Origin of the sequence: Hymenobacter sublimis (genome assembly GCF_023101345.1) — a bacterium.
GTDB classification, from domain to species: Bacteria; Bacteroidota; Bacteroidia; order Cytophagales; family Hymenobacteraceae; genus Hymenobacter; species Hymenobacter sublimis.
In genome coordinates this window covers 1,862,303-2,323,675 of record NZ_CP095848.1, presented here as the reverse complement: position 1 = coordinate 2,323,675, position 461,373 = coordinate 1,862,303, and the positions used below count along the sequence as shown (strand labels likewise).

Annotated in this window: 379 protein-coding genes, 4 tRNA genes, 3 pseudogenes and 1 riboswitch (2 of these 387 only partly in view); of the genes and pseudogenes, 171 read left to right on the top strand and 215 right to left on the bottom strand. The window is 59.3% G+C overall.

The window, feature by feature from the left end:
- The 9 genes from MWH26_RS09780 to MWH26_RS09740 all read right to left on the bottom strand — a co-directional run.
- Positions 1-466, bottom strand: the start of a protein-coding gene (locus MWH26_RS09780; protein ID WP_247974122.1) for an RICIN domain-containing protein. 1,664 nt of this gene lie to the left of the window's left edge; only the first 466 of its 2,130 coding nucleotides appear in the window; it begins with the start codon at positions 464-466; its stop codon lies beyond the left edge, outside the window.
- Positions 467-670: 204 nt separating this feature from the next.
- On the bottom strand, positions 671-2,104 hold the full coding sequence (locus tag MWH26_RS09775; RefSeq protein WP_247974121.1) for a glycoside hydrolase family 30 protein: 1,434 nt from the start codon (positions 2,102-2,104) through the stop codon (positions 671-673).
- 109 nt (positions 2,105-2,213) lie between these two features.
- Entirely contained in the window at positions 2,214-3,482 is a 1,269-nt protein-coding gene (locus MWH26_RS09770) for a sugar MFS transporter (RefSeq protein ID WP_247974120.1), read from the bottom strand.
- Between the two features lie 576 nt (positions 3,483-4,058).
- A complete protein-coding gene (locus MWH26_RS09765; RefSeq protein WP_247974119.1) occupies positions 4,059-5,540 on the bottom strand; it encodes a RagB/SusD family nutrient uptake outer membrane protein in 1,482 nt (493 codons plus the stop codon).
- Positions 5,541-5,630: 90 nt separating this feature from the next.
- Positions 5,631-9,047: a SusC/RagA family TonB-linked outer membrane protein gene (locus tag MWH26_RS09760; protein ID WP_247974118.1), complete on the bottom strand. Its 3,417-nt coding sequence runs from the start codon at positions 9,045-9,047 to the stop codon at positions 5,631-5,633.
- 63 nt (positions 9,048-9,110) lie between these two features.
- On the bottom strand, positions 9,111-10,145 hold the full coding sequence (locus MWH26_RS09755) for a FecR family protein (RefSeq protein ID WP_247974117.1): 1,035 nt from the start codon (positions 10,143-10,145) through the stop codon (positions 9,111-9,113).
- Between the two features lie 202 nt (positions 10,146-10,347).
- Positions 10,348-10,935 (bottom strand): RNA polymerase sigma-70 factor, encoded by a 588-nt coding sequence (locus MWH26_RS09750; protein ID WP_244696422.1) that lies wholly within the window; start codon positions 10,933-10,935, stop codon positions 10,348-10,350.
- A 245-nt stretch (positions 10,936-11,180) separates the two neighbouring features.
- A complete protein-coding gene (locus tag MWH26_RS09745; protein ID WP_247974116.1) occupies positions 11,181-12,575 on the bottom strand; it encodes a DEAD/DEAH box helicase in 1,395 nt (464 codons plus the stop codon).
- Between the two features lie 205 nt (positions 12,576-12,780).
- On the bottom strand, positions 12,781-13,722 hold the full coding sequence (locus MWH26_RS09740; protein WP_247974115.1) for a YihY/virulence factor BrkB family protein: 942 nt from the start codon (positions 13,720-13,722) through the stop codon (positions 12,781-12,783).
- Between the two features lie 109 nt (positions 13,723-13,831).
- Here MWH26_RS09740 and MWH26_RS09735 point away from each other — a divergent pair, with 109 nt between their 5' ends.
- A complete protein-coding gene (locus MWH26_RS09735; RefSeq protein ID WP_244696419.1) occupies positions 13,832-14,353 on the top strand; it encodes a DUF2062 domain-containing protein in 522 nt (173 codons plus the stop codon).
- Positions 14,354-14,641: 288 nt separating this feature from the next.
- Here MWH26_RS09735 and MWH26_RS09730 read toward each other — a convergent pair whose 3' ends face one another.
- The 5 genes from MWH26_RS09730 to MWH26_RS09710 all read right to left on the bottom strand — a co-directional run bounded on the left by MWH26_RS09730 (position 14,642) and on the right by MWH26_RS09710 (position 17,987).
- Positions 14,642-15,649, bottom strand: coding sequence for an enhanced serine sensitivity protein SseB (locus MWH26_RS09730; RefSeq protein ID WP_247974114.1), 1,008 nt, complete (start codon positions 15,647-15,649; stop codon positions 14,642-14,644).
- A gap of 224 nt (positions 15,650-15,873) precedes the next feature.
- The gene (locus MWH26_RS09725; RefSeq protein WP_247974113.1) at positions 15,874-16,308 is read right to left on the bottom strand and encodes a c-type cytochrome; all 435 of its coding nucleotides are present in this window, start codon (positions 16,306-16,308) and stop codon (positions 15,874-15,876) included.
- Complete coding sequence (locus MWH26_RS09720; RefSeq protein WP_247974112.1) at positions 16,305-16,997, bottom strand: SCO family protein; 693 nt, start codon at positions 16,995-16,997, stop codon at positions 16,305-16,307. Before MWH26_RS09720 ends, MWH26_RS09725 begins: the two co-directional genes overlap by 4 nt.
- Entirely contained in the window at positions 16,994-17,407 is a 414-nt protein-coding gene (locus MWH26_RS09715) for a hypothetical protein (protein ID WP_247974111.1), read from the bottom strand. The genes MWH26_RS09720 and MWH26_RS09715 overlap by 4 nt, the downstream gene beginning before the upstream one ends.
- A 91-nt stretch (positions 17,408-17,498) precedes the next feature.
- Positions 17,499-17,987 carry a DUF4112 domain-containing protein gene (locus MWH26_RS09710; protein ID WP_244696413.1) on the bottom strand — a complete coding sequence of 163 codons (489 nt, stop codon included), beginning with the start codon at positions 17,985-17,987 and terminating at the stop codon, positions 17,499-17,501.
- A 160-nt stretch (positions 17,988-18,147) separates the two neighbouring features.
- Between MWH26_RS09710 and MWH26_RS09705 the strand changes: the two genes are divergently transcribed.
- From MWH26_RS09705 to MWH26_RS09695, 3 genes are all read left to right on the top strand, one after another.
- Positions 18,148-19,137: an aldo/keto reductase gene (locus MWH26_RS09705; protein WP_247977047.1), complete on the top strand. Its 990-nt coding sequence runs from the start codon at positions 18,148-18,150 to the stop codon at positions 19,135-19,137.
- Between the two features lie 179 nt (positions 19,138-19,316).
- Complete coding sequence (locus tag MWH26_RS09700; protein WP_247977046.1) at positions 19,317-19,967, top strand: response regulator transcription factor; 651 nt, start codon at positions 19,317-19,319, stop codon at positions 19,965-19,967.
- Positions 19,968-20,120: 153 nt separating this feature from the next.
- Positions 20,121-20,492: a hypothetical protein gene (locus MWH26_RS09695; protein WP_247977045.1), complete on the top strand. Its 372-nt coding sequence runs from the start codon at positions 20,121-20,123 to the stop codon at positions 20,490-20,492.
- A 58-nt stretch (positions 20,493-20,550) separates the two neighbouring features.
- Here MWH26_RS09695 and MWH26_RS09690 read toward each other — a convergent pair whose 3' ends face one another.
- Entirely contained in the window at positions 20,551-22,002 is a 1,452-nt protein-coding gene (locus MWH26_RS09690) for a DNA integrity scanning protein DisA nucleotide-binding domain protein (RefSeq protein WP_244696408.1), read from the bottom strand.
- A 212-nt stretch (positions 22,003-22,214) separates the two neighbouring features.
- Here MWH26_RS09690 and MWH26_RS09685 point away from each other — a divergent pair, with 212 nt between their 5' ends.
- The gene (locus MWH26_RS09685; protein ID WP_244696407.1) at positions 22,215-22,475 is read left to right on the top strand and encodes a hypothetical protein; all 261 of its coding nucleotides are present in this window, start codon (positions 22,215-22,217) and stop codon (positions 22,473-22,475) included.
- A gap of 165 nt (positions 22,476-22,640) precedes the next feature.
- On the opposite strand, the gene MWH26_RS09680 is transcribed toward MWH26_RS09685, so the two are convergent.
- The 7 genes from MWH26_RS09680 to MWH26_RS09650 form a co-directional block, all read right to left on the bottom strand.
- A complete protein-coding gene (locus tag MWH26_RS09680; RefSeq protein ID WP_247977044.1) occupies positions 22,641-23,891 on the bottom strand; it encodes a BaiN/RdsA family NAD(P)/FAD-dependent oxidoreductase in 1,251 nt (416 codons plus the stop codon).
- A 179-nt stretch (positions 23,892-24,070) separates the two neighbouring features.
- On the bottom strand, positions 24,071-25,855 hold the full coding sequence (locus MWH26_RS09675) for a chloride channel protein (RefSeq protein WP_247977043.1): 1,785 nt from the start codon (positions 25,853-25,855) through the stop codon (positions 24,071-24,073).
- Positions 25,856-26,085: 230 nt separating this feature from the next.
- Positions 26,086-26,910 (bottom strand): mechanosensitive ion channel family protein, encoded by an 825-nt coding sequence (locus MWH26_RS09670; protein WP_244696403.1) that lies wholly within the window; start codon positions 26,908-26,910, stop codon positions 26,086-26,088.
- A 102-nt stretch (positions 26,911-27,012) separates the two neighbouring features.
- A complete protein-coding gene (locus MWH26_RS09665) occupies positions 27,013-27,393 on the bottom strand; it encodes a hypothetical protein (protein WP_244696402.1) in 381 nt (126 codons plus the stop codon).
- On the bottom strand, positions 27,390-27,683 hold the full coding sequence (locus MWH26_RS09660) for a hypothetical protein (RefSeq protein WP_244696401.1): 294 nt from the start codon (positions 27,681-27,683) through the stop codon (positions 27,390-27,392). The genes MWH26_RS09665 and MWH26_RS09660 overlap by 4 nt, the downstream gene beginning before the upstream one ends.
- Before the next feature lie 11 nt (positions 27,684-27,694).
- Positions 27,695-28,129 carry a nucleoside deaminase gene (locus tag MWH26_RS09655; protein WP_244698598.1) on the bottom strand — a complete coding sequence of 145 codons (435 nt, stop codon included), beginning with the start codon at positions 28,127-28,129 and terminating at the stop codon, positions 27,695-27,697.
- Between the two features lie 228 nt (positions 28,130-28,357).
- Positions 28,358-31,384, bottom strand: coding sequence for a PD-(D/E)XK nuclease family protein (locus MWH26_RS09650; RefSeq protein WP_247977042.1), 3,027 nt, complete (start codon positions 31,382-31,384; stop codon positions 28,358-28,360).
- 97 nt (positions 31,385-31,481) lie between these two features.
- Between MWH26_RS09650 and MWH26_RS09645 the strand changes: the two genes are divergently transcribed.
- Positions 31,482-32,726, top strand: a complete 1,245-nt coding sequence (locus MWH26_RS09645; protein ID WP_247977041.1) for a hypothetical protein — start codon at positions 31,482-31,484, stop codon at positions 32,724-32,726.
- 87 nt (positions 32,727-32,813) lie between these two features.
- Complete coding sequence (locus tag MWH26_RS09640) at positions 32,814-33,317, top strand: vitamin K epoxide reductase family protein (protein WP_244696397.1); 504 nt, start codon at positions 32,814-32,816, stop codon at positions 33,315-33,317.
- 82 nt (positions 33,318-33,399) lie between these two features.
- On the opposite strand, the gene MWH26_RS09635 is transcribed toward MWH26_RS09640, so the two are convergent.
- From MWH26_RS09635 to MWH26_RS09625, 3 genes are all read right to left on the bottom strand, one after another.
- Complete coding sequence (locus MWH26_RS09635; RefSeq protein WP_247977040.1) at positions 33,400-34,665, bottom strand: TCR/Tet family MFS transporter; 1,266 nt, start codon at positions 34,663-34,665, stop codon at positions 33,400-33,402.
- Between the two features lie 150 nt (positions 34,666-34,815).
- Positions 34,816-38,832, bottom strand: coding sequence for a UvrD-helicase domain-containing protein (locus tag MWH26_RS09630; protein ID WP_247977039.1), 4,017 nt, complete (start codon positions 38,830-38,832; stop codon positions 34,816-34,818).
- Between the two features lie 109 nt (positions 38,833-38,941).
- Entirely contained in the window at positions 38,942-39,361 is a 420-nt protein-coding gene (locus tag MWH26_RS09625) for an acyl-CoA thioesterase (protein ID WP_244696393.1), read from the bottom strand.
- Between the two features lie 317 nt (positions 39,362-39,678).
- Between MWH26_RS09625 and MWH26_RS09620 the strand changes: the two genes are divergently transcribed.
- The gene (locus MWH26_RS09620) at positions 39,679-39,870 is read left to right on the top strand and encodes a cold-shock protein (protein ID WP_110980085.1); all 192 of its coding nucleotides are present in this window, start codon (positions 39,679-39,681) and stop codon (positions 39,868-39,870) included.
- A gap of 354 nt (positions 39,871-40,224) precedes the next feature.
- Positions 40,225-42,183: a DEAD/DEAH box helicase gene (locus MWH26_RS09615; RefSeq protein ID WP_247977038.1), complete on the top strand. Its 1,959-nt coding sequence runs from the start codon at positions 40,225-40,227 to the stop codon at positions 42,181-42,183.
- A gap of 150 nt (positions 42,184-42,333) precedes the next feature.
- On the opposite strand, the gene MWH26_RS09610 is transcribed toward MWH26_RS09615, so the two are convergent.
- The 3 genes from MWH26_RS09610 to MWH26_RS09600 form a co-directional block, all read right to left on the bottom strand.
- Positions 42,334-42,780, bottom strand: coding sequence for a PA2169 family four-helix-bundle protein (locus tag MWH26_RS09610; protein ID WP_188559014.1), 447 nt, complete (start codon positions 42,778-42,780; stop codon positions 42,334-42,336).
- A 305-nt stretch (positions 42,781-43,085) separates the two neighbouring features.
- A complete protein-coding gene (locus MWH26_RS09605; protein ID WP_247977037.1) occupies positions 43,086-44,327 on the bottom strand; it encodes a BaiN/RdsA family NAD(P)/FAD-dependent oxidoreductase in 1,242 nt (413 codons plus the stop codon).
- Between the two features lie 54 nt (positions 44,328-44,381).
- Positions 44,382-45,227 (bottom strand): NAD(P)H-binding protein, encoded by an 846-nt coding sequence (locus MWH26_RS09600; protein WP_247977036.1) that lies wholly within the window; start codon positions 45,225-45,227, stop codon positions 44,382-44,384.
- Between the two features lie 230 nt (positions 45,228-45,457).
- Between MWH26_RS09600 and MWH26_RS09595 the strand changes: the two genes are divergently transcribed.
- On the top strand, positions 45,458-46,339 hold the full coding sequence (locus tag MWH26_RS09595) for an SDR family oxidoreductase (protein ID WP_247977035.1): 882 nt from the start codon (positions 45,458-45,460) through the stop codon (positions 46,337-46,339).
- A 58-nt stretch (positions 46,340-46,397) separates the two neighbouring features.
- Positions 46,398-46,790 carry a GxxExxY protein gene (locus tag MWH26_RS09590; RefSeq protein WP_311136892.1) on the top strand — a complete coding sequence of 131 codons (393 nt, stop codon included), beginning with the start codon at positions 46,398-46,400 and terminating at the stop codon, positions 46,788-46,790.
- A gap of 115 nt (positions 46,791-46,905) precedes the next feature.
- Here the strand turns inward: MWH26_RS09590 and MWH26_RS09585 are convergent, their stop codons facing one another.
- Together MWH26_RS09585 and MWH26_RS09580 are read right to left on the bottom strand one after the other, a co-directional pair.
- Positions 46,906-47,754: a DUF1571 domain-containing protein gene (locus MWH26_RS09585; RefSeq protein ID WP_247977033.1), complete on the bottom strand. Its 849-nt coding sequence runs from the start codon at positions 47,752-47,754 to the stop codon at positions 46,906-46,908.
- 269 nt (positions 47,755-48,023) lie between these two features.
- Complete coding sequence (locus tag MWH26_RS09580; RefSeq protein WP_247977032.1) at positions 48,024-48,323, bottom strand: hypothetical protein; 300 nt, start codon at positions 48,321-48,323, stop codon at positions 48,024-48,026.
- Between the two features lie 100 nt (positions 48,324-48,423).
- Between MWH26_RS09580 and MWH26_RS09575 the strand changes: the two genes are divergently transcribed.
- Complete coding sequence (locus MWH26_RS09575) at positions 48,424-49,182, top strand: glycosyltransferase family 2 protein (RefSeq protein ID WP_247977031.1); 759 nt, start codon at positions 48,424-48,426, stop codon at positions 49,180-49,182.
- Positions 49,183-49,401: 219 nt separating this feature from the next.
- Here MWH26_RS09575 and MWH26_RS09570 read toward each other — a convergent pair whose 3' ends face one another.
- The 4 genes from MWH26_RS09570 to MWH26_RS09555 all read right to left on the bottom strand — a co-directional run bounded on the left by MWH26_RS09570 (position 49,402) and on the right by MWH26_RS09555 (position 54,993).
- The gene (locus MWH26_RS09570) at positions 49,402-50,679 is read right to left on the bottom strand and encodes a metal-dependent hydrolase family protein (protein ID WP_375374044.1); all 1,278 of its coding nucleotides are present in this window, start codon (positions 50,677-50,679) and stop codon (positions 49,402-49,404) included.
- Positions 50,680-50,715: 36 nt separating this feature from the next.
- Positions 50,716-51,333 carry a hypothetical protein gene (locus MWH26_RS09565; protein ID WP_247977030.1) on the bottom strand — a complete coding sequence of 206 codons (618 nt, stop codon included), beginning with the start codon at positions 51,331-51,333 and terminating at the stop codon, positions 50,716-50,718.
- Positions 51,334-52,023: 690 nt separating this feature from the next.
- Complete coding sequence (locus MWH26_RS09560; RefSeq protein WP_247977029.1) at positions 52,024-54,285, bottom strand: S46 family peptidase; 2,262 nt, start codon at positions 54,283-54,285, stop codon at positions 52,024-52,026.
- Between the two features lie 180 nt (positions 54,286-54,465).
- Entirely contained in the window at positions 54,466-54,993 is a 528-nt protein-coding gene (locus MWH26_RS09555) for a YkvA family protein (protein WP_244696382.1), read from the bottom strand.
- 198 nt (positions 54,994-55,191) lie between these two features.
- Here MWH26_RS09555 and MWH26_RS09550 point away from each other — a divergent pair, with 198 nt between their 5' ends.
- A complete protein-coding gene (locus MWH26_RS09550) occupies positions 55,192-55,728 on the top strand; it encodes a DinB family protein (protein ID WP_247977028.1) in 537 nt (178 codons plus the stop codon).
- A gap of 263 nt (positions 55,729-55,991) precedes the next feature.
- Positions 55,992-56,369, top strand: coding sequence for a VOC family protein (locus MWH26_RS09545; RefSeq protein ID WP_375374043.1), 378 nt, complete (start codon positions 55,992-55,994; stop codon positions 56,367-56,369).
- Between the two features lie 23 nt (positions 56,370-56,392).
- Here the strand turns inward: MWH26_RS09545 and MWH26_RS09540 are convergent, their stop codons facing one another.
- The 3 genes from MWH26_RS09540 to MWH26_RS09530 form a co-directional block, all read right to left on the bottom strand.
- The gene (locus MWH26_RS09540) at positions 56,393-57,019 is read right to left on the bottom strand and encodes an AlbA family DNA-binding domain-containing protein (protein WP_247977027.1); all 627 of its coding nucleotides are present in this window, start codon (positions 57,017-57,019) and stop codon (positions 56,393-56,395) included.
- 90 nt (positions 57,020-57,109) lie between these two features.
- Complete coding sequence (locus MWH26_RS09535; RefSeq protein WP_247977026.1) at positions 57,110-57,979, bottom strand: SDR family oxidoreductase; 870 nt, start codon at positions 57,977-57,979, stop codon at positions 57,110-57,112.
- A gap of 248 nt (positions 57,980-58,227) precedes the next feature.
- Positions 58,228-58,650, bottom strand: a complete 423-nt coding sequence (locus tag MWH26_RS09530; protein WP_244696377.1) for a DUF3127 domain-containing protein — start codon at positions 58,648-58,650, stop codon at positions 58,228-58,230.
- A 148-nt stretch (positions 58,651-58,798) separates the two neighbouring features.
- Here MWH26_RS09530 and MWH26_RS09525 point away from each other — a divergent pair, with 148 nt between their 5' ends.
- Positions 58,799-59,785 carry an isoaspartyl peptidase/L-asparaginase family protein gene (locus MWH26_RS09525; RefSeq protein WP_247977025.1) on the top strand — a complete coding sequence of 329 codons (987 nt, stop codon included), beginning with the start codon at positions 58,799-58,801 and terminating at the stop codon, positions 59,783-59,785.
- 262 nt (positions 59,786-60,047) lie between these two features.
- On the opposite strand, the gene MWH26_RS09520 is transcribed toward MWH26_RS09525, so the two are convergent.
- Together MWH26_RS09520 and MWH26_RS09515 are read right to left on the bottom strand one after the other, a co-directional pair.
- Positions 60,048-60,986, bottom strand: coding sequence for a cyanophycinase (locus MWH26_RS09520; RefSeq protein WP_247977024.1), 939 nt, complete (start codon positions 60,984-60,986; stop codon positions 60,048-60,050).
- 193 nt (positions 60,987-61,179) lie between these two features.
- Positions 61,180-62,994 carry a M1 family metallopeptidase gene (locus MWH26_RS09515; RefSeq protein ID WP_247977023.1) on the bottom strand — a complete coding sequence of 605 codons (1,815 nt, stop codon included), beginning with the start codon at positions 62,992-62,994 and terminating at the stop codon, positions 61,180-61,182.
- 316 nt (positions 62,995-63,310) lie between these two features.
- Between MWH26_RS09515 and MWH26_RS09510 the strand changes: the two genes are divergently transcribed.
- From MWH26_RS09510 to MWH26_RS09505, 3 genes are all read left to right on the top strand, one after another.
- Complete coding sequence (locus MWH26_RS09510; protein WP_244696374.1) at positions 63,311-65,071, top strand: L,D-transpeptidase family protein; 1,761 nt, start codon at positions 63,311-63,313, stop codon at positions 65,069-65,071.
- A 538-nt stretch (positions 65,072-65,609) separates the two neighbouring features.
- Positions 65,610-66,185 (top strand): helix-turn-helix domain-containing protein, encoded by a 576-nt coding sequence (locus MWH26_RS20260; protein WP_375374042.1) that lies wholly within the window; start codon positions 65,610-65,612, stop codon positions 66,183-66,185.
- Positions 66,186-66,923: 738 nt separating this feature from the next.
- The gene (locus MWH26_RS09505; RefSeq protein WP_188558993.1) at positions 66,924-67,094 is read left to right on the top strand and encodes a hypothetical protein; all 171 of its coding nucleotides are present in this window, start codon (positions 66,924-66,926) and stop codon (positions 67,092-67,094) included.
- 145 nt (positions 67,095-67,239) lie between these two features.
- Here MWH26_RS09505 and MWH26_RS09500 read toward each other — a convergent pair whose 3' ends face one another.
- Positions 67,240-67,716 (bottom strand): hypothetical protein, encoded by a 477-nt coding sequence (locus MWH26_RS09500; RefSeq protein WP_244696373.1) that lies wholly within the window; start codon positions 67,714-67,716, stop codon positions 67,240-67,242.
- 199 nt (positions 67,717-67,915) lie between these two features.
- A complete protein-coding gene (locus tag MWH26_RS09495; protein WP_247977022.1) occupies positions 67,916-69,328 on the bottom strand; it encodes a DEAD/DEAH box helicase in 1,413 nt (470 codons plus the stop codon).
- A gap of 230 nt (positions 69,329-69,558) precedes the next feature.
- Here MWH26_RS09495 and MWH26_RS09490 point away from each other — a divergent pair, with 230 nt between their 5' ends.
- The gene (locus tag MWH26_RS09490) at positions 69,559-70,074 is read left to right on the top strand and encodes an NUDIX domain-containing protein (RefSeq protein ID WP_247977021.1); all 516 of its coding nucleotides are present in this window, start codon (positions 69,559-69,561) and stop codon (positions 70,072-70,074) included.
- 76 nt (positions 70,075-70,150) lie between these two features.
- Here the strand turns inward: MWH26_RS09490 and MWH26_RS09485 are convergent, their stop codons facing one another.
- Positions 70,151-70,711 carry a hypothetical protein gene (locus tag MWH26_RS09485; protein ID WP_247977020.1) on the bottom strand — a complete coding sequence of 187 codons (561 nt, stop codon included), beginning with the start codon at positions 70,709-70,711 and terminating at the stop codon, positions 70,151-70,153.
- A gap of 669 nt (positions 70,712-71,380) precedes the next feature.
- Here MWH26_RS09485 and MWH26_RS09480 point away from each other — a divergent pair.
- The 4 genes from MWH26_RS09480 (at position 71,381) to MWH26_RS09465 (ending at position 78,681) form a co-directional block, all read left to right on the top strand.
- A complete protein-coding gene (locus MWH26_RS09480) occupies positions 71,381-72,811 on the top strand; it encodes a 3' terminal RNA ribose 2'-O-methyltransferase Hen1 (protein ID WP_247977019.1) in 1,431 nt (476 codons plus the stop codon).
- A gap of 112 nt (positions 72,812-72,923) precedes the next feature.
- Positions 72,924-74,906, top strand: a complete 1,983-nt coding sequence (locus MWH26_RS09475) for an OmpA family protein (RefSeq protein WP_247977018.1) — start codon at positions 72,924-72,926, stop codon at positions 74,904-74,906.
- A 320-nt stretch (positions 74,907-75,226) separates the two neighbouring features.
- Complete coding sequence (locus MWH26_RS09470; protein WP_247977017.1) at positions 75,227-77,827, top strand: polynucleotide kinase-phosphatase; 2,601 nt, start codon at positions 75,227-75,229, stop codon at positions 77,825-77,827.
- A 65-nt stretch (positions 77,828-77,892) separates the two neighbouring features.
- Positions 77,893-78,681 carry an NIPSNAP family protein gene (locus tag MWH26_RS09465; protein WP_247977016.1) on the top strand — a complete coding sequence of 263 codons (789 nt, stop codon included), beginning with the start codon at positions 77,893-77,895 and terminating at the stop codon, positions 78,679-78,681.
- Between the two features lie 131 nt (positions 78,682-78,812).
- Here the strand turns inward: MWH26_RS09465 and MWH26_RS09460 are convergent, their stop codons facing one another.
- Together MWH26_RS09460 and MWH26_RS09455 are read right to left on the bottom strand one after the other, a co-directional pair.
- Complete coding sequence (locus MWH26_RS09460; protein WP_247977015.1) at positions 78,813-79,631, bottom strand: YwqG family protein; 819 nt, start codon at positions 79,629-79,631, stop codon at positions 78,813-78,815.
- Between the two features lie 68 nt (positions 79,632-79,699).
- Positions 79,700-81,418, bottom strand: a complete 1,719-nt coding sequence (locus tag MWH26_RS09455) for a M28 family metallopeptidase (protein WP_247977014.1) — start codon at positions 81,416-81,418, stop codon at positions 79,700-79,702.
- Between the two features lie 273 nt (positions 81,419-81,691).
- On the opposite strand from MWH26_RS09455, the gene MWH26_RS09450 reads away from it, so the two are divergent.
- The gene (locus MWH26_RS09450; RefSeq protein ID WP_247977013.1) at positions 81,692-82,447 is read left to right on the top strand and encodes a nucleotidyltransferase domain-containing protein; all 756 of its coding nucleotides are present in this window, start codon (positions 81,692-81,694) and stop codon (positions 82,445-82,447) included.
- Between the two features lie 158 nt (positions 82,448-82,605).
- Positions 82,606-83,685 carry a DNA polymerase beta superfamily protein gene (locus MWH26_RS09445; RefSeq protein WP_247977012.1) on the top strand — a complete coding sequence of 360 codons (1,080 nt, stop codon included), beginning with the start codon at positions 82,606-82,608 and terminating at the stop codon, positions 83,683-83,685.
- Between the two features lie 93 nt (positions 83,686-83,778).
- Here MWH26_RS09445 and MWH26_RS09440 read toward each other — a convergent pair whose 3' ends face one another.
- Positions 83,779-84,015 (bottom strand): hypothetical protein, encoded by a 237-nt coding sequence (locus MWH26_RS09440; protein ID WP_244696358.1) that lies wholly within the window; start codon positions 84,013-84,015, stop codon positions 83,779-83,781.
- A gap of 162 nt (positions 84,016-84,177) precedes the next feature.
- Entirely contained in the window at positions 84,178-84,459 is a 282-nt protein-coding gene (locus tag MWH26_RS09435; protein ID WP_188558976.1) for a hypothetical protein, read from the bottom strand.
- A 611-nt stretch (positions 84,460-85,070) separates the two neighbouring features.
- Between MWH26_RS09435 and MWH26_RS09430 the strand changes: the two genes are divergently transcribed.
- Both MWH26_RS09430 and MWH26_RS09425 read left to right on the top strand, forming a co-directional pair.
- Entirely contained in the window at positions 85,071-85,742 is a 672-nt protein-coding gene (locus tag MWH26_RS09430; protein ID WP_247977011.1) for an HAD family hydrolase, read from the top strand.
- Between the two features lie 16 nt (positions 85,743-85,758).
- A complete protein-coding gene (locus MWH26_RS09425) occupies positions 85,759-86,715 on the top strand; it encodes an ADP-ribosylglycohydrolase family protein (protein ID WP_247977010.1) in 957 nt (318 codons plus the stop codon).
- A 106-nt stretch (positions 86,716-86,821) separates the two neighbouring features.
- Here the strand turns inward: MWH26_RS09425 and MWH26_RS09420 are convergent.
- A tRNA-Asp gene (locus MWH26_RS09420) sits at positions 86,822-86,895 on the bottom strand.
- 339 nt (positions 86,896-87,234) lie between these two features.
- Positions 87,235-87,308, bottom strand: a tRNA-Asp gene (locus MWH26_RS09415).
- A gap of 252 nt (positions 87,309-87,560) precedes the next feature.
- Here MWH26_RS09415 and MWH26_RS09410 point away from each other — a divergent pair.
- The 5 genes from MWH26_RS09410 to MWH26_RS09390 all read left to right on the top strand — a co-directional run bounded on the left by MWH26_RS09410 (position 87,561) and on the right by MWH26_RS09390 (position 91,699).
- Positions 87,561-88,508 (top strand): acetyl-CoA carboxylase carboxyltransferase subunit alpha, encoded by a 948-nt coding sequence (locus tag MWH26_RS09410; protein ID WP_247977009.1) that lies wholly within the window; start codon positions 87,561-87,563, stop codon positions 88,506-88,508.
- 169 nt (positions 88,509-88,677) lie between these two features.
- A complete protein-coding gene (locus MWH26_RS09405) occupies positions 88,678-89,526 on the top strand; it encodes an MBL fold metallo-hydrolase (protein WP_247977008.1) in 849 nt (282 codons plus the stop codon).
- 76 nt (positions 89,527-89,602) lie between these two features.
- Positions 89,603-90,394, top strand: a complete 792-nt coding sequence (locus MWH26_RS09400; protein WP_247977007.1) for a patatin-like phospholipase family protein — start codon at positions 89,603-89,605, stop codon at positions 90,392-90,394.
- An 84-nt stretch (positions 90,395-90,478) separates the two neighbouring features.
- A complete protein-coding gene (locus tag MWH26_RS09395) occupies positions 90,479-91,051 on the top strand; it encodes a 1-acyl-sn-glycerol-3-phosphate acyltransferase (protein WP_247977006.1) in 573 nt (190 codons plus the stop codon).
- Between the two features lie 93 nt (positions 91,052-91,144).
- Positions 91,145-91,699: a hypothetical protein gene (locus MWH26_RS09390; protein WP_247977005.1), complete on the top strand. Its 555-nt coding sequence runs from the start codon at positions 91,145-91,147 to the stop codon at positions 91,697-91,699.
- Between the two features lie 84 nt (positions 91,700-91,783).
- Here the strand turns inward: MWH26_RS09390 and MWH26_RS09385 are convergent, their stop codons facing one another.
- A complete protein-coding gene (locus tag MWH26_RS09385; RefSeq protein WP_375374041.1) occupies positions 91,784-92,452 on the bottom strand; it encodes a DUF4159 domain-containing protein in 669 nt (222 codons plus the stop codon).
- Positions 92,453-92,551: 99 nt separating this feature from the next.
- Positions 92,552-93,259, bottom strand: coding sequence for a 16S rRNA (uracil(1498)-N(3))-methyltransferase (locus MWH26_RS09380; protein ID WP_247977004.1), 708 nt, complete (start codon positions 93,257-93,259; stop codon positions 92,552-92,554).
- Between the two features lie 198 nt (positions 93,260-93,457).
- On the opposite strand from MWH26_RS09380, the gene MWH26_RS09375 reads away from it, so the two are divergent.
- A complete protein-coding gene (locus MWH26_RS09375; RefSeq protein WP_247977003.1) occupies positions 93,458-94,534 on the top strand; it encodes an SDR family oxidoreductase in 1,077 nt (358 codons plus the stop codon).
- An 80-nt stretch (positions 94,535-94,614) separates the two neighbouring features.
- Here the strand turns inward: MWH26_RS09375 and MWH26_RS09370 are convergent, their stop codons facing one another.
- Positions 94,615-95,400: a S1/P1 nuclease gene (locus MWH26_RS09370; protein ID WP_244696347.1), complete on the bottom strand. Its 786-nt coding sequence runs from the start codon at positions 95,398-95,400 to the stop codon at positions 94,615-94,617.
- Between the two features lie 254 nt (positions 95,401-95,654).
- Positions 95,655-97,268: a phosphoenolpyruvate carboxykinase (ATP) gene (gene pckA, locus MWH26_RS09365; protein ID WP_247977002.1), complete on the bottom strand. Its 1,614-nt coding sequence runs from the start codon at positions 97,266-97,268 to the stop codon at positions 95,655-95,657.
- 253 nt (positions 97,269-97,521) lie between these two features.
- Here pckA and MWH26_RS09360 point away from each other — a divergent pair, with 253 nt between their 5' ends.
- Entirely contained in the window at positions 97,522-99,255 is a 1,734-nt protein-coding gene (locus MWH26_RS09360) for a peptide MFS transporter (protein ID WP_247977001.1), read from the top strand.
- 271 nt (positions 99,256-99,526) lie between these two features.
- Here the strand turns inward: MWH26_RS09360 and groL are convergent, their stop codons facing one another.
- The 12 genes from groL to MWH26_RS09300 form a co-directional block, all read right to left on the bottom strand.
- Entirely contained in the window at positions 99,527-101,164 is a 1,638-nt protein-coding gene (gene groL, locus MWH26_RS09355; RefSeq protein WP_244696345.1) for a chaperonin GroEL, read from the bottom strand.
- A gap of 40 nt (positions 101,165-101,204) precedes the next feature.
- Positions 101,205-101,495: a co-chaperone GroES gene (gene groES, locus MWH26_RS09350; protein WP_188558960.1), complete on the bottom strand. Its 291-nt coding sequence runs from the start codon at positions 101,493-101,495 to the stop codon at positions 101,205-101,207.
- Between the two features lie 333 nt (positions 101,496-101,828).
- Positions 101,829-102,239 (bottom strand): preprotein translocase subunit SecG, encoded by a 411-nt coding sequence (gene secG, locus MWH26_RS09345; RefSeq protein WP_247977000.1) that lies wholly within the window; start codon positions 102,237-102,239, stop codon positions 101,829-101,831.
- Positions 102,240-103,682, bottom strand: coding sequence for a DUF8458 domain-containing protein (locus MWH26_RS09340; RefSeq protein ID WP_244696342.1), 1,443 nt, complete (start codon positions 103,680-103,682; stop codon positions 102,240-102,242).
- 180 nt (positions 103,683-103,862) lie between these two features.
- Positions 103,863-104,396 (bottom strand): LptE family protein, encoded by a 534-nt coding sequence (locus MWH26_RS09335; RefSeq protein ID WP_244696341.1) that lies wholly within the window; start codon positions 104,394-104,396, stop codon positions 103,863-103,865.
- Positions 104,377-105,708: a sigma-54 interaction domain-containing protein gene (locus tag MWH26_RS09330; RefSeq protein WP_244696340.1), complete on the bottom strand. Its 1,332-nt coding sequence runs from the start codon at positions 105,706-105,708 to the stop codon at positions 104,377-104,379. The genes MWH26_RS09335 and MWH26_RS09330 overlap by 20 nt, the downstream gene beginning before the upstream one ends.
- 175 nt (positions 105,709-105,883) lie before the next feature.
- Positions 105,884-107,344 carry a tRNA (N6-isopentenyl adenosine(37)-C2)-methylthiotransferase MiaB gene (gene miaB / locus MWH26_RS09325; RefSeq protein ID WP_247976999.1) on the bottom strand — a complete coding sequence of 487 codons (1,461 nt, stop codon included), beginning with the start codon at positions 107,342-107,344 and terminating at the stop codon, positions 105,884-105,886.
- A gap of 178 nt (positions 107,345-107,522) precedes the next feature.
- Entirely contained in the window at positions 107,523-108,794 is a 1,272-nt protein-coding gene (locus MWH26_RS09320; protein ID WP_247976998.1) for an anthranilate synthase component I family protein, read from the bottom strand.
- 57 nt (positions 108,795-108,851) lie between these two features.
- Positions 108,852-110,423 carry a tetratricopeptide repeat protein gene (locus MWH26_RS09315; RefSeq protein WP_247976997.1) on the bottom strand — a complete coding sequence of 524 codons (1,572 nt, stop codon included), beginning with the start codon at positions 110,421-110,423 and terminating at the stop codon, positions 108,852-108,854.
- 71 nt (positions 110,424-110,494) lie between these two features.
- Positions 110,495-111,244 (bottom strand): zinc ribbon domain-containing protein, encoded by a 750-nt coding sequence (locus MWH26_RS09310; protein ID WP_244696336.1) that lies wholly within the window; start codon positions 111,242-111,244, stop codon positions 110,495-110,497.
- Positions 111,234-112,334, bottom strand: a complete 1,101-nt coding sequence (locus tag MWH26_RS09305; protein WP_247976996.1) for a Nif3-like dinuclear metal center hexameric protein — start codon at positions 112,332-112,334, stop codon at positions 111,234-111,236. The genes MWH26_RS09310 and MWH26_RS09305 overlap by 11 nt, the downstream gene beginning before the upstream one ends.
- A gap of 117 nt (positions 112,335-112,451) precedes the next feature.
- Positions 112,452-113,183, bottom strand: coding sequence for a uracil-DNA glycosylase family protein (locus tag MWH26_RS09300; RefSeq protein WP_247976995.1), 732 nt, complete (start codon positions 113,181-113,183; stop codon positions 112,452-112,454).
- A 285-nt stretch (positions 113,184-113,468) separates the two neighbouring features.
- On the opposite strand from MWH26_RS09300, the gene lpxK reads away from it, so the two are divergent.
- The 4 genes from lpxK (at position 113,469) to MWH26_RS09280 (ending at position 117,807) form a co-directional block, all read left to right on the top strand.
- Complete coding sequence (gene lpxK, locus MWH26_RS09295) at positions 113,469-114,530, top strand: tetraacyldisaccharide 4'-kinase (RefSeq protein WP_247976994.1); 1,062 nt, start codon at positions 113,469-113,471, stop codon at positions 114,528-114,530.
- Positions 114,523-116,532 (top strand): putative porin, encoded by a 2,010-nt coding sequence (locus tag MWH26_RS09290; RefSeq protein ID WP_247976993.1) that lies wholly within the window; start codon positions 114,523-114,525, stop codon positions 116,530-116,532. The genes lpxK and MWH26_RS09290 overlap by 8 nt, the downstream gene beginning before the upstream one ends.
- Before the next feature lie 116 nt (positions 116,533-116,648).
- Positions 116,649-117,245: a MiaE family protein gene (locus MWH26_RS09285; RefSeq protein WP_247976992.1), complete on the top strand. Its 597-nt coding sequence runs from the start codon at positions 116,649-116,651 to the stop codon at positions 117,243-117,245.
- Between the two features lie 91 nt (positions 117,246-117,336).
- Positions 117,337-117,807, top strand: a complete 471-nt coding sequence (locus tag MWH26_RS09280; RefSeq protein WP_247976991.1) for a hypothetical protein — start codon at positions 117,337-117,339, stop codon at positions 117,805-117,807.
- Between the two features lie 37 nt (positions 117,808-117,844).
- Here MWH26_RS09280 and MWH26_RS09275 read toward each other — a convergent pair whose 3' ends face one another.
- Positions 117,845-119,695 carry a glycoside hydrolase family 2 protein gene (locus tag MWH26_RS09275; protein WP_247976990.1) on the bottom strand — a complete coding sequence of 617 codons (1,851 nt, stop codon included), beginning with the start codon at positions 119,693-119,695 and terminating at the stop codon, positions 117,845-117,847.
- 146 nt (positions 119,696-119,841) lie between these two features.
- The gene (locus tag MWH26_RS09270; RefSeq protein WP_247976989.1) at positions 119,842-121,119 is read right to left on the bottom strand and encodes an asparagine synthetase B; all 1,278 of its coding nucleotides are present in this window, start codon (positions 121,117-121,119) and stop codon (positions 119,842-119,844) included.
- Between the two features lie 250 nt (positions 121,120-121,369).
- Here MWH26_RS09270 and MWH26_RS09265 point away from each other — a divergent pair, with 250 nt between their 5' ends.
- The 3 genes from MWH26_RS09265 (at position 121,370) to MWH26_RS09255 (ending at position 124,252) form a co-directional block, all read left to right on the top strand.
- Positions 121,370-122,608: an ABC transporter permease gene (locus MWH26_RS09265; RefSeq protein ID WP_247976988.1), complete on the top strand. Its 1,239-nt coding sequence runs from the start codon at positions 121,370-121,372 to the stop codon at positions 122,606-122,608.
- A 415-nt stretch (positions 122,609-123,023) separates the two neighbouring features.
- Positions 123,024-123,500: a hypothetical protein gene (locus MWH26_RS09260; protein ID WP_247976987.1), complete on the top strand. Its 477-nt coding sequence runs from the start codon at positions 123,024-123,026 to the stop codon at positions 123,498-123,500.
- A 71-nt stretch (positions 123,501-123,571) separates the two neighbouring features.
- Complete coding sequence (locus tag MWH26_RS09255) at positions 123,572-124,252, top strand: hypothetical protein (protein ID WP_247976986.1); 681 nt, start codon at positions 123,572-123,574, stop codon at positions 124,250-124,252.
- Positions 124,253-124,342: 90 nt separating this feature from the next.
- Here MWH26_RS09255 and mtaB read toward each other — a convergent pair whose 3' ends face one another.
- A complete protein-coding gene (mtaB, locus tag MWH26_RS09250) occupies positions 124,343-125,683 on the bottom strand; it encodes a tRNA (N(6)-L-threonylcarbamoyladenosine(37)-C(2))-methylthiotransferase MtaB (protein WP_247976985.1) in 1,341 nt (446 codons plus the stop codon).
- A 538-nt stretch (positions 125,684-126,221) separates the two neighbouring features.
- Here mtaB and MWH26_RS09245 point away from each other — a divergent pair.
- Entirely contained in the window at positions 126,222-126,425 is a 204-nt protein-coding gene (locus MWH26_RS09245) for a hypothetical protein (RefSeq protein WP_247976984.1), read from the top strand.
- 112 nt (positions 126,426-126,537) lie between these two features.
- On the opposite strand, the gene MWH26_RS09240 is transcribed toward MWH26_RS09245, so the two are convergent.
- Positions 126,538-128,397, bottom strand: coding sequence for an LTA synthase family protein (locus tag MWH26_RS09240; RefSeq protein WP_247976983.1), 1,860 nt, complete (start codon positions 128,395-128,397; stop codon positions 126,538-126,540).
- A 306-nt stretch (positions 128,398-128,703) separates the two neighbouring features.
- Here MWH26_RS09240 and MWH26_RS09235 point away from each other — a divergent pair, with 306 nt between their 5' ends.
- The 3 genes from MWH26_RS09235 (at position 128,704) to MWH26_RS09225 (ending at position 132,883) form a co-directional block, all read left to right on the top strand.
- Positions 128,704-130,893: a glutamine synthetase III family protein gene (locus tag MWH26_RS09235; RefSeq protein ID WP_244696321.1), complete on the top strand. Its 2,190-nt coding sequence runs from the start codon at positions 128,704-128,706 to the stop codon at positions 130,891-130,893.
- Between the two features lie 243 nt (positions 130,894-131,136).
- Complete coding sequence (locus MWH26_RS09230; RefSeq protein ID WP_247976982.1) at positions 131,137-131,604, top strand: LexA family protein; 468 nt, start codon at positions 131,137-131,139, stop codon at positions 131,602-131,604.
- Positions 131,588-132,883 (top strand): Y-family DNA polymerase, encoded by a 1,296-nt coding sequence (locus MWH26_RS09225; RefSeq protein WP_247976981.1) that lies wholly within the window; start codon positions 131,588-131,590, stop codon positions 132,881-132,883. Before MWH26_RS09230 ends, MWH26_RS09225 begins: the two co-directional genes overlap by 17 nt.
- A gap of 108 nt (positions 132,884-132,991) precedes the next feature.
- Here MWH26_RS09225 and MWH26_RS09220 read toward each other — a convergent pair whose 3' ends face one another.
- Positions 132,992-133,402, bottom strand: a complete 411-nt coding sequence (locus tag MWH26_RS09220; protein ID WP_247976980.1) for a hypothetical protein — start codon at positions 133,400-133,402, stop codon at positions 132,992-132,994.
- Between the two features lie 345 nt (positions 133,403-133,747).
- The gene (locus MWH26_RS09215; protein WP_247976979.1) at positions 133,748-134,086 is read right to left on the bottom strand and encodes a hypothetical protein; all 339 of its coding nucleotides are present in this window, start codon (positions 134,084-134,086) and stop codon (positions 133,748-133,750) included.
- A gap of 93 nt (positions 134,087-134,179) precedes the next feature.
- Between MWH26_RS09215 and MWH26_RS09210 the strand changes: the two genes are divergently transcribed.
- Positions 134,180-134,934 (top strand): IS5 family transposase gene (locus MWH26_RS09210; protein WP_247976978.1). Its coding sequence is split into 2 segments (ribosomal slippage): positions 134,180-134,513 and positions 134,513-134,934, totalling 756 coding nucleotides; the frame shifts between segments, so codons are not numbered across the junction.
- A 125-nt stretch (positions 134,935-135,059) separates the two neighbouring features.
- Here the strand turns inward: MWH26_RS09210 and MWH26_RS09205 are convergent.
- A complete protein-coding gene (locus tag MWH26_RS09205) occupies positions 135,060-135,413 on the bottom strand; it encodes a hypothetical protein (RefSeq protein WP_247976977.1) in 354 nt (117 codons plus the stop codon).
- Positions 135,414-135,532: 119 nt separating this feature from the next.
- Positions 135,533-136,033 (bottom strand): hypothetical protein, encoded by a 501-nt coding sequence (locus MWH26_RS09200; protein ID WP_247976976.1) that lies wholly within the window; start codon positions 136,031-136,033, stop codon positions 135,533-135,535.
- Positions 136,034-136,154: 121 nt separating this feature from the next.
- On the opposite strand from MWH26_RS09200, the gene MWH26_RS09195 reads away from it, so the two are divergent.
- Together MWH26_RS09195 and MWH26_RS09190 are read left to right on the top strand one after the other, a co-directional pair.
- Positions 136,155-137,132, top strand: a complete 978-nt coding sequence (locus tag MWH26_RS09195; RefSeq protein WP_247976975.1) for an NAD(P)H-quinone oxidoreductase — start codon at positions 136,155-136,157, stop codon at positions 137,130-137,132.
- 98 nt (positions 137,133-137,230) lie between these two features.
- Complete coding sequence (locus MWH26_RS09190) at positions 137,231-137,890, top strand: NAD(P)H-binding protein (protein ID WP_247976974.1); 660 nt, start codon at positions 137,231-137,233, stop codon at positions 137,888-137,890.
- A gap of 67 nt (positions 137,891-137,957) precedes the next feature.
- On the opposite strand, the gene MWH26_RS09185 is transcribed toward MWH26_RS09190, so the two are convergent.
- The gene (locus MWH26_RS09185; protein ID WP_247976973.1) at positions 137,958-138,581 is read right to left on the bottom strand and encodes a thioredoxin family protein; all 624 of its coding nucleotides are present in this window, start codon (positions 138,579-138,581) and stop codon (positions 137,958-137,960) included.
- A gap of 123 nt (positions 138,582-138,704) precedes the next feature.
- Positions 138,705-139,196 (bottom strand): TlpA disulfide reductase family protein, encoded by a 492-nt coding sequence (locus tag MWH26_RS09180; RefSeq protein WP_247976972.1) that lies wholly within the window; start codon positions 139,194-139,196, stop codon positions 138,705-138,707.
- Between the two features lie 458 nt (positions 139,197-139,654).
- On the opposite strand from MWH26_RS09180, the gene ispG reads away from it, so the two are divergent.
- The 3 genes from ispG to MWH26_RS09165 all read left to right on the top strand — a co-directional run bounded on the left by ispG (position 139,655) and on the right by MWH26_RS09165 (position 143,041).
- Complete coding sequence (gene ispG, locus MWH26_RS09175; RefSeq protein ID WP_247976971.1) at positions 139,655-141,721, top strand: (E)-4-hydroxy-3-methylbut-2-enyl-diphosphate synthase; 2,067 nt, start codon at positions 139,655-139,657, stop codon at positions 141,719-141,721.
- 225 nt (positions 141,722-141,946) lie between these two features.
- Positions 141,947-142,642 (top strand): Rossmann-fold NAD(P)-binding domain-containing protein, encoded by a 696-nt coding sequence (locus MWH26_RS09170; protein ID WP_247976970.1) that lies wholly within the window; start codon positions 141,947-141,949, stop codon positions 142,640-142,642.
- Between the two features lie 78 nt (positions 142,643-142,720).
- A complete protein-coding gene (locus MWH26_RS09165) occupies positions 142,721-143,041 on the top strand; it encodes a DUF6984 family protein (protein ID WP_247976969.1) in 321 nt (106 codons plus the stop codon).
- A 111-nt stretch (positions 143,042-143,152) separates the two neighbouring features.
- Here the strand turns inward: MWH26_RS09165 and MWH26_RS09160 are convergent, their stop codons facing one another.
- Positions 143,153-143,608: a nuclear transport factor 2 family protein gene (locus tag MWH26_RS09160; protein WP_247976968.1), complete on the bottom strand. Its 456-nt coding sequence runs from the start codon at positions 143,606-143,608 to the stop codon at positions 143,153-143,155.
- 258 nt (positions 143,609-143,866) lie between these two features.
- Here MWH26_RS09160 and MWH26_RS09155 point away from each other — a divergent pair, with 258 nt between their 5' ends.
- The 5 genes from MWH26_RS09155 to MWH26_RS09135 all read left to right on the top strand — a co-directional run bounded on the left by MWH26_RS09155 (position 143,867) and on the right by MWH26_RS09135 (position 147,900).
- Positions 143,867-145,633, top strand: coding sequence for an AMP-dependent synthetase/ligase (locus MWH26_RS09155; RefSeq protein ID WP_247976967.1), 1,767 nt, complete (start codon positions 143,867-143,869; stop codon positions 145,631-145,633).
- Positions 145,634-145,823: 190 nt separating this feature from the next.
- Complete coding sequence (locus MWH26_RS09150; RefSeq protein ID WP_244696304.1) at positions 145,824-145,997, top strand: DUF6728 family protein; 174 nt, start codon at positions 145,824-145,826, stop codon at positions 145,995-145,997.
- Between the two features lie 84 nt (positions 145,998-146,081).
- Positions 146,082-146,450, top strand: a complete 369-nt coding sequence (locus MWH26_RS09145) for an MmcQ/YjbR family DNA-binding protein (RefSeq protein WP_247976966.1) — start codon at positions 146,082-146,084, stop codon at positions 146,448-146,450.
- 285 nt (positions 146,451-146,735) lie between these two features.
- Positions 146,736-147,179 carry an Rrf2 family transcriptional regulator gene (locus MWH26_RS09140; RefSeq protein ID WP_247976965.1) on the top strand — a complete coding sequence of 148 codons (444 nt, stop codon included), beginning with the start codon at positions 146,736-146,738 and terminating at the stop codon, positions 147,177-147,179.
- A 70-nt stretch (positions 147,180-147,249) separates the two neighbouring features.
- Entirely contained in the window at positions 147,250-147,900 is a 651-nt protein-coding gene (locus MWH26_RS09135; RefSeq protein ID WP_247976964.1) for an NAD(P)-dependent oxidoreductase, read from the top strand.
- A 231-nt stretch (positions 147,901-148,131) separates the two neighbouring features.
- Here MWH26_RS09135 and MWH26_RS09130 read toward each other — a convergent pair whose 3' ends face one another.
- The 3 genes from MWH26_RS09130 to MWH26_RS09120 form a co-directional block, all read right to left on the bottom strand.
- Positions 148,132-151,116, bottom strand: a complete 2,985-nt coding sequence (locus MWH26_RS09130) for a leucine--tRNA ligase (protein ID WP_247976963.1) — start codon at positions 151,114-151,116, stop codon at positions 148,132-148,134.
- 199 nt (positions 151,117-151,315) lie between these two features.
- Positions 151,316-151,999 carry a spheroidene monooxygenase gene (locus tag MWH26_RS09125; protein WP_247976962.1) on the bottom strand — a complete coding sequence of 228 codons (684 nt, stop codon included), beginning with the start codon at positions 151,997-151,999 and terminating at the stop codon, positions 151,316-151,318.
- A 126-nt stretch (positions 152,000-152,125) separates the two neighbouring features.
- Complete coding sequence (locus MWH26_RS09120; RefSeq protein WP_247976961.1) at positions 152,126-152,635, bottom strand: pyridoxamine 5'-phosphate oxidase family protein; 510 nt, start codon at positions 152,633-152,635, stop codon at positions 152,126-152,128.
- 95 nt (positions 152,636-152,730) lie between these two features.
- On the opposite strand from MWH26_RS09120, the gene MWH26_RS09115 reads away from it, so the two are divergent.
- Positions 152,731-153,345, top strand: coding sequence for an acyl carrier protein phosphodiesterase (locus MWH26_RS09115; RefSeq protein WP_247976960.1), 615 nt, complete (start codon positions 152,731-152,733; stop codon positions 153,343-153,345).
- 111 nt (positions 153,346-153,456) lie between these two features.
- On the opposite strand, the gene MWH26_RS09110 is transcribed toward MWH26_RS09115, so the two are convergent.
- From MWH26_RS09110 to MWH26_RS09090, 5 genes are all read right to left on the bottom strand, one after another.
- Positions 153,457-153,972: an FKBP-type peptidyl-prolyl cis-trans isomerase gene (locus MWH26_RS09110; RefSeq protein WP_247976959.1), complete on the bottom strand. Its 516-nt coding sequence runs from the start codon at positions 153,970-153,972 to the stop codon at positions 153,457-153,459.
- Between the two features lie 312 nt (positions 153,973-154,284).
- Positions 154,285-155,205, bottom strand: coding sequence for an isoaspartyl peptidase/L-asparaginase family protein (locus tag MWH26_RS09105; RefSeq protein WP_247976958.1), 921 nt, complete (start codon positions 155,203-155,205; stop codon positions 154,285-154,287).
- Positions 155,206-155,491: 286 nt separating this feature from the next.
- On the bottom strand, positions 155,492-157,474 hold the full coding sequence (locus MWH26_RS09100; RefSeq protein ID WP_247976957.1) for an AAA domain-containing protein: 1,983 nt from the start codon (positions 157,472-157,474) through the stop codon (positions 155,492-155,494).
- Positions 157,475-157,683: 209 nt separating this feature from the next.
- Entirely contained in the window at positions 157,684-158,544 is an 861-nt protein-coding gene (locus MWH26_RS09095) for an SDR family oxidoreductase (protein ID WP_247976956.1), read from the bottom strand.
- 278 nt (positions 158,545-158,822) lie between these two features.
- Positions 158,823-159,692 (bottom strand): AraC family transcriptional regulator, encoded by an 870-nt coding sequence (locus MWH26_RS09090; RefSeq protein ID WP_247976955.1) that lies wholly within the window; start codon positions 159,690-159,692, stop codon positions 158,823-158,825.
- A 172-nt stretch (positions 159,693-159,864) separates the two neighbouring features.
- On the opposite strand from MWH26_RS09090, the gene mgrA reads away from it, so the two are divergent.
- On the top strand, positions 159,865-160,866 hold the full coding sequence (gene mgrA, locus MWH26_RS09085; RefSeq protein ID WP_247976954.1) for an L-glyceraldehyde 3-phosphate reductase: 1,002 nt from the start codon (positions 159,865-159,867) through the stop codon (positions 160,864-160,866).
- Between the two features lie 50 nt (positions 160,867-160,916).
- Here the strand turns inward: mgrA and MWH26_RS09080 are convergent, their stop codons facing one another.
- The 4 genes from MWH26_RS09080 to MWH26_RS09065 form a co-directional block, all read right to left on the bottom strand.
- Positions 160,917-161,342, bottom strand: coding sequence for a DUF1810 domain-containing protein (locus MWH26_RS09080; RefSeq protein ID WP_247976953.1), 426 nt, complete (start codon positions 161,340-161,342; stop codon positions 160,917-160,919).
- A 286-nt stretch (positions 161,343-161,628) separates the two neighbouring features.
- Positions 161,629-162,357 carry a M48 family metallopeptidase gene (locus MWH26_RS09075; RefSeq protein WP_247976952.1) on the bottom strand — a complete coding sequence of 243 codons (729 nt, stop codon included), beginning with the start codon at positions 162,355-162,357 and terminating at the stop codon, positions 161,629-161,631.
- A gap of 195 nt (positions 162,358-162,552) precedes the next feature.
- Complete coding sequence (locus MWH26_RS09070; protein ID WP_247976951.1) at positions 162,553-163,425, bottom strand: aldo/keto reductase; 873 nt, start codon at positions 163,423-163,425, stop codon at positions 162,553-162,555.
- 235 nt (positions 163,426-163,660) lie between these two features.
- Positions 163,661-164,770: a VWA domain-containing protein gene (locus MWH26_RS09065; protein ID WP_247976950.1), complete on the bottom strand. Its 1,110-nt coding sequence runs from the start codon at positions 164,768-164,770 to the stop codon at positions 163,661-163,663.
- A gap of 242 nt (positions 164,771-165,012) precedes the next feature.
- Between MWH26_RS09065 and MWH26_RS09060 the strand changes: the two genes are divergently transcribed.
- The gene (locus tag MWH26_RS09060) at positions 165,013-167,451 is read left to right on the top strand and encodes a zinc-dependent metalloprotease (RefSeq protein WP_247976949.1); all 2,439 of its coding nucleotides are present in this window, start codon (positions 165,013-165,015) and stop codon (positions 167,449-167,451) included.
- A gap of 161 nt (positions 167,452-167,612) precedes the next feature.
- Here MWH26_RS09060 and MWH26_RS09055 read toward each other — a convergent pair whose 3' ends face one another.
- Both MWH26_RS09055 and MWH26_RS09050 read right to left on the bottom strand, forming a co-directional pair.
- Entirely contained in the window at positions 167,613-168,038 is a 426-nt protein-coding gene (locus tag MWH26_RS09055; RefSeq protein ID WP_247976948.1) for an Imm51 family immunity protein, read from the bottom strand.
- A gap of 92 nt (positions 168,039-168,130) precedes the next feature.
- Positions 168,131-168,667, bottom strand: coding sequence for a peptide deformylase (locus MWH26_RS09050; protein WP_244696284.1), 537 nt, complete (start codon positions 168,665-168,667; stop codon positions 168,131-168,133).
- A 307-nt stretch (positions 168,668-168,974) separates the two neighbouring features.
- Here MWH26_RS09050 and MWH26_RS09045 point away from each other — a divergent pair, with 307 nt between their 5' ends.
- A complete protein-coding gene (locus tag MWH26_RS09045) occupies positions 168,975-170,123 on the top strand; it encodes a glycoside hydrolase family 43 protein (RefSeq protein WP_247976947.1) in 1,149 nt (382 codons plus the stop codon).
- A 306-nt stretch (positions 170,124-170,429) separates the two neighbouring features.
- On the opposite strand, the gene MWH26_RS09040 is transcribed toward MWH26_RS09045, so the two are convergent.
- A complete protein-coding gene (locus MWH26_RS09040) occupies positions 170,430-171,623 on the bottom strand; it encodes a substrate-binding domain-containing protein (RefSeq protein WP_247976946.1) in 1,194 nt (397 codons plus the stop codon).
- 339 nt (positions 171,624-171,962) lie between these two features.
- Here MWH26_RS09040 and uxuA point away from each other — a divergent pair, with 339 nt between their 5' ends.
- The 18 genes from uxuA (at position 171,963) to MWH26_RS08950 (ending at position 205,761) form a co-directional block, all read left to right on the top strand.
- Entirely contained in the window at positions 171,963-173,216 is a 1,254-nt protein-coding gene (uxuA, locus tag MWH26_RS09035; protein WP_247976945.1) for a mannonate dehydratase, read from the top strand.
- Between the two features lie 44 nt (positions 173,217-173,260).
- Positions 173,261-175,366, top strand: coding sequence for an alpha-glucuronidase family glycosyl hydrolase (locus MWH26_RS09030; RefSeq protein WP_247976944.1), 2,106 nt, complete (start codon positions 173,261-173,263; stop codon positions 175,364-175,366).
- Positions 175,367-175,405: 39 nt separating this feature from the next.
- Positions 175,406-176,218 (top strand): SDR family NAD(P)-dependent oxidoreductase, encoded by an 813-nt coding sequence (locus MWH26_RS09025; protein ID WP_244696279.1) that lies wholly within the window; start codon positions 175,406-175,408, stop codon positions 176,216-176,218.
- 57 nt (positions 176,219-176,275) lie between these two features.
- Positions 176,276-179,404: a SusC/RagA family TonB-linked outer membrane protein gene (locus MWH26_RS09020; protein WP_247976943.1), complete on the top strand. Its 3,129-nt coding sequence runs from the start codon at positions 176,276-176,278 to the stop codon at positions 179,402-179,404.
- A gap of 39 nt (positions 179,405-179,443) precedes the next feature.
- A complete protein-coding gene (locus MWH26_RS09015) occupies positions 179,444-181,213 on the top strand; it encodes a RagB/SusD family nutrient uptake outer membrane protein (protein WP_247976942.1) in 1,770 nt (589 codons plus the stop codon).
- Positions 181,214-181,424: 211 nt separating this feature from the next.
- Positions 181,425-183,110, top strand: coding sequence for a glycoside hydrolase family 43 protein (locus MWH26_RS09010; RefSeq protein WP_247976941.1), 1,686 nt, complete (start codon positions 181,425-181,427; stop codon positions 183,108-183,110).
- Positions 183,111-183,146: 36 nt separating this feature from the next.
- The gene (locus MWH26_RS09005; protein WP_247976940.1) at positions 183,147-185,075 is read left to right on the top strand and encodes a glycoside hydrolase family 97 protein; all 1,929 of its coding nucleotides are present in this window, start codon (positions 183,147-183,149) and stop codon (positions 185,073-185,075) included.
- A gap of 147 nt (positions 185,076-185,222) precedes the next feature.
- On the top strand, positions 185,223-186,473 hold the full coding sequence (locus tag MWH26_RS09000) for a family 8 glycosyl hydrolase (protein WP_247976939.1): 1,251 nt from the start codon (positions 185,223-185,225) through the stop codon (positions 186,471-186,473).
- 25 nt (positions 186,474-186,498) lie between these two features.
- Entirely contained in the window at positions 186,499-188,091 is a 1,593-nt protein-coding gene (locus MWH26_RS08995) for a glycoside hydrolase family 43 protein (protein WP_247976938.1), read from the top strand.
- Positions 188,092-188,103: 12 nt separating this feature from the next.
- Positions 188,104-189,450: a family 43 glycosylhydrolase gene (locus MWH26_RS08990; protein WP_247976937.1), complete on the top strand. Its 1,347-nt coding sequence runs from the start codon at positions 188,104-188,106 to the stop codon at positions 189,448-189,450.
- A gap of 79 nt (positions 189,451-189,529) precedes the next feature.
- Entirely contained in the window at positions 189,530-191,458 is a 1,929-nt protein-coding gene (locus tag MWH26_RS08985; RefSeq protein WP_247976936.1) for an alpha/beta hydrolase-fold protein, read from the top strand.
- A gap of 91 nt (positions 191,459-191,549) precedes the next feature.
- Complete coding sequence (locus tag MWH26_RS08980; protein ID WP_311136890.1) at positions 191,550-193,556, top strand: sialate O-acetylesterase; 2,007 nt, start codon at positions 191,550-191,552, stop codon at positions 193,554-193,556.
- A 445-nt stretch (positions 193,557-194,001) separates the two neighbouring features.
- Positions 194,002-196,188 carry a glycoside hydrolase family 3 N-terminal domain-containing protein gene (locus MWH26_RS08975; protein WP_247976935.1) on the top strand — a complete coding sequence of 729 codons (2,187 nt, stop codon included), beginning with the start codon at positions 194,002-194,004 and terminating at the stop codon, positions 196,186-196,188.
- Between the two features lie 640 nt (positions 196,189-196,828).
- Positions 196,829-198,355, top strand: coding sequence for a xylulokinase (locus MWH26_RS08970; protein ID WP_247976934.1), 1,527 nt, complete (start codon positions 196,829-196,831; stop codon positions 198,353-198,355).
- Positions 198,333-199,664 carry a xylose isomerase gene (gene xylA / locus MWH26_RS08965; RefSeq protein WP_247976933.1) on the top strand — a complete coding sequence of 444 codons (1,332 nt, stop codon included), beginning with the start codon at positions 198,333-198,335 and terminating at the stop codon, positions 199,662-199,664. The genes MWH26_RS08970 and xylA overlap by 23 nt, the downstream gene beginning before the upstream one ends.
- A 301-nt stretch (positions 199,665-199,965) precedes the next feature.
- A complete protein-coding gene (locus MWH26_RS08960; RefSeq protein WP_244696262.1) occupies positions 199,966-201,654 on the top strand; it encodes a sodium/sugar symporter in 1,689 nt (562 codons plus the stop codon).
- 282 nt (positions 201,655-201,936) lie between these two features.
- Positions 201,937-203,031, top strand: a complete 1,095-nt coding sequence (locus tag MWH26_RS08955) for an endo-1,4-beta-xylanase (protein ID WP_247976932.1) — start codon at positions 201,937-201,939, stop codon at positions 203,029-203,031.
- Positions 203,032-203,112: 81 nt separating this feature from the next.
- Positions 203,113-205,761 carry a glycosyl hydrolase 115 family protein gene (locus tag MWH26_RS08950; RefSeq protein ID WP_247976931.1) on the top strand — a complete coding sequence of 883 codons (2,649 nt, stop codon included), beginning with the start codon at positions 203,113-203,115 and terminating at the stop codon, positions 205,759-205,761.
- 308 nt (positions 205,762-206,069) lie between these two features.
- Here MWH26_RS08950 and MWH26_RS08945 read toward each other — a convergent pair whose 3' ends face one another.
- From MWH26_RS08945 to pxpB, 5 genes are all read right to left on the bottom strand, one after another.
- A complete protein-coding gene (locus MWH26_RS08945; protein ID WP_247976930.1) occupies positions 206,070-207,500 on the bottom strand; it encodes an amidohydrolase family protein in 1,431 nt (476 codons plus the stop codon).
- A 380-nt stretch (positions 207,501-207,880) separates the two neighbouring features.
- Positions 207,881-209,071 (bottom strand): NRAMP family divalent metal transporter, encoded by a 1,191-nt coding sequence (locus tag MWH26_RS08940; RefSeq protein ID WP_247976929.1) that lies wholly within the window; start codon positions 209,069-209,071, stop codon positions 207,881-207,883.
- Complete coding sequence (locus MWH26_RS08935) at positions 209,068-209,850, bottom strand: LamB/YcsF family protein (RefSeq protein ID WP_247976928.1); 783 nt, start codon at positions 209,848-209,850, stop codon at positions 209,068-209,070. The genes MWH26_RS08940 and MWH26_RS08935 overlap by 4 nt, the downstream gene beginning before the upstream one ends.
- The gene (locus MWH26_RS08930; protein WP_247976927.1) at positions 209,847-210,854 is read right to left on the bottom strand and encodes a 5-oxoprolinase subunit C family protein; all 1,008 of its coding nucleotides are present in this window, start codon (positions 210,852-210,854) and stop codon (positions 209,847-209,849) included. The genes MWH26_RS08935 and MWH26_RS08930 overlap by 4 nt, the downstream gene beginning before the upstream one ends.
- Positions 210,844-211,587, bottom strand: coding sequence for a 5-oxoprolinase subunit PxpB (gene pxpB, locus MWH26_RS08925; protein WP_247976926.1), 744 nt, complete (start codon positions 211,585-211,587; stop codon positions 210,844-210,846). Before pxpB ends, MWH26_RS08930 begins: the two co-directional genes overlap by 11 nt.
- Before the next feature lie 50 nt (positions 211,588-211,637).
- Between pxpB and MWH26_RS08920 the strand changes: the two genes are divergently transcribed.
- Complete coding sequence (locus MWH26_RS08920; protein ID WP_247976925.1) at positions 211,638-214,268, top strand: M1 family metallopeptidase; 2,631 nt, start codon at positions 211,638-211,640, stop codon at positions 214,266-214,268.
- 155 nt (positions 214,269-214,423) lie between these two features.
- Here MWH26_RS08920 and MWH26_RS08915 read toward each other — a convergent pair whose 3' ends face one another.
- From MWH26_RS08915 to MWH26_RS08880, 8 genes are all read right to left on the bottom strand, one after another.
- Positions 214,424-216,721 (bottom strand): DUF5682 family protein, encoded by a 2,298-nt coding sequence (locus MWH26_RS08915; protein ID WP_247976924.1) that lies wholly within the window; start codon positions 216,719-216,721, stop codon positions 214,424-214,426.
- A gap of 2 nt (positions 216,722-216,723) precedes the next feature.
- Positions 216,724-217,776: a hypothetical protein gene (locus MWH26_RS08910; protein ID WP_247976923.1), complete on the bottom strand. Its 1,053-nt coding sequence runs from the start codon at positions 217,774-217,776 to the stop codon at positions 216,724-216,726.
- A gap of 11 nt (positions 217,777-217,787) precedes the next feature.
- Complete coding sequence (locus MWH26_RS08905) at positions 217,788-218,888, bottom strand: ATP-binding protein (protein ID WP_244696254.1); 1,101 nt, start codon at positions 218,886-218,888, stop codon at positions 217,788-217,790.
- A gap of 57 nt (positions 218,889-218,945) precedes the next feature.
- Positions 218,946-220,541, bottom strand: a complete 1,596-nt coding sequence (locus tag MWH26_RS08900; RefSeq protein ID WP_247976922.1) for a DUF5691 domain-containing protein — start codon at positions 220,539-220,541, stop codon at positions 218,946-218,948.
- Positions 220,541-222,004, bottom strand: coding sequence for an SWIM zinc finger family protein (locus MWH26_RS08895; protein ID WP_247976921.1), 1,464 nt, complete (start codon positions 222,002-222,004; stop codon positions 220,541-220,543). The genes MWH26_RS08900 and MWH26_RS08895 overlap by 1 nt, the downstream gene beginning before the upstream one ends.
- A gap of 58 nt (positions 222,005-222,062) precedes the next feature.
- On the bottom strand, positions 222,063-222,413 hold the full coding sequence (locus tag MWH26_RS08890; protein ID WP_247976920.1) for a hypothetical protein: 351 nt from the start codon (positions 222,411-222,413) through the stop codon (positions 222,063-222,065).
- Positions 222,414-222,813: 400 nt separating this feature from the next.
- Entirely contained in the window at positions 222,814-223,401 is a 588-nt protein-coding gene (locus tag MWH26_RS08885; RefSeq protein ID WP_247976919.1) for a hypothetical protein, read from the bottom strand.
- Positions 223,402-223,528: 127 nt separating this feature from the next.
- The gene (locus MWH26_RS08880) at positions 223,529-225,829 is read right to left on the bottom strand and encodes an efflux RND transporter permease subunit (protein WP_247976918.1); all 2,301 of its coding nucleotides are present in this window, start codon (positions 225,827-225,829) and stop codon (positions 223,529-223,531) included.
- Positions 225,830-226,091: 262 nt separating this feature from the next.
- Here MWH26_RS08880 and MWH26_RS08875 point away from each other — a divergent pair, with 262 nt between their 5' ends.
- The 6 genes from MWH26_RS08875 (at position 226,092) to MWH26_RS08850 (ending at position 229,834) form a co-directional block, all read left to right on the top strand.
- Positions 226,092-226,295 carry a hypothetical protein gene (locus tag MWH26_RS08875; protein WP_244696248.1) on the top strand — a complete coding sequence of 68 codons (204 nt, stop codon included), beginning with the start codon at positions 226,092-226,094 and terminating at the stop codon, positions 226,293-226,295.
- An 81-nt stretch (positions 226,296-226,376) separates the two neighbouring features.
- Entirely contained in the window at positions 226,377-227,546 is a 1,170-nt protein-coding gene (locus MWH26_RS08870; protein WP_247976917.1) for an alpha/beta hydrolase family protein, read from the top strand.
- A gap of 82 nt (positions 227,547-227,628) precedes the next feature.
- Positions 227,629-227,997 carry a hypothetical protein gene (locus tag MWH26_RS08865; RefSeq protein WP_247976916.1) on the top strand — a complete coding sequence of 123 codons (369 nt, stop codon included), beginning with the start codon at positions 227,629-227,631 and terminating at the stop codon, positions 227,995-227,997.
- Positions 227,998-228,090: 93 nt separating this feature from the next.
- Complete coding sequence (locus MWH26_RS08860; protein WP_244696245.1) at positions 228,091-228,885, top strand: thymidylate synthase; 795 nt, start codon at positions 228,091-228,093, stop codon at positions 228,883-228,885.
- Positions 228,886-229,312: 427 nt separating this feature from the next.
- Positions 229,313-229,525, top strand: coding sequence for a hypothetical protein (locus MWH26_RS08855; RefSeq protein WP_244696244.1), 213 nt, complete (start codon positions 229,313-229,315; stop codon positions 229,523-229,525).
- Between the two features lie 90 nt (positions 229,526-229,615).
- A complete protein-coding gene (locus MWH26_RS08850; protein ID WP_247976915.1) occupies positions 229,616-229,834 on the top strand; it encodes a hypothetical protein in 219 nt (72 codons plus the stop codon).
- A 10-nt stretch (positions 229,835-229,844) separates the two neighbouring features.
- Here the strand turns inward: MWH26_RS08850 and MWH26_RS08845 are convergent, their stop codons facing one another.
- The 3 genes from MWH26_RS08845 to MWH26_RS08835 all read right to left on the bottom strand — a co-directional run bounded on the left by MWH26_RS08845 (position 229,845) and on the right by MWH26_RS08835 (position 232,725).
- Positions 229,845-230,666 (bottom strand): aminotransferase class IV, encoded by an 822-nt coding sequence (locus MWH26_RS08845; protein ID WP_244696242.1) that lies wholly within the window; start codon positions 230,664-230,666, stop codon positions 229,845-229,847.
- A gap of 41 nt (positions 230,667-230,707) precedes the next feature.
- Entirely contained in the window at positions 230,708-231,847 is a 1,140-nt protein-coding gene (gene dprA, locus MWH26_RS08840; RefSeq protein ID WP_247976914.1) for a DNA-processing protein DprA, read from the bottom strand.
- Between the two features lie 515 nt (positions 231,848-232,362).
- Complete coding sequence (locus tag MWH26_RS08835; protein ID WP_244696240.1) at positions 232,363-232,725, bottom strand: MerR family transcriptional regulator; 363 nt, start codon at positions 232,723-232,725, stop codon at positions 232,363-232,365.
- A gap of 224 nt (positions 232,726-232,949) precedes the next feature.
- Here MWH26_RS08835 and alaS point away from each other — a divergent pair, with 224 nt between their 5' ends.
- From alaS to MWH26_RS08800, 7 genes are all read left to right on the top strand, one after another.
- The gene (gene alaS / locus MWH26_RS08830; RefSeq protein ID WP_247976913.1) at positions 232,950-235,634 is read left to right on the top strand and encodes an alanine--tRNA ligase; all 2,685 of its coding nucleotides are present in this window, start codon (positions 232,950-232,952) and stop codon (positions 235,632-235,634) included.
- Positions 235,635-235,776: 142 nt separating this feature from the next.
- Complete coding sequence (locus MWH26_RS08825) at positions 235,777-236,547, top strand: energy transducer TonB (RefSeq protein WP_247976912.1); 771 nt, start codon at positions 235,777-235,779, stop codon at positions 236,545-236,547.
- Positions 236,548-236,621: 74 nt separating this feature from the next.
- Positions 236,622-237,359, top strand: coding sequence for an energy transducer TonB (locus MWH26_RS08820; protein ID WP_247976911.1), 738 nt, complete (start codon positions 236,622-236,624; stop codon positions 237,357-237,359).
- Between the two features lie 23 nt (positions 237,360-237,382).
- Complete coding sequence (locus MWH26_RS08815; RefSeq protein ID WP_247976910.1) at positions 237,383-238,351, top strand: LIC11966 family surface protein; 969 nt, start codon at positions 237,383-237,385, stop codon at positions 238,349-238,351.
- Between the two features lie 191 nt (positions 238,352-238,542).
- The gene (gatB, locus tag MWH26_RS08810) at positions 238,543-240,000 is read left to right on the top strand and encodes an Asp-tRNA(Asn)/Glu-tRNA(Gln) amidotransferase subunit GatB (RefSeq protein ID WP_247976909.1); all 1,458 of its coding nucleotides are present in this window, start codon (positions 238,543-238,545) and stop codon (positions 239,998-240,000) included.
- A gap of 100 nt (positions 240,001-240,100) precedes the next feature.
- Positions 240,101-240,610 carry a peroxiredoxin family protein gene (locus MWH26_RS08805; protein ID WP_247976908.1) on the top strand — a complete coding sequence of 170 codons (510 nt, stop codon included), beginning with the start codon at positions 240,101-240,103 and terminating at the stop codon, positions 240,608-240,610.
- A gap of 160 nt (positions 240,611-240,770) precedes the next feature.
- Positions 240,771-241,919, top strand: coding sequence for a TlpA disulfide reductase family protein (locus MWH26_RS08800; RefSeq protein WP_244696235.1), 1,149 nt, complete (start codon positions 240,771-240,773; stop codon positions 241,917-241,919).
- 94 nt (positions 241,920-242,013) lie between these two features.
- On the opposite strand, the gene MWH26_RS08795 is transcribed toward MWH26_RS08800, so the two are convergent.
- The 3 genes from MWH26_RS08795 to MWH26_RS08785 form a co-directional block, all read right to left on the bottom strand.
- Entirely contained in the window at positions 242,014-242,949 is a 936-nt protein-coding gene (locus MWH26_RS08795; protein ID WP_247976907.1) for a hypothetical protein, read from the bottom strand.
- Positions 242,950-243,027: 78 nt separating this feature from the next.
- The gene (locus MWH26_RS08790; protein WP_247976906.1) at positions 243,028-243,549 is read right to left on the bottom strand and encodes an acyl-CoA thioesterase; all 522 of its coding nucleotides are present in this window, start codon (positions 243,547-243,549) and stop codon (positions 243,028-243,030) included.
- Positions 243,550-243,692: 143 nt separating this feature from the next.
- On the bottom strand, positions 243,693-244,346 hold the full coding sequence (locus MWH26_RS08785; RefSeq protein ID WP_247976905.1) for a protein-L-isoaspartate(D-aspartate) O-methyltransferase: 654 nt from the start codon (positions 244,344-244,346) through the stop codon (positions 243,693-243,695).
- Positions 244,347-244,564: 218 nt separating this feature from the next.
- On the opposite strand from MWH26_RS08785, the gene MWH26_RS08780 reads away from it, so the two are divergent.
- The 3 genes from MWH26_RS08780 to MWH26_RS08770 all read left to right on the top strand — a co-directional run bounded on the left by MWH26_RS08780 (position 244,565) and on the right by MWH26_RS08770 (position 246,943).
- Positions 244,565-245,980 carry a sugar transferase gene (locus tag MWH26_RS08780; RefSeq protein WP_244696232.1) on the top strand — a complete coding sequence of 472 codons (1,416 nt, stop codon included), beginning with the start codon at positions 244,565-244,567 and terminating at the stop codon, positions 245,978-245,980.
- A 111-nt stretch (positions 245,981-246,091) separates the two neighbouring features.
- Positions 246,092-246,682, top strand: a complete 591-nt coding sequence (locus MWH26_RS08775; RefSeq protein WP_247976904.1) for a riboflavin synthase — start codon at positions 246,092-246,094, stop codon at positions 246,680-246,682.
- Positions 246,683-246,736: 54 nt separating this feature from the next.
- Positions 246,737-246,943: a hypothetical protein gene (locus MWH26_RS08770; RefSeq protein ID WP_244696230.1), complete on the top strand. Its 207-nt coding sequence runs from the start codon at positions 246,737-246,739 to the stop codon at positions 246,941-246,943.
- A 57-nt stretch (positions 246,944-247,000) separates the two neighbouring features.
- Here the strand turns inward: MWH26_RS08770 and MWH26_RS08765 are convergent, their stop codons facing one another.
- The 4 genes from MWH26_RS08765 to MWH26_RS08750 form a co-directional block, all read right to left on the bottom strand.
- Entirely contained in the window at positions 247,001-247,600 is a 600-nt protein-coding gene (locus MWH26_RS08765; protein WP_247976903.1) for a phosphatase PAP2 family protein, read from the bottom strand.
- Positions 247,597-248,553, bottom strand: coding sequence for an oxygen-dependent coproporphyrinogen oxidase (gene hemF, locus MWH26_RS08760; protein WP_247976902.1), 957 nt, complete (start codon positions 248,551-248,553; stop codon positions 247,597-247,599). The genes MWH26_RS08765 and hemF overlap by 4 nt, the downstream gene beginning before the upstream one ends.
- Positions 248,554-248,700: 147 nt before the next feature.
- Entirely contained in the window at positions 248,701-249,141 is a 441-nt protein-coding gene (locus MWH26_RS08755; protein ID WP_247976901.1) for a DUF4279 domain-containing protein, read from the bottom strand.
- Between the two features lie 58 nt (positions 249,142-249,199).
- On the bottom strand, positions 249,200-249,730 hold the full coding sequence (locus tag MWH26_RS08750; protein ID WP_247976900.1) for a GNAT family N-acetyltransferase: 531 nt from the start codon (positions 249,728-249,730) through the stop codon (positions 249,200-249,202).
- Between the two features lie 118 nt (positions 249,731-249,848).
- Between MWH26_RS08750 and MWH26_RS08745 the strand changes: the two genes are divergently transcribed.
- Complete coding sequence (locus MWH26_RS08745; RefSeq protein ID WP_247976899.1) at positions 249,849-251,975, top strand: alpha-ketoacid dehydrogenase subunit alpha/beta; 2,127 nt, start codon at positions 249,849-249,851, stop codon at positions 251,973-251,975.
- 120 nt (positions 251,976-252,095) lie between these two features.
- Here the strand turns inward: MWH26_RS08745 and tamL are convergent, their stop codons facing one another.
- Entirely contained in the window at positions 252,096-254,783 is a 2,688-nt protein-coding gene (gene tamL, locus MWH26_RS08740; protein WP_247976898.1) for a translocation and assembly module lipoprotein TamL, read from the bottom strand.
- Here tamL and MWH26_RS08735 point away from each other — a divergent pair.
- Complete coding sequence (locus MWH26_RS08735; protein WP_247976897.1) at positions 254,774-255,529, top strand: TrmH family RNA methyltransferase; 756 nt, start codon at positions 254,774-254,776, stop codon at positions 255,527-255,529. The two genes, tamL and MWH26_RS08735, sit on opposite strands and share 10 nt — an antisense overlap.
- Positions 255,530-255,711: 182 nt before the next feature.
- Here MWH26_RS08735 and MWH26_RS08730 read toward each other — a convergent pair whose 3' ends face one another.
- From MWH26_RS08730 to MWH26_RS08700, 7 genes are all read right to left on the bottom strand, one after another.
- Positions 255,712-256,866, bottom strand: a complete 1,155-nt coding sequence (locus MWH26_RS08730) for an outer membrane beta-barrel protein (RefSeq protein ID WP_247976896.1) — start codon at positions 256,864-256,866, stop codon at positions 255,712-255,714.
- A gap of 26 nt (positions 256,867-256,892) precedes the next feature.
- The gene (locus MWH26_RS08725; RefSeq protein ID WP_247976895.1) at positions 256,893-257,699 is read right to left on the bottom strand and encodes a hypothetical protein; all 807 of its coding nucleotides are present in this window, start codon (positions 257,697-257,699) and stop codon (positions 256,893-256,895) included.
- Positions 257,680-258,267: an RNA polymerase sigma factor gene (locus MWH26_RS08720; RefSeq protein WP_247976894.1), complete on the bottom strand. Its 588-nt coding sequence runs from the start codon at positions 258,265-258,267 to the stop codon at positions 257,680-257,682. The genes MWH26_RS08725 and MWH26_RS08720 overlap by 20 nt, the downstream gene beginning before the upstream one ends.
- A 270-nt stretch (positions 258,268-258,537) precedes the next feature.
- Positions 258,538-258,897, bottom strand: a complete 360-nt coding sequence (locus MWH26_RS08715) for a CoA-binding protein (RefSeq protein WP_244696222.1) — start codon at positions 258,895-258,897, stop codon at positions 258,538-258,540.
- Positions 258,898-259,045: 148 nt separating this feature from the next.
- Positions 259,046-260,620, bottom strand: coding sequence for an NAD(P)/FAD-dependent oxidoreductase (locus tag MWH26_RS08710; RefSeq protein ID WP_247976893.1), 1,575 nt, complete (start codon positions 260,618-260,620; stop codon positions 259,046-259,048).
- 144 nt (positions 260,621-260,764) lie between these two features.
- The gene (locus MWH26_RS08705) at positions 260,765-261,085 is read right to left on the bottom strand and encodes a hypothetical protein (RefSeq protein ID WP_247976892.1); all 321 of its coding nucleotides are present in this window, start codon (positions 261,083-261,085) and stop codon (positions 260,765-260,767) included.
- Positions 261,086-261,222: 137 nt separating this feature from the next.
- On the bottom strand, positions 261,223-261,630 hold the full coding sequence (locus MWH26_RS08700) for an acyl-CoA thioesterase (protein ID WP_247976891.1): 408 nt from the start codon (positions 261,628-261,630) through the stop codon (positions 261,223-261,225).
- Positions 261,631-261,814: 184 nt separating this feature from the next.
- A riboswitch (cobalamin riboswitch) is annotated at positions 261,815-262,031 on the bottom strand.
- 100 nt (positions 262,032-262,131) lie between these two features.
- Between MWH26_RS08700 and MWH26_RS08695 the strand changes: the two genes are divergently transcribed.
- The 3 genes from MWH26_RS08695 to MWH26_RS08685 all read left to right on the top strand — a co-directional run bounded on the left by MWH26_RS08695 (position 262,132) and on the right by MWH26_RS08685 (position 264,886).
- A complete protein-coding gene (locus tag MWH26_RS08695) occupies positions 262,132-263,442 on the top strand; it encodes an MFS transporter (protein ID WP_247976890.1) in 1,311 nt (436 codons plus the stop codon).
- A gap of 242 nt (positions 263,443-263,684) precedes the next feature.
- The gene (locus MWH26_RS08690) at positions 263,685-264,236 is read left to right on the top strand and encodes a DUF2911 domain-containing protein (RefSeq protein ID WP_247976889.1); all 552 of its coding nucleotides are present in this window, start codon (positions 263,685-263,687) and stop codon (positions 264,234-264,236) included.
- 119 nt (positions 264,237-264,355) lie between these two features.
- Positions 264,356-264,886 carry a DUF2911 domain-containing protein gene (locus MWH26_RS08685; protein WP_247976888.1) on the top strand — a complete coding sequence of 177 codons (531 nt, stop codon included), beginning with the start codon at positions 264,356-264,358 and terminating at the stop codon, positions 264,884-264,886.
- 145 nt (positions 264,887-265,031) lie between these two features.
- Here MWH26_RS08685 and MWH26_RS08680 read toward each other — a convergent pair whose 3' ends face one another.
- Positions 265,032-266,009 carry a tryptophan 2,3-dioxygenase family protein gene (locus MWH26_RS08680; RefSeq protein WP_247976887.1) on the bottom strand — a complete coding sequence of 326 codons (978 nt, stop codon included), beginning with the start codon at positions 266,007-266,009 and terminating at the stop codon, positions 265,032-265,034.
- Positions 266,010-266,295: 286 nt separating this feature from the next.
- On the opposite strand from MWH26_RS08680, the gene sdaAB reads away from it, so the two are divergent.
- From sdaAB to MWH26_RS08650, 6 genes are all read left to right on the top strand, one after another.
- Positions 266,296-266,976 (top strand): L-serine ammonia-lyase, iron-sulfur-dependent subunit beta, encoded by a 681-nt coding sequence (sdaAB, locus tag MWH26_RS08675; RefSeq protein WP_244696215.1) that lies wholly within the window; start codon positions 266,296-266,298, stop codon positions 266,974-266,976.
- Between the two features lie 155 nt (positions 266,977-267,131).
- Positions 267,132-268,640, top strand: coding sequence for a TolC family protein (locus MWH26_RS08670; protein WP_247976886.1), 1,509 nt, complete (start codon positions 267,132-267,134; stop codon positions 268,638-268,640).
- A gap of 96 nt (positions 268,641-268,736) precedes the next feature.
- Complete coding sequence (locus MWH26_RS08665; RefSeq protein WP_247976885.1) at positions 268,737-270,155, top strand: efflux RND transporter periplasmic adaptor subunit; 1,419 nt, start codon at positions 268,737-268,739, stop codon at positions 270,153-270,155.
- A gap of 247 nt (positions 270,156-270,402) precedes the next feature.
- Complete coding sequence (locus MWH26_RS08660; protein ID WP_247976884.1) at positions 270,403-271,392, top strand: NAD(P)H-dependent glycerol-3-phosphate dehydrogenase; 990 nt, start codon at positions 270,403-270,405, stop codon at positions 271,390-271,392.
- A gap of 360 nt (positions 271,393-271,752) precedes the next feature.
- Positions 271,753-272,148 (top strand): DUF4259 domain-containing protein, encoded by a 396-nt coding sequence (locus MWH26_RS08655; RefSeq protein WP_247976883.1) that lies wholly within the window; start codon positions 271,753-271,755, stop codon positions 272,146-272,148.
- Positions 272,149-272,150: 2 nt separating this feature from the next.
- Positions 272,151-272,579, top strand: coding sequence for an EamA family transporter (locus MWH26_RS08650; protein ID WP_244696210.1), 429 nt, complete (start codon positions 272,151-272,153; stop codon positions 272,577-272,579).
- Between the two features lie 73 nt (positions 272,580-272,652).
- Here the strand turns inward: MWH26_RS08650 and MWH26_RS08645 are convergent, their stop codons facing one another.
- The 10 genes from MWH26_RS08645 to MWH26_RS08600 form a co-directional block, all read right to left on the bottom strand.
- Positions 272,653-273,084, bottom strand: a complete 432-nt coding sequence (locus MWH26_RS08645; protein WP_244696209.1) for a Fur family transcriptional regulator — start codon at positions 273,082-273,084, stop codon at positions 272,653-272,655.
- Positions 273,085-273,518: 434 nt separating this feature from the next.
- Positions 273,519-275,309, bottom strand: a complete 1,791-nt coding sequence (locus MWH26_RS08640; RefSeq protein WP_247976882.1) for a sensor histidine kinase — start codon at positions 275,307-275,309, stop codon at positions 273,519-273,521.
- 225 nt (positions 275,310-275,534) lie between these two features.
- Positions 275,535-276,893 carry a sigma-54-dependent transcriptional regulator gene (locus MWH26_RS08635; RefSeq protein WP_247976881.1) on the bottom strand — a complete coding sequence of 453 codons (1,359 nt, stop codon included), beginning with the start codon at positions 276,891-276,893 and terminating at the stop codon, positions 275,535-275,537.
- 148 nt (positions 276,894-277,041) lie between these two features.
- Positions 277,042-277,605, bottom strand: coding sequence for a transposase (locus MWH26_RS08630; RefSeq protein ID WP_247976880.1), 564 nt, complete (start codon positions 277,603-277,605; stop codon positions 277,042-277,044).
- Positions 277,606-277,766: 161 nt separating this feature from the next.
- Positions 277,767-278,597 carry an ATP-binding cassette domain-containing protein gene (locus tag MWH26_RS08625; RefSeq protein ID WP_247976879.1) on the bottom strand — a complete coding sequence of 277 codons (831 nt, stop codon included), beginning with the start codon at positions 278,595-278,597 and terminating at the stop codon, positions 277,767-277,769.
- 237 nt (positions 278,598-278,834) lie between these two features.
- Entirely contained in the window at positions 278,835-279,611 is a 777-nt protein-coding gene (locus tag MWH26_RS08620; RefSeq protein WP_247976878.1) for an ABC transporter permease, read from the bottom strand.
- A 210-nt stretch (positions 279,612-279,821) separates the two neighbouring features.
- Complete coding sequence (locus MWH26_RS08615; protein WP_247976877.1) at positions 279,822-281,600, bottom strand: OmpA family protein; 1,779 nt, start codon at positions 281,598-281,600, stop codon at positions 279,822-279,824.
- 176 nt (positions 281,601-281,776) lie between these two features.
- Positions 281,777-282,775 (bottom strand): PspA/IM30 family protein, encoded by a 999-nt coding sequence (locus MWH26_RS08610; RefSeq protein ID WP_247976876.1) that lies wholly within the window; start codon positions 282,773-282,775, stop codon positions 281,777-281,779.
- A gap of 194 nt (positions 282,776-282,969) precedes the next feature.
- The gene (locus tag MWH26_RS08605; protein WP_247976875.1) at positions 282,970-283,662 is read right to left on the bottom strand and encodes a hypothetical protein; all 693 of its coding nucleotides are present in this window, start codon (positions 283,660-283,662) and stop codon (positions 282,970-282,972) included.
- A 237-nt stretch (positions 283,663-283,899) separates the two neighbouring features.
- Positions 283,900-285,969, bottom strand: coding sequence for a tetratricopeptide repeat-containing sensor histidine kinase (locus MWH26_RS08600; RefSeq protein ID WP_247976874.1), 2,070 nt, complete (start codon positions 285,967-285,969; stop codon positions 283,900-283,902).
- A 304-nt stretch (positions 285,970-286,273) separates the two neighbouring features.
- Between MWH26_RS08600 and MWH26_RS08595 the strand changes: the two genes are divergently transcribed.
- Together MWH26_RS08595 and MWH26_RS08590 are read left to right on the top strand one after the other, a co-directional pair.
- Positions 286,274-287,134 (top strand): DNA/RNA non-specific endonuclease, encoded by an 861-nt coding sequence (locus MWH26_RS08595; RefSeq protein WP_247976873.1) that lies wholly within the window; start codon positions 286,274-286,276, stop codon positions 287,132-287,134.
- A gap of 129 nt (positions 287,135-287,263) precedes the next feature.
- On the top strand, positions 287,264-287,638 hold the full coding sequence (locus MWH26_RS08590; protein ID WP_247976872.1) for a 4-fold beta flower protein: 375 nt from the start codon (positions 287,264-287,266) through the stop codon (positions 287,636-287,638).
- Between the two features lie 528 nt (positions 287,639-288,166).
- On the opposite strand, the gene MWH26_RS08585 is transcribed toward MWH26_RS08590, so the two are convergent.
- Together MWH26_RS08585 and MWH26_RS08580 are read right to left on the bottom strand one after the other, a co-directional pair.
- Positions 288,167-288,394, bottom strand: a complete 228-nt coding sequence (locus MWH26_RS08585) for a hypothetical protein (protein ID WP_244696194.1) — start codon at positions 288,392-288,394, stop codon at positions 288,167-288,169.
- 245 nt (positions 288,395-288,639) lie between these two features.
- Positions 288,640-289,014, bottom strand: a complete 375-nt coding sequence (locus MWH26_RS08580; RefSeq protein WP_247976871.1) for a hypothetical protein — start codon at positions 289,012-289,014, stop codon at positions 288,640-288,642.
- A gap of 460 nt (positions 289,015-289,474) precedes the next feature.
- Here MWH26_RS08580 and MWH26_RS08575 point away from each other — a divergent pair, with 460 nt between their 5' ends.
- On the top strand, positions 289,475-289,918 hold the full coding sequence (locus MWH26_RS08575; protein WP_244696192.1) for a hypothetical protein: 444 nt from the start codon (positions 289,475-289,477) through the stop codon (positions 289,916-289,918).
- On the opposite strand, the gene MWH26_RS08570 is transcribed toward MWH26_RS08575, so the two are convergent.
- Positions 289,893-290,336, bottom strand: coding sequence for a BLUF domain-containing protein (locus tag MWH26_RS08570; RefSeq protein ID WP_244696191.1), 444 nt, complete (start codon positions 290,334-290,336; stop codon positions 289,893-289,895). The two genes, MWH26_RS08575 and MWH26_RS08570, sit on opposite strands and share 26 nt — an antisense overlap.
- Positions 290,337-290,478: 142 nt before the next feature.
- On the opposite strand from MWH26_RS08570, the gene MWH26_RS08565 reads away from it, so the two are divergent.
- Entirely contained in the window at positions 290,479-290,685 is a 207-nt protein-coding gene (locus MWH26_RS08565) for a hypothetical protein (RefSeq protein ID WP_244696190.1), read from the top strand.
- A gap of 1,501 nt (positions 290,686-292,186) precedes the next feature.
- On the opposite strand, the gene MWH26_RS08560 is transcribed toward MWH26_RS08565, so the two are convergent.
- The 3 genes from MWH26_RS08560 to MWH26_RS08550 all read right to left on the bottom strand — a co-directional run bounded on the left by MWH26_RS08560 (position 292,187) and on the right by MWH26_RS08550 (position 295,318).
- A tRNA-Thr gene (locus MWH26_RS08560) sits at positions 292,187-292,259 on the bottom strand.
- A 155-nt stretch (positions 292,260-292,414) separates the two neighbouring features.
- A complete protein-coding gene (locus MWH26_RS08555) occupies positions 292,415-294,706 on the bottom strand; it encodes a DUF349 domain-containing protein (RefSeq protein ID WP_247976870.1) in 2,292 nt (763 codons plus the stop codon).
- 45 nt (positions 294,707-294,751) lie between these two features.
- On the bottom strand, positions 294,752-295,318 hold the full coding sequence (locus tag MWH26_RS08550) for a YqgE/AlgH family protein (protein WP_247976869.1): 567 nt from the start codon (positions 295,316-295,318) through the stop codon (positions 294,752-294,754).
- A gap of 248 nt (positions 295,319-295,566) precedes the next feature.
- On the opposite strand from MWH26_RS08550, the gene pdxH reads away from it, so the two are divergent.
- From pdxH to MWH26_RS08535, 3 genes are all read left to right on the top strand, one after another.
- The gene (gene pdxH, locus MWH26_RS08545) at positions 295,567-296,217 is read left to right on the top strand and encodes a pyridoxamine 5'-phosphate oxidase (protein ID WP_247976868.1); all 651 of its coding nucleotides are present in this window, start codon (positions 295,567-295,569) and stop codon (positions 296,215-296,217) included.
- Positions 296,218-296,344: 127 nt separating this feature from the next.
- The gene (locus MWH26_RS08540) at positions 296,345-297,691 is read left to right on the top strand and encodes a DUF1015 domain-containing protein (RefSeq protein ID WP_247976867.1); all 1,347 of its coding nucleotides are present in this window, start codon (positions 296,345-296,347) and stop codon (positions 297,689-297,691) included.
- On the top strand, positions 297,672-298,295 hold the full coding sequence (locus MWH26_RS08535) for a Maf family nucleotide pyrophosphatase (protein ID WP_244696187.1): 624 nt from the start codon (positions 297,672-297,674) through the stop codon (positions 298,293-298,295). The genes MWH26_RS08540 and MWH26_RS08535 overlap by 20 nt, the downstream gene beginning before the upstream one ends.
- Before the next feature lie 134 nt (positions 298,296-298,429).
- Here the strand turns inward: MWH26_RS08535 and MWH26_RS08530 are convergent, their stop codons facing one another.
- The 3 genes from MWH26_RS08530 to MWH26_RS08520 all read right to left on the bottom strand — a co-directional run bounded on the left by MWH26_RS08530 (position 298,430) and on the right by MWH26_RS08520 (position 301,558).
- Positions 298,430-299,071: a flavin reductase family protein gene (locus tag MWH26_RS08530; RefSeq protein WP_247976866.1), complete on the bottom strand. Its 642-nt coding sequence runs from the start codon at positions 299,069-299,071 to the stop codon at positions 298,430-298,432.
- Positions 299,072-299,254: 183 nt separating this feature from the next.
- The gene (locus tag MWH26_RS08525; RefSeq protein WP_244696185.1) at positions 299,255-299,827 is read right to left on the bottom strand and encodes a fasciclin domain-containing protein; all 573 of its coding nucleotides are present in this window, start codon (positions 299,825-299,827) and stop codon (positions 299,255-299,257) included.
- A 240-nt stretch (positions 299,828-300,067) separates the two neighbouring features.
- Positions 300,068-301,558: a L,D-transpeptidase scaffold domain-containing protein gene (locus MWH26_RS08520; protein ID WP_247976865.1), complete on the bottom strand. Its 1,491-nt coding sequence runs from the start codon at positions 301,556-301,558 to the stop codon at positions 300,068-300,070.
- A 292-nt stretch (positions 301,559-301,850) separates the two neighbouring features.
- On the opposite strand from MWH26_RS08520, the gene MWH26_RS08515 reads away from it, so the two are divergent.
- The 5 genes from MWH26_RS08515 (at position 301,851) to MWH26_RS08495 (ending at position 308,741) form a co-directional block, all read left to right on the top strand.
- A complete protein-coding gene (locus tag MWH26_RS08515) occupies positions 301,851-302,534 on the top strand; it encodes an HD domain-containing protein (protein WP_247976864.1) in 684 nt (227 codons plus the stop codon).
- Positions 302,535-302,550: 16 nt separating this feature from the next.
- On the top strand, positions 302,551-302,796 hold the full coding sequence (locus MWH26_RS08510) for a hypothetical protein (protein ID WP_244696182.1): 246 nt from the start codon (positions 302,551-302,553) through the stop codon (positions 302,794-302,796).
- Between the two features lie 129 nt (positions 302,797-302,925).
- On the top strand, positions 302,926-305,511 hold the full coding sequence (gene gyrA, locus MWH26_RS08505; RefSeq protein ID WP_247976863.1) for a DNA gyrase subunit A: 2,586 nt from the start codon (positions 302,926-302,928) through the stop codon (positions 305,509-305,511).
- A gap of 86 nt (positions 305,512-305,597) precedes the next feature.
- Positions 305,598-306,740, top strand: a complete 1,143-nt coding sequence (locus tag MWH26_RS08500) for a tetratricopeptide repeat protein (RefSeq protein ID WP_244696180.1) — start codon at positions 305,598-305,600, stop codon at positions 306,738-306,740.
- 960 nt (positions 306,741-307,700) lie between these two features.
- Positions 307,701-308,741 (top strand): hypothetical protein, encoded by a 1,041-nt coding sequence (locus tag MWH26_RS08495; RefSeq protein WP_247976862.1) that lies wholly within the window; start codon positions 307,701-307,703, stop codon positions 308,739-308,741.
- Between the two features lie 103 nt (positions 308,742-308,844).
- Here the strand turns inward: MWH26_RS08495 and MWH26_RS08490 are convergent, their stop codons facing one another.
- Together MWH26_RS08490 and MWH26_RS08485 are read right to left on the bottom strand one after the other, a co-directional pair.
- Positions 308,845-310,545 (bottom strand): ArnT family glycosyltransferase, encoded by a 1,701-nt coding sequence (locus MWH26_RS08490; protein ID WP_247976861.1) that lies wholly within the window; start codon positions 310,543-310,545, stop codon positions 308,845-308,847.
- 43 nt (positions 310,546-310,588) lie between these two features.
- Positions 310,589-311,551 carry a glycerophosphodiester phosphodiesterase gene (locus tag MWH26_RS08485; RefSeq protein ID WP_247976860.1) on the bottom strand — a complete coding sequence of 321 codons (963 nt, stop codon included), beginning with the start codon at positions 311,549-311,551 and terminating at the stop codon, positions 310,589-310,591.
- A 149-nt stretch (positions 311,552-311,700) separates the two neighbouring features.
- Here MWH26_RS08485 and MWH26_RS08480 point away from each other — a divergent pair, with 149 nt between their 5' ends.
- On the top strand, positions 311,701-312,678 hold the full coding sequence (locus tag MWH26_RS08480) for a GDP-mannose 4,6-dehydratase (RefSeq protein WP_247976859.1): 978 nt from the start codon (positions 311,701-311,703) through the stop codon (positions 312,676-312,678).
- A 125-nt stretch (positions 312,679-312,803) separates the two neighbouring features.
- Here the strand turns inward: MWH26_RS08480 and MWH26_RS08475 are convergent, their stop codons facing one another.
- From MWH26_RS08475 to hisG, 11 genes are all read right to left on the bottom strand, one after another.
- Positions 312,804-313,454: a lipid-A-disaccharide synthase N-terminal domain-containing protein gene (locus MWH26_RS08475; RefSeq protein WP_247976858.1), complete on the bottom strand. Its 651-nt coding sequence runs from the start codon at positions 313,452-313,454 to the stop codon at positions 312,804-312,806.
- Positions 313,455-313,467: 13 nt separating this feature from the next.
- A complete protein-coding gene (locus MWH26_RS08470; protein ID WP_247976857.1) occupies positions 313,468-314,250 on the bottom strand; it encodes a glycosyltransferase in 783 nt (260 codons plus the stop codon).
- 415 nt (positions 314,251-314,665) lie between these two features.
- A complete protein-coding gene (gene hisIE / locus MWH26_RS08465; RefSeq protein WP_247976856.1) occupies positions 314,666-315,307 on the bottom strand; it encodes a bifunctional phosphoribosyl-AMP cyclohydrolase/phosphoribosyl-ATP diphosphatase HisIE in 642 nt (213 codons plus the stop codon).
- A gap of 119 nt (positions 315,308-315,426) precedes the next feature.
- Positions 315,427-316,185 carry an imidazole glycerol phosphate synthase subunit HisF gene (hisF, locus tag MWH26_RS08460; RefSeq protein ID WP_247976855.1) on the bottom strand — a complete coding sequence of 253 codons (759 nt, stop codon included), beginning with the start codon at positions 316,183-316,185 and terminating at the stop codon, positions 315,427-315,429.
- Positions 316,186-316,201: 16 nt separating this feature from the next.
- A complete protein-coding gene (gene hisA / locus MWH26_RS08455; protein ID WP_247976854.1) occupies positions 316,202-316,918 on the bottom strand; it encodes a 1-(5-phosphoribosyl)-5-[(5-phosphoribosylamino)methylideneamino]imidazole-4-carboxamide isomerase in 717 nt (238 codons plus the stop codon).
- Between the two features lie 130 nt (positions 316,919-317,048).
- Positions 317,049-317,639 carry an imidazole glycerol phosphate synthase subunit HisH gene (gene hisH, locus MWH26_RS08450; RefSeq protein ID WP_244696164.1) on the bottom strand — a complete coding sequence of 197 codons (591 nt, stop codon included), beginning with the start codon at positions 317,637-317,639 and terminating at the stop codon, positions 317,049-317,051.
- 159 nt (positions 317,640-317,798) lie between these two features.
- The gene (gene hisB / locus MWH26_RS08445; RefSeq protein ID WP_247976853.1) at positions 317,799-318,911 is read right to left on the bottom strand and encodes a bifunctional histidinol-phosphatase/imidazoleglycerol-phosphate dehydratase HisB; all 1,113 of its coding nucleotides are present in this window, start codon (positions 318,909-318,911) and stop codon (positions 317,799-317,801) included.
- Positions 318,912-318,974: 63 nt separating this feature from the next.
- Complete coding sequence (locus MWH26_RS08440) at positions 318,975-319,571, bottom strand: hypothetical protein (protein WP_247976852.1); 597 nt, start codon at positions 319,569-319,571, stop codon at positions 318,975-318,977.
- Positions 319,572-319,646: 75 nt separating this feature from the next.
- On the bottom strand, positions 319,647-320,699 hold the full coding sequence (gene hisC, locus MWH26_RS08435; protein ID WP_247976851.1) for a histidinol-phosphate transaminase: 1,053 nt from the start codon (positions 320,697-320,699) through the stop codon (positions 319,647-319,649).
- A 169-nt stretch (positions 320,700-320,868) separates the two neighbouring features.
- Complete coding sequence (hisD, locus tag MWH26_RS08430; RefSeq protein ID WP_247976850.1) at positions 320,869-322,170, bottom strand: histidinol dehydrogenase; 1,302 nt, start codon at positions 322,168-322,170, stop codon at positions 320,869-320,871.
- Positions 322,171-322,301: 131 nt separating this feature from the next.
- Positions 322,302-323,153 carry an ATP phosphoribosyltransferase gene (gene hisG / locus MWH26_RS08425; protein ID WP_247976849.1) on the bottom strand — a complete coding sequence of 284 codons (852 nt, stop codon included), beginning with the start codon at positions 323,151-323,153 and terminating at the stop codon, positions 322,302-322,304.
- Between the two features lie 530 nt (positions 323,154-323,683).
- Here hisG and MWH26_RS08420 point away from each other — a divergent pair.
- From MWH26_RS08420 to MWH26_RS08410, 3 genes are all read left to right on the top strand, one after another.
- Positions 323,684-324,658, top strand: coding sequence for a DUF2911 domain-containing protein (locus tag MWH26_RS08420; protein ID WP_247976848.1), 975 nt, complete (start codon positions 323,684-323,686; stop codon positions 324,656-324,658).
- Positions 324,659-324,749: 91 nt separating this feature from the next.
- On the top strand, positions 324,750-325,316 hold the full coding sequence (locus MWH26_RS08415; RefSeq protein WP_247976847.1) for a Crp/Fnr family transcriptional regulator: 567 nt from the start codon (positions 324,750-324,752) through the stop codon (positions 325,314-325,316).
- Between the two features lie 70 nt (positions 325,317-325,386).
- On the top strand, positions 325,387-326,199 hold the full coding sequence (locus tag MWH26_RS08410; protein WP_311136889.1) for a sterol desaturase family protein: 813 nt from the start codon (positions 325,387-325,389) through the stop codon (positions 326,197-326,199).
- Positions 326,200-326,316: 117 nt separating this feature from the next.
- On the opposite strand, the gene MWH26_RS08405 is transcribed toward MWH26_RS08410, so the two are convergent.
- From MWH26_RS08405 to mnmA, 6 genes are all read right to left on the bottom strand, one after another.
- Positions 326,317-328,869: a TonB-dependent receptor gene (locus tag MWH26_RS08405; RefSeq protein WP_247976846.1), complete on the bottom strand. Its 2,553-nt coding sequence runs from the start codon at positions 328,867-328,869 to the stop codon at positions 326,317-326,319.
- Between the two features lie 9 nt (positions 328,870-328,878).
- A complete protein-coding gene (gene rpe, locus MWH26_RS08400) occupies positions 328,879-329,583 on the bottom strand; it encodes a ribulose-phosphate 3-epimerase (RefSeq protein WP_375374039.1) in 705 nt (234 codons plus the stop codon).
- Positions 329,584-329,776: 193 nt separating this feature from the next.
- Positions 329,777-330,097: a hypothetical protein gene (locus MWH26_RS08395; RefSeq protein WP_188558520.1), complete on the bottom strand. Its 321-nt coding sequence runs from the start codon at positions 330,095-330,097 to the stop codon at positions 329,777-329,779.
- Between the two features lie 219 nt (positions 330,098-330,316).
- Complete coding sequence (locus tag MWH26_RS08390) at positions 330,317-331,999, bottom strand: S8 family serine peptidase (protein ID WP_247976845.1); 1,683 nt, start codon at positions 331,997-331,999, stop codon at positions 330,317-330,319.
- 204 nt (positions 332,000-332,203) lie between these two features.
- The gene (locus MWH26_RS08385; RefSeq protein ID WP_247976844.1) at positions 332,204-332,959 is read right to left on the bottom strand and encodes a hypothetical protein; all 756 of its coding nucleotides are present in this window, start codon (positions 332,957-332,959) and stop codon (positions 332,204-332,206) included.
- A gap of 207 nt (positions 332,960-333,166) precedes the next feature.
- Entirely contained in the window at positions 333,167-334,315 is a 1,149-nt protein-coding gene (mnmA, locus tag MWH26_RS08380; RefSeq protein ID WP_247976843.1) for a tRNA 2-thiouridine(34) synthase MnmA, read from the bottom strand.
- A 301-nt stretch (positions 334,316-334,616) separates the two neighbouring features.
- Between mnmA and trpF the strand changes: the two genes are divergently transcribed.
- Complete coding sequence (trpF, locus tag MWH26_RS08375; protein WP_247976842.1) at positions 334,617-335,237, top strand: phosphoribosylanthranilate isomerase; 621 nt, start codon at positions 334,617-334,619, stop codon at positions 335,235-335,237.
- An 83-nt stretch (positions 335,238-335,320) separates the two neighbouring features.
- On the opposite strand, the gene MWH26_RS08370 is transcribed toward trpF, so the two are convergent.
- The 9 genes from MWH26_RS08370 to MWH26_RS08330 all read right to left on the bottom strand — a co-directional run bounded on the left by MWH26_RS08370 (position 335,321) and on the right by MWH26_RS08330 (position 347,823).
- Positions 335,321-336,163, bottom strand: coding sequence for a maleylpyruvate isomerase family mycothiol-dependent enzyme (locus MWH26_RS08370; protein ID WP_247976841.1), 843 nt, complete (start codon positions 336,161-336,163; stop codon positions 335,321-335,323).
- 224 nt (positions 336,164-336,387) lie between these two features.
- Positions 336,388-337,050: a tRNA (guanosine(46)-N7)-methyltransferase TrmB gene (gene trmB / locus MWH26_RS08365; RefSeq protein ID WP_247977074.1), complete on the bottom strand. Its 663-nt coding sequence runs from the start codon at positions 337,048-337,050 to the stop codon at positions 336,388-336,390.
- Between the two features lie 135 nt (positions 337,051-337,185).
- A complete protein-coding gene (locus tag MWH26_RS08360; RefSeq protein ID WP_247976840.1) occupies positions 337,186-338,487 on the bottom strand; it encodes a bifunctional folylpolyglutamate synthase/dihydrofolate synthase in 1,302 nt (433 codons plus the stop codon).
- Between the two features lie 210 nt (positions 338,488-338,697).
- Entirely contained in the window at positions 338,698-339,588 is an 891-nt protein-coding gene (locus MWH26_RS08355; RefSeq protein ID WP_247976839.1) for a hypothetical protein, read from the bottom strand.
- A 165-nt stretch (positions 339,589-339,753) separates the two neighbouring features.
- On the bottom strand, positions 339,754-340,164 hold the full coding sequence (locus MWH26_RS08350; RefSeq protein ID WP_244696147.1) for an ExbD/TolR family protein: 411 nt from the start codon (positions 340,162-340,164) through the stop codon (positions 339,754-339,756).
- A gap of 116 nt (positions 340,165-340,280) precedes the next feature.
- Positions 340,281-341,015, bottom strand: a complete 735-nt coding sequence (locus MWH26_RS08345; protein WP_247976838.1) for a MotA/TolQ/ExbB proton channel family protein — start codon at positions 341,013-341,015, stop codon at positions 340,281-340,283.
- A 111-nt stretch (positions 341,016-341,126) separates the two neighbouring features.
- Complete coding sequence (locus tag MWH26_RS08340; RefSeq protein WP_247976837.1) at positions 341,127-342,374, bottom strand: HU domain-containing protein; 1,248 nt, start codon at positions 342,372-342,374, stop codon at positions 341,127-341,129.
- A gap of 193 nt (positions 342,375-342,567) precedes the next feature.
- Complete coding sequence (locus MWH26_RS08335; RefSeq protein WP_247976836.1) at positions 342,568-344,262, bottom strand: TonB-dependent receptor; 1,695 nt, start codon at positions 344,260-344,262, stop codon at positions 342,568-342,570.
- A gap of 321 nt (positions 344,263-344,583) precedes the next feature.
- Positions 344,584-347,823, bottom strand: a complete 3,240-nt coding sequence (locus MWH26_RS08330) for a tetratricopeptide repeat protein (protein WP_247976835.1) — start codon at positions 347,821-347,823, stop codon at positions 344,584-344,586.
- A 362-nt stretch (positions 347,824-348,185) separates the two neighbouring features.
- Here MWH26_RS08330 and MWH26_RS08325 point away from each other — a divergent pair, with 362 nt between their 5' ends.
- A complete protein-coding gene (locus MWH26_RS08325; protein ID WP_247976834.1) occupies positions 348,186-348,824 on the top strand; it encodes a hypothetical protein in 639 nt (212 codons plus the stop codon).
- A gap of 81 nt (positions 348,825-348,905) precedes the next feature.
- On the top strand, positions 348,906-350,600 hold the full coding sequence (locus tag MWH26_RS08320; RefSeq protein ID WP_247976833.1) for an alpha/beta fold hydrolase: 1,695 nt from the start codon (positions 348,906-348,908) through the stop codon (positions 350,598-350,600).
- 14 nt (positions 350,601-350,614) lie between these two features.
- On the opposite strand, the gene MWH26_RS08315 is transcribed toward MWH26_RS08320, so the two are convergent.
- The 5 genes from MWH26_RS08315 to holA form a co-directional block, all read right to left on the bottom strand.
- Positions 350,615-350,896 carry a hypothetical protein gene (locus MWH26_RS08315; RefSeq protein ID WP_247976832.1) on the bottom strand — a complete coding sequence of 94 codons (282 nt, stop codon included), beginning with the start codon at positions 350,894-350,896 and terminating at the stop codon, positions 350,615-350,617.
- A gap of 143 nt (positions 350,897-351,039) precedes the next feature.
- Positions 351,040-354,390, bottom strand: a complete 3,351-nt coding sequence (locus tag MWH26_RS08310; RefSeq protein WP_247976831.1) for a DEAD/DEAH box helicase — start codon at positions 354,388-354,390, stop codon at positions 351,040-351,042.
- A gap of 232 nt (positions 354,391-354,622) precedes the next feature.
- Positions 354,623-355,084, bottom strand: a complete 462-nt coding sequence (locus tag MWH26_RS08305) for an RES family NAD+ phosphorylase (RefSeq protein ID WP_247976830.1) — start codon at positions 355,082-355,084, stop codon at positions 354,623-354,625.
- 9 nt (positions 355,085-355,093) lie between these two features.
- Positions 355,094-355,555, bottom strand: coding sequence for an Xre family toxin-antitoxin system antitoxin (locus tag MWH26_RS08300; RefSeq protein WP_244696127.1), 462 nt, complete (start codon positions 355,553-355,555; stop codon positions 355,094-355,096).
- 615 nt (positions 355,556-356,170) lie between these two features.
- Positions 356,171-357,247, bottom strand: coding sequence for a DNA polymerase III subunit delta (gene holA / locus MWH26_RS08295; RefSeq protein ID WP_247976829.1), 1,077 nt, complete (start codon positions 357,245-357,247; stop codon positions 356,171-356,173).
- 218 nt (positions 357,248-357,465) lie between these two features.
- Between holA and tyrS the strand changes: the two genes are divergently transcribed.
- Positions 357,466-358,764, top strand: coding sequence for a tyrosine--tRNA ligase (tyrS, locus tag MWH26_RS08290; protein ID WP_247976828.1), 1,299 nt, complete (start codon positions 357,466-357,468; stop codon positions 358,762-358,764).
- Positions 358,765-359,140: 376 nt separating this feature from the next.
- Here the strand turns inward: tyrS and MWH26_RS20200 are convergent.
- A pseudogene (locus tag MWH26_RS20200) lies at positions 359,141-359,308 on the bottom strand (BF3379 family histone-like protein); the annotation flags it as partial.
- Between the two features lie 240 nt (positions 359,309-359,548).
- Positions 359,549-360,799, bottom strand: a complete 1,251-nt coding sequence (locus tag MWH26_RS08280) for an aminotransferase class I/II-fold pyridoxal phosphate-dependent enzyme (protein WP_247976827.1) — start codon at positions 360,797-360,799, stop codon at positions 359,549-359,551.
- 300 nt (positions 360,800-361,099) lie between these two features.
- On the opposite strand from MWH26_RS08280, the gene accC reads away from it, so the two are divergent.
- On the top strand, positions 361,100-362,611 hold the full coding sequence (gene accC / locus MWH26_RS08275) for an acetyl-CoA carboxylase biotin carboxylase subunit (RefSeq protein ID WP_247976826.1): 1,512 nt from the start codon (positions 361,100-361,102) through the stop codon (positions 362,609-362,611).
- 236 nt (positions 362,612-362,847) lie between these two features.
- On the opposite strand, the gene MWH26_RS08270 is transcribed toward accC, so the two are convergent.
- Positions 362,848-363,798: a pyridoxal-phosphate dependent enzyme gene (locus MWH26_RS08270; RefSeq protein WP_247976825.1), complete on the bottom strand. Its 951-nt coding sequence runs from the start codon at positions 363,796-363,798 to the stop codon at positions 362,848-362,850.
- A 440-nt stretch (positions 363,799-364,238) separates the two neighbouring features.
- Here MWH26_RS08270 and MWH26_RS08265 point away from each other — a divergent pair, with 440 nt between their 5' ends.
- The 12 genes from MWH26_RS08265 to MWH26_RS08210 all read left to right on the top strand — a co-directional run bounded on the left by MWH26_RS08265 (position 364,239) and on the right by MWH26_RS08210 (position 380,267).
- Positions 364,239-366,320, top strand: a complete 2,082-nt coding sequence (locus MWH26_RS08265; protein ID WP_247976824.1) for an ATP-binding protein — start codon at positions 364,239-364,241, stop codon at positions 366,318-366,320.
- Between the two features lie 732 nt (positions 366,321-367,052).
- Positions 367,053-367,439 (top strand): response regulator transcription factor, encoded by a 387-nt coding sequence (locus MWH26_RS08260; protein WP_244696122.1) that lies wholly within the window; start codon positions 367,053-367,055, stop codon positions 367,437-367,439.
- A gap of 89 nt (positions 367,440-367,528) precedes the next feature.
- Positions 367,529-368,419, top strand: coding sequence for a sugar transferase (locus MWH26_RS08255; RefSeq protein ID WP_247976823.1), 891 nt, complete (start codon positions 367,529-367,531; stop codon positions 368,417-368,419).
- Complete coding sequence (locus MWH26_RS08250; protein ID WP_247976822.1) at positions 368,419-369,177, top strand: TolC family protein; 759 nt, start codon at positions 368,419-368,421, stop codon at positions 369,175-369,177. Before MWH26_RS08255 ends, MWH26_RS08250 begins: the two co-directional genes overlap by 1 nt.
- On the top strand, positions 369,174-371,426 hold the full coding sequence (locus tag MWH26_RS08245) for a hypothetical protein (RefSeq protein WP_247976821.1): 2,253 nt from the start codon (positions 369,174-369,176) through the stop codon (positions 371,424-371,426). The genes MWH26_RS08250 and MWH26_RS08245 overlap by 4 nt, the downstream gene beginning before the upstream one ends.
- Positions 371,427-371,509: 83 nt before the next feature.
- Positions 371,510-372,946, top strand: coding sequence for an O-antigen ligase family protein (locus MWH26_RS08240; protein ID WP_247976820.1), 1,437 nt, complete (start codon positions 371,510-371,512; stop codon positions 372,944-372,946).
- Positions 372,947-372,953: 7 nt separating this feature from the next.
- Entirely contained in the window at positions 372,954-373,856 is a 903-nt protein-coding gene (locus MWH26_RS08235) for a glycosyltransferase family 2 protein (RefSeq protein ID WP_244696116.1), read from the top strand.
- A 10-nt stretch (positions 373,857-373,866) separates the two neighbouring features.
- On the top strand, positions 373,867-375,099 hold the full coding sequence (locus tag MWH26_RS08230; RefSeq protein WP_247976819.1) for a glycosyltransferase family 2 protein: 1,233 nt from the start codon (positions 373,867-373,869) through the stop codon (positions 375,097-375,099).
- A 175-nt stretch (positions 375,100-375,274) separates the two neighbouring features.
- A complete protein-coding gene (locus MWH26_RS08225) occupies positions 375,275-376,645 on the top strand; it encodes a glycosyltransferase family 2 protein (RefSeq protein ID WP_247976818.1) in 1,371 nt (456 codons plus the stop codon).
- Between the two features lie 62 nt (positions 376,646-376,707).
- Positions 376,708-377,589 (top strand): beta-1,6-N-acetylglucosaminyltransferase, encoded by an 882-nt coding sequence (locus MWH26_RS08220; protein WP_247976817.1) that lies wholly within the window; start codon positions 376,708-376,710, stop codon positions 377,587-377,589.
- Positions 377,590-377,601: 12 nt separating this feature from the next.
- The gene (locus MWH26_RS08215) at positions 377,602-378,849 is read left to right on the top strand and encodes a glycosyltransferase (RefSeq protein WP_247976816.1); all 1,248 of its coding nucleotides are present in this window, start codon (positions 377,602-377,604) and stop codon (positions 378,847-378,849) included.
- 68 nt (positions 378,850-378,917) lie between these two features.
- A complete protein-coding gene (locus tag MWH26_RS08210) occupies positions 378,918-380,267 on the top strand; it encodes a lipopolysaccharide biosynthesis protein (RefSeq protein WP_247976815.1) in 1,350 nt (449 codons plus the stop codon).
- A 579-nt stretch (positions 380,268-380,846) separates the two neighbouring features.
- On the opposite strand, the gene MWH26_RS08205 is transcribed toward MWH26_RS08210, so the two are convergent.
- The 3 genes from MWH26_RS08205 to bshB1 form a co-directional block, all read right to left on the bottom strand.
- Positions 380,847-384,053, bottom strand: coding sequence for a PA14 domain-containing protein (locus MWH26_RS08205; protein WP_247976814.1), 3,207 nt, complete (start codon positions 384,051-384,053; stop codon positions 380,847-380,849).
- A 613-nt stretch (positions 384,054-384,666) separates the two neighbouring features.
- Positions 384,667-386,328: a hypothetical protein gene (locus MWH26_RS08200; RefSeq protein ID WP_247976813.1), complete on the bottom strand. Its 1,662-nt coding sequence runs from the start codon at positions 386,326-386,328 to the stop codon at positions 384,667-384,669.
- Positions 386,329-386,908: 580 nt separating this feature from the next.
- A complete protein-coding gene (bshB1, locus tag MWH26_RS08195; protein ID WP_247976812.1) occupies positions 386,909-387,628 on the bottom strand; it encodes a bacillithiol biosynthesis deacetylase BshB1 in 720 nt (239 codons plus the stop codon).
- Between the two features lie 261 nt (positions 387,629-387,889).
- Here bshB1 and MWH26_RS08190 point away from each other — a divergent pair, with 261 nt between their 5' ends.
- Entirely contained in the window at positions 387,890-388,915 is a 1,026-nt protein-coding gene (locus MWH26_RS08190; protein WP_247976811.1) for an aldo/keto reductase, read from the top strand.
- Positions 388,916-389,052: 137 nt separating this feature from the next.
- On the opposite strand, the gene MWH26_RS08185 is transcribed toward MWH26_RS08190, so the two are convergent.
- The 7 genes from MWH26_RS08185 to MWH26_RS08155 form a co-directional block, all read right to left on the bottom strand.
- Positions 389,053-390,201 (bottom strand): peptidoglycan DD-metalloendopeptidase family protein, encoded by a 1,149-nt coding sequence (locus MWH26_RS08185; RefSeq protein WP_247976810.1) that lies wholly within the window; start codon positions 390,199-390,201, stop codon positions 389,053-389,055.
- Between the two features lie 136 nt (positions 390,202-390,337).
- Positions 390,338-391,285 (bottom strand): thioredoxin-disulfide reductase, encoded by a 948-nt coding sequence (gene trxB / locus MWH26_RS08180; RefSeq protein ID WP_244696104.1) that lies wholly within the window; start codon positions 391,283-391,285, stop codon positions 390,338-390,340.
- 177 nt (positions 391,286-391,462) lie between these two features.
- Complete coding sequence (locus MWH26_RS08175; RefSeq protein ID WP_022823752.1) at positions 391,463-392,326, bottom strand: sigma-70 family RNA polymerase sigma factor; 864 nt, start codon at positions 392,324-392,326, stop codon at positions 391,463-391,465.
- A 134-nt stretch (positions 392,327-392,460) separates the two neighbouring features.
- Positions 392,461-394,623 (bottom strand): polyribonucleotide nucleotidyltransferase, encoded by a 2,163-nt coding sequence (locus tag MWH26_RS08170; RefSeq protein WP_244696103.1) that lies wholly within the window; start codon positions 394,621-394,623, stop codon positions 392,461-392,463.
- A 194-nt stretch (positions 394,624-394,817) separates the two neighbouring features.
- The gene (gene rpsO / locus MWH26_RS08165) at positions 394,818-395,093 is read right to left on the bottom strand and encodes a 30S ribosomal protein S15 (RefSeq protein ID WP_188558566.1); all 276 of its coding nucleotides are present in this window, start codon (positions 395,091-395,093) and stop codon (positions 394,818-394,820) included.
- A gap of 135 nt (positions 395,094-395,228) precedes the next feature.
- The gene (locus MWH26_RS08160; RefSeq protein WP_247976809.1) at positions 395,229-396,662 is read right to left on the bottom strand and encodes an LptF/LptG family permease; all 1,434 of its coding nucleotides are present in this window, start codon (positions 396,660-396,662) and stop codon (positions 395,229-395,231) included.
- Positions 396,663-396,781: 119 nt separating this feature from the next.
- On the bottom strand, positions 396,782-397,192 hold the full coding sequence (locus MWH26_RS08155; RefSeq protein WP_244696101.1) for an START-like domain-containing protein: 411 nt from the start codon (positions 397,190-397,192) through the stop codon (positions 396,782-396,784).
- Between the two features lie 140 nt (positions 397,193-397,332).
- Between MWH26_RS08155 and MWH26_RS08150 the strand changes: the two genes are divergently transcribed.
- From MWH26_RS08150 to MWH26_RS08140, 3 genes are all read left to right on the top strand, one after another.
- Positions 397,333-397,406, top strand: a tRNA-Met gene (locus MWH26_RS08150).
- Positions 397,407-398,359: 953 nt separating this feature from the next.
- The gene (locus tag MWH26_RS08145; RefSeq protein WP_247976808.1) at positions 398,360-398,530 is read left to right on the top strand and encodes a hypothetical protein; all 171 of its coding nucleotides are present in this window, start codon (positions 398,360-398,362) and stop codon (positions 398,528-398,530) included.
- An 87-nt stretch (positions 398,531-398,617) separates the two neighbouring features.
- Positions 398,618-398,923 carry a hypothetical protein gene (locus MWH26_RS08140; RefSeq protein WP_247976807.1) on the top strand — a complete coding sequence of 102 codons (306 nt, stop codon included), beginning with the start codon at positions 398,618-398,620 and terminating at the stop codon, positions 398,921-398,923.
- A 314-nt stretch (positions 398,924-399,237) separates the two neighbouring features.
- On the opposite strand, the gene MWH26_RS08135 is transcribed toward MWH26_RS08140, so the two are convergent.
- Positions 399,238-399,492, bottom strand: a complete 255-nt coding sequence (locus MWH26_RS08135) for a hypothetical protein (protein ID WP_244696098.1) — start codon at positions 399,490-399,492, stop codon at positions 399,238-399,240.
- A gap of 500 nt (positions 399,493-399,992) precedes the next feature.
- Here MWH26_RS08135 and MWH26_RS08130 point away from each other — a divergent pair, with 500 nt between their 5' ends.
- Positions 399,993-400,412: a hypothetical protein gene (locus MWH26_RS08130; RefSeq protein ID WP_247976806.1), complete on the top strand. Its 420-nt coding sequence runs from the start codon at positions 399,993-399,995 to the stop codon at positions 400,410-400,412.
- 230 nt (positions 400,413-400,642) lie between these two features.
- Here the strand turns inward: MWH26_RS08130 and rplT are convergent, their stop codons facing one another.
- From rplT to MWH26_RS08090, 8 genes and pseudogenes are all read right to left on the bottom strand, one after another.
- Complete coding sequence (gene rplT, locus MWH26_RS08125) at positions 400,643-400,987, bottom strand: 50S ribosomal protein L20 (RefSeq protein ID WP_188558572.1); 345 nt, start codon at positions 400,985-400,987, stop codon at positions 400,643-400,645.
- A gap of 172 nt (positions 400,988-401,159) precedes the next feature.
- Positions 401,160-401,354, bottom strand: a complete 195-nt coding sequence (gene rpmI, locus MWH26_RS08120) for a 50S ribosomal protein L35 (protein ID WP_188558573.1) — start codon at positions 401,352-401,354, stop codon at positions 401,160-401,162.
- Positions 401,355-401,530: 176 nt separating this feature from the next.
- A pseudogene (infC, locus tag MWH26_RS08115) lies at positions 401,531-402,088 on the bottom strand (translation initiation factor IF-3); the annotation flags it as partial.
- Between the two features lie 267 nt (positions 402,089-402,355).
- The gene (thrS, locus tag MWH26_RS08110) at positions 402,356-404,305 is read right to left on the bottom strand and encodes a threonine--tRNA ligase (protein WP_247976805.1); all 1,950 of its coding nucleotides are present in this window, start codon (positions 404,303-404,305) and stop codon (positions 402,356-402,358) included.
- Positions 404,306-404,459: 154 nt separating this feature from the next.
- Positions 404,460-405,581, bottom strand: a complete 1,122-nt coding sequence (locus MWH26_RS08105; protein ID WP_247976804.1) for a tetratricopeptide repeat protein — start codon at positions 405,579-405,581, stop codon at positions 404,460-404,462.
- A 68-nt stretch (positions 405,582-405,649) separates the two neighbouring features.
- Complete coding sequence (locus MWH26_RS08100) at positions 405,650-406,507, bottom strand: tetratricopeptide repeat protein (RefSeq protein ID WP_247976803.1); 858 nt, start codon at positions 406,505-406,507, stop codon at positions 405,650-405,652.
- 178 nt (positions 406,508-406,685) lie between these two features.
- On the bottom strand, positions 406,686-409,646 hold the full coding sequence (locus tag MWH26_RS08095) for a DNA gyrase/topoisomerase IV subunit A (protein ID WP_247976802.1): 2,961 nt from the start codon (positions 409,644-409,646) through the stop codon (positions 406,686-406,688).
- 190 nt (positions 409,647-409,836) lie between these two features.
- Positions 409,837-411,756 (bottom strand): DNA topoisomerase IV subunit B, encoded by a 1,920-nt coding sequence (locus tag MWH26_RS08090; protein ID WP_247976801.1) that lies wholly within the window; start codon positions 411,754-411,756, stop codon positions 409,837-409,839.
- Between the two features lie 192 nt (positions 411,757-411,948).
- Between MWH26_RS08090 and MWH26_RS08085 the strand changes: the two genes are divergently transcribed.
- From MWH26_RS08085 to MWH26_RS08070, 4 genes are all read left to right on the top strand, one after another.
- Entirely contained in the window at positions 411,949-413,133 is a 1,185-nt protein-coding gene (locus tag MWH26_RS08085) for an AI-2E family transporter (RefSeq protein WP_244696092.1), read from the top strand.
- A gap of 210 nt (positions 413,134-413,343) precedes the next feature.
- Positions 413,344-413,814, top strand: coding sequence for a ferritin-like domain-containing protein (locus MWH26_RS08080; RefSeq protein ID WP_244696091.1), 471 nt, complete (start codon positions 413,344-413,346; stop codon positions 413,812-413,814).
- Positions 413,815-413,985: 171 nt separating this feature from the next.
- Positions 413,986-415,497, top strand: a complete 1,512-nt coding sequence (locus MWH26_RS08075; RefSeq protein ID WP_247976800.1) for an exonuclease domain-containing protein — start codon at positions 413,986-413,988, stop codon at positions 415,495-415,497.
- 256 nt (positions 415,498-415,753) lie between these two features.
- Positions 415,754-416,194: a hypothetical protein gene (locus MWH26_RS08070; protein ID WP_247976799.1), complete on the top strand. Its 441-nt coding sequence runs from the start codon at positions 415,754-415,756 to the stop codon at positions 416,192-416,194.
- Positions 416,195-416,224: 30 nt separating this feature from the next.
- On the opposite strand, the gene MWH26_RS08065 is transcribed toward MWH26_RS08070, so the two are convergent.
- Positions 416,225-417,829 (bottom strand): hypothetical protein, encoded by a 1,605-nt coding sequence (locus MWH26_RS08065; RefSeq protein WP_247976798.1) that lies wholly within the window; start codon positions 417,827-417,829, stop codon positions 416,225-416,227.
- Between the two features lie 149 nt (positions 417,830-417,978).
- Between MWH26_RS08065 and MWH26_RS08060 the strand changes: the two genes are divergently transcribed.
- Complete coding sequence (locus MWH26_RS08060; RefSeq protein WP_247976797.1) at positions 417,979-419,574, top strand: hypothetical protein; 1,596 nt, start codon at positions 417,979-417,981, stop codon at positions 419,572-419,574.
- 137 nt (positions 419,575-419,711) lie between these two features.
- Here the strand turns inward: MWH26_RS08060 and MWH26_RS08055 are convergent, their stop codons facing one another.
- The gene (locus MWH26_RS08055) at positions 419,712-420,836 is read right to left on the bottom strand and encodes a DNA topoisomerase IB (protein WP_247976796.1); all 1,125 of its coding nucleotides are present in this window, start codon (positions 420,834-420,836) and stop codon (positions 419,712-419,714) included.
- A gap of 345 nt (positions 420,837-421,181) precedes the next feature.
- On the opposite strand from MWH26_RS08055, the gene MWH26_RS08050 reads away from it, so the two are divergent.
- Both MWH26_RS08050 and MWH26_RS08045 read left to right on the top strand, forming a co-directional pair.
- Entirely contained in the window at positions 421,182-421,994 is an 813-nt protein-coding gene (locus tag MWH26_RS08050) for a M48 family metalloprotease (RefSeq protein ID WP_247976795.1), read from the top strand.
- A 150-nt stretch (positions 421,995-422,144) separates the two neighbouring features.
- Positions 422,145-423,326 (top strand): App1 family protein phosphatidate phosphatase, encoded by a 1,182-nt coding sequence (locus MWH26_RS08045; RefSeq protein WP_247976794.1) that lies wholly within the window; start codon positions 422,145-422,147, stop codon positions 423,324-423,326.
- 104 nt (positions 423,327-423,430) lie between these two features.
- Here MWH26_RS08045 and MWH26_RS08040 read toward each other — a convergent pair whose 3' ends face one another.
- Together MWH26_RS08040 and mtgA are read right to left on the bottom strand one after the other, a co-directional pair.
- Positions 423,431-423,877 (bottom strand): YybH family protein, encoded by a 447-nt coding sequence (locus MWH26_RS08040; protein WP_247976793.1) that lies wholly within the window; start codon positions 423,875-423,877, stop codon positions 423,431-423,433.
- An 88-nt stretch (positions 423,878-423,965) separates the two neighbouring features.
- Entirely contained in the window at positions 423,966-424,709 is a 744-nt protein-coding gene (mtgA, locus tag MWH26_RS08035) for a monofunctional biosynthetic peptidoglycan transglycosylase (RefSeq protein ID WP_247976792.1), read from the bottom strand.
- A 131-nt stretch (positions 424,710-424,840) separates the two neighbouring features.
- Between mtgA and MWH26_RS08030 the strand changes: the two genes are divergently transcribed.
- Together MWH26_RS08030 and MWH26_RS08025 are read left to right on the top strand one after the other, a co-directional pair.
- Positions 424,841-425,476 carry an LON peptidase substrate-binding domain-containing protein gene (locus tag MWH26_RS08030; protein WP_247976791.1) on the top strand — a complete coding sequence of 212 codons (636 nt, stop codon included), beginning with the start codon at positions 424,841-424,843 and terminating at the stop codon, positions 425,474-425,476.
- 155 nt (positions 425,477-425,631) lie between these two features.
- Complete coding sequence (locus tag MWH26_RS08025; protein WP_247976790.1) at positions 425,632-426,801, top strand: metallophosphoesterase; 1,170 nt, start codon at positions 425,632-425,634, stop codon at positions 426,799-426,801.
- Here MWH26_RS08025 and MWH26_RS08020 read toward each other — a convergent pair whose 3' ends face one another.
- Together MWH26_RS08020 and MWH26_RS08015 are read right to left on the bottom strand one after the other, a co-directional pair.
- Positions 426,802-427,719: a diacylglycerol/lipid kinase family protein gene (locus MWH26_RS08020; protein ID WP_247976789.1), complete on the bottom strand. Its 918-nt coding sequence runs from the start codon at positions 427,717-427,719 to the stop codon at positions 426,802-426,804.
- A gap of 142 nt (positions 427,720-427,861) precedes the next feature.
- Positions 427,862-428,638, bottom strand: coding sequence for a M48 family metallopeptidase (locus tag MWH26_RS08015; protein ID WP_247976788.1), 777 nt, complete (start codon positions 428,636-428,638; stop codon positions 427,862-427,864).
- A gap of 225 nt (positions 428,639-428,863) precedes the next feature.
- Here MWH26_RS08015 and MWH26_RS08010 point away from each other — a divergent pair, with 225 nt between their 5' ends.
- Entirely contained in the window at positions 428,864-429,058 is a 195-nt protein-coding gene (locus MWH26_RS08010) for a hypothetical protein (protein WP_244696074.1), read from the top strand.
- Positions 429,059-429,158: 100 nt separating this feature from the next.
- Here the strand turns inward: MWH26_RS08010 and MWH26_RS08005 are convergent, their stop codons facing one another.
- Entirely contained in the window at positions 429,159-429,968 is an 810-nt protein-coding gene (locus MWH26_RS08005) for a murein L,D-transpeptidase catalytic domain family protein (protein WP_244696073.1), read from the bottom strand.
- A 115-nt stretch (positions 429,969-430,083) separates the two neighbouring features.
- Between MWH26_RS08005 and MWH26_RS08000 the strand changes: the two genes are divergently transcribed.
- Positions 430,084-430,488 carry a hypothetical protein gene (locus MWH26_RS08000; protein ID WP_247976787.1) on the top strand — a complete coding sequence of 135 codons (405 nt, stop codon included), beginning with the start codon at positions 430,084-430,086 and terminating at the stop codon, positions 430,486-430,488.
- A 162-nt stretch (positions 430,489-430,650) separates the two neighbouring features.
- On the opposite strand, the gene MWH26_RS07995 is transcribed toward MWH26_RS08000, so the two are convergent.
- Positions 430,651-431,058, bottom strand: coding sequence for a hypothetical protein (locus MWH26_RS07995; protein ID WP_244696071.1), 408 nt, complete (start codon positions 431,056-431,058; stop codon positions 430,651-430,653).
- Positions 431,059-431,316: 258 nt separating this feature from the next.
- A complete protein-coding gene (locus MWH26_RS07990) occupies positions 431,317-431,790 on the bottom strand; it encodes a DUF4199 domain-containing protein (protein ID WP_244696070.1) in 474 nt (157 codons plus the stop codon).
- 298 nt (positions 431,791-432,088) lie between these two features.
- Here MWH26_RS07990 and MWH26_RS07985 point away from each other — a divergent pair, with 298 nt between their 5' ends.
- Both MWH26_RS07985 and MWH26_RS07980 read left to right on the top strand, forming a co-directional pair.
- Positions 432,089-433,711 carry an ABC-F family ATP-binding cassette domain-containing protein gene (locus tag MWH26_RS07985; protein WP_244696069.1) on the top strand — a complete coding sequence of 541 codons (1,623 nt, stop codon included), beginning with the start codon at positions 432,089-432,091 and terminating at the stop codon, positions 433,709-433,711.
- Positions 433,712-433,729: 18 nt separating this feature from the next.
- Positions 433,730-434,506: a hypothetical protein gene (locus tag MWH26_RS07980; protein WP_247976786.1), complete on the top strand. Its 777-nt coding sequence runs from the start codon at positions 433,730-433,732 to the stop codon at positions 434,504-434,506.
- Between the two features lie 102 nt (positions 434,507-434,608).
- Here MWH26_RS07980 and MWH26_RS07975 read toward each other — a convergent pair whose 3' ends face one another.
- A complete protein-coding gene (locus MWH26_RS07975) occupies positions 434,609-434,779 on the bottom strand; it encodes a lmo0937 family membrane protein (protein WP_244696067.1) in 171 nt (56 codons plus the stop codon).
- 342 nt (positions 434,780-435,121) lie between these two features.
- Between MWH26_RS07975 and MWH26_RS07970 the strand changes: the two genes are divergently transcribed.
- Both MWH26_RS07970 and msrA read left to right on the top strand, forming a co-directional pair.
- Complete coding sequence (locus MWH26_RS07970; protein WP_247976785.1) at positions 435,122-436,012, top strand: 3-hydroxybutyryl-CoA dehydrogenase; 891 nt, start codon at positions 435,122-435,124, stop codon at positions 436,010-436,012.
- A gap of 144 nt (positions 436,013-436,156) precedes the next feature.
- On the top strand, positions 436,157-436,702 hold the full coding sequence (msrA, locus tag MWH26_RS07965) for a peptide-methionine (S)-S-oxide reductase MsrA (RefSeq protein ID WP_247976784.1): 546 nt from the start codon (positions 436,157-436,159) through the stop codon (positions 436,700-436,702).
- 107 nt (positions 436,703-436,809) lie between these two features.
- Here msrA and MWH26_RS07960 read toward each other — a convergent pair whose 3' ends face one another.
- Positions 436,810-437,616, bottom strand: coding sequence for a hypothetical protein (locus tag MWH26_RS07960; RefSeq protein ID WP_247976783.1), 807 nt, complete (start codon positions 437,614-437,616; stop codon positions 436,810-436,812).
- Between the two features lie 160 nt (positions 437,617-437,776).
- Positions 437,777-438,601, bottom strand: a complete 825-nt coding sequence (locus MWH26_RS07955) for a 2,3,4,5-tetrahydropyridine-2,6-dicarboxylate N-succinyltransferase (RefSeq protein WP_247976782.1) — start codon at positions 438,599-438,601, stop codon at positions 437,777-437,779.
- Positions 438,602-438,732: 131 nt separating this feature from the next.
- On the opposite strand from MWH26_RS07955, the gene MWH26_RS07950 reads away from it, so the two are divergent.
- The 5 genes and pseudogenes from MWH26_RS07950 to MWH26_RS07930 all read left to right on the top strand — a co-directional run bounded on the left by MWH26_RS07950 (position 438,733) and on the right by MWH26_RS07930 (position 444,902).
- A complete protein-coding gene (locus MWH26_RS07950) occupies positions 438,733-439,887 on the top strand; it encodes a glycosyltransferase family protein (protein ID WP_247976781.1) in 1,155 nt (384 codons plus the stop codon).
- A gap of 98 nt (positions 439,888-439,985) precedes the next feature.
- Positions 439,986-440,999 carry a 3-oxoacyl-ACP synthase III family protein gene (locus MWH26_RS07945; protein ID WP_247976780.1) on the top strand — a complete coding sequence of 338 codons (1,014 nt, stop codon included), beginning with the start codon at positions 439,986-439,988 and terminating at the stop codon, positions 440,997-440,999.
- A 122-nt stretch (positions 441,000-441,121) separates the two neighbouring features.
- Positions 441,122-441,780: pseudogene (locus MWH26_RS07940) on the top strand (metal-dependent transcriptional regulator).
- 136 nt (positions 441,781-441,916) lie between these two features.
- Positions 441,917-443,308, top strand: coding sequence for a tRNA uridine-5-carboxymethylaminomethyl(34) synthesis GTPase MnmE (gene mnmE / locus MWH26_RS07935; RefSeq protein WP_247976779.1), 1,392 nt, complete (start codon positions 441,917-441,919; stop codon positions 443,306-443,308).
- Positions 443,309-443,609: 301 nt separating this feature from the next.
- Positions 443,610-444,902: a citrate synthase gene (locus MWH26_RS07930; RefSeq protein ID WP_244696058.1), complete on the top strand. Its 1,293-nt coding sequence runs from the start codon at positions 443,610-443,612 to the stop codon at positions 444,900-444,902.
- Between the two features lie 92 nt (positions 444,903-444,994).
- Here MWH26_RS07930 and MWH26_RS07925 read toward each other — a convergent pair whose 3' ends face one another.
- The 7 genes from MWH26_RS07925 to lepA all read right to left on the bottom strand — a co-directional run bounded on the left by MWH26_RS07925 (position 444,995) and on the right by lepA (position 452,080).
- Positions 444,995-445,354 (bottom strand): DUF4890 domain-containing protein, encoded by a 360-nt coding sequence (locus MWH26_RS07925; RefSeq protein ID WP_247976778.1) that lies wholly within the window; start codon positions 445,352-445,354, stop codon positions 444,995-444,997.
- Between the two features lie 191 nt (positions 445,355-445,545).
- Entirely contained in the window at positions 445,546-445,914 is a 369-nt protein-coding gene (locus MWH26_RS07920; RefSeq protein WP_244696056.1) for a hypothetical protein, read from the bottom strand.
- A gap of 310 nt (positions 445,915-446,224) precedes the next feature.
- The gene (locus tag MWH26_RS07915; protein WP_244696055.1) at positions 446,225-448,180 is read right to left on the bottom strand and encodes an OmpA family protein; all 1,956 of its coding nucleotides are present in this window, start codon (positions 448,178-448,180) and stop codon (positions 446,225-446,227) included.
- Between the two features lie 14 nt (positions 448,181-448,194).
- A complete protein-coding gene (locus tag MWH26_RS07910; RefSeq protein ID WP_247976777.1) occupies positions 448,195-448,845 on the bottom strand; it encodes a 7-carboxy-7-deazaguanine synthase QueE in 651 nt (216 codons plus the stop codon).
- A gap of 225 nt (positions 448,846-449,070) precedes the next feature.
- Positions 449,071-449,982, bottom strand: coding sequence for a bifunctional 5,10-methylenetetrahydrofolate dehydrogenase/5,10-methenyltetrahydrofolate cyclohydrolase (locus MWH26_RS07905; protein WP_247976776.1), 912 nt, complete (start codon positions 449,980-449,982; stop codon positions 449,071-449,073).
- Positions 449,983-449,993: 11 nt separating this feature from the next.
- Positions 449,994-450,185 carry a hypothetical protein gene (locus tag MWH26_RS07900; RefSeq protein WP_247976775.1) on the bottom strand — a complete coding sequence of 64 codons (192 nt, stop codon included), beginning with the start codon at positions 450,183-450,185 and terminating at the stop codon, positions 449,994-449,996.
- A gap of 107 nt (positions 450,186-450,292) precedes the next feature.
- Positions 450,293-452,080: a translation elongation factor 4 gene (gene lepA, locus MWH26_RS07895; protein WP_247976774.1), complete on the bottom strand. Its 1,788-nt coding sequence runs from the start codon at positions 452,078-452,080 to the stop codon at positions 450,293-450,295.
- Between the two features lie 267 nt (positions 452,081-452,347).
- On the opposite strand from lepA, the gene MWH26_RS07890 reads away from it, so the two are divergent.
- From MWH26_RS07890 to MWH26_RS07860, 7 genes are all read left to right on the top strand, one after another.
- The gene (locus tag MWH26_RS07890) at positions 452,348-452,755 is read left to right on the top strand and encodes a GlcG/HbpS family heme-binding protein (RefSeq protein ID WP_244696052.1); all 408 of its coding nucleotides are present in this window, start codon (positions 452,348-452,350) and stop codon (positions 452,753-452,755) included.
- Positions 452,756-452,944: 189 nt separating this feature from the next.
- Positions 452,945-453,298 (top strand): hypothetical protein, encoded by a 354-nt coding sequence (locus MWH26_RS07885; protein WP_247976773.1) that lies wholly within the window; start codon positions 452,945-452,947, stop codon positions 453,296-453,298.
- A gap of 188 nt (positions 453,299-453,486) precedes the next feature.
- Positions 453,487-454,299 carry a carboxypeptidase-like regulatory domain-containing protein gene (locus MWH26_RS07880; RefSeq protein ID WP_244696050.1) on the top strand — a complete coding sequence of 271 codons (813 nt, stop codon included), beginning with the start codon at positions 453,487-453,489 and terminating at the stop codon, positions 454,297-454,299.
- A gap of 65 nt (positions 454,300-454,364) precedes the next feature.
- The gene (locus MWH26_RS07875; protein WP_247976772.1) at positions 454,365-454,967 is read left to right on the top strand and encodes a Uma2 family endonuclease; all 603 of its coding nucleotides are present in this window, start codon (positions 454,365-454,367) and stop codon (positions 454,965-454,967) included.
- Positions 454,968-455,758: 791 nt separating this feature from the next.
- Complete coding sequence (locus MWH26_RS07870; RefSeq protein WP_247976771.1) at positions 455,759-456,610, top strand: carboxypeptidase-like regulatory domain-containing protein; 852 nt, start codon at positions 455,759-455,761, stop codon at positions 456,608-456,610.
- Between the two features lie 133 nt (positions 456,611-456,743).
- A complete protein-coding gene (locus MWH26_RS07865) occupies positions 456,744-460,223 on the top strand; it encodes a methylmalonyl-CoA mutase family protein (RefSeq protein WP_247976770.1) in 3,480 nt (1,159 codons plus the stop codon).
- A gap of 70 nt (positions 460,224-460,293) precedes the next feature.
- Positions 460,294-461,373, top strand: partial view of a hypothetical protein gene (locus MWH26_RS07860; protein ID WP_247976769.1) — the 5' portion only. 231 nt of this gene lie beyond the right edge of the window; the window shows 1,080 of its 1,311 coding nt (coding positions 1-1,080); it begins with the start codon at positions 460,294-460,296; its stop codon lies off the right edge, out of view.

Sequence of the window (461,373 nt, the reverse complement as noted above, 5' to 3'; positions counted from 1 at the left end):
ACGACACCGTGCCGCGCATCACGCTGTTGCGCACCGCCCGCTGGCTGGGCGTCAGAAACAGCTCGTAATGCAAGGGCAGGCGGATGCAGTTAAACCCTTTGCTGGCAATGTAGTCGATATCGGGCTTGGTGATGAAGGCGTCGCGGTAGTTCTGGTAGAAGGTTTCTACCGCCGCGTCGCTCATGCCGGCGTTATAGAGCGTCTTCTTGACCTTGCCCTGGGTTTGCTTGCCATCAAGGCCGGGCCAACCCACTTTCATCATGTAGCCTTCCTGCACAGCCCAGTTGCCCAGGTTCATGCCGTTGAGAATAACCTCCTGGTTGCTGGCATTGACAATGCGTTGCCCATCGGCGCGCAGAAAGCTCTGCGCGTCGGCCACCTCGCTCAGCCCAAGGCCGGCTAACAGCAGCGGCAGGTAGCGCACGGCGCGGGGTACCCTGGTGGTCCAAAAAGTAGTTGTGTTCATAGTGGTGGGGTTTGGTTGTGGAAAAAGCACTAACAGGCCCTGGGAAGGCCAGCAAGTCAGGGTAAGTGGAGCAGGTGCCGCCACGTAGCGCGCGGTGCCTCCCCACTGCGGAACGCAGGAAGGAAAGCGGTATTCAGGTCGGAAAAAGCGCCGCCCGCTACCCAGGGGCTCGGAGGCTAGGTAGCAGGCGGAGTAAGCGGAGCGTTACCAGACGTACGTGCCGGCCGCGCCGGCATTCAGGCTGGAAGTCAGGGTTTTGCCCTGGTAGCGGAGACTGAAAGTCTGGGGCGCTTTCGTGTTGTTTTGCACCAGCACTACCCGCTGCCCACTAGGGCTTTTGAAGGCAACGCTAGGCAGGCTTTCGGAGGTAGTGGAGCCGATGCGCACCGAGCCGGGCCGGGCAAACTTGGCGGCGTGGGCAATGATGTAGTAAGCATCCTCGCGGGTTACGGTGTTGCCATCAATGGTGAGGGCGCCGCGGCACTCGGTGCAGCCCCCAGGCGTGTGCGGATTCTGTTGGGGGTCGGCAGCTAGGTTCCACTCTAGCACGGTGCGGGCCCAGTTGCGAGTCGCCCCAATCATGAGGGTGCGGATGTGCCAGGGAAAGTTTTCCTCGAACTTGCTTTTGGAGCCCACCCACTGCTCCGTGAAGTACACGTGCTTGTCGGGGTGGACGTCGTGCACCTGGCTCAGGGCCTCAATGGGGCCGGCGTAGAGGTGAAAGGCCGAGCCATCGACGTACTTCTTGGCCTCAGGGTCATTGAGAATGGTGAGGGGGTAGTCGGGCCGGTCGGCGTTGTGGTCGTACACAATGATTTTCGTGTCGATTTTCTCCTGTTGAAAGACAGGTCCCAGGTGCTTTTTCACGAACTCGGCCTGCTGCTCCGGCAGCATGAGCAGACTGGGATTATTGCCCGGGTGCAGGGGCTCATTCTGGACCGTAATGGCATCAATACGAATGCCTTGGGCCTTCATGCCCAGCACGTACTTGGCGAAATAGCGGGCGTAGGCATCGTAAAATTCCGGCTTCAGGGAGCCGCCCTTGGAGTTGCCGTTGGTTTTCATCCACGTCGGTGGCGACCAGGGCGAGCCCAGAAGCTTGATGCGCGGGTTAATGGCCAGGATTTCCTTGAGCACCGGAATTAGGTGGGCCTGGTCGGGGGCAAGACTGAACCGGGCCAGCGTCGGGTCGGTTTGGCCCTCGGGCAGGTCGTCGTAGCTGAACACGGTAGCGTCTAGGTCCGAAGCCCCGATGCTCAGGCGCAGGTAGCTCACGCCAATGTTGGTGCCATCGGTAGCAAACAGCTCCTGCAAAATAGCCTTGCGCGCTTCGGGGCTCATGGCGTGCAGCAGTTGGGCGCTGCCGCCCGTCAGGCAGTATCCGAAGCCGTCAATGGTCTGGAAGGTCTGCTGATCGTCGATGTCAATAACCGGCGTACCGGCCGCCGGCGCAACAGTGCTCCAGGTCGGGGCCGTTTGGGCCTGAAATAGCACCGATTTATCGGGGTTGGTCAGCCAAAAGGCAGCCGTGCCTTTGGCTGGCTTCGGGCTAGCCTGTGGCAGGCGCTGGCAGGCGCTACCCAGGCCCAACGCCAGGAGCAACGCCAGCGAAAGGCCGGTAAAAGAGCGAATGGACATACAGAACGCAGGGGTGAGAAAGGCAAAAGAGTAGCCGTCGCACGACAAACGTCGGGCGTGAGAAAGTATAGATCAAGCGGTTAGCTTATTCCAACGGCGCGGCCGCTGGTTATACCGCCGCGGGCTTATGGCCTTTCAGGCCGTACCACATAATGTAGAGGTAGCACAGGACAGGCAGCACGAAGGCCCAGCGCAGGGTGCTGGCATCGGCCACCAAACCGAAGAGCAGCGGGATGATGGCGCCGCCCACAATGCCTACGTTAAGCAACCCAGACGCTTCCTCAGTATTGCGGCCCAGGCCCGCCATCGCCAGCGTGAAAATTGTGGCGAACATGATGGAGTTCATCAGACCCACGGCCAGCAAGCTCCACATGGCAATTTCGCCGGTCGTCATAACCGAAATAAGCACCAGCACCACGGCTCCCAGCGAGTTGAAGGCCAGCAGACGGCCCGGATTAAACTTGCCCAGCAGGTAAGCGCCCAGGAAGCGGCCCACCATGGCTCCACCCCAGTAGTAGGCTACTTTGTCGCCGGCTACTTTGGGCGTGAGGTTCATCACGTCAGGTAGGTGCAAGTAGGAAACAATGTGCGAGCCAATGGCCACTTCGCCGCCTACATAGGCAAAGATGCCAATGACGCCGAAGATGAGGTGGCGGTAGTGGTAGGCCCGACGGGTGGAGTCTTCTTCGGTGTGGGCATGCACAATGGTGGGCAGCTTTAACATCCCTAGCAGCACGCTTATCACAATCAGTACCGCCCCAATACAGAGGTAGGGAATCTGGACGGCCTTCACATCGATGGCCGCGGCGGAAGCCGCTGACTCCAGGTCCGGCAGGTTCGAGAGAATCAGGGCCGAGCCCAGCAGCGGGGCTACGGTAGTACCCAGGGAGTTAAAAGCCTGGGTGAGCGTGAGGCGAGCCGGGGCCGATTTGGCCGGACCCAGGATGGCTACGTAGGGGTTACCGGCTACTTGCAGCAGCACTACGCCCGTGGCCAACACGAATAAGGCGCCCAGAAACAATTCGTAGCTGCGGCTGTCGGCGGCGGGGTAGAACAGGAAGGCGCCCAGGGCCGCAATCAGAAAGCCCGCCAGCATGCCACCCTTGTAGCCGATGCGCTGCACCAGCTTACCGGCCGGAATGCCCATCACGAAGTAGGCCCCAAAAAAGCATAGGTTAATCAGGTTGGCCTGGGTGTAGCTGAGCTGGAAAATGGCTTTTAGATACGGAATCAGAATGTCGTTCAGGCAGGTAATAAAACCCATCATGAAAAACAAAACTGTCAGCGAAGCCAGGGCCGAGGTGTAACGGGGCACTTCGGTGCCGGGTGGGGTAGCGGTGGCCGGAGCAAGAGGTGAGGCGGAAATAGGGGCAGCCATGGTGGGAAGGAAGGGAAAGGGAGGTTGAGGATTAAGAGCAAAGCCTAGCAGTGGCTTTGGAGGGTAAGGTAGCCGGTTCCTATGGGAAGGCTGCCATTACCAAAGCCCCGGGAGGGCCGGCTTGCTCCCCTTTAGCAAACCGGCCCCAGGTAACCCAGCAGTCTAGCGAAGCCGCTGGGGTAGGGCAACCCAAGGCTGCTGGCAAGCAGCTCGGGCAAAAGTCAGGTGCGGGAAAGAACGAAGATGAGGTGGGGCACGGTGCTTGAAGAGGATAAAGCACACAGGCCTCAGGAAGGAAAAAGACGCCGACGGCAGCAGGGGTAATAAACCAAATATATTGGCTCGTTAGCGGAGAAAACAAACGCGCAAAACCTCATTTTCGCCGCTGTTTGCTGGCTTTATACACCTACTGCACACGTGCCGGTCGGCTTTTTCGGGGTGTTGTTGCTATGGGAGACTTAACCCGTTGTAGGCCTCTACAGATAAGAAACAACGAAAAAAGGGTGGGTTATCCGTCTGGTTCCGGATAAGGCCAGCCCAACGTTTTGGCTTTGCTGGACTGGCCTTTGCGGCGGATTAATACCCCGGGTTCTGCTGCACGTTCAGGTTGGTGTTCAACTCGTCCAGCGGAATAGGGAACAGCAGGTAGTTAACGTCGGCGGTGGCCGTTTTGCGTTGCGCCTTAATAACGTCCAAGGCCGTTACGGCGTGGTTGGCCGAGGGGTCAGCCTGCTCGTGGCGGGCATAGCGCAGCAAGTCAAACCACCGCTCCCCTTCGAAGGCTAGCTCCAGACGGCGCTGTCGGTCAATCTCCGTGCGCAAGGCCTGCTTGCCGGCGGCTTGCGGCGAAGCGCTGGTCAACTCAGCCAGGCCAGCCCGCTGCCGGATCAGGTTGAGCTTGGCTATGGCGTCGGCGGTAGGGCCCGACAACTCGTTGGTTGCCTCGGCATACATTAGCACGACATCAGCGTAGCGCAACACGTACGTGTTGTCGGGGGAGTTGAAGCCGTTGGGGTTGCCCGGCCATTTGTAGACGAAGGGGCCGTCGTCGTTGCCTGTGCCGCGGCCGCCGTCAACGTAGCTGGCGTGGTCACGGCCGGCGTTGGTTACGCCCTGGAAACTCCAGCGTTTGTCGCTCAACGTATCCACCACAAAGGTTAGGTCCGTCGGCTGGGCGCTGGCCTGGGGCCGGTACAGCGTTGGGATGCTGAACTTAGGGAATGAGTACGTGGCGGGCGGGCTGGGTAGCAGCAGGTCAGGCAGGATATTGCCCCCGTCGTTGCTACCTGCAAACTGCACCTCAAAGATGGATTCCGACTTGTTATCGGCCGGGAACAGCGTTTTGAAGCTAGTTGCCAGGGCCCCGCCGCTCAGCACCTTCCCTGCCGCGGCCTGGGCCGGAGCCCACTGGCGCTGGGTCAAGTATACGCGGGCCAGAAGTGCATTGACAGCGTTTTGCGTAACCCGAGTTGCATTGGAGGCAGCTACCAGGGGCTCGGCCGTGGTTAGGTCTTGAATAACCTGGGCGTACACCGCTTCGACAGTAGCGCGGGACAGATTCAGCACTTCCGTCGTTCCCGTTTCCGTGGGCTCCAGGCGCAGGGGCACGCCGCCGTACAGTTTCACTAGGTTAAAGAAGTGCAGGGCACGCAAGAAGCGGGCTTCGCCCAGAATCTGGTTTTTGCGGGCCTCGGGCATGTCGATAGCCGGCACGTACTTCAGAATGGAGTTAGCGCGGTTGATACCGATGTAGGAGTCGCGGTAAATGCTTCTTACCTGGCCCGTGGTAGAGTTCCAGGTAATGTTTTCCAGCGCGGCAACGTCGCCGTTGGCACTGGTGCAGTTGTCGGAAGGCATCTCGCCCACCACAATCATGTCCTGACCGTAGAGGCCGGCGCCCTGCAGGGCGTCGTAGGCGGCCGTCAGGCCTGCCTCGGCGTCATCGGCCGAGGTAAAGAAGTTTTCCGGCGTAATGCTCGGCAGCGGATTTTTGTCCAGTACGTCGCAACCCGTGGAGAGCAGCGTCAGGGCGAGAATAGGGATGAATATCTTTTTCATTGGGAATTTCAAGAAAAGCTGGAAGAAAACCGAGAACGCCGGGCCGCGAAGCCGTTTGCCGCCACATCAGCAGCAAACGGCTGGCAGCGGTTAGAAAGTGGCGTTCAAGCCCACAGTGTAAGTGCGCGCCTGCGGGTACACACCGAAGTCGCGGCCAAAGCCCGTATTCGACTGCGGGTCGGAGCTGACTTCGGGGTCGTAGCCGGAGTAGTCAGTCCAGGTAATCAGGTTCTGGCCGGTCACGTACACGCGTAGGTTGCTAACAGCGGCCTTGCGGGTCAGGGTCGAGGGGAGGTTGTAGGCCAGCGTCAGGTTTTTCAGGCGCACGTAGGAGCCATCCTCAATAAAGCGGTCCGACATGCGGCGGTTGTTGTTCGGGTCGTTGCGCACGGCCCGGGGCACGTCGGTATTGGTATTAGTTGGGGTCCAGCGGTTCAGAATCCGGGTACTCTGGTTGAGCGGATCCGCCATGCCCTCCAGCGTCTCGCGGTTCTGGTTGTAGATGTCGTTGCCGAAGCTACCCTGGAAAAACACGCTCAACTCCAGACCTTTGTAGCCAAAGTTGTTCGTGACGCCTGCAATGGCCTTAGGGTTAGGGTTACCGATAACCGTACGGTCCTTGTCGTTGATGATGCCGTCGTTGTTTAGGTCGCGGAACCGAATGTCGCCGGGGGCGGCGTTGTCCTGCTTGGCAGCGGAGCTAATCTCATCCTGGTTCTGGAAAATGCCCTGCACTTGCCAGCCGTAGAACACCCCTAGGGGCTGACCTACCAGTGTGAAACCGTTGCCGCTCGGCAGGCGGCGGTCTTCTACTTCGCCCTGCTCGTTACGAATGGTACCCAAATCGAGCACCTTGTTGCGGTTAATGGTAAAGTTGAAGTTAGTAGTCCAGGAGAAGCCCCCGTTGGCGCCCTGCAGGTTAGTCGAGTTCAGGCCAAACTCAAAGCCCTTGTTTTCTATCTTGCCTACATTCTGAATGATGCTCAGATCTTGGGCCCCAGTGCTGAGCGGAATACTCACCAGCGTGAGTAGGTCGCTAGTTTTCTTCAGGTAGCCATCCAGGGTCAGGGTCAGCCGGTCGCTGAACAGACCCAGGTCAATGCCCGCGTCGTATTGGGTGGTGCTTTCCCACTTTACATCGTTGTTGCCGATGTTGGTGGGGGCAATGCCACCCAGGATGCTACCCCCGTTCTGATAGTTGAAGCCCGTGCCGTAGCGCGAGAAGCGCTGATAGGTGTAAAACTCTTGGTTACCGGTGGCACCAATGCTACCGCGTAGCTTCAGCTCGGAAACGGCCGTGTTCTGCGGGAAGAAAGCCTCTTTCGACACGCGCCAGCCCAAACCCAAAGCCGGGAAATATCCAAACTTGTTGCCCTCGCGGAACTTGCTGCTGCCATCGGCGCGCATGCTCAGCGTGGCCAGGTAGCGCTCATCGTAGTTGTAGATGGCCCGGCCGAAGAAGCTCATCAGACCCCACTGGTCCTGGTAGCTGCTGGGCTTATCGAACTGCGACACCGCTGAGAGATAGGGCACCGAGTTGGCAGGGTAGCCCTTGCCGCTCGCCGACGAAGTAAAACGGTCTGACTCCTGCACCGACTGGCCCGCCAGTAAGGTCAGGTTGTGCCGGTCGCCGAGGTTGGGGTTGTAGGTCAGGGTGTTTTCCAGCAGCCAGATAACCTGCTGGTTGAGCGAGGTAGCCCCGCTGCCGCGCGTGGCCGGGTCGGCGTTGGAGGTGCCGGGGTAGTCGCGGGTAATGAACTGGTTTTCGTTCTGTGTGCGGAAGTCCAGGCCTAGGGAGCTGCGCAGGGTCAGGTTCTTGAGAATGTCCAGCTCGCCATAGGCGTTACCAATAGCTTGGTAGATAACAGCCTTGTTATTCGTTTCCAACAAGTTGCCCACCGGGTTGTCGAAGGCTTGGAAGGGGTTGGTGCCGTAGCGGCCATCGGCCGTACGTACCGGAATGGTCGGAATCTGGGCCAGCGCGCCCAGCACCGTGCCGGAGTTGCCGATGCCTAGCTCGGATCGCACCGAGCCGTTGGTGAAGGTGCGGCTCAGGTTCAGGTTAGTGCCCATCCGGAACCGCTGACCCAGCTTCTGATCCACGTTGATCTTGAAGTTGTAGCGGTCAAAGCCCGAGTTCAGGCTGATGCCATCCTGCTTGAAATAGCCGCCCGAAACGTAGTAGCGCGTCTGCTCCGTGGCCCCGCTGATGTTGAGCTGGTAGCTCTGAATGCCAGCCGGCCGGTAGATTTCCTCCTGCCAGTCGGTAGCAGTAGGCAGGTTGTTGAGGTCAGTGAAGGCCGCGGGTCTGCCGGCGTTGACCAAGGCTTCATTGTAGTACTCGGCAAACTGGCGGGAGTTGAGCACGTCCAGCTTCTTGCGCAGCTGCTGCTGCCCGTAGTACACGCTCAGGCCCACTTGGGGCTTGCCCAGCCTGCCCTTCTTGGTGGTAATTACGACTACCCCGTTGGAAGCGCGCAGGCCATAAATGGCGGCGGCGGCGCCGTCCTTGAGCACGTCGATGCTCTCGATATCCTGAGGGTTCAGGGCGTTCAGGGGGTTGGGGCGCTGCCCGCCCACGGCCAGTTCCTGCTCATAGGTGGGCAGAATGGGTACCCCGTCGATTACGTATAGCGGGGAGCCCGTCAGGCTAATGGAGCTGTTGCCGCGAATCCGTACGTTAATACCCGCGCCAGGAGCGCCGGAAGGGCTGGTAACCTGCACCCCGGGCGCCTTGCCCTGCAAAGCTTGGTCGAAGCCGGCCACCGGCTGGCGGGTCAGCTCCTCAGCGCTTACCGAAGTGACGGAGGTGGTCAATTCCTGGCGACTCTGTGTGCCGTAGCCCACTACCACAACCTCGTCGAGGGCCTTGGCATCGGTGCTCAGGCTGATGTTCAGGGCCGGGTTAGCGCCCGTCACGGGTACCTCGCGGCTCAGGAAGCCGATGGAGCTGAATACCAGCGTGCTGCCCTCCGGCACGTTCAGCGAAAAGCTGCCGTCGGAACTAGTGGAAGTACCGATGCTGGTGCCTTTCACTACCACCGTTACACCCGGCAGCCCTTCACCGTTGGACTGTGTTACCCGCCCCGAAACCGGCACGTCGGCCTGAATCGTTTTGCCCGCTGCCGTGGTAACCGGACCAGCGGTGGGGGCCACTACCACGTAATAGTCGGAGCGCAGCTTTTTAAACGTCAGCTCCGCCTGGGGCAGCACTTCCGTAAGCTTTTCTTCCAGGGGCGAGGCCACCTCGGGGCGGGCGGTTACCCGCTTGTTACGCACCAAGTTGCTTTCGTAGAAGATGGTTACGCTGTACTGTGATTCCCAGCGGCCCAGCAGGTCCTTGAGCAGCACTGTTTCGGCGGGTGTCTCCGTCCGTTGCGTAGGCAAGTGGTTTGAGGCCAGAAGTTGAGCGGAGGCCGTGGCCCCCGGAGCGGGTAGCAGCAATGCACAGGCCGAAAGGGCCGTAGACGCCAGGCTGCCACCTAAACGGGTAGGGGTGTGGTTCATTGTGGGAACGGTGGGAAATGGAAATGAATGAGCCGTGGCTCCGGACACTAGAGGGGAGTCCGGCTACGGGGCAATTGAGTCAGAGAAAATCAGGCGGTTTTGCTGGCGCTCGGCCTTCAGGTGGAAGGTTTCTTCCAGGGCCTTGAGTAGCAGTTCCAGGTCCTGCACGGGCACCGTGCCGGTCATACGGCGGGTGCGGAGCGCCGGGGTGGCTACCTCTACGTCCAAACCGTAGGTGTCATGCAGGCGGGTAGCTAGCTCGCTCATAGACGTGTTGTCGAGCACCAGCTTTTCGTCTTTCCAGCTGGCGTAGGCATCCGTATGCACGGGCTTGTGTACCAGGGCGCGGGGTTGGTCGTCCTGGGTTTGCACCAGTTCGCCGGGCTTCATGAGCAGGTCGGCACGAGTGCTGTCCTCGAAGTCTACGCGCACCTTGCCCGAGAGCAGCACTACCCGCGCCTCCTGACGGCGACGGAATACGGTAAACTGGGTGCCCAGTACTTCCACATTAAACCCGGCAGTAGTATGCACAATAAACCGTTGATTGCTAGGGGTATGGCGCACCGAGAAGAAGGCTTCGCCGTCCAGCCACACCTCCCGGGGCTGCCCGGCCGCCGGATTCGGAGCATAGCGGAGCCGGGAGTTGCCGTTGAGCGTAACAGTGGAACCGTCGGGTAGGTGCAGGGTGCGGGTTTGGCCGAAGGTGGTAGCGTAGCTCTGCGGAGCCGGGCGTGCGTGTTGCTGCCACAAAATACTCCCTCCGGCGACCATGGCCACGGTAGCGGCGGCTGCGGCCCAGTATCGCCAGCGCCCGGGCCAGCCGCCAGCAGAGTCGTCCGCAATGTCAACCGGCTCCGCTACATCAAACCTTAGCCGCTGATGCAGGGTTAGGAGCAGAGCCTCATAATCTGGTTCGGGGTAGGCGGGAACCGCATGGGGGCTGGCATCGAAGGAGTGCCAATGCTCCTTCATCCAATGGCGGGCCAGCAGCTGGTTGCTGGGCTGGCCGAGCCAGGTACGCATGGCGGTAGCTTCGGCGGCCGTAGCGGTGCCGTTTATATACTGGAGAAAAGCGCTTTTATCAGGGTGGGCGGGCATGCAGAGCAGGACGGATGGAGTTCTAAAGTGTAATACACTCCAACTGGCCGCTACCCTGACTCACAACATGATTTTTTATGCAGATTTTGTAACCTTTTTCAAAAGCGCCTGATAATCTATTGCTTACAGCAAGTGTCTCTTGAAAAAAGTTTAAGTTGCCGGCAGGTAACGGCTCACTCACCCCAGTTTTTGGAGCCTTCAATTAAAGAAGTACCAGGAGCAGCGGAATTACTACCAGCGCCGTGCCGTGGGCCTGGAAGTACTGGCGCAGAAAGTGCAAGGCCTGAGCCATCTGGGTTTCCACAGTCTTCACCGAAATACCCAGCTCCTGCGCAATTTCAGCGTAGGAAAGCCCCTGCTGGCGACTCAGTGTAAAAATTCGGCGTCGCTTGGGCGGTAGTTTATCCAGAGCCGCTAGATACAGCATTTCCAGTTCGGCAAATGCTACGTCGGTATCAGTGCCCGGGGTGGAAGGGTAGCCGGCCAGCAGGGCGTAATCCTGGTAGGCGAGGTGGTAGCGGTTCTGGCGAAGCTGATTGAGAATGGCATGATGAGCCACCGTGAACAGGTAGCCTTTCAGCGGAACATCGTCGCGCAGCTCGTGGCGCCGCTCCCAGATCTTAAGAAAACAGTCCTGCACAATTTCCTCCGCCGCAGGACGGGCCTTGAGGTAGCTGTAAGCAAATCGATACACCCGGGCGCTGTACTGCTGAAACAGCGCATCGAAGGCCCGTTGGTCGTCGTGTCGCAGCCGCCGCAACCAAGCCAATTCCGAATCTGGGTGATCCACTTCCAACGAGGAACAGTCTTTTAAAATTTACCTTTGCCTGCTGGGCTGCCCAGCCAGTATGTGTCAAAGACACTTTTGGCCGCGGGCGTGTTGCGTTGCTGAAACGGGCTGCCCATAGCTGCTGGCAGCAATATATAAACAAGAAAGCAGCACTCAGAAAAGTTCGTCTTCCGAGTCGGAAGAAGCGTTTCTCAGGTGCTACTCTACTCATTGCCCGCCACGGGCGGCTCCCAGGCACGGCTCCGTTATTCTACTACGGACACCCGCACTTTCTTGCCTTTCACCTTAGCCCCGGCCAGGCGCTCGGCTACCTGCTGGGCCTGCTGGCGGGGCACGGCTACGTAGCTGTAGTAGTCGAATACTTCAATGTGGCCAACCTGCTCCCGCGACACGCCGCCTACGTTCACGAAGGCGCCTACTAAATCGTGGGCACTCACCTTGTCTTTTTTGCCGGCCGAAACGTGCAGGGTTACATTCTCGGGACGGGGGGCCTTGGGTGCCGCTGGCGGCAGCTTCGGTGCGTGCATGGCCTTCCACTTGATGGAAGCCGCTACCGGCCACTTGTTCACGTGAGCCTGTTCCTTATCGGTGGCCAGGATGTGGGCCGTGCCCTCGGCGCCGGCGCGGGCCGTGCGGCCAGCCCGGTGCTGGAAGCCATCGGCCTTGTCGGGGGCGTCGTACTGCACTACCGTGTCCAGCAACGTCACGTCGATGCCGCGAGCCGCCACGTCGGTAGCGACTAGCACTTGGCTCGAGCCGTTGCGCAGCTTTAGCAGGGCCTTGTCGCGCTCCGGCTGGGGCATTTTGCCGTGGAGTACTTCGGCCGCTACCCCGCGCCCCACCAAGAAGCGGGTCAGCTCCATGCACCGCTCCCGGGTGTTGCAGAACACCAGGGCGCGGCCCGTTTCAGGCTGGTGCAGCAAGTGGAGCAGGGCCGCGGGTTTCTTCTCCACCGTGCCCACGTGGCCGATGAGGGTCAGGTTTTCGGGCAGTTCGTCGGTGTCCTGGCCCGCATTTACCACCCGAGGACGCGTCAGGTTCTTCCGGATCAGGTCCAGCACCTTGTCCGACATCGTAGCCGAGAATAGCAAGGTTTGCCGGCGGCGGGGCAGGCGCTTGATAATCTCCACCAGCTCATCCTGAAAGCCCAGCTCCAACAGCTTGTCGGCCTCGTCCAGAATTAAGGTTTTGAGTTGGTTAGGAATAATGCTGCGGCGCTCGAAGTGGTCGAGCAGGCGGCCGGGGGTGGCTACCACAATGTGGGGCGCCTGGGTAAGGGAGGCCGTTTCCTCCCGAAAGGCGTGCCCCCCGTAAAAGGCCGCTACCCGCAAATTAGGCAGAAACTTACCCAGCTTCTTGAGGGCGTCGCGCACCTGCAGGGCCAGCTCGCGGGCGGGCACTAGCACAATCACCTGCACCGCATCTTGCTTTAAATCAAGGAGCTGCAGCACGGAAAGACCATAGGCCGCCGTTTTACCCGAGCCCGTGGGAGCCTGCCCGGCCACATCCTGCCCGGCCAGGGCCATGGGAACTACCTGCTCCTGCACGGGGGTAGGAGCCTGAAACTGAAGTTCTTCCAGGGCTTGTATTAGTTCGGGGGCAAGGCCCAGGTCGGCGAAGGACGGGGTAGTTGAAGTCATAAACGGGTATTTCGTCCTGCAAAGGTAGCGGATTGGAAATGGCGAGGCGGTGAGCTAGTGAGCTAGTGAACTGACGAGTAAAAACGTCTGTCATTCTGAGCGCAGCGAAGGACCTAGACGTGAACGAGCCGATGCAGAGATTATCCGTTCTCAGGTGACAAGGTCCTTCGCTGCGCTCAGAATGACAGACGTTTTACTCGCCAGCTCACTTCTCCTCCACAATATCCACCAGCTTGTAGCGCACGGCGGATTTTTTGGGCCGGATGTCCATCCCGACGTAGTGGGCGTAGGCTTTGGTGAAGCAGGCGCCGAAGTAGAAAATCATGGCTGAGTAGAACACGAACAGCAGCACCAGCACAATGCTGGAGGCCGGCCCGTAGATGGGGCCCAAGTTGCGCGGGACCAGCAGGTAGCCCAGAGCGGTTTCGCCCAAGTCAATGAGCACGGCCGTGAGCAGGGCCCCGCGCAGCACGGCCTGGGGCGGCACCTTGGCGCTGCTCAGATTGCGAAACGTAACGGCAAACCAAGCCGTCAGAATCAGCAAAGAAGCCAGTTGGTTGCCGATTTTAAACAGCACGAACCCAAAAGTCGCGTCGAAGTCGCGCACGTAGTCGGCCAGGAAAGCTAGGCCCGCGTCGACCAGAAAGGCCAGCATGGACAGTACGCCAGTGGCCAGCAGCAGCCCCAGGGAACGGGCCCGCTCTTTCAGCACCTTATGGAAACGGTCGGTGCGCCGGCTGGGCCGGATTTGCCAGAGCTGGTTCAGGGAGCTTTGGATAACGCCGAACAGGGTAGTGGCAATGAAGAGTAGGAAGCCAAACCCCAGCCAGGTTACCAGGCGGCTGCGCTCAATGTTGCTGACGTTTTGCAGAATTTGCTCCACTAAGCCGGCAGCCGAGTAGCCCAGCAAATTGGACAGCTTGGTGAGCAGCAGCACCCGCACCTGGGACGTGGAATACAGGGAACCCAGCACCTGAATCAGGATAATCAGGATGGGGGGTAGGGCGAAAGTGGTAAAAAACGCCGTGGCTGCGCCCAGCCGTAGCGGGTCGTTGGCCCCAAACTCCCGGGCTGCCCGCCGCAGCAGAATCAGGAAATCAAGCCAGAGGTTGCGCCGGCCGTGGCCAGACTCACGTACTTTTGTCATCGGAGGCGCGTAAATAACCGGCGACGCGCAGCCGGAACAGTGACGGGTTGCGAAGGTAACGCCCCGCTGCCGTATCAGCCAGCTCAGCCGCCGCTAACTTGTGTTGCCCGTGAATCAGCCCTTGGTCCCGCCGCCTACCACCCCGCCCTCCGCGCCGCCGGCCCAGGGCTGGTTTCGGCGGCGCGTGGTGCAGCCGCTACTGGGCATTTTGCGCCAGGGCCTGACGCCCCGACAGCTGGCGCTGATGGCCACGCTAGGCACTGCGTTCGGGCTGGTACCCATGCTGGGCGTGACTACCTTGCTGGCCACGTTTGCGGCCGTGCGGCTGCGGCTCAACGTGGCGGCCATTCTGCTCATTGCTCACCTCTGGAGCCCGGTGCAGTTGCTGCTCATCATCCCGTTTATGAGCCGCGGAGCCAAACTCTGGGGAAGTCACGGCCCCGAGCTAACCCTGGCAAAGTTGCAATACCTGTTTTCTCACGATTGGGTAGGGGCTCTGCAGCTGCTGTGGCACGCCATTTTGGGTGGCCTGGCCCTGTGGGCGGTAGCCTGCGTGGTACTAGGTCCGGTGCTATACTTTATCCTGCTACCCATTTTGCGCCGAACCATAAAGCCCGTTCCGGTTCCGTAGCAGGTGCTCACCCCGACCGAAAGAAATCAGGCTGAATGAGCCTAAAAAAGGAACGTCATGCAGAGCGCAACGAAGCATCTGGTGTGGCGTTATTGAGGTAGTAACGCTGTCATCAGCAGGCAGAATGCTTCGGCGGCACCTCTGCATGATGATTGTCAAGTAAAAAGCGTCTCTAAAGCTTTCTGCTTCTGGGTTTGCCTAATAACTCCTAAAAGTCAGCCTCCCCAACGGTGGGTAGCACCTGCTACGCATCATCGGGGAGGCTGACTTTTGGGGGCTCGTTGTGTGTTACGCGCGCTGGTAAACCGGCGTGGTAGTGAGCAGGTACTGAATCAGGGGCTCCTCTGAGTTGGGGTCAATCAGCATGAGGTCCACGAACTGAGCATCCCCAATTTTGCCTTGGATGACGGGGCCTAGGTCCTGCAGGAAGGCGGGGTCCTGCTGCTCCGTGTCGAAGGCCACCAGCAGGCGGGCTTCCTGGGGGTTGTGCTGCATGCGCATCTCCGTCAGGTACACGGTGCGGATGTGGGGCTGAGTGGCGCTATACTCGCGCAGGCCTTCCAGCAGCTCAGTGGGCTCGGGCTCCGGTTGGTGCAACGACACTTGCATGTCCTGCGGGTTCGGAGCCTCAAAAAGCTGGCCGCTGAGCAGGGCCTGCACCTCATCGGCGGCCAGCAGCTTGCCCACGGCCGAGAAGGGGTTCAGGGCACAGTCAGCTCCTTGCACCATGGTGAAGAAATCGTGGCCGCGCAGGCGCATGTAGGCTACGCTGCCTTCGGGTACGGCGCCGTTATCGAAAATACGTTCTACGGCCGTGAAAACGGCAATTTTGCCGTCGTGCAGGGCTTGCAGCTGAATTTCCATGCCCTCAGTGGGCGTGATTTCGCCGGGCTCCTGGCCTTCCTTACCCGCCATTACCACCACCACTTCCTCGCCCAGCAGGGCTTGGTAGAAGGGGCTGCGGAATTGGGGCTCCACGGCAGCTTGCATCAGCAGCTGCTCCAGAATGTTGAGGGGTTGGAAGTCGGGTAGCTGGGGCGCTTCCTCCCCGAAAGCTCCGGGCAGCGGAATGGGCGGCGCCGGCGGAATATGGGGCATGGGCGGCGCGGCGGGAGCGGCCGGCATCTGATAGTTAGAGCCTTTATAGCGCGGGCCGGCCGGCTTGTTCTGCTCGGTTGAGGCAGGCGTGGCGGGGCTATCCGCGCCGGGAGTAGCAGCGGCAGGGGAAGGGGTAGGAGCAGAAGCGGGCGCCGCAGCGTCCTCGGGTTTCTTTTTCAGGAAGTCAAACAGACCCATAACAAAACAGACAGATGAAGCTGCAAGCTAAGCAGGTTTGGGGGAAGATGCACGCGTCAAAACGGGCGGTTTGTCGGCCCGAGCCGAAAATATTCTGGCGCGGTAACTGGGCCAGAACCCACCTGCTAGGCCTTGATTTAGCAGGTAGTGGCCCCGGCCGTGCTGCGCCTGCCCCGCGCAATTGCATGCTTGCCGACAAAGAGTAGAGTTGAAAGCTGGGCGGGCTACTGCCCATCGGAGCCGTTGCAGCGGCCCAGCAGCTCCGAGGCTTCCCGAATGGTGTAGGGCTGGTTGGTGTTGCCCCAGTTGGTTTGCAGGAAGTTGAGCAGGTTGGTAATCTGGGAGTCGGTCAGGTCCTCGTGGCCGGGCATCACTTGGTTGTAGGCAATACCGTTCACCGTGACAGGTCCTTTCATACCCTTGCGGATAATGCACGGCAGCTCGGCGCGGTGACGGGCAATGTAGTCCGTCTTGGCCACGGCCGGAATTAGTCGTTCCAAGCCCTGGCCCTGGTCGCCGTGGCAGCTGGCGCAGTGAGCGGCGTAGAGCTTGGCGCCCTCGTTCTGGCGTTCGGTAAAACAGCCGTTGAGGCCCAGCAGCAGCGTGGCGCTAGCCGCCACTGCCAGCCCTGCCCGGCCGAAAAGCCTAGTCCAGCTCATCGGGTAGCCACTTTTTGCTCTTCCTGCTCCTCTTTTAGCAGTAACGGCAGCTCCTGAATTAGGCGGTCCACCTCCGACTTTTCCATGCCGTCGTACACGCCCCGGATGCGGCGCTTAGAGTCGATAAGGGCAAAGGCGCCGCTGTGCGCAAAGCCGCCCGCCACTTTCTTATCTACTTCAGCCGAAGCCATGTAGGCGTGGGCCAGGGCAAACACGGTGTCGTGGGGGGCGGTGGCGAAGTGCCAGCGCGAGGCGTCCTTGATGCCTAGGCGCTCGGCGTAGTCACGCAGCACTGGAATCGAGTCGTGGGCCGGGTCGATGGTATGGCTCAGGAACAGCACGTTGGGGTTGCCTTCAAACTGCTTGTACACGCGCAGCATTTCGCTCTGCATTTTGGGGCAGATGCTGGGGCAGGTCGCAAAAAAGAAATCCGTGATGTAGACCTTGCCGGCAAACGTCTGATTGGTAATGACTTTGCCTTCCTGATTGGTGAGCCGGAAAGTAGGCACCGGGTCGGGCAGGGTGTCGGCGGGGGTGCGGGGAGCGGCATGCTTGATACCGAAAATCGACAGGCGGTCTGACTCCTGAGCTTCGGGCGTGGTGGTGCAGGCTGGCAGGGCAACGCTGGCGCTGAAAAGCACGCCGGCTAGGAGCAATTGCCCCGCCGCGCGCAGAAAAGAGGTATTCATGGGGTAGGATGGTTAGCGGCCGGGGCCTGCAGCAGCAGGCGGGCCGAGTCGACACTCGTACGGAACAAGCGGCCGACCGAATCAATTCGTTGTTGCTGACCAGAATAATAAGTCAGGCGCCGCGCAACGGCTACCGTGTCCTGGGGGCGGCGGTAGTGGTGCATCCAGAACATCATGCCCGCTTCGGCGGCTAGCAGGGCCCGGCGCTGCCGGCCGGCAGCTGCAGTATCAGGAATGGGGGCTGTTTGCAGCTGTTGGCGCAAGGAGTAGAGCTGATCCATCTGGGCCATCAGCTCGTCGTGGCGGGCTAGTAGGGCCTTTTCGGCGTCTTCGGCCTGCTGTTCCTCGCTGTGCAGCGAGAGGCAGGCCGATACAACCAGCAGCAAAGGAGCTAATCGGAGCGTTTTCACGCCGCAAAGGTACAACCAGATTCATGCACCCGGAATGCTGGCTTCCGCAATTGCTGGGGCATGTTGACTACCGGCTTACCCGGCCAGTCACTTACCAGTTCAACTGCTCCGCCCAGTGCCAGAGGGCGCTGCCCAGCGCCCAAGCTCCCCACACCAGCAGCCCGCCCACTACCAGTAGCACGAGCAGCACGCCCGCCAGCAGCCCTTTGCCGCTACCCTGGTACCGCCCCTCGGCGTAGTGGGCGCGCAGCAGGCGCACGTTCCGGTCGTTGGCTTTATAGGCGAAGTCGAAAATGTTGCCCAGCACCGGAATGGCCCCGATGACGGTGTCCAGCAGCACGTTTAGGGCCATCCGGATAACGAGGCTGCCGCTGGCCCCGTGGCGCATCATGGTCAGAATCAGCACCCCTGAAATAGCCAGGGAAGGCAGGCCCCCAACCACCGGAATCAGGCCCATAATGGGGTCGAGGCCGAAGCGCCAGGTAGTGCCGGGCACTCGGAACTGGCTGTCGAGCAGGTAGGAAATGCGCTCTACCCAGCGCAGGCGGTCATCTTGGTCGAAGGAGGTGGGAGTAGGCATCAGGCAGGAGCGGGGCCAGTGGGAAGGACTAGAGCGGCGGTAGTCATACGGCGGGAAGGCCGCCGTGGGTGCCCGCCCAGCTAACATCCGGCGACAAATGCGGTTGTGGCTGCGTACAACCTTACCAAGCTGCCTGCTCACCTACCACACGTTCCTTCCTATGAAAACCCGCACTCTGGGCCGCGCTGGCCTGCACGTTTCCGCCTTGGGCCTTGGCTGCATGGGCATGTCCGACTTTTACGGGCAGCGCGACGACGCCGAAAGCCAGCGTACCATTCACCGCGCCCTCGACCTGGGCGTGACTTTCTTTGACACGGCCGACATGTACGGCCCCTTCCTGAATGAGGAGCTGCTGGGCCGGGCCCTGCAGGGCCGCCGGGCGGGCGTGGTAGTCGCCACCAAATTCGGGATTCAGCGCGACCCCACGGACCCGGCCAAGCGCGGTATCAGTGGCCGCCCCGAGTACGTGAAAGCCGCTTGCGAAGCCAGCCTCAAGCGCCTAGGCACCGACTACATCGACCTGTACTACCAGCACCGCGTAGACCCCGCCACGCCCATTGAGGAAACCGTAGGGGCCATGGCGGAGCTAGTGCAAGAAGGAAAAGTGCGCTACCTGGGCCTCTCCGAAGCTGCCCCCGACACCCTGCGCCGGGCCCACCAAGTGCACCCCATCACGGCCCTGCAAACGGAATACTCGCTTTGGAGCCGGGAGCCGGAGGACAACATTCTGCCTACCTGCCGGGAGTTGGGCATTGGCTTCGTGCCCTACTCGCCCCTGGGCCGCGGTTTCCTGACCGGCCAGATTCAGCGCTTCGAGGACCTAGCCGAGGACGACTACCGCCGGTTTACCCCGCGCTTCCAGGGCGAAAATTTTCAGAAAAACCTGGACTTAGTAGCCCGTATCAAAGAAATGGCGGCCGAGAAAAGCTGCACGCCGGGGCAGCTGGCGCTGGCGTGGGTGCTGGCCCAGGGCGAGGATATTGTGCCGATTCCGGGTACCAAGCGCGTGCCTTACCTGGAAGAAAACGTAGGCGCGGCTGATATTCTACTTTCCTTGGAAGATCTGTCCCGCATCAATCAGCTAGTTCCGCCGCACATAGCGGCGGGGCAGCGCTACCCGGAGCAAATGATGCAATCAGTAAACGGCTGATGGCTGCGGCCGACCGTTCCGGCTGCGGCCCCACACCAGGGTAGCGGCAGCCGGAACAGTTGGCTGGGGCTTGCCACTAGCTGGGTCCGTAATCTGATTTCCTTTATATTGACAGAACTTCGGGCCAAGTTCCGCGCGCCAACTTACCTACCCCTACTGACACCTACGATACCACTAAAATGATCCGCATTGCACTGGCAGATGACCATGCCATTATCCGGGACGGAATTCGGGCATTACTGTCGGGCGAGGATGACCTGCAGGTGGTAGCAGAGGCCAGCAACGGCCGCCAGCTCCTGGCCCTGCTTCCTACTGTGGCAGTAGATGTGGTGCTGCTCGATATCAACATGCCCGACATGGACGGGTACGAAACCCTGCAACGACTGCGCAACGACTACCCCCAGGTGCACGTGCTCATGTTGTCCATGCTGAGCCACGAAGAGTACATTAACCGCATGCTGGAAGCCGGCGCCATGGGGTACGTACTCAAAAATGTTGGGAAGGCGGAAATGCACTTTGCCATTCGCACGGTGGCGGAGGGGCGACAGTTTTTGTGCACGGAGCTAGGAATTGAGTTGCTGCACAAGCTGTGTAGCCGGGGAGAGAAAGCTCCTGTGGAGGGCGAGAAAAAGGCTACCTGTACCTTGTCGCGGCGGGAAACGGAAGTGCTCCGACTAATCGGAGAGGGCTTTACTACCAGTGAAATAGCGGAAAAGCTGTTTACCAGCAAGCGCACCATTGAAACGCACCGCCAGAACATCATCGATAAAACGCAAGTGCGCAACACGGCGGCTCTCATCAAATTTGCCGTAACTCAGGGGTTGTTATAGTCACCCGGTAGGGGCGTAAAGCGTAGTGGCACTGCGAAAAATACGGAGGATAGAATCAGCATAAACCGTAGAAAAATAGAGTATTTGGGCGGAGAGGGGGAGGAAGCGGAAAATCTAGTTTTGAAAAGCCGCACTCCTCTCTCTTTCCAGTTAATGGCCTCCGACCAGTTTCTCATTTATAATGTATCCAGTAAAGGATGCGTAGGCCTACACCTGCGCGGGCAGATTGTTAGCGTTACCGATGCTGTTCGGCTGGAGCACGCCGTGGTGCAAGCCTTGCCGGCCGCCGGCGCCAAGCACATCTGGATTGACTGCCAGCAGCTGGGGCCGCTAACCTGCCAGGCCCAACGGGCCCTGTTGCGGGCTGACCGCCTAGCGTGGCAGGCGGGCATTACCCTGCATTGGTGCGACTTATCGTCGGCGGTGGTGGCCCAGCTCAGGGAGAGTGGCCTGCACTTGCTGCTGCACCTGGTGGCGAGCAGCCCCTGCCTGTGCCCCAGCAATTTGCTGGAGAAGGTAGCATAGCTTTTAGCTCGGTAGCACCTCCCATACCTACTAGCTTTAGCCGCTAACTGTCTGCCAATCAGCGGCGCATGGGGGGTAGCAAGTCAATCCAGCCGTCCTCACTAACGACAACAACCAGCACGGGGTAGCGGCTGCTTTCCACGTAGCGGAGCGCCGAGTTGTAGCGCGAGCCGCGGGAAGAGTCGCCCTTTTCCGTGGCTAGCCCGTCCAGAATGACGCCAATGGCGTAGCAGGTGCCCGCCGGATCAATGAGCACGGCCCCGTCGATGTTAGTGACTAGGCGCAAAACCGAAGGCGTCATCAGGCGGGGCGACACTCGAAAGCACTGCCGCGTGAGGCGGGCCGCTTCCTGGGCTGCTCCCTCCGAAATCACCAGAATGGTGCCATTGGCCTGGGCGGTTGCCCTGAGAGTCAGCTCCCAGAGGTAGGCCGCGCCGGCCGCATCAACCCCGGGAAACACGCGCCGCAGGGCTACCCCAAAGTTGATTTCATCAACTGTGCCCTGGGGTAGGCGGGGCGTGTTCGACACAACTTTCATCATCACGTGCTCGTCGTGGCTAAGCTCCCAGCTGTAGTGCTTGGTAAAGTGCACCGTGAACAAGGGCTCATACTGCGGGTCGGTGGGCTCCACTAGGTAGCCCAGCCCGAACACGTCGGAGGCATCGGTGAGCAGGGCGTTGCGGTCCTCGCTCAGTTCCAGTAGCTTGCGCACCCGGCGGTAGTCGCGCAGCGGTATCGGCGACTCCAGGGTCATGATGGGTACTACGGAAGGGTGGTTACGCCGGGAAATCAGCATGGTGCCCACGCCTTCGTCGCCTTCGTGGCGCAGGGCCGCAATACCGTTGCAGGCATCATAGAGGCCGTGTGAGCCGGCCGCGGCCCGCAGCATAAACCGGCGACCGGCCGCGCGCAGCACTTCGTTATAGTCCCGGTCGAGCACGGGCCGGTCGTCGTCCGTGTCTGACTCGCGCAGGGCCCGGGAGGCATCCTGCAGAAACTCCAGCACGGTAGCGGCCAGCAGCGAGGCCGGCCGGGTAGGGCCCGCCGGGCCGGGTAAGGCGTAGTAGCTGGTGTATACCTCCGCCGAAAGCTGGAGCACCACAATCACAAGGTAGCCGCCCACGCTCACCGGTAAGGAGCAGAAGTTTACCCGGTCTTCCTCCCGCAGGCCTACTAAGTCGTTGAGGGAGTGTTCCGTGGCTCGCCGCAACAGCTCGTACCAGCGGTGCTTTTCAAACCGGTCGTGGTCCAGGGGGTGCAGGTGGTACACTACCTCCCGGGGGCCATCGGGCTCCAGGGCAGCAGCCCGGGCCTTGATGGCGGCAAAGTCGTGGGGGCGGTAGCGGTGCGAGGAAGGCTCCACTACAATAGCCTCCGGCTCAGAGGTTTCGCGCGCCGAGGCAATTCCTAACAGAAATACTTCTGGCTTAAGACTACGGTCGAGCAGATTAAAGATACCATCGGCCGAGAGCTGGGCCGAAACGCGGAACAGACTTTGGTTTTCCCACATAGGGAGGGCGAGGAGTGGGCGAAAGAAAGCGCAAAGGTGGAAGTACGAGAAATTCCGACGAAGGATGGACTCACTGGCCAAATACCGGCACATTTTCACAACTTTCTGGCCCCGCCGGTGGTTGCCTTACTGCCCGCAGTATCAGCCGGACTTGTCAGCCAGCGGAAAGCGGTGTATCTTCCAGAAGTTCCACGCCTTCGCTCCGCTGTGCTATGTTCGTAGATCTACTGATAGGCGGTATTTTCGCCATGTCGCTGCTGCCGCTCACTACCGGCTACTGCGCCTATAGCTATGGCCGGTCGTTCTGGCTGTGGTTTGCCCTGGGGGTCTTTCTACCCATTGTCTCCTACTTCATCCTGTTTGCCCTAATCCTGCGCCAGCAGCTCGACCACGGCCAGCGCCTGCTCACCGAGGCCAAAGCCATTCTGGCCGAAGCCGAAGAGGCCGAGCGGGTGCAGCGGGAAGAACGATAAAGCGGCGGAAGCAGCGTAGCAGATCTAGCTGCCCGCCCAAGCCACACGTAACAAACAAAACATAAGCCCTTCTCTCCGCGCTGGAGGGAAGGGCTTGTTACGTTTTCGGGGGTATCATCTGGCCAGGCCGGCTGGCATCGTCCGGCTTCCTTGCATACCACAATTTTATAAACTCACCGGGGCACCTAGCCACTGGGCCAGGCCGCGGGCTGCCCAGGCCCCGGTGCTAAAGCAACCCTGCAGCAGATAGCCACCCGTAGGCGCTTCCCAATCCAGCATTTCGCCGGCCACGAAGGTGCCGGGCCGGCGACGCAGCATCAGGTGCTCATCTACTTCGGGCCACGCCACGCCGCCCGCGGTACTAATGGCCTCATCCAGGGGGCGCAAGCCGCTGACGGGGATGGGGAGGCTGGTGAGCAGCCGGGCCAGTTCGGAGGGTGCAACAGGCAGTTCTGGCGGGCCTACCTCCCGGAGCAAAGTTGGGATGGGGGGCTTGAGCTTCAGGGCATCGGCCAGGAAAGACGCCAGGGACTTGCCCGGTCGCCGGCCCGCTAACTTGCTCAGGAGCTGGGCTGTGGGCAGCTCGGGCTTGAGGTTAAGCTGAAGGGTAGCCTGTCCGTCTGCTGCCAGCGCCGCCCGCAGGGCCGGCGTGAGGGCGTATACCGGCGTGCCTTCCAGGCCGTACTCCGTGAGCATGAGCTCCCCGCGTACCGTGTGATCGGCGCAGCGCAGGGCAATGTTCTTGAGCGGTTGCCGGCCCACCTTCTCCCGGAAAAAAGCCGACCATGCTACCTCCGCCCCGCAGTTGCTGGGTTCGAAGGGCACGGTTTGCACCCCAATTTCCTCGAAAGCGGCGGTCCAGCGGCCGTCGGAGCCGGTTTTGGTCCAGCTGGCTCCGCCCAGGGCCAGCAGGGTAGCAGCGGGGTACACTACCGTTTCCTGGGCTGCGGCCTCATCGAGCACTCGCAGCCCCGTTTGTGCGGCAAAGCCCAACCAGCGGTGACGGGTTTTCAGCTCGACGCCGAGCGTGCGCAGATGCTCCAGCCAGGCGCGCAGCAGGTGGGCGGGCTTGTGCTCTTCCAGCGGAAACACCCGGCCACTGGTGCCCACAAAGGTGCCAATGCCCAGGCTGTGGGCCCAAGCGCGCAGCTCCGCGGCGGAAAAGTGCTGAAAGTAACGTGCAAATTCGGGCTGACGAGCGGCGTAGCGGGCCGCAAAGGGGGCGGCCGGCTCTCCGTTGGTGAGGTTGAAGCCGCCGTGGCCGGCCACTAGAAACTTGCGCCCCATGGTAGCCTGAGCCTCGTACACCGTTACGCGGTGGCCGGCTTCGGCCAGGTGCTGGGCGGCCAGCAGCCCGGCCGGGCCCCCACCAACCACTGCCACCCACGTCGCCCCGGAATCAGAAGTACTAGCCATGCGGCAAAGGTAGAGCGCAACTTGCAGTAGGCGGTTGCTACCCAAAACTCCAGCGGTGCGGCCGGACTGGTTTGGCCCGCGCCCTACCGCTCTACACCAAACTATCGGTTTATCGAAACGACTAAAGCATCGGTATGCAGTTCTGGGTTGCCGGGCAGTGCCGGTACGCCGCTGGCGGGTTAGTTCTCGCTTTCCTTGATGAGCTGGCGGCGGTAATTGGCCAGGATGGTAGACTTCAGCAGAAAACCCATGTACCGGTCTTCGGGGCTGAGGACGGGCAGGGCCCAGGCCCCTAGCTGCTCCATGCACCGCAACGTGTCCAGCAAGGTATCATCGGGGCGGACGATGGCGGGCGGGTCGCTCATCAGGTCCCGGACGCGGGTTGTATTGTAGTGCTCATCGTCGAAGAGGGCGTCGCGCACCGTATCCAGGCTGATGATGCCGTGCAAATGCCCCGCGGAATCGACGACCGGAAACAGGTTGCGCGTGGCGTGGCGGAAGGTCTGCACCAGCTCGCCCAGGGTGTCCTCGGGGTGCACGGGCAGGAAATCGGTTTGCACCTGGGAGGCCACGTCGAGCTGGGCCAGCAGGCCCCGGTCCCGGTCCTGGTTCACGTACACGCCCTTCTGCACCAGCTTGCGCGTGTACACTGAGTAGGGCTCAAAGTAGCGGGTAATGAGGTAGGAACCGGACGTCACCACCATCAGGGGCACGAACAAGGCGTAGCCGCCCGTAATTTCGGCAATAAGGAAGATACCAGTCAGGGGCGCGTGCACCACGCCGGCCAGCGTGCCGGCCATGCCCAGCACAATAAAGTGCACTTCGGAAATAGGGTAGAGGCCGCTCATATTAATCAGGCGTGCAAACACGAAGCCGCACAGCGCCCCCGCAAACAGCGAGGAACCGAACATGCCCCCGTTGCCCCCGGAGCCAATAGTAATGCTGGTCGCCACCACTTTCAGCAGCATACTGCCGGCCGCTACCAGCAGCACCAGCCACACACTTTGGTCGTGAAAAACATCGAACAGGGAGCCGTCCACCAGTTGGTCGGAGTGCCCGCCCAGCAGCAGCTGCACAATGTTGTAGCCCTCACCGTACAGGGGCGGAAACAGAAACACCAGTCCGCCCAACGCCAGCCCGCCCAGCACTACCTTGCGGAACGTGCCCGGCAGCTGCTCGAAGTACTTATCGGCCCAGAAATACACCCGAATCATGTATACCGACAGCAGGGCCGTAAACACGGCCAGCATCAGGTAGAGGGGCACCGCATCCACGGGCCAGGAGGTGGTAATGAGCACGAAGGGCTGACCCGCGTACAGGGCTTTGGAAACCACCGTGGCCGTGGCTGAAGAAATAAGCAAGGGTACGAAATACGCCGCCGACAGCTCCGAGAGGATCACTTCAACGGCGAACAACACCCCGGCAATGGGGGAGTTAAAGATGGCCGCTACCCCCGCGGCGGCCCCGCACCCCGTGAGCAGGCGCCGCTCCCGCCGACCAATACGCAGCACCCGGGAGGTGTTGGAGCCAATGGCCGAGCCCGTCACGGAAATAGGTGCCTCCAACCCCGCCGAGCCCCCAAACGTGACCGTCAGAAACGACGATACGAGTTGGGAATACAGCTTACTGCGGGGCACCACACTACCCTGCCGGGCAATGTTATAAATGATGGGCCCAATGCCTCGCCCCAGGTTGCCATCGAGGAAATACCGGGTAAACAGCACCGTGAGGGCAATGCCAATAATGGGGTAGAGGGAGCTGGAAAATACCTGATACTGCGCCGGCACCCAGGCATTCAGCACCTTTTGGGAGTCGTGAACCAGGGTTTTGAGCACTACCGCCGCCATGCCTGCTAGCAACCCCACCACCATGCTGACCAGAATCAGGTACACCCGGTCGCTGATGTGGCGCAGGCGCCATAACAGCAAAGGGCGTAACAGCCGATGGACGGTGCTTTTAGGCATAGGCAAAGATGGTGAAATTGTGAGTTAGTGAGTAGTGAGATAGTGAAATGGTGAGTAGTGAGTGAGTAAGTTAAAAGGCCCGTCATCCTGAGCGTAGCGAAGACCTTCTCGCATTAGAAGGATTCGTTGTGACGATTCTCGTTCGGGTGTGATAAGGTCCTTCGCAAGGCTCAGGATGACAGGTGTTTTTTAAGCCCACTCACCATTTCACCATCTCACTATCTCGCCACTTACTGCCCTAGCCCAGGCACGCCCAGCCCAGCCCCGAGCAGCTCTTGCTTGACTTCCTGCATGATGCGGCTTTTGAGCTGCAACACCCCGCGGCGGTAATCCTCGGAGTCGGCCCAGAAGTACACGCGCAGGTCGGCGGTAGTGGGGGTCGCCTTTTCTAGGTTGATGTAGGGCTCCCGCGGGGCCTGCTGAATGTCGGAGATGGTGCGCAGGTACTGCAGAATCAAGTTGATGGCCACATCGGGCGTGACATCGGGGCCCAGCTCCACGCTCACCAGAAAATCCTGGCGCAGGTTACCGTCGCGGGTGTAGTTGATCAGCGGCTCCTTGAGCACCATGGAGTTGGGCAGGAAAATGTGCTTGCCATCGAAGGTGCGCATAAGGGTAGTGCGCAGGTTCAGGCCCTCCACGTGCCCAATCAGGTCCTTAATTTGAACGGTGTCGTTGATATGAAAAGGACGGTTGAAGGCTAGGATGACGCCGGCCAGGAAGTTCTCGGCAATGTCCTTGAAGGCAAAGCCCACAATAAACGCCGACACGCCCGCCGCCCCAATCAGGCTCCCGACTACCCCCGTGAACCCGAGAATGTTCAGGGCTATCATCAGGCCCAGCAGCACCATGGCCCACTTGCTGAGCTGGGCCAGGAAGTTGGGCAGCAGCGGGTCGTGGGAGCGGCGGCGCAGGCGCCCACCGAGCAAGGTACTGACCCGGTTGGCAATGGACACGGCCGCTACCAGCAGCACAATGGCTATCAGCAGTTTGGGCAGTAGAAACAAAAACTGCTGCCAGTAGGCCGACAAAACGCGGTGAAGATCCTGAATCATATGGGTAAGAAAAGCTACGCCCTGCGGGCTAAAACAGAAGCCCCGCGACCAAAAGGCCGTCGGGGCTAGGAAGTTATTATACGAGCAGAAGTAGAGCTGAGGTTAGGCCGGCGTGGTGTCGGGGCGGTTCATCCAGCGCCAGAACACCAGTCCGCCCAGGGTGTAGGCCACCACATCGAGCGGATCGGCCACCATGTTCCGGTTAAACCGAGGCATGACTACCTCAAACCACACCGCAACCACCACCCAACTGGCCACAATCCAGGAAAGGGGCAGCACAAAGCTTGGGCGGCGAAAGTAAAACCGGCGCATCAGCCACAACACCATGGTCAGTTGCAGCGGCAAGTCTAGCAAGTCAGCCAGGTGGGAGTTGACGAAGGCAGGCAGGTGCCAGAAGGGCCAGTAGCGGTTAATGCACGCAAAGACGTACAGGCCCGTCCCGAGCACAAATAAGGGGTGACGCAGTTCGGCGGGCAGCCTCATCCGGCCAGCGCCGTTACCAGCCAAATCATAAAGGCCATGAGGGCAGCAAAGGCTAGCTGCCCACCCCGAATCAGGTATTTCAGCCCCCGCACTAGGGCGCCATCCTCCGGCTTTATTTCTATGAGCATCAGGGAGGAAACCGGCTGCTCCGACAGGCGCTGCCGCGCTTCGTCACTGGCCACGCGGTAGGGCTCCAAGGCCTGCCCGCAGTGCTGGCACTGGTCGGTGGGCTGTTGCTGCCACTCGGTCCAGCGGCCGCAGTGCGGGCATTTTTTGGTGGCCGTCGTCATGCCAAAGCGAGTTACAGCTCCATGATATCCTCGTTCCAGAGCGTAGGCTCGTCGCGGATAAAGTCCTGCATCATCTGCACGCACTCGGGCAGGTTCAGAATCTCCACCTCCACGCCGTGCGACTCCAGAAACGCCTGGGACTCGCCGAAGGTCTGGGCCTCGCCCACTACTACCTTCGGAATCTTGAACTGCACAATGGTGCCGGCGCACATGTAGCAGGGCATCAGGGTGGTATAGAGGACCGTGTCGCGGTAGGTGCGCTGGCGGCCGGCGTTGCGTAGGGCGTCCATTTCGCCGTGGGCAATGGGGTCCAGCTCCTGCACGCGCTTGTTGTGCCCGCGGCTCACAATTTCCTCGCCCCGGCGCAGCACCGAGCCAATGGGAATACCGCCTTCTTTCCGGCCCTGAAGCGCCTCCTCGATGGCCGCCTGCATGAATTTGTCCATGGGTTGAATAATCATAGGTATGAGGCCGCAAGGTAGGGCGTAATTGCCCCAAGTTGCGTACTAGCGCTAGTTCCCCTCCTTGGAAAGGAGGGGCTAGGAGTGGTTGACTCGTTGAACAGTTTCTAAGGTGAGTTGCCAGTTATTGTTCTGGTATCATCAACCACCCCTAACCCCTCCTCCGCGGAGGAGGGGAACTAGACTTTAGCCCTAGTACGCAACAATGGGTCGTTACCGGGCGCAGATGCCGCGGTAGGGGCAGTACTGGCACTTCTCCAGGTCGTCGGTTTTGCGGATGGGCTCCTCGGGGTCGAGGATGCGGTTGACGAGCTGGCTCAGGAGCTGCTCGCTGTGCTGCACGAAATCTTGGTTATCAGCCGTCAGAAAGCTCATATCCGCGGACATGGGGCCGGCCCCGAGGTTGCGCAGGGAAATGATGGCGGCATCGGCGGCGGGGCGGCCGCCCTGGGCCAGCAGGAAGCGGTAAAGCCAGAGCTGACGCACCTTGTCGGCGGCGGGCGTGGCGTCGGTGAGCAGGCGCTGCACAGCGTCGGCGGGGCCTTCGCCGCGCTTGAGCAGTTGCAGGTGGTACTTCTCTACCATGCCGGTTTTGTAGTCAACCACCCGCAGGCGGCCGTCGGGGAGTTGGTCTACGCGGTCAGCAAAACCGACCAAACTCACGGGCAGTTTTTCGCCGGTAGGCAGGGGCACGTACACGGTGGTTTGCAGGGCTTCTTCCTGGCTCTGGATGAGCAGCGGCAAGGCGTCGGGTTGTTCGAGCAGGCTTTCCAGGTAGCGGCGCACTAGCTGGCTGGCTACCTGCCCCAGCACGTGGTTTAGGCCTTCGTCGGCGCGGGCGTGGCGGCCGTCTTCCTCGCGGCGCAACGCCTTGGCTACCATGATGGGCGCCAGCTTCACGAGACCCGTAATATCTTGAGCCGTAACGGGTTGCTTGTTCTGCTGAAACGGACCGAACAACTCCTCCAGCGCCTCGTGCACTACCGTACCAAACCCGTCGGGACCCAGGGCTTCTTCTACCTCGTCGTTTTCGCGGAAATGGGCTACCCGTTGGAAGTAAAACTGCAGGGAACAGTTTAGATACTGGTTCAGGCCGGTGGGCGAGAGGCCTTTGGTTAGCACGTCGCGCAGGGCCAGCAGCATGCCGGTATCTTTCTCCAGCACTAGGTCGGGCGCATCTTTGGAGCTGGTAGCTATTGGCGGTTGGCGGGTAGCCTGCGTTGACGCAGCAACGGATTTTCCTGAACTGTCGCTAGCCGCTGCCTCCGACGTGACGGTCAAGTCGCGCAGGACCAGGCCGGGGTTTTGCACGGCTAGGTCGTTTTCAATCTGGAGCAGAAAGCGGCTTCGCTCCCCGGTGCGGGTGCCCTCGGCCCCGGGCAGAATGTGGAGCAGATCTACTTGGCGGGCCCGCTGCAGGAGGCGCCAGAACTGGTGGGCCGTGGCGGCTTCGTGGTCGGCGTAGGTAGGGAGCTGGAACGTGGTCAGCACGTCGTAGGGAAACAAAGAACTGTGGCGCTTGGGGGCCGGCAGCACATTCTCGTTGCAGCTCAGAATGATGATGTGGTCGAAGTCGAGGGCCCGGGTTTCCAGCAAGCCCATTACCTGCACGTCGGCAATGGGCTCGCCGCTGAAAGGCAGGCGCGTGGCCTTCATCTGCTCGTACAAAAACCGCCGGAAGGAGCGCACCGACAGCCGCTGTTCCCGGCAGTCGAACACCGAATCCAGGCGCTTCACCAGGGTGAAAAATAGGTAGAGGTACTCCGCCTCAATGGCCGAATGCTGGTCCTGATACGCCTGTTTGAGCAGGTTGATGAGGGTGTAGCAGGCCGCAATAATATCGTCGCAGTTGTTCCAGGTAGCAAATAGGGCCTCAATCAGCTCGTGGCCGCGGCCTAACTCCACCAGTTCTTCGGCGGGCAGCAGCACGGCGTGGCGCTTTACAATGGCCCGGCACACCTGGTCGAGCAGGCCATGATACCGGGCATCCTCTTGCTTATCGAGCCAGTGCTGGTAGCGGCGCAGAAACGGGTGCTGCAGCAGTTTGCTCACGGCCAGATGGTGGTAGCGCGGGATGCCGTAGCCAGTTTCCGGGGAGCCTTCCCGCACGCCCGTCAGGTGCACCTCAAACAGCAAATCCACTAGGTTAAACAGGGGCGTGCTCTGGAAATTAAGGCCCATGGTAACGTTATATTCCGGCACGGCATCCAGGGGTAGGCCGTGCAGGACCGGCAGCAGCAGGGTTTCGTCGGGCAGCACCACGGCTACTTTGGCGGTGGGGTTCAGCCTCCGGGACTCGGCCAGTAATTGCCCCGCCACCTTGCCCTGCATGGAGGCATTGGCCACGCCCACGAAGCGTACCTCCCGGGGCAGTCCGCGCAGTAGCTCGGCCGGGCCGCCGAAGTTCTCCCAAGGCAAATCGAACAGCTCCTGGTACTCGCGCAGGTGCTGGCCGGCCCGGTTGGGCGAGTTGCGTTCCAGGTAAAAGGCATCGGCATCGAAAAACACTTCCGCCCGCCGGGCCTTGCGCAGCAACCGAATTAACTTTTCCTCGGCCTTCGAGAGCAAGCCCAGGCCAATGAACACGTGCTGGGGCAGGGTTTCCTCCTTTTCCAGCCGATCTTGCACCCGGTTCACGGCCAGGCGGTAGGAAAGGCCGGGGTAGGCCAAATGGGTCTGCTCCATGCGGCGGCGCAGGCGGCGGTACACCTTTTCCAGATCGTCCCAGAAGCGGAAATAAGCGGCCGTGGTGCTTTGCGCGGCTGGCTCGGCCCCCAGCTCCCAACGTTCCAGGGCCTTGGCCTGACTCAGATATTCGAACACCTTTTTGGGCGAGGCCAGGTTTTGGTCGAGGCTAGAGAAGTCCTGCAGCAGCAACCCCGACCAGCCCACGAACTGGTCGAAGTCCAACTTGGGGTCAATGTCGCGCAGAATTTCGAACAGCAAGAGCTGCAGGGCAATGGGCTCCTCAACCTGCACGCCGGCCAGCTCCACCATGTAGTCCTCCATGGCCGCAATGCGCGGGCTCCAGACGGCCTGCCCCGCCTCGGCGGCCAGGCTCAGCTCGTTCTGCAGGTACACCACGGCCCGGCGGGTGGGCACCACCACCACCAAATCCGACAGGTCGCCCGAGGGGCCATATTTCGCCACCAACTCCCGAGCCATGCGCGTGAGAAAGGGCGTGGTATCGGGGTGGGCCGTGACGGGGGCGAGGGAAGCAGGGGCGGAGGCAGTAACCATATGGTAGTAAAGATAACGCTAGCGAGGGTGGAAACTGCTTTCTGTGTGATTCCAGATGCTACCTTCGCAAGGCATTCTCGCTAGTTACTCTTGCCCAATGTTGCCTGATTTTCCGCAGCTTTTCGTAGCTCGTCGCTGCTATCTGGTTTCTCTGGTTACTAGCCTCCTGATTGGTTGCCAGCCCTCATCGCCCGCCGAGCAAGTTGCCACTCCACCTCCCGTACTGGACTCCGTACAACTAGCGGTAATTCCGGTCCCGACGGCGCCTGATACGGTGGACTGGTTAAATAGAAGTCTGCCCGGTAAGGCCACCACCGACACTACCTTCCGCCTCAACGGGCAACTCTACCGCCTGCGCTTGAGCGCCACCACCGACTCGGCCCGCATGCTGCGCATTGCCACTGGTGGCATTGTGGGGGAAGCCCTGGCCGCCGACAGCAACTTTGCCCGCAACCGGCTGGTAACCGGGCCCGCGGGCCGCTACCAGATTGTGCTGACCACGGCCGCGGGCCAGCCGATTATGCGCAAGGAGTTTCAGAAGCCAGATTTTTACCCGGTCGTCGGGGCCGATATTGTGGTGGTGAGCGAGCCAACCCCGCCCCGGTTTCTGGGCTACTACCCGGAGGTAGGCGGGCTGGCCTTCTGGCAGGAAATCGGGATTCCGGGCAGCGACGTGGGCACGTACGTGTTTTACCTGCTAGACTTGCAGGGTAGGGTGCGGGGGATGTCCGCCGGCAATGAGTTCGGGGAGGGTCGCGCCGACTGCGACCCGCTGCCCGCCCCCCGCGGCGGCGCCCTGCTTACCTGCGGCCAGCTGCTGCGGGCGGGCCAGCCGCCGCTGCCCCTGCAAAAGCCCCACGCCGACCTAGTGCTGGCCCGCTTCCTCTCCGATACTACCGTGTTGACCATCTACCAGTACGGCGAGTATAAGGTAACCACCGACAGCCTGGGCCACCCCGAGAGCATGGAGTGGCAGGTGCCGCCGCGCCTGCGTAACCAGCCCAACGCCTTCGTGCTGAACCTGCGCGGGCAGCCTGTGGCCCGGTTTCGCTACACCGGCTTTGCCAGCGCCCTGGGCTACACCGTACCGCGCGCCTACCTGCCCGCCACCCGCACCTACTACCTGCTGGACGAGGAGCAGCGCGCCCTCCGGCTGCTGGAGCAGGCAAGTCCGGCGGCCACGCGGGAAGTAAAATTCGGGCAGATGAGCCCCTTCCGGCCGCCGCGCAAGCCGGCGGAAGCGCGCCTGGTGCTGGACGCGGAGGAGAGCCGCTACGAGTTTTACGTTGATAAAAGCCAGCCGAGCCGCATCCGGTACCGCCGGCGGCCCCTGCCGGGGTAGGCGTGGGAAGGCAAGCTCCTCCTTAACCCAAACCCCTGCTGAGCACGTACCCCGTAGCAAACCTTCACTACCTGCTACTTCTTTCCAATGGATCCTACCCAACTCAGCCTTGAACTCCGGCACGGCCAGAGCCCCGACCTTAAACGCCGCCGCTGGATTATTGGCCTCTCCATGCTCGGTGTGGCCGCCGGCCAGATGGTGAGCCTTTACCAAACCGGCATCATCAAGCACCTGCCCGACCCACCGCTGGACGTATTTGACTCCGACAAAGTGGACGCCTCAGACTACGCCTACAAGCGTATGGACACGCCCGACGCGCTACCCATGATTGTTACCTATGGCATTACGGCCAGTCTGGCCGGAGCCGGGGGCCTGCACCGGGCCAGCCAGCAGCCCCTGCTGCCGGTAGCCATGGGGGTAAAAACCTTATTCGACTCGCTGACGACCGTGAAGCTGGGCCGCGAAGAGTGGCAGGAGAACAAGGCCTTGTGCTTCTACTGCCAGGTAGCCACCGTCGCATCTTTCGCCTCGTTGGCTCTGGCCTTGCCTGAAGCTATCAAAGGCGCCAAAAAGCTGCTGGGTCGGCGGTAGCCGCTCGCATACCTTCCACGAAAAAGCCCACGCTGCTATAGTGTGGGCTTTTTTTGTGGAAGGTATGGTAGTACGTTGATGCTCAGTGTCCGGCGTTTACTAGTGGCTCAGCTGCTTCCTGTTGCTGGGGGCCGGGCGCTACGTAGGTGGCCAGGGAGCGGGCTAACAGCAGCAGGCTCACCAAAATCAGGGCCGCTCCTAGCAGGAAGGGGGCACCCGGGAAGTAAACCGGGGCGCTGGCGCCGGTGTAGTATGAAAACAGATTGGTCATCAGGGGCGGGCCCACAATGGAAGTCAGGCTCATCAGGCTGGTAAGCGCCCCTTGCAGCTCCCCCTGTTGGTTGGGCGGCACCTGACCGGAAATAATGCCCTGCAAGGCCGGCCCGGCAATACCCCCGAGGCAGTAGGGCACCAGAAAGGCAAACATCATCCAGCCCTTGGAGGCAAAGGCAAACAGCACAAAGCCCACGGCATACAGCAGCATTCCTAGAAATACGGAGCGCTTTGGCCCCAGCACCGGGTTGATCCGCCGAATTAGTACGCCCTGCACAAGAGCAACCAGCGCCCCCAGTGCCCCCAACGAGTACCCAACCCAGGCTTCAGTCCACTGAAACTTCTCGATTACGTAGTACGACCAAGTAGACTGCGTGGCGTGGGCTGCCACGTAAAGCAGCAGCAAGGAGGCCACTAGCCCGGTAATAACGGGGTAGCGCCGCAAGAGCTGCAAAGAGCCGATGGGGTTGGCCCGGGCCCATTCGAACGGCCGGCGCTTCTCCAGGGGTAGCGACTCGGGCAGGACAAAGTAGCCGTACACCACATTCAGCAGGGTAATACCGGCCGCCGCCAAAAACGGCACCTGATGGCCGTACTTACCCAGAATACCCCCCAGCGCCGGCCCGATGATGAAACCCAGCCCGAAGGCCGCCCCAATCATGCCAAAATTCTGGGCCCGCTCCTCGGGGGCTGATATATCGGCAATATATGCGGAGGCCGTGGTGAAGCTGGCTCCCATTACACCGGCAATCAGGCGGCCGGCAAACAGCCAGCCGATGCTGGGTGCAAAGGCCACCAGCAGGTAATCGAGCCCAAACCCGAGCAGGGAAAGTAGCAGCACGGGTCGGCGGCCAAACCGGTCGCTGAGGTTACCCATCACCGGCGAGAACAGGAACTGCATGACGGCAAAAGCAAACACCAGCCAGCCGCCTACCCGGGCCGCGTCGCTGATGGTGCCACCCGTCAGGTTGCGGATAAGCGCCGGAATTACCGGCACAATAATGCCAATGCCGATGACATCCAGCAGCAGCGTCAGGAAAATAAAGCCAAGCGCGGCCTTGCGGGGAGCAGCCATAAGAGGGGAGAGGTAGGTAGTGGCAACCGTAAAGGTAGAAGCATCCGGATATCTCAACGCTGAAAATACGCGGCTTAGGCTCAATACTCCCAACTTCGGGCACCAAACCCTAACTCCACGCGAAGCCTAGGGTAGTGCCAGCCACCCTACCTAGAAAACAACGACCTCCTGCGTGTCAAAGTAGTACAGCACGCACTGCACCTCCTCGTAGCCCAACTGCCGGAATAGGCCGGCGTAGCGCTGCAGGGGTAGGCGGTGGCGGGGCTCGGGCGGAGGAAGCTTAAAGTCGATGAGCGTAACGCGCCGGCCGGTCGCTTCGAACACGATACGGTCGGGCTTGTAATCCTGTTTGCGGGTGCCGCCCACGAGAATTTCGCGCTCGGCTTCGGCCTCTACCTGGGGGCTGAAATAGTGAGCCATCTGCGGGTGCTCGGTTACCTCGTGCAGGCGGCGCAGCAATTCCGCCCGCTCCCGCGTGCTCACGAGTCCTTCGGCTACCAACTGGGCCGCTACTCGGTCTACTTCCGCGGCTCGCTTCACCCGGCGCAGGGCGTAGTGCAGCTTGCGGTTCCATTCCCGCTGGGTTTGCTGCGCATCGAAATCAAAAACCGTGTTGGCGTGGCGCTTCAGGCGCAGGCGCTCTTCCCAGGGCGTGCTGGTTAGGTTGTGCAAGGGGAGGTCGTGGGCGGTGGCGCGAGGGGCGTGGCGTTGGGTAGGCACGTAGCCGTGGGCATCGGCTAGCACGTAGGCCATTTGCTCATCGTCCCACTGCATGGTGCTGGTGAGGTAGCGGTGCAACAGCTCCGCCACGGTTTTAGCCGGCTCCAGGGAGGCGGGTGCTTCGCCGTCCTTGGCAGCCTTCACCGGCCGGGGCTTGCGGCTGATGGCGTACAGGCGGTGGCGCGGCCGGGTGAAGGCCACGTACAGCATATTCAACCCTTCTAGAAAGGTTTTCTCGACTTCTTCGGTGTACTGCTCGGCCAGGGGCGTGTGCAAGAGGGCTTGGGTTTGGGGCAGCACCGCCACGGCGGGCATGCTGGCCAGCGGCTTACGGTCCGTATCGGTTAGCCGGCCCCAGAGTAGGGTGCCCATGTACGGCCGCAACGACCAGTCGGCGAACGGCACAATAACTACGCCGTAGGCTAGCCCCTTGGCCTTGTGCACGGTAGTAATGGTAATGGCGTCGCGGCCGGCGGGGGCGTTGATGCTCAGGCTGCTTTTGCGCTGGTCCCAGTAAGTGAGGAAGTTGTTGAGGTTGTTGCCAAAGCGCAAGCTGTACTCCAGGGTAAGATCCAGGAACCGAAACAGGTACTCCTGCTCCGCTACCCGGTGCAGCAGCCCAAACAGGCCAATCAGCCGCTCCGTTAGCTCATACAGGCCTAAGTTGCCGGTTTCCCGCTCTTGCACATCGTAGCCCAGCTCCCGCAGCTCATCAAAGAAGGGCTGCGCTGACTCGCCATTGGCCAGCTCGGCCCAGCGGCGGGCCCGCTCGGGGGTTGGGTCCTGGCCACGCACTACCCGGTCCATGAGCAGCAGGGCTTCGGCCCGGGCCAGGGTGTCGGCGGGCTGGTTCAGCACCCGAAACAAGGCCACCAGCAGGTTTACTACCTCCGCAAACTCCAGGGAAAGGGAGTCGGCCGAAATAATATCGTAGCCCCGCTCCTTCAGAAACTTGGCTACTCGGCGGCTTTGGTCGCGGCGGCGGCAGAGCACAGCTACCTCCTGGAGGCGGAAGCCATCGGCCACGGCTTTCTCAACTAGCTGCAGGGTCAGGTAAAGGGTGCTTTCGGTGTAGTCCAGGGTGTGCCCCGTCAGGTAGCCCGGCAGCAGCTCCGGCGTGTAGGTGCCCAGGGCTGCATCATAGCGGCAGGCGGGGGCTTCGTCCTCGGTAAACAGCAGCTCGACGTGGCCGGCCTCACCCCCCCGGCCCCCCTCTCCCGTGGAGAGGGGGGAGCCTGACAAGTTCGGCAGCGCAGCCGTTTCGGCTTCCGCCTCAACAGCTGCTACCGGGGAGCGTGAGGTAGAGGTTAGGGATGATACGTGCTGCTGGATGGTCAGAAGCACGTGGGGTAGGTGGTGAAGCACCTCATCGTTGTGGAAGCGTAGCACATGGTAGCCTAGCTCGGTAAGCTCGTGGGTGCGGCCGGCGTCATGTTCGGCCTGGCCGGTTTCTCGGTGCACGTCGCCGTCTACCTCTATAATCAGCTGCGCCTCTACGCAAACAAAATCCACGATGAACGTACCGATGACGTGTTGCCGCCGAAACTTCACGCCCAACTGGTTATTGCCTAACGCCTGCCACAGCGCATCTTCGGCCGCCGTCGGGTTAGAGCGCATTTCCCGCGAGTGCGCCACCGTTTTGTCCCCCGCCTGGGCATCCGCCGTGAACACGAACTCTCCCACCGTGCCTTCTCCCGGAGTTTCTACTCCTGCTGGCTCACTTGAGTCGAAAGCAGTTCCTGAGGCGAAAGCCGACGGGGCTGCAGAACGACCCTGCGTCAGGCTCCCCTTCTCCCTGGGAGAAGGGGCCGGGGGGTGAGGTCCCCGTTGCACAAAATCTGCGTCGTAAATGTCTTGCACCAGTGGCAGGGAGGCGTGGGTTGCGCTGATGTGGGTGAAGAAGCGGTTGTTGAAGTCGATGATGGCCGGAGCCGAGCGGAAGTTGGTGTTCAGGTTGGCCGCTTCCAGACTCTGGTCTAGGGTTAGGTAGCGGTCGGCCAGCAACTCACGCAGCTCTTCATCGGTGGCCTTATTATAGAGGTGCTGCGTCTGGTTTTGGTAGAGGCGCAGAATCTGCTCCATTTCGCCCCCGCGCCAGCGGTAAATGGCCTGCTTGGCGTCGCCCACGGCCAGGCTGAGGTTGCCCCCGGCCACGGCGTTTTCCACCAGGGGCAGCAGGTTGTTCCACTGCAGCACCGAGGTGTCCTGGAACTCATCAATGAGTAGGTGCAGGTACCGCTCGCCCATGCGTTCGTACAGGAAAGGCACCGGCTCGCGCAGCACAATCTGGGCAATGCGGCGGTTGAACTCGGCAATGAGCACCACGCCCCGGTCGCGGCTCAACTGGTCCACCGACTTGCTCAACTCGCTCAGCAGGCTTACCTGGAAGAGGTAGGGCAGCATGCCGGTTACCAGTAGGTAGTCGGGCAGCAGGGTAGCGCGCAGCTTTTCCACCAGCTCGTAGGCGGCCAGCAGGGCCGGTTTCACGGCGTCCACGCGGGCCTTGTCCGGGGCGGTTTTGACTTTACTGCTGTACCATTTGTCCTGCTCCACGGTGGCCCGTACGTAGGTATTGGCCTCTTTATCAGCTTGCAAACGCTCCTCCCACTTGGTGAGGTAGCCCAGCAGCCCGCTCCGCCCCTGGTACAGGTCGGAGTCGGCCACCCCGGCCGTATCCACGGCCTCCTGGGCTACCTGAGCTACCTGCCGGAAGGCGTCCTCAATTTCGGCTTTGCGCTGGCGCAGGGCTTCGTGTAAGCGACGGTAGTCCTGCATGCTCAGCTTCTGGAGCTGCTCCACGGCCTCATGCACCGGCTCGCTGAGCAAAAACTGCCCGAAGTCCACCAGCTCGGCGGGTAGGTTGTTCCAGCTGCGGCCCTCGTCGGCCTTGCTGAGGGCAAAGTCAGAGATGGTGCGGGAGAGCAAGGCTGCGTTCGGGTCCCGATTGACGCGGTCCAGCAGCAAGGCTACGGCGCTTTGCAGCACGGTCGCGCTGTCCAACTCCACCTCAAACGTAGCGGGCAGTCCCAGCTCCCGGGTAAAGGCCGTGACGATGCGCTGCACAAAGGAGTCAATGGTGCTGACGGCAAAATCGGCGTAGTGGTAGAGCACCAGCCGAAACGTGCGGCCAGCCCGTTCCCGCAGCACCCGCTGCCGCTCCTCGGGGGTAGGCAGGTAAGCCAGCGCTCCTTCAGCAGCCAACTCCTCGGCAATTTCGGTTAGCAGCGAATCGGTTTCGCCCTCCGGTAGCTGAGCAAACCGTCGCAGGGCCCCAATGATGCGCTCCTTCATTTCGCCGGCCGCGTCGTTGGTAAACGTAATGGCCAGAATCCGCTTGAAGTAGGCGGCCTCATCGGTACCCAGAGCCAGCTTCAGGTATTCCTTAGTAAGCTGGTAGGTTTTGCCGGAGCCGGCAGAAGAGGAGTAAATGCGGAAAGTGGCGGGCATTGGGAAGAGGAAAAGCGGATATGCTACTGCACAGCAGTTAAATGGGTACGCCTGTTCATTAAAGTACTAAAGGTGCTGCTGGCGGTGTTAAAATCTACAACACCAACTCTTACACCGGCCCCCACAGCCGCGCCACCACGTCTGGCTCTATCCGTACGGGCCGCTTGGTGGCGGGGTCCAGCAGTACCCACTGGGTTTCCGCCTCGCAGAGTAGCTTGCTATCCGCGGCCCGCTCAATGCGCACGAAGCGCTGGCACTGGGCCCCGCGTACTTCTCCAATCCAGGTGGTGCAGCGCAACTGCTCGCCCAGCAGGGCCGGGTGGCGGTACTGAATACGGTGTTCCCGTACCACCCAGATGTAGTGTTCCCGCTCGCCGGGTGGGTAGGCCGTGAGCCAGTGCGCCCCGGCCGTATCCTGCACCCAGCGCACGTACTGCACATTGTTAGCGTGGTTTAGCTCGTCGATGTCCGCGGGCTGAACCGTCAGGAGGCGGGAGAAGCGAAAAGCGGGCGTCTCGGGTGTTTCCATGAGCGTAAAGGTACCACCGCAGGGAGCAATCAACCCCGCGCTGGCAGAAGGTTGCAATAAATTCAACAAGAGAATTTGGGGTAGTAATTAGTATTAATTATCTGAAAAACAGAACGTTATTAAGAATAAGTAGTGGTTGAGCTTAGCGCAGATTCTTTGTAGTGTATGCATATGAGGTATTCCACATCTAAAATATCCGTGTATATTTGAGCACATTAAGAAAACGCGGTTTCACCGTCCTGTTGAGTACTTCCATCCGGGAGGGAAAGCAGAGTTGAGTGCGCTTTCCGAAAAAAACATCCATCATCACCAGTACCATGCAGACAGGAACTGTAAAATTCTTCAACGAAACCAAAGGTTTCGGCTTTATCAAAGTTGACGAAACCGGCGAGGACGTATTCGTGCACGTAACCGAGTGCATCGACGAAATCCGCGACAAAGACAAAGTGGAATTTGAAATTGCTCAAGGCCGCAAAGGCCCGAACGCCGTGAAAGTGAAACTGGCGTAGTCCTTTATCCTTCTCGGATAGCTTTAAAAAAGCAGGCTCCTGACGAGCCTGCTTTTTTTGTGCCTACCCGCCGCAGCTCCAAGCCCTGCCCCATGTGGGTTGCCGTGAGGGAACAAGCCTACAGACAATAGCTAGAGCAAGAATGCTATTTTCATTATTTCTGCGTATCTTTGCACCCGCATTTGAGAACGGCCACGTTCCGCGCAGCTTGTGAGCTGCCTTTAAGAAACCTGTTGGGCCGGCTTTGTCTTCCGTCCGTTGCTTCCGTCACTTGTCGTTGTGTTGAGTGGGAGAGAAGAGCGTCGCTGAATCCGCTGTTTTCAGAGCTACAGTCTCCACTCCATCAACACAGACATGGAAAACGAAAAGGAAAAAATGAAATTCAGTGAGCTGACCCTCTCTGAAGAAATGCAGCGTGCCATTACCGAGGTAGGGTACGAGGAAGCTTCGCCGATTCAGGCGGGCGCTATTCCCGTGCTGCTCGCTGGCCGCGACGTAATTGGGCAGGCCCAGACCGGTACCGGTAAAACCGCCGCCTTCTCCATCCCCGCCATTGAGCTGATTGACACGGACTCCCGCGAAGTGCAGGCCCTGGTGCTGTGCCCTACCCGCGAGCTGGCCGTGCAGGTTTCCGGCGAAATCCAGAAGCTGGGCAAGTATAAGCGGGGTCTGGCCGTAGTACCAATTTACGGTGGCTCCAGCTACGACCGGCAGTTCCGCGCCCTGGAGCGCGGCGTGCAGATCGTCATTGGTACGCCCGGCCGCGTCATGGACCACATTGAGCGCGGTACCCTGAAATTGGACAACTGCAAGATGATCATCCTCGATGAGGCCGACGAAATGCTCGACATGGGCTTCCGCGACGACATCGAGACGGTGCTCAAGAAGATGCCCGAGCAGCGCCAGACGGTGTTTTTCTCGGCTACCATGAGCAAGCCCATCATGGAGATGACCAAGCGCTACCAAACGGAGCCGCAGATCGTGAAGGTAAACCATCAGGAAATGACGGTTACCAACATTGAGCAGAGCTACTTTGAAGTGCGCGGCCCTCAGAAAAAGGACGTACTGACCCGTCTGATCGACATGTACAACATCAAGTCGGGCATCGTCTTCGCGAACACGAAGCGCATGGTTGACGAGATTGTGGGCGACTTGCAAGCTAAAGGCTACTTTGCCGAAGGTTTGCACGGCGACATGGGCCAGCAGCAGCGCCAGAACACCCTGGACAAATTCCGCAAAGGCACCCTGGAAATCCTCGTGGCCACCGACGTAGCCGCCCGCGGCATCGACGTGGACAACGTGGAGGTAGTGGTAAACTACGACCTGCCCGCCGACGAGGAATACTACGTGCACCGCATCGGCCGCACAGGCCGCGCTGGTAAGCAAGGCAAGGCTTTCACCTTCGTGAGCGGCCGCGACATCTACAAGCTGCGCGACATCATGCGCTTCACCAAGGCCACCATCAAGCAGGAGCGTGTGCCTTCGTTTGAAGATGTATCGGAGGTGAAAACTACCCTGATGCTCAACTCCATTAAGGAGGTCATTGACAAGGGTAACCTGGATAAGTACATTGCCCGCGTGCAGCGCCTGATCGACCAGGATCAGGAGGATGGCGTAACGTCTTTGGGCGTGGCCGCGGCCCTGCTGAAAATGACGATGAAAGAGGACAAGCGCGCTCAGGAAAGCCTCGACGCTAGCCGCACCCAGGGTGCAGCCCGCCCCGGCTTCACGCGCCTGTTCGTCACGATGGGCAAAAAGGACCGCCTGCACCCCCGCGACATCGTAGACCTGATTGCTGAAAATACTAGCCTCACGGCCGGTAAGGTAGGCGACATTGCGCTGTACGATAAGTTCAGCTTCGTGGAAGTACCGAATGAGTTCGTGGAAGAAGTTGTAACCCAGTTGGGTCGCAGCACCATTCAGGGCCGGCCGGTAGCCTTCAACATTGCTACCCCCCGTCAGGAAGGTGATGCCCAGCAAGAGGGCGGCAACCGCGGCGGCTTCGGCGGCGAGCGTCCTCGTCGGGGCCCGGGTGGCTTCGGCGGCGGTGAGCGTCGGGAGGGCGGCTTCGGTGGTAACCGGGGCGGCGGCAGCTATGGCGGCAACCGCGGCGGCGGCTCCTACGGGGGCGGCGAGCGTCGGGAAGGCGGTTTCGGCGGCAACCGGAGCGGTGGTTCCTACGGGGGCAACCGGGGCGGCGGCTCTTACGGCGGCGACCGTCGGGAGGGTGGCTCTTACGGTGGCAACCGGGGTGGCGGCAGCTACGGCGGCGGCTACAAGGGCAAGCGCGACAACGGCGGCTTCGACGAATAGTCGAGCTTAGCTAGCAGTTACACACTAGTAGCGAAACTATGATAACCAAAAAGGCCACTCAGTAGAGTGGCCTTTTTGGTTGGTGCTTGGTTAGACGATTAGGTAGACTGTGTAGCAGCGTGCTATACGCTACCCGAGCCTATGCTTGTACTATTTTGACGAGTCGCGAAGGGCGCGCATTTCATCGTGGCCTTGGGTTACGCCAGCTGCTTGCTTGGCAATAAGGGCCTGCAATTCACTGGGGATGCCCTGCAGCTTCTGGGCTGTTTCGTAGGCCTTCTTGGCGTAGTCTTCGCCCCGCTCACACTCAGCCAGAATGCTGTGGCGGTCTTTGCCGGTTATCAAGCCCTTCAGGTTAATGAAGGCCCGGTGTACGGTACCCGTAATAGAGGATTCCTCTTCCGGATGCAGGTTCAGCTTGTGCATCTGATCTTCTAACTCCGTGATGTACTCGGAGCGCTGAGCAGCATATTTCTTGAAAATCTGCTTCAGATCAGCGTCCTCCACGTCGGTCATAGCTTCAGCATAACCGCGCTGACCATCTTTTAGGGTTTCCAGAAGTTCGTTGAGTCCGGCTTGAAGGGTTTTAGCGTCCATGAGGAGAGTAGATTTGGGTGTTGGGAAAGATAGTTGTGCCTTTCTTTACTGATAGAACCCAAATCAAGTTGCAATAAGTACTAAAATGAGCCGCGCAGCCTCCAACCTTACGCTGCCAAATAAGTAGGTAGGGGCCAAGCGCAACCAGCAATACGGCGGTCAGCAAAGCACACCCCTTTAGTAGCTAACAACAGCTAGTATAGCTGTTCTGGTAGCATGAGCGTGCCACTAGGAAGTAGCTCACCCCCTTTGCTTCGCTAGTAAAAGCACAATCTAGGTGAATGTCAGTACTAAGTGTGTGCTGACTACAGGGTGCTCATAGCCCGCCCGGCCAGGTAGCCGGTAGTCCAAGCCGCCTGAAAATTGAAGCCGCCGGTAATGCCGTCAATGTCAAGTACTTCGCCGGCAAAGTGCAGCCCAGGTACGCGGCGACTTTCCATGGTTTGCATGTTGATTTCGCCCAGCGTGATGCCTCCGCAGGTGACGAACTCGTCTTTGTAGGTGGTTTTGCCGCGCACGGGTAGGGCCGTGCGGAGCAGGCCCTCAATGAGGCGGTTCTGGAGTTTGGCGGGCAGCTCGTTCCAGCGGGTTTCCAGGCCCACACCAGCCTGCTCCGTGAGTGTGCGCCACAAGCGTTGGGGTAGGCCGAACAAGGGGTTGCTCGCTACTACCTTCTTGCCGTGCAGCTCCCGAAACTCTACCAAGTACTGGCGCAGCGTATCCTCCGTGTGGTCGGGAATCCAGTTGATAAGGGTGGTACTTTGGTACTGCAGCTCGTGCAGGCGGCGGGCGCCCCAGGCCGAAAGCTTAAGTACAGCCGGCCCGCTCACGCCCCAGTGCGTAACCAGCACCGGGCCTTCATATTCCAGCTTTTCGCCGCTCACGCGCACCCGGGCCCGGGGCACGCTCACGCCCGGCAGCTCGCGCAGCGGGGAGTTGGGCACGTTGAAGGTAAACAAGCTGGGCACCGGTTCCTGCACCGTGTGGCCCAGTTGCCGCAGCCACTCATACTGCTCAGCTTTGGGAGCGCCGCCAGTAGCAACTAGCAGCCGCATCACGGGAAGCGTTTGGGCATAAGCCCCAGTTAGCGTTAACTCGAAGCCGCCCGCGGACAACTGCGTAATACGCTCGGCGGTAGTTTGCAGGAGTATTTCGACCCCGGCCCGCCGGGCCGCTTCCAGCAGGCACTGGGCAATGGTTTCCGATGAGTCGGTGGCGGGAAACATGCGGCCATCGGGCTCGGTTTTGAGACGCACGCCGCGCCGTTCAAACCAGCGGACCGTATCCAGGGCTCCGAACTGCTTAAAGGCCTCTTTAAGTTGTTTGGCCCCGCGGGGATAGTGCTGCACCAGTTGGGCAGCCGTGTCGGCGGCGTGGGTCACGTTGCAGCGCCCCCCACCCGAAATTCGGACCTTACTGAGCAGTTTGGAGGTTTTTTCAATCAGCACTACCCGCAGGCTGGGGTTGGCCTCGGCACAGGCAATAGCACCAAAAAAACCGGCTGCTCCGCCCCCTAGCACGGCCACTGTACGCTTCGCTACATTCACGGTGCAAAGATACGGCCTAGGCAGTTGGGAGCGAAGGCCCAGGCTCCATCAACATCAGCAATATTCCAGAGCAGCTACCACATCTTCGTGGCGGAACTGGTAACCGGTCAGCTCCCGAATCAGGGAAGAATCGATTTGTTTACCTCCCGAAGATTCTTCCAGAAATGTGGGCGGCTGCAACCCAAGGCGGGTAGCGGCGGCCGTGTAAAACGTGCGGCGCGTAGGATGGGTAGCCGCGCTGGCATTAAACGTGTACCCCCACAGCTCTTGCTCAATGATGCGGCTAAGTAGGCTAATGCAATCCTGCAAGTGAATCAGATTAACGGGCGCTTCGCCGTGGGGCACACCCGCCCGGCCCGCCAGAAACCGGCCCGGCGCGCGTCCCGGCCCCATTAAGCCAGCCAGGCGCACTACCGTGTGGTGGGGCCCTTGGAACAGGGCTTCAGCCTGGAGCAGAGGGGCCGTGGCCGTGGGGGCAGCCTGGGCGTCGGGCTCCCGCATCAGGCGGGGTTCGTCGGCATACACGCCCGTGGAGCTTACCAGCAGCACGTGACGGACGCCAGCCTGGGCAGCCGCTTCGGCTACGGGGCGCAGCAGGGCCGGATAGGCCTCCGCAGAGCCTGCTCCGCGGGTCGGCGGCACGTTTAGCACTAGCACATCGGCGTCCTGCAGTTGGGCCCGTAGCGTATCGGCGTCGGTAGCGGAGAGAATGGGCGCCAGCCGGAGCAGAAACGGCCGGATTCCGGCGTCGCGCAGGGTAAGCAGCTGGCCCGGGGTAGTAGTAGAGCCATGCACACGGTAACCCAACGCCACCAGGGCCTGCGCCAGGGGTAAACCCAGCCAGCCACAGCCCAGAACGGCCACGGTGGGAGGCGAAACGGAAGGAATAGTGTTGGTCATGCGGGGTAAAGGTGGCAAAAAATCTTTCGTGGGCAAGTCTGAGTAAAGGGCTATTTCGGGACGAGGACAGCACCAGTTTGGGCCCTGGCGGCGCCAGGTTCCGGGAGAGCACGCCGGGCCGCCACAACCGTAACGGCACGAAGCCACTGCAGAATTACCGTTCTTGCGCCCGGTAGCCTGCGGGCTTATCTATTACTTTTTACTCATCATTCCCACCAGTTTCCATTCTCATGTCTGCTACGCACCCTTACGCCCAGCCCATGCTCCGCGACAACGCCCTGCAGGGCAAAACCATCGTCGTGACGGGCGGCGGCACCGGCCTCGGCCGCGCCATGACCACTTACTTCCTGCAGCTCGGCGCCAACGTAGTAATTAGCTCCCGCAAGCTGGACGTGCTGGAGAAAACCGCCGCGGAACTGCGCGAGCAAACCGGCAACCAGGGCGTGCTGGCCGTGCAGTGCGACGTGCGCAAGTACGACGAGGTTGAGGCCTTGCTGCAGAAAACCATTGATACGTTTGGCGGGGTAGACGTGCTGCTGAATAATGCCGCCGGCAACTTCATCAGTCCCACGGAGCGCCTGAGTCACAAGGCTTTCGATGTGATTGTGGACATCGTGCTGAAGGGTTCCTACAACTGCACTCTGGCCTTCGGGAAGCACTGGATTGCGGAGAAAAAGCCCGGCACCATCCTTAACATCGTAACTACCTACGCTTCCGTCGGCTCGGCCTTTGTGGTGCCGTCGGCGGCGGCCAAGGCGGGCGTGCTGGCCCTGACCCGCTCCCTGGCCGTGGAGTGGGCCAAGTACGGCATCCGCTCCAACGCTATTGCCCCCGGCCCCTTTCCGACGGAAGGCGCCTGGAGCCGCCTGTTTCCCGAACCCCTGGCCTCCAAGCTCGACCCAGCGGCTTCCGTGCCCCTCAAGCGTGTGGGCAACCACCAGGAGCTAGCCAACCTAGCCGCCTACATGGTGTCCGATTTTTCCGCTTACATGAATGGCGAAGTAGTAACCCTCGACGGGGGCGAGTGGCTGAACGGAGCCGGCGAGTTCAACAAACTGGAACTGCTGACACCCGACATGTGGGACCATATCGAAAAAACCATGCGCCGCTAAATCACGGATTAAGACGGATTTTTTGGCTTACACGGATTTTTTACGGCCGGTTTACTAAATACTAGTTATTCTGATTGGAAATGCGCAGAGTGACTTAACCAAAACAATTATTGGCTGCGCTAGCGCGTACATACGGCACTTGGTAAATGGGTTTCCTGGAATTATTTATCAGCGCAGTCTAGCTATTGAGTTTGAGAAAAATAATATAGTGTTCGAACAAGAAATTCATTTGCCAGTCTATTATTTGGACAGTGAAATAGGAGCACGACGCGTAGATTTCTTGGTCGAAAAACAAGTAGTGGTTGAGTTAAAAGTGTTAGTTGAAATAACGCCTCCTCATTACGCTCAAATTATAGACTACCTAAAAGCATACCGCCTTGAAGTAGGACTCTTACTCAATTTTGGTGAAGCCAGCCTGAAGTATAAACGATTCCTACGCTCTTCTTCGTAATACACTATCACGAAAAAGCTCCTGAATAATTTCAGGAGCTTTTTTGTATCAGTCACTTCCTCACAAACAGTCCGAACGAATCCGTGTAATTCGAAAAATCCGCCTAAATCCGTGATTAAAGTTTGTATCCCTTGAAATCCTTGGTGAACTCCTGGGCCGGAATGGGCTGGTTGGCTACAATGTCGCTGAACTCGAACTTTTCAAATAGGCCTTTGTCGTCGTTTACTTGAATGACGAGCGGTAGCGTCAGCTTCTGATCCACGGCAATAATGACGCGGCGCCCGTAGGCATTCGGTACTTGCAGGGCGCGGCCCGCGGCTACCGTAGCGCCCGCAGTAAGGCCGTTGCGCTCCAGAATCCGGTATTCGCCGCAGCCGAAGCGGTCGGCAATGGAAGCCACGGTTTCGGCCTTGCTGGGTTTGTAGGTTACGTAGCGAAACTGGGGGTAGTCGGCGCGCAGGATGTGGGCCGGGCGGCCTTGCACGGTCGTGTCGCCGGCGTAGCGGAAGCTTTTCTCGAAGCTGTGGTCGGTGCGCTGACTGGAGCCGCGTAGTAGCTCGGCAATAGTGCCGTAGCCCGCATCCAGTACGCTGTGGTGCTGCGTTTTACGCATCATGCTGCCCAGCGGATCGAGGCTGACAGTGACGTAGGGGAAGCTGTTGGGGTAGACCCAGGCGTCACCATCGTTTTGACCCGTCACGTACAAAACCTCAATGCCCTTCTGGTTGCGCAAATAGACCTTATAGGGTTTAAAGGCCATTTTCATGCTCGTGCGAGCCTGTTGGTAGTTCCCGTCAATTCGCTCCTGGGCCCGCACATTGCAGCGCAGGGTCTTCAGGTTTTCAATGGCCGCTGTGAGGCGGGAAATAAGCTGCTCGGTAGTGGGTTTCGGGTCGGCTGGCGCGGCGGCCATGCTGCTGATAGCCAGCACTGCCACCGTGAGAAGTCGAAAATAGCGAATCATGCAGAAGGGTAGGATGTAGTCAGGTAGAAAGGTACAAGCCGGTTAGCAGAAATCAAGCCGGAAGAAGAGGTGAGATGGTGAGTGGTGAAATGGTGAGTTTGACGTTCCGACGGCGCGGTAGCCCCGGAGGAGCGGCTATCGGTAGAGAAACGCACATCAAGCGTCTCAAACAGCCCCAGTGGGGCAACACCGGTCGTTGCGCGGTAGGTGCCAGCCACCCCGCTGGGGCTAGCGTTGGAGCTAACAGAACGTCAAACTCACCATCTCAACTAATTGAGGCTGATGCGGGGGAAGCGGCTGGCGGTGCTATCGAAGACAAATAGCTCGTCGATTTCGATTTCGCGCAGAAACCGGTACAGGGGAAAGCGCTCCACCACGGCCCGGACGGTAGCCGCGTTTTGGCCGTTCATGGTTACCCAACCGCGGGTGCGGTCGGCGCTGATGGCGTACGACTCCACGATATTTTCCTCGATCAGCTGATTAATAAAGGCGCGGTGACGCGGGATGAGAGCGATAAAATCCTCATCGAAAAAATCGGGTAAACGGAGCGTAACAACAAACTTGGCCATGAGACATGCAGCGGACACGACCATAACGCCACTCGCTCAGCGAAGGTTGACGGCGGCGGGGCGGCTGTAACTTTTTTGAGCTTCAGCCAGAATAGGGAGCATGCATTTTTCCGTAATTACCCCGACCCACAACCGCCGCGACTTGCTGCCCGAGGCGGTAGCCAGCGTGCGGGCCTCCGTTTCGGCGCCCCTGGATTTCTCGTATGACCACCTCATCTGCGAAAACGCCTCCACCGACGACTCGGCCGAGTGGCTGCGCCAGGCGGCCACGCAGGATGGCATCGCGCTTCGGGTCCGTAGCCAGCCCCACAAGCTACTACCCGGCCCGGCCCGCAACCTGCTGATCCGCCATGATGCCCCCGCCGACAGCTGGATTGTACCCCTCGACGACGACGATATTCTGCTGCAACGCACGCTGTTCCACTACGCCGACCAGATTCAGCAGCACCCCGGCCGCCCCTGGCTGGTAGCCGACTTCCTACGGGTAGACCAGGACCGGCGCTACCTGCCCAATGAAGATTACTACGCTTGGAAGTTCGACTCGCCAATGGATATGCTGCGCGCCATTTTTCGGGCCGAACACTTCATTCAGGGCAACGTGTGCTACAGTCGCGCGCTCTTCGAGGAGGTAGGCGGCTACGACGAGCAGATTGAAATGGCCGAAGACCTGGACCTCTACGTGCGCTTCCTGCTGGCGGGCCACCAGCCCGTTATCTGCCCCCACCTCAGCCACTTGCACCGCTTCCACACCAGCAACGTCAGCATCGGCGTCGATGCCGACAAGCACGGCCAGGACCTGCGGGTGATTTACGATAAATACGCTCAGCAACTGCAGAAATTGGGAATTGAGCGACCGTGAATCGTAGATTAAGCGGATTAAAGGATTTCGCGGATTTTGGTCACGATTTCGGCTCCTGTTCACGCTTCTTATTAAGAACCTCATGCAGAGGCGAAGCCGAAACATCTCGTGTGCTGACATCTGATTAGCACTGCAACCTCAGCACGCGAGATGCTTCGGCTCCGCCTCTGCATGACGTGCAAAGTCGCCACTAATAACCCGGACAATCCTCAAATCCGTCTATTCTTGTTCTTTTACCACTACCCCGCCTTTCACTATCAGCCGCACCTGCCGCAGGGCTTTGATGTCTTTGGTGGGGTCGCCGGCTACGGCCACGAGGTCGGCGAGCAGGCCGGGCCGGATGCTACCCCGGTCGGAGAGCTGGAAGATGCGGGCATTGGCACTGGTGAAGCCGCGCAGGGCTTGCAGACTGGTAAAGCCGTATTCCTGCACCAGCAGCTCGGCTTCGCGCAGGTTGTCGCCGTGCGCGAAAACGCCTACATCGCCGCCGTAGGCCAGTGCCACGCCGCTTTGTAGGGCCGCCTTCACCGACTGCTTTTTCTGCTGAATGCGCTCGGGCTCAGGGTCCTGGCCTTTGCGCCAGCCGCGGTACTGGGAGGTAGCGTCGCCGGCGGCTACGGTGGGGCATAGCGCTACCCCGCGTTGCTTCATCAGCTTGAAGATTTCGGGTGTGCCGGCGTCGCCGTGCTCAATGGTTTGCACCCCGGCCAGGGTGGCGCGGCGCATGCCCTCGGGCGTACTGGCGTGAGCTACTACGGGGCGGCCGGCGCTGCGGGCCGTCTGCACAATCAGGTTTAGCTCGTCTTGGGAGAAAGTGGGGCGGCTGGGCTCGTTGGGGCCCCAGCGGTAGTCGGCGTACACCTTAATTACATCGGCTCCTTTGCCGATCTGCTCGCGCACCGCCCGGATGATGCCATCCACGCCGTCGGCCTCTTGGGCGCCCTGGGGTACGTCGAAGCCTGAGAGCAGCTTGGGGCCGTAGGAGCCCGTTGCTACCAGCGCCCGGGTGGCCACCACCATGCGCGGCCCCGGAATCAGGCCCCGGTCAATGGCTTGCTTGAGGCCCACATCGGCGTAGCCGGCGCCCTCGCTGCCCAGGTCTCGGACGGTAGTAAAGCCGGCTTCCAGCGTCCGGTGGGCATGGGCCGTAGCGCGGGCCACCCGTAGCGCCTCCGATTCTTGAAGCACCTGGTCGTTCCAACTAGTTTCGTTGTAGGGGTGGAGCAGCAGGTGACTGTGGCCCTCAATGAGGCCCGGCAGTAAGGTCAGGCCCGGCAACTCCAGAATGCGGGCGCCAGCCGGGGCCGTGAGCTGGGCGGCCGGCCCTACGGCTTTAATGGTGGAACCTTCCGTCAGTACGGCCCAGCCGGGGTGCAACGTTTCTCCGTCGAAAACGGCCGCAGGGCGAATTAGCAGCGCGGGAGTAGGAGGCGCTACGGTTTGGGCTAGGGAGGTCAGGCCCAATAAGAACAGGCTGGTGAAGAGAGGTAGGCGCACGGGATGGGCGGGGAAAGAAGCGAGAGGCGTTTAAAGCTACGGTTGCTTCCGCAGATTATAGGAAATACCTATTTGAGCATCCCAGACAAACAGATGCTGACCGTCAAATCGAAAATTGGCGTCTTCAACCGGCAGGTTTGGCCGCAAAATTCGAGGATGAAACAGAGCTTCTAAGTTAAATCGGCTGCCCCATAGCTGCTGGTACGTCAGCCCTGACCATAGCCCAAAGCCTGCCCGTATTTCATCGGTCCGCTCGCGGGAGCCCACCACGTATAGGCCAGCACTTGGTCCTAGCACGGCTTCAAGCCGTGGTACCAGCTTCAATCGGGGGGCCACAACAACCTGAATGGAGTACAGGAAATTATGATACTCTGTGATGGTGCGCCCGCCGCCCGTAAAGTCAAAATCGGGAACAAACTCCTGATAGGGTTGGCGGTTGCGGGCAACAGTGGACCCGATACCAACTACTAACCGGCGGCCCAGCGGTAGTACAACGTGCATCCCTGCGGCAGGAGCGCCAGTAAATGACTTCTCGCCGACGCGGGTATAGCCGCCGGCTCCAATTAGTTTCTGCCCAAAACCAGGAAATGTTAAGAAGGCAAGGAGGAATAGAGCAGCGGAGATTGTCTTCATCGTTAATAGAAGAAATTGCAATAATGGTATAGCTCAAGCTATTGCTGCCTTCCTAAAAGGGCCACCAAGATTTCCGCGCCGGCTGTGGTAACCCAAGTACTTTCCGTAAGACCTGGGCTATGTGCTGAGCTATATTTTCTGCTTCTATTTCAAGCAGGAACAGCTTCGTCTTATCAGTTAAGTTCAGGTATAAAATGCCAGCGTATCCTGAAGATTGGACATGTACTCCCTCTACTTCGCTAAACAATACTCGCTTCTCCTGAGCGACCCGTTCACGATATATCATGTTAATGTTTTGAAGCAGGATCTGTTTAGTTGTAGTATCAACCTGTATATCATTTTGTAAGCGTAGTTCATACATATCAACAGTACCACGACGCTTTCTAAGCCACCACACCAACCCTATTAAGGTTAGCGCAATTAATAGTATATAGTATGCTTGATAAACGCCTACTGCTACCCATATACCAACAAGTAGTCTGCTCATTAACCTAGTCATCCTTTCTTGCTCCGGTGTGGGAGGTGTCCAGCGAAGATGTAGCTGGGAATGAGAATATAGACAGGTTATAGAGCTATTTGACTCTGAAAGCCTCCGACTGATTTGCTTTAAGTCTGAGTAAGATGAGATGAGGCTCATATAGCCGTATAAAAACAGGAATGCCCGCCGGAAGATAGGTTTCTCGGCGGGCATTCTTGTATGGCAACAGCATCTTAAGCCCTCTCCTTGGCCGGCTTACGCTTCACTTTGATCTTCTCCAGCTTCTTGCCATTCTCGGGGGTAGCGGCTTCGCTGCCAAGGCCGCCAACCAGGGTCATTTCCTTGACGAGGTGGCCGGCGCCGGCGTATTTATCGACTACGAAGAGCATGTAGCGCACGTCGAGAGTGATGTTACGCACCCGGTCGGGGTCGAACATGATGTCGGACATGGTGCCTTCCCAGTTGCGGTCGAAGTTGGTGCCGATTAGCTCCCCGCGGCCGTTGATGACGGGCGAGCCGGAGTTGCCGCCGGTGGTGTGGTTGGTGGCAATGAAGGCCACGGGCACGGTGCCTTTGTATGCATAGGGGCCAAAATCCTTGTTTTTGTACAGCTCGGCAAGGCGAGCGGGCACTTCAAAGTCAGGGTTGGTGGGGTCGGCTTTTTCCATGATGCCGTCGAGGGTGGTGTAGAAGTCGTACTTCGTACCATCGGCGGGCTGGTAGCCAGCTACCTGACCGTAGGCCACGCGCAGAGTGGAGTTGGCATCGGGGTAGAACTTGCGCTCCGGCTGCTGCAGGCGTAGGCCGGCCACGTAGGTGCGCTGCAGCAGGGCAATATTGTCGGTGGCGGCGGTGTAGGTAGGCAGCACCTGCTGGCGGTAGGTGCTCACAATGGCTTGGGCCAGCTGCACGGCCGGGTCCTGGCGCAAATTGGTTACGTTGCCTTTCGCTACCTCATCCAGCACCACGTAGGCCGATTCCTGGGAAATCAGGCGCGACTTGCCGTAGAGTTGGGCCGCGTAAGCCGGCCAGCCGGTGGTAGCGTACTGCTTCTGCAGATTCTTCACGTGGGCGGGTAGCAGCGCGGCTGGCGTGCCGTTGGCGTAGAGGGGTAGCAGGGCCGCGGCCACCTTCTGGTCGGTGGGGGCGCTGTAGTTGCGGAAGAAGCCGACGGAGCCTTTCTTGGCTTTCTCGGCGGCGGCGGCCAGCTCCTCGGCGGAGGCTTTCTTGTCGGCCAGCTCCAGCAGGGGTAGCAGGCTGTTGGCGTAGCTCACCAGCTCCACGCCCAGGGCAGCTTCCGTGACGTAGTCGCGGGCCAGGGTATAGTCGCGGGCGGTGGTGTAGTTCTTTTGCAGCTCCGGGAGCAATCCGGCAAAGGCCGCGCGGCGGGCAGCGTCGCCGCTTTCGGCCCACTTCTGGAACTGGGCTTCTTGCTGCTGCTTCACGCGCACGGCGTCGAGCTTTTTGAGGCCGCGGGTTTCGCCAATCCACTTTTTCCAGTAGTTGGCAATGCTGGCGTACTTGGCGGCGTACTGAATGCGCACCTTATCGGAAGCTTTCATGTCGGCGTCCAGCACCCGCAGCTTGGCGTCGCGCACCTTAATTTTGGCGGGGTTCGACAGCGAGTACACCTCATCCACGCCCCAGGAGGTCAGGTACTCGTTGGTGCGACCGGGAAAGCCGAACACCAGGGTAAAGTCGCCGGGCTGCACGCCGCCCAGGGAAATGGGCAGGTGGTGGCGGGGTTTGAAGGGCTTGTTGTCGGGGGAGTAGGGCGCGGGTTTGTTGTCGGGGCCGGCATAGATGCGGAAGATGCTGAAGTCGCCGGTGTGGCGGGGCCAGGCCCAGTTGTCGGTGTCGCCCCCGAACTTGCCGATGCTGCTCGGCGGCGCGCCCACCAGCCGGATGTCCTGGAATACTTCCGTCAGGAAGAGGTAGTACTCGTTGCCGTTGAACATGGGGCGCACAAAGGCCTGGTAGCCGGTGCCTTGCACGGCAGCCTGGGCCACGCGCTGGCTATTTACCTGCACTAGCTTCTCGCGCTCGGCCTCCACAATACCGGTGGTGGGCACGCCGGCCAGCACCTGGCTGGTCACGTCTTCCATGCGCACAATGAAGGTAGCCGTGAGGCCAGGGTTGGGCAGCTCCTGGTCGCGGCTCATGGCCCAATAGCCCTTCGTGAGGTAGTCCTTCTCTACGGAAGAGTGGCTCTGAATCTGGCCGTAACCGCAGTGGTGGTTGGTGAGCAGCAGGCCTTGGTCGCTGATGATTTCGCCGGTGCAGCCGCCACCAAACTGGACTACGGCGTCCTTGAGGCTGCCTTGGTTGATGGAATAAATCTGCTCAGCCGTGAGCTTGAGGCCTTTTTTCTGCATATCGGCCTCGTTGAGCTGCTTGAGCAGCAAGGGCAGCCACATGCCTTCGTCGGCGCGGGCCTGGGGCAGGCAGGAAAGGAGCGTGAGGGCCAGCAGAGCCAGCCGGGAACGTACGCGCATACAAAAAAGAGTTGTGCTGGTGGGTGGTCAGCGGAAAAGATGAAGCAAAAATAGCGAACCGGCGGCAGGCACGGCGTGTCGAGGCCAGCCTGCCTGCCCCTGCACACGCAAAAAAGCACTACCACCGCCCAAGAAGCGGTAGTAGTGCTATTAGAAGTACGGCGCGGTAGGAAACTCAGGCTAGGAGTGACCCATTTCGGCTACGGCCGGTGCATTTTCGGCGTTGGTATTGGACGCGGCGTACACGGGCTTGGCCGAAGCAGCCGGAATGTCATCGGTTTCTTCGGCAGCATTGGTTTGCTCCCACTCCCGGAACCGGACAATTTCACCCTGGAACTTCTCCACGAACCAGCTCAGCAAAGCCAAGTCGTCGAGGAAACCTACCACGGGTACGAAATCAGGCACCAGATCAACGGGGGACAGGGTGTAGAGCAGTACGCCCAAGGCCGACACAATGGTGCCAGTTTCGATTTGGCGGTAGCTGCCGCTTACGTAGTTACGCACCAAGCGCACCACGGTGTAGCCTACGTCAAAAAGCTGCTTGAATTTGCTGTCCTTGCTTTCTTTGCTGGCCAGCTTGTTGGCTACCTCGTTCAGTACCATAACTACTTTGAACGGGCGGCCCAGGAGCTTGCCGGCGCGGTTCAGAAAGACACTGAACAGGGCGTTTTTGGAAATGGAAAAACCTTTGTCTAGGAGAGAGGCCATAGAATGGGAGTGATGAAGCAAATGCCTACTCTACGCTACGGGGTTGTTGCGCGTTGTCGGTTGTGGTTGTTTGGAGCCTGTAACTAGCTGCCGTGCCCCAGAAATAGCCCCGTGATGGCCTGGTCGTTGCGCCATGTTTAGTAAAGAGCTAGAGAAATCAGAGGCTTGAAAATGACGCTATTCCCGTAGTTTCGCCTCATGAGCCACCTTACTACCCGCCCCAGTGCCGACCAGTACGCGCCGTACTACGCCACGTATATCCGCCTCGTTCCGGAAGGCCACAGCCCGCTGCAGCAGCTGCGGGAGCAGCCCGCAACCCTGCAGCAGCTACTCCACGGCCTCACCGACGAGCAGGCCCGCCTGCGCTACGCACCCGGCAAGTGGAGCATTAAGGAAAGCCTAGTGCACGTGCTGGACACGGAGCGCATTTTCGCCTACCGGGCCCTGCGCATTGCCCGCGGCGACCAACAGCCCCTGCCGGGCTTCGACCAGGACGCCTACGTGCCCGCCTCCGGTGCCGACGAGAGGCCGCTGGAGGATATTCTGCGGGAATACGATGCCGTGCGCGCCGCTACCCTGAGCTTGCTGGAGTCGTTTCCGGCTGAGGCCTACGAGCGCACGGGTACGGCCAGCGCTTCCCCAGTGAGCGTGCGCGCCCTGGCCTTTATGCTGGCCGGCCACGAAGCCCACCATCTGCACCTGCTGCAGAAGCGCTACCTGCCGCTACTGAAGTAATACGTACTTTTAGCCGGCTACAACACCCGCTCGGTCTGGCGCGTTAGAGTACCAGAATCCTTCCTCTTCAAAATCCCTACTATCATGGCCAAAGCCCAGGAACCCCGCAAAGAGAAAAAGAAAGAGCCTGCTAAAACCACCAAGGAAAAAAAGGCCGCCAAGGAAGAAAAAAAAGCCTTGAAAGCGCGTCAGCAGGAGTAGTGCCAAGCAGCCTGAGTAGTGTACTGCTCAGGCTGTTTTTAGGTAGGGCACCGGCCCCCGAGATGAGTATACACCAGCAAATTGCGCTACTTACCCTGGTAGTAGCCGACTATGATGAGGCCATTGCTTTCTACACCCAAAAGCTGAATTTTCGACTTCTGGAGGATACTGACCTCGGGTCCGGGAAACGCTGGGTGCGGGTAGCGCCCCGCGGTGCTGCTGGTGGCGCCGAACTGCTGCTAGCTCGTGCCACTAGCCCCGAACAAGCCGCTCGGGTGGGCAACCAGACGGGCGGCCGCGTGGCGCTGTTTCTTTATACCGATAACCTAGCGCGGGATTATCAGCAGCTGCTGTCCGCGGGCGTAACCATTGTGCGCCCCCCGACAACGGAGGCTTACGGGCACGTGCTGGTATTCGCCGACTTATACGGCAACCTCTGAGATTTGCTGGAGCCTGCCCCGGCTTACAGCGTGTAATACACCTCTTTCTGCTTGTCGTGGTGCTTGATGTAGCCGTGCAGGGTTAGTTTGATGAGTGTCCGGTAGGCGCGGCGCTGCCCAATGTTGAGCAGCTTCATGTATTGCGCCAGCGTGATGCGCGGGTTTTTCTGCAGGTAGTCCAATACGGCTAGTTCTTCTTTGTTCAGCGGAATGCGCTCAAAGCGCGGTCCGGTATCGGTACGCTCCAGCGCTTTTTCAGTAAGCTGACTGGTTTGTACGCTTTCGTCGCGCACGCGCACGTAGGCCCGCCAGTCGCCGTCGGCTACCTGGGCGCGGTGGGGTTTGTGGGAGCTTTCAGCTACCATAACTACTAGCACCACCCGGTCGTCCTCCTCAACTTCCTTAAACCGAAGCTCCAGCGGCGGATCAATGTAATGCTGGGCAGCTTGGCGCAGCTGATAGATTTCCTCTTCCGCGTCGCGCACGCCCACAATGCGGCCATCATCGTCTACGCCTACCAGCACCCGGCCGCCGTGGGTATTGGCCAGTGAGGCCAGCGTGCGGGCAATGCGGGTGGGGTGGGTAGTGCGCTTCTTAAATTCCAACCGCTCGCCCTCGCCCTGCCGGATCAGTTCCCGTAAGTCAGTCATGTATGGTGCCTATTAGCGCCGGGCCGGAGCGGCAACGGCGGTACTAGCTTAGAACGCTGAATCAGGAGAAAAGTAGCGGTCCTCCAGTTTTCACTCGATGCCGGTTTCTTCCGCCGATATGCGCCAGAGGCGGCTGGCTTCGGCCCGGCTCTGAGCCCGTTCCGAGGTGCGGGCCAGCCGGCTGCCGGAGAAGTAACGCCCGCTTACCCGCGCTACCTCCGGAGAAGTGGCCAAGTATAGCGTCGTTTGCGCGCCGCGCTCCGGCGAAATCATCAGGGGTTTGGCCGTCCACCAGAGCGCCTTCATGACGGGGGAAGTACCCGGCCGGATCAGGCCGGTATCTACCATGCCCGGGTGTAGGCAGTTAGCGGTAATGCCCGTCAGGTCGAGGCGGTGAGCCAGCTCGTTGGTGAATAAAATATTGGCCAGCTTGGAGTCGGCGTAGGCCGTGAGCCAGCTGTATTTGTCAGGCGAGTTGCGCACGGCGCGGTCGGGCTCAATCTCGCCTACCCAGTGCGCTACCGACGATACCGTAACTACCCGGGCCTGGCCGGCGGCATCCAGCAGTGGGAGTAGTAGGTTAGTCAGGGCATACGGAGCGAGGTGGTTGGTGGCCCAACTTAGCTCGTGGCCTTCCTCAGTGAGAACAAACCGCCCGGGCATAATGCCCGCGTTATTCACCAGTATATCCAATTGGCTTAGCTCCTGCTGCAGTTCCTCGGCCAGGGCGCGCACATTGCGCAGTAACGACAGGTCGTAGCACTTCATGTGCACCGGTACTTCTGGGCCCGCCGCCAGCTGAATGGAAGCCACGGCCCGCGCGGCCTTGTCGGCGTCGCGGCCCACCAGAATTACGCGGGCACCCTGCCGGGCCAGCTCCCGAGCCGTTACCAAGCCGATGCCGCTGGTAGCGCCCGTAACAAGGGCCGTTTTTCCAGAAAGCGGGAGAGAAGAAATCATACAGCGAAAAAACGGATGCGGCCGGAGCCGATGCATCACCAAACTACGAACAAGATAAGCGACGCCGGAAAGACGTACGAGAAAACGGGCGGCAATGGTGCCTTATCTGGCTACCTCCTGACGGAGCCACCCGGATTACTTTAACTGCTATCCACAAAATCCTCGCCATTGCCCAGCAAAAAGCCGCTTCCGGATTACGGAAGCGGCTTTGCGTACACTGCCAGGCAGCTCAGGGCCTTCCAAGCAAACTAGAAGGGTAGGTCGTTGTCGTCATCCGAGGCAATTGGGGCGGCCGAGGCGCGCAGGTTCGGGTTTTGGTTTTGGGCCGGAGCCGCTGCGCGGGGAGCAGCCTGCTGGTAGTTGCCACCGCCCTGGGGAGCAGCGCCGCCACCGGCACCCGCCTCAATGCGCCAGGCTTCGAGGTTGGTGAAGTACAGCATCTGGCCGTTCTTGTTGAACCCACGGCCCCGCAGGTTAAAGGAAATTTTCACCTCGTCACCTACTTTGTAGGAGTCGATGAGAGCCGTCTTGTCCTGTACCAGCTGGAACTTGATATGCTCGGGATACTGGCCGTCTACGACCTCCAGCACGAACTCGCGCTTGCGGAATTTCTCGCTCACCTGCTGTTCGTCGAAAATCTCGTGCAGGCGGCCGGTAGCTTCGTAAGCCATAAGAAGAATATGTTTGGGGAGTTGAAAACAGTAAACCAAACCTACGAAAAAAAACGCGGTTCGTTCGGGTCACTACCGGCCGGTTGAGCTCATATGCTTGCCTACCTTTGTCTTGCGTTTTTGCCTACCTGCTAATTTTTTTCGCTTTATGACAACTTCCTTCGCCTTGGCCCTGCATGGTGGTGCCGGCACCATTTCGCCCCTGTCCATGACCCCGGAAAAGGAGCAGGCCTACCGTGAAGCCCTCGGCGAGGCCCTGGCCATTGGCTATGCCGTGCTCCGGCAGGGTGGCTCGGCCCTGGAAGCCGTGGAGCTAACCGTGCGCAGCCTCGAAGACTGCCCCTTGTTTAATGCCGGCCGCGGCGCGGTGTTCACGCACGAAGGCCACCACGAAATGGACGCCGCTATTATGGATGGGCGCACCCGCGCAGCCGGAGCCGTAACGGGCGTGCGCACCGTCCAGAACCCCATTCGGGCGGCGCGCCTAGTGATGGAGAAAACCGAGCACGTGCTGCTGGGCTACCCCGGCGCCGACGAGTTGGCCCGCCAATATGGCCTACCCACCCAACCCGCCGAATACTTTTTCACCCAGCAACGCTACGACCAGCTGCAGGAAGCCCTGGCCGAAGGCCGCATGCGCCTCGACCACAGCCAAGCCCTGGAAACTGCCGCCCCGTTAGCCGAGCCGAGTGCCTTTCCGAACGAAGACCCCAAAAAGAAGATGGGCACCGTAGGGGCGGTAGCCCGCGACGTGCACGGCAACCTGGCCGCCGCCACCAGCACCGGGGGCATGACCAACAAGCAGCATTCCCGCATCGGCGACTCGCCCATCATCGGGGCCGGCACCTTTGCTGATAACCGCACCTGCGCCATCAGCTGCACCGGGCATGGCGAGTATTTTCTGCGCGCCGTAGTGGCCCACGATATCAGCTGCCTGATGGAGTACCGCGGCTTGAGCCTGGCCGAAGCCTGCCGCATAGTCGTGCACGACAAGCTGGCGCCTATTGGGGGCGAAGGTGGACTGGTGGCCGTAGATGCGGCCGGCAACGTGGCCCTGCCTTTCAATTCGGAAGGCATGTACCGAGCCAGCCAAACGTCTGCTGACACCGCTCCTTTCGTCGCTATTTACAAGTAAGCAACGGCCGTCGTTTTGTACCTATATATAGTCGTTTTGTACCTATATATATATAAGGAGTAGGTAGGCGCGCTATTCACGGTCGATTTTGCCTCAGATCAGCTTGATGCACAGGCGGTAAGCCAATAAAAACGAAATCCGCCGGGCATAGTCGAATTTTAGGGTGTTAGAGTAGCGTAGCTCGCCGACATACCGAGGTAATAAAATCAAAGAGGCTTCCCCTGGGGGAAGCCTCTTTGATTTTAGGTAGCAGCTAGAAAGCCTATAACGCCGGGGCGGGCTCGTTGGCATCCTGGCCCGCCGTCAGAAGCACCGACTCAGCCGCTTGCTGGCGCAGCTTCAGATTAGGATAAAATTCGCGTTGGCTGATGTCATAGACGTTGCCCTTAACCAACACGTGCAGCAGCATGCTTTCAATAGAAATGGCCTCGCCCTTTTTGGCGGCCGCCGCGTTGTTGTGCTCCAGCTTGTGCCCATCCATGATGATGACCAGGTTGGAACCGATGGTTTCAATCTGGCTGCCTTCCGTAATGAGCACGCCCGTATCCTCGCCCAACCCAATGCCGATTAATTTGGGGTGGAGGGCCACGGCCTCGATGAGGCGGCCAAAGCGGCCGCGCTTCACAAAGTGCGAGTCAATGACGACGTTGTTGATCAGGCCCAGGCCCGTGCCCATCTTCACGGCACCTTTCATAAGGGCATCTGGCACGCTGCCGCCCTTAATCATGGTTTTCGACATGGCCATGGCCCCGGCCGAAGTACCGGCTATAACAAAGTTGGGCTGGTTGTAATACCGCTCCCGCAGGGTTTCCAGAAATTCCGTGCCCCCAAAAATATCCGTCAGGCGCGACTGGTTGCCCCCCGAAAACATCACAATATCCGCCTGCTTAAGCCGCTCTACATACTCCGGGTACAGCGCGTCTTCCGGCACGCGAATATCCAGAATGCCCACGTTGTTGCAGTTAAGCATAGTAAACGAGGAAACGTAAATGCGCGCTACCTCCTCCGGAATCATGGAAGCGGTAGTTATGACCTCGATGCGCGGGTCTTCCTTGCCCGATTCCAGGATTACTCGTTTGAGAATACCCAACTCGAAGAAGTTGAGGTAGTATTTCTTTTTCGTGCGCGGGTTTGGGTACGTGCCTTTGTCTTCGTTGCCTCCAATGGCAATCAGCTTACCGAGCGGTATGGAATTTTTCAATGCAGAAAATCAGCTTAATCAACACAACTAGGAAAGAACCAGCTACTACAAGCAAGGTTCAAGCCACCTCTACCAGGCCACGGTCCCTAACGCCGGGGTGCCCCCAGCTTGTTCCGGTACGGCCAGTATTTACGCGCCCGAAATAACGGTAGGGCTGCATAACACTGAGGTAGTTCTGGCCAAAGCGCAGTAGTTACTCGGCGGGCTTACCCAGCAAGGCGTCAAATGTGCTGGTCGCTACGGCGTGGTAGTTGCCGCGTGCTTCGGCGTAGATGCGGCGGGCCCGCTCCGCGCCGCCGGGCGTGGCCAGTAGGGCTCGGTACAGCGGCACCAGAAACTTACGCCGGCCTACCCGCGTCAGGAACTGATGCAGGGCCGCCTCAGCCGGCGCGTATCCGGCCGCAATGGTTAGCGGAAACCAGGCCGCCAAAATTTCGGCATTGCCCGAGTGCGTAAACCCAAAAGCGCCGTCTAGCTCGGTTAGTTGCTCCGGTGTTAGCTTTGCTGGCAAGCCGTGCAGGAAGTGTACCCACTCGTGGCTGGTCCAGGCGGAGGTAGTAAGAGCCGCGGCCGGCGTGCCGGCTTGCCACTGCCGGAGGGCCACATCCACAGCCTCGAAGCGGCTGGCTGAAACCGGCGGAGCTACCGCCGGAATGCCCGGGCCGTTAATCCAAGCATCGAGCTGCATCTGTTCTTCGAGCCCCGGATGTCGGTCTAGCAGCTCCTGGCGCAGGTAGCTCACAAAGGAAGCCGTGTCCATGCTGCGGAAGCTATGGCGGGCAAAGTAGTCCTTAATAAAGGAGTCCAGAATTTCGCGGCCTACCAGCTGTTCGAGGGTAAGTAGGAGGTAGTCGCCTTTTTCGTAGGCAATTTCATTGAGCCCTTCGTCGGGGTCCCGGCCGGCTAGGTTTAGGTGCAGGTGGGTGTCGGGGCTGGTGGCACCCAGCTCCTGCACGGTCTGGAGCAGGGCCGTGTGGCCAAGCACCTGCAGCATGTCGGCGTAGGGGCGGCCGTAGAGCTTCTCCATGATGCGCCGCTCAAAGTAAACGGTGAAGCCTTCGTTCAGCCAGAAGTCGTTCCAGGTGGCGTTGGTCACGAGGTTGCCGCTCCAGGAGTGAGCCAACTCGTGGGCCACCAAGCTGGTCAGGCTTCGGTCGCCTGCCAGAATGGTGGGGGTAACAAATGTTAGACGCGGATTTTCCATGCCGCCGAACGGAAAGGAGGGCGGCAGTACCAGCAAATCATACCGGTCCCAGCGGTAGGGCCCGTACAGGTCCTCGGCCGCGGCTACCATGTTTTCCAGATCGGCAAACTCTTCGGCTGCTCCGGGCAGGGTAGCTGGCTCCGCGTACACGCCCGTGCGCGGACTCAGGGCCCGGAATTCCACGTCACCGACGGCCAAGGCCATGAGGTAGGCCGGAATGGGCTGGCTCATTCGGAAGCTGTATTCCCCACTAGCCTCACGCTGCTGGGGGTTCTCGGCGCTCATCAGCGGAAGCAAGTGGGCCGGTACCCGCACCTGGGCTTCATACGTAAAGCGCACCCCCGGCGAGTCCTGGCACGGAATCCAAGTGCGAGCCAGGATGGCCTGTGATTGGGTAAACAGGAACGGTTGCTGCCGGCCGGCGGTCTGCTCTGGCGTCAGCCACTGCAGCGCCGCGGCCCCAGGTGTAGTGCGGTAGCGAATGGTAACGGCGGCTGTAGCGGGGGTAACCGTAATGCGCAGGGCCTGGCCCAGCACGGCGTCTTCCGGTCCGAGCGCAAAGGCAGTTGGGGAGCCAGTAGGGCCGTCCAGCAGCACGGCTTCGACAAGGAGGGCGCGCGCATCTAGCACCAGCTCCGTTGCGCCGTGGTGGTTGCTGAGCTGCCAGGTGGCAACGCCCACCAGCGTGCGGGAGGCAAAGTCTACGGTTAGCTCAAGCGCCAAGTGATGCACGCTGACTTCCGCGGGGCGGGCGTAACTGTGCGGATCGGGAACGAAGGAGGCAGCAGGCAAGGAAGTATGCATAGAGAATAGGAGGTACTACCGACAGGGGTAGCGGAAAAGAAGAACACAAAAGTAGCCAAACCAAAAAAGCGGGTGGCGTAAGGCGGCCGCTCTAGCTTGAGGAGTCGCCTACCACTAAAGAGGGAAGCGGGCTCGTTATTTCTACGTTTTGTAGTGTTCGGGAGTCAGGGTAAATGCGTTAACTTGCAGCAGCAGGAGAATGACAGTTCCGACAACTCAACGCTGTCGAAACCAGTACAACGTCCTGAATCAAATTTCTGCCGGACTTGGCGCGAAATATGTTTCAGTGCTGTTCTCTTTTCTCTTGACTATTCGCATGAACGAAACGCATCGTCCCTTTTTTACTACCGTTTGCTGCTGGCTGCTGGGCCTGCTGCTGCTCACGTCTACCGTGTCGTGCAGCCAGGACCAGAAGGCGCAGCTGCGGGAGGCGTTACCCGCCGGCCTAACCAAGGCCGGGGGCGCTCAGCCCACGCTCGACAGCGTGTACATTGTGAAATACATGTCGGCCGAGCCTAAGTTTAAGGACCAAATTGAGTGGGCTAAGAAGTTCTACCGGGAGCGGAATTTCCGCTTGGGGTGGTTCCGCAACCACGAAATCGTGCCTCAGGCGAAGACGCTGATTTCCGTTATTAATAAAGCCGCCGACGAGGGCCTCGATCCGAAAGACTACAAAACCAAGGACTTCGATAAGCTTTTTGCCAGTCTGGAAGCGGCTCAGTCTGATTCTACCAAGCGTAATGCGCTGGAAAAAGAAATTGATGTAGCCCTTTCCGGGACGTACTTCAATTACGCGTCCGACTTCTACCGGGGTACGGTTGACCCGCGCGCCGTAAAGGCTATTGACTGGAAGGTAAAGCGGAACAAAATCAAGCTGCACAAGGCCCTGATGACCATTCTCCGGGAGCGGGAAAGCATCTACGGTTACTACGATTTCGAGCCCTTGCACCCCGAGTACGACCGGCTTAAAAAAGCCCTAGCTGACTACCGGGAGATGCAACGCAACGGTGGCTGGCCTACTATTCCGGCGGGTACTCGCCTGACGCCCGGTGCTTCGTCACCGGCCGTAGCAGCCCTGAGCACCCGTCTGCTCGGGCGGGAAGCAACCCCGGCTCCGGCCGCTACGCCGGCAGTTGTCGTAGCCAATAAACCCGGTCAGCCCGCCGCTGCACCGGCTCCAGCTGCCCAGCAATACGGCCCGGAATTGGTAGCTGCCGTGAAGGAATTTCAGCAGCAGAACGGCCTGAAAGCGGACGGTATAGTGGCTGGGGAAACCCTCCGCCTGCTCAATATTCCTGTCTCTCAGCGCATCGACCAGATCATGCTGAACATGGAGCGGTGGCGTTGGATTCCTAAAAAGTTTGAGCCCAATTACCTGTTGGTAAACATTCCTGAGTACACCCTGCACGTGGTAGAAGAAGGTAAGGAAGCCTTCAGCATGCCCGTGATTGTGGGCAAGACACTTAACGCTACCCCGGTCTTCAGCGACAAGATGGAGTTCGTAGTGTTGGCGCCGTACTGGAATGTACCCTACAGCATCATCGACAAAGAGCTGCGCTACAAGCTGGCTTCTGATCCGCACGGCACCCTCAACCGTCTCGATATGGAGGTTGTGAAAGGGTGGGGTGCTAAGGCTACGCCCGTTGACCCAAGCAGCATCGACTGGAGCAACCTCACGGAAAAGACCTGGAAGTACACCTTACGCCGTCGTCCAGGCCCGAAGAACGACCTGGGAGATGTGAAATTTATCTTCCCGAACTCCCAGGATATTTACCTGCATGATACGCCCCACGACGAACTGTTCAGCCAAACGAAGCGCGGCTTTAGCCACGGCTGCGTACGGGTAGCTGAGCCCATCAAGCTGGCGGAGTACCTCCTCCGTGACAAAGCCGGCTGGGACAGAACGGCTATTATGGATACTATTGCCAATCGTCGGGAAAAGTATGTTACCCTTCCCGAGAAGCTACCGGTGTACCTAGTATATTTCACCACCTGGGTTGACGAAGCTGGCAAGGTGCATTTCCGCGACGACATCTACGGGCATGATAAGGCCTTGGCCAGAGAGTACTTCGATTAACTCAAATTAGCAATTAGTTAGGCAGAGGTAGCATCAGCGAGTAGCTGAGCGTCTGCCTGCCATTTCCTGCATAGAACCTCAACGGGCCGGGCCGTGTCATCTTGCTGATGGCACGGCCCGCGTGCGTTAGGGCCCGTGTAAGCTTAAGCGCTCGTACTCACCAGCAGGCAGACATCATGAGGCAAAGCTATGATAGGGTAGAAGTAGCCATCGTTGATCATTCCCAAGGACTCATACAAGAGCAACGCGCTACACATTCTACCAGTGATGTTATTCCTGTAAAGTAACGCACCTGATTAATAATGGCAATTCACCCAGCTAGGAAAACGATTACTAACAACTAGACAACGCTAGCTCACGCGTTATGTAGTTGTTAGTAACAAAAGTAATTATAAATGTTATCAATGAGGTATGATTGCAATGTGTGTTTACATTTATATTAAACCCGTGAGCCTTGTTTACCTTTGTATAGTATGTAGAGCAGTTACCAATCTGAAAGTAGTATCAAGTACATTTGTAAACCATCTTGATTCTACTCATGATTGAACAACGAATTAGGGAATTACTGGCGACACGGCAGCTAACTCCTACCCAACTTGCGGATACCATTGGAATTTCGCGCCCAATTGTAAGCCACATCTTAAGTGGGCGTAATAAACCCAGCTTGGAGGTAGTACAGAAGATTATTGCTGCCTTTCCCGAGTTGTCTTTGCCCTGGCTACTGAGTGGTACGGGACCGATGACTGCAAGTGCACCTAGCCCGGCTCCAGAAGCGCCCCTTGTAAGGCCTGCTAAGGGTCAAGTGGAGCGAGTACCTGCTTCGCGGCCAGAAGATGCTGTAAAAGCAACAAAGCCAGTTGATGCGGCACCTGTAGTTAGCGTGCCTGTTCCCGCTGCCCCTGAGGAGACGCCACCGTCACCGCCCGTAGTGTCGGCCCAGCCCGTTACGACTCCTGGCTTACGAGAGCAAAATCCATCTGCTTTACCGTCTAGCAGTAACGCCAGTGAAATGCTGTTCGGCAATGTTGGGAACGAGAAGAGCATTCGACGTATCGTCATCTTTTATCAAGATGGCACCTTCGCTGATTTTCAGCCCGAATCTCCAGCCCGATGAGTCATAAGGGCCAGGTAGTATAAAACTGTGAGAAGCAAAATAGGACAGATGCAATTTGTCAGGTCGGTTTGAGGTGTGTAAACCAACAAACACTAGCCATTAGCTAGTCATGGCCTATATGGACAAAAAATACAGCCATATGGCTTTTATTTATTATAAGCTATACGCTGCTAAACACATTGTGAATTACACCATTGTTGATTTTATAAACGACTGTTTTTCAAAGGAATAAATATAGCAAAGTGAACTATGTGATAAAGTAATAACTTTTAGTCTGCGCCTATTAATATTAACGGTATCGTTATAATATGGATTAATATATTCTTGCTTAGAAAACAAGCGCGGTTCCTTCCTGCGAATGCTAAATAGATTACATCGTACCTAACTCCATAAAGTTAAAATCAAGATTTTGTGTAGCGCACTAATCTGATTAGCTCTAAGGTAGCACTGTACGTCGTCCAGCTTATGGCCCGAGTAAGCCTGCTGAACGCTTGGGCAAAGGGCTATAAAGAGTGGTTTACATTTTTTTGCGGGTAATAACTGATAGGTTTTTATCGATAGACTATCGTTGTGATAAGTACAATTGTAACGTATAGACTAAGCGCATTAACTGTGCTGAGTGCAGCCTTGCGGCGGTTACATATGTTGCCTAGTAAGTGGTTAGCCGTGTAGCTGCTACAGAAATAAGTGGCCCGAAAGTTACTTGCCCGTTTTCGGGGTGGTGCTTACCTTTGGGGTATGAAAAATTTCCGTCTGCCCTTCTTGTTCGCCGCCTGCGCTTCGCTATTCCTGTCGTCCTGCTCGCAAGCTCCCGATGCGGAGAAAGATCCGAACGCGGATGCTGCCTACAAGCGCAGCCACCGGACTGAACAATACCGCGAGGCCCAGCGCAGCGACGTTAACTACTAACGCAACTTGTTAGCTGAGCACCCGAGAATATATTTCGGCGTTTGAATAGCGCCTTCTTCCTATTGGGTAGCCCTTATACAGAAAGCCCCGCTGATACGTCAGCGGGGCTTTCTGCGTGTGATGACAATATGGTTTGCGGGCGTTGTTAGTTTAGGGCTACTACGGAACGACTAGGTGCCAGTTCCGGCAGCTGGATATCGGCCAGCAACTCATTTTCCAATAGGTCAGCCCAGGTGCGTAGGTAAAGTACCACATCATCGCGCTGATTATGACGCATGGCATTGCGCCGCTCGAACGGAATGGCCGCCAGAATAGCCGAATCGGAGAGCCGTTCCAGGTGGGTTAAATCCTGGCGGCTGAACCCGAGGGCTAGCATCTCATCAATCGTGGTGTCAATGGGGAGGCCACTGGTTGGGCAGTACTCAATGAGCTGCCGCTCCCAGTCGCCGTAGCGTTGCATAGCGCGGGCGTGGATTTCGCCTTTGGTAAGCTTAGTGATGGTTTGGGCCAGATGGCCGCAGTTGCAGCTACCCATGTGGCCCCATTGGTACGGAGCTTGGGCGGCCAGGCGCTGCGCCGTATCACGCAAAGCCTGAATGACGGGAAGGGTGCGATGAGCCATAACAAAACAAAAAGGGTGTTTTTACAAGAAGGCGTTAGCTGTCAGATAAGTTGCCGCCACGTCATTTTGTTTTGCCTCATGCCCTACTTCAGCCGTAACGATAAACCCCTCCGCTAAACCAAGCGGGTAGGCTCGGCTTAACAGAGGGGAAACAACCCGTTTAATATCAATGGGCCCTATGGTGGTGCCAGTGTCCAGCTTAGCGGCTACCGCCGCCATTGCCCCGGAAGCGGCGCTGACCGCTACCGCTCCGGCCGGCACCGCCAGCATTGGCGGTGCCCTCAGGGCGCGGGCCCGTTGCGTGGTTCCCACCACGTGGGCGCTGCTCGCCGCCGCGGTTCTGCTGCCGGCCACCTCCTTCGGAGCGGTTCTGGCCGCCCGCCTGGGGGGCGCGGGGGGGGCGCCCGGCCGGGCCTTTAGGCCGCTTGATGGCCGGACCGCCGGAAAGCGGAACCGGTGCCACTTGGCTGGAAGTATAAGGGTGCGACTGAACTACGGGCACCTGCCGACGAATCAGCTTCTGAATATCCTGCAGGTACGCGCGCTCCTCATCGTCGCAGAACGACAGGGCGGTGCCGTCGGCGCCGGCGCGGCCGGTGCGGCCAATGCGGTGCACGTAGGTTTCGGGCTCGTTCGGAATTTCGTAGTTGATAACGTGGGTCAGCTCGTCCACATCAATGCCCCGGGCCGCAATGTCGGTGGCAACCAGCACGCGGGTAGTACCGGCCTTAAAGTTGCTCAAGGCCCGCTGGCGGTGGTTCTGCGACTTGTTACCGTGAATGGCTTCGGCCGGAATTTCGGCTTTGGCTAGCGTGCGCACTACCTTGTCGGCCCCATGCTTGGTGCGGGTAAACACCAGCACGCGCCGAATGTTCTTGTCGGATAGCACATGCTCGAGCAGGGCGGGCTTGTCGTTCTTCTCGACCATGTACACAGCCTGAGTTACTGTATCGGCCGTGCTGGAAACGGGCGTTACGGTCACTTTCACTGGGTTAGGCCGCAGGATGCTGTTGGCCAGCTCCTGAATTTGGCCAGGCATGGTTGCCGAGAAAAACAGGGTTTGGCGGCGGGCCGGCAGCTTGGGCAGGATGCGCTTGATGTCATGGATGAAGCCCATGTCGAGCATGCGGTCCGCCTCATCAAGCACGAATATTTCAATGTTGCGCAGGTCGATGAAGCCCTGGTTCATCAGGTCGAGCAGGCGACCGGGGGTAGCAATGAGTACCTCCACGCCCCGCTTCAGGGCCTGAACCTGCGGGTGCTGGCCTACGCCCCCAAAAATAACCGTAGAGCGTAATTTAGGCAGGTGGCGGCCATACGCGGCAAAGCTTTCCCCAATCTGAATAGCCAGCTCCCGGGTAGGGGTCAGCACCAAGCAACGAATCCGGCCGGGCGCGTGGCGCTCCACCTGGGCCGTTTGGTGCAGAATCTGGAGAATGGGAACGGTGAAGGCGGCCGTTTTGCCGGTACCGGTTTGGGCAATGCCCAGCAGATCGTGACCTTCCAGCACCTGCGGAATAGCCTGCTGCTGAATAGGGGTAGGGGTAGTGTACCCTTCCTCGCGCAAAGCGCCCAGGATGGGGTCAATCAGGTTTAGTTCGTCGAACGACATCAAAGAAAAAAAAGCAGCTGCCAACGGGCAGCGGAAATGGCACGGGAGATAATGAGCCCGTAAAGGTCGGGTTTTTATACGGATGCGCGTGCAGCGCGTAAAAGGAGCGGCTCAGAGGGCCTGGAAGTAGCTGCCAGGGCTCAGCGAGGCGCTTTACTAGCCTAGTAACACAGAGCCTGGGTAAAACCGTTTACTTTTCACGTATCCATTCAAAAACTTCCTTGCGCCCCATGCACATTACCGACCGCAAAATTGCTTACGACGGCCACTACAAGCTTAGCTTGCTGCAGGTGCAGGATGGCGACAACACGTTACGGCGGGAGCGGTTCGAACCCGGCACCGCCGTGGCCGCGCTGGTGTACAACACCCAAACCCACCAGTACATCCTTACCCGCCAGTACCGCATCGGCCCCGAAAAAGACATAGTAGAAGTGGCCGCCGGCATGGTAGACGGGCAGGAAGAACCTGCGGCCGCTATTCGCCGGGAAATTCACGAGGAACTGGGCTACGAAGTAGACTATCTGGAGCAGATTGCCCGCCTGCTGCCCTCGCCCGGAACCAGCGCCGAGGTTATCACCGTCTTTTACGCGGAGGTAAGCCAGCAAACCGGGCAGGGGGGCGGACTGGCAGCAGAAAACGAGCAGATTGAGCCTGTGTTCTTCCGGCCCGAGGAGCTGTGGCAAACCTCATTTGAGGACGCCAAAACGCTAGTGGCCGTGCAGTGGGCCCAGCTACGAAAAAAGTAGTAACGTGTATAACGTATTAAAAAGCCTGCTCCGGCACCCGGAGCAGGCTTTTTAAGAATGGCAGCAACCGGCGCAGTTACTGGGCTTTGATGATGTACTCGAAGTTCTGCTTGGTTTTCGCATCGTTAATCGTGAGGAAAACATCCTGCGGAGCCTCGGCTTTGGTAAAAGGCACGGCGCGCTTGCTCATATATAGGTCGCGGTTCCAGAATCGGCCCTGACCGGCGGGTAGCTCCGCCAGATTCAGTACTTCCTTGCCGTCCTTGGTTTTGGCTACCAGGCTCAGGTAAGCCGGATCAGCGTTCTGGGCTCCCCGGCGGTACATGGTGATGGTAAGCAAGCCCCCAGCCGGTAGCTGCTGAAACCGACGCTGATACGTGGTGTCGGCCCAGTTGTTCATGCGCTTAAGCTCATTGATTTCGGTGAGCATTTCGGCGTAGGGGCGGTAGGCTACGCGGGTTACGCAGGCATCTACTTCGGCGTCCTCGTCGGTGTTCTTGGTGACGTTGAGCACGTAAGGGCTTTCCTCGTCTTTCTTGGGGAAGGCGTATTTTTTGCGGGGCTTGCCGGGCATGTACTGCGCCGAGGCGGCCAGCGTACCAAGTAGAAGAGCCGAGAGGAGGAAAAATTTCTTCATAGAAGGAGTAGCAAGCGGGTGAGAAGAGGGGCCGGAGTTCGGCAAGACAAAGATAGAGAATAGCCCGGCCCGTTTGGACATGATTTCGGCCAGCCGAGGCTAGGGCCCGGCAAACCCCGCACGCGAACAGGCTAACGCTAGTTCTCCCAGTAACTCCCGCTCACGCCAAGGTGAAAAGCTAGGCCAGTTGAAACGTTTCTAGTCAGAATATTAGGTACTCGAAGCACTTTAAAAATGGGTGTTGCAAGAACTTATTCTCTTGAATATTGTATTAACAAATGAATATTACTGTTTTATTCTATTCATTTATCATATGTTAAAAAATGTCAGCTATACATAGTTGGTAGCGGGTTCGTTAAGAATAAATGCGCCTCGTTTGATGTGTTAAAACAATTTTAACCATTTGTATATAATGCATATTGTTTTAATAACCAGTCTCCTAATTTCCTCAAATGTTAAACAACAGCGTAATGCTAGTATCAGAAGGTCACAAAGCGGGCGGTCAGAATGGCTTTGCAACCTCCCGCTGAAGCAGAATCTATAACCTGAGCAAACGCGCCCTTCTTACTGCCCTTCGTGGTGTTGTCCCTGATTCTTTGTGACTCTTTATCTTGCTGGCCGCCTGTAAAGGTGTAGTGTACTATACATACTACCTAAGTCGATACGCCCATGCTGCTAACCATTACGACTACTCATCAGCCCGCCACTGACCTAGGCTACCTGCTGCACAAGAACCCGGCCCGCCTCCAAACCCTGGATGTAGCAGCTGGTCAGGCCCACGTTTTCTATCCCGAAGCCACCGCTGAACGCTGCACCGCGGCCCTGCTGCTTAGCATTGACCCCGTAGCCCTGGTGCGCAACCACCGCGGTCCGGCCGGGGAAGGCTTTGCCCTAGAGCAGTACGTAAACGACCGTCCCTACGTGGCCTCGTCCTTCCTGAGTGCGGCGCTGGCCAAGGCCTTCAACACGGCCATGAACGGGACTTGCAAGGACCGCCCCGAGCTACCCGACGCCTTATTGCCCCTGGCTGCTACCATTGCCGTAATGCCCGCCGCTAGCGCCGAGCAGTTGCAGCGCCTGTTCGCTCCCCTAGGCTATGAGGTAGAAACGGAAGCCCACCTCCTGGACCCTACAGTGCCAGAATGGGGCAATAGCCGCTACTTTACGCTGCATTTGCGCCACGCCGGCGTGCGCCTACAAGATCTGCTGTCTCACCTCTACGTGCTGATTCCGGTGCTGGATAATAACAAGCACTACTGGATTGGCAGGGCCGAAGCGGAGAAGCTCCTGCACCGCGGCGGCGAGTGGCTACCCCGCCACCCCGAGCGGGAGTTTATTACGCGGCGCTACCTGCGGTTTAGCGCCTACGTAAACCCGACGCTGGAGCGCTTACTACGGAGTGAGGAAGATGTGGCCGACGATACGGCCGAGCTGCCTATGCCACTGGCAGAAAATGCCACCCAGACTACTGAATTTGAGGAAAAGGTAGCCGCCGACAAGCACAGCCTGCACGATCTGCGCCTGGACCGCGTAGCTGAGGAAATCCGGCGCCTCGGGGCCAAGCGCGTCCTCGACCTGGGGTGCGGGGAAGGCAAGCTAGTACGCCGGCTGCTGCAGATTCCGCACGTAGAGCACATTCTGGCCCTGGATGTATCGTGGCGGGAGTTGGAGCGGGCCCAGCAGCGCCTGCACGTGACCGAAATGCCCCCGCGCCAGCGGGAGCGGCTGACTCTGGCCCAGGGTTCCGTGCTCTACCACGACCCCCGCCTGGCTGGCTACGATGCGGCCGCCGTGGTGGAAGTCATTGAACACCTGGACGAAAGTCGGCTGGTTACCTTTGAGCAGGTTGTGTTTGCCCGCGCCCGGCCCGGCGTCGTGCTCATCACTACCCCCAACGCCGACTACAACCAGCAGTACGACACCCTGGCCGCCGGCCAATTCCGCCACCTTGACCACCGCTTCGAGTGGACCCAGGCGCAGTTTGCCGGGTGGGCCGCCGGCGTAGCAGAACGCCACGGCTACCGGGTGCGCGTGGAGCCGCTGGGCCCCGTGGTGGCCGAGGTGGGCGCGCCCTCACAGCTGGCCGTGTTTGAGCGGTAAGCCCCGGGGAGCGGGCGTTCTGGTTGTGGGCGGCCCATGGCTGCTGGGATAGGGGCCATGAGCCGCGGCTTTTTTACCTTTGGGGCGGTGCTCTTCGCTTACTAACTGGCTTATGAAGGTTTTGCTGACGCTGGCCCTGGTGCTCTGCTGGCTGCAGCTCTACGCTCAGGAGCCGGCGGCGCGGCAGCTTTATACTGATACGGTGGCCCGCTACCAGCTCACTTACCCCGCATCCTGGCAGCTACAACCCGCCAGCCACCCGGCTGAAATACGGTTCGTTGCCCCCGGAGCGCCCGGGCTGGCCCGGGTAACAATTACCCGCCATTCCCTACCCGCTGAAGCGCACCCCGGCCTGAGTAGCCACCCGGCCCCCAACCCCCCAGACTCGGTGTGGCAGGCCTTGCAACAACTGCCGCAGGGCCACGTTCAGCAGCTGCGCCGGCGCGCGGCCACTGGGTATCCGGAAGTGCAGTACCAGTATACCTACGCCGCGGCCCCGGCCCCGGCGCCGCGCATTCGCGTGGTGGGCCGCCGCATCAGGCGCGCCGATGTTGAGTTTCGGCTGGAATATCAGGCCCCAGTTACCCAGGATGCCCGTCACCTTGCGGAAGGCGAGCAGGTGCTAAAGTCGTTTCGCTTCACTGCCGATGCTCCCGGCCACCCCGGCGCTACCCCTCAGCCCTGCGACGATAAAATGTACGGTATTGCCGCCCTGCGCTATACTAACGACATCTGGGAAGATGACTGCCAGACCATTCACGAGTTTGCGGGCGCCGATCTTTCCGCCCGGCCTAAGGTGCACCGGCGGGTATTGCCTTTCCAGTCGTACGCCCTGGCCAAGGGCTTCGATAACTGCCTCTACTCGGTCACCAAGTCGCCTACCAACGCGCCTGAGCGGGTGTACCGCTACAACCCCGCTACCGGCCAGGGCGAGTACACCCGCTGGCAACTACCGGCCCAGGGCCCCGAAAACGTCTGGATTTCGGCCGCCACCGACGAGCAGGGACACCTCTACTTTATGACTTCGGATGCCAGCAAGCTGGTGAAGGTAAACCCCACCGATGGGCTGGTAACGGTGCTCTGGACCGCGGACCCGCAGCGGCAGGCGCCGTTTTACCCCAAAATAGGCTTTGCCGGGGCGGGCTCTCACGGTAATTTCTGCCTCGACGAGGCCCAAGTTCTTTACCAAGTGTATAGCACCGACGGCTCCCTGATGAGCGTTGACCTTGCCACCCGCCAGCCCGGCCCCCAGCTGATTGTTCCCACGGGGCTACCGGAGCGGGGCGGCTACAGCGACCTGCTGTTCCAGAAAGACGAACGGGGCCGGCGCTGGCTGTATATGGCCGGCCCGAAAGCCCTGTACCGGGTAAATATGAGTCGGGGCGAGGCGGAGTTAGTGCGCCGGGGCATTTACACGGACCTGGCCGGCTGTAACGTGTTTCGCCGGGAGCCCCCGCTAGTCGGAGCAGCGCCGCCATCAGCTGGCTTGCCCGCTACCGGCGTCTGGCGGGGCCGGGTGTTGGATGCCACTACGTATCAGCCCTTGCCCCAGGCCCGGTTGCGCCTCGGGCCGGCCGGGGCCGAAACGACGGTGCCGCTCACGGCCCAGGGCGCATTTTCGTATCTGGTGGAGCCTGGCCGCCCGGCCGCGGCCCAGGTGCGCCTGCCCGGCTACCTACCCCTCGACAGCACCTATGCCACCTACGCCGGCCCCTACGGGCAGGATGTACTGCTGCAACCACTCACTGTTGGCACCACCCTGGGACTAGATAAAGTCCGCTTTGAGCAGGGGAGTGCCCGGCTGCTCTCGTCCTCATATCCGGCCCTGAAAAAGCTGCTGCAGCTGCTCACGGAAACCCCCAGCCTCACCATTGAGCTGCGCGGCCACACCGACAACGTAGGCTCTGCGGAGAAAAACGTGCAGCTCAGCGAGCGGCGGGTAGCTACCGTAAAAGCCTACCTCGTGCGCCACGGCATAGCGGCGACCCGTATTACGGGCCAGGGTCTGGGCGGGGCCGAGCCCCGGGCCAGCAACGAGCGGGAAGCTACCCGCCAACTCAACCGCCGCGTGGAGTTTCGGGTAACGGGGAGGTAGCAACTAGTGCCCACGAAAAGCTAGTTTAGGCTTCTCGTTTAGAAATCCCGTAGGCTATTTCTCGGTTTATACCCTTTTGTTCGATTTGGATATAGTTTCAGTATGCCAATAACAGATTGATGGTGAATGTGCTTGTGCTTGAATGTATCCTTTTGTTAAATAGGCCTTCGATAGTCCATATGCTGCTAGTCTTCTCGGGCGCTGGCTCCAAGTTCGTATATCGTTCGTAGTTGCTTTATTCGGGCGTCTATTGATTACTATGCGCAGATATATCAGTCTAGGCTGCATTTAGTAAGCTATAATTCTGTTTTCGTCATCGTATGCCCCTGACCTCCCTTAAACTTCCCGAACTCTCCCTGGTGTTGCTCATTGGCACCTCGGGCGCGGGCAAATCTACGTTTGCTCGTCGCCTGTTTCAGGCCACCGAAATTGTGTCGTCGGACCACTGCCGGGCCCTGGTGGCCGATGATGAAAACGACCAGTCGGCCACGCCGGAGGCCTTTGCCCTGCTGCACTACCTAGTGGGCCTGCGCCTAAAGCGTGGCCTCTTAACGGTAGTAGATGCCACCAACGTGCAGCCCGAGGCCCGCAAAACCCTCGTGCAGCTTGCCCGCGACTACCACGTGCTGCCCACGGCCATCATCCTCGACGTGCCCGACCGCGTGGCCGAGGACCGCAACCAGGCCCGCCCCGAACGTCGGCACCTGGGCCGCCATGTAGTGCCCCAGCAGCGCCAGCAGCTACGCCGTAGCCTCAAAACCCTCAAGCAGGAGGGCTTCCGCCACGTTTACCACCTGCATGGTCCCGAAGAAGTGGACGCCGTACAAACCATCGTCCGCGACCCGCTGTACAGCAACCGCAAGCAAGACACGGGGCCCTTCGACATCATTGGGGACGTGCACGGCTGCTATGAGGAGTTGGTGCAGCTGCTTACCCAAATGGGTTACGTCGTGCAGACCGAGCCAGCCCAGGACCCCCGCGACTTGGGTGTGCGTGTAACGGCCCCCGCCGGCCGTCGCGCCCTGTTCCTGGGCGATTTGGTTGACCGGGGTCCCGCCTCGCCCCAGGTGTTGCGGCTGGTCATGAGCATGGTGCAGGGCAGCCAGGCCCTGTGCGTGCCCGGCAACCACGACATCAAGCTGCTGCGCTACCTAAACGGCAAGCAGGTAGCCGAAAAGCACGGTTTTGCCGAAACGGTGGCCCAGCTGGCTCCCGAGTCGGAGGCATTTAAGAGCCAGGTGCGACAGTTCCTAGATGGCCTCGTGAGCCATTATGTGCTCGATGGGGGCAAGCTGGTCGTCGCCCACGCCGGCATGCGCGAGGAAATGCAGGGTAGGGGCTCGGGTGCCGTGCGGGCCTTTGCTTTGTTCGGTGAGACGACCGGCGAAATCGACGAGTTTGGTTTGCCCGTGCGCTACAACTGGGCCTCGGAGTACCGCGGCCGCGCCATGGTGGTGTACGGCCACACGCCCGTGCCGGAGCCCGAATGGCTCAACAACACCATCGACATTGACACCGGCTGCGTGTTCGGCGGCCGCCTCACGGCCCTGCGCTACCCCGAGCGGGAACTGGTAGCCGTACCCGCCGCCCAGGTGTACTGCGAGCCGGTGCGGCCGCTACGCCCGGCCGAAGTAGCTGCCGACGTGGCCCAGCTCACCGCCCAGCAGCAGCACGACGATTTATTGGACATCCGCGACGTGACGGGCAAGCAAATTATTAAAACCCGCCTGCTGCCCTCGGTAACTATTCGGGAGGAAAACGCGGCGGCTGCCCTGGAGGTGATGTCGCGCTTTGCTCTGAACCCCAAGTGGCTGCTCTACCTGCCGCCCACCATGAGCCCTTCGGAAACCTCGGCCCTGCCCGACTTGCTAGAGCACCCCGCCGAAGCCTTCGACTACTTCCGGCGTCAGGGCCTGGAGCGGGTAGTCTGCGAGGAAAAGCACATGGGCAGCCGCGTGGTAGTGGTGCTGGCCCGCGACGAGGCCGCGGCTCGCCGCCGTTTTGGGGTGGTGGGCGAGGGGCCGGGCAAGTGCTACACCCGCACTGGCCGCAACTTCTTCACCGATGCCGCCCTGGAAGCCGCTTTCCTTGCTCGCCTGCAAGAGGCGCTGACTACCGCCGGTTTCTGGGAGCGGTTTCAGACCGACTGGCTCTGCCTGGATGCGGAGCTACTGCCCTGGTCGGCCAAGGCTCAGGAGCTGATCAAGAGCCAGTACGCGGCCGTGGCCGCCGCGGCTACGGCTGCGCTACCCGAAACCGTAGCCGTGCTTAGTCAGGCCAGTTCCCGGGGCCTTGACGGGGTCGAAGCCTTGTTGGCCCGCGCCACGTCCCGCCAAGCGGCCGCCGAGCACTACGCCCAGGCCTACCGCCGCTACTGCTGGCCCGTGGAAAGCCTCTCTGATCTGCGCCTGGCGCCTTTCCATCTGCTGGCGACCGAGGGCCGCACCTATTTCGACAAGGACCACGCCTGGCACATGGAAACCCTACGCAGCATCTGTCTCGCCGACGAGGCGCTGCTCCGGGCCACTCCCTACCGCGTGGTGAACCTTCAGAATATTGCCGACGTGGAAGCTGCTACCCAATGGTGGACCGACCTCACCGGGGCCGGGGGCGAAGGCATGGTGGTCAAGCCCTACGACTTCATCCCGAGTGGCCGCCAGCACCTGGTGCAGCCGGCCCTCAAGTGCCGCGGCCGCGAGTACCTGCGCATCATCTACGGCCCCGACTACCTGCTGCCCGGCAACTTGGAGCGCCTGCGCGAGCGGGCCGTCAAGGCCAAGCGCAACCTGGCCCTGCGCGAGTTTGCCCTCGGTGTAGAAGGCCTGGAGCGCTTCGTGGCCGGGGCTCCGCTGCGGGAGGTGCACCAGTGCGTGTTCGGGGTACTGGCCCTGGAAAGTGAGGCCGTAGACCCACGGCTGTGAGAAGTAGACCGGCGCTTACTTAATACCGTGTTATTTCCTCCTGATTAATTAGCCTTCTCAAGTCTATGAAACAGCTTCACTTCCTGATTTTTACACTTCTCTTGGGCTTCGGAGTAGGTAGGGAAAATGCTACGGCTACGGCCGTAGCAACGCGGCCCGCCTACATGGAACTCAAGGTGTACCACCTGAAAACCAGCCGGCAGGAGGCGGTAATTGACAGTTTCCTCCAGCACCACTATATACCCGTGCTGCGCGCCGCCGGTATCACTACTATCGGCGTGTTTAAACCACTGGGTAACGACACGGCCGCTGACAGAAAAATCTATGTGTTGACCCCGTACTCGTCCTTGAAGCAGTGGGAGAAAGTAAGCCAGGAAACCACCACCAAACTGCTGGCTACCGGAGGCGCCTACAGTAACGCGGCCCATACTGCCCCGGCGTACAGCCGCTTGGAAACAGTTTTTATCAAGCCCTTCGAGCAAATGACCATCCTAACGCCCCCGCAGCTCACCGGACCCAAAAACGAACGGGTGTATGAACTGCGGAGCTACGAGGGTGCCAGCGAGAAGCTATTCCGCAATAAAGTGCGGATGTTTAACGCCGGCGGGGAAATCAAGCTGTTTTCCCGGCTGGGCTTCAATGCTATTTTCTACGGGGAAGTGGTTTTCGGTTCCAAAATGCCGAACCTGCTGTACATGACCTCTTTTGCAAACCTGCAAGCCCGGGAAGCGCACTGGAAAGCCTTCGGCAACGACCCCGAGTGGAAGAAACTTTCCAGCCTGCCCGAGTACCAGAACAACGTGTCGCACATCGACATCGTGTTTCTGCGCCCCACGCAGTATTCGGGGCTTTGAGTAAGGTAGCGGGCTGTAACCGCAGCAACTACCAGAATTTTCGTTTGCACAGAAAACAAAACCTCAGCAAACTCTACAGTCGCTGAGGTTTTGTTTTCTGTAGACCTTTCAGGGCTGTTAGTTTGCCTCTATCAATAACATTGTAGAATAACCCAACTGGCGTCGAAATTCTGGGTTTTTAAGTCTTGTTCTCTAATCCAGAAGTAGAGTCTGCCTGCGTCGCCCCACATCATACCGCATTCGTCCTCATTGCTATCAACTTGCAATAAAAGTCGCCAATTGCCTGCATTTGGCTCCAGTGCTTTTGCTTGAGGCGAGGCATACCCCGATGGGTCACCACAATAGATGCCATTCGTGACCAACTCGCACTCCAGTTCCATGGAGCCCTGAATGGTGTCAGCGTGGCCAAACAGCTTGTTTGTGTTTCCTTCTTCCAATCCAAACAGGTTATCCTGTTCACTCTCGGTTAGAAAATTGAGTAGATTATTATCCCAGGAGGGTAAACTGATTTCCAACTGCGGAATAAGTGTGCAAGCCTCGAATTGAGCGTCTTCTTCCAGCGTATCGGGAAAAGAGACGCGGTGAAGCTCACTGGGTGAGCCTTCGTAATACAGAACCTTGAATTTGTCTCTGTGTTTGCTATCGTATCCCCAAGCCTCCTGATCGGCCGAATAAAAAAAGGATAGAAGTCCTTGGTGGGGCAGTAATCCTTGCTCATCGTAAACACTTACTTCAGCAAGATTGATCTGGGCAATAAAGGAAAGAGGCTTTTCCGGGTCCTGCTCGGTCGGCCACTGACAGCCTGGCGGTAGGTCTGGTATACCACCCATTTTAGAGTTGCCAATAGGAATATCTTCCTCTTCTTCAGGCGCTAAGTGTAGCCGTATACAAGGTTGACTTACTGATTTGATTTTCTCCCAATGCTGAAGAAGCTCTAGCTCTTTCAACATCTCAATTAACTTTCTCTTTATCACGTGCGGTGTTATAGCAGGTAGTATATACTATTTGAAAGCACTATTTACTTGCCCATGCTCTTGTCACGCGCACCTTTGAACTCCGAGCCGGCCCGCCACTGCGGGAACGTAGTTTCGGCGGCCAGGCGCTGGCCCACGCGGAAGTAGAGCTGGGCGTCCTGGGCAATACCCGCGAGGTCCCAGCTGGGGTCAAACTGGTCGGCGGGCTTGTGGTACATGTTCGTGGTGTAATTCTGGCGCTGCTGGGCAATGTAGTCCTTGCCGCGGGTGCGGCTCTCGAAACCGCCGCTGGCGTAGAGGGAGGGCACGCCCACGTGGGCAAAGTTGAAGTGGTCGGAGCGGTAGAACATGCCGGTTTCGGGCTGCTGATCGGGTAGGATGTAGCGGTCCTGCTCCCGGGCCGCGGCGCGGGCGTAGTCCTCCAGCTCCGACTGCCCGTAGCCGATAACCGTGAGGTCCTTCATCTGGCCGTAGGGCCAGAGCATGTCCATGTTCAGGTCGGCTACGGTTTTGTTTAAGGGGTAGGGCGGGTGCTGGGCGTAGTAGGCCGAGCCCAGCAGGCCCTGTTCCTCGGCCGTGACGGCCAGAAACACGATGCTGCGCTCCGGCTTCTGCGGCGCTTTCTGGAACGCTTCGGCAATGCTGAGCAGGGCCGCCAAACCAGTGCCGTCGTCCACCGCTCCGTTGTAGATGGAGTCGCCGGCAATGGCTTTGCCTACCCCAAAATGGTCCCAGTGGGCCGAGTAGATGATGTACTCATCGGGGCGGGTGGTGCCCGGTAGCACAGCCAGCACGTTGCGCGAGGTCTGGCGGCGGAGCTTGTTCTGGATGCTGCCCGTGAGGGTGAGCCCGCCCAGCGGCCGGGGCCGGAAGCCTTTGGTATTGGCGGCGGCATAGAGCTGCTCATAGCTCTGGCCGGCGGCCTGGAACAGCTTCTTAGCCGCGTCCAGGGTCAGCCAGCCTTCCAGGGCGCACTTGTCGGCGCCGTTGTTAGCGGTTTGGGCGCGCAGCTTAGGGCTGACGGCCCCGCTCAGCACCACCGACCAGGGGTAGGCGGCCGGCTTGGTGTCGTGCACGATGAGCACGCCGGCGGCGCCGTGGCGGGCCGCTTCCTCGTATTTGTAGGTCCAGCGGCCGTAGTAGGTCATGGCCTTGCCCTTGAACAAGGTGGTGTCGTTGCCCGCATTGCCGGGGTCATTCACCAGCACCACCACCGTTTTGCCCTTCACGTCGAGGCCGGCGTAATCGTCCCAGCCGTACTCGGGCGCCACCACGCCGTAGCCGGCAAACACTAGCGCGGAGTTGCTGACGCTCACCTGCGGCTGCTCGCGCTGGGTAAACGTCACGAAATCAGTTTTGTACTGGAAGCTCAGGGGCTGACCTTTGCCCTTAATGTGGAGGGTAGGCGCGGGCGTACCGGTAATTTCGACCAGGGGTACGGGCTGGAAGTAGGAGCCACCCGGGCCGGGCTGCAACCCCAGGCGCTTGAATTCGTCGGCCAGATACTGGGTGCTGCGCTGCTCACCCAGGGTGAACGGCTTGCGGCCCAGCATCTCATCCGAGGAAACGGCCTGCAAATACCGGCCAATCGTGGCGGCGCTGATGGCTTCAGCGGGAGTAGTGGGGGTAGTCGCGCCAACTTCCGCCGTAGCCACTGCTGGCGTTGAGGAAGTGGTAGACGCGTTCTGAGACTGGCAGGCCGCCAGAACGAGGCCAAACAGCAGGCCAGCCGGTAGGAGAGAAAAAGTAGAGAAGGGCATCATCTTTAGGGTACTGGGAAGGCAGCAGTGGGAAATATAAAACATTGTTCGGGGAAGCATCACAAACGATTAGTCGGGTACCCGAACCAAATGGTGGCCCTTGTACACGGCCGACCCATTGTATGGCAGCAGAGAATTTGGTGATGGGTTTTCAGGTTAGCCGGAAGATTAAAACGGGTTGAGTCGGCAAAAATAGAACGGAAGCAGCGCCGAGCTTCCACTGGTAGCACCGTTCTTTGCGCACCCTGCTTACACCCCGGTAATTATCTTCCGATTATGCTCTCTCGCATCCAAAAAGCTATTACCCAGCTCGAAACCACCCACGGTATTCGCGTCCTCTACGCCTGCGAGTCGGGTAGCCGGGCCTGGGGATTTCCCTCGCCAGACTCTGACTACGACGTGCGCTTTATCTACAGCCACCCCGCCGAGTGGTACCAAACCTTGGATGAGGAACCCGATACGCTCAACTTTCCAGTGGATGAGGAGTTGGACCTAGCCGGCTGGGAGCTACGCAAAACCCTGAAGCTGTTGCGCGGCTCCAACGCGGCCCTGTTCGAGTGGCTTCAATCGCCGGTGGTGTACCGGGAGGCAACCGGGTTTCGAGCGGCGCTGGCGCCGCTGCTGCCGTCCTGCTGGAATGCCCGCGCTGGCTTTAACCACTACATCGGCCTGATGCGACGTGGGGTGGAAGAAGACCTACCTGCGGAAGACGTACGCCTGAAGCGGTTATTTTACGCCTTACGTTCCACACTGGCCGCCCGCTGGATTCAGCAGCGCCCCACCGAAGTGCCCCCGATGGAATTTGGGCAGCTGCGGCAACTGCTGCCCTCCGCCCTAAACAGCACCGTGGAGGAACTGCTGGCTCGGAAAGCTACCGCCAACGAAAAAACTACCGTGGAGCGGCCTGCCGCGCTGGTCGCCTTCCTCCAAGCCGAGTACACCGTAGCCCTGGCGGCCCGTGAACAGTTGCCCATTAGTCGGCCGGCCAACCCGACGCCCGCCCTGAACGACCTGTTTCGGGCCTGGCTGTAGAACCCTGAAACGGCCGTAGAAACGCGACATTTCACGTCTCGGTATCAGATTGATGCTTATCAGAAAAGGGCGCTACTTACGCAAATTTCGCAACCAAGAGAAGCAGTAGTGGCGCATCTATATGACGTTCAATACCACCAGTCCCGCCCCGCCTATTTATGACCATTGCCGACCTGCGCCAACGCGGCCTGATTTTATTTGAAGCCATCAGTGGCAGCCGCGCCTATGGCACCAACCTGCCCCACTCCGATACTGACCTGAAAGGCGTATTTATTTTGCCCGAAGCGGAGTTTTACGGCCTCACGTACGTGCCTCAGGTAGCCAATGACACCAACGACGAAGTATTCTATGAGCTGCGCCGCTTCGTGGAGTTACTGCTCAAAAGCAACCCTACAGTACTAGAGCTGCTGGGTACTCCTGCGGATTACGTAGTGTACCGGCACCCCCTTTTCGAGGCATTCCGGGCCGAGGACTTCCTGTCTAAGCTGTGCCGCCAGAGCTTCGCCGAGTACGCCGTGGCGCAGATCCGGAAGGCGCGGGGCCTGAACAAAAAAATCAACCACCCCGAGCCGCCCCAGCGCAAGTCGGTGCTGGATTTTTGCTACGTAACGGTAGGCGCTGGGGCCCAACTAGTAGCTACGTGGCTTAGCCGGCGCGGCTACGCTGCCAGCCAGTGCGGACTAGCCAACGTGAATCATCTCAGTGACTTATACGCCCTGTTCGTGGATGAAACGCCCGACCAGCGCCACGGCTACCGGGGCCTGGTGCGCGACCCGGAAACTTCCCAGGATGTGCAGCTCTCGGCCGTGCCGAAAGGGGAAATGCCAGTCGCCTACCTCAGCTTTAACCGCAACGGCTACAGCACCTACTGCCGCGTGTACCGCGACTACCAAGAATGGGAGCAGAAGCGTAATCCGGAGCGCTACCAGAATACCGTGCAGCACGGCAAAAATTACGACGCTAAAAATATGCTCCACGTGTTTAGGCTGCTACGCATGGCCGAGGAAATTGCCACCACGAGCCAACTGCACGTGCGCCGCCCCGACCGTGCGTTTCTGCTGCAAATCCGCCGCGGCGAGTTTGCCTACGATGAGTTGGTAGCCGAAGCTGAGGCCCTGGTAGATCGGGTGGAGGCCGCCTTTGCCACCTCTGCGCTGCCCGACGCCCCCAACCAGGCCGCGGCCGAGCACCTGCTGCGCCAGGTGCGGCGAACCTGGTATGCCCAGGCCGGCCGCTAGCCCTAACGCCACGGCCCGTTTTCCGGTACCTCCGTTGCGGTAAGCATTGGGAAGTAGTGCCGGAAAACGGGCCGTGGCGTTGGAAGTAAAAAGTTACCGCGTCGAGTGCCGGCCTACTTTATAAGTGGATTGGGAGCGGGATTTCTGCCGCAGCAGCGAGAAACGCTTCTTACTGGTTTTGCGGCCCTTATAGCGCTTGTAGAAGGGGCGGTGGGTGTAGGTTTTGCCGCGCATCTTAGCCCGGGCGTACCGGGTAGGGCGGGCGGCATCAACGGGTTCGGCCACGCCAATCATCAACAGCGCAACCAACAAAAGCACGATCCGGGTCATAGGCCAAACAGGTTAGGTCCAGCCTACTAACTCAGGCATCGGCAAAAAATTGTGCGGACCCCCGGGCCGAACTAGTGTTCTAGGCCCCAGGTTACAAAAATCGGCCTTTCCCATCACGAAGATGAGAAAGGCCGGTTACTAATGACTTATAGCAGCTTGCCGCTAGCCTCCACCAATGGTTTGGTTGCGCGAGGGCTGCTTGGGGGCCGGAGTTGTAGTTCTTTTCCGTTTGCGCCAGATCTGGTACCACCGCTGCCGGTAGCGGGCCGTGCGCTTCTTGCGGGCCCGGCGGCCTCCTCCTTTATAGGTGCGGTAATTGGGGCGGTGCACGTAGGTTTTGCCGCGCATTTTGGCGCGGGCTGCCGGGCCGCCCTGACCCAGGGCTGGGCTCACATCAACCAATGCCATCAGCATCAGCCAGAGAAGTAGGAAAAGTCTAGGCATATCAAAAGAAGTAAAGCCGCAAATGGGGAGGCAAAAGTAGGACTCCGGACGGCAACTATTCGGCCAGAATACGGGCAGTACGCAAAAAAAGTCAGCAGTGGATTGTGGAATGTGCCCGATTAAAGCACCTGACTGGTAGAATTTATATTATTCCTAATCTATGTTCCAATTCTTGCGCGCCGGAGCACTCCTCATTTGCATAGGCCTGCTACCGTTCTCAGCCACGGCCCAGCAGCGCAGCCACTTCACCAAAGTGTTCCGGTCAACGGACGCCCTAACCGCCGCTTGTATGAAAAGGGGATGAGGCAGCACGACCCAACTTCCTCACCCAGCCGGTTACCCCCCATCCTGACAGGCTGGCCCGAGTGGGCCCGGGGCGAGTGGGGGCAAAGCTCCTCCTACGCATCGGAGCCTTGCCGCTGAACCAGCAGCGCGCGACCAGCCTCTAGAGCAGCACTTTCGTAGTTGCTCAAAATCTAGAAACCATCGTGCTCCATGTGCTACTAGTAACCTTGTTCTGAGCAGCCGAATGACGATCCTTTTTGCCAGAGTAGGACGGTTTCTTCCCTTGGCAGCCTTCCACAAGATGCCTTCCCGTACTTTCGTGACGAATGAGCTACTCCCTGTTATTGTTTGATTATGATGGCACGCTCTGCGATACCCGCAACGCCATCAAGTACTCTCTGCGGCGTACGTTTCAGGAATTCGGCTTGGTTGAGCCCGTGGAGCCGGCCCTGCAGGCGGTAGTGCAACAGGGGCTGCCCCTCGCCGAAACCCTATTGGCACTGCACCCAGCTGGTACCAGCCCGCTACCCGCTACCTGGGTTGAAACCTACCGCCGCATTTATAGCGCCGAGGCCGAGCCGCTGGTTACTCCTTTTCCCGGCGCCCAGCAGGTACTGGCTACGGCCGTTGCCCGCGGGTGTACGGTGGCCATTATCAGCAACAAGGGATTAGCTATTCTAGAGAATTCGCTGGCGCGGCTAGGCTTGCGCGCGTACGCTGCCCTGGTGCTAGGCGACGACCCCATGGCTGCCACGCCGCTGCCACTCAAGCCCGACCCGGCCCTGTTTACTCAGCGGATTCAGCCCCGGTTTCCGCAGTTCACTCTTGCCACTACCCTCATGATTGGCGACACGGCCACGGATCTGCAGTTCGCCCGAAACTGCGGCATTGCGGCCTGCTGGGCTTCCTATGGCTTCGGCCACGCCCCTGATTGTGCCGCCTTTAAACCCGCCCACCGCATTGGCAGCTTAGCAGAGCTGTTACCCCTTGTGGCTTAATAATACTTAAATAGATATGCTACCTCCTTCTTCATCTTCCACAGAAACCCAGATTCGGGCGGCTCTGCTGGGCCTGGCTGTCGGCGACGCCTTGGGTGTACCGGTGGAGTTTCAGAGCCGCGCGGCCCGGCGCCTCGACCCCGTCGTGCACATGCGTGCGTATGGGACCCACAACCAGCCCGCCGGTACCTGGTCTGACGACGCCTCCTTGACCTTTTGCTTGGCGGAGACTTTAGCGCACGGCTACGATTTAGGCGACCTAACTCGTCGCTTCATCAACTGGTATGAGTATGGCTATTGGACACCCCACGGCTCCGTATTTGATATCGGCATTACTACCCGCGAGGCCCTCAACCGCCTGCAATCTGTTCCCGGCTTGATTCTAGCCGGTGACACCGATGAGTACAGCAATGGCAACGGCTCGCTGATGCGGATTCTGCCACTGGCCTTTTATCAGCTGGAAACCTCCCTGGCCAGCCGCTTCGCTGCCATTTTCGATGTTTCGGCCGTCACTCACGGCCATATCCGTTCCGCCGTGGCCTGCTTTCTCTACTTGGAGATGGCCCGCTACCTGCGCGCTGGGCTTACGCCGGCCCCAGCCTACCTGCGGCTCTGTCAGGAAGCACCGGCCCAATTGCTGGCGCTAAATATTCCGGCTCGGGAGACCAGCTACTTCGAGCGCACTCTTAGCGGCCGGCTGCCTGATGCGCCCGTGTCGGCCATCAACAGCGGCGGCTACGTGCTGCACACCTTGGAGGCAGCGCTGTGGTGCCTGCTGCGCTACGAAACCTTCACCGAAACGGTGTTGGCAGCCGTTAACCTCGGCGATGATGCGGATACGACCGGGGCCGTAACCGGTGGTCTGGCTGGCCTCTGTTACGGAGAAGCCGCTATTCCTCCTGATTGGCTGCACGTGCTGGCCCGTCGCTTTGACATTGAAGATCTGGCCCACCGGATGGCGGCAAACCTGTAGGGAAGGAGCACTAGGTAATAAAGGTCCGCGTTATGCAAACTAACGCGTCTTTGAGGTGATGTAAAATCGAAAAAGCCCCAGCATCAGATGATGCTGGAGCTTTTTGCGGTCCGGACGGGACTCGAACCCGCGACCTCCGCCGTGACAGGGCGGCATTCTAACCGACTGAACTACCGAACCGTTTACCTTAACTAAAAAGCCGGGTGCTTTCCGTTATTGTGATGCAAATATAGACTGGTGTTTTGGGCTGTGCAAATAAAAAAGTGCATTAACGGTCTGTTAAAGCCCTTTTTTGAGGGTAGTGTACTGTTACTAAATGAAATAGGAGACAAAAATATTTTTCAACCTTCTGTCTTAATCATGTAAACCTAGGGCTATATCCGCAGGTATTTAGCCCGCGACAGATTTAGCCTATCAACTACAGCCGAACCAAACACCAATCTGTGTTGGGGGGTAGGATAGAAGCTTGGAGCAGTTGAAAAAGCAAAAGGCCCTTCAGATGAATCTGAAGGGCCTTCGCGGTCCGGACGGGACTCGAACCCGCGACCTCCGCCGTGACAGGGCGGCATTCTAACCGACTGAACTACCGAACCAGGTTGTTCTACTTCGCGGCCCGAGTGGCGGTGAAGTGGTGCAAAAGTAGAGGTCCGGATTGGACTGCGCAACAGTGAAAGTAAAAAAAGCTGAAAAAAACCGGCTCCGCTCGCGTTGATGGCTGTTGCTCAGGCAGAAAAAAAATCAAAGAAATCGACAGCAACCGGCAGTGCGCCGTGTCAGCCTCGTCGCTTACCTTTGCTTTCTTCTCATTCCCCCTCGTACCCTCCAAGACGTACCCTGCCGTGGCAATGCTCCTCGATTTCGAACAACCGATTGCCGCTCTCGAAGGCAAGCTCCGTGAAATGCAACAACTGGCCCTCGATAGCCAGGTGGATGTGTCGGATGCCGTGACGGCCCTCGAAGCCAAAATCAAAGCCCTCAAAAAGGAAACCTACGCCAACCTCACCCGCTGGCAGCGCGTGCAACTCTCGCGCCACCCCGACCGGCCCTATACCCTTGACTACATTGAGGGCATGACCGAGAAGTTTATTGAGCTGCACGGCGACCGGACTGTGGCCGACGATAAGGCTATGGTGGGCGGATTTGCCGATCTTGATGGCCGCTCGGTGATGTTTATTGGGCAGCAGAAGGGGCGCAATACTAAGCAGCGCCAGTTTCGTAATTTCGGCATGCCCAACCCCGAGGGCTACCGCAAGGCCTTGCGCCTGATGAAGCTGGCCGAGAAGTTCAACAAGCCCATTGTCACCCTGATTGATACGCCTGGCGCGTTTCCGGGCCTGGAGGCCGAGGAGCGGGGACAAGGCGAGGCCATTGCTCGCAACCTTAAGGAAATGTTCCTGCTGAAGGTGCCCGTTATCTGCATTGTCATCGGGGAAGGCGCTTCCGGCGGGGCCCTGGGTATTGCCATCGGCGACCGGGTGCTGATGCTGGAAAACACCTGGTACTCCGTGATTTCGCCTGAGTCGTGCAGCAGCATCCTGTGGCGCAGCTGGGACTATAAGGAGCAGGCTGCCGAGGCCCTCAAGCTCACGGCGACCGACATGCTCAAAGCTGGCCTCGTGGATGGTATCGTGAAGGAACCGCTCGGGGGCGCGCATACTGATGCCGCTACCATGATCAAAAACCTGAAGAAAACCATCCTCAAAACCCTCGACGAGCTAGAGGCTTTACCCCAGGATGAGCGCATTAGCCAGCGCATCGATAAGTTCTCGAATATGGGCGTGGTAGTAGAGTAAGCCCGTCAGAACAAAACCAGAACGACATGCTCAGCGTGCCGAAGCATTCCTACCGGTGGCTAATCAATTAAGTTAGCTGCCGTAGAGATGCTTCGGCACGCTGAGCATGTCGTTCTGTTTCCTCTATAAACCAGAATAACCGCTACATCCCACCCCTCAATCCTACCCGATGACCGTTCATACCCTTGATACCGGCTTGTTTAAACTCGATGGCGGCGCCATGTTTGGGGTAGTGCCCAAAAGCATGTGGCAAAAGTTTAATCCGGCCGACGAAAACAACATGTGCACCTGGGCCATGCGCTGCCTGCTGATTGAGGACGGTCAGCGACTGATTTTGGTGGATAACGGCATCGGCGACAAGCAGGACCAGAAGTTTCGGGGACATTTTTACTTGCACGGCGACGACACCCTGGAAAAATCCCTGCGTAAGCTCGGCTTCACCGCCCCCGACATTACCGACGTATTCCTGACCCACCTGCATTTTGACCATTGCGGAGGCTCAGTGGTGCGCACCCCGGACGATAAGCTGCACCTGGCTTTCCCCAACGCTACCTACTGGAGCAACCAAAACCATTGGGACTGGGCCGTAACGCCCAATGCCCGCGAAAAAGCTAGTTTCCTGAAGGAGAATATTTTGCCCATTCAGGAAAGTGGCCACCTGCGCTTTATCGACCCGGCAGGCGCTGTGCCGACGGAGCTGTCCTGCTTCCGGGAAATTATCTTGGCTGATGGCCACACCGAGAAGATGATGGTGCCCGTGCTACACTACAAAGGCCGCACCCTGGCGTTTATGGCCGACCTACTACCTAGCGCCGGCCACGTGCCCTTGCCCTACGTGATGGGCTACGACATGCGCCCGCTCATAACGCTGGAGGAGAAGGAGCGAGTGCTGCGCCGCGCCGCCGACGAAAACTGGGTGCTGGTACTGGAGCATGACGCTCATACCGAGTGCATCACGGTGCAGCATACTGAGAAAGGCGTGCGCGTAGCTGATACACTGAAGCTGACGGACTTATAGCCCGCGGGCCGGCGCGACTACCGGTTTTGTTGGGTCTAGCACAGCTGTAGGCATCTTTACGGCGTTAAAGGCCACCATGAATGAGATAAACCAACCACAACAGCTGGGGCTGGCGTTTTCGGGGGGAGGGGCGCGCGGCATTGCCCATTTGGGCGTGCTAGCTGCCCTAGATGAGTTGCAGCTGCCCATCGGCCACCTAGCGGGCGTATCCTCGGGAGCCATTGCCGCCACCTTCTATGCGGCCGGCGTGGCCCCCCGCGAGATATTGCGTCTGTTTCAGGAAGTGAGCCTGGGGCAGCTAACGCGCATTTCGCTGAGCCGGTATGGGCTGCTGCGCATTGACGGAATAGGGGAGCTTTTCAAGCAGCACTTAGGCCTCGATGCTACCTTCGAAAAGCTGCGTATTCCGCTGACGCTGGTAGCAACGGATATTGCCGAGGGCACCAGTGTTCGTTTCTCCCAGGGGCCCCTAATTCCGCCCTTGCTGGCTTCTTCGGCCGTGCCAGTGCTCTACCGGCCGGTAGAATACCAGGGCCGCCACCTGGTAGACGGTGGCCTACTCAACAATTTGCCTACCGACGCTTTACTTGGAATACCTGGCCTGCAGATAGTGGGCGTCCACTCCAATCCGCCCCACCGGGAGCCGCGCATTACTACCCTGCGCGGCCTGATTGAGCGGACCCTGAACCTGGCCGTGGGCGCCAACACCTTACCCAGCAAGCAGCACTGCGCTCTATTGCTGGAGCCACCGGAGCTGGGGGCCTACCGCATGACCCAGTACAAGCGCGCCCCGGAGCTATTCGATATAGGCTACCGCTACACGTTGGGCCGGGCCGCGGAGCTGCGGGCTTTGCTGCAACCCCGCTAAGTGGGGGTATGCGGCCTTCCGGTACATTTCTCTAGCTTTGACATATGGTAGCTTCCTCTCACCCGGCTACCCGTTTATTTCCGCATGACTGCACGCAAAACCTCTACTTTTTGGTACCTGTTTTCGAAGTTCTGGTTCAAGATAACCGGCTGGCGACTGGGGCCTCAGGTGCCGGCTGACACCAAAAAAAGCATGATGATTGCCGCGCCCCACACCAGCAACTGGGACTTTATGTTTGCCCGGGCCGCGTTTTTCCTGATGGATGTGGATGTGAAGCTCACCATTAAGAAGGAGTGGACCACCATTCCGGTGCTGGGAGCCCTAGTTCGTTCCCTCGGGGGCCTGGCCGTGGACCGCAGCAAGAACAACAGCCTTGTGGATGGCATGGTGCAGCTCTTTAAGGAGCGCGACGAACTGGTAATTCTCATTACCCCCGAAGGCACCCGCAAGTACCAGCCCAAATGGCGCAAGGGATTCTACCACGCCGCCGTGGGCGCCGGCGTGCCCATTTTGCTGGGCTACCTCGACTATAAAAACAAAGAAGCCGGCGTCGGACCAGCCTTCTGGCCCACTGGCGACTACGAAAAGGATCTGGAAGAAATTCAGGCTTTCTACCGCACCAAGCAGGCTCGCTTTCCTGAGCAGGGCGTGCGGTAAATTAAAAGTAGAGTTGTGAGGGGAGAAGGTGTGAACTAGTTCTGGTTACCCAAATTTTCACAACTTCGGTTTTCACCAGTTTACCTTTGGCGCATGGAAAAGCTGCAAACCCTAGCCTGGTTTCTAATTGGGCTGGCTGTCTTCATCTGGCGGATGGTGCAAAAGGCGCGCGAAACTACAGCCCGGGAGCAGCGGGAACGGCGCTATTCCCGCCCTGACCCCGCCGGCCGTCCTCGCCCGGTGGCACCGGGGCTGCCCGCCACCTCATTTGAGGAACTGTTGCGGCAGATGCAAAACCAGAACCGCTCTGACCCATCCGGGCCGGTTTCAGAAACCGATGAAACCACCCCAGCCGGCCGGGCACTACCCCGCGAAACCACGGTAGCCGCCCGTAGCCTCGAAGAAATAAATCGTCCAGCTCGCTCGCTGGAGCGAAACATTCCGGCCCGCTCCTTGGAAGCCCCGAGCCGGGAAATCCGCCGGGCAGCCGAGCTACCCCGGGCCAGGGCGCAGCAACCTCAGCAGGATTATTGGCAGCAGGAGCAAAGCCGCCGGGAAGCTCCCACTTCGCTTGCGGAGCGGTTACGTAACCCCGCCGACTTACGCACGGCCTTAGTGCTGGGCGAAATCCTGAGGCGCAAGTTTTGAGAGTGAGAATTGAACTGAACGAGGGTCCTGCCGCGGAATATATTCCGCGGCAGGACCCTCGTTCTGGTTGTTAGCGACTACCTGTTAGTCCTGGGTCAGGGCGTAGGTTACTAGGTTGGCTCCCATTTTCAGGGCAGCTTCGTGGGTAGCGGGCGTGTCCTCGGGGTAGGTGCCCAGGTCCTCCCAGCCGTTGCCTAGGTCGCACTCAAACGAGTAGTAGCACACCAGCCGGCCTTTGTAGAGCAGCCCGAAGCCCTGGGGGCGCTTGCCGTCGTGCTCGTGCACCTTGGGCAGGCCGCGCGGAAACTGAAACTTCTGGTGGTACACGGGGTGCGTGAACGGCAGCTCCACAAACTCTAGCTCGGGAAACACCTTCTTCATTTCCGGCCGGATAAACTTATCAAGCCCGTAGTTATCATCGATGTGCAAAAAGCCCCCGCCCGTAAGGTAGCGGCGCAGGTTGCGGGCTTCGGCATCGGTGAAGGATACGTTGCCGTGGCCCGTCATATGAATGAAAGGATAGGTCAGCAGCTCCGGCGAGTCTAGTTCCACGGTAGCTTCCTCCGGGTCGATGTTGGTTTTTAGGGCCTGATTACAAAAGCGAATCAGGTTGGGCAGGCTGGTTTTGTTGGCGTACCAGTCGCCGCCCCCGCCGTAGTGCAGCTTGGCAATGCGAAAGCTAGGCGCAGCTGGCGCAGTGGCCATCAGCAGTAAGGGCAGCAACAAAAGTCCTAGGAACGAGCGAATACGCATGCGGAATAGGTAGTTAAATCGACGCAGAAGGAAATACCAGGCAGCAACGCCTGCGGCTCAGGCGGAAAAAGCCTCGCCACGGAGACTACAAAAATTAGGCTACAGCAATTCCCGCACGACGTGCGCGGTGTGCAGGGCTGCCAGCGCGGCGGTTTCCGTCCGCAACCGGGAGGCGCCCAGCGTAACCGGCCGAATGCCGCGGGCAAAGGCAGCCGCTATTTCCTGCGGGGTAAAGTCGCCTTCGGGCCCTATGAGGATGCAGCAGGCGCTGCCGGTAGCGGCCACGCGGGCCAGGGGCGTCCGTTCCCCGTCCTCGAGGTGGGCAATAAACGTGGTTTCAGGTGGTGTGGTAGGCAAGAAGCGGGCAAAATCCGTTAGCTCCGTCAGGGTCGGCAGCCAGGCTTGGCCCGACTGTTTCAGGGCGCTGATGGCAATTTTCTCTAGCCGGTCCAGCTTCAGTTCCCGACGCTCAGAGCGGGCGCAACGCAGAAAGGTCAGGGTATCAACCCCAATTTCCACCGCCTTTTCCACGAACCACTCCATTCGGTCGAGGTTTTTGGTGGGCGCTACCGCTACGTGCACCTGGTAAGGGCGGCCTGGCACCAACTGCTCCCGCACTACGCGCAGGCGGCAGCGCTTGGCATCGGCCGCTTCCACCTGCGCCTCGTACACGCCCCCGCGTCCATTCACGAGCGTTACTGCGTCTCCGGCCCCGAGGCGAAGCACGCGCACCGCGTGCTTGCTTTCGTCTTCCGGCAAGGTGTAGGTAGGTAGGGTTACATCGGGGGCGTAAAACGTGTGCGGCATACGGCAAAGCTACGCCGAATCAAGCAGCCCGGCATGCGCCCGTGGGGTAGAGGCATGAGGGGCGCGGCTGTTGTGCGGCGCCCGGCAGGCTAGTCAGCCCAGGAGGAAAGGCCAAAATTTTAAGCGAGCTGCCCTGATCCTGCGCTTACTATCCGCGTACTGTAGCTAGTCACTTACCACTAAAATCGGATACCCAGGATGGCAGTTACACTCAAAAAACTCAAGGACCAGACCATCGTTATTACCGGGGCTTCCAGCGGCATTGGGCTGGTTACGGCCCGCATGGCGGCCAAAGCCGGAGCCAAGCTGGTGCTGGCGGCCCGCAGCGAATCGGCCCTGCGCCAACTGACGGAGGAAATCAACCAAGCGGGCGGCCATGCCACCTACGTGGTAACGGATATGAGCAAGCCCGAGGACGTGCAGCGCCTGGCCTACGAAGCCTCCTACACCTACGGGGGCTTCGATACCTGGATTAATAACGCCGGTGTTTCTATTTATGGCAAGCTGGAGGAGGTGCCCATTCAGGATATGCGGCAGCTGTTCGAGGTTAACTTCTGGGGCCTCGTGCACGGCTCTTTGGAAGCAGCTAAACACCTGAAGGCTAAGGGCGGCGCAATTATTAACGTCGGCAGCATCCTCTCTGACATTACGGCCATTCTGCAAACCATCTACAGCGCCAGCAAACACGCCGTAAAAGGTTTCACTGATGGTCTGCGCATGGAGCTAGAAATGGACGGAGCCCCGATTTCGGTGACCCTGATTCAGCCAGCCGCCATCGATACTCCCTACCCCGTGCACTCCAAAAACTATATGGAGCGAGAAGCCAAACACGCGCCGCCTGCCTATGCGCCCGAAACAGTGGCCCGCGCCATTCTGCACTGCGCCGCTACCCCTGAGCGCTCCGTGGTAGTAGGTGGCGGCGGCAAGGCCATGATTGGCATGGAGCGCTGGACACCTGCCCTGCTCGATAAGTTTATGGAAAAGTCATTTTCCAAGCAGGAAAAGGCCGACTACGCCCCGCGGCCTCTTCAGCAAAATGCCCTCGACCGGCCTATGGGTGCCTTGGAGGAACGTGGTAATTACCCCGGCCACACCCGCGAAACCAGTTACTACACCGAGGCCGCTACGGCGGGCAGCCCGGCTCTACGCACGGCCGTGCTGGTAGGAGCGGGGGTAGCTCTGGCTGCTTGGCTGGGTACTAAGGGCAAAAAAAACGGAAGCAACTCCAGTTCGAGCAATGCCGAGATAAAAGGTATTGCCTTCCACGACAACTAGCCGTTCCTCTTCTCATAACGCACAACACCCTGACCGCCAGCTGGCAGTCAGGGTGTTGTGCGTTATGAGAAGAGGAACGGCTAGCCCAACGTCTCGTTCAGGAGTCCAGCCAGACGGACACCCGCTTCCACAATGCGCTTCTTCATTAGATCGGCGTGGGCGGGGTAGTACTTGTAATCCACATCGGTGCCGGCGGGGGTTTCCTGGTAGAGCTTCTCCGACTCCTGGTACGACTCCCACAGCCACTGGTCGGGCGTAGAAGCTTGCAACTGCCGGATCTGCCGATTGCGCAGCTTGTGGTCATATTGCTGGGCCATTTCGGTGTACGTCAGGCCCTGGTAGTCCAGCAGGCCACTGTCCCACAGGCTGTGCAGGTTCGTGTCCTTGCCGCGGTACTTGAGTTTAATATCATTGCCGCCCTTGTCTTCGGCATGGCCCGTGTGCATGGGCTGGTGCACGTCGCCCACTATGTGCACAACAAATTTGAGTGCAGCAGCCCGTTCTTCCTTGGTCTTGTTGACATCCGCCAAAATGCGCATTTGCGCCTCCAGGGCACTGTAGGCATTAGCTGTCGTCTGTGACTTAATAGCTTGTACGTACTGATCGTGAGGTAAGCCCGAGGGCGTATTCACGTAGTGCCAGGGCGCAGTTTCTTTGAACTCGGGGTAGTAGCGTATCTCGTCGGGCCAGGTGCTAACCAGCGTCAGCGTTTCCGTGCCCAGCAGACGTTGCACTTCGCGGCGGGCTTTACGGCTAAGATGATGTTCGGCAATTTTGCCCACGGCGCGATGACCATCAACGCCCCACGCCCACAGGGTGAGCGGCGACAACAGGCAAAACAGCAGCGGAAGAAGGCGCTTACGCATACAAGTAGAAGGAAAGAAGGATGTGTAAATGCAAAAGTAGGGCGTTTGAAAAGGAATCTGGTACTATTCCGCGTAAACTTACTTCAAGTTAGAAAGCATCAAATTGCCAGACATTCTTAGCTATGCACGAGAGTTGAGACGGATTCTACAAACTTCAGTGGCTACCTCAGCTAGTCATCAACGTACTTGTTCAACGTAAAAAGCCCGGCTAACTTTTGTTAACCGGGCTTTCTAATGAGTTTAATAGCTACCTACTATACGCTTGCTGCAACTTCAGCCTTAGGTGCGCCGGCCAGAATTTCCTCATTGGCATAGTCAGCGTACTTTTTGAAGTTGGCTACAAACTTCAGGGCCAGATCAGCCGCCGTGCGGTCGTAGTCTTCCTTGTCGGCCCAAGTGTCGCGCGGGTCGAGGATTTCGGCGGGTACGCCGGGTACGGAAACCGGCATTTCCACCCCGAAAACGGGATGCTTGTGGAAGGCTACCTCGTCCAGCTCCCCGTTGAGGGCAGCCGTAATCATGGCGCGAGTGTAGCTCAGCTTCATGCGCGAGCCTACCCCGTAGGAGCCGCCCGTCCAGCCGGTGTTCACCAGCCACACGTTCACCTCATTCTCATCCATTTTCTTGCCCAGCATCTCGGCGTATTTCGTGGGGTGCAAGGGTAGGAAGACGGCGCCAAAGCAGGCTGAGAAAGTGGTCTGCGGCTCGGTAACGCCCATTTCTGTGCCCGCCACTTTGGCCGTGTAACCCGACATGAAGTGGTACATGGCGCGGCTCTTATCGAGCTTGCTGATGGGAGGCAACACCCCAAAGGCATCAGCCGTCAGGAAGAAAATGTTCTTGGGCGCATCGGCCACGGAGGGCTCAATGGCATTCGGAATGTAGTTGATGGGGTAGGCAGTGCGGGTATTTTCCGTTACCGATTTATTGGCGTAGTCTACCGTGTGAGTGCCGGGCACAAAGCGCGTATTCTCCACAATGGAGCCGAACTTAATGGCATTCCAAATTTCGGGCTCTTTCTCGGCGCTCAGGTCAATAACCTTGGCGTAGCAACCGCCTTCGAAGTTGAAAATGCCCGCGTCCGGAGTCCAGCCGTGCTCGTCGTCGCCGATGAGGCCGCGGTTAGGATCGGCCGAAAGAGTGGTTTTGCCCGTGCCCGAAAGGCCGAAGAAAATGGCCGTATCACCGTCTTTGCCCACGTTGGCCGAGCAGTGCATGGGTAGGGTTTCCCGCTCGTGGGGCAGCAAGTAGTTGAGTACTCCAAAAATGCCCTTCTTCATTTCGCCAGCGTAGCCGGTACCACCAATCAGAATCATCTTCTTGGTGAAGTTCAGAATAGCGAAGTTTTTCTGGCGGGTACCATCTACTGCCGGGTCGGCCTCGAAGCCAGGAGCACAGATAATGCTGAAATCCGGGGTCCAGCTAGTGTCAGCTCCCTCAGCAGGGCGCAGGAACATGTTGTAGCAGAACAGGTTGTGCCAAGCCAGCTCGTTTACTACCCGCAGCTTCAGCTCGTAGGTTGGGTTGGCGCCGGCGTAGGCGTCACGCACATAAATCTCCTTATCTTCCAGATACTGCACCATCTTCTGGTGCAGTTGATCGAACTTGTCGGCCTCGAAGGGGATGTTGATGTCGCCCCACCATACGCTGTCCTGGGTGTTGGCATCGCGCACTACAAACCGGTCCTTGGGGGAGCGGCCTGTGAAGGCGCCGGTATCGGCCATCAGGGCGCCGGTGTCGGTAAGGGTGCCTTCGCCCCGGCGCAGGGCTTCCTCCACCAGTTCAGCGGGGGTGAGATTGAGGTGAACCTGGGTGGCGCGGGAAATGCCCAGGGGGGTGAGGCGGGCGTTGGCGGCGGAGTCCATCATAGGGCCGAAAACGGGGGTTGGGTGGGTGGGAAATTGGGGGAATTAAAGAACAAAAATAGACAAAAACCCGACTGGAGCACTGTTTTTACTGAAAAAAGAGCGAAAATTCGCTACTGGCGCAGGTTAGCCGGGCGTTGCTTTTGGCCTAACGAGCGTTAGTACGTCAGGGTTAATAATCTTTTGTAGCTTTACCAACCTGCCCTGCGGTTGCAGCCGCGGGTGTTTCCTCCTCACTTCTTTTCCTTCACCTTTCATGCAAACGACCTCTGCTGTGCAGGACCAGCCCATGCAGGCTGCCCAAACCAGCCACCCGAAGGGCCTCTACGTGCTCTTCGCCACCGAAATGTGGGAGCGGTTTAGCTACTACGGTATGCGGGCCCTGTTGTCGCTGTACATGCTCAAGGCCCTCCTGATGAACAAGGAGATGTCGTCGCTTATTTACGGCAACTATACTTCGCTGGTGTACCTGACGCCGCTGCTAGGAGGCTACATGGCCGACCGTTACTGGGGCAACCGCCGCTCCATTCTGGTAGGAGGCTTGCTGATGGCGGCCGGGCAGTTCAGTTTGTTTTTCTCGGCTTCGCTGTACTCCGCTGGCCAGACGGAGGTGCCTTCGGCGCAGTTGCTGCTGTTCTTTCTGGGACTGGGGTGCCTGATCTTCGGCAACGGCTTCTTCAAGCCCAACATTTCCTCTATGGTCGGCTCGCTCTACCCCAAAGGCGACTCGCGCATTGATGCGGCTTACACCATTTTCTACATGGGCATTAACCTGGGGGCGTTCTTCTCGCCCTTAGTGTGCGGTACGCTCGGCGACACGGGCAACCCGGCTGACTTCAAGTGGGGCTTTTTGGCGGCCGGTATTGGCATGCTTATCGGTAGCCTCACGTTTGAGTTGTTGAAAAATAAGTACGTAGTAACGGCCGAGGGTACGCCCCTGGGCGCCCGGCCCGAGCGCACCGTGGAGCACTCGCCCGTGGTGCCTACCCAAACCGACGCCCCGGTACGCACTGAAACCATTGCTCAGCCTACCAAAAGCTTCGCCAGTAAGCTGCCCATGCTTATTGGCTTGTTTGCCGTGGTGTACGCCGCCATTGCCTGGCTGATGGACCGTGACTGGATTGGCGCTCTGGTATTCTCAGCCATGATAGTGGCTCCCGTTACCATCCTGACTGACCCCACGCTTACCGCCCGCGAAAAGCAGAAAATCTACGTGATTTTCATCCTTAGCTTCTTCGTAATCTTCTTCTGGGGCACGTTTGAGCAGGCTGGTGCCTCGCTCACGTTCTTCGCCGATGAGCAAACCGACCGGACCTTTGGCTCTACGGTCGTGCCAGCTTCCTACTTCCAGTCGGCTAACGCCTTGTTCATCATCATCTTTGCCCCCATTTTCGCCGTGCTCTGGACGTGGCTGGGCAAGCGGCGCCTGGAGCCTTCTTCGCCCCTGAAAATGGCTATTAGCCTGATGCTGATGGCGGTGGGCTACCTCATTATTGCTTTTGGGGTACGCGGGGTAGATGCCAGCACTAAAGTGAGCATGTTCTGGCTGATTACCATGTATATGGTGCACACCTTCGCCGAACTGTGCCTTTCGCCCATCGGGCTGGCACTGGTGAATAAGCTGGCTCCGGCCCGCTTTGCTTCCCTGCTCATGGCTGTGTGGTTCCTGGCTACGGCTGCTGGCAACAAGCTGGCCGGCGTACTGTCGGGCCTGTATCCTCCCGGCCCCGGCGAGTTTGCCAAGGCCGCCAAGGAAGGCATCAATCTGCCCAACATCCTGAACGGTACTACCCAGGCCACGGCCGATGTACTGACCAAGCTCAATACCCTGGAGCTAACTGCTCACTGGCCCACGTTCCTGGGCTTCCAGATTACCAGCCTCTACGACTTCTTCATGATTTTCGTGGGGTTGTCGGCCGTAGCTTCCCTCATTCTGTTTGTTATCTACAAGCGTCTTTTCACCATGATGCAGGAGCCGGCAACAGTTTAGTGCCACTCAGTAACTAAATTCAAAAACGCCCCCGGCAGCTTTTGCCGGGGGCGTTTTTGTGAGTAGGCTCCTACCTCGTGGGTGTTGATCAATACTCTGCGCATCACATCTGTCCGCTGCTTGATGGCTTTAGCGTGCATCGAATTGGCTTTGATAAGACTTGTTTGAGAAGTGAGTCTATGCCTGGTATCCCTAGGTAAATAGAAAGCCCCGCCGGATTTAAGTCCAGCGGGGCGTTTTTACGTGGTCAGCGAAGCTGGCCGGGAGCTGATTACATCATGCCGCCCATGCCACCCATGGCGTTACCGGGAACACCGGCTCCACCTTTGTCATCTTCCGGCTCGTCCGAAATCACGCATTCCGTGGTCAGGAGCAGGCCGGCAATAGAAGCGGCATTCTCCAGGGCCAGGCGCGTAACCTTGGTCGGGTCGAGGATACCAGCGGCCATCAGGTTTTCGTAACGGTCTTCGCGGGCGTTGTAGCCGAAGTCGGCCTGACCCTCGCGTACCTTCTGTACTACTACCGAGCCTTCGCCACCGGCGTTGGCCACGATAGTGCGCAGGGGAGCCTCAATGGCCGTGCGAATGATGTTTACACCAGTGCGCTCATCGCCATTCAGGGTATCTACGCCTTCCAAAGCATCCAAGGCACGTACCAGGGCTACACCACCGCCGGGCACTACGCCTTCCTCAACGGCGGCGCGGGTAGCGTGCAGAGCATCATCAACACGGTCTTTCTTCTCCTTCATTTCTACTTCAGTGGAAGCACCGATGTAGAGGATGGCAACACCGCCCGACAGTTTAGCCAGACGCTCCTGCAGCTTCTCCTTATCGTAATCAGAAGTTGTCGTGCCGATCTGGGCTTTGATTTCGTTTACGCGGCTAGTGATACCATCTTTCTCGCCACGGCCGTTCACGATGGTCGTGTTGTCTTTGTCGATGATAACTTTCTCAGCCTGACCGAGGTACTCCAGGGTAGCGCTGTCCAGCTTGTAGCCGCGCTCCTCCGAAATAACCGTACCGCCCGTTAGCACGGCAATGTCTTCCAGCATGGCCTTCCGACGGTCACCGAAGCCGGGAGCTTTCACGGCAGCAATTTTCAGCGAGCCGCGCAGTTTGTTTACTACCAGGGTAGCCAAGGCTTCGCCGTCTACATCTTCCGAGATGATAACCAGGGGCTTACCCGTCTGCACAACCTGCTCCAGTACGGGCAGCAGCTCCTTCATAGTGCTCACCTTCTTGTCGTAGATGAGGATGTAGGGGTTGTCGAACTCCGCCTCCATTTTCTCCGGGTTGGTCACGAAGTAGGGGGAGAGGTAGCCCCGGTCGAACTGCATGCCTTCTACCGTTTTCACTTCGGTTTCGGTACCACGCGCTTCTTCCACCGTGATAACGCCTTCCTTGCCTACTTTGTCCATGGCGTCGGCAATCATTTTGCCGATTTCCATGTCGTTGTTGGCCGAAATAGCGCCTACTTGGGCAATTTCCGACGAATTTTCAATCTTCTTGGATTGCGCTTTCAGGTTGGCAACCACAGCCAGCACGGCCTTGTCGATGCCGCGCTTCAGGTCCATGGGGTTAGCACCAGCAGCCACGTTCTTCGAGCCAGCGGCATAGATGGCCTGAGCCAGTACCGTAGCAGTAGTCGTGCCGTCACCGGCTTGGTCAGCGGTTTTGGAAGCTACTTCCTTTACCAGCTGGGCGCCCATGTTTTCAACGGGGTCAGCCAGCTCGATTTCTTTGGCTACCGTCACCCCGTCTTTGGTGATGCTGGGAGCACCGAATTTCTTGTCGATAACCACGTTGCGGCCCTTAGGGCCCAGGGTTACCTTTACTGCGTTTGCTAGTTTGTCAACGCCGCGCTTCAGTTTGTCGCGGCCTTCGGTATCGAATTGGATGTTCTTAGCCATCTTGGTTTCGGATGTTTGGAATCAGGGAGGAAGGAAAAGCTTACAGTACGGCGAAGATGTCCGACTCCTTCATGATGAGGTAGTCCTGACCATCCACGGTGATTTCGGTGCCGGCGTATTTGCCGTACAGCACTTGGTCACCAGCTTGTACCTGAGGCTTGATAGTGGTTCCGTTGTCGGCCACCTTGCCTTCGCCTACGGCAACTACTTCGCCACGCTGGGGTTTCTCCTTGGCCGTGTCGGGGATGATAATACCCGATTTGGTTTTCTCCTCGGCAGCGGCGGGCGCGATGATAACGCGGTCAGCCAGCGGTTTGATGCTAAGCGACATATTGTACGTTTTGGTTAAAAGGTTTACTTGAAGTAAGACGGTGAGCCCGGTGCTGCACTTCTTGTGCCAGCCTGTCGTAACCTGACAGAATGAACGATTTAGGCCTTGTTTCGGTCAGGTTTGCACGCACAGGGTGTCAGAGCTGACAAAAAAGTTCCCTGTTCGTTCACTCCCGCGCCGCTGTACGCTACGCATGGGCCAGGGTTGGAAATAGACAGGTAGAAAATTCGGGGCTATGGGGGCTAGTGTGCTTCCATTCAGGAAATTGTCAGCAAACAAAAAGCCGGCGACTCTGGAAGGAGCCGCCGGCTTTTTGTTTGCTGACAGGTTATGCTACTGAGCTGGGGTAGGCTGCGTCGCGGGAGCAGTGGCCGGCGCGGTCGGGGCACCAGCGGGGGCTGCAGCACCAGGAGTGCCAGGAGCGCCCGCACCTGGACCAACCGGTGCTGATGTAGCTGGAATGCGTGTTTCCAGGGCTTTTTGCTGGTTTACGCTCCGGGCCGGACCAGCTTCGGAAGCACCGCCGATAACGTGGGTGCCCAGGCTCAGAATCATCAATCCAATGGCAAACCCCCAGGTCAGCTTTTCCAGCAAGTCACCGGTGCGTTTTACTCCCATGAGTTGGGCAGCACCACCAGCTCCAAACTGGCTGGAAATTCCGCCCCCTTTGGGGTTTTGAGCCAGCACCACGAGGGCCAGCAGCAGGCAAACAAGAAGAATCAGGGCAATAAGAGCGTAGTACATCTACTCCGAAGGTTGTTGCAGTTGTTGAATTTGCTCGGCAAAGTACGCCTTTTTTTCCGGCTGCCGTTCCATCAGGCGTTCATATATTTCAATGGCCTTATCCTTTTTGCCCTGCCGAACCATGATTTTGGCCAGGCTTTCAGAAGCCAGCGCCGGCGCCGGACTCGTACTGCGGACGGATAAGTCCATCTGTTCCTCGGCCGGTAGGGGGACGCCCGCCGGGGTTTTGATGCGGGGCTGCGTTTTCAGGAACCGATTAATCAGGTCCAGGGAAGAAGCGGAGGGTTTGGGCTGGTGCTGCTTCAGATGAGCCAGCAATAAGGCATCAGGCTCAAAAAACGCATCTAACGGTAAGTCAAGCGTATAGCCATCGTGGGCTTGCAGGTCGTAGCCCAGGCGGCTCCCCGCGCCTAGTGCATATCCCAGGTCCTCGTCGGCGCGGAAGGGCGCGGTAACCACGGGGGGCGCCGCAGCAAAAGCCGCCAGGGTTGGCAGTTCCGGCTCTTCGTCAGCTTCCTCATCCAGCTCGGGCAAGCGGTACCCAGAAGGGGCTGGTAGCTCCGGCTCAATAAGGCCAAACTCAAAGCGGGAAATCCCGGCTTCTACCGGCGGCCGAATGGGAGGCGCCACGGCCGGTAGTAAGCCGTCGGGAGAAGGTGTATCGTTTTCGGCTATAACTTCTTGCTCCGGTTCCGCCTCAAAACCAATGCTTCTGGACTCAGAAGAATTCTCAGCCTCGTCCGTTGCAGCAGGTGCCTTGGGGGTAGTTACAGGCGCGTCTGCTACGAAAGCTGAATTTTCTCCCTCCGATAGGACTGGAGTAGGCGCCAAATAAGAATCATCATCTACTAGCGAATCGGATTCTTTAGTAAGTTCTTCTTCGCCAGAAACTTCGCTGTAGACGCTTTGAGTTTCTGGCTCGTCAATTAACTCAGCATTTTGCTCCGGCGCGCTCCGCTCCTCTGTCTGAATAACTGCTACCTCGCCTCCGCTCTGAGCATCTGAGCTCGGCAAAATATCAGCACTGATACTGGCGGGGTCATCCTGCGTTGGCCTGTCTTGGGTGCTATCCTCGGTAGGGGTAAGCTGAGAAGTAACTAGCAAGGCCTCTGCCTGCACCTCGGCGGGAATATCTGCCGTTACGGCGGCTACGGCCGTTGTGCTGACGCTGGGCGCCACGGAATCCGGCACGGGCGCCGGGGCTGCAGCGGCGGGCTGCTCCAGCAATTGCCGCAGCAGTTCCCGGTCGGCGGCGTAGGTAGCCGCCCGACGCAAACGCTGGTTGGCCAGCATGCTGCCCCGGTCGTGGGCCGCCTTGGCCAGCAGCACATGCGCCGTTTGGCAGTACGGAAACGTGGCCGCCAACTGCTCCAGCTCCCGGACTTCGGTATCCGAAATCCCGTTAACGTGGTCCAGAATGTGCAGTAGCGACGCGCGGGTCATAGCAGGAAAAAGACTAAAGAGTGAAGCCAGGCGGAAAAGTCGAAGCTCTTTTGGCGTCAGCTAACGGGTAGCCAGGGGCCAAGTCGCCCGTAAACCGGGCTGCAAAGGTGCGCCAATTTCAACAGAAACCTACTTCCCGCCCTCGGCGCTGGCTGGGGAAGATACCCTGCGGGTGCGGGCTTACCAGTTGGCTACCGATTTGTTGAAGGCATCAGTAATAATGTTGCGGAACAGGAGCCGCAGGGCCGCTGGGTCGTTGTTGATGCTGGTGATGTCGCGGGTGGCGGGGAAGGGGTTCGTTGTTTGCAGGGTTTCCTCGAAGTCCTGCTTGGGGTCCTTGGTATTGGTGAATTTCACCCGCACCTGAATGGTGAGCTGGTTGGCACCTGCCAAGTCTTGGCCGTTCTGCTGCTGAATAGCAGCGGGGGCAAAATCATAGGCAATTATCTGACCCTCAAACTGCAAGTCGCCGTCGCGCGGCACCAGCTTAAGCGTGGTGTTCCGCTGAAAGTAATCCTTGAAGTCCTCAGTGAACCGCTGGGGTAGGAAGGACGGCCCGTTGTTCGAGTTGTTGGCGAACGTCGCAATGGAAATCGTCTCGACGTTCGGGTCGATAGAGGTGCCATTGAACGAGTATACCCCGCAGCCGCTCAGCAGGGGCAGCAGGAGCAGAATCACCATTCCTGCTACCCAATTACGCTTGTTCCAGATCATATTGTTTGAGTTTGCGGTAGAGTGTGCGCTCGGAAATGCCCAAGTCGTGGGCGGCGTATTTGCGTTTGTTGTTGTGCTTTTTCAGGGCCTTGATAATCATTTCCTTTTCCTTAGCCTCCAGACTCAACGTTTCTTCCTCCGTTTCATGCGGAATATCCTCTACTCGTTGCGCTTCTTCCTCATAGTCAGCTGAGTCGTCCACTGTCAGGTCGCGCGAGTGGAGGATGTATTCGTTGCCTCCCGTGTCGGGGGAAGGCTGGCGCAACGGGCGGGCCGCAGCGCCTCCCTCGTAGGGCGCCACGTTCACGCTCGAGAACAGGTGACTGTTTTGGCGCAGCAGCTCCTGGGCCTCGTGGGGCCGGCCACCGCCGGCCAGGTCCAAGACCAGCTTCTTCAGGTCCGTCATGTCGCGGCGCATGTCAAAGAGGACCTTGTAGAGCAGGTCCCGCTCCGAGTAGGCGTTGCCGGCCCCGTCGGTGGCGGAGCCGGCCGCGTGCACTAGCATGGGCAGGCGGCTGCTTTGGTCGGCGGGCAGGTAGGTGCGCAAGCGGCGCGCATCCACTTCCCGCTCCGTCTCTAGCACCGACATCTGCTCGGCCACGTTCTTAAGCTGGCGAATGTTGCCGGGAAAGCGGAAGCGCTGCAATTCCTGCACGGCATCCGGGGTAAGATTGATCGGCTTTACCCGGTAACGATCAGCAAAGTCGGTAGCAAACTTTCTGAATAATAGATAGATATCATCGCCTCGTTCACGCAATGGTGGAACCGTGATGGGCACGGTGTTGAGGCGGTAGTACAGGTCCTCGCGGAAGCGGCCTTCGCGCACGGCATCCAGCAAATTCACGTTGGTAGCAGCCACTACCCGCACATCGGTCTTCTGTACTTTCGAGGAGCCCACCCGAATAAACTCCCCGTTTTCTAGCACCCGTAGCAGGCGGGCCTGGGTGCCCAGGGGCATTTCCCCAATTTCGTCGAGGAAAATGGTGCCACCGTTGGTTACCTCAAAGTAGCCTTTGCGGGCTTCCTGCGCCCCCGTAAATGAGCCCTTTTCGTGGCCAAACAGCTCAGAGTCAATGGTGCCCTCGGGAATAGCGCCGCAGTTGATGGCAATGAACTGCCCGTGCTTGCGCGGGGAAAGGGCGTGGATAATCTTTGAAAAGGACTCCTTGCCCGAGCCGCTTTCCCCAGTGATGAGCACCGTCATATCCGTAGGAGCAACCTGCGCGGCTACCTGGATAGCGTAATTCAGCGAAGGGGCATTACCAATAATGCCAAAGCGCTGCTTGATGGATTGTATTTCGGAAGGAGTCAAGGTCGAGGAGGGGTGTTCGTGGGGAAGACGAAAAGCGGCGCAGTTTATTTTGGAGAGGGCAGAACAAATAGCATCCTGAGCATGGCTGGGCACAGTTCGGTTCGCCGGCCAGCCGTACCGTAGTAACCGCAGGCCGGCAAGGAAGGCCCGGCGTTACGCCCAGGACGTCAGAATGTTATACCGCCTCGCCCAGCAGCGTATTGGTCGTGGATTCGTGCACGAGCACGTTCACGTAGTCGCCCTTCTTGTAGTGCTTCTTGGGGAAGATAACCACTTGGTTCTGGCTGTTGCGGCCGCTTAGGTGCTCCTGGCTGCGCTTGGAGAAGTTCTCGACCAGCACTTGGTGCACTTTGCCTACCCCGCGCAGGTTGCGCTGGCGGCTGTGCTGCTGCTGCAGGGCAATGACCTCGGCCAGGCGGCGCTTTTTCACCTCCAGCGGCACATCATCTTCCAGCTTGCGGGCGGCCAGGGTACCGGGGCGCTCGGAGTAAAAGAACATGTAAGCCATGTCATATTTCACGTACTCCATTAAACTCAGCGTATCCTGGTGCTCTGCTTCAGTTTCGGAGCAGAAGCCCGAAATCATGTCGGTGCTGATGGCGCAGTCCTCGCCCAGAATCCGGCGGATGGCCTGCACCCGATCCTCGTACCACGGCCGGTCGTAGGTGCGGTTCATCAGCTTGAGCACCCGCGAGTTACCGCTCTGGGCCGGCAGGTGAATGTACTTGCAGATGTTCTCGTGACGGGCCATGGTGTAGAGCACCTCGTCGGTAATGTCCTTGGGGTGGGAGGTAGAGAAGCGCACCCGCAGCTCGGGGCTTACCAGGGCCACGCGCTCCAGTAGCTGAGCAAAGTTCACGTGCTCCAGACCATCCTCAGAAGCCCACTTGTAGGAGTCTACGTTCTGACCCAATAGGGTAACTTCCTTGTAGCCCTGGGCCACCAGGTCGCGGGCTTCCTGCACGATGCTGTGGGCGTCGCGGCTCCGCTCCCGGCCCCGGGTGAAGGGCACCACGCAAAAGGAGCACATGTTGTCGCAGCCGCGCATGATGCTGATAAAGGCCGTAATGCCGTTGCTGTTCAGGCGCACCGGGGTAATGTCGGCGTAGGTTTCTTCCCGACTCAGCAGCACGTTCACGGCTTTCTGGCCGCCGTCCACCTGCTGAATCAGCTGGGGCAGGTCGCGGTAGGCATCGGGACCGACAACGAGGTCCACTAGCTTTTCCTCTTCCAAAAACTTGCTTTTCAGCCGCTCCGCCATGCAGCCCAGCACGCCTACCAGCAGGCCGGGGTTACGCTTTTTATGGCCATTAATCTGGGACAGGCGCATGCGCACGGTCTGCTCAGCTTTTTCCCGGATGGAGCAAGTGTTCAGCAGCACCAAGTCAGCCCCTTCCAACTCCTCTGTGGTATCGAAGCCCTGCTCAAACAGGATGCTAGACACAATTTCGGAATCGGAGAAGTTCATCTGGCAGCCGTAGCTTTCGATATAAAGCTTGCGGGTGCGACCCGTGCGGGTGGCCGGATTCACGCGCACTTCGCCCGAGGGCTCGTGGGCATGAGTAGCCGCGTCTACGGCAGGCACGGGCAGGGCGGGGGTATCGAGAAAATCGAGGGTAATCAGCGGTTGGGACATGAGAAAGGCCTGGCGGGCGTCAGCTTCACAGTTCAGAGACGAAGGGCAAAGGTAGCAGATTTACCCCTAAAATGACAGAATGGCAGGGACGTGGAGAGTGATTTAGCGAGTTTAAGAGTTAGCGCAATATTAAAGGGATAAGGCAGCGACTAAGTGATAGAGTCACTGTTTCACCAACTCACAACTTCACCTGTAGCACTTCTAGCAGGGCTTGGGCTTTGAGCAGGCATTCTTCGTATTCGCGCTCTGGTACCGAGTCGTAGGTAATAGCGGAGCCGACCTGGAAACTGAGGTAGCCAGTGTCGGCGCGGTACTGCAAGCTGCGGATTACCACGTTCAGGTCGAAGTCGCCGGAGGGTAGTACGTAGCCGATGCTGCCGCTGTAGAGGCCCCGGCGGCTGTATTCGTACTCCTCGATAAGCTGCATGGCCCGGACCTTAGGCGCCCCGGTCATGGAGCCCATGGGAAAAGTAGCGCGCAGGGCTTCCGCCAGGCCCAGGTCTGCCCGGACCTGGGCCTGCACCGTAGAAATCATCTGCCAGACGTGGCGGAAGGGGTAGAGGCCGAATAACTCAGGGACCTGCACGGTGCCGGGCTGGGCCACCCGGGCCAGGTCGTTGCGGACTAGGTCCACAATCATCAGGTTCTCAGCCCGCTCCTTTTCGTCGTGAAGCAAGGTCTGGCGCTGCTGCTCGTCCTGGGCCGCCGTCGGCCCACGCCGGATGGTGCCTTTGATGGGCTGGGAAAGCAGCGTGCTGCCCTGCCGCCGCAGAAACCGTTCGGGCGAGGCACACAGCAGAAAATGGTCGTGGTGACGATAGAAGCCGGCGAAGGGAGTAGGCGAGGCGGTATTAAGGCGCCAGAACATATCCACCGGGTCCAGCGGCACGTTTTCGGCGTAAAACTCCTGACACAGGTTCAGCTCGTACACTTCCCCGTTAAGAATGTCCTCCCGGATAGCTTCCACCGCCGCCAGATACGCGGGCCGAAGCATGCGGGGGCGGAGCGCGGGTACCTGCGGGGCGACGGAAGCAGGCAAAGGGGTAGCGAGAATCTGTTGGTAGAGGTCGGCCGGCTGCGGGGCGTGAATCTCCACGGCGTCTTCCTGCCAGGTCAGCCAGATATCGGGCTGGAAGAAATGCAGGTGCGGCCAGGATAAACCGGCCTCATTGCGGCTGTGCAGGGCTTCTATTTCGTTTTTGACATCGTAGGTAATAAAGCCGCAACGCGGGGCCACAGTAGCGGGCCCCGCCAGCCACTCATTCAGCTCCGGCAAGGTAGCTGGGGTAGTCGGCGCGTGGCGGGCTACGGCCAGCAGCCGGCGGAAGCCGCCGCCGGGGTAGGGTAACTCGTTCGACTCGAAGTAAGCACAGTGCGCAAACCCGGCGGCCCAGCGTAGGGCACGGGCGCGAAAGTCTATCGGCAGATCAGAAAGCGGGACGGAAAGCACGGCGCAAAGGTACGGGATGCCGGTGGGGGTAGTAAACAGGTAATACCAGGGGCGGCGCTACTCTACCTCTTTCAGGGCCAGCTTGGCCTTGGTATCGGTGCTGTTTTTGTACTCGTGACGGGGGTAGGCCAGGGCTTTCTGGAAATACACTTTGGCCGTGTTACGCTGCCCTTCCACTTGGTAGAGGTAGCCCAGCTGCAGGGCCGATTGCGGGGCGAAGTAGTAAGGAGCATTCCCGGCCAGCGCAATGGTGCGGGCATAAAACAGACGGGCCGAGTCGGGGCGGCCGAGCAGGTGCCAGGCCCGGGCCCGGCGGTAAGGCTCCTCTAGCCGGTCGCGCAGGGGGGTAGCGGCGCCGGGCCGGAAGTTGTTGAGGGTGAGCAAGGCGGGCCGGTAGTAGCCCCCATCAATCTGGAGGCGGGCGCGGGTAAGGAGTTTATTGAGCGGGAGCTGGTCCTCGAAAAAACGCTGGGCGTAGTTGTCTTCCTCCAGCACCGTGCGCCCACTGCGGCCAATCTGCTGGCGGTACTGCTCAGCGGCGGCCGCATCGCCACTAAGCCAAGCGGCCAAGTATAGCTTAAAGGCGGCATCCTTGCGGTAGTGCTGCCCCCGGTACTGCTGCAAAAACTGCTGGTTGGCCCGCAGCGAGGCGGCATACTGGCCCTGATAAAGCAGTAAGTCGGCGGCCATGTGCTGCAGGTAAGGTAGGGCCAGGTAGTCGGGCCCGGTGGGGCGGGTCCGGTAAGCGGCCAGGGCTGCATCGGTGTGGTGCTGCTTTTTATGCTGGCTAATGAGCAGGTAGCTGATGAGCAGGTTATCAGGCTGCTGGCGGTGCAGGCCCTCGACTAATTCCAGGGCCGCATCCGGCTTCTTGTAGTACGTTTCCTCCAGCAGGCCCAGAATCAGCCGCGCCTCCAACTGAAAATCGTTGGGCTGGGTAGCGGCCAGGCGCAGGTTGTGCAGTCCCGCCTCCACGCTGCCCGGCAGCCCTAGCAACTTCAGAAACCACCGGTACGACTCCGGCAGCGAACCGATAAAGAATTGCATCATGCCCAGCGTTTTACGCGCCGGTAGGTACCGGGGGTACTGGCGTACTACCTGCTGCATCTGCTGGTAACTCTGGCGCAGGCTCCAGGCTCCCTGCACCTCATGGCCAAACACTACCTGCGCCGCCGCTTGGTGCAGCCGAATTTCGGCGCGGGCGTAGGCTGGCAGCGCGCCCGGCGCGGCTTTCTCCAACACTTTCAACCGCTGAGTCTGAGCTTCTATTGTGACCTGATAGCGGCTGGCATCCTGGCTAACAAGCAATTCCGTAATGCTCAGGCAATCCTGCACTAGCAGAGTGCCCGCGGCAGTTGGCGCGGCGGCTCTCAGCAGCTGTTGGGCTACGGTGGGCCGCATCTTTAGCACCTCAACGTAAGCCCGCGCCTGCACGGCGGTCAGGCTGGTTTGCGAGGTAGCCTCCGGGGCCACTTCCATCTGCTGCGCTGCCGTAAGCTGACGCGGCCACGAGGTACCACTGGCCCTGCCGACCAGTAACAGCACGGCCAGCAACCCCGGCAGCAACTGCCGGAAAACTACGGGGCACACAAGCAGGAGGCGGTGAAAGTCCGCGTTGGGGTGGGGCATAAGCAAAAAAGGAACGGCACCGGGCCGTTCCTTTTCAATTCATCTGTTCATGCTGAAGCCGAAGCCGAAGCTTACGCGTTGCGAGCTTCTACGTCGGCGAGTACGCGGCCGCAGTGCTCGCACACGATGATTTTCTTGTGGGCAATGATGTCGGCCTGGCGCTGGGGCGGTACGGTGTTAAAGCAGCCGCCGCAGGCGTCGCGCTTAACCGTTACCACGGCCAGCCCGTTGCGCACGTTGCCGCGGATACGGGTGTAGGCCATCAGCAGGCGGTCCTCCACGGGCTGCACGGCGTTGCCGCGCTCGTCCATGAGCTTTTTCTCGTCGGATTCGCTTTCCCCTACAATGGTTTCCAGCTCGGCCTTCTTGTTGTCTAGGTCTTTCTTCCGCTCTTCCAGGCGCTGCTTGGTACCGCTGATTTCGGTGTTCTTCAGCTCGATCTGGTACTGGGCTTCTTTGATCTTCTTTTCTGAAATCTGAATTTCCAACTTCTGCAGCTCGATTTCCTTGGCAATAGCCTCGTACTCGCGGTTGTTGCGCACGTTGGTTTGCTGGTCTTCGTAGCGCTTGATCAGGCCATCAGCATCCTTGGCGTTCTGCTTGCGCTGCTTGATCTGGTCGTTGAGGGCGGCAATTTCCTCGTCGAATTTGCCCACGCGCACCTCGTAGCCCGCAATTTCATCCTCCAGGTCACGAACCTCTTCGGGCAGGTCGCCGCGTACGCGCCGGATTTCGTCCAGTTGCGAGTCGATGCGCTGCAGGTTCAGAAGGGCTTCCAGCTTACTGGCAACGGGGGTTTCCGCGGAGGGATTAGAAATCATAACGGACGGGGTTGGTGATGGTCTCAGCAATTAAGAGCGCAAAAGTACTTCCAAAGTTGTCGGCAAGCAAATCCCGGAAAATTTCGCCGGTAAACTGCTCGCTCTCAAAATGACCTACGTCGCAGAGCAGCAACTGGCCTTCCGCCCCAAAATATTCGTGGTATTTCAGGTCACCGGTAACGTAGGCATCAGCTCCGGCGGCGCGGGCTTTGCCCAGCAGAAAGCTGCCCGCCCCGCCGCACAATGCTACCCGGGTAATGGGCCTAGCAAACTCAGTGTGCTTAACCACGGGCACACCCAGGGTCGTTTTCAGCAGCTGGCGGAACTCCTGTGGGTTCAGGGGCGCGGGCAGCTCCCCAACCATGCCGGAACCCACTTCCTGGTTTACGTTTTCGAGCCGGATAATTTCGTAGGCTACTTCCTCGTAGGGGTGGGCTTGTCGCAAGGCCCGCAACGCGGCGCCCTGCAGGTGCAGGGGCAGGAGCACTTCCACCCGGTTTTCGCGTACCGTTTCGGGCTCCTGGGGCTGCCCAATAAAGGGAGTGGTGTCGGCGCCGGGCGTAAAGGTGCCGATGCCCTCGGTGCGGAAGCTGCATCCGGCGTAGTCGCCCACCTGCCCAGCCCCGGCCTCATACAGGGCGTCGAGCACGGCCTGGGTGTGGGTAGGCGGCACGTAGGTAATGAGCTTGGCCAGCAGCCCCGGCTTGGGGTCGAGGATGCGCAGATTCTGCAGGCCCAGCTTTTCGGCCAGCTTGCGGTTAACACCCTGGCGCACGTTGTCGAGGTTGGTGTGAGCCGCGTACAGGGCCACGTCGTGCCGGATGGCCTTGAGCAGGGTTTGCTCAACCTCGTTGGCCCCAGTCAGGCGTTTTAGAGGCTTAAAAATGAGCGGATGATGGGCCACTACCACGTTGCAGCCGCGGCGTAGGGCCTCATCGACTACCGCTGGGGTGCAGTCCAACGCAATCAGCACGCCCCGAACTTCCATCTGCGGGTTGCCGCACTGCAGGCCGGCATTGTCGTAGGATTCTTGGTAGGCGAGGGGCGCGACCCGCTCCAGCACGCGGGCAAGGTCTTGGACGGTAGGCATGGAAGTAGTAAGGAATTAGGAATCAAGAATGAGGAATGGGCAAGGAGGCCGAGGGGACACTTATCTGTGTCCCGGTGCTAAACAACACTCTGGCTATGATAATCCGGCCTCCCAACCTCAGGCGGGTGGCGCCGCTGGTGACGCGCAAATATGGGGCGCGGCATCAGCTAATTCTTCATTCCTAATTGACCTTAACACCTGCACGTAGCGCGCGACGTTCTCGGCCAGGTGCTTACGCTTGTACTGCATCAAATACCGTGGATGATCCAGCACATGAATCTGGTCGAAGAGCTGCAACTCCTCATTCAGACGGTTGAAATACAGTCCGTTGCGCCGGCCCAGGCAAATGGCCGCGTGCCGCGCCAGCCCTACCTCGTGCACCTGTTGTTGCAGCCCGTGCTGGATACTGGGCCAGAGCGCGGCCGTCACAGCCGGTGAATCATAGAAGTTGTAATTCAACTCGTTGCGCAGTAGCACCAGCGGATACAGGGAGCCTAGGAAGAAATGCTGATAAAAGGCCGCGGGTCCGCCCATGGCTTCCACTACGGCCTGAATAAACTCGCTGGAGGGTTCCCGGCGGCGGGGCAGCTCGTTGGCAATGCCCCAGGCGGCCAGCGCCACCGGATCGGTGAAGGCTATCCCGGTGCGGCCGTTACCTAAGCGACCGGGGTTGATGCCCAGCAGCGCTATTCGGGGTTGGTCGCCAGTATAATACTGTTGAGCAAACTGCCTAAACAAGGCCCGCGGCGTCGGCTCCTGGTAGGGGCTAAAGGCCGTTACCCCATCGGGTAGCGGTGGCGGCGAAGGGAACTTCGTCAGAAAATGCAGCAGCCGGTCGGAAAAGGACATAGAAAACGAGTAGGGGCAGAATATTCTACGACAAGTTTGCCCGCCAGGGAGGACAGCCGCCGACCTTACCTGTTAGCAATGATTGGCTCCAGTAGCCGAGGTAGCCGAACCTACGCGGTGGCCACATCATCCGTGCGCTTGAGCGGAGACTGGTTTTTTACGCATTTAATGTTGGTAATCAGAAGTATAGGGTGAGAAGTGCGTGCTAATGCCCCATTCCTTACTGGCCGGGCGGTTACACCCCGCCGAACCCGTTACTTTTGCAATTCGCGCCACTCTTCACGCATGCCTTCTTTCCTTACCCTGTTGCTGCTTCCCGCCAGCTGGCTGTATGCCGGTGTCATGGCCGTGCGCAACTGGCTGTACCGCACCGGGCTGAAGCCGCGCACTAGCTTTGCGCAGGTGCCCGTGCTGAACGTTGGTAATCTGCGGGTAGGGGGCACGGGCAAAACGCCCCACGTGGCCTGGCTGGTAACCTGGCTGCAGAGCCGGGAGCAGCGGCCAGCCCTGCTTAGTAGGGGCTACGGCCGCGCCACCCGCGGCTACCGCTTAGCCACGGCCGCCGACTCAGCCGCTACCATCGGCGACGAGCCCCTGCAGCAGTTCCGGCATTTCGCGGAGCAGGTACCGGTGGCCGTAAGCGAGGACCGGGTAGCCGGCATTCGGCAACTGCTGGCACAGCAACCCGCCGTTACGGCCATCGTGCTGGACGATGCCTACCAGCACCGGCGCGTGCAGCCGGCTTTCACCATGCTCCTCACGGAGCAGGCCCGGCCTTTTTACGAGGACTACGTGCTACCCGCCGGGCGGCTGCGCGAAAGCCGGGCCGGGGCCGTGCGGGCCGACGTAGTAGTGGTAACCAAGTGTGCGCCCCAGCTTTCCGCCACCATCCGGCAGGAAATAACCCGGCGCATCCGGCGCTACGCCCGCCCCAGCGTGCCTGTGCTGTTTTCCTGCTACGAGTACGGCGCGCCCGTGCCCGTGACGGCGGGCCCCTTGCAGCTGCCCGGAGCTGAGGTAGTACTGCTCACGGGCATTGCCCAGCCCGGGCCCTTGCTAGAGCATTTGCGGGCGGCGGGCTACCGGGTGGTGCATCACGCCAGTTTTCCCGACCACCACGTATTTCAGGCCGAGGAACTCCACCAACTAGCCGCGCAATTACGGCCGGGCCAAAGCGTTCTGACCACGCAGAAAGATGCGGCCCGCCTGCTAGAACCGGCCGTAGCTGCAATTGTGGCCGCTATGCCCGTATTTTACATTCCAATTGAAGTGCGGTTTCTGGCCGACGGGGAAACCCGGCTGGCCGAGCTGCTGACCCCGTACTTTCAGCCCTACGCTGTTGTCTGAACCACTGCTGTTTTCGTTGTCACAAGCACCTGCCGTCCGTTTTTCTGATTCCGCCCCGGTAAGCTGCCGGGTGCGCCGGTCGCACCGGCCGGGTTTGGCGGCGGCCCTGCTCCTGGGTGCGGGCCTGCTAGCCGGTACGGCCCATGCCCAGGTCATCGACGATTCTACGAAGGTGCGCTACGGGGCGCATACCACGTTCATTCTGCGGGAGGCCGATATTTTCCGGGGCGATACGCTGGGGCGCATGGTGGATACCACGCTCACGCGCCTACCCCAAAACCGCTACTGGGTGCACGACAGCACCTACCAGCAAGACCTGGGCAACTTCGGAACGGCCTCGCGCCGCCTACTCTGGGAGCCAAACCTGCAGCTAGGCGCCCGCCTCGGTCGCAACGTGTTCGACCGGTACGTGCGCGACGCCGCTACGGTGCCCTACTACGATACCCGCTCGCCCTACACCTTCTTCCGCTTTTTCCAGGGCAACCCCTACGAGCAGGTGTTCGAGCTGTCCTACGCGCGCAGTGTCAAGAAGGCCTTCAACGTAGGATTCGCCTACGAGCGGTTCGGCTCCAACAAGTACCTGGCCGTTACCAGCACCCAAATTGGGCAAGTGGAGCACAGCAACTTCCTGTTCTTCGTGCGCTACCAGTCGCCCGACGACCGGTACCACGCCCTAGCCAACTTCAGTACGGCCCGGCACCGGGCCGTGGAGCAGGGAGGCATTCAGCCCCTGCCCACCGATACGCTGGAGGGCTCTGACGGCCGAAAGATTGATTTGTCCCGGCTATTTGATTACCAGCGGGAACAGGTGCGCCTGACCAACGCCGTGAACCGTGACTCCCGCGACCGGGTGCGCTTAGCCCACACCTACCGTTTGCTGGGCCGGGGCCTCACCGTATTTCACGTGTTCGACTGGAACCGTCAACTCAACAAATACACCGATGACCGACTGGTGCAGCAGGCAGGCGTCGTACAGTTTTACCCGGCCCTGCTGCTAAGTACCGCCGCCACCGATGACCGGGCCGAATTTCGGCAGCTGGAAAATACGGTAGGGGTAATGGGCAACAGCAATACCGTAGAATACCGGCTGTACGGCCGTCAGCGCACGTATTCGCTGGTAACCCGCGCCGCTTTCGGTGAGCCAGCGGTGCTAGGACAAGCCTTGGCTGAACGTAACGGGACCCAGCTGTTTCTAGGTGGTACGGCGGCTTTTCGCTACCGGCAATTCGCCATTGAAACCGCCGGGGAGCTACGACCCGTCACCAACATTACGGACAGTGAGTACTGGGCCCGCGGCATTGCTCGGCTCGGGCCCCTGAGCGGAGAGCTGCTCCTGGCCAGTTATGCCCCTACACTCACGGAGCAAGAGTTGTTCGGCAACCACTACCGCTGGAACAACGATTTCAGCAACACCCAGGTGCAGCAGTTGAGGGTGCGAGTTGCCCAGCAGCTGAGCCGCCACTACCTGGAGGCCGTCGGGACCGTGGCCAACATCAGCAACCTGGTGTACTACAACCAGCAGGCCTTGCCTACCCAGCGGGGCCAGGCCCAACAGCTCACCACCCTGATGGCCCGCTACCGCCTCAACGTGGGGCATGTTTTCTTTGATAATCAGGCTACCTACACGCTGGGCGCTGAAGATGATAAGCAAGGCATTCGGGTGCCGAAGCTCGTGGGTACGTCTCGGCTGTACTATCAGGGGTACGTGTTCAAAAAAGCTTTGCTGGGCCAGATTGGCGCGCAGGCCTACTTCCAGTCCCGCTGGAAGGCCTACGACTACAGCCCCAGCACCCAGCAGTTCTACCTTCAGGACCATTTCACCATTCGGAACACGCCCCTGGTGGATGTGTTTCTGAGCGGGGACATCAAAACGGTAGGCGTATTTCTGAAGATGGCCTACATCAATCAGTTCCTGCCCCAGTCAGGCTACTACACTACCCCATATTATGTCGGCCTGCCCCGTCGCTTCGAGTTTGGCATCCGCTGGCAGTTCTTTAACTAATAAGGGCTCGGGGTCTTAGGGACTTGGGGGCTTAGTCGATGTTTCTATAAGAAACAACGCAACTTATTGAACGTCAATTAATCCCCAAGCCCCTCAAGCCCCAAGTCTCCACAACCATGAAAGAGAAAACCATCCTGAAACTGAAGCTGAACTCTGACCCCCGGTGGGTGGACATTGCTAGCAAGAACATTGTGGATATACTGGTAGACCACGCCTACTGCGAGCAGAAGGCGGCCAGTACCGGCATTTCCCTGATTGTAAAATATCCCGAAAAAACCCGCTTAGTGGAAGAGCTTACGGCCTTGGTAGCTGAGGAGTGGGAGCATTTTGCGCGGGTGTTGCAGGAGCTGCGCAAACGGGGCCACGAGCTTGGGCGTCCCCGCCGCGATGAGTACGTGGTGCAGCTCATGACCCATGTGCGGAAGGGTGGACCCCGCGAGCGGCAGCTCATGGATCAGCTTCTGGTAAGCGCTCTGATAGAGGCGCGTAGCTGCGAGCGGTTCAAGCTGTTGTGGAAGCATATCCCGGACCCCGAGCTAAGCCAGTTCTATTACGAGCTGATGGCCTCCGAAGCTGGCCACTTCGTGAGCTACGTGGACTTGGCTAAGAAGTATTGCGACCCGCAGGAGGTAGACGCCCGGTTGCAGGAGCTGCTCAAGATTGAGGGCGAAATTGTTACGAGCCTACCGGTGCGCGACGACCGGATGCACTAGCTTTCCTAAAAATACGCAGCCTAACGTGCGCTTCTAATTCATTCGCACTCCTCGCCGCCTATATTGGCCTTGGAATTGTACGTGCGACTGAATGAAAAAACTTCTTCTGCTTTTTTTTCTGCTGGCCCCAGGCTGGGTCATAGCCCAAACAACTGCGCCGACTGCTGGGCCCACCATCAACTTCTGTGGCCTCGACTTGGCCTTAACTCCTGGCTGCACCCCTGAATCAAAATATTCCGTGCGCTGCCAGGATTACCAGATGACGTGGATGTATCTGGATTACAACATGATGCGCACCTTTCCGGAGCAATTCGCGCAGCAGATCCAGAAGAAGCACAAGCACACCGAACGGCAGCCCCTGGACTGCTTTATTATGAACTCGCCCAGCAAAGGGTTTCGCCTGAGTTACCCAACCGAAGCGGGCGGCATGGCCTACGAGCTAATTGCCTACGGAGTAGCTAATGGCCAGCCGGTTATGATTCAGCTGACTCTGGCCACGGACCCAGATAAAACCGCCGACTTGCCCGAGCTACCCCGGCAGATTGTGCGTCTGTCGAAATAGCCCGGACAAGTCGGCGGTTTTAGCCAGCGGTAGTAGCTTACGAGGCGCTATTGTCGCTTTTCGTTTCGTTGGGAGAAGGACTTTGCGAGGCTAGCAGGCCCTCCGGCACCGACAGCTCTCCGGTGTGGGGGTCCAACAGGCCGTTTCGCTCGTCTTCGATGTTAGTAGCCTGGGTGTATACGTCGCCGGCAATGGGGCGCTTGCGCAGTTCCAACTTAAACTGCCGGATACGCTCCGTCCGCTCTTCTGAGCTTTGCGGTCCGCCGTAATCAGCGAAACCAAATCCGCCCCACTCGCTGACAATCAGCGGCTTCTGCCGCCCGTAGAAGAACGGGTCACCTATCACAAGGGGTAGCACGGCCACGTTGTTTAGGTCGCCCTGCACCATGCGGTCCAGCAGTTCCGACCAGCGCGTGAGCTCCGGCGTGTACACGTGAGCCGTCAGCAGGTCGGATTTCAAACGGCCTTCTTGGGAAATATGCTGCCACCCATCGTTATCTACCACCAAAAACTGCGGGTGGTTGATGTGCATGTAGTGATACATGTCCACGATGTAGCGGCGGGTGCTGGCATTGGTGGCAATGTCCTGGGCGCCCCAGTCCTCGTTATATAGGCTCCAAATAACCACCGACGGGTGAGACTCCGTGAGGGCCAGCATCCGCAGCAGCTCGGCCCGGTGATTTTCCCGGCTCTTACTAGTAGAGGAGTGCGGGCTGGGTACTTCAATCCACAGCAACAAGCCTAGCTCATCGGCTAAGTTGTAAATGCGCGGATCGACGCCGGCAATGTGCACTCGCACTAAGTTGCAGCCCAGGGCCTGCATGGCGTGCATGTGCCGCTGCATTTCCTCGTAGGTAGCCGTGCCCGGCTGGTAAAGGATGCCGTCCAGATAAATCGGTTCGTTGTTGAGGTACACGTACGTACCGCGCGACTCAATTTTGCGCAGGCCGAAGTGAGTTTCAATTTCCGCCGAATACCCTTCGCTGTCGATAAGCTGGGCCACGAGGCGGTACAGGTTAGGCGAGCCAGGTGCCCAGAGCTTGGCGCCCGGCAGCTCCATCACTACCCGCTGCTGGCGCTGCCCAGCCTCTAGTCGGAGCGGAAAATCAGCGGTAGCCAGGGGCTGGGGGGTAGGCGCTACCCGGTCGAATACCTGCAGGCGCAGGGTGTACAGGCCGGGGTCGTGGATGCGGGTGGTCATGTTGAAGCGCACCATCTGGTCCTCAATGACGCTATCAACCCCCACGCGGGAGCGGAGGCGGTTACGCTCTACCATCTCCAGCCACACGCTGCGTACGGCGCCCGTGTAGGTCTGGTACCAAATGCCGCCCCGCTTGTACACGTGCGACTCCTGCTTCCCGCGGGGCGTCTCGGCATCCATTGTATCCACGATGCGCACGGTCAGGCGGTTGACGGGCCGCAGGTGTTCCTCGCGCAGCTCAAAGGAGAAGGAGGTGTACTCGCCGTAGTGCACGTCCTCGCCCTCAATAGTGCTGAGCAGGAAGCCGTTAAGCCACACCCGGGTTTCGTAGCCGCAGGCCCCAAACGTGAGCTGGAACAGGGAGTGGGTGCCGTCGTCGCCGCGCTCGGGCAAGGTAAACTCTCGCTCGTACCAGACTACCACTTTATCCTGCCAGGCCGGAGCCTGGGGCTGATACTTAGCCATGTGCTCCTCCACCGAGCCGGGCCAATTGGCTATTTGCTCGTAAGGATGCGCCAAGTACCAACCATCCCGCAGGCCAATGTCCTCCGAGTCCAGGGCAAAATTCCATTCCCCATCCAGTAACAGGTAATTATTCGAGCGAAGAACTGCGCGCGGCAGCGGGTTAGCCGAGCGCACGTCTTTTTGAGCAGTTGAGAAACCGTAGTTAGAGGCAGAGGATGGCATAACAGCAAGTTTGGTGTGAGTGCTACAAACGAGTTTAGTAGGTAGCCGGATACTTTTAGCAGTAGATTAAAGGGAAAAAACCCCGGCGCAGGCTTTCCGCGTCGAGGCCTTTCAGCTTGAGTGTAAGTACGTAAGGAGGCAGAAGGTTAGGTTTTCTGCTTTTTCTTTTTCGCCGCCGGAAACAGAATATTGTTCAGAATAAGCCGGTAGCCGGGCGAGTTCGGGTGCAGGGCCAGGTCGGTGGGCTCTTCCTCCACAAAGTGCTGGTAGTCCTCCGGATCGTGGCCCCCGTAGAACGTCCAGGTGCCTTTGCCCAGCGTGCCGTGCATGTAGCGGACCTCATTAGAAGCCTTATTGTCGCCCATTACCACTACGTCGGGCTTGATCAGCGACTTTCGGAAAGCTGTGGTCTGGCCCATGAAGCCGTGCACGGTGCGCTCATGGTTCTGGGTAAGCATGGTAGGCACGGGGTCGTACTTGGCCGAGAAGGTGAACAGCTGGAAGTAGTCGTTGTCCTCGTACACGCGCCGCTCCCGCGGGTCCATGTCAATGTCGGAGTACTCGTATTCCAGCGGGTCGCGCACCAGGTGAAAGTTCTGGAAGGCCAGCGTGCGGTTGAAATTGAGTTTGGCTTGCGCGGCCGGGTCGGCCGGGTCCCCGTCGTACATGCCCTCTACCATGTCCACGCCCAGGCCGGCCAGGGCAATGTCGTAGGAGTCGGTGGCAGAGCACATGGCAAACTGAAAGCCCCCGCCGGCAATGAACTCCTGCATTTTCACCACCACGGCGGCCTTCATTAGGCTTACCTTGCTGAAGCCGTTGCGCTTGGCCGTGGCTTCTGATTCGCGCTGCTGCTGCTGGTACCAGGGGCGGCTGCTGTAGTTGCGGTAAAATTTGCCGTACTGGCCCGTGAAGTCCTCGTGGTGCAGGTGCAGCCAGTCGTACTTGGGCAGGTCGCCGCGCAGCACTTCGTCGTCGTAAATCTGGGTGTAGGGGATTTCGGCGTAGGTCAGCACCAGGGTCACGGCGTCGTCCCAAGGCTGCTTGCCCTTGGGGGTGTACACCGCAATTTTGGGCACCTTCTCCAGCTTCATCACGTCCATGTTGGCGTTGGGGTCGGCTATTTCGGAGAGGATGCTGGTGTACTGGGCCTCGCTGATGACCTGGTAGGTTACCCCGCGCACGGCCAACTCGTTTTCGGCCCCGGCCACCACGTCGCAGGCAAAGGCCCCACCCCGGTAGTTGAGCAGCCAGTCAACCTCCACCTGCTTGCCCAGCAGCCAGTAGGCTACCCCGTAGGCTTTCAGGTGCTCCTTCTGGGTGTTATCCATCGGGATGAAGATGTGGTTGGCCCAGGCCGCGGCCGGCCGAAGCAGAGCCGTTGCCAGGAGCAGCACCAGCGCAATCAGACGAGAAATTGTCATAGTAAACAAGCGAAACAGGAAGCTTTCGACCTTATCCGCTGCTCCCAGTACGCCTGGGAGCCAAAGCAGACAAGGAATCCGCGTCAACCGAAAAAAACGTCTAGATCTGTCCTTCTAAAGGTAGCAAATGCCAGTGGGAGTTTACGTGAAACCCGCTACCTTGCACGGCCGGGTGCTGCTGCCAATACGTTGCCAAGCGCACGTTTAGCCCGAGTCAACTTCTTCGCGTCCGCGTCTACTTGCTGTCCTTATGCATCTGCTGGAAAACATCAAAGAGGCATTTCGTTCCATCAACAGCAATCTGCTGCGGACCATCCTGACGGCCCTGATTGTAAGCATCGGCATTATGTCGCTGGTAGGCATCCTGACGGCCATTGACGCCATCAAGGCGTCGTTGAACACGACGTTTGCCAGCCTGGGAGCTAACTCCTTTGAAATCAAAGCCAAAGGCTATAATAACCGGTCTCGCCGCGGCGGGGTGCAGCAGAAAACGTACCCGGCCATTACGTATTTGCAGGCCCGACAGTACAAGGCCCAGATCGGGGAGGAGGCCAAGGTGGGCGTGTCGGCCTTTATTGCGGGTGCTGTGGAAGTCAAGGCCAACGGCAAGAAAACCAACCCTAACATGCAGGTAGTAGCCGGCGACGAAAACTACCTCATGATCCAAAACTACAACCTCAAGGGAGGTCGGATGTTCTCACCGGCCGAGCTGGGTAGCGGAGCGAACGTGGCCATTGTGGGCGGGGAAATCAAGGACAAGCTCTACCCCAACCAAAGCCTGTTGGGTCAGTACGTGTACCTGCTGGGCCGGCGCTTTCTAGTGGTGGGCGAGCTGGAGAAAAGCGGCAGCAGCATGGGCGGTGGCGGGGCCGACCGGCTCGTGCTTATTCCGCTGGAAACCGGCAATCAGCTCCCTCGGCAGCGGGGCCTCACCTTCGACATCAAAACGGCCACGCTGGATGCCAACTACCTGAACTACCTCACGGGCGAGGCCAGCGGCATCATGCGCGCCGTGCGCCACGATGCCCTGGGCCAGGAGGACAGCTTCGAGCTGGAGCGCAGCGATTCGCTGGCCGGCAAGCTGGATTCCTTGTCGGGCAACCTACGCATGGGCGGCTTTCTGGTGGGCTTCATCACGCTGCTGGGGGCCAGTATTGCCCTGATGAATATTATGATGGTGTCGGTAACGGAGCGCACCCGCGAAATCGGCATCCGCAAGGCCCTGGGCGCTACGGCCCTGCAAATCCGCCAGCAGTTCCTGATTGAGGCCATTGTTATCTGCGTGATGGGCGGCACCCTGGGCATTCTGCTGGGGGTAGGCATGGGTAACGGCGTGAGCTTGCTGGTGGGCAGCGGGGGCTTTATTGTGCCTTGGCTCTGGATGATTGTCGGGCTGGTTATCTGCGTGACAGTGGGCCTGGCCTCGGGCTACTACCCGGCCAGTAAGGCCGCCGCCCTGGACCCCATCGAGTCCCTACGCTTCGAGTAGATTCGAGTAAAGAGGCTACTATTACGCAAAACCAATCTGGCAAGTGAAACAGCTGGCGTGGTGGCTGCTAGGGGTAGGGGCCCTACTAAGTACAGGACTGGAAGCTCTGGCGCAAACCCGCCCTGGTGAGCACGCGCAGGTATACACAATCACCGCTGGTCCGGGAAGCGAGTCCTTCCAGGTACTTCAAATTCGGTTGCCTAACGCCGCCGTAGCCCGGCGTATTAACCGGCTCCTACTGGACCCTGTTACTGCTGGTACCGGCACAGTAGATTCAACCGCCAGCCCGCGCCGGCAACTAGCTCAGGTGGCGCGGGAGTGCTGCTACGATGAGGAGCTGAGGAGCTGGCGAACCAGTGGCGACGGCACGAGCGGCATTAGGTACGAAGTGCTTCTCAACCAAAATTATCTGCTTTTGGTCGGGTACCAACTGGAGTATCATGGCCTCGTGCACCCGTATACCGAGCATTTAACATCCGATCTGCGAATTGGCCGCTTGCTCACGCTAGCGGATCTAGTGGCGGACTCGCCCGCTCAGCTAGGTCGCCGGTTGCAAGCCGCCATCAGCCGCCGCCTACGCGACAAGATGGCTGAAGTAGCTGCTGACTACGGAGATTCTGCTCAGCTTGCCCGCGTGAGCGAGCTGTACGAGATGGAAGACTGGAATGCCACCCCACAGCGCGGCCTGCGCCTTGATACGGCCAATGGGGCCGAAGCCAGCCTCACGCACTTTGCCCTACGCCCTGATGCGCTTCTGCTGTTCCATCACGTAAGCCTGAATCGTACTGAATTCGAATTCTTACCGGACGAAACGTACGTATTTCCCTTCGCGCGCCTACAGCTACGGCCGCTGTTGCAACCGGTAGCCCAGGCAAAGAAGGACAAGAAGTAGCCGGCTGATTATTCGGTTGGTAGGATATATGTCTGTTTTGTATACATTTGCGTAAAATAGCATTTGGGTATATGGCAAATCCAGCAACTGTCGGGCAGCGCTTCACGGCACTTATTTCTCATTTGGGTATCAGTAAAAATGCGTTTGCCGCGTCTCTGGACAAGACGGCTACCGTTATCCAGCACCTTGTTGACGAGAGGAATAAACCAGGCTTTGACCTTTTATGTAAAGTATTTGAGGTTTACCCAAGTGTTTCAAAAGAGTGGCTGTTGCAGGGTATTGGACCAATGCTGACGGAAGAAATTTCTTCTCAGGCGCAGCCGAACTCGCTACCCAGTACCCCCGTCCGGCAGAATGAAAAGGTGGCCCATGCTACAGCCCCAGTTGCCACCTCGGTAGTAGCCTCAGCAGCTGCGGCCGTACCCGGTGCTATAGCTGAGGTAGTGCCAACAACGGCTCCTGAACCAGTTGCGCCACCAACTCCCGCGCCTTCCACACCTGAACCAATAAGCAGTCCTACCGAAGCTTTGCCCGAAGCGCCCGCGACGACTAGCCCATTACCTGTAGCTAGCCCCGCACTTAACGCATCAGCTGCGGCGCCGGTAGCCGATACCAGCTGGCAAACGGCCCTGTATACCCAGCAAATGGCCCACCAACTGGCTCTGGCCGAGTTGCGCAACCAGCATTTACAGGACCAGCAGCGCCTGATGCAACAAATGATGGACCTGATGCAACGTCAGCTTGCTCGATAGGCTAGCTTCTAGCCAACTTGCAAAAGCAAACGGCCGCCGCGTAGTAGTACGCGGCGGCCGTTTGCTTTTGAGAAATACTGGATTTATTTCTTAGTGCTGAAACACTTCAACGCCAAGCTCCTCGGCCTCCATCAGGTTTTGCGCATTAACCGTTACCAGCCGCAAACGCTTTAGCTCACCCACCAGCAGCGGATCATATTTGGCAGTTACCCGGACGTAGTTGGGGGTAAACCCTTCCATCTGGCCATTGGTCACGTCGTCTTCGAACAGCACCGCGGTTTCGAGGCCCACGTGTTGCTCGTAGAAATACCGCTTCTTCTTTTCCGACAGGCTGCGCAGCTGGGTGGTGCGCTCGTGGCGGTGGCGGTCCTGGACGCGGCCGGGCAGGGTGGGCGCCAGCGTGTTCTCGCGCTCCGAATACGGAAATACGTGCAGGTAGCTCACGTCTAGCTCGTTAAGAAACTGGTAGGTTTCCAGGAAGTCGGCTTCCGTTTCGCCGGGAAAGCCCACAATAACGTCGACGCCAATGCAGGCGTGCGGCATCACTTCCTTGATCAGGGCCACGCGCTCTTGGTACAGCTCCCGGCGGTAGCGCCGGCGCATAAGGCCTAGAATTTTGTTGGAGCCCGACTGCAGCGGAATGTGGAAGTGGGGCATAAACCGCTTCGATCGGGCCACGAAGCGGATAATCTCGTCGGACAGTAGGTTAGGCTCGCAGGAGCTGATGCGGAACCGCTCGATGCCTGTTACCTCATCAAGAGCCCGCACTAAATCGTAGAAATTCTCTTTTCGCTCCCGCTCCGGGCCCTGCAAGCCAAAGTCGCCGAGGTTTACGCCAGTCAGCACAATTTCCTTGACGCCGGTTTCCGCCAGCTTTTCTACCCGCTCCACTACGCTTTGCACCGAGTTGGAACGGCTCTTACCCCGCGCCAGCGGAATAGTGCAAAACGAGCAGGAGTAGTCGCAGCCGTCCTGCACCTTTAGGAAGGTGCGCGTTCGGTCGCCGTAGCTGTGGGCGGCGTGAAACTCGGTGGCTTCCGAAATGGGGGAGGCAAACACCTGGCCCGGCTGCCCAGCCGCCGGCTTCTGGAAGCCCGCTAGCGTTTCTACCAGCTGAAACTTTTCGGCGGCGCCTAGCACGGCGTGCACGCCCGGAATTTCGGCAATTTCCTGGGGCTTGAGCTGGGCGTAACAGCCCACGATGGCCACGAAAGCCTCGGGGTTATGCTTTAGGGCTTCCTTTACTACCTTCCGGCACTTGCGGTCGGCGTGGTCGGTAACGGAGCACGTGTTGATGACGTAAATGTCGGCCGCATCTTCAAAGGCTGCTTTCACGAAGCCGTGCTCCTCGAACTGCCGGCCAATGGCCGAGGTTTCGGAGAAATTAAGCTTGCAGCCGAGCGTATAAAAGGCAACTTTTCTGGTTTCCATAAGCAAGACCACAAAGATACGGCGGAAGTTGCAGGTTTCCGGCAGCGCAGCGGTAGACCTGGAGGACGAGCGCCGGAGTGTATATCCTTGGTTAGCCTACCTGATGGAGAATTCCATATACTAATTTTTTCTTTGTGCGCTGGCCTACATCAAGCTAAAAGCAAATGAGGCATTATAAAATTTTGGCCTTCTCCTCAACCGTAGTAGGAATCACAGCTTCTAATCTGTATTGTTGTTGAGGTTCGTTGGCCGATGACCTATACCTCACATTTTTCCCTAAATACCATGTCATCAATCTTAAATACTCTTCTCAGACCCCTTATCAGTGGTATTAGCGTAATATTCCTCTCGGCAGTAGTGTTACCTACAAATAGCTTGGCTGCTAGTAATATACACTTGCCGTTCGCTGAGGAAATTGTAGCCGTTCCAAACGCTAAAATCAAAGCTGTTACTCACCTTACAGCCAAGCAGGTCTCGTTACAGCGCAGTTCTAATTGTCGTTATGAAAACACTGGAATAGGTGTAATAGAGTACTGTGATGGACGACCGCCACGATACCTACCATACGATACTGATGGTGGTAGTGGTGGTTATCCTGGTGGTACCAGTGGTTATCCTGATGGTACTGGTGGAGGTGGTACACGGACTGGGACTGGTACTGGCGAGCAAGAGCCCCTTCCACAAAATCCTCCGGAACAGCAAGAGTAGGTTCTTGTCAGAACTATTCGCGGCGTTTAGCTAATCAGACCACAAAAAACGACCCGTTGTACATCACAACGGGTCGTTTTTTGTGGTCTTTCGAAGGCAAAGATAGCTGTAAGCTTCCGTTGCAATTAAATCATTGTCTAAGCCACTCACTTCTTCAGAAAGTCCCCAAAGGAAGTTTGCTCGTAGGCTTGCCCGAACCGCAGCTGCTGGGGCGAGACTGACCCGGTGCGCTCAATCTCGCGGCGGGCCACGTTATCGTAGGTCACTGTGCCGCCCGGGGCCGCTACCCCGAAACCATCGGTGAAACAATAGAAGGCCACACCGCCGGGCCAGGCCACCGGAGCCGGGGCCAGCAGGTCGCGGCTCCAGGGAAAGGTAGTGGCAGGCAGCTTGAGCTGGGCCAAGAGGGTCGCCGCTACATCGGTTTGGCTGCCGAAAGTGCTGATCTGGCGGCCCTGGGCGCTGGGTAGTAGGGCCCCGCCCGTCAGCAACAGCGGAACCCGGAATTTGGCTGGTGCGTGATTAGGCGTGTCGCCGGGCTGGTGGTGGCCGTGGTCGGCTACCAGCACTACCAGCGTGGAATCCCACCAGGGCTGGCGGCGCGCCTGCGCCAGAAACTGCCCAAGCACGTGGTCGGTGTAATACACGGAGTTGCGGAACAGGGCCGCCTCCGTGGTGCCCGGGAAGCGCGGGCGCATGGGCACGTCAAAGGGCTCGTGGCTGCTGAGCGTAAAGGCGGTAACAAAGAAGGGTGGGCGCTGCCGGGGTAGCTCCTGCAGTAGCCGCGTTAGCAGCACATGGTCGTGGGCTCCCCACTTGGCGTTCTGGTCGCGGCGGGTAAAGTCGCTGCGTTCCGTAAATTGCTCATAGCCAGCCGTCACGAGGTAGCTTTTCATGTTGGCAAACGCCAGCTCGCCCCCGTGGTAATATGCCGTGCTGTACCCTTGGTCGCGCAGGGTGCGGGCCAGGTGGGGGAGGCGTTCGGTTTTGCGCGGCGACTTAATAATGCTGGTTGTGGGCTGGTTGGGGTAGCCCGAAAGCAAGGCCACCAGTCCTTTCTGGCTTCGGTCGCCGGCCGCGTACAGGTTCTGAAACGACACTCCAACCTGGCTCAGGCTGTCCAGGGTGGGCGTTACGCCAGTTTCGCCGCCCAAGTGGCCCACCAGCTTGCCCGTAAAGCTTTCCAGAATAATGAATAGCACATTGGGCCGGCGGGTCCGCAGCAGGGCAACCGTATCTGGGCCGGTGGGAGCGTAGAGCTGCTGGGTCAGGCGTCGCGCGGTCGAGTCGGGCAGAAACTGGTACGGATTCGGTCCGCCGTTTTGCAAGCGCAGGGAGTTAACGACGTTCCAGGGCACATTTACGGCCGCGTGGTTGGCAAATGGTCGGCTGGAGAAATAAACGTCGCTCTGGTTGACCGGAATTTGCTGCAGCCCCCCGCGCAGCGGCACTACCAGCAACGCCAGGTACAGCAGGCTAGCCAGGGCGGCCCGCCCCCGGCCAAAGCCCGTCGGGAGTTCTGGCAACCGACCGACTATCTGCTTATACAGGAGCCAGCCGCCGCCCAGCAGCCCCAGCCACAGACTCAGCAACAACAGCACGGGCGCGCTACCCGCCGAGGCTGCCATTTCCCGAGGAGTACTCAGGTACTGCAGGGGGGTAGCATCGAGCCGGAACCCCCAGGCGCGGTACAGTTCCAAATCGGCTACGGTGAGTACGGCGACTACCAGGCCGAATACGGCCGTGAAAAAGCGGATGAGGCGCTCCAGCGGAAAACGGGAGCTGGCCAAGCTACCCACCACGAACAGCAGAAACGGCACTACGCACAAGTACGCCGCCGCCGCGCCGTCCAGCCGCAACCCGTAGCCAAAAATGCCGGCCACCGTATCGCCCGACAACGTCTTGGTTTGCTGCCAGTGGTAGGCAACAAAAACGGCTTTTCCCAGAACGAAATAGAGCAGCCAAAACAAAAAGTAGCGCGGCTGAAACGCAAAGCGGTTTTTCACCCCGCAAAGGTAGTTGACCCGCCCCAGCTCCTTATTCCGTCAGGCAAATTTGAACATCTCCTGAACGGATGCCCTACGTGATAGGTGAGCGGTAATAGAACTAGGCGGTGCGAAAGCCAATGCCATACTTTCTAAAGACAAGCATATTTTTGCTGAAATGGTCTAGAAATTAGATGGGGTGACAGGTAAAATATGGTCTTTTGTCGAAAGTGGGGTAAAAAATGAAGGGGGTATTGCGAAAGGTTGGTATTACCTTCTACCTTTGCCTTCATAATCCTTGAAAGTTACTTCACGCCTAACTCTAGCATGGCAATTCTTCGCTTTAAAGCTCTTGAACTAGTAGATCAGCGCGAGCCGCTGGCCGTTACCATTGCCGGCGAGCGTCGTTCCGAGACGTTTGGCAAAAACGTTTTCAACCTGGATGCCATGCGGGCTACCATGCCCGGCGAGTACTTCAAGAAGTTGCAGGCTGCCATTAAGCAAGGCTCGCCCGTGGAGCGTAGCGTAGCCGACGCCGTGGCTTCGGCCATGAAAACCTGGGCCATGGCCAAGGGCGCTACCCACTACACGCACTGGTTTCAGCCCCTGACCGGCGCTACCGCCGAAAAGCACGATTCCTTTTTCGACCTGAACTCCGACGGTCGGCCAATTGAGAACTTTAAGGGCTCGGCCCTGGTGCAGCAGGAGCCCGATGCTTCCTCCTTTCCAAACGGCGGCATCCGCAACACCTTCGAGGCGCGTGGGTACACCGCCTGGGACCCCACTTCGCCCGCTTTCATTATTGAAACCGCCGGGGCCAAAACCTTGTGCATCCCGACCATCTTCGTGGCGTATACCGGCGAAGCCCTCGACTATAAAGCTCCGTTGCTGAAGTCGCTGGCTGCCCTGGAAAAGGCCGCCGTGGACGTGTGCCAGTACTTCGACAAGGACGTACAGCGCGTGCACACGACCCTAGGCATCGAGCAGGAATACTTCCTGGTAGACCGCGCCTTGTACAACGCCCGCCCCGACCTGGTGATGACCGGCCGCACCCTGTTCGGCCACGCGCCGGCCAAAGGGCAGCAGCTCGAAGACCACTATTTCGGCTCGATTCCGGCCCGCGTGCACGCCTACATGCTGGACTTCGAGGAAGAGTCTAACAAGCTCGGCATTCCGCTCCGCACCCGCCACAACGAGGTAGCACCCCACCAGTTCGAGTGCGCCCCGACTTTTGAGGACGCCAACCTGGCCGTCGACCACAACCAGCTGCTCATGGACATCATGGAGCGCGTGGCCGACAAGCACAACTTCAAGGTGCTGCTGCACGAGAAGCCGTTTGCGGGCGTTAACGGCTCGGGCAAGCATAACAACTGGGCCATGAGCACCGATACGGGCGTGAACCTGCTGGCTCCCGGCCGCCGCCCCAAGGAAAACCTCCAGTTCCTCGCCTTCTTCATTACTACCATTAAGGCCGTACACCGCTACGGGGAGCTACTGCGCGCCAGCATCGCCTCCGCCAGCAACGACCACCGCCTCGGGGCTAACGAAGCGCCGCCCGCCATCATGTCGGTGTTCGTGGGTTCGATGCTCGACTCGGTGCTGGATGAATTGGAGCGCACGGCCAAAGTGCCCCTGGACAAGGGCGACAACATTTACCTCAAGCTCGGCATCGATAAGATTCCGGCCATTCTGCTCGACAACACCGACCGGAACCGCACCTCGCCCTTCGCCTTCACCGGCAACAAGTTCGAGTTCCGCGCCGTGGGCTCCTCCGCCAACTCTTCGTCGGCCATGACTACGCTCAACACCATCGTGGCCGAGCAGCTCATCGACTTCAAACAGTCGGTTGATAAGCTCATTGAGCAGGGCAAGAAAAAGGAGGTAGCCATTGTAGACGTGCTGCGCGAGTACGTTATTAGCTCCAAGAACATCCGCTTCGAGGGCAACGGCTACTCCGACGAGTGGAAGGACGAGGCGGCCGCCCGCGGCTTGGCCAACGTGCCCACTACCCCCCAGGCTCTGGACGCTATTATTCAGGAAGATGCCGCCTCCTTGTTTGAGCGCCACCGCATCTTCTCCCACGTGGAGCTACACGCCCGCCACGAGATTCTGCTGGAGGACTACATCAAGAAAATCCAGATTGAAAGCCGCGTAATGGGTGACCTAGCCGTGAACCATATCATCCCTACGGCGGTTGCTTACCAGACCAAACTGATTACTAACGTACGCGGTCTGCGGGAACTAGGCCTCGACGACGAGAATTCGGAAGTAACCGTAAACACTATCAAAGCCATTTCGCGGCACATTTCTACCATCAAAACCCAGGTAGATGAGATGACCAACGCGCGCAAAGTGGCTAACAAAATTGACGATACGCGCGAGCGGGCTGTGGCCTACTGTGACACCGTCAAGACGCATTTCGACACCATTCGCCGCTCCGTTGATAAGCTGGAGCTGATGGTGGCCGATGAGGACTGGCCCCTGGTAAAGTACCGCGAACTATTGTTCCGGCACTAAGTCCAGGGTCAGAATCGGGCCGGAGTTGGGTGGGAATTTTCTCCGCGCTCCGATTTTAGAAAAAGCCGTTCCGGGTGGGGCGGCTTTTTTTGCGTTTTCGCTAGTCATCTACATTGGTTTTTCTCAATGAAAAGGTCAATTCAAATTTTTTACTTTCTTTTCTTTGGCTAACAGAATTAGTAAAATAATAGCTAAAATTATTAGTATGTCGTATACTTGCAGCAAACCAGTTTGTTGTTTGGTATGTGTGAAGTGCTTTTTGTCCCAGTTACTCGCCGGCCTCTGTGGCTAACGTTCTTTGATTCGATGGTGCCCGCGGGCTTTCCTTCCCCAGCCGAAGACCACCGCGGGGAGAAGCTCGACTTGAACCGCCTACTGCTACCCCATCCCGATTCCACCTACCTGGTGCGCGTGATGGGCGACTCCATGACGGGTGGCGAGTCCGGAATTCGTGACGGAGCTCTGCTGGCTGTGGACTGCCAACTGCGGGCTCTGTCCGGCGATGTGGTTATTGCCGTGGTGGAAGGCCAGTTCACGGTCAAGCGCCTGGTGAAACGCGCGGGCGAGGCCTGGTTTCTGGTGCCGGATAATCCTTCTTACCCGGAGCGCGCCATCACGGAGCCCGATTTGTTTGACGTGTGGGGTGTGGTCACGCACGTAGTAACCGAAATCCGGCGCGGCCGGCTCTCCGCCCATGTTCGCGTTAGTTGATTGCAATAACTTCTACGTGAGCTGTGAGCAGGCCTTTCAGCCCCAGCTGGAGGGTAGACCCGTGGTAGTGTTGAGTAACAATGATGGCTGCTTGATTTCCCGTAGCGCCGAGGCCAAGGCCCTGGGCCTGAAAATGGGGGAGCCTTACTTCAAGATAAAACCCCTGATTCAGCAACACGACGTGCGCGTATTTTCCAGCAACTATGCCCTGTATGGGGACATGTCGGCCCGCGTGCTGCACTACCTGAGTTCCGTGGTTCCGGAGGTAGAGATGTACTCCATTGACGAGTGCTTTCTGGACTTGCACGGTATGGAAGCGTACCAGGGCGACTTGAGCAAATTGGCCCAGGCGTGGAAGCAGGAAATCAAGCGGCGCACCCACATTCCCGTTTGCATCGGTATTGCCCCCACCAAAACCCTGGCCAAGCTGGCCAACCGTTTGGCTAAGAAAACGCCCTCTCTAGAAGGACTACTCTATTTAAATACGGAGCAGTGCAGGCAGTGGGCCCTAGAGCAGACCCCGGTGGAGGAGGTGTGGGGCATTGGGAAACAGCACACCCAGAAGCTTTGGAATCAGGGCATTATTACGGCTGCGCAGCTAGCGGGCCAGAGCGAGGGCTGGGCCCGCAAGCAGTTGGGTGGGGTTGTGGGCGCGCGCCTGGTGCGCGAGCTGCAGGGCACGCCGTGCCAGCAGCTGGCTTCAAGCGAGGACGGAGGCCCGAGCCGCAAGAGCATAGCCTACACCCGCACCTTCGGCCAGCCGCTCTCAGACTTTCATATTGTGCAAGCCGCCGTGGCGCACTTTGCTTCCAAGGCAGCCGAGAAGCTGCGCCGGCAAGGTTCGGCCGTCAACATGCTGACGGTCTTCATCAGCAAAAGCCGGTATGGCACGGAACCGCCCCCGCACACGCGCTCGGCCGTGCTGACGCTACCTTTAGCTACTAGCGACACTACAGAACTGCTGCGCCACGCCCGGGTGGGCTTGAAGCGCATCTGGGAGCCGGGTGGGGTATACAAGAAGGCCGGGGTGCTGCTGGACGGGCTAGAAACAGCGGGCCAGCAGCAACTTCTCCTGTTTGAGCCTAACGAGCAAGCCGAACGCCGGGCCTCGCTCATGGCAGAACTGGATAAAGTCAACCAGCGCTTTGGCAAGGGGGCCGTGCGCTTTGCCGCGGCTGTGCCCCGGGAGCGAGGCCCGGCGCCCTGGGCCGGACAGCATCAGTTCCAGACATCTGCCTACACCACCCGGTGGGAAGACTTGCTCTGGATTCGGGCTTGAGGAAGATAAGTCGGCTTGGACCGTTCCTGCTAACCTTGGTTGCAACTCGCAGAACAAATACGGAAGGCTCAGTAGGAGAAACGAGGTAGCCGTTGAGAGCTGGATGTTTTAACGTGTGTAAACGTCTTCCTGCTCGGTGTAAGCACCTCCCGGTGGCACGCCCAGAGCCTTGAAGTGAAGCACCAGTTTATGGTCCGTTAACTCCATAATGGTGCAGGATAACCGCCCAAAAGTCAGGTTTTTGTCTTGGCGGAATAGCTTGTAATGACCGAGTGAATAATTGCCCACGGTGGCGCGGTAGCTGAGCGAATCGGGCGTGATACGCAGGTAGAAGTTCGGCGTAACCGTGATGCTGGTTTTGCTCACGAAAGCACCCGTAGCGGAATAGTTATAATCAAAGGAACTGTCTGGAGTCCAGCGGCCTTCGAGCGGTGCTTCGGCCGGCTTGGCATCCTCTTTCTGACAAGCGGCCGTGAGTAAGGTCAGATTCAGTAGTAGGAAGGATAGAAATCGGGGCATGCTACGGGTGATGAACGGTAAGCAATGGGAAAGGGGATAAGCGGCCCTATTGCATTAAGGAAGAAAGCTGATCAGGCGCCTACCATTTGGTGGAACGACGGATCAGCTTTGCAAGCCAACAGCCTAACTCCTAAAGTCCTGTTTTGGAAAACGGATTTCAGGGGTTAGGCGCTTACCAGGGGATGCTTCATCAAGAAGTCGGTTTGCTCGCCATCACCCAACGCAAACACGTGCTTACCATGTGTAACGAAGCCGTTTTCCTCATAAAACCGGATAGCTCGCAGGTTTTTCTCCCAGACTAAAAGCCATACTGGGCGACCCCTAGGCGACACAAGCAGGGGCTTATTAATGACTTTTTCCCAGCTGATGCGTTGCCTCAGCGGCCAGTACTTTATCCAGGACCAGCAACATCTGCTGCATGATCAATTGCCAATCGTGGGGCTGATTTAAGTGCAGGTGGCCTTGTTCTAACTGCTGATGCAAGGTGTCCAGGTGAGCAAACTGCTGTCGGAGGGCAGGCCCGTCGAGGTGCAAAAAACGCCCGTGCGGGAGGGAGAAAATCTCATCAATGAAAAACTGCATGGCATGTTGCAGTTGCTGCTGATCGGCCGGCCGGTCATTTTGTAAAGAGGGTAGCTCTGAGCGAAGCTGTTGAAGCTGAGCAGTAGGCAGAGAATAGTCCATACAAGCAGTAGCATTTAGGTAGAACAGTGCCTTCTGAGACTATAATATGATAGGCAAGGAATTAGGAAGTGTTAACAGTGATTACCTTGCAGTATGGAGCAGATGTTGACGGATGCGCAGTGGAGGCGGCTGGCGCCGCTGTTGCCGGGCCGTGCGGGCACGAGCGGAGGCCGGGGACGCGACAACCGACAGTTTGTGGAGGCTGTGTTGTGGTTGGCCCGCAACGGCGCGCGCTGGCGGGCCTTGCCGGCCGCGCGCGGCAACTGGCACACGACGTACACACGTTTCCAGCGTTGGGCCCGTTCGGGCGTGTGGCAACGCGTGTTCGAAGCGGTGCAGGACGAGGCCGCGCTGCACACGCTGTTGGTCGACTCGACGACGGTGCGGGCGCACCAGCATGCGTCGGGGGCGCGCAAAAAAACGGACCACAAGCCCTCGGGCGCAGTCGCGGCGGGCTCACTACCAAGATGCATGTAGCGGCTGATGCGCGCGGCCGCTTGCGGCGGTGCCGGCTCACGGCCGGCCAGCGCCACGACGCCCCGCAGGCGTTGCCGTTGCTCGCGGGCCTCACCCCGGACTGGCTCATCGCCGACCGCGGGTACGATTCCGACCCGCTCGTGGCCGAACTTGCCCGCCGCGGCACGCAAGCCGTCATCCCGCCCCGGCGCAAGCGCCGCCACCCGCGCCCCTACGACGCGGTGCGCTACGCCCAGCGCCACCCTGTCGAACGACTGTTCAGCCGCCTCAAGCAGTTTCGCCGGCTGGCCACTCGGTATGAAAAGCTGGATGCGCATTTTCTGGCGTTCATTTACTTGGCCGCAACCGTACTCTGGTTGCGTGACTGTTAACACTTCCTAGTCACCTACGCAGGTTGACAGCTGAAGGGTTGCTTTCGGGGCCGCCGCTACCCTACCAGCCCCGCGCGGTACGGATGACGCTACACATAACCTGCTGAACCATAAAATGTTGCTGGCTAAGTAAAAGGTGCCAGCGCCGCCAGCACCATGGTGGCAACCCGCTGCCAACTGGCATACGACCACGGCACGGCGGCCAGCGCCGCCTCGCGTTTGGCCGCGGCCACCCAGGCCAGCAGTACGGAGCGGGAGGGCAAGGCCTGGCCCGAGTGCAGGGCCTGGGGCCACTCCTCGGCGGGCCATGCGTGCAGAAAATACTCGGCCTGATCGGCAATACGGGTTAGGCGGGCGGGGGCGTAGGGGTCAGTGAAATGCAGGCGGCGGGCCACCCGGTACAAGTCGCGCAGGGCTACTTTGGGAGCAATGGGGAGGTGGGTGGTTCCATCCTCTGGTAAGGCAGAATGCTGGGTCATAGGCGCCACGTACGGGCGCGCAATCCGGCCCGGATTGCCTTGTAGAGCCATAAAATCAATAAAAATGAATAAAAATCAGGGGCGGAATTTTTTGAAATTCTCCTGCGTTTTTGGCCGGCTCAGGCGGGCAGCTGTCGTGGCAGCTCGGTGTCGTCGGGTAGTACCTCAGCCCCGCTGCCGTGGTCGGGGGAGAGGCGCTTCCAGGTAGCCCGCTTCAGTTCGTCCAGCCGCTGCAGGGTGTCTTGCACCGTTTCCTGTTCGCGGAGCTTGTCGAAGAACCCCGACTTCCGACCGGCCTTCACCAGCTGCTCCAGCACCACCGGCAGAATCCAGCCTACTACATTCGAGGCCAGGGCACCCCGCAACCCCAGGCGTACGAGCAAGCGAGCTGTCATGCGCTCCAGCAGCAGGGTGCGGGCGGCGGGCAACGCGGTGTTGGTGAGGAAGTCGCGCACGAGCTTGGCGTTGCCCTTCTGCACCTCAGCCCGCAGCACATCCTGCACCGATTCCAGCGCGGATTGAGCCGCTTTGCGAAACAGGCGGCCGGTTTGCCACGCCGCCAGCCCCGTGAGCTGTCCGGCCGTGCGCAAAAAGTGAGGAAGCAGGGAAATGTTTTTCATAAAGCAAGAAACGGAAAAAGCCGGCTGGCGGACAGCCTTTAGCGCCTTATTGAAGCGCAGCCGCCAGAACTTCCGGCCCGTTGCGTAGTTGTTTGCCTACCTCTGTCCGTTATTCTTCCCTATGCAAGCACTGGTTATTACCCGCCCCGGCGGCCCGGAGGTGTTGGAAGTCCGGGAGATACCCCGGCCGGTACCCGCCGCCCACGAAGTCCTGATCAAGGTGCACGCGGCCGGCGTCAACCGCCCCGATATACTGCTGCGCCAGGGCAAATACCGCGGCAGCGGCGACGTGAGCGGCCTGGTGCCGGGGCTGGAGGTAGCGGGCGTAATAGAAGCGTGCGGCGCTGAGGTTACGCGCTGGCACCCCGGCGACGCCGTGTGTGCCCTGCTAGCCCAGGGCGGCTACGCTGAGTACGCCGCCGCAGACGCCCGCCACTGCCTGCCCTTGCCCGTCAGCTGGACCTTTGCGGAAGCAGCTAGCCTCCCAGAAACGGTGTTTACGGTGTGGCACAACGTGTTTCAGCGGGGGCAGCTGCAGCCCGGCGAAACGCTGCCGGTGCACGGCGGAAGCAGCGGCATTGGGGTCACGGCCGTGCAACTGGCCCACCTGCTGGGCAGCCGCGTGGTGGCTACGGCCGGCTCCGAGGAGAAGTGTGCGGCCGTGCGCGCCCTGGGCGCCGACCTCGTGGTGAACTACCGGGAGCAAGACTTTGAAGCGGTAGTCGCAGAAACGGACGGGGTCGATGTCGTTCTGGACATGATTGGGGGCGACTACACGGCCAAAAATCTGCGCCTGCTGCGCGACGATGGCCGTTTGGTGTTCATCAACGCCATGCAGGGCGGCGCGGCTAGCTTCAACGCTCTGGAGGTAATGGCCCGCCGCCTCACCATTACGGGCAGCACCCTGCGGCCCCGCTCCGCCGAGTTCAAGGCAGCCCTGGCCGCGGACGTTGAGCGCCACGTCTGGCCCTTGTTGCCCGACCGGCGCTTCCGGCCCGTCCTGCACTCCACGCTGCCCCTGGCTGCCGCCACCGATGCCCACCGCCTGCTGGAAAGCAGCGCCCACATTGGCAAAATAGTACTGACGGTGAGTGACTAAGCCTGCGTTATGCCATTAGCCCGCGCCAGTGTACGGGTGTTTTTCAGCGGGCCGGGCTACCCTCCGTATGTTCTTCCAACCTTCTTTTCCTCCTGTGTATGCGTACTGCTCTTCTCATTGGCGCTACCGGCCTAGTCGGTGACCATTTGCTCCGTCAATTGCTGCTCGATAACCGCTTCGACCAACTAAAAGTATTTGTCCGCCGGCCTACCGGCTACCAAAACCCCAAGCTAGAGGAACACCTCGTCGACTTCGACCAGCCCCAGACCTGGCGCGAGCTGCTGACCGGGGATGTGCTGTTTTCCACCCTGGGCACTACCCTGCGGCAGGCGGGCAGCCAAGAGGCCCAGTACAAAGTAGACTATACCTACCAGTACCGCACGGCCCAGGCGGCGGCCGCCAATGGGGTTGCCACCTTCGTGCTGGTGTCATCGGCCGGCGCTGATGCCGATTCCTTCGTGTTTTATAATCGGATGAAGGGCGAGCTGGAGCGCGACATCAAGCGGCTGCCGTTCCACCGCATCCGGATTCTGCAGCCCGGAGTTCTGGCCGGGGGCCGCGCGCAGGTGCGGCTGGGCGAAAAGCTAGGTTTGGTGCTGGCCTCGGTGGTAGGCGCGGTGCCAGCCCTGCGCGCCTACCGCCCCGTTCATGCCCGCATAGTGGCCCAAGCCATGATCAACGCGGCCCTGGACGAAACCCCCGGCATCAGCACTGACACGCTAGAAGGCGTATTCACGCGGGCCGGGCAACCGGCGTAACTTTCTTCCAGCCACAAAAAAAGCCCGCTACCTAGCGGGCTTTTTTTGTGGCTGGAAGCAAACAAGGCTAGGCCCGTTTCCACTTGATGGTGCAACCGATGGCCTTCGTGGAGTTGACGGATGCCGGTTTGCCGGCCATGATGTCGGTCATGGCGTTTTCCAGGTATCTGGTTTTCACCAGCTTGGCGTCCTCGGAGTTATCATCGATGGCCCCGATGTAGCTGACCACGAAGTCGTTGCCTTGGCGGGTAAGCACGTAGAGGTGGGGCGTGCGGGTAGCGCCGTACTGCCGGGCTACTTGCTGGGTTTCATCCTGGAGGTAGGGGAAGGCGTATTTCTTGTCCTTGGCCCGTTTCTGCATGTCGGCGAAGGAGTCGCCGGGAGCTACGGCCGGGTCGTTGGGGTTGATGGCCACGACGGGGTAGCCCTTGGCGGCGTACTTGGTATTCAGGTCGATGATGCGTTGCTCATAGGCCTTAGCGTAAGGGCAGGTGTTGCAGGTAAATACCACGATGTAGCCCTTTGCCGCCTTGTTATCGGCCAGGGACATGAGCTTGCCGTCCACGTTTTTGAGCTTAAAGTCGGCGGCCTTGTCGCCTACCTGGTAGCCTTCAGCCGCCGGCCGCAGCCCGATGAAACTGCTCAGGGCCAGCACCAGGCACGCAGCCAGAAAAGGAAGTAGCTTTTTCATAAGATGACTGGGAATGAAGTGAAAAATGGAAAAATCGTGTCATTCCGAGCCGGAGGCGAGGAATCTGGATTTGCCAATCAGGGGGTTAACTCAGATTTCTTGCTTCCAGCTCGGAATGACAGCTTATTTTACAAAAGCCTGCAGCTGTTTTTGTAGCTCCTCGGCCGAAAGCTCCTGTTCAAACGTGACTCGTTTGCGCTGGGCGTTGTTCAGGATAATGGTAAACGGCAGCGCCCCGCTCCACTTGGTATCTACCTTATCAAGGTAGGTATTTGGGTCGGTTTCATTGAGCAGCACGACTTCCGATTTCAACGCGCGCTTCAGCACGAAAGGCTTCACTTTCTTTTCCAGCTGGGAGGCGTAGTCCATGCTCACCAGTAGCACTTTCACCTTTTGCTTGGCGTAGGTAGTCGTGAGCTGGTCGAAGTGGGGTAGCTCCTTCACGCAGGGCGCGCACCAGGTAGCCCAGAAGTTCACCACGTAGGTAGTGTCCGTGGAGCGACTCAGGCGCTTCTGCAGCTCCGGCAGCTTAATGACCTCTACTTTCTGGGCCCGGCCCGGCAAAGCCAGCAGAAAGAACGTCGCGGCCAGAACAAGAAATTTAAGTTGGTTCATGTGGGAGGGGGTAGGAGTTGGAATAAAGACAGAGGAGCCGGCCAGAGGTTGCGAAGGGCTGGCAACTTGGAAAAGGTTGTCCTACTCAGCGCTGGTTGAGTCTTCTTAAACGATGTAGAGACGCGACACTTCGCGTCTCGGCGTCAGAACGACCCTATATGCCGATTTAAACAACATCAGCACGTGCCGAGACGCGAAGTGTCGCGTCTCTACAGCTGTTTAGGCTGCGCGGCTTTTATGAGGGGCAGTTTGGCCAACATAGTAGACATTTACTTCTCCTAAGTTGTGTGAACAGAAATACAACATCAGTCCACGAGATGCAGCGCTGTACGCTGCATAATCCGCCTTTTCGCTTACTGTCCGCACACTCTAGTTGCATCGCCATTTCCTACCCCTACGTTGCGCACAATCCTTGCTTACCTTTGTTCTTCCTCTGAAAAACGCCTCCCCATTGGGTTATGAATAAGATCTATTGCCCCAGCCTGACCGAATACCAGCGCCGCCTGTCTCGCGAAGTTCAGCTCGGCGACCTGCCCATGGGTGGGCTCAATCCCATTCGGGTGCAGAGCATGACCACCGTAGATACCATGGACACGCTGGGCTCGGTGGAGCAAACCCTGCGCATGGTAGAGGCCGGCTGCGAGTACGTGCGCATCACGGCGCCCAGCGTAAAGGAGGCCCAGAACCTGCTGGAAATCAAGAAGGAGCTGCGCAAGCGCGGCTGCTCGGTGCCCCTCATTGCCGACATCCACTTCACGCCGAACGCCGCCGAGCTGGCCGCCCGCATCGTGGAGAAAGTGCGCGTAAACCCCGGCAACTACGCCGACAAAAAGAAGTTTGACGTCATTGAGTACACCGATGCTACCTACGCGGCGGAGGTGGAGCGCATCCGGGAGCGGTTCCGGCCGCTGGTGCAAATCTGCAAGCAGTACGGCACAGCCATGCGCATCGGCACCAACCACGGCTCCCTATCCGACCGGATCCTGTCGCGCTACGGCGATACGCCCCTGGGCATGGTGGAGTCGGCCCTGGAGTTTCTGCGCCTCTGCGAGGAAGAGAACTACTACAACGTGGTGCTAAGCATGAAGGCTAGCAACACCCAGGTGATGGTGCAGGCCTACCGCTTGTTGGTGCAGAAACTTGATGAAGAAGGCCTGCAACCCTACCCCCTGCACCTGGGCGTAACCGAAGCCGGCGAGGCCGAAGACGGCCGCATCAAGAGTGCCGTGGGCATTGGCACGCTGCTCGAAGACGGCCTCGGCGACACCGTGCGCGTGAGCCTCACCGAAGCGCCGGAAGCTGAAGCCCCCGTGGCCCGCGCCCTCATTGACCGCTACACTCACCGCGCCCAGCAGGCCAAGCCCATTGCCCCACTGACCGCTGATTTTACGGCTTCGGCGGCCGAAGCTGTTTCGGATGCCCATGCCTTCAAGCCCGAACTGATTACCAATGACGCGAATCTGTCGCCGATAGACCCGTTCCAGTACCACCGCCGCCCGACGTGCGAGGTCCTGAACCTGGGCGGGCAGAACGTGCCCCGCGTGCTGGTGGACCTCTCGCGCCTGCCCGGCCTAGAGTACGCCGACCTGCGCGCCGCCGGCCACCTCTACTCGGCCTTCCTCGACAAGTTCCAGATGAACGACCTCGGGGCTGACTACGTGTACTCGGGCCAGCGCCCCATTCCGTTCATGCTGCCCAACGGCCTGAAGGAGGTAGTCGATTACGCGGCTTGGTTGGATGGGGGACAGCGCCCGGAACACTACCCCGTACTCACGCAGGCTGAGTACGCCACCGCCACGGCCCGGCACCCCGAGTTGAACTTCGTGTTCCACAACCTCGATTCGCTTACCGCGCCAACCCTAGAGCAACTGCGCGACGACGCCACGGCCGTCATTATCCTGTACACTGATAACGCCCACGCCATGCCGGAAATCCGGCGGGCCTTCTTCCGCCTGATTCAGAGCGGCCTCACCAACCCCGTTATCATCAACCGCCAGTACCCCGCCCTGACGCTCGAGCAAACCCAGCTCTACGCCGCCACCGACGTCGGCGGTCTGCTGCTCGACGGCCTCGGCGACGGGGTAGTGCTGAGCACCGAGCTGCTGCCGGAGCGCCCCAAAACCGAGTGGCTCCAGACTCTCGATCAGCTCAACCACCTCAGCTTCGGCATTCTGCAGGCGGCGCGCACCCGCATGAGCAAAACGGAGTACATCAGCTGCCCCAGCTGCGGCCGTACCCTGTTCGATCTGCAGGAAACCACCGCCATGATCCGCAAGCGCACCGACCACCTGAAAGGCGTGAAAATCGGCATCATGGGCTGCATCGTGAACGGCCCCGGCGAAATGGCCGACGCCGACTACGGCTACGTGGGCGTGGGCAAAGGCAAAATTGCCCTCTATCGTGGCCAGGAAGTCATCAAAAAATCCGTGCCCGAAGAACAAGCTGTCGACCAGCTCATCGACCTTATGCGCGAAGATGGAAAGTGGATTGAACCCGTGCGGCTGGAGGAGCCGGTGGTAGGGTAATTCTTTTTCGCACCTATCACGCTAAGCGTAGTCGAAGCATCTCTACCTCTGACTTCTGACATGAAGACGAAGCGGTAAAAATGCTTCGACAAGTTCAGCATGACGTTTCGGCCTTCTACTATGTTTTCACAGTGAAGTAGGTAGATTGAACACAGGCTTGCTTCAGACAATTACTGATTCTGAAACCGCCTAAAACATCCGCGCCGCTCATCCGTCTGCCCCTCCATGAAACTACGCGCAATAGTAACCGGGGCAACCGGCATGGTAGGCGAGGGCGTGCTGCTGGAATGTCTGAACAGCCCCGAGGTGGAGCAGGTGCTGTCCGTGAGCCGCAAGCCCAGCGGCCTGCGCCACCCGAAGCTGCGGGAAATCCTGCACGCTGACTTCCACGACCTAACGCCGATTCAGGATCAGCTGACGGGCTACAACGCCTGCTTTTTCTGTTTGGGCGTGTCGTCGGTGGGGATGAAGGAGCCGGAGTACCGCCGCCTCACCTACGACCTAACCCTGCACTTCGCTCAGACGCTGCTACCCCACAACCCCGGCCTGACCTTCTGCTACGTATCGGGGGCCGGCACCGATGGCAGCTTGAAAAGCCGCCAGATGTGGGCCCGCGTGAAAGGAGAAACCGAAAACGCCCTGCGGCAGCTCGGTTTTCAGGATGCCTACATGTTCCGGCCCGGCTTTCTGAAAGCCACCCCGGGCCAGCGGCACGTCCTATCGTACTACAAGTATTTTAGCTGGCTGTATCCGGTGCTGCGAGCTGTAACGCCTAAGTTCGTATCCACCTTATCGGAAGTCGGGCAGGCCATGATTCGGGTGGCGCAACGTGAGTACTTCCGGAAGGTGCTGGAAGTGTCGGACATCGTGGCAATAGCCAAGATGCAGCAGCGCCAGCCTTTGCCGGCCTCGGAGGGGTAGGACCCCGGCAAAAGACTGTTCGTATATCTTCCCAGGCCTGACTTTCTGCCAAAGCGAAATAGAGGCAAGTCCGGAAGCATGAACCAGCGCCCCTTATACTTACCCGAACTCGGCCTGTTGCTTTACCTGCTGCGAGGCACACCAGGGGCCGAACGGCTGCTAGCGGTATTGCACACGGCGCGGGTTACAGAACTGCAAGTCGGCGGAACCGGTAGCCTCCGCTTCCTCAGCGCTACCCCGAACCCGCGTCTCGGCGAGCAACTGGCCACCACCCAATTCCTCGACGAAGACGGCGTGCTGGTACTCGTGTCGTTGTATGCGAACCAGGCTGGGGAACTCCACGAGCTGGACTGCTGGAAAGTGGATGACACGCCTGTAAAGCGCATTCCTGCTTTCTAACTCTGTAAATTATCCTTCCGACCAGAGGGAGGAAGCTGGGTTCACCATTCAACGGATTAACTCAGCTTCCTCCCTCCGGTCGGAAAGACAACGGACCTTCAGTCACTGTAGCTACTTGCACTTCTCCTTGCGGCGCGTGTCGATGACGTGGGCGATTTTCCAGCCCTCCGTTAGCTTTACCAGCTGAAACGAGTTGTAGCCGCAGTGACTGAAGGTGCTGCCCACGTAAAACTCGTAGGGCGTCCAGACGCTGGCCAGGTTGGCATCAATCAGGATTTTATCGAAGGTGATGCGCTCGTCATACACCTCCTTGTGCGGGGTGCCCACCATCTTCACGAAACCCGCCGGATTTTCGGGCCGCAGCTGGGTTTGGCCGTTGCGGGTGCTGATGGTGTGGAACACCGCGCCGGGCGCCAGCGTGGTCCGCAGCAGGGTACTGTCGCCCTTGCGCATGCCCTCGAAGAAGGTCTGGATGGTTTTCTTGACGGCTTCCGTTTCATTGGCCGGTTGCTGGGCCAGGGCAGGGGTAGTGGCGGCCAGCAGGCAGGGGAGTAGCAGGTGCTTCATGGGGTAGGGAATTGAGTATGGGTAAGGACGCGGGTTGGGCGCTGATGTTGCGGGGGCAAAGGTGCTAGCTGAACGGCTGTAAAGACGCGAACTAAAGGTCAGCGTAGCCAAGTGTCGCGTCTCCACAGCCGTTGGGTGTGGGCTAGTGACGCTAAGTAGTACCCATAAACTGTAACACAACGCTGCCGAGCGACGCGAGGTAGGCTATTTTTGCGGGTGCAAGTAACCCAAACGTCATTCTTGCTCGTTTGCCTGTTCATGGAAATCCGCCGCACTTTCGACCTGCTACCCCACCTTATTGCTACCTCGCCCCAGGCCGATTGTCTGGTAGAAAAGAAGGCCGGCACCTGGCAGCCCCTAAGCACCACCCGCGTGCAGGAACTGAGCAACCACGTTAGCCTGGGCCTGCACCAGCTCGGCATTGGGCGCGGCGACAAAGTGGCCATCATTTCCGCCAACCGACCCGAGTGGGTGGTGGCTGATTTTGGCATTGCTCAGCTGGGGGCCGTGAGCGTGCCCATGTACCCTACCATTACGGTGGAGGACTACCGCCATATTTTTCAGGATGCCGGGGTGCGCGTGGTGCTGGTGCAAGACAAAAAGCTGCTGGCTCGGGTGCAGCAGGCCGTGGCGGGCCTGGCCCGTGGCCCCGAGCACATCTTCACCTTCGACAAGCTGGAGGGGGTAGCCCATTTCGGGGAGTTACTTGCCTTAGGCCAGGGCGAAAACCCAGCGGACCTGGAACCCCTGAAAGCCGCCGTGCAGCCCGAGGATCTGCTGACGCTGATTTACACTTCGGGCACTACCGGGCGGCCCAAGGGCGTAATGCTCAGCCACCGCAACATCTTGTATAACTGCGAGAACCTGACGGGGCACCTGCCCATGCCCGCGGGCCAAAAAGCGCTGAGCTTTCTACCCCTCAGTCATATTTTTGAGCGCACGGCTACCTACCTCTATCTGCGGTTGGGTTTTAGCGTGTGGTATGCCGAAAGCGTAGAGCGCATTGCCGACAACTTGCGCGAGGTACAGCCCCAGGTGTTTACCACCGTGCCCCGCCTGCTCGAAAAAATCTACGACAAGATTGTGGCCCAGGGGCAGAAACTGACCGGCGCGAAGAAAAAACTATTCTTCTGGGCTTTAAACCTGGGCCTGCGCTACGACACCCAGCAAAACCAAGGCTTCTGGTACAACACCCAGTTGGCCCTAGCTAACAAACTGGTCTTCAGTAAGTGGCGCGAAGCACTAGGCGGACAGGTGCGCTACATCGTGAGCGGGGGCGGGGCCCTGCAGCCGCGCTTGGCGCGGGTGTTCTGGGCCGCGGGCATTCCTGTGATGGAAGGCTACGGCATGACGGAAACCTCGCCCGTAATTGCCGCATCCCAGCCCGTGGCCGAGGGCAACTTCATTGGGGCAGTAGGGCCAGCTATTCCTGGCGTGGAAGTGAAAATTGCCCCTGATGGCGAAATCCTGACCCGCTCGCCCTCCGTGATGCAGGGCTACTACAACCGCCCCGACCTCACGGCCGAGGTCATCGACCAGGAAGGCTGGCTGCACACCGGCGACATCGGCGAGTTTGTGCAAGGTAAATTCCTCAAAATCACGGACCGCAAAAAGGAGATGTTCAAGACCTCCAACGGCAAGTACGTAGCCCCGCAGCCTCTGGAATCGAAGATTTCGGAGTCGCCACTGGTGGAGCAGGTGATGGTGGTAGGCGAGGGGGAGAAGTACGCGGCGGCCCTGCTGGTGCCGGCCTTCGCCGAGCTGCGGGCCTGGGCCAAAAGCCACAACCTGCCCACCGACCTCTCCGACGCCGCCCTGGCCGCCCACGCCCAGGTGCAGCAACTCTACGAGCAGCTCGTGCAACAGGCCAACGCCGCCTTCGCGCAGTGGGAGCAAATCAAGAAAGTGGCCTTGCTTCCCACGCTGTGGAGCGTAGAGTCGGGCGAGCTAACTCCTACCATGAAAGTCAAGCGCAAAATCGTCAGCCAGAACAATCAGCAGCGCATCGAGTCCCTGTTTCGGTAACCATTCAGGTCATTGCGAGCGGGGCGAGGAATCTGGATTAATCGTTGGATGATAAACCCAGATTTCTCGCCCCACTCGGAATGACAATACCTACTTCTGGCCCCGGATATAGCTGAATGAATATCTTGCAAAATGTAAATCTTTCCGTCCCGACGGATGTTATTAAAGCGTACCAGACAGCACTTCAATCATGCGCAAAGACCTGTTTAATTTCGGTCCGGCTCTCGGTTACTTCTTCCGCAAGCCCGATCCTACCCGCCACACCAACTTCAACCTGCGCACCATGCACTTCATCAATAAGCTGAGCATGGCCATGTTTCTGGTGGGGTTTATTGTTCTGCTCTACCGCTGGTTCCTGCGCTAGTTTCCAGCCTCAGTTATAAAAGACCGCCGAGCTCCTCTCTCCAGCTCGGCGGTCTTTGTGCGTGTAATGGTTTACTTAGCGACCATGAACATTGAAGACTTCCGCGACTACTGCCTGTTGAAAGCTGGCGTAACCGAAGAAACACCCTTCGGCCCCGAAACGCTGGTGTTTAAGGTAGGAGGTAAGGTGTTTGCCCTCACCGATATAGAGACTTTCGCCAGCATTAACCTGAAGTGTGACCCGGAGCGGGCCCAGGAGCTGCGTGAGCAACACGACTACGTGCTGCCGGGCTTTCACATGAATAAAAAGCACTGGAACACGGTGCTAGTTGGTACGGGCATTTCCGGCCGGCAGCTGCGCGAGCTAATCGACCATTCCTACGACTTAGTCCGCGCTTCCTTACCCCGAAAGCAGCGCGAGGAGCTAGCCGCCGCTGAGCAGGAGGGGGAATAGCTGGTCCGGGAGTGTGAATAGTGCTTATGTACAATTCTAGGCCGTCATTCCGAGCGCAGTCGAGGAATCTCGCTCGAATCGTTAAAATACCATCCCCACATCAGCGCGCAAGATTCTTCGACTGCGCTCGGAATGACGGGCATTTATATTGATAGCCTACTAATGCAAGGAACATAAATTCTTTATTCTCTTAAAACCCTAGTGTAACTATTGTGGTTACAACCGTATATTTGTCCTACCTTGCTGTGGCAGTTGCTAGAGCGACGGCCCCGTTTGTTAGTAAGCATGCAGATCAGTAGCCGTTTTTCCGTTGCCGTACACGTTCTTTCCCTGCTGGCTTTGCAGCAGGCTGATGATGTATTGCTGACCTCGGAGCGAATGGCGGGCAGCGTCAATACCAATCCGGTTGTGATACGGCGGCTGCTAGGACAGCTCAAGAAGGCTGGCCTGGTGGAGGTGCGCCCCGCTTCGGGTGGCACCTTCCTGACGCGCCAACCGGCGGCTATTTCCCTGCTTGATGTGTACCGGGCGGTGGAAGTGGTGGAAGAAGGGCAGCTGTTTAGCGTCCATGACAAACCCCTGCACGCCTGCCTGGTAGGCCGCAACATTCAGTCGGCGCTTGATGCTACCCTGCAGCGGGCGCAAACCGCCCTGGAGCAGGTACTAGCCGGCGTAACCCTGCAGCAGGTAACCACCGAAATTCTGTTGCAGGATAAACAAACAACGTAAATTTTTTTGCCTCGGATTGTAACAATTGCGGTTACAACCATTTTGTGTTTCTCACTTCATGTTTACCCTTATGAAAATTGCCCTCATTGGTGCTACCGGCTTTGTTGGCCCGAAACTGCTGCACGAAGCTCTGACCCGCGGCCATCAGGTAACGGCCATTGTGCGCAACCCCGCCAAGCTCACGGAGCAACACGAAAACCTGACGGTGGTCGTCGGCGACGTAAATAAGGTAGAGGAGCTGGCCCAGCAGTTAGCCGGCCACGACGTGGTGCTGAGCTCCTTTAATGCCGGCTGGACCAACCCCAACCTCTACCACGATTTCCTGCAAGGCTCCCGCAACATAGAAGCCGCTACCGTGAAGTCGGGGGTGATGCGCCTGCTTACCATTGGCGGGGCTGGCAGCCTTTACCTTAACGGTCAGCAGCTAGTGGACGGCCCGGAGTTTCCCGCCAACATCAAGCCCGGCGCCACCGCCGCCCGCGACTACCTTACGGAGCTCAAGCAGAACACCACCCTCGACTGGACCTTTTTCAGCCCAGCCATTGAAATGCACCCCGGCATCACCACGGGCCGCACTGGCCACTACCGCCTCGGCACCGAAAGCCCCGTGTTCAATGAGGAGGGCCGCAGCATGCTCTCCGCCGAAGACCTGGCCATCGTCCTCCTCGACGAGATAGAAACTCCCAAGCACATCCGTCAGCGCTTTACGGCCGCCTATTAAGTATTATCTGTCATGGCGAGGACGAAGGACGAAGTCATCCTTCCTCTGCTCGTGATAAACCTGATCAACTGACAAGCCCTTACTATTCATACGACAAGGGCTTGTCGCGTTTCCAGGGGTAGCACTTCGGGAAGGACGGATGGTTTCGTCCTTCGTCCTCGTCATGACAGATATAAAAAAAGACCCGCTGGACAACTCCAGCGGGTCTTTTTGCTAATAATGGGGGTAGGACTAGACAACTACGTTCACCATGCGGCCAAGCACTACAATTACCTTCTTGGCTTCTTTGCCGTCGGCGTAACGGGCCAGAATGTCGGTGGCACGCACGGCAGCCTCGATTTCCTGAGCGGTAGCGGTGGCTGGGAACTGCAGCTGCTCGCGCACCTTGCCGTTGATGGCCACCGGGTAGTTCACGGTGTCTTCCACCAAGTATTCCTCCTTGAACTCAGGGTAGGAAGCCGAGCTGATGGAACCGGCCTCGTGGCCGAGCTTCTGCCACAGCTCCTCCGCTAGGTGGGGGGCGTAGGGCGAAAGTAGAACAACCAGCGGCTCTAGAATAGCGCGGTTGTGCGTGTTCAGGGCCGTCAGCTCGTTCACCGTAATCATCAGGGCGCTGACCGTGGTATTGAACGAGAACTTCTCGATGTCCTCTTCAACCTTCCGGATAGCCTTGTGCAGGGCTTTCAGCTCGGCGGGTTTGGGCGCCTCGTCCGTTACGGCGAAGTCGCCATCCTGGGGATGGTAGAGGCGCCAGAGCTTCTTCAGGAAGCCCGCTACCCCGCTCATGCCGTTGGTGTTCCACGGCTTGAACTGCTCCAGCGGCCCGAGGAACATCTCATACAAGCGCAGCGCATCCGCCCCAAACTTCTCAATGAGCGTGTCCGGGTTCACCACGTTGTACTTCGACTTCGACATCTTCTCGACTTCCACGCCGCACACATAGGTGCCGTTGTCCTCGAGGATGAACTCCGCGGTAGCGTACTCCTCACGCCAGTTCTTGAAGGCTTCGATGTCCAGCACATCGTTTTCCACAATGTTTACATCGACGTGGAGTGGTGTTATAGTATTGGGTGAAGAAAGGTGAAAACCAAGTCCACCTGAGTTACCATTCAACTCCCCGACTTGCTTACTGATCTTGCTTAATGCAATTTGTACTGGGTTTGATGGATCTTTGAGCGTTTTTAGGAAGTCTGCTTCCTCAAACTTTTTCCGCAAGCTATCCGAAACGAATATGGGTGGAGCTACAATAGTTGCCTCTGTAGTTACTTCATTCCCATCTTCCCCAACGCTCCAGTTCGAGCCATACCACGTCACGTTCAGCCGGTACACGAAGTTCGAGCGGCCCAGAATCATGCCTTGGTTGATGAGCTTCTGGAAGGGCTCATTCGCCGTTACCAAGCCGAGGTCCTTGAGGAAAAGGTGCCAGAAGCGGGAGTAAAGCAAGTGGCCCGTAGCGTGCTCTGCGCCACCGAGGTATAAATCTACCTGCTGCCAGTATTGCTCGGGTTCCTGGCCCACGAAACGCTCCTGGTTTTCGGGGTCCATGTAGCGCAGGAAGTACCAGGAGGAGCCAGCCCAGCCCGGCATCGTGCTCAGTTCGTAGTCGTACTGGCCTTTGTATTTCCAGTCCTTGGCGCGGGCTAGGGGCGGCTCGCCGGTTTCCGTGGGCTTGTACTCGTCGATTTCTGGGAGCACCAAGGGCAGGTCGGCTTCAGCTACGCCGTAGGCCACGCCATCCTTGTAGTAAATCGGGATGGGCTCGCCCCAGTAGCGCTGCCGACCGAAAATGGCGTCGCGGAGGCGGAAGTTTACCTTGCCTTTGCCGATGCCGCGGGCTTCGAGCTCCTGAATCAGAGTTTGGGTAGCTTCCTTGTAGCCTTGGCCCTGAATGAGGCCGTGCAGGTAGGTGCCTTCCTTGGTCGGGTCGGCCTGCTCTTCAATCTGCTGCTGATCTACTACCTGCACAATGGGCAGGTGGAAGTGCTTGGCAAATACGTAGTCGCGCTGGTCGCCGCTGGGCACAGCCATTACGGCGCCGGTGCCGTAGCCGGCCAGCACGTAGTCGGCAATCCAGATCTGAATGGGTTCGTTGGTGAAGGGGTTCAGGGCGTAGGCGCCGGTGAAAGCGCCCGATACGGTTTTGGTATCGGCCATCCGGTCGCGCTCCGAGCGGCGCTTGGTAGCGTCGATATACTCCTGTACCGCTTCCTGCTGCTCGGGGGTAGTCAGCTCTTTAACCAGCTCATGCTCAGGAGCCAATACCAGAAACGTAGCACCGTAAATGGTATCCACGCGGGTAGTGTATACCTTGATTTGCGCCTGCTCGTGGCCTTGCACCGCAAACGTTACTTCGGCCCCGATGCTTTTGCCAATCCAGTTGCGCTGCATTTCTTTCACCGCCTCAGGCCAGTCGATGGTATCGAGGCCCTGGAGCAGACGGTCGGCGTAGGCTGTGATGCGTAGGTTCCACTGCGGCATCAACCGACGTTCCACGGGGAACCCGCCGCGCTCCGACAGGCCATCCTTGACCTCATCGTTGGAGAGCACCGTGCCCAAGCCCGCGCACCAGTTCACGTAAGTATCTGATTGGTAGGCGAGTCGGTAAGGGTGCACGGCCAGCAGGCGCTGCTTCTCGCTCATCATCTGCCACTGGCCAGCCGTGAAGTCGTGGAGCTCCTCCTCGTCGCCGGCGGCGCGCACGCCCTGGCTGCCACTCTCGGCAAATTTGTCGAGCAAGGTTTTCAGCGGCTCGGCGCGGTTGGTATCAAGGTTGTACCAGCTATTGAACAGCTTGAGGAAAATCCACTGGGTCCATTTGTAGTAGCTGGGGTCGGAAGTGCGCACCTCGCGGCTCCAGTCGTAGCTGAATCCCAAGGAGTTAAGCTGCCGAATGTACGTGTCGATGTTCTGCTCCGTGGTGATGGCCGGGTGCTGGCCCGTCTGGATGGCGTACTGCTCGGCGGGCAGACCAAACGAGTCGAAGCCCATGGGATGCAGCACGTTAAAGCCCTGCAGGCGCTTGTAGCGCGACACAATGTCGGAGGCAATGTAGCCCAGCGGATGGCCAACGTGTAGCCCAGCCCCGGAGGGGTAGGGAAACATATCCAGCACGTAGTACTTAGGCTTTTCTGACTGATTTTCAGCCTTAAACGTGTTATGCTCTTTCCAGTGGGCTTGCCACTTCTTCTCGATATCCTGGGGATGGTAGCCGGGCATGGGCAGTCGGTAGTACAGTTAATCTGAACGGGCGAAATTACGGAAAAACAGTGGCGAGTCGCAGGTTATCGTCCCGCGGCTACCGTCTCTGGAGGGCGTCTCCTTCTTTCTTACCATCCAGACAGCCTAAGGTCGAGCAAGCATAACCGAGTCTTCAAGCGTAGGATGCTAGTTCCTGAATAGCCAGGTGAGGCACTGCCTACAGCGCCCGTCCGTCCCAGGTGCCTTCAGTGCGTACCACCCGAAATCGGGCGAATAGCTCCTCGCCGTACCAGTTTTCCTGGCGGGTAAGTTTAATGACTTGCTTGTGTTTTTCGCTGCGGTAGGCGTAGTCCTGCATCGCCTGCTGCGATTCCCAGAGGCTAAACGTGGCTTGACGCACCACTGGCAGCTCACCCAGTCCAATGGCCGCCCGAACGCCCGGCGCCTGGGCCACCGTGGCGCTGGTGGGGGCCACGTAGCGCCAGAAGCGGGGCGTTTTGTGCAGGCGGATGGAGGCACGGGTCAGCACGGCTACCGGGCCGGCACCTTCTGCGGCTTCAGTGGGGTAGGTGAAGGGGTTCACGCCGTCCCAAAGCCCGTGCGACTTGAGCGGTGCCAATTCGGCAGTCCAGATTTCCGAGGTGCGCTGTTGGTACTGCTGCCACAGCGGATGCTGCGCAAAAAAAGCCGCCGCGGCTTCCGCTGATTCCCACACCGCCATCAGGCCGTAGCGCCGGAGGTTGGGCAGGGCCCCGAAGCCGCCCGCGCCACTGCCCAGCAGTTTCTGAAACTGCAGGCCAGCTACCTGCCGGAGGGGGCGCTGGGCCGTGCCCATCTGCGCAAACCCCCAACGCTGCTGGTCCGGCTGTAGGGTGAGGATGGAAAGGGTGGTGACTGGCAAAGCAAATAGGGTAGTGGAAACGAACAACGGCAAGCGCTGCCAGCAAACGTAAGAGCTGCTGGCACGAAACAACAAAAAAGGGCCGGATTTGCTCCCAGCCCTGTTCCTGATTCTTTACTTGGTAGCCTAGTTAGGGTTTACTTTGGCGTGTTCATCGCCGGTGGGCTGGTACCGTTCGCCGGTGGCCACGGCTTTCACGTAGCCAAAGGCACGCACCAGCACGCTGCTGGGCTGATCCCAATACTCGCCCCGGTCAATAGTGATTTTCAGCAGGGCAATGTTGGGGTCCTCGGGGCCTTTCGGGAACCAGGCGCGCAGGCCTTCGCTCCACAGCTCCTTGATTTTAGCCTGGTCAGTCAGCACCGAGGCCGTGCCGGAAATCGACACGTACAGGTTGTCATCAGGCTTGGAGTAGCCTAGGTTAACGTGCTGGTCTTTGCGCACCTCGTAAATCTTGGCCGAATCTTTTTCCGTGAAAAACCACAGCGTGCCATTGGCTTCCGGCTTGTGGGTATACATCGGACGACTATGCAGGCCGCCTTCGGCATCGGCCGTGGTCAGCATGGCAATTTTGATATCCTCGATTCTTTCGATCAGCTTGGTCACATCGTGACTTTGGGCAACATGCTCAGCCATTATCTTCGGGTTTTGGTGTAATAGGATGGTTCAGGAAATACGGCCGGCTGGCCCGAAGGTTCAGTTGACCGTCGTTGCTGCCCGTACAAGCGCCCATGAACTTTCTGGCCCACCTGCTGCTTTCCGGTTCCCCCGCCACCACTCCTCACTACGCCGATATTGTGGTAGGCAACTTTGCCGCCGAAGCCGTGCGGGGCCGCGCTGGTCTGCTGGCCTACCCCGCCGCCGTGCAGCAGGGTATACAGCTACACCGCTTCATCGATTCATTTACCGATTCGCACCCGGTAGTGCGCCGCACCACGGCCCGCCTGCGTGCAGCGGGCCTGGGCAAGTGGGCCGGGGTAGTGGCCGACGTGGGCTACGACCACCTACTAGCCCGCGACTTCGCCCGCTACCACCCCGATGCGGCCGAACCACTACCCGTCTTCGCTCAGCGCCTGTACGCCCTGCTCCACCAGCGCCGCCACGAGCTGCCCGAGCGCCTGCAGGAAATGCTCCACTACATGCGCCTGCACGATTGGCTGACAGGATACGCGCAGCCGGCGGGGTTCCAAAGAGCCCTGCTGGGCCTTTCGCGCCGGGTGCCCGCCGCGGCAGTGCTGGCTACCGGAGCCGCCGCGTTTCTAGCGGAGCTGCCCGCGTATGAGCAAGATTTTCAGGAATTCTGGCCGGAGCTGCGGGCGGCAGTGGAGGGAATGTTAACTAAGTAGACACGGTGTTCTACTAAGGAATAAGAAGGAAAACATTGTTTTTAGAGGCCTTGAAAGAAATGAAAACGGGGCCAAGCAGCCCCGTTTTTACTATCAGAAGGTTCGTAATGCCTAGTGGTGGTGGCCGCCTTCGCCGTGGACGTGGCCGTGGTCGAGTTCTTCGCGGGTGGCATCCCGTACGCCGGCTACTTTACCGTCAAAGTGCATGACCATGCCGGCTAGCGGGTGGTTGAAGTCCATCTTCACGGCGTCCGTGCCGATTTCTACCACTTTGCCTTGCATGTGGTGGCCCTGGTTGTCGGCCATGGGTAGGAAGTTGCCTACTTGCAGCATTTCCTCGTCAATCTGCCCGTCAATTTCAAATACGTTTTTCGGGATTTCTACCACGGCCTGCTGGTCGTAGTCGCCGTAAGCCTGCTCGGGCGTGAGCGAAAAGGTGAACGTCTCGCCGGACTGCTTGCCTTCGAGTTGGCGCTCAAACTCTTCGGGAAGGCCGCTTTGGCCGAACAGAAATACCATCGGCGCGTCTTCCTCGGCCGATTCGACCAGAACTTTCTCTTGATTTTCGTCGGTTACACTCAGGTCGTAGGTGATGGTAACGACTTTGTTTTCGCTGATTTGGGCCATACTGCGGGGTGGACGAGGGCCGTCCGGGGCTGGAAATGGAGAATTGGGTTTCGCTAGGCTAGTTACGGAAATAGCCCGGATTTGTCGGTGCTGACTGGGCAGGTAGTGCCGCTTGGGCAGCAGAAATGGCTTTTGTAAAATTTTGTCATGAACTAAATCGATGGCAACTCAGAGCTTAAAGTAGTAAGCTAACGAGTTCTTACGCTGCGTTTTTAACTGCATTCCTACCCCAAAACGGATCTTGCACTTATCAGTCCTTCCAGGGCCGGGCTCAAATCTGGTGTGAGCTAGTATACGATGGAAGCTACGGCATCAGGAAAGCTCCTCGCGCCACACGGCCACGAAGGGTTCCTGCTCGCCAATGCGGTAGGCGCACCGCATGATATTGGTGTTGCTTTCAATGGCTATCTGGCCATCTTTATCAATGGCAATGAAGCCTTTATCACCCTTTAGGTCCTCCTCGCGCAGCTGGACGGCTTCCCGGCAGGCCTCGGGGGCCGAAAGGCCTTTGTATTTGACCAAGGCGTAGACTTCATGGGCCAGGGCACCGCGCAAAATTATTTCACCATCACCGGTGCACGAGACGGCGCAGGCCTCATTGGCGGCGTAAGAGCCACCCCCGATGATGGGACTGTCGCCGACGCGGCCCTTAAGCTGGCCCTCGATGCCGCCCGTGCTGGTGGCCACGGCCAGGTTGCCCTCCTGGTCCAGGGCCACGGCCCCCACGGTATCATGGCCCTGGGGCTGCTTTTCCTCGTCCTGAATGATTTCCAGCCACTCCTGGCGGGCTTTTTCCGTCTGAAAGTAGTGTACGGCTTCCATGGTCAAGCCGTGCTGCAGGGCAAATTCCAGGGCGCCTTCGTCGGAGATATGCACGTGCTGGCACCGCTCCATTACGGTGCGGGCTAGGCTAACGGGGTTTTTCACGTACCGGACGCTATTCACGGCCCCAGCTCTCAGCGTGCGTCCGTCCATGATGGAGGCATCCATTTCTACCTCACCCTGCTTGTTGAGGCTGCTGCCCCGGCCCGCATTGAAGTGCTTGTTGTTTTCCAGGCTGCATACGGCCGCCTCAACCGCATCGAGGGCCGAGCCGCCCCGGTGCAGGATTTCCCAGCCAGCCTGCAGCGCCTCTTGAAGTCCTTGGCGGATGGCCGCTTCCAGTTCCGGCGTCATCTGGGCGGGGTCCATGGTCACGGCGCCGCCGTGCAGGACAATAGTGTAGGTTTTCATAGAAGAATGGAACAGGATGGTAGCCGTGGTACGCGCAAAAAAAAGCCCCGTTCATGGCGAAGAGGCTTTTCCGTGTTAGTACGACAGGACGGGATAAATACGGAGGAAGTGGTGAACTAGTGAGATGGTGAGTTTGCTGTTCGGCCGGCGCAAGCGTTCTGGCGGGGCGATGTAGTAGTAGCTGGACTACCCCCTCCGCCAAGCCAAAGTCCCAGCGGGGCACTTGCACGCCATACGCGCCGCTAGAACGCCAAACTCACCATTTCACCATCTCACTAGTTCCCGCTTATTGCAGCTCCCAGGCCGTACGGTAGGCCCCGATGCTTTCCACGTAGTCGAGGAAGGCTTTGTAGAAGGGGTGGGAGCCCAGGGTGCTGGAGTCGCCGACGAGTAAGAGCTTGCGGCGGGCCCGGGTCATGCCCACGTTCATGCGGCGAATGTCACTTAGAAAACCGATTTCTCCCTGAGGGTTGGAGCGGGTGAGGCTAATGGCAATGATGTCGCGCTCCTGGCCCTGGAAGGCATCCACGGTGCCGATGCTGAGCATGCGGTGCTCCAGCAAGCCGGCCAGCTCGTCGTTGTCTTCTACGGCATCCTTGAGGTAGTTGATTTGGGCGCGGTAGGGAGCAATGACCCCAATGGTGAGCAGGTCCTCGGTGTGGTCGGCGGCATCGTAGGGTTCCAGCAACTGGGCTAGGCGCTTCAGGAGCAGGTCGGCTTCCTCGGGGTTGGCCGTGGAGCGGCTTTCCTCAATGGTCAGCTCCTGAAAGCCAAAGCCGGCCGTATCGAGAAACTCCACGGCCATGTCGGGGGCGAAGCGCAGGTCGTAATCGGGCAGGTCGGCGTGAGCCACGCTGGGCGCGGCTTTCAGCCGGCCTTCGTAGAACTGCTCCGAGCTGAACTCCATGATCTGCTCGTGCATGCGGTACTGCACCTCCAGCATGCGGGCCGTGTCGGGCTGGCGTCGGATGCACTTCTCGAACAACGTCTCGCGCAGGCCCTGGGCCGCCGCTTTCTCGCTTTTCACGGTGGGCGGCAGCTGCTGATGGTCGCCGGCCAGCACTACGCGGTTAGCCTTGGTAATCGGAATCCAGCAGCCCGGCTCCAGGGCCTGGGCGGCCTCATCAATGAACACGGTTTCGTAGGTGAGGTGGCGAATAGCGCGGTTGCTAGCTCCCACCAAGGTGCACGTAATTACCTGCACCTGCTCCAGCAGGTCCTCCGTGATGTAACGCTCCAACTGATCCGACTCCTGCAGCAAGTCGTGGGCCTGTTGCTTGAGTAGCCGACGCTGCTCCCGCTCCTCCCAGCCGAAGTGGCGCTTGAACTTGCCTGCCTCCTCGCGGTACTGCTCGGCGGTTTGGCGCATGCTGCGCAGCTCGGCGTAGCTCTTGTGGTTCATAATCTGCGCGTCGAGTGTGTGCTGAAGCAGCAGATCCGAAACGCGCGAGGGGTTGCCCATGCGAATCACGTTGACGCCGCGCTCGGCCAGCTTTTCGGTAAGCAAATCCACCGCCGTGTTGCTCGGGGCGCACACCAGCACCCGCCGCTCCCGCCGGATGGTTTCCAGAATGGCCTGCACCAAGGTGGTGGTTTTGCCGGTGCCGGGCGGGCCGTGAATAATGGCCACATCCTGGGCCGCCAGCACGTGGCGCACGGCCGCCAACTGGCTTTCGTTCAGGGGCGAGGGGTAGTACAGCGTGGCCTCCGACTCGGGCTTATAGCGGGCCGGTTTGGCGCCCAGCAGCACGTCGCGCAGCTCCGCCAGCCGCGAGTCGAAGGCGCCCATGACCTTGCCCAGGGCGTACTCCATTTCGCGGTAGCTAACCTCGTCAAAGGTCAGGTCTACGCCCAGCTTGCCCTCTTCCACCCAATCGGGCAAGTCTTCTTTGGTGGTGGCTAGCAGAATTTTGTTGCGCTTGACGCTGGTAATAACCCCCGAGAGGGTAGGCCGGTCGGAGCCGGAGCGGCCGGGGATGTTGCCAAACAGCGCCGCGTTTTTGCCCACCTGAAACAAGTGGAGCCCGCCCGCGCCGGCCGGCCGTTCCAGCTCCAGAACGAGCTTGCCGCCGAAGCCAATGTCTTCGCTCGTGATTTTGACGGGGTACCAGGTCAGGCCCCGCTTCTGGCGCTCGGCAATGGTAGCCTGGGCGCTCTTGATTTTGAATTGCTCCAGGTCCTCCTGCTGCTCGAGCTTCATGAGGGCCTGTACCTTGCGCAGCTCTTTTTCCAGCGCGTAAGGGTCAGTATAGGTAGGTTGTTCAGCCAACAGATTGAAATTTGGGATTCGTTGATAACAACGAAACAGGCAATAAGGTGGCCGAAGGTCGGGGAGAAATTTAACTTTGGTGGCTAGGCAGACTGCGTCTGCACACCGATTTGTATTGGCTGAAACAGCAGGCATCTTTCTGCCCGCAATTGCTTTGCGTGCTGCTAATGGTTCTGATTGGGATGTCTTAAAGTTATTCCTACCACTACTTACAACTTGAAGATCTCCTTCACTCCCTCCTTCAGCGGGGTAGGCGGGCGGCCCAGCCAGTCGGCCAGCTCGGCGGTGACGGTAGATTCCTGACCGTTTTTGATGTCGGTGAGGAAGCCGGTGATGCGCTCCACGGCTACCTCAGGCAGGCCTTGGGTACGTAGGCGGGCCATAAACTCGGGCTCCTCAACAGGGGTATACTCCACGGGCCGGCCGGATAGCTCAGTTAGGGCCTGGGCTACATCGGCAAAGGAGTAGGTAGCGGCGCCGGTGAAGGTGAGGATGCGGTTCTGGCAGGAGTCGTCGGCCAGCACGTTGGCAATGGCCTCACCCTGGTCGCGGCGGAGGGCGAAGGCCACGCGGCCCTGGCCGGCCGGGAGTTGGATGCCCTTTTCAAACACCTGCGGCCCCACGAACTGGGGCAGCGTATCCATGTACAGAATGTTGCGAAACAGCAGGTAGGGTAGGCCGCTGGCCCGGATGTAGTCTTCCGTCTGGAAGTGGCGCTCCATGAGCTGGTTGACCAAGGTAGCGGGCTCCCGGAGGGCGCGACTGGTATAGCCTATGCACCCTACGCCGGCCTTTTTGGCGGCATCTACCACGTTGCAGTGCTGTTGGAGGCCATCCTCGTCGCCCCCGCCGGAAACTAGCAGCACCTTGCTAATGCCCTGCATAGCCTGCTCCAGGGAGGCCGGGTCGCGGTAGTCACCTCCCCGAATGTCCACACCTTGTGCTTTCAGGTGGGTGGCTTTGGCTTCGTCGCGCACCAAAGCGGCAAGCTGGCTGGCGGGAAGTTTGCGCAGGAGTTGTTCAAGTACGGCCGAGCCGATGTGGCCGGTAGCGCCGGTTATCAGAATCATAAGAAATGGAAATGAGTGACGGATACCCGGCAAAGGTGGTCCGTAACAAAGCCGCCGGAAAGAGCGAAACGGCGGGAAAGTTGGGCGAAACGGCGGAAAGCGAAGGCAGCAGTGAAGTCTTTCTTAATAGGCCGTGTCCTGCTGAGCTGGTCGAAGCATCTCTCCCGCTTCGCCTGCATGATTGCGTTAGCCAGAGGTAAAGATGCTTCGACCAGCTCAGCAGGACACGATTACTGTTTTCAGAAGCCGCTATTCTCTGCCCGGCATACACCTAGTAACTATCCCGCCTGCTTGTAAGCGGTGGGCGAGAGGCCGAGGCTGTTGCGGAAAAACCGGCTGAAGGCCGACTGGTCGGTGAAGTGGAGCAGGTCGGCGACCTGGGCTACGGTGAGCTGCTGGTTTTGCAGCAACGCCTTAGCTTCTAGCATCACCGCCTCCTCAATCCACTCGCCGGCAGTTTTGCCGGTTACCTGCTTCACCGTTTCCGTGAGGTGTTTGGGCGTGATGCACAGGCGGTCGGCGTAGAATTTCACGCTCCGCTCCGTGGTGCTGTGGGCATTCACCAGGTGTTTGAATTCAGCCGTGAGCAGCTGGCTGCGCGTTTGGGTGGCCTGCAGCGCCGCGTGCTGCTGGTCATAGAGGCCTATTACCTCATAGAGTAGGCTGTTGATGAGGCTTTTGATGACCTGGTTGCGGTAGGGGGCCGGGGCCTGAAACTTCTGCTGCAACAGGCGCAAGGAAGCGGTGATACTTTGGGCCTCGGGGGCCGCAAGCGGTAGCACGGGCCGGGTAGCATTTTCCAGAAATTGGAAATGATCAACCGGAATGTGGTTGCGGGTGGTAATAAACTCCGGGGTAAAGAAAATGGAAAGGCTGTCGTGGTCAGGGGAGAAGGACGTCCATTCCTTGATGATGTGGGGCGTAATCAGCATCAGGCTACCGGGCTCGATAGTGTAGGTTTCCAGGTTGGCCTTCAGCTCCGCCGTGCCGCGCAGGCAAATGCCAATCTTGTAATAGTTGCCCCGGTAGGGAGTTCGGAGGGGCGGACCGCTGGTGTGAGTATGCTCGTCCAGGAAAAACACGTCCGCTACCTCATCATCAGGACGGGAGAAGTACTGCAGCCGGTAGGTCGGAATCAGGTGGCTCATGGGCGCGAGGAGAGGGAAGCAGTAGCTGGGGCTCGGAGCAAGCCGGGTTGCCCGGCAAAAGGTCGGGAAAAGTAGACTGGTCGGCGCAACAAAGAGCGGGCCGCGTACGGACTATTTCCAGGTTCCTGCGTACTTGCCGCCCCAACGTCATCAGCTAACTGCAACCAACGCCATGCCCTACCAACCCAGCCCTACCCGCTATTCCTCTTCCATGCAGTACCGCCGCTGCGGCCGTAGCGGCCTGAAACTGCCAGCCGTGTCCTTGGGCCTCTGGCACAACTTCGGCGACGTGGACGTGCTCCAGAACTTCCGCGCTACCCTGCACCGGGCCTTCGACAGCGGCGTGACCCACTTCGACCTGGCCAACAACTACGGCCCGCCCCCCGGCTCGGCAGAAACCAACTTCGGCCGCATCCTGAAGGAAGACTTCCGCAGCTACCGCGACGAGCTCATCATCTCCACCAAGGCCGGCTACCACATGTGGGAAGGTCCCTACGGGGAGTGGGGCTCGCGCAAATACCTCATTTCCAGCCTCGACCAGAGCCTGCGCCGGATGAAGCTGGAGTACGTGGACATCTTCTACTCCCACCGTCCCGACCCCGACACGCCCCTGGCAGAAACCATGGGTGCTCTCGACCAGGTAGTGCGCCAGGGCAAGGCCCTGTACGTGGGCATCAGCAACTACCAGCCCCAGGAGGCCGCCGAGGCCATCCGTATTCTGCGGGAGCTGGGCACGCCCTGCCTGATTCACCAGCCGAAATACTCCATGTTTGAGCGGTGGGTAGAAGGCGGCCTGCTGGATTTGCTGGGCGAGGAAGGAGTTGGGTGCATCCCGTTCTCGCCCCTGGCCCAGGGCCTGCTGACGGACAAGTACCTGCACGGCATCCCCGAGGACTCCCGCGTGGCCAAAGGGGTAGGCTTCCTCACCGAAAATCAACTTACTCCGGAGCGCCTCAGTCAGGTGCAGCAACTCAATACGCTAGCCCAGGAACGCGGCCAAAGCCTGGCCCAAATGGCCCTGAGCTGGATTCTGCGCGACGAACGGGTAACGTCCGTGCTCATCGGAGCCAGCAAACCCGACCAGCTTTCCAACTCCCTGCGCTGCCTGGATAACCTGCAATTCAGTGAGGAAGAGTTGGCGCGGATTGAAGGAATCTTGCAGGGAGTAAAATAATGTCTGGAAACGGTCGTCGGGCTGAGGTAGCCGCAGCCTAGTGAAGCAGCTTAGCGGCTGAGAATCTGCAGGGTTTTGCCGTCGGGGTCTCCACCGAAGAACTTGTCCAGCACTTGCTCAAAGACGGGGTCAGCGTTGGGCACGCAGGAAAACAGCGTCATGGAGGACTTTAGCTTCAGGTCGTCGGGGCTGCCGAAGATGGCGGTGGCGTTGGTGCCGGGCAAGGCGAGCAGCGCCCGGGATATTTCCAGCAGGCGCGGCCCGAGCACAGGATGCCGGAAGAAGTCCTCGGCCTCGGCGCGGTTGCGGATAGCGTAGAATTTCGAGGTTTCGCTAAAGCCCAGGCCCTGAATCTGAGGGAAAATGTACCACATCCAGTGGCTGCGCTTGCGGCCATTTTTTATTTCAGCTAGCGCCACCAGGTAATCCGTGCGCTGGGCGTCCAGAAAGCGTTGCAAATCGGTTGTTGAGGCCATGCCCTTGCGGTTATAGAGTACACTTGGTAGAGTGTACGTGCCTGTGGTCAGCAGCGCCGAAGTAGGTAGCTAGGGTTTTAGGGGGCCGGCAGGGGTAGGAATACAGTAGTAATATAGGTGATGAAAGAACGTCATGTCGAGCCAGTCGAGACATATCGCGTGCTGACGTTGCACTGGTAATCTGATTACTCACGAACGAGATATCTCGACCGGCTCGACATGACGTTCTGTTGTTTTCCGTTTAACGTTCCTGTGTTGGCCTATTACAAAGCGACTTGCCAAGTGCTTAATCCGCGTCGTCGCCACCGCCGGATTCCTGGCCGGTGGGGTTGGTTTGCAGGGCCGCTTTGTGCTGGCGCCAATCGGGCATGAACTGGTCCATCAGGCCCCAAAAACGGGCGTTGTGCAGACGCTCGTGCAGGTGCACCAGTTCGTGTACTACCACGTATTCCAGGCAGCCTGCGGGCTTCTTGGCCAGCTCCAGGCTCAACCAGATGCGCCGGGCTCGGATGTTGCAGGTGCCCCAGCGGGTTTTCATTTGCTTCACGCCCCAGTCCTCGGCCCGGGCCCCTACAACAGGTTCCCAGTAAGTTAACAAAGCCGGAATTTGTTCTTTTAGGCGGGCCCGGTACCAGGCATTGAGCACGGCGGCACGCTCGGCGGGGGTGCTGCCGGTTGCCGCGTACAGGTTTAGGTGTTCTTCGGAAAGAACCACCCGGGCGCGGCTGGTGGTAGCGTGCACGCGCAGCTCGTAGGGGCGGCCCTGGTAGTAGTGGGTTTCGCCCGTTTGGTAGGTTACGGCCACGGGCTGGGGTAGGGCCGCAAACCGCGCCTGGTGCTTTTGAATCCAGGCCTGGCGGGAAAGCACGAACTGATGGATGGTTTCTTCGGGCAGGCGCAGGGGCACGGCCACGCGCACCCGGCCCGCCGGTGGATACACCGTGACGCGCATGGTCCGGATGGCTTTGCGCACTACTTCCACGGCCAGCTCGCCAATCTGTACAGTTTTACTCATAAGGGTGCCACTCAGTGGGGTCAGCTGCCCGCGGCGGGGTGTCGAACGGGCTGCGTTTGGCCCGAGCGTTTTTCCGCACGATAACCGAACGGTGCCGCAAGTTACGCAAGCCCCGCAGCGTACGAAAACCCGGTTGGGGCAGCATGCAGGTAGCGCGCTGCCTCAACCAGGTTTCGGAACCAGCCGCCGGCCTACTTACTCCGCCCCCGCTGAGCCGCCCAGGTTTTCTAGCTCGGCCATGTCGTCGAGGGTAAGGGCCAGGGAGGCGGCTTGCACGTTTTCTTCCAGATGCTTGACCTTGGAGGTGCCCGGAATCAGGAGAATGTTGGGCGAGCGGTGCAGCAGCCAGCTCAGGGCTACCTGCTGCTTGCTGGCGTTATACTTCTGCCCGATGGTAGCCAGCTTGCTGAGGGCCTGCTCGTTGCCGCCGGCTAGTGGGTACCACGGAATGAAAGCCAAACCATTTTTCTCGCAGAAGTCCAGCTCCGCCTCCCACTTGCGGTTGTCCACGCTGTACATGTTCTGCACCGACACAACCTTGACGTACTGCTGAGCCTGCTGAATCTGCTCTACGGTCACCTCTGACAGGCCGATGTGCTTGACCAAGCCTTCTTCCTGCACCTGCTGCAACAATTCCAGGGTTTGTTCAAACGGTACGTTCGGGTCGACGCGGTGGAGCTGATAGAGGTCAATCGTATCTAGTTTCAGGCGCTGCAGGCTGCCTTCCAGGGCTTCGCGCAGGTGGGCGGGGCTGGCGTCAATGGGCCACTGGTTGGGGCCGGTGCGCAGCAGGCCGCCCTTGGTGCCAATCACCAGTCCGGGCTTGTAGGGGTGGAGGGCCTCGGCAATAAGTTCTTCTGACACGTGCGGACCGTAGCTGTCGGCCGTGTCAATAAAGTTGACGCCCAGCTCCACGGCCCGCTGCAGCACCCGGATGGCCTCGTCGTGGTTCTGGGGCGGGCCCCAAATACCGTCGCCGGTGATGCGCATGGCCCCGTAGCCCATGCGGTTGATGGTCAGGTCGCCACCTAGGCGGAAGGTAATGTCAGGAGTAGTGGAGGTAGCCATTAGTTGACGGAGAATGGGTGAGGATAGGCACTTGCCGGTAGTGCGCGAGCCGGCGTAAACCGACGAAGCGAGGACAGCCTACAAGTAACATCCGGACCTCGTAAAAATCCAGGTCAACAGGTATAAATTCCTAGTAGCAGAACCGTAGTTGAATTGCTTTGCCGATGATAAGAAATCCTGGCGGTGCCTCGTACATTTCACCGGCCTACCCCTTCCCTGAGCCTTGCCTTGGACGCTATACCTTCAGTTCCTGCCCCTGAATGGCGGCGGCCATCAGTTGCGGGAACTGGCCGGGTGTGCAGGCAAAGCTCGGAATGCCCAGAGTGGCTAGCTGCTCGGCCACGCGGCGGTCGAAGGAGGGGGCACCGTCGTCGGCGAGGGCCAGCAGGGCCACCATCGTCACGCCGGCAGCTTTGAGGGCGGCGGCGCGCTTGAGCATTTCCCGCTCGTTGCCACCCTCGTACAAGTCGCTGATGAGCACTAGAATAGTATCGGTGGGGCGGGTGATGAGCTGCTGGCAGTAGGTGAGGGCCAGGTTGATGTCGGTGCCGCCCCCGAGCTGCACCCCGAATAGCAAATCCACCGGGTCCTGCAGGTTTTCGCTCAGGTTGACTACGGCCGTATCGAAGACCACCATGTGGGTTTTCACCGCCTTCAACGAGGCCAGCACCGCTCCAAACACGCCCGCGTACACTACTGAGGAGGCCATGGATCCGCTCTGGTCCACGCACAGCACAATTTCCTTGAGTGCCTGCCCGCGCCGCCCGTAGCCGATGAGCTTTTCGGGCACTACCGTTTTGTACTGGGGCTGGTAGTGCTTGAGGTTGGCCCGGATGGTAGCGGCCCAGTTGATTTCGTGGTAGCGGGGGCGCGGGTTGCGCACGGCCCGGCTCAGGGCCCCCTGCACGGCCTGGCGCAGCGGGTTGGCTAGCTTCTGCTCCAGCTCGCGCACTACCTTGCCTACCACTTCGCGGGCCGTGTGCTTCACTTTCTGGGGCATCACCCGGCTTAACGACAGCAGGGTGCCCACCAGGTGCACATCGGCTTGCACGGTGCGCAGCACTTCGGGTTCCAGCAGCAGTTGGTGCAGGCCCAGGCGGTCCATGGCGTCCTGCTGCATTACGGCCACAACGGAGGAAGGAAAATAGGTGCGGATGTCGCCCAGCCAGCGGCTGACCTTGGGGGCCGAGCCGCCCAGACCGGCTTTCCGTTCGCCATCTTGGTCGTAGAGTTGAGTAAGCACCTCATCCATGCGCCCATAGTCGGGGGAGAAGGGGATTTCATTAGCGGCATCGGCCGGGGAGCCTAGCACCAGTTTCCAGCGGGCAGCAGAAGTTGAGGACACGATGGTAGAGTAGGAACGGAACGGTTTCCAAGTAACAAGATAATCTGCAATTGGCGGCGGTGAGGGTGAGCCCCGATTGGTGGAAAACTACCCGTGGCGTGAGTACTAGTTTCCCCCTTTCCAATGAATGAGGCTAGTACTCACACTAATCTGCATTGAAGAAGCGCTAAACTTGTGCCGTAGCTGCTGGCAACCTCGGCATCCCTTTCTACCTTCCGCCACCTTCACTACCTCTCCGCCGCATGAAAAAACTGTACTCGCTCCTGGTTGGCTCCCTGCTCGTTAGCTCCCACGTGGTTTCGGCCCAAAGCCTGGCCGAGAAAACCAAGGGCATGCAAAAGTCCTCGGGCTTTTTTCCGTTTTACTGGGACGAGAAAACGGGCCGGGTGCTGCTGGAAATCGACAAGCTCGACCAGGAAATCCTCTACGTCAGCACCCTACCCAACGGGGTGGGCTCTAACGACCTGGGCCTGGACCGCGGCCAGATCGGGCAGACGCGCATCGTGAAGTTCGTGAAGAGCGGCCCGAAGATTCTGCTGTTGCAGCCTAACTATGATTTCCGGGCCGTGAGCCCGAACGCCGAGGAGCGGCAGTCGGTGGAGAATTCCTTTGCCCAATCGGTGCTGTGGGGCTTCAAGGCCGAAGCCCAGGAGGGAGGCCGGGTGCTGATTGACCTGACGCCCTTTCTGCTGCGCGACTCCCACCAGCTCGGCGACAAGCTGGAGGACTTGAAACAAGGCACCTACAAGGCCGAGGAAAGCCGCTCGGCGGTATTTCTGCCCAACACCAAATCATTTCCGCAGAACACCGAGTTTGAAGCCGTGGTGACGCTCACGGGCAAGGGCAAAGGCCGCGAAATCAACTCCGTAACGCCCGACCCTAGCGCCGTGACGGTGCACCTGCACCACTCCTTTATTCAGCTGCCCGACAATAAATACAAGCCCCGCGCCTTCGACCCGCGGGCCGGCTACTTCGCCAACGAGTACATGGACTACGCCGCGCCCATTGATCAGCCCATTCAGAAGCGGCAGATTGTGCGGCACCGCCTCCAGAAGAAAGACCCCGCCGCGGCCCAGAGCGAAGCCGTGGAACCCATTGTATACTACCTCGATCGGGGCACGCCCGAGCCCGTGCGCTCGGCCCTGCTGGAAGGCGCTGCGTGGTGGAACCAGGCCTTTGAGGCAGCCGGCTACCGCAATGCCTTCCAGGTGAAGATGCTGCCCGAGGGCGTGGACCCCATGGACATCCGCTACAACCTGATTCAGTGGATTCACCGCTCCTCCCGTGGCTGGTCGTACGGCTCCTCCATCGTGGACCCGCGCACCGGCGAAATTCTCAAGGGGCAGGTGTCGTTGGGTTCCTTGCGCGAGCGGCAGGACTACCTGATTGCCGAGGGGTTGTTGCAGCCCTACGAGGACGGCAAGCCCACCAGCCCCGACATGCTGCGTATGAGCATGGCCCGCCTGCGCCAGCTGGCCGCCCACGAGGTAGGCCACACCTTGGGCCTCTACCACAACTACGCCGCCAGCACCCGGGACCGGTCATCGGTGATGGACTACCCCGTGCCCCGCCTCACGCTCCGTCCCGATGGCACCGTGGACCTGAGCGAGGCCTACACCACCGAAATTGGCACCTGGGACAAGCGCGCCATTCTCTATGGCTACCAGGATTTTGGCCCTCAGGCCAACGAGGCCGCCGCGCTCAAAAACATCATCACCCAGACCCTCCGGGACGGCTACGTGTTCATGGCCGATGCCGACGCCCGGGCCCAGGGCGGGGCGCACCCGCTGGCCCACCTCTGGGACAACGGCACCAGCGCCGCCGACGAGCTGCACCACGTCATGGATGTGCGCCGGGCCGTGCTGGACCGCTTTTCCGAAAAAGCCATTGCTCCCGGCCAGCCCATGGCTACCCTGGAAGAAGTGCTGGTGCCCATGTACCTGCTGCAGCGCTACCAAGTAGAAGCCACGTCCAAGGTGCTGGGCGGCCTTTACTACACCTACGCCGTGAAAGGCGACGGCCAGACCGTAACGCGCCTGATAGAACCCGCCGAGCAGTGGAAAGCCTTCGATGCGTTGCTACGCACCATTTCGCCCCGCGAACTGGCTCTCTCGGAGGAACTGCTGGCTAAGATTCCACCCCGCCCCGTGAACTACCCGCGCACCCGCGAAACCTTTAGCACCCGCACCGGCCTCACTTTCGACCCTACCGGCGCGGCCGAATCAGCGGCGGCTACTACCCTGGAGTTTCTGCTGAACCCCCAGCGCGCTGCCCGCCTCGAAGAGTACCACGCCCGCCACCAGGAGCAGCCCGGCCTGGCCGCCGTGCTCGACAGACTAGTAAAACAAACCTGGCAGGCCAAGCCCGAAGCCGGCTACCCCGGCGAGCTGCAGCGCTTAGTAAACACGCTCACCCTGCACCGCCTGCTGACTCTAGCCGCTACCTCGCAGGCACCCGCCGGCGTGAAAGCGGTAACGACGATGAAAGTGGACGAGCTGAAAACCTGGCTGCAGAAAGAAGCGAAATCAGGCAGAGACGAGCGCCACAAAGCCACCCAGCTTGCCGCCCTGCGCACCATTCAGCAGTTCGAAGAAACCCCCGAAAAATTTCAGCCTGCCCCCTCCTTGCCCATGCCCGATGGGGCGCCCATTGGCAGCGAGGATGGCTGCGCTGGGTTTTAAAGTGGCAGGTAGCCTACGGATTTGCTCGATTCAATGTCCAGCAAGTTCATCTGCCTTCTGTATAGTAAACCTCCCGCGCGCGGGAGGTTCAACTGCTGGAAATAAAGACCTTCCTAAATACCATGTTTAACAAGAAACTGCCTTCTGCTACCTTAAATAACCTACTCAAAAAAGTCGCCGGGGTCGGCTTGGCTGAGGTACTTATTCAGGCTGCCGAGGTTGGCGAAGATGGGGTGGACGAGGCGTAGAAACTGCTGCGTAGCGGCCCGGCTGTCGGCGTAGGCCCGGAATATTTCCCCTTCACCGGCCAGCTCCAGATGGTCCAGTAGCTCCGGTTCGTGCTCTTCCACGATGGTTTCGATGTGCTCGGCCCAGGATGCGCCGCTGCCGCTGAAGCCGTGCTTCTCGAACACGGCGTAGTAATCATCCATTTCCGACAAGTCGACCACAATCCGGTACTGGCGTTCCGGGGTAGCATTTTCTTGCAGGTCGTAGACGAGGAAGGGGTAGTAGGGGCTGACCATGAGGCGCAAGGTAGGGGTAGTGGCTCGAAGCAGCGGCGCTGGCCTAAAGAAACCGGCTGTCATTCCGACGCAGGAGGAATCTGGGTGAAATCGTTGAAAGGCTTGCCCCAGATTCCTCGCTCTGCTCGGAATGACAGCCGGTTTGTACGCTTTGGCTACCGCCCGTAGGGGCTGTTGGCTTTAAACTGGCGCTCAAACTCCTCGCGGGAGCAGAGGGACTTCACGTCCACCATGCGGTCCAGGGAGAGGATGCCATCGAGGTGGTCGATTTCGTGCTGGAGTAGCTCGGCTAGGTCGTCTTCGCGGCCGGCGTGGGCTTCGTGCCACTGGCCCTGCTGGTCCTGGTAGCGCACCCGAATCCACTCGTAGCGCTCTACCTGCATGAATATGGAGAGGAAGGAGAGGCAGGCATCCCAAACAACCAGTTTCTCAGGGCTGTGGGCGATGATGCTGGGATTGATGAGCGGCCACACCGGCCGGCCCGGCAGGCGCAGCAGAATCACGCGCTGCAACTCCCCAATCTGAGGTGCGGCAATGGCCCGGCCGTAGCCGGTGGTGTCGCGCCAGTGGGCCACGGTGTCGGTCAGGTCCGTGACTAGGTTGGCTATTGCGGGAGCGCTAGGGTCGGCTACGGGCTCGGCCACGGCCCGGAGTAGTGGGTGGCCAAGTTGCAGGATGTCGCGGACGGGCATAAGAGGTAGGAGCGTTTAGAAACAGGAAGATAACACGTTTCATTAGGGGGCGGTAGCGGCCCTTGCTACCACAATCGATTACAGAGTTTATTTTCAGCAATAGTGGCGGCAAAGCGCGTCAGTCAAACTAGCAGGAATCTATATTTGGGGCGAACAGTGCAGTTGCCCCATCCAGTGGCCTGCCCCTCGTTCCTGGGTTTGCCGGCTCCGATGCTGCCGGCTGCCGCCCGCTCCTCCCGACTTGCTGTTTACCTGCGGGCGCCTGCGCGACCCGTAGCTGGTTTGTCCACCTCCTAACTTCCCGCCCGTGCTGTTTAAGCGCCATTCCCACCTGCTCGCTACCACCACCGTATCGGCCCTGACGCTGCTGCTGCCCGCAGCCCTGCTGAGTTCCTGCCAGCAAAAGCAACCCGCCGCCGAAACCACCGCCACGTCGGCCGAGGCGCCCGCCCCGGCAACAACGGATTCAGCTGCTTCCGGCAGTCGGAAATACCTGGCCCGGCCGCTGGTTAAGGATATCTACACCGCCGACCCGTCGGCCCACGTTTTCAACGGCAGAATCTACATTTACCCTTCCCACGACATTGAAACGGGGATGCCGGAAAACGACAACGGCGACCATTTTGCCATGCGCGACTACCACATCCTGTCGATGGATAGTATTGGCGGCAAGGTAACGGACCACGGCGTGGCGCTGGATACCAAGGACATTTCCTGGGCGGGCCGCCAGCTCTGGGCCCCGGACGCGGCCTACAAGAACGGAACCTACTACCTCTATTTTCCGGTGAAGGATAAGCAGGATGTGTTCCGGATTGGGGTGGCTACCAGCACGTCGCCTACCGGTCCGTTCAAGGCCCAGCCCCAGCCCATTCCGGGCAGCCTGAGCATCGACCCAGCCGTGTTTACCGACACCGACGGCAAGACCTATATGTACATGGGCGGCATCTGGGGCGGGCAGCTCCAGCGCTGGCGCACCGGCAAATACGACGCCAGCAAGCCCAAGGAGCAGGAACCCGGCCCCCAAGAAAAGGCCCTCGGACCCAAAATGGCGCGCTTAACCGACGACATGCTCACCTTCGCGGAGCCCGTAAAAGAAGTCCAGATTCTGGGCCAGGATGGCAAGCCCTTCCTGTCGGGCGACAACAAGCACCGTTTTTTTGAGGGCGGCTGGCTGCACAAGTACAACGGCAAGTACTACTTCTCCTATTCCACCGGCGACACCCACCTGCTGGTGTACGCCACCGGCGACTCGCCCTACGGCCCCTTCACCTACCAGGGCGTCCTGATGAACCCCGTGGAAGGCTGGACTACCCACCACTCCATCGTGGAAGTAAACGGTAAGTGGTACATCTTCTACCACGACACGGAGCTGTCGGGCAAAACGTGGCTGCGCAACGTGAAAGTCACCGAGCTAAAACGCCGCCCCGATGGCAGCATCGAAACCATCAACCCGTAAGGTTGAGAGTGGTTGCTTGTTAGCAACTGCTCACACCTAACCCGCAGAACGTCATGTCGAGTTGGTCGAGGCATTTCGTGTGCTGACGCCTGATTAGTTTGGCAACATCAGCACGCGAGATGCTTCGCTACGCTCTGCATGACCGTCTTTGAGTATTCGAAGACCCTGACTGCTAACACATTCTAGCTGTTGGCTATTACAGCATGTTCATCACGAAAGGCACCGGCAGAACCCCTCTACATGAGGGCTCAGCCGGTGCCTTTTTGTTAACAGTTAACAGCTAATTGCCAGCCGCTAACAGCCAGCTCAAATATCGAGCTTGAAAAACTCCGGCTTGCGTTTTTCGCCCTTGGCTTTCAGCGAAGATTGGCGAATTACTAGGTCGCCGGTGATGACGAAGGTGCGGGGCTGGAAGGCTTCTTTCTCCTGCACTTGCTCCAGAAACAGCCGGGCCGCCTGCTGCCCAATGCGGTAGGGGTGCAGGTTGACCGTGGTGAGGCCCGGCTCAATCATGGAGGCCATGAACTCGTCGCCGAAGCCCACCACGGCAATGTCCTCGGGCACCCGGATGCCGCGGGCTTTCAGGGCCACCAGCAGGTCGAAGGCGTTGGTGTAGTTAATGGCAAAAATGGCGTCCGGGGGCTGGGGGAGGGCCAGCCAGGCGTCCAGGGCGGCCACCGCCGACTCGGGTCGGAAGTGGATGTGGGTGCGCAACTCGTCGTGAGCTGGCAGGCCGTGCTTGAGCAAGGCGCTGAGGTAGCCCGCCAGTCGGTTGCGGCTGATGAGCAGGCCCTCCGGCCCGGCCAGAATGGCAATGCGGCGCGCGCCCTGCTCAATCAGGTGCTCCGTCACGTGAAAGGCCCCGTTCCAGTCGTCCAGAATTACCTTGGCCGTATCCACTTCGTTGCACACCCTATCGAAGTGCACGATGGGAATGCCCCGGGTAGCGGACTGCTTCACGTGGTCGAAGTTTTCGGTTTCCCGGGAGTGACAGATCAGCAGGCCGTCTACGCGGCTGGCAATCAGAGCCTGCACGTTGCTGACCTCCATTTCGTAGGATTCCTTGGACTGGCAGATCATCACCCTATAGCCCGCCTCGGCCACTACCTGCTGAATGCCACTGACGGCGGTAGCGAAAAATGGCCGCTCAATATCCGGGATAACAACTCCTATAGTCTTGGTTTCGCTGCTCTTTAGACTCTGGGCCAGTAGGTTAGGCTGGTAGTCGAGTTGGCGCGCTACCTCCATAATGGCCCGCCGCGTGTTGATGTTAATGTCGGAGTGGCCATTTAGGGCCCTTGATACCGTGGAGGGCGCCACTCCCAACTCCCGGGCCACGTCGCTGATGGTGGTTTGCCGCCGTTTTTTCTCCGGCACAACGGCCCCCTTGTCATCCGTGAAGTGGTAGTTGCAAGCCTTGCAGTGGTAGCGCTGCCGCCCCCGAATAAAGCCCGCCCGCATCACGGCGTCGGCCAGGTGGCACTTCGTGCATTTGATCATGGCAGTGAATTGAATTATTCCAAAGATGAGCAGGTGCATTGAGAAACCCAACTCAGCACCTGATTTTTGGTCAACGAGATTAAGCTACGTATTTTTTTTACTCTTCCGGGAAATAATTTCACCTACCGAAAACGTTTTCGAAAACGTTTTCGGTATTTTTTGTTGAAATACAGGCGTTTAAGCGGGTTTTTAGATTGCTGCCTATCCCAGTTGGTGCTTTATATTCGGTAGTAAGTACTCCCTAACCCTTCCTTTCAACAATAGCCTCACTACTGGCTTAAAAGGAGGGGGGATGGTAGATAAATTGAATTTTACTAATCTGTAACGCCGCGTTTTTCCATGCTGCACACCATGCGCTGGTTCGGGCCCCAGGACCCGGTTTCTCTTTTCGCACTCCGGCAGGCCGGCTGCACGGGCGTCGTTACGGCCCTGCATCAGTTACCCGTGGGAGCCGTGTGGAGCCAAGAAGATATCCGGGCCCGTCAGCAGCTAGTGGAGGCCGACAACGACCGGTACGCGCCCCTGCACTGGGCCGTGGTGGAGAGCCTGCCCGTGCACGAAGACATTAAGAAAGGCCGCCCGGCCCGCGCCGAGTACATCCGCAACTACCAGCAAAGCCTGCGCAACCTAGCCGCCTGCGGTATCAGCACGGTGTGCTACAACTTTATGCCGGTGCTGGATTGGTCGCGCACCAACCTGAACTACGAAATGCCCGACGGCTCCCGCGCCCTGCGCTTCGTGTGGCAGGATTTTGCGGTGTTCGACCTCTGCATTCTGCGCCGCCCCGGCGCCGAATTGGACTACGAGCCCGAGGTAGCCGCCGCGGCCCGCGCCCAGTTCGCGGAAATGTCGGCGGAAGCAGTGGCTACGCTCACCAATATTGTGTTGCTGGGGCTGCCCGGCTCCGAGGAGGCCTTTGAGCTGGCGGGCTTTCAGGAGTTGCTCAACGAGTACGCCGCTATTGATGCCGACGCCCTGCGCGAAAACCTGTACCACTTCCTGCGAGAGGTAGGGCCGGTGGCCGAGGAAGTGGGCATTGGCCTCTGCATTCACCCCGACGACCCGCCGTTTCCGCTGCTGGGCCTGCCCCGGGTAGTCAGCACCGAAGCCGACCTGGTGGGGTTGCTGCAGGCCTACGACTCGCCGGCCAATGGCCTGACTTTCTGTACTGGTTCTCTGGGCGTGCGGCCCGATAATGATCTGCCCGGCATCGTGCGGCGCCTCGGGAACCGCATTCATTTTGTGCACCTGCGCGCTACCAAGCGCGAGGAAAATCCGCGCAACTTCCACGAGGCCGACCACCTCACCGGCGACGTGGACATGTACGCCGTGGTGCAGGAGCTGGTGCGCGAGGAGCTACGTCGGGCCCGCACCGGCGAAGGCAACCCCAGCCTGCCCATGCGCCCCGACCACGGCCACCAAATGCTCGACGACCTGGAAAAGCGCACCTACCCCGGCTACTCCGCCATCGGCCGCCTGCGCGGGCTGGCCGAGCTGCGGGGCCTGGAGCTCGGCATCCGCCGCAACTTGCAGGCCACCGAGGAGGCTACCTCCCCGCTTGCCGCCGAAGCCCCCGCTACCCGCTTCGTGTAACCACGCCCCGCCTCACCCGACCTTCTTTCTACCCCTTCCCACCTATGCTACCCCGCTTGTTGCTGCTTGCCTTCCTCTGCCTCGGTGCCAGCCTCGGCTGCCGCGCCGATGACGGCTACCGCCTGTGGCTGAAGTATGATGAGCTGCCCGAGGCCAGCCTGCGCAAGGCCTGGCAGGACCGGGCCCGTGGTATTGTGGTGGAAGGCAACGCAACTCCTACCCTGCAAACCGCCGCCCACGAGCTGCAACTCGGGCTGCAAGGCTTGCTGGGGCGCTCGGTGCCGGTAGGGGCGGCGCCGGGCGGCAAGGGCCGCATCCGGCTGCGCGTGGCCCCGGACCCCACGCTGGGCCGGGAGGGCTACCGCATCAGCAGCCAGAAAAACGGACTGGAAATTACCGGCCCCACCGACGCGGCCGTGCTCTACGGCTGCTTTGCCCTGCTGCGCCAGGTGCAAACCGGTCAGCGCCCCGAGCAGCTCAGCCTCAGCAGCCAGCCCCGCATCGAGTACCGCCTGCTCAACCACTGGGACAACCCCAACGGCACGGTGGAGCGCGGCTACGCCGGTTCCTCCATCTGGAAGTGGCTGGAACTGCCCGACCGCCTCGACCCGCGCTACCAGGACTACGCCCGCGCCAATGCTTCCATCGGTATTAACGGGGTAGTACTTAATAACGTCAATGCTAGTGCCCGCTACCTCACGGCGGAGTACCTGCAAAAAGTAGCCGCCCTGGCCGGCGTGATGCGGCCCTACGGCATCCGGGTGTACCTCTCGGTGTTTTGGGCCGCGCCCAAAGTCATTGGCGGCCTGCCTACTTCCGACCCCCTGGACCCCAAGGTGGCGCAGTGGTGGAAAGCCAAAACCGACGAAATCTACAAGGCCATTCCCGACTTCGGGGGCTTTCTGGTGAAGGCCAACTCCGAGGGCGAGCCGGGCCCCCAGGACTACGGCCGCAACCACGCCGATGGCGCCAACATGCTGGCTACGGCCCTGGGCACCCACGATGGGGTAGTGATGTGGCGAGCCTTCGTGTACAAGGCCAACTCCAAGGGCGACCGGTTCAAGGAGGCCTTCGAGGAGTTTCAGCCCCTCGACGGTAAGTTTTCGCCTAAGGTGCTGGTGCAGGTGAAAAACGGCCCGATTGACTTCCAGGCCCGGGAGCCGTTTCACCCGCTGTTCGGGGCCATGCCGCGCACCCCGCTGGTGCTGGAAGTGCAACTAACGCAAGAATACCTGGGTTTCGCTACCCACCTCGTATACCTGGGGCCGCTTATCAAGGAGTGCCTCGACGCCGATACCCACTCCCAGGGTCCGGGCTCCACAGTTGCCAAGGTGGTCGATGGTACTCTGGAAAAGCACTCTATTAGTGGTATTGCGGGGGTAGCTAACATCGGCTCGGACCGGAACTGGACCGGCCACCCAGTGGGCCAGGCCAACTGGTATGCCTACGGCCGCCTGGCCTGGGACCACACGCTCAGCTCCGCGGCCATTGCCGAGGAATGGACCAAAATGACCTTGACGCGGGAGCCCCAGGCTTTGGCCAGCATCCTGCCGGTGCTCAATCAGTCGCGCGACGTGTACGTGCGCTACACCACGCCGCTGGGCCTGCACCACATCATGGGCCAGAGCATTCACTACGGCCCCGAGCCCTGGCTGGAAAAAAGCGCCCGCCCCGACTGGACCTCCGTGTACTACCACAAGGCCGATGCCGAAGGCCTGGGCTTCGACCGCACTGCCCGCGGCTCTAACGCCCTGAGCCTCTACGCCCCCGGCGCCCGCCAGGTGTGGAGCAACCCCGCCACCTGCCCGCCCGACTACCTGCTTTGGTTTCACCACGTGGGCTGGGGGCAGCAGCTGAGTACCGGCCGCACCCTCTGGGACGAGCTAACCACCCGCTACTACACCGGCGCCGACTCGGTGCTCTGGATGCAGCGGCAGTGGGAGCAGGCCCGCCCCGCCCTGGACGCTGAGTTGCACGCCGATGTGGCCGCTCGCCTGCGCATTCAGCACCGCGAGGCCCTGTGGTGGCGCGACGCCTGCGTGCTCTACTTCCAGACCTACGCCAAGCGGCCTATTCCGCCCACGCTTACGCCGCCCACCCGGCCCCTGGCCGAGGTCAAGGAACTGGTCGACCTCTATCAACTGCGCTAATGCGCTACCTCTTCTTCGCACCGCCTCATCTTCTCTGGCATGGCACACATTGAGTCCTTCGTTTCCCCGCACCCCCAGCCTAATGGGCAGCACCAGTCGAACCCGTTTTCCCTGGAAGGCAAGCTGGCCCTCATAACCGGTGGCGGCACTGGCATTGGGCTGGAAATGGCCCGCTGCATGGCCACGGCCGGCGCCACCGTCATCATTACCGGCCGCCGCGAGGCCGTGCTCCAAGAGGCCGTGGCCGACCTGGGCCCCTCGGTGCACTACCTCACCAACGACGTCTGCGAGCTGGACACCCTGGAAGACTTGGTGGAGCAGATTGAGGCCACCCACGGTCCGCTGGATGTACTCGTGAACAACGCCGGCATCAACATGAAAAAGCCGGCCCTGGACGTCACCGACGAGGAATTCAGCCGCATCATCCACACCAACCTGAACGCCGTGTTTGCCCTGACGCGGGTGTGCGCCCGCCGCATGGTGGAGCGCCAAAGCGGCGTGATTCTGATGATTTCCTCGATGGCTGCCTACTACGGTATCGATCGGGTAGTGGCTTACGCCGCCTCGAAGTCGGCGGTGGAGGGCATGGTGAAGGTGCTGGCCTCGGAGTTTTCCAAGCACAATGTGCGCGTGAATGCCATTGCCCCCGGCTTCATCGAAACCGAAATGAGCCGCACGGCCATGAACTCCGACCCCGACCGCCGCGACCGGGCCATGCGCCGCACGCCCATGGGCAAGTTCGGGCAGCCCTCTGACATCGGCCACGCGGCCGTATTCCTGGCCTCCGAGGCCGCCCGCTACATCACCGGGGCTTCGCTGCCCGTGGATGGGGGCAATTCCATTGGCTTTTAGCGCCCGCCCTCGGCCGGGTTACCTGCAATATCCCACACTTTAAAGTTCCCACACTCCATGCACTCAACTATACGAAAATCGGCTTTTGGGCTGGGTTGGCCGCTGCTCCTGGCTACTGGTCTGCCTGTGGCGGGCGCGTTGTTGGCCCCCGCACAGGCGCAGGCGCAAGCCGCCCGCACCATCTCGGGTAAGGTAACGGACCAGGCCACCGGCGAAGGCATTCCGGGCGTCACGGTGTTGGTGCGGGGCACCTCCGCCGGCGCTTCAACCGGCACCGATGGGTCCTTTACCCTGCAGGCTCCGGCCGGAGGAACCACGCTGGTTTTCTCGGCCATCGGCTACACCTCCGTCGAGCGGCCCATCGGCAACAATACCACCTTCAACGTGCCCCTGAGCACCGATACCAAAGCCCTGAGCGAGGTAGTGGTGGTGGGCTACGGCGTGCAGAAGAAAAGCCAGGTAACGGGCGCTATTTCTTCCGTGGATGAGCAGTCCCTGCGCGACGTGCCGGTGGCCAACATCGGCCAGGCCCTGCAAGGTCGGGCGGCGGGCGTGAACATCTCCAGCACCAGCACCGCTCCGGGGCAGGCGCCGGTTATTCGTATCCGCGGCAACCGCTCGTTTGCGGGCAGCAACGACCCGCTGCTGGTGGTAGATGGGGTACCGTTTGATGGTAACCTGAATGACCTGAACCCCGACGATATTACGTCCCTGGAAGTACTAAAAGATGCCTCCTCTACGGCCATTTACGGGGCCCGCGGCGCTAACGGCGTCATCCTGATTACTACCAAGCGTGGTAAGGCGGGCGCCCCGCGCGCAACCTACAGCGCCTATTACGGCGTGAAAAAACCGTACGGCTTCTATGATTTGCAGAACGGCCAGGAATACTACAACTACCGGGCAGAAGCATTTCGCGCAGCGGGCCAGGACCCGAACAGCGCCGCGGGTTTCCTAACCGATGACGAGAAGGCCAACTTCGCCGCTGGCAGAAGCTTCGACTACCAGGACCTGCTGTTCCAGAACGGTCGGATTCAAAACCACGCCCTGGGCGTGAGTGGTGGCAGTGAACAAACCCAATATTCGGCCTCGTTGGGCTACTACGATGAAACGGGCATTGTGCCCGTGCAAGGCATCAAGCGCTACTCCTTGCGGGGCACGCTGGATCAGCAGATTGGCAAGCGGATAAAAGTGGGGTTAAACACGCTCAACTCCTTTACCAGCCAGAATGATCCGGGCCTGAATATCTCGTACAACATTCTCACGAGCAGCCCACTGGCCTCGCCCTATGATGCCAACGGCCTTCCCATCCTCTTCCCGAACGCCGACAACGCCCAGGCAAACCCGCTCAGTTATTACACGCAGGATGCGCACTTTGAGCAGCGCCGGCGTCTGCGCACGTTCAACAGCCTCTACGGGCAGGTAAACATTCTGAAAGGACTGGACTACCGGCTGAATCTCGGCCTCGACGGTCGTACGGAAAACAACGAATCGTTTTTTGCGTCGAACACGCCAGCGCGTGCGGGGGGCCAGAATGCGGCCACGCGTAACAACAGCATCGCCTTTAACCTGCTGGTTGAAAACCTGCTGACCTATAACCGCACGTTCGCGGAGAAGCACGACGTGAACTTCACCGGATTGTATAGCTGGCAGCAGTTCCGTACGGATGGGTTTGAAACCGGCGCCCAGAACCTGCCTACTAACTACCAGCAAGCCTTTAACTTAGGTGCCGGTACGCCTTCGTTTTCGCGTAGCAACCAGAGCCAGTGGGATATTATTTCCTACATGGGCCGCCTAAACTACGCCTTCGACAACCGCTACTCCGCCACCCTAACCATGCGGGTGGATGGCTCCTCGCGCCTGGCTCCCGGCAACAAGTACAAGCCTTTCCCTTCGGCTGCCGTGGCCTGGAACATTGCCAATGAGTCGTTTCTGCAGGACAATGCGTGGGTAAACAACCTAAAGCTGCGCGCCAGCTACGGCCGTACGGGTAGCACGGCTGTAAACCCCTACCAGACCCTGGGTTCTCTGCAGTCTAGCTTAGGCAATGGCTATTATAACTTCGGGGGAACCGGGGTAGCTGGTGCCATTCCGGCCACTATTCCGAACCCCAACTTGGGCTGGGAGTACACGGCCACCACCAACTTCGGCCTTGATTTTGGCTTGTTCAACAACCGCCTTACCGGTGCCGTAGAAGTGTATCAGCAGCGCACCAGCGACTTGCTCTTGCCCGATGCCCTACCCACTACGAGTGGCTACGGCTCCTTTACGCGCAACATCGGCCAAACCCAAAACCGTGGCTTGGAGATTAGCTTAACTACGGTTAACGTACGTTCTGCGAGTGGCTTTGAGTGGAGCACTGACTGGAACTTCACCATCAACCGGGAGAAAGTGCTTGATCTGGGCTTGGGTGATGACGAAAACGGCAACCCCCGGAGCGACATCAGCAACCAGCGCTTCATTGGCCAGCCCCTCTTCGTTTTCTACGACTATAAGTACGCCGGCATCTATCAGCAGAATGAAGCAGCCGCGGCGGCCAAAGCGGGTACTCGGGTAGGCCAAGTCAAAATAGAAGACCTGAACGGTAACGGCGTGGTCGATGGGGCTGATCGGCAAATCATCGGTACGCGCCAGCCAAAATTTGAGGCCGGCATGACCCAGCGCTTCCGCTTCAAAGGCTTCGACCTGACGGCGGTGGGCCTTACCCGCGTGGGCGCTACCGTGGTGGATCCGCTGCTGTTTCCCTCCAACTACATCACCACCTTTAGCGGGCGCCGCAATCAGCTGAACTTACCGTACTGGACGCCCGCTACGCCGGAGAACCGCTACCCGCAGCCTAACCAGAACTACTTCAACGACTTCGTGCTTAACTCGCAAACGTTGTCGTACCTGAGTGGCACTTTTATTAAGGTACGTAGCATTGATCTGGGCTACACGCTACCCGCCGGCATCATCCAAAAAGTGAAAATGAGCAACGCGCGCATCTACGTGCAAGTGCAGAACCCACTTATTTGGTCCCCGGTGGAGTACTACAAGAAAAACAAGGCTATCGACCCGGACGCCCTGTCCTATTCGACCCGATTCAGCGGCAATACCTCTGTTAACGGCGGGGTTTCTTTTGATGGCTTAGCGGGTACCAACTACCCTACCACCCGTGCCTTCATTGTGGGGCTAAACGTAGGTTTCTAATCGTAAACTTTTCTCGACGCCGCGTGCGTACTCGACTATATGAAAAAGATTCTGCTTACTGGTTCGGCACTGGCGCTCCTGTTAGCCGCCAGCAGCTGCAGCAAAGACACCTTGGACGAAACCCCGCGTTCCATTTTGGTGCCGGGCTTCCTCGGTACGCCTGAAGGCATTCAGGCCGGCTTAGCGGGCGTGTACTCCGGCCTGCGGAATGCTACCGCCGACCAAGGTGGCTCCATTTTTATCTCCCAGGGCACCGATGAGTTCATGCGTGGTTTTGCCGCCACGGAAGGATTCGAGGATTACAACGCCGGCCAGCTTAACGGTACCAACGGAAACATAGCGAATACGTGGAGTAGCTACTACCGCTCCATCAATACGGCTAACGGCGTTATCCAATATGCGTCCCAGGCCCAGGGAGTTTCACCGGCTGTTGTTGCGCAGGCGGAAGCCGAAGCCAAAGTGCTCCGCGCCTGGTACTACTTCCGCCTCGTACGCTCCTTCGGTGATGTACCCTTGACGCTCTCTTTCGTGGATCAGCCTACCAAGGACTACACCCGCGCTCCGATAGCCGATGTGTACAGTGCTATTGTGGCGGATCTGAACGACGCACTGACCAAAATTGCTAACACGGCCGCGCAGCCAGGGCGCGTAACGCGGGCTACGGCCCTGCACATGCTGGCGCAGGTGCACCTCACGCGAGCTACGTCCACGGCCAAGCAAGCCGACGATTACGCCAAAGCGGCGCAGTTTGCGGAAGAACTCATCCGGGACGCGGCCACTAAGTATGGGAAAGGATTGGAGGCTGACCCCGCTGATGTATTCAGAGAAGGCAACGAAAACGGCCGGGAGATTCTGATGAACGTACAGTTCAACTCCGACCCTACTTTTACGGGTATCTCGGATAACGGGGCCGGTGGCGCCGGGCAGAACCAAACCAACTACTTGTTTCGCGGCCGCTACGACTTGCTGCCCAACGTAGAGCGGAGTATTATCTACGGTCGACCCTTCGGGCGTCTTACCTCCACCCCGTACCTGCTAGAGTCGTATATTCTGCCTTCGGAAACTACTCCCCGGCAGTGGCGCACAACCGACACCCGCTACAGTAAGTGGTTCACTACGTTGTGGTTGGTTAATAATACGACCTTCATAAACGGTGGCCGGAACTTCAATCCGAATAGAGTAGTAGGGGATACCGCTGCCTGGTATGCGGGCCGTGAGCTGACGGCCGCCGAGCGTGCGCGCATCGCGGCCCGTCCCAATGGCCCGTACGTAGTAGGTACTCCTAGCACCTATACCACCAACTTCTCGCCGTACATCAACAAGTTTGATGACGCCACCCGCCCGGCTACCAACACAAGCTCCGACCGGCCACTGATTCTGATGCGTCTGTCGGAAACCTACCTGATTGCCGCCGAGGCTAACATGTACCTGGGTGATCTGACCAAAGCCCGCGACTTTATCAACGTAGTGCGCCGCCGGGCTGCCGCTCCGGGTAGAGCTGCTCAAATGGAAATCACTGCAAGCCAGCTCAACATTGATTTCATCCTGGATGAGCGCAGCCGGGAGTTAGCCGGTGAGCAGCTGCGGTGGTACGACCTGGTGCGCACGGGCAAGCTAGTGGAGCGCGTGAAGAAATACGTGCCTGCTTTGATCAACTCCAAGCCTTCCCCCATCCCCGGGGTAACGGATAACTACGGCTCTAACGCTGCCGCTAACATCCAGCCCTACCACGTATTGCGCCCCATTCCGCGGCAGGAAATTGACCGCACGGGGGGTAAAATCACGCAGAACCCTGGCTATCCACAATAGTCTGGTTAGTAGCTAGTACGCTAACGTAATGTATTGCCGGCAGTAGTACCGAATCCGAACTCATGCGGCTCAGGGGTACTGTCGGCAATATGTTTATCCTGCCTATCAAGGCCCAAGAAAGTAGTAGTTTTACTCCAGCCTGCTTGTGGCCCCAGTACTGTCAAAGTGGCCCGGGCGCCAAGACCGGGGCCATTACTTCCCACCAGAGCATATGAGACAAACCAACATGAAAGCGTGGCTGGGTATTACTGCTGCCTTACTCCTGCACAGCTTCGGTCTAGTTGCACAATCGATTGAGTTGGTCAATCCCATCCTAACGGGTTTTTACCCAGACCCTAGTATTACCAAGGTGGGTAAGGATTATTACCTAGTGAACTCCACGTTTTCCTACTTTCCAGGCATCCCGGTCATGCACAGCAGAGACCTAAAAAACTGGAAGCAGGTGGGCAATGTGATTGACCGGCCCTCGCAAATGACCTTCCTGGGCGACCGAATGACCCGTGGGTTATTCGCGCCGGCCATTGAGTACCACAACGGCACCTACTACGTCACCTGCACGCTCATCGACCACAAGGGCAACTTTGTGGTGACGGCCAAGAACCCCGCCGGGCCCTGGAGCAACCCAATTTTCCTACCCGAGGTCAAGGGCATCGACCCCTCGCTGTACTTTGAGGGCGACAAGGCGTACGTCATCTACAACAGCGACCCGCCCGACAACAAGCCGCTCTACGACGGTCACCGCTCCATCAAGATGATGGAGCTAAACCCGCAAACACTGCAAACGGTGGGCGAGGCCAAAATTGTGGTAAACGGTGGGGTGGACCTGAGCAAGAAGCCCGTCTGGATTGAGGGCCCGCACCTGATGAAGCGCAATGACTGGTACTACCTCTATGCCGCGGAAGGGGGCACGTCGGTCAACCATACGGAGGTGGTATTCCGCAGCAAGGCGCCGCTAGGGCCGTTTGTGCCTTACGAGAAAAATCCCATCCTCTCGCAGCGCGAGTTGCCCAAAGACCGCAAAGACCCCATCACCTCGGCGGGGCACGCGCAGTTTGTGGAAGGACCGGATGGCAAGACCTACGCCATTTTCCTGGCCGTACAGCCCTACGAGGGGAATTTCTACAATACCGGGCGCGAGACCTTTATTGTGCCCGTGGTGTGGAAAGACGAGTGGCCGGTCATGGACCCGGGGCCTAATGGCGTACAATACAGCTACAAAGCCAACTTTCCCGAGGTGAAGCAGCCCGGCGCCCGGCCGCAGAGCGGCAACTTTGCCTACACGCTCACCTTCGAGAAGCAGCTAGACCCGGCGCTGCTGTTCCTGCGCACGGTGGATAGCACTAATTTCTCCCTGAGCAAGGCCAAAGGCCTCACCCTGAAGCTCAAACCCGAAACGTGCGCCGAACTCGGTAACCCGGCCTTCATCGGCAAGCGCCAGCAGCACATGGTTGGCAGTGCCGAAACCGAACTGACCTTTGCGGCCAAGGCGCCGAATGAAACGGCCGGCCTGGTGGCTTTCCAAGATGAAAAGCACTTCTACTACCTCTGCAAATCGGTAGAGAATGGCAAGCCCGTCGTGCAGCTGTTCAAGAGCACTACCGACGCTAAGAACCCGGAGTTGCTAGCGAAAGCGCCCCTGAAGGCGGCGGCCGGCAAGGTGCAACTGCGCATCAATGCCGACGGCGACACGTACAGCTTCCGCTTTTCGGAGGATGGCAAGAACTATACGGTACTGAAAGACAAGGTGGATGCGCGCTTCCTGAGCACGCAGGTAGCCGGAGGCTTTATCGGCTGCCTGTACGGCATGTACGGCACCTCGGCCGGACAGCCTACCACCAACACCGCCTCCTTTACGTGGCTGAAGTACGAGGGGAATGACCCCGTGTACAAGAAATAATCCCCGGCCCACTGGCTACGCTTCCTTCTTCCTTTTATGCGCTACTACCCACTCATTTGCCTGCTCGTGCTACCCCTCGCCGCGGCTCAGGCCGCCAAGCCCATCCGCATTACTAGTCCCGATGGGGCGGTGCAGGTGACCGTAGAGGTAACCCCCCAGGGCCAGCCAACCTACGCCGTGCGCTACCGGCAGGCGGAGCTGCTGCGCCCCTCGCGCCTGGGGCTGCAACTCGCCAGCGCCGACCTCACGCAGGGCCTCAAGCTGAGGAAAGCCGACAAGCAAACTACCGTAACCGACGACTACCAGCTCGCCACCGACAAGCGGGCCAACTGCCGCTACCGCGCCAACCGGCGTGTGGTGCACTTCAAGAGCCGGGCCAAAGGGCCGCAGTTGAGCGTGGTGTTTCAGGTGTCCGACGATGGGGTAGCGTTTCAGTACGTGGTGGAAGGCAACAGCCAGGAAGTGCAGCGCATAACAGCGGAAGCCACCACTTTTCACTTGCCGGCCACTGCCAAAGGCTGGCTGCACCCGCACGCCAAAGCCCAGACTGGTTTTGCCAACACCCAGCCCTCGTATGAGGAGTACTACCAGCGGGGCATTGCGGCCGGCACGCCCTCTACGCTAGGGCAGGGGTGGTCGTTTCCGGCGCTGTTTGAAGTAGGCGGGCACTGGGTACTGCTCACGGAAGCCGGCATGGGGCGTACCTATAGCGGCACCCACCTAGGCCACTCCGCACCCGATGCGGAGTACAGTGTAGCCTTCCCGCAGGCCCCGGAGCGCACTACCCCCGAGGCCGCGCTGCTGCCCGAAAGCCGGTTGCCGTGGCGCACGCCCTGGCGGGTGCTGGTGGTAGGCAACTCGCTGCGGCCCATCGTGGAATCGACGCTGACTACCGATGTGAGTGCGCCTGCCCAATCGGCGGCTTTGCCTGCGGCACCTGGTAAGTCGTCGTGGTCGTGGGTACTGCTTGGCGACGATAAGACCACCTACGACGTGCAGCGCCGCTTCATCGACTATTCGGCTAGCATGGGCTGGGGCTACTGCCTGGTCGATGCCCTCTGGGACAAGCAAATCGGCTACGATAAAACGCAGGAGCTGGCCCAGTATGCCCGTAGCAAAAACGTCGGCCTGTTGGTGTGGTATAACTCCAATGGCCATTGGAACGAGGCGCCGCAAACTCCCACCAATGTCCTATTCGAGGCCGAAAGCCGCCGCCAGGAATTCGCCCGCATCAAGCAAATGGGCATTGCAGGTATTAAGGTTGACTTTTTCGGTGGGGATGGGCAGTCGTTTATGAACTACTACCAGGACCTGCTTGTGGATGCTGCTCAGGCCGGACTGCTGGTGAACTTTCACGGCACCACCATTCCCAGGGGCTGGAACCGCACCTACCCCAACCTGGTGACGATGGAAGCCGTGCGCGGCTTTGAGTTCCTGACCTTCGACCAGGCCAACACCGACCAGGAGCCCACGCACTGCGCCGTGCTGCCCTTCACCCGCAACGCGGTGGGGCCCATGGACTTCACGCCCATGGCGTTTTCCGAAATCAGGGGCAAGGAGCGCCGCACCTCCAATGCGTTTGAATTGGCCCTGTCGGTGCTGTTTCAGTCGGGCATTCAGCACTACGCGGAGGTGCCCGAGGGCATGGCTGCGCAGCCGGCCTACGTGCGGGAGTTTGTGCAAAAGCTGCCGCCAAGCTGGGCCGATGTCAAGTTTCTGGATGGCTACCCTGGTCAGTACGCCGTGCTGGCCCGCCAAGCACCCGGCGGCGCCTGGTACGTGGCCGGCATCAACGGCACCGACGCCCCCAAAACCATCCAGCTCGACCTCAGCCAACTAGGCCTGCAAAAAGGCACCCTCATCACTGATGGCGATACCAACCGCAGCTTCAGCACCCAGGCCGTGGCGGGCTCCACCCTCAGCGTGACGCTGCCGGCGCGGGGCGGCTTTGTCGTTCAGCCCTAGGCCTGTACCGGCGGCTGGCTCCCTGGCCTACTTGCCGCCAGTAGGTTACTCACGGAACAGCACACGCAGTCACATCCAGAAGCTTGGTCGATGAACCTATATCTCACATTTCTTCAACGGACCAAGAGTATTTGTCTGCTGCTGTGTGTGCTGTATATAGGCCTAGGCAGCAGCACGGCGCAGCGCCTACCTAAACCGGCGAAACCAACCCGGAAAGGAGCGTTTTACACGGGGCAGTACCCCAACCTGCTGCGGGAAGCGGGCTATAGCCAGGCCGACATCGACAAGAAAGTGACGCAGGCCTACCACGACGTGTTCGAGGGGCCTAACCGGGTGTACTTCGAAGTGGGCGACTCCATGGCCTACGTGTCGGATTTGAAGAACCACGACGTGCGGACCGAAGGGGTTTCGTATGGCTTGATGGTGGCGGTGCAACTGAACAAGAAGGAGGTGTTTGACCGCATCTGGCGCTGGTCGAAGAAGTACCTGCAGCACCAGGAGGGACCCTTGAGGGGCTATTTCGCCTGGAGCATCAACCCGGCCACCATGAAGCGCAACTCCGAGGGGCCGGCTTCCGATGGCGAGCTGTACTTCGTGACCAGTCTGTTATTCGCCGCCAACCGCTGGGGAAATACGACCGGCATCAACTACTACCAAGAGGCGCGCAACATCCTGGATGCCATGTGGCAAAAGGATGGCACCGGCAACGTGTATAACCTCATCAACACCCAGCACAAGCAAATATCTTTTGTGCCGGTGGGCGACATGTATACCTGGACCGACCCCTCGTACCACCTGCCAGCTTTTCTGGAGGTGTGGGCTGCGTATGCCAAGGATGGGCACGAGCAGTTTTACCGGGCCTGCGCCGATACGTCGCGGGCGTTTCTGCACCGCGCCTGTAACCCCGTAACCGGCCTCAATTACGACTACACCGAGTTCAGCGGGGCACTTCACGCTACCAAGTGGGCCCCGCCGGCCTTCCGCTACGATTCCTGGCGAGTACCCATGAACATTGCCATGGACTACGTGTGGTTTGGCAAGGATAAGGCCTGGCAGGAGCAGTACGCCCAACGTTTCCAGGGTTTTCTGCGCAGCAAGGGCCTCACCACCTTCGAAGACCAGTTCAACGTGGATGGCTCCCGGCCCGATTTCATTCTGCAAGCCGGCGACGTCAAGAAGCTCCGGCATTCGCTGGGCCTGGTAGCTACCTCCGCCGCGGCCTCCCTGGCCAGTCAGGACAAGCAGAAGCTGGACTTCGTGCACGCGCTCTGGAATGCCAAGCTAGCGCCCTACGAAGACGGCTACTTCGACCCGTACTACGATGGCCTGCTGTACCTGTTCAGCTTGCTGCATCTGAGTGGTAACTACCAGGCTATCAAACCGGCGCCTCACCACTAAACCACTTGCCCCGGTAGTTTTTGCCATGTCTTACTCCATCAAGCAAAGTGCTTTTGTCTTCGGGCTAGTCCTTGCCTCAGCTGCGGTTTCGCCGCTCGCGGCGCAAGTGCAGCAGGCGCAAAACCCGGTCATCTTCGCCGATGTGCCGGATATGGCCATGATTCGGGTGGGCACGACCTACTACATGAGCAGCACGACCATGCACATGAGTCCGGGCGTGCCCATTATGAAGTCGACGGACTTGGTGAACTGGCACTTGGTCAGTTACGCGTCCGACATGCTAGGTAGCCTGGATGAGCTGACGCTGACAAACGGCAAGAGCACCTACGGTCGGGGCTCGTGGGCGAGTAGCCTGCGGTTTCACCAGGGCACCTACTACGTCTCGACCTTCGCCCAAACGACCGGCAAAACTTACGTGTATTCCACCAAGAATATTGAAAAGGGTCCCTGGAAAGTCGCGTCGTTTAAGCCCAGCTACCACGACCACTCCTTGTTTTTTGACGATGATGGCCGCGTGTACCTGGTGTATGGCGCCGGCAAGCTGCGGCTGATTGAGCTAACGGCCGACGCCTCCGGCGTGAAGCCCGGCGCCACGGAGCAGGTGCTGATTGAAAACGCCAGTGCCCCGGCCGGCCCCAACCTAGGCCTGCCCGCCGAAGGCTCCCAACTGTTCAAAATCAAAGGAAAGTACTACCTCTTCAACATCACCTGGCCCAAAGGCGGCATGCGCACCGTGGTGGTGCACCGGGCCGACAAGCTCACCGGCCCCTACGAAGGGCGGGTGGCGCTGCAAGATCTGGGCGTGGCGCAGGGCGGCCTCATCGACACGCCCGATGGCCGGTGGTTTTCCTACCTGTTCCGCGACTACGGGGCCGTGGGCCGCATCCCGTACCTGGTGCCTGTGACGTGGACTGATGGCTGGCCCGTACTGGGAAGTCCGGCCGGCAAAGTACCCCAGACGCTACCCTTACCGCCCAGCAAAGGCCTGATTCCGGGCATCGTAGCGTCGGATGAGTTTAACCGGCGTAAGGGTGAACCTGCCCTGCCGCTGGTGTGGCAGTGGAACCACAATCCCGAAAACTCCCTCTGGTCGCTTACCGACCGGGCGGGCTACCTGCGCCTGAAAACCGGCCGCCTAGACACTACCTTCCTGCTGGCTCGCAATACCCTCACCCAGCGCACCATCGGGCCGACCTGCGCCGGCACCACCGCCCTGGATGTGTCGCACCTGAAAGAGGGAGATGTTGCTGGCCTAGCCCTGCTGCAAAAACGGTACGGCCTAGTGGGGGTAGACTACCGCAACGGCGCCAAATCCATCGTCATGATTAGCGCCGAAATGGAGAAGCCTGTGGAGCTGCAACGCCTGCCCCTGACGCAGAATACCGTCTATTTCAAAGCAGAGTGTGACTTCACGGAGCGCAAAGACGTGGCCACTTTTTATTATAGCCTCGATGGAAAGGCTTGGAAAGCCATTGGGGCGCCGCTCAAGATGGCCTACACGCTGCCGCATTTTATGGGCTACCGGTTTGGGCTGTTCACCTACGCCACCAAGACGGCTGGCGGCTACGCCGACTTCGACTACTTCCGCATTGCGGACACCACTACCGGAACCAAGTAACCCCCTGGCCCCATGCTACCTAGTAAACTGCCGTATCTGTTGAGCGGGCTGGCCCTGCTGCTGGGAGGCACTGCGCAGGCCCAGAACCCATTTATTGCCAACCAGTTTACCGCCGACCCCACGGCGCGGGTGTTCAACGGCCGGGTGTACGTGTATCCTTCCCACGACATTCTGGCCACCCCGGAGCGCGGGAAGGTCGGCTGGTTTTGCATGGAGGACTACCACGTGTTTTCCTCCGCGAACCTCACCGACTGGACCGACCACGGCGTCATCGTAACCCAAAACAAGGTGCCCTGGGTGAAGCCCGACAGCTACAGCATGTGGGCACCCGACTGCATTGCCCGCAACGGCAAGTACTACTTCTACTTTCCCACTACCCCCAAGGATACTACTATCAACAAGGGCTTTACGGTGGGGGTGGCCGTGGCCGATAAACCCACCGGCCCCTTCGTGCCGGAGCCGCAACCCATCAAGGGGGTGCGCGGCATCGACCCCAACGTGCTGATTGACCAGGACGGGCAGGCCTACCTCTACTGGTCGCAGGGCAACATTTACGCCGCCAAACTCAAGCCCAACATGCTGGAGCTGGCCTCGGAGCCGGTTACGCTGGGTGAGTTACCCACCAAAGGCCTGAAAGAAGGACCGTTTGTATTTGAGCGCAAGGGCATTTACTACCTCACGTATCCGCACGTGGAGAACAAGACGGAGCGCCTCGAATACGCCACCAGCACCAGCCCGCTGGGCCCGTTCACGGTGAAGGGCGTCATCATGGACGAGTCGCCGACCGGCTGCTGGACCAATCACCACTCCCTACTGCCGTTCAACAACCAGTGGTACCTGTTCTACCACCACAACGACTTGTCGCCGGCCTTCGACAAGAGCCGGTCGGTTCGGCTGGATAGCCTGTTTTTCGAGCCCGACGGAGCCATCCGAAAAGTGGTGCCCACCCTGCGCGGCGTGGGCCTGACGGATGCCCGTCAGAAAATCCAGCTGGACCGCTACAGCCGCCTGAGCAGCCGCGGCGCTTCCATTGCCTTTCTAGACCCGGCCAACACCTTCCAAGGCTGGAAAACCGTGTTTACTGATAACCAGGGCTGGGTGCAGTACAACGGCGTCGCCTTTGGTAAACAGGCCCCTAAAACGGTGACGCTGCGCGTGCAGGCCGCTGCCGGCGCCACGGTGCAGTTGCGCACCGACGGGGCCACCGGCCCGCTGCTAGCCCAAGTAACCGTGCCCAAGGGCAGCCAGTGGCAGGAGGTAAAAGCCCCGGTAGCAGCCTTTAAGCCCGGCACGCATACGCTGGTGGTTTCCGCCAAAACCAACACGCCCGTTGAAATTGACTGGGTGAAATTCGAGTAGGAGGCGAAAAGCTCCCACTGGCCATCCGTCTGACATTCCACCCGCTTGCTACCTACGCCTGCTAGTCCTTTTTCAAGCCATGAGAAACGTATTGCTTATCATGTTGGGCGTGGTTCTGCTGAGCGGAAGCAGCACGTTTGCCCAACCGACTGTGAAGGAAGCGCCCAAGGGCTTCGACCAACCTACCGCGGGCATTGCGGCTGGTAAGCTGGACAGCATCAGCTACCCCTCGAAAACGGTAGGGACGGTGCGTAAGGCCCTGGTGTACATGCCGCCGGACTATTCCAAACGGAAGAAGTACCCGGTGCTCTACCTGCTACACGGCATTGGGGGCGACGAAAAGGAGTGGCTCCGGGGCGGGCGCCCGCAGGTGATTCTGGATAACCTGTACGCGGCGGGCAAGCTTAAGCCCATGCTGGTGGTGATGCCCAACGGCCGGGCCATGCAAGACGACCGACCCGTTGGCAATATCTACGGGCCAGATAAGGTAGCCGCGTTTGCCAACTTCGAGAAAGACCTGCTAACCGACCTTATTCCCTATATCGAAAAGACGTATCCGGCGCTTAAGAACCGCGAGAACCGGGCCGTGGCTGGCCTGTCGATGGGAGGGGGGCAGTCGTTGAATTTCGGGCTGGGCAACCTGGATACGTTTGCCTGGGTAGGCGGCTTTTCGTCGGCGCCCAACACCAAACTACCCGAGCAACTGGTGCCCGACCCCGCCAAAGCCACCAAGCAGCTCAAGCTCCTCTGGATTTCCTGCGGCGACCAGGATGGCCTGCTGCCCATCAGCCAGCGCACCCACGACTACCTCTACGAGCACCGGGTGTCGCACGTATACTACCTAGAGCCCGGCGGGCACGATTTCAAGGTCTGGAAAAACGGGCTGTACATGTTCTCGCAGTTCCTGTTCAAGCCCGTCGAGGTGGCGGCGCTGCCCACCTACACGGTGCTGGGCGCGCCCGCCGCCACCAACGTGCGCAACGCCAAGTACCCCCAGATTCTGCCCGATAACCGCGCCGTATTTCGCCTGAAAGCGCCCGGCGTGCAGCAAGCCCAACTAGACCTAGGCCGCAAGTACGACATGGTGAAAGACAGCAGCGGCACCTGGACCGTCACGACCGATACGCTGAGCCGGGGCCTGCACTACTACTCCCTGGTGCTCGACGGCCTGCCCGTAGCCGACCCCGCCAGCGCCACCTTCTACGGCATGGGCCGCATGGCCAGCGGCATCGAAATTCCGGGCCGCGGCACCAGCTTTTACGCCCTGCGCGACGTGCCCCACGGTGAGGTGCGGATGAGGCGCTATTATTCGAAAGTCACCAATTCGTGGCGGCAGTTCTACGTGTACACGCCCGCGGGCTACGACGCCAATACGGCCACCAAGTACCCGGTGCTGTACCTGCTGCACGGCGGCGGCGAGGACGAAACCGGTTGGGCCCGCCAAGGCAAAGCCGATTTGATTCTGGACAACCTGCTTGCCGAGAAAAAAGCCAAGCTCATGCTCGTGGTAATGCTGGACGGCAACCTGGGTGGCCCCGGTGGTCTGGCGGGTTTCAACGAAAGTACCCTAAAACGGTTTGAAGACGAGCTAAAGCAAACCGTGCTGCCGGTGGTGGAAAGCAACTATCGGGTGGCGGCGGGGGCCACTAACCGGGCGCTGGCAGGCCTATCGATGGGTGGCCTGCAAACGCTCTACGCCGGCATCAAGAACACGGAGTTGTTTGCGCACCTGGGCGTATTCAGCTCGGGGTTTTTTGCCAATAATACGGCCTTGTCGGACCCGCAGTACGCGTTTATGAAAGCCAATGTCGGCACCATCAATACCAACCTGAAGCAGCTCTGGCTCTCGATGGGCGGGCCCGCCGATATCGCCTACGCCAACAACAAGCTGATGCGGGCCAAAATGGATGAGCTAGGCATCAAGTATGTGTACAGCGAGTACCCCGGCGGCCACACCTGGCCCGTGTGGCGCCACGATCTATACCTGTTTGCCCAGGGGCTGTTTTAGGCCGGTAAAGGAGCAAGGCTCGCCCAAGGGCTGAGCACGCAAGTCACATGCGCGGCAAATCGAACGGTACATGTAGTAATAAACCACTCATATGATGCATTTCCTCTTTTCTAGCCCGTTGCTTTCTAGGCCAGTTACCCTGGGTCGGCAAGGCCTGGTGCTTGCCTTACTCGGTAGCTACTTGCTGGCACCCACCGACACCAAGGCGCAGGTGCGCCTGCCGAAGCTGGTCAGCGACGGGATGGTGCTGCAGCGCGACACCAACGTGAACATCTGGGGCTGGGCCGCGCCCGGCGAGAAGGTGGCCCTTAAGTTCAACGGCCAGACCCACCAAACCGCCGCGGGCAAGGATGGCAAATGGCAAATCAGTCTGCCGGCCCTGAAAGCCGGGGGGCCTTACCAGCTGGATATTACGGCCAGCAACCGCATTACGCTGAAGGATGTGCTGGTGGGCGACGTGTGGCTGTTGTCGGGGCAGTCGAACATGGAGACGCCCATGTCGCGCCTGCGCGACAAGTTTCCGGAAGTTATTGCCCAGGCTGCCAACCCGCGCATCCGGCAGTACGAGGTGCCGATGGCTTATACCCTGCAAAAGCCACGCACCGACGTAGCCGGGGGCAAGTGGATAGCGGCCGACCCGCAAACCGTGCTGCAGTTTTCGGCGGTGGGCTACTTCTTCGCCAAGGAAATCAACGCCAAATACCAGGTTCCGGTGGGCCTGATTAAGGACGCCGTGGGCGGTTCGCCGGCCGAAGCCTGGCTGAGCGCCGACGCGCTACGCCAGTTTCCGAAGTATGTGCAGCAGGCCGATAAGTACCGGGACAGCGCCCAGGTAGCCGAGCTGCGGCGGCGGGAAGGCGCGGCCGTAACCAGCTGGTACCAGCGCCTCTACCAGGCCGATCAGGGCGAGGCCCGCGGCCAGCAAAAGTGGTCGGCTGCGGAGTATGATGCCCGCGGCTGGGCCACGATGAACGTGCCCGGCTACTGGGCCGACCAAACCCCGTTGGGCCCGGTAAACGGGGTAGTGTGGTTTCGGAAGGAGGTAGAAGTGCCCGCCGCCATGGTGGGTCAGCCGGCCCGCCTGGAACTGGGTACCCTGGTCGATGCCGATTCTACCTACATCAACGGCCAACTGGTGGGCACCACGGGCTACCAGTACCCACCCCGCAAGTACGAGGTGAAGCCCGGCGTGCTGAAGGCCGGCAAAAACGTAGTGGTCGTGCGCCTGATCAGCAACGGCGGGCGCGGGGGCTTCACCCTCGACAAGAACTACCAGCTGCGGGCGGGCGGCCAGACGCTGGATCTGCGCGGGCCGTGGCAGTACAAGCTGGGCGCTACCCTGCCGCCCACACCCGGTACCACGCCGTTTCAGTTTCAGCCTGGGGCCCTGTTTAACGGCATGATTGCGCCCGTGCTGCCTTACGCCCTCAAGGGCGTACTCTGGTACCAGGGCGAGTCGAACGCCGGCAGGGCCCAGGATTACCAAGCCCTGATGACCAGCCTGATCAACGACTGGCGTACCCACTTCCAGCGGCCCGATTTGCCGTTTCTCTACGTGCAGCTGGCGAATTTCATGGCCGTGAAGTCGGAGCCCAGCGAGAGTGGCTGGGCCGAAGTGCGCGAGGCCCAGCGCCGGACGCTGGCCGTGCCGCGCACCGGTATGGCCGTGGCCCTTGACGCGGGCGAGTGGAACGACATTCACCCCCTGGACAAGCAAACCGTGGGGCACCGATTGGCGCTGGCAGCCCAGCAGGTAGCCTACGGCGAGAAAAAGGTAGTGGCCTCCGGGCCGCTCTACCAGTCCATGCAGGTCAGTGGCAACAAGGTCACGCTGCGCTTTTCTAGCGTGGGTACCGGTCTGCAGGTCAAAGGGGGCGGCCCGCTCAAGCAGTTTGCCGTGGCCGGCCCCGACAAGAAATTCGTCTGGGCCCAAGCCCGGATTGACGGCAACACCGTGGTGGTTTGGAGTGATGCCGTGCCGTCGCCCGTGGCCGTGCGCTACGCCTGGGCCGACAACCCGGAAGGGGCAAATCTTTACAACAAAGAAGGGCTACCCGCTTCCTCCTTTCAAGCCAGCGTAGCACCGGTGCTGCCTTAGGGTGGTGGATAGAAAGTAAAAAGAACGTCATGCAGAGCCGGAGGCGAAGCATCTCGCGTGCTGATGTTAGGTAGTAACTCAACGATTCGGGCGAGATGCTTCGCTGCGCTCTGCATGACGTTCTTGAATTGATTCTAGCCCAACTCTACTGGCTATTGAGGTGCCAGAAGTAACGGCAGACCAGCTGTAGAGACGCGACACTTCGCGTCTCGGCGCCAGAACGACTGGTCGAGAAAAACCAATACTACCTGTCATTCCGACGCAGGAGGAATCTGGGTTTACCATCCAACGGCTTGACCCAGATTCCTCCTGCGTCGGAATGACAAAACAAACAACGCCAACAACGATTGAGACGCGACACTTCGCGTCTCTACAGCCTAGCAGCCTACCCGTGTTCAGGCGGCTTCCAGGCCTATTCCTTCATATTTTCCACCCTTCCTACTGTATGAAGAAACATCTGATCTTCTCCGGGCTGCTCGCCTGCCTCAGCCTGCCCCAGGCGCAAGCCCAGCAAGCCCCAGTCGCCTACCTCGACCCCAGCAAGCCCGTCAACGTGCGGGTGCGGGACCTGATTTCGCGCCTTACCCTGGAGGAAAAGGCCGACCAGATGATGTACAACAGCAAGGCCATTGAGCGGCTGAACATTCCGGCCTATAACTGGTGGAACGAAGCCCTGCACGGGGTGGGTCGGGCGGGCGCGGCCACGGTGTTTCCCCAGGCCATCGGGCTGGGCGCCACCTTCGACGACGACCTGGCCCTGCGCGTGTCCACCGCCATTTCCGACGAGGCCCGGGCCATGTACAACGCGGCCGTGGCCAAGGGCTACCGCCAGCAGTACAGCGGCCTCACGTTCTGGACGCCCAACATCAACATCTTCCGCGACCCGCGCTGGGGTAGGGGCCAGGAAACCTACGGCGAGGATCCTACCCTCACGGGGCGCCTGGGGGTGGCCTTCGTGAAGGGCTTGCAAGGCCCCGACTCCCAGCACCTGAAAGTGGCCGCCTGCGCCAAGCACTTCGCCGTGCACAGCGGCCCCGAGAAGCTGCGCCACGAGTTCAACGCCGTGGCCTCGCCCCAGGATTTACAGGAAACCTACCTGCCCGCCTTCAAGCAGCTGGTAGATGCCAACGTGGAGGCCGTGATGTGCGCCTACAACGCCACCAACGGCGAGCCGTGCTGCGGCAACCAGTACCTGCTGCAAGACGTGCTGCGCAAGCAATGGGGCTTCAAGGGCCACATTGTGTCGGACTGCTGGGCGCTGGTGGATTTCTACAAGGGCCACAACGTGGTGAAAACGCCTGCCGAGGCTGCCGCCCTGGCTTTGCAGCGCGGCGTGAACCTGAACTGCGGCAGCGTGTACCCGTCCTTGCCCGAAGCCGTGCGCAAAGGCCTGACTACCGAAGCCCAGATGGACAGCTCCCTGGCCATTCTGCTGCGCACCAAGTTCAAGCTGGGCTTGTTTGATGCGCCCGGCAGCAGCCCCTACGATAAGCTTTCCGCTAGCGTCATCAACAGCCCCCAACACCGCGCCCTGGCCCGGGAGGCGGCCCAAAAGTTCATCGTGCTGCTCAAAAACAACGGCGTACTACCCCTGCGCAACGACCTAGCCAAGTACTTCGTGACTGGGCCCAACGCCGCCAACCTTGATGCCCTGCTGGGCAACTACTACGGCGTGAACCCGGAGATGAAAACCATTCTGGAAGGCCTGGTGGCCGGGGTGAGTCCGGCCAGCCAGATGCAGTACCGCCCCGGCGCCCTGCTCGATCGGCCCAATCAGAACGGCGTGGACTGGGTGAGCGGCACGGCCCGCACTTCCGACGCGACGTTTGTAGTGCTGGGCATCAACGGGCTGCTGGAAGGGGAGGAGGGCGAGTCCATTGCCTCGCCTTCGTTTGGCGACCGGCTCGACTACAACCTGCCCCAAAACCAGCTTGATTTCCTGCGCGGCCTGCGCAAAAACAACACCCAGCCCCTGGTGGCCATCATTACCGGCGGCTCGCCCATGAACCTGGCCGAGGTGCACGAGCTGGCCGATGCCGTGGTGCTGGCCTGGTACCCCGGCGAGGAAGGCGGCAACGCCATTGCCGACGTGGTGTTCGGCAAGGTGTCGCCCTCTGGCAAGCTGCCCATCACCTTTCCCAAGAGCCTCGACCAGCTGCCCGCGTACGAAAGCTACGGCATGCTGGGCCGCACCTACCGCTACATGAGCCAGGAGCCGATGTACCCCTTCGGCTACGGCCTGAGCTACGCCAAATTCGAGTATTCGGGGCTGAAGCTGCCGAAGCGGGCGGCCAAAAACAAGCCGGTAGAAGTGGAGGCCACCGTGCGCAACACGGGCAAAGTGGCCGGGGAGGAAGTGGTGCAGCTCTACCTGACCCACACCCCGCGCCAGGGCCAGCAGGTACCGCGCTACGCCCTCAAGAACTTCCGCCGCGTGCAACTGCAGCCCGGCGCCAGCACTACCGTGCGCTTCACGCTTACCCCCGAGCAGTTGGCCCTAATTGACGCTCAGGGCAAGTCGGTGGCCCCGAACGGCCCCGTGACCGTGGCGGTGGGTGGCTCCTTACCCTCGGCCCGCAGCGTGGCTCTAGGAGCCAGCCAACCCGCCACGGCTACCCTGGCGGTGCGGTAGGTAGCTCTAGCTTGCCTCACCCCTAGCCCCTCTCCGAGGGAGAGGGGGACTAGCTCTAAAAACTGTTCTAAACTGTTCTAACAGCTGCCCTCTACTGTCTTCTAGCTCCTAACTCCCAGCTTCTTTCTTCTAGAAACTAGTTCCTCTCTCCCCCGGAAAGGGGCTAGGGGTGAGGCACCTGCCAGATCGACCCGCGTCAGAACCATACAATTTCTGAAGCCTACCACGTACTAGTAAACCTCCCGACACGCTAGCTGCATGTAGACGAATAGAATTTTTTCAGCTAAAGCACCTATCTGCACTGTAATGACAGGGGTAGTGGCTATTTGACTATTCAGATAATTAGTAAGAAAATAAAATTAAGCGCTGCGGACTATCGAAACCGTTTCCGAAAACGGTTTCGATAGGTTTATTTGAAAAACAATGAATAGGAGCCGATTTGACGGTAGTAGGTGTGTAGACACTCACTGTATATTCGGAAAATAGTGGCTTAAAATGGATGCTTGCGTATCGTTGGGCATGAGTAGTTTCGGCACCATAGCCAGTAAGCATAAATAGAACTATTCCTCTTCAGACTGCCCGTCGTTCAACTTAACATACACCCTGGCATTCTTCCCCGAACTTTCCCATCATTCCCACCATGAATTACCTCCTCGGGTACGATATTGGCAGCTCCTCCATCAAAGTGGCGCTGCTGGCTGCGGATACTGGCCGCTGCCTGGCCAGCGTCACTTCGCCTAAAAAGGAAATGGAAATTTCGGCGCCGCTGGCCAGCTGGGCCGAGCAGCGCCCGGAGCGGTGGTGGCAGGAAGTCGTCAACGCTACCCACGAGCTGAAGCAGAACTACGGCTTCGATGCGTCGCTGGTAGCCGGCATCGGCATCACCTACCAGATGCACGGCCTGGTGCTGGTGGATAAAAACGGCCACGTGCTGCGCCCCGCCATTATCTGGTGCGACAGCCGGGCCGTGGACTACGGCAACCAGGCCTTTGAGGCGCTGGGGGAGGAGTACTGCCTGCAGAATCTGCTCAACTCGCCCGGCAACTTCACGGCTTCCAAGCTCAGGTGGGTCAAGGAAAACGAGCCCGCCATTTTCGAGCAAATCCACAAAATTCAGCTGCCCGGCGACTTTATTGCCTTCCAGATGACGGGCCGCCTGTGCACCACGGTGTCGGGCTTGTCGGAAGGCGTGTTCTGGAACTTCCGGGAGCAGGCCGTGGCCCAGGAGCTGCTGGACTACTACGGCATCAGCCGCGACTTGCTGCCCGAGGTAGTGGACACCTTCGCCGAGCAGGGCCACCTGACGCCCGCCGCCGCCCAGGAGCTGGGCTTGCACGCCGGGACGCCCATTGCCTACCGCGCCGGCGACCAGCCCAATAACGCCTTTTCCCTCAACGTGCTGCAGCCCGGCGAAATAGCCGCCACGGCCGGCACCTCGGGGGTAGTCTACGGCATCAGCGACCAGCCGGTGGTGGATGCCCGCTCCCGCGTGAATGCCTTTGTGCACGTGAACAGCACCCTGGCCCAGCCCCGCAACGGCATGCTGCTGTGCGTAAACGGCACCGGCATTTTGAACAGCTGGCTGCGTAAAGTGGTAGGCGAAATCCCCTACGATGAGATGAACCAGCTGGCGGCGCAGGCCCCGGTAGGAGCGGAGGGGCTGCAGTTCCTGCCCTTCGGCAACGGCGCCGAGCGGGTGCTGGAAAACCGCCCTACCACCGCCGAGCTGCGCGGCCTGAGCTTCAATATTCACGGCCGGAGCCATGTGCTGCGCGCCGCCCAGGAGGGCATCGTTTTCGCCCTGAACTACGGCATGGACATCATGCGCGAGTCGGGGGTGCAGGTGCGCAAGGTGCGCGCCGGCAACGCCAACATGTTCCTGAGTCCGGTATTCCGCGAGGCCTTCGTGAACAGTGGCAACGTAGAGCTGGAGCTCTACAACACCGATGCTGCCCAGGGCGCGGCCCGCGGCGCCGGGGTAGGGGTTGGCCTCTACGCCAGCCCCGCGGAAGCCTTTGTTGGCCTGGAGCGCATCCTTACTCTGGAGCCTACCCCGGCGCTCCAGGAGCAGTACCACTCGGCCTATGCCCGCTGGCACCAGGCCCTCACCCAACAGATTCTTTCACCCACTAGCTCAACCCACCATGTCACTCAACACGCTTTCTAAAACGGAATTCTTCACGGGCATCAGCCCCATTAAGTACGAAGGGCGCGAATCAGATAACCCGCTGGCCTTCAAATGGTACGACGAGAACCGCGTGGTGGCCGGCAAAACCATGAAGGAGCACCTGCGCTTTGCCGTCTCCTACTGGCACACCTTCACCGGTACCGGCGGCGACCCATTCGGCCCCGGCACCAAGCAGTTTGCCTGGGATGCCCACCACGAGGCCATCGGCCGGGCCCAGGACAAGATGGACGCCGCCTTCGAGTTTTTCACCAAGCTCGGCACGCCTTACTACTGCTTTCACGACATTGACTTGGTGGACGAGGGCTCCTCCCTGAGCGAGTACGAGCGCAACCTGCAGGCTATTGTGGAGTATGCCAAGCAGCACCAGCAGGAAAGCGGCGTGAAGCTGCTCTGGGGCACGGCCAACGTGTTTTCCAACCCGCGCTACATGAATGGGGCCAGTACCAACCCCGACTTCCAGGTAGTGGCCCACGCCGGCACCCAAGTCCTGAATGCTCTGGACGCGACCATTGCCCTGAACGGCGAAAACTACGTGTTCTGGGGTGGCCGCGAAGGCTACATGACCCTGCTCAACACCAACATGAAGCGGGAGTTGGAGCACATGGGCCGCTTCCTGACCATGGCCCGCGACTACGCTCGCAAGCAGGGCTTCACGGGCAAGTTCTTCATTGAGCCCAAGCCCGCTGAGCCCACCAAGCACCAGTACGATTTCGACGCCGCCACCGTCATTGGCTTCCTGAAGGAGTACGGCTTGGAGAAAGATTTCATGCTGAACCTGGAAGTAAACCACGCCACGTTGGCCGGCCACACCTTCCAGCACGAGCTGCAGGTAGCCGCCGACGCCAACATGCTGGGCTCCATGGATGCCAACCGCGGCGACTACCAGAACGGCTGGGACACCGACCAGTTCCCCAACAACCTCAACGAGCTGACCGAGAGCATGCTCATCATTCTGGAGCACGGCGGCATCCAGCCCGGCGGCATCAACTTCGACGCCAAAACCCGCCGCAACTCCACCGACCTGGAGGACATCTTTATTGCCCACATCAGCGGCATGGACACCTTCGCCCGGGCCCTGGTGGTAGCCAACGACATCCTGGAAAAGTCGCCCTACCGCAAGTTCCGCCAGGAGCGCTACGCCTCCTTCGACGCGGGTCACGGCGCCGCCTTCGAGAAAGGCCAGCTCACGCTGGAAGACCTGCGCCGCATTGCCCACGAAACCGGCGAGCCGGTACTGCGCAGCGGCAAGCAGGAGTGGCTGGAGGCCATCATCAATCAGTACATCTAAGGTAGCTCGTAGAGCGTCAGGCCGAGCGTAGCGCACGTAGCATCTTGCTCGGTGTCGTTGTGCTTCTCATGCAGCCGTCAGCGCGCAAGGTGCTGCGTTGCGTTCCTGCCTGACGTTCCGTAATTAACTACCCAAACAAACCCGGCTGGTCTACTGAAGGGTGTGGGAACCCAAGGGGAGGGGCCGGCCGGGAATGTTTGCCGGTCTGTTGCCAGAAGCCGCCCTAGGTGGTAGCTTGGAGGCGGTATTTCACTTGTTTCTCGCTTAACCACTCCGCCGGAGGGGTTTGCTTATCTCCCACATGCAACATCAACTTGCTACCCTCGACTACGTCGTCTTTTTCATTTACTTCCTGATAGTTTCCGGCTACGGCATCTGGATCTACCGGCGCAAAACCGGCCACGACGGCACCGCCGAGGGTGATTCCAAGGACTACTTCCTGGCCGAAGGCTCCCTGACCTGGTGGGCCATCGGCTCCTCGCTGATTGCCTCCAACATCTCGGCCGAGCAGTTCGTGGGCATGTCGGGCTCGGGCTTTAAGATGGGCCTGGCCATTGCTACCTACGAGTGGATGGCGGCCCTGACGCTCATCATCGTGGCCGTGTTCTTTATTCCGGTGTATCTGAAGAATAAAATCTTCACGATGCCGCAGTTCCTGCACCAGCGCTACAACGGCACGGTGGCCATGATTATGGCCATCTTCTGGCTGGCTCTGTACGTGGTGGTGAACCTGACCTCAATTCTCTACCTCGGAGCCATTGCCATCAGCAGCATTGCCGGCCTCAACCTGGAGTTCTGTCTTTATGCCCTGGCGTTCTTTGCTGTCATCATCACTCTGGGTGGCATGAAGGTAATCGGCTTTACCGACGTAATTCAGGTGTTCTTCCTGATTCTGGGCGGCTTGGCGACTACCTACCTGGCCCTGAACATGGTGGCCGACCACTACGGCCAATCGGGTGTGCTGGCGGGCTTTAACCTGATGACCGAGCAGGCCGGGGACCATTTCCAGATGATTTTCAAGCGCGACAACGAAAACTACATGGACCTGCCCGGTCTCACGGTGCTGCTCGGGGGCATGTGGATTGTGAACCTGAACTACTGGGGCTGCAACCAGTACATCACCCAGCGCGCCCTGGGCGCCGACTTGCCCACGGCCCGCGGCGGTTTGCTGTTCGCCGCTTTCCTGAAGCTGCTCATGCCCGTGATTGTGGTGCTGCCCGGCATTGCCGCCTACGTGCTGTATAAGCAGGACGTGTTTGGCGCAGCCGAGTTTGGCCAGGGCGCCGATCTGAACCCCGACCGGGCTTACCCCGTGCTGCTCAACATTCTGCCAGTGGGGTTGAAGGGCCTGTCCTTCGCTGCCCTCACGGCCGCCGTGGTGGCCTCGCTGGCCGGTAAGGCCAACTCCATTGCCACCATCTTCACCCTCGACATCTACCAGAAAGTGCTCAACCCCCAGGCTTCGGAAAAGAAGCTGGTGAACGTAGGCAAGATTGCCGTCATCGTGGCCATGATTCTGGGCGTGCTGATTGCCCCCCACCTGGGCATCGACAAAAAGGGCGGTTTCCAGTACATTCAGGAGTACACGGGCTTTGTGTCGCCGGGCATTTTTGCCATGTTCATTCTGGGTTTCTTCTGGAAGAAAACGACCTCCACGGCGGCCCTGTTCGCCACCATTGGCGGCTTCCTGCTGTCGGTGCTGTTCAAGTTCCTACCCACCTTCGCCGACCTGTCCTTCCTGGCGCCCTTCGGCTTTGCCGTGCCCAACGCGGCCGGCGTCTATGAAATCCCCTTCCTCGACCGGATGGGCTTCGTGTTCCTGATTTGCATCATTATGATGGTGATTATTAGCCTGGTGCAAACCAGCCGCGGAGCCGTTACCAACGGCCTCGAGGTAGACCGGAGCATGTTCAAAACCAACCGCAGCTTTGCCATCGGGTCCATGGTTATCATGGTGCTGCTCACGGTGCTGTACACCATTTACTGGTAAGCCGCGGATAGAGCGGCAGGCCCGCCGGTAGCACTACCGGTAGGCAACAAGGGCCGCGCAGCAGGGAGGCGCAACGAGGGGCGCTTCTCTGCTGCGCGCCTGTTTTCCGGGAGCAGCTGCAAGCGCAGCACGAACCGCCCGGCCTACGTTTTTCCACTGCGTGTTGCCCCGCAGCCGGCGGAGTAACACGCCCCATTTTTCCTTGCCGCATTGGCACGAGGACGGCCATTGTGCGTCCTGCTGCCGCCGCATTTTTCATCTGTTCCGCTTCTTTCTGAGTTCATGAAAACGTCTTCCTTCTCCATCCGAAAACTAACTCTCGCGGCTTTGCTAGTGGGTAGCGCCGGGCTGGTCAGCAGCCAGCGCCCGACCGCCGATAAAGGCCTGAAAGACTACTACAAAAACTATTTCCCCGTGGGCGTGGCGGTAGGCCGGCAGTCCATACAAGGGGCGGAGGGCGAGCTGATCAAGCAGCACTTCAACAGCATCACGCCCGAAAATGCCATGAAGATGGGCCCCATTCATCCGGAGGAAAACCGCTACTTCTGGACCGATGCTGACGCCCTGGTAGACTTCGCTCAGAAAAACAAACTGCGCGTGCGGGGTCACAACTTGCTCTGGCACGAGCAGACGCCTAAGTGGCTGTTCAAGGATGCCCAGGGCAAGCAGGTCAGCAAGGAAGTGCTGCTCCAGCGCCTGCACGACCACATTTTCACGGTAGTGAAGCGGTACAAGGGCAAGATTTACGCCTGGGACGTGGTCAATGAAGCCATTGCGGACAACCCCCAGGAGTTTCTGCGCAACTCCGAGTGGTACCAGATCTGCGGGGAGGATTTCATTGCCAAAGCCTTCGAGTACGCCCACGAAGCCGACCCCCAGGCCCAGCTGTTTTACAACGACTACAACACCGAGCGGCCCGAAAAGCGGGAGCGAATCTTTAAGCTGCTTAAGAAGCTCAAGGATGCCAAGGTGCCGATTGACGCCGTGGGTCTGCAGGGGCACTGGTCCTTGCAGGAGCCCACCGAGGCCGAGCTGCGCCAAGCCCTTGACCAGTATGCTTCCCTGGGCCTGAAAGTGCAGATTACCGAGCTGGACGTGTCTATTTACCCCTGGGAAAAGGAGCGTCGTGCCAAGCGCCCCGGCGAGTCGGACGCCTACACGCCCGAGCTGGAGCAAAAGCAGGCCGCCCAGTACAAGATGTTCTTCAAGGTGTTCCGCGACTACAAGAACGTATTGACCGGCGTTACTTTCTGGAACGTGTCGGACAAGTACAGCTGGCTGGATACCTACCCCGTGGCCGGCCGCAAAAACTACCCCCTGCTCTTCGACCAGAACCAACAGCCCAAGAAGGCCTACTGGGAAGTCGTGAAGTTCTAGCGTTAGCTCCCCTCCTTGGATAAGGAGGGGAGCTAACGCTAGCCGCAGTTGCCCTATCAGTCAACCCCTTTCCTACCCGTCATGTCCATTTGTTCTTTCCGCCGCCCGTTTTCTGCCCGCCGGTTTAAGGGGGTGCTGGTGGCGTTGCTACTGCTGACTTGCCCGGCCGTCTGGGCTCAAACCACCCTACCCGGGACGGAGGCTTACGTATCTGGCAAAAAAAGCAAGGGCAGCTTCCCGCTGGTAGCGGCCCGGCGCGCCGCAGCCCTGTACGCCAGCCCCGCCGACTGGCCGGGCGTGTTGCGGGCCGCCCGGGATTTGCAGGCCGACATCAACCGCGTGACTACCCTGACGCCCACGCTAACCACCGACAAAGCGCCCAGCGGCCAGCAGGTAGTGCTAATTGGTACCATCGGCAAAAGCCCGCTGATTGACGGGCTGGTGCAGGCCGGCAAGCTGAACGTGGCGGGCGTGGCCGGCAAGTGGGAAACCTTTGTGGTGGAAGTCGTCGACAAGCCCCTGCCGGGTGTGGAGCAGGCCCTAGTCATTGCCGGCAGCGACAAGCGCGGCACCATCTTCGGCATCTACGACCTGTCCCTGCAGATGGGAGTTTCGCCCTGGTACTGGTGGGCCGATGTGCCGACCAAGCCCCAATCGGCCCTGTACGTGGGGGCCGGCCGCCACACCCAGGGCACGCCCCAGGTGAAGTACCGCGGCATCTTCATCAACGATGAAGCGCCGGCCCTGCAGAATTGGGCCAAGGAGAAGTTCGGGGGCGTCAATTCCAAGATGTACAGCCACATGTTCGAGCTGATTTTGCGGCTCAAGGGCAACTACCTCTGGCCGGCCATGTGGGGCAACATGTTTAACGTGGACGACCCCCAAAACCCCGTACTGGCCGACGAGTACGGCATTGTAATGGGCACTTCCCACCACGAGCCCCTCACGCGGGCCCACGAGGAGTGGAAGCACGCCGGCAAGGGCCCCTGGAACTACCAAACCAACGCCGCTACCCTCCAGGAGTTCTGGCGCGGCGGCATGCAGCGCATGGGCACCCGCGAAAACATCGTCAGCATTGGCATGCGCGGCGACGGCGACGAGCCCATGAGCCAGGAAAGCAACATTGCCCTGCTGGAGCGCATCGTGGCCGATCAGCGCCGCATTATTGCTGAAACCACTGGCAAGCCCGCCGAGCAAACGCCCCAGCTCTGGGCCCTCTATAAGGAAGTGCAGGACTACTACGACAAGGGCATGCGCGTGCCCGACGACGTGACCCTGCTGCTCTGCGACGACAACTGGGGCAACCTGCGCAAGCTGCCCAAGCTCGCGGAAAAGCCCCGCGCTGGCGGCTACGGTATCTACTACCACTTCGACTACGTGGGCGGCCCACGCAACTACAAGTGGTTGAATACGAACCCACTGCCGCGCATCTGGGAGCAGATGCACCTGGCCCACGCGTACGGCGCCAACCAAATCTGGATTGTCAACGTGGGCGACCTGAAGCCCATGGAACTGCCCATCAGCTTTTTCCTGGACTACGCCTGGAACCCCGCCCGCTTAGCTGCCGACCAAGTAGATGACTACACCCGGCAGTGGGCCGCCCAGCAGTTCGGGGAGAAACACGCGGCTGGCATTGCCGATATTCTGGCCAAGTACGCCAAGTACAACGCCCGCCGCAAGCCGGAACTGCTCAGCCCCACGACCTACAGCCTCACGAATTACCACGAGTTCCAGACGGTAGTAGCCGACTACCAGACCCTGCTAACCCAGGCCGAACAAATTGGTCGGCAGCTGCCCGCCCAGCACCAGGACGCGTATTTTCAGCTGGTGCTGCACCCGGTAGCCGCCTGCGCCAACCTCAACGAGCTGTACTACACCGTGGCCCTGAACCGCGAGGCAGCCAAGAACGGGCAGGCCAACACCAATGCCCTGGCCGAAAAAGCCAAGGCTTTATTCGCCAAAGACGCCGACATCTCGCGCCGCTACCACGCGCTGGCGGGCGGCAAATGGAACCACATGATGGACCAGACCCACATCGGCTACACCATCTGGCAGCAGCCGGAAAAGAACGTAATGCCGGCCGTGCAAACCCTTGCCCAGCCCACCACGGCAGCTTCCGCGGTGACTCCGGCCCAACCGGCGCCCGTGAAAAAATCACCAACAACATCGGCTGCCGGGGCCGTATTTATGGAAGTGGATGGCTACGTGTCCATGGAAGCGGAGCACTACAGCAAGGCCGTGAACGGGGGCGGGGTAAGCTGGCAGACGATACCGGACCTAGGCCGCACGCTCTCGGGCGTCACGACGTTTCCGGCCACCGCGCCGGCCCAGAACCCCACCGCCAGCAGCCCCTGCCTGGAGTACCGGGTCCGGCTGACTAGCCCCGGGCCCGTAACTGTGCACGCCTACCTGGCCCCAACCCTGGACTTCACCAACAGCCAGGGCCTGCGCTACGCCGTGTCCTTCGACGACGAAGCTCCCCAGATTATCAACCTGCACACCGGCCTGGTAGCCGACAACGGCAACCGGCCCTGGGAGCGGGCTGTAGCCGAAAACATCATCATCAAAACCTCCGTGCACACGCTGGCTGCCCCCGGCGAGCATGTGCTCCGGTTCTGGCGCGTAGACCCCGGCGTGGTGCTGGAAAAGCTAGTGGTAGACATGGGTGGACTAAAACCCAGCTACCTCGGCCCCCCAGAAAGCCCCCGCGGCCCGGTTGCTACCCCGTAGCGGAATTCAGAACTACCCCTAGCAAACCGGTTTCACGCAGCAGCTAGGCAGCTTGTGGAACTCGTACAAGCGGTTGTCATTCCGAGCAGAGCGAGGAATCTGAGTTAAGCGTAAGAAGCTAACTCAGATTCCTCGCTCTGCTCGGAATGACAACCGCTTTTCTGGTTTTCAAGCCCAATTGAAAGTGCTAACCAAAAGCGCTACTAGAGCCGGCCTTCAGTCCAGCCATTGCCCGTGGGGTAGGCCCAAGGCGAGGATGACTTATGCCAGGTAAGAAAAGAGGAGCACATAGTTCACAGTTGCCGCTACTAGTGCTTTACGGCCCGCATCATCTGGCGCAGCTCCGGGGCGGTGTACACTCGGCCGCGCGTGACTACCGCATTGATCTGGCGCAGGTTGCGGATGTCGGCCAGCGGATTCTGGTCTAGCAGCACCAGGTCGGCGTCCTTGCCCGCCCGGATGGTGCCAGCGCGGTGGTCGGCTTTGAGGAAACGCGCCCCGTTGATGGTGGCGGCTTGCAGGGCCTGAGCCGGCGTGAGGCCAGCCTGCACCAACAGCTCCAGCTCGCCGAGCAGAGAGGCGCCGGGGTACACATACGAGTTGGAAGCCCCGCTGTCGGAGCCGGCTAGGAGCGTAACGCCGGCCTGCTGCAGGGCCGGAACCAGGCTCATGAACTTGGCGCTCAGTTGCTTATTGAACGCGCGGGTGGCCGCCGATTGGGCCCGGGCTCCGGCCAGGCGGCGGGCGTAGGTAGCTTGAATCTTGGGGCCGATGTAGGCCAGGAGCGAGTCGCGGGAGTGGTCGGTTTCGGGCAGCTCCGCTAGGAGCTTCTGAATGTAGAGGGTAGGCACAACGGCCGTGTGGTTTTTCGCCAGCGTCCGGTACATGCGGGCGGCAGTGGCAGGGTCGTAGGTGCGGTAAATGGCGGGCAGCACCGCAAACAGGCCCAACGGCTTGGGCGTGCTCAGGCTGCGCTGCACGGCCTGGGTAATGCTGTCTTCCTTGCTGGAGCAGGCCTTAAACACGTAATACAGGTGCTCCGTGGCATCCAGGCCGCGCTCCGAGGCCTCGCGCAGGGTGGCCGTGTAGGGCATGTGGCCCGTGGTAGTCATCCCGCGTTTTTCGGCGGCGGTAATGGTGCTGAGAAAGGCCTCCCGCGAGATGGTGCTTTCGTAGATCTTGACGTAATCCGTCTTCAGCCGCTGCAAGGAATCTAGGGCCTTGTCAATCTGTGCCTGAGTTTCCACTTCCAGGGAGCCCGCCCAAAAAGCCTTCGGGCCGTCAATTTTCGGCCCCGACGTGTAGATAGTAGGTCCAGCCAACTGGCCGGCCCGGATTTGCTGGCGCCACGCGAAGATGCTCGGCGTCAAGTCGCCGCCCGCGTCGCGCACGGTGGTAATACCGTGCGCCAGGTAGAGGGGTAGCAAGTTGCGGTTGGCCGCGGCTAGCGAGTCGCCGCCCCGAAAGTGCACGTGCATGTCCCAGAGGCCCGGAATGAGGTATTTTCCGGTGGCATCGAGCGTGCGCCGGGCCGCTGGTGCTGGGCCGCTGGCGGTAACCTGCCGAATCTGCCCCTCGGAAATGGCCACCGTTTGATTGGGCCGCACCCGGCCGGTTTCCACGTCCACCACGTTGGCGTGGGTAAGCACCAGGTCAAAAGTTGGGGAAGTGTGGCGGCCGGCGCAGCCCGCGGCGAGCAGGGGAAGGGTTGCCGTTAGCAGGCGGGGTAGCAGTTTCATCAGGTTAGTATACTAGAAGGTTCGAGAGCTAGTGTTGGGGTGGTTGATCGGAGCGTTGAGCGGTAGGATAGCTTACAAGTTTTCTAGCGGTAATTCGCCTCAGCCCTAGCCCCTGTCCTAAAAAGGAGAGGGGAACTAGTTTTAGTACCGTTCTTCGAGGGTCAACTATTGCAAGCTTCCTATTTCTGAAGAGAGTAGGAACTGTAAACAGGTAATCGAAACTCGTCATGCAGAGTTGGAGGCGAAGCATCTCGCGTGCTAATGTCTGATTACCAATCCTGAGTCAGCACGCGAGATGCTTCGGCTACGCCCCTGCATGACGGCTTTGTGGAATTCATAAGCCCTGAGACTATTCACTCGACTAGCTTGCTAACTTTGGTTTATTTCCACAAACTGGCCACCTGTTCTACCAGCACTGAGCCGCTCATCCACGTCATAATTCCTACCACCAATACCCCAAACACGGTTAGCCACAACGGATGGCGGTAGCTGCCGATGATGTTGCGGCGGTAGGCGGCCACGAGCAAGGTACCGAGGGTAATGGGCAGGATGAACCCGTTCAGGGCGCCCGCCCAGAGCAGCAGGCTCACGGGCTTGCCAATGGTGACAAACAGAAGCGTCGACAGGACGATAAAGCCGATGATCCAGCGGTTTTCGTGGGTAGCTACGCTGGGCAGCATCGATTTGAGAAAGGAAATAGAGGTGTAGGCCGAGCCGATAATGGACGTAATGGCCGCCGCAAACATCACCACCCCGAATAGCTTGTAGCCCACGGTGCCCGCCGCCAGCTCAAATACCGAGGCTGTGGGGTTGCTGGCGTCCAGGGCCAGGCCCCGGCTTACTACCCCCAGCGTGGCCAGAAACAGAAACACCCGGATCAGGGAAGCCACCGACACGCCCATAACGGCACTGCGCGACACTTCCGGCAGGGCGGCCGCGCCCTTTACGCCCGCATCGAGCAGGCGGTGGCCGCCGGAGAAAGTGATGTAGCCGCCCACCGTGCCGCCTACCAGCGTGATAATGGCTTGGTAGTTAATGGTAGTAGGCACGATAGTGCGCAGCGCCGCTTCCGCCACGGGCGGCTGGGTGGTGAAGGCCACGTAGATGATAACCAGAATCATCACCAGCCCCATGAGCTGGGCAAATCGGTCCATGAGCGGGCCGGCCTCGCGCACCAGAAAGATGGCCAGGGCCAGGGCCGCCGCCAGCACGGCGCAGAGGGTGACGGGTAGGCCCGTGAGTACCTGCAGGCCCAGGCCGGCCCCGCCCACGTTGCCAATGTTGAAGGCCAGCCCGCCCAGCAGAATCAGGAGGGAAATAAAGCCGCCCAGCCCCGGCAGTACCCGGTTGGCAATGTCCGGGGCCCGCAGCTCCGACACGGCAATTACCCGCCAGATATTCAGCTGCACCCCAATATCCATCAGAATGGAGGTCAGAATAACAAAGCCGAAGCTGGCGCCTAAGGACTGCGTAAACACGGTAGTTTGGGTTAGGAAGCCCGGCCCTACCGCCGAGGTAGCCATCAGGAAGGCGGCGCCCAGCAGCACGCCCCAGTTGCGAGCCGGCCTCATGCGGTAGTGGGGTGGGAGTATGGGCGCACCGCAATGCCTTCCTGTTCGAGCCTGGCCCGAATCTGCTGGGCAAACTCCAGGGCGTGGGGCCCGTCGCCGTGCAGGCAGATGGTATCCGCTTGCATGATAACGTCCTCGCCGGAGAGGGCGCGCACCCGGCTTTCTTTTACCATGCGCACTACCTGGGCTATGGCCGTGGCCGAATCCGTGATAAGGGCATCGGGTTGCCGGCGGGGCGTGAGCGTGCCGTTGGGCTGGTAGGTGCGGTCGGCGAAAACCTCCTGCGCCGTGGCCAGGCCCAGCTTCCGGCCGGCGCTGATTAGGGCGCTGCCGGCCAAGCCGTAGAGGCAGGCTTCGGGCTGCACCCGGTACACGGCTTCGGCAATGGCTTCGGCCAGGGCCGGGTTCAGGGCGGCCATGTTGTAGAGGGCCCCGTGGGGCTTGACGTGGTGTAGCGTTCCGCCTTCGGCCCGCACGAAAGCAGCCAGGGCGCCCAGTTGGTACACCGTCATATCGTAGGCTTCTTCCGCCGAAATGGCCATGTCGCGGCGGCCGAAACCCACCAGGTCGGGCAGGCCAGGGTGGGCCCCGATGGCTACCTGGTGTTGCAGGGCCAGGCGCACGGTGCGCTTCATCACGGCTGGGTCGCCGGCGTGGTAGCCGCAGGCAATGTTAGCGGAGGTAACAAAGGGTAGGATGGCTTCGTCGTGGCCCAGGGAGTAGGCGCCGAAGCTTTCCCCCAGGTCGCAATTCAGGTCGACGGCGTACGGGTGGGTCATAGATGGTGAAAAAGGGCGAGGCCTCGTTGGAAGTGCTGGATGGTTTTTTCCTGGCGCAGGTACCAGTAATGAGCCTGAGAGAGGCTGATTTCCTGAAAGCGCAGACGGCCGCCCGGCGGCACCTGGGCCAGCTGGGAAAAATCGGCCGTAATAACCTGCGCAATGCGTGGGTAGCCCCCGGTGGTCTGGTGGTCGGCCAGCAGCACAATGGGGCCACCCGCCGCCGGTACCTGCACCGTGCCGAAGGTAACGGCCGTGGAGAGAATTTCCGGCCCCGCCAGCCGCGGTAGTTCCGGCCCCGCCAGGCGGTAGCCCATGCGGTCGGAGCTGGGCGTTACGGTAAACGCGGCTTCCCAGAAAGCCCGCTGACTTTCCTCCGAAAACAGCCCGTATTCCAGCCCCCGCACGGCCCTGATAAGTGGGGTGGCGGAGAGCGGCGGCGTGAGCGGCGGCGCGGGAAACCAGGTGGCGGCGGCCCAGCTTCGGCCGGGCCGGTGGGCGAGCAGTTGCCGGTGCAGGCGCTGCCCAGCCGAGGTGGGGCCGGCAGCTGGCACCACGTCGCCGGCCCGTAACGCCCGGCCCTGAAAGCCCCCAATACCAGCCCGCAAATACGTGGACTGGCTGCCCAGCACCGCGGGTACGGCCAGCCCGCCCGACAGCGCCAGGTAGGCCCGGCACCCGCTGCGGGCGGGGCCAAAAGCCAGCTCACAACCGCGCCGGACGGCCACGGGCCGGTTCAGGGGTAGAGGTTCCCCATCAAGAGTAGCCGATAAGTTGGCGCCAGTTAGGGCAAGCAAGTGGTCGGCTTCAAACCGGATTGTCGGCCCAAGCAAGGTGATTTCCAGCCCCGCCGCGCCTGGCCGGTTGCCCACCAGCAGGTTGGCTACGCGCAGGGCCAGCGCATCCATCGGCCCGCTCACGATAACGCCCGCCTGCCGGTAGCCCCGGCGGCCCCCATCCTGGATGGTGGTCAGCAAACCCGCCCGCAGAATGCTACAGCTCATGTTCTTGCAGGTGCGCGTACTCGTCCTGGGAAATGGGCACAAACCGCAGCCGCTGGCCCGCCCGCAGCAGGCTGGGCGAGGCCGCTTCCGGCGTAAACAAGCGCCGCGGAGTGCGCCCAATCAGTTGCCAGCCGCCGGGCGTGGGCAGGGAATAAATGCCCGTCTGCGCGCCGGCAATACCCACCGAGCCGGCTGGTACTAGGGTCCGCGGCTGGGTTTTACGCGGCGCCGTGAGCGTTGCATTCATCCCGCCCAGGTACGGAAAGCCGGGGGCAAAGCCCAGCATGTACACCAGGTAGTCCGGCTCGGTGTGCAGCCGAATTACCTCTTCGGGCGTGAGGCCGGTGTGGCGGGTCAGAAACTCCATATCCGGCCCAAACGGCCCGCCGTAGCACACCGGAATTTCCACCACCGCGCTGGTGGCCTCGGCATCGATGGCGGGCACTTGCTCCAGCAACTGGTGCAGCAGCTTCGCAACGCGCTTATACGGGTTTTGGCGGCCGGCCTGACTCGCCAGCCACGGGTCGTAGTACACGGTGAGGGTAGTAAAGGCGGGCACGTACTCCAGAAAACCAGGAAAGGGGTGCTGGTTGAGGTAGGCGCCCACGGCCTGAATTGTGCGGTGCGTGGCTTCGTTGATGACCTCGCCAAACTGCAGCACAACGGCCGCGTCGCCCAGGGGATAGAGCTGGGCCAGGGGCTGCTCTGAGTTTCGGCGCAAAGGCTGGTCCATCGGTTGGTTTGCTTTACCTTGGGTGTTCGACCTGATGGAATACCTCCGGAATGAAGTTTCAATATACTACTGGTGCGTGTGCCACTGCACTGCTGCTAAATTTGGGCCTGGCCTCCTGCGCTAAAAAACTGATGGTTTCTGCGGCAGCAACCCCGCAAGCCGGGCCGGGAACTGCGGCAGCTGCCGGCCCGGCCGTGGTGCCCGGCGTGAGCCTGGAGCTGGCCCAGGACCGCGCCCGCCGCATTTCCCGCCTGGGCTACGACCTGCACCTGACCATTCCGGCGGGCAAAGCAGCCCCCATTGCCGCCACCGAAACAGTCCGCTTCCAGCTCGCGGATGCCCGCCAGCCCGTGCAGCTCGATTTCAAGGAGCAGACCGCCAATTTGAAAAGCGTAACGGTGAATGGTCAGCCCGTAGCCATTGACCATCACAACGAGCACCTGGTGCTACCCGCCGCTAGCCTGCAAACCGGCCTGAATAAAGTGAATATTCAGTTTACAGCCGGCAACCAAAGCCTCAACCGCAGCGAGGATTTCTTGTACACCCTGCTCGTGCCCGACCGCGCCCGCACGGTGTTTCCGGTTTTCGACCAGCCCAACCTAAAGGCTTCCTTCACGCTCACGCTAGATGTTCCTGCCGATTGGGAGGCCCTAGCCAACGGCCCCCTGCTGGATTCCACGGTAGCGGCCGGAAATAAGACCTACCGGTTTGCGCCTTCGGATACCATCAGTACCTACCTGTTCTCGTTTGCGGCGGGCAAGTTCACGCGCCTTTCCCGCAGGCTGGGGGGTAGGGAAATGCAGTTTTTGCACCGGGAAACCGACCAGAGTAAGCTGCGCCTGAGCCTGGACCCCATCTTCCAGATTCACGCCGATGCGCTGACGTTTCTGCAGGACTACACGGGCATTCCGTACCCGTTCCGCAAGTTCGATTTCGTGGCCCTGCCTGATTTTCAGTACGGCGGTATGGAGCACGTGGGCGCCATCGATTACAAAGCCAGCACCCTGTTTCTGGACGAGGGCGCCACCCAGGACCAGAAAATAGCCCGCTCCAACCTCATTGCCCACGAAACGGCCCACATGTGGTTCGGTGATTTGGTGACCATGCAGTGGTTTAACGACGTGTGGATGAAGGAGGTGTTTGCCAACTTCATGGCCAATAAAATCACCCAGGTGGCCGTCACGGGTTCCAACTACGACCTCAAGTTCGTCATTGACCACTACCCCGCGGCCTACGGCGTCGACCGCACCAGCGGGGCCAACCCCATTCGCCAGGAGCTGGATAATCTGAAAGATGCCGGCTCGCTTTACGGCAACATCATCTACCACAAAGCGCCCATTATGATGCGCCAGCTGGAGCGCCTGATGGGGGAGGAGCCCTTCCGCCAGGGCCTGCAGGAGTACCTGCGCACGTACAGCTTCGGCAACGCCACCTGGCCCGACCTCATCCAACTGCTCGACGCCCGCACCCCCGCCGACCTGCAGGCCTGGAACCAGGTGTGGGTAAACCAGCCCGGCCGCCCCCTCTTCGACTACGACCTGCAAACCAGCAACGGCAAGATTACCAGCCTGCAGCTCACCCAGCAGGCCGAGGACAAGTCGGCGCGGCTCTGGCCCCAGCTGTTTGAGGTGCTGCTGGTGTACCCTGGCGGCCGTACGAAAGAGCTGACCGTGAACATGAACCAGCGCCAGGTGAGCGTGCCCCAGGCCGCAGGAGAACCCGCGCCCGCCTACATCCTGTTCAACTCCACAGGCCTGGGCTACGGCGTCTTTCCGGTGGATAAGCAGCTGACCAGTGGCCTGACCGCCCTGCAAAACCCGGTGGCGCGGGCCGCGGCCTACGTGAATCTCTACGAGAACATGCTCAACGGCCGCAGCATCGCGCCGCAGCAACTGTTGGCGGTGTGCCGGCAAGCCCTACCCAAGGAGAAGGAGGAATTAAACGTGAAGCTGCTCACCGGTCAGCTTACCGACATCTTCTGGAAGCTGTTGAAGCCCGCCGAGCGGGTTGCCCTGGCCCCGGCGCTGGAAAAGGAGCTGTGGCAGGTCCTGCAGCAAAACCCAGCTCCGAATGCCAAGAAGCTGCTGTTCAAGGCGTATCAGTCGGTGGCTCTCACCCAGGAAGCCCAAACGCGCCTTTACCACATCTGGGATAAGCAGCAAGCTCCGGCCGGCGTCAAGCTAACGGAAGATGACTACACGGCCCTGGCCCTGGCCTTAGCCGTGCGCGACTACCCCGCCGCTACCCCCATTCTGCTCCGGCAACTGACCCGCATCCAAAACCCCGACCGCCGCAAGCGCATGGAGTTCCTACTACCCGCCCTTTCCCCCGACGTGCCAACGCGCGACGCCTTCTTTGCCTCGCTCGCCGACGAAAAGAACCGTGAAAAGGAAGCCTGGGTAACCTCGGCCCTGGCTTACCTGCACCACCCGCTGCGAGCCGCTACCTCCGAAAAGTATCTGCCCCAAAGCCTGGCCCTGCTGGAAGAAATTCAGCAAACCGGCGACATTTTCTTTCCCTACTCCTGGCTCCAGGCCACGCTCGGCTCCTACCAAACCCCCAGCGCCGCCCGCACCGTCCGCGACTTCCTGGCCGCCCACCCGACCTATAACCCCAAGCTCCGCGCCAAGCTGCTTCAGGCCGCCGATGACGTATTTCGGGCCGAAAAGCTGGTGCTCTAGAAACGTTTCTCAAGGCAAACACCACTGGAACGTCCTGCTGAGCTTGCCGAAGCATCTCTCCCGCTTCGTTGAATAGGTATTAAGAGGTAGTCAGAGGAGAGATGCTTCGGCAAGCTCAGCAGGACGATCTGGGAGCGTTGTTCCTACCGAGTACCCTACACCCCCAGTAACTCCCGCAGCACCGGCAGCACCCGCAGTCCGCGTTCCAGGTCAATGTCGGCAGCTTGGGCTGCTGGCACGGCCGGGCCACCTACGGCCAAGGCCAGCACCTGCTGGCGTTCGGGCTGACTGAAATCGGCGAAGGAGCGGCGCAGCAGAGGTACGGTTCCCTGAAAAACGGCTTCATCGAGGCCGGAAAGCCACGCGTCGAGCAGGTCGAACAGCGTGCGATTATGAATCAGGAGCAGGCCGCTACCCCGCAGGAAGCCTTCAATCCAGGCGGTAGCGTAGTCGGTGGGTTGGGCGGGAGCCAGGGCCAGGCCAAGCAGGGTGGCCGTGTCGTTGGGGGTGAGCTGCTGGGTATCGAAGAGCAGGCGGGTAGCTGCACCGGCCAGCAGGCCACTACTGGCCGGTTGCCGGGCAATGGCGTGCAGGGCCGCCTGCCAATCGGTTTGCTCGGCGGGGTCGGGGAGCAGGCGAATAGCTTGGTGGGCCGCCTCGATACGCTCCAGAAGCTGACTGGCCGCGTCCCGGTCGAGGCCGGTGCAGGCTAGGGGCAGGGAGATGCACAAGCGCGGCACCAGATGATGGACGACTTGGGCTACCTGGGTGGTTTCGGTGCGCCGCACATTGCCGTAGCGCAGCACATTTACCAGCGGGGGCAGGGCCGTGAGCAGGTGGGCCACGTCGCGGGTGCCGGCGCTGATGGTTTCGAGGCGGGAGACCAGGGTAGGTAGCGCCGGGGCCAGGTCGGCGCGCAGGGCTTCTTCTAGCAGCTGACTCACCTGGCCGAGGTCGGTGGCCTGCTGGGCGCGGTGGTGGGCGGCGCCGCTGGCGGCGGCCAGAACGGTGTTTCCCCAGCGCCCGGCTTCCAGCACGCCCAGCACCATTTCGAGGCGCCATTGCAGTTCCCATACCTCGTGGAAGGTGCCGCTTTTGCCCTGTACGCGTTGCGGCTTACCCCAGCGGATGCCCAGCAACTGCAGGCGGTGCAGCAGGTGGCTGCGGCCCAGGTCGAGGTCCTTGCGCAGGTCCAGGGCCAGGGTTTTCGACAGGGCTTCGTGCTTGAGGCGGAGCGCTTTTTGCTGCAAGCCCAGGTCCTGCTGCAGGGGCGAGGCCGGCAGCTCCTCGGGCACTTCGCCTAGCTTCTCGCCAATGACTAGCTGCTGGTGCACCAGCTCCAGGGCCTCGGCATAGCCGCCCCCGAAGATGCTCACGGCCGCTTCTTCCAGCTCCTCAATACCGGGCAAGGCCAAGCCGCGCACGGCCGCCAGGGCCTCCGCCAGCCGCACGCCCTCAATGGCATGGGCCGAAGACGCATCGATTTGCTGAGCCCGCAGCAAGTGTGCCGCCCGCACCATCCAGTGCGTGACTACCCGCTCGTGGGGCTCCTGGAACAGCAGCTCGTACCAGGCCGGCGACAACACCCCCGCCCCGTAGCCCGACTGCCGGGCCAGGCGCTCGTAGGTCCAGGGCACCCAGGTGGCCTCGGTGGGCACTTTCTTCAGCCCCTTGAGGCGAACCTTGTCGGCTTTGGCGTAGTCGGGCAACTGCTCCGCGCGCAGCACCGGGGCGTGCCAGGCCCCGCACACCACGGCCACGCGCTGGTAGCCCTGCTTGAGGGTGGCGCGTAGCGTTTCGCGCATGTAGGCCTCGCGCAGCAGGGTTTCTTCCGATTCGGGTTGGGCCAGCTCCTCGCGCAGGGCCGTCATCATCTGGAGTACTACCCCGAACGTGTCGGCGTGGCCAGCCGAGTGCTCAATGCGAGCTTCCCACCACCGTTCCCCGTCGGTATAGCCATCGAGGCGGGCCAGGTGGGCAATGGGGTCGAAGCGGAGCGAGGTTTCTTCGATAACCAGCGTTTCAGTTGCCTCGCCGCTCGTAGCGAGTGCTACTACTTCTGCCGCTGTGGCTTCGGTAGCGGCTGGGGCTTCTGCTGCTGGGGCCAGTTCGTGCTCCACGGTATCCGGCAGGGCAAACCGTAGGGTCATCGGTAGGTCAAAGCAGCGCAGGTGGGCGCCGTGCTGCTGGCACCAAAGGGCAGCCTGCCACTCCGGCGAGAAGTAAGCGAAGGGCAGAAACGAGGCTTGCTGGTGCTGCTTGGGGTTATACATCAGCAGGGCCACTGGGGGCTTCAGCGCCGGGTTAGCCGCCAGCGCCAGGGCCTTTTCCCCATCGGCTGGGCACTCCAGCAACACCATATCAGGCCGGAACTCGTCCAGGGCCTTCAGCAGGGAGGCCGTGCTGCCGGGCCCATGGTGGCGGATGCCGTAAAGGCGCAGTTCGGTGGGCATACTTAGGGTATAAGAGTTAAAATCCGACCGTCCCAAATACCCAAAGCATTATTCTCAACCAGTAGTACCAGCTTGTTATCTGAGGTGAAGACCATTTTACTCACATGTTGGCGACGATCTGTTGGCCACGATGACATGGGTGCACACACAAGCTGCCAGGCATCTTGCTGATGCAACTCCATATTAATCGGCGCTCTGTAAATGCCGTTCTGTGAATTATAATACAGGCGGTTTTCTGTTAGGCTGTAAGCAATGGTACTGATGTATTCCCCACCTGGGTCGCCAAATACCATGGTTCTATAATTCTCACGCCAGCTGCTGTTGAAAACACGTTTCGCTTGAAGTTTGTCAAAACGGGTTATGCAACTGGAATTTGAACCATGTGTCACTGCGCCAGATAGATACATTTGGGTTTCTGCTTCACAGAAAGAATTCACGGGGCATAAACGGGCCAGCGTATCAGCAAAACCAACCGGAACGAAACGCTGCAAATTCGTATCAAATACCTGGAGGTTGCCGCCCCATTCTCCCATGTCAAAGCCAATCCATAGAATATTATAAGAGTCAAGTAACGCGGCTGATGGTTGGGGGCGCCATTTGTAATAATGATTCAGGGTAGAGTCAGGCACGAAAGACTGATTGGTGGCCACATTCAGCAAACCGGTTTCCGTGGCTGCCCAAACCTGCTTCCGGTTGTCGCGGGCGAGAAAAACAGTTTTAGGCGGCAGTTTCGCTTCATACGTGCAGGCCTGGGTTTTGGAATTGAGAAGATAGATGTCCTGGCCGCAAACAACTAGCAACTCATCTTTACCGGTAGCATGAATACTGGTGATAGGGACTTTTAGAGTGGTGCTCAAAGGGCGTTCTTCTCCCGCAGAAGTAAAGGACGCTAAGTGCCCACTTGCGTCTACGGCCCATAAGGTACTGTCCAGTGCAACTACGTCTTTATAACCGCCATAGAGTGTTGTTGTAGGCTGCTTTGGCTTTTTTCTGCTAGTCTGTCCCACGGTACTCAGGTTCAGAATGAGCAGACTTAGCGTTAGAAGTAGTCTCATACACCAATAATCTACTCCACTACCTCCCGGCAAGCCCTATACAAATCCTTCCAGCCGTCGCGCTCCTTTACAACGGTTTCCAGGTACTCTAGCCACACTACGCGGTCCTGAACGGGGTCTTTGATGACGGCGCCAGTGAGGCCGGCGGCTAGGTCGGCGGCTTGCAGGGTACCGTCGCCGAAGTAGGCGGCCAGGGCCAGGCCGCTGTTAAGCACGGAAATAGCCTCGCCGGTGCTAAGGGTGCCGCTGGGGCTTTTGAGCTTGGTTTTGCCGTTCTCCGTCACGCCCGAGCGCAGCTCCCGGAAGATGGTCACGAGGCGGCTGATTTGCTCCAGGGCCGTGGTCGTGGGCGGTAGTTGCAGGGCCCGGCCGGTTTTCTCCACCCGCGAGTGCACAATCTGTACTTCCTCCGCTACGGAAGTGGGTAGGGGCAACACTACGGTGTTGAAGCGGCGGCGCAGGGCGCTACTCAGCTCGTTCACGCCCTTGTCCCGGTCGTTGGCGGTGGCAATAACGTTGAAGCCGCGGGTGGCCTGCACCTCGGTGGCCAGCTCGGGCACGGGCAGCACCTTTTCGGAAAGCACCGTGATGAGCGTGTCCTGCACGTCGGAGGGAATGCGGGTAAGCTCCTCCACACGCACCAGAGCCCCTTCCTGCATGCCTTTGAGCAGGGGCGAAGGTACCAGCGCCGCCGTGGAAGGCCCTTCGGCAATGAGACGGGCGTAGTTCCAGGAGTAGCGAATGGCGTCCTCTGAAGTGCCCGCCGTGCCCTGAATCAGCAGGTTGGAGTGCCCACTAATGGCCGCCGTCAGGTGCTCCGACACCCAACTTTTGGCCGTGCCGGGCACGCCGAGCAGCAGCAGGGCGCGGTCGGTGGCTAGGGTGGCTACGGCAATTTCCATCAGCCGCCGCTGTCCAATGTATTTGGGCTCGATTTCGAATCCGTTGTCCAGGGTGCCGCCCAGCAGGTAGGTCACCACAGCCCAGGGCGAGAGTTTCCAGTTCGGCGGCTTGGGCCGGTCGTCGATGTCGATCAGAGCAGCGAGTTCTTCGGCGTATTGCACCTCGGCGTGGGGGCGCAGGATGTCGGCGGCGGGGTTGTTCAGGGCCATAATCGAGGGGTTAGCGAAGGAAGAAGGGGTAGGGAATTCGGCAGAAGTGATGCGCTCTTAACCGGGCGGCTCGTTCAGGGCGGCTTCTAACTGCTGGCGAAAGTGCAGGGCGTTGAGCAGGCGGGCGAGGCTGTTGTGGAGGTAGGGCACGTTTTGCAGCAGGGGCTGCAGGGGCTGGGCGCAGAGGTCGTGCTGCGCGGCAGGCACCACCTGGGCCATGTGCTCCAGCAGCTGGCTAGCGGCGTAGTGAATCCGGTGGAGTTGTTCTGGCCGGCTTAGGGCGTCACGCAGCAGTTCTACCACTCGGCGCGTCAGGCGCTCGGGCCAGGGCGCGGGCACCAGCAGTAACAGGGGCAGCCAGCGAACATCCGGGGTAAGATGAGGGGTAGCATTGAGCAGGGGCAGCACCAAATCCGTTAGCTGAGTTGCTGAGAGAAGCTTAACCAACCCAGCGGCGGGTAGGGTGGTTGCCAGCTTGCGGGGCTGCTCAAAAAACCATTCCAACAGGGCAACGGCCCAGCCTGCATCGTGATGAAGAATAGCGGCTTCGGCCCAGGCGCTGAGCAATAGAGCCGCCCATTCAGTACCCGCGGCCAAGTCGAGGAGCTTGGTTGGTGCGATATTCCAGTGCCCTGACCACCGGTGGGGCGGAAGTAGAGCCACCATCTGGCCGAGCAGGGCCGCCTTGTCGCCGGAAAACCGGGTGTCGCGCTGCTCAACGCCATCGGTCAGCCAGGTTTTATCCCAGGCTTGGGCGGGCAGTTCCAGCAGTAGCTTCTTGCTGAGCAGGCCCCGCTTGAGCTGCAACAGGGGCTCGACGCGCTGCCACAGCCGCTCCACCAACTGGCTACCCGGCACGCGGGCCAGGAGCAACCGGGCGGCCTGCCGGACTTCCTTGCTTTTCGACGTTAGGTACTGTTCCAGCAGGGCTTCGTCCGCTGGGCTAAGCCCCGTGCCGAGGGCTTCCAGCAGCGCCGTTTGGTTTTTAGCCGGCTCCTGGGGTAGGGTGGCGGCCAGCAATTCGCGGGCCTGAGCCGGGCTGGCGCCGCGAAGGTGGGTAAGGAAATTCACCCGCTCCCGGATCGTACCAGTTTCCCACACCGCTTCCTCAACCGCCCGACTACCCGCTACAATAGGCTGCCAAGCTGGGTTCTGAGCGGCCAGCCACACGCCCCGTTGGCCCAGCACAGCGGCCGTTGCCGCGTGCAAGTCGGGCCGTGGGCGGGCGTACTCCAGCAGCGACACCAGCAATTGGTGGGGCACCCGGCGGCCGTGGCGGGGCAGGTCTTCCAGGAAACCGCGCAGCAGGGCGGCGTGCGTGCCTTCCAGTAGTTGCGCAAGCAGCTGGGCGCCAGCCGGGCCCAAGGGCGGCGCCGTATCCGGCGGGGCGACTACGGGAACGTCAGAAGCGAAGGCCGGTACGGGCGCGGGCCGGAAGCCGGCTTTGCGGATCAAGGATAAAGTACCGGCGGTTAGCAAAACCTGCTTTTCGCGGTAATCAGGGTGAGTGTTTGACTCTGGGAGCTTGAGGCCCGCATCCGGCAGCGCATCAGGTGCCTGGCGGCTACCGAGCAGGGCCACGCGCAGAATTCGCTGCCAGTCGGTGGCCGGTTGTAGCGCGGGCGCGGGGGTAGTGGTTGGCGTCTCTGACATTAGCAGGCGGGATTGGAAACGGGCGAAGGTGCCGGCCAGCAGGTAAGCGGGCGTAGTGCCGCGCCGGTCCACTCGCCGAACACCGTGAGCGGGTACCCGCCGCTGAGGGCCCGCAACTCCCAGCCGGTCAGCTCGTCGCAGCGCAGCGGAAGCGCCACCTCACGGTCCGGCTGATGCTCGATTGGGGTAGCAGGGTTACCGGGTAAGGTAGTAGAGGTGTCGGCGGTTACGTAGCCATGAGTTGGGAAATGCAGCACCCAGTCTCCGCTAGCCGTCTGATGCGGCACGCCCCCGGCGAGCAGCACCGGCAGCTCCCGCAGCCAGGGCTGCTGGGCCAGAGCCGTAGCGTAGTCGTTGAGCAGTTGGGCGGGGCCCGTGCTACCCAGCGGGGCCAGCGAGTAAGTACCGGTAAAGGCTAGCTCGCCCGGCACGGCTCGGAGCGGCAACAGCCCCGGGTAAAACGAAAGGCTACCGGTGTAGCACCCGGCCGGCATCAGGGGCGTAGCGAAGGCCTGGCCCCCGAAGGAAAACTCCACGACCAGCGCAAAACGACCTGTTTCCTGCCCTTGCAGCCAGCTGCGGCGCACCGTCAGGCGGTCTTCTTCCGTGGTGGTTTGGCTGAGTGCCCACCACGTGTCTGCTACCCCCGGTTGGGTGGCCACTACCTCTTCTTTCTTGACGGAAACGCCCAACTGCTGCAGTATTTCCTGGCGGGTAGCAGCAGGCAGCTGCTCCAGCCGCGGCACCGTGCGCACCAGCAAATACAACTCGCCGAGGCGGGCCAGCATGCGCTCAGGCCAGTCGGTGCCTTGGTGGCGCAGGGCCGCCAGCTCCCGAATATTAGCGGCTAGCCCCGGCAGTTGGTTATCGACGAGGCGGGCGGCCTGGTTTTCCCAGAAGCTCGGGGGCTGGCTTTCCGTCGCCGCCAACCCCGCCCGAATCAGGTCCAGCAGCCAGGTTTCCAACTCCTCGGCCCCGCGCTGCATGCGGACTAGGCGCTGGGCTTCCCGTTTCTGCCGGGCCAGTTCCGCCTCGGAAGCCGCCCCAGAATCGTTGTTTTCAACCGGTGCCGGTAAGCCAGAGAGGTGGGCGTCCTGCTGGATGGTGCGCTGGGCTGGTTGTTTGCCGGCCGTTTGCTGACGCTTGGCTAGCCATTCCTGTAGCCAGGGCGGCGGGGTAGGGCTGCTCAGCAGTTGAGGCTGGCGGGCCAGCAGTAGCAGCAGGCCCGCGCCGTGCTTGCAAGGAAACACCCGGCTGGGGCACGAGCACTTAAAAGCAGGCTCTTGTAGGTCGATGCCGGTTTGGTAGGGCGTGCTGCCGCTGCCCTTGCACTCGCCCCAGGCGGCGGTGTCGGTCTGGCCCAGGTTGCTCCACTTGGCGGGGGCGGCTAGCTCCTGGCCCCGCTTGAGGGTGCCGGGGTCGGTGATGAGGGCGCGGGCCTGTGCTTCGGTCCAGGAGGTCAATTCTTCGCAGGGTTAGGCCGGCGGGGTAGCGGGCAGGATACCGTGGCAAAGTAGCAGGTCAGAGGGGAAATTCCGCGCCGCAGTGGGGGCATTTGTGCAAGGTAGTGCCGGCGTAGAAAAGGCGTTTCCACCACGGCAGGCCCGGAACGGGAAGCGGGTTGCGCGTGCCGCACATGGGGCACCGAGGGCCCGTGGTGGTAGTGCGCTGCAACTCAAACGCCTCCACTGCCTCCTGGGCCCTCTCCGCGTCAACCTCTTCAATCAGCAGCTGGTAGTACATCCCGTCACCAAAAGGAAAGGTAGGCGGCCCGCAGGTTTTAACCAGGGCCTGAACCTCCACTGCTTGCAGCTGGTGGTATAGCTCCACCGCCTCCACGTAGGATAGATAGTAGGCCGCGGAAATAAGCATGCAGTTACAGCAGGAAGGGGCACAACGGAATCGAAAAAGCGCAGGTTTCTGCAAAGAAAAAAGCCCTGAGCTATAGCTACTGTAGAGCCATAAGCCGGGAAATTTTTTCCAGGAGCCCTACTGGAAGGCCACGTTTCCCTAGCACTAGCAAGTCACAACGAAACGGTGGTTTTCCTTAGCAGAGAAGCGAAAAAGTATCCTGTCACTTTAAGTTGATTGAATAACCGCCGTTTTGCCGCGGAGTTAGGGCTAAAAGCCCGTCCGGCAGAGCCGGAGACGAAGCATTTCACGCGCAGCCGTCTGGTTCTTTAAGGGTAGACCCCGCCGTAACGGAAAGGTTTTGCTGGTGGGCAGCCTTGGTTTGGCAGGTCGACTAGCGGGATGGCCCTGCCACTCCACCTTACTTGCGCCGGCGCACCGGGGTAGCTAGGCGGCTGCGCAGCCGCAGTACATACCAAAGCAAGCCGGCGCAGAGCACGGCCAGCCCGGCGGCCAGCAGTTCGCGGGTGGTGCGGGCCTGGGTAGCGTCGTCGGCGGTGGCTTGCAGGTCTAGGAGCTTTTTTTCGCGCTGTTTGTCGCGAAGCTGTAGGTTCTGAATCTGGTTTTCCAGGTCGTAAAAGCGCTGGCGGGTGCTGCTCTGGTCTGTTTGGGCCACGGTAATCTGCTGGCGGGCCTGCTGGTTTTCAGCCACTACGGCGGCAGTACGACGCAGGGTCGCGGCCTGCACGGCCCGCACAATTTCCGTGTCTTTGCGGATAATGCCTTTCAGGGCCTCGGCCACCTCCTCCAGGTCCTTTTTGCTGCGCTTGTTGCCGAACAGGCTGTTGCGCTGGGCGTTAGCCTCCTCGTACTGGCGCACCAGTGTTTCGCGCTCCTGAATGAGGCGGGGCAGCGGGTCGTTGGCCGGGGCGGAAGTAGCTGGGGGCGTTTGGGCCAGGGCGCCAGCGCAGGAAAAGGCACACAACAAGGGGAGGAGGCGTTTCATCATAGGGCAAAGTAACGGGGAAGGTGGCCCCGTAGTTTGCCCCAAAGCGCTTTTTGCCTCGGCTAGCACGAGTGGGCCAGCTGAACTGCCCAGCGGTAACGCCCGGTGCTAGCAGCGGCTTTTAAGGGCTTCAGCCACCCAGCGCCGGCACCGGCTGACGGATTTCTTTGGGCCGGTGCCGGTAGAAAGCCAGAATCAGGATGGGCAGCAAGGTCAGCTCGGCTACTACCCCAAACAGCAGGGTCAAGCCAATGAGCAGGCCCACGTAAAACGTACCGTCGAAGGAGGAAAAGATTAGCGTCGAGAAGCCGCCCACCAGAATCAGGGAGGTGACGATAACGGCTTTGCCAGCCATCAGGTAGGTTTTGCGCACGGCCTTAAACAAGCTGGCCTCCTCCAGCAGCACCAGCTTAAGCTTGCTGATAAAGTGGATGGTATCATCGACGGCAATACCGAAAGCAATGGTGAAGATGATGCTGGTGCTCACCTTCATGCTCACGCCGGCCGCGCCCATTACGCCCGCCACAATCAGAATAGGTACCAGGTTGGGCACCAGCACCACCAGGGTCATGCGCAGGGAGCGAAACAGGAGCAGGACAATGAGCGTGACCATCACAATGTCAATGCTCATGCCCGTAATCATGTTCAGGGTGAGGGTAGAGTTGTTTTTGTCGATGAGGTTGGCCGAGCCGGTCAGGCGCGTCTGCAGCACGGTGCTGTCCACGGAAGCGCGGAGGTAGCGGCGCAAATCGGCATTCAGCGCGTCGGCCCGGATGCTGCCCACGTCGGGCATGCGGCCGGTCAGGCGGCCCTCGGAACCATCGGGCAGGGCCAGGGCCCGGAACTCCGGCTTCTTGCGAAACAGCTTCACCTTGCGCGTCAGGCGCTGCAGTTCAGCCTCGGAATCGGGGAGGCGGTATTCTTCCAGCAGCCCACCGTTCAAGGCCTTGCGCACCGATTTGATGATGGTAACCGGCGAGGCCACGAAGTTCAGCCCGTAGGTTGTTTGCAGGTAGCCCTCAATCTTTTCGGTCTGGCGCAGCACGTCCAGGTCGTAGATCGTGCGACCCGGGGCAGGCTTCAAGTCCAGCTCAAAGGGCCGCACGCCGGCAAACTGCCGCTCGAAAAACTTGAAATCCAGCTTCACCGGGTCGTTTTTCGATAGGTCGTCGAGCAGGGCGGAATTGATACGGATGCGCGAGGCCGAGGCCACCGACAAAACCAGCACCAGTCCACTAATAGCCACCACCCAATGCCGCCGGGCCAGCACCACCCGGAACAGGCGGCCCAGCACTCCGTCCCAGCTGTGGCCGTCTTGGCGGGGCACCCGCAGTTGGGGCTTGCCCAGGAGCACCAGCATGGCCGGGAGCAAAGTAAAGCTCAGGGCAAAGGTGAGCAGCACGGCAATGCCCGTAAACAGCCCGAAGTTATAAATCGGCCGGATGGTGCTGGTCATCAGGGTAAAGAAGCCGATGCTGGTCGTCAGGGCCGAGAGTCCTGAGCCGAAGCCCGATTCCTTCAGGGCAATGCGTAAGGAATCCTTCTTGCTGGCCCCGTAGCCCAATTCCGTGACGTAGCGCGTGATGATGTGAATAGTATCGGACATGCCCACCACAAACAGCATCACCGGCAGCAGGGCCGTCATCAGGTCAATGCTTATTCCGCAGGCCGACATCAGCCCCAGGCCCCACACAATGGCGCCCAGCACCACCACCAGGGGCAGCACCACGCCCCACCAGGTCCGAAATGTGAGCCACAAGAGCCCCGTCACGAGCACCACCGAGAGGCTCATAAACACCATCAGCTCCACCTGCAGCCGGTCCACGAACACCGACTGCGCCACCATTTTGCCGGCCAGGTGGTACTCGTTTTCCGCGAAGCCCTGGCGCTGCAGCTCCGCACGCACAGCCGCCAGCAGGGAGTCGCCGGGGGGCTTGCTCAGGTTGGGTGAAGTTTGGAAGAGAATGGTAGCGGCCCGGGCATCCCGGGAAATCAGGTTGCCCACTAGGCCCGGCGTGCGGTACACCAGCACGGAGTCCTGGGCGCGGCGACTGGGGTCCTGGGGGTGGAGGTAGGGCACGTTGAACACGCCCAGTCCTTCCACCACCGGGTTCACGGCGTTGGTGGGCGAGGACACCTGCGTGACGTGGCGGCGGCCCTGAATAAAGCGCGTCAAGGAATCGACTTTCACCAGAAAACGGGGCTCGAATACGGTCTGGCCGGCCGGTGCTTCCAGGCCCAGCAGCACGTAGTCGTTGTCGTTGCCGAAGCGGTCGGAGTACTGCAGGTAGTAGTCCAGGTCCGGGTCGCCGGCGGGGTAGAAGTCGTTGAAATTATAATTGAAGCGCAGCTGAGCCGCGAAAAACACGGCCAACGCCGTAAGCAGTCCGAGGGCCAGCAGGGTAAGATGAGCGAGTTTGCGAAGCGGCATAAGGGGTAGCGCAACAGTGAAAACCGGCCGGGGCCGGGCTCCGCCACTGCGCCGTATGGGCGGCGAAAGGTAAAGTAGCTACGCGGGGTAGTTCCGGTAAGGCAACCCGAAACTAAGGCCAGCTGCGGGAAAGGTGTTGATTTGAGCTGCTGTATGTACTTATTTTGTGTACTTTAGAAGCGGCCGTAGCCCGTCTGGCAGACGTGTGAAGCCAACCGCTATTTTCCCGCTTTTGTTTCTCCACTCATCATCTTCCCCTGACATGAAAAACGCCCTGCTCGCCCTGGCCCTGTTTGCTTTCGTTGGTACCGCTTCCGCTCATGAGGGCAAAGACGGTAAGAAAGGCAAGAAAGAAACCTGCGCCAAAGCCACCGCCGCCGGCTCATCCTGCTGCATGAAGAAAGGCGCCAAAACTGCTTCGGTAACGCCCGCTCCGGCTGCCGCACCAGCCGTGAAGTCGCTGTAAGAAGTAAGCTCCTCCGCCAAAAAGCCACTTTATTCAAGTGGCTTTTTTGTGGCCCTCTATTTATGCTACTACTATCTCTCTATGCGTCGAATAAGCATCCTAGTAGGCCTATGCTGCGGACTTTGGGCCGCTAAAGGTCAGGCCCAGAACTACGACCAGCAGCTGCAGCGGGCATCTGCCAAAATGGGCCAGCAAGACTACTGCGGGGCCGTGCAGGAATTTCAGGCTGCCTTCGCTGATAGTACGAAGGCTGGTCCGTTTGATGTATTTGCCGGCACCATAGCGGCGGCCAACTGCCCGGCTTACCGCACCCAAGCTTTGCAGTGGCTGCTTCGAATTCCTCGTTTTGCCGAACTGCCCGTTACCGCTCAAGACGTCCGTAATATTGCCCAGGAGGCTGGCTTGCGCAGCCTGTATGATACGCCGCAATGGCGCTATTTTCTGGCGCAGATGCAGGCCCATGCCCAACGGCGTGAAAAAGCAGCTCAACAGGCGGCTCAGCAGTGGCTAACAAGTACCCAACAAAACGCCCTGCCATCCCCCGCCCGCCGGAAGCAGTACGGGTCCGCCGTCCCCGGTTTTGCCCGCTACACGGTGTCGGCTGACACCGTACGGGCCCCCTACCTGGTATACGTGCCGCAGAGTTACGACCCCACCACGCCGGCGCCTCTGTTGGTTTACTTGCACGGCGGCGTAGCCAGTGCCACGCAGTTTCGCATCAATGACCCAGGAGTAGCTCAGGAACCAATCTTCCGGGCGGCCGAGGAACAGCGGGCCCTCGTGCTCTACCCGTATGGACGTAAGTCGTTTGGATGGTTGGAGCACAAGGTGGCGCTGGCGGCGGTGCGCCAAATGGTGGCTGAGGTGCAGGCGCGCTACCACGTGAATGCCCGGCGTATCTATCTGGGCGGAATGTCGAACGGTGGAACAGCGGCCTTCTGGTACGCTTGCCAGCAGCCCCGGGGCTTTGCTGGTTTTTACGCCTTATCAGCCATGCCCGTGAGCAGCCTAGGGCCTCTACGCTTCCAAACGCTGGCTAGCGGTCCGCCGCTGTATTCTCTAAATGCCGAAGATGATGATGTCTCACCCTATCAAGAGGTAGCGGCTATTTATCAACAGCACAGCGCGCAAGCGCCGCAGTGGCATTTTGCGTCGCGCCCCACGGGCGGCCACGGTTTTCTCTATGGTTCCGATGGCCTAACTGCTTTGCAGGCATTATTGGTCCAACTCATGGGTAGCCTAACGAAGTGAGGTAAGAGGGCGGCCCCACCTGATGCAACCTTTTCAGCGGGTACATCTTCTACAGTGAGTACACCTCAGCCACTTAGACCACATGAAACAGATCCTACCTTACCTACTTGCCGGAACAATATGCCTGGGTGGAGGCAGCTGCAAAAAGGAGGACGAAACGGCCCAGGCCGCTTGTAAAGCAAAGTCTGATGTGCTGATGCGGGCCGATAAATGGAAGGGGCGTGTTGTGTTTGACACGGTACTTCAGGCGTACGTAGTGAGCTACTTTGTGCCGGGCTCTATTGACTCAGTATATGATGGCATCGTGTGTGCCTTGCCGGCTGAGTTGCGGCAGGTAGGCCAGCTGGTAACGTTCAGCGGCCAGTACCGCGCCTACACGGGGCCGGCCAACCCGCAGTTTGGCGGGCAACAGTATTTCTACTTGGAGCTAACCAGTATTACGGCTCGCTAGCCGCCCGCGGCCACCGAAATTCGTCCGGTGGATGCAGGGTGCAAGGCGGGTTTCTGTACTTTTGACGAGTCACGTTGCCTCGCTTTTCTACCTATGCGCCAGTACCACACCCTGCTCCAACACATCCTCGACCACGGCACCCGCAAAACCGACCGCACTGGCACCGGTACGCTCTCTGTGTTTGGCTACCAGATGCGCTTTAATTTGCAGGAAGGCTTTCCGCTGGTCACTACCAAAAAAGTGCATCTGAAAAGCATCATCTACGAGCTGCTCTGGTTTCTGCGCGGCGACACGAACATTGCCTACCTCAAGGAGCACGGCGTCAGTATTTGGGATGAGTGGGCCGATGAGAACGGGGAGCTAGGCCCCGTATACGGCAAGCAGTGGCGCGCCTGGACTGGCCCCGACGGCCAAACCATCGACCAGATCAGCGACATTGTGCGCCAGCTGCGCCAAACGCCCGACTCGCGTCGCATCGTGCTATCCGCCTGGAACGTGGCCGATTTGCCCCAGATGAAGCTGCAGCCCTGCCACGCCCTGGTGCAGTTCTACGTGGCTGATAACCGGCTCAGCTGCCAGCTCTACCAGCGCTCCGCCGATGTGTTTCTGGGCGTGCCCTTCAACATTGCTTCCTACGCCCTGCTTACCCTCATGATGGCGCAGGTAGTAGGCCTGGAGCCCGGCGAGTTCATCTGGACCGGCGGCGACACCCACCTCTACAGCAACCACTTGGAGCAGGCCCGCCTGCAGTTAACCCGCGAACCGCGCCCCCTGCCTCAAATGCACCTGAACCCCGCCGTGCAGGACATCTTCGGCTTCCAGTTTGAGGACTTCCAGCTGGAAAACTACAACCCCTGGCCCGCCATCAAGGCCCCGGTAGCGGTATAAGGTTGCCCGCACAATAGACAATTTTTTGGCCGACATCTGCGCCGGATTAATAGGGGGTAGTCTGTTCCGATTGATCGGAACGATATTGAAACACCTGTTCTTATATGTCCTGTCGCCTTACCTAGTGCTACGGGGCTGGCTGCGTATGAGGCCTCGCTCTGCTGGCGTGTGGGAACTGTACCAACAAGGAAAATAGGCTGCAGCGCATGATATGCAATACGTGCTATGCATGGTAGCCGCACACCTGCCCAGCACCACTAGAGGTAAGCTTAATAATCAAGTAATGCGCCTTAGATTGCAGATAATAATAATTGGATATAATTGATTATGAGTAAGCTATAACGGAGAATGTGAAATATCTTGATAAAAATAAGCCAAAAAGGAACTAAAAAAATCCAGCTACATAAGCCTTACCGTATGTTGCGGCATGACCTCAACTTCTACCCCGCTTATCCTACCAGCCACTTCAACCCTAACCCGTCAGCAGCGGGCGTGGATAGCTTTATACTCCCTGGAAGCTGGCCGCCATGACCGGACCGCGGTTCTCCAACAGAACAGCGTCACGGAAGCCGATTTGGCGGAGTTCGTCGATAGTTGGCTGCGCCTGCGGCGACGGGCGACCCTGCGGCAGTTGCTCTAGCCAGAACATAGTCGGTTGACAGACAAGCGGTAGTAAATTTATAACGCCCCGATAAAATCCAACTTGTAGGGCGGCGTCGTAGGCTGAACTATGACTACCACTAGTTTACTCTATCCTGCTGCTATACCTACGTGTGCCACTACGTTAACCCGCCGTCAGCGGGCCTGGATAGCCTTGTACTCCCTGGATGCCGGCCACCGCGACCGGGCCGAGGTACTGGCTCAAAATGATATTACGGAAGCCGACTTACTGGAGTACGAAGAAAGCTGGCTGCAGATGCGCTGCCAACTGCCTGGCAGCCGGGGGTAGGAGCTTCTGGCTACTCTGCTGCGCGTAAGCGCTGAAGCAACGGATGCTCCGCCGCCCCAAACGACACTGTCTCCAACCGCCGAATCAGCCGGATTCCGGCCACGTTAGCTGTAAACACTGCCTCCGCCGCCAGCACCTCGGCGGGCAGAAAGCGGCCGGTCTGCCACACAACTCCCAAGCGGTGCGCCACGGTGCGCAAGTAAGCCAGGCGAGTACCGGCCACGGCGCCCGTAGCTTCGGTGGGCGTATAGACCGTGCCTTCTTTGATCCAACCAATACCCGCCGCTACGGTTTCGGCCACGTAGCCATCGGCGGAACGTAACACTAACTCGCCCAAGCCCCGCTGGTCCCGCTCGCGGGCGGCTTGCACGTAGGTTAGGGCGTTGGGCCCCTTGCAGAAGGAAAAAGGGGAGTACGAGGAGAAAATGCGGGCGGAAAAACCGGCTTGGTCTACGGGCGCATCCTGCGGGGCGAAATCCTGGGTAGTAGCCAGCCACTGGCAGGCGGTGGTGGTAGGGGTATAGAGTCCTGCCCCGGCCCGCCATACCTGCAGCCGGATACGCTGCGGCCCGGCCGTTGCATGCTCGGCGTTGGCTGCCACCAACTGCCCGAGGGTCACGGCGAGGTGGTCAGGCTGCAATTCGGGTGGTAGCGCGAGGCCCAGTGCTTGCGCGGCCCGCTGCATACGCGCTAGATGGTGAGGCAGGTAACGGATGCCCGCCTGGTCCCGTACCATCGTCTCAAAAAAACCGTCATTATAGTACAGCCCCCGATTGGGTAGCGACAGTGCCACATCGGATTCCGTAACGAGCTGACCATTATACAGCAGCATGTAAGAGGCAGAAGTAAGGGGTAGGGCTTAGTTGCTGACTGTTACAGAAGGGCAAAGCGCTTGCCAGGTAGAGCTTTTACGACGCTTCTGAACTCCAGCCCCAGCAGTAAAGAGGCCACCTGGTGCACCGGAAATTGCGCTTTCCAGGCCAGAGTATCGAGGTGTTCTTCGCCATTAGGCGCCGCTTGTAGCACGGTCAGCACCCCGAACTCGGCGGGGGTAAAATCGTCAGCGTCGTAGGTAGCGGGGCCTTTAAACTTGCCCTGCAGGTGCAAGGCCGCATCCCAGTTGAGCAGTTGCTCCAGGTCCTCCGGCTCGGAATAAAGCGCGGCTTTGTTGGCTTTAATCAGCTCGTGGCAACCTTCGGAGGCGGCTGAGCCTAGGGGGCCCGGTACGGCCAGCACGTCTCGGTCGTAGCTCTGGGCTAGCTCGGCGGTTATCAGGGCGCCGCCTTTGCGGGCAGCCTCCACTACTACAGTGCCATCAGCGAGGCCGGCAATGATTCGGTTTCTCGCGGGGAAGTTATACTTGTCGGGTGGGGTGCCGAAGGGAAACTCCGTGAGTAGCCCGCCCTGGGTAAGCATTTTCTCGGCCGTTTTGCGGTGAGCCGGCGGGTAGAGCTTATCCAGGCCCGTCGCCATCACGCCTACCGTTTCCAAGCCTTCCTGCAGGGCCGCGCGGTGAGCTGCAATGTCGATGCCATACGCCAGTCCGCTTACCACCAGGGGCCTGTGCGAAACGAGGCCCTTAACCAGCCGCTCCGTCTGCTCCCGGCCGTAGTCGGTGGCCTTGCGGGTGCCCACTATGGCCACGGTTTTGGGTTGATTGAGGTCCGCGGTACCCTGGTAGTAGAGCAGGGTAGGTGCGTCGGGTAGGTGCTTTAGGCGGCTCGGGAATTGCTTGCTGGTGTAGAACAGCAGCTGTACTCCTTCTTTCTCGGCTTTGCGCAGGGTAGCTTCGGCCTGGTTTAGGGCGGCCGTGCGCCCGGCCCCGGTCAGGATGGCCACGGTGGCCGGGCCTACCCCCGGAATCTTGCGCAGCTTGCCCGGCGGCAGGTGCAGCACGTTCCGGGCCGAGCCCCCGTAACTCATCAGCTGCCGCGTCAGCTGCGGCCCGACGTTGGGAAAAAGCGTGAGGGCGACTTCGTGGAGGAGGGTATCGTCGAGGGTAGTAATAGACATAGTAAAAAGTAGTACTTAGTAAATACGGTCGACGCCTACTACCAAGAATAAGAATAATGAATTGAAAGTCAGAGAAGGTGTGCCTGAAGCTGATAATATTGTCCTGAATGGCTTATATGTAAGCCATGAATTTTAGGAAATCAACAAAAAATGACAATAGTATCACTGCTATAAACGAATAAATTAGAAATCTGATTCTCGATCTTGAACTGCGGTAAAAATCATAAAAATCAGTATGTGTATACATTACTGCATATTTATGCTTGTCTGGAAACCATTTAACGAAACCTAGCAGTGAGTTATATTCCTGTACTAGTAAGTTGGCTTCAGATTCTGTCAACTCCTTTTTTCTAAAGAATGAAACAAAATTTATGATGCCTCTTATTCTATTTCTATTATAAATTAATAATGACAGCATAATGATATATTTCAACAATATTAAAGATATATCAAGTAAGGTATAATACATTTTACTCTGATTTAATTTCGCGTCTATTCCAATACCTATCCTAATCCTACCCCTGCTGCGCCTTGCCAATGGCGTCTAGCTCCTTTTTCATCGTCACCATGAACTTGCGGATTTTCTCCAGGCTCTGAATCACGTCGATTTTTTCCTTGAGCTGGGGACCCTTCTGCTTGAGCATGTCGCGGGCGCCGGGAATGGTGTAGCCGCGCTCCTTGACCAGGTGATAAATGGTGCGGAAAATATCGATGTCCTGGGGTGTGTAGAGGCGGTTGCCCTTCTTGCTTTTGCGCGGGCGCAACTCCTCAAACTCGGTTTCCCAGAAACGAATCAGCGAGGGGGCTACGTTGAACTGGGCCGCTACTTCCCCGATGGTGAAGTACTGCTTTTCGATGTCGCGCTCTTTGTATGGCATGGGAAGGGGAACTCAGCGGTGAGGACGAGGAGGGTGAGAAAAGGAGCGGAAAAACGGTGCTGGAAAGCTCAGCTTTCATTTCGGGTTTCTCACTTCTGTAAAGAGGGCTAACTTTGCCCGCTCCGGCTTGTCATTCGAAGCCGAAAAGTAGCCAAAATACCGGCCGCTGCCAATTTCAACGAACCTTACGAGTGCCAACGCGCCGTTGGCGTACTATCTGCCTTATGTCACTCCCCACCGCCAGCCACGTCCGCCAGCAGTTTCTGGATTTCTTTGCTTCCAAAGGCCACCACATCGTGCCCTCGGCGCCCATTGTGGTGAAGGACGACCCCACGCTGCTGTTCATCAACTCGGGCATGGCCCCGTTCAAGGATTACTTCCTGGGCAACAAGCCCGCGCCCTTTAAGCGCATTGCCGACACCCAAAAGTGCCTGCGCGTGTCGGGCAAGCACAACGACCTGGAAGAGGTAGGCTACGACACCTACCACCACACCATGTTCGAGATGCTGGGCAACTGGTCGTTCGGGGACTACTTCAAGAAAGACGCCATTGCCTGGGCCTGGGAGCTGCTCACGCAGGTATACAAGCTGCCCAAAGACCGCCTTTACGTGACGTATTTCGAGGGTGACCAGGGCGACGGCCTGGGCGCTGACACCGAGACCCAGGAGCTGTGGCGCCAGTACACCACCGACGACCGGATTTTGCCCGGCAATAAGAAGGACAACTTCTGGGAGATGGGCGACACGGGCCCCTGCGGCCCCTGCACCGAAATCCACATCGACCTGCGCGACGAGGCCGAGGTGGCCGCCAAATCGGGCCGTGAGCTGGTTAACGCCGACCATCCGCAGGTAGTGGAGGTGTGGAACAACGTGTTCATGGAATTTCAGCGCCTGGCCGACAAAAGCCTGGTGAAGCTGCCCGCCCAGCACGTGGATACCGGCATGGGCTTCGAGCGCCTAATGATGGCCGTGTCGGGCGTGAAGTCGAACTACGACACCGACGTGTTTCAGCCTCTGATTCAGTTCATTGCCCAGGAGGTAGGCCTGCAGTACCACGGCACCGCCCCGGCCACCGTGAACGACCAGCCGGCCACGGAAAACGAGAAAACGGACATTGCCATCCGCGTTATTGCCGACCACATCCGCACCATCAGCTTCACCATTGCCGACGGTCAGCTGCCCTCCAACGTGAAGGCCGGCTACGTAATCCGCCGCATCCTGCGCCGGGCTGTCCGTTACGCCTTCTCGTCGCTAAACCAGAAGCAGCCCTTCCTCTACAAGCTGGTGCCCGTGCTGGCCGAGCAGATGGCGGGCATCTTCCCCGAGCTTAAGCAGCAGCAGCAGTTTGTGCAGCGCGTAATCGAGGAAGAAGAAATTGCCTTCCTCAAAACCTTGGAAAACGGCCTGCGTCGCCTCGAAACCCTGGAGGAGGGCTTCCGGGCCGGCGGCAACCGCATTGATGGCAAAACCGCCTTCGAGCTGTCCGATACCTTCGGTTTCCCCCTGGATCTAACCGCCCTCATTGCCCGCGAAAAGGGTCTGACGGTAGATGAGGAAGGCTTCAAAAAAGAGCTGGAGGCCCAGAAAAACCGCTCCCGCAACGCCCAGGAGGCCGAGCAGAGCGACTGGACCATCGTGACGGAATCCGAAGAGCAGCCGGCTTTCGTGGGCTACGACCAGGAGCAGGCCCCGGCCCGCATTCTGCGCTACCGCCGCACCGACCGCAAAGGCAAAACCGAGTACCAAGTGGTGCTGGATCAGACCCCGTTCTACGCCGAGTCGGGTGGGCAGATTGGTGACACCGGCTACCTCGAGTCGGCCCTGAGCAAGGTGCGCGTGCTGGACACGAAAAAGGAAAACGACCTCATCGTGCACACCGTGCTGGACCTGCCCCAGGACCTGGACGCCGAGTTCACCGCCCGCTACGACCATGCCCGCCGCGCCCAGATTCAGCGCAACCACACGGCTACCCACTTGCTGCAAGCCGCGTTGCGCGAAGTAGTGGGCGCGCACGTGGCCCAGAAAGGCTCCCTGGTAAACGAGAAGCTGTTGCGCTTCGACTTCTCGCACTTCACCAAGGTAACTGACGACCAGCTGCGCCAGGTAGAAACCCTGGTCAACGCCCGCATTCGTCAGCAGATTCCGCTGGATGAGCGTCGCAACGTGCCCATCGACGAGGCCAAGAGCCTGGGCGCTACCGCTTTGTTCGGCGAAAAGTACGGGGAATTTGTGCGCGTCATCACCTTCGACCGGGACTTCTCGGTGGAGCTCTGCGGCGGTACCCACGTGCGCACCACCGGTGACATCGGCTTCTTCAAAATCACCTCGGAAAGCGCCGTGGGCGCTGGCGTGCGCCGCATTGAGGCCGTAACAGCCGAGGCTGCCGAAGCCTTCGTGAACCAGCAGCTCGACTTGCTGGCGCAGGTGCGCGAGGCCCTGGGCAACCCCCAGCACCTCATCCCCAGCATCGAAAAGCAAACCGAGGAAATTGCCGGCTTGCGCAAGCAAATCGAGCAGTTTGCCCAGCAGAGCATCAACCAGCAGAAAGACCAGCTGGTGGGCCAGGTGAAACCGCTCAACGGCGTCAGCTTCCTGGCCGCTCAGGTGCAGGCTACCTCCGCCGATGGCCTCAAGACGCTGGCTTTCAACCTGCGCCAGTCGGTGCCGAACCTGGTGGCCGTGCTCGGCGCTGAAATAGAAGGCAAGCCCCAGCTAGCTGTCATGCTCGACGATGAGCTGGCCAAAGGCGGTAAGCTCAACGCCAGCACACTGGTGCGGGAGCTAGCCAAAGAAATCCAGGGTGGGGGTGGCGGTCAGCCCTTTTTCGCCACGGCCGGCGGCAAGAACGTGGCCGGCTTAGCGGCGGCTATTGGTAAAGCCGAGGAGCTGGTAACCAAGGCGCTGGGGTAAGCTAGCAGATGGTTGCAGGAAAGCCGTTTTTAGTCGGATATTCGGGCTGATATTGTTCAGACAGAATATCCGACTAAAAACGGCTTTCCTGCTTTTATTATAATCTGATAAGTACAGGTATTCTGTTATATACCTCTGCCGCATGCGTCTTTCTAGCTTCAGCCTCTCAACCGTACTGGCGTTAACCCTTGCTACCGCCGCTCAAGCCCAGCAGCCCGGCCAGACCCTCAACGACTTCTATCATCAGCAGCCCTTTCTGAGTACGTTGGGCTTTGGCCCGGGCGTACAGTTCCGCGCCGATACCGTGCGTGCAGAAACCGGACCAGGCGCCGTGGTGAAAAAGTATTTTCCCTCGGGCCAGCTATACGAGCAGTTCGTGTACGCCAACCTGAAGAAAGGTATCATGAACGGCCAGCATACCCGCTGGTATGAAAATGGGCAGGTGCAGCTTAATGAACACTATTCTGCCGACGAGCTGAACGGAGAGCTTACTACGTATTACCCGACTGGGACCTTAAAGCGACGCAGTACGTATACGTCGGGCAAGCAGCTAACCGCCAGTAGTTTGACGCCCGATAGAGCCGCTCTGCCCGCTCCTGAGTTGCTGGTGTTTCCAGAGTACCCTGGCGGACTTATGGCTTTGTTGACTACTGTTCAGCATCGCACGAACTACCCCCGGCCACTTATTCGGCAAGGGGTAGCAGGCAAAGTGCAGGTGGAGTTTAAAGTCGATACGCAAGGGCGTGTGCAACAGGCCCATGTGCGGAAAAGTCTCCACCCTGACCTCGACGCAGAAGCTTTGCGCGTGGTCAATAGCCTGCACGGCTGGACGCCAGGCCGCCTAGACGGCGAACTGGCTGATGTCTGGTTTACGCTGCCCGTCACGTTTGCCATTCGCCAAGGGGGATTATAGTGAAAATAGCATTTTATAAGTTCAGAGATTCCCGAGGGGATTACCCGGTAGGCAACCAGTTAGGCTCGATGTGGATGAAGTGCCTTTCTGCGCTGGCACTACTGACACTATCCGGAACGGTGGCCGCTCAGCAGCCTACCAAGACCTTCTACCTCGACTACGCGTTCCAAGAAATCTTCGTCAATAACGACGTGGCCTACATCGTGGATCGGTACGCAACGGCCCCCGTGCACTGGACCGATAGTGTCTTTACCGTCGCCGGCGGCGACTTACGCCAGGTCGTCCAAACCAGTCGTCAATCGCAGGGTGATACTCTTGTGCGCACAACCCAGTGGCAGGCTAACGGCCGCTTGCAGTGGCAGGAAGAAAAGCGAGGAAAGCACCTGCACGGCCCCCAACTCTATTACAATGAAGCGGGGCAGCTCCGCCACCGGCATCTGTACGTTGCCGGCGCCCTCAGAAGCACCGAGTGCGTGCCGGTCGCTAGTACCTCCCGGACATGTCAGGAGGTGGAAATCACGCTGCCGCAGTACCCGGGTGGGCAGGAAGGAATATTGCGCTACATAGCGGAGCGCCTCCACTATCCTGCTGATGCCCTGTCCGGGCGTAAGCAGGGAAAAGTGCTGGTATACTTCGTGATTGACGAAACCGGGCAAGTGCGTAATGTACACGTCAAGGACTCGATATTTCCTAGTTTAAGCGCGGAAAGCATTCGGGTAGTAAAGGGCTTGCCCCGCTTTGGGCCCGGCCGCAAAGCCGGCCTGCCCGTACCGGTTCGCTGTGCTGTTCCCGTCACGTTCAACATAAATTAATAAACTCACCTTACCCATTCTCTATGCGCTTTTCTACCCTCTTACTTACGGCCGGTCTGCTCGTTGGCCTGCCTACCCTCACGCGCGCCCAGACCTTTACGGACCCGGGCGCCTACAACAACTTTATTGTGAGCGAGCAGCGGGCCATGCTCAAGAAAAACTTGCGCTACATCAGCAAATCAGCCCACTCCGACAATGAGAAAAAGGTGGACGCCAAGCGCCAGGACCTAATTAAGCAGACGGAACTGTCGTTGAATAAGATTGGCCGCCTGCCCGCTTTTCAGGACGACAAAGGCTTCAAGGACCAAACCACGGATGCCATTCTGGCCCTGCTCAAAATCTACTCCGAAGACTACAAGGCCGTAGATATGCTGGCTGCTACCCGCACGGCCACCGTGGAGAATATGGAGCAGTACTTCCGGCTGCAGGAAATTGCCGAAGCCAAGCTGCAGGTAGTCAACGACTCGGTGGATGCGGCCCAGCACCGCTTTGCCCGGCGCCACGGCATGACTCTGTCGGAAGATCCGGAGGGCAAGCGCCTGGCCGAGTATATGCGGCAGGTGTCGGAGGTGAACAGCTACCAGCATAAAGTGTATTTAGCTCAGTTTCGAATTGAAAAGGCCACGGCCCGCCTCACGGATGCCCTGAGTGCCCAAGATCCGGGCGCTTTCGAGGTGGCGCGCCTGCAGCTAATGGAAGATTCGAAAACGGCTACTACGGAACTGGCGACCATTACCCCCTTCCGCGGCAAAGACGCCCGCTACCGCGACGCGGCCCGCAACCTAGTGAAGTTCTATGGTTCGTTTGCCGCCACCCAGGCCGCCCAGATGAAACCGCTGATGGAGCGCAAAAACCAACTGACCAAGGCCGAGGCCGACCAGATGAACGCCCACATCAACCTGTATAACACGCAAAACCAGAAGCTGGCGGCTGCTTACAACCAAGCCGGCAACGCCTTCCAGGCTACCTACATCCCGGTATTTAACGATTAGTTTGTGACTTGGCGCTCTTGGTAAACGTATCATTGCGCGCAGGAGCAAGAAATCTAAGTTACTCATCAGAGGCTAACTTAGATTCCTTGCTCCCGCGCCGAATGACAACTTCATGGCTCCGCCGGAATAGTGCTTACTTTGCAAAAAAAAAACAAGCGCAATCAGCCTAATCAGCGCGAATTAGCGGTTCTATGGACGAAAGCATCAAAGCCAAATACCAGCCCGTCATTGGTTTGGAAGTACACGCCCAGCTGCTCACCCGCAGCAAAATGTACTCCTCCGACGAAAACGAGTACGGCGCCCTGCCCAATAACAACTTGAGTGTCATTACTCTAGGCCACCCCGGCACGCTGCCGCGCGTGAATTACACGGCCGTGGAGTACGCCATGAAAATGGGGTTGGCCACCAACTGCCACATCCGGCGCGACAACCTGTTTGCCCGCAAAAACTACTTCTACCCCGACCTACCCAAGGGCTACCAGATTACCCAGGACAAAACCCCGATTTGCACCGGCGGCCACGTAGAAATCCGCCTTTCCGACGGTTCAACCAAGAAAATCGGCATTACCCGCATCCATATGGAGGAGGACGCGGGTAAATCCATGCACTTGGCCGGGGAGGTAGAAACCCTGGTGGATTTGAACCGCGCCGGCGTACCCCTGATTGAAATCGTGTCGGAGCCCGACATTCGGACCGCCGAGGAAGCCTACGCCTACCTCTCGGAAATCAAGAAGCTGGTGCAGTACCTGGACATCTGCGACGGCAACATGGAGGAAGGCTCCCTGCGGTGCGACGCCAACATTTCGGTGATGCTGCGCGGGGCCGACCAGTTCGGGACCAAGGTGGAGGTGAAGAACATGAACTCCTTCCGCAACGTGCAGCGGGCCATTGAGTACGAAATTGAGCGGCAGATTGCCTTGGTGGAAACCGGCGAGGAAATCGACAGCGAAACCCGCGGTTTCGATGCCGCTTCGGGCACTACCAACGGGCAGCGCAGCAAGGAAACCATGAACGACTACCGGTACTTCCCGGAGCCCGATCTGCCCCCGGTAATTATCGATGATGAGTGGCTGCACCGCGTGCAGGCGGCCCTGCCAGCCCTGCCCCAGCAGCTGTACGCCCGCTTTACCGGCGAGCTGGGCCTTTCCGATTACGATGCCAACGTACTGACCGCCGAGAAGGAGGTAGCCCTGTACTTCGACGAGCTAACCCGCCTGACCAGCAACGCCAAGGCCGCCGCCAACTGGGTAACTGGTCCGGTGAAAGCCTACCTCAACGAGCGGGCGCTTACCCTGGCTCAGTTTCCGCTCACGCCCCAGCACCTGGCCGACATCATCGGGCTCATCGATGAAAACAAGGTTGGGCACTCAGTGGCCAGCAAGCAGCTGTTTCCCTACCTGCTTGAGAACCCCGCGCAAACCGCCGCCGCCGCCGCGGAAGCCCAGGGCCTGCTCCAGCAGTCCGACGCCGGAGCCCTGGAAACCATGATTCAGCAGGTGCTGGACGCCAATCCGGCCAAGGTTGCCGAGTACCGGGCCGGCAAAAAGTCGTTGACTGGCATGTTCATGGGCGAGCTAATGAAGCTGACCGGCGGCAAAGCGGACCCCAAGCTAGCCAACCAGCTGCTGCGCCAGAAGCTAGAGGCGTAAACGACATTACCAAGACAAAAACCACTGGCCCGGCAGCCGGTGGTTTTTTGTTTCAACGCAGTCCGGTCCGACAAATCACCTGCCTTCTGATAGCTTTCCTATGCTGTTGCGTTACGCCATAAGTGGACTGACCACGCTGCTATTGCTGGCCGGTTGTCAGCGGCCGGCTACCTCCATTACGAGTGCCCCGACTACGGCCGTTGCCCCGGACATCAACCTACCCCGCCCTGATGGCAGCAAACTGGCCCTGAGCAGCCTGCGCGGCAAGTATGTGCTGGTTGACTTCTGGGCCTCCTGGTGCGGCCCCTGTCGCCAGGAAAGTCCCAACCTGCGCAAAATCTACGCCCAGTTTCATGGTCGCGGCCTGGAAATATACAGCGTATCGCTGGACGTGAACCAGGCGCGGTGGCACCAAGCCATTGCCGCCGACGCCTTAACCTGGCACCACGTCTCGGATTTGCGGGGCTGGCAAAGCGTGGCGGCCCGGGCCTACGGGGTGCGCTCCATTCCGTACTCGGTACTGCTTGACCCTGAGGGCCGGGTGCTGGCGCGCAACCTGCGGGGGCGGGCCCTAGGGCAGAAAATAGCCCAGTACTTGCCCCTGGATTAAGCTAGGGCCGCAAGTCTGGCCGGAGCCCGGAACCAAAGCGGCACCCGTGCGTGTAGGAAGGCGGGCAAGCACGGCCGCAATTCCGGGCAAAATCGGCAACTTGCGGCCCGTTTCTACGTCCATTGCCACACGGTGCTACCACCGGTCTGTTTCCCGAAAGATGTCCAAGATGAAAAGCCTGCTTTACCTGGGTGCCCTGCTAGGCATGACCAACGCCTGCAATAAAAACACACCGCCCACGGCCAGCGCCACCAGCCCCGATGCCAGCGGCTACCAACTTAGCGGCCAGCTGCAAAACGCCCCGGCGGGCACGAAAGTGTACTTGGCGGAGTTAGGCGAAACGCAGTTTGTGTCGCGGGATACGGCTACGGTGGACGAGAAAGGTCAGTTTCGCTTTACCGGGTCCCTGACCGAGGCGGGTATTTACCAAGTCAAGCTCAATGAGCAGAACCAAGCTTTGCTCGCCCTGGAAAACGGCCGGCCAGTAACGCTGACCGGCGACGCCCAGCAATTGGGCCAAAGCTACACGGTGAAAGGCTCCCCCGACTCGGAAATGCTCCAGCAGATTAGCCGCAGCATGCAGGCCTCGCGCCAGCAGATGCAACGCCTGGAACAGCGCTACACCCAAGCTGCCCAGCAGGGTCGCACCGACTCGCTGGCGGTATTGCAGCAGCGCGCCATGACCTTGCAAACGCAGGGCTCGGCCGATTTAGGCCGTTTGGTGCGCCGCAACCCGAATTCGGTAGTGTCAGCCTTCGTGGTAACCAGCGTCCTTAACCCCGACGATAATTTCGCCTTGGCCGATTCAGTAGCCAACGTGCTCAAGAAAAACCGGCCCGACTCCCGCTACACCAAGGCCCTGGTAGCCCGGCTGGAGCCCCTGCGCACGACGGCCGTGGGCGTGCAGGCGCCCGAAATCAGCCTACCCAGCCCCGATGGCAACGCCGTAACCCTGAGCAGCTTGCGCGGCAAGTACGTGCTGATCGACTTCTGGGCTTCCTGGTGCGGCCCCTGCCGCCAGGAAAACCCGAATGTGGTAAGGGCTTACAACAAATTCAAAGGCAAGGGCTTCGAAATTTACAGCGTGTCCTTCGACCAGGATCGGGGCAAGTGGCTCAAGGCCATTCAGAATGACAAGCTGACCTGGACGCACGTGTCGGATTTGAAAGGTTGGGAAAGCGCCGCCGGCCAGACCTACGGCATCAAGTCCATTCCGCAGTCCTACCTGCTCGACCCGCAGGGCCGCATCATCGCCAAAAACCTCCGCGGTGATGCCCTGGACGCTACCCTAGCTTCGGTGCTGAAATAGGGTCTTGGATGCATACATTAAAAAGCCTCGCCATGTATTGGCGAGGCTTTTTTGTAACCAGGCATCAGCCAGAACATACATTTTAAGACCCTAACTACGCCATAAACATGCGTTGCACGGCCTGCCAGAGCTGTTTTTTGCGGCCGGCATCGTATTCCAGCATGCTGATTTCACTGGCGCCTAGAAAAGCCGTGTCGCCAAACAGCAGCACGGGCTCGTAGGGTTGGGTAGTGTACACGGCTACGTCGAGCAGGTTTTTGCCAAAAGCCAGAAACTGCTTGGCCGCTAGGTGCTGGCGCAAGCTGCACAAGGCCACTGGGTAGCTAGGGTGCTCCACGTTCACCAGCACCACGTCCTCCACAATCAGGCGCAGCGCTTTGAGCAGGTTGTTCAGAAACACGTTACGCGGCACCTTGCGGAATTCTTCCGGGGAGAGGCGCACCAGTACCACCAAGCCGTTGGCGTTGCTGCCCAGGGTAGAAAACGGAATGTGCGCCACCGGCGACTGGGTAGGCGTGGGTTGCACGCGGCCAGCGGGGGCAGCCGTTGCGGCCGGCAGTTGCGCCAGGGTCAAGGTAGTTGGCTGGCGGCCAGCCTCGGCGGCGGCAGGCTTGGGAGTCGCTACCGGCGCCGGAGCTGGCGTGGGTGGTAGTGGGGGCATAATCGGCGTAGGTGGTACTGTCGGGTTAGCCGGGGTAGCAGCCCTGCTGGTGGGCACCGGCGCAGTAAGCGTTGCCAAGGATGGTAGCTTGGCTGGGCTAGTTGGTCCGAGTACGGGCGCCGCTACCGGAGCGGCCGTTACGGCTGCTAGCACTGCTGGTGCTGCTACTGCTGCGGGAGCCAGCACGGGCACATCAGTAGTAGTAGCAGCAGTAGCAGCACCTGAAGCAGCGGCGCTAGTACCCGCAGTGGAGCCAACGGTACTGGCCGCCGGGGGTAGTGCTGCGCTGGGGCCAGGCTCCGTTACCACGTAGAGCGGAGCATCCGTGTAGAAGTTCTGGAAGAAGGCGAGGGTAGAGGCAGTGTCCATCGGCAGACGAAAAAGGAAGGCGGGCAACGGGAGGCCTGCTCAGGGCTAAGATTCTGGTGCGCGGCCTGAGTGGCAGGTTTACTGCAGGTCAAAAAGGGCTTTCAACTCCGTCGCCTCGTGTGGGCTCATGCGCCCTCCGAGTACCAGCCGGAGCTGACGGCGGCGCAGGGCCCCATCGTAGAGCGCAATTTCCTCGCTTGTTTCGGCTACTGCCTCCGGCACATCAATCGGCCGGCCCGACTGGTCTACTGCCACAAAAGTGAAAAAGGCTTCGTTGGACTTAATTTTGGTGCCGCTGGGAATGTCCTCAGCCCACACGTTAATGTGCACTTCCATGCTGGAGCTGAAGGAACGGGTCACCTGGGCCTCCAGGGTTACCACGTTGCCCAGCTTGATACTTTCCCGGAAGGAAACGTTGTCGACAGAAGCCGTTACGACGATGCGGTTAGAGTGACGCTGGGCCGAAATAGCGGCGGCAACGTCCATCAGGTGCATCATGCGGCCCCCCATCAGGTTGTGAAGCGTGTTGGTATCGTTAGGAAGCACAAGTTCGGTCATCCGAACGAACGAGTCTTTGACGGGCTTTTGTTTGCGCAGCATGCAGAAGAAACTTCAGAAATAAACTGCCGCAAAGATACACGCCCTGCTTAATGCCGGCACCTCGGAGGGGCAGCTTTCCTGCTTCGGTAAGGGGTAGCACACGGGAAGAGGAGCCGCATAACCTCCGGCCTGCTTGTAGGCGCTTACTTGCCCCACCCAGCCTGCCCCAGCAAAGGCACAAATCGGAACTCCTCCAGTACCTGCCGGGAAAACTCTTCCTCACTTTCGCGCACCACACGCATCATGCGCTGGGTTTGCTCGTCGCCGACGGGAATGACCAGGGCCCCGCCCACACGCAGCTGCCGCAGCAGGGGGCGCGGCAAGGTAGGCGAGCCGGCCGTCACCAAAATTTTATCGAAGGGGGCGTGCTGAGGCAAGCCCAGGGAACCGTCGCCGCAGAACAGGTGGGCCGGCCGGTGCAAAGCAGCCAGGCGACGGGCCGTGCGCTCAAACAGCACCTGGTTGTACTCAATGCTGAACACGTGCGGAGTCAGCTCCAGCAGCACGCAGCACTGGTAGCCCGAGCCCGTCCCGATTTCCAGCACCCGCTCGCCGGGCCGCACCTGCAGCAGCTCCGTCTGGTAGGCTACCGTGTAGGGCTGGGAAATCGTCTGGCCCTCGCCAATGGGAAAGGCCTTGTCCTGGTAGGCGTGGGGCTCGAAGGCCGTTTCGAAAAACAAGTGGCGCGGCACCGTGCCCAGGGCCAGCAGCACCTGCTCGTCGCGGATACCTTTGCGGCGCAGTTCCTCCACCAGAGCGCGGCGCATTCCACGGTGACGGTAGGTATCAGCGGGCATAGGAACAGAACAAAACGAACCGGAAGGCGGGAGCAGGAGATACTGGTGGGGGTGGAGTTGCCGGGCTACCCGCGCAGATTGCGGGTAATTCCTACCTTTGCGCGCCTCCGGAAAACTGGGCAGCCCGGGCTGGCTGCGTGGTAGTGGAACGCGAAATTACGGCTTTAGACCCATAAAATTACCCCGTTTGCCGGTTCGCCCGGTTAGTTTCCGTACTCTTGATTCGTACTCTCCAAAAACTGAAGCTGATAGCCGCCGACTTTGGGGCCGCCCTGCTGGCGTGGATGTGCTTTTTCCTGCTGCGCAAGTACCTGCTTCAGGAAATCAGCGTCGACTACCGCTTCGCCGCCGATGCGCCTTTCCTGGCGGGCTCGGCCCTGATGATAGCTGCTTTCTGGACCGGGCTGTACGCGCTGATGGGGGAGTACAACGATATTTTTCGCAAGTCCCGCCTGGCCGAGCTGATCCGGCTGGGGCAGGTGTCGGTGCTGGGAGCCATCCTGATTTTCTTCGTGCTGCTGCTCGACGACCAGGGCGTGCAGAACTACCGCAGCTACTACAAAACTATTTCGGCCTACTTCCTGCTGCACTTTACCCTGACGGCCGTGCTGCGCCTGTGGGCCATCAGCAGCGTGCAGCGCTTGGTGCGCGGGGGCGTTATTACGTTTAACACCCTGCTGGTGGGTTCGGGCGCCCTGGCCCGCGACACGTTTCATGAGCTGCAGCGCACGGGCCGGCACCTGGGCCTGCGGCTGGTCGGCTTCACGCCCCTGGGTGAGGTAGTAGACCCCACACTGGCCGCGGAGCTCACGGCCTATAACTCGTACCGCCGTCTGCCCGCTCTGGTCCGGACTCTGCAGGTAGAGCAGGTTATTATTGCCATTGAGCCCTCGGAGCACCGCGTGATTGAGGAGATTCTGACCTTGCTGGAGGGCCTGCCCACCCGCATCAGCATCCTGCCCGACCTCTACCAGATGCTGCTGGGCTCAGTGAAAGTCAGCCACGTGTTCGGCACCCCGCTCATCGAAATCAAACAGGACTTGCTGCCGCCCTGGCAGCGCGTGGTCAAGCGCCTGCTCGATGTGGTAATGTCGGTGTTGTTTCTGCTGCTGGCCTGGCCGGGTTACGCCTTCACGGCCGTGATGGTGAAGCTGTCCTCGCCGGGGCCGGTATTTTACTCCCAGGAGCGTATAGGTCGGCACGGGCAGCCGTTTCGCATCTATAAATTCCGCTCCATGTACGTGGATGCTGAGAAAGCCGGCCCGGCCCTGAGCTCCGACCACGACCCGCGCATCACGCCCTGGGGACGCTTTATGCGCAAGATGCGGGTAGATGAGCTGCCTCAGTTTTGGAACGTTATCCGGGGCGACATGAGCATTGTGGGGCCTCGTCCGGAGCGGCAGTTTTTCATTGACCAGATTATGCAGGTAGCGCCCCACTACCGCCATTTGCACCGGGTACGGCCCGGCCTTACCAGCTTGGGCCAGGTAAAATATGGCTACGCCGAAACGGTAGCGCAAATGGTAGAGCGGCTGAAATTTGACATTCTCTACATCGAGAACATGAGCCTAGCCATGGATTTCCGCGTCCTGCTCTACACCCTCAAAATCATCATTGAAGGACGAGGGAAATAAGTAATAAATAATAATGAGGAATGAGGAATGAAGAATTAGGCTAAAGGTTGTTGATGCTCCATCATTCCGCTGATTCTTCATTCCTCATTCTTAATTCTTCATTCCAGTCATATGTTCACCGGCATCATCGAAACCCTGGGCACCATCCAGGCCGTGCGGCGCGAAGGCACTAATATTCATTTCACCGTGGCCTCGGGCTTTGCTGGCGAGCTGAAAATCGACCAGAGCGTGGCCCACGACGGCGTCTGCCTGACGGTGGTAGCCGTGGACGGCATGGCGGGCACCCACGTGGTAACGGCCATCGATGAAACCCTGCAGAAAACCAACCTCAGCCAGTGGGCGCCCGGCAAGCGCGTCAACCTGGAGCGCTGCCTCTCGGCCAATGGTCGCTTCGACGGCCACATTGTGCAGGGCCACGTGGACCTTACGGCCGAGTGCGAAAGGGTAGAAGACCAAAATGGCTCCTGGCTGTTCCGGTTCCGGCATGAGCCAGGTCCGGGCCGCGTAACCGTCGAGAAGGGCTCCATTTGCATCAACGGTACCAGCCTAACCTGCTTTAACAGCACCGACGATGGCTTTAGCGTGGCCATCATTCCCTACACCTACGAGCACACCACCTTCCAGGACCTGCGCCCCGGTCATCGGGTAAACCTGGAGTTTGATATTGTGGGCAAGTACGTGGCCAAATTGCTGGGCAAATAAGAGAACCGCGGGCCGTAGGCTACGTACCTGAAAAGGTACTATCCGCTGAAAACCATGTCGAAACGCGAATTAATCGAGCCCACCCCGGGCGACAAGCGCTACGTGCGCCGTAACGAGAAAGGCGAGTTCACCAGCACCGTTGATTTGAACCGCTCCCTGTCCCAGGACGATCGGCACAACTCCAAAGTAACCAGTAAGCCCGGCCAGGGCGACCAAGGCGACGGCCACACGGGCAACCGCAAGCCTGCTGGCAAAAAGTAGTTGAGGTAATAATACAAAGGCGTCTGTACCAGCCGGTACAGACGCCTTTGTGCTGAATTAGTGTACCCGCACCCGGTCGGCGGGGTGGGCCGCTGGCCACCAGCGCGGAGCCAGGTGCTGGTAGGCACGGGCGCAGGCCCAGGCTGTAAGGGAGCCCAGCAGAGCCCCCGCGGCGACATCGGAGGGGTAGTGGGCACCCAGGTACATGCGGCTGTAGCTCACGATGGCGGCCCAAAGCACCAGCATCACCTTAACGGCCCGGTAGCGAGTAGGCAGCAACAGGCCCAGAAAAACGGCCAGGGCAAAAGCGTTGGCCGCGTGCGAAGAAAGGAAGCCAAACTGTCCTCCGCAGCCGTTCACCAGGTTCAGCGTGGCCGAAAGAGCCGAGTCGTGGCAGGGCCGCAGGCGGGCAAAATAGGGCTTGAACAGGCGGCTGGAAATTAGGTCGGCCAGGGCCACACTCAAACCCAACAGGGGCAGTAGCAACAGGGCGCGGCGCTGGTAGAGGTAGCTCAGCACCACTAGCAGCACGAAGTAGGCCGGAAACCACACTAGTCGCTCCGAGAAGAAAATCATCCACGCATCCAGCTTGGGCGTGTGGTGGGAGTTGGCGCCTAGTAGCAGCCAACGGTCCAGGGCTTGCAGGCGTTCGATCAAGCGGCAGGGGGCGGCTGAGGTAGCCAGTCAACGCCTTGGCGCAGCCACTGTTGGGTAGCGGCCTCGGGCGAGCCGGGCTCGGGTTGGAGGTTGTAGTGCCACTCACATTGGGGCGGCAAGCTCATCAGGATGCTTTCGGTGCGGCCCCCGGTTTCTAGCCCAAAGCGCGTGCCCCGGTCAATGGCCAGGTTAAACTCGGCGTAGCGGCCCCGGCGCACCAGCTGCCACTGCTTCTGCTGCTCGGTGAAGGGTAGTGCCGCGTTGCGGCGCAGCAGCTCCACGTAGGTGCGACCATACACTTCGCCCACAGCCCGCACGAAGGCAAACAGGGCCTCGGCCTCCGCTTCTTTACCCACAATAAGCCGGTCGAAGAAGATGCCTCCGATACCGCGGGTTTCCTGGCGATGCGGGATAAAGAAGTATTCATCGGCCCACTGCTTGAAGCGGGGGTAATAGGTGGGGTGGTGCTGGGCACAGACTGCGGCAATTTGCTGGTGAAACCAGCGGGCCTGCTCCTCATCCACGTAAATCGGGGTCAAATCCAGTCCACCGCCAAACCAGGCTTCGCCAGTGGCCGACTCGAAGTAGCGCACGTTCATGTGGGAAATAGGCACTTGGGGGCTGCGCGGGTGCTGCACTACTGAAACGCCGGTGGCAAAGTAGCTGGGGTCGGGCATGAGCAGCACGCGAGCGGCCTGCTCGGTCATGGTGCCCTCCACGGCCGAGAAATTCACCCCGCCTTTCTCAATGATGTGGCCCCCGGTGAGCACCCGGGAGCGGCCGCCCCCGCCGCTGTGATGCTGCCAGGCATCTTCCCGGAACCGGCCCAGGCCATCGGCGGCTTCGAGTTGCTGGCAAAGCCAGTCCTGAAACTGACGCATCCACTGCTCCACCGTGTCGCGGAAGCGCGGCTGGGACGTGGGGGTAGGAAAGGCTAATGGGGAACTGTGCATGCTTAGGAAACTGGCGCGGACCATTACGGCCAACCAACCTAAAATAGGAGGTAGGACCGTTGCAATTTTTAGGCCGCAAAGGTAGGAGTTATGCCGCGTTTGGAAAGCTCGCGTTTTAGAAGGATACTGGGAATGAAAGAAGACAAGCTATCCTCTCAGCCTAGGCGGATGCTTCGAAAAGCAATATATGTCTACATCGAATTCAGCCCGCAGCAAATGCAGCAGGTCGCGGTGGCGACTTTCCAAATGGACGCTGGGAATACTTTCTCCATTGCGGAAATAAATATTCACTGCACATTTAATTTCACAGGTATATCGGTGGCAGAGTGCAATGAAAGCTTCTTGCCGGGCTGTTACTATTGCTAGTAACGTATCCATCTGTTCTTCAAAGTCAGGCAATGATTTTTGGTCCGTGTAGGCGTGGACTAGCCATCGATTTATAGGAGACTTGATAGCGCTCGAACCTGTTTTTTCTCCTTTTCGATAAAACTTGCTCGGTTGCATACCCAAAATAGCGCTAAGTTCTTCAAGTGAAATATCATCGAAGTCACGAATCTCCAAGCTTACTTCTACATGATTATTTCTCACATGCATCAAAGGGAACACAGTTGATAGAACAACGTGTAATAGTGCAGCAAAACGGCCCTTACTCTGCGCCTAGAGGCTTGCGCAGCAAGAGCAGCTCCAGTTCCTGCCGCGGAATGCCGAAGCGGGTATCGGTGGGGAAAGCCGCGGTTTCGCCGGTGCGCTGGAAGCCGTGGCGCTCGTACCAGGCCAGCAGCTCGTCGCGCACGGAAATCACCGAAATCAGGATACTGGTGCAGCCCAGCTGCCGGGCGTGGTTTTCAGCGGCAGCCAGCAGAAACTTGCCCAGGCCGCGGGCTTGCTGGGCCGGCTCCACGGAGAGCATACCCAGGTAGAGGTCGGGCATTTGGGCCTTTAGGTATACGCTGCCCAGCAACTGGCCTTCGGGGCTGCGGGCCAGCAGAAAGGTAGCGCCCGGCGCCTGCAGCAGCTCCCGCACATCCTCGGCGTCGGTGCGCTGCCCATCCAGCAAGTGGGCCTCCGTGGTCCAGCCCTGGTGGGAGGCATCGCCGCGGTAGGCGCGGTTCACCAGCAGGAGCAGGTCGGGCAGATCGGTTTCCGTAGCGGCCGAGAGGGTAAGAGAAGCAAGCATGCCGCGAAGGTAGAAGGCCAAGAGGGAAAATGCCTGCGCCCACGTGGTGAAACCCCGCCGGGAATTCTTCCTGCCACTTATTCATTGCGTAATTTCGCCGGTAAACCCACCCCCATCCATGTTCTCGCAACCCGCCCCGACCCTGGAATCCGATTTCACGACTGCCCGCCCGGGCCGCAACACCCTGCGCCGGGCCTACCGCCTGATGCGCACGGCCGATGAGCTGGCCCGCCTCTACGAAGAAAACAAGGCCGTTACGGCCCGCTACGTGCACGCCACGGCCCGCGGCCACGAGGCCATTCAGCTGGCCGCCGCCTTCCACCTCACGCCCCACGACTACGCCGCGCCCTACTACCGCGACGACGCCTTGCTGCTGGGCCTGGGCCTGGAGCCTTACGAGCTGATGCTCCAGCTCATGGCCAAGCGCGACGACCCTTTCTCGGGCGGCCGCACCTACTATAGTCACCCCTCCCTGCGCCGGGCGGGCGTGGCCACCATCCCGCACCAAAGCTCCGCCACCGGCATGCAGGCCATTCCGGCTACCGGTATGGCGCACGGCATCAAGTACTTGGAAGGGCAGGGGCTGCCGCCAGTGGGCTCGGGCTCGGCCGTGGCTACCCCCGCTATGCCGCCCGTGGTGCTATGTTCCATCGGCGACGGGGCCATGACGGAGGGCGAGGTAGCCGAGGCCCTGCAAATGGCCGTGCTGCACCAGTTACCCATTATCTATCTGGTGCAAGACAACGACTGGGGCATTTCGGCCACTAGCCGGGAAATGCGCGCCATGGATGCCTATGAATTTGCCGCCGGCTTTAAAGGGCTGCACCGCTTGCAGTTCGATGGGGCCGATTTTCTGGCTAGCTACGCCGGTATGCAGCAGGCCACTGACTACGTGCGCCAGCGGCGCGGGCCGGTGCTGGTGCACGCCAAGTGCCCGCTACTGGGCCACCACACCAGCGGCGTGCGTCGGGAGTGGTACCGCGGCGACAACCTCGCCCAGCATACCCTCCAGGACCCGCTGCCCCGCTTTCATCAACAACTCCTGGAACTGGGTTTTGAGGAAGCCGACTTGCAGGAGCTGGGGGCCGAAGCCCGCGCTACCGTGCAGGCCGACTACGAACGGGCCTTGGCCGCACCCAATCCCGACCCGGCTACCTTCGCCGACCACGAGTTTGCTCCGCCGGCCGTGACAAAGGAAACCGGGCAGCGCAGTCCCGCCGGCGCCGACAAAGCCCTGATGGTGGATGCGGCCCTGCACGCGGTAGATGACATTCTGCGCGAATTTCCGGAGGCCTTGTTCTATGGTCAGGACGTGGGCGGCGAGCTGGGCGGCGTGTTCCGGGAGGCGGCCCTGCTAGCCAAAAAGTACGGCGACGCCCGCGTGTTCAACACGCCCATTCAGGAGGCCTACATAGTGGGTAGCACCGCCGGCATGAGCGCCGTGGGGGCTAAAGCCATTGTCGAAATTCAGTTTGCCGACTACATCTGGCCCGGCCTCAACCAGCTGGTGGAGGAATTAAGCAAATCCTGCTACCTCTCCAACGGCAAGTTTCCGGTGCAGAGCCTGATTCGGGTGCCGGTGGGCGCCTACGGTGGGGGGGGGCCCTACCACTCGGGCTCCGTAGAAAGCACCCTGCTCACCATCCGGGGCATTAAGGTGGTATACCCCAGCAACGCCGCCGATATGAAGGGCCTGTTGCGCGCCGCCTTCCTCGACCCCAACCCCGTGGTGCTGCTGGAGCACAAAGGCCTGTACTGGAGCAAAGTTCCTGGCACCGAAGACGCCAAAACCGTGGAGCCCGAAGCGGGCTACGTTATTCCCCTGGGCAAAGCCGCCGTGGCCCAGGAAGCAGACGCCACCAAGCTGCGCCAGGGCGAAACCTGCGTGGTCATTACCTACGGCATGGGCGTGCACTGGGCCAAAACGGCCAGCAAGCAGTTCCCGGGCCAAGTTGAAATCCTGGACCTGCGCACCCTCAACCCTCTGGATTGGGAGGCCGTGCAGGCCGCCGTGCGCCGCCACGGCAAAGCCCTGATGCTCACCGAGGAGCCCTTGCTGAACTCCTTTGCCGAGAGCCTGGCCGGCCGCATTCAGCGCCATTGCTTCCAGCAGCTCGATGCTCCCGTGTTCACCCTCGGTGCCGCCAACCTGCCCGCCATTGCCCTCAACGTGGAGCTGGAAAAGCAAATGCTGCCCAACCCCGACAAAGTAGCCGCCACGCTAGCTGAGCTGCTAGGGTATTAGGTAAAATGGTAAACTAGTAAATTAAAAAGCCCGTCATCCTGCGCAACGCGCAGGATGACGGGCTTTTTATGTGGGTGCTCAGTTTTTAACTCACTTAGTCACTCCTTTATCCATTCACCATTAGAAGGGGTAGCCGATGCCAAGGTTAAAGGCGGTTTGATCCTCCGCCAAGCTGAACTTGCGGATGGCCCACTTGCTGCCGGGCGCGGTCGGGTCGTACACTTTCGTAGCCACGTCCAGACGTAGGATCAGGAAGGTGAAATCAAAGCGGAAGCCGATGCCAGAACCCACCGCAAACTGCCGGTAGAAGTTGTTGAAACGAAAAGTGGATTGCTGCTGACGTTTACGCTGCTCTTCTTGTTGTGCCGGCGTCTGGTTCGGGTTAATAGGCTGGCTGCGCAGGGTCCAAACGTTGCCAAAGTCCGTAAATACCGCCCCTTTAATAAAGCTGTAAAGAGGAAAGCGAAACTCTACGTTGCCCTCCAGCAGCAGTTCGCCCGGTTGCTCTAGATTATAGTCTCGTACGGGCCGCCCGTTTACTTTCAGAAGCGAATCTGGCTGTGCAGGATCGTATTTGTATTGCGTAGCGGAGCCCGGACCCAAGCGGCGGGGTTTCCAGGCCCGCACGCTGGAGCTACCGCCCGCAAACAGGTACTTGTCGTAGGGAATCAGGTAGGCGGTTTCATCGCCTACCGTCGCCCCAGTTTCGTCTCTAGTTACGATGCGGGTGGAGGTGAGGGCCGTAGCGGCGCCCGCCGCCAGCCGGTACACAAAGTAGGAGTTGGGGCCCAGCTTATAATAGCGGCGGTAATCAGCCGTGAACTTGGCGAAGTCGTAGGTTTTCAGCCGGTTGGCCTTGGGGTTATCCTGGTTATTAATCAGCGGCTCCTTTTGGTAGAGGCTGCGCGTGAGGCCGCCTAGCTCCCCGAACAGGCGTAGGTAATATCCGTCGCGAGTTTGGTTGAAATCGTTGGAATTATAAATGGAGGTAGCGTTGAAGCTGGGAATAAACAGGTTATCGAAGCTGCGGTACAACGGGGAGCCCTGCTGAATCAGCAGGTTCTGCAGAATGGTCGCAAACTGCTCGTTCACATCAGCGGTGCGGATGATGCTCACGTCCACCGGCGTCAGCACAAACTGGTGAAACGCGGAGCGCTGCCAGATGTAGTCAAAGGTGCCCTCGGCGTTGGTGCGGGTGTATTCCGGGCGGTATACGTACGTGTAGGTGGCGTTGAAACGGGTGCGCGGGTTGTACTGGCTGAGGAAGCGGTTGGCCCGCCACGGCACCAGAAACTGCGGCAGCACCAGGTTCACGTTGGCTCCCAGCTGGGTAGTGAGCACGCTCTGCCGGTCGGTTACGTCCTCAATTGGGCCGGTTAGGCTATACTGGCCTTCGAAGCCCGCCCGCAGGCCAAACTCCAGAATTTCGGCCCCGCCGAACACGTTGCGCACCTTGAGGCGCACGTTGCCAAATGGCCCAATCCGCTCGGCCACGGAGGTAGCCCCGAACTCGGAGGTTTCCTGAAATTTCTTGGCCGGCGAGGCATTGACGGTGGCATCGAGCAGGCCCCGGGCCGAGTCGGCTGGGGCCTCCGGACCGCGCACCCGGCGGTAGGTTACGGTGCTGAAGCGGAACATATCCAGGCCCGAGAGCTGGCGCTGGGTCAGCTGTGTGTTGCTCAGGCTGTAGGCGTCGCCGGGGCGCACGGCCAGTTTCAGGTCCAGGGCCTTGGTGCTGAACTTGTGCTGGTAGGCCAGGTAGTACACCGAGTCGCGAATGATGGTATCGCGCTGCTGGCCGAAGCGCACCAGGCCAGCATCGGCTATAAAGTTTACCCGCCGCACCGTGTACAGGCGGTGCTGCTCCCCACGGGTAGGTTTGGCTACCATTGTGCGCAGGCGCACGGTGGTGGGGGCAAAGCTGGTATCGGCTTCCAGGGTAATATACTGGGAGCGGAAATCGTAGAAGCCCTGGTTTTTGAGCAGGTTTTCCAACCGGCTGCGCTCAGCCCCGATTTGCTCCTCATCGTACTGGTCACCCACCCGCAGCAGGCTCTGGGGCTGACTCAGCAGCACGCGCCGGGAAATGGTCGTGTCGGCAATGTCGTAATCGAGTTGGGAGTAACGAAACACCGGCCCCTCCTGAATGCGGTAAGTCACCGTCACGCGCTGGGAGTCAGCGTGGAAGGGGGAGCGGAGAGTAAAAATGCGCAGGGGCGAGAACATCCGGGTCGGCACGGTATCCGTGGCCGAAACCGAGCTGCGGAAGAAGCCCTTGGACTTCAGAAAAATCCCGAGCTGGTCTACGGAAGTAGCCGTCAGCGACGAATCGTAGATAACCGGGGGCTCGCCCAGGCGCATCACGGCGTTGCCCTTGTCCAGGGCCAGCTGATGGCGGCGGGTGTGCCGCTCGCGCTTGGTGAGCAGCTTGCCTACTTCCGCCGAGTCGGTGCCGGCGGCCTTGATCAGCTGGTCGTAGTGGGTGCGGTCTTCCTGGAGCTTGCGCTGGATGCGCTCGGCGTTATAAAACGAGCGGCCTAGCTGGTAGATGGCTACCTTTGGCAGCGGAAACGTACTGTTGGGCTTCTGCTGCACCAAAGTTTGCAAGCGCTCGGCATCGGCCTTTTCCGTGCCTTCCACCTTCACGCGGCTCAGCAGGCGCTGGCCGGGCTTAAGCAGGCGCAGGGGCGAGCAGCCGCTCACCCCGCCCGCTACCAGCAAGCTGCTCAGCGCCAGACGAGTGAAGTTTTTTCCTGACCAGAGCCCCCACCTGGAGGGCCTACCGTTAATCTGCGAATATGATTTCAAAAGCAGTAGCGAAATACGTGCACGCGCTGCACCTGAAGAAGTACCGACTCCGGCACGGCGCCTTCCTGGTGGAAGGGGGCAAAAGCGTACGGGAGCTGCTAAGTTCCGGGATTCTAACGGAACGGCTCGTGGTTACGTCTGAATTCGCTGAGAAAATCCGGCCAGATATTCCGGCGGGCCTACCCGTCGATGTAGTGTCGGAGGAGGAGCTCACCCGCTTGGGCACACTCAGCACCAACAACACGGCCCTGGCCGTGGCCCAGCTACCCCAGGAAAAGCCCCTGCAACCCACTGCCGGACAGCTTTTTCTGGCCCTGGACGAAGTGCGCGACCCGGGCAACGTGGGCACCCTCATCCGGCTGGCCGACTGGTACGGGCTGGCCGGGGTCATCTGCTCCGAAACCTGCGCCGACCCCTGGGCACCTAAAACCGTGTCGGCCACCATGGGCTCGTTTACCCGCGTACCCGTCTGGCAGCGCGAGCTGCCTGCTTGGCTCAGCAGCCTACCCTCCGAGCTGCCCGTTTACGGCGCCGACCTGCACGGCGACAACGTGCACCGCCTGACCTTGCAGCCCACCGGCGTGCTGGTCATGGGTAGCGAAAGTCACGGCCTCACGTCCCCCGTAGAAGCCTGCCTGACCCAGCGCCTGCACATCCCCGGCCGCGGCCAAGCCGAAAGCCTCAACGTAGCCGTGTCCGCCGCCATCCTGCTGGATAATTTCTACCGGCATACGGTGGGTGAGTGAAGTGGTGTCATGGCGAGGGTACCGAAGCTATCCTTCCTGACCAAAATGCTTCCCCTAGAAATGTAATAAGCCCTTGACGTATGGTAGCGTCAAGGGCTTATTACATTTCTAGGCTATTCACTGAGAAGAGGACGGATGGCTGCGCTTCGCTCACCATGACACCTCACTTATTCATCACCTCACTATTGCAGCAGCGATACGCCGAAGCTGAGGGTTTGGGCTTGGGGGCCGCGGTTATTCTTGAACGTTTCGTTGAGGTTGTACTTGGCGAAGAGGTCGAGGCCGCGGATGCCGATGGTGCCTTGCAAGCCATATTGGAAGTCGGCTAGGTTGTAGGAGCCGCGGTCCTTGTCCTTTTTGGTGTTGCCATTGTCTTCGTACTTGATTTTGGTATGGGAACCCAGGCGGTAGCCCACGAACCCGCCGGCCCCAATGCGGAAGGCGTCGCGGCCCTTTTTGTTCTTAAAGTCCAGCACGGCCATCAGCGGCAGATTGATGGTGGAAACGGCCAGCTTGCTTTTCTGCAGTTCCCGGTCGGGGTTGGTGGCATCTAGGGCCACAACCGTGCGGTTGCCGGACTCTATAAACTGCAAGTTCTTGTCGAGCATGTAGTTGTTAAAAGCCAGCTCCGGACCGGTGAGCAGGTGCAGGGGCGAGCCTTTCTTACCCACGCGGATGTCGTAGTGCCAATTCAGGCTAAGGTAGCGCGAGCCAATGGGGCGCAGGTCGAAATCCTGGCCGCCTACTGGGGTTTCGCGGTTTACCAGCGTGTTCAGACCCAGGTCAATGTTGAAGTTGCTGTGTACGGCGCGGTTGTGCCGCTCCTCCTGCCGGGCCTTGCGCTGGGCATTGCGGATGGAATCGGAGGTAGGCGAAGTGCCTACCCGCACCGACACGTGGTCATTGCCGCCATCCGTGCTTTCGTCCACTGTCACGCCAAACACGCGGCCCAGGGTAACGTCCACGTGGTCCGCGGATTTGGTTTTGCTGCCGGGCCCTTGGTTGCGTACCGTAATCCGGATTTGTTCGGGTACCTGCTTGCCGGGCTGCTCCTTGGCCGGGTAAAACTCCAGGGTTACCTGCTCCGATTTGGAGTTTTTGCCCGCCGCTTCGGCCTGGGTGATGTAAGCGTCAAGTAGTACAATCAGGGAGTCGAGCTTGTACTGGCGCATTTGCCGGAGCTGGGCCTTGTCCTTGACGTAGAGCGTCATGGTGGCTTGGTTGGGCAGCTTAACGAGGATGGTGTCGTCGTTGCTGGGGTGGCCTGCGGCCCGGGCGGTGCTGGCCGTAGTCAGCGTCAGCAGCAAGAAGGCGAGGAGAGCAAAAAAGCGTTTCATAAGAAAAGGCGCGAAAAGCGGGAGAGTTAGAGTTGGATGGTCTTGGTAAGCGTGTGGCCGGCTACCCGGGCTTGCACCGTCACCGTTTCAGGCAGCCCAGCATCGGTTAGGCTGACCCGCTCGCCCTTCACGGCATTGCGGGCCTGCCGGAGCAGGGAAGTCAGGCGGGGGCGATGGGTGGGCGTAGCGGCAACGGCTGAAGCAGGTGCCGCGGGCCGCACTTCTACTTCAATGGGGCCGGTAAGGGCCACTGTGGCCGCGGGTAAGGTAGTAGGCCGGTCCAGCTCCGGGTCGGGCGTTGGCTCAGGGAGCGTCGGGCGGCTCGGGGTGGGAGCCGGAGCGTTAGCCAGGGCTAGCTGGCGCGCTGCGGCCGGGGTAGAAGCGCGGGGCCGGGCGGGCCGGCGGCTCGCAGCAGCGGGGTCTGGTTGTACACCCCGAGACCGGGCTTGCTGGGAGGGAGTTGCAGTGGCCACTACAACGGCTGGCTTATTGGCCTGGGCTTCTGAGGGGCTAGATGGGAAAACCAGGGGAGCGGTTGCCTGAGAGGAAGAATTATTCTCTGCTTGTTTAGAGGTAGCAGGTGCCGCCGGACGGGGCGTGGCAGCAGCCATCTGCGGGGTGCCGGGGCGACTGGGATTGCCGCCCGTCAGTACCCACCAGGCCCCGCCCAGCAGGGTGAGCAGGGCCACGGCCGCGGCGGCCAGCCACAACACGGGGCGCTTGCGGCGGGGCTGCATCTCGGCCTCAATTTCGGCCCAGACAAAAGCGGGTGGGGTAGGAGCGTGATCCGCAAGCCGGTCGCGAAACAGCTTATCAATATCTTCCGACTGCATACAATTCTTTCGGTGAGGAGGTGGAGGCGGCCGGTTGGGCTTGCGCGTTGGCTACCGCGAGGCGGCGCTGGAGCATGGCCCGGGCCTTACTGAGCTGCGATTTACTGGTGCCCTCCGAAATACCGAGCAGCTCGCCGATTTCGGGGTGGGTGTAGCCCTCCAGGGCGTACAAGTTGAAAACCGTGCGGTAGCCGGCGGGCAGCTCGGCTAGCAGGGCCAGCATATCGTCGGCGTTGAGGCGACTTTCCGCTTCGGCGGGGGTAGTCGGCGTGTCGTAGGTCAGGTCGTCGATAGCTAGGTGCAGGGGCTCTTTGCGCCGCAACATCCCGAGGGCCTCATTCACGACGATGCGCCGAATCCAGCCTTCAAACGAACCCTCGTGCCGGTACTGATCCAGGGCCCGGAACACCTTGGTAAACCCCACAATCAGGGCCTCCTCGGCATCTTCGCGCCGCCGTAGGTAGCGCAGGCACACGCCCAGCATCAGTCCCGAAAACCGCTCATAGAGCTGCTTTTGGGCCCGACTGCTACCTTGGCGGCAGGCGGCAATGAGGTCGGCGTCAGTCACGGAAGGAGGCGTAAAGTTCAGATCAGAGCGAGGCGTTTGAGGGGCTAGATGGAAGCCGGAAGGTAGGGGTTGCCTGGGTAAGCAAGAATTTTTTATGGGGTAAGATGGAGAGGATTCTTAGCGAGAAGCTATAACACCCTCAACCGTCTTTCCCGCAGTGCTACCGACCTAAAACAGAACAAGCCCCTACCTCCGGGCTGGAAGTAAGGGCTCGTGGATGTAGGGTATAAAGAAGGAGACTAAATGGCCATTATGCCATCCATAATGCGCCTAATAATTGCCTACGCTCAGCATCACCAAAGTGCAGGCTTCTTCCGTGCGAATACCGCGCTGCTGGGCCAGCTCTTCCAGCTCCGGGTTTTCAGTGCCGGGGTTGAAAATGATGCGTTTGGGGTTGAGGTCCAGGATATAGTCGTACCAGCCGGGCTGGTTTTGCGGGCCTACGTAAAGCGTCACCGTGTCCACGTCGGTAGCAGCGGGGCGGTCAGTCTGGATGTTAAGGCCGGCTACCTGGCCCTTACGAATCCCCACGGGTACTACCTCGTGCCCATGGTTTTTAAGTTGGTGAACGGCGCGATAAGCGTAGCGGGAGGGGTTATCCGTAGCCCCAAGAACGAGGGTCTTTTTCATAAGCAGTACGCCATCAGCTAGTAGCTGTTAGCTAGCGTGTGAAGTGAAAACAATACAATAAAAGCGTGTACGCAAAACCTTGTGCGTAAGCTGCCGTCGGCAACGGCTAACGGCTAACGGCTAACGGCTAACGGCTAACGGCTAACGGCTAACGGCTAACGGCCGCAAACGCTGCTTCCGCGCACCGTTCCCCATCCATGGCTGCCGACACGATGCCGCCGGCGTAGCCCGCGCCTTCCCCGCAGGGGAAGAGGCCGCGCACCTCGGGGTGTTCCAGCGTGTCTCGGTCGCGGGGAATGCGCACGGGCGAGGAGGTGCGGCTTTCCACCCCCACAATCTGGGCCAGGTTGGTAGCGTAGCCCGGAATCTTGCGGCCGAAGTTCTGAAAACCCTGGCGCAGGCGTTCGGCCAAAGCTGGCCCCACCACCTGATCCATGGGCACCGACACGAGGCCAGGCTGGTAGCTGGTTTCCAGCAGCTCCGGCGACACCTTGCTTTTCAGGAAGTCGCCGAGGCGCTGGGCGGGGGCCAGTTGGGTGTTGCCGGCTAGGCGGCAGGCGCGTTGCTCAATTTCCTGCTGAAACCGCAAGCCGGCCAGGGCCCCGTGCTGGCGCACGTCCATATCCTCCAATTCCACGGCCGCCACAATGCCCGAGTTGGCAAAGCGCGAGTCGCGGCGGCTGGGGCTCATGCCGTTTACTACCACCTCGCCGGGCGAGGTAGCGGCCGGCACAATAAAGCCGCCGGGGCACATACAAAACGAGAATACGCCCCGCTGCTGGTTTTTCCACTGGGTTTGGTGCACCAGCGCGTAGGAGGCGGCGGGCAGCACACCCCGGTCTTGGCGGCGGTACTGAGCCTGGTCGATGAGGGCCTGGGGGTGCTCCACGCGCACGCCCAGGGCAAAGGGCTTGGCTTCGATCAGCACGCCCCGGCGGTGCAGCAGCTCGTAGATGTCGCGGGCCGAGTGGCCGGTGGCCAGAATTACTGCGTCGGCTTCCAGGGCTTGGCCGGTAGCCGTTACTACCCCGCGCAGGCGGTTATTTTCCAGGATGAGGTCATCGACCCGCGTATCAAAGTGAACCTCCCCGCCGGCCTGACGCACACTCTCGCGCAGGGCCGCCACCACGTAGGGCAGCTTGTTGGTGCCAATGTGGGGGTGGGCATCCACCAGAATATCGGGGGTAGCGCCGTGCTGCACCAGCAGGCGTAGGATGCGCTGGATGTCGCCGCGCTTGGTGGAGCGGGTATAGAGCTTGCCATCGGAGTAGGTGCCGGCCCCGCCTTCGCCAAAGCAGTAGTTGGAATCAGGGTTGACTACGTGCTCCTTGTTCAGGGCAGCCAGGTCGCGGCGGCGGGTGCGCACATCTTTGCCCCGCTCCACCACAATCGGCCGGATACCCAGCTCAATGGCCCGCAAAGCGGCAAATAGCCCGGCTGGCCCGGCCCCCACGATGATGACGGAGCGGCGGGCCCGGCTTACGTCCGGGTACTGAAACCAGGGGCCGAACAGGTCCGTGGGCGGGGGCGTTTGGTAGATGTCGGCGCGTAGGCGCACCAGGGGCTGGCGGCCGCGCGCATCAATGGAGCGCTTGCGCAGATGCACAAAATCGGCTTGGCCGGGTACCAGGCCTGCGGCATCGAGGAGGGCGCGGTAGCGGGCCAGCTCGTCGTAGGCTACCTCCGGCGGGAGCAGTAGCTCAATTTCTTGTTTCTCAGTCATAAAAAGGGTGAAAGGGAGTTAGCCTTTGAACCGGTAACAGGGGTAACGGAGCGCAAAGATACGCAGCTAAAAACAGCCTCAGGCCTTGCGGAATCCATTTTAGGTTCCGCAAGGCCTGAGGCTGTTCGGGGGGGCGGGGTGCGCCTAGTGCCCGCCGCCGGGGGGCGGGGTAGTATTCTGCAGGCGGGGCCAGAATTTTTCCATGGCCTCGTTGAACAGCGTCAAGGCCTGGGTGCGGACTTCGCCGGAGGGGTGGCGCAGCAACTGGCCAAGCAGGTGACGGTACATTTCCGTCGTGACTTCCAATCCTTTGGCGCTTACCAGGCCGTGGTGGAGTAGGTCGCAGTTCGCGGCCACAGAGTTTGCCATAGAGTCAGTTAGTTCTTCGCGGGCCAGGTCCGCTTCCCGAAACGACTGTTCCAGGCGAGAATTCATTTCAGGAGTGTAGTGGGGGTCGGGTGCCATATCAACGTGATAGGGAGGAGAGGCCTGTTAAACCTTAAAAGCGCGCAGAAAGGTTCGGACGGCTCTGGGAAAAATCCAGCCATAGAGTGTAACCGTCATATAGTTAGTTTGTTAAAGCTCTGAAAATAGCTATTCATCTATACGACAGCAGCAGCGGGCCCCAGAATACGTACGGGTCGTTTATGCTCATCGATGGCCACAAACGTGAACAGCCCCGACACGGCCCGGTGGCGCTCCTCGGAGTACATCTGCTCCACGAACAGCTCCACGCGCACCTTCAGGCTGGTGTTGCCCACGTGCTCCACGCGCCCGATCAGCTCCACCAGCGTGCCGCCGGGAATGGGGTGGGTAAAGTCGACTTTGTCAGACGACACGGTCACCATTTTGAGGCGACTGAACCGGGTGGCCGTAATAAAGGCTACTTCGTCCATGAGGTGCAGGGTAGTGCCTCCGAACAAGGTGTCGTAGTGGTTGGTGGTGTTGGGAAATACAGCCTTGAAAATGCGCGTTTCGGCGCGACTGATTTTTTCTTCGAGCGGTAGCATGGCAAGCAAGGGTAGGTGGAAAAACGGGTGTAGCAGCGTTCTGGCCGCTTTTCCTGGCCCTTGTTTCACCTTACTGCCTTCATCGGATTACTACGTCCCGCGCCCAGGTAGAAAGCCCACGCCTTCTGCCCACTCACCCCACGCCGCAGCACCCGACAAGGGTCCTCAAGTCGCGAAGGAGCCTTATCAACAAAAGCGGCGGGCAGGTCTCCTGACTTGTGCCATGCTTCCCGCCCTTCTCACCCGCCGCGTAGGCGTGGGCAATGGGTTACGAGGGAAGCATCTGTCGCCGGGCGTGGCGGCGGGCACTTACAGTAGCGCGTCTGTCCGGGAGTTGCACCCGGTTCCCCTTTCATGCCTACCCCCACCGGGAACGGGCAACCTGCCGCTCGTCTGACTGGAAAATACCGCCAAAGAACGAAGCGCCAAAGGTAGCAGAACCGCCGGCTTCCGGGCACTTCCGCTATTTTGCGCGCCTTCCTGGTTTTCTGCCCCGCTTCTATGCCTCAGCTTCCGCCCGCTGCTCCGCGCACCATGGCTTCCCGCATCCGCTCCATTTTCAGCGGCTCGGTGGGCAACTTGGTGGAGTGGTACGATTGGTACGTGTACTCCGCGTTTGCTCTGTATTTCGCCCCGGCCTTTTTCCCCAAAGGCAACCTGACGGCCCAGCTGCTTAACTCGGCGGCCATTTTCGCGGTGGGGTTTCTGATGCGCCCGCTCGGGGGCTGGCTGATGGGGGTGTATGCTGACCGCGCCGGCCGCAAAGCCGCCCTGCTGGCCTCGGTGCTGCTCATGTGCGGCGGCTCGTTGCTGATTGCTCTTACGCCCTCCTATAGCCAGATTGGGGTAGCTGCGCCCGTGCTGCTGGTGGTAGCGCGGCTGCTGCAAGGCCTGAGCGTGGGCGGGGAATACGGTACCTCGGCTACCTACCTAAGCGAAATGGCCGACCAGCGCAACCGGGGCTTTTTCTCCAGTTTTCAGTACGTAACCCTGATTGCCGGGCAACTGCTGGCCTTGCTGGTACAGCTAGGGTTGCAGCAGTGGCTTACCACGGCGGAAATGTACGCCTGGGGCTGGCGGGTGCCGTTTGCCCTGGGGGCCATAGCCGCCCTGGTGGCCCTGTACCTGCGCCGCAGCATGGAAGAAACCGATGCTTTCACCCGGCAAACCGCCCCGGCTACCGGCCAGCCCCAGCGGCCCAGCCAGCTGCGGGTATTACTTCAGCACCCCCGCGAAATTCTGACCGTAGTGGGCCTAACCCTGGGCGGAACGGTGGTTTTCTACACCTTTACCACCTATGTGCAGAAGTTTCTGGTGAATACTACCGGCTTTACCAAGGGCCAGGCCACGCTGGTTTCCTTCGGGGCCCTGGGGGTAGCCATGCTGCTGCAGCCCCTGCTGGGCGCCATCTCCGACCGGGTGGGGCGGCGGCCGGTACTGTTGTTTTTTGGGGTAGGAGCCACGCTGCTAACTGTGCCGCTGCTTACGGCCCTAGGCCGCGCCAACGGGCCCGGCGCGGCCTTTGGGCTGCTGCTCGTGGCGCTGGTCATCGTGAGCGGCTACACTTCCATTAACGCGGTGGTGAAAGCTGAGCTGTTTCCCACCGAAATTCGGGCCCTGGGTGTGGGGCTGCCCTACGCCCTGACCGTGGCCATCTTCGGTGGTTCGGCCGAATACGTGGCCTTGCTGGCCAAAGACCACGGCGTGGAAAACTGGTTTTACTGGTACGTGACCGGCTGCGCCGCCTTTTCGCTGGTAGTATACCTGCGCATGCCCGACACCCGCGCTACCTCCCGCATGCGGGAGGAATAACTTACCAGCCCCAGAGCCTACGGGTCAGCTCCCCGCCGTCTGTCTGGGGCGTGAGCTGGCAAAATACCCTTCCAACCCACGGCGGGCGGCCCGCTCCGGCCCGGTGCTAGCCATTTGGCACACCCGAGTAACCCGGTAGTACAAGTTGAGGTATAATTATTGCTCTGTACCGCCCGGCCTGGCCTTTCCCTGTTCCACTGCAGGGGCCAGCGCTGGTTTTCCCTACTCTGTTCCGCTTTTCCATGTCCCACGCTTATCCGCCCGTGCGGTTGTATTCCCGGCTGACGCTGCTACTGCTGGTAGGAGCTGCGGCTTGTTCCCCCAAAAAAAATCCGGAAGAAAAACCCCGGCGGCCTAGCCCTCCGGCCACTGTAACGGCCACTGCCGGTACGGCCACGTTTGTAATTCGCTACAGCCGCCCCTCCGCCAAGGAGCGCAAAGTGTTTGGCGGACTGGTTCCCTACGGGCAGGTTTGGCGCACGGGTGCCAATGAGGCTACTACATTTAGCGTAAACCAACCGGTATTGGTGCAGGGCCAACCCCTGCCAGCGGGCAAGTATGCCCTGTTCACCATTCCCGGCGAAAAGGAGTGGACCATCATCTTCAATCAGGATGCTACGCAGTGGGGGGCCTATGAGTACGCCGCCGCCCAGGACGTGCTCCGGGTGAAGGCCCGGCCCGAGCCCGCAGCCCAGTCCGTGGAGCAATTCCTCATTACGGCCGACAAGGCCGGTCAGGTAACCTTGGCCTGGGAAAGCACGCAGGTGCGCTTCACTGTGCGTGGCGGGCAGTAAGTGAAATTGGGTTTGGTAAGTACTTGATTTTCAAAGAGGATATTAATAATAAATTGCTGGCTGCTGCTATTTTAGCCGGCTGATTGTTCTTGTATCTCTGCCACTTTTATTTCCTGTCCATGAAAAACCTGCATGCTCGTTTGCTGCTAGCCCTGAGCTGGCTGTGTCTGCTGCTACTCGCGGCTCCCGCCTTTGCCCAAAAGCCCGCCGAGGACAAATCCAAGCGCCCGAGCCCGCCGGCTACCGTTACCGGCCCCACCTTTACCATCGATTACAGCCGCCCCTCGCTGAAGGGACGCAAAGCCTTTGGGGGGCAATTGGTGCCCTACGGGCAGGTCTGGCGCACGGGCGCCAACGAGGCCACCACCTTCGAAGCCAAGCAAGCCGTAACCATTAACGGCCAAACCTTGCCCGCCGGCAAATACGCCTTGTTCACCATCCCTGGGGAGCAGGAGTGGACTATCATCTTCAATAAAACCGCCAACCAGTGGGGCGCCTTTAAGTATGATGCCGCCCAGGATGCGCTGCGGGTGAAGATAACGCCCACCAAAACGGCCGCCCCAGTTGAGCAGTTCACCATTTCCTCCAGCAACGCCGGAGTAGTAACTCTGGCGTGGGAAAACGCCCAGGCCAGCTTCACGGTGAAGTAAGCGCCTGACGACGGCAACACCCAAAAAAAGAGGCGCCACACGTTGTGACGCCTCTTTTTTTTGGGGGTATTGCTACCTGATTGAAATCTGCGGAAAACTTAGCCGAATAGTCCTCCTATAAGAAAAAACTGAGTAGCGGTTTTCGTTACTCGCTGCCTAGCACACTTTCCACCCAGCCTTTGCCCCAGTCGGCTAGCTCTTGCTCGGTCCAGAGCTGGGGGTAGAAGATGCGGCGCTGAAACTTGGGCGGCAGATACTGCTTCCAGTTGGTGCCGCCGGTAGCAGCAATGGCCTCGGGGCGGCGCTCCAGGTAGCGCACCGCCGATTTGTAGTGCATCAGGGGCCAGTTCACGTTTACGCACACATCCAACTGCTTGAGCTGGCGCAGCAGGCGCTGGTGCTGCTGGCCGGTGGGGCCGGGGGGGAGGCGCTGCACCACGGCCCACACGTTGCGGCCCTCAAAGTGGCGGGAATGTTCCAGCAGCTTGTCGGCGTACTTTTTCTCGAACTCAATGAGCGTAAGCGCCTTGGCTCCGGTTTCTACCACCGTAGCCCCCGACTTCCAGTAGATGCAGCCCATCAGTTCGTCGTGGGCCGCGGCGGAGCCCAGTAGGCGGCGGCGCTCCTCCGGTACCAGGTTGCTGAGGGAAGTGCTGGCCAGCTCAATCATGCGGTACTGCACGCTCTGAAAGCCCGAGGCCGGCATCAGGGCCATCCGGAACTCCAGGAACTGCTGCTTGTCCATGCCATCGACCATCACATCAAACGAGTCGATCAGGTTTTCGAAGTAGCGGTTGATGCGGCCCACGCGCAGCACGATTTCCTCTACGGTGGGCTGCTGCAGGTCGCCTAGCTGCTCATATTCGCAGAGGCAGAGCTGAAAGTACAGCTCCGTAATCTGGTGGTAGATGATGAAAATCCGCTCGTCGGGAATGTTGGTAAGTGGGCGCTGCAAACTCAACAGGGCATCCAGCTGGATATAGTCCCAGTAACCGAGGTAGCGGGTATAGTAGAGGCCTTCGAGGTAGGCGGCCAGATCCTGGTCGTCGGCGGCGTAGCGCGCCTGCAGGCGGCGTAGCTGGGCCAGCACGGCCGGCGAAAATTCTGATTCCGGAGAGGTCATGAGCAAGGGCGGAAGGAAGGGGTAGTAGTGGGGGCTACGCTGCAAAGATGGGAAAAGGCGCTGAGGTGAGTGAAGTAGTAAGCCGCGTCCTGGCGAGCGGAGCGCGTCCATCCGTCCTTCACGCAGTGCTACCCCTTGAAACGTGACAGGCCTTTGATGCTACCATACACCAAGGTCTTGTCCTACTTGAGAGTGTGTCACAGAAGAGAGGTCGGATAGTTTTGATACCGCCCCCCATGACGCAACTCGCCCACTTACTATTCCCTTCATCTTCTACCTTTACGCAATGGCAGAGAAATCCAGTATTTTCGATATGATTGGGCCCGTGATGATTGGGCCCAGTTCCTCGCACACGGCCGGGGTAGTGCGCATAGCGCGGGCGGCCATCCGCATCCTAGGCAGCAGCCCCACCCACGCCACCATTACGTTCTATAACTCCTTTGCCCGCACCTACGAGGGCCACGGCTCCGACCGCGCCATTGTGGCCGGCCTGCTGGGCATGCCCACCGATGACGTGCGCATCCGGGAGGCTTTCGACCACGCCAAGGAAGCGGGGCTCCAGTACACCTTTCAGGGTGTAGGCAATGCCTCCACCATGCACCCCAACACCATTCGGCTGCAGCTGCGCGATGAGCGCACGGGCCACGCCGTCGAGGTTATTGGTCAGAGCCGGGGCGGGGGCGTTATCCGCATTGTGGAGGTAGATGGCTTCCCGGCCGACTTCTCGGCCTCTCTGCACACGCTCATCATTGATGCCGACGACGTGCCGGGCTCCATTGCTTTTATTGCCTCCGTCATTGCCCACGATGAGTGCAATATTGCCACCATGTTCGTCTCGCGTAAGGGCAAAAACGACGCGGCCCGGCAGTTCATTGAAGTAGACTCCGGCCTGCGCCCCATTACCCTAGACTACCTGCGGCAATTGCGCTGGGTGCACCGTGTCACGTATATTCCCACCATCGACTAACGGCCCAAACTGCCCGGTTAACCGCCTATGGTGCCCGGTTGGTTGATTTCCCCGCGCACTGCTGCGGGCAGATCAATACCTTTAGTGGCCCCGGCCACTGGGGCGGCCGGCTTCGGTGCCGATCAGCCGGCCATCAGCTCTACACTCCTGATTTTATGAAGCGTTTTTACTGGCTGTTGATGAGTATGTCGGCGGGTATGCTGACGAGCCCGGTACTGGCCCAGACGCCGCCGACCCAACCCCCGGCCGGCACGCTTTCGCCCGCCGTGCCTACCGGCCCCTGGACCCTGCAACGGTCCATCGACTACGCCCTGCAAAACAACCTTACGGTGCGCCAGCAGCAGCTTACCTCTACGCTGCAGAACGCTACCCTGCGCCAGAGCCAGGCGGCTTTGCTACCCACGGCCAACCTTTCCGGTACCCAGGCCTGGAACTACGGCACCAGCCTTGACCCGCTGACCAACGACTTCGTCAGCCAAACGATTCGCTCCAACAACTTCTCGGCCAACACCCAGGTAACGCTATTTGCGGGCTTTCAGCTGCGCAACACCGTGAAGCGCAATGCCCTGGACGCTGAGGCTAGCCTGCTCGATATTGACAAGTCGCGCAATGACCTGGCCCTGAACGTGGCCTCGGCATTTCTGCAGTTGGTGCTGGCCGAGGAGCTGGTGCGCACCAATGAGGTGCGCGTGAGCAGCACTCAGGCCCAGGTGGAGCGCACCCAGAAGCTGCTTAAAGCCGGCGCCATTCCGGAAAGCAATCTGCTTGATATTCAGGCCCAACTAGCCTCCGACGAGCTGAACGTTATTACGGCCCAAAACCAGCGCGACCTGGCCCGTCTCTCGCTGACGCAGCTGCTGAACCTACCCTCGCCGACGGGCTTCCAGATTGAAGTGCCGCCCCTGGCCGACCCCGACGATGAGCCCCTGCTCAGCGCCGACCCGGACGGCACCTACCAGACGGCCCAGAGCCTGCTACCCGAAATTAAGGCCGCCGACTTGCGCGTGCGCTCCGCCCAACGCAGCCTCGACATTGCCCGCGGCGCCTACTACCCCCGCCTGGCCTTCGGGGCCGGAATTTTCACTGGTTTCTCTTCTTCGCGGCTGGCGCGGGTGTTTAACGGCGACTCTACGGAGGCCGTAGCCGTGCCGGTATTCCAGCCGGGCGTGGGCGGGCAGCCGGTGCCGTCGCAGTACTTTCTGCTCCAGCCCAAGCAGGCCATTCCGGAGCTGTTGCCCTCGGGCTTTACCAGTCAGCTGAAGGACAACCTGGGTAAGAGCCTGCAGTTCTCGCTGCAAATCCCCATTCTGAACGGACTGCAAACTCGTACGGGCGTGCAGCGGGCCCAAATCAATATTCAGCAGCAGGAGCTGCGCGCCGAGCAAACGCGCCTGCAGCTGCGCCAGAGCATTCAGCAGTCCTACGCCGATGCCATTGCGGCCCAGCGTCGTTACCTCTCTGCCCGCCGCCAGGTGGAGGCGCTGACCACCGCCTACCGCAACGCCGAAATTCGCTTTAACAACGGCCTGCTCAACGGCACCGAGTTTAACATCGCCAAAAACAACCTGACGGCCGCCGAGTCCACGATGATTCAGGCCAAGTACGAGTTTATCTTCCGCCGGAAGGTGCTCGACTTCTATCAGGGCCGCCCCATTAGCCTGTAGCCGCGCCGTGGTGGGCTGCTTCCCGCCCGCCGCTCGCAACAGCCGAGCTTTCAACCAACCACTGACTCCTAGTTCCTACGACCCTACGTCCTTAACATGAAAAAAAACCGCACCCTGTTCATCCTACTCGCCGTGCTGGCCGTGCTGGTGGTGGGCTTGCTGGTAGCAAAAAAGCAGGGCCTGATTGGCAAGCCTGCTGGTACGGAGGTGCTGGCGGCCAAGGCGGCGCCGGCTACCATTGTGGAGAAGGTAAGTGCCTCGGGCAAGGTACAGCCCGAAACTGAGGTGAAGATTTCGCCCGACGTATCCGGGGAAATCACCGAACTCTACGTGGCCGAAGGCGACTCCGTAAAGAAAGGTCAGCTGCTGCTGCGCATCCGTCCGGATAACTACGAGGCCATGGTAAACCAGCAAAACGCCGTGGTGGGTAGCCAGCGCGCCAACGTGGGCCAGACCCAAGCTCGGCTGCAGCAGCTGATGGCCAGCGCCCGCCAAACGGAGCTGACATTTCGCCGCAACGCTTCCCTGTACAAGCAAAAGGTGATTTCCCAGGCCGATTATGAGGCCAGCAAGGCCGCCTACGAGGCGTCGCAGGAGGAAATCAACTCGGCCCGCCAGAGCATCCGGGCGGCCCAGAGCAACGTACGCAGCGCCCAGGCCAGCCTGGAGGAAGCCCGCAAAAACCTGAATAAAACCACCATTTACGCTCCCGTGAGCGGGACCATCAGCAAGCTCAACGTGAAGAAGGGCGAGCGGGTAGTAGGTACTACCCAGATGGCGGGCACCGAAATCATGCGCATCGCCAACCTCAATAACATGGAGGTGCGGGTAAGCGTGAACGAAAACGACATCATCAACGTGGACCTGGGCGACTCCGTGGACGTGGAAGTAGACAGCTACGCCAACCAAGATCAGAAATTCCGCGGGCTGGTGACGGCCATTGCCAACACGGCCAAGGACGCCCTCACGGCCGAGGCCGTTACGGAGTTTGAAGTGCGCATCCGGTTGCTGCCGGAGTCGTACCGCCAACTGCAGCGTACGGTGAAGGGCCGGACCATCGTCCCGTTCCGGCCCGGCATGACGGCCTCCGTCGACATTATTACCAACCGCAAAGCCAACGTGCTGAGCGTGCCGCTGGCCGCCGTGACTACCCGCTCGGACAGCACCCAGGCGGAGGGGCCCAAGAAGGGGGGAACCCCGGTTGTGCGCGTAGGTCGAGGTGGTTCGGGTGGGGGCGCAACCCCGGCGCCGGCCGCAGGCGCCAAGCCAGAAGTGCAGGAGGTAGTGTTCCTGATTCGGAACGGCAAAGTGGTAATGACGCCCGTCAAAACCGGCATCAGCGACTTTCAGAACATGGAAATCGTGAGCGGTATTCAAGCCGGCGACCAAGTCGTAAGTGGGCCTTTCCGGGCCGTTTCCAAAACTCTGAAGGATGGGGCCGCCGTGGTTATCAAGGATGCCAAGTCCTTGGATAAAGCGGCCTTAAAAGAAGAACCAGCCGACGAAGAGGAATAAATAACGCCGAACCGGTTAAGCGTTCAGCTTGAGCCCGTAACGCCTCCAGAGAGGACTTCGCCGCTACCCCCGGCGGGGTCCTCTCAGTTTTTTTGGCTAAGATTGACGTATCGGTGAACGGGTGAGCTGGTGAACGGGTGCGTTTGCCGTTTGCCAGGCGCGGTTTAGCGCAGAGAAAACAAATAATGCACTCGTTCACCAGCTCACCCGTTCACCACTGCCCCACCACCTCACCACTTTCCCACCCTTGGAAAAAATAGCCATGCTTGGCGGCGGCTCTTGGGCCACCGCGCTGACCAAAATTCTCGCTGAAAATGGCAGCCGCGTCCACTGGTGGATGCGCAGCAAGGAAGACGTGCAGCACCTGCTGCGCACCCGCCACAACCCCCGCTACCTCTCCTCCGTGGCGCATGATCTGGATCGGGTATTTCCCACCAACGACCTAGAAGCGGCCGTGCGCGAAGCCGATTGGCTGGTGCTGGCCGTGCCCGCCGCCTTCGTGCAAAGCACCCTGGATAAGCTCGACCGGGATGCGCTGAAAAATAAGCGCATCATCTCCGCCATTAAGGGTATGATTCCGGGCAAAAACGTGCTGGTAACCGACTACGTGGCCGAGCGTTTTCGGCTACCCCACACCCGCCTGGGGGTAGTGGCCGGCCCCTGCCACGCCGAGGAGGTGGCCCTGGAAAAGCAAAGCTACCTGACCATCGGCTCGCCGGATGCCGAACTGGGCGAGGACTTCAGCCGCCTGCTGCGCAACCGCTACGTGAAGGCCAACCCCGCCCAGGACCTCGACGGCATTGAGTACTGCGCCGTGATGAAAAACATCATTGCCCTGACCTGTGGCATTGCCCACGGCCTGGGCTACGGCGACAATTTCCAGGCCGTGCTGGTCAGCAACGCGGTGCAGGAAATCCGCCGGTTTGTGCACGCGCTGAACCCCCAGCCCCGCGACCTGTCGGCCTCCGCCTACCTCGGCGACCTGCTGGTAACGGCCTACTCGCAGTTTTCGCGCAACCGCACCTTTGGCAACATGGTGGGCCGGGGCTACTCCGTCAAATCGGCCCAGATGGAAATGAACATGGTGGCGGAAGGCTACTACGCCGTGAAAAGCATCTACGAAATGAACCGCAAGCTCCAGGTGAATATGCCCATCACCGCAGCCGCGTATCATGTGCTCTACGAGAAAATTTCGCCCGCCATTGAAGTGGAGCTGCTCAAAGAGAAGTTTAAGTAAGATGCAGCTAATAGCAACGGCCGTTTTGTTGGTGCTGGCGTAGTTGATAGGTGCATTAGACTCGTACGTCAGTCTACTTTCCGGGCTACTCCGGTTCTAGCCTCACTCTCTATATTGCTCCGGAATATTGCTCCGGACCAGGCTTATTCTGGGGCATTCAGGTTGTCGATGAGCCCTAAGGAGCTGTGGCGCCAATTACTACTCGCGAGTTTCCTGCCCTGAATGTAACTACGTGCCAGTATACCTTCCGGCAGATGAAAACGCACTACCTGGGCACGCATGAGGCACCCCGCCGCTAGCACTTGCCGTAAGTAAATAGATTGGCAGTCATTGTACTGTCAGAACTCTTATATAATAGACATGGCCACTTGGGACTACCACAATTTTGATAACGATGCCGCGGCTGACCTGGCCGAGGAATTCCGCAGCAACCCCAACGAAGCCCTACTCTACGAGGTGCTGGCCACGGCCGCCGAAGCGGAAGAAGAACTGGACGAGGAGGAAGCCAGCCAGGCCCTAGCCGCCGCCGAAATTGTAGCGGCTATTCACGGCCACCCCGGCGCCGACTTCCTGCCGGGCCTGACCTTGGCCGTGAATGGCATGGACGCCGACGAGGAACTGGCCGAACTGGCTCAGGAAGCCGTGGAAGCGGTACTCAAAAGCTCCGCGCTACAGGCCCGCTGGGCCGCATCGGGCGATGCGGCCAACTGGCAGCAACTACAGCAGGATTTGCTGGCCCGGCTAACCGTGCAGTAGGCATGCCCTGGCTTGTTCTGGCCCTGCTGACGGCTCTGTGTCTAGCCTGCTACAACTTCTTCATCAAGCTGGCCGCTGACCACGTATCGGCTGCGGCGGGCGCCGTTATTCTGCAGCTGGTAGCGGCCAGCCTGGGTGGACTGTGGCTGGTATGGCTACACCTGAAAGGCCAGCCTCTGCAGGTAACGACCACGGGCGCGGGGCTGGCGGTACTGGCCGGGCTAGGGGTAGGGCTGGCCGAAATCCTGACGTTTGTAGTCTTCAGCCGCGGGGTGCCTTCGTCCGTGGGTACACCCGTAATTGTGGGCGGCTCGGTGTTGCTGACAGCGGTGCTAGGCCTGGTAGTGCTGCGTGAAGCCCTCTCCTGGTCGCAGGCACTGGGATTAGCCAGCATTGTAATAGGCATTGCGCTGCTAGCCCGCGGCCACTAAGGGTACACTACCGCCAAACAGCAGCAGGCCCGCCAGACTATTCCGGCGGGCCTGCTGTTTAGCGGTGGCGTAGCTAGCGGGGCTGGCACTGCTGGCACACGCCCGCCAGCAGGTAGTCGCGCGACTCAACCCGAAAGCCAGCGGGGAGCAGCACCGGCGGAATGGTAATGTGGTCGAGGCAGTAGGTGTGCTGGCACTGGGTGCATTTGAAGTGCACGTGGTCATCGGAGTGGGAATGCTCACTGCAGTGGTCGGAGCAGGCCGCGTACCGGATAACGTCCGTATTATCAATAACACGGTGAATTAGCCCCTTTTCTTCGAACGTTTTGAGGGTGCGGTAAAGCGTGATGCGGTCCGTGTCGTCGCCGAGGGCACTTTCCAGCTCGTGGCTGGTCAGGGCAAAAGGCGACGAAACCAACAGGCGCAGTACGCCCCGCCGAACCGGCGTTTGGCGCAGGCCATGTTGGGTCAACAAGGACGCAAAAGAGTCGGCAGGAGCTTTCATGATACTGCAAAGATACGGCACAATCCGCCGCGTTCAGTTTGCTCAATTCCTAGTAAGGGCAGCGGCTACCCAGCACACACGCGGGTGAGCAGGCCAAAGCTTTCATACCGTAAACTCAGCATCCAGATAAAGGGAAAACACAAAGGCCAGAGCGGGAAGCTCTGGCCTTCGAGTAGCTGGTTGTGGAAAGGGGACGGGGATACTAGTGACAACTGGAGCAAGGACAGCCAGCCGCCGGAGGGATGCTCAAAGGTGGTGTACTCTTGCGTGTCTGCCAAGGCCTGAATTTAGCATCTTGTGACAACGCTTATGCAGGTCTTTTCTGGGGTGATATTGGCCCTGTGCAGACACATAAGAGGTTAATGAACGAAGAGGCTAATCTAACTCAGCTAAAAACAAGCTATTTGTGACATAGCCAGACTGCCAAAATCTGTCTATACTTTCTCCGGTGTTGCCAGGGGTAGGGTAAATCGGAATTGGCTGCCTTGCCCCGGCTGACTTTCCACCCAGAGCCGTCCGCCCTGGGCGGCAATAAATTCCCGCGAGATACTGAGGCCCAGGCCTGAGCTGCCCTTATGACCCGTGGTGTTAGGTATCTGGGCAAATCGTTGAAAAATACGCTCATGGTACTGCGCCGGAATGCCCGGTCCGCAATCCTGCACGCTGATTTCGAGCTGTTCCTGGTGGTGGTACGCCCGCACCGTAAGGGCCGCGCCGCGCGGGGAGTACCGGATGCCGTTAGCCAGCAGATTGATAAGAACCCAAGTTGTTTTTTCTACGTCGGCGCGGGCAGCGGGCAAGTCGGCGGGCAGCTCAACTTGTAACTGCAACTCCTTGTCGTCGAGTTGGGGCTGCACCGTGTCGGTGGCGTAGGCGACCACCTCGGCCAGGGTAATCGGTTGAAGGTCAAGTTGAATGCCAGCACCAGCATCTAGCCGCGACACGGCCAGCAGTTGGCCCACCATGCCCAGTAGGCGTTGCGTTTCGTCGCGGATACCGTCGGCAATGCGCTGGCGCTCTTCGGGTTCCGTGCGTTCGTCCTGGAGTAGCATCAGGCTAAGCTTGATGCTGGCGAGTGGCGTTTTCAGCTCGTGCGAAATAGTGGCGAGGTAGCTCGATTTTACCTCATCCAGCTTCTTGAAGTCCGACACATTACGTAGGGACAAGATATGCCCCACAAACTCAGTGCGCTCCGTTTCACGGTTGCGGCTCACGATATGGTTGAGCGTGAGCTGGTAATAGGTCGGGTCGCCATCGGGGCCGTGAATCGTGAGCATTACAGGGGCGGGCGTTTCACCGGCCCGGACGGATTCCTGTTCTAGCAGCGGCCGGAATAAATCGTGTAACAGCGTCGATTCCCGACTCAGCTCCTCGGCCCGTTGGCCTACCAGGTCGGCGGCCGTGCGGCCCAGTAGTTCCCGGGCTACGGGGTTGGCCAGCAGCACGCAGCGCTCGGGGTCGAGCAGGAGCAGGCCTTCATCAAGGTGCTCGATTAGGCTTTCTAGGCGGCTGCGCTCGGTGGCCAGGGCCGCCCGCGTCACGCTGCGCTGGTCCTGCATGTAGCCAAAGGCGCGGTTTAGGGCCAGGGCCACGGCACCTACCTCGTCGTTTTTGGCAATGGAAACGCGGGTGGCCGGGCCGGGGCTGGCCACGTCTTCCACATCGGCCCGCAGACGGCGTAGGGGCCGCAGCACCACCCGCGGCAGCCGTACAATTAGGCCCAGCCCCACGGCCGTACTCAGCAACAGGAGTAGGAGCACAGTATGGCGGGCGCGGCCGGCAGCTAGGGCGGTTCGGGCGGTCTGGGCGTTGAAGGAAGCCGCATTCAGCTGCATCATGCGGTGGGTTTCGGCCCGGAGTTGGCGGAGTTTGGCGAGCTGCTGGGGGGTAGGTGCCCGGTCATCCACGAGGCGCTGATACTCGGCTACCTGCTGGGTGAGGGTGTCTACCAGCTCCAGCTCGCCAGCTTCGGTAATGTTGGCCGCCTCGCGGGTGAGGGCCCAGCGGAGCTGGGCAAGCGGCGCCGTTGCCGCGGGCTGATCCTGTAACTGCTCCAGGGCCCGCAGCATCTGCTCCCCGTACTCCACCGACCGGAAGTTGGCCCGCTGGATGCTGCGCGTCCCCACGTTCAACTGCTGAATAGTGAGGATGGTGTACCCGCCCAAGCCCAGCAGTAAAGTCAGCATTACCAGAATGCTGAGGCGAATTTTCAGTTTCAGGGACATGGTGAGGGTAGGAGGGTAGGCGGGTAGGAGTTGGGGAGGTAAAATGGCACTGTCATCCTGAGCTTGCGAAGGACCTTACCGCGCCGGGGGCGTTGGGGCTTTGGTTATCGCAGAGGTTCGCAGAGGGATGCGCAGAGTCGTTCGGATGCAAGTTGTTGAGGCGCGGGCTCCGGACGCCAATTCCCTCCTAAACCCTTACCCGCCTACCCTCACACCCTAAAAAGCTCACAGCCCATACTCCTGCACCTTGCGGTAGAGGGTCGTGAGGCCGATGGCGAGGCGGCGGGCGGCTTCGGTTTTGTTGCCCTGGCACTGGTGGAGCACTTGCCGGATGTGGCGGGCTTCCACCGCGCGCAGGCTTTGGTCGGTAGGGTCGGCGTCGGGGCTGAAGGGGGCAGGCAGCACCTGGAACTCGTCGGGGAGGTAGCCAGCGGCAAGGGGCTGGTCGGCGGGGGCCAGGATGGCGGCGCGCTCTAGCACATTCTTTAGCTCGCGCACGTTGCCCGGCCACTCGTAGCGACTCAGTAGGTCCACGCACTCGGGCTCCAGACCGGGTAGACGCTTGCGCAGCTGGGCCGCGAAGTACTGTAGGAAGTACTCGGCCAGGGCGGGCACATCGGCGGCGCGCTCCTGCAGGCTGGGCACGTTGATGGTGAACACGGAGAGGCGGTAGTAGAGGTCGGGGCGGAAATGGCCGGCGGTGGCTTCCTGCTTGAGGTTGCGGTTGGTGGCGGCCACGATGCGCACGTTCACGCTGGTAGGCTTGGTGTCGCCGAGCTTGGTAAACTGGCGTGTTTCGAGCACCCGCAGAAACTTGGCCTGTACGTTCAGCTCCAGCTCCCCAATTTCATCTAGAAACAAGGTGCCGCCGTGGGCTTCTTCCAGCAGACCCTTCTTATCGGCCAAGGCCCCCGTAAACGCGCCTTTCTTGTAGCCAAACAGCTCCGATTCCAGTAAATCCTTGGGGAAAGCCGAGCAGTTCACGGCCACGAACGACTTGTGTTTCCGCTCACTGGCCTCGTGGATGGCCTGGGCAAACAGTTCCTTTCCCGCGCCGGTAGGCCCTTCCAACAGCACGGTGCTGTCGGTGGGAGCTACTTGGCGGGCCAGGTCCTGGGCGCGGCGTAGGGCGGGGGCCGCGCCAATCATACTCTCGAAGCTGTAGCGCTGGCTCATGCGCCGCTCCAGCTCGGCCACGCGGCGGCGCAGGCGGGCTTTTTCGGCGGCCCGCTCCACTACTACCACCAATTGCTGCTCAAAGTCGCCCTTGGTGAGATAGTCGAAGGCGCCCTGCTTCATGGCCCGCACCCCATCCGGAATGGTACCGAAAGCAGTGAGCAGCACAATCTCCATATCGGGCGCCTTGGCCTTGAGGCGCGGAATTAGGTCCACGCCGTGGGCATCGGGCAGCTTCACGTCGGACACCACCACCAGCACCTCGTTGGCGTGCTGCTGCAGCAGCTCCAGGCCGCGGCTGGCATCAGGAGCTTGCAGCACGGAATAGCCTTCCAACTCCAGCACTCGCGCCAAGAGCTGGCGCAGGCGGGCTTCGTCGTCAATGAGTAAGAGTGTTCCGGAAGGCATGGAGGGAATTAAGAATGAAAAATTAGGCAAAAGTAGCACGATGTAGAGACGCGACACTTCGCGTCTCAATCGTTGCTGACGTTGTTTAGACTGCGCAGTTCCTGGTCGTTCTGACGCTGAGACGCGAAGTGTCGCGTCTCTACATCGTTCAGCGGTAAAGGCCTTGGCCGTTGTCGAGTTCTTTTTCCCAGCGGCCTGGGTTGGTGATAATGTAGTTTCGAATCTTCTCCAACTCCACGCTGCTGCGAATCACCCGGTCATGGAAGCGAGTTTGCCATTGAAATTCCAGATTGTGATACCGGGCATATGTTGTCACCGCCGATTTAAAGCCGCGCAAGACGGACGCCAAGTTTTGCGACTGTGGGCCAAAACGATTGCCGGATGGTTGCAGAGACGTGCCGGGTCCTACCGGTTCATCCTTATCGAGCAGTAGTATGCCGTGCATATGATCTGGCATCAAGATAAACGCATCCAGGTGCACGAACGGCGCAAACTGCGGAATAGCTGCCCAGCATTTCCGCACCTTCTCTCCGAGCACCGACGGCCGTAGAAAAGCAGCATCCCAATTACCGCCGGGAGCTTCAATACTACCGAAATACGGTTGCCGATCCTTAGTGCAGATTGTCACGAAATGGGCCCCACTTTGTCCGTAGTCATAGCCTGGCAAACGGGTAGAAGGGATTCGGTATTTGTCCTGATAAAGATCCGCCATACTGTATTCTAATTTTTAGCACGATGTAGAGACGCGACACTTCGCGTCTCCTCGTTGAACAATAAGTTAGAGAGTTGTTAAAAGCAAGGTATCCGTTCTGGAATGGTTGTTCAACGAGGAGACGCGAAGTGTCGCGTCTTTACAGCCGTTCAATTTTATCCTCACGCACTCCCCCGAATCTCATCCTTTAGGTGCTCCACGAAGCGGTTAAACTCTGGTTCGGCTTCCACGTTTTCGTGCCAGGCCAGGCCCATTTCGGCGAGGTTGTATTGGTGCTGGGGGCTGATGGTGGCGCCAGGTAGCAGCTGGCCGCTGGTGTCTCGTTCGTAGCCCAGCAGCCAGAGCCGGTCGCAGAGGGCGGTGGTGGTCTGGATGTCGTGGGAGACGATGACGACGGTGTTCAACTCATCCATGGTGGTTACTTCGAGGATGATTTTCTTGACCTCGTCCATCATGGCCACGTCGAGGCCGGAGAAGGGCTCGTCGAGCAGGATGAGGTGGTCGGAGCAAAGCAACTGCTGGGCAATGGCGGCGCGCTGGCGCTGCCCGCCGGAGAGGTGAGCCGGGTACTTGCGGCGGTGCCCGGCCAGCTGAAACCGCTCCAGGTAGGAATCGGCTTGGCGCCGGGCTTCGACGGCATCGGGGTACTTGCGGGCGGCGGCTACCAGCAGGTTGTCGTGCAGGGTGCGGTGGTTGAACAGCGGGTACTGCTGCTGCACGAAGCCCACCGCGCCCGGCGCTACTTCCTGCTGCTCCTGGCCCACCAGCACCGTACCCTGGCTCGGGGCCATCAGCCCGGCCATAATGCGGCAGAGCACCGATTTGCCCATGCCTGAGCGGCCGTAGAAGCCCACCACCTGCCCCTGGCTCATGCCCGGCCGGCACACGTCCAGCACCTGGGCCGAAATGTCGCGCAGGATGGTTTCGCCCTCGAACTGCATGGACACATTGTCGAGCGTCAGAACGGGGGCTTTGTAGAAATAGGGAGTCATGGGCGGTGAGATGGTGAAATAGTGAAATGGTGAGTTTGACGTTTTGACCGCTCCAGGCCGTCCTGCAGCGGCGCAGCCGAAGCATCTCGCATGCTAATGTTGAAGCAGTAATCAAACGAAGTAGTGGAGATGCTTCGCGGGGCTCAGCAGGACAGATAGTGTGGCAACGGCAGCACGCGAGATTCCTCGGCAAGCTCGGAATGACGAGCTAGCGTTACTTGGGGCATTCCTGCTTCATCACTGCACGGCCGCCAGCTCCGCATAAGGGAAAAACATCCGGCGCAGGAGACTAAATAGGTAGTCCTGGGCGGCGCCGGCGGCGAGGATGACGAGCTGAATGGCGACTACCCCGTCGAGGTGGAGGTAGCGGTTTTGCTTGTAGAGCAGCAGGCCAATGCCACCTTCTGATTGGTAAAGGGTTTCCACCAGGGTAATCATCGTCCAGATGATGGCGAAGTTCTGGCGCACTACCTCCAGCATCTCCGCCAGCTTGCCCAGCACGACTACCTCCCAGAAGCTGCGCCACTCGCCCAGCCCCAGGGTGCGGGCGTGGTCCATTTCCTGCTGGGTGGTGGTCAGAATCACGCGGGTCATGCCCGTCACGAGGTACACCGTAGTGGCGAAAATCAGCACCGACAGCTTCACCTCGTGGCCCGAGCTGACCATCAGGGCCATGAAGAAGGTGAGGCCGGTAAGCGTGAGGTAACGCATCTTGGAGGCCGCGTAGGCCAGGGGCCGGAAGAAGGGTAGGGCCGTGAGGTAGGAAATCAGCAGGGCCAGCACCGTGGCCACGCCCAGGGCCTGCAGGGCCGTGGTCATACTGGCCCACAGCTCCTGAATAAGTCCCTGGGTAGTAACCATATCGGCCAAAGCGCGCAGCACATCACCAAGCGAAGGAAACAGGCGCAGCGGATACAACAGCCACAGTAGCAGCAGCAAAGCACCTTGGGCCGCCGCCATCAGGGCAAACATGGTGCGGGGTAAGCGGCCGTTGGGTAGGAAGAGGCTTTTCATTTTTTGTGATGGGGTGACGCGTAACAGGTAAAGAGTTGTCATCCTGAGCCCGGCGAAGGACCGTTTCACAGCTGCGCAATGCGGCTCGAATGCTCTTAGCCCGCAGAGGACGCAGTGTTTGACGCAGAGGGTGCAGAGCTGTTCTATAGTGAGAAGGTCCTTCGCAGGGCTCAGGATGACACAACTCCTACCCGCCTACACTCACACCCTCTAATTCCCCAGCACTATTTCCACGCGGCGGTTCTTGGCCTTGCCCTCGGGGGTAGCGTTGGGGGCTACGGGCTCCTGGGCGCCGTGGGCGTACACCTGCACGCGGCCTTCGGGGAAGGCACTGCGGCTGCGCTGCTCCAGCCAGTGCTCCACGGCCAGGGCCCGATCCTCGGAAAGCTGCTGGTTGCGCTGCGGGTCGCCCACGTTGTCGGTGTGACCGTGCACGGCTACTTTCAGGCGGCCGGCTACTACCAGGTCGTTGAAGAGCTGCTGAAGCTGGCGCTCGGCGGCCGGCGTGAAGGAGCTTTGGCCGGTGTTGAACTCGATGTTCCAGGCCCGCTTGCTTACGCTTTGGCGGATTTCATCATCGGCGGCGAAGCGTTGCTGCTCGGCCGGGGCCAGGGTTTTGCCGCGGTACTTGTCCTGGAGCTTTTTCAGAGGCGTGAGGTCCAGCATCTGGGTCAGGGGCACGTAGCTGGGCAGCTCGCGGGGGTAGAGGCGGCTCTGCACGTCGCCGAAAGTTTTGTACACGGCCGCGTAAATGTTGGTGCCGCCCTCGTTCAGGCCAAACAAAGCCAGGTTGTCGGCGAAATTGAAGGCCTTGCTGCCGCCCAGCTCCACTACCTCCCCGTTGCGGTCGGCCTCACTCACGCCCTTGTAGTAGCGCAGCCAGTAGGCGCCGGGCTTGTCCTTGTCGCCGTACACCTGGGCCGAAATATCGGCGGCGCGGCTCAGGGCTTCGGGGTGACTTTTCACCTGGTCGCCGGCCACAGCGAAGGCAGTCATCAGGGCTTCCACTTCTTTCGGGTGGGCATCGTACCAGCGCTTGGTCGTGACCATGATGTTGGGCATCTGGTTGCTGTAGTCCTTGGTCGAGACGATGTTCACCAGGCCCCCTTTCTGGCGGGCAATGTTCACGTCGCCGGGCGTCCAGGTGGCTACGGCGTCGGCCACTACATCTACTTTCACGCCGGTATTCTTGCCGTTTACCACCTTCACGCGCTGCTCCGGCTTGCCGATGATGTACTTCTCGGCGGCTACTAGGAAGTCGGAGGCGGCCAGGAAGTTCACGGCCTCGGGGTCGTAGGTGGTTTCGTCGGGGTTGACTTTCAGGCCATTATCGGCGCACCACTTCAGGGCAATGTTCTGGTCCCCGTCGCGCAGGTAGCAGGCAATGGTTTTGCCCAGGGCGCCTTTCGGGTTGTCGAGCCACTCTTTGGGGCCCATGAGCTTGTCTTCACCAAACGACTTTCCTACCGAGTAGGGAATGATTTGAAGGCTAGTGCCGGCTTTTTCCAGTTGGGTTTGCACCGCCGAGAAGGCCGGTAGCCCGTCGCCCATGATGCTCACTAGCAGGCCCGGCGTTTCGGGGTTCTGCTGCAAGTCCAGGGCGTTTTTCACCAAGTCGGCCTGCATTTTGGCTACGTCGTCCTGGCGCACAATCTGCATGTCCAGGCCGCCGGCGGCCATGCTGGAACCCTGGGTGGTGCGCGGGCCGCCGTTGGCCAGCATCCCGGCCATTTGCGAGTTCCAGGCCATTACCTCCCACACCACGGGCGTGCCCTTCTCGGCGGGCGTAGTGGAGGGCAGCGGAGCCAAGGGCACCACCACGTTGCTGCGCGAGCCGCCGTTGGCCGCGGGCAGCTCAATGGAGTTCAGCAGCACCGATTCAGTAGCCGCTTTCTTGAAGATGAGTCCACTTGACACCACCTTGTTAATACCGAAGTAGAGCAGCGCCACAAGCAGGGCGCCCAGTACAATTTTACCGCGAGTTGTCATGGTTGTAAGAAGCTATAAGAGAGGAGTTTGAAGCTAGAATAGGGGTAGGCGGAGCGTGGTGCCGAGGTTGAAATACTAAGCCGAAAGGACAGTGGAAGGAAACTTGAGAGAAGAAAGGAGCCAGGGGGAAGTAGCTGTAATTCTGTCTTCTAGCTCCTGTCTCCTAGCCGCTGGCGTTACTCCAGCAGGCTGCGGTAGGCGTCGGTGGTGGCCGTGCGGGTTTGGGCGGAGGTCATGGGGGCGGGCTTCTCGTCGAGGAGGGCATTGAACTCGCCTTTTTGGTAATTTTCGAGCAGGCGCTGGCCTTTCTCGCTCATGACGCCGTTCTGGATGTCCATTTCCTTCACGAACTCCTGGCTGTAGCGCATGGCCTGCTTGATTTGGCCGAGCTGCTGGGCCATGTCCTGGGCCACGCGGTCGGTGGCCAGGTCGAAGAAGTACTTCTTGTCCGGGTCGCCGCGCAGGATGTTCATGGCGGCCCGCATGCCGGAGCAGGTGCGCTTCACCAGTTCGTACTCGTCCTTGAGTAGATTGACTTTGAATTTACTGTTGTCGATCTGGCGCAGGGCGGCTTTCAGGATCTGGCGCATCACCAGGCTCACGTTTTGGGTGGTGGTGAGCATGGGCTGCAGGCGCTGGTTGTATTCCTGAAGCTGGGCGGCGCGGGAAGCGTAGCTTTCGGCCGCGTCGGGCTCGCGCTGGCGGGTAGCCGAGTCGGCCAGGGCCAGGTACTCGCGCATCTGCAGGGTGTTGGCTTCCAGCTTGCGCTTCACCAACTCATGAGCGCCTTCCACGTGGCCCACTTCCTCCTCCATCTTGCGCGCTTCCTGCCCAGTAGAGCGGATGTAGTCCTCCATGATGCCGATGGGGTCGGTGTTGACGAAGATGCCCGCCGCCGTGCGGAAAATCCGTTGCCCGGCGTACCAGAAACCCGCTTTGATGCGCGGGTTAGTGAGCAGCAGAAAGGCCCCAAACAGCACGCCCAGGCCAATGCCCAGCTTCACGGTGTCGAACACCATGTCGACCAGAAAGGGGACGATGGTGCCCCAGCCGTACACGCCGGCGGCCACTACCCCGCCCAGAAACACCCAGCCGGCTACCTTCTCGGGCTGCTGCCACTTGGGCAAGGTGCCGCTCAGGCCGGGTTTAAGTTCGGAAGGAAAAGAGGTGTTCATGGTTTTTAGGTAATGAAGTGAAGAGGTGATGAAGAGAGGAAGTGAGGAGTGGATAAGTGAGGTGGTAGGGGGCAGGAGGTAAGAAGATTAGGATGCTACTAGCCGCCAGAAAAGCGTGCGGCGTGTCAACCATTACTTGTCACCCGTTACCTTTCACCTCCTCACCCCATCACCTCATTACCTCCTCCCTCACCTCACCTCAGCAAAAAGGATTGGGTAGCCTGCCGGTGGGCCTTCAGCTCTGTGGCGGCGGCAGCGTGGGCCAACTCGTAAGAAGCCAGGGCCGCGGCGGCTTTTTGCTGCTGCTCCTGCAACTGCTGGCGCGTGGCCTGGAGTTGCTGCTGCTTTTCCTCCAGTTGGCGGGCCAGCTCCGTTAGGGCCAGTTGCAGTTGCTGCTCCTGCTGCTGGAGCTGCACCAAAGTGCTGGGGGCCACGCCTGCAATGCGGATTTCGCCCAGCTTCTCGCGGTGGCGCTCCAGAATCTGGTTGCGGTCGGCCGTCAGCTTTATCTCAAACTGGTCGGCCGATTTTAGCAGCGCCGGTAAATCCAGGCCCGTGACGGCGGTAAAGGCGTTGAAGGCCGTTTGGTAAAGAATCGGACCTGATAGGCCGCTGGCTTGCAGACTCCTGACCATTTTGGTGTAGGCCACGAAGTCTTTGCCGTCGCCGGCAAGTAGGCCCTGAATGTGGTCGAGGTGGCGCTGCTCGGGTTGGGTCAGGGACGGCGGGGTAGGTGAAGCCGGACTGCTAGCAGCCGTGGCAAACAGCGCGGCGGAGCCTGGCAGGGGCCGCCCGCCGTTCACTGCGGCTACCGAGGGGCCTTCGGGCGAAGTTTCTTCAATGAAGAAGTCCTTGGCGGCTTTGGCGATGTTGTCGAAAAGAGGCATAGCAGGTAGTGCTTGGGTGATGAAGCCCTATTGCCAATACCAATGCCGATGCTGCCGTACTGATAATTAACTATTGATAAATGGTTGATAATCAAAATATTAATAAATGAATTATAGTAATTTTTTTAGGACACAGTTTTGTGTCCCCTACCAAAACGGTAGGGTAGCATTATCAGAAAGGAAGGGTAGGAAAGAAGCGAGCGAGTGGACAAGTGCTGACCCTGCGGCTAATTGCTACTAAGCCGTGTAGGCGGGCAGGGATAGTATAATGCGGTACTCGGTGCCCTGGTGCAGGGTGCTGCTTACACTAAGCTGCCCGCCCAGGCCTTTGGTAATCAGATCATAGCTGAGGGGTAGCCCCAGGTCGGCGGAGGCGTTGTCGGGGCCGGGGAAGCGCTTAAACAGGGTTGCCAGGGCCTCCTCCGAAAATCCCAGGCCATTATCGCGCACCAGAATCTCCACGCTGTCGGTTGTGCGGTGGGTGCGGAGTTCCACCTGCGGCACGTATCCTTCCTCGGGCTCAGCCCCGGCCTGGCGCTGGAGCACGGCCAGCAGGGTAGCGCTGAAAATGCCCACCAGGGCCCGGCCCACATCCTGCCGAACGATTTGCACCGGGCCCACGGCCGGATCAAGGCGCAGGGTTAAGGCCGCGTTGAAATAGCGGTTTTTAGCGCGCAAATCGTGGTAGGCCAGCCGCAGGTATTCCTCGGCCAGGGTATTGAGTTCAGTAAGCTGGCGCGGGCTGGTTCCGTTTTGGGAGTATTCCAGCATGCCGCGCACAATGGAGTCGGCCCGCTGGGCATACTGCAGGATGCGGGTTTGATTTTGCAACAGATTTTGCAGCATCTCGTCCACAACTTCTTGGTCGTGGGAGGGAGGCAGGGCGTTGCTGATTTCCTGACGCAACTCCGTGCACAGCTCGGCGCTGCTGGCGGCAAACTTGCGCACGGAACTAACCGGCGTCTGAATTTCGTGGGCTACCCCGGCCATCAGCTCGCCCAACGAGGCCATTTTTTCGCGGAGCACCAGTTGGCTCTGGGCAATTTTGAGCTCCTGCAGGGTGCGCGCCAGATGGTCGCGCTGGGCTGTGAGCTCCTTGGCTTGGTGGGTCACCTGCTCATTGAGGCTTTGCAAGCGGCGGTTAGCGTGCTGCTGCTGGCGGTTGCTGCGGCCCAGCAGCACGGAAACCAGTAGCAGCACGCCTACGCCCGCCAGCAGGGCGGCAGTGTGCACGTGCCCCTCAAACTGCTTGCGCTCTGCTTCCAGCTCCCTGAGCCGCTGCTGCTCGGCAAATCCAATGGCATCGAGCTGCTTAATGCGCCGCGGATTATGCAGGCTGTCCTGGGCCGTGAGGAGCAGGCGCATGTACTTCAGGGTGCTGTCGGGCTGCCGTTGGCTTTCAAAAATGGCCGTCAGTAGCTTGCTGTTGCGCACAATACCTACCACAAACGGCAATTGCTGTCCGAGCCGAAGGGCTTTGCGGGCGTAGTAAATACTGGAATCTGGTTGGTGGCGGGCCCGGTACAGCTCGGCCATGTACTGGTAGGAGCGGCAGGCGCTGCGGTGGTCATTTTCGGGTAGGGCCGCCCGTACGCTGCGCCGGTAGAAGGCCAGGGCCTCAGTGGGGCGTCCCTGGGCCACCTGTAGCAGTCCTAGCTCACGCAGCACGTAGGGGGCAGGGTTACCCCAAGAACTCTGGTGCACGCTGGGTGCGTGCTGGGTAAGTTGCCAGGCCTGGTTCAGGAAAAAGGCGGCGGAATCGTAGCGGCGCAGGCCCTCGTAGCTGGCGCCCAGGTTGGTGAGCACGCTAATAAGCTGGGAAGTATCCTGGGTGCGGGCCAGCTGGTAAAGCTCACGGGCCCGAAAGAAATACTGCAGCGAGGGGCGGTAGTCGTCCAGGGCAAAGTACAGCAGGCCGGTTTGGTTGAGCGTGCGGGCCGTGCCCTCCAGGTCGTGACTGGCTTCGTTCAGGCGCAGGGCCTGCAAATCAACCCGCAAGGCCTGGGGCAGGTTGCCCCGTTCGCCCAGCAGCAAGGCAATGCGCGAGAGGCAGCGCCCTTCGCCTTTGGGGTAATGGATGCGGCGCGCCAGGTCCAGGCCCTGACGGGCATACCACTGCACGGAGTCAAAGCGGGAGTAGCGGTACGTAGCGGCCAGATCGGCCAGCAGCAGCACCCGGGCCGTATCGGTGGAAGCGCGCCGTAGGGCTTGGTGCACGGCGCGGGTTTGCGGACTTTGGGCCCAGGCGGCGGAACCAGTTACAAGTAGCAGCAGCCCCAGCAGTACCCCCAATACGCGTTGAATCATAGGGAAAGGTACGCACGGGAAGCGGCCACGAAAAATTTCTTGCGCCGGCCTGTTTTCGGGCAGCGGGGCGAAGTGGTAAGGCAGGAAGCTCCTCCGCAGTCAGGCAGGCTCTTAGGCCCCGGTTGTTGAGCGGGGCACCATGCAGAACACGCCCGTGGCCTCGTGCAGGCCTCCCGTCGAACCCAGGGCGGCTCCGGCCGTACCTGAAAAAGCGGTTGTAGCCTCCTGAAACAGCCGTTTTTAGGGGCTGCTCTAGGGTCGTAGCTCCGGGTTGAATGATTCTCTAAAGCCTACCTTTGCAGCTATGGTTTTCTCTTTCCTTCCATTCCGGCGCGGCTGTAGCCTGCTGGGGCTGGCTCTGCTTGCCGGGCTGTGGTCCTGTTCTTCTGACGACGAACCCACTCCAGCCCTTCCCGAGCACCTAACCCTGGGCAATCCGAGCGGCGCGGCTGCGGATGTACGATTGTCGACCAACTACCTGCTGCTCAAACCCCAGTACGCCTTGTCCTACCACCGCGACCAGGGCAAGCCCAACTGGGTAAGCTGGCATCTTACAACCGGCTGGCTGGGCAGTGCCGCCCGCCAAGATGATTTCCGGCCCGATGAGGCTCTGCCCGCCGGCTGGTACCGGGTTAGCAGCGGCAGCTACTCGGGTTCGGGCTTCGACCGGGGCCACAACTGCCCCTCAGCGGACCGCACCCGCACAACGGCCGACAATTTGGCTACCTTTCTGATGAGCAATATGATGCCCCAGGCCCCGCGCAACAATCAGCAAACTTGGGCTACGCTGGAAGAGTACTGCCGGCGGCAATTGCAGAGCGGCGCTCAGGAACTCTACATCATCTGCGGAAGCTACGGCCGGGGAGGAACGGGCTCGGAGGGCTACAAAACCACCCTCGACCAGGGGCGCGTCACGGTGCCCGCCCGGGTGTGGAAGGTTATCGTTATTCTGCCGACCGGCGAGGCTGATGCTGCTCGCGTGCGGCCAAATACCCGCGTTATTGCCGTGGACATGCCCAACAACAATTCCGTATCCGGCGGCTGGGAAACCTACCGCACGAGCGTAGATGCCATTGAAGCCGCCACGGGCTTTGACCTGCTCTCGGCCGTGGACCCCGCCGTGCAGCAGCAACTGGAAAGTCAGCCGGATACCGGGCCCTTGTAACTTCAGGCAAAGTAGTCAGCCGGCCCATGGCTCTATGGCCGAAGGCAATTCGACCATAGAGCCATGGGCCGGCCTAAATCCGATTAGCTTGCCGGCTTCGTTTATAGGTGGAATTTCATGCAGTACCACATGATTCCGCTTTACAACACAACCGGCGCGCCAGTAGCTTACGCCGACGAGGCATGCCGAGGCATTTACGACGGGCAGGGTAGCCTAGTAGCTTGGTTTGAAGGAGAGTTTCTGTACACGGCCGCGGGGCGTTACCTGGGCTGGGTCGAGCAGGGCTGGTTGTACGACCGGCACGGGCGCCCCGCCTTGTTTGCTGAAACTGCCATTGGGGGGCCGGCCCGGCCCGTCATATCCCGGCGGGCTACGGCGCTGCCCACTCGCATTAGCTGGGCCGCGCTGCCGCGCCCCTTGCCCCGGCGGCAGCCCCGCCCGGCGCGTCGGCGCCGAGCTGCAGAATGGTCTCCTGTGTCGGCTCTCACGTATTTTGGGCAGTAGGCAGGCGGCAAAAGCAGTGCTCAGTAAGCTCGGCTGATAGTAAGCTCAACCAGAACGAGGTAAGTACGTATGATCAGCACGTTTGACCACCTGCTTCATGTCCTTACCGGCTACTCCCCCCGCGTACCCACCCCGGCCCGGCGAACTGACCGCCTTGTTACGCACAATCCGCCTGCACTTGCTTGCCTTGCACCCTACAAGTCCCTACCGGGTTGCTCGGCTAGTTCGCATCGCAGACCAGTTTGAATACATTCTGGTGGGGTGGCCCCGGGAAAACTGGCCCCAGGCAAGCCGGCAGGCAGCTACTATGCCCACCCAGGCAGCCTTGCTCACTAACATTGCAACCGCCAAGGCTTTGTTGGCCACTCCGGCGGTGCAGCAGGAATTGCAGTGGCGAGCCGTGCACAAGTTGCTACTGGAAAGCGCTTTGCACTTTTTGTAGAGTAGGCCCAGAAAAAGCATCTTTATGTGCTTGTAGGTAGCAAGGAGTAGCCCGTACTACCGCCAGCTGTGCTACGGGGAAATAATTTACAGGGGTGACCACTGCGCAGCAGCCTGCAGCAAGGCATCTGCCCCTGAAACGGAACGCTGCGTAACCAAATCCAGGCAATGGCGCTGCAAGCGCATATCTTGCACGAAACTAAACGTCCCGCGTTGTGTGTGGCGGGCGGCCATCAGTTGAGCTAGTAATACGGCCGCAGTAGCAAACTGCTCGTCGTGCAAGGCGGCCCGGAAAGATACTTCAGTATCAGACATTGCGCGAAAAATTGTACTCATTTCGCCTGCGCAACAAGCATACCAAAATATTACAAATACCGTTTCCCACCCTTGCTTTAGCAAGCCTAACTGGAGATTCATAATCGCTACCCCACACTCAGTCTTCCTTCTGCTTGGTGGGAGTAAAGTTTTACTGGAGCACTCCCCAATAGCAGGTTTAAATTGGTTCAGATGAGCATGAGGCAGCTCCTGCGCCTAGTGCTAGCACAACTAGCTACATTGCCCTAACTGGCCCCTAAACGTGGGCGGCGCTTCCGCAGGGGCCTAGCGGCCTCCTGAGCAGAATCGGAATAGGAAGGTGCACTCTGGCCTAGGTCAGATCCAGACAACTCCGTATCGGCCGCTTCCGGCTCTTCCTGGTATAGCCGCCCCTCCATCAGGTGGGCCAGTTCATCGGAGCCGGCCGCGGTAGCGCGGGCGGGGGTAGTGCCCCGGGCTGGGCGTTCCTGTTTGGCGCGCCAGCGTAACAGCGTGTCGGCTACTTCCTCAATGGCTTTTTGCATTCCCTTGGGCAAACCAGTGGCCGGTACCGGAGAGGGAAATAGGGGCGCGAGTAGGGCCGTGATGTCAGCGGCCAGGGCTTTCTTCGGCGTTTTCACTTGAGAGACAGGCTAGATGCAGACACGACCCCAAAGGTGGGGCGGCTGCAAGGTAGGAAAAAGCAAGTCGAACCCGCGGCGCAGTTTTGCACTGCTGCCAACAATGGCAATTTAGGTGCTTTGTTATGCAGTCAAGTCGCTCGAACTGATGGGCTGAAACTCATCGGGCCGGGCGAGCACGCCGGGAGGCTATTCTCCTCGTCGGTTGATCAGCCCCTGCGGATAGTTCAGGGTCTTGGCCGTGTGGCGAGCCCGCTAGGCCTGCATCCACTCCGCGTATACGTCGGCAGGGTGCGCATGGCGATAACTGGGGTAATTAGCAGGAAATTGGTTTCTGCCAGCGGCAGAAACAGTGCGTGTTTTCCGCATTACAATATCAGTAAAACTGCGTAGATGGGAGTTTAGGCCGATACCGACCTTTGACCTCCCCTGAGTAGCAACATCTCCCCTATACCTTTCTATGCTGATTAACTCCTTGCCGGATTCAGATGGCAGCCGGTGCACGCTCACGTTTGATGCCGAAAACAACTGGTTGCGCGCCACGTGGCGCGGTTACGTAGACCCATTGGAAGCCATGCGGGGGGCGCAGAACTACCTGGACCAGGCCCAGGGCATGTCCTGCCCACTGTTACTGAACGACAACGTGGCCCTGCAAGGCCCGTGGTTTGATACCTTGGAGTGGCTGGAGCAAGCGTGGCTTCCGCAGGCCGAGCGCCTGGGCTTGCGCTGCATCGCCCACGTTGTGCAACAAGACACGGGGGCGGACATTCTCACCCGCTCGTTTCTGTCACCCATGATTGGCCCGCTGCAGCTGCAAGTATTTCACCAGGTGGAAGACGCCGAAGAGTGGCTGCGCAACTGCTGGCAGCAGCAACAGGCTACCGCTGAACCGGCGCCGCAGTAGCGTCAAGCAATTGATGGGCAAACGCGTGCACGGTTTGTAGCGCGGGTAGGTGGGTGTAGCTTTCCCGGTAACAGTGGGTAGTCACCTGCTCCAGGGGGAGAAACCCGTCCAGCTGGCTAAGGCTCGGGGAAGGTGCGTAGCAGGAAATATGCGTCGCCTCGAAGCAGCGCTCCGGGCACTGGTAGTGAAACAAGGGCGTGAGTTCGTGGTGGCGCACGTCGCGTTGAATGCGGGCCAGCATCTGCTGCAAGGTGGCGTGTTCTCCCTCCAGTAACTGAAGAAAGTGTCCTTGGCCGTACAACAGCAGGCTGCTTACCCCTGTCGCCTGGTTAGTCCGATGCATCTGGGTGTGCAAAGCCAGCAAGTGGCTTTCGTCATAGGAGCGGGTGGCACTGCTCAGGTATAAAAGATGATGCATGGATCGGCGCGTGGGGGATAGGGTACCTACGCGGTGAGTTTTACAAAGGATACGCGCTTAGTCTTTCCTTGTAAGCAAGCTGTCAGCGCTCGTGACGAAGCAGCTGATGGACCCTTTTGCAGGAGTGGCGCGTTGCCCTGGTATGTCAACATCAGGTAAACGCCCCCGCAAAGCCAGCGAAGAAGCTGCGCCTGCTCTCTCCCATGCCGATCAACTCCTGGCCTTGCACCAGCGGGAAGCCGGCAAAACGGTTATGTACAAGCATGATGCCTGGGGCCACATGGAAACGCGCTTCGTGCGCACGCAGAACGTGGCGGCCTGGGAAGCCAAAGGCTTTTTCCGCCGGTAAGTCTTCTGCTCTACCTTACACAACAAAAAGCCCCTCCGGTCTGGAAGGGCTTTTTTGTTAATTATGTTTTCTAGTAGCAGTGCTCTGCCGTGCCGCCCACGGCCCAACACAGGTGCTATGTGTTAGATTTCGACTAGTACAACCCGACTTCCTTAGAGGTTAGCGAGACACCCGAGGCCTGGCTGCTGATTCCCAACAAGCGGGTTACTACCTACAAGATGGTGGTTGCCGCCAGCGACACAGATAATACCTCGCCACTACGGGCCTACCTTATGCTTCTTATAGCGTGCGGGTTCGTAATGAGGCCTTAGGTCAAACGCACATTATAGACGTACTGGACTATAATAGAGTAGCCCTTAGAGGCTGAACACAGCCTTTGAAAGTCCTAGCTTGCACTTGCATTGAGGCTTTTTGATTGACAGCATTATTCAGAAGACCTTGGTCTTATAATAGCAAGCCTCATACACCTGCCGATGATATTCCAACTGCTGTAATGTAGGTACAGAGCGTCTCTTCTTGGTGAAGAGTCGAATTAAAAACGCTGGAAGGAAGGCCATAAAGGTGGTGATGTAGTGTACTGTATAAATATCATATTTTTTACTGAAATGATTCAATAAAACAACAGTTTTTTAGTAACCCAGGTAAACTCTACAGCGCTTTTCTACTCATACGGCGTTTTGGTAAGTCCACATTTCGTATTCGCTTGGGGTAGTTAGAGTGCTGATCTATTTCCGATTAATCTATTTAGCCTTATACTTTGGAATTGTGGTCCGCCTGTTTGGGCAGGGCGTGCACCTGCGGTGGTTGATTCTATTGGGGGCAGGCTGATTATTCGAGGAAATATTAATGATACGACTAATTCAGCCGAAGGCAGTGTGTTCCGACCCCTAGGTACTGCAGCGCACGGCAACACATGAGTAGCTGCTCCGCGCCAGCAACCGAATGCCGGCCCATCATACGGTGCTCACTACCTAGCTAGATTCTTACAGATCTACGTGTAGGACGGCTAGCAGCAGGCTACACCTCCTCAGAACCCGCAAGAGTTCAACGTGGAGATAGAACTGAGCTTGCGGCATACCCCTGACCTGCATTTGATAACGACTTCTCTCATAAGATGGCAGGCACCTGAATATAGCGGCCAAGCAGCGCGTTGGGCTGACGGTGTAGGCCAATAAAAATCAAAGAATTAGAAAAAATCCTTAAGCGCGAACTCAAGACTGGCGGTAAAATTGACCTTTCCTAAGGCGGGAAGACTTAAACTCTGATTGTGGAACAGCAGTGTGAGAGGGACTCACACAAACGCAACTTAAGTATTCCTAAAATATCTCCAGTGTTTTCCTTAGGTTATACTTAAAGTCTGTTCGCCAAGCCAATTGCTTCTGAGAGTAGAGGAAAAGTGTTCCTTTCAGTACCCATCTTACTCCACATAGATATGCTAGCAGGCACACCAAGAAAAAACCCCTTGCAAATCATTGATTTACAAGGGGTTTAACATCCTGTGAGCCTCCTGTCGGGATCGAACCAACGACCTACTGATTACAAGTCAGTTGCTCTACCAGCTGAGCTAAGGAGGCATTGAGGTGGCACAAAAGTAGTAGGTGGATTTAAACTGGCAAAAGTATTTCTAATAATTAATGACCTTTAAATAGTAAGTGCCTGACTTACCGGTAAATAAAAAACGCCTCCAACATGATGAAAGAGGCATTTTTTATACATAAGCAGCGGAATCTTAGCTCCGGATTAGTCGAAGCTGTTTCTTCAGCCCATCAATGCGCGTCTGAGCGTCGTCGATCCGCCCCTGGTATTCTTCCCGAAGTTGATTGGCGTTTTTGGAACGAGCGAAAAACTCCAAATTAGTTTTCAGGGTAGAAATATCGTTTTCCAGCTCATTAATTTCCCGACGGAGTGCCTGCTCCTTTTTATACAGTTGCTGCTGGGCGTCGGGGGATGTTTTCAGGCGCTCCACCTGCAGACTGAACAACAGGTCGGTGCGCTCCGCATAGGAAAGTGACGGCACGGTATCCAGGTATTTGCCCATCAGAGCCTGAAACTTCTCTTCGGCCCGGTCGGCGTTGCGGGTGCCGCCGGCGAATGTACGCCACTCGCTTACGTGCTGACGGAATCCTTCAAGGGTGCCAGGTTGATCGGGGGAAAGGGCGGCCACGGCTTCCTCCACCTGTAGTAGGTGCTGGTTCTGCTCCTGGCTAACTTGGTGCTGCTGCTGCTCGCGCTGGCGCGTTTCCTCCTTCTTGCGGTCAAAAAACGAGTCGCAGGCGGTGCGAAAGCGGTTCCAGACCTTGTCTGACTGCTTCTCCGGCACGCGGCCAATCAGCTTCCACTCCTTTTGGAGCCGAATAACAGTTTCCCGGGCTTCTTCCCAGTTAGGATTTTGCAGAGCTGCTTCGGCTTGTTCGCACAGGTCGAGTTTGCGTTTGAGGTTTGCGTTTTTCTCCTCATCTAGGGCTTTGAAAAACTGGTTCTTGCGCTGGAAAAACCCTTTATAGGCGCCCCAGAACTGCTTGTTCATGGCTTCCGCCTTCTCCCGCGGAACTAGGCCTGCGGCATCCCAGGCCTCCTTTAGCTTCTGCAGCTCGTCGGTTTTGGCTCGCCATTCATTTACCCGTTCCGTCTGAAATTCTCCGTAGGGCTGCAGCTGCTCTAGCAGAGCCGTTTTTCGCTCCAGGTTCGCATTCTCTTGGGTTTGACGCACCGAAAGGAATTCCTTTTTGCGGTCGTGGATTTGCTCAGAAGCCTGCAAGAAGCGTTGCCACAGGGTTTCGCGTTGCTCATTCGGCACAGGGCCGATGTGCTTCCACTCTTCGTGCAGCTGCCGTAACTCCTGCAGGGCCTTGTTAATGCTGGATTGCTGCTGCAAGGCCTCGGCCCGGGCAATAAGCCCTTCCTTGGCTTCTAGATTGCGGCGGCGGTCCAGCTCCTTCATTTCGAAGAACAAGCCGCGGTTATTGTAATAGATGTCCAGCAGGGCGTGGTAGCTGTTCCAGAGTTCCTGGGCTTCCTTTTGCGGTACGGGCCCGGTAGCTTTCCAGTCGGTCTGCAGGGCCTTGATGCGGCCCGAGCTATCCTTGGTTTCAGCCGACTCCACGAGCTGGCGCAACTGCGACAACAGGTACTGCTTGTGGGCCAGATTTTTGGCGCGTTGCTCGTCCTCAGCCTTGGCGTCGCGGGCGCGACTGTCGCGGAATTCCTGCAGAGCTTTGGTCAGTTCCTGGTGGCTGATGGGATTCGTGTAGGCAAATTCCTCGGCTTGGCCACCTGCATCCACGAAGCGCTGCCGGGCCGTGGTGCGGTCGGCGAGCAGGCTGGTTTCGTAGTGGCGAAACAGATCAAAAATCTGCTTCCGGTTCTGGCGGGCATCGGGCCGTTGCACCAGTGCCAGCAAATGGGCGGCCTGCTCCGTTAGCGAGAGGGTAGTGAGATCGGGGGCGGGCTGCTCCGGGACGTACTCTTCCTCTTCCTCGGCCGTAGCAGCGGCGTCAGAGGAGGTGGGCAAGGAGCCAACAGTAGGAGCGTTTTCCAGGGCGTTTTCCAAGGTTTCCGTTCCGGCTACTGCTACCACTGGCGTTACGTGCGGATCTTCCTGCAGTGTCTCTGCTGGCTCAGTGGCCGCGGGAGCTGGGTCCGCTGCTGAACTGGCGGGCACTGCGGGTGATGCCGCGGCGCCGGGTGTGGTAGTGCCATAGTGAGCTACGGCGCGCTCTTCCCCGGCTGAAGCCGTGGTTGAGGCATCAGTTGGGGTATTATCTGGAGTGGAAACGCTGGAGGTGGGGGCAGCAGCTGGTTCAGCTGCTGAAGGAGTAAGCGGTAGGGCTTCGACCGTACCAGCTCCGGCTGGTTCATCCAGCACCGGGGCTCCCTGGTTGGGCCGCTCCGTGATGTCATCGGGGGCAGATGGGGTCTGCCGGGCTTGAATTTCGGCCAGACGACGCTGCAGAATGCTCTGGGGCGACTCCGCGTTGTTGTCAGAGTCGGTGGGAGTGGGGGCGTCTTGTTCGGGTAGCATAAAAGTCAGCTGAAAGACCCCGAAATACGGGGTACGTGGAGGCGCTTAGTTAAGACGAGGGTCAGTGGGGTAGTTGGACAGCACGCGGAAGCGGCCACCTTTTTCGCGCAAAATGGATTGCCAGAAGGCATCAGTTTCCAAAGTAAATACTTTCCCGGCAGCATTGGGGTGCACAATCCAGACATTTTCCCGCACTTCCTCGGCCAGCTGCCCGGCCGTCCAGCCGGAGTAGCCCGCGTACAGGCGCACGCTGTCGGGGGAAACGCTACCGGCTAGCAGCTGCTCCAGCAAAGCGGAGAAGTCGCCGCCCCAGTACACTTCCTGCCCGAGGTGTACGGCCTGGGGCAATTCCGGCACCTGGTGCAGGTAGTGCAAGGTATCGGGCTGCACGGGGCCGCCAATGCTGAGCGGTATCTGGGCGGGCGGCAGCAGGCTGCCCCCGGGAAGCTCCAACACGTCGCCGAGCTGCAACTGGGCGGGGCGGTTCAGCACGAGACCAAAGGAGCCTTCCTCCTCGGAGTGGCTGCAGAGCAGCACCACGGTGCGCTCAAAGTTTGGGTCGCCCAAGAAAGGCTGGGAGATAAGCAGGCTACCAGGTTGAAGACGAGGCATGGACAGCAGATGGTTAAGGAGGATGTGATGCCGAAAAGCCCGGGCCAGTCTCCTGTGCAGGTTCTGAAGCGGCGGGGCACCCGCAGAAAGTACGCGAAGCAGGGGGGCAGAGGTTCCGGGGCCCGGCGCTATTGTGCTACCTTGCGGCCGAAAGGGGTGTTTTCGACCGGTGACTTTTACTTCTCTACGTAAGCTGGACCAAGAATGCTCCCTCGCCCCGCTCCGTTTTCATTCGATCCTACCTCCCCATGACCGACCAGCAACTGGCCGCCCTGCGCCAGACTTATTCCCAGCGGACTCTTACCGAAGCCGACGTGCAACCCCACGCCGTGCGGCAGTTTCGGGCCTGGCTCGAGGAGGCCATCAGCGCCCAGCTGGAGGAGCCCACGGCCATGACCCTGGCCACTGTTAGCGAGGCCGGTCAGCCGGCGGCCCGCGTGGTGCTGCTCAAGGGCCTACCCGACGATGAAGGCTTTCTGTTTTTCACGAACTACGACTCGCGCAAGGGGCAGGAGCTGGCCACCTCGCCGCTGGCGGCGCTCACCTTTTTCTGGCCGGGCCTGGAGCGCCAGGTGCGGGTAGAGGGCCGGGTGGAGAAGGCGCCGGAATCAGTGTCGACGGAGTACTTTCAGAGCCGGCCCCGAGCCAGCCAGGTGGGCGCTTGGGCCTCGCCCCAGAGCCAGCCAATTCATAGTCGGCAGGAGCTGGAACAGCGGGAGCAGGAAGTAGCGGACCGCTTTGCCAGCGAGCAGCCTTTGCCCCGGCCGCCCCACTGGGGTGGTTACGTACTCAGGCCCCAGCGCGTGGAGTTCTGGCAGGGCCGGCCCTCACGCCTGCACGACCGGATTGTGTTTGAGCGGGTGGGGCTGGAGTGGCGCCTGAGCCGGCTGGCGCCCTGAGAAAGGCGGAAAGCGGGGCAGACCGTTTGGCGCCCTGGCTACCCGCCTCTCGATTTCCTGGGGCTTCCTGCGAGCGGCCCGCCGCGGCGTTCTTTTTCCTTATCGTCTTATTTCATTGCCCAGAAAATTGGCTGAAATTCAACCCGTGCGCGGCTGGCGTTACAACCCCACGCTAAGCCAACAGATTGACGCGTACGTTTCGCCGTTGTTTGACGTGGTGTCGCCGAAGCAGCGCGAGGCTTTGTACCGCAACCCCCTCAATAGCATTCATTTGTCGGTGCCGCGGGGTGAGGAGCCCGCCGCGGCCGCGCGCGAGTGCCTGCGCCAGTGGCAGCAGCAGGGGGTAGTGGTGCAGGATGAGCTGCCGGGTATCTACGTGTACTACCAGTACTTCCGCCTAGCCGGCAGTGCCCGCGAATATTGCCGCAAGGGCTTCATGTGCCATATCCGGGCCACCGACTGGGCCGAGAACGTGGTGCTCCGCCACGAAAACACCTTGCCCGCGTCCGTCAACGACCGGGCGGAGCTGCTGGCCTGCACCCAGTTTCAGACCAGCGCTACCCACGGCCTGTACCGCGACGAGGAGTTTGAGCTGGAGCGCTACCTGGACGAGGCCATGCTCAACCCGCTTTACCAGACGGAGGAAGACCCGCTTTACCAGACGGAGGAAGACTACCAGGGCGCCCGCGACGTGCTGGCCGTCATTCAGGATGCTGGTGTAATTCGGCGGTTTCAGCAGGTGCTGGCCGAGCGGCAGGTGATTCTAGCCGATGGTCACCACCGCTACGAAGGGTCCCTGGCGTACCGGCGGGAGCGGCAGGCGGCGGCCGGCGCGGCCTACACCGGCCAGGAGGCCTGGAACTTCCACCTGATGTATTTGACCAACGCGGCCGCCGACGACTTGCGCATTCTGCCGACCCACCGGCTGCTGCTGGAGCTACCGGGCGGCCTGAGCACCGAGGAGTTGCTGGCGCGCCTGGCCCCGTACTTCACGGTGCTACCCCTCGAGGACGCCTACGATCTGCCCGAACGCATTGCGGGCAAACCCTGGGCCTTTGGCTTGTATCTGGGCGAGGGCCAGGGCTACAAAATCCGGCTCCGGCCGGAGGTGCACTGCCTGCTCGACTGGGATACTACCCCCGAGGTAAAGGCCTTGGATTTAACGGTGCTGCACTACTTCGTGCTGGAAAAAGCCCTGGGCATTGTGGGGCCGGAAGCGCAGCGCAACTGGCCCGGAGTCGCCTACGTGCGCAGCTTTTCCGAGTGCTTAACCCGCGTGGATCGGGGCGAGGCCCGAGCTGCCCTGATTACCAACGAGGTGACCATGGCCGAAGTGGAGCGGGTGTGCTACTCCGGGGCGGTAATGCCCCCCAAATCCACGTTTTTCTACCCCAAAACCATCGGCGGGTTTCTGTTTAGCAGCATCCGCGACGAGGAAACTACCGTGCCCTTCTATGCCGCTTTCCGCTCCTGATTCCCTGGTTTCCTCTACGAGCCGCCGGCCCCGGCTGGTGCTGGCCTCCAACTCGCCGCGCCGCCGACAGCTACTCACCGACCTGGGCCTGTCGTACCAGGTGCGCCTGCGGGAGGTAGATGAAAGCTTTCCGGCCCACTTGGTGCGGGCCGAGGTGGCCGAGTACCTAGCCGCCCACAAGGCCGCCGCCTACGCCCCGGACCTGGCTCCAGACGAGTTGCTTATCACGGCCGATACCATTGTGTGCCTGGAGAATGACGTGCTGAACAAGCCCGCTGACGCGGCCGAAGCCGTTCGGATGCTGCAGCGCCTGCAGGGCCGGGCCCACGAGGTGTACACGGGCGTGTGCCTGCTGCACGGCGACGGCCGGCGGGTAGTGTTTTCCGACCAGACCCGCGTGCATTTTCGCCCGCTTACCCTAGCTGAAATCGAGCATTACGTGGCCCACTATTCCCCGCTGGACAAGGCCGGAGCCTACGGTGCCCAGGACTGGATTGGCATGGTAGCGGTGACCCGGCTGGAAGGTTCTTACTTTAACGTGATGGGCCTACCCGTGCACCGGGTTTGGGAAGAACTGGTAACGCTAGGAGCTGTTGGGCTCTGATAGGAGCTGTTGGGCTCTGAGCTGAGCGCTAATCGTGCTGAGGGCTAACAAACGCCCCGGCTCGGTTCGAGCGCATACTAGTAGTTCCTCCCTTTTAGTTGCACTCGAGAAGGAGCCCGCTTTGGCCAGGTGCTCTATTCTAGGGGTAGCTCCGGAACAGCTTGGTCCGGGCGGGTGTATCCGTAGCGAGCCACGGGGGTAGCGGTGTAGTAGGTATCTAAACCGCTCAGGGTTACGGTGTCAGCGGCGGGTAAATTCAGGGAACCATCGGGCCGAAGGGCGGCCTCAGGCAGGTACAGGTGCTCTACGCTCCCGATGAGCAGGACCGTGCCATTGAGTTCAATGGGGACTTCCTGCTGTAGCTGCAGACCGATTTGCAGATGACTTTCCTGCACGTAGGGAGCCGCAAATCCGTCGCGGTACTGCGCCGTGAGCCCGCAGGCATCAAACTCCGAAACGCCGCGGGCATAGGTGGCGGAGGTGGCGTGCGCCTCCCGAATTATGCTGGTGTGCACGTGATTGAGCGTGTAAAAGCCGGTGGCGCGGATGTTGTCGTAGGAATGCCGGGGTACGGAAGGCGGCCGCATCACCAGGCCCAGCAGCGCCGGATTGGACCCCAAGTGTACCACGGAACTGATGATGGCCAGGTTCGTATGGCCCTGCGCGTCGGTGGTGCCGAGCAAGTTGGCGGGTTTGAAGCCGGTAATGGCGTTAATTAAGTTGTGACGGAACACTTTTTCCAGGTCCGTCAGATCGGCAGCAGTGAAGTGGGGCATAGGCAGCGAGAAAGTAACAGGTAGATGAGCACAACCACAATAGCAGCAAAAAGTATGGCCCGAGGCTAAAATATTTTTGACCTAAGCGTATTTCAATTTCTTATAAAAAATAAATACTCCCCCGTCTAAATTAATAGCCGAGTGAGTATTTATTCTTTATAAGAAATTGATGATGCAAAAAAACTAGGGCATCAACACTTTGTCGATTACGTGAATTACGCCATTGCTTTGGGTAACATCGTAGGTGGAAATAGTAGAAATATTTCCTTTTTCGTCTTGCAGTACTACGTTTTTCGGACCGTTCATCATGGCCTTCAGCGTACCGCCGCTGACGGTTTTCAGGGTAGCAGTTCCCTTGCCCGACTTAATGGCCGCCATGATCTTGTCGGCGGTCATGTTGCCGGCTACCACGTGATAAGTAAGGATTTTCGTGAGGGTAGCCTTGTTTTCGGGTTTTACCAGGGTTTCCACGGTGCCGGCGGGCAGGGCATTAAAGGCGGCATTTGTGGGAGCAAACACGGTAAATGGGCCTTTGCCCTGCAGGGTTTCTACCAAACCAGCCGCTTTAACGGCCGCTACTAGGGTAGTGTGGTCTTTGGAGTTAACTGCGTTTTCAACAATATTCTTGTTGGGGTACATGGCCTCACCACCAACCGAAACGGTGCCGGGGGTGAGTTTCGCCTGAGCCGAAACGGAGGTAGCCGAAGCAGCGCCCAACAGGGCAACGAAAGCGAAAGAAAGCAGGTGCTTTTTCATGAAATGGGTAAGGGGGAGGTGGAGGAGAATGGAACTATTTGCCGGCATTTACGCCGGTGCTTTCCCCCTTGGATTTACCAACTGCCAACTATTTATTCTGGGCTCCGTGAATAAGCTGATAAATAGCGTAATAATGGCTTTGTGAAATTAATCATCGATGTAAAAAGTCATCTTAATAATAGAGAATAGCCGTCTTATTTAATTTACTCTTCTGCCCACCAGCCAGTGGTAGCTGACTGGTTAATTACTCTGGTTAAATAAAGCTGCCCCCAGCGCAGCGTCGTGCCGGTAGATATCGGGATAAAAGCGCAGCGTGCCATTCTCGGCTTCGCAGGTATAGTAGCGTAGGTGCACCCGCAGGCCCGTGTTCAGGTCGAAGCGCTGCTTGCTCTGGTTGCGGATGCTGGTGTGCATGGCCCGCAGGTCAGAGGCTCGGCCTTCGCGGCGCAGCAGATACTCGGCCAGTTTAAGCGGGTGCTCAACCCGCACGCAGCCGTGACTTAGGGCCCGTGCGGGGCGGGAAAAGGCGGCGCGGGCGGGCGTGTCGTGTAGAAAGACTTTCTGCTGGTTCGGGAAGTAGAAAACTACGCTGCCCAGGGCGTTGGTGCGCCCGGCGCGCTGGCGAATGGCATAAGTAAACTTCTCGGGCGTTATCCGGCGCCAGTTCACGTGCCAGGGGTTAATGAGCCGGCCGCGGCCGTCGTAGAGGCGGTAGTGGTGGTCATAGAGGTAACCTGGGTCGCGTTGCAGCTCGGGTAGGAACTCGCGCACGGCAATGCTGTAGGGTACGCGCCACTCCGGGGCTGTTACGAACACGAGGATGCGGCTGCTCAGCACCGGGGTGGGCCACTCGGGCTGCCCAACTACCACCCGGTGAGTTTGCAGAACCCGGCCCCCATGCATCAGCTGCAACCGGTAGGCCGGAATATTTACCTCCGCGTACGCCGAGTCCGGGGCCGTTTCCCAGCGGTAGCGCTCGAGGTTGATAGCCACCTGCCGGAATCCGGCCGTGGTATCGTTCATCAGGCGCGCGGAGTCTGGTGCGGAGGAGTGCAAGGCGCGGCTCCAGGCGGCTTGCAGCTGCTGATATCCGCGGTGGGCGGGCTGCTCCGCCAGCAGGGCTCGGGTAAAGTCCGGAGCTTGCAGGGCCCTTTGCAGCACCAGGGCCGTAGTGTGGGCCAGGAGGCTGTCAAGAGCGGCCACCGGTAGTAGGGAGTGGGGCTGCAGTACGCCGTGGCGCAGGTGGTAGGTATAGCGTAATAGCGCATCGGTCAGGCGCAGTTCACACAGGGCTAGCTGCTGCTGACGGTCCGTGCGGGAGGTAGTGCGCCGTAAGGAGTCGGGTAAGCTAGGTAGGTGAGGCCAGCCGTAGCGGCTACGGTCCAGGCCGAATTCCGCCGCCTGCCCGAGCAAGTGCAGGGCCTGGGTAGCGGCAGGGTTCCAGCCCCCGGGTCGCACCCAGTGGGTAGGGTAGTGCTGGGCAGCGTAAAACGCCTGTACGGCCCGCCCGTTCACTAATCCTAGCTGCTGGTAGCGCTGGTTGAGTTCTGACTGGGAACCCGTCAGGAGGGCCCGCAGGGTAGCTTGCAAGGCCGCCGGGCTACTTGGGGCTGCCGCACGAGTGCCGGCTGCGACGGATTGCTGGGTGGGGGTGGCGGCCGCGTAGAAGGGAGCGGTTGCCAGCAGCAGCCAGGCTACGATGGGCGGCAGAAGGTTTCTGAACCAAATCATAGCAAGCAGCCCGAAGCGTAGAAAATCAGAAGTCGACGCCCTGCCGGCTTCCCATAATAAGTTCGGTGAAAAAAGGCAGGATTCCTACCCTTTTCTGGCCTGCAGCAGGGCTTCCTTTTGGGTGGTGCCTGTGCCTGCCCAGCCGGAACCCGGGCCTCCCGTTGCTACAACCCCGGGTGAGAAGTAACGTCCTACACTGGCTTGCCCATAACGCCCGCGTTTGGGTAGGAGAGGGGCACCGCTCTTTGCCCCGGAGCCCGTACTTTTGGCTCACGTACCTACCGTTTAGTTTATGCCTGTTTCCCCCGATGCTACCGACCCGCTGGTGGCCCGTACCGCCGACTTTATCCGCTCGAAATTCTTGCACGAAGGCTCTGGCCACGACTGGGAGCATATCCGCCGGGTGTGGCAGGTAGCCCGGGCCCTGGCCCAGCACACGCCGCAGGCTGACCCGCTCGTGACGGAGCTCGGGGCCCTGTTGCACGACGTAGCCGACTGGAAGTTTCACGACGGCGATGAGGAAGCCGGGCCCCGGGCCGCGCGCCAGTGGCTGGAAAGCCAACAGGCCCCAGAAAACGTGATTCTTGCCGTAGAGAAAATCATCCGCGAAATCAGCTTTAAAGGCCTCGGCGTGGCTACCCCCATGAGCACGGTGGAGGGCGAGCTGGTGCAGGATGCCGACCGCCTGGATGCCATCGGAGCCATTGGGGTAGCTAGGGCCTTTGCCTACGGGGGCCACAAGGGCCGGCCCCTGCACGACCCCGCGGTTCTACCCCTGCAGCATGATACGTTCGAGAGCTACAAGCAGAATACGGCCCCTACCATCAACCACTTCTACGAGAAGCTGCTGCACCTACGGGAACGGCTGAATACGCCCGCCGCACGGCAGGTAGCCCAGGAGCGGCATGCGTTTTTGGAGCAGTTCTTAGCGCAGTTTTTGCGCGAGTGGGAGGGGCAGGATGTGGGGCAGTTGTAATTCCTATCTTTACCCCATGTCTGTTGCCTCCTTCCTGTGCCGCTGCCTGCTCCCGGCCGCGTTTCTGCTGCTCACCGCCGTTTCCTGCCGTACCTGTCCCATCGGGGCCTGCCACACCCGCAAGGTGCATATGCACGGCGGCACCAAGTACCGCGGCCAGCCCTTGTTCAAGAAACAAAACCCGGCCATTGGCGAAAAAATCAAGGTGCACAAGCAGGAAACGGGCAAGCATAATAACGACCGGAGTAAGAGCCTGAAATAGCCCGCAAATCGGGCTTCTGGCTAGGTTAATCGGGGTTTTTTGCCTATCTTGCAGGCTTAAAGAAGTTCACTCTCACGGGCCGGCAAGCTCCGCAATTCGGGGCCTGCGCCGGCCGACTACACTCTCCCTATGGCGGAAGGCGAAAAGATCATTCCGATAAACATTGAAGATGAGATGCGTGGGGCCTACATCGACTACTCGATGTCGGTTATCATCTCCCGGGCTCTGCCCGACGTGCGCGACGGCCTCAAACCCGTGCACCGGCGCGTACTCTACGGCATGTCGGAGCTGGGCGTATCCTACAACAAATCCTATAAGAAGAGCGCCCGTATCGTGGGGGAGGTGCTCGGTAAGTACCACCCCCACGGCGACTCCTCCGTGTACGACACGATGGTGCGCATGGCCCAGGACTGGAGCCTGCGCTACCCCCTCGTCGACGGCCAGGGTAACTTCGGCTCCATTGACGGCGACTCGCCGGCCGCTATGCGCTACACCGAGGCCCGCCTCAAGCGCCTAGCCGACGAAATGCTGGGGGACCTGGACAAGGAAACGGTGGACTTCCAGCCTAACTTCGACGACTCCCTGGAGGAGCCGTCGGTGATGCCCGCTAAGTTTCCGAACCTGCTCGTGAACGGTACCACCGGCATTGCCGTGGGCATGGCCACGAACATGGCCCCGCATAACCTGACGGAGGTAGTGGATGGTATTTCCGCCTACCTCAACAACCCCGACATTACCATTGCCGAGCTGATGGAGCACGTAACGGCTCCTGATTTTCCGACGGGCGGCATCATCTACGGCTACGAAGGAGTTAAGCAGGCGTTTGAAACTGGCCGGGGCCGAGTGGTAATGCGGGCCAAAGCCCACTTCGAAACCACGCCCACGGGCAAGGAGCAGATTGTCGTGACCGAAATTCCCTACATGGTGAACAAGGCCTCGATGATTGAGAAAACGGCCGCCCTCATCAACGAAAAGAAAATCGAGGGCATCGCCGACCTGCGCGACGAGTCGGACCGGGACGGCCTGCGGGTAGTCTATGACCTGAAGCGCGACGCCATGCCGACGGTGGTGCTGAACAACCTGTTCAAGTACACCCAGCTGCAGTCTTCCTTCGGCGTCAACAACGTGGCCTTGGTAAAAGGCCGCCCCATGACCCTAAACCTAAAGGACCTAATTCACTACTTCGTAGAGCACCGCGCCGACGTTATTGTGCGGCGTACGCGCTACGAGCTGGCCGAAGCCCAGAAGCGGGCCCACATCCTGGAAGGTTTGCTCATCGCCCTGGACCACCTGGACGAGGTAATTGCCCTGATTCGTTCGTCCCGCGACGGCGAGGTAGCTCGCCAGCAGCTCATCGAGCGGTTTTCGCTGAGTGAGGTGCAGGCCCGCGCCATTCTGGATATGCGTCTGCAGCGCCTCACGGGCCTGGAGCGCGACAAGATCGTGGCGGAGTACAATGAGCTGATGACGCTTATCGACCATCTGAAAGCCGTGCTGGCCTCCGATGAGATGCAGCGCGACATCATCCGGCAGGAGCTGGCCGACATCAAGGAGCGCTACGGCGATGCCCGCCGCACGGCCATTGAGTACGCCGGCGGCGACTTCTCGATGGAAGACATGATTGCCGACGAGAGCATGGTTATTACCATCTCCCGCGAAGGCTACATCAAGCGCACGGCCCTGGACGAGTACCGGACCCAGGCCCGGGGCGGCGTTGGCGCCCGCGGGGCGGCCTCCAAGCAGGATGACTTCACGGAGCACCTGTTCGTGGCCACTACCCACGAGTACCTGCTGTTCTTTACCGAGGCTGGCCGCGTGTTCTGGCTGAAAGTGTACGAAGTGCCGGAAGGAGGGAAGAACACCAAGGGCCGGCCTATCCAGAACCTGATTGAGATTCCCCGGGAAGACAACGTGCGCTCCGTACTGAACGTACGCGGCCTGCGCGACCCGGACTACCTCGACAACACCTTCCTGATGTTCTGCACCGAGCAGGGCACGGTGAAGAAAACGCCGCTGGAAGCGTATTCGCGCCCCCGGGCCGCGGGTATCAACGCCATTACCATCAACGAGGGCGACCGGCTGCTGGACGTACAGCTGCTCAACGGTAACTCGGAGGTAGTGCTGGCGTCCCGTTCCGGCCGGGCTGTTCGTTTCCCCGAGGAGAAAGTGCGCTCCATGGGCCGTACGGCCGCCGGGGTGCGCGGTATCACGCTAGCGGAAGAAGGTGACGACCGGGTCGTGGGCATGGTGTGCATTGACAAAGACAGCCAGGATGAGCTGCTGGTAGTATCAGACAATGGCTACGGTAAGCGCAGCCCGTTGGAGGAATACCGCATCACGAACCGTGGTGGTAAAGGCGTGCGGGCCATGAAGCTGACGGATAAAACTGGCCAGCTGGTGACCATCAAAGCCGTCAGCGACGCCGATGACCTGATGATCATCAACAAGTCTGGTATCACCATTCGCCTGCGCATGAGCGACTTGCGCAGCATCGGACGGGCCACGCAGGGCGTGCGGCTGCTGAAAATCAGCCAGGGCGACGAAATTTCCTCGGTGGCTAAAGTTGCCTCGGAAGAAAAAGAAGTTGACCCGGAAGCCGAGCAGCTGGATGGGGTGGTAGTGAATGACAGCCCGGATGGCGCCGGAACTTCTCCCGGCGCCCCGGATGCAGACCTAACGGATCTTACTTCCCCGGATTCAATCAGCGCTAATTAACTTGCGGCGGCAGAACTCATCTTTGAGTTCTGCCGTTTGCGTTGCAATTCCTTTCCCTAAACCGCATATTCTTCAGCAAACTTCCCATGAAGAAGACTCTTTTGACGCTGGTGGCTGCGGCCGCGCTGCACACCGCTTCGGCCCAGAACTCGGCCGTTACCAATGCCATCCTGTTCCAGAAGCAGGGTACCTTGGACAAAGCCCGTACGGAAATTGACAAGGCCATTACCAACGAGAAAACGCAGGGCAAAGCCAAAACCTGGTATACCCGGGGCGAAATTTACGAAGGTATCGTAGCCAGCCCGATCTACGGCAAAGCGCTGCCCGCCAGCGAAGGCACTAAAACGGCTTTCGAATCGTATTCCAAGGCCGTAAGCCTAGAAGGTAAGGACAGCGAGTACGGCAAAATGGCTACCCAGAAGCTGGATGGCTTGTATGGTTTGGCCCTGAACTCCGGAGTAGAAAGCTACAACGGCAAGGACTTCGCTAAAGCCATCGAGTCGTACAAGATGGCCCAGCAGATTCGTCCTCAAGATTCCACGGCGTATTTGTACGCGGCTTATGCTTCGGAAGCCAACCAGGATTTTGCCGGAGCCAAGGAAATGTACGGCAAGCTGCAAGGCATCGGCTACAAGTCGCCTCAGATGTACGGCCGTCTACTGCAGATTGCCCGCCAGGAAAAAAATGACGCAGCTGCCATGAAGGTAGTGCAGGATGCCCTCGTTGCGTATCCAACCAACAAAGGCTTTATGCTGGAAGAGCTAAACATGTACATCAGCTCGGGCCGCGGCAAAGAGGCCCTGGATAAAATCGACCGAGCTATTGCGGCGGATCCGACCAACTCCAACCTGTACGCTGTAAAAGGTTCTATTCTGGATCAGGATAAGCAGCCCGCCAAGGCGCTGGAAGCGTACAAAAAAGCCGTCGAAGTAGACCCTAGCAACTTCGACGCAAACTTTAACCTTGGCGTTTATAACTACAATAAGGCCGCGGACTTGTACACCAAGGCGAGCAAGATGAGCCTGGCGGAATACCAGAAGTCGGGCAAGAAGTATGAAGCCGATGGGAAGAAATACTTCCAGGAGTCGTTGCCGTACTTCGAGAAAGCTCTGCAGGCTCAGCCAGATGATCGGGCAACCATTTCATCCTTGCAGAAAGCCTACCTACGGGTGGGCCGCACCGCTGACTCGGAGAAAATGTCGGCTAAGCTGGATAGCCTGAAAAAATAAGTTTATTCTCCTTTTTTAGAAGGGGAGTATACTGAGTACAGCCCGGGGTAGCTTACGTTGCTTCGGGCTGTATTTTGAAAAGTCTACTTAACATAATATAAATTATAAGACAAAAATATCTGACTTATATAGAGCGGTAGATGTATGGTTTTGTGACGTTGTATCGACTTGCCAGAATGATTCTATTAAGACTCGGCTAGTTCAACCGTTAAGTGACGATTAGCTCATTGCGTACGGCTTAGAATTCTGTTCTGTAGAGCTTAATGGTTTCCTTGGACATCCAAACACTGCTTCTATTTAGGCCATCCTGATTTGTCATTCTGCAGATACCTAGGACTACTCGCCTATTAAATGAGAAATATGGCTTGGTCGGGTAAGCAATAATGAAATGTCACTCAGCGGTTAAGAGTTGAGTGCAGTGTCAAAATAACTCTGCTTGATTTGTTGAGGCATGTTTCTCGTACCAACACTAACTGATTTGGCGTCTAGCTAGTCTCCTTTCTTTTTATGCTCCACATGCACATTTTGTGGGGCAACATGAGTGGTGTGATGCATCACATCTATTTATGAGGCCGTTTTACAGAGATTGAATAAGCGTTTGAATGGTGTATTTGCTTGCCCCATCTAGCCATGTGGTGATTACGACTAATGATGAGAGCGTTTTTCAATAATAGTGTCACTAAGATGAAGTAAATGGGCTTATGGAGAGGATCAAGCCCCTCCTGCTCGATCCCGCCCTTCATTAGAGGGTATAAAATATATTAGTACCTATCTTCAGTATTTAGAATTGGTGAATAATCCATATAAGTACAAAAAAGTACATAAAGTTTATAATAGTTTTACTTTTTTATACTTTGTACTACTTATTTGTGCTTATCTTTAAACATTGGTATTAGTTATGCAGTATACTTATCCTATATTTACTACTCTTCTTCAAATACCCCCACCTTCTTAGATCATATGCCTAAAACCATAGACTACCCACGTACCAGTTATGATAGTGCCTGGGAAGTAGCTGAAGTTGTTGATGACACTGGTGGGAAGTGTGCCATTGAAACAGCTGCTCGCAAACTCAATAGAAAGGTAAGCGGCTCTTTTAAGGCTATTATTGGTTCAGCTGTTAAGTTTGGACTGCTTACCAGTAAGCGAGAGCTGTTAACTACGACCAACCTGTTTCGGCGCATAAAACATGCCTATGATAAACAGGAAGAGAAGATATACCATCGGGAAGCCTTTCTGCACCCGCCCCTTTTCACCCAGATATGCCGCAAATTCCGGAACCGCGAATTGCCGGTCCACATGTTTGACGTCATGCTCATCCGGGAGTTTGGCGTAGAAGAAATAAATGCCCAGGGTGTGGCTAAGGCCTTCGTAGATGGGGCTCGAATGGCCGGAATACTCGACGAGCGTAACATCATCGTGGACATTGACCAGTTAGCCGCTCAGCAGACGCCCCGACGTGAGCTTGCCAGTTCGGACATGCCTCTAAACATATTTCGTCCTCCCGTAGCATCACCTGAAGCTACCACTCCGACTGCCTCAGTAGCAGAACCTGTTGCCACGGTTTCCGCACCCAGACGGGCTCCGTCAGAAATAATTGCGGCTCCCCCCGTGCCTCACCGGCTTTCCGACGCGGTATCAAGCCTATTCGGTTTGGATACGGCCGACGTGGAGGACTTTCCGGCTACTACTAACCAGGCTTCAGGAGAGTCTAAAACTACGGCAGGGCCCGAAGCCGTATTTATGCCTCCCAGGGAAACGCCGGAGCCTAGACAAGTACACCCCGCTTCGGTGACGCCACCTGAGCCGCTACAACCTACGTCCAATTCAGTTCCAGCGGCCCCCATAAGTTCAGCTGAAACTGCCAAGGATGCGTTGCCTACCTATACCATCAGGCTAAGTGGTCCGGGAGTTGATACTCAACTCTCGATTCAAGAAATTGATGACTTAGATATTGTAGGTGCGTTGCTGGATAAAATTCGGCGGCGCTTAAGCCGCTAGTAAACAACGCCGGCGACTCTGATTAAGGTATACCCTATCAGGCCGCCGGCGTAAGGCGTTTGTATATTTGTTATGTTAAGTCAGGGAGTAGTTTGGGACCTCTTCATTTTCTTGAATTGCCTGCAATCGGGTCGATTCGGGAAATAAACCAATAGCCTGAACTCGCTTCCCGGCCCAGATAAAAGCTATCGACGCGGGTAACCCGGACGCGGCTGGTCCAGCCGGCGGGTAACCGCTCGGGGGCCGGGCTGGCCGCAAATACCAGTACGGGGTTGCGCAGGGCACCCAAAGAGTCAAGCGTGGGGTGCCAAATAGGAATGGTCCGGCCGGCAGACCACACTTGCTTGACGTGCATGGTATCCAGGCTGCGCCAGGTTGGTAAGGCCACTAGTGCCGGCTGCTGCCTCACATCGGACAAGCGGCGCAACCCCGGCGTAGCCTTACGGGACTCCCAGACCGGAAAAGCCGGCATCAACAGGCCGATAATGGCAGCACCTGCCACCAGGCTAGCCCCTACCAAACTCGCTGAACGAGCCTGCCCTACCCCCTGCCAGCCTACCCACCCCGCCAGGCCAACGAACAGGAGGCCGCCTACCAGCAACCGAGCCGAGGGCCAGCCAAAACCGGGTAGCTGCGTGAGCACCATCAGCCCCGGCAGGGCCACAAATACCACGGCTAAGACCATACCCCACCCCCTCACCAGCCGCTTATCTAGTACTTTCAGCCCAGAGGATGACGTGCCAGCCGTTTCCCAGTAGCGCAGCAACCCCGCCACCAGCAGGGCCAGGGGTGGCATAAGCGGCAACATATACCGCTCCTTTTTTTCCGGAACCAAGCTGAGCAGGACCAGGCCTATTCCAACCCAACCCAGGGCCACCAAGTACGGAATAAACCGCCCCACCCGCGGGCGGGCGTAGGGAACTACCAGGCTGGCCAGGGATACTAGGGCCCACAGCCCAGTAAAAGCAAAAAACGACCAGTAATACCAAAGGGGCTGCACGTGCCGGTCGCCCCAGGAAGCAATTTCCGTGCGGGCTACGCCTAAGGCGGCCGGAGCTACGGCCAGCCAGATGTAGAGCGGCCAACTTCCTGCCACGACTACCCCTACCAGGGCCGCCAACCCCGTCCCTGGGGCTTGCTGGGCAACTTGCCGCCGGTGCTGGGGCTGCCTGAGCAGATAGGCCCCGAGAAACGGCACCAGCATGGTATACACGGCCACGGGCCCCTTACTAAGCACAGAAAGCCCCGCCAACAGGCCCGCGCCAACAAAAGGCAGCAGGGACTTGCCCACCTGCTGCCAGCCACGCACCAGCAGCCACAAGCTGCCCATCATCAGGCTATGGGTGAAAATGTCCCACTGCCCCTCCCGGCCGCTGTTCACTACCAGCAGGCAGCTGGCCAACACCAAGGCGCTCAGCCAGGCCGTTCGACCCGGTTGGGTCGTCGTGCGTTCCAGCGGGCGGGTAAGCTCGCGGGCTAGACCCCAGAAAAAGAAGACCAGCAGCGTGGCCGCCAAAGCTGCCGGCAGCCGCAACACTCCCAACTCCTGGGTGGGGCCGGTGACCTGCTGCAGCCCGGCCACGGCCCAGGTAGGCAGCGGGGGCTTAGCCAGGCGCAGCTCCCCGTTCATGGTCGGAATCAGCCAGGAGCCCCCCGCTACCATTTCTCGGGCCGCCACAAAGTTGCGAGACTCCATCAGGCTGACTTCCGGGGCCCCCAGGTGCACGAAAAAGTTAATCCCGCATACCACCGCCACTACTGCCAGCCGTCCCCACCAGGACGCACTACTGTCTGAAATTCGCATAGACTACCGTTACTCCTGTCGTTACTGCTCGGCCCCGAAGCTACTACTCAGCAACTTTTTCAGGGGGCCGGACCCGCGATTGACGCCGAAGCGTAGCCCGTAGTTGCCGCACGTTGTCGACTTGATAGGCGTCAGGGCCTGCTGCTACCACCCGGTTCACGGCCCGGGCCGAGCGGCCACCAAAGACGACTACCTCCCGCCCCAGGGCGTGAAGGCGGGCGGCTCGGGCCGGGCTAATGTCATCCTTGTGCACGACGGCCGCCTGCACAAAGGAAAGGGTAGTAAGCGTGGTAAAACCAGCCTCAAACTCCTCCGTGAACTCAAAACCTAATGGCACGGTAGGCAGCAACTGGCGCAGGTAGGCTAAGGTGGCGGGCTGGTTGGTCAGCACCAGTACCCGCGCAAGGGGCACCTGGTAGCGGGTCAGCAACAGGGCTAGTTGCCGGGCCAGGGCGCGGCTACGGGCCGGGCTGAAGCTGGCGCAGGCATCCTCCTCGTGCACATCCAGGTGCAGGTAAGGAAAATGCTCCTGCCCCTGCTGCCGTCCGCGCAGCGTGGTCAGCAAGGTTTCAAAGGTGATGAGCCGCTCCTGCTGCCGCCAGTCGTAGAGCCAGCCCCCTTGATACCGCCGCCGGGTCAATTGAGTGGCCGGGGTCTGGCTCACGCAGCCCGTGCCATCGGTCATAGACTCCAGCGTGTGGTCGTGGTAGAGCACGGGAATGCTGTCCTGGCTTAGCCGCACGTCGACCTCTACCCCATCGGCCCCGCGTTGCAGGGCCCGGGTCAGGCCGCGCAGACTATTGGGTGGCAAGGCGTTGGCGGGGTGAAAAAAGCCCGACCCGGCGTGCCCAATAACCACAGGAGCCCGCGGCGGCCGGCGAGCAAGTAGTGCGGAAGTAGGTTCTGAAGCGGCCGGGACTTGCCCCCAGGCGGGCCCGGCTGCTAAGAACACTGCGGCCCCGCGCAACAGCACCGCGCCTGCCCATACACCTAGTACTGAATTCATATAGCACAAGCAGAAGAAAGCAGGAACCGGCCGGCAACTGAGGGCTCGACCCTAGCAGTAGCGTAACCGTAGATAGGCATTTCCGGTTACATTTGCGCCCCACGCGGCTGGCCGCGGCCTCTCCCTTTCTACTCCCCTGCTCCTGACGCATGGCTTCCATTCTGGTTACTGGCTGTGCCGGCTTTATTGGCTCGCACCTCGCCGAGCGGCTGCTCCACGACGGGCACCGCGTGGTGGGCCTGGATAATTTCGACCCCTTCTACGACCGTTCCCGCAAGCAGCAGAACCTGGCCTTGTGCCTGGCCCACCCCCGCTTTAGCTTTCACGAGGCCGACCTGCGCCAGGGCCTCGACGGGCTGGTAGACGCCCTGCCCGCGGACCCCATTGAGGTGGTCGTGCACCTGGCCGCCAAAGCCGGCGTGGGCCCGTCGGTACGGGAGCCCGTGGCCTACCTCGAAAACAACGTCATTGGCACCACCCACCTGCTGGAGTGGATGCGGCACCGGCAGATTCAGAAGCTGTTTTTTGCCTCCTCCTCCTCCGTTTACGGCAACACCGCGGAACGGCCCTTCCGGGAGGATATGCCGCTGCTGGCGGCCTGCATTTCGCCCTACGCCGCCTCCAAGCTCAGCGGGGAACAGCTCACCTACACCTACCATCACCTCTACGGGCTCAGCGTGCTCAACGCCCGCTTCTTTACCGTGTATGGCCCGCGCCAGCGTCCTGACCTGGCCATTCATAAGTTCGTGCGCCTGCTGCGCGAAGAGCAGCCCATACCGGTTTATGGGGATGGCACCACAGCCCGCGACTACACCTTTGTGCTCGATACCGTGGATGGCATTGCCCGGGGCGTCAATTACCTGTTGGCCCACGAGCGGGTGTACGACACGATTAATTTGGGCAATAACCGGCCCGTAGCTCTGCTGGAACTCATTCAGGCCGTAGGGGAAGCCGTGGGCCTCCCCCCCCGGCTGGCGTTTCAACCCATGCAAGCCGGCGACGTGGACGTTACCTACGCCGATATTCGCAAAGCCCAGCACCTGCTCGGCTATGCCCCCCAAACTACCCTGGCCCAGGGACTACGGGAGTTTGTGCGCTGGATGGACCAAGCTGAATACCAACATTAATCAGCTACCAGTCGAAGAAAACTAGGGTGCTAGTACAGAAGAAACGGGCCCGCCGAATTAGTGTCGGCGGGCCCGTTTCTAATTATTCGGCTATGACTAGCCCCGAAGGCAGCCCGGCTTAGCTGTTAGGCGGAGGTTGTTTGGGTGAGGCGGGCCTGCTCCCGCCGCAGCAGCACAATGTTGCGGGCGTACACCAGCGTGCCGAAGCTATTGCCGATTAGGAGCACCAGGTCCCGGCGTAGCCCGGCGTAAATCAGAATCAGTAGGGACCCGACGAAGCTGATAACCCAGAAGCTTAGGGGCAAGGACGACTCGCCCTTCCGCTCCGAGTACAGCCACTGGTACACAAACCGGAGCAGAAAAATGGTTTGCCCAACGGCGCCCAGCATGAGCACGCCCCCCGGAATGCGGCTGCCCAGCATGGCCCGCAGGCTGAAGTGCTGATTGCCGGCCACAAACCAACCCAGCATCAGGACCGGAAACACGTAAGCCCCGCCCCGAAACCAAGGGTTCAGCTTGGCCCACTCGCCCAGCAACTGCAGGTTGCGGATGTAAATGGCGTAGCTCAGGAGCTGGGCGGCCAGAATGACCGGGTCGTGGCGCAGTATGCCATAGACGATCATCAGAAACGAAGACACCAGACTGATTTGCCAGAACAAAGCAGGTACCAGCACTCGCCGGGCCCGCTCGCTCTGAATCCACTGCAGCACAATCCGGCTCGAAAACAGCAGCTGCGACACCAGTCCGATGCCCAGCGCGACGGTTTGCGTGGTCATGAATCGGTGCGGATTAGGGGCGGCCCGAGCTAGTAGCAGTAGCGGCAACCGGTCGGTGGTGGTGCTGCTCCCCAATTTCGTAGTTCTTCCAGCGGGAGCGAATCCAGCGGAAGCCAAATGTGTCTACTAGCGGCTTCCAGGCCCGGTTCCAAAGGTTATACTTGGCCGTGCCGGCAAAGCGCGGGAAGTGGCGCACCGGTAGCTGTTTTACCCGGCCGCCCTGCAATTGCACCAGTGCCCCCAGAAAGCGGTGCATGCCGTGGAACAGGGGAATCCGGCGGGCATACTCTATTTTGATAATCTTCAGCGGACAGCCCGTATCCTGAATACCATCATTAATCAGGGTGCGCCGCACCCCGTTGGCAATTTTGGAGGAGAGCTTTTTTACAAACGTATCCTGACGCTTGGCCCGGATGCCGTTGACCATGTCGTACTCGGGAAAGAAGGGAAAGAACTGCAAGAAGTCCAGCGGGGTCGTCTGGATGTCAGAGTCGATGTACCCAATCAGGGTCGTGCGGGCGTGGTCGATGCCGGCCTTGATGGCCGTGCTAAGCCCCCGGTTTTGGCTTAGGCTGATAAACTCGTAGGCCGGTTGCTGGCGGCAGACTTCGCGCAGGATAGCCAAGGAGCCATCCGTCGAGCCATCGTTGACAAACAAAACCGTCGTGGGTACCGGGGTTTCCGCCAGAAACTTGTCCATCTCTACCACAAATTGCCCCAGGCTTTCTTCTTCATTATAGACGGGCACCAGCACCGTTAGGCTTTGCTCAGTGAGGTAGGAAGTCGTGTCGGGCATAAAAACGGCAACTGATAAGAGGGCTGCGCAAGGTAGGCAACGATTAGAAAAGACCGTGGGCAGGTCATATTCCTGTCCTTACTGAATAGATCAGGCAGAGGTTTTACCTTGTTTCTAGGGTTGGTTAGAAACTAGCAACGTATTGCAGCTCCTTGTTTACTATTTCAAAAATTTAATAATATGTAAAGCTTTGTAACCGTTATTCTTTGCTTCACTATTTATACTATACTAAATAATATAAACAAACAGAATAGAAAACCAACCTCGTCCTGTAAATAGGGCCTTTACTCGCTTGTAAGACCATTATACTTCTTCCCTGAACTGCTACTTTTTGGGTAGTTAAGTAGTGAAAACGACACCGCCCCGGCGCAACCTGTGGTGCACCGGGGCGGTGAAAAACTGCAAGGACGATGGGCTACTCTGGGCGACGCACCCCACCAGCAATGGTCGTGTGGCGCTGGCGGAGTACCTGCACCACATCCTCCAACGACAAGCCGGCGGCGGTCAGCAGTACCAGCAGGTGATAGAGCAAATCCGCGGCTTCGCCTTTCAACCCCTCTGTGTTACCGCCCACCGCATCAATGACGGTTTCCACGGCCTCCTCTCCTACTTTCTGGGCAATTTTGGACATGCCCTTCCGAAACAGCGAAGCGGTATACGATTTAGGATCCTCCTCGGGGTAGCGGTGCCGGCGCTGCACCAGCCGCTCCAGCTCCCCAATAAAGCTGACTGCCGCCGCCGGGTAGGCCGTCTGATCGGGCTGCTCGAAGCAGCTGGTAGTGCCCCGGTGACAAGTGGGCCCGTCGGGAATGGCCCGGATCAGCAGCGCGTCCTGGTCGCAGTCGGGGTGCTGGCTGACCACCGTCAGGTAGTGGCCGGAGGTTTCGCCCTTGGTCCAGAGCCGCTGCTTGGAGCGGGAATAGAACGTAACCCGGCCACTCTGCCGGGTTACGCGCTGCGCCTCCTCGTTCTGGTAGCCCAGCATCAGGACCTGCCCCGTGTGGGCGTCCTGCACGATAACCGGAATCAGCCCATCGGGCATTTTTGCGAAGTCCATGTGTTTGTGGGGTGTCAGGTGGTAAGGGGCAGGTATCGGGAGTGCGGTGTACGTCTACCCCGTAGCTGTTTCAGTAGCTTGTGGAACCTCGATACGTCTTGCTCAGCTGAAAACTTTGGTTACAACCGCACCGGAATGCCGTCCTGGCGCAGGTGTTCCTTGAGCTCCCGAATGCCAATTTCGCCGAAGTGAAAAATGCTGGCCGCCAGCCCGGCGTCGGCGTGGGCTTGCTGGAATACGGTGGTGAAATCCTGCTTGGTACCGGCCCCACCGGAGGCCACCACTGGCACCGACACGGCCCGGCTCACGGCCCCGGTAATATCCAGGGCGAAGCCGTCCTTGGTGCCGTCGTTGCTCATGGAAGTCAGCAGGATTTCGCCGGCCCCGCGCTCGGCGGCCTCCCGGCACCACTGCACCGCGTCGCGGCCGGTATTGTGGGTACCAGCCCGCGTGTAAATCTGCCAGCCGTCAGGGGCGTGCAGACGGGTATCGGCCGCTACTACAATGCACTGGGAGCCGAAACGGGCGGCCAGCTCGTCAATCAGCTCCGGCCGAGCCAGGGCCGCCGAGTTGATGCTGACTTTATCGGCCCCGTTGAGCAGGAGTACTTCCACGTCGGCCACGGTGTTAATACCGCCCCCAACGGTGAAGGGAATGTCCAGCTCCCGGGCCACGTCGCGCACCAGCGCCACCAGCGTGGCGCGCTTCTGGTTGGTGGCCGTAATATCGAGGAAGACCAGCTCATCGGCTCCTTCGCGGGCGTAGCGGGCGGCCAGGGCCACCGGGTCGCCGGCGTCGCGCAGGCCTTCAAACTGCACGCCCTTTACGGTGCGCCCATCCTTGATGTCGAGGCAGGGAATAATTCGTTTGGTTAGCATCAGTAGGGAGGAGTTCTTATAACCAGGGCTGCAGCTGAGCCAGGGTAATGGTGCCTTCGTAAATGGCCTTGCCGATGATGGCTCCGTGCATGCCGATTGCCGCCAGCGCCTCTACGTCAGCCAGGGTGGTGACGCCGCCGCTGGCCACCAGTTGGGCCGTCGGCAGTTCGTGGTGCAACTGCTGGTAGGTAGCTAGGGCGGGGCCCTGCAGCTTGCCGTCCTTGCTGACGTCGGTGCAGATAAAGGTAGTGGCCCCGGCCGAGAGGTAGCCCTCTACAAACTCGCGTAGGGTCCACTCACTCTGCTCGGCCCAGGCGTTGATGGCAATAAAGTTGTTGCGGAAATCGGCCCCAATAATGATGCGCTCGGCACCGAATTCGCCGAGCCACCCTCCCACCGTTTCGGGCTCGCGCACGGCAATGCTGCCGGCCGTAATCTGCTGGGCCCCGGCGTCGAAGGCCTGGCGCACGGCCTGCTCGCTCTGCAGGCCACCGCCAAAGTCAATCACCAGCCCGGTGTGGCGGGCAATGCGCTCCAGGACCGGCAGGTTCACCGGCTGCTTGGCCCGGGCCCCGTCCAGGTCCACGAGGTGCAGGCGCCGGACACCGTGCTGCTCAAAGCGCTGGGCCACGGCCAGCGGATCCGCGTCGTAGGTAGTCTGCTGGGCAAAGTCGCCCTCGGTTAGGCGCACGCACTGGCCATTGATCAGGTCAATAGCAGGAATGATTTCCATGTAATCAGGTAGTCTGGGTGATAAGGTAGTTGAGCGCAACAGCGTCGGGCCCAGGACAACGGGTAGGCAAAGGTAGCGTTAAGGCGCGCCGCTCGGGGCTGCCCACTGAGCTAGAGGTATGCTGCAGCGGCTACAGCTTCAGAAAGTTTTCCAGGATGCGGGTACCCACCGGACCGCTCTTCTCCGTGTGGAACTGCACGGCGTAGAAGTTCTGGTGCTGCACGGCGGCACTGAACGGGGCTGGGTACTCAGCCTGGGCAATGGTATATTCTCCCACCGGCGCAAAGTAGCTGTGCACGAAGTACACGTAGTCTTCTTCCCGCAGGCCCGCAAAGAGCGGAGTGCGCAAGGCTTGCAGGGTATTCCAGCCCATGTGGGGCACTTTGTACTCCGTTGCGGTGGGAAAGCGAATCACGTTAAAAGGCAAAATCCCAAGTAGGTCCGTGCCCCCGCCTTCCTCGCTGTGCTGGCCCAGCAGTTGCATGCCCAGGCAGATGCCCAGGAAGGGTTGGGTCAGGCTGGGCAGCAGTTGGTCCAGGCCCTGCGCCCGCAGCTCCCGCATGGCCGAGGCCGCTTCACCCTCACCCGGGAACAGCACCTTGTCGGCCCGCTGAATTACCTCGGGGTCAGAGGTCAGGGTAGCTTGCACCCCCAGCCGTTCCAGGGCAAAGAGGACGGACTGCACATTGCCTCCCTTATAATCAATTACTGCTATTTCCATTTGAAGAATATGTGGTTTCAAGTGGCTTTACCTAGTTGTTTAAACATTTGTTAAATCAGCGGGCATTTGCAGTGTGACGAAACATCCATTCGGTACGCTTCAATAACCCAAGCAGAACGCATCCAACGTTTTACCATTTGTTTAAACAAATGGTAAAATCTACAAAATGCCTTTGGTGCTGGGGATTTCCATTCGGGTGGCATCCCGCACCAAGGCCATCTTAATCGATTTGGCTACGGCCTTGAAAATAGCTTCAATCTTATGGTGCTCATTCTGTCCTTCGGCCTTGATGTTGAGGTTGCAGCGGGCCGCATCGGAGAAGCTCTTGAAGAAATGGTAGAACATTTCCGTTGGCATGTCCCCAATTTTTTCGCGCTTGAACTCCGCCTCCCACACCATCCAGGGGCGCCCGGAGAAGTCAATGGCGGCCTGGGCCAGCACGTCGTCCATGGGCAGCAGGAAACCGTAGCGGGCCAGGCCACGCTTATCGCCCAGGGCTTGGGTGAAGGCCTCGCCCAGGGCAATAGCCGTATCCTCGATGGTATGATGCTCATCGATGTGCAGGTCGCCCTGTACCGAAATTTTCATATCCACGCCCGAGTGCTTGCTGAGCTGATCTAGCATGTGGTCAAAGAAGCCCAGCCCGGTGTGCATCTGCGGCCGGCCGCTGCCGTCGAGGTTCAGCTCAATGCTGATTTTGGTTTCGTTCGTGTCGCGTTGTACTACCGCCGTGCGGGCGGGTAGGCGCAGAAACTGGTATATTTTCTCCCAGCTAGTGGTGGTCAGGGTGGCGCGTTCGTCGCCCTCCCCTTCCGCTTGAATCAGGATGGACTGGCAGCCCAAGTTTTGCGCTAGCTCCACATCGGTCAGCCGGTCGCCGATGACGAAGGAGGCGGCCAGGTCGTAGCCGCTCCCCTCACCCAGGTACTGTTGCAGCATGCCGGTGCCGGGCTTGCGGGTGGGTAGGTTCTGGTGGGGAAAGCTCCGGTCGATGTGCTCACGGGCAAACTCCACTCCTTCCGAGCGCAGAATGTCGAGCATCAGGGTGTGGGCCGGCCAGAAGGTGTCTTCCGGGAAGCTCGCGGTGCCCAGCCCATCTTGGTTGCTAACCAGCACCAGCTCGTAGTCCAGCTCGCGGGCGATGCGGGCCAGGCCGCTGATGGCGCCGGGCACAAACTGAAATTTCTCCCGCGTCAGGGCATCGACTTGAAAATCCGTCGGCGGCTCAACCAGAATGGTACCGTCGCGGTCAATGAAGAGTACTTTTTTCATGAGTTGGTTAAGCCTGTCATGCAACGACAGGGTTATCAATGCAAAATGTAAAACAGCTGATGGTTACTTCAGCTTCATGCGTTCCAGCAGTTTCAGCAACACATCCCGGTTTTTGGCAGCTTTAATGAATTGCGGCAGACACTCCACCATCGTAGTGTAACGACGCTGATTTCGTTCGCGCAACCTGGCCCCGATATACTGCTCCAGGTACAGCAAGTGCTCCGGACCGTACGCCCAAAGCAATTCATCTTTGAAGGAAGCCTGATACCATAGCGGAAGCTGGAAAAAAGGGTCAACTCCATTAAAGCTGTAGGAATAGCCTACGTGTTCGATATACGTTGGCTTATACGATTCCTCGCAGCCACAATCCGAGCAGCGGACTTTGATGGCTTCCTTCTTGTGCCTGACCTCTGGCATTTCCACCATAATCCTGTTAGCACACTGCTTGCAGTACTCCTTCAGCACCAGTTCAAAAAACACCAAGCGCTTGTCTGACTGATGAAAACAGTTAGGACAGTGAAAGTGGCTGTGATAGGAAGTGAAGTTCGTAAATACCTCTGCCCTTTTCCCGCACTTGGGACAGCACACCGCAATGCGCTCCTTAAAGTGCCTGAGGATTTTGTTTTGATCCTTGAACCGAACGGGCGAAGATATTTCCATAGTCAGCAATTCAGACGGAGTGGCGGAAATACTTGGGAATATGAACTGTGAAACTGCTTTACTCCATAGCACATACTACCCCGCAAACTCCCGCAGGGCCTGGAGTAGTTGCTCGTTTTCAGCCGGGGTGCCTACGGTGAGACGAAGCGTGCCGGCGCAGCCGGGTTGGGTGGTGCGGTTGCGTACCACAATGCCTTGGTCCAGCAGGTAGTGGTACAGGACCGTGGCGTCGGGGCGGAAGCGCACCAGCAGAAAGTTAGCATCCGAAGCAAACACCGTTTCCACAATGGGCAAGGTCGGTAGCTGCTGGGCCAGCCAGTCGCGGCCCTCCAGCAGCGCCCGCCGCATCTGCTCGAAGTGGGGCGCATCCTGCAGGGCCTGCAGGGCGTGCTGCTGGGTTGCAGCCGACACGTTGTAGGGGGGCTTGATTTTGTTCAGGTAACTGATAACCTCCGGCGCGGCAAAGGCCATGCCCAGACGCAGCCCGGCCAGCCCCCAGGCCTTGGAAAAGGTTTGCAGCACCACTAGGTTTGGAAACTCCGCCAAGCGGGTCGTCCAGCTGGGAGCGGCGGCAAAATCGGCGTAGGCCTCATCCACTACCACCAGCCCCCGGAAGCCGCGCAGAATTTGCTCGATGGCCTCGGCGTGCAGCAGGTTGCCGGTGGGGTTGTTGGGGGAGCACATAAAAACCAGCTTGGCCTCGGAGGCGACTACCGCGGCTACGGTTTCGGGGGCCAGGTGGAAGTCTGCCGTCAGGGGTAGCCGCTCAATGCCCACGTCATTGAGGTTGGCCGCTACTTCGTACATGCCGTAGGTAGGCGGCAAAATCAGGATGCGGTCCTGGCCGGGCACGCAGGTAAGGCGCACGAGCAGGTCAATGGCTTCGTCGGAGCCGTTGCCCAGGAAAATCTGCGCCGGCTGCACGCGCTTTAGTTGGGCTAGTTCAGCCTTCACGGCCCGCTGCAAGGGGTCGGGGTAGCGGTTAAACCGCTCCGGGCCGGCGCTACCCAGGCTGTTCTCGTTGGCGTCGAGCATTACCTGGGCCTCGCCCTGAAACTCGTCACGGGCCGAGGAGTACGGTTTCATAGCCCGAATGTTGGGCCGCACGAGGGTGTCTAAATCAAACATGAATCACAGACGTTGGGAAGTGGACGCAGCTGGCGCTGCTACTTATGGCGGGCCGCTGCCGGAAGAATTTCTGCTGCTGCTAGCAGGTAGGCAGACGGCCCGCCCAGTGCACACTATATATTAAGGAGTCGGCTGCCTTGAGAGGCCGGATTGGGGAACCAGTGGGTGCCTACCCCTGCGGCGCGGCCAGGGACGCCAGCCGCAGGGTAATAGCGCGGGCGTGAGCCCGCAGCCCTTCCGCTTCCGCCATCAGTTCCACCACCGGCCCCACGTGGCGCAAGCCCTCGGGGGAAAGCCGCTGGAAGGTGATTTTCTTCAGGAAAGAATCCAGGGACACGCCGCTGTAGTTGCGGGCGTACCCGTTGGTAGGCAGGGTGTGGTTGGTGCCCGAGGCGTAGTCGCCGGCCGCTTCCGGGGTTAGGTGGCCCAGAAACACGGAGCCGGCGCTGGTCACGCCCGCGGCCAGCTGCTCCGGATTCTGCACGGCCAAAATCAAATGCTCCGGCGCGTATTGGTTGGAGAAGTAGAGCATTTCCTCGGGCGTACGCAGCAGAATAGCGCGGCTTTCCTGCAGGGCCTGAGCCGCCACCTCGGCCCGGGGCAACTCCCGCAACTGACGGGCTACCTCGGCCTGGGTGGCCTCTAGCATGGGCAGGGAATCCGAGAGCAGAATCACCTGCGAATCCGGGCCGTGCTCGGCCTGGCTCAGCAAATCGGCCGCCACGAAGGCGGGGTTGGCGGAGGCATCGGCAATAACTAGCACTTCCGAGGGCCCGGCCGGCATATCAATGGCCACGCCGTAGCGGGTAGCCAGCTGCTTGGCCGCCGTGACGTAGCGGTTGCCGGGACCAAAAATCTTATCCACGGCGGGCACGGAGGCCGTGCCGCCGGTCAGGGCCGCCACTGCCTGGGCACCGCCGGCCTTGATAATGGTCGTAATGCCCAGCAGTTGGGCCGTAAACAGAATGACGGGGTTCACCGAGCCGTCGCGCTGCGGGGGCGTGCACAGCACTACCTCGGGGCAGGCCGCCAGCCGGGCCGGCACGCCCAGCATGAGCAGGGTGCTAAACAAAGGAGCCGTGCCGCCAGGAATGTAGAGGCCAACCCGCTGCACGGGCACGGCCCGGCGCCAGCACTGCACGCCCGGCATGGTTTCAACCTCCTCCGGCTGGGGCACCTGCGCTTGGTGGAACCGCAGAATGTTGGCGTGGGCCTGCCGGATGGCGGCCTGCAGTTCAGCGGGCACCTGAGCGGCGGCAGCCGTCAGCTCTTCCAGGCTTACGCGCAGGCCCGCCGACAGATCGGCACCATCAAAGCGCTGGGCGTAGTCCAGCAAAGCCGCGTCGCCACGTTGGCGCACGTCGGCGAATATCTGCTCTACCCGCTGGTCAATGTCCTGAGCCTGCTGGGCCGCGGCGCGCTGCTGGAGCGCCGGCCACTGCTGCGGGGCGGGGTACGAAAAGAGTTGCATCGGATGTAGGGGCTTGGAGGCTTGGGGGCTTGGGGGCTTGGGGGCTTGGTTGACTCTCGTTCCGGCCGCGTTTTCAGGTGGCCGCTGATCCGTCATCCAAGACCCGAAGCTCCTAAGACCCCAAGACCCAATTAGGCAATCATTTTTTCAATGGGCAGCACCAGAATGCCCTCGGCACCCACGGCCTTGAGTTGCCCGGTGATGTGCCAGAAATCATCCTCGTTTACCACCGATTGCACCGACACCCAGCCTTCCTCGGCCAGGGCCGTCACCGTGGGCGATTTGATGCCGGGCAGCAGGGCCTTTACCGCATCCAGGGCGGCAACGGGGGCATTCAGCACGATGTATTTGTTGCGGCGGGCCCGGCGCACGGCCTGCATCCGGAACTGCAGCTGCTCCAGCAACTCTTTCTTTTCCGGGCTCAACGCCTGGTTGGCAATGAGCACGGCTTCGGACCGGAACACGGTTTCTACCTCCCGCAGGCCGTTGCCCAGCAGCGTGGAGCCGCTGCTCACAATGTCGCAGATGGCCTCGGCCAGCCCAATGCTCGGGGCAATTTCCACCGACCCGCTGATGGTGTGCAGGTTGGCCGTTACGCCGCGCTCCTGCAGGTAAGAACCTAGAATCTGGGGGTAAGACGTGGCAATGCTTTTGCCCTGCAAATCAGCCACGGAATCGTAGCCGGCGGCCCGGGGCACGGCCAGGCTCAGGCGGCATTTGCTAAAGCCCAGCCCCTCAATTTCCAGCTGGGGCAGGCCAGCTTCCACCAACACGTTCTGGCCCACAATGCCCAGGTCGGCCACGCCATCCTGCACGTAGCCGGGAATGTCGTCGTCGCGCAGGTACAGGATTTCAAGCGGGAAATTGGTGGCTTCGGTTTTCAGCTTGTACGAGGACGTCAGGAAGCTAATACCGCACTCCCGAATCAGGGTCAGGGAGTCTTCGCTGAGGCGGCCCGATTTCTGGATGGCCAGACGGAGCATATCGTGTGGAATTAAGGGGGAAGAAGTAGGAAGTAAGCGGGGGCCGGTCTGGGCCGAATCGTACGTCCTATTCAGGATGAGTTGCCGGAGAATACGGGAAGCGGGACCCAAGACGTTGGAAAAGGCAATACACTGCCGGGGCCACCTGGTTGCGGGGGCCGGGGAACCAGTTCGGTTCGCCCAACGGGGTCAATATGATGCATATATTCCTCTAGAAAGAGGAATGGTGCCCGTGATGATGCTGGTGCTGCGACGCGCATGGCCCGGCCAGGCGGCCCAGCGTGTGGGCGGCCAACTGGTGGCAGGGGCTTGAAAACAGCGCGGAGAAAGGCATACGAGGCTGGTAGTAGCGGGGCAAATGTACGGGCCAACGGGTAGGATGAAAACTTTTCGGCAAAAATTTTACGCGAAAGCCGGACCTTTATGTTTTCCGCCTCCCTGCAACCTGATTTCTGGCATCATTGTTTCAGGCCTACGCCACCATTGACCGCCTACCTTCTTCTGCTGCTTACCTGTTGTTGCCTTTGCTTATGAATCGTGTCCGGCTCGCGGCTTTCCGTCTGGGGTTAGGAATTAGCCTGTTATGCGCGGCGGGCCGGGCCCAGGCCCAGTCTGCCGCCCCCGTTTCATCCGCGCCTGAAACTCCGGTAGTGCCTACTCCTGCTGCCCCGGCTCCCGCGGCTAACGCCGCTGGTAGCCAGCCCGTGCAGCTCCCCCTGCCCCAAGCCAGCCCCCGGGCCCTGGTTAGCCAAACCTTTGGCCTGACGGAAGTAACTGTAGATTATCACGCGCCGGCCGTGCGGGCGCGCTCCGTGTGGGGCAGCCTAGTTCCTTACGACCAAGTGTGGCGGGCCGGGGCCAACGAGAATACGCTTATCACCTTCTCTACCCCCGTGCTGCTGCGCGGGCAAACGGTGCCAGCGGGCCAGTACTCTTTTTACGTGGTTCCTCACCAAGACCGGGACTGGGAACTGGTACTCAACCGGGTGACTACCCACTGGGGCGCCGAAGGCTACGACCAGCGCGACGACGTAGTACGGGTGCCGGCCATGCCGGAAACCGCGCCGTTTCACGAGAATCTGCTGTACTGGTTTTCCGACATCAAGCCCACGGGCGCCCACCTAAATCTGACCTGGGAAAAGCGCACCCTCACCTTGCCCATTGAAACCGAAGTGCACAAACAGGTGCTCAGCGGTATTGAGCGGGTGCTGCAGCAAAAGCCCGGCGACTGGCAGCTGCTGGCCCAGGCAGCCGATTATCTGGTGCAGAACAACATTGAGGCCGAGCGCGCCCTCACCTATATTAATGAGTCGTTGCGCCTGCAGGATGCGGCCACCAACAACTGGGTGAAAGCGCGCCTACTGGCCCAGCAGCAGGATTTTGGCACGGCTATCGTGTACGCGCGTAAAGCCATCAAGCTCGGTGACAAGGAAGACAGCACCTTTAAAAGTCAGCTGCCCAGCATGCGCATTGCCCTCACGGAGTGGCAGGCCAAAGCGTACTAGCACCCTACCCCCGCTTCTACTATTTAAAGCCGCCTTATCAGCAAGGCGGCTTTTTATTATTGGTTGCGGCTTGGGGGTTATCTTGGGAGCCATGGAAGAATTTCTGCGGCTTTGCCATTCCATTCACCCCCTGTCAGCCGGGTTGGAGCAGGCCCTGCGCCAGCAGGTCCGGCGCGACACGGCCAGCCCTCGGCAGCACCTGTTGCAGCCTGGCCACACGGCCCAGCGGCTGTATTTTCTGGAAACCGGGTTGGTGCGCGGCTACTACCTCAAAGAAGGCAAGGAGGTTACCGCCTGGTTTATGCACGAGGGCAACTTCATTGTTTCGATTCTCAGCTTTTTCTCCCGGCAGCCCTCCCACGAATACCTCCAGGCCCTGGCCGAGTGCGTGCTCTGGTCCTTGAGCTACGAGCAGCTGCAGGAGCTGTACCGGCAGTTTCCGGAGTTCAACGTTATCGGCCGCCGCCTCACCGAGCAGTACTACGTGCTCAGTGAGCAGCGGGCCTTGCAGCTGCGCATGCTCTCGGCAGCGGAGCGCTACGACCAGCTGCTGGCCCACTACCCCGATATTTTCCAGCGCGTACCGCTCAAAATGCTGGCCTCCCACCTGGGCCTGACCCCGGAGACCCTGAGCCGCCTGCGCACCCGCCGTTCTTGATAAATATCAAGGGTTGCCTGGTGCCGCCGCCGCACCTTTGGAGCAGGATTTCACCAACCCGCTGCTTTTTATGCAACCCACCAGTCAGGCCGCTTTCCACTGCGGCAGCACCGCCCTCTGTCTGACGCTTCCGCCATGGAGCGCACCACCCATGCTGGTCATTATTTTCGTGGCCTTTGCCTTTTGCTTTGTGCTGGAGCGCCTAATTCCTGGATGGAAGCTGCCCTACGTATCTACCTGGCCCCTGCGGGTGCTTACCATCAACCTTGCTCAACTGCTTGTGGTAGTGGTGGCCGGAATCAGCTGGGAAAAATGGTTTTCCGCCTACTCCCTGCTACAGGTGTCCCGTTACGTGGGACCGGTAACGGGCGGGCTGCTAGCCTACGTCGTAGCAACGTTCGTATTTTACTGGTGGCACCGTTGGCGTCACACCCAGGATTTTCTGTGGCTGCACTTCCACCAAATTCACCACAGCCCGCGGCGGATTGAGGTTATCACGTCCTTTTATAAGCACCCGCTGGAGATGACCGTGAATTCTCTGATCGGCGGGCTGCTAGTGTACACCGTTCTGGGCTTGAGCCCCGCCGCCGGGGCCGTGTACACGCTCTGCACCGCCCTGGGCGAGTTTTTCTACCACACCAATGTGCGCACTCCCCGTTGGGTTGGCTACGTGTTTCAGCGCCCTGAAATGCACCGCGTCCATCACCAATACCAGCAACACAGCCACAACTACGGCGACCTGGTCATTTGGGACTGGCTCTTTGGGACCTACCGCAACCCCGCCGAGTTCCAAGCTACCTGTGGCTTCGATGCCGACAAAGAAGAACAGCTCGGAGCCATGCTCCGCTTCCAGGATGTGCACGAGGCGGTTAAGCAGAGCTGAGGCAGTAAAGGGCAACACTACGGTTGTCGAGGGGCAGAACCGGGACATTTCCTAGTAGAAAGCCCCTCTAAATTAGTTTAGAGGGGCTTTCTACTAGGAAATGTCCCGGTTCTGCCCTTAAAACCGGGCCGTTATCCGCAGGTTCACGAGGCGGCGCGAGAGGAAGTTAGGAATGGCATAGAGGCGGCCATTCAGGTCCTGAATGTAGTTGTAGCCGGCCAGGTTGTCGGCCCCGAGCACGTTGAGGATTTCCAGGCTGGCCCACAAGGTTTTCAGCTGCACGGCGCGCCCGCTGGCTTCTTCCACGGCCGTGCGCAGGGTCAGCACCTTGGTAAAGCCCAGGTCCGCGCGCTTGTAGGACCGGGTGAGTTTGCTGGTGCCGCGCAAGTCCGGGTTGTCGGGGGGGCTGAAGGGTAGGCCCGTGCCAAATACCAGGTTCACGTAGCCCTTCAGCGAGGGGTTGCCCGGCAGGTTGTCCTGCAGAAACACGCCCAGGTTTAGCCGCTGGTCGGAGGGCCGGCGGATATAGCCCTTGGGCACGCGGCCAGTTATAAGGCCATCGGCATCAAAGGTGTTGATAGAATCGTCCTTCAGGTTTTCGCGGGTCGTGAGCACGCCCAAGCTAAACCACGACTCGGTACCGGGAATAAACTCCCCGCTTACCCGCGCGTCGAGGCCGGCGGCGTAGGCTGTGGCGTTGTTCTGGGCGAAATAGCGCAGGCGCACGTTGTCAATATCGTAGGGCACGACGTCGGTCAGGTACTTGTAATACGCTTCGCCAGTAAAGCGGAACGGGCGGCCCCACTTGGTAAAGCGCAGCTCGTTACCCACAATAAAATGCAGGGAACGTTGGGCTCGCAGGTCCAGGTTCAGCTCGCCCTGCTGGGCTTGCGGGGCCCCAGACTGGTAGCGCAGCTCCCGGTAGAAGGGCGGCTGATAGTACACCCCGGCCGCCGCCTTCCAGGACACCCGCGGGTTACGGACGCTGGTAAAGGCGTACTGCACCCGGGGGCTGAGGTTAAGCTGCTGATTGACCGTCCAGTAGTTGAGGCGGAGCCCGTAGGTCAGGGTTTTGAGCGAATCCAGCTGGTAGGTGTGCTGCACGTAGCCCTGAGTGCGGGTACTTTCCAGCCGCAAGTCGGAGCGCAGGCGGGTCCGGCGGGCATCGGGCACGTAGTCGGCCGAGTCGGTGAAGCTGTATTCATTCAGCTCATCCTGAATTCGCTCCCGCCCCACTTTCAGCCCCCAGCGCACGGCGCTTCGCTGCCCGGGCGTCCAGGTGCCGCGCGTTTCCAGGGTAGCAATGCGGGCAGTGAGGTAGTTGCGGGAGTGGTCGAAGCGGGAACCCAGCCCCCGGCGGTCCAGGTCCAGGCCGTAGTCCGGCGAGTCCGGGTCGCGGTTGATTTCGGCAATGCTGTAGGCCGCTTCCACGTCGCGGTATTCAAACTCGCGCGAGTACAGCAGCCCGCCCAGCAGCTCCAGGCGCAGGTTGGGTTGCAACGCGTGACGCAGGTTCAGCCCACCCTGGTAGGTGTCGTATTGCATCCGCTCCTGGCCTCCGTAGAAGATGTAGAGGCGGGAAAGTTGGTTGGCGGCGGTGCTAAAGGTACTCTCCCCGCTTTCGGGGTTAAAGCGAAAATCGTTGTGCGCAAACGTGTTAAACACGCCCAGGGTAGTGCGCTCCAGGTTTTCCCGCGGCCCCAGGGCCAGGGTAATCAGGCTTTGTCCGTCGTAGAACGTGGGGTTGTAGCGGCCTTGCTGCTGCTGCAGGGAGTTAAACACGTAGGTGGCGTTCTTGTAGCGCACCCCGGCCAGGTAGCTCACCCGCTTACTAAGCGAGGCTGCCTCCACGTGGGCCGTGCCGCCCACCAGACTAGCCGTGGCGGAGGCCCCAAATGCGGCGGGCTGCTTGTACTCCACGTTGAGCACCGAGGACAGCTTGTCGCCGAACTTGGGCTGCCAGCCGCCGGTAGAAAACTCCACCCGGTCCACCAGATCCGGATTAATAAAGCTCAATCCTTCCTGGGTAGCGGCCGTTACCAGAAACGGCCGGTACACCTCAAACCCATTGACGTAGACCAGGTTTTCCTCGTAGTTGCCGCCCCGCACCGAGTAGGTGCTAGTTAGCTCATTGGTGCTGGCTACCCCCGGTAGGGTTTTGAGCACGGCGCTAAAGTCGCCGAAGGGGGAAGGAATTTCCTTGGCCGCGCGCGGGTCCAGGGGAATAATACTGACTTGCTCCCGGGTATCGGCCGCGTCGGAGCGGCCCCGCACCGTAACGTTGCCCAGGGCGCGCGTGTCCTCCGTGAGCGTAAGGCTAAGCTCGCGCTGCTCCTGCAGGTTCAGCGTCAGGCGCTGGGTTTGGTAGCCCAGCCGGCGCGCTACCAACACGGGCGCTTTACCATTGAGTGGGCGTACCACCGGCAAGGCAAACCGGCCCCGGTCGTCGGTGCTCGTGCCGCCTACTAGGCCCTCCACTCCCACGGCTACCTGTTCCAGGGGCTGCCCGGCCGCGTCGCGCACGGTACCCGTCACGAGCACGCGGGCGGTTTGCTGGGCCTGCACGGCACTGGCGGGGCCCACAATCAGGGTCAGCCCCACCCCTACGGGCACCGCCTGCAACAGCAGGGGCAGCCACAGCCCCGAACGAGAACGGAAAAGTTTCGGCATCCGGGCGGCTTAGTTGTAGTCCTCCGTATCGGCGGCCAGGGCCGATAGCTGGTGACGCATCTGGGCCAGCGTGGCCACCGGATCGGGAGAGTTAAACACAAAGGAGCCCGCCACTAGCACGTCGGCGCCGGCTTCTACCAGGGCGGCGGCATTGTCCAGGCTCACGCCCCCGTCAATTTCAATCAGGGCCGCCGAGCCACTGTCCACGAGCAGCTCTTTTAAAGCCGCTACTTTGCGTAAGGTATTGGGAATGAACGATTGCCCTCCAAAGCCGGGATTCACCGACATCACGCAGACCAGGTCCAAATCGGCGGCAATGTCCTCGAGCACCCAGACGGGCGTGTGCGGGTTCAGGGCTACCCCGGCCCGGCAGCCCAGCTGCTTAATCTGCTGCACCACCCGGTGCAGGTGGGGGCAGGCTTCGTAGTGCACGGTAATGTTGGCGGCCCCGGCGTCGCGGAAGGCGCTCAGGAAGTGCTGGGGCTCCTCTATCATCAAATGCACATCAATGGGTTGCTGGGCGTGACGGTGCACGGCCTGCAAGACGGGAATTCCAAAGGAAATATTGGGCACAAAGCGCCCGTCCATCACATCGAAGTGCAGCCAGTCGGCGGCGGAGCCGGCTAGCCGCTCCGTTTCGGATTGCAGATTACCAAAATCAGCGGCTAGTAAGGAGGGCGCCAGCAGCGGGGCCATACGACGGGTAGAATTCATGCTGCGAAAGTAGCGGATTGCGGTGAGCTGCCGGTAAGGTGAGCCGCTGATCCTGCCGGAAGTACAACGGGCAGCAACTCCGCATTCCCATACGATAACCTACCGCCGCTCATCATAACGAGGCCCCGGAACAGCTAGTATTCCGGGGCCTCGTCTTGTGCTCAGCTTGGGGAGTGAAAGCGGCGGGGTAGCATTAGCTGGGCTTTTCCCAGGCGCGCCAATCCAGCTTGCCGTCCTCGGTCTTGCGCAGGAACACGGTTTGGTCATCGTCCTGCCGTTTGCCGAAAGTCACGTCGCCGCGGCAATCCAGGCATTTGACGGAGGTATATTTGAATTTATCCTGGGCGACCCGGGCCGTCAGGTCCAGGTTATCGGAGCCGCAGAGGCCACACTTGGGCACATCGGGGAAGCTCAGCCGGTCATACTCGGCCACTACCTCGTGAAAGTTAGGACCCTGCACCGTGAAGTGAAACTGCCGGCGCCCAATGCGCTTGGAGACCATCATTTGTAACATACTGGAAGAGAGTTGGAAGTGTAAAATCGATGTACAGTCGTGAATATGTAACAAAATCAGGCTCCGAATAGGTCCCGAATTAGCTAATTAAATGTGCAATAAACTAATATTAATAGCAAACACTACTCCTGTACTTGACTAAAAAAACCGGGGTAGGTAGCTTTCAACCACGTTAAAAGCTACCTACCCCGGTTAAGAAGTTGCTATAGCGCGCAGAAGCTACAGTTTGACGAACCGTACCGTGCGCTGTTCGCGGCCGGCGCTAATGGTACAGGTGTACACGCCCTTGCCCAGGACGCCCGGCTGCAGGCGCACGGCGCTGGCCGTGGTGGGGGCTACCTGCTGCTCGGACACCAGCGCCCCCCGGGCATCATAGATGCGTACTCGGAGCGGCACCGCCTGAAAGCCTACGGCCAGTTGCAGGTACAGCTCCGTTTCCTTGATCGGGTTAGGGTAAATGAACAGTTCCTGCCGGGCAGCGGCCGCACTAGCAGCCAAGGGCGTACCGGGGTTCGCCAAGTTGTAGGCCGACACGAAATTTGGGATGCCGTAGCCCACCTCATCATTCGGGGCCGTGGCCCGGCTGCCGGAGCGCTGCAGGAAGCTGATAACCTGCTGGGCCGTGAGGCGCGGATTAGCCTGCCAGAACCCCGCAACCATGCCCGCCAGCACCGGACACGAGTAGGAAGTACCGTTGCCGCGGTTCACGCTGCCATCGGGTGCCACAATGGCCGTTTGGAAGCCCATGGCAGCCAAATTCGGCTTGATGCGACCGTCGGCGGTAGGTCCGCGGGAGCTGAAGGAGGCCCGCACCAGCAGGGAGTCAACGGCCCCCACTGACAGAATGGAATCGGCATCGGCCGGGGCCGTGACGTAGCGCCAGGAGCTGGCGCCCTCGTTGCCCGCGCTATTCACTACTAGCATGCCTACCCGGGCGGCCACCGTGGCGGCGCGACTAGACAGGGCCGTGCGCCCATTCAGGTCGGCGTAGGTGTAGTCAATGGAGGGGTAGTCAAAGGTATTGTAGCCCAGCGAGGAGCTGATAATATCGACCCCGGCGGAATCGGCGTATTCGGCCGCTAGCAGCCAGTTGGCTTCTTCCACCGGATGCTCAGAGGAGGCATCCTCCGTGATGCACAGGTGGTAGGTGGCCTTGGGCGCCGTGCCGATGTACACGCCCGGCTGGTTGCCGGCCATGGTGGAGAGGCACTGGGTGCCGTGGCTGTTGCGCTGGTAAACGGCCGTGTTTTTGTCGACGAAGTTAAAGGTGCTGGCCAGGCGCTGCTCCTGATACAGGGCCGCAAAAGCCGGCGCCGTATTCACCCCCGGAAACCCGGCATCGAACACGGCAATCTGCATGCCCTCCCCCCGAAAGCCAGCCTCGTGCATTTTCACCGCGCCAATCATCTGGGCCTGCGTAAAGGCCTTGCCGTACTGGTTGCGGGTGCTGCGTTCCTGGGTAGTAGGCACTTGGTCCCCGTTGCCGCGCTTGCGGGTGCCGGGCAGGCCCCGGTTCAGGGTGCGGGCCGACCGGACGCAGGGCAGCGCCTGCAGCTGTTGCAGCGTCGCCGAGTCGCAGGCCACGACGGCGGCGTTAAACCAGCGCGACGTGTACCACACCTGAGCTCCGGACACGGCCTTAACCTGCTGCACGTAGGCTGGGCTTACGGGCAAGTCGCGGGGCAGAATGGCAATGTTCTGCCGCTGCCGCCGCTGCACCGAGCGGGCCGAAAGAAATGTCTGGGGCTGGGAGATGCTGTGGGGCGTGCCGGCTTTGTCCTTGAAGTACACCAGATGCTTGCGCACGGTACCCGCGGTGCGGGCAGGAGCCGGGTGCAGCGGGTGGTTGCCGGCGGCAACCGAGAGCAGGGCTTGGGTGCTTATTCCAGCAAGCAATACCAAGCGGAAAAAAGAGCGGGATAGAACCATTCGTGTGCCGAATTGACTTGCCGGAAGATACGAAGGAATCCTGGATTTTGTCCTTTTCCGGGCCGCTTTGCACCGGCTGAGGGCACCCCAATTTCAGCGCAGCCCAGCAGCCACCACGCCGGCGCGAGGAGTCGCGTCGGCGTGGTGGTAAGGAACCGTAAGGCCGCCTGAAGACTGCTATTTTCCGGAGGCTATGAGCACCTCGCTGCGCGACTGGCCCTGCTGCTTGAAGGCCGGATTGCAGCCCACCGCGTCGCAGCGGCTGATAAAGCGCCGGCGCACCCGGTACACCGGCCCAATGCCGCGGGCAAAAGTCGTGCGTAGCACGGTGGTGTAGGCCGCATTCACGTCCTGGGCCAAGTCATTGACTGTGGTAATGGTTTGGTCGTACTGGTAGGTTTGCCCGCCGCGGGTGATGCGGAAAGGCTGGTTGGCGCCGACGTAAAAGCGGTTCACGACCGTCAGCGAATCCAGGGTGTTGAAGGCGTTAATGTTCCAGGTTTTGCCTTCCTGCACCGGAAATACCAGTTCCACCGTGCGGCGGTTGTTACGCTGTTCCGTCAGGGCCTGACCTTTAACCGCCACGGTAATCACCGAGTCTATCTTCCAAGGGTCCGTGGCCAGCGTGCGGCGGGAGCGGATAACGCGGTACACGGGCTGGCCGGTAGCATCGGGCTCCAGGGCCGTGTCAACCTGCTCCCGAAACTGGAAGCGGCTTACCGTGGGCACGTTGGCCTGGTAGGCAGTGTCAATTACGTCGTAAATCCGGTACGCCCCCAGTTCCAGGGGGTAGTAATCCCGGCCCTGGTCCGGCACGGGCATGGTTTCGTTTTCACAACCCGTCAGCCCTCCGGCGGTGGTAAGTAGTAACAGCGCCCACGCGCCGGCCGGGCGCCGCAGCAAGTGAGCAAGTAGAGAATACGTCTTCTTCATACAGTGTCGATAATGCTGGAAAAATAGCACCGGATCCGCATACTTCCGGCCCTTGGCCGCTCAAACTATCATTCGGCCCGACTGGTTCCGGCATTTCGGCGGTAGCCGGGCCTGTGGGCCCAGCGGCAGCAAGCGGACCTAGCCCGAACGCACGGGGCGCGAACTTTCGTTCGCGCCCCGGCTTAGCAGCTACGATGGCAGCCCGTACTACTGGGCCGCTACTACGGCCGCTGCAGGCTCGGGGATTTCGCCGATGGTGTGGCGCTCAATCCAGCCCCCCCCCAGCACGTCTTCTCCCTCGTAGAAAACGGCAGCCTGCCCCGGCGTTACGGCGTGTACCGCCTCCTCGAAGTAGATGTAGATTTTGTCGCCCTTCTGCTCCAAGAAAGCCGGGGAACCGTCGTGGTTGTAGCGGATTTTGGTGACGCTGGGTACCAGCCCGCGCCCTTCCAAGGAGGCGTACTTGCCCATGTTCAGCTTGCCCACTACCGTGCGCGCGCTGGCCAAATCCTCGAAGTTACCCAGCACCACCCGGTTGGTTTCCGGGTCGATGGCCGTGACGTAGGCCGGAAAGCCCAAAGCTACGCCCAGGCCTTTGCGCTGCCCGATAGTGTAGAAGGGGTAGCCCTCGTGCTTGCCAACTACGGTGCCGTCGCGCAGCACAAACTCGCCGCCGGCCACGCGCTCCTCCAGGCCCGGTACCCGCCGCCGCAGAAAGCCGCGGTAGTCGTTGTCGGGAATAAAGCAGATTTCGTAGCTCTCGGGCTTGTTCACCAGCTCGGTGAAGCCCCGCTCCCGGGCAAAGTCGTAGATGGCCGTTTTGCGCAGCTGCCCCAGCGGAAACAAGGTGCGGGCCAGGCTCTCTTGCGTCACGCCCCAGAGGGCATAGCTTTGGTCCTTGTTATCATCAAGGCCTTTGCTGATAACGTAGCGGCCGTTTTCGTGGCGCACCTGGGCGTAGTGGCCGGTGGCAATAAACTCGCAGCCCAGCTGGTCGGCCCGGCGCAGCAGCGCATCCCACTTAATGTGGGTGTTGCAGAGCACGCAGGGGTTGGGCGTACGGCCCGCCAAATATTCCTCCGTGAAGTTGCTGATGACAAAGTCCCCGAACTCGTCGCGGATGTCGATGATGTAATGCGGGAAGCCCAGTTCCACGGCAATCTGGCGGGCATCGTTGATGCTGTCCAGGGAGCAGCAGCCGGTTTCTTTCTTGCTGCCGCCCGCCGAGGCGTAATCCCAGGTTTTCATGGTCATGCCGACCACCTCATAGCCTTGCTCGTGCAGCAGCACGGCCGCCACGGAGCTGTCGATGCCGCCGCTCATGGCTACCAGCACCCGTCCTTTCGTTGTGTTCATACTGAATCAAATTGCGCCCGAAGCGTGAAAGGTTCCGGCCGAATACGCAAAGGTACGCGCAATTGTACGTTACGCCCGAAACCGGCAGGTGAGTTTCCTCCCCCGCAACCGGCCACTACCCCCAACACGACGAGCTTGCCCGGTAGCAAAAATTTTCTACCTACTTAGAAGGCTCGTTCTAAGCGAGTTGCCCCGCCCTTGGCCGATAAACGCATGCTACGCCCCTAAAATTCTTTGAATATTGCAGCGGCAGCCACCACCGGCGGCTCTCCCTTTCTGTTTCCTTCCTGATTTCCCTGCTATGGCTTTGCTAGTTCCCGTGATGGTGCGCGGCATTAATAACCTCTCCGACGCCCGCTACTGCGCCGGTATGGGGGCCGACTCGCTTACGTTTCGTCTTGACCCGGCCTTTGCCGACTACCTCACGCCCGAAACCGTGCGCGAGCTGAGTGGCTGGGTGGCCGGCGTGCAGCTCATCGGGGAATTTGACGCCCTACCCATTGAGCAAATCAACCAGCTGGTGCAGGAATGCGGCCTGCACGCCGTGCTGCTGCACCGCCGCCACCCCGCCGATGAGCTGGCCGCGCTGACCGTGCCGGCCCTGCGCTTCATCACCTGGATTCCGGACATGGTGCACGAGGACGTGGAGATGCTGCTGCGCGAGCAGGCCCCCTTCTACCAGGGCTTCGTGCTGGCCACTGCGCCTACCCCCCTGCCTAATCCGGCGGAGGTAATCCGGCTAACTGAATACGCCCGCCAGTACCCCATGTGGCTGGGCGCAGGCTTTGCCCCGGATAGTTTGCGCGACTACGTGCAGGCGCTGAATCCGGCGGGCATCGTGCTGCAGGGCGGCGACGAAATCAAGCCCGGCCTGCGCGACTTCGACGAAATGGAAGCCGTATTTGAGCAGCTAGAAGACTAACTACCCCTACTGAGGTAGTAAAGCGGGGCCCTTTCCGAAGCAGGAAGGTGCCCCGCTTTTTGTGGGGGCTGTGCCGCCAGCAGCTAGGCCATAACCGTCAGTAAGGAATACACGGGGGCCGTTAGGTGAGTGGGGCCCTGAAACCTCAGGCAGGTGGCGGCTTCATTGGGGGGTAGGCTGTTGGTAAACAGCCGCCACGCCACCTGGCCGGGCAGCTCAACAGCAGCGGCCACCGGACCACCCTCGTAGTTTTGCCCCAGTACCCAGCCGCCCTTAGCTCGAAGCAGAAACCACGTATCCCCACCCTCACCCGTCACTCGGAAGCGCACAGCCGTGCCTTCCGGGGCTACTACTGCACGGTAGTGATAAGGCAAGGCCTGTAAACAAGTAGCCAGAAACGGCCGGTAAAGCTCCGGGCTAAACAGCGGCGCCTCCTGCCCTACCGCCTGCCGGATTTGCTGCTGATGGTGCCACTTTTCGGTGTACTCGCGGGCGACGTGAAACTGGTTGGTCGATTGCGCTTCGCCGGCCCAGGCCACGGCAAATGTGGCCGGCGCCGCTGGGTCCAGGGACGCCAGGAAGTCGTTGTAAGCGGGTCCTACCAGCTCCAGCAGCCACGTCAGTACCGCCGGGCTCAGGCGCTGCCCGGCGCTTACCCAGGAGGTATTCAGCCCGTTGAGGTAGCACACCACATCGGCGTATTCCCCGCTGGCCGGACCAGGGCCGGCGAAGTGCCCGTCGCGCAGCATGGACAGGCTGCGCAGGCTGCCATCCAGCAGGTGCAGGGCCACGTCGCGCACCGTCCAGGCGGGCGCCAGGGTGGGTTTCTCCCAGTCGGCGGGGGCAAGACTACGCAGCACTTCCACGAGCCGGCGGTCCAGCTCCGGAAACAGTGGTAGGGTATCGGGAATGGAAACAGGAGTCATTGAGCGAAGCTAGAGATTTTGCGCTGTTCTCCTACCCCGCCACCCACGGGCCGTAACCTAGGCGGTTTGGCCCCTGAGTAAACAGAACGTCATGCTGAGCCGCGCGAAGCATCTCTACCTCTGACTACCTAATGCATAACAACGAAGTGGTAGAGATGCTTCGCGGGGCTCAGCATGACGATCTAAAAGGCACAGAGTATTTTCTCGACTTCTAGACACCGACCCTAGCTGAGCTGAAACTGCAGGTATTTGATAGGAACCCCGAGCGTGCGGTACTTGCGCTCGAAGGTGGTTTGGATGTCCTCGGCGTGCGGGAGCAGCTCAGGGGTAGCGTACAGGTCCTTGGTGTAAGCCAGCATGGTAGCGCCGGGCCGCTGCTGCAGGGTTTCCAGGGTGAAGTCGAACAAGCCCTCGTTATCGGTTTTGAGGTGCACCAGCCCACCAGGGCGCAAGATTTGCTGGTAGAGGTCGAGAAAGCGCGGGGCCGTGAGGCGGCGCTTGATGTCCCGGTCGCGGGGGCGCGGATCGGGGAAGGTTATCCAGATTTCGTGCAGCTCGCTGGGCGCGAAATGGGTGAGCAGATCGTGGGCGCGGGTGCGCAGAAACCCCACATTGGTTAGGCCCAGGGCTTCGGCGCGGGTGCTGCCCCGCCAGATTCGCTCGCCCTTGATGTCGAGGCCCAGGAAGTTGCGCTCGGGGTAGCGCTCGGCCAGCCCCACGGTGTACTCGCCCTTGCCGCAGCCCACTTCGAGCGTAATGGGGTTCGGGTTGCGGAAGAACTCGGTTTGCCAGCGCCCGCCGAGCTGCTGATAGGTGGCTTTACCGGGTTCTACTACGTCGGGGCGCTCCGCGTTATCGGCGAAGCGCTTCAGTTTTACTCGACTCAAAATGGTGAGATGGTGAAATAGTGAAATGGTGAGTTGGCGGAAGTGAAGTAGGATTGTCATTCCGAGCGAAGGGAGGAATCTGGGTGCCGGCAGAAGAGGCTAACCCAGATTCCTCCCTTCGCTCGGAATGACAGCTTACAGCTCTTCAATTTCGGCCACCACAAAGGTACTACCCCCAATGAAGACCACATCATCGGGCTCGGCCGCGGCCCGGGCGGCAGCTACGGCGGCCGATACCGGCCCGTAGGCTTGGCCGAGCAGCCCCGCGGCGGCGGCTCGCTCGGCTAGCTCCCCGGCGGGTAACGCCCGCGGGATACTGGCTTGGCAGAAGTAATAGGTGGCATCCTGGGGCAGCAGGCTCAGTATTTTACTCACGTCCTTATCATTGACTACCCCCAACACGAAGTGCAACTGCCGGTACGGGAGCCGCGCCAGCTGCCCGGTGATAAAGCGTATTCCCGCCTCGTTGTGCCCCGTGTCGCAGACTACCAGCGGTTGGCGGCCCAGAATCGTCCAGCGGCCCCGGAAGCCGGTGAGGCGGCGCACGTTCCGCAGACCCTCGCGCACGGCCACTTCTGGTATCACGAAGCCCTGCCGGCGCAGCTCGTCCAGCACGGCCAGCACACCAGGCAGGTTCAGGCGTTGGTAGTCGCCCACCAGGGCCAAGTCGACATTGTCGAGGTAAGGTGCAGTATCGCGCGTTAGGTGCAGCACTTGCGTGTCCTCCTCGGGGGCAGGCTCCCGCACCAGCTCGGCACGGTAGTGGGCATCAGCAAACAGTAGCGGCGCGCCTTCCTGCCGGGCTTTCTGCTCAAATACCGGGGCTACTTCGGGCTGGGTCTGGCTGATGATGGCCGGCACGCCGGACTTGATGATACCAGCTTTTTCACCCGCAATCTGGGGTAGCGTGTTGCCCAGCAAATTCTGGTGGTCGAAGCTAATGTTGGTTATCAGGGAAACCAGGGGCCGGATGATGTTGGTGGAATCCAGGCGCCCGCCCAGGCCTACCTCTACCACGGCAATGTCCACCTGCTGCTCGGCGAAGTAACTGAAAGCCAGGGCCACGCACATTTCAAAGAACGAGGGCTGCACTTCATCGAAGAATCCGCGCCAGCGCTCCACCCAGGCCACGAGGTAGTCGGGCGCCAGGTCCTGGCCGTTTACTTTGATGCGCTCCGTGAATTCCTTGAGGTGGGGCGAGGTGTAGAGGCCCACTTTGTAGCCAGCGGCCTGGAGTACCGCGGCCAGCAGGTTCGAGGAGCTGCCCTTGCCATTGGTGCCCGCCACATGCACGCTCCGAAACGTACGCTCAGGGTTGCCCATGGCCGCGGCCAGGGCCTCGGTACGCTCCAGCCCCGGCTTGTACCCCGCTTCCCCTACCCGCTGAAACATGGGCAACTGCTGGTAAAGGTAGTCGAGGGTTTGCTGGTAGGTCATGGGAAACGAAGCGAGAATTTCAGGGCGCAAAGGTAAGCGCCTACGCCTGCTTTGCGTTCTTGCTGAATAATGCAGAAAGCGCCGCCCTAGCTAGTAAGGCGGCGCTTTCGGTTGTCATTTCGAGTGAAGCGAGGAATCTGGATTAGCCTCTTGTGATGAATCCAGCTTCTTCGTCTCTGCTTGATGCACAGAATGCGCTGAATGCCAAAGTTATTGTACCGTAAAGCGGAACGTGTAGAAGCCGGTAGCCCCGCCCTCAGCGGAACTGGTGCGGCGGAATTCCACCTTCTCCAGAGCATCGCGGCACATACGGTCTTGTGCAGGTGACACGTTCCCCGAAACCTTCGTTACCGATTCCACTTCCCCATCGGCGTTGATTTTGATCTTGTAGCGCACAAACCCGGAGTTGTTGTCTACCCCAACAACATCCGGCTTGCTGACTACGGCCCAACCGGACATTTCCAGGCCGCCGCTGCCGGGGCTGGTGCCGCGGCCGCCCTTGCCCGGCTCGCCGGAATAAGCCGTGCCGCCGTAGGTGCCGCGCGGGTCGCCCTTGTCGCCCACGGTACCGGGGTTGTCGCCGTTGTTGTTGCCGGTGGGGGCGTTGCTGGTGCCGTTCACCCCGTTGCCGCCGCCGTCGGCGCGGTTGGCGCGGGGCGTGAACACGGCCCGCTGGTCCACTTTCGGGCGCGGAGGCTCGGGTTTTACTTCTTCCTTGGGCGCCTCGGCTACCTTTTTCACGGGTGGCACCGTCACGGGACTTTCCTCGGCCTCGCTGGTTACTACCCGCTCCTCAGTGGGCGGTGTGGGGTCGGGCTGGGCGACGGGTTGGGGCGGCGTGGGGTCGGGCTGGGCGGCCGGCGGGCGGCTGTCCTCCCGGTTCTGCGACTCGTTGGCGGGGGCTTGGCTCTGGATGTCGCCGGAGCCTACCTCATCTACCCCGTAGTTCAACTCCACCCCGTCGCCGCCGGCCAGCTCATCCAGGGGCGGATCGGGGCCTTTGAACACGGTAAAGAAGAACAGGGCAGCCAGGGCCGCATTAATCATCACCGTGCCCAAGAGGGCCTCCCGGCGGTGCTCTTCCCGATATTCGGTTGCCATGGGACTTGTCTTTTAAGGAAACGACCCCACCGCTAACCGCCGGCAGGCCACTTCTGGTAATCAATACGCCCCGCTCCGAAAAACGGCAGACGGGGCGCTTGTCTTGCTACAGGTAACGGCCGAACCAGTTCCGCTGGTTCACGCGCCGCTGGTTGGGGCGGTGGCTTACTTACCCGAGGCTTGCTGGGCCTGAGTAGCCATTACCATCTTAATCTTGAGGCGGTTGCCTATTTCCAGAATATCCACCAGCTTCTGCACGTTCAGCGAAGCATCCACGCGCAGTACAGCCGTGGGGCTTTCCAGGCCCTGTACGCGGCGGGCCAGTTCGGGCTCCAGCTGATCGGGAGTAATGTTCTGGCGGTCAATAAAGTAGGCACCAGCTGCATCTACGGAAACCGTGATGGGCTGCTTCATGGCCTGCTTGCCCGAGCGGGCGTTGGGCAGCATGAGTTTGATAACGTTGGGGTTCACCATCGTCGACACAATCAGGAAGAACAGCATCAAGAAGAACATGATATCGTTCATCGAGCTGGTCTCGACGTGGGAGGAAACCTTGCGGCGCCGGCTGAGATCCATGCAGTGAGGTTGTGAAGTTGCGAACTTGTGAAATGGTGTGAGTCTATTGATGGACTAGCTTGAAGTGGGCGTACAGAACGTCAAACTCACCATTTCACAAGTTCACAATTTCACCTTTAGTTGTCCTGAAGAATATCCATGAACTCGATGGCCGAGTTCTCCATGCGGAAGACCATGCGCTCCACCATAATGCTGAGCCAGTGGTAGCCGATGTGGGCGATGATACCCACGATCAGGCCGGCCGCCGAGGTCACCATTTTGGTATACAGACCGCCCGAAATTTGGGCAATGCCGAAGTCGCCGGTGGAGCTGATGGCGTAGAAGATTTTGATTACGCCGATGATGGTACCCACGAAACCGAGCATGGGCGCAATACCGGCCACAATCCCCAGTACGTTGATGTTCTTCTCGAGGCGGGCAATTTCGATTTTACCCACGTTTTCCACGCTGGTTTCAATCTCCTTGAGGGGTAGGCCGATGCGGCGGATGCCCTTCTCAATCATGCGAGCCAGGGGCGTGGGATTCTGGGCGCACAGCATTTTGGCGCCCTGCAAATCTCCCTTTACCATCAGCCCCCGAATGCCGGGCATAAACGATTCCGGCACGGCCCCGGCCTTCCGAATGGTCAGGTAACGCTCCAGAATAATGTACACGGAGACGAAAAACAGCAGAAACAGCGGCACCATAATCCAGCCCCCGGCCAGAATCAGGTCGATGAGCGAGAGGCCGGGCGCGGCATTGGCCGCCGCGTTGGCTGCGGTAGCAGCCGAGTCGGCCGCGGCGGGCGAAGCGGCGGGAGCCGCGTCGCTGCCAACCTGGAGTTGCAGCAGCAGGGAGAGCAGGTGCGTCATGCGTGGAATAAGGTGAGAAGCAAAAGAATAGCTAAAACACACAGGCCTTAGTTGGCTTTGCCTGAGCGCTTTAGCTATTCAAAATTTCAATTTAGTGAGTCAAGTTTGAGCTTAGTAGTTTTTAATCCACAGGTCGCCCATGCGCTTGCGCAGGATGCTAGCCTGGCGGTCGGCCGAAGCCCGGTCGGGGTAGTCGGCCACGGATAGCATGAACTGGCGGCTGCCGGGCGCGGGCAGAATTACGCGGGCCGGGTGGCCTAGGCGCACCAGCGCCTGGCGACCTTTCTCGGCGTTGGCCAAGCTGGTGTAGGAGCCCGCCACGATGTAGTAACGGCCCGTGCGGCTTTTAATTGTCGCGGAAGAGGCTCCGGCGGTTGCATTGGTAGCGGCTGCTTTTTCCCAACCCGGCGCCTTGGCCTTGGCGGGTTTGGCCGCTTTACCTTTCACCGTTTGCACGGGGGTAGCAGCTACCGGCGCCGCTGGCTTGGGCGCGGCGGCTGGCACAGTTGCGTGGACCACCGGCTTGGCCACCACTACGGGTTTAGCAGCAGGCTTTACCACCACCGCCTTGGCAGTTGAGGGCGCGCTAGCGGCATTGTTCCACTCGTCTTCGGTGGCGGCAGAAACCGGAGCATTCAGGCGCGGCGTGGGGGTAGCAGCCAGTTCTGAAGACGGATCGGCAAGGGCCGCCTGCTGCCGCTGCGTGGACTGCGGGGCCGGATTAACCGCCGAGGCCTCCGCAGCGTTACCCGATAAGGCCGTAAGGCGTAGGTTGTCAGGCAGGTAGCCGAACATATCGGCGAAGATATAGTTGGCCGACAGCACCAGCCCGGCAATACTCACCATGCCTAGGGTGCGCAGCACCCGGACCGCCCGCCCCGACCGGGCCGAGGCTAGCAGCGGGGCCGGCGCGGGCCGCTCGCGGGCCAGCAAGGCATCCGTCGCGCGCACGGGGCGCGAAACCAGCTCGGGTAGGCCAAAACTGGCGCTGAGCAGGTTCTGCCCGCCCGTGTATTCAAATTCCAGGCCGCGGCCCGGGGCTCGCCGGAATATTCCTACTCCGCCTAGCTCCGTGCGCAGGCCATTTTCCAGCTCTTGCTCCATGCGTACCACGGCTTCGCGTACCAGTTGGCGGGCCTGGGCCGTACTCACGTTCAACGTCCGGCTCAGGGCATCAACCAGCAAGCCGTCGTTGCGGGTCAGGGACTGGTTGAAGGCCACCCGCTTGGCCGGTGGGGCCAGCGTATGCCGCACCGGATGAATCTGGGCGGGCGCATAGTCGGCAATCAGGCCGCCGAAATCGGGGATGATGACGCAGTCATGGTCCCGGAGCAAGGTGCGGATATGGTCAGAAAGCATTTGGTGGGTACGTAAGAAATGTGCTGGCAGGCTAAATGAAACAGCAACCATCCCTCATTCTGAGTACAGCAAAGGACCTTATCCGGCAGAATTGAACGTGGTTACGTCACTAGTTCTGGCATGATAAGGTCCTTCGCTGGGCTCAGGATGACGGGTGATTAGAGGTGCCTTGCCGCATTAGATCAGGGTCAGATTAAAAGTCGTAGGTCACGCCGGCCAGCACGTTGATTCCTTTCACGGGGTAGTTCAGGAACCGCTCGTACTTCTTGCCGATGAGGTTGTTGCCCAGAGCAAATATGGACAGATTTTCCATAATGCGGTAATCAGCGCGCAGATTCAGGTCGATAACGGCGTCCGTCGGACGGGGTGCGCGAATCTTGGGCGAGAAGCCTGGATCAATCCGGGATGCGTTAACCAAACCTGTTCCGTAGCTGGAGCTGTAGGTGTACAATTCGCCCCCCAACAGCAGCTTATCGTAGAGGTTATACGTACCGAATAGCACCGACTGAAAGGCCGGGCGGTGAAAGGCCTTGGCCAGGGTTTTCACGTTATAGCCGTTGTAATCGGCTTTGAAACCGAGGCGAAATTGTTCGGCGGCGTTATAGATAATTTCGCCGTGCACGTTTACTAGCTGAGTCGCCTTGGGGTCGTACACGAGGTCGAACTTGCTGGAGTCGCGGCGGGAGTTGTTGTAGAAGTACAGGTTCCGGTCGTTGGCCAGAGTCACGCGGGCATTCACTTGCAGAGCCCGGGCCGGGGTAGCATTGAACCCAAAGTACAGGGTAGGCCCGCGGCGGGTGTCGGCTACCCGCACGTTGGGCGCCAGCCAAGGGTTTTCAGTGGTCAAATCGTACATGGTCACGCGCTGGATGGCGCCACCCAGGCCGGCAAAAGCCACGAACTTGTCCTCGGTTACGGTGTAGGCGGCGCGCACGGCTGGGTAGGCGTTGAACTGCCGAGCCCGGCCAATGGTGTCGCCAGTGTAGCCCAGGGTAGCGCCCACCGACAACGCCAACCGATTAAAGGTCACCTCGTAAGCTGGGGTAACCTGCACGAAAGGCCGGCTCACCGTCAGCGAATCCTTGTGGGAGATAAACGACACGTCGCCGTTGATGCTCACGCGGCTGGTTTCGCCGAGGCGGTAGCCGGAGCGCAGGGTGGCGTACACGTTGCTTTCCCGGGCTTGGTAGTAGTCGCTCCAATAGTTGAAGCCCAGGCCGAGGTCGTACTGAAAAGCGGCGTCCTGGGCGCGGTTGCGGGCGTACACCTTCAGGGCCGCGCGCTTGAATACTTGCTTGATGCTATCCTGGGTGGGTAAATCGGCTACGTTGCGGTTGTAGCCATAGAAGTTGTACCGCTCCCGGCCCAGGTCCACCTTGGCGCCCAATGCCACGGGGCCGCTGTAGGTTTCCCCGTTCAGCCCCAAGCTAGTCTGGGCCTGACTGGAGTTCTTCTTGTCGATGGGGCCGCGGGAGGACGAGAGGTGCTGGAAGTCGAGGCCGTAGGAAGCCGACTCGGAGCGGGTGTTGTGCAGGTAGGCCCGGCCGTAGGCGGTGCCGTAGTTACCGATGGCGGCCTTGAGGTAGTTGCCCGTGAGCGGGGCCAGTTCCTCCTGCCGGATGGTCAGTACCCGCACGGAGGGGTTGAGTTTGTCGGCTGGCAAACGGAAGTCGGGGTAGGTGTAGCCGACGGCCTCGGTGGTTTTGGTCGGGGCTTCCACCTTCACCTTCTCGAAGTTGCGGGTGGCCTCGGGCAGCTCGTTCACCCGCTCCTTCACAATCTCAATTTCGGCGTCTTCAATCTTGCCGCGCGTCTTCTGCGCCCAGGCTTCGGTAGCCGGAACGGTGGTCGTCAGTAGGGCCGCGGCGGCCAGTAGTTTGTGCTTCATATAGGGTCTTGGGACTTGGGGCTTTGGGGCTTGGCTGACGTTCTGATGTTCATCCTTGCTCATCACCTCCTCTCCTATTATTTTCTGACTTTAAATACTTTACACCTGCTAGCTTACAGAACTACTGCAGCTATCGACTCGCTGTAGAGACGCGATATTTTGCGTTCCGTGGTTGCTGAGGTTACTTACTTTGTTATTCCGAACCCAGTGAGGAATCTGGGTTAGCTTCTTGCGTTCGACCCAGATTCCTCACTGGGTTCGGAATGACAGGTGGTAGTTGGTCAACGGGGAAGACGCGAAGTGTCGCGTCTCTACAGCGTTCTATTCCTCTTGGGGGGAAGCCGTGGAGTTGGTCGTTGAATCGGTGGGTTGCACGTCGCTCGGCACCAGGGAGCTGCGCACCGGGGTCTTGCCGGTGGCGGGCTTGCTGGTGGTTTTGCCGGTAGCCGGTTTGGTGGTCGGGGTGGTGGCTTTGGGCGTGGTTTTGGCCGGCGGCGTTTTGGGGGCGCTCGGGGCCGGCGTGGCGGCCGGGTCGGCAGGCAGGGCGGCCAGGCGCTGCTTGGCGCCCTCCACGATTTCCGCTACCGGGAATTTGTTGTCGATGATAGAGTTGAGCGTGGCGCGGGCCTGGAAGATTTCGTTCTGCTCCTTGTACACGTCGGCAATCAGCAGGAAGGCCCGGCCCAGCCACAGGTCGTAGTTGGCGAAGTCGGAGTTGCTCTTGTAGGCCGCGTCCAGGGCTTCAGGGTACTTCTTCTGCTGGTAGAGGGCGCTGGCAATCAAGTACTGGGCTTCGGCCCCGCTTTCATCCTTAGCCGTGTTGGCCGCGGTAGTTAGCTCCCCGATGGCCTGCTCCAGGCTGCCGGCTTTGTAGCTGGCTTTGCCTAGGTAGAGCAGGGCTAGGTTGGTGGCATTGAGCGAGGCGCCGCCCTGGGCCTGCAGTTCCTGGGCTACCCGGCGGGTGCCTTCCAGGTCGCCGGTTTCGTAGTAGCTCTTCATCAGCCCGATGCCGGCGTTGGCTACCTCCCGCTTGTTCTGGGATACTTCGCGCAGACGACTGTAGTAGCGGGCCGCCTCGGGATAGTTCTTGTTTTCAAACTCCAGATCAGCCACCCGGCCCACGGCCCGGTTCACGAACTCACTTTTGCCTTCCTCCACCACCGCTTTCAGGCGGGGCAGCGCGTCGGTTTTGCGACCCGTGCGCAGGTAGGAATCAGCCAGGAAGTAGCGGCCATCGGCCGAGAGTGTGGTGCTGGGGTATTGCTGCAGGTAGGTTTCCAGGCGCGGAATGGCCTGGGCGTACTTCTCCGCCAGGTACAAGGACTTGGCTGCCTCAAACTCCACGCTTTCAGTGGCTTTGCTGTCGGGGTTTTGCTGCTTGAACTGAGCCAGGTACTGGTCGAACTCCTCGGTTTTGCCCTGGGCCGAGAGGCTTTCCTGCAAACTGTAAATGGCGCTGCCGGCTGCCTTCGTGCGCGGGTACTGGCTGAGTACGCGCTTGAAGTCCTCGGCGGCCTTAGCGTGCTGCTCCAGGTTCTGGTAGGCCACCCCGCGCTTCTGCAGGGCCTGCGGAATCAGCGGGGAGTTGGGGCGGTTGGTAATCAGGCGGGAGAAACCCTCCACGGCGGGCTGGAACGAACCGGCCTCGAAGTCGAGCTGGGCCTGCTGGTACACCGCGTCATCGGCGTAGCGCGAGGTGGGCGAGGTTTTCAGCAGGGTACTCAGGGTGCTGCTGGCTTCCTCGCGGCGGCCCATCAGCCCCAGCGTCACGCTCTTCTGGTAGTAGGCGTAGTCCTTGTCGGCGGCGTTGGCCTGAATGACTTTGTTGTACTGATCTAGGGCCTGCTGGTACTGCTTGGCTACGTAGTAAGTGTCGCCGAGGCGCAGGGTCACGTCGTAGTAGTTCGGGTCGGCGGGTTTGGCGCTGCCGTCCTGGAGCCAGGCCTGGAACTGCTGGCGGGCCCGGTCGTACTGCTTGGTGTTGTAGTAGGCGTAGCCCAGGCCGTAGCGGGCCTTCTGGTCGAAGTCGGTTTCGGAGGCCGAGCCGGTGCGGGCTGTGCGCGCGGCGGCCGTGTAGGCCGTAATGGCGGGCTGGTACTGCTGGCCGTAGCTGTAGATTTCACCTTTCAGCACCTGAGCGGCAGCGCGCAGGGCGTCGTCCTGGGGGTACTTCAGGCTCTTATCGAGCACCGGCAGCGCGTCCTGGTAGCGGTTGTTGTTGTAGAGGGTAGCCGCCTGCAGGTAGGCCACGCGCTGGTAGGTAGCGTTGAGCTTGGTGCTCCGCTCGTCGAGGTTATCGAGGTAGTTGAGGGCCTGGGCGTAGTCGGAGGAGTTCAGGAAACTCTCGCTCAGAATGTCATCAGCGGCCGCCTGGTTTTTGGAGCGGGGGAAACGCTTCGGGAAGTCGCGCAGGGCGGCAATAACTTCCTGGGTGTTGCCCAGCTCGTAGTTTACCTGGGCGTATTTCAGGGTCGCGTTTTCGGTAATGACCTTGTCGAACGTCACCTTACGGGCCGCATCGAAGGAGTTCAGGGCCAGCGGCTTCTGACTGGTTTTCAGGTAGCTCAGGCCCAGGTGGTAGGCCGCATTCTGGCCCAGGGAGTCGCGGCGGGCTGCTACCCCCTTCAGGCTGCCGATAGCGCCTTTGAAGTCGCCTTGCTTGAAGTTGGCGTACCCAATCTTGTACTGCACCTTGGGGTCGATGCTCTTGCGGCCGGCAGCGTACTTATCGAAATACTCGGCGGCCTGCTTGAAGTCTTCCTTCTGGTAGTAGGCGTCGCCTACCAGCAGCTGAATTTCGTCGGCGCTCTGGGGTGGCGGGGTTTGCTGCAGGGCCTGGGTGCCGTAGGTAATCAGCCCCTCGTAGTCGCCTTCCTTATAGTAAATCTGCGACATCACGGCCGGCACCACGGGCTTGTAGGCGTCGTTCTGCTCGGCCACGGCCAGGTCCTTGCGGGCCCCGGCGTAGTCGCCGGCGCGGTAGGCCAGGTAGCCGGCGTAGTAGGAGCTGGCGTAGCGGTACTCGCTGGCCCCGGCCTTGTTACGGTCGAACTGCAGCTTGGCCTTGTCGAATTCCTTCTGAGCAAAATAGCTGTAGCCTAGCTTGAACTCGGCTTCGGCTCGCTGATCATCGGAAAGGTTATCGGGCCCTACCTTCTGCAGGTAGTCAATGGCCTTCACATAGTCCTTCTTATCGAAGTAGAACTTGCCCAGCTCGAAGTAGGCCTGCGCAGCCTTGGGGTGGGCCGGGTTGTTGGTGGCAAACGCCAGAATGCGCGACTCCGAATCGGGGTGGAACAGGTACAGGCCCGACACGGCGTAGTAGTACTCGGCATCGGTGGTGCGGCCGGGGGCCAGCTCGCCGGTGCGGCGCTGGGTGAGGTCGAGGTAGCGCTGGAAGGCTTGCTGGGCCGCGCCGTACTTGCCGCGGTCGAAGAGTTCGAGGCCTTCCTGGTAGTGGCGTTCGTCGGCGGTGAACACCTGCGTTTGCTGGGCCTGCGCGGCCAGGGGGGCGGCAGCGGAAAGGGAGGCGGCCAGCGCCAGGCGGGGGAATAGTTTCATCAGAAAGCGTTACGCACAAGGGAGGCCGGCGCCGCCAGGGCACCGGGAATCAGCCAAAAGTAGCGAAAAGTTCGGCCGAGGTTGCCCGGAAAGGGGCCTTTTTGCCGGTGGTAACGCGGTGCCGGGTAGGTTTGGTGTAGAAAACCCAAGGATTCTACCGTGCTTGGGGAGTCTATTTCTCTACTAGCTCTATGCAACGGTTCTATTCTGCTTTGCTCGCTGGGCTTACCGGCCTCTGCCTCGGTGGAGCCTCTGCTCCTACTTCATCCTACCCGCAAAACCCCGCCATTTCCGATGCTCAGGGCCGGCCCCGGGACTCCACCACATTTTACTTTCCGGCAGCTTTACCTTCTGTTGATCAGTTGACGGATAAAATGCAGTATTCGCAGACCGCTTACTGTCAGATGGCGTTGGCTTCTGCCTCGGCCAATCTGTTTTTCTTTAAGGCTCCAGTATTGTCGAACTATTACCTGGGCAACGATACCTATCGATTTCTGTGGCTGCGCTCCTTCCACCGGCCCGTACTGCTGACGCTCACTCAGCAGGCCGGCGGCGCCACGTTACGGACCCAGTTTCTCACTAAATCGGCTACAGCGCCCAGGCTTGAGCAAATTCTGTTCGTTCCACCTACCGCCTCGCAAGCTGAAACTGCACGATTACAACAGGAATTCGATGCAAAACGCAAAGCCCCAAAGGTGCAGCGCGAACTAGCCGAACATAACCGTCCAGCGGAGCCGCTACCTCAGCTAGAGACTATTCATTCTATTACGCCGCGGCAGTGGCAACAGGTTGAACAGCTGCTAGCGACGAGTAGCTTTCAGCAATTGCCGCCTTGCGAGTCATCTACCGCAACGGATGGGGCTTATTGGGTATTCGAATCCCACCAAGCCAACGGCTACCACATGGTGTTTCGCCACAGCCCGGATAAGCGGGATGAGTTTCGCAAAGCCTGCGAATATCTGCTGGAGCTAAGCTCGGCACGCAACGAGGAGCGATACTAAGCCAAACCGGGCACTCGGGTGGTTCAAGGCAACCTTCCGCCCGCCGGGCGGCTCCCTTAGCCAGCTCCCTACCTCCTTTCCATGCATCTGTTTACGAGTCTACTCTGCCTGCTGAGTTTAGTTACTACCCCCCATCTACTTGCCCAAACCTTGCTGCAAGGCACCGTGCTTGATGCGCAGACCCAGGCCCCGGTGCCGTTTGCCTCGGTAGGCGTAGCAGGCAAACCCCTAGGGACGGTGGCCGATACGCAGGGACGTTTTCAGTTTACTACTCCCGGCGCCCAGCCCGAACCCGTGCTGATTTCCTGCGTGGGCTACCAGACGGCCACTGTTTCCGCGGCTACGCTGCAGGCCGCTGGGCAGGTAGTACTGCTGCGTTCTAGCGGCGTCAGGCTGGCGGCCGTGACGGTGCGGCCGGGCATGGTCAAAACCAAAACCTTTGGCCGCACCAGTAGCTCCACGCTCATGGGGGCGGCCATGTACACCGAGGCCGATTTGGTGAGCGACGCGCTGGCCAAAGAACAGGGCACCATCATTGGCATTGACCAGGATTGCCGCCTGCGTGACTTTAACCTGCACGTGGCCTTCAATCGGTTCAAATCCGTGAAGTTCCGGTTGAACCTGTACAGCGTGAAAGCCGGCCTACCCGACCAGCCCCTGCTGCGGCAGGATGTGCGCTTCGACGTGACCCAGCCCCGCGGCTGGGTGCGGGTAGATCTGGCGCCCTACCAAGTGCAGCTGCAGGGCCAGCGGGAGGTAGCCGTTACCATCCAGTGGCTGCAGAGCGAGGCCCAGGAAGGCAGCTCGAAGGCTTTTGGCGTCTCGGCTGTGCCGGCGCCGGGCCACAGCATCCTCACCCGCAGCAAAAGCCAGGCGGCCTGGCAACAGACCAAGCCTGGCTACCTCAGCTTCTACCTCACCGCCGACTCCTACAGCGCCGGGAAAGCCACCCCTGCTACCCTAGTCCCCGACTATGAACTACCTGACAGCCTGCGGTATCTGCGCTACCTCTCAGCCGATGCCATGCCAGGCCTGACCAACCCGCAACGCTACGGCGAGAATACGCAGGTAGGCCGCTACGTAGCCGTAGAAGGCGGAAGGCTGTACTACGAGCGGTACGGGAAGGGCACTCCGCTCCTGCTGCTGCACGGCAACGGCCAATCCATTGCGGCGTTTCAGCGGCAGATTGGCGAGCTGGCCCGGCACTTCGAAGTTATTGCAGTAGACACCCGCGCCCAAGGCCGCAGCCTGGACCACACCACGGCCGCCTTCACCTACGACTTGTTTGCCGAGGATGTGCGGCAGTTGCTTGACTCGCTCAATCTGCGCCAAGTAGACATTCTGGGCTGGAGTGACGGGGGCAACACCGCCCTGAAATTAGCGCTCCGCTACCCTGCCTACGTGCGCCGCCTGGCCATCATGGGTGCCAACCTCTTCCCCACGCCCGAGGCCATAGAGCCCGATTTTCTGGCTTTTCTCAGGAAGCAGCACCAGCAGGAGCAACTTGCTGAGGCTCCTAACCCCAATCGGGCACGGCTGCTACGCTTGCTGCTGCAAGAGCCGCAGATGACCTTTGCCGAGCTCCGAAGGGTAACTGCACCTACGCTAGTTATGGCTGGTCAGCACGATGTGATTCTGGAAGCCCACACCCGGGCCCTGGCGAAGTCGTTGCCTAAAAGCGAAGTGGTTATCCTTCCCAACACCACCCACTACGCCCCTCAGGAGGCCCCGGAGGCGTTTAATAAAGCTGTGCTGCGGTTCTTGCAGCAACGCTAGCAGCCGGCGGGGCTCTACCCCTGGCGCACCAGCGTTACCTCGTCGCGGGTGAAGTCGAAGCGGCTTTTCTCGACGGGCGTACGGCTGACGGCCACGCGGGGCGGCTGGAGCTTGCCCTTGCGGCCGGCTTCAATCTGCGCCTCACCCGTAATGTCCAGGGTAGCTACTACCTCCTCATTCAGCCGCAGCTCCCACAGCCCGGGCTTCATGGGTCCTTCCAGCCGGCCTACCAGGAAAACTTCTTTCGGCGACATGGCAATGATGTCGAGCACTTGCATGGTGGGGTTTTCGGCCATAGAATAGGAAAAAGCAGGTGAATTAGAAGTAGGCCTTGCCTACGCTGCCAACGCAACATAGGTGTCCTTCCGAGTAGGGCGAGGAATCTGGGTTACACTCCAGAGGCTAACCCAGATTCCTCGCCCTGCTCGGAAGGACAATGTTAGCTAAACAACTCCAGTAACTCCTGCCTGGAGAGGGTTTTCAGCAGGGCGGCATCGGTGCGGATCAGGTCCTGGGCCAGCTCGCGCTTGGTTTGTTGGAGCTGCATGATTTTTTCTTCCACGGTGCGCGGGCAGATGAGGCGCACGGCTACTACCTTCTTGGTTTGTCCGATGCGGTAGGCGCGGTCGATAGCCTGGTTTTCCACGGCAGGGTTCCACCAGGGGTCCACCAGGTACACGTAGTCGGCCTCGGTGAGGTTGAGGCCGGTGCCGCCCGCTTTCAGGCTGATGAGAAACACGCGCACCTGCTCGTTCTGCTGGAACTCCCGCACCACCGCCGCCCGGTGGCGGGTTTGGCCGGTGAGCTGCTGGTAGGGAATGTCGTGGGCTTCCAGCATGGGCCGAATCAGGTCGAGCATGCCCACGAACTGGGAGAAAATGAGGATTTTGTGCTGGGGCGCGTGGTTCTGCAGTTCCTCCAGCAGCACCTCCAGCTTGGCCGAGGCCGCGCCAAAACCGGGCCCGTCGGGGAGCAGAGCCGGCGAGTTGCAGATTTGGCGCAGGCGGGTGAGGCCCTGGAGTAGGTGCATGTGGTCCTTGCCCTGCACATCCTCGCGGCGGCCCAGCAGCAGGTTGCGGTAGTCTTCCTTGCAGGCCTCGTACACCCGGCGCTGTTCGGGGCCCATGTCGCAGTAGAGCACCATTTCGGTTTTGTCGGGCAGCTCGGGGGCTACCTGGGCCTTGGTGCGCCGCAGCACGAAGGGCCGGATTTTCTGCTGGAGCGCCCGGGCCTGGCTCTCGTCCTTGAACTTGTCGATGCGGGTAGCAAAATGGGCTTTGAAGTGGGCCCGACTGCCCAATAAGCCCGGACAAGCAAAGGAGAGTAGCCCGTAGATGTCGTAGGTATTGTTTTCCAGGGGCGTGCCCGTGAGCACCAGTCGGTTGCGGGCCTGCAGCCGGCGCGCTGCCTTGTAGCGCTGGGAATCGGGGTTTTTAATGGCTTGTGCCTCGTCCAGAATCACGTAGTTAAAGGCATATTCCTGCAGGGCGCGCACGTCGGCTACCAGCGTGCCGTACGTGGTCAGCACAATATCGTAGCCGTCAAACCCCGCTACCTCCTTGGCGCGGCTGGCTCCGTGCAGGGTATGTACGCGCAGGGAGGGCGCGAATTTGGTTACCTCGGCCTGCCAGTTGAATACCAGGGAGGTGGGCACTACCACCAAGTTGGCGGCCCGCTCCCCTTTCTCGCGCTGGAGCAGCAGGAAAGCCAGCACCTGCACTGTTTTGCCCAGGCCCATGTCATCGGCCAGACAGCCCCCGAAGTGGAAGGTATCCAGGAAATTCAGCCAGTTCAGACCCTGGCGCTGGTAGTCGCGCAGGGTAGCCTGCAGCCCGGCCGGCACGGGCGCGGTCTGAATGCCGCCGAAATCAGCCAGGGCCGCTCGGTAGTCGGCCAGCTGGGCGCGGGCCTCGGGAGTGAGTTCCTCGGGCTGATACAGCTCTTCCACCGCCGCAAAGTTGACGGCCGGCGTGCGGAGCTGCTCTTCTACTACCTCCGCGGCGGCAAAGTAGCGCGTGAACTTATCGAGCCATTCTTGGGGTAGAATGCCGCGGGTACCGTCGTCGAGGGTAACGTAGCGGCGCTGGTTGCGCACGGCCTGGTGGAGCTGGGGCAGGGTAGCCTGCTGCTTGCCAAAGCGCACGCGCAGCTCGGTATCAAACCAGTTGGTTTCCCGACTCACCTGCACCGTAATCTGGGCCTTGTGCGGGTTGAGAAGGTTGCCCTTGAGCTGGTTGAAGCCCAGAATGGTAATGCCCTGGGTGCGCCAGTCCTCGAAGGCCTCCAGAAACCAGTCCTCGTCTAGAAACTGCTTTTTTGGCACGTACAGGGCGTCGAGCTGGAGTTGCTCCTCGAAGTGAGGGTAGTGCCGCATCAGGGCCTTCAGCACCCGAAGTTCCGCCGCGGTGTCGCGCTCCACGGCGAAGGTCTGGCCTAGCGCATCCATGTCCTGCAGCTGCTTGCGTGAGAGCACCGACACCTCCCGCTCGCCGTAGCGCATCACGGGCAGCACTTCCACGTGCGGGCCGGCTTCGGAAAGGTAGAGCAGCGGCTTGGGCTCCTGCTCGTAGCCGCCCAGGGCCAGCTGCTGGCGCGTGGCGGGCCGCACGTAGGTGTAGTGAATGTGCAGCTTGTCTTCGAGGCCGGCCAGCACATCCTGCTGAAACTCCGCAAACTTGCTTTGGTGCAGCAGCAGCGTATTGCTGCGCTTCTTAAAGAACTCCACCACCCGCCACACGTCCAGGTCATCGAGCAGGTATAATTCCTCGTGCACCGCCACAAAGTAGTCGTAGCGCATGGCCACGTCCTTTAAATCCAGCAGCTGATCGAGCACCGAAAGCTGGCCCGACACCCGGTAGAACTCGCCCTGTTCCGTTACCAGCAGGCGCAGCTCCAGCCGGGCCGTGTGCACCCGCACCGGCGCCACCGATTGAGCCGTGGGCCTCTCGCCCTGGGCGGCCTGGTGGGCAAACACGGGCAACCCCAGCGGATTTTTCACTACCGCCCGCAACGCCTCCAGAGCCTGGGCGGAGCGCTCCTCCTCGTAGTTGTGCTGAAAGCGCGCCAGACCGGTGTAAAACTTGAGCACCTCGGGGTCCGACACGCTCCAGATGCCATCCAGCGGGTTCAGTGCCGTCAGGGGGTTGCGGAGCTTGCCGGCGGCGGTGGTTTCGGCTTCGATGAGCTGGAGCGTCAGGTGGCCGTAGTAGCGGTGCCGGGTTAGCAGCACGGCCCGCATACTGGCGGGCTCCGCCGGAGGTAGTTGCCGCTTGGCGGGCAGGAGCTGGTGCAGCAGCTCCTGCTTGGTGGCGGCCGTAAGAGGTAGCAAATCGGCCTGCCGGGGCGTAATGCTGGTCTGACCCTCGGCGTAGGTTAACTGGAAGTACTCGTCTAGGTTGGGTTGCTGGTCTAGCCCGTAGTCCCGGGCCACGGTGCGCAGCCGGCTTTGGCGCAGCGGGGCATCAAAAAATATTCGTATCTCCCGGCGCTGCACCAGGGCCAGCAGCACCAGGGCCTCGTGCGCGCACAACCGCCCGGCCGGGGCCGCGCAGGTGCAGCACACTGTCAAGTTTTGGTTTTGGGTTACCACGACCTCCGTCCCTACCCCGCCTAGGCCAAACCTCCCGTAGTTTACGGTCAGGTCCTCGGGCGTCACTGTATTCAGCGCCCGGCTCTCGGGCAACGTATCGGCGCTGCCGTGTTGCTCAATGATGGCGCTGGTTAGGTCAGGAATGCTGCCCCCGGGGAACGTGAACTGATGGGCGTAGGAAGGCTCCGGCATGTTGGGCATTGCTCCCGCTTCGTTGGTCGGTGTAGAGACGCGACACGTCGCGTCTGGTCGTTGCTGAGGGTATTTATTGTCATTCCGAGCAGCGCGAGGAATCTGGGTTCATCATTCAACGGCTTAATCCAGATTCCTCGCGCTGCTCGGAATGACAGCTTGTAGGGGCCGTTTTAACGGGAGACGCGAACCGAAGGGCAGCGTAACCTAAGTGTTGCGTCTCTACCACTTTATGTTCATTCTACCCCACATCGGCGGCTTTAATGCGGGAGTCGAAGCTGAACTCCTCCCGCCCCACTATCTGAATGCGCTTGAACTCGGGGTGGCGACTGTGCAAGATGTAGTTGTGTTCCTGCGGGATAATGGACGAGGGCACCCGCAGCACCGCCGACTGCCGCGCCGCGTACCACGCCGCCCCGAGAGGTTGACACAGGGCGTAGCGGCTGGCCTTTTCCCAATTTTTAGGCAGCTGGGTCAAGCCTATTTCTTCGATTGCCAGCTCATCGGGCACGTCAATCACCAGCACCCGAAACTGGTCGTTGAGGCCTTCCCCGCTCCGGTGCACTACATTCTCAAGGCAGGCCAGGGCCCGCGAGGAGGCCGTGTAAATCACGAACTGATCCTTGTAATTCCAGCGGGCCCGGTAGCCGGAGGCAAACAGGTCGTCGGCGTATTTGGCCAGGCAGATGCGGTACACCAGCATACCGGGAGGCTACGATAAGTCGCCGTAGGCAATGCGGGTTAGCTCCTCGGCCACCAAATCAATGCCCCCGCTGGTTTCCAACAGGCGCAGCGGCACCTCCTGGTCGAGGCCGTGGGCGGGCTTGTCCAGCCAGCGCAAAAACGCGGCCGCCTCCCCGAATACTTCCAGTCCCAGGTTGTAGAGACTAATGATTTTCAGGGTTTTCTCGCTGCTAGCGGCACTGAGAGGCTTCTTTTCCTGCGAGTATGTACGCAGGGTTTTCGTGGAAAGCTCGTAGATGGCTTCCAGCTCGTTGGCCTGCAGCTGAAACGCCTCCGCTACCTCAAACGCCGTGGCCGCTGGCACCCCTTTGCGGGCTTCCATTACCAGGGCAAAGGAATCCTGCCCGGCTTGGCCCCAAGCCGCCCACTTTTTGCGCAGGGCCGCGGGCATAGTGGCGGTAATTTTGGGGAGGTGAGCAGTGGCAGCCATAGGTGTTACAGTTTGACAGGTTGAACTTAGGGAAATTTTTCCGATTAACGTGGAAATTTTTCCTTTGGTTCGGTATCTATACTACGCCGCCAAGTCGCGGGCGGGCTAGCGCACTCAGGTGAGCCATTTTAATAGGATGAAGGCAAGCAGCATGCCCAGTAAGGCGAGGCAACCTGTACGCCTGAGTTTGTCCTGCTTACCGAGCTTATCACTGTGCCTAGTGGCTAACTTTTCTGGCAAAAAGTAACCGCGCCAGGAATTTTCCGGCTCTGAAAGCACCCATACTTCCTGGCAGCTTAAGCAGCGGTAGCGGATCGTACGTTCCGTTACCGCTGCTTCATAGGCGGGTAGCAACTCCAGCGGCTTGCGTAACAGTTGCTGCTCAAACGCCTCGTACTCCCACCACGATGGAAAAGAGTATATACCAGCCGAGAAGCAATCAGGACACATGACTTTGAGGACAACGTTTCAGAATGCGCCGTAACGACCAGACCGTGCGAGAAGAGGGAATTCGCTCACAGTAAAGGCGCAACGTATCGTGTCCTGTTGTGGAACAACTGGCCCTGAGCAGTTCTGACCACCTTAACCGACAAGGAGACACAACATATTGCGTCTTTACATCCCCACCACGGCGTGCAGGGGCACCGGGTGCAAAATCAGCCACACCAGCTCCCGCAGGATTTCGCCGTCGGTCATGGAGCCCGAGTCGATGCCTTTGCTTTGGCCGTCGGCGCGGCGGATGAGGTGCACGATGTCGCGGGTGCGTTCGAAAGGAAAAACTTTCAGGCCGGTTTGGTAGTCGCGACGGGCGAAGGCGCTCCGCAGGCCCAGCTTGTTCCAGTCGGCTTCCGTGGGGTTGGGCAGTTGGTGCAGGGCCAAGAGGCGGGAGAAGTAGTTGAACAGCAGCGTCAGGTTCGGGATGAGCGGGTTATTCTTGGGGTTGGCCTCGAAGTAGAGCAGGATGCGGTTGGCCTTGAGCACGTCGCGCCGGATTAGGGCCGTTTGCAGCTCGAAGATGTTGTACTCCTTGCTGATGCCCACCATGCGCTGCACCAGGTCCTCATCAATGCTGTGGCCCGGCAGCAGGTTAATCAGCATTTTATCCACCTCGTTCGTGAGCCTACCTAGCTCCGCTCCAATGTACTCGGCCAGCATGTTGGTGGCCTGGGGCGTAATCTGCTGGCCCTTGCCGCGTACGTAGTTCGTGAGCCAGGGCGCCACCTGGTTGTCGTAGAGCTTCTTGCTGGTCAGCAGCACCGTACCGGCTGGGGCGGGGTTGTTTTTGTCGCCGGTGAGCAGCTTGCCCAGCTTCTTGCGCGCATCGAGGGTTTTGTGCTTGTAACACAACACCAGCACCGTGCTTTGCAGCGGGTTTTTGAGGTAAGCCTCTAGAAACGGCCACGACTTTTCGGCCTCCAAATCAGCCACAGCCTGGGCTTCCTTTACGATGACGACGGAGCGCTCCGCCATCATAGGGAAGCGCTTGGCCTGGCCCAGGATGCCAGCCACATCGGTATCCTTACCGTAGAGCACTACCTGGTTAAAGCCCTTTTCGTGCTCCTGCAGCACATTTTTCTCCAGCAGATCAGCTACCAGGTCAATATAGTAAGGCTCCTCCCCCTGCAGGAAATACACGGGTGCAAACTGCCGCTGCTGGAGCTGCTTGAGAATCTCGTCGGCGGTGAGGGTCAATTTCTAATGAAGAATAAGGAATGAGGAATGAAGAACTGCAGGCGTACTAAACTGGGCAACTCTTCTTACTCAAAGGTACGGCCTGCCTCTTACCTTTGCGGACTGATTAGTAAGAATTGCGCGGGCCCGGCCCTCTGCTTCAATTCGGCAGAAACTTAGCTGCTACCTATCGGCCAAGCCTAATTCTTCATTCTTCACTCCTCATTCCTCATTCACCCTTGGACTTAATAGAAGAACTGCGCTGGCGGGGCATGTTTCACGACATGATGCCCGGAACCGATGAGCACTTGCGCCAGAACGCGCCCATCACCGGCTACATCGGCTTCGACCCTACGGCGCCCTCCCTGCACATCGGCAACCTGGCCACCATTATGCTGCTGGTGCACCTGCAGCGGGCCGGCCACCGGCCCCTGGCTCTGGTGGGCGGCGCTACCGGCATGATTGGGGACCCCTCGGGCAAGTCGGCGGAACGTAACCTGCTGGATGAGGACGCGTTGCGTCGCAACCAGGCCGGCATTCGGGCCCAGCTGGAGAAGTTTCTGGTGTTCGACGATTCGCCTACGGGTGCCCAGGTGGTCAACAACTACGACTGGTTTAAGGAATTCGGCTTTCTGCAGTTCCTGCGCGAGGTAGGCAAGCACCTCACGGTGAACTACATGATGGCCAAGGACTCCGTGAAGCGCCGCATCAGCGGCAACGAAGAGTCGGGCGCGGAAGGCCTGAGCTACACCGAGTTCAGCTACCAGCTGCTGCAGGGCTACGACTTCTTCCACCTCTACAAAGAACTGGGCACTACCCTGCAAATGGGCGCCTCCGACCAGTGGGGCAACATCACTACGGGCACCGAACTGATCCGGCGTATGTCGGGCGGCGAGGGTAAAGCCTACGCCCTTACCGGCCAGCTCATCACCAAGGCCGATGGCACCAAGTACGGCAAGAGCGAAACTGGCACCGTCTGGCTCGACGGCGCCATGACTTCGCCCTACCAGTTCTACCAGTTCTTCCTGAACGCCGCCGACGCCGATGCGCCCCGCCTCATCCGCGTATTCACGCTGCTACCCCAGCAGGAAATCGAAGCTCTGGAAGCCGAGCACGCCCAAGCGCCCCACCTGCGCACCCTGCAGAAAGCTCTGGCCAAAGACGTGACCATTCGGGTGCACGGCGAAGCCGCCTACGAAGCGGCGCTGGCAGCCTCGCAGGTGCTCTTTGGCGGCGGCGAGCTAGCTAGCCTGGATGAAGCGACACTGCTGGACGTGTTTGCCGGGGTTCCCCACGTAGAGGTTTCCCGCGCCGCCCTAACCGAGCAGAACATTATCAGCCTGCTGAGCGAGGCCACGAACAGCGTTATTTTTCCCTCCAAGGGCGAAGCCAAGAAGATGGTGCAGGCCGGTGGCGTTAGCCTTAACCGCGCCAAGGCTACCTTGGAGCAGCAAGCCACGGAGGTGCCCTTGCTGCTGAATCAGTACATCGTGGCCCAGAAAGGCAAGAAGAACTACTACCTCATCAAAGTAGTCTAGCGGACCGTAGGCCAGGGCCTACTCCTTCTTAACCGATACACCTGAACCCCTGACGCTACCAAGGCGTCGGGGGTTTGTGCTGTTGGCCCGGCTAGTTTGTTGACGGCACTCTCTACTCATTTCTGTTTCCGGCATGCTATGCTATTCCGAATGGTGCGAGAAGGATACAGGCGGGAGTAAACAGGCCACTTCCTACCCCTGCCAGCAACAATAAGGCCCCACCGATAATCGGTAGGGCCTCACTCAGCGTAGTTCACACCGCAGGAACTGCGGTGCCGAACTACTTCTTTTTAGCAGGAGCAGCTTTCTTAGCGGCCGGAGCAGCGGCTTTCTTAGCCGGAGCAGCCTTGGCGGGAGCAGCGTCGCCACCACCGTCATTTTTCTTGTTCTGCACTTCCGTGCGGATGGTCTGGGCCATGTTCTTCAGCTCCTGCATGCCCTTGCGCACGCGGGTGCCAGCGGCCGAGTTGCCCTTGTCGTAGAACTTCTCGAAGTCAGCTTCCAGCGACATCACGAGGTCTTTCAGTTGGCTAAAATTGCTCATTTGGGAGGGGTTAGTTGGTGTGGAAAAATGTGTTTAACCGGCCCTAATATACAGGGATTTCAAATACAAGCAAGTTGCCAAGTTTTTTTTTAAACCCGTTTTCGGGCCAGATAAGGCACTTTTTACTTATTCCTACCTCCTCACTAGGCCTAGCAACCAAGACCCCCACCTAGGAATAGTACCAAAACAAAAGCCAGCCTCCGCGCTGGAGGCTGGCTTTTGCACTTAGCGAAGCCGAATCTAGTTCTGCAGCCCGGCAGGAACCTCAGCTTTGGAGTAAAGCCCTTTGTTGAGCTTTTCCTGCACCGCTTCAAAGGCCTTGATGGTAATGGCCACGTCATCGAGCGAGTGGGAGGCCGTAGGAATAATGCGCAGCATAATTACCCCCTTCGGTACCACCGGATACACCACAATAGAGCAGAAAATGCCGTGATTCTCACGTAGATCGAACGTTACCTGGGTTGCATCGGAAATCTGGCCTTCTAGCAGCACGGGCGTTACGGGCGAGGAAGTCGTGCCAATATTGAAGCCTTTTTCGCGCAGGCCGCTCTGCAAGGCCCGCACAATGGTCCAGAGGTTTTCCTTCAGCTCGGGGCGGGTGCGCAGCAGCTCCAACCGCTTCAGAGCGCCCACGACCAGCGGCATGGGCAGGCTTTTGGCGAAAATCTGGCTGCGCATGTTGTAGCGCAAATATTCAATTACGTTCTCGGGGCCCGCCACGAAGGCTCCGATGCTAGCCATGCTCTTGGCAAACGTCGAAAAATAAAGGTCGATACCGTCCTGAATGCCTTGTTCTTCGCCCGTACCCGCCCCCGTAGTGCCCATCGTACCAAAGCCGTGGGCGTCGTCTACGAACAGGCGGAACTGGTATTTCTCCTTCAGCGCTACTACCCCGCGCAGGTCGCCCTGATTGCCCGACATGCCGAATACACCCTCCGTAATAACGAGGATGCCACCGCCGGTTTCGTCGGTGATGCGCTTGGCCCGCTCCAGCTGCTTTTCCAGGCTGGCCATATCGTTGTGCACGTACACAAAGCGCTTGCCCGCGTGCAGGCGCACCCCGTCAATGATGCAGGCGTGCGACTCGGCGTCGTACACAATCACGTCGTGGCGGCCGACCATGGCATCAATGATGCTCACTACCCCTTGGTAGCCGAAGTTCAGGAGCATGCAGTCCGGCTTCATGACGAACTCAGCCAGTTCATTTTCCAGCTGCTCGTGCAAGTTGGAGTTGCCCGACATCATGCGCGCGCCCATGGGCAGGGCCATGCCGTATTCGGCGGCGCCCTCGGCATCGGCCTGGCGCACTTCGGGGTGGTTGGCCAGGCCCAGGTAGTTATTCAGGCTCCAGGTGAGAACCTCTTTACCGCGGAAAATCATGCGCGGCTTAATCTCGCCTTCCAGCTTGGGAAAAGCGAAATAGCCGTGCGCGTAGTGCGAATGGATACCCAGCGGGCCGCGGTTGGCGGCAATCTTCTCAAATAGATCCACGAGGGAACAGGTTGAATGTGAAACGAAAACGAGCGGTTATGCCCCAAAGCCTAACGCCCGAGTAATGTACAAAGTTATGGCAATCCGCGAAGGTAGCCGCCTTTTGGGAGGCATCCAACCCTGAAATTGCCCGGCACAAATGCACCGGCGCGTTTTACGGAGCCGCCGGAATGGCGTTTCTTTGGGCGCTGGAACAATGTGGCTGCCTAAATTCAGCCCGTCATTCCTCGCTCCGCTTGACATGGCGGGGTTTTATCAGGCCCTACTCCTACCTCTCCCACCCGCTACCCTCTCTCCTACATGAAGAAAATCACCAAGCTGCTCGTCGCTAACCGGGGCGAAATTGCCTTGCGCGTGCTGCGCTCGGCCAAAGAAATGGGCCTGCAAACCGTGGCTATTTACTCCGAGGCCGACCGCAACGCCCTGCACGTGCGCTACGCCGACGAGGCCGTGTGCGTGGGTCCGCCGGCCAGCAAGGACAGCTACCTGCGCGGCGACAAAATTCTGGCGGTTTGCCGCGAGTTGGGCGTTGACGCCATTCACCCCGGCTACGGCTTCCTGAGCGAAAACGCGGAATTTGCTCGTATGGTAAAGGAGGCCGGGCTGATTTTCGTGGGGCCCTCGCCCGAGGCCATGGACATTATGGGCGACAAGCTCTCGGCCAAGCAGGCCGTGCAAGCCTATAATATTCCGCTGGTACCGGGTACCGCCGAGGCCATCAGCGACGTAACCGAAGCCAAGCAGATTGCCCAGCAGGTAGGGTTTCCCATTCTGATTAAGGCCTCGGCCGGTGGGGGCGGCAAGGGTATGCGCCTGGTGCATCACGTGGAGGAGTTTGAGGAGCAGATGCAGCTGGCCATCAACGAGGCCGTGTCGGCCTTCGGCGACGGGGCCGTGTTCATTGAAAAGTTCGTGACCGGCCCGCGCCACATCGAGATTCAGGTGCTGGGCGACGAGCACGGCAACATTGTGCATTTGTTTGAACGGGAGTGTTCCATTCAGCGCCGCCACCAGAAAGTAATTGAGGAAGCTCCTTCCGCCGTGCTTACCCCCGAGTTGCGCGCCGAAATGGGCCGCTGCGCCGTGGACGTGGCCCGGGCCTGCAACTACACTGGCGCTGGCACCGTGGAGTTTTTGCTCGATGACCAGCGCAACTTCTACTTCCTGGAGATGAACACCCGCCTGCAGGTAGAGCACCCCGTGACGGAGCAAATCACGGGCCTCGACCTGGTAAAAGAGCAGATCAAAGTAGCCCAGGGCCAGCCCCTGGCCTTCCGCCAGGATGAGCTGCAGATTCAGGGCCACGCCCTGGAGCTGCGCGTGTACGCCGAGGACCCGCAGAACAACTTCCTGCCCGACATTGGCACCCTGACTACCTACGTGCGCCCCCAGGGCCCCGGCGTGCGGGTGGATGATGGCTTTGAGCAGGGCATGGACATTCCGATTTACTACGACCCCATGATTGCCAAGCTCGTGACCTTCGGGTCTACCCGGCAGGAGGCCATTGAGCGGATGCTGCGCGCCATTGACGAGTATCAGATTACCGGCATCGAAACTACCCTGGGCTTCGGCCGCTACGTGCTGCAGCACCCCGCCTTCGTGAGCGGCAACTTCGACACCAACTTTATCAAGGACCACTTCAGCCCCGAGGCCCTGAAACCCGCCGCCCCGGACGAAGCCACGGCCACCCTCGCCGCTGTGCTCACGGCCATGCTCCTGACGGAAAAGAAACCCGGCGCCGCCCCCGCTTCGGCGGAAGTGCCAGCGGCTACCGGCTCGGCCTGGAAGCGCAACCGGCTGGGCTTACGGTAACCGCTGGTACTTCCGGGGTTACTGCAAAAAGCCCGGCCGGAGTGGCTGGGCTTTTTGCGTTGTAGCCAAAAGCGTCCAAGCATACATGAACGGTCAAGTTTCTCATCAAGCTAAGCTCGTCATGCTTTGCCTCCGGCTCCGCATGACGGGCTTTTTGCTACCTATCTACAAACGGAAGTAGGTGCGCAGACTGGCTGGAGTTTCTCAGAGCAGACGTCGCCTGCTCGGGCTGGTTACTAAAACGGCAGTTTCCCAAGGTCCACGTTGCCGCCCGAGAGAATGACTCCTACCGGCTGGCCGGCATAGGAGGCCTTATTTTTGAGCAGGGCGGCCAGGGCCACGGCGCTGGAGGCTTCTACCACAATTTTCAGCCGCTCCCAAATCAGGCGCATGGCGGCAATAATCTCATCCTCGCTAACCAGAATAATAGCGTCAATGCCCCGCTGAATCAGGGGAAAGTTGATGTCACCGAGCTGCGTTTTCAGCCCGTCGGCTATGGTGTCGCCGCCGGCATTGCTCTCGATGCGGCCAGCTTGCAGGGAGCGGTAGGCATCGTCCATGGTGGCTGGCTCGCCGGCTACTATCCGGCAGTTGCGGCCGCAGGCCTGGGCCGCCAGAATGGTACCCGCCACCAGCCCGCCCCCGCCCACTGGCGTGAACAGGTAAGTTAGGTCGGGCTGCTCGGTTAGCAGCTCCAGAGCAGCCGTGCCCTGGCCCAGAATCACATGCAGGTCGTTGGAGGGGTGAATGAAAGTGGCTCCGCGCTCAGCTACGAGTTGCTGGGCGGTTTGCTCCCGGGCGCTGAGAGTAGGCTCGCACTCAATCACCTGGCCGCCGTAGGCCAGTACAGCCTCTTTTTTCACCCGCGGCGCATTGCTGGGCATTACAATATAAGCCGTTACACCCAGGCTCTGGGCGGCCAAGGCCAAGGCCTGGGCAAAGTTGCCGGAGGAGTGCGTAACAACCCCCTGCCGCTGCTGCTCGGCCGAAAGCTGCATAATGGCATTAACGGCCCCGCGCATCTTAAAAGCGCCCATGCGCTGGAAATTCTCACACTTAAAATACAAAGTAGCCCCGGCCAACTCATTCAGCAGATGCGAGGTAAGCACCGGCGTGTGGTGAATATAGGGCTTGATGCGGGCGTGGGTTTGCGTTAGCGCGGTAAATAGAGTGTCTTCTTGGTGCATAATGCTGGTGGTTACGGCGGCCCTGGTTTGCAAGATAGGCAGCCCGAAGCGCACCTGCAGGAGCGGCTAGGTAACATGTTAACCAAAGCGGCGCTGAAATTGAGGTCCAGTTTCCAGCCCGAATATCTCAGCGTGCCTACCCCAACGCAAGCGTTCTGCCGGGGGCCTGGAAGGTGAAGTAGACTGCACGTAACAGCAGCGCCGGCAGGGTATTGCTGTGCTACCCTCACCGACTACAGGCTTCACTCTAATCCACGTTTAATAGAACTATATTAACAACTAATAAAACTTTAATTTGCTATAGTTGTAATATGCTCGGCCACGCACCGCCAGCAGCGGGTTTGCGGGGGCGGCGCTACCTCGCTCTAAGCTAGCTGAAAGGGGGGTTGCGGAGCACGGGCGCCACCGGCCAGCGGCGGGCTTACTACAGGAAGCGGTGTATGGAATTACAAGTAACCAGCGGGCCGCCTCAGCAACTGGCGGAAGCCGATAACTCCCGGACCTACTACGGCGAACAGGAACGCCTCCTGGCGCTGCAGGCGCTGGACATTCTGGATTCCGAAGCCGAACCAGAGTTTGAGGACATGGTGCAGCAGGCGGCGCGGTTGTGCGCGGCGCCGGTGGCCTGCATCAGCTTTCTGGACGAAACCCGCCAGTGGATCAAGGCCCAAACCGGCAGCTGGCTGCCGGAAATACCTCGGGCCCGGTCCTTCTGCGCGCGCACCCTGCAAGCCAACGACCTGCTCCTGCTGGACGCAATGAGTGCGCCCGCCCTGTTTGCCGCTACCCCACTCACTTACCACGATACCCCCGTAGTGGCCTACGCCGGCTACCCCATCCGTACGGGCGAAGGCTATGTGGTGGGCGTACTAAGCGTGAGTGACGTGGTGAGCCGAACCTTTAGCCCGGAGCAGCAGCAGTTTCTGCAGCTACTGGCCCAGCAGGTCAGCCAGGCCCTGGCGCTGCGCCTGGCCCGGCGCGCCCGGCTGGCGGCGGAGGCATCGGTGCAGCGGAAGCAAGCGTTTCTGGCGGCCATGAGCCACGAAATCCGCACCCCCATCCACGGCATTATGGGCCTGAGCCGGCTGCTGCAGGAAAGCTTTATTACGCCGCAACAGGAGGAAAACCTGGCTATTATTGCTTCCACGGCCGAAAACCTGCTCAATGTTATCAACGACATTCTTGACTTCAGCAAGGTAGAGTTGGGCAAGATGGAGCTGGAGCGGGTACCGTTTGACGTGGAAGCCACCGTGCGGGACGCCACCCGCTCAGTGCAGCACATGGCCCAGAAGAAAGGCATCAGCCTGCAAACCCTGGTGCAGAGTCCGGGCGCGCTACCTATAATAGAGGGCGACCCCCTGCGGCTGCGGCAAATTCTGCTGAACCTGCTCACCAACGCCCTCAAATTCACGGAAGAAGGCCAGATTACGGTTTCCGTGGAAGTGCAGCACCAGGACGCGGCTATGGTTTACCTGGAGTTTTGCGTGGACGACACCGGCATTGGCATCAGCATGGACAAGGCCGAGGAAATATTCCGGGCCTTTGACCAGGCCACCAGCAGCACCGCCCGCCGGTACGGGGGCACGGGGCTGGGGCTAGCCATCTGCCGAAGCCTGATTGAGCTGCAGGGCGGCCGCATCTGGCTGGAAGGCCGGCCGGGCCAGGGCAGCTGCTTCCGCTTCTCGCTGGCTTACCCCATCAGTGCCGCCCGGCCCTACGCGGAGGCCGTGCTCCCCCCGCTGGCTCCGGGCTTACTGCAGGGCCTCCACATATTACTGGCCGAAGACAACCCCGTTAATAAATTGCTGGCCACCTCATTACTTCAAACTTGGGGCGTGCAGGTAGCCATTGCCACCGATGGGCAGCAAGCCCTGGAGCTGGCCAGCTCCCACCCCTACGACCTGCTGCTAATGGACATTCAGATGCCGTTGCGCACGGGGCTGGAAGTCACGGCCGACCTGCGCGCTACGCCCAACCCCAACCAGCAGACCCCCATCATTGCCCTGACGGCCAATGCCATGCCCGCCGAAGTGCAGACCTTCAGCCAGCACGGATTTACGGACTTTCTGATCAAACCCTACCACGAAGCTGATCTGTACCGGCTGCTGGTGCGCACCCTGGGCCGGACCGACGTGGCCCCCGACCTGCCCCAGCCAACCTACGATTTTTCCCAGCTCGGGCGGCTGGCCCACGATGCGGCCTTCATCCGAAAAATGCAGCAACTCTTCCTGGATACGGTGCCGGGGCAGCTGCACGCCCTAAAAAGTGCCGTGAGCCACGGCCACTGGACCACGGCAGGCCAGCTGATTCACAGCCTAAAATCGACGTACGGCAGCATGCAGATGGCCGAGGCAATCCGCTGCCTCCAGCGGCTGGAGCAGGCCCTGCAGCCACCCGTAACGGCTGCCGCCCCGCTGATGAGCTTGCTGGAGCTGCTCGGTGCTATTACCAGTCGCACCGTGGAGCTGTTTGCCGACCACCTGCGCCAGCCGCTCCCCGACCAGCCACCTCCTGCTGCCTAGCCCACGGCAGCGTGGGTAGCTACTGCCACGTAAGCTCGGCCGCTGGCCCTCCTGCAATTCACGAAACTTGCGTATCTTAACTAAGATACTGATAATCAATAGTTAATAATTAATTAACTAAGCCTCACACCCATTGTCGGTGGTCAACTTGTGCACCTGATACCGAAGGCAAAACGGCATCCCGCGGATAGACACAATTATTTAATCTTATTCTACCATAAATTTTGACGGTATCCTTATCTAATTAAATTTTTAATTGTTATAATTACATATTAATCAACTCTAACTCCAGAATTGCGTACTATCAGCACCGTGGGTTATACTAACCAAGTAGCGCCCGGGATAAACAAGGAGTTCATTACTCCCTGATTTCTCCGTCCACCAGCCGTTTGTGTATCACCTTCACGCTTCACATAGTAGTAGAAACAGCCGTTGGCACGGTGAGCGGGCATGTTCTACTACCTCATTTCCTGGCAAACAACTAGTGTTTGCCTAACCGCTCTGCTCTACTGGCGCCCTTGCTCCCCTGCTAGCGCCTATAATTCTCCCTCTCCCACCCTACTGCTCCCCACCAACCTTGGTCAGCGGCTACAGCTGCGCCAAGGCGTATTGGTGCGCTGTACCGTGCCATACTCCATAAAATTGCCTTAAAAAAGGCAAAATTTTATTGAATTAGTAACACAAGTTTAAGTTGGTTTTCAACTTTTCCTTTCACCATAACCAGCCGCCCGTATGGTAGTACCCAAAAAACAACTGCTTATCGTGGACGATGAGCCCTCCATTCGCCTGATTTTGGAACACTATTTCTCTGGTGAGTATGATGTAGTAGTGACCTCCAACGGGCAAGAAGCGCTAAACTGGCTCCAGAAAGGCCACCAGGCCGACGCCATCGTGGCTGATTACGAGATGCCCCAAATGGACGGGCTGGAGTTTCTGAAACGCTTGCGGGCGCACGCCTCCCACGCCACCACCCCCTTGCTGATGCTGTCGGTGGCCGATGAAAGCAGCAAGAAAATCCTGTGCCTGAAACAGGGTGCCGACGATTACATCGTGAAGCCCTTCAACCCTGAGGAGCTGGAAATCAGGATTAAAAACGTGCTGGGCCGCGTCCGGGCCTGAGTTTACTGCCTGCTGCTACCCGCTTGCCGCTCTGCCCTACCCCAAATTCCCTTTCTGTATTGGTCGACTGCTACCAACACTCTTTGGCTATGAATGCTACTGCGCCTAACCTTTACCCTTCCGGCCCTCCTCCTCAGCCCCTGCTGCCCAGTTGGCGGCCACTCACACACCGCAACCCAAAGAAAACCACCGCCCGCAAGCGCTCCGCCGCTACCCGCGCCCTGCAGATGCCGGTGGCCAAGCGGGCCTTCGATATCCTGGTTTCCGCCAGTATTCTGCTGGCTCTGCTACCCCTATTTCTGCTGGTAGCCCTGCTGATTAAGCTGGAATCCAAGGGGCCGGTGCTGTACTACTCCTACCGGGTGGGCACGGGCTACCGCAAGTTTCGCTTCTGGAAATTCCGGTCTATGCGCCAGGATGCCGACCAGCTGCTGGCCTCGGTGAAAAACCTGAACCAGTACCAGGCCGCAGCCCCCGCCACTGCTCCTGCGCCGGGTGCGTGCGCCTGCCACGCGGGCCACGACGGGCCCTGCCAGAACCATTTGATTGACCAAAACGGCAACCTGATCTGTGAGAAGTACTACGCCCAAACCAAAAAGGCGCGGGAAGAGGCCACCTTCATCAAGATTGCCAACGACCCGCGCATTACGCGCATTGGGCTGTTCATTCGTAACACCAGCATTGATGAGCTGCCCCAGCTGTTCAATGTGCTGCGCGGGGATATGTCATTGGTTGGCAACCGGCCCCTCCCCCTCTACGAGGCCGAAAAGCTTACCACCGACCAGTTTGCCACTCGTTTCCTGGCTCCGGCCGGTATCACGGGCCTCTGGCAGGTGAGTAAGCGGGGCAAAGGCGGCGACATGTCGGCCGAGGAGCGCAAAGCCCTGGACGTGGAGTACGCCACCAATTACTCCTTTCGCAAAGACCTTAAGATTCTGCTCCGGACCTTCCCGGCCCTGCTGCAAAAGGAAAACGTTTGATGAAAACTCTACTCTGCTGCCTGGCCCTGGCCGCCGGCCCGCTGCTGGCCCGCGCCCAAACGGGGCCGCCCGCCCCCCCTACCGAAACGTGGGAGGAGCGCTTTTTTAAGTCGCCCGAGGCTGTGCTGCCCATTTTGCACCAAGCCGCCATTAGTCACTCGGCCGGCATTGAAAAGCTGGAGCTGGCCAAGCAGGTAGCCAGTGAGGACATCCGACTGGCGCGCAAGAAGATCCTGAACACCTTGGCCCTGACCTCCAGCTACAGCTACGGCACGCTGCCCTACTTTGCTACCAACGGCTCCACGGAGCGCATTCAGCAGCTCAATGCTTTTTCGCTGAGTGCCCGGGCCCAGTACACGGTAGGCCTGAACATGGCCGTGCCGTTTGAGCAACTGGCCAACCGCCGCGCCACCGTGCATAAGCAAGAGCTGATTTTGCAGCAGGCTGTGGCGGAGCGGGCCGTGGGCGAAACGGAAATCCGCCGCCAGGTGATTCTGCTGTACCAGGAACTGGCCCTGGCCCACGCCAACCTGCAGCACCACCAGAACGCCGTGCAGTCGGCCAGCATTAGCAAGAAGCTGGCCGATAGCAAGTTCCGCAACGGCGAGATGCAGGTGGATGAACAGATGGCAGCCACGGAGCTGCACGGCAAGGCCCTGCTGGCTCAGGCCGAAGCCCGCAACAAGTACCAGACGGCCATGCTGCTGCTGGAAGACTTTCTGGGTACTTCCCTCCATGTTTTAATGACCGGCAGATGACCCTGAAAGACCTCTACCGCCTCCTGCGCCGCCACTGGCTGCTGCTGCTGCTCGTGCCGCTGGTTACCACGGCCTCCGTGTTCTATTTTGGCCGCAACCGGGATAAGAAGTACACTTCCGACACGGTTATTTACACTGGTATTGCCTCGGGCTATAAGATTGACGGTGACAACAACGCGGCCGGGGGCGGGTGGAATGCCGCTTCCACAGCCTTTGACAACCTGCTGTCCTTGATTACCTCCCGCGACACCCGCGAGGAGGTGTGCCTGCGCCTGCTGGCCCGCCATCTGCTGGAGCGCAAAGCCACCGGCGCTACGGCCGCCGCCCGGCCCCAGCAAGCCTCGGCGGCGCCAAGCGGCCTGCTGGCTTCGGTGCAGCGCGTGCTCCTGCCCACCAAGCTAGCGGCCGCCGACCAGCCCCTGCTAGATTCATTGGCCGCTACCCTGGCCGGCAGCACCGAGGAGGAAACCCTGGCCAACCTAACGGCCGCCTACCGGGCCAGCAACACCAACGCCGTGTACAAGCTGTTCTACTCCAAGCACCCCTACTACTCCGAGGCGGCCATGTGGAATATTTCCGCCAGCCGCGTTAAGGACAGCGACTTGCTCCGGATTGAGTACAGCTCGAAGAACCCCCAGATTTGCCGCGAAACCCTGGACATTCTCACCCAGGTGTTTATTCGCAAGCACAAGGAGTTGTTTGTGGGCCAAAACGAAAACGTCATTGGCTACTTCGACGCGGCCACCCAAAAAGCCTACGCCCGCCTGCAGGCCGCCGAGCAAAAGCTGCTGCAGTTCCACCAGCGGCACAACATCGTCGACTACGACAAGCAGATGATTACCTCCACGGAGGAGCGCCAGCTGACAGCCGATAAATTCAACGAGCTGGAAATGCAGTACGCTGGCGCCAGCTCGGCTCTGAAATCAACGGAGTCGGCCCTGGGCAAGCGGGGCGTGTCCAACCTGAAAAGCCAGGAGATTCTGCGCCTGCGCAACCGCCTAGCCGATTTAAACGGACAGATTGCGGAGGTGGAGCTGCTAAACAAAAGCGCCAACAGCCCCGACGGGGCGGCCCGCCTGGCTACCCTTACCCAGCAGGTAACTACCATCAGCAACAGCCTGGACGAGGCCGTGAGCAGCTACGACGCCGACACCCGCTCAACCCAGGGCGTGGCCGTGAAAGACCTGCTGCAGGACTACACCAAGAATGTGCTGCAGGTAGAGGATTTGCGCGGCCAGCTCAGCTCCATGCGCCGGCAGAAGGAGAACTTCACCAGCCAGTACAACAGCCTGGTGCCGCTGGGGGCCGAAATCCGCAAAATCCGGCGGGAGGTGGAAATAGCCGAGAAGGAGTACATGTCGCAGGTAGAGGGCCTGAAGCAGAGCAAGCTTTCCCAGCAGAACGTGGAGCTGGCCTCCCAACTGAAGGTAGTCGACCCGCCGAACCTGCCGGCCACGGCGGGCGGCACCCGGCTGCTGGTGTTGCTGCTGGGTGGCCTGATCGGGTCCTTCCTGTTTACGGGGGCGGGCGTGGTAGCGGCGGACCTGCTCAATAACTCCCTGCAGAAACCCGCCTTGGCGACCAAAGTGACCAGCTTTCCGGTCATGGGCATCATCCCGAACACTACTAATCTCAACCAAAAGCAGCTCCTGGACGCCCAGCGGGCCGAAGACCAACTGGCCCGGCAGCTGCTGCTGAAAATGCACCAGAAGGACGACTCCACGAAGCCCTTCATGATTGGGGTGCTCAGCAGCCAGAGCGGCGAGGGCAAAACCACCCTGGTTACCTCCCTCACGGCCAGCCTGAACGGCATGAAAATCAAAACCCTGGGCTTGTTTCCGAATGACCACGCCGACCACGCCTGGCTGGAGGGCCACACCTCCTACTACTCGCCCCTGCAGGGGTTGTCGCAGGGCGTGACAGTAGCCGACCTAGCGGGCACGCGCACCTACAACAATGCCGTCATCATCGTGGAGTTTCCGGCCTTGCTAGAAGCTACCTACCCCGCCTCCCTGCTGCAAAGCCTCGACCTGATTCTGGTGGCCGTGAAAGCCACCCGCAGCTGGGAGCAGGCCGACAAAAAGATCTTCGAGAACATCAAAAATGTATCGAAGGCCCCGATTGAGGTAGTACTCAACGGCGTGCTGCCGGAATACGTGACGGATTTCATTGGCGCTCGGGTGAAAGCGGCCGGCGGCAAGCGGGCCGGCCTACCCCCACGCCCGCTGCAAGGCTTACTCAACCCCTAGCCCAGCGCTACGAACGGAAGTTGGCAAAGCGGGCATAACGCCTCCCACTTCCTACCCCGCTACCTCTTGTTTACCACGACCTCATGAGTCACTACGCATCATCAGCCAGCTTCAAAAGCCGGGGGCTTCAGCTTCTGCTGGGGGTGCTGGCGGCCGTGGCGGTGGGCTGGGGTACGGCGCGGGCGGGGGTGCTGGTGCCGGCCCTGCTGATTGTGCTGGCGGTGGTGGTGCCGTTTGTCATCATCCTGTTTACGACGCCGCGGGTGGGCATCATTGCCTTGCTTTGCTACTGCTTCCTGTTCTTTATTATTGATCGGGAGGTAGGCGGCGCGCCCTACGGCATGGCCATTGATGGGCTACTGGTTACCACGGCCGTAGCCGTGCTGGTGCAGCACCGCCGCTTCGACTGGAGCTACATCAAAAACGATTTGGTGCTGCTGACCCTGTTCTGGTTTGTGGTAAACATTCTGGAGCTGGGCAACCCGTCCGGGGCCAGCGTCATGGGGTGGGTGCAGGAGTTTCGGAGCGCTTCGTTCTACTGGCTGCTTACGGTGCCCCTGAGCCTGCTGCTGTTCAACCAGAAAAAGGATTTGAACCTGTTTCTGGTGCTGCTGATTGGGCTGTCGGTGCTGGGCACGCTCAATGGGCTAAAGCAGCTCTATATCGGCCTTTCGCCCGGTGAGCAGCAGTTTCTGGATGAGGGCAATGCCAAAACCCATTTGCTCTGGGGCAAGCTACGGGTGTTTTCCTTCTACAGCGACGCCGGCCAGTTCGGGGCTTCCCAGGCCCACATTGCCTTGGTGGCCCTGATTCTGGGGTTCGGACCGTTTAAGAAGTGGCAGAAAACGCTGCTGCTCGTGGCGGCCGGGCTGCTGATTACGGGCATGTTCATTTCCGGTACCCGCGGGGCCTTGTTCGCTTTGCTGGTCGGGATTGGGGTAGCCCTGTTGATCAGCAAGAACATCAAGGCCCTGGTGGTGGGCTCGGTGCTAGCCCTATCGGCGCTGTACGTGCTCAAGTACACCCACATCGGCGACACGAACTACAACATCTACCGCATGCGCACGGCCCTGGACCCCCAGGACGCCTCCCTGAACGTGCGCCTCAACAACCAGCTGGTGCTGCGCAACTACCTCGATTCTCACCCTTTCGGGGGCGGCGTGGGCACCATTGGGGCCTGGGGCATCAAGTACAACCCGGGCAGCTACCTGGCCACCATTCCGCCCGACAGCTACTGGGTGAAGGTGTGGGTGATGTACGGCATTGTGGGCTTCATCATCTGGTTTGGCATCATGCTCTACATCGTGGGCAAGGGCTGCGGCATCGTCTGGAACATCCGGGACCCCAAGCTGCGGGTGAAGCTCAACGCCCTGACGGCCGGCGCGGCCGGCATCCTGTTCTGCAGCTACGGCAACGAGGTTATCAACTTCATGCCCTCGGCCATCATCGTGTACATCTCCTGGGCCTTTATTTTCCTGGGGCCGCGGCTGGATTCGGACCCTGAACTTGTACAGCACTAACTGGTCTATGGCAACGCCTCTGGTATCCATTATTTCCATCAACTACAACCAGGCCCAGGTAACCTGCGAGATGGTAGCTTCCCTGCGCCAGCTCACGTACCCGGCCGTGGAAATCATTGTCGTTGACAACGCTTCGCCTACCGATGACCCCGGCATCATTACGGAGCAGTTTCCGGAAGTGCAGCTCATTCGGTCCGATAAGAACCTGGGCTTTGCCGGCGGCAACAACCTGGGCATCCGGCAGGCTACGGGCAAGTACATCCTGTTTCTCAACAACGACACGGAGGTGGCCCCGGGCTTTCTGGAGCCCTTGGTTGAGCTGTTCGAAAACAACCCCGACGCCGGTATTGCCTCGCCCAAAATCATCTTCTACGGCACCAACGATGTTATTCAGTACGCCGGCTCCCGGGGCATCAACACCTGGACGGGCCGCAGCGTGACCATCGGCCACGGGGAGCCCGACGCCGGCCAGCACAACACCTCCGGCCCCACCAAACTCGCCGACGGGGCCGCCATGATGGTGCCGCGCCGCGTGATTGACGAGGTGGGCCTGATGCCAGAGGTGTACTTTCTCTACTACGAGGAGCTGGACTACTGCGAAATCATTAAGCGCTGGGGCTACAGCTGCCACTACGTAGCCGAATCGACAATTTACCACAAAGAGTCCCTGTCGGTGGGCAAGTCGTCGGTGCTGAAAACCTACTACATGAACCGCAACCGCCTGCTGTTCATCCGCCGCAACTTCACCGGCTGGTCGTTCTGGACGAGCACCTGCGTGTTCCTGCTGGCGGCCCTGCCCAAGAAAGCCGTGACGTTTTCGCGCCGCTCCGAGTGGAGCCACCTGCGCGCCTTGGGGCGCGGGCTGTGGTGGAACCTGCAGCACCTGGGCACTTCTTCCGCTACCTCCTAACCGCCGCACTATGACCCTTTTTACGCTTCTTCTGGATGGGCTGCTGTGGGTGCTGGGCATCTACCTAGCGCTCAACTGCGGTTACCTGCTGTTTTTTGCCGTGGCCGGCCACCTGAATCAGCCCCGCGTCACGGCCCCTACGCATGGCACCCAGCGTCGCCGCCCGGCCCGCACCATGTGCGTGCTCATTCCGGCCTACCGCGAAAACACGGTGATACTGGAAACCACCCGGGCCGCCCTGCGCCACGCCTACAGCGGTGGGCACGCCGTGTGCGTTATAGCCGACGGCTTACAGCCCGAAACGGTAGCCGCCCTGCGGGAAATGGGCGCCCAAGTGCTGGAAGTGCACTTTGAGCGCAGCACCAAAGGCAAAGCTCTGCTCTACGCCCTGGAGGCCCTGCCCCAGCACCAATTTGAGGTGGCCATGGTCCTCGACGTGGATAACATCATGAGTCGGGGCTGCCTGGAGGCAGTGAACCAGGCTTTCGAGGCCGGCTACCAGGTAGTGCAAACCCACCGCACGGCCAAAAACACCGACTCGGCCTTTGCCCTGCTCGACGCCTGCAACGAGGAAATCAATAACCACATTTACCGCAAGGGCCACTTTGCCGTGGGCCTCTCGGCAGCTCTCATCGGCTCGGGCATGGCCTTCGAGTTTGGCTACCTGCGCCAGCTGCTCATGGGCATTGGCGAAACGGTAGGCGAGGACAAGGAGCTGGATTTCCGCATTGCCCGCGACCAGGAGAAAATCTGCTACCTCGACCACGTGTACGTGTATGATGAGAAGGTCGAAAACGCCCAGGTGTTTACCCAGCAGCGCAGCCGCTGGCTGGCCGCGCAGTTCGAGTTTCTGAAGAAATACGCCGCCGAGGGCCTGGAACAGCTCATGGAGCACGACAACTTCGAGTTCTTCAACAAGGTAGTGCAGGCCTTTCTGGTGCCGCGCATGCTATTGATTGGGGTGCTGGGCATGCTGCTGGTGGTGTCCGCGGGGCTGAGCTTCGTGCTGCCGGCGGGCCCCTCGCCCCTGTTCTGGGCGGGTCTGCTGACCGTGCTGGGCCTCACGCTGCTGGCCTCCTTGCCCGCCCGCCTCTACAACAAGCAGCTCCTAACGGCCATTGTGCGCCTGCCCTACGCCCTGCTGTGCATGGTGCTGGCCTTGCTGCGCATCAACCGCTCCAAAACCGCCTTCCTCGCCACGCCCCACCGGGTCCAGACCCTGGATGCTTCTATGGAGCATTGACCCCACCCCAACCCCTCCCCGGTGGGGAGGGGCTTAGGTTAGCATTACAACGACTTTGTTCACGGTCATTAGCTGACATTGCCACAGTAACCGAAGCCCCTCCCCACCGGGGAGGGGTTGGGGTGGGGTCCACGTCACTTCCTTATCCACCAGCAAACCATGCCTTTCGAAATCATTGCCCTACCTGCCGCGGCCTGCTTGGTGTTCGGCTTCATCCGGGGTCTGCGGGCTCGTCAGCAATCCTAGCGCCGACGCCGCCAGGTCTCACTTTACCTCGTTTTGGCAGCTGCTGGCGCCCAGCGGCGCTACGCTGCACTTCCTCTGCTACTCAGGCTACTCCTTTATGATGAGCAACGTGTACCTCTACTTGTTTTGGGCGGCCTTTGCCGTGGCATTTTATACCTACGTGGGTTACGGTCTGGTGGCCTGGGCACTAGCCCGCCTTGCGCGCACAGTGCGGCCGGCGCGGCCGCTGGCGCCCTTTGTGCCTGAGGTGACGCTGGTGGTGCCGGCCTATAATGAGGCCGATATTCTGGATGATAAAGTCGCCAATTGCCTGGCCCTGGACTACCCCCGCGAGAAACTGCGGCTCCTGTTTATCACCGATGGCTCCACCGATAACTCGGCCGAAGTATTGACCCGCTACCCCCAGATAGAGCACCTACACTCCCCCTTCCGGGGCGGCAAATCCTTGGCCGAAAACCGGGCCATGGAGTTTGTGCGCACGCCCTACGTGGTATTCACTGACTGCAACTCCTTCCTGAACCCCGAAGCCGTGGGCGAAATGGTCAAGCACTACCAGGACCCGCAGGTAGGCGCCGTTTCGGGAGAGAAAAAGGTGCTGGCCCACAACTCGGCCTCCGGGGCCGGCGAGGGGCTGTACTGGAAGTACGAGTCCTTCCTCAAGCGCTGCGACTCCGAAATCTACTCCTTGATGGGGGCGGCTGGCGAGCTGGTTTCCTTCCGCTCCAACCTGTTCCAGCCCCTGGAAAAGGACACCATTCTGGACGACTTCATTCAGTCCCTGCGCATTGTGGAGAAGGGCTACCGGGTAGTATACGAGCCAGCCGCCTACGCCGCGGAAGCACCTTCGGCTTCCCTGGCTGAAGAAATGAAGCGCAAAATCCGCATTTGCGCCGGCGGCTGGCAGTCCATGGTACGGCTGCGCTCCTTGCTGAACCCGGTGCGGCAGCCGCTAGTAACGTTCCTGTACGTGTCGCACCGGGTGCTGCGCTGGAGCATTACGCCCGTGGCCCTGGTGCTGCTGCTGGTGCTGGGCGCGGTGCTGGCTGGCGTGCAGGGTGGGTTTTACGCGGCCTTTTTTGCCGGGCAGGTGCTGTTCTACGGACTGGCCTACCTGGGCTGGCGCGCCGAAAGCCGGGGCCGCAGCCGCAAAGCCCTGCTGGTGCCGCTCTACTTCACCCTAATGAACCTGGCCGTGTTTGCCGGCTTCCGGCGCTACCTGCGCAATGCCCAGCCCGCAGCCTGGGAAAAGGCGGCCCGCAACCAGACCCTCGAAGGAAACCTGAGCATTCCGAAAGCCTGAATTCTGCCCTGCTTCTACCCCACCCGCCCGTTTGGTAGCCGTTCACCCAACTTCCCTCGGCGATGAGAATAGCCCACCTGATAATGGCGCATAAAGGCCCCGAGCAACTTGCCCGCCTGGTGAAAGCCCTGGCCCACGAGGGCTTCGACTTTTACATTCACCTGGATGCCAAGGCCGACCGCCGGGAGTTTGCCTTTCTGGAAGAGTTACCGGGCGTGCGCCTGACTACCACCCGCTTGTACGTGCGCTGGGCTTCCTACCGCTTTACCAAGGCCATTGTGGAGTGCACCCGCGAAATTCTGGCCACGGGCATCGAGTATGACTTCATCAACCTGATGAGTGCCCAAGACTACCCCATCAAGCCCGCCGAAACCATCTACGATTTTCTGGCGCGCAACCGGGGGCGGTCCTTTCTTTCCTTTGAGTCGAGCGAGGAAAACTCGGAGTGGTGGGCCCACGCCATTACGCGGGTGGAGAAGTACCACTCCACCTACTTCCACTTCAAGGGCCAGTACTTCCTGCAAGCCACCATCAATTGGCTGCTGCCCAAGCGCACGTTTCCGCTGCCCTACACCTTGTACGGCGGCAAAGACGGCTCCTGGTGGACCATCAGCCGCCCTTGCGCGCAGTATCTGGTTGATTTTCTGGACAATAATCCGGGTCTGCGCCGCTTCACGATGTTTACCTGGGGCTCCGATGAGTTCTTGATTTCGACCATTCTGATGAACTCGCCCTACCGCCCGACTATCGTCAACAACAACTACCGCTACATCGACTGGAGCCAGGGCGGGGCCAACCCCAAGGTGCTGACCACCGTGGATTTTGAGGCCCTGCGCGCCAGCCCCCAGCTTTTCGCCCGCAAGTTCGACCCGGAAGTGGACGCCACCGTGCTAGACCTGGTGGACGACCTGCTGCTGGCTGCCCCGCTCCACCCCGTTTCCTAGCCCGTATTATTTATGGAAAGCCCGATACAAGGTCGTGATATAGTGGTGGTGGGGCAGCAGCCCTGGGACACCGAAATCGGCAGCAACTGCAAGAACATTGCCCTGGAGTTTGCCCGCCACAACCGGGTGCTCTACGTCAACTCGCCCCTGGACCGCAACACGGTGCTCAAGCACCGCCACGAAGCCCGGATTCAGCGCCGCCTGCGCATACTTCGAGGGCAGGAGCAGGCCCTGGAAACGGTGGGCGAAAACCTCTGGGTGCTCACCCCGGATACCATTGCCGAATCCATCAACTGGCTGCCACCTTCGCCGGTGTACACCGTGTTCAACAAGCTGAATAACCGCCGCTTTGCCCGGGCCATCCGGCGCGGCATCACGGCCCTGGATTTCCAGGATTTCGTGTTGTTCAACGACAACGACATCTTCCGCAGCTTCTACCTGAAAGAGCTGCTCCAGCCCGCCGTGAGCGTGTACTACTCCCGCGACTACATGTTGGCCGTGGACTACTGGCGCAAACACGGCCGCCACTTGGAGCCCCAGCTTATTGCCAAGAGCGACGTGTGCGTGGCCAATTCCAGCTACCTGGCGGCCTACTGCCGGCGCTATAACCCCAACTCCCACTACGTGGGCCAGGGCTGCGACGTAGCGCCAGCGCCGGCCGCCGAGGCTACCACCCCAGCCGACCTGGCCGGCATTCCGGGGCCGCTGATTGGCTACGTGGGGGCGCTGGTGAGCCTGCGGCTTGACTTGGCATTGCTTCAGCAACTTGCCGAGCAGCGCCCCACCTGGAGCCTAGTGCTGGTGGGCCCCGAGGATGAGGCGTTCAAGGCCAGCACCCTGCACCAGCTACCCAACGTCCACTTCCTCGGGCCGAAGGCGCCCGAGGAGCTACCGGCTTACATTCGGGAGTTTGCCGTGTGCCTTAACCCCCAGCTGGTCAACGACATGACCATCGGCAATTACCCGCGCAAGATTGACGAGTACCTGGCCCTGGGCAAGCCCGTGGTGGCTACCCGCACCCAGGCCATGGACATCTTCGCCGACTATACTTACCTGGCCGAGTCGGCCGCTGACTACGTGCGGCTGATTGAGCAGGCGCTGGCCGAAGACTCTAAGGAGCTTCGGCAGGGCCGCGCCGCGTTTGCCGCTACCCATACCTGGGAAAACAGCGTCCGGCAGATTTACGCGGCCATCCGGGCAGCTTCGGCGGGTGCTCTTGCCGCGCCGGCCGCGCCTACTGCCACCCTGGTTTCTGCCTGACACCGCGCACTCCCCTACGGCTGCGGGCTGCCCGCGGCCCTGTTCCCACCTCTACGCCCCCTTGCCTGATGCTCGCCGTCTTTAAAAACCGACACGTACTATCCCTGACCGGCAACGGCGTGATGGCCGTGTTCAGCATCCTGACCTACAGCATCCTGTACCGCTTTCTGCCCGAGACAGATATGGGCAACTGGGTGTTTTTTCAGTTTGCCTTTCTGCTGCTCGACACCTTCCGCACAGGCCTGCTGCAAACGCCCCTGATTAAGTTTTACGCCGGCGCCGACCTGGCCCGCCAGACCACCGTAGCTGGCTCGTCGTGGTTTATTGGCCTGCTGGTCACGGGCTTTTTCGTGGTGCTCAACCTGGCAACCCTACCGCTGGCCCCCTACACCACCGATGCCGGCGTGCTGCTACTGCTCAGCTACTTCGGCCTGAGCTTGGTGGTTACGCTGCCGTTCAACGTGGCCGTGTGGCTCCTGCAGGCCGAGCAGCGCTTCGATGCCATCCTGACGATTCGGCTGCTCAACCAGGGCTCCTTTATTCTGCTGACGGTTTTGCTCTACTGGCTCGGGAAAATCAGCTTGCTGGGCATTGTGTACTCGTTTCTGGCTAGCTCCCTGCTCACGAGCGTGGTAACGCTGGTAATGGGCTGGGCCCGGCTGGGCGCAATTCGGCACAAAACGATGGAGTGCGTGCGGGAGGTGTTTCACTTCGGTAAGTACAGCTTCGGCACGTTTCTGTGCGCTACCCTGCTGCGCAGCTCCGATACCTTCATCATCAAGTTTATGCTGGGGCCGGCCGCCCTGGCCGTCTACAACCTGCCTCAGCGCCTGCTCGAAATCATTGAAATTCCATTGCGCAGCGGCCTGGCTACGGCCATGCCCGATATGTCGGCGGCCGTGAACCGCAAGCGCAACGATGAGGTAGCCCACACGCTCAAGAAATACGCCGGCTCCCTCACCCTGATCTTCATCCCGATTACGCTGGGCGTGCTGGTGTTTGCCGATGTGATTGTGCTGGCCATTGGCGGGCAGAAATACGTGCACACCGAAGCAGCCAACATCTACCGCATCATGATTATATGCGCCCTGCTCTTCCCCATTGAGCGGTTTCTGGGCGTCACCCTCGACATCATCAACAAGCCCCAGCTCAACCTCATTAAGGTCCTTATTGCCCTGACTATCAACACCACCGCCGACATTCTGTGCATCAAGCTCACGGATAGCATTTACGGGGCGGCGGTGGCCTCGGCCTTCACGCTGGTAGCCAGTCTGGGCTACGGTTACTGGGTGCTCAATAAATACCTACCCCTGCATTACCAGGACACGTTTCCGCTGGCCCTGGCCGAGTTTCGCAGCCGCCTCACCGTGCTGTTTCAAAAGGTGAGACTTATCACAAACCGCAACCCTACCTTATGAAATAGGGTGTCGCGCTTTCCTACGGGCGAAAAGAGTTAGGAGCCGCCAACTAGTACTGTCTCCGATTGAAGACCATAATGCCGGAGCACATCTTTGCACCGTTCCCGTCCATTGCTGTCCGCACCAAAGCGGCGGATTAGTAAGCTAATAGGCCGTCCTGCAGAGGCGCAGCCGAAGCATCTCGCTCGAATCGTTGGGTTAGTTTGGCAACGTCAGCACGCCAGATGCTTCGGCTGCGCCTCTGCAGGACGGCCTAAAAGGGATATAGACAGTAATTAGTAAGGCAGTCTTACACCAAAAAGAACGTCATGCTGAGCTTGTCGAAGCATCTCTACCGCTTCCGTCCGCACGTTTGGAGGTAACGGTCGAGATGCTTCGACAGGCTCAGCATGACGGGCTGTTGGTTTACTGTCCGTTTGGTATTCGGTTGTCTGCTCAAATCATGCTCCTGAAACGCAAAACTGTCCTTCCGAGCAGCGCGAGGAATCTGGGTTAGCCTCTCTGGAGTGTGACCTAGATTCCTCGCCCTGCTCGGAAGGACAGTAGACGAATTTCGCTGTGCTACTCCGGCATGACTACCTACTCTGACAGCACTACCCGTTGGTTGAGCACGGCGGCGGGAGTGGTCAGCCGGACGAGGTACACGCCGGTGGGCAGGCCCTGGGCGTGCAGCGTAACGCGCTGCGTACTGCCGGCTTCCACGGTCCCAGTTAGGAGCTGGCGCACCAGCCGGCCCTGCAGGTCGTACACGGCCAGGGTAACCCGGCCGGTTGTTAGCGGGCGGAAGGTGATTTCGCTGCTGGTGCTGAATGGGTTAGGCGCTACCGTGAAGGCTAGGTCCTCAGCGGCACTGGCCGTTACGCGGGCCGCGGCGCCGTCGCCTAGCTGAGCACTGCTGGCCGTGGCCGTCAGGCGGGCGCTGCTGCCCGTGTAGGGCGACAACCGGCTGCCCGGAATGGGGCCCTCCATGGTGCCATCAGGCAGCTGCCAAGCCACGGACACCTGGTCGTCGCCGCCTTGCTCTTTGTGCAGGGCCTCAATGTAGTAGCGCTGACCGGCCGTCAGGGTAACGGGGGCTGATTTCTGGCTGGCGTACTTGTTCCACTCGCGCGAGTTGGTGTAGCCGTTTATCGAGGCAATCCGCACTTTGCGGGCGGGGTCACCATCGGGGCTCAGCCACAGCTCGCAGTTGTCGTCGCCGGCAATCCAGAAGGTATAGGCGCCAGTTTGGGGCGGGCACAGGTAGCCGCGGATCCGAGCCCCGTAGTTGTCGCCGAGGTTGCGGCTGCTTTCAAACTGGGTGAGCTGGCTAGTGCTGGCCGGCGCGGTCTGCACCGGAATGTCGGCCACGGCTGAGCCGCCCACGTTGTTCCATTGCTCGCGCAGGATAGTGCCGGTAGCTGAGCACACAGCCGGCGCCGACGTAGCTGGCGGGGTGCTGCTGGTGCTACCCGCCGCCGGCAGGACAAACAGCGGCGTTTCCGTCACCAGAAGGCTCAGCTGCCCGTTCGTTAGGTTCACGCGCTGCACAGCCATAGCGCTGGCACCGGGGCGGTACACATCGGCGTAGGCGGCGGTGCCCAGGTTGAGGGTGTACTGCACGGTGCGGCCCCGCTCGTCGGGTACTACCAGGGCGTAGGCTTGCTGCCCGTTCAGCTCGTAGCGGTCCACTACGGGGTCGGTGTTCAGGGTTTCCTTGAACGTGTATTCGCCCAGCAGCTGGTTGGTTTGACGCAAGTACTGGGTAGCCAGGCGCGGGGTGCGGTCGGCGTTGAGCAGGCCCATGGTGGCAAACTGGGTGGAGCTGCCCGGGTTGTCGTCGTAGAGCTGGTAGAAGAACACGCGCTCCACCCCGTAGCGCGGGTAGAGCAGGGCCGTGCGCAGCAGCCAGTCGGCCTGGGTTTCCTGCACCGAGCGGCTGCCGATGGCAATGGCCTTGAACGGGCTGCCCTGGTTGGTGTCGAAACCCGTTTCGGTAATCCAGACGGGTATGTTGCCGCAGTACTGGCGGGCCATCTGCACGAAGCTGCGCGCTACCGGCGCCGCATCCGACACCTCGGGGGCCGCCCCGCGGGTGGAGTTGCCGCCTTGGGAAGTGCCGGCGTCGTTGGAGTAGTTGTGGTAGTTGATGACGTCCCAGCAGAGGTTTACGCTGCCATCGGGGCGGTAGCCGCGGTGCTGGCGGCACCACTCCACCATGCCCTTCACGTACTCGGGGTCGGGCTTGGCCAGGCCGGCCATCACCACTTGCATGGTGGGGTCAGCGTTTTTCACGCCAATGCCTGAACCCATGGTGTTACGGTGCCCATCGTAGAAAGCCGAGAGGTTGGCCGCGTACTGGGCGGGCGTCTGGTAGGCTTTGGCGCCCTTCCACCACTTGTCCCGCTCGTTGTCGCACTCCACGTAGGTAATCAGGTTCAGGCCAATCTTCACCTCATTAATACCGTCGCCGGGCCAGCGCGGGGTAGTATTCACCGTCACGAGGCTGCGGCTCAGGCCAGTGTTGCGGCCGTAGCGGGCGGCAAACTGGAAAGCCATGCGGGCCTGCTCGCGGTAGGAAGCGGGGTTGCTGAAGTCAGCGCCCCCGCGCACGGGCACGTTTTCGTTGTCGCGCTGGTCGGCGGGCCAGGTGTTCAGCAACCAGCCCGGTAGGGTTTTAATGCAGGCCAGCACTTCCACGCCTTCGGTCTTGAGGCGCTGGTACATGGCATCGTAGTTCCAGCCCCCGCTATGGGTAGGGTTGAACGTGTAGCTGCCCTCCGAGGATTCCAGCCGCTCCCAGTCGAGGTAGTGGCGGATGCCGGTGAAGTTCTTCACGCCGGCCAGGCGCGCGGCTTCCACCTCCCAGGGCCGGTTGGGGTCTTCCAGGTCCCACTCAAAGGCATTCACCCCGAAGGATTGCTTGAGTTTGATTGCCCGGGCCGCAGTGCTGGGCGTGCTCGGCGTAGTGGGCGCGGGCGTGGTAGGCGCCGGGGCCGGCGCAGCTTGCACGGTTAGGTTTTGGTTTACGTTAGCGGCTGCCAGGTAGGCAGCACTACCCGCCTGTGAGGCGGTAATGGTGGTAGTACCTGCCCCGACCACCGTGGCCTGCCACTGCCCGCCGGCGTTGGAAACCGAAGCCACCGCCGGATTGGACGAGGTAAAGGTGATGGGCGTAGCCGAGTTGGTGCTGGTGGCGCTAAGCGCAAATGGCGCGTCGCCCACGGTTTTGCCCGCCAGCGCCCCGAAGCTGATAACTGCCTGCGGTAATGCGGGACTCGGGGTCGGGGTTGGCGCAGGAGTTGGGGTAGGCGCCGGGGCGGGGCTAGCGGTGCCGCTGGCATACCCGAACACCTGAATCTTGTGCGGCAGGTTGTTGCAGTATTTCCGCACAATGATGGCATCGGCGGCTACCGGCGTGGCTACGGCCAGCTCTACCCACTGCTGGTAAAGGGCCCCGGTGAAGGTACCCAGCAAGGTGCGCTGGGTACCATTGAGGGCGTAAATGGAAGCGGGCTTATCGGCGAAGGAACCCTCGAAATCATAGAGCCGCAGCCGACTCACGTTCGTGCGCTGGGCCAGCCGAAGCGTCACGTCGATGTACTGAAAGTTGGTAGGGTCCCAGTGGTTGCGGACCAACTCGTTTAGGTTGTCATTCAGCCAGGGCGAGTAGTCTTGGCCCGTGTTTACGCTGGGTGTAATGGTAGTGATACTGACCCGCGTTTCGCTTTGGGCCCGGGCCGTGAGGGCCAGCAAAAAGCATACAGCATAGGCAAGCAGCGCCATCCATCTGGAAAATTTCCCCATTTCAAAAGAAGTTTGGTGAAGGTGTGGGGTAAGCCGCTACTGCGCGGGCTACCCTCGTTTTGGTAAGCCAATATGCCAGGCAGCAGACTGGGTAGTGTAGTGCGCTAGTGTGGTTCCCGCAGTTGCGGAATCGTGTTTTTTTCTCTTCCCGTCGCGCTTCCTATCTGAGCGTCCGGCATGTAGTAAACCGCCGCCGCTGCCCTATGAAACGCCCACTCTTCCCCTCTTCGTGGGAAGCCCCATCGTTGACCACTACTGTAGAGTGAGCAAACAGCATCCTTACTCCTATTCCTTCTCCCGCTACCTTCAGAAAAGCAGCCGGAGTACCCATCTCACTTGCTAGGCCTGGGCCAGCCATCAAACAAATTATCCTCTTTTTCGCTGCTAAAAGCGGGCACGTTTTCCTCGATTCAACTTCACGTGTTGCCCACCTCAATTTCGTCAAAAATACAATTATCAAATTTAATAAACTTCATAAGAGCTTGATTTAGCGCACATTTATATATAATTAAAAATATATTATCTTAATAATACAAAATTAACAGCAAGTTAAGATAGAGTCACTGATGCACTCTGGCGCCTATGCATGTTGCAACGCAAGGTGGCCGGAGTATCACTGTTTTGGGCTACTGAGGTAGGGCTTAGCAACGGTGGCCAATTGCAAGCCCGTGAGGGGTAGCATGGTGAAGAAGGCAGGCGCCCCATCTAGCAGCACCTCGCGCCCGGGTAGGCGCATGCTCGTGCCGGAAATTCCAAAATCCCAACCTCGGCGCTCTATCCCGGCTACTGGCCAAGTGGCCGGAAAGGTGTAGCGGGCCGTAGCCTCCTCCTGCTGATCGATTGGGGTTTTAGCCCACAGCACATACTGGTACTGGTCGGCGCGGCGGAAGGCGGCCCCGTCTACCTCCTCCGGCAAGTGGAGGGCGGCGGTGCGGGCGGCATCATAGTGCCAGCCTGCTAGCAGCTCGGCCGTGGTTTTGAAGCCCAGCCCGAGTTGGGTCAGCTTTTCCCGGCCGGGCAGGTCGCGGTTCATATTCTCATACATGCCCATGAGCTTGAACTCGTCGTCGACGGCAACGCCCGCGGGCTGTTTGGGGGCGTCGGCGGCTTCGGCTATACTATAGAAGTGCACCTGCCGAATGCCGTTTTTCTGGGCAATGATCAGGGCCTTCATGCCAAAGTTGCGCTGCATCTCATCGGAGCCGTAGCGCCACTCGGCGGTGCGGCGGCTAATGTTGGTTTCCGTAACGATGAAGTGCTTTTCGGGGTAGGTTTCGCCGTTGAAACCGTGCTGGTGCAGCACGGCCTCAAACTGAGCTTTGTGGCGCAGCAGCTGAGCGGCGGCGTTGTCGGAGTTGCGCTGGTAGTTGAAGCCCGTGTGCAGCAGATTGCGCCGGCGCAGGTAGTACGAAGGGTACACGTGGTAGTCTACCACGTCGAAATACGCCCCGCCCCGGGCCGGAAATTGGGCCGTAACGGCGCCACCACGGGGGTTATCGGTGTAGCGCAGCAAGGCATCGAGGTACTCGGCGTAGCCCAGGCCGCCGGGCGTCACGTAGTCCTCGGGGCAGTATTTTTTCACTACCTCCCAGGTGATGCGCAAGGTGCGGATGTAGTGGTAGATGGGCGCCAGCGTGTTGGTGGTTTCGGCCGGCCTGGGGGCCCGCTCCAGCCACTCCTTATTGCTGACATCGGTAATAAAATCGGGCTCGTTGACGACCTCCCAGAAGCGGATGTGCTTGCCGTAGGTTTGGGTGAGCCGGTAGATGTAGGCGGCGTAGTAGTTGCGCGGATTGATGGTGCTGTCGGCCAGCCAAATAGGTTCGTAGAGGTTGGCAAACAGCTTGGACGGCTCCCGGCAGCCGGGGTACACGGTCTGGTCGCGGTGCTCGGCCGAAGGTTCGCCCACAAAGCACACCAGTTCCCGCAAGCCCAGGTTGGTGGTGTGGTGGTCGAAGGCGGCCTGCCGGGCCTGCCAGCCCCACTTGTCCAAAAACTGATCGGGCAGGGTTACTCGGATGGTTTGCCCGCCGGCCTTGCTGATGGCCGAGGCCAGGTGCTCGTCGTCCCAGCCGCTGCCGTAGTAGCCCATGTTGCAGCCGTAGCCAAAGTCGGCGGTGTAGGGCCGCACGTAGCTTTCGGCGGTGTGCGGGGTACGCGTGGCGGGCGGCTGGTGGGGGCTAGTGCAGGTAGCGCAAAGCCACGCCGCGCCCAGCAGCACCGGTTCGGGCAACCGTTTCCCAACCTTTCGGCGCCAGGTAGTAAAACTGTTCATAGCAGGGCTTTCAAGGGTGACCGGTACTTGAAAGGTGGGCGGCAGCAGACTGCTTGCCCAATACGGAGCTGGTCCGCTAGCCCGCCGCAACAGCGGAAAAGCTAGCCGAATTTGTAAAACATGAGCGTGGAGGGCCGGACGGGTGGGGGTCAGTCCAGGAGGCGGCAACAGCAATATGCTCCCAATACAGCCGACGCTGTTCTGGTCGCTCAAGATAGGAATTAGTATTTTATATTCAAGATTAAATAATACTAAACCGTGCAAACCTGCTGCTTGGCAGGAGTGGAATATCCGTATTGGTTTCTACCTAATGCAGTGTATGTACTGAATGACATATTGTTCTAAGCTTATCGGAGTCAGTCGGAAAGATTGCGGGCTTAGATCTTAACGTACACTCAAAAAAAGCCCGTTATGCGGAGCCCCGCGCAGGGCCTACTCACGCGCAAACGAGTTGATGGTATCAAGTCGGGCTGCGGGGAGTAGGCCCTGCGCGGGGCTCTGCTTGACGGGTGAGTCAATGAGCCGATATGTTCCGCTAGCGGTGCGCGGAATGCTTTCCGGCTATTTCCCTTCCGCTTACTTAAATCAGCTCCGTTATTTCTCGCACGCCAATCGGCCTCTCCCGCGTAAATCCTTCGCCAAATTCGGCTCCTATTAGGTGGCCGAACTCGCGGGCACGAGCTTCCAGGAATTGGCTGAACACGGGTGTGGACAGATAAGTAGTGGGCTCCGTGCTGTTGGGGTTGTAGAACTGGGTGCCGTAGGCCTGGATGGCTTCCCACTTTTTGGGCCAGTGCGCGGTAATATCTACCACAAAATCGGCCGGAATCTGGCGGTCCTGGATGTAGTGATACACCACGCGGGGGCGCCAGGGCTGCTGGGGCTGGCCGTCGTCGCCGAGGGTTTCAATCATGCGCAGGCCCGAGAGAAAGCACGCCTCCGACTCCAGCTGGGAGCCGCGGCCGTGGTCGGGGTGCCGGTCATGGATGGCGTTGCAGAGGACCACGTCAGGCTGGTAGCGGCGCAGGGCGGCTATTAGCGGCAGCTGGTGTTCCCGGTTGTTGCGGAAGAAGCCATCGGGCAGGCCCAGGTTTTCGCGGGCGCTCAGGCCCAGGATGCGGCTGGCGGCTTCGGCTTCCTGGGCGCGGGTAGCGGCAGTGCCCCGGGTGCCCAGTTCCCCCCGGGTCAGGTCCACGATGCCGATTTTCTTGCCAGCGGCAGCGGCGGCCAGCAGCGTACCGGCACAGCACATTTCAACATCATCGGGGTGAGCTCCGAAGGCCAGAATATCAAGTTTCATGCAAAAAAAGGGAAGTCGAGAGGAAGGAAAGTCGCTACCAAGCACGAAACGCAAGCTCGGGCCACGGGTTTAGCTCGGGCAAAAGTAGCAGGTTAGCGCGCTTGCACTACTGGTAGCGCCTTGCGGCTACCACCTAGCGAAAACCCTGGCCTGTGGCAACGAGTTACACCAAGCAATCCACAACGAGAGCCAGGTCCCACCCATACGGCAGCAACCTGTAGTGCCCTGGGCAGGGCATCTACGCATTTTCTCCTTTCATTTATGGAATACAGACAACTTGGCCGCTCTGGCCTACGCATCCCGGTCCTGAGCTTCGGCACGGCCACCTTCGGAGGCGGCAACGAGTTTTTTAAAGCCTGGGGCAGCACTCAGGTTGATGAGGCCCGGCGCCTGCTTGACATCTGCCTAGAAGCGGGCGTTACGCTCTTCGACACGGCCAACGTATACTCCCAAGGGATGTCGGAGGAGATTTTGGGCAAGGCCCTGGCAGGCCGGCGCGGGGAAGTACTGCTTTCAACCAAGGCTACCTTCCCCATGGGCGAGGACCCAAACGGCTACGGCTCCTCCCGCCAGAACCTGGTGCGAGCCTGCGAAGACAGCTTGCGCCGCCTCGGCACCGACCACATCGACATCTACCACATGCACGGCTTCGACGCGCACACGCCCGTGGAGGAAACCCTGCGCACCCTCGACGACCTGGTGCAGAGCGGCAAGGTGCGCTACATTGCCTGTTCCAACTTTTCGGGCTGGCACCTGATGAAGAGCCTGTCAGTGTCGGAGCGCTACGGCTGGGCGCGCTACGTGGGCCACCAGGCGTACTATTCGCTGGCAAACCGGGAGTTTGAGTGGGAGCTCCTACCCCTCGGCCTCGACCAAGGGGTAGGCGCCATCGTCTGGAGCCCCTTATCGGCGGGCTTGCTAAGCGGTAAAATTCGCCGGGGCCAGCCCCTTCCGGAAAGCAGCCGGCTAGCCCAGGGCGGCGGCCAGGGCCCTAAAGTGCCCGACGAGTTGCTGTTCGCCATTATTGATGCCCTCGATGAGGTAGCCGCCGAAACCGGCAAATCAGTAGCTCAGGTAGCCCTAAACTGGCTGCTCCAGCGCCCCACTGTGGTCAACCTGGTCATTGGGGCCCGCAACGAGGAACAGCTCCGCCAGAATCTGGCCGCCGTGGGCTGGAACCTCACCCCCGAGCAAGTGGCCAAGTTGGATGCCGCCAGCGACACGCCGCCCATCTACCCCTACTGGCACCAGCGCAATTTCCCGATGCTGCACCCTAAGCTGGTATAGCGGCGGTTAGTTCAGCCATGCACCTAGTGCCATATTACTGATGCATGAGGTGGCAGCTTCGCGCTACTAGCGCAAAAAGCCCCGCTAAGGATTACACCTTAGCGGGGCTTTTTGCTGTTCTCGGTTCTACGACCAGCCTACTTGATGCGGAGTGTTCGGCCTACGCGCAGTACCGCCGTGCCGCCATTCAGACGACGAATCTGGGCCTGCGATACGCCGTACTTATCAGCAATTTCCGACAGCGTATCGCCGCTGCGGATTTTATGCGTTACAATGCGCCGGGCCTGGGTGGGTTTCGCGGCGCTGCTGCGGCTACTGCTGCCGCCGCTGCTGGCACCCGGCACGCTCCCGCCCCGGTACCGCAATGACTTGCTGTAGTAGGCAAACAGGGCTGAAGTAATCTGAAAATTGTCTTTGATGAGGCGGTAATCCGGGAAGTCGTACATCCGCTCCGGGTCGATGGGGTTGCCCTCGTAGCGCACCTCAAAGTGCAAGTGAGAACCGCTGCTGCGGCCCGTGCTGCCACCCCAGCCAATAAGTTGGCCGGCTTTCACGAACGTTCCGGGCGCCACCAACGACTTCTGCAAGTGCCCGTAGAGCGTCTCGATACCGTTGTAGTGCCGGACCAAGATGTAATTGCCGTAGCCGGAGCCGTCCCACTTCACAATGCGTACTACCCCGTCGAAAGCCGCTTTCACGGAGTCACCGGTTTCCAGGTCCAAGTCTACGCCGTAGTGCCAGCGGTAGCCCCGGAAGCCAAAGTCTGAGGTGATGGGCGTCCGGTTCAGGGGCATTTTGGCGTAGCGCTGGCGCTCCGGCTCGGTTAACTTCAGGTTGAGCGTGTCCTTGATATGGCGCCCGTCTACGCGGTAGGGGTTGATGTTATGGGTATCCCAAATGGCGTAGTAACCCGCTACTTTAATCCAGGAGGAATCAATTTTTACTTCCTCTGACACTTCCACGATCTGCTGCTCGCCTTCGTTGAGCGTGGTCGTATCCTCGCTCACAATGGAGAGCTTTTTGGCCGGGTTGAAGAAGATGGACTTTGCCGCATCGGAACCCTCATCCGGTAGCTCCTCCGTCTCAATCAGAATCGTGGTATCGGGCCGCACGTAGCGAATTGTGGGCGACTTAATCCGGAAGAAATCCTTCCGCTTGCCCGCCGAGCCAGCTTTTGCTTTCGGCTCGGGGACTTTGCGGCGCTGGGCCAGCAGCTGGCCGGGCAAGCCAAAGAACAGCCCGATCAGTAGCAGCGGCAGCAGCCAGTGTTTCGCAAAATTCAGCAAGAGCAACAGGGTAAATGGTGAAATGGTGAGGTTGTGAAGTTGTGAAATGATTTGAGTGTAGGGTGTAACGCCCGTGTCACCCATTGTCTTGCATGGAATGAAAAACTCACCATTTCACAACTTCACCAATTCACTCTTAATGATCCCCCAGCGCGGCTAGGTAACGCTCCGCATCCAGGGCGGCCATGCAGCCGGAGCCGGCGGCCGTCACGGCCTGCCGGTAGGTGTAATCCTGCACGTCGCCGCAGGCAAAAACTCCATCTACGTTGGTTTTGGCCGTACCAGGGAGGGTTTTAAGGTAGCCCTGCTCGTCGTGGTGCAGGTAGGGCTGAAAAATTTTGGAGTTTGGCTCGTGCCCGATGGCCACGAAGAAGCCCTCAATGGCAATGTCGCGGGTGCTGCCGTCTACCACGTTCTTGAGGCGGGCACCTTCCACGCCGTGCTCTCCCAAAATCTCGTCGGTTACGGTATTCCAGAGCACTTCAATCTTGGGGTTATCGAGTACGCGCTTCTGCATGATTTTCGAGGCCCGCATCTCGCCCTTCCGCACAATCATGTACACCTTGCTGCACAGGTTAGCCAGGTAGGTAGCTTCTTCGGCTGCCGTATCGCCGGCGCCCACAATGGCCACGTCCTTGCCGCGGTAGAAAAACCCGTCGCACACGGCGCAGGCCGACACGCCCGAGCCGTTCAGCCGCTGCTCCGATGGAATGCCGAGCCACTTGGCCGAGGCACCGGTGGCAATAATGACCGTATCAGCTGTCAACTCCAGATTCTCATCAATAGTAACCCGGTGCGGATGACCCGAGAAGTCAACTGCAGTAGCAATGCCATAACGAATATCCGTGCCGAAACGGGCCGCCTGTTTCTTGAGGTCTTCCATCATTTCCGGCCCCATAATGCCGTCGGGGTAGCCGGGGAAGTTCTCTACGTCGTTGGTAATCGTGAGCTGCCCGCCGGGCTGCAGGCCCTGGTACATGACGGGCTTGAGGTTGGCGCGCGCAGCGTAAATAGCGGCCGTGTAGCCAGCCGGGCCGGAGCCAATAATCAGACACTTGATGTGTTCTGGGGAGGTAGTCGCCATGAGAAGTACGGAGCACCGGCTACGCCAGCGCTGTGTAAAGTTATAGTTGGGGTGCAAAGGTAACACCAGCACGCTGCTTCCGCCCGGGAGCAGAAATTTTGCCACCCGGGTTGAGCTGGTACTACAACAAAAAACCCCAACCAAGGGTCAGGGTTTTCTGCGAAAGGGTAGAATAAATTACCCCAGGTAGGGTTTCAAGGCTTTGGAGCGCGAGGTGTGGCGCAACCGGCGGATGGCTTTCTCCTTGATCTGGCGCACCCGCTCACGGGTTAGGTTAAATTTCTCGCCGATTTCCTCTAGCGTAAGAGAGTGTTCCCCGTTCAGGCCAAAATACAGCGTGATGACGTCAGCTTCGCGCTTGGTCAGGGTGCTCAGGGCACGCTGCACTTCTTTGCGAAGCGAGTCGTTCATCAGGCCCGTGTCGGGGCTCTCCTCGTCTTCGTTTTCGAGTACGTCCAGGAGGCGGTTTTCCTCACCCTGCACGAAGGGAGCATCCACGGATACGTGGCGACCCGAAATCTTCAGGGTATCTACTACCTCCGAAGTGGTCAGCTCCAGTACTTCAGCAATTTCCTCGGGCGAGGGCTCCCGCTCGAATTTTTGCTCCAGCTCGGAGAAGGATTTGGAAATCTTATTCAGCGAGCCTACCCGGTTCAGGGGCAGACGCACAATGCGCGACTGTTCGGCCAGGGCTTGCAGAATGGATTGACGAATCCACCATACGGCGTAGGAGATGAACTTAAAGCCGCGGGTTTCATCAAAACGCTTGGCGGCTTTGATCAGACCAAGGTTGCCCTCATTGATCAAATCACCCAGCGAAAGGCCTTGGTTCTGGTACTGTTTGGCCACCGACACCACGAAGCGAAGGTTAGCCTTGGTGAGTTTTTCCAGCGCTTGCTGATCACCTTCTTTGATGCGTTGCGCCAGCGTCACCTCCTCGTCGGGGGTCAGCAGATCCACCTTGCCAATCTCCTGGAGGTATTTATCCAGCGACTGGCTTTCGCGGTTGGTGATCTGCTTGCTGATTTTTAGCTGTCTCATTGCGGGCGCGTGAGAATGGAGTTGTGATTGCTACTAAACGTCGTTGTCAGTCCGATGTACGGAAGATACCCAAACGCGGGTACCGGCATTGATTATGTGCAACACGCCGGTACCCGCGAAAGTTCGGGGAGTTCTTACTGGGCGCTGCCGTTCGAGTCGGCGGCCCGCTCAGGCTTGGGCAGAAGCACCTTGCGCGAGAGGCGGTATTTGCCGGTCTTTTTGTCGATGTCGAGCAGTTTTACGTCAATCTCCTGCCCTACTTCCAGCACGCCTTCCAGCGAGGCCAGCCGCTCGTGGGCTACCTCCGAAATGTGCAAGAGACCGTCTTTGCCCGGCATGATTTCTACGAAAGCACCATAAGGCTGAATCGAGCGAACCTTGCCTTTGTAGGTTTCACCAATCTCCGGTACGGCAGCAATAGCGCGGATCCGGTCGATGGCGGCCTGCATGTCTTCCTGGTTGGAAGCGTAGATGCTTACGTGGCCTTTCTCGTCCTTCTCCTCAATGATTACCGTGGCGTTGGTATCCTTCTGAATCTGCTGAATAACCTTACCGCCCGGCCCGATTACTGCCCCGATAAACTCTTTATCAATGAGCATTTTGTGCGAGCGGGGAGTGTGAGGCTTCAGCTCCGCGGCCGGAGTAGCTAGCGTCTTGGCCATCTCGGCCAAGATGTGCAGCCGGCCTTCACGAGCCTGGTGCAAAGCAGCCGTCAGAATTTCGTTGCTCAGGCCCTGGATTTTAATATCCATCTGGCAAGCCACGATACCTTTCTCGGTGCCAGTTACTTTGAAGTCCATGTCGCCGAGGTGGTCCTCGTCGCCCAGAATGTCAGACAGCACAGCGTATTCGCCGGTTTCCTTGTCCTGCACGAGGCCCATGGCTATACCCGAAACGGCGGCGCGGACCTTAATACCGGCATCCATCAGGGCCAGCGAACCAGCGCATACCGTAGCCATCGACGAGGAGCCGTTCGACTCCAGGATGTCCGACACGATGCGGATGGTGTAGGGATTTTCTTCCTCAGAAGGCAGCACCCGCTTCAGGGAACGGAGGGCCAGGTTGCCGTGGCCAATTTCCCGGCGGCCGGGGCCACGGTTGGGCTTCACTTCACCGGTCGAGAAGGCCGGGAAGTTATAGTGTAGCATAAACTTGCTGTAGCCCGACTGCATGGCCGAGTCGATGATTTGCTCATCGAGCTTGGTACCCAGGGCCACCGTAGTCAGCGACTGAGTTTCACCGCGGGTAAACAGGGCCGAGCCGTGGGCGCCGGGCAGGTAGTTTACTTCGCTCCAAATCGGGCGAATTTCCGTCAGCTGACGACCATCGAGGCGGGTACGCTCCTTGATCATCATGTCACGGATGGCCTTCTTCTCAGCCGAAGAGTAATAGCGGCCAAACATTTTCATGTCCAGTTCGGGCTGCTCTTCCAGCAGTTTCTCTATCAGGGACTTCTTAACGGCGCCGAAAGATTCCTTACGGCCGGCCTTGCTGGTATTGCCCGACTGAGCAATGGCGTACGCCTGCTGGTACACGCCCTCGTGGATGCGCTGCTTCAGCTCGTCATTTTCGTCGTACTTGGGGTACTCCCGCTTTACGTGCGACTTTTCAATTTCGGCGGCCAGCTCGCTCTGTACGCGGCACTGCTCCTTGATGGCTTCGTGGGCGTAGGCAATGGCTTCTACCATCTCCTCCTCGCTCACCTCGTTCATCTCCCCTTCCACCATGGCTACCGAGGTAGCCGTAGCGCCTACAATCAGGTCAATGTCAGCGCGGGCAATGTCCGAGCTTTTGGGGTTGATTTGCAGCTTGCCGTCGATGCGGGCTACCCGCACTTCGGAAATCGGGCCAGCAAACGGAATGTCAGAAATTGACAGGGCAGCTGAGGCAGCTAGGGCGGCCAAGGCATCGGGCTGCACGTCTTTATCGGCAGAAATCAGCGAAATCAGCACCTGCACCTCGTAATGGTAGTCCTTGGGGAACATCGGGCGCAGAATGCGGTCCACAAGGCGGCACACGAGAATTTCGTAATCAGAGAGGCGACCTTCACGGCGCTGGAACGAGCCAGGAATTTTGCCGGCACCGCCGAATTTCTCCTGGTAGTCCACCGACAAGGGCAGGAAGTCCACGTCGCCGCGGGAGCTGGGCTGCGAAACGACCGTTGCCAGCAGCATGGCGTCGCCCAGGCGCACCACAACGGCGCCGTCGGCGAATTTGGCCAGCTTGCCAGTTTCAATGGAAATCTGCCGCCCGTCGGGCAGCGTAATGTGTTTGGTAACCGCGGTGTAGTTGGGCATCTTAGGGTTGCTTAAGAAAGCGACAGCGGGCGAGCAGCCGTAAAAATAGGGCCAGCAGTAGCCCTACTTTGCTCTGAAGAAATATCCTTCGGGGGAGTAAACAACGAAACCGGCGGAATAATGCAGCCGGCTTCGGACAAAAAAAGAGCAGGGAACCTCCCCAGTGGAAAGGCTCCCTGCTCCGGACCGTGGGCTTACTTGCGAATGCCCAGTTCCTTGATGATGGCGCGGTAGCGGTTGATTTCGCGGTGCTGGAGGTAGTCCAGCATCCGGCGACGCTTACCAACAAGCTTCAGCAGACCCAGACGGGTCGAGTAGTCCTTCTTGTTAACTTTCAGGTGCTCCGTCAGGTGCGTGATGCGGGTCGTGAACAGAGCAATCTGCGACTCGGCCGAACCGGTGTCGTTAGCGGACTTCTGCAGGCTGTTTTTCTCGAAAATGGCCTGTTTTGCTTCAGTAGTGAGTTTCATCGGCAGATAGGTTTCCCCGTCTTAGATTAAAAATGAAAAGAGAATTCACCCCGCACTTCGGGGTGGCCGCAAAGGTAGGCTTTTACTCCGAGAAAATGTCGAAAATATCTGGCACTCGCGGCAAGCCTTCGTTCGCTAGCTTACTTTCTTATAGCCGCGTAATGGCCACCGCAACCAATTGGGCAGCAGTTGAGCCCACTTAATATCCAGTAATCCGGAGTCGTGGCGCGCTTGGTACAGGAAGAACAGGCCAACCGGTAGCAGCAAGCTAGTAGCTAGCCACATGCCTGGGCCCACGGGCATTACCATTTCGCGGCCGTATTTCTCGCCCATGATGGAAAGGACGTAGTAAATAATAAAGAAGACGATGGAAACAAGAATCGGCACTCCCAGGCCACCCTTCTTGATGATGGCGCCCAACGGAGCCCCAATCAAAAACATGAGCAGAATAGCGGCCGACTGAGTAAACTTCTTGAAGCTTTCAATGCGGTAGTTGGCCGTTTCCTTGCTCAGGTTGGTTAGCCGCTCAGCCGACGTGCCGAGGAAGGAGCGCACATTGCGGGCCCGGTTTGCGGCCTGCTGGGTAATATTGAGGCTAACGGGGCGGAGCTCGGCGGGAGAAACCTTCCAGTTTTGCACGCGCAACGCGGCGGCTTGGCCGGTGGTGTCAAAGCGCAGGTAAGTGTAGTATGGGTTGAGCTGCGTGATCAGCTGCACCCGCTCGATGCGCACGCGCTGGTGCAAAGAATCTGTGAAGTGCGCCAGTTGGTCCAGGTTCAGCATCATCTTGTTGGCGGCGAACAGCTCCGTTTTTGTGCGGTCAAGCCCGAAAGAGGACAGCGAAAAGGTAATCAGGTTACGGCCGAAATTCTGCCGGACGAAGTTGGCGCCGTTGCGGTTATCCGTGCTTGGCTGCTCTACGTACATGCGCCCCCGAAACAGTTCCAACCCCAGATACTGCCCGCCGAAACGCGTAAACATGCGCCCGGAGTCGGCCAGAATTACCCGCATGGAGCCAGAGCTTTGGGTATGATCATAAATCATTACCCCTTTGAGAATGTCGCCATTCTCCCCCAACTTCTGATTTACCTTGATGGTGTAGCCCGGAATACCATTGTAGAAAACCCCTTCGCGAATATCCAGCGCCAACTTCTGCTGGCGAACGTCCCAGAGCAGGCTATAGGCCTCCAGGTTTGCCAGGGGCACAATGGTATTGTTAAACCAGAAAGCTCCGCCGGCTAGCAGCATGCTCACCAGCAGTACCGGCCGCAGGATGCGGGTAAGAGAAATTCCTGCCGTTTTGATGGCCGTTAGCTCATGGTGCTCCCCCAGGGTTCCGAAGGTCATGAGCGAGGATAGCAACACGGCCAAAGGCAGGGATATGGGCACAATGAGCACGCTGAAGTAAAATAGCAACTGTGCTATAACCCCCAGCCCCAGGTCTTTGCCTACTAGGTCGTCCATGTATTTCATCATGAACTGCATGAGGAAAATGAACTGCACCACCGCAAACGTGAGGAAGAACGGCCCAGCAAAAGCTTGTAGAATAAGCTTATCGAGTTTTTTCATAAAAAAGCGAAGCCCAACCATGCCCAGCAGGCTTCCAAGAGGGAAAAAGAAAAGAGCAAACGGGAAACGAAGATACGGCTCGTTTCGCGTCTGCTCCCCGGTAATCAGCCAAACGTCCTCTACCCTCCTACCTGTTCCCGCAACTTCTGAATCAGACTATCCCACATTTCCTGCAGCTCAACCGTATCTGTCTCCTCCGAGTAGTCCACGATACGCAGGTACACTTCTTGGGTCAATTGCGACTCGTCAACGAGAAAATCCAAGTAATTGGCATCGGGCGCGTGCCGCTTGTTCTCATCCAAGAATACGAACCGCACCGAGCGGTTGGTTCGATGGGAAGCCATTTCTGCGTAGTGCGGCTGATTATCCCAGATGAAATTGTAGCGGCCGGCATCAATACGAACATCTTGGCAGAACCAGTGTGACAGGCCCGATGCCGAAGCCAGGTAGGGATACAAGATTTTAGGGGAAGCATTAATGGGGTATTCGACCGTAAAACGGTGCTTGAGACGAGTGGCAGAAAGGGGCATAAGCAAAACAGTGTAAAGAATTTAGTGAGGCCACCTCCTCGGCAAAAGTGGCCCGGGAGCCAATATACACGGGTTTTTTTTTTGCGCAATGCTTGCATCAGGTTAAATATTGTCCTTACCTTTGCACCAGCAAAAAAGACGGCGGGGTAGCTCAGTTGGTTAGAGCACAGGATTCATAACCCTGAGGTCACGAGTTCAACTCTCGTCCCCGCTACATATAGAAACGGCTTTTCCGGTATAGGAGGGCCGTTTTTTTATGCCCGTTACTTTTTTATCACAGTTTTATCACAACCTTATATTTCCGTTCTGCTATTTTCTTGTGCCTAATTATTGATGACTCTACTTACTAAAGCTAGTACCCAGAAGCTGCTCAAGCTTGCCTATCAATACGGCTACTGCTATTTCAAGCTGTAACAACAATTATAACGCTCATATGGTCACTATTGCAGCAACGTGTCACGTTTTGCTAAGTCTATTCGTCGGCTTGGGCCTAGGTATGCGAATCGGAATAGACCTGTGCCAAGGCGTTATTCAACCACTTTTTAGCGTGGGGATTTCATCGTTCTTTCGCTATCCTACCTATTCTTTCCTCTAGAACGCGGCACTAGTTGGAAAATAAGAGTCGAACAAACTAATATGCCCGTTACTGTTCGCCTTAGTTGTTTATGAGGCATTCAGTGCTGGTATTTTGGGCGGATACTGCTAGGACAAAATTCTTTCTGGCGAGCTGACCACACGGAAAATACTTAGATTTCTCACACAAATGCCGGAAATTGACAATCCATGGGGCGATACTATGCTTAAATGTATCCTCATTAGTCCTTCACATCACAGTGGCGGTACTAGTGGCCCACAACCGGCCATGGCCGGGCGCTGCACAGATCTAAGCAACAGCGGTATGGTACAACTGGTTGAATTTGATGCTCTGCTCCTAGCGTAATGGTACTACTTGCGACATCTGCGTTTGTTACCTTCTATCTGCAGAAGGCTGGCTGTCATACCCTGGAAGCAGTCTGGAGCGACCATGTCAACAGTGAAGGCTTCCGCGAGGCAATTTTACAGGGCCTAGGCTTTGTTCAGCAGCACCGAATAGAGAATTGGATAGCGGATGACCGCCGGCTCGGCCCGCTCAACGCCGAGGATCTGGCTTGGATAGCTACAGAAATTATGCCCGCTTTATCGGCCGGCGGCTTGCGTCGCCTAGCTGTGGTTGAGTCCGAGGATTTACTCAACCGCGTCCTCATTGAGGACGCTTATACTACCCCAGTCCACATACTCAACATTGAGTTCAAGCGCTTTGCCGATTTGCCTGCTGCCCGCGCCTGGGCCTGTAGTTGACGTATTCTCAGCACCAACCGCCCGCGGGCATAGTTATTGAGCAAGTTGCTCCCTTCTACGATACTCTACTTTTTTATTACGAACTCCATGACCCAAGAGGTCCGCACCCGCTTTCGATACAACCAGGAGCGCCTGGCTTTTGTCGGCCAAAGTACTGCATCGGGAAGAGAGGCCTTACTGGAAATCCTCTCATCTACTATCCAAGATTTAAGCCTTCTATCCGCGGACCAGCTCACGGTTGAGCAACGTTTCCGCCTACTCCAACTGAAGCTGCAACAAAAGTCCATCAAGAACCTCCGCGACCATTTAGAGGGGTACAACATGTGGCTGCTGGTGTATACCACGTTGCTCTGCACATTTAGCGCCATGATGCCAGATAATTCCCGCTTTTAACCCTATCAGCAGCTGGAGATAGTACCCCACATTCACCTCACTTAATAGTTAGAAATAGAGTTCTTATTAATTCCTTCGTGGAGGTAGTTGTTACTACTTTAAAATACTTTACCTAGCTATACTGTTTAATTAATTGCTGCTTATTGTTATAACTCGAATTTACAGATCGGGCTAAATAAAAAACGTGCTGAGAATGCCCAGCACGTTTGCACTTAGTATAATTCACATTTACTTGTTTTTATAATACACTCTATGGTATTCTACTGTAATTATAAAACAAGGAGACATAACCAATCAAAGCGCTCCTTGATCAATTATCTATGTTGGGTAGTATTCACGTGGGTGAATTGCCATGTCAGAAATTTATTTTTCTTGCGCTGGTGAGCAGCTGCAAAAGGCACTTGCTGCAAGGCGGATAGCACCTCCTTCTCGGCTAAATCTCGGCCGAGCAGCTTACTCAAGACCCGCTGAATATCCTTAGTGGGATACTCCTTATCAAACGGAGGTGACCCAAACACAATGGCTAAAGCGTCCTTCACGCTGTAACGTTTACTTTTGAATCGTTTCACAGCAACTAAAGTGAGCGGTGTGGTATTGCTTGACTACGCTCCAGCCGGGCTACGGCAAACAAGTCCTGCTCGCTTTTCACTACCTGAAAGAAGCTAGAGTAAAAATCTAGCCGGCCGAACGGCACCAAATCTAGGGGCCGGCCCAGAGCGGTGTCGTGCAAAAAGGTGTTAAAAGTAAACCCGTGCTCCTGCACAGCGTCTTTGAAGGACCTTTGCTGCGCCCGGGATAATTGTTGGTAAGCTATCCACAAAGGGTTTCCCTCGTCGGGCAAGCGCATAGACCGCACTTTCTTGGAGGAATTAGATGCTGGCAAGCGCTCCATTTACACAATATTTTGTAGGTTTTCCCAATATTTAAGGTAAAAAGCTTAATCACATACGCAATTTACCTTAAATATTAACTCCTCCAAAAAGCGCCTACACTTTCCCGCATGCCCCCCGCTCCTCATCCCATAACTACCAGTCCGTCTGAGCCTTTTGGAAAGCGGTTGCTGCAACTTATGGACCTCCTGCGACTCAAGCCTTCGGCTTTCGCAGCTAAGTTGGATATGAAACCCCAAACTTTAAATGGCTTCACCGGGCCCAAGCAAAGCGGGGTGACTTTAAAAACTATTCAGAAAATACTGGCGGTATTTCCCCGAGTCAATAGCCACTGGCTGATTACCGGCGAAGGGGAGCCGCTAGCTCCGCTACAATCTCCAGAGGCCGTAGCCCAGCTAGCCAGGGAGCAGTTATTAGTTTCCCCAGACCAGCACTTCACTATAGCCCAGGAAGCAGCAACCCCTTATTCTTCCACTCTACTCACGTGCCAGCAGGAATTAGAACAGAGCCGCAGCCGCATCAAGGAATTAGAAGACATTATAGCTGACAAACAGCTCATCATCGACCTATTACGCGACAAGCAACAGGGAGCCAGTTAAGGATTCCATCTGCCAACTGAAGCTTGCTCACTAGGAAATGTGGGGGCGCTATAACAATACTAGTTTTCCCTCATCATTAGGCAGCGCAGCAGCGCTGTTATGCATTTAGGGCGCGTTGCTCAGTTATGCAGTAGCCTGTAAAGGAAGGGCATATATTGTACATTATAAATGCAAAAAGCGCCTGCTCGAATACGAGCAGGCGCTTTTGGTAAGTAGCGTAGCTAAACGGACTACTTGATTTTTTCCACGATGCCTTTGAAAGCCTCGGGGTGGTTCAGGGCGAGGTCGGCCAGCACCTTGCGGTTCAGCTCGATGCCAGCCTTTTTCAGGCCGCCCATGAACTGCGAGTAAGACAGGCCATGCTCCCGGGCACCAGCGTTGATACGCTGAATCCAGAGGGCGCGGAACTCGCGCTTCTTAACTTTCCGGTCGCGGTAGGCATACAGCAGACCTTTCTCAACCGCGTTTTTGGCAACGGTCCATACGTTTTTGCGACGGCCATAATAGCCTTTCGCCAAACGCATTACTTTTTTCCGGCGGTGGCGGGAGGCCACGTGGTTTACACTTCTTGGCATAACCAGTTTTTTTTGGCGGCCGGCGGCGGATAGTTATTTACCGCAGCTTTTATTTCAGCCGGACGCCTGGTGAAAAGAATTAAAATTAAAAATCAAAGAATTAAAGAAATCTATACATCCAGCACCTAACGAGAGGCCACGGCATGTTTCGTTTCTAACTCCTAATTTCTAATTAGAGAGTAAGCATGTCCTTTACGCGGTTCATATCTGCCGAGCTTACCAGCGTTACGTGCGTCAAGTTACGCTTCTGCTTGGTGCTCTTCTTGGTCAGAATGTGGCTTTTGAAGGCATGCTTACGCTTAATCTTGCCCGTGCCGGTCAGCGTGAAACGCTTTTTGGCGCCGGACTTAGTCTTCATTTTCGGCATTGTGGTGGTGATAAAAGGTGAAAAACTGCGGCGGTCGGCTGCCTAGGGCCGGTGCGCCAGCTCAAATTGGGGCCGCAGCCCCGGGTAAACTATTCGGTTGCCTTATCGGCGGCAGCGGGGCGGGCTTCTTTAGCGGGCTCCTTACCGCCTTCTTTCGGAGCGGCGGGCTTGGCTACTTTAGTAGGAGCCGCGGCCTTGGGAGCCAGATAGAGGAACATGCGCTTGCCCTCTAGCTTGGGTAGCTGCTCAACTTTACCAAGATCTTCAAGGGCCTGAGCAAATTTCAGCAATAGAATTTCGCCTCGCTCCTTGAAGACAATGCTACGGCCCACAAAATGCACGTACGCCTTAATCTTGGCTCCTTCACGCAGGAATTCCTGGGCGTGCTTCAGCTTGAAGGCGAAGTCGTGGTCATCGGTATTGGGTCCGAAACGAATTTCCTTGATGACTACCTTCGTTTGCTTAGCCTTCAGCTCCCGAGTCTTCTTTTTCTGCTCGTACTTGAATTTCGAGTAGTCGATGACGCGGCACACGGGTGGCACAGCCGTGGGCGAAATTTCCACGAGGTCGAGGTTCTGCTCCTGAGCAAACCGACGGGCCTGTTCAATGGAATAGATGCCCTGCTCGATATTGTCGCCGACGAGGCGCACTTCACGGGCCGTAATCTTCTGGTTGATTTTAAACGGCTCCTCGACCTGGGCACGAGGTATATAGCGGCGGTTGGGGGTAGCTATGGCGTTCTTCCTTAAGGTGAAAGTCGATTTCTGCTGGATTGAAAGGGCGCGGGAAGGCGCCGGCTAGTTCAATCAGCGTGCGAATATCCGGCATTTTTTCCACACGCTCAAAAAAGGCCATATAAAAATGCCCGTTCAGCCGACGAAAAACTGCTTTTCGGAAAGCAGCAACGGACCTTCTGCGGGTAGCAACGCCTATTGGGACTACTAGACGTTGCTACTCGCAGAAGGTCCGTTGTGGTACCTGCCGATGAGTTGGAGGTGTTGTTAGCTGGCTTTGCCGTCCATCATGTCGGCTACCTGCTGCTGGAAGCTCTGAATGAATTCTTCAATGGGCACGGCTCCAACGTCACCGGCTCCGTGCCGACGGATCGAGACAACTCCATTCTCCTGCTCCTTTTCGCCCACAATCAGCATGTAGGGAATTTTGCCCACTTCGGCATCCCGGATTTTGCGGCCGATTTTCTCGTCGCGGTGGTCCACGGTGCCGCGTAGTTCAGCGGCCTGCAACTGGTCGTACACTTGCTGGGCGTAGTCGTGGTACTTCTCCGAAATGGGCAGCACGGTGAACTGCTCCGGGGAGAGCCAGAGTGGAAAATTGCCACCGCAATGCTCAATCAGAACGGCCACGAAACGCTCCAGTGAGCCAAACGGAGCCCGGTGCAGCATCACGGGGCGCTGGCGGGAGTTGTCGGAGGCCACGTATTCCAGCTCGAACCGCTCGGGCAGGTTGTAGTCAACCTGAATGGTGCCGAGCTGCCACTTGCGGCCAATGGCGTCACGCACCATAAAGTCGAGTTTGGGACCGTAGAAAGCGGCTTCGCCCAACTCAGTCACGGTAGTCAGACCTTTCTCGGCGGCGGCTTCAATGATGGCCCGCTCCGCCTTCTCCCAGTTTTCGTCGGAGCCGATGTACTTGGTTTTGTTCTCGGGGTCGCGCAGGGAAATCTGGGCCGTGAAATCGGGGAAATCAAGGGCCTTGAGCACGTAAAGCACGATGTCAATTACCTTCAGAAACTCCTCTTTTACCTGGTCGGGGCGACAGAAGATGTGGGCGTCATCCTGGGTGAAGCCGCGCACCCGCGTCAGGCCGTGCAGCTCGCCCGATTGCTCGTAGCGGTACACGGTGCCAAACTCGGCGAAGCGCACCGGTAGGTCGCGGTACGAACGGGGCTTGGTTTTGTAGATTTCGCAGTGGTGGGGGCAGTTCATGGGCTTGAGGAAAAACTCCTCGCCCGGGTTCGGCGTCTTGATGGGCTGAAACGAGTCGGCACCGTACTTTTCGTAGTGGCCGCTGGTCACGTAGAGCTCTTTGGAGCCAATGTGAGGCGTCACGACGGGCTGGTAACCGGCCTTGATCTGGGCCCGGCGCAGAAACTGCTCCAGCCGCTCGCGCAAAGCTGTGCCTTTAGGCAGCCATAGGGGTAGCCCCGCCCCTACCTTTTCGGAAAACGCGAACAGCTCCAACTCCTTGCCCAGCTTGCGGTGGTCACGACGCTTGGCTTCTTCCAGGCGCTCCAGGTACTCGGTCAGCTCCTTAGCCTTGGGGAAGGTGATGCCGTAGATGCGCGTGAGCTGCTTGTTTTTCTCGTCGCCGCGCCAGTAAGCGCCGGCCACGTTGAGTAGCTTGACGGCCTTGATGGGCGAAGTATCGGGAATGTGGGGGCCGCGGCAGAGGTCCGTAAAGTCGCCTTGGCTATAGAAGGTAATGGCGCCGTCTTCGAGGCGCTCCAGCAGGTCTAGCTTGTAGGGGTCCTGTTTCTCGGTGAAGTAAGCAATGGCATCGGCCTTGCTTACCTCCCGACGCTCGTACTGGCTTTTCTTCTTGGCCAGCTCCAGCATCTTCTTCTCCACCTCCGGTAGGTCATCGGTAGAAATCGTGCGGCCCTCGCCCAGGTCAATGTCGTAATAGAAGCCGTTTTCAATGCTGGGGCCGATACCCAGCTTCACACCGGGGTAGAGGGCTTCGAGGGCTTCGGCCAGCAGATGGGCCGAGGAGTGCCAGAAGGTAGATTTGCCTTCGGGGTCGTTCCAGGTCAGAATAGCCACGGTGGCATCCTGTTCGATGGGGCGGTGCAGGTCGCGCACTTCGCCGTTGACGCGCACACCCAGGGCATTACGGGCGAGACCTTCGCTAATGCCGGCGGCAACATCATAGCCCGTGGCGCCATCTACAAACTGGCGCACCGAGCCGTCGGGGAGGGTGATATTCAACATGAAGTTGGGGAATAATGGCTATACAAACAGCCGTGAGGCCGCAAGTTACACAAGTGGTGAGATTGTGATGTGGTGAATTGGTGAGTTTACGCTTTCAGCCGAGCAGGCAGAATGCTAAATCCATCGTGTTATCACTCTGCTACCTCACCACGGGCTACAAGCCAGGGCGCTCTACTATAATGGGCTCGACGGCCTCCACAGCGGGCCGGGGGGCTTCATTGACAAGGATGCCCTTGGCACGGTTGCCCACTTTCCAGGCCTTGTACGTCCAGTGGCGGTTGCCAGGGTTTTCGGCTACCAGTAGCCGGTACTGTTCGGCCGCTTCGGGCCACCGCTCAACGCTTTCTAAGCTCTCCGCTAGCATTTGACGGGCGCCCGCCAGGCGCGGGGCACGGCGCAGGGCCCGCTGCAGGTGTGGAACGGCCTGGGCGTATTTGCGGGCCTTGAAGGCAACAAGGGCCAGCCGGTAATCAGCCCGATAGAAAGTGGTATCCAACTGAACCGTCCGGGCATAGATGCGCGTGGCGCTATCGGGCTGGTTTTGGAGTTCAAACTGCCGGCCGTAATCATACCACAGCGGACCGTAGGTAGGCGCCAGCTTCAGACCCCGGGCCGCATAGAGGGCCGCCTGCTCGGGTTGGCGGAATGCATTGGACAGAAACGCTAGCTGATGCAGAGTTTCGGGCTGGCGGGGGTCGCGGGTCAGGCTGGCCCGGAAGTGCTCCAGGGCCTGGAGCGTATCCTGCAAGCCGACGTAGGCAACTCCTTTGTAGAATAAGGCGGCGGCGTGGTCAGGCTCCTGCTGCAGGGCGCGGTCTAGTTGGTCCAGGGCATCTTGGTAGCGGCGGCTGGCCAGATGCATCTCCCCTACCAGCAGGTTCAGATCTGGGGAGGCGAAGCCCCGGCGGGCGGCCTCGGTAGTCGCTGCCAGCGCCGACTTAATCTGGCCTTGTGCGCGCAAGGCCCGCGCCTTCGTGAAGTAAAACTCCCCCGGCGCATCATCCAGATCCAGGGCCTGATTGATGTCTCGTAGCGCAGCTTCAGTCAGGCCAGCATCCAGGCGAAAAGCGGCCCGGCGAGCGTACAAAGAGGCATTCTGCGGTTGACGGGCAATGGCGCCATCCAGTTCTTCGGCCTGAATTTTCGGTCCGCTCTGCACCGTATTCAGGTTCACCATAGTTTCCGGCCGCTCCTTGGGGCCTTCCGCGCAGGCAGCAACCAAGGCCTGACCAGCGGCGAGCAACAAAAACAGGCGAAAGAAACGAAAGGGACGCACGGCGCAAGGTAAAATTCAACGGCAAAGATACGCGCTACCCATGGTTGGTGCTACCCAGTGCCAAGGGCCTACAGCTTTCTAACGTGGCGGCTGATCTGGCGGCGCAGCTGGCGGTTAACTTGCTCCAACATCCGGCGGCAGCGCCGGCTGAGTTCCAGCTCATCGGCCGTAACGGGAGTTAGCGCCACGGCCTCCTGCAAAACAGCAGTGGCCCGGGTTTGCTGACTGCGGTTCAGGTACACCCGGGCTAAATCGTAGGCGTACTGGATGCGCTTCGGGTCGAGTTCGTGGGCCCGCTTGAGCGCATCAATAGCCCGGAAGGTGCTGGCGCCAGCGGGCATTCCGCCCAGAAATATCCGGCTAAAAACCCGCTCAAACGGACTGTAGTGGTCAACGCGGTAATGCCACCGCCCCAGCAGCTGCCAGGCTTCGGCCCAGTCCGGCCGCAACTCGGTAGCTCGAAACACATGGGGCCGCATTTCACGGTAGGCCAGCAGCCGGCCGCGGGCCGTAAGCAAAGTCGCCTGATTAGATAAAGCCAGCGCTTCGGCATAATGCCCCTCTGCCCCGTCGGGACGCACCACCAACGCCCGGCTGGCGTACAGGCGAGCCGCCGAGAAATAGGCTGCTTTACGGGTTTCGTCGGTGTAGCGGGCGCCAATCCGGACGCTCAATACGGCTGCTTGCCACAGAGCCTCATAGGTAGCGGGGGCTTTACTCAGTGCCTGTTCGTACTTGGCGAGGGCCTCCGACTCGTGGTACTGCGCCTGCAGAGCCCGGGCTTGGGTTAATAAATCTGCTACGGCCGGATCGAGGGGAGCAGGCTTAGTAGTTGACGCCAGCCTGGATTGCGCAAGCACGCAGCCCTGGCCTGCAAATAGACCAAGCAGCAGAATGACAATAAGAAGGCTGAATGGGCGCAGCATGGCCGGCAAAGGTACTTTTCTGATTCTGATGTTGAGTTAAAACTTGCCGTCGCCCGCTGCAGTAACCACATAGTACCCGCCCTGCGAAGACTGCCGCAGAACCTCTCCGCTACACAGAAAAGCCAGCCTGAATTCAGGCTGGCTTTTCTGAAAGGAACGCCACCGCAAGGGCCTGCAACTAGAATAGCTTGAGTTGAGACTTAGGGGTTTTCAGTACAGCTTGGGCTTGGGCAATGTCGGCCTCCGAGATGTCAACCGTGCCATGAAGCTCCGGCAGCGGCTCCTCGGGGGCGGCGCTACTAGGGGCCGCCGTTCTAGGAATGGTGGCCGGACCGGCTTTCTTCTTGGCTTCCCGCCGCTGAGGCTCGGGCCCTTCATCCGTCAGCAACGTTACGCCGTGGATGCGGAAGTAGGCGAGCTTGTTGCCCATGGCCTTCCAGCCTTTCACGTCGATGAACTCGTGCAGGTGCAGGTTTTCCGTTTCCTTATCGGCCTTCTTGTCGCGCTGCAGCTTTACTTCCGCCTGGGGCTCGGGGTGGCAGGTAGCACACAGGAGCTTGGAGCCCTTAGTTTCCGAAATGAAGGTAAAGCGCTTGTCGAGGGTGCTGGTTTCAATTTTGAAACGCTTGACGTAGTGCGTTTTCGACTCGCCTTCCACGTACACGCTGCTGATAACCGTGTCGGGCTCCAGCTTGCGTAGCAGCAGAATGTTGGGCACATCGAAGTGGTGCGCCGGCTCGGGCGACTTCAGTTCGTAGCTGCCATCCTTATACACCACCAAAATGGTATGGTCGGTATCGAAGGCCCCCAAGTAGCGGCCGTGGCCGGCGTGGTTCAGGCGACCCACGACGCTGTCAAAGAATACTTCCCGGCCGCCTAAAGTGCTGTCACCAACGGTTTTGCGGGTTATTTTCTTGATCGGCTGTTTCGTGACGATGTTGCCCATGGAGCCCTTGCCCTTAATGGCCAGCTCGGCAAAATCGAAATCAAATTGCTTCACGCGGGCCGGAGCCTTGTCAGACAACTGCACGCTTACTACCTCCGACTCGGAGTTAGGGTTGGCCGTGAGGTAGAGGGTTTTGGTGCCTTTCGTGCCCTTGGTCAGGTCGTACACTTTGTCGCGGGTGATACCCGTCACCAGGAAGCGTTTGGCAAAGGCAATGCCCGAGGCTCCATCTTGGTACACCATATTGTACACCAGCCGGTCGTCGTTTTTGTTGTAGACGCCCACGTGCAGAATGTCCTTGCCCACGAAGGTTTTCTCGGCAATGCGACTCACCACAAACGTGCCGTCGCGGCGAATGGCAATGATGTCATCCAAGTCCGAGCAGTCACACACCGTCACAGCCTTTTCGTCCTTCTTGAGGCCGTAGCCCACAAAACCGTCGGCATAGTTGACGTAGAGCTTCTGGTTGGCGACGGCCACTTTCTGGGCCGTTACTACATCAAAGGTGCGCAGCTGGGTTTTCCGCTCCCGGTTGGTGCCGTACTTTTTCAGCAGGCCTTCGAAGTAGTGAATGGCGTAGCGGACAATGTTAGCCAAGTGGTCAGCTACTTCCGCCAGCTCCGTTTCCAGCTTCTGAATGTACTCTTCGGCCTTGAAGCCGTCGTACTTGCTGATGCGCTTGATGCGGATTTCCGTCAGGCGAGTCAGGTCGTCCTCAGTGATGGCGCGGCGCAGGACAATGCGCGCGTCGTTGGCTTTCTGCTTTTCGCCCTCAATGCGCACAAATTTCTTCAGGCCAGCATCAATGGTTTGCAGAATGTCCTCCCAGGTTTCGCACTCTTCAATTTTGCGGTAAATGCGGTTCTCGATGAAAATCTTTTCCAGCGAGGCCGAGTGCCATTTTTCCTGTAGCTCTTCCTGCCGAATTTCCAACTCCCGCTCCAGCAAGCGCACTGTTTTCTGGGTGCTCAGGCGCAGCATGTCCTCTACCCCCACGAAGCGCGGCTTATCCTCGATAATGACGCAGGTGTTGGGCGAAATGCTGATTTCGCAGTCGGTGAAGGCGTACAAGGCGTCCATGGTAAGGTCCGGCGACACACCCGTGGGCAAGTGCACCTGAATCTCTACCTCGGCGGCCGTGTTGTCGACTACCTTTTTAATTTTGATTTTGTTGGCTTCCGAGGCCTTCACGATGCTTTCCATCAGCGCCGTGGTGGTAGTACCGTAGGGAATGTCGCGAATGACGAGCAGGGTTTTATCAACCTTCTCAATGGTAGCGCGCAGGCGAATTTTGGCCCCGCGCAGACCGCCGTTGTAGTTGGTCACGTCGCAGAGGCCGCCGGTCGGGAAGTCCGGAAACAGCTGAATTTCCCTACCTCGCAGCACGTCAATGGAAGCCTTGCACAACTCCCGGAAGTTGTGGGGCATGATCTTGGTGCTCAAGCCCACGGCAATGCCTTCCACGCCCTGGGCCAGGAGCAGCGGAAACTTTACGGGTAGCGTAGTTGGCTCGCGCTTGCGGCCGTCGTAGCTCATCTGCCACTCCGTGATGTCGGGGTTGAACACCACGTCGAGGGCAAACTTGCTCAGGCGGGCCTCAATGTAACGGGCCGCCGCGGCCCCGTCGCCGGTGCGGATGTCGCCCCAGTTGCCCTGGGTTTCAATCAGCAAGTCCTTCTGGCCCAAGTTCACCATGGCGTCGCCGATGGAGGCGTCGCCGTGGGGGTGATACTGCATGGTCTGACCGATGACGTTCGCCACTTTGTTGAAGCGGCCGTCGTCCATTTCCTTCATGGCGTGCAGAATGCGGCGCTGCACGGGCTTGAGGCCGTCCTCGATGGCGGGCACGGCGCGCTCCAGAATCACGTAGGAGGCGTAGTCCAGAAACCAGTTCTGGTACATGCCATTCACCGTGGCCACGTCGTGAATGGTTTCGCCGGGGGCGAACTTGGGCTCCTCTTCGGTTTCTTCCGTTACGGGCTCCGGCTCGGTTACGGCTTCCACATCGGTACCAGACTCCGCGAGCAGCAACTCGCCAGCTTCGCTTATCACGAATTGCGGCGCGTCTTCTGGGGAGGCATCAGCATTGGCCGGAGCTTCCGGCGCCGACCCGAACGCAAAGGAGTCACCGGCACCAAATAGCTTCGATTCGTCTTCGTGGTTCAGGTCTTGGGGATTCGTCTCTTCTGACATGGGGGTGTGGCAAGCGCCACGGTTATTGTTCTTGTACCTCTCTCCTGCTGCCCAGTAAAGGGAGCAGAAGGTTAAAACTCTTAGCGACTAGGTAGGACCAAGTGGTTGGGCGTGGTTGCTAAAGTGCTACCCCGCAACCGCCCTAGTCTACTTGTGCGCGTGGTATCTGCTAACTGGGCTGGCTGTTATCCTAGGCCAAATCAGCCTCCGCCACTTCGGCCAGGGGCAACACGTCGGAGGTTACCAGGTCTTTTTCTAAACGCAGGTTCTCAATGATGAATTCCTGACGAGCCGGGGTGTTTTTGCCCATGTAGTAGGTTAGCACCTGCTGAATGGAGCGGTCCGACTGCAGAATCACGGGTTCCAGCTTGATGTTGTCACCGATGAACTTGCCGAACTCGTCGGGCGAAATCTCACCCAGACCTTTAAAGCGCGTTACCTCGGGGTTGCGGCCCAACTGGCGCATGGCAGCCTGCTTTTCCTGCTCGTTGTAGCAGTAAATGGTGGTTTTCTTGTTGCGGACGCGGAACAGCGGGGTTTCCAAGATGAAAACGTGGCCGTTGCGCACCAAATCGGGGAAGAACTGCAGGAAGAACGTGAGCAACAGCAGCCGGATGTGCATGCCATCCACGTCGGCGTCGGTGGCAATGACCACGCGGTTGTAACGTAGGTTCTCGATGCCCTCCTCAATGTTCAGCGCGTGCTGGAGCAAGTTCAGCTCCTCGTTCTCGTACACGATTTTCTTTTTCAGCCCGAAGCAGTTCAGGGGCTTTCCGCGCAAAGAGAAAACGGCCTCCGTTTCCACGTTCCGGCTTTTCGTAATGGAGCCCGAAGCCGAATCACCTTCCGTGATGAACAGGGTAGTGAGCAGCTCCTTCTCGGCGTTTTTGGTCTCGCCCAGGTGCAGGCGGCAGTCGCGGAGCTTGCGGTTGTGCAGGTTGGCTTTCTTGGCGCGCTGGTTGGCCAGCTTCTTCACCCCGGCCATGTCCTTCCGCTCCCGTTCGTTCTGCTCGATGCGCTTTTTAAGCGCCTCCGCCGTTTCGGGATTTTTGTGCAGGAAATTGTCGAGGTGCTCCTTCACGAAGTCCAGAACGAACCCGCGCACGGTAGGCCCGTCGGGACCCATGTTAAGGGAGCCGAGCTTGGTTTTGGTCTGGGACTCGAACACCGGCTCCTGCACCCGCACCGAAATGGCGGCCACAATGGAGCCTCGGATATCGGCCGCGTCGTAGTCCTTTTTGTAGAACTCGCGCAGCGTTTTCACTACGGCCTCCCGGAAAGCGGCCAAATGGGTACCGCCCTGGGTAGTGTACTGGCCGTTCACGAAGGAGTAGTACTCCTCGCCGTAGTCGTTGCCATGGGTGAGGGCCAGTTCAATGTCCTCGGCCTTTAGGTGAATAATGGGGTAGCGCAGGCTTTCCGCGTCGGCTTTGCGAGCCAGCAGGTCCAGCAGGCCATTTTCGGAGTAGTACTTCTGACCGTTGAAGTTGATGGTCAGGCCGGCGTTCAGGTAAACGTAGTTCCAGATCTGATTTTCCAGGTACTCCGGGATAAAGCGGTAGTTGCGGAAAATGGAATCGTCGGGCTGGAAGGTGAAGAGCGTACCGTTGCGCTGGCTGGTTTTCACCGGCTTAGGGTCGCTGGTAAGAATGCCCTGGGCAAACTCAGCCGACTTCATCAGCCCGTCGCGTACGCTTTGCACTAAAAAGTAATTGCTCAGGGCGTTAACCGCTTTGGTACCTACCCCGTTTAAGCCCACAGACTTCTGGAAGACTTTCGAGTCGTACTTACCGCCCGTGTTGATCTTGCTTACTACCTCTACCACCTTGCCCAGCGGAATGCCCCGGCCGTAGTCGCGCACCTGCACGCGCTGGTCGGAAATCTTTATTTCGATGGTGCGGCCGTGGCCCATTACGTGCTCATCAATGGAGTTATCAATAACTTCCTTAACCAACACGTAAATGCCGTCGTCGTAGCTGGAGCCATCCCCCAGCTTACCGATGTACATGCCCGGGCGCAGCCGAATGTGCTCACGCCAGTCCAGGGAGCGAATACTATCCTCGGTGTAGCCGTGGTCAGGGGTAGCGGCGGGTACTAGTTCTTCAGCCATGAAATCGGGTAATCAAATTTGAGGTAAAATAACGCAGAAAATTGGCCTTTTCCGCGTCTTTCTTTCGCTAGCGAAGTTAGCAAAATTCCCCGTATCAACCCCAATTTAACAGGGTTTGTTCCCACAAAAACGGCCAACATTGGCCACTACCTTCACTCCCAATCTGTTTGGCTTACCAATTTTTTTAGCAATATGTTTCCTCCCGCTACCCAACATCATTTGCCTCCTTCGGGCCATAAGCCCAGCCAGGAGGTAAAGCAAGCCCCCGTGGTTCAGTTTGCCTTTCTTATGATAGGGGCCGTGCTGCTGGTGTACACCCTGCGCGTACTCGACGACGTGCTGCTGCCACTGGTTTTCTCGGGCGTTTTTGCCCTGCTGTTGCTGCCCATCTGCCGGTGGCTGGAGCTGCGGGGCCTGCCTCGGGTGCTGGCCATCATCCTGTGCTTGCTGCTGCTGGTACTGATTTTTGCGGGCTTCGTGCTCGGGTTTGGCTCCCAACTAACTCAGTTTAAAACCGAGATTCCCAAGCTGCAGGCCAAAACCATGGAGTTCTTCAACACGGCGCAGGAGTGGGCTCACCAGCGGTTCGGCTACCAACCCATGAGCATTGAAGACGTGAAGGAGTCGACGATGAAGGCTCTGAAGAAGTCGGGTGGTACGTATCTGGGTACTACGCTCAACACTACCACGGCGGCCCTGAGCAATATTCTGCAGGTGTTTATTTACATCTTCTGTCTGCTGCTCTACCGCGACCATCTGCGGCAGTTCATGTTCCGCTTCGTAGCTCCCGATAAGCGTACGGCGGTGCTGCACACCGTGGACAGCATCCAGACGGTCGTGCAGGCCTACATTTCGGGTTTGGTGAAGGTTATTCTCATTGTGGCCGTGCTAAACGGTATCGGGCTGGTAGCGCTGGGGGTTAAGTTTGCCATCTTCTTCGCCATTTTTGCCTCGGTGCTGGCCGTTATTCCCTACATCGGCATCATGATTGGGGCGACCATCCCGGCTATTATCACCCTGGTAGAAACCGGCTCGGTGGTGCAGGCCGCGCTGGTCATTGGCGTGTTTGTGGTGGTGCAGTTCCTGGAAGGCAACTTTATCACGCCCATGATTACTGGTTCGCAGGTAAGCATCAACCCGCTGGCTGCCATTCTGGCCCTGATTTTGGGCAACGAGCTCTGGGGCACGCCCGGCATGATTCTGAGCATTCCGATTATGGCCGTTATCAAGGTAGTGCTGGATGCCAACAAAGTGACGGAGCCCTGGGGCTTCCTGCTCGGCGACACGGCCGAAGGCGACGATTCTACGAAGCCTGGCGAGAAGCAGCCCGGCTTCCTGGGCCGACTGTGGGGGCGCGTTACGGGCAAAGCAGCCTAAGTAGCTCACCTATTGAGGCTCCTACCCTTTCCCCGTTGGCTGAAGCTAACGGGGATTTTTTTTAGCTGAAACGCGCAGGTAGCGCCTCAAGACCGAAATTTTATAATCCTGCTTAGGCAACCTCCACGGGGCGGGAAGGGTATAAAAGCCCATGTGTTGCCTACCCGGCAGCATTTCTCTTTCCCTACCATTCATTTAAAACGCTTCATCATGGCCACTATAACCGGCGACGCCGCCCGCGCTTACAACGACCTCGTAGAAATCAACAAAACCGCCGCGAAAGGCTATCAGGAAGCCGCCGAAGGCGCCAGCAGCAGCGACTTGAAGGCTAAGTTCAGCCAATTCAGCCAGCAGCGGGCCCAGTTTGCTTCCGAGCTTTCCCAGCATGCCCAGCAGTACGGCATCAACACGGAAGAAGGCAACACGGTTGAAGGCCTAGTAGCCGACGCCGCCGCTGCCGTACACCGCGGCTGGATCAACATCAAATCGGCCATTACGGGCCAGGACGACTCGGCTATTCTTGGCGAGTGCGAAACGGGTGATGCCGTGGCACTGCAGTCGTATGAAACGGCTATGAAATCGCAGAACCTGCCCGCCGAAGCCCGCACTGTAATTCAGAAGCAGCACAGCGAAATCCTGTCGGCTAAAAACTGGATTACCCAGCAGAAAGGCACCCGCTAAGCCATTAGCAAATTTCTTTTGTCAGAAAGCCTACCACCTTGGTAGGCTTTCTGCTTTTAAGGCTGAGCCAGAAGCCGCTTCGGGAAGGCAACCCGGCGTTGCAACCTTCCGGGGGCGTATCTTTGTTACCAATAGCATTAGCACGTTTGTTTACCCGAATCCGCTTCTCGTTTGTACGCCATCATCGACCTTGAAACTACCGGAGGGCAGCCCGCGCAGGACCGCATCACGGAAATAGCCATCTACATTCACGACGGTGAGAAGGTAGTGGATGAGTTCAGCACCCTGTTGAACCCCGGCCGGCCCATCCCGTTTTTCATTACCCAGCTCACGGGCATTACGGATGATATGGTGCGCGACGCGCCTAAGTTTCATGAGGTAGCGCGCCGGATCGTCGAGATTACGGAGGGCTGCGTGTTTGTGGCGCATAATGTACGCTTCGACTATTCTTTTCTGAAAAAGGAGTTTGCGGATTTGGGCTACAACTACTCCCGCAAAACGCTGTGCACGGTACGCTTAAGCCGCTCCCTGATGCCGGGGCAGCCTAGCTACAGTTTGGGCAAGCTCTGCCAGAACATCGGGATTCCGCTCAACGACCGGCACCGGGCTACCGGCGACGCCGCGGCCACGGCCATTCTGTTTGGCCGCTTGCTCAAAATTAGCCAGCAGGAAGAAGCCCTCACGGCCCCAGGCCTGAGCCCGGCCGATACACTGGCGGCCGTGGACGCCAACGCTCCGGCGGGCAACCGCCCCAGAAATGGCAGTGCCGCCGCTACCACCAAGCAGCCCTCAGCCCGCAAAATCAAGGCCGTGCAGGATGCCATCCGAACGGCCTTGTTACCGCCCAACATCACCCCCGAAAAAGTAGCCAGCCTACCCCAGGAAGCCGGCGTGTACTATTTTCATGATGAGCAGGGCGAGGTGATTTATGTGGGCAAGAGCATTAACATCTACAAGCGGATTCAGCAGCACTTCGCCGTCGACTACAAGTCGCGCAAGAGCATCGAGTTCAAGAACTCCATTTCGGATATTACCTGGGAGCTGACCGGCTCCGAGCTGGTAGCCCTGCTTTATGAGTCGCACGAAATCAAGCGCATGAAGCCGCTCTACAACCGGGCTCAGCGTCGCTCGGTGTTTCCGGCCGGTATTTTCCTACGCACGGATGAAAACGGGTACAAGCACCTCTACTATGGCCGCGCCGATGACCACGCGGAATCTCATCCCCTGATTGCGCTGGGTAACCAGTATAAAGCCAAAGGCTTCCTATTTCACAAGGTCGCCAAGTTCAACCTCTGCCAGAAGCTCTGCGACCTGTACAAAACCACCGGCTCCTGCTTTGATTACCAAGTACACCGCTGCAAAGGTGCCTGTATAGGGCTGGAGCCGGCGGAGGAGTACAACGAGCGAGTAGAGGCCGCCATCGAGTCGTTTACCTACGAGCACGGCTCCTTCGTGATTACGGGGCTGGGCCGTCGGGCTGACGAGAAGAGTATTGTGGTGGTAGAAAATGGGCGCTACCTGGGCTTTGGCTACGTAGATGAAACCTTCACGGCCCGCAAACTGACGGATTTTAAGGAGGCCATTACCCGCTACAACGACAACAAGGACGTGCAGCAGATTATCCGGCAGTACCTCCGGACCAAGCACAAGGATAAGGTCAAGATTTTCAAAGCCGCAGCCTAATTGCCTCAACGGGCAAGGCTACCCCCTCTCATTTTAAGGGCACACACCGCGCCCTTTTCGGCAAATAGCAGGCCGCCTATTGATAAACGGCTCGTATGCGCGGCTTGCTTAAGTATCGTATGTGGGCGCAATAAGAACCTCAGAAGGCTTCATAGGGCCTTTAACTGTGGCGGCGGGCATGCTGTTGGCGGTGCGGTGGCGCAATGACCGAAGTAGGTTAAAACTTTTCGAGTGGGCCTGCGTAGCAGCAGCACTTATGCACTCTTCTCCTGCTCTGAGCATCTTATTTCGGCCTGATCTGCACGTATTGATTGTACGCTGGCTGCGCGAAATTTCGCAGCACGAGCTACAACAAGGCTACCAGGAAGCGTTGGCCACTGCCCGCCACCACGGGGCCACGTGCTGGCTGGTTGATTCGCGGCGGCGGGCGCTATCGGACGAGCAAATGGCAGACTGGCTGGCAACCAGTTTTCTGCCTACGTTGTCTCAAGATCTAGGCTCGGTCGTGTATGTGGCTTGCTTGGTGTCTGCCACCTGGCAGGACACGGGCGGCCCGGCCGCCCCACTGGTGGCTCTAGCCCAGCGCCAGCCGCTACCTACTCAGGGCTATCATTTGCAATTATTCGGGGATGAAGGCACCGCTATGCAGTGGCTCCACCGCGTGTGTACGCCAACGGTAACCAATTCGGCGCCTTAAGTTTCAACCGCTTCCGGAGTGCTGTCTTACCTAATACAACCGATGACGTAGTAGCCAGCCGGCAGCATCAAACTCATCGGCATGGGGCCGGTATTTTTCGACGTCGGTTTTGCCAACCCGTAGCGTGTTACCGTCGCCACTCTCGTAGATGGTGAGGCGGCTGCGCGAACGACGTGGGGCCGGAGTAGCCTCCACTAAATCCTGGCCCGCGCCATCGTATACCTCAATCTGGAAGCGCGAGTCAGGCTGGCCGCGCAATTCAAACGCATCATTTCCCCCGAGGCCAAACAGCTTGATGGAGCGGGTTTGGGGGCTGGTAAATAGGCGCTGATGCAGCAAGGTAGCGCCCTGCGGAGTAAGCCGAAAAACCTGCACCCGCACCTGCCGGGGCCCTATGGCTTCTACCACAAAGCGCTCAGCCTCATCCGTACCTGGCAACTCTACGTCCTGGGCCAGTAAGGCGTAGAACTTGGCTGCCACGGCCGGGAGCTGTTCCCGGCGGCTGCGGAGCTTATGGCGAAACTCAGGGGCCGCCAGCTGCTGGACCTCCTGGGGCCACACGGCCAAGGACTGGTTGATTACATCGTCGGAAAGAGCACCGCGCAGGGAATCCGCAATCTGATGGAAGTCCTGCTGATCCAGGTAGGCTAGCAGCGACTTATCCATGGGCCGCGCTGCACGGTTAAGCCCTTCTACGTCGGCCAGGCGGATTTTCTCGTGGAAGCTCTGGTAGTTAGATTTCACCCAGCCGATGATGTGCGTAAGCAGGCCGTCATCAAACTTAAAAAAGGCGTGGTCCCGGTCGCGCGGAATAGCCCGGTACACTACGCGGCCATTGGGAGCCGGAAAGCTGGCCCAGCGCCACTGATCTTCGCGCCGGCTCCAGTCGCCCAGCCACATATCAAACAGGCGGCTGCGCAAGTACTGGCGCGCATCTACCTGAAACTGGGAGCTGGTAACCAGGTTGGTAAAGGCCTGGCGGGAGCTTACTACCTGGGTCGAAAAACCGAAGCTACGGACGGCCCGTTGGTCACCCTCCGGGCGTTCTTCAAACAGATACAACGCATTGGCAAAACCCTCCCGAAACTCCCCCAGGGCCGGATCATCAGCCACGTACACGAGGCGCGGATTGGTGTAGTACAGCCCGGCTGCCTGGGCCAGCGGCGGCACAATGTAGGCACCGTACGGGTGGATGACGCTGGTTTGGTCCTTCATCAGCCGCCCAATTGGCCCCTGCTGCAAGGCTTCGGGAAGGGCTTTGGTGGCGTCTTTATCCACGGAGCGCAGCACGTACTGCGTGCCGTTGCGGTCCACTAAGCGCAGGTTTTTGGTTTGGAAGGAGCCTCCTTCCCGAATGGGAGTGAGGCCGCCCGGTACTGCCGTACGCAGATTAAACACCCGGGCCGTGACGGGCAGTGCCCACAGGGTCCGGTAGTGCGTGCCCCAGAAAAACCGGTACAATGCACTGCGCTGGTAGTGAGGGCCCGCCGCCACTACTACCGTTGAGTCGGGGAGAATGAGGGCCGAGCCGGAAGCACCGCGTTGGGCCGGAGCTGAACAGGAAACGAACAACAAGCCGGCCAGCAGGCCCGCCGGCAAGCCAACGGGCAGAAACACGCAGGAAAAACAGGGCACGGAGGAGGAGTATTACAAACCAACAACTGCTACCCGACATCGGGCGGCCGACCTTATAGCGCAAACTCCCTGGTGGCGGTTGTACCGTGGAGCATGTACTTTTCCGCGGCGGTTCCGTTGAAGGAACCTAGCCGCGCTTTTTACCCCGCATGAACCTACGCTACCCTAGCCTTCTGCTGCTACTTACGGCCGCTGCCTGTAACCGGGAAACCTATTTTCAACCCGATGCCCGCCCTGATTTCGCTACCCCCCTGCCTTCCACTGCTGACAGCGTGCGTGTAACGGCGGGTCGCCATTACCAGCGGGGCCTAGTGGGTCGGTGGCTGCTAGGCCGCCATCATCGGCTCAGCTGGGTGCAGCCCGTTACGCTGCCCGTATTTAAGCCGCAGAGTGTTGTACCAGGAGGATTAACCTTCGGAAAAATCGGCGGGGGCTTTCAAACCATCAGCATGACGCTGGTATCCCCAACAGGCCGCAGCTACGCCCTGCGCACCATTGATAAGGACCCCTACCGTACGCTACCCAAGGTGCTTCGGCAAGGGTTCATTCTAAAGACTGTCCGCGACGCTACCTCCGCCGGCATGCCCTACGGGGCCTTTGTGGTGCCGGCCCTGGCCGAAGCGGCGGGCTTGCCCCACGCCACTCCCCGGCCCTATTACGTGCGCCCCGATGAAAACGGCTTGGGCGCTGCCAGTGAGCGGTTTCGGGGTAAGGTGGTATTGCTGGAGGAGAAGTTTGAGGGCAAACAAAACATTACCGGGCCCGTGGCTGGTGCCCAGGCGCTGGAGGAATCAGAAGACATGCTGGCCGCCCGGTACGCCAACCCGCGCCAGCAAATCGACGGGGAAGCGTTTCTGCGGGCCCGCCTACTTGATATTTGGCTGGGCGACTGGGACCGGCACGAGGGCCAGTGGAGTTGGGCCGCCTACGCCCAGCCCGACGGCCGGGTGCTGTGGCGGCCAGTGCCCCAAGACCGGGACCAGGTGTTTTTCCGGTTTGATGATGGGGCCGTATCCTGGCTGGCTAGCAAATTGGTAAGCAAATTTCGCACGTTCCGGCCCCAGTACCAAAGCATTGAGGGCTACACTCGCAACGCCTCCTTCATCGATGAGCGTGCGCTAGCGGTGGTGCCCGAAGCGGCGTATCAGCGTACGGCCCAGGAGTTGCAGGCTAGGCTCACGGATGAGGTGATTACGCGGGCCGTGCGCCAAGGCTTGCCGCCAGAGGTGTACCGGTTGGAAGGCCCCGCTATGGAAGCCGCTTTGCGCGCGCGCCGGGCCAAGCTGCCCCAGGCCGCTGAGGAGTTCTACCGCCTGAAAGCTCACCGGGTGGTAGTAGCCGGCACCGACCAAAACGAACGGTTTATAGTGGAGCGTCGCAACGACACGGCTACTGTGGTTTCAGTGTATCAGCTACCCGACGACGAAGACAAGCGCAAGCCTACCCTACTCTACCGCCGTACCTTCAACCCAGCCGCTACCCACAGGGTAGTTTTGCACGGACTGCAAGGGAAAGATGAGTTTGTGGTTTCGGGCCGGGTGCGCCGCTCCCCCATTCTGGAAGTATACGGCGGCCCCGACTCCGACCTGCTGCAGGATTCTTCCCGCGTTGCTGGCTGGCGCAAACGAACCCAATTCTATGACACCAGACGCAACAACGTGCTTGAGCCCGGCCCAGAAACCAAGGACTGCACCGAGCACAGCGTCCGTTCCCACGCCTTCGACCGGGACGGCTCAGGGAGGTGAGGTAGTGAGCTAAAAAACTTATTATAAAGCCAAGGGCCTTATTACGCCAGTGCAAGCCATTGTTCCGGTGCTTGTGCTGGCGTAATAAGGCCCTTGGTGCTACGTAGGCTCACGAACTGTTACAGTTCTTCACCGCATCATTTTTTCACCACCTCTAACTCCTGCAGCATTTCTAGCACCATGTGCTCCGTGGGCGTGAGCAGATCATTCTCCGCAGGGTCCGCGTCGTGGCGACGTAGGTAGTCAATGAGCTGGTCGGAATTAAACAGCTCAACTACCTGGGGATGGATGTAGTATTTGGAACAGACCGTAGGTGTATTACCTAGGTTCTCGGCCACGTCCTTCAGGGCGCGCTTTAGGCCCTTGGGCTTCGGGAATTCCGGCTCTTCATCAATAATCCGCTCTAGGGCCTCTACCATCTTCACGGTGCCGCCCCAGGTGCGGAAATCCTTGGCCGACAGTTGCATGCCGGTTACCTCCTGCAAATAAGTGTTTACGTCGCCGGATTCCAGCTCCTCCCGGTGCCCATCGGGGGCGTAGTATTGAAACAGGTGCTGGCCGGGAATTTCCTTGCATTTCTGCACCAGCCGGGCCAGTTTCCGGTCGTGAATGGTTAGGTCGTGAGGTACGCCTTTCTTCCCCACGAAGCTGAACCGCACATCCGCCCCGCTCACCTGCACGTGCTTGTCGCGCAGCGTGGTCAGGCCGTAGGTTTTGTTTTTCTTGGCGTATTCCTTATTGCCAATGCGGATAAAGGACTGATCCATGAGCGTAAGCACCAAGGCTACCACTTTGCGCTTGTCAAGCGTTGGGCGGCCCAAGTCCTTGTACAGTTGCTGGCGTAGCTCAGCCAGCTTTTCCCCGAAGGCCCGCAGGCGGCTAAACTTGGTGAGGGCCCGCGCCTGGTCCCAGGCTGGGTGGTAGAGGTATTGCTTGCGGCCCTTGGCGTCTCGGCCCGTCACCTGCAAATGGGTAGTGGCCGAGGGCGAAATCCAGACTTCCGTCCAGGCGGGCGGAATCACGAAGCCTCGAATACGAGTCAGCGTTTTCTCGTCTTCCACGGCTTCCCCTTTGGCCGTGAGGTAGCGGAATTCACCCTCAGCGGCGGCCTCCCGCGTGATACCAGGCCGGGTATCCGTCAGGTACCGCAGGCCCGCTAATTCCGCCTGCCGGGCCGGGTCTTTGTACAGCACGTGGGCCTCTTCTAGGGGCTCAAGCTTCTTTTTACGGGTTTTGGGGCGGGCAGATAAGGGAGTAGACATGGCAGAATGAAAAGCAGAAACCGGGCGGCCTAGTGCCGCGCTTGGGACCTAGCTGTACGTGGCAAACAAAGAAAGGGTAGCAGCCCCTGCAGCAGCTGGGCCGCTGCGGCTAGTTTCTGCCGTCGGCTGCGCCCGCGCCGCTATGATACAGCCACAGGTAAGGCACCACTACCTCATTTCTTACTAGCTGATCCTCCGGCTGCTAGTACCTGCACCCTGCCTTGGAGCCCGCAAAAAGCAACATGGAGCGGGCGGGCCGCGTTAGCAGGCTACTAGTTCTGGCATTGTTTTTTCTAACTGATCGGCACTGCCCTCCTTTCTCTTTTCTTCTTATATCCGCGTTTTATGCGTCGTTTGCTTTTCAAACCCTGGCTTTTATGTGGCTTGGTAGCCACCCTTGGTACCGTTGCTTCCTCCTGCTCCAAAGATGGGGATGGGGTACTGCTGTTTTCGATTGAAGATGATAAAGCCCTTGGCGAAAAAGTAGCCGCCCAAACCGATTCTACCTTCCGGGCCAAAGGACAGTTGCTGGAGCGCAGCAGCAACCCAACCGCCTACGCTGCCCTCAACCGCATCGTCACGCGCGTGCTCGACAGCGGCAAGCTGCAGTACCGCAACGAGTTTCCCTGGGATGTAAAAATCATCCGGGACGACCAAACCCAAAACGCTTTTGCTACCCCCGGTGGGCACATTTACGTGTATTCGGGCCTGATTAAGTACTTGGATAATGAAACGGAGCTGGCGGGTGTACTGGGCCACGAAATTGCCCACGCCGACCGCCGCCATACCTCGCGCCAACTGCAGAGCCAGTATGGCATTAGTGTGCTACTGAGCTTGCTGCTGGGCGAAAACCAAAACACGTTGGTGGATGTAGCCTCCAGCCTGGGCCAGCTCAAGTTCAGCCGCGACTACGAAACGGAAGCCGATGCGTACTCGGTGGAATACCTGAACGGCACCAACTACTACGCCTGCGACGGGGCGGCCGGCTTCTTTATCAAGGCGGAGAAGGAGGGCCAGTCTGCCACCCCTGAGTTCTTGAGCACCCACCCCAACCCCGGCTCCCGTATCCAGAACATCCAAACCAAAGCCGACCAACTGGGCTGCCGGAACCGCTCGGCCGCCAGTTCCGACTTCACTACCTTGAAAAGCTCCCTCTAACGGGCACCCATTAGTTTATAGCCGGAAAAGCCTTCTGCCCGCGGGTAGAAGGCTTTTTTGTGGCTGATTCTGAGCCACAAGCAGCCAGCTCGGCAACACCCAGGCCCGGGCAGTACGTAGGTATGGTGCTTTACGCTTTCTTTACGCCCGATGCCTCTACTCGACAAACTCAGCAGCTGGGCCGAACGGGCCGACGATGCCCTCACCCGCACCCGTGCCCGCCTGGGCCTGCTTCATCCGCTTCAGCTACTGGCCTATCGTAGCTACGGCACCCCAAACCGCCTCTACGTGAAAGGCCGCCTGCTCACGGACAAGGGCATAGGCGAACCCGACCCGTCCGACTCGCGCTGGAACAACCTGCTGAACATGTACCGCCGCTTCGACAGCAACGAAATCAGCGGAGCCCAGCTCAATGTGCGCCCCTCCGATGGTTCCGACCATTTGGTGGTGACGGATGAGGAAGGCTACTTTAGCCTAAATCTGGAGCCCAAGTCACTCCCCGAGCCGGTTGATTTTTTGTGGTACCCCGTAGATGTGCTCCTAAGCCAGGCACCGGCCCCCTTTCCTACCCCAGCGGGCCTCAACACGCGGGCCATGGTGCTTATTCCGCCCGCCGATGCGGAGTACGGCATCATTTCCGACCTGGATGATACGGTTATTCAAACCTCCGCCACGGACCTGCTACGCATGGCGCGCATTGTCTTGCTGCGTAATGCCCGCTCCCGCCTACCCTTCAAGGGCGTTGCCGAGTTTTACCGGCAGCTGCAGCTAGGCCGTAATGGCAAGCGCAACAACCCCTTTTTCTACGTTAGCAGCTCGCCCTGGAACCTTTACGACCTGTTGGAAGACTTCCTGCAGCTCAACGAAATTCCGCCCGGCCCGCTGTTGCTGCGCGACATGGCCCTCAAGCGCAAGCAAAGCACTGATGCCTCGGAGCACCACGGCCACAAGCTCAAAGAAATCGACAACCTACTGCTGACGTACCCCACGCTACCTTTCGTGCTCATCGGCGACTCGGGCCAGGAGGATGCCAACATTTACCGGGAGGTCGTGCGCCGCCACCCCGGCCGGATTCTGGCCATCTACATCCGCGACGTTAACCGCCCCGACCGCGCCACGCTGGTAGAGCAGGTGTCGGAGGATTTGCGGGCTGACAAGGTGGAAATGCTGCTAGTACAGGACACAGTGCAGGCCGCCAAACACGCCGCCAACACGGGCCTGATCTTCCAGGAAGCTATTCCGGCCGTGGAGCAGGAAAAGCAGAAAGACGAAGCCGCCTCCGACGATACCGAGCTGGACGGCGAAGGTTCCGGCGCCCCAGTGATGCAATAAGTGAAATGGTGAGTTGGTAAAGTGGTAAGTGGGAGGTTCTAACAGCGCCACATCGCGCCTGTTGAACGTCCCACTTGCCACTTTATCATTTCACTATTCTACTTCTAGCTTGAATGGTCCGCCACGACTACCCACTGCCCGGCAATACGGCGAAAGACGAGCAAGAAGTGTCCTTGCAGGTCGCCCTGGGCAGGGCGAGCCAGGTGCCAGCGCCCGATAACCTGGGCAGCATCCGGGCTTAGGGGCTGAATCCGAAGGTTGGAAAAGTCGAGTTGACCCATGGCGGCCGCGGTGGGGTAGCTGCGACGGTAATTGTCGAGGGTAGGCTGCCAGCCGTAGGTTAGGCCGCTTTTGCCGATGAACACCAACGAATCATTCTGCCAGTAGCCCTGCATGAAGCCGGCCACGTCGCCGCGGTTCCAGGCGGCGGTTTGAGTAGCCAGCACCTGCGCAATGGCCTGGCGCGTAGCGGCTGAGTCAGCAGTGCCTCGCGGCGTGGTAGCGCAAGCCGTTAGCAGCGCGCCAGCAGTAACAAGTAAAAGCGGTTTCATGTCCGGAAGATAACCACGCCGGCGAGTACCCAACTACCCTAGTGTACCGGCTTGTGTTTTGCGGGCTACTATCGGGCTTAACTCGGGACTATTTATCCATGAGGGTGCGCACGTAGGTAGTGCCGCCCAGCCGACGCATATTGCGCATGACCCGCTTCTGTTTGGCCCGGGCCTGGGGCCCAGGGTGGGCCGCCCGAAACCGCAGCGGGTTGGGCAATACTCCCGCCAGTAACGCCGCTTCCGCCGGCGTAAGCTTCTTGGCCGACTTATGAAAATACTGTTGTGAAGCGGCTTCTGCCCCAAAGATGCAGTCGCCCATTTCCGCCACGTTCATGTACATTTCCATGATCCGACGCTTGTTCCAAAGGAGCTCAATCAGCAAAGTGAAGTAGGCTTCGGCTGCCTTGCGCACGTAGCTACGGCCCGACCACAGGAACACGTTTTTGGCTACTTGCTGCGAGATAGTACTACCGCCGCGGAGTTGTTTCCCTCCATTGAGGTTCGATTTAGCTGCCTTTAGGAGGGCGTCGCCATCGAAGCCGTGGTGAATCAGGAAGCGCTGGTCTTCGGCCGCCACCAGGGCCAAAGGCAAATGGGGCGACACTTCATCCAGGGTTTTGAAGTCGTAGTCGATGCGCCGGTCGTCTTCCCGGATGCCGTGGTAGCCTAATCCTACGGGCGCATGGGCGCGGCGGTCCAGCATCAGCCAGGTAGCCGGCGGGCTTACCCAACGGTACACCAGCACCCAAGCCACCGACGTCAGGAAGAGAGCAGCGAGTACCTGAAGGGCGATGCGCCCGGCCCGGCGGGCCGCTTGCCTGTAATTCGTCACGAAATCAGCAACTAACGTAAAGTGAAATCTGAAGGCCTGGGCCTCGAAGCAAAAGTAGCAGATTTTAGGGCGTAGGCACGGTTAGCCGACGGTTTGCGCTGACATTTCACGTCCTTTTCGGTTGAAGAAGTATGACTCGTACCCTCGCCCTGTTTCCGCTAAACCTCGTGGTGTTTCCGGGGGAAAAGCTTAACCTCCACATTTTTGAGCCCCGCTACCGCCAGCTCGTGCACGACTGCGTGGCGGAGGGTATCACCTTTGGCATTCCGCCCTACCTCAATAATAGCGTCAGCACTTTCACTACGGAAATGCGGCTGGTGAGTGTGGCTAAAACCTACCCTTCGGGCGAAATGGACATCAAGACCCAAGCCGTTGGGCTGGTCCGCGTGGAGGAGTTCTTTCGGCAGCTACCGGGCAAGCTCTACGCGGGGGCAACCGTTGCCGATCTGCCCGATGACAACACACCCGACCCGGACCTGCACGAACGGACCCGGGCCCTGATTCAGCAGCTCTACGAGATTCTGGGCCTGCGGCGGCTGTTCCTGGACTTACCCACTGATTTTCGGGTGTATGACATTGCCCACAACCTGGGCCTTAGCACGGAACAAGAGTACGAGCTGCTAGAGGCCGCCACCGAAGCCGAACGCCAGCAACGAGTATTTGAACATCTGCTGCACATTTTGCCGGTGCTGCAGGAAACGGAGCGGCTGAAGGAGCGAGTTCGGTTAAATGGTCACTTCAAAAATCTCACGCCTCCCTCCTTCTAAGCCCTTGATTCATCACTGATTATAATTCCTGCAGCATCCTCCTTTCTTGTTTCGCCCCGAACAGGAGCCATCCGTATAGCCAGGAATAGTTCTGTTTGCCCGTGCCACTTTCCTCTCTACTTCTGTATTCACTTATCACCGCTACCCTCTTGCTAATGGGGTGGCTGCTGTACCGCTTCTACCAGGAGCGGCAGTACCGACGACGCCCCTATGTGGCGCCGGCCCACAACAACTGGGCCCAGCAGCCGGTGCCCGCGGAGCAGCCCCTGCACCGGGTGGCCTTGCTCGGCGACCCCGGGGCGGTGGCCACCGACGGCACGGACCCGATTCTGAACTTGCTAACGAGCTGGCAGCAAGAAACCGGTCCTAACGGCACGGTTATCATCCTCGGCGACAATGTGTACCCGACGGGTTTGCCCGCACCCGAGCACCCTGGGCGCGCTGCGGCCGAAGCGCGCTTCCATACACTGTTGGAGGCGCTGGGTCGCTTTCCGGGCCAGGTCGTTCTGCTTAGCGGTAACCACGACTGGAACAAGGGCCGCCCCGATGGCTGGGAATACCTGCGCCGGCAGGAAGCCTACGTGCGGGAGCAGCTGCCCAGGGCCCATTATCTACCGCTAGATGGGCACCCCGGACCCGTAACCCTGCAACTAACTGACAACTTACTGCTCATTGTCCTGAACACGCAGTGGTGGGTGCAGCGCGGGCCCCGGCCAGCCGCCGACTCGAAGGCGCCCTTCCGGGAGCTGCGCCGCTTGCTGGAGGAAAACCGCCACCAGCGCGTTGTGGTAGCTGGGCATCATCCGCTTTACTCCAATGCTCTGCACGGGGGCAAGTTCACGGCCAAGCAGCACGTATTCCCGCTTACCACCGTGTATAAACAAGCCTACGTACCCCTCCCGCTTGTTGGCTCTCTGCTCCCGCTTTACCGGAAAGTAGTGGGTGCGGCCGAGGACATGGCTCACCCGCGCTACCGCAAAATGCGCCGCCGCTTACTCCGCGTTCTGCACGATTTTCCGGGCGTTATATACGCAGCAGGCCATGACCATAACCTCCAGTATTTCCAGTACAAAGGCGGTCATTATCTAGTTAGCGGCTCGGGTAGCAAAACGGCCTTTGTCCAAAAGGGCGGTCGGGCTACGTTTGTGCATGAGCATAAGGGTTTCTTTAGCCTGGAGGTGTACTCTCAGGGTGAAACCTGGCTTCGGACGCTGGAACCCGGTAACGAGGAAGTTTTTCGGCTTCAACTGCACTCCGCCCTACCCTCAAGTCCCGTGGTAACACCCCAGGCAGCCGCACTCAAGCCAAGCACCCCGGCGGCGTAGCTACTTAGGTGTTTGGGAGGGGTTGGCGGGCACCAGCACTTGCAAGCTGCTAGGGTTAATTTCGACTTCTACCGGTGTAGCTACGTGGTGAGGTTCTCCATCAACCTGCACGAGTACCTCCGTTTGCCCGGGCACACTAATGCGGGCCCGGCGGCAGCACAGGCGGCGAGTATAGTCGGAGGCATCAAACCCGTTGGTGTAGAGCCGGTACAGGAGCCCCGGCGCGGCCGAACTAGGAAAAGGCTCAATCAGGCAAATTTCAAACTGGCCATCGTCCAGCTCCCCATCAGGATTGATGATGACGTTGCTACCGAACGTGCTGGCGTTGGCAACCGTGAGCATAAAGGCGGGCCCCTCCCAAGTTTCCAGATCGGTTTCAATGTGGTACGTGGCGGGCTCGTAGGCAACGTACTCCTGGGTAGCAATGCGCACGTAGGCGGCCGGGCCCCGCACGCCACCTTGGTCAAAACGCTCTACTATTAAAGCATTGAAACCTAAGTCGGCTAGGTGAGCCGAGAACATGCCGGCTACCCGCAAAGTGTCCACCGTGCGAAGCTCGTACTCCCAGGTCAGGCGCAAAGCCTGCTCTACCTCCTGGGGTATGCCCAAGTCCTTGGACAAGCCGTTGCCGGAGCCCAGCGGAATGATGCCCAACGGAGTACTGGAGTTTGTTAGCGCTTCCGCCACCAAGCTTACGGTACCATCGCCACCGGCCGCAAATACGGCGTCGAAGCTACGCTCAGACAGGTGCTTGCGTAGGGAAGCTAAGTCATCGGAGCCACTGGTATGGAAAAAGGTAGCGGTGCGGCCTCTCTCCTCGCAATACTGCCTGATGGTGGCCTCTAGGGTGCTCTTATCCACATCCCCAGAAATGGGGTTTAGCACAAATAATAACAAGCGCAGCGGTTGACTAAGCATGAAGTAAGTTACTGGTAAGAATGAGAATTCAGAAGTCGGTAAACCGAAGGACGACAGGCTAAGCGCAAGTAGCCTCCGCTTAAAACGCGCATAGCCGACGGTGAGGTCGGCTATGGCACAAGTATTTCTTTCTGGGGCCCACTTAGGGCTTCAAATTAGCGGGTAGCCCCTGGGGGAAGTCCTCTGCAATGTCGCGCTGCAGCTCCTCAATTCGGTTGCCGGGGTTGGGATGCGTGCTCAGGAATTCGGGGGGGCTGCTACCGCCGCGGTTGGCACTTTCGAGTACTTCCATCACCTGAATCATGGCGCGGGGGTCATAGCCAGCCGCGGGCGTGAAATCAACGGCTAGCCGGTCGGCCTCCAGCTCATCTTCCCGGCCAAAGCGCAACGTCAGCAGCTTGCCCACCATGGCGGCAGCAGCGGCACTAGCGGCCGTGCTGGGCCGCTCCGGGTCGAAGAGGCCAATGGCAGCGGCCCCGGTCAGGCCCTGAGTCAGGCGGGTTTTAGCAATCTGCTCCGCCGAGTGCCGACCCACCACGTGCCCGATTTCGTGCGCCAATACGCCGGCTACCTGCCCTTCCGTTTTAAGGTTTTTCAGCAGGCCCGCCGTGATAAATACCTGGCCACCGGGTAGCGCAAAGGCATTAATGGTATTCTCATCGGCCAGCAAGTGAAACTGAAACCGGTAGGGAGACTGACTGGCCTTCGTGCTCTGCACAATTTGCTGGCCGATGCGCTCCACGGCGGCCCCAGCCTGCTTATCGGGGTGAATGCCGCCGTATTGCTGCGCCATTTGGGGAGCAGCCTGCAGGCCCAGCGCTATTTCTTGGTCGGCTGACATGTCTACGTGCTGCACCTCGCCCGTTACCTCGTTTTTCTGCGTGTTGCAGTAGTACGGGATGAAGGCAAAGGCAGCCATGACCAGGGCTATAATGAAACGAAGATTTCCTCTCATGATTGGTGTAGGGAAAGGAGTGAGTAGGGCGAAAACAGGGCCTAATGGCCTCTAGGGCTTGTAACGCGAAGCCAACAGTAGGGTTGCCAGCCCCCGCGCAGAACCCAAACTCAGCTGGCTCACGTATGAGCCTCTATTCCGGCTTGCCCCGTGGCAGGCTACTCTCCTCCACCGCAACTCGTTTTATTCATGAATCAGAAACGCACCTTCGGCAGCATTCTCACTATTCTGGGCATCATCGGCATCATTGCCGGGGCGCTGGGCTTCCTGCAAATCGGAGGTCTGGGTTTGAGTAAGATGAATTCTCTTGTGCCCTTTTTCGTGGGCTTGATCTTCTTTTTCGCCGGCATCAACCTGGTTAAAACTACCGGCGACCGAGCGTAGATACCCGTTCGATACCAATACCAAACGACACCGCCCCGCTCCTGCACGTAGTCAGAAGCGGGGCGGTGTCGTTTGGTATTTTCTAGTGAAAAAGGGAGAGTTAGCTTACATGAGCTGCCAGTCCCTTGTTGCGCGCAAAGGCATATAAGGCCGAATCCAAATTCAGCCACGCGGAGTGGTAGCCGCTGCTGGCCGGACCGTTGGCAAACAGCACCGTTCCGCCCTTAATGGACCGAACAATAGCCGGCGTCTGGTCCACGGGCAAGGCCGGGCAACCCTGGCTACGCCCCAAGCGCCCGTGCTGACGAATAAACTCCTGGCTAACGTATTCCGCACCATGTACCACCACGGCCCGGCTCAGGGCGTTGGTGTTGTAGCCAGAGTCCACGCCGTGCAGCTTCAGCGACAGGCCATGCTTGCCTTGGTAGGTAGTACCCGTTACATAGAAGCCCAGGCTGCTCATTTCCGAGCCCTCGCGGTTGGAGAAGGTGCGGGCGAATTCTTCGCCCGTGGATTTGCCATGGGCCACCAACGTATGATGAATCAAGCGGCCTTTCGCGACGTCAATCACCCACAGGCGCTTCTGGGTGCTGGAGCGGCTGAAGTCAACGATGGACAAAACCTGGGTGCGGTTGCTGGCTGTTCCGCGCTGCTGCAGGCTGTAAAAACCAATTAGGGCCCGGCGGTACACGTTGAGGGGTAGGCCAGTAGGTGTCAGATTAGCCTGCACATAGGAAAGGGCGACGTGTTGTTCGAAAGCGGCCGTTACGAGGGCCTTTTCCTGGGGGCTCCAAACGGCAGCAGTCGGAGATTTGTCGCGGGAAATGCCTGCCGGCTTAGCTGCCAGCGGCGTACCAATCATCAAGAAGCTAAGAAGTACTGCGGCAACGCCAGTTAACACGTTCGTCATCGGCTAAATCAGTCGGGCGAAGTAAATTGCGGTGGTAAAACCAGTTTTGCTGTTCTGGGCAGATCAAAAATAGCGCTTTTCTTTCACTACCCTTTGGGTCCCAAACTCCTTGCTCTTGCAAACCGTTCCCTGCTTTCTTTCCCGATTCGCCGGCGGCCTTCTTCTGGCCGCGCTGCTAAGCGGTTGCGGCCACGCCCTACCCGACTTCCCCGGCTTCGACTCCGCGGCATGGCGCAAGGATTCCTACGGATGCCAGAGCCGGCGCGCGGCGCTCCTACCCATTTTGGAAAAGCACCGGAACGAGCTGTACGGTGCTCGTCTTAATGACGTAACCTCCCTGCTAGGCCACCCCGATGAGGAAGAACTAGGCGAGCAAAGCGACAAAGTTTACGTTTACTACGTGGCCGCCGGCCAGCAGTGCGCCCCTGGGCATCCTCGCTCTACCCGCTCCCGAGTATTGCTACGTAGCGGGGCCACTGGCACCATTACAGAGGTAATTATTCCCGTAGTAAAGATATAAGTCACTCACCCCCTGTTGAGAGCGGCACCTTTTGAAAGAGGCCACTTCTGGGTTGGGCTCACCTTTCGGTCCGGTCAGCTGATAAACCACAAGGCCGCTCCAGGTTACCTGGAGCGGCCTTGTGATTATAATTCGAGCCAAGCTAGTTGGCTTGAAGGAGAATTAACCTAACCCACCTTCGTTGGAGTTAGCAGGCCCGGTAGGGGTTGAATCACGCTTCTGCTCTTCGCGGAAAAGGCTAAGTTGAGAAGGAGTTAAGATACGGCCACATTCAGCTTCGTACTGGGCTTCCAGCTCGGCTATTTTAGCATTGCGTAGCTGGCCATCTTCAACGTATTGCCACTGAATCTCCTCTAAGCGAGCAAGCTTCACCTTGTTAACCTCACGGAGTTTGATGAATTGAGCCTCGTTCAAGTGCAATTGGGTGCTCATCTGCCGGGTAACTTCATCAACCCGCTCAATTGACGGGTCCGTGTCCCCGGGCCGCTCCGCATATCGGTCCCGCCGCTGAGCAAATGCGGCTGAACTTAGCGTGCCAATAAGTAAGAAAGTGAGTAGTAAGGTTCTCATATGAAAACAAGTAGTCGTGCAGAGATGGAGGTGTTATGCTGGATAAACGATTCTTGTTAAAGAAAAATTCAGCTCAACCGCACTCTTTTGTTAGTACAAATATATACAAATTTAAACACAACAACTTAGTCACTTATTTTTTTTGTATAAATATTTATAGAAATAAACATATTTATATACCTGCTTCTATATAGCCATATAACAAGCAAAGCCGACCAGCAGGTCGGCTTTGCTCTGTTCACATTAAGTATGCTTGAACTACTCGATTTCCGTGACGGGTTTATGGTCGGGGCTTTTGTAATACTGCATGGCTACTAAGGAGATAATCACGCCGGACATGGCACCTTGCAGGATGATGGCGAGGAAGGCAATAGTTACCGACAGATCAAAGCCGAACAGATCCTGAGCCCGGATACCATCCATGACGTTGCGGTTAAGCACACCGGCATACAGAATAAAGAAGAAGGCAAAAATTACCGAAGCCACAATGGCTGTAATAATACCCGTCCCAAAACCATGTAGGTAAGGCATCCGGTCCTGCCGAAACCGCTTGTAGTTTACAATAGCCAAACAGATACCAACGGCCAGAATAACGGCGTTGAGAAAGCTAAATTCAATACGCTCCGACAAGCCAGTCAGAGAGGCAATCAAAAAATATAAGATCATGCCGCCGGCCGTAAACAGGCCATAGCGAATGCCATTCGTTTCGGGGGTAATGCGTGATGCTGCCATACGTTGAAAGAATCCAGGGTGAGGAAAGAGGAACGGTAGACGGGAGAGTTCCGGGAACTAGGGGTAGTGAGAGTTCTGTTTTCCCTGCACTTCCAGCCCAGCTATCTGCCATCAGTTACTTTTTATACCGTATTGTTCGGCAGCTGGTTGTGAATTCGGTTTGCTTTTTTTTCCAATCTGACTTATCCCGACCGATGAACCCCGGCGGGCCGAGGCATTTTGCGTATTTTTGCGCGCCAACGTCAGCAGCTTCTGTTGCTACCTGTCGTTCCCCCAAGTTTCTCCGCACACATTTGATATGATCAGCACCTCCAACGTAAGCCTGCGCTACGGCAAGCGCGTATTGTTCGAAGACGTTACGATTAAATTCATGCCCGGCAACGTGTACGGCCTAATTGGGGCCAACGGCGCGGGTAAATCCACCTTCCTGAAAATCCTGTCTGGCGAAATTGAGGCCAATACCGGCTCGGTTGACATGCCCAAGGGGGCGCGGCTTTCGGTCCTGAAGCAGGACCAGTTTGCCGCCGACGCTTTCCCGGTGCTCCAGACGGTTATCATGGGCCACCAGCGCCTGTGGAAGGTGATGGAAGAGAAGGATGCGCTGTATGCCAAAGCCGACTTCTCGGACGCCGACGGGGAGCGGGCCGCGGCCTTAGAAGGCGAATTTGCCGATTTGGAGGGTTGGAATGCCGAATACGAAGCCGCTGAACTGCTCTCCGGCCTTGGCATTTCGGAAGACAAGCACCAGACCCTCATGGGCGACCTAGGTACTTCCGACAAGGTGCGCGTACTGCTGGCCCAGGCCCTGTTCGGTAACCCCGACGTGTTGCTGCTAGACGAACCCACGAACGGCCTCGACGCCGAAACCGTGCTGTGGCTGGAGAACTTCCTCGACTCTTTCCAGAACACGGTTATTGTAGTAAGCCACGACCGACACTTCCTCGACGCGGTGTGTAACTACATGGCTGACCTGGACTTCTCGAAAATCACGATGTATCCCGGCAACTACTCGTTCTGGTACGAGTCGTCGCAGTTGGCCCTGCGCCAGCGCCAGGAGGTGAATAAGAAAACGGAAGACAAGCGCAAGGAACTGGAAGAGTTTGTGCGCCGCTTCTCGGCCAATGCTTCTAAGTCGAAGCAGGCTACCTCGCGCCAGAAGTTGCTCCAGAAGTTGACGTTAGAGGAAATCAAGCCTTCATCGCGCAAGTACCCGTACATCGCCTTCAAATCGGAGCGTGAGGCGGGCAACCAGCTGCTCACGGTAGAAAACCTGAGCAAGTCGGTAGACGGCCAGACCATCTTCCGCAATGTGTCCTTCTCCCTCGATAAGAAGGACAAGGTGGCCATTATCAGCCGCGACGACCGGGCCGCCTCCCTCCTGTTCGACATCCTGTTCGAAGAAACCAAGCCTGACACCGGCGACTTTAAGTGGGGTACCACTATTACGCCCAGCTACTTCCCCAAGGAAAACACAGAGTTCTTCAACACCGACTTGAACCTGGTAGACTGGTTGCGCCAGTACAGCACGGAAAAAGACGAGTCATTTATCCGGGGCTTCCTGGGGCGGATGCTGTTCTCGGGCGAGGAGTCGCAGAAGAAGTCGAACGTACTGAGCGGGGGCGAAAAAGTGCGCTGCATGCTTTCCAAGATGATGATGGAAGGCGGCAACGTGCTGGTGCTCGACGACCCAACGAACCACTTGGATCTGGAAAGCATCACGGCCCTGAACAACTCCCTCCGGGACTTTGCCGGCACCCTGATTTTTGCTTCCCACGACTTGCAGGTAGTAGAAACCGTAGCTAACCGCATCATTGAGTTGACTCCGGACGGCATCATCGACCGCCGCATGAGCTACGAAGAGTACCTGGCCGATGAGAATATCAAGGCGCAACGCCAGCGCATGTATCAGTTGGTTTCGTAGTTACGTTCTAGCAAGAATATGAAACGACTTCTGTTCTTACTACTTATGGGGGGGGCCAGCCTTGGGTTGGCCCCTACCGTTTCGGCGCAGGTTACGGACACTACCCGCACCGTGAAGCCCCAACTAAACACGGCCCCGCCCGGTACCGCCCCAGCCCCACCGCGCACGACGGCGCCGCCCGTGTACCAGCCCACGCCCACGGCTCCTACTGAACCGGTGCAGCCGGGCGTCCCGGCCTCTAACGCCCCCTACGACCCTAGCCGGCCCTCGGGCTTAGATTTGCCCCAGCGGCCCGGGGTAGCAGCGCCAGAGCTTCCGATGCGCCGCTACTTCCTGTACAGCAACTTTGGCCTAGGCTTTAGCAGCCTTTATGGGTTCAATCAGTTCAGTGCCAGCCTGGCACCAGCTATTGGCTACCGAGTTTCCAAGCGGTTTGCCATCGGCCCTGGCATCTCCTACGCTTACAATAGTTACTCGGCCCGGGGCTCTGAGAGCATCAAAACCAATAGCTTGGGCCTCAAAGGTTTTGCGCAGTTTATCGTGTTCGACCAGTTCTTTTTGCACGGCGAGTACGAGGTAACTAAGGCCGAAGTCCTGTATCAGGATCAGTCCACTGGTCAGCTATTCAAGGGCAAGCTCACGGTGAAAACCCCCTTGGCCGGTGCGGGCTACCGCCAACAGATTGGGGACCGGGCCGCCGCTGACATTGTGGTGCTCTACAACTTCAACGACGGCATCAACGACATCTACGGCCAGCCTGTTATACGCTTTAGTTTCTTGTTTGATTTAAAGTAAATCAGAAGGACAAAACACAAAAAAGCCTGACTCAATTGAGTCAGGCTTTTTTGTGTTTTTCGGACTAAAGAATTCCACTACCAAGTGGAATGAGGAAGCTAGTTACACTACCCGCCCACCGCGAATTACACGCAGTAGAATGGCGATAATAGCAATAACTAACAAAACGTGAATCAGGCTGTTGCCCTGGATACCGGTTCCGAGTACACCGAAGAAGCCCAAGGCCCAAATGATGATCAGAATGACGGCAATGATATACAGTAGGTTGCCCATGGTGAGAGGAGAGAGTTGGTGAAAGGTTAGGGAGAGTTCAGAGACAGAAAACCGTGTATCTGGGTGAGTACGTGGTTAGGGCTGCATCTGCGGTTTTGTACGCTGGCGTTATGAAAAAAGGTTTATCAGATATTCATATTTTTTTCCTGACGCGCGCAGCCTAGCTGTAAAACCAGCCTTTAAACACCGATTAGCCCGCTTTTATCCTTAGAAAATAAAGTATATAAATAACCAAATGTCCTAATCCATCATTGAGCCGCTCCGCTTTCCGTGTAGCTTTGCGCCACTCTCAGCAGCCGGCATGGCTCCTGCGTTTCCTTCCCACCCAACCTCTTTTCTCTTATGCTTAACGTTGCCGTTATTGGCTCGGGCACTATGGGCAATGGCATTGCCCACGTATTCGCCCAGCACGGGTTTCCCGTTGCTCTTATCGATATCAACCAGCCGGCCCTCGACAAGGGAGTAGCCACCATCGGAAAAAACCTGGATCGGCAGGTCGCGAAAGGCTCCCTCACGGATGCCGACAAAACCGCTACCCTGGGCCGCCTGACTACCTATACCAGCGTGGCCGAAGGTGTGCGCAATGCTGACCTAGTAGTGGAAGCAGCCACCGAAAACGTGGAATTAAAGCTGAACATCTTCCGGGAGCTAGACCAGCACGCGCCGGCGGCGGCTATCCTGGCCTCCAACACCTCTTCCATCTCCATCACCAAAATTGCCGCCGTAACCAAGCGCCCCGAGCAGGTGATTGGCATGCACTTCATGAACCCAGTGCCGGTAATGAAGCTGGTAGAAGTAATTCGGGGCTACGCTACTTCCGATGAGGTGACGAGCCGCATCATGGACCTGTCGCGGGAGCTGGGAAAAACCCCGACGGAGGTGAATGACTACCCCGGCTTTGTGGCCAACCGCATTCTAATGCCCATGATTAACGAGGCTATTTACAGCCTGTTCGAGGGGGTAGCGGGCGTAGAGGAAATTGACACGGTCATGAAGCTGGGCATGGCCCACCCCATGGGCCCGCTGCAACTCGCCGACTTCATCGGGCTGGATGTGTGCTTGGCCATTCTGCGGGTGCTGCACGAGGGCCTGGGCAACCAGAAGTACGCCCCGTGCCCGTTGCTGGTGAACATGGTAACCGCCGGCAGACTGGGCGTTAAGTCTGGGGAAGGCTTCTACTCCTGGACTCACGGTAGCAAGGAGTTGGTGCTGGCTGAGCGCTTCCGCAATTAAGCTCCACCCAACTGCTGGTTAAACCAAACGCCCTTTCCGGTTGCGCCGGGAGGGGCGTTTGTGGTTGGGCTTACCTGAAACCTTTGGGGCCGAAATTCGCTTATAGAGGTTCAGTTTTGCCTTCGACTCCTTACCACTATTTCAATGGAACAAGCCACATTTGGCGGCGGCTGCTTTTGGTGCACCGAAGCCGTATTTCAGAATTTAAACGGGGTGCAAAAAGTAGTATCGGGCTACACGGGCGGCCGCATTGCCAACCCTACCTATAAGGAAGTGTGCAGTGGTCTGACCGGCCACAACGAGGTTATTCAGATTACATATGACCCGGCCGTTATCAGCTACGAGGAGCTGCTGGAAGTCTTCTGGAAAACCCACGACCCTACTACCCTCAACCGCCAAGGCAACGATACGGGCACGCAATACCGCTCGGGAGTGTACACGCACAACGAGGGACAGCAGCGCACGGCCGAGGCATACAAACAGCAATTAACCGCCGCTAACGCCTTCGATGGCCCTATCACCACCGAAATCCTGCCGCTCACGGTGTTTTACCCTGCCGAGGCTTACCACCAAAATTACTACAACCTGAACGGCTCCCAGCCTTATTGCCAGTTTGTAGTGAAAAGCAAAGTGGATAAAGTAAAGGCCGTATTCGGCGACAAGCTCAAGACCGAAGCTCGCTCCTACTAGCCCGCAGCTCAAGCAAAACGGCCCGACCTGATTTTGTCAGGTCGGGCCGTTTTGCTTGCTAGGCAAAGTAATTAGCCTTGGCCGCGAGCAACTCAGCGTAGCGGCGCTTACTGCTGCTCCTGCAAATCAATTTGGAAGGGGCCATGCTCCCGGCCGAGGGCATAGAACAGGGCCACTTGGTTCATGAGGGTGCGGGCGTACAGGTCGAGGGCGCGGGTTTCCAGGATCTGGTTGTTTTTCACAATGATAAAGCTCACCAACTCGCCGGGGTAAGCCCCATCCTCGCCCAGCGGCGGAATAGCCTCGAAAGGTGAGTGCGACTTTACGGGAATAAACTCTTGTTTGGGCAGTTCCATCAGGGTTTTACTGCCGTAAGGAATAAAGCCTTTCAGGTGCGAATAGCGGTAGTTTGGGTTCCAGACCCAGCTGCCGTTAAAGATGTAGTACTCGTCGGTGCCCAGGCGCAGGAAGTCCCGCAGGGAAACGTTTACGCCCACGCGCCAGTTAGTTCGCTCTTCCAGGTTTTGCTGGATGAGGGCGAGGCGGGTGGGGTCCGCTACATCGGTCAGGCTCTGGGTCAGCCGGGCCCGTACGACTAGCTCGCAGCCTGCGTACAGGTTTAACAGCTGCTGCCGCCACGCATTTTGGGCGCCTAGCTGGTAGGCATCGGCCCGGCTAAACTCAAAGAAGTTGTGCGTGTAAGGGCCGGCAATGGCTACCCCGTCGCGGCCGTTGGGCTCGGCCCATTCCACCAGAAAGCAGGGCCGCGTGCGCCCGTCGACCCAGGGCAATTCCCGGTTAAAGGCCACGCGCGTTTGCACCAGCTCGGGGTCAATGTTTAATTCCTGGGATACGTAGTCGCGGACTTCGTCGCGGGCCTGCGCCGCGGACACTACTGATTTAAGGGTACTCATCAAGAATAGAATCGGGGGAATTGAAGCGGGGAAACTCCCCACCGCTGCGCAATATCTCGTATCTGGCCGTGGAAAAAAAGTACCCTGGCACAAAGTGCGCAGGGTACGATATAGAGTAGTTGCTTGGGGCAACCGACACGGAAGCCTCTCAATGGCCGGACTACACGGCTACGTTATGCTCGCGCAGGGCGTCGTTGAGGGAGGTTTTCAGGTCGGTGCTGGGCTTGCGCTGCCCAATAATCAGGGCGCAAGGTACGTGGTACTCGCCGGCTGGAAACTGCTTGGGCAAAGAACCCGGAATGACCACGGAGCGGGCCGGTACGTAGCCCCGGTACTCCTTGGGCTCAGAACCGGTTACGTCGATGATGCGGGTGCTGCCCGTGATGGTAACACCCGCCCCGATGACAGCTTCCTTGCCGACAAAGCAGCCCTCTACCAGAATGCTGCGCGAGCCCACGAAGGCCCCATCTTCTACAATAACAGGAGCAGCCTGCACTGGCTCCAACACGCCACCAATGCCCACGCCGCCGCTCAGGTGCACACCCGCACCAATCTGGGCGCAGGAGCCTACCGTAGCCCAGGTGTCTACCATCGTGCCCTCGCCTACCCAGGCACCAATGTTCACGTAGCTCGGCATCATGATAACGCCGGGAGCCAGGTAAGCTCCGTAGCGGGCTACGGCTGGAGGCACCACGCGCACGCCTTGCTGCTCGTAGTTAGTTTTGAGCTGCATTTTGTCGCGGAACTCAAAGGGCCCCACTTCAATGGTTTCCATCTGGCGGATGGGAAAGTACAGGATAACTGCTTTCTTCACCCAATCGTTGACCTGCCAGTCGGCCCCTTCCGTAGTGCCGGGCTGAGCCACGCGCAGGCGGCCTTTATCAAGTTCTTCAATTACGTGCTGGATGGCCTCCGTGGTGGCCGCTTGCTGCAACAGGCTCCGGTCGGTCCAGGCAGCCTCAATCAGGGTTTGGAGTTCAGACATCTACAATCTGGTTGTCAGGTGATATTCCGTTGGTTGCCCGCACCGGGGGCGCTACGCGGGGCTGCTGGCCGCCGCGTGCCGCCCCCCTCCGCCGACAACTAACAAGCAAACTTACCATCTTCACGGCCAATATGCCGCCTTCCCTGACCATTTTACTGGCTTCGGTGCTCAAGCCCCTCGACGATACCCGCATGCTGGGCAAGTTTGGGCGCACCCTAGCCAGCCGGACCGGAACGCAAGTGCATGTTGCTGGCCGCCTCGCGCCTTCCCCCTCCGGCCTTCCTCACAATCTGCATACCCACGCCCTACTTGAGGGTACTCGCCTAAGTCTACAGCGCCTGCACGCCCAGTGGCTGTACTGGCAGTTGCTACAAAAGCTCCGGCCCCAGGTGGTACTGGTGCACGCGCCGGAATTACTACCGCTAACCGTAGTATGGAAGGCCTTGAAGCCTGGTCGGCGCTTTGTGTATGACGTGCGCGAGAACTACGCCCTCAACATCCAAACCCAGCAAGTATACCCTGCCTGGGCCCGCCACATGCTGGCTACCCTGGTGCGCGGCCTAGAAACTTTGGCAGCCAGGCAGGCTACAGCAGTGCTGCTAGCGGAACGCAGCTACGCGCAGGAATTGCCGTTTGCCAAGCCTGGCAAGACGCTGCTCCTTGAGAACAAATATCAGCCCTACTCCTCTCAGGCGCCATCAGCAACCACCTTTCCGCGCCGCTTACCGGCCCCCACTGAGCCCCTGCGGGTGCTGTACTCCGGCACTATTTCGGAGCTGAACGGCGTGTGGGAAGCCATCCGCTTTGTCCAGCATCTGCGCACTGCTTGGCCCCTAGCCCACCTGACCATTATTGGGGCCTGCCAGCAGCCGGGGCTGTTGCCGCGCTTGCAAGCGGCCGTTGCCGAAGCCAACGACGCCGTGACCCTACGAGTCGGGGCAGAATTGGTGCCGCACGCTGAGGTTGTAGCCGAAATCCAGCGCAGCCACCTAGGGTTGCTACCTTACCGTCCGCACCCCAGCACGGCTCGGTGCGTGCCCACTAAGCTGTTCGAGTACTTAGCCCACGGCCTACCCCTGTTGGTGCCGCCCAACCCTTTGTGGCAGCAACTGGTGCAACCCTCCGGCGCGGGCGTCGCCTTTGACTTCCAGCAACCCGAGTACCCGGCTGCGCCTGACCTCGCCGCTGAACTTAGCGCCCGGTGGTACTACCCGAGCGGAGCACCCGCGGAAGCTTTCTGGACCTCCGAAGCCGAAAAGTTGCACCGCCTCATGGATTCTATATAGTAACTGCCGACCTTTGCGGCCCGTTTACGGCGCAGGTCTCGAATTTTTCTACCTTCGACTCCGTTTCTCAGACCTACTGCTCCGCAAATTCCCCCTTGATGAACACAACTCTCCGAATGTCTGAAATTGCCGGTGTAGGCCACTACGTGCCCGACCGTGTAGTAACCAACGCCGACCTCACCACTTTAATGGAAACCACCGATGAGTGGATCCAGGAACGCACCGGCATTCGGGAGCGGCGCTGGTTTGAGGAAGGCAAGGATACCACTGCCAACATGGGGGCTAACGCGGCCCGCAAGGCCCTGGAAATGGCCGATCTCACCCCCGACGACGTGCAAATGATTGTGTTTGCTACGTTGTCGCCCGACTATTTTTTTCCCGGCTCCGGCGTGTTGTTGCAGCGGGAGTTAGGCATTCAGGCTCCGATTCCGGCCTTCGACGTGCGCAACCAGTGCTCGGGCTTCGTGTACGCGCTGTCCATGGCCGATCAGTTCGTGAAAACCGGCATGTACGACACGGTACTGGTAGTTGGCTCGGAAATTCACTCCTCCGGCCTCGACATCAGCACCCGCGGCCGCGGTGTATCGGTCATTTTTGGTGATGGCGCCGGAGCGGTGGTGCTGCGCCCCAGCACCCGCCCCGAACACGGCATCCTGAGCACCCACCTGCACGCCCAGGGCGAGCATGCGGAGGAGCTGATTGTAAAGGAGCCCGGCTCGAACCGTAATAACCGCGTACAATACGTGGTAGATAACGAGCTGGAAATGTATCCTTACATGAACGGGCAGAACGTATTCAAGCACGCTGTAGTCCGTTTCCCCCAGGTTATCAAGGAGGCCCTCGACCACAACGGCTACCAGCCCCAGGACATCAATATGCTGATTCCCCACCAGGCCAATCTGCGCATCACGCAGTACGTTCAGCAGAAGATGGGCCTCTCCGACGACAAAATCTTCAGCAACATCCAGCGCTACGGCAACACTACCGCGGCTTCCGTGCCCATCGCGCTGAGCGAAGCCGTGCAGGAAGGCCGCATCAAGCGCGGCGACTTGGTGTGCTTGGCTGCCTTTGGCTCCGGCTTTACGTGGGCTTCGGCACTTATCAAGTGGTAGGTTTTTTCAGTTAAGAATTAAGAATGAGCAATAAAGAACTGGCCGTTCCACGACTTTGATACAGGTCGGGAGCGGCCGTTCTCAATTCTTCATTCCTCGTTCTTAATTCTTCATTTCTAAAAATGCCTAGCTACACCGAGGAGAATTACCTAAAAGCAATTTATAAACTGGCGGAGGCCCAACCGGGTAGCGAAGTCAGCACGAATAGCGTGGCCGAAGCCCTGCGTACCCGGGCGGCCTCCGTTACGGATATGCTCCGTCGGCTCGGGGAGAAAGGCTTGCTCCACTATACCCGCTACCGGGGGTTACGCTTACGGCGGAAGGCCGGCGCCTGGCCCTGCTTACCATCCGCAAGCACCGCTTGTGGGAGGTATTCCTGGTCCAGCAGCTCGGCTTTACCTGGGACGAGGTGCACGACGTAGCGGAACAGATGGAGCATATCGACTCCGACCTGCTCGTGCAGCGTCTCGACGAGTTTCTGGGCTACCCCCAGCTTGACCCCCACGGTGACCCCATTCCTACTGCTGAAGGCGTCCTGCACCGCCCTCAACACCGCCTCCTGGCCGACCTTCGCCCCGGCGACCAAGGCATCGTAGTGGCCGTTAAAAATACGTCCGTTCCGTTCTTGCAGTACCTTGACAAGGTAGGGTTGAATCTGGGCACTCACATTGAAGTATTGGATAAGATTTTATTTGATAACTCGTTTGAAATCAGAATTAACAAGACAAAGGAACATCTTTTGTCTGCGGAAGTAAGTCGCAACCTGTACATCACGGGCTAACTCTACTTGGGAAAAGTAAACAAGTAACGTTGGCGGACGAAATAGCGCTGGGCGTCACTAGTTGCCATGCTGCATTTGCCGATATTTCCCGCGTCACAACCCCTACCTTTGCGGCTGACACCATTTCCTCGCCGCCGTGGCCGTTGCACTTCCTCCTTCGCTTTCCGATACCATCGTTGCCCTGTCTACGCCGCCCGGGGCGGGGGCCATTGCCCTAGTTCGCCTTTCGGGCCCCGCCGCCATTCACCTCACCGATGAAGTGTTTGCCGGCAAGCACCTGCGCGACCAGCCCAGCCATACCCTCCACGTTGGAACTGTTCGGGACGGGGAGCGGATCATTGATGAGGTAGTCGTTTCCCTATTTCGGGGGCCGCATTCCTACACCCGCGAGGACGTGGTGGAAATCAGTACCCACGGCTCCGACTACATTGTGCAGGAACTCCTGGGTTTGCTGGTCCGCCGCGGGGCCCGGTTGGCCGAAGCTGGGGAGTTTACCAAACGGGCGTTTCTGCACGGCGCCTTTGACTTAGCCCAGGCCGAGGCCGTGGCCGATTTGATTGCCGCCGACTCGGCCCTTTCGCACCAAGTAGCCATGCGGCAAATGCGGGGTGGCTTCTCCCAGGAGCTAAAGGACCTGCGCGGACGCTTGGTGCAGTTTGCGGCCCTGCTGGAGTTGGAACTGGACTTCGGCGAGGAGGACGTGGAGTTTGCCGACCGCACCGGCCTAGTGCGCCTGCTGGAAGAAGTGCAGACCCTGGTGCGCCGCCTGCTGCGCTCCTTTGAGTTAGGCAACGTTATTAAGCATGGCGTGACCACCGTAATTGCCGGGCGGCCCAATGCCGGCAAAAGCACCCTGCTGAACGCGTTGCTTAATGAGGAGCGCGCCATCGTTTCAGCCATTGCCGGCACCACCCGCGACCTGATTGAGGACGAAGTCAGCCTCGACGGCATCCGCTTCCGGTTCGTAGATACGGCGGGCCTGCGCGACACCACGGACGTAGTAGAATCCATGGGAGTAGAGCGGACATTAAAGCGGGTTCAGCAAGCAGCTTTGGTTATATATCTGTTTGATATTACGACCACTACCCCTACGGGTCTTCAAGCGGAGATTGACGCTTTACAACTACCAGCAGGCATTCCGCTACTGGCGGTTGGAAACAAGCTGGATGTGGCCAGCGACACCGAGCAAGCGGCCTACGACGAGCGGCCAAACACCGTGCTGATTGCCGCCTCCCGCGGCGACGGACTCGACGAGCTACGCGAAGCCCTGCTGACGCGGGTGCGTGGTGAAGGCCTGGACCGAACTGGCTCCAGCACTATTGTTACCAACGTCCGGCACGCTCGCAGCCTAGAGCAAGCGGCGCTTCACCTGGAGGCCGTCGTGCAAGGCCTAGCCACCGGCGCCGGGACGGAGTTGCTGGCAGCTGATCTGCGGCATGCGCTGGCTACCCTGGGCCAGATTACCGGCGAAATCAGCAGCGACGACCTGCTCACCAGCATCTTCACACAGTTCTGCATTGGCAAATAGGCCGCTGAGTAGGCCCGCCCATGAGTATTAGGGTATCACCCACTGTTGCTTCACCTGTAAGCTTAGCCACCTATTTTCCACGAAGGCGGAAGGTCTGGCTGGAATAAATCTGGGCAGTTAGCCGGAAAAAATCCGGCTTTATGCCATACTTATCCGGTTCGGGGCTTTTCTTTGCGTTTCACCCCATCTTAAACAACAACCCGGGCCGGATTGTACTATAGGCGCCAAACTCTCACGGGGTTTTACTGCTACTTGGTAATTCTTTAGTTTCGCCCCGCAACCCACCCTTCACCTTACGCATATGGCAGAATCTGCTGAACTGATCCTCGACGGGAAATCGTACTCTCTCCCGGTTATTGAAGGCACCGAGCAAGAAAAGGCTTTCGACATTGGTAAGCTGCGCGACCAAACGGGCTACGTTACCCTGGACTCGGGTTACAAGAATACCGGCGCCACGAAAAGCGCTATTACCTTCCTCGACGGCGAAGAAGGTATTCTGCGCTACCGCGGCTACCCCATTGAGCAGTTGGCCGAGAAGTCCTCGTTCATTGAAGTGGCCTACCTGCTGATTTATGGTAAGCTGCCTACCGAAGCCGAGCTTCAGAACTTCAGCAACCAGATTACCAAGCACACGCTGGTGCACGAAGATGTGCGCAAGATTTTTGACGGCTTCCCGTCGGCGGCTCACCCCATGGCCATCCTGAGCAGCCTGATCTGCTCGCTCACCGCCTTCTACCCCGAAAGCGTGTCGCCAGACCTGAGCAAGGAGGAGATTGACCTGAACGTTATTCGTCTCATGGCCAAACTGCCCACCATTGCAGCCTGGACCTATAAAAACCAGATGGGTCACCCGCTGAACTACCCGCGGAATGATATGGACTATTGCTCCAACTTCCTGCACATGATGTTCAGCTTCCCTACCGAAAAGTACGAGTTGAACCCGGTGGTAGTAAGTGCTCTGAACAAGCTGCTCATCTTGCACGCCGACCACGAGCAGAATTGCTCTACTTCCACGGTACGCTTGGTAGGCTCAGCCAACGCTTCGCTGTACGGCTCGGTTTCGGCTGGTATTAACGCTTTGTGGGGCCCGCTACACGGCGGCGCCAACCAGGAGGTTGTGGAAATGCTGGAAGCCATTGAGCGTGACGGTGGCGACACCAGCAAGTTCATCGATAAGGCGAAGGATAAAAACGATTCCTTCCGCCTGATGGGCTTCGGCCACCGCGTCTACAAGAACTTCGACCCGCGCGCTACCATCATCAAGAAGGCCGCCGATGAGGTGCTGGCTGCCCTGGGCCTGCAGGACAGCCCCCTGCTGAAAATTGCGAAGGAACTGGAGCAAGCTGCTCTTACCGACGAGTACTTTATCCAGCGCAAGCTTTACCCGAACGTAGACTTCTACTCCGGTATCATCTACAAAGCCTTGGGCATCCCAACGGAGATGTTTACGGTGATGTTTGCCTTGGGTCGCCTACCCGGCTGGATTGCCCAGTGGAAGGAAATGCGCGAGAACAAGGAGCCGATTGGTCGCCCCCGCCAGATCTACACCGGCGAAACAGCGCGCGACTATACGCCCATTCAGCAGCGTTCGTAGTTTCCACTTCTGAAAGAGCTCTGCTTACAACAAAAAAGCCCGCTACAGCGGGCTTTTTTGCGTCCAGAGAAGTATGCTGGCTTATGATAGGGCTAGCGGATACTGGCAGCGGTAAAGTTTTGTTTGATGTCGTCGTAGGCGGCAAGCTGCTTGGGCCACAAGATGGAGGCCAGGTCCCACTCGTAACGCATCTGTACGTCGGCGAGGGTTTTGTCGAGACCAGCGGCATCTGAGGCGAACTGCTTGCGAGCTTCGGCCATTTCAGTAAGCAAGCGCAGGTTGAGTTGCCGAACCTTCACATACTGTCCTTCGCTGAGCTTGGTGCGCTCTGCCATGCGCCGGGTGAGTTCCGTGGCACGGGTAGAGAGCTTACCACCGTCAGCGGGGGCAGCGTGGGTAGTACCTGCGGCTAGCAGCAGGGCAAATGCCAGGCAAATGAATCCGTTTTTCATAATGGTGTAGGGTTGGTGGAAAGTGGAAAACCAGAAATAAAAAGCGACTCAATAGCAGGTAGCTAAATATATACTATTACTATAAATTATATTATATATAGTACTTATAAAATCATGTCATTATGCCTTCTTCTCTAAGGCCGCTCCAAGAAGAAAAGCTCACTTTTAGGTGAGCTTTTCTTCTGGAAGGTTTACTTAGGTGCGGCACCTAAAGCCGTCATGCTGGTGCGGCTTTGTTGAAACAAGGCCAACTGAGCGGGACGCAACAAAGCGGTCAGGTCGTTTTCGTAGCGCCCCTGGGCATCAGCTAGGCGCTGGTCTAGTAGCGTTGGATCGGCCGCAAAGCGCGTTTTTAAGTCTTCTTGCTCGGCTAGCATTCGGATGTTCAGTTGCTTTACCCGCAGGTATTGCCCCTCATCCAAGCGAGCTTTATCAGAAATGGAGCGCGTGAGAGCGGTTGCCCGCGCTTGTAGGCTGGTAGGCGCCTCCGGCTCGGAACCAGCTACAGCAGCTCCTTGCAGGCCCAACAACAGACCCGCGAACAGAGTAATTTTCTTCATAGTGGTAGGATGTGAAAAAGGATGAAAAGTGAGGCGTGTATAAGTATGCTGCGGGAGTAAGGAGGAAGGCAAGTCGTCCGTGGAGGAGAAAATTGCCATTATCCGTAGCTCAGCAGCATGAACAAATATAGAATTCATTATTAAATAAAAAAAAGATTTTTTATAACTATTCTACCTTAATACTTTCACCCAAAAGTTATAGATGCCTCATTATGAATCCTGTAATAATCTTACAACAAAGAAAAACTCCAATAAAAAAACCCAACTGCTTTATAGCAATTGGGCTCATTTAACGTCACAAAACGTTGTTTTATAGAATGCGGAGTTCAATGCGCCGGTTTTGCTGTCGGTGCTCCTCCGAATCATTGGGTGAGAGTGGCTTGGTTTCTCCGTAGCCTCTAAAGCGCAGACGGGTGGCCTTTACTCCCTGGCTAACCAGATACGTGTATACCGATTTAGCCCGGTTCTGGGACAAAAGCTGGTTGTCGTCGTCGGACCCTACGTCGTCCGTGTGTCCTGATACTTCTACTTGCACATCGGGGTACTGTTTCATGAAGCCCACAAGCCGGTTTAGTTCCGTCCGCGACTTCGGCTTTAGCTCATATTGCTTGGTGTCGAAGAAGAGGTTATTGAGCACTATGCTACGTCCGGCCCGCACGGGCTCCAGGTAAATGTCTAAAGTCAGGGGGTCAAAGCTGCGCTTATCACTGTAGTCAAAGCTCAGGCTCTTCATTAGGTACTTGTCGGCAGCAGCATACATGGCATACTGGCGACCCTCATTCAATACCACCGTGTATTCGCCATTTTCCGCATCAGACCCTACGTATTGCACCAGCTCATCCGTATTTAGGTCGTAAAGCTGCACATCGGCCCGGATTGGCTTTTTGGTAAACGCATCAAAAACCCGACCCTGGGTGTAGGTACTCGTTTCACGGGCCCGGATTTCCTTGGGAACTTCAAAGCCGAACAACTCCACCGGACGGTCGCGCTCCTGCTTAACCCCCGGCGCGGCAGCCCGGGAGCGGGAACAGAAGCCCCGGCGGTTATCGGAGCTAATGAAGAGTGAGGCCTCGTTTTCAAAGGTATTGAGCGGGTAACCCAAGTTCTGCGGCGTGTTCCACTTGCCGCCTACTAGCTGCTCGCACCGATAAATGTCGAGCCCGCCCATGCCCACCAACCCATCGGTAACATAGTACAGGGTAGTGCCGCTGGCATGAATGAAGGGCGCCATATCCTTGCCCGCCGTGTTCACGGGGGCCCCCACGTTGCGCGCCAGGGTCCAGTTGCCATCAGCACCCAGCGTGGTTACGTAGATGTCTTCCTGGCCTTTGCCCCCGCGGCGAATGCTGGTGAAATACAGGGTTCGGCCATCGGCAGAAAGGGTGGGTTGGGAGTCCCACTCCGGTGAGTTTACGTTACGGCCCAGGTTCTGCGGCTTGCTCCAGGTATTACCCGTGCGCCGCGAGATATACAGGTCGCAATTGCCCACGGAGTTTGGCCGGTCACAGGAGGCGAATACCAGCGTTTTTCCGTCGCCGGAAATAGTACCAGCACCTTCGTTGTACGAGGTGTTGATGGCCGGCGAAATGGAAGCTGGCGCATCCAGGGTGCCATCCTTGTTCTGGCGACTGACAAACAGATCTTCCCCGCTTTCGGCCGTGGGCCGACCAGTAAAGAGCAGAAAACGGCTATCCGCGGTAAGGGCCGGAAAATACTGAAACCGGTAGGTGTTCAGCGGACCGGGCAGCCGCTCCGGCTGAATGCCAGTGGGGGCCGCCATTGCCTTCAGGGCAAACTCGCAGTTAAGCAGTTGACGCTGCGCCCGTGGCGCGTTGCGGGGGCTTTTGGTGGCCGTTTTCAGATACTTTTTGTAGCTATCGGCGGCCGTGGTATACTCGCCAAAGCTCATGGCCAGTTCCCCAAGAGTGTAGTAATCAGTAGCTCGGGCCGGATCCAGGGGGAGTTTGGCTATGCCGTCTCGGTAGGCCTCAAAGGCGGCGCGGTTCTCTCCCATGGCCTTAAGCATGGAGCCTTTCATCAGATACGGCTCGCCTAGGGAAGGAAACTTTTGGTTGAGTTGGGTCAGGGTTTCAATGGCCTTGGTAAACTCCCGGTCTTTGGCTTGCTCCTGGGCTTTTTCCCACAGGTTACGGGCCTTGGTATTAGTAGTGCTAAGCTTTGCCTGCGCAACAGCTTGAAGGGGAACAACCTCACTGACGGCTAGTGCCAACAACACCACAAACGGAACGGAAAGTAAACGGCGCATAGGCGGGTAGGGCGCTACGGAATGTCGAGGAACTTATGAGTCTGCAGCGACACTTGCCACTGCGGATTGGCTTTTACGTAGTCAACAATAAGGGGCATCATCTGCGTGGCCTTGCTCCACTCCGGCTGCAAATACAACCGGCACTCCGGTCCAACCAGCGCAGCGTGCTGCTCGGCCCAGGCAAAATCGCTCTTGTTGAAGACCACAATTTTCAGCTCGTGGGCGGCAGCTAGCACGGAAGGCAGCGGGGCTTTGAATTTCTTGGGCGAAACGCAAATCCAGTTCCACTCTCCGCTGAGTGGGTAGGCCCCACTGGTTTCAATCCAGGTGCGGCAGCCGGCTGCGTGTAAGGCTGTAGTTAGGGGGCCCAGATCATGCATAAGCGGCTCGCCCCCAGTGATGACCACGTTACGGCCGGGCTCCGCGGTAACGGCGGCAACTAGTTCAGCCAGGGTCTGGCGCGGGTGTGCGTCCAGGGGCCACGACTCCTTCACATCGCACCACACGCACCCCACATCACACCCGCCGAGGCGAATGAAATAAGCGGCACGGCCAGTGTTGTAGCCTTCGCCCTGAATCGTATAAAACTGCTCCATAACGGGCAGTGTAAGCGCCGCAGCCGCCTGGGTCGGGGCTGCCGACGTAACGGGAAGTTCGTGCAGCAAAACGCGTATTCTGAAAATAATAAGCCGGGCCGCTGGGGCGGGTCCGGTGGGCTAGCACCAGACCTGTTTACCAACGGCCCGACTTTAAAAGTAGTACACCGCCCCCAATTCTAAAAGCCTGAGGCGGTTTTAATTGGATTTTGAGGCCCAACGTAAGGGTTGAAGCTGAACGATAACCTATTGGGTTTAGCTATGAGGTAGCGCTACCTAGGGTCACCAGCCCATTTACTTTGGATATACCTCTCCTTTGGCTGCCCGCAGCGTGTTCAGCAACAGCATGGCAATGGTCATGGGGCCTACCCCACCCGGCACCGGCGTAATGTAGGAAGCTAACGGTGCCACCTGGGCGAAGTTTACATCTCCCTTAAGCGCCCACCCCGATTTCTTGGTAGCGTCTTCGACCCGGGTTGTACCCACATCAACAATGACCGCGCCGGGCTTAACCATATCGGCGGTAACAAACTCCGGCCGGCCTAGCGCCGCTACCAAAATGTCTGCAGAGCGGGTTATTTCTGCCAAGTTCTGGGTTCGAGAGTGGCATAAAGTAACTGTACAGTTGCCTGGCTCTAAGTTCTTGGCTAGTAGTATACTAACCGGAGTACCCACAATGTTACTACGTCCGATTACGACGCAGTGTTTGCCATCGGTCGGCAACTCGTAGCGGCGCAGCAGCTCCACAATGCCGGAAGGGGTAGCGGGTAGCAAGGCCGGCAATCCCGCAACCATCCGGCCGATGTTCATAGGGTGGAAACCGTCTACGTCCTTTTCCGGACGGATGGCCTCAATGACCTTGTTCGTGTCAATGTGCTTGGGTAGGGGCAGCTGCACAATGAATCCGTCTATGCTGTCGTCTTGGTTTAGCTCATCCACTTTGGTCAGCAGTTCAGCCTCCGTGATGTCGTCCTCGTAGCGCAACAGCGTGCTCTCGAATCCTACCCGTTCGCAGGCCAGCACTTTGTTGCGCACGTAAGTTTCGGAGCCACCATCGTGGCCAACCAGAACAGCGGCCAGGTGCGGCACCTTTTGGCCGGCAGCTTTGCGCTGGCTAACCTCAGCGGCAATTTCCTCTTTAATGGCCTCGGCGGTTTGCTTGCCGTCAATCAGGCGGTAGGTAGTGGCGTCGGGGGCAGTGGTCATGGGTACGAAGATTAGGCTAAGTCTTGAGGGTGGTCGAGAATCCGTTTGTGGCCGTGCGCGGCAATGGCGGCAGTACCGGCAGCTTGCAGAGCGGCCTCCATTGCAGGCCAATCGTCGCGCCACCGGAACTTGCGCTCCTGCCCTTTGATGATTTTGTCTAGTTGATCCTGGCTCGTACAGTTCTTGAGAAGGTTATCGGACATGTTCTGCGATGGTTAATCATTACACGCCGTGTCAAGAAGTGTATGAGGTGAAAAAGAAACGTGGTGGAAACAAAAAGCGCGGCCCGTTTCGGGCCGCGCTTGGTATGCTAATCGATTTTGAGTACGGCCAAAAATGCCTCTTGCGGAATTTCTACGGAACCTACCTGGCGCATCCGTTTCTTACCTTCCTTCTGCTTTTCAAGCAGCTTGCGCTTGCGGCTGATGTCGCCGCCGTAGCACTTGGCAATTACGTTTTTGCGGAGGGCTTTTACCGTTTCACGGGCAATGATTTTTTGCCCAATGCTGGCCTGAATAGCAATTTCGAACTGCTGGCGCGGGAGCAGCTCCCGAAGTTTCTCACAGAGGCGGCGGCCCCAGTCGTAGCTTTTGGAGCGGTGCACGATGGCCGACAAGGCATCTACTTTCTCCCCGTTTAACATCACGTCCAGCTTCACCATGTCCGATTCGCGGAAGCCGATCAGCTCGTAGTCGAGGGAAGCGTAGCCGCGAGAAATGGTTTTTAGCTTGTCAAAGAAGTCAAACACAATTTCCGACAAGGGTAACTCGAAGGTCAGCTCTACCCGCTCCGAGGTCAGGTAGCTTTGGCCCTTGATGATGCCGCGCTTTTCCATGCACAGCGTAATAATGGGCCCTACGTAGTCAGCAGCCGTGATGATTTGAGCTTTGATATAGGGCTCCTCAATGCGCTTAATAACGTTGGGCTCCGGCATTTCGGAGGGCGCATTGATGGTCAGGAGCTGGTCCTTGGTGCCGGTAGCGTGGAACTGCACCGAGGGAACGGTGGTAATCACCGTCATGTCAAACTCCCGTTCCAGACGCTCCTGCACAATTTCCATGTGCAGCATCCCGAGAAAGCCGCACCGGAAGCCGAAGCCCAGGGCCACGGACGTTTCGGGTTCCCACACCAGGGAGGCGTCATTGAGCTGGAGCTTTTCCATGCAGGAACGTAGCTCCTCGTACTCGGTGGTATCCACGGGGTAAATGCCGGCGAATACCATGGGCTTCACGTCCTCGAAACCCTGAATAGCTTCGGCCGTGGGGCGTGCTACGTGCGTGATGGTGTCGCCTACTTTTACCTCGCGGGCCTCCTTAATACCGGAAATCAGATAGCCCACGTTGCCGGCCCCAATTTCGGGCCGGGGCTCCTGGTTCAGGCCCAGAATACCAATTTCATCGGCGCCGTATTCCTTGCCCGTGGCCATGAATCGGAGCTTGTCGCCCTTGCGCATGGTGCCGTTCTTGATGCGGAACAACACCTCAATGCCGCGGTAGGAGTTAAAGACCGAGTCGAAAATTAGGGCCTGCAGGGGAGCTTCCGGGTCACCGGTGGGGGCCGGAATTCGCTCACAAATGGCGTTTAGAATGGCCTCAATACCAATCCCAGATTTACCCGAAGCAGGAATAATTTCCTCCCGCTCACAGCCAATCAGGTCCACAATCTCATCTGACACCTCCTCTGGCATGGAGTGAGGCAGGTCAATTTTATTAAGAACCGGAATAATAGTCAGGTCAGAGCCAATAGCCAGGTATAGATTGCTAATGGTCTGGGCTTCAATTCCTTGGGAGGAATCCACGATGAGCAGAGCGCCTTCGCAAGCCGCAATGGAACGGGATACCTCGTAGCTAAAATCGACGTGGCCGGGCGTATCAATCAGGTTGAGCGTGTACTGCTCGCCCTTGTACTGATACTGCATTTGAATGGCGTGGCTCTTGATAGTAATGCCCCGCTCCCGCTCCAGATCCATGTTGTCGAGCAGTTGGGCTTGCATATCGCGCTTGGCTACCGTGCTGGTAAATTCCAGGAGACGGTCGGCCAGGGTGCTCTTGCCGTGGTCGATGTGGGCGATGATGCAGAAATTGCGGATGTTCTTCACTAGAGGCGGTTTTTTCCAAAGGCGAAGGTACAAAAAACGACCCGTAAAAGCTAACGGAGCCCGTTTACCCGCTCCTGTCCCAACGCGCGGCCCTGTAGGGTTCGGCAAGGGCTTTCGGCTAGCTCCTACCCTTTCACGCTGCTTAGAACCAGTGAGTCGAAACAAACCGGTAGCCAAGTCAGGGCTACCGCTGTACCGGCCGAACAATGTGCCGCGGATGTCGTTCTTGACTACGAAACTTTCTTTCCTGCTAATCAGATAACACGTATGGGTATTACTCTTCAGCAAGCGCAACGGGCCCTGCAAGCCGCTCACGAAAAGGCGCAGCAAATGGGCGTCAAAATGAACATTGCCGTCGTTGACTCCGGGGCTAATCTGGTGGCCTTCATCCGCATGGATGATGCTTGGTTGGGCTCCCTGGATATCTCCATCAAAAAGGCCAAAACGGCACGTTTCTTCGACATGCCTACGGGCGCCATCGGGGGACTTTCGCAGCCCGGCGGCTCCCTGTACAACATTGAGCACTCAAATGGTGGGCTCATCACCTTTCCCGGCGGTATTCCGCTCAAGAATAGCGAAGGGCAGATATTTGGCGCCATTGGCGTGTCGGGTAGTACCGTAGAGGACGACCACGCCGTAGCTGAAGCGGGCGTGCAGGCCTTGGCAAACGAATAAGGTACCGCCCTACGTCGGCGAATTTAGCACATCACCCCTAGGTGGCCTCTGATGGCTGCCTAGGGGTGATTTTTGCTTTCAGCCTATTAAGTATGTAGCCCCAGAAGTAGGTAGGCGGTAGCTGGTAATTTTAACCCCGTTGACAGTCGTTCGTAAGGGGTTATATCCCTCCACTTTACCCTTTCCCGTATGAGCGTTCAAGTAAATTCCGAAGCCGTTACGTTTGCAAAACAACTCATCCGGGAGGGCAAATTTAAAAACGACGAAGGCCACTGGAGCCAGCACAACCCCGACGCCCGCCAGGAAAACACATTCTTGCAAACGCATGAAATAGCCGAATACGCTAACTGGCACCTGGGCCTGGATACTAGCAAGGGTAAAGACACCAAGGGCCACTACCACTTTCCCTACGGCGACTTTAAAACCGTACACCGTGACGGCCTTATTGCGGCCAAGGAGCGAGCGGCCCAGCAAGGCTACTCCGATATCGAAAACGCCGCTGATGAGTTGCTGCAAGCTCTGGAGAAGCAGGCCAACAAGTAACTGGCTGGTCAAGCGGCCGAACGGCTGAGGCGAGGACAAGGGCCCCAGCCGTTTTGTTGTGTCGTCACCTTTTGCAAGAGTTGACCCACGCGGCGGGCGTATATTGCACCCCATCCACCAAGGCGGTGCTCTGTCTTGCCTTTTTTAGAATGCCACCCAGATTTCGTTTACTGCTTCTATTCTCGCTTGTGAGTTTCGGCCTGCGGGCCCAGAACATCATTCTCGAAGGCCGAATTCTGCATACCCAAACCAATGAGCCGGTACCTTTTGCTACCCTAGGCGTGCCGGGCCGGGGACTAGGCACCGTGGCCGATGAGCAGGGCCGCTACCTACTACGCCTGCCGAGTCTGCAGGATACTTTGGTGGTTACCTGTGTGGGCTTTTCCCGGCAGGTAGTACTGCCGGCGGCCTTGGCTGCCGGGCAACGCGAATTTCGGCTGGCCCCGCAGGAGCAGGCCCTGGGTACGGTGGTAGTGGAGCACCGCCGGGTGCGGCCGGGCCAGCTGGGCCGCAACAAGGAAAAGGCCGACGTGCTCTGGACGGGAGGCTCCAGCGGCAAGGAAACCGTAGACGATGAATGGGGCTGGGAACTAGGCACCGTGCTGCGGCCTACCCGCCGTACCTACCTCGAAGAATTCCACGTTTTTCTGTCGGCCAATACCTACGAGCACCTGCGCTTCCGCCTGAACCTGTACGTGCTGGAGCAGGGCCGGCCGGGTCGGGCGCTACTCTCCCGCGACGTGCAGTTGGTATGCAGCAACCGCCAACGGGGCTGGCTTACGGTAGATTTGCGACCCTACGAAATCATGCTGGAAGCCCAGCCGGTAGTAGCTACCGTTCAGTGGCTGCAGAGCGAGAAAACGAATCCGTGGGACAAGTACTTCTCGATACCCGTGACACGGCAGCCCAAACAAGTAATGGTAGAGCGCGAGAACAGCGAGGCGGCCTGGACCCTGCACGAACTGCAACCCAGCCTGTACTTTACGGTGCTGACGGAGTAAAGCTACCGTAGCTGGTCTGCCACCCCGTTTTTGCGTATCTTCCGCTTGTCTACACTAGATCCGTTATGCGCCCTACCATCACTGAAGATGTCATTACGCTCCGCAGCCCGGTGCTGGCCAATATGTCGGACGACGAGTTTTTCGACTTTTGCCAGTTGAACTCCGACTTGCGGATTGAGCGTACTGCCAACCACGAAATACTACTTATGTCGCCTACTGGCAGCCGTTCCGGCAAACGTAACGCACGCCTTACCGGGCAACTCTACAGCTGGTATGCCCAGCATTCACAACAAGGCGAGGTATTTGATTCCAACACCGGTTTTACTCTCCCTGATGGCTCCGTACTGTCGCCAGATGCTTCCTGGGTTTCAGCGGCCAAGTGGAACGCCCTGACCACCGAGCAGCAGGACAAATTCGCCCCCGTGTGCCCGGAGTTTGTGGTGGAGCTGAAATCGTCCTCCGACTCCACAAAAACCCTGCAGGCCAAAATGCTCGACTGGCTCCGCAACGGTGCCCAATTGGCATGGCTCATTGTACCGGAAACCGAAACGGCCTACCTCTACCGCCCCGGCCAGCCGGAACCGGAACTCGTGCAGGGCTTTGAGAAGGAGATATCCGGCGAAGCCGTGCTGCCAGGGTTCCGGCTGCGGCTGGCGGAGCTGCGGTAACTAGCTCAACCATCGACCTTTTTAATAAGCAATGGGTTTTACAATTGAGAATAGGCGGTTCGGTATAGTACTAGCGAGCGACGTAAATCCACGAGACGGTCTTGGTTGGCAGTTATTTGAGTACACTGGCAGCAAGTCGATTCTACTACTAGAACTATTTAGGCACGATGACCAGAAACGGGTAAGCTTTGAAGCCTTCGAGTCAATGAATATACCTCTAGAAGCCCTAGAGATAGTGCTGAATAGCTTCAACACTACAGGAGGCAGGGATTTTATTGCTGACTTTGACGAAGAAGCTTAACTTCTGTTTTTGGTTTTTTCTTTTCCGAAAAGCCTCTTACTACCCCTTTTGAGCTTCTTTTGTAGAATTTCCAACGGCTCCCAAAGCAATGATAGCCGCTCCTGGTAGGCGGCCTACAGGTTTAAGCCTGTCGCGCCCTTCAGTAAGCCTACTGTGTATCCAACTAAGCGTATCACGCAATTAGCAAAGACTGTTGCACGACCGTTCAAGGGCGTCACGCACTTAACTCAGCCTGCCATGCGACCGTTAAAGGTCGTCGCGCGGGCGTTCGAGCTTATCACTCGGCTATCAAAGGTCGTCGCACGGGAGTTCAAGCCTACAACACGGCCGCCTGCATCTGCTGCATGGGTGCTTCTATAGCTGCCCCGGCCCACCCCACCGGGGCTTTTTTTATGCGCTTTGCAACGCATTGCCCTTGCCCAACGCTCTGCTAGCTGTACCTATCCAACGTCCAATAATTCGTATGCGGTTTACCTTTTGGGGGAATGTATTGCTCCTTCTGCTCCCGGCCTGCGGGCTACACGCCCAAGCGCTGCACGGCACCGTGCTGCACGATTCCCTGACTACGCCCATGCCGTTTGCCTCCGTGGGCGTGCGGAATAAACCTTTCGGAACGGTGACCGATGCGCAAGGCCGCTTTAGTTTCCCCGACTCGCCGGAACTGACGTCCCAGGATACCGTGGTTGTGTCCTGCGTAGGGTACTGGCCGGTTCGGGTACCGCTACCAGCTTTGCGACAGCAACACGCGGCCCTGATGAAGCTGCGGCCCCGGGCGCAGGCATTGCGAGAAGTAACCGTGCGGCACCGGCAGCTACGCCCGGAAGTGCTAGGCCACTCCGGCAAAAGCGGTATGGCCCGTTGGGGCATCAGCAGCATGAGTCAGGACAGCACCGGCCCCCGCGATATGCGGGGTCGGGAATTTGGCACCTTTCTCCGCCCTGCCCGAAGCTGCTACGTGGATAGTTTCAACGTGTATATCGAAAGCAACCCATTCCGGGCGGTCCGGTTCCGGCTGATGCTGTATGCGGTACGCGACGGCAAACCGGCTACGGCTCTGCTGCCTGATGACGTACAATTTGTGGTGCGCGACCAACGCACCGGCTGGATTTCAGTGGATTTGCGCTCCTACAACTTGCAACTCGAGAAAAAGCAACCGGTGGCCCTGGCTCTGCAGTGGCTCGATAATGACACGCCTTCTGCGGAGCGCTGGTTCTTTGGCATTCCGGCCGTGTTTCCGGCTCCACTGCACCGGGTATTCAGCCGGAACAAAAGTCAGGCCCAGTGGACCACTTTCCCCATGCAACCTAGCATGTACCTGAAGGTCCAGAGCTGGCAAGAGTGAGGCCGGCGGTGGCCTGAGCGGTCAGCTACGCCACCCTTGTGCTGCTTATGACTGCTGAACCAGCCCCGGCCCACCCCGCCGGGGCTTTTTTCGTACCTTCGCTACCCCAAATTCCACCCAAACCTTCCGCGCTATGCAAGCAGCTCCCGTAGCTCCGTATAAGCCCCAAAACCACATCCGCATCGTGACGGCGGCGGCCCTGTTTGATGGTCACGACGCCGCCATTAATATCATGCGCCGCATCATTCAGAGCAGCGGCGCCGAAGTAATTCACCTGGGCCACAACCGCTCGGTGCAGGAAATCGTGGACTGCGCCATTCAGGAAGACGCCCAGGCCATTGCCATTACCTCCTACCAGGGCGGCCACAACGAGTACTTCAAGTACATGTTTGACTTGCTCAAGGAGCGCGGCGCGGGGCACGTAAAAATCTTCGGTGGCGGCGGCGGCGTAATTCTGCCCACCGAAATCGAGGAACTAGAAGCCTACGGCATCACCCGCATCTACTCCCCCGACCACGGCCGCGCCATGGGCCTGCAGGGCATGATCAACGACCTGCTCCAGAAGTCGGACTTCCCCACCGGCCAGAACCTTAACGGCGAGGCTGGCCACGTAAAGGAGAAGGACGCCCGCAGCATTGGCCGCCTGATTTCGGCCGCCGAAAACTTCCCCCAGGAGTTTGAGCGGGTGAAAGGCCAGCTGATTGCTGATTTTCAGCAGTCGGAAGCGGGCAATGATCAACGCCTCGACCCTACCCCCGTCGGCACCTCGAAGGCCCCGATCCTGGGCATCACGGGCACGGGCGGTGCGGGTAAGTCGAGCCTAGTAGACGAGCTGGTGCGCCGCTTCCTGCTCGACTTTCCGGAGAAAACCATTGCCATCATTTCGGTGGATCCCAGCAAGCGCAAAACCGGCGGGGCCCTCCTAGGCGACCGTATCCGGATGAACTCCATCAACTCGCCGCGGGTGTACATGCGCAGCCTGGCTACGCGCCAGAGCAACCTGGCCCTGAGCAAGTATGTGCAGGATGCCGTGGACGTGGTGCGCGCCGCCGACTTCGACCTGATTATCCTCGAAACCTCCGGCATCGGCCAGTCGGATACGGAAATCATTGAGCACTCCGACGCCAGCCTGTACGTGATGACGCCGGAGTACGGCGCCGCTACCCAGCTGGAGAAAATCGACATGCTCGATTTTGCCGACGTCATTGCCCTCAACAAGTTCGACAAGCGCGGCGCCCTCGATGCGCTGCGCGACGTGCGCAAGCAGTTCCAGCGCAACCACCAGCTCTGGGACACGCCTCTGGACTCGATGCCGGTGTTCGGTACCATCGCCTCCCAGTTCAACGACCCCGGCATGAACCGGCTGTACCGGGCTGTGCTGGCCACCGTAGAAGCCAAGACGGGCGTGCCGTTTGCCTCGCAGCTTGAGACTACCAAGGAGGATTCGGAGAAGATTTATATCATTCCGCCTCACCGCACGCGTTACCTTTCTGAAATAGCCGAAACCAACCGCCAATATGACCAGTGGGTTCAAAAACAGTCTGACACCGCTCAGCAGCTCTACGGAATCCGGCAAGCCATCGGAGCCGTCCAAAGCCTCGGAAGTAACCCCGCCGGTGGAGGATCTGGCGCTGGGAACGGCAGCAACGCCCCCGGATCAGGAAACCTCGTCGCCGGCCTGGAGAGCACCTTCGAGGAAATCAAGCTCCGGCTGGACGGCCAAAACTGGAAACTCCTGGAGACCTGGCCGCAAAAGGTAGCCGCTTACAAAGCCCCCGAGTTCATCTTCAAGGTGCGCGACAAGGAAATCCGCATCCAGACCCACACTACCAGCCTCTCGAACCAGCAGATTCCCAAGGTCAGCCTGCCGCGCTACACGGCCTGGGGTGATTTGCTGCGCTGGCAGCTACAGGAAAACGTGCCCGGCGAGTTTCCCTACACGGCCGGCGTGTTTCCCTTCAAGCGCGAAGGCGAAGACCCTACCCGCATGTTTGCCGGCGAAGGTGGACCCGAGCGCACTAACCGCCGCTTCCACTACGTATCGGCCGGCCTGCCGGCCAAGCGCCTGAGCACGGCCTTCGACTCCGTAACGCTCTACGGCGAAGACCCCGACCACCGGCCCGACATCTACGGCAAAATCGGTAACGCCGGCGTGAGCATCGCCTGCCTCGACGATGCCAAGAAGCTGTATTCCGGCTTCAACTTGGCTAACCCGACTACCTCCGTGTCGATGACCATTAATGGTCCGGCCGCGCAGCTGGCGGCCTTCTTCATGAACGCCGCTATTGATCAGCAGTGCGAGCTGTACATCAAGGAGCACGGGCTAGAAGACGAAGTCAACCAGAAGATTGAAGCCATCTATCAGGAGAAAGGGGTAGCGCGCCCCAGCTACCAAGGCGAGCTGCCCGCCGGCAACGATGGCCTGGGCCTCATGCTGCTCGGCGTAACCGGCGACCAGGTGCTACCCGCCGACGTGTACGCCACCATCAAGGTGCGCACGCTCAGCCAGGTGCGCGGCACCGTGCAGGCCGACATCCTGAAGGAAGACCAGGCCCAGAACACCTGCATCTTCTCCACGGAGTTTGCCCTGCGCCTCATGGGCGATGTGCAGGAATACTTCATCAAAGAGAAGGTTCGCAACTTCTACTCGGTGTCAATTTCCGGCTACCACATTGCCGAGGCCGGTGCCAACCCCATTACCCAGCTGGCCCTTACCCTCAGCAACGGCTTCACCTTCGTGGAGTACTACGTGAGCCGGGGCATGGACGTGAACGACTTTGCCCCCAACCTGTCGTTCTTCTTCTCCAACGGCATTGACCCCGAGTACGCGGTAATTGGCCGCGTGGCGCGCCGCATCTGGGCTAAGGCCATGAAGCTGAAGTACGGTGCCAACGCCCGCTCGCAGATGTTGAAGTACCACATCCAGACCAGCGGCCGGAGCTTGCACGCCCAGGAAATCGACTTCAACGATATCCGCACTACGTTGCAGGCCCTCTACGCCATCTACGATAACTGCAACTCCCTGCACACTAACGCCTACGATGAGGCCATTACCACGCCCACCGAGGAATCGGTGCGCCGGGCCATGGCCATTCAGCTCATCATCAATCGGGAGCTAGGCCTGGCCAAGAACGAAAACCCGCTGCAAGGCTCCTTCATCATCGAAGAACTCACTGACCTAGTGGAAGAAGCGGTGCTGCTGGAGTTTGACCGCATCACGGAGCGCGGCGGCGTGCTGGGCGCCATGGAAACCATGTACCAGCGCGGCAAGATTCAGGAAGAAAGCATGCACTATGAGATGCTCAAGCACACTGGCGAGTACCCCATCATCGGCGTGAACACCTTCCTCTCCTCCAAAGGCTCACCCACAGTCATCCCGGCTGAGGTAATCCGCGCCACGGAGGAGGAAAAGCAGTATCAAATAGCTATGCTCCAGAACCTGCACGCCCGCAACCAAGGCACCGCCGAGCAGCGCCTGAAGCAGCTGCAACAAGTGGCAGTAGCCAACGGCAACCTCTTCGAGGAGCTGATGGAAACCGTGAAGTTCTGCTCCCTAGGCCAGATTACGAACGCCCTGTTTGAGGTAGGCGGCCAGTATCGGCGAAATATGTAAGTTTATTCTTGTGCGAATGGCCCAGAACCAGGAAACGAGTCCGGGTTCTGGGCCAACATTATTGATAATCATGAAAGAACTTTTCGATTTACTTTATCAGCAACTTTGGACGCCGAAGCATTGCAATAAAATTATTGCCACAATGAGTGACGATAAAATTTATGCAGTAATTGACTCGGCAATAAGCATTATCCAACGTTCTAATAGCATAAAACATGATTCTAAATTCAGTTTTGTAGCAAATAACACTCTAAGCGGAGGAACTTTTCCATGTTCTCGAGACCTATGCCGTATTAACCATATAGACACTTTAGCAAGAAATGCAGCATTATATGCTGATGTAGTTTATATACAAAATCCATTCGAAAAATACTTACATACCGCTTATTTCAGTGATTATGCAAAAGCTCTGCTTATTGCAGATATTAAAGTGCTTTATCATGTAAAACCATTACTCGATGCTGGCATTTTTTTGTTTACAACTACATTTCAGCACATATGCAGAGATTGTTTGCGAGAAACCAAAGCAATTACTAAAGAATACGAGGCAAAAATTATTGAAGCAGAAATTTCATTAAAAGAGACGTTCCTGAATGAAATTGAATTCATTCTTGAAACAGACGAAGACGGAGATGCTTTCATTATAGCAGAAGGCCCCGAGGAAATTCTTGAGCATCCCAGTGGATTTAGCTACACTGGAAACGCGCTTGTAGATTTGAGGAAAAAGCTGGGCAGAAAAACTCAAGGTGTATTAACGAAAAGGCAAGCAACAAAGCTGGGTTTAATTAATGAATTCGTCCATCCTATCATAGACGATTTGTTGACACAAAATTACTACTCGAACATATATAACTCTTCTTATCTAACAGATAGAGAAATAGATTCGACTCTTATTCAAGACAAGAATAAAAGCATTCTAAATAAGAAGTTCACTTCCTCTCTTTCTCACCATATCCCACATATTCCAAACGTCCCTCTGGACAATCTAATAAACTTAAGAAAAAAAGAGGGCGAAGCTTTCCAAGTTTATCGAGATTCCCTTACTAACTTTTTATCTAACTCAAAAGAAAATGACACTAACCTTAAAGAAGCATTTCGGGATGAAATACTTCCTGAAATCAATAAAATGAATCAAAGCATCAAATCGGCA

What these genes read in the sequence shown, in the direction of transcription:
- MWH26_RS09185 (WP_247976973.1), bottom strand. Translation starts at nt 138,581, where the DNA reads ATGAAAAAGCTACTTCCTTTTCTGGCTGCGTGCCTGGTGCTGGCCCTG.
- MWH26_RS09120 (WP_247976961.1), bottom strand. Translation starts at nt 152,635, where the DNA reads ATGGCTGAGCATGTTGCCCAAAGTCACGATGTGACCAAGCTGATCGAA.
- MWH26_RS08735 (WP_247976897.1), top strand. Translation starts at nt 254,774, where the DNA reads ATGATTTCAAAAGCAGTAGCGAAATACGTGCACGCGCTGCACCTGAAG.
- MWH26_RS08955 (WP_247976932.1), top strand. Translation starts at nt 201,937, where the DNA reads ATGAAAACGTCTTCCTTCTCCATCCGAAAACTAACTCTCGCGGCTTTG.
- MWH26_RS08050 (WP_247976795.1), top strand. Translation starts at nt 421,182, where the DNA reads ATGCGTCGTTTGCTTTTCAAACCCTGGCTTTTATGTGGCTTGGTAGCC.
- MWH26_RS08575 (WP_244696192.1), top strand. Translation starts at nt 289,475, where the DNA reads ATGCTGATTAACTCCTTGCCGGATTCAGATGGCAGCCGGTGCACGCTC.
- MWH26_RS08915 (WP_247976924.1), bottom strand. Translation starts at nt 216,721, where the DNA reads ATGCCCACCGAACTGCGCCTTTACGGCATCCGCCACCATGGGCCCGGC.
- MWH26_RS09755 (WP_247974117.1), bottom strand. Translation starts at nt 10,145, where the DNA reads ATGCCCGCCCACCCTGATAAAAGCGCTTTTCTCCAGTATATAAACGGC.
- MWH26_RS08990 (WP_247976937.1), top strand. Translation starts at nt 188,104, where the DNA reads ATGCTACCTAGTAAACTGCCGTATCTGTTGAGCGGGCTGGCCCTGCTG.
- MWH26_RS08310 (WP_247976831.1), bottom strand. Translation starts at nt 354,390, where the DNA reads ATGCCCAACATGCCGGAGCCTTCCTACGCCCATCAGTTCACGTTCCCC.
- MWH26_RS08775 (WP_247976904.1), top strand. Translation starts at nt 246,092, where the DNA reads ATGTTCACCGGCATCATCGAAACCCTGGGCACCATCCAGGCCGTGCGG.
- MWH26_RS08250 (WP_247976822.1), top strand. Translation starts at nt 368,419, where the DNA reads ATGAAAACTCTACTCTGCTGCCTGGCCCTGGCCGCCGGCCCGCTGCTG.
- MWH26_RS08160 (WP_247976809.1), bottom strand. Translation starts at nt 396,662, where the DNA reads ATGAAAAAACTCGATAAGCTTATTCTACAAGCTTTTGCTGGGCCGTTC.
- MWH26_RS08060 (WP_247976797.1), top strand. Translation starts at nt 417,979, where the DNA reads ATGAACCTACGCTACCCTAGCCTTCTGCTGCTACTTACGGCCGCTGCC.
- MWH26_RS09505 (WP_188558993.1), top strand. Translation starts at nt 66,924, where the DNA reads ATGAAAAATTTCCGTCTGCCCTTCTTGTTCGCCGCCTGCGCTTCGCTA.
- MWH26_RS07915 (WP_244696055.1), bottom strand. Translation starts at nt 448,180, where the DNA reads ATGCGCCGTTTACTTTCCGTTCCGTTTGTGGTGTTGTTGGCACTAGCC.
- MWH26_RS09610 (WP_188559014.1), bottom strand. Translation starts at nt 42,780, where the DNA reads ATGGACGCTAAAACCCTTCAAGCCGGACTCAACGAACTTCTGGAAACC.
- hisB (WP_247976853.1), bottom strand. Translation starts at nt 318,911, where the DNA reads ATGAAAAAAGTACTCTTCATTGACCGCGACGGTACCATTCTGGTTGAG.
- MWH26_RS08020 (WP_247976789.1), bottom strand. Translation starts at nt 427,719, where the DNA reads ATGCTTAGTCAACCGCTGCGCTTGTTATTATTTGTGCTAAACCCCATT.
- MWH26_RS07960 (WP_247976783.1), bottom strand. Translation starts at nt 437,616, where the DNA reads ATGAGTACCCTTAAATCAGTAGTGTCCGCGGCGCAGGCCCGCGACGAA.
- MWH26_RS09215 (WP_247976979.1), bottom strand. Translation starts at nt 134,086, where the DNA reads ATGGACTATTCTCTGCCTACTGCTCAGCTTCAACAGCTTCGCTCAGAG.
- MWH26_RS08885 (WP_247976919.1), bottom strand. Translation starts at nt 223,401, where the DNA reads ATGATGAAACGCCTCCTCCCCTTGTTGTGTGCCTTTTCCTGCGCTGGC.
- MWH26_RS09660 (WP_244696401.1), bottom strand. Translation starts at nt 27,683, where the DNA reads ATGACGACGGCCACCAAAAAATGCCCGCACTGCGGCCGCTGGACCGAG.
- MWH26_RS09495 (WP_247977022.1), bottom strand. Translation starts at nt 69,328, where the DNA reads ATGTCGTTCGACGAACTAAACCTGATTGACCCCATCCTGGGCGCTTTG.
- MWH26_RS08040 (WP_247976793.1), bottom strand. Translation starts at nt 423,877, where the DNA reads ATGAAACCGCTTTTACTTGTTACTGCTGGCGCGCTGCTAACGGCTTGC.
- MWH26_RS08815 (WP_247976910.1), top strand. Translation starts at nt 237,383, where the DNA reads ATGCGCTTTTCTACCCTCTTACTTACGGCCGGTCTGCTCGTTGGCCTG.
- MWH26_RS09680 (WP_247977044.1), bottom strand. Translation starts at nt 23,891, where the DNA reads ATGGCTAGTACTTCTGATTCCGGGGCGACGTGGGTGGCAGTGGTTGGT.
- MWH26_RS08085 (WP_244696092.1), top strand. Translation starts at nt 411,949, where the DNA reads ATGTTTCCTCCCGCTACCCAACATCATTTGCCTCCTTCGGGCCATAAG.
- hisC (WP_247976851.1), bottom strand. Translation starts at nt 320,699, where the DNA reads ATGTTTGATTTAGACACCCTCGTGCGGCCCAACATTCGGGCTATGAAA.
- MWH26_RS08995 (WP_247976938.1), top strand. Translation starts at nt 186,499, where the DNA reads ATGTCTTACTCCATCAAGCAAAGTGCTTTTGTCTTCGGGCTAGTCCTT.
- MWH26_RS09410 (WP_247977009.1), top strand. Translation starts at nt 87,561, where the DNA reads ATGCTCCTCGATTTCGAACAACCGATTGCCGCTCTCGAAGGCAAGCTC.
- MWH26_RS09030 (WP_247976944.1), top strand. Translation starts at nt 173,261, where the DNA reads ATGCTACCCCGCTTGTTGCTGCTTGCCTTCCTCTGCCTCGGTGCCAGC.
- hisIE (WP_247976856.1), bottom strand. Translation starts at nt 315,307, where the DNA reads ATGGACTTCGCAAAAATGCCCGATGGGCTGATTCCGGTTATCGTGCAG.
- groES (WP_188558960.1), bottom strand. Translation starts at nt 101,495, where the DNA reads ATGTCGCTTAGCATCAAACCGCTGGCTGACCGCGTTATCATCGCGCCC.
- pdxH (WP_247976868.1), top strand. Translation starts at nt 295,567, where the DNA reads ATGACCGACCAGCAACTGGCCGCCCTGCGCCAGACTTATTCCCAGCGG.
- MWH26_RS09170 (WP_247976970.1), top strand. Translation starts at nt 141,947, where the DNA reads ATGAAACTACGCGCAATAGTAACCGGGGCAACCGGCATGGTAGGCGAG.
- MWH26_RS09650 (WP_247977042.1), bottom strand. Translation starts at nt 31,384, where the DNA reads ATGGTTACTGCCTCCGCCCCTGCTTCCCTCGCCCCCGTCACGGCCCAC.
- hisG (WP_247976849.1), bottom strand. Translation starts at nt 323,153, where the DNA reads ATGCTCCGTCTGGCCATCCAGAAATCGGGCCGCCTCAGCGAAGACTCC.
- MWH26_RS08045 (WP_247976794.1), top strand. Translation starts at nt 422,145, where the DNA reads ATGCCTCTACTCGACAAACTCAGCAGCTGGGCCGAACGGGCCGACGAT.
- MWH26_RS08495 (WP_247976862.1), top strand. Translation starts at nt 307,701, where the DNA reads ATGCCTAAAACCATAGACTACCCACGTACCAGTTATGATAGTGCCTGG.
- MWH26_RS09620 (WP_110980085.1), top strand. Translation starts at nt 39,679, where the DNA reads ATGCAGACAGGAACTGTAAAATTCTTCAACGAAACCAAAGGTTTCGGC.
- MWH26_RS07875 (WP_247976772.1), top strand. Translation starts at nt 454,365, where the DNA reads ATGCGCCCTACCATCACTGAAGATGTCATTACGCTCCGCAGCCCGGTG.
- MWH26_RS08370 (WP_247976841.1), bottom strand. Translation starts at nt 336,163, where the DNA reads ATGACTCCTGTTTCCATTCCCGATACCCTACCACTGTTTCCGGAGCTG.
- MWH26_RS09150 (WP_244696304.1), top strand. Translation starts at nt 145,824, where the DNA reads ATGCGCAAAGACCTGTTTAATTTCGGTCCGGCTCTCGGTTACTTCTTC.
- MWH26_RS09145 (WP_247976966.1), top strand. Translation starts at nt 146,082, where the DNA reads ATGAACATTGAAGACTTCCGCGACTACTGCCTGTTGAAAGCTGGCGTA.
- MWH26_RS09775 (WP_247974121.1), bottom strand. Translation starts at nt 2,104, where the DNA reads ATGTCCATTCGCTCTTTTACCGGCCTTTCGCTGGCGTTGCTCCTGGCG.
- MWH26_RS09600 (WP_247977036.1), bottom strand. Translation starts at nt 45,227, where the DNA reads ATGACCAACACTATTCCTTCCGTTTCGCCTCCCACCGTGGCCGTTCTG.
- MWH26_RS09025 (WP_244696279.1), top strand. Translation starts at nt 175,406, where the DNA reads ATGGCACACATTGAGTCCTTCGTTTCCCCGCACCCCCAGCCTAATGGG.
- MWH26_RS08470 (WP_247976857.1), bottom strand. Translation starts at nt 314,250, where the DNA reads ATGCCCGACACGACTTCCTACCTCACTGAGCAAAGCCTAACGGTGCTG.
- MWH26_RS08860 (WP_244696245.1), top strand. Translation starts at nt 228,091, where the DNA reads ATGCGCCAGTACCACACCCTGCTCCAACACATCCTCGACCACGGCACC.
- MWH26_RS08055 (WP_247976796.1), bottom strand. Translation starts at nt 420,836, where the DNA reads ATGTCTACTCCCTTATCTGCCCGCCCCAAAACCCGTAAAAAGAAGCTT.
- MWH26_RS08090 (WP_247976801.1), bottom strand. Translation starts at nt 411,756, where the DNA reads ATGGCTGAAGAACTAGTACCCGCCGCTACCCCTGACCACGGCTACACC.
- MWH26_RS08070 (WP_247976799.1), top strand. Translation starts at nt 415,754, where the DNA reads ATGCACTCTTCTCCTGCTCTGAGCATCTTATTTCGGCCTGATCTGCAC.
- MWH26_RS08980 (WP_311136890.1), top strand. Translation starts at nt 191,550, where the DNA reads ATGATGCATTTCCTCTTTTCTAGCCCGTTGCTTTCTAGGCCAGTTACC.
- MWH26_RS09360 (WP_247977001.1), top strand. Translation starts at nt 97,522, where the DNA reads ATGCAAACGACCTCTGCTGTGCAGGACCAGCCCATGCAGGCTGCCCAA.
- mgrA (WP_247976954.1), top strand. Translation starts at nt 159,865, where the DNA reads ATGCCCTACCAACCCAGCCCTACCCGCTATTCCTCTTCCATGCAGTAC.
- MWH26_RS08710 (WP_247976893.1), bottom strand. Translation starts at nt 260,620, where the DNA reads ATGACTGAGAAACAAGAAATTGAGCTACTGCTCCCGCCGGAGGTAGCC.
- MWH26_RS08900 (WP_247976922.1), bottom strand. Translation starts at nt 220,541, where the DNA reads ATGTCAGAGACGCCAACCACTACCCCCGCGCCCGCGCTACAACCGGCC.
- sdaAB (WP_244696215.1), top strand. Translation starts at nt 266,296, where the DNA reads ATGGCAGAGAAATCCAGTATTTTCGATATGATTGGGCCCGTGATGATT.
- MWH26_RS09335 (WP_244696341.1), bottom strand. Translation starts at nt 104,396, where the DNA reads ATGATCTGGAACAAGCGTAATTGGGTAGCAGGAATGGTGATTCTGCTC.
- pckA (WP_247977002.1), bottom strand. Translation starts at nt 97,268, where the DNA reads ATGATGGACTCCGCCGCCAACGCCCGCCTCACCCCCCTGGGCATTTCC.
- mtaB (WP_247976985.1), bottom strand. Translation starts at nt 125,683, where the DNA reads ATGGAAACCAGAAAAGTTGCCTTTTATACGCTCGGCTGCAAGCTTAAT.
- MWH26_RS09235 (WP_244696321.1), top strand. Translation starts at nt 128,704, where the DNA reads ATGGCAATTCTTCGCTTTAAAGCTCTTGAACTAGTAGATCAGCGCGAG.
- MWH26_RS09510 (WP_244696374.1), top strand. Translation starts at nt 63,311, where the DNA reads ATGAACGAAACGCATCGTCCCTTTTTTACTACCGTTTGCTGCTGGCTG.
- MWH26_RS08820 (WP_247976911.1), top strand. Translation starts at nt 236,622, where the DNA reads ATGAAGTGCCTTTCTGCGCTGGCACTACTGACACTATCCGGAACGGTG.
- msrA (WP_247976784.1), top strand. Translation starts at nt 436,157, where the DNA reads ATGGAACAAGCCACATTTGGCGGCGGCTGCTTTTGGTGCACCGAAGCC.
- MWH26_RS08985 (WP_247976936.1), top strand. Translation starts at nt 189,530, where the DNA reads ATGAGAAACGTATTGCTTATCATGTTGGGCGTGGTTCTGCTGAGCGGA.
- MWH26_RS09725 (WP_247974113.1), bottom strand. Translation starts at nt 16,308, where the DNA reads ATGAGCTGGACTAGGCTTTTCGGCCGGGCAGGGCTGGCAGTGGCGGCT.
- MWH26_RS09105 (WP_247976958.1), bottom strand. Translation starts at nt 155,205, where the DNA reads ATGAAAACCTACACTATTGTCCTGCACGGCGGCGCCGTGACCATGGAC.
- dprA (WP_247976914.1), bottom strand. Translation starts at nt 231,847, where the DNA reads ATGTCTATTACTACCCTCGACGATACCCTCCTCCACGAAGTCGCCCTC.
- MWH26_RS09405 (WP_247977008.1), top strand. Translation starts at nt 88,678, where the DNA reads ATGACCGTTCATACCCTTGATACCGGCTTGTTTAAACTCGATGGCGGC.
- MWH26_RS07905 (WP_247976776.1), bottom strand. Translation starts at nt 449,982, where the DNA reads ATGACCACTGCCCCCGACGCCACTACCTACCGCCTGATTGACGGCAAG.
- MWH26_RS08870 (WP_247976917.1), top strand. Translation starts at nt 226,377, where the DNA reads ATGCGTCGAATAAGCATCCTAGTAGGCCTATGCTGCGGACTTTGGGCC.
- hisH (WP_244696164.1), bottom strand. Translation starts at nt 317,639, where the DNA reads ATGGAAATAGCAGTAATTGATTATAAGGGAGGCAATGTGCAGTCCGTC.
- MWH26_RS08715 (WP_244696222.1), bottom strand. Translation starts at nt 258,897, where the DNA reads ATGAAAAAGACCCTCGTTCTTGGGGCTACGGATAACCCCTCCCGCTAC.
- MWH26_RS08170 (WP_244696103.1), bottom strand. Translation starts at nt 394,623, where the DNA reads ATGCCCAACTACACCGCGGTTACCAAACACATTACGCTGCCCGACGGG.
- MWH26_RS08005 (WP_244696073.1), bottom strand. Translation starts at nt 429,968, where the DNA reads ATGACGAACGTGTTAACTGGCGTTGCCGCAGTACTTCTTAGCTTCTTG.
- rpmI (WP_188558573.1), bottom strand. Translation starts at nt 401,354, where the DNA reads ATGCCGAAAATGAAGACTAAGTCCGGCGCCAAAAAGCGTTTCACGCTG.
- MWH26_RS08245 (WP_247976821.1), top strand. Translation starts at nt 369,174, where the DNA reads ATGACCCTGAAAGACCTCTACCGCCTCCTGCGCCGCCACTGGCTGCTG.
- MWH26_RS08850 (WP_247976915.1), top strand. Translation starts at nt 229,616, where the DNA reads ATGACTACCACTAGTTTACTCTATCCTGCTGCTATACCTACGTGTGCC.
- MWH26_RS09155 (WP_247976967.1), top strand. Translation starts at nt 143,867, where the DNA reads ATGGAAATCCGCCGCACTTTCGACCTGCTACCCCACCTTATTGCTACC.
- MWH26_RS08865 (WP_247976916.1), top strand. Translation starts at nt 227,629, where the DNA reads ATGAAACAGATCCTACCTTACCTACTTGCCGGAACAATATGCCTGGGT.
- MWH26_RS09275 (WP_247976990.1), bottom strand. Translation starts at nt 119,695, where the DNA reads ATGCCATCCTCTGCCTCTAACTACGGTTTCTCAACTGCTCAAAAAGAC.
- MWH26_RS08730 (WP_247976896.1), bottom strand. Translation starts at nt 256,866, where the DNA reads ATGAAACGCTTTTTTGCTCTCCTCGCCTTCTTGCTGCTGACGCTGACT.
- MWH26_RS09700 (WP_247977046.1), top strand. Translation starts at nt 19,317, where the DNA reads ATGATCCGCATTGCACTGGCAGATGACCATGCCATTATCCGGGACGGA.
- MWH26_RS08625 (WP_247976879.1), bottom strand. Translation starts at nt 278,597, where the DNA reads ATGACTCCCTATTTCTACAAAGCCCCCGTTCTGACGCTCGACAATGTG.
- MWH26_RS08330 (WP_247976835.1), bottom strand. Translation starts at nt 347,823, where the DNA reads ATGAAACTATTCCCCCGCCTGGCGCTGGCCGCCTCCCTTTCCGCTGCC.
- MWH26_RS09110 (WP_247976959.1), bottom strand. Translation starts at nt 153,972, where the DNA reads ATGGCCCAAATCAGCGAAAACAAAGTCGTTACCATCACCTACGACCTG.
- MWH26_RS07920 (WP_244696056.1), bottom strand. Translation starts at nt 445,914, where the DNA reads ATGAAGAAAATTACTCTGTTCGCGGGTCTGTTGTTGGGCCTGCAAGGA.
- MWH26_RS08355 (WP_247976839.1), bottom strand. Translation starts at nt 339,588, where the DNA reads ATGGCAACCGAATATCGGGAAGAGCACCGCCGGGAGGCCCTCTTGGGC.
- MWH26_RS07990 (WP_244696070.1), bottom strand. Translation starts at nt 431,790, where the DNA reads ATGGCAGCATCACGCATTACCCCCGAAACGAATGGCATTCGCTATGGC.
- MWH26_RS08490 (WP_247976861.1), bottom strand. Translation starts at nt 310,545, where the DNA reads ATGCGAATTTCAGACAGTAGTGCGTCCTGGTGGGGACGGCTGGCAGTA.
- MWH26_RS07995 (WP_244696071.1), bottom strand. Translation starts at nt 431,058, where the DNA reads ATGAGAACCTTACTACTCACTTTCTTACTTATTGGCACGCTAAGTTCA.
- MWH26_RS09630 (WP_247977039.1), bottom strand. Translation starts at nt 38,832, where the DNA reads ATGCCCGCCACTTTCCGCATTTACTCCTCTTCTGCCGGCTCCGGCAAA.
- MWH26_RS09675 (WP_247977043.1), bottom strand. Translation starts at nt 25,855, where the DNA reads ATGCCTAAAAGCACCGTCCATCGGCTGTTACGCCCTTTGCTGTTATGG.
- MWH26_RS09435 (WP_188558976.1), bottom strand. Translation starts at nt 84,459, where the DNA reads ATGCCTAGACTTTTCCTACTTCTCTGGCTGATGCTGATGGCATTGGTT.
- MWH26_RS09455 (WP_247977014.1), bottom strand. Translation starts at nt 81,418, where the DNA reads ATGATGCCCTTCTCTACTTTTTCTCTCCTACCGGCTGGCCTGCTGTTT.
- MWH26_RS08260 (WP_244696122.1), top strand. Translation starts at nt 367,053, where the DNA reads ATGGTAGTACCCAAAAAACAACTGCTTATCGTGGACGATGAGCCCTCC.
- MWH26_RS08530 (WP_247976866.1), bottom strand. Translation starts at nt 299,071, where the DNA reads ATGCCCCACTTCACTGCTGCCGATCTGACGGACCTGGAAAAAGTGTTC.
- MWH26_RS09535 (WP_247977026.1), bottom strand. Translation starts at nt 57,979, where the DNA reads ATGATTTCTTCTCTCCCGCTTTCTGGAAAAACGGCCCTTGTTACGGGC.
- MWH26_RS08345 (WP_247976838.1), bottom strand. Translation starts at nt 341,015, where the DNA reads ATGACGCACCTGCTCTCCCTGCTGCTGCAACTCCAGGTTGGCAGCGAC.
- MWH26_RS09055 (WP_247976948.1), bottom strand. Translation starts at nt 168,038, where the DNA reads ATGACAGCCGGTTTCTTTAGGCCAGCGCCGCTGCTTCGAGCCACTACC.
- MWH26_RS09165 (WP_247976969.1), top strand. Translation starts at nt 142,721, where the DNA reads ATGAACCAGCGCCCCTTATACTTACCCGAACTCGGCCTGTTGCTTTAC.
- MWH26_RS09480 (WP_247977019.1), top strand. Translation starts at nt 71,381, where the DNA reads ATGCTGCTAACCATTACGACTACTCATCAGCCCGCCACTGACCTAGGC.
- MWH26_RS09670 (WP_244696403.1), bottom strand. Translation starts at nt 26,910, where the DNA reads ATGATTCAGGATCTTCACCGCGTTTTGTCGGCCTACTGGCAGCAGTTT.
- MWH26_RS09130 (WP_247976963.1), bottom strand. Translation starts at nt 151,116, where the DNA reads ATGCCCGGCTACCATCCCCAGGATATCGAGAAGAAGTGGCAAGCCCAC.
- MWH26_RS09500 (WP_244696373.1), bottom strand. Translation starts at nt 67,716, where the DNA reads ATGGCTCATCGCACCCTTCCCGTCATTCAGGCTTTGCGTGATACGGCG.
- alaS (WP_247976913.1), top strand. Translation starts at nt 232,950, where the DNA reads ATGTCACTCCCCACCGCCAGCCACGTCCGCCAGCAGTTTCTGGATTTC.
- MWH26_RS09765 (WP_247974119.1), bottom strand. Translation starts at nt 5,540, where the DNA reads ATGAAAAAGATATTCATCCCTATTCTCGCCCTGACGCTGCTCTCCACG.
- MWH26_RS07950 (WP_247976781.1), top strand. Translation starts at nt 438,733, where the DNA reads ATGCCGCCTTCCCTGACCATTTTACTGGCTTCGGTGCTCAAGCCCCTC.
- MWH26_RS08595 (WP_247976873.1), top strand. Translation starts at nt 286,274, where the DNA reads ATGGTTTTCTCTTTCCTTCCATTCCGGCGCGGCTGTAGCCTGCTGGGG.
- MWH26_RS08200 (WP_247976813.1), bottom strand. Translation starts at nt 386,328, where the DNA reads ATGAACAGTTTTACTACCTGGCGCCGAAAGGTTGGGAAACGGTTGCCC.
- MWH26_RS09220 (WP_247976980.1), bottom strand. Translation starts at nt 133,402, where the DNA reads ATGCCCCGATTTCTATCCTTCCTACTACTGAATCTGACCTTACTCACG.
- MWH26_RS07890 (WP_244696052.1), top strand. Translation starts at nt 452,348, where the DNA reads ATGGGTATTACTCTTCAGCAAGCGCAACGGGCCCTGCAAGCCGCTCAC.
- MWH26_RS09445 (WP_247977012.1), top strand. Translation starts at nt 82,606, where the DNA reads ATGACCATTGCCGACCTGCGCCAACGCGGCCTGATTTTATTTGAAGCC.
- MWH26_RS09020 (WP_247976943.1), top strand. Translation starts at nt 176,276, where the DNA reads ATGCACTCAACTATACGAAAATCGGCTTTTGGGCTGGGTTGGCCGCTG.
- MWH26_RS09190 (WP_247976974.1), top strand. Translation starts at nt 137,231, where the DNA reads ATGCGTACTGCTCTTCTCATTGGCGCTACCGGCCTAGTCGGTGACCAT.
- MWH26_RS07970 (WP_247976785.1), top strand. Translation starts at nt 435,122, where the DNA reads ATGCTTAACGTTGCCGTTATTGGCTCGGGCACTATGGGCAATGGCATT.
- MWH26_RS07955 (WP_247976782.1), bottom strand. Translation starts at nt 438,601, where the DNA reads ATGTCTGAACTCCAAACCCTGATTGAGGCTGCCTGGACCGACCGGAGC.
- MWH26_RS08175 (WP_022823752.1), bottom strand. Translation starts at nt 392,326, where the DNA reads ATGAGACAGCTAAAAATCAGCAAGCAGATCACCAACCGCGAAAGCCAG.
- MWH26_RS07865 (WP_247976770.1), top strand. Translation starts at nt 456,744, where the DNA reads ATGCAAGCAGCTCCCGTAGCTCCGTATAAGCCCCAAAACCACATCCGC.
- MWH26_RS08095 (WP_247976802.1), bottom strand. Translation starts at nt 409,646, where the DNA reads ATGTCAGAAGAGACGAATCCCCAAGACCTGAACCACGAAGACGAATCG.
- MWH26_RS08670 (WP_247976886.1), top strand. Translation starts at nt 267,132, where the DNA reads ATGAAGCGTTTTTACTGGCTGTTGATGAGTATGTCGGCGGGTATGCTG.
- MWH26_RS08440 (WP_247976852.1), bottom strand. Translation starts at nt 319,571, where the DNA reads ATGGAAATATCTTCGCCCGTTCGGTTCAAGGATCAAAACAAAATCCTC.
- MWH26_RS08550 (WP_247976869.1), bottom strand. Translation starts at nt 295,318, where the DNA reads ATGCCTCGTCTTCAACCTGGTAGCCTGCTTATCTCCCAGCCTTTCTTG.
- MWH26_RS08750 (WP_247976900.1), bottom strand. Translation starts at nt 249,730, where the DNA reads ATGCTTGCTTCTCTTACCCTCTCGGCCGCTACGGAAACCGATCTGCCC.
- MWH26_RS09710 (WP_244696413.1), bottom strand. Translation starts at nt 17,987, where the DNA reads ATGCCTACTCCCACCTCCTTCGACCAAGATGACCGCCTGCGCTGGGTA.
- MWH26_RS08745 (WP_247976899.1), top strand. Translation starts at nt 249,849, where the DNA reads ATGTTCTCGCAACCCGCCCCGACCCTGGAATCCGATTTCACGACTGCC.
- MWH26_RS08515 (WP_247976864.1), top strand. Translation starts at nt 301,851, where the DNA reads ATGCCTGTTTCCCCCGATGCTACCGACCCGCTGGTGGCCCGTACCGCC.
- rpsO (WP_188558566.1), bottom strand. Translation starts at nt 395,093, where the DNA reads ATGAAACTCACTACTGAAGCAAAACAGGCCATTTTCGAGAAAAACAGC.
- MWH26_RS08825 (WP_247976912.1), top strand. Translation starts at nt 235,777, where the DNA reads ATGCGTCTTTCTAGCTTCAGCCTCTCAACCGTACTGGCGTTAACCCTT.
- MWH26_RS08230 (WP_247976819.1), top strand. Translation starts at nt 373,867, where the DNA reads ATGACCCTTTTTACGCTTCTTCTGGATGGGCTGCTGTGGGTGCTGGGC.
- rpe (WP_375374039.1), bottom strand. Translation starts at nt 329,583, where the DNA reads ATGAATTCTACCCGTCGTATGGCCCCGCTGCTGGCGCCCTCCTTACTA.
- MWH26_RS07985 (WP_244696069.1), top strand. Translation starts at nt 432,089, where the DNA reads ATGATCAGCACCTCCAACGTAAGCCTGCGCTACGGCAAGCGCGTATTG.
- MWH26_RS08145 (WP_247976808.1), top strand. Translation starts at nt 398,360, where the DNA reads ATGCCCGCTTTATCGGCCGGCGGCTTGCGTCGCCTAGCTGTGGTTGAG.
- MWH26_RS09285 (WP_247976992.1), top strand. Translation starts at nt 116,649, where the DNA reads ATGAAAGAGAAAACCATCCTGAAACTGAAGCTGAACTCTGACCCCCGG.
- miaB (WP_247976999.1), bottom strand. Translation starts at nt 107,344, where the DNA reads ATGTCCCAACCGCTGATTACCCTCGATTTTCTCGATACCCCCGCCCTG.
- thrS (WP_247976805.1), bottom strand. Translation starts at nt 404,305, where the DNA reads ATGTTGAATATCACCCTCCCCGACGGCTCGGTGCGCCAGTTTGTAGAT.
- MWH26_RS09450 (WP_247977013.1), top strand. Translation starts at nt 81,692, where the DNA reads ATGCTCTCTCGCATCCAAAAAGCTATTACCCAGCTCGAAACCACCCAC.
- MWH26_RS08015 (WP_247976788.1), bottom strand. Translation starts at nt 428,638, where the DNA reads ATGGCTGCCTTTGCCTTCATCCCGTACTACTGCAACACGCAGAAAAAC.
- MWH26_RS08795 (WP_247976907.1), bottom strand. Translation starts at nt 242,949, where the DNA reads ATGGACACTGCCTCTACCCTCGCCTTCTTCCAGAACTTCTACACGGAT.
- MWH26_RS09665 (WP_244696402.1), bottom strand. Translation starts at nt 27,393, where the DNA reads ATGAGGCTGCCCGCCGAACTGCGTCACCCCTTATTTGTGCTCGGGACG.
- MWH26_RS09465 (WP_247977016.1), top strand. Translation starts at nt 77,893, where the DNA reads ATGAAACAGCTTCACTTCCTGATTTTTACACTTCTCTTGGGCTTCGGA.
- MWH26_RS09540 (WP_247977027.1), bottom strand. Translation starts at nt 57,019, where the DNA reads ATGACTGACTTACGGGAACTGATCCGGCAGGGCGAGGGCGAGCGGTTG.
- MWH26_RS08240 (WP_247976820.1), top strand. Translation starts at nt 371,510, where the DNA reads ATGAGTCACTACGCATCATCAGCCAGCTTCAAAAGCCGGGGGCTTCAG.
- MWH26_RS08535 (WP_244696187.1), top strand. Translation starts at nt 297,672, where the DNA reads ATGCCGCTTTCCGCTCCTGATTCCCTGGTTTCCTCTACGAGCCGCCGG.
- MWH26_RS08480 (WP_247976859.1), top strand. Translation starts at nt 311,701, where the DNA reads ATGGCTTCCATTCTGGTTACTGGCTGTGCCGGCTTTATTGGCTCGCAC.
- MWH26_RS08485 (WP_247976860.1), bottom strand. Translation starts at nt 311,551, where the DNA reads ATGAATTCAGTACTAGGTGTATGGGCAGGCGCGGTGCTGTTGCGCGGG.
- MWH26_RS09690 (WP_244696408.1), bottom strand. Translation starts at nt 22,002, where the DNA reads ATGTGGGAAAACCAAAGTCTGTTCCGCGTTTCGGCCCAGCTCTCGGCC.
- MWH26_RS07925 (WP_247976778.1), bottom strand. Translation starts at nt 445,354, where the DNA reads ATGAAAAACGGATTCATTTGCCTGGCATTTGCCCTGCTGCTAGCCGCA.
- MWH26_RS09270 (WP_247976989.1), bottom strand. Translation starts at nt 121,119, where the DNA reads ATGACAATTTCTCGTCTGATTGCGCTGGTGCTGCTCCTGGCAACGGCT.
- MWH26_RS09545 (WP_375374043.1), top strand. Translation starts at nt 55,992, where the DNA reads ATGAGTATACACCAGCAAATTGCGCTACTTACCCTGGTAGTAGCCGAC.
- MWH26_RS08255 (WP_247976823.1), top strand. Translation starts at nt 367,529, where the DNA reads ATGAATGCTACTGCGCCTAACCTTTACCCTTCCGGCCCTCCTCCTCAG.
- MWH26_RS08910 (WP_247976923.1), bottom strand. Translation starts at nt 217,776, where the DNA reads ATGAGACTACTTCTAACGCTAAGTCTGCTCATTCTGAACCTGAGTACC.
- rplT (WP_188558572.1), bottom strand. Translation starts at nt 400,987, where the DNA reads ATGCCAAGAAGTGTAAACCACGTGGCCTCCCGCCACCGCCGGAAAAAA.
- MWH26_RS08030 (WP_247976791.1), top strand. Translation starts at nt 424,841, where the DNA reads ATGACTCGTACCCTCGCCCTGTTTCCGCTAAACCTCGTGGTGTTTCCG.
- MWH26_RS09070 (WP_247976951.1), bottom strand. Translation starts at nt 163,425, where the DNA reads ATGGCTACCTCCACTACTCCTGACATTACCTTCCGCCTAGGTGGCGAC.
- MWH26_RS08940 (WP_247976929.1), bottom strand. Translation starts at nt 209,071, where the DNA reads ATGAGGCCGGCTCGCAACTGGGGCGTGCTGCTGGGCGCCGCCTTCCTG.
- MWH26_RS09515 (WP_247977023.1), bottom strand. Translation starts at nt 62,994, where the DNA reads ATGCATACTTCCTTGCCTGCTGCCTCCTTCGTTCCCGATCCGCACAGT.
- MWH26_RS08725 (WP_247976895.1), bottom strand. Translation starts at nt 257,699, where the DNA reads ATGCAGTCGGAAGATATTGATAAGCTGTTTCGCGACCGGCTTGCGGAT.
- MWH26_RS09255 (WP_247976986.1), top strand. Translation starts at nt 123,572, where the DNA reads ATGGCAAATCCAGCAACTGTCGGGCAGCGCTTCACGGCACTTATTTCT.
- MWH26_RS08690 (WP_247976889.1), top strand. Translation starts at nt 263,685, where the DNA reads ATGTCCCACGCTTATCCGCCCGTGCGGTTGTATTCCCGGCTGACGCTG.
- MWH26_RS09315 (WP_247976997.1), bottom strand. Translation starts at nt 110,423, where the DNA reads ATGCCCCACCCCAACGCGGACTTTCACCGCCTCCTGCTTGTGTGCCCC.
- MWH26_RS08950 (WP_247976931.1), top strand. Translation starts at nt 203,113, where the DNA reads ATGTCCATTTGTTCTTTCCGCCGCCCGTTTTCTGCCCGCCGGTTTAAG.
- MWH26_RS08520 (WP_247976865.1), bottom strand. Translation starts at nt 301,558, where the DNA reads ATGATTTGGTTCAGAAACCTTCTGCCGCCCATCGTAGCCTGGCTGCTG.
- MWH26_RS09560 (WP_247977029.1), bottom strand. Translation starts at nt 54,285, where the DNA reads ATGCGCGTACGTTCCCGGCTGGCTCTGCTGGCCCTCACGCTCCTTTCC.
- MWH26_RS09530 (WP_244696377.1), bottom strand. Translation starts at nt 58,650, where the DNA reads ATGGCTTACGAAGCTACCGGCCGCCTGCACGAGATTTTCGACGAACAG.
- MWH26_RS08630 (WP_247976880.1), bottom strand. Translation starts at nt 277,605, where the DNA reads ATGGCGGATCTTTATCAGGACAAATACCGAATCCCTTCTACCCGTTTG.
- MWH26_RS08705 (WP_247976892.1), bottom strand. Translation starts at nt 261,085, where the DNA reads ATGGCACCCGACCCCCACTACACTCCTGAAATGAATTCTCGCCTGGAA.
- MWH26_RS08695 (WP_247976890.1), top strand. Translation starts at nt 262,132, where the DNA reads ATGCCTCAGCTTCCGCCCGCTGCTCCGCGCACCATGGCTTCCCGCATC.
- MWH26_RS08510 (WP_244696182.1), top strand. Translation starts at nt 302,551, where the DNA reads ATGTCTGTTGCCTCCTTCCTGTGCCGCTGCCTGCTCCCGGCCGCGTTT.
- MWH26_RS09245 (WP_247976984.1), top strand. Translation starts at nt 126,222, where the DNA reads ATGGACGACCGCCACGATACCTACCATACGATACTGATGGTGGTAGTG.
- MWH26_RS09730 (WP_247974114.1), bottom strand. Translation starts at nt 15,649, where the DNA reads ATGGGTCTGTTTGACTTCCTGAAAAAGAAACCCGAGGACGCTGCGGCG.
- MWH26_RS09460 (WP_247977015.1), bottom strand. Translation starts at nt 79,631, where the DNA reads ATGTTGAAAGAGCTAGAGCTTCTTCAGCATTGGGAGAAAATCAAATCA.
- MWH26_RS08770 (WP_244696230.1), top strand. Translation starts at nt 246,737, where the DNA reads ATGTCGAAACGCGAATTAATCGAGCCCACCCCGGGCGACAAGCGCTAC.
- MWH26_RS09090 (WP_247976955.1), bottom strand. Translation starts at nt 159,692, where the DNA reads ATGAGCCACCTGATTCCGACCTACCGGCTGCAGTACTTCTCCCGTCCT.
- MWH26_RS09745 (WP_247974116.1), bottom strand. Translation starts at nt 12,575, where the DNA reads ATGACTTCAACTACCCCGTCCTTCGCCGACCTGGGCCTTGCCCCCGAA.
- uxuA (WP_247976945.1), top strand. Translation starts at nt 171,963, where the DNA reads ATGCTGCACACCATGCGCTGGTTCGGGCCCCAGGACCCGGTTTCTCTT.
- MWH26_RS08080 (WP_244696091.1), top strand. Translation starts at nt 413,344, where the DNA reads ATGGCCACTATAACCGGCGACGCCGCCCGCGCTTACAACGACCTCGTA.
- MWH26_RS09575 (WP_247977031.1), top strand. Translation starts at nt 48,424, where the DNA reads ATGCATTTTTCCGTAATTACCCCGACCCACAACCGCCGCGACTTGCTG.
- MWH26_RS09425 (WP_247977010.1), top strand. Translation starts at nt 85,759, where the DNA reads ATGCTACCTCCTTCTTCATCTTCCACAGAAACCCAGATTCGGGCGGCT.
- MWH26_RS09640 (WP_244696397.1), top strand. Translation starts at nt 32,814, where the DNA reads ATGGATCCTACCCAACTCAGCCTTGAACTCCGGCACGGCCAGAGCCCC.
- MWH26_RS09140 (WP_247976965.1), top strand. Translation starts at nt 146,736, where the DNA reads ATGCAGATCAGTAGCCGTTTTTCCGTTGCCGTACACGTTCTTTCCCTG.
- MWH26_RS09615 (WP_247977038.1), top strand. Translation starts at nt 40,225, where the DNA reads ATGGAAAACGAAAAGGAAAAAATGAAATTCAGTGAGCTGACCCTCTCT.
- MWH26_RS08415 (WP_247976847.1), top strand. Translation starts at nt 324,750, where the DNA reads ATGGAAGAATTTCTGCGGCTTTGCCATTCCATTCACCCCCTGTCAGCC.
- MWH26_RS09625 (WP_244696393.1), bottom strand. Translation starts at nt 39,361, where the DNA reads ATGGAAACACCCGAGACGCCCGCTTTTCGCTTCTCCCGCCTCCTGACG.
- MWH26_RS09585 (WP_247977033.1), bottom strand. Translation starts at nt 47,754, where the DNA reads ATGATTCGCTATTTTCGACTTCTCACGGTGGCAGTGCTGGCTATCAGC.
- MWH26_RS08790 (WP_247976906.1), bottom strand. Translation starts at nt 243,549, where the DNA reads ATGCTGCGCAAACAAAAGCCCGTCAAAGACTCGTTCGTTCGGATGACC.
- MWH26_RS08335 (WP_247976836.1), bottom strand. Translation starts at nt 344,262, where the DNA reads ATGAAGCACAAACTACTGGCCGCCGCGGCCCTACTGACGACCACCGTT.
- MWH26_RS09685 (WP_244696407.1), top strand. Translation starts at nt 22,215, where the DNA reads ATGTTCGTAGATCTACTGATAGGCGGTATTTTCGCCATGTCGCTGCTG.
- MWH26_RS09380 (WP_247977004.1), bottom strand. Translation starts at nt 93,259, where the DNA reads ATGCCGCACACGTTTTACGCCCCCGATGTAACCCTACCTACCTACACC.
- MWH26_RS09095 (WP_247976956.1), bottom strand. Translation starts at nt 158,544, where the DNA reads ATGATTCTGATAACCGGCGCTACCGGCCACATCGGCTCGGCCGTACTT.
- ispG (WP_247976971.1), top strand. Translation starts at nt 139,655, where the DNA reads ATGAATAAGATCTATTGCCCCAGCCTGACCGAATACCAGCGCCGCCTG.
- MWH26_RS08665 (WP_247976885.1), top strand. Translation starts at nt 268,737, where the DNA reads ATGAAAAAAAACCGCACCCTGTTCATCCTACTCGCCGTGCTGGCCGTG.
- MWH26_RS09390 (WP_247977005.1), top strand. Translation starts at nt 91,145, where the DNA reads ATGGAAAAGCTGCAAACCCTAGCCTGGTTTCTAATTGGGCTGGCTGTC.
- MWH26_RS08155 (WP_244696101.1), bottom strand. Translation starts at nt 397,192, where the DNA reads ATGCCCCTTTCTGCCACTCGTCTCAAGCACCGTTTTACGGTCGAATAC.
- MWH26_RS07900 (WP_247976775.1), bottom strand. Translation starts at nt 450,185, where the DNA reads ATGTCCGATAACCTTCTCAAGAACTGTACGAGCCAGGATCAACTAGAC.
- MWH26_RS08805 (WP_247976908.1), top strand. Translation starts at nt 240,101, where the DNA reads ATGCTGTTGCGTTACGCCATAAGTGGACTGACCACGCTGCTATTGCTG.
- MWH26_RS09490 (WP_247977021.1), top strand. Translation starts at nt 69,559, where the DNA reads ATGCACATTACCGACCGCAAAATTGCTTACGACGGCCACTACAAGCTT.
- MWH26_RS08650 (WP_244696210.1), top strand. Translation starts at nt 272,151, where the DNA reads ATGCCCTGGCTTGTTCTGGCCCTGCTGACGGCTCTGTGTCTAGCCTGC.
- hisA (WP_247976854.1), bottom strand. Translation starts at nt 316,918, where the DNA reads ATGGAAATCATTCCTGCTATTGACCTGATCAATGGCCAGTGCGTGCGC.
- mnmA (WP_247976843.1), bottom strand. Translation starts at nt 334,315, where the DNA reads ATGAACACAACGAAAGGACGGGTGCTGGTAGCCATGAGCGGCGGCATC.
- MWH26_RS09645 (WP_247977041.1), top strand. Translation starts at nt 31,482, where the DNA reads ATGTTGCCTGATTTTCCGCAGCTTTTCGTAGCTCGTCGCTGCTATCTG.
- MWH26_RS08880 (WP_247976918.1), bottom strand. Translation starts at nt 225,829, where the DNA reads ATGCCGCTTCGCAAACTCGCTCATCTTACCCTGCTGGCCCTCGGACTG.
- hisF (WP_247976855.1), bottom strand. Translation starts at nt 316,185, where the DNA reads ATGCTAACCAAACGAATTATTCCCTGCCTCGACATCAAGGATGGGCGC.
- MWH26_RS09525 (WP_247977025.1), top strand. Translation starts at nt 58,799, where the DNA reads ATGACAACTTCCTTCGCCTTGGCCCTGCATGGTGGTGCCGGCACCATT.
- MWH26_RS08395 (WP_188558520.1), bottom strand. Translation starts at nt 330,097, where the DNA reads ATGTTACAAATGATGGTCTCCAAGCGCATTGGGCGCCGGCAGTTTCAC.
- MWH26_RS09340 (WP_244696342.1), bottom strand. Translation starts at nt 103,682, where the DNA reads ATGACCCGCGCGTCGCTACTGCACATTCTGGACCACGTTAACGGGATT.
- MWH26_RS08385 (WP_247976844.1), bottom strand. Translation starts at nt 332,959, where the DNA reads ATGAAGAAGACGTATTCTCTACTTGCTCACTTGCTGCGGCGCCCGGCC.
- MWH26_RS08100 (WP_247976803.1), bottom strand. Translation starts at nt 406,507, where the DNA reads ATGCTGCGCCCATTCAGCCTTCTTATTGTCATTCTGCTGCTTGGTCTA.
- MWH26_RS08620 (WP_247976878.1), bottom strand. Translation starts at nt 279,611, where the DNA reads ATGAAAAGCCTCTTCCTACCCAACGGCCGCTTACCCCGCACCATGTTT.
- MWH26_RS08835 (WP_244696240.1), bottom strand. Translation starts at nt 232,725, where the DNA reads ATGCCATACAAAGAGCGCGACATCGAAAAGCAGTACTTCACCATCGGG.
- MWH26_RS09230 (WP_247976982.1), top strand. Translation starts at nt 131,137, where the DNA reads ATGTGTGAAGTGCTTTTTGTCCCAGTTACTCGCCGGCCTCTGTGGCTA.
- MWH26_RS08890 (WP_247976920.1), bottom strand. Translation starts at nt 222,413, where the DNA reads ATGCTTATTTCCGCGGCCTACTATCTATCCTACGTGGAGGCGGTGGAG.
- MWH26_RS08360 (WP_247976840.1), bottom strand. Translation starts at nt 338,487, where the DNA reads ATGACCTACCAGCAAACCCTCGACTACCTTTACCAGCAGTTGCCCATG.
- MWH26_RS07930 (WP_244696058.1), top strand. Translation starts at nt 443,610, where the DNA reads ATGGCAGAATCTGCTGAACTGATCCTCGACGGGAAATCGTACTCTCTC.
- MWH26_RS08960 (WP_244696262.1), top strand. Translation starts at nt 199,966, where the DNA reads ATGCAACATCAACTTGCTACCCTCGACTACGTCGTCTTTTTCATTTAC.
- MWH26_RS09305 (WP_247976996.1), bottom strand. Translation starts at nt 112,334, where the DNA reads ATGCCTACCGTCCAAGACCTTGCCCGCGTGCTGGAGCGGGTCGCGCCC.
- MWH26_RS08235 (WP_244696116.1), top strand. Translation starts at nt 372,954, where the DNA reads ATGGCAACGCCTCTGGTATCCATTATTTCCATCAACTACAACCAGGCC.
- MWH26_RS08655 (WP_247976883.1), top strand. Translation starts at nt 271,753, where the DNA reads ATGGCCACTTGGGACTACCACAATTTTGATAACGATGCCGCGGCTGAC.
- MWH26_RS08935 (WP_247976928.1), bottom strand. Translation starts at nt 209,850, where the DNA reads ATGACCCACCCGTACGCCGTCGACCTGAATTGCGACCTGGGGGAAAGC.
- MWH26_RS09060 (WP_247976949.1), top strand. Translation starts at nt 165,013, where the DNA reads ATGAAAAAACTGTACTCGCTCCTGGTTGGCTCCCTGCTCGTTAGCTCC.
- MWH26_RS08920 (WP_247976925.1), top strand. Translation starts at nt 211,638, where the DNA reads ATGAAGTTTCAATATACTACTGGTGCGTGTGCCACTGCACTGCTGCTA.
- MWH26_RS08215 (WP_247976816.1), top strand. Translation starts at nt 377,602, where the DNA reads ATGGAAAGCCCGATACAAGGTCGTGATATAGTGGTGGTGGGGCAGCAG.
- MWH26_RS08615 (WP_247976877.1), bottom strand. Translation starts at nt 281,600, where the DNA reads ATGACAACTCGCGGTAAAATTGTACTGGGCGCCCTGCTTGTGGCGCTG.
- MWH26_RS08475 (WP_247976858.1), bottom strand. Translation starts at nt 313,454, where the DNA reads ATGACCACGCAAACCGTCGCGCTGGGCATCGGACTGGTGTCGCAGCTG.
- gatB (WP_247976909.1), top strand. Translation starts at nt 238,543, where the DNA reads ATGGACGAAAGCATCAAAGCCAAATACCAGCCCGTCATTGGTTTGGAA.
- MWH26_RS09400 (WP_247977007.1), top strand. Translation starts at nt 89,603, where the DNA reads ATGAATGAGATAAACCAACCACAACAGCTGGGGCTGGCGTTTTCGGGG.
- pxpB (WP_247976926.1), bottom strand. Translation starts at nt 211,587, where the DNA reads ATGGACCAGCCTTTGCGCCGAAACTCAGAGCAGCCCCTGGCCCAGCTC.
- MWH26_RS08635 (WP_247976881.1), bottom strand. Translation starts at nt 276,893, where the DNA reads ATGCCTTCCGGAACACTCTTACTCATTGACGACGAAGCCCGCCTGCGC.
- MWH26_RS08610 (WP_247976876.1), bottom strand. Translation starts at nt 282,775, where the DNA reads ATGAACACCTCTTTTCCTTCCGAACTTAAACCCGGCCTGAGCGGCACC.
- MWH26_RS09310 (WP_244696336.1), bottom strand. Translation starts at nt 111,244, where the DNA reads ATGATTTCTAATCCCTCCGCGGAAACCCCCGTTGCCAGTAAGCTGGAA.
- MWH26_RS09075 (WP_247976952.1), bottom strand. Translation starts at nt 162,357, where the DNA reads ATGAGTAAAACTGTACAGATTGGCGAGCTGGCCGTGGAAGTAGTGCGC.
- MWH26_RS09550 (WP_247977028.1), top strand. Translation starts at nt 55,192, where the DNA reads ATGAGCCACCTTACTACCCGCCCCAGTGCCGACCAGTACGCGCCGTAC.
- MWH26_RS08320 (WP_247976833.1), top strand. Translation starts at nt 348,906, where the DNA reads ATGCATCTGTTTACGAGTCTACTCTGCCTGCTGAGTTTAGTTACTACC.
- MWH26_RS09180 (WP_247976972.1), bottom strand. Translation starts at nt 139,196, where the DNA reads ATGAACCAACTTAAATTTCTTGTTCTGGCCGCGACGTTCTTTCTGCTG.
- MWH26_RS09555 (WP_244696382.1), bottom strand. Translation starts at nt 54,993, where the DNA reads ATGGCCTCTCTCCTAGACAAAGGTTTTTCCATTTCCAAAAACGCCCTG.
- MWH26_RS08305 (WP_247976830.1), bottom strand. Translation starts at nt 355,084, where the DNA reads ATGCTGGTGTACCGCATCTGCCTGGCCAAATACGCCGACGACCTGTTT.
- MWH26_RS08140 (WP_247976807.1), top strand. Translation starts at nt 398,618, where the DNA reads ATGACCCAAGAGGTCCGCACCCGCTTTCGATACAACCAGGAGCGCCTG.
- MWH26_RS09005 (WP_247976940.1), top strand. Translation starts at nt 183,147, where the DNA reads ATGCGCTACTACCCACTCATTTGCCTGCTCGTGCTACCCCTCGCCGCG.
- MWH26_RS07885 (WP_247976773.1), top strand. Translation starts at nt 452,945, where the DNA reads ATGAGCGTTCAAGTAAATTCCGAAGCCGTTACGTTTGCAAAACAACTC.
- hemF (WP_247976902.1), bottom strand. Translation starts at nt 248,553, where the DNA reads ATGCACAGTTCCCCATTAGCCTTTCCTACCCCCACGTCCCAGCCGCGC.
- MWH26_RS08265 (WP_247976824.1), top strand. Translation starts at nt 364,239, where the DNA reads ATGGAATTACAAGTAACCAGCGGGCCGCCTCAGCAACTGGCGGAAGCC.
- MWH26_RS09015 (WP_247976942.1), top strand. Translation starts at nt 179,444, where the DNA reads ATGAAAAAGATTCTGCTTACTGGTTCGGCACTGGCGCTCCTGTTAGCC.
- MWH26_RS08585 (WP_244696194.1), bottom strand. Translation starts at nt 288,394, where the DNA reads ATGTCTGATACTGAAGTATCTTTCCGGGCCGCCTTGCACGACGAGCAG.
- MWH26_RS07980 (WP_247976786.1), top strand. Translation starts at nt 433,730, where the DNA reads ATGAAACGACTTCTGTTCTTACTACTTATGGGGGGGGCCAGCCTTGGG.
- trpF (WP_247976842.1), top strand. Translation starts at nt 334,617, where the DNA reads ATGGCTTTGCTAGTTCCCGTGATGGTGCGCGGCATTAATAACCTCTCC.
- MWH26_RS08300 (WP_244696127.1), bottom strand. Translation starts at nt 355,555, where the DNA reads ATGGCTGCCACTGCTCACCTCCCCAAAATTACCGCCACTATGCCCGCG.
- MWH26_RS08845 (WP_244696242.1), bottom strand. Translation starts at nt 230,666, where the DNA reads ATGCTGCTGTATAATGGTCAGCTCGTTACGGAATCCGATGTGGCACTG.
- trxB (WP_244696104.1), bottom strand. Translation starts at nt 391,285, where the DNA reads ATGGCGACTACCTCCCCAGAACACATCAAGTGTCTGATTATTGGCTCC.
- MWH26_RS08875 (WP_244696248.1), top strand. Translation starts at nt 226,092, where the DNA reads ATGAAAAACGCCCTGCTCGCCCTGGCCCTGTTTGCTTTCGTTGGTACC.
- MWH26_RS09430 (WP_247977011.1), top strand. Translation starts at nt 85,071, where the DNA reads ATGAGCTACTCCCTGTTATTGTTTGATTATGATGGCACGCTCTGCGAT.
- MWH26_RS08785 (WP_247976905.1), bottom strand. Translation starts at nt 244,346, where the DNA reads ATGCCCGCTGATACCTACCGTCACCGTGGAATGCGCCGCGCTCTGGTG.
- MWH26_RS09705 (WP_247977047.1), top strand. Translation starts at nt 18,148, where the DNA reads ATGAAAACCCGCACTCTGGGCCGCGCTGGCCTGCACGTTTCCGCCTTG.
- MWH26_RS09485 (WP_247977020.1), bottom strand. Translation starts at nt 70,711, where the DNA reads ATGAAGAAATTTTTCCTCCTCTCGGCTCTTCTACTTGGTACGCTGGCC.
- MWH26_RS09280 (WP_247976991.1), top strand. Translation starts at nt 117,337, where the DNA reads ATGAAAAAACTTCTTCTGCTTTTTTTTCTGCTGGCCCCAGGCTGGGTC.
- MWH26_RS08010 (WP_244696074.1), top strand. Translation starts at nt 428,864, where the DNA reads ATGAATCAGAAACGCACCTTCGGCAGCATTCTCACTATTCTGGGCATC.
- MWH26_RS08600 (WP_247976874.1), bottom strand. Translation starts at nt 285,969, where the DNA reads ATGATTCAACGCGTATTGGGGGTACTGCTGGGGCTGCTGCTACTTGTA.
- MWH26_RS09695 (WP_247977045.1), top strand. Translation starts at nt 20,121, where the DNA reads ATGGCCTCCGACCAGTTTCTCATTTATAATGTATCCAGTAAAGGATGC.
- MWH26_RS09080 (WP_247976953.1), bottom strand. Translation starts at nt 161,342, where the DNA reads ATGGCCTCAACAACCGATTTGCAACGCTTTCTGGACGCCCAGCGCACG.
- MWH26_RS09580 (WP_247977032.1), bottom strand. Translation starts at nt 48,323, where the DNA reads ATGGCCAAGTTTGTTGTTACGCTCCGTTTACCCGATTTTTTCGATGAG.
- MWH26_RS08220 (WP_247976817.1), top strand. Translation starts at nt 376,708, where the DNA reads ATGAGAATAGCCCACCTGATAATGGCGCATAAAGGCCCCGAGCAACTT.
- xylA (WP_247976933.1), top strand. Translation starts at nt 198,333, where the DNA reads ATGTCACTCAACACGCTTTCTAAAACGGAATTCTTCACGGGCATCAGC.
- MWH26_RS08905 (WP_244696254.1), bottom strand. Translation starts at nt 218,888, where the DNA reads ATGGCCCTGAACAACCCCGCCGCCGACATCCTGCGCCCCCACGCCGAG.
- MWH26_RS09385 (WP_375374041.1), bottom strand. Translation starts at nt 92,452, where the DNA reads ATGCGTATTCGCTCGTTCCTAGGACTTTTGTTGCTGCCCTTACTGCTG.
- MWH26_RS09205 (WP_247976977.1), bottom strand. Translation starts at nt 135,413, where the DNA reads ATGACCCAGCATTCTGCCTTACCAGAGGATGGAACCACCCACCTCCCC.
- MWH26_RS07975 (WP_244696067.1), bottom strand. Translation starts at nt 434,779, where the DNA reads ATGGGCAACCTACTGTATATCATTGCCGTCATTCTGATCATCATTTGG.
- bshB1 (WP_247976812.1), bottom strand. Translation starts at nt 387,628, where the DNA reads ATGAAACTTGATATTCTGGCCTTCGGAGCTCACCCCGATGATGTTGAA.
- MWH26_RS09635 (WP_247977040.1), bottom strand. Translation starts at nt 34,665, where the DNA reads ATGGCTGCTCCCCGCAAGGCCGCGCTTGGCTTTATTTTCCTGACGCTG.
- MWH26_RS09050 (WP_244696284.1), bottom strand. Translation starts at nt 168,667, where the DNA reads ATGCCCGTCCGCGACATCCTGCAACTTGGCCACCCACTACTCCGGGCC.
- MWH26_RS08855 (WP_244696244.1), top strand. Translation starts at nt 229,313, where the DNA reads ATGACCTCAACTTCTACCCCGCTTATCCTACCAGCCACTTCAACCCTA.
- MWH26_RS08945 (WP_247976930.1), bottom strand. Translation starts at nt 207,500, where the DNA reads ATGAAACTGCTACCCCGCCTGCTAACGGCAACCCTTCCCCTGCTCGCC.
- MWH26_RS09135 (WP_247976964.1), top strand. Translation starts at nt 147,250, where the DNA reads ATGAAAATTGCCCTCATTGGTGCTACCGGCTTTGTTGGCCCGAAACTG.
- MWH26_RS08025 (WP_247976790.1), top strand. Translation starts at nt 425,632, where the DNA reads ATGGGGTGGCTGCTGTACCGCTTCTACCAGGAGCGGCAGTACCGACGA.
- MWH26_RS09770 (WP_247974120.1), bottom strand. Translation starts at nt 3,482, where the DNA reads ATGGCTGCCCCTATTTCCGCCTCACCTCTTGCTCCGGCCACCGCTACC.
- MWH26_RS08525 (WP_244696185.1), bottom strand. Translation starts at nt 299,827, where the DNA reads ATGAAAAAGCACCTGCTTTCTTTCGCTTTCGTTGCCCTGTTGGGCGCT.
- MWH26_RS09760 (WP_247974118.1), bottom strand. Translation starts at nt 9,047, where the DNA reads ATGAACCACACCCCTACCCGTTTAGGTGGCAGCCTGGCGTCTACGGCC.
- MWH26_RS09160 (WP_247976968.1), bottom strand. Translation starts at nt 143,608, where the DNA reads ATGAAGCACCTGCTACTCCCCTGCCTGCTGGCCGCCACTACCCCTGCC.
- MWH26_RS08970 (WP_247976934.1), top strand. Translation starts at nt 196,829, where the DNA reads ATGAATTACCTCCTCGGGTACGATATTGGCAGCTCCTCCATCAAAGTG.
- MWH26_RS07945 (WP_247976780.1), top strand. Translation starts at nt 439,986, where the DNA reads ATGAACACAACTCTCCGAATGTCTGAAATTGCCGGTGTAGGCCACTAC.
- MWH26_RS09040 (WP_247976946.1), bottom strand. Translation starts at nt 171,623, where the DNA reads ATGATCAAATGCACGAAGTGCCACCTGGCCGACGCCGTGATGCGGGCG.
- MWH26_RS08930 (WP_247976927.1), bottom strand. Translation starts at nt 210,854, where the DNA reads ATGAGCTGTAGCATTCTGCGGGCGGGTTTGCTGACCACCATCCAGGAT.
- MWH26_RS09225 (WP_247976981.1), top strand. Translation starts at nt 131,588, where the DNA reads ATGTTCGCGTTAGTTGATTGCAATAACTTCTACGTGAGCTGTGAGCAG.
- MWH26_RS08130 (WP_247976806.1), top strand. Translation starts at nt 399,993, where the DNA reads ATGGACCTCCTGCGACTCAAGCCTTCGGCTTTCGCAGCTAAGTTGGAT.
- MWH26_RS09470 (WP_247977017.1), top strand. Translation starts at nt 75,227, where the DNA reads ATGCCCCTGACCTCCCTTAAACTTCCCGAACTCTCCCTGGTGTTGCTC.
- MWH26_RS09440 (WP_244696358.1), bottom strand. Translation starts at nt 84,015, where the DNA reads ATGACCCGGATCGTGCTTTTGTTGGTTGCGCTGTTGATGATTGGCGTG.
- MWH26_RS20260 (WP_375374042.1), top strand. Translation starts at nt 65,610, where the DNA reads ATGATTGAACAACGAATTAGGGAATTACTGGCGACACGGCAGCTAACT.
- MWH26_RS08605 (WP_247976875.1), bottom strand. Translation starts at nt 283,662, where the DNA reads ATGCCTCTTTTCGACAACATCGCCAAAGCCGCCAAGGACTTCTTCATT.
- MWH26_RS08270 (WP_247976825.1), bottom strand. Translation starts at nt 363,798, where the DNA reads ATGCACCAAGAAGACACTCTATTTACCGCGCTAACGCAAACCCACGCC.
- MWH26_RS09200 (WP_247976976.1), bottom strand. Translation starts at nt 136,033, where the DNA reads ATGAAAAACATTTCCCTGCTTCCTCACTTTTTGCGCACGGCCGGACAG.
- secG (WP_247977000.1), bottom strand. Translation starts at nt 102,239, where the DNA reads ATGTACTACGCTCTTATTGCCCTGATTCTTCTTGTTTGCCTGCTGCTG.
- MWH26_RS09195 (WP_247976975.1), top strand. Translation starts at nt 136,155, where the DNA reads ATGCAAGCACTGGTTATTACCCGCCCCGGCGGCCCGGAGGTGTTGGAA.
- MWH26_RS09395 (WP_247977006.1), top strand. Translation starts at nt 90,479, where the DNA reads ATGACTGCACGCAAAACCTCTACTTTTTGGTACCTGTTTTCGAAGTTC.
- MWH26_RS09010 (WP_247976941.1), top strand. Translation starts at nt 181,425, where the DNA reads ATGAGACAAACCAACATGAAAGCGTGGCTGGGTATTACTGCTGCCTTA.
- MWH26_RS08420 (WP_247976848.1), top strand. Translation starts at nt 323,684, where the DNA reads ATGAATCGTGTCCGGCTCGCGGCTTTCCGTCTGGGGTTAGGAATTAGC.
- MWH26_RS08210 (WP_247976815.1), top strand. Translation starts at nt 378,918, where the DNA reads ATGCTCGCCGTCTTTAAAAACCGACACGTACTATCCCTGACCGGCAAC.
- MWH26_RS08565 (WP_244696190.1), top strand. Translation starts at nt 290,479, where the DNA reads ATGTCAACATCAGGTAAACGCCCCCGCAAAGCCAGCGAAGAAGCTGCG.
- MWH26_RS08205 (WP_247976814.1), bottom strand. Translation starts at nt 384,053, where the DNA reads ATGGGGAAATTTTCCAGATGGATGGCGCTGCTTGCCTATGCTGTATGC.
- MWH26_RS09370 (WP_244696347.1), bottom strand. Translation starts at nt 95,400, where the DNA reads ATGCGTAAGCGCCTTCTTCCGCTGCTGTTTTGCCTGTTGTCGCCGCTC.
- MWH26_RS09595 (WP_247977035.1), top strand. Translation starts at nt 45,458, where the DNA reads ATGTCTGCTACGCACCCTTACGCCCAGCCCATGCTCCGCGACAACGCC.
- MWH26_RS08685 (WP_247976888.1), top strand. Translation starts at nt 264,356, where the DNA reads ATGAAAAACCTGCATGCTCGTTTGCTGCTAGCCCTGAGCTGGCTGTGT.
- MWH26_RS09265 (WP_247976988.1), top strand. Translation starts at nt 121,370, where the DNA reads ATGCATCTGCTGGAAAACATCAAAGAGGCATTTCGTTCCATCAACAGC.
- MWH26_RS08340 (WP_247976837.1), bottom strand. Translation starts at nt 342,374, where the DNA reads ATGCTTTCTGACCATATCCGCACCTTGCTCCGGGACCATGACTGCGTC.
- MWH26_RS08190 (WP_247976811.1), top strand. Translation starts at nt 387,890, where the DNA reads ATGGAATACAGACAACTTGGCCGCTCTGGCCTACGCATCCCGGTCCTG.
- MWH26_RS08975 (WP_247976935.1), top strand. Translation starts at nt 194,002, where the DNA reads ATGAAGAAACATCTGATCTTCTCCGGGCTGCTCGCCTGCCTCAGCCTG.
- groL (WP_244696345.1), bottom strand. Translation starts at nt 101,164, where the DNA reads ATGGCTAAGAACATCCAATTCGATACCGAAGGCCGCGACAAACTGAAG.
- lpxK (WP_247976994.1), top strand. Translation starts at nt 113,469, where the DNA reads ATGCCTTCTTTCCTTACCCTGTTGCTGCTTCCCGCCAGCTGGCTGTAT.
- MWH26_RS08640 (WP_247976882.1), bottom strand. Translation starts at nt 275,309, where the DNA reads ATGTCCCTGAAACTGAAAATTCGCCTCAGCATTCTGGTAATGCTGACT.
- MWH26_RS09720 (WP_247974112.1), bottom strand. Translation starts at nt 16,997, where the DNA reads ATGAATACCTCTTTTCTGCGCGCGGCGGGGCAATTGCTCCTAGCCGGC.
- MWH26_RS09115 (WP_247976960.1), top strand. Translation starts at nt 152,731, where the DNA reads ATGAACTTTCTGGCCCACCTGCTGCTTTCCGGTTCCCCCGCCACCACT.
- MWH26_RS08570 (WP_244696191.1), bottom strand. Translation starts at nt 290,336, where the DNA reads ATGCATCATCTTTTATACCTGAGCAGTGCCACCCGCTCCTATGACGAA.
- MWH26_RS08700 (WP_247976891.1), bottom strand. Translation starts at nt 261,630, where the DNA reads ATGCTACCGCTCGAAGAAAAAATCAGTCGCGCCGAAACGCGCATTTTC.
- MWH26_RS08680 (WP_247976887.1), bottom strand. Translation starts at nt 266,009, where the DNA reads ATGACCTCTCCGGAATCAGAATTTTCGCCGGCCGTGCTGGCCCAGCTA.
- MWH26_RS09740 (WP_247974115.1), bottom strand. Translation starts at nt 13,722, where the DNA reads ATGACAAAAGTACGTGAGTCTGGCCACGGCCGGCGCAACCTCTGGCTT.
- MWH26_RS08590 (WP_247976872.1), top strand. Translation starts at nt 287,264, where the DNA reads ATGATTCCGCTTTACAACACAACCGGCGCGCCAGTAGCTTACGCCGAC.
- MWH26_RS08555 (WP_247976870.1), bottom strand. Translation starts at nt 294,706, where the DNA reads ATGCTACCCGAACAAGACGCCCCCACTCCCACCGACTCTGACAACAAC.
- MWH26_RS08350 (WP_244696147.1), bottom strand. Translation starts at nt 340,164, where the DNA reads ATGGATCTCAGCCGGCGCCGCAAGGTTTCCTCCCACGTCGAGACCAGC.
- MWH26_RS08500 (WP_244696180.1), top strand. Translation starts at nt 305,598, where the DNA reads ATGAAGAAGACTCTTTTGACGCTGGTGGCTGCGGCCGCGCTGCACACC.
- MWH26_RS08405 (WP_247976846.1), bottom strand. Translation starts at nt 328,869, where the DNA reads ATGCCGAAACTTTTCCGTTCTCGTTCGGGGCTGTGGCTGCCCCTGCTG.
- MWH26_RS09655 (WP_244698598.1), bottom strand. Translation starts at nt 28,129, where the DNA reads ATGGACAAATTCATGCAGGCGGCCATCGAGGAGGCGCTTCAGGGCCGG.
- accC (WP_247976826.1), top strand. Translation starts at nt 361,100, where the DNA reads ATGAAGAAAATCACCAAGCTGCTCGTCGCTAACCGGGGCGAAATTGCC.
- MWH26_RS08315 (WP_247976832.1), bottom strand. Translation starts at nt 350,896, where the DNA reads ATGGCCGAAAACCCCACCATGCAAGTGCTCGACATCATTGCCATGTCG.
- MWH26_RS09475 (WP_247977018.1), top strand. Translation starts at nt 72,924, where the DNA reads ATGAAGGTTTTGCTGACGCTGGCCCTGGTGCTCTGCTGGCTGCAGCTC.
- MWH26_RS08410 (WP_311136889.1), top strand. Translation starts at nt 325,387, where the DNA reads ATGCAACCCACCAGTCAGGCCGCTTTCCACTGCGGCAGCACCGCCCTC.
- MWH26_RS09300 (WP_247976995.1), bottom strand. Translation starts at nt 113,183, where the DNA reads ATGTCCTTTTCCGACCGGCTGCTGCATTTTCTGACGAAGTTCCCTTCG.
- MWH26_RS09375 (WP_247977003.1), top strand. Translation starts at nt 93,458, where the DNA reads ATGGCAGTTACACTCAAAAAACTCAAGGACCAGACCATCGTTATTACC.
- MWH26_RS08800 (WP_244696235.1), top strand. Translation starts at nt 240,771, where the DNA reads ATGTCCAAGATGAAAAGCCTGCTTTACCTGGGTGCCCTGCTAGGCATG.
- hisD (WP_247976850.1), bottom strand. Translation starts at nt 322,170, where the DNA reads ATGCAACTCTTTTCGTACCCCGCCCCGCAGCAGTGGCCGGCGCTCCAG.
- gyrA (WP_247976863.1), top strand. Translation starts at nt 302,926, where the DNA reads ATGGCGGAAGGCGAAAAGATCATTCCGATAAACATTGAAGATGAGATG.
- MWH26_RS08645 (WP_244696209.1), bottom strand. Translation starts at nt 273,084, where the DNA reads ATGAAAGCTCCTGCCGACTCTTTTGCGTCCTTGTTGACCCAACATGGC.